We start from the raw sequence: 461,373 nt of genomic DNA on the forward strand, positions 1-461,373 counted from the left end.
CTCGTCTCGGCAGCCCTTTTTGCCTTCGGCGCGTTCATGCTGCTGCGCGGGGGCGACGACGAGGGCGACGACGCGGCGGAGACCAAGACCGTGACCGGCTTCTGGCCCGTCTACTCGACCGCGTTCATGGCGGTGTTCATCAGCGAGTGGGGCGACCTCACCCAGATCACCACGGCCAACCTGGCTGCCAGCAACGGCACATGGTCCACGGCCATCGGCTCCCTGGCCGCCCTGATGTCCGTCTCCGCCCTGGCGCTGCTCGCCGGGCGTTTCATCGCGAAGCGGGTGCCGCTCAAGACGGTCCAGCGCATCGGCGGGCTGTGCATGCTGGGGCTGGCGATCTGGTCCGTGGTCGAGATCTTCACGGCCTGAGCCGGTTCCGCAACACAGCCACGACGAAGCCCGAGGGACGCGCTGTGCGTCCGTCGGGCTTCGTCGTGTCCGGAACACGCCCTGAGGGGCCGCCCCGCATTCCCCGGCGGGCGCACGACGACAGCTGCGGCACCTCGCCGCGTTGCCAAAGCGTCCGAACACGCCCCGTACGAGGGCGCCTCTCCGCCCTGCGATGCACCACACCTCGAGGCCGCGCGCTGATCCACCGGGGATGGCGGACAGTCCTCAGAAGAGCGTCGGGGTGTCGTCCCCCATGCCGTTCTCGAAGGCCAGCAGCCGCTGCTTGCGGTCGAGACCGCCGCCGTACCCGGTGAGGCTGCCGGACGCTCCGATGACCCGGTGGCACGGGACGATGATCCCCACCGGGTTCTTGCCGTTGGCGAGGCCGACTGCGCGCGACGCGCCCGGCTTGCCCAGGTTCTCGGCGAGTTCTCCGTACGAGCGTGTCTCGCCGTACGGAATCTGCCGGAGCTGTTCCCACACACTGCGCTGGAACGGAGTCCCGTCCAGGTGCAGCGGCAGGTCGAACTCTCGCAGTGCGCCGCGGAAGTAGGCGTCCAGCTGCCGGACCGCCTCGGCGAACGGGCGCGGATCGGGCTCGCCGAAGGTCTCCTCGGGCGGGCGGTGCCGCTGCCCGGTCATGTAGAGCCCCGAGAGCACGCCGTCGGTGGCGACGAGGGTCAGTGGACCGTACGGACTGTCGACGACCGTGTGCTGCCTGGTCGCGGTGTGTGTCGAGGTCATGGGTGAACTCCCTCAGGCAGGAAGGTGGTTGATGGGATGGTCGTCGACGGTCCACAGATACTGGACGGCGTACGCCCGCCAGGGGCGCCAGGCCGCCGCGCGCGCGGTGAGCGCCGCGGGCGTCGACGGGAGGCCGAGTTCGGCCGCCGCCCTCCGGATGCCGAGGTCGGTGGGGAGAAAGGCGTCCGGGTCGCCGAGCGCCCGCATGGCGATGACCTCGACGGTCCATGGGCCGAAGCCGGGAAGTGCCGTCAGTTCGGCCCGGGCCTTCGCCCAGTCGGTGTCGGTGCCGAGCCGCAGCGAGCCGTCGGCGAGCGCGCCGACGAGTGTGGTGAGGGTGGTGCGGCGGCTGCGGGGCAGGGCGAGCCGCTCCGGGTCGAGACCGGCGAGCGCCTCGGGTACCGGGAAGAGGTGGGTGAGGCCGCCGCCCTCCGGATCGTCGACCGGGACGCCGTGCGCGGTGACCAGACGGGCCGCGTGGGTGCGGGCCGCAGCCGTGGAGACCTGCTGGCCCAGCACCGCCCGTACGGCGAACTCCGCCCCGTCGACCGTACGCGGCACCCGCCGGCCCGGCGCCTTGTCCACCAGCGGGGCGAGCAGTGGGTCGGCCCTCAGCCGGTCGTCCACGGCGACCGGGTCGGCGTCCAGGTCGAGCAGCCAGCGGCAGCGGCTGATGGCGAGGGTGAGGTCGCGCGGATCGGTGAGGAAGAGCCGGCACGCGATGTGGTCGGGGTGCTGGGTGAGGGCGACGATGCCGTGCCCGTGCGGGAGGGTGAGCGTGCGGCGGTAGGCGCCGTCGCGCCACTCCTCGACGCCGGGGACCGCTGTCGCGGCGAGATGGCCGAAGAGGTTGGAGGGATTGAGCGGGGACCGGTACGGCAGCCTGAGCGCGATCACGCCCGGCGTCGCCGGCGGCTTCGCGGACCGGGCGGCGCGGGTACGCAGCTCGCCGGGCGAGAGGGCGAAGACCTCACGGACGGTGTCGTTGAAGGTACGCACGGAGGAGAACCCGGCCGCGAACGCCACGTCGGCCATGGGGAGTCCGGTCGTCTCGATGAGCAGCCGGGCGGTCTGGGCCCGCTGGGCGCGGGCCAGGGCCAAGGGGCCGGCGCCCAGCTCGGCGAGGAGCTGGCGTTCGATCTGCCGGGCGGAGTAGCCGAGCCGGGCGGCCAGCCCCGGCACGCCCTCACGGTCGACGACGCCGTCCCCGATGAGCCGCATCGCGCGGGCGACCGAGTCGGCGCGGGCGTTCCACTCCGGGGAGCCGGGGCTGGTGTCCGGCCGACACCGCTTGCAGGCCCGGAAGCCGGCCTGCTGGCAGGCGGCGGCGCTCGGGTAGAAGGTCATGTTCTCGACCTTGGGCGGCACGACGGGGCAGCTCGGACGGCAGTAGATCCGGGTGGTCAGGACTGCCGTGAAGAACCAGCCGTCGAAGCGGGCGTCCTTGGACTGGACGGCCCGTACGCAGCGCTCGGTGTCGGTGTACATGCTTCAAGCATGGGCCACCGGACGGGCCGGGGCTGGCGAGAATCCGACATCAGCCTTGCGCTGCCAGGACCTCTTCGAACTCCACGTACGCGTGCGCGTCAAAGAGGACGAAGCGCACCTCCTCGACCGGAGCGGCAGCCTCCGCCAGCACCGTACGGACGGCGATGCGCGCCCCGTCGTCCATGGGCCAGCCGTAGATGCCGGTCGAGATGGCGGGAAAGGCCACGACACGCGCGCCCAGCTCGGCGGCCACCCGCAGAGACTCGCGGTAGCACGAGGCCAGCAGCGCGGACCGGTCCTCGGCGCTGCTCCAGACCGGTCCGACGGTGTGGATCACCCATCGGGCGTCGAGATTCCCGGCCGTGGTGGCGACGGCCTGCCCGGTCGGCAGCCCCTTTCCGTACCGGGAGGCGCGCAGCTCCCGGCACGCGGCGAGGATCTCCGGGCCGCCGCGGCGATGGATCGCGCCGTCCACCCCGCCGCCGCCGAGCAGGGAGGAGTTCGCCGCGTTGACGATGGCATCGACGGACTGCCCTGTGATGTCACCACGTACCAGGGTGACGGTGACGGCCTCACGTTTGCGCATGCGGCCATGATGCCGTGTTCCCGTCGCCCGGACGGCCCTTGACGCTCCACATGGCTGTCAGTGCACCTTGCGCACCGGCAGGATCGCCAGTGCGCCGCCGAGGCACACCAGCGAGGAAGTGATCAGCAGGATCGAGTAGTTGTGGCCGCCGCCGAGGGAGATGAGCAGCGCTCCGAGTGCGGGGGCGAAGATCTGCGGGGCCGACATCGCGATGTTGAAGATACCGAGGTCCTTGGAGGGGTTCTCCGGGTCCGGCAGCACGTCGATGACCAGGGCGAGGTCGACGCCGAGGTAGGTGCCGAAGCCCAGGCCCAGGACGATCTCCGCGCAGTAGAACAGGGCGATGGTGTCGGACTGGCTGAGGATCAGCATCCCGACACCGAACAGCACCGCGGCCGTGGCGATGAACGGCTTGCGGCGTCCCAAGCGGTCCGAGAGCCAGCCCGCGGCCTGCGCCGAGCCCATCACGCACAGTCCGTAGATGAGGACGCCGGTGGCGAGCGTCTCGGTCGCCTCGGCCGTGGTGAGCCGCATTTCGTGCTGGAGGTAGATGAGACGGAAGGTGGTGAACATCCAGTTGGCGAGGGTCAGCAGGAAGCGCGAGAGCCAGGCCCAGGCGAAGTCCGGGTGTTGCTTGGGGCTGACCCAGTACGTGCGCAGAACGGCCTTGAACCCCTCCCGCGGAGGCTTCTGCTCCAGCGGCTTGTCCGGCAGGACCAGGACGTAGCCGATCACCAGGAGGATGCCGATGACGCTGGGGACCAGGAAGAGCAGCAGCATCTGGTCGGTGAAGGACCTGGCGATCCAGGTGCCCGCGGTGGGTGCCAGGTTCTGCATGATGCCGAGCAGCCCGCTGATCTTGCCGCGCTTGTGCTCGGGGACGTTGTCGGCGACGGTCGCGACGAAGGCGGCCAGTGCCGCGTTGGCGGATGCGGAGGCGATGACGAAGCCGATGGTGATGGTGGCGACACCGCTCGCCGTCGCGATGATCACCAGTCCGAGGAGCAGGCCCAGCATGCCCAGGACGAGCCATGGCCTGCGGCGGCCGAAACGGCTGGTGGTGCGGTCGCTGAGGCGCCCGAAGAACGGGTTGGCCAGCATCGCCGCCACCGAGCCCGTCGTGGTGATGATGCCGAGCGAGGTGACCTGGTCGCCCTCGGGGACGATCGACTGCACCTTGAGTTGCAGGCTGACCAGGATGGGCGTCAACAGGGCCAGGAACAGGCCGAGTTGACCTGCCGCCATGCCGACGACCAGTCGGGGCCGGGGGTCCGGCACGGCCTGTGCGGTGGCGGCGGACTCGCCGGCCGGGGGCGCGCCGGTGGCGCTGCGGAGGGTGTCCGTGGTCACGGTGAGGGCTGCTTCCTTGTGAGCGGGCAGGACGTGCGCAGCCATGCGGAGGCACGGCGCGAGGCGGGGCTCGACCGTCGCCGGCTGCGGCAGGAGGCTCTCGGCGGGGAGCCACGCCCGGCCCGTGGGGCCGGGCGTGGGTTCCCGGAAAGCCGTGAGGGCTGGTCAGGAGTGGGTGAGGTGGCGGTCCGCGCCCACCCGGCGCTGCGGCCCGGTGAGTTCGATGTCGGCGCTCAGCCGGATGTCACCGCTGGAGGAGCCGAGCATGAGGCGGATGGTGCCGGGTTCGACGATGCGCCGTCCGTCGCCCGAGGCGTCCTTGGTGTACGAGGTCTGGTCGGCGTGCACCCTGAAGGACACCCGAGCCTGCTCACCGGGCTCGAGGCCGACGGTGTCGAAGGCCACCAACTGCTGGGTGGGGCGGGCGACCTGCGCGACGGGGTCGTCGTAGTACAGCTGGACGGTCTCCCGGCCCGCGCGCTCGCCGGTGTTGCGCACAACGCAGGAGACCTCGATGAACCCGTCGGTGGGGACGCGCCCGTCATGGGCGACACGCAGGTCCTCGTAGCCGAACGAGGTGTACGAGATGCCGTGCCCGAAGGGGTACAGGGGCGTGTTGTCGAGGACGCTGATGCCGTCGCTGAAGCGGCCGAGGGGCGGGTTGAGGTAGGTGCCCGGACTGCTTCCCGGAGTGGCCGGGATCTGTACGGGCAGCTTGCCGCTCGGGGTGACCCGGCCCGACAGTACGCCGGCCAGTGCGGGGCCTCCCTCCTCGCCGGGCATGAACGTCTGCACGACGGCCGCACAGCGCTCGGCGAGACCTCCGAGCGCGTAGGGGCGGCCGGAGACGACGAGCAGGACGACCGGGACGCCGGTGGCGAGCACTTCCTCGAGCAACTGCGTCTGCACGCCCGGCAGATCGAGATCGGGTGCGTCGCATCCCTCCCCCGAGGTGCCGTTGCCGAACATTCCGGAGCGGTCACCGACGACGACCAGAGCCAGATCGGCCGAGGCGGCGGCGCGGGCGGCGGCGGGCAGACCGGAGCGGTCGTCGCCGCTCACCGCACAGCCCTGCTCGTAGGTGAAGGTGACGTCCGGCAGCTCGGCGGTGAGCGCCTCGCGCAGGCTGGGCAGAGCCAGTCCCGCCGGGTGGCCGGGATACTTGGGCAGCACATGGTTGGGGAAGGAGTAGCAGCCCAGGAAGGTGCCGGAGTCGTCGGCGCCCGGGCCGATCAGGGCGATGACGGGAGTGCGGGCGCCTTCCAGGGGCAGGGCGGCGCCCTCGTTCGCGAGCAGGACGACGGAGCGTTCGGCGACGGTGCGGGCGAGCGCGCGGTTCGCCGGGGAGTCCAGGTCGACCGGGGTGCCGACGCCGGCGTCCGCCTCCGGGGTGTAGCCGGCGTCCAGAAGGCCGAGCCGGAGCTTGTGGCGCAGGACGCGTTCGACGGCACGGTCCAGGAGCTCGGGCGCGACCTGCCCTGCGTCGAGCTGCTGGGCGAGAGGGCCGCCGTAGCAACGGGTATTGGGCAGTTCGATGTCCATGCCGGCGCTCAACGCGAGGCGGGCCGCGTCGGCCTCGGTGGCGGCGACGCGGTGCATGGTCTGCAGGAACGCGATCGACCCGTAGTCGGAGACGACCGTGCCGGTGAAGCCCCACTGCTCGCGCAGCACGGTCGTCAGGAGGTGCTCGTCGGCGCAGGCAGGGACACCGTCCTGGTCGGTATAGGTGTTCATCACCGAGCCCACGGCGCCTTCGCGCACGGCCATCTCGAACGGAGGCAGGATCACATCGGCCATCTCGCGGGGGCCGATGGAGACGGGCGCGTGGTTGCGGGCCCCCCTCGATGCGGCGTGCCCCGCGAAGTGCTTGAGGGTGGCGATGACGCCGTGGGACTGCACGCCGCGCACATAGGCGGTGCCGATGAGCCCGGTCAGATAGGGGTCCTCGCCGAGGGTCTCCTCGACACGGCCCCAGCGGTAGTCACGTACGACGTCCAGGACCGGGGCGAGCCCCTGGTGGACGCCCACGGACGCCATGTCGCGGCCGATCGCGGCGCCCATCTCCTCGATCAGTCCGGTGTCGAAGGTCGCGGCCCAGGCCAGGGGCGTGGGGTAGACGGTGGCGCCGAGGGCGGCGAATCCGGTGAGGCACTCCTCGTGGGCGATGGCGGGGATGCCCAGCCGGGTGGTGTCGGTCAGAAGCCTTTGCAGGCGTACGAGTTCGGCGCGGCCCTCCTCGGGAGTGAGGGGGCGGGTGCCGTAGGGGCGGGTGAGGTGGCCGATACCGTGAGCGAGGGCCGTGGACTCGCCGGCACGGGCGGCGAGGGCCTCCTCGATCGGGGCGACCCGGGCGTCTCCGCTGCCGACATTGGCCTTGGCCCAGTAGCTGCCGAGCTGGGCCAGCTTCTCGGCCTGCGTCATCTCGGCCATGAGGGCCTTGACCCGCTCGTCGTCGCCGAGCGACGTGTCGTTCCAGTGGTTCATGGGGCTCCTGCTCGCGGCCTGCACACCTGGCCTGTACACCTGCGGCGCCGTGGGGAGGGCCGGGTCGGCGCCAGATAAGTTCACGCCATTGACAAAAAGGTGCGTGCAGCATGCACAGGTATAAAGAGCCAGGTCAAGAGGGTCCGTGCACTTTTCTCGACTAAATGGAATTGATCATTCCGGGCATGCCGATGAGCGGCTGAACCCCTTCCGGGGGCAGAATCCAGCCGCTTCGGGCGTCAGGAACCCGGCCGTTCGGGCCCCGGAGGACCCGGCTGCTCCGACTGCGGGGAACCAGCCCTTCCAGACTCCGGAAGGGGGAGGGACGCAGCCGTGGGAAGCACGGCCGTACGGAGGGACGCAGCCGTGGGACCCCGGCGGTCAGTGACCGAACGACCGGTGCGCCACGCCCTCCAGATGCGCGCGCATCGCCGACTCGCAGGCATCCGCATCCGCTGTCTCGAACGCGCTCAGCACCGCGGCGTGTTCGGCCAGCGCCTCCTGCGTGTCGGTGACACGGCCGCCGGTGAAACGGCGGAAGCGCTGGATGTGGGCGCCCAGCGGGTCGATCGCCGCGGAGAGGAAGCGGTTGCCGGCGGCACGGGCGATGGTGGCGTGGAAGGCGGAGTCGGCCTGGAGGTAGGCGCGGAAGTCGTCCGCCGCGCGCTGTGCCGCCGCCGCTTCCATCAGCCGGTGGCTCTCCGCCAGTGCGTGTGCCGTGCCCGCCGCGTCCCGCTCGCATGCCTGGCGGGCGCTGTACGGCTCGATGAGCAGCCGGGCACCCATCAGTTCACGGAACCCGCCGTCGTCCAGAAGCGGGGCGACCGTGTAGCCGCGGTGCGGGACGCGTACGACCAGGCCGGTGTTCTCCAGCTTGGCGAGCGCCTCGCGCAGCGGCGTCGGCGAGACGCCCCAGTCCTTGGCGATGGTGTCGATGCGCAGGGGCGTGCCCGGCGCCAGGCCCTCGTCGAGGATCAGAGCGAGCAGCGCGTCGTACGCCTCGTCCATGAGGACGGTCCGGCCAAGCCCGGCCGGGCGCACCTGCCTGCCGACTGGTCCCATCGTTGATTCTCCCTGTGACGTGCCGGATACTCCCGGCGGACCAGCTTTCAGCCTAGTCGGAGCGGCTGCTCCTCCCCTTCACGGGGCGTGGTCAGTGCGCGGTGCGCGGAGAGAGCAGTGTGATCAGCGCCGAGTCGTCCTCGGCGGCCAGTCCCTGGCTGATGGCGAGCTGGTAGAGCTGGTCGGCCGCTGCGGCCACGGAGGTGGCGACGCCGGCCTTCTTGGCGAGGGACACCACGATGTTCATGTCCTTGCGGATGATGTCCAGGCGGGAGCGCAGCTCGGGCCCGCCGGTGCCGTCCTCCTTCACGTCGTACTGCTGGACCATGCGCGGACCGCGGTCGGCCAGCATGAAGGACGCGGCGGCGCCCTGACCCAGGACGTCGACGGCGCGGTCAAGGTCGATGCCGAGAGCGCGGGCGAGCGCGAGGGACTCGGCGGCGGCCGCGGTGTGGATGCCGCACAGGAGCTGGTTGACGGTCTTCATGATCTGGCCGTCGCCGACGCGGGGACCGACGATGTGCAGCGTGGAGGCGAGCCGGTCGAGGACCGGCCGGGCGGCGGCGAGGGCCGCGTCGTCCGCACCGACCATGATCAGCAGTTCACCGGTGCCGGCGCGCACGGCGCCACCGCTGACGGGCGCGTCGACGAGCCGTACGCCCTGCGCGGCGAGGCGCGCCGCGACGGCCTGGACGCCGTCGACGCCGACGGTCGAGGTGACCACGACGACCGCGCCCTCGCGCAGCGACTCGGCGGCGCCGTGCTCGACGATCCCGCCGCCGAACAGGCAGGACTCCAGCTGTTCCTGGTCGCGTACGGCGATGACGACCACATCGGCGCCCTGCGCGGCCTCGGCCGGAGTGGCTGCGGGCGTGGCGCCGGCCTGCGCGGCGAGGGTGCGGCGCTCCTCGAAGACGTCGAAGGCCCGGACCGGGAAGGTACCGGCGAGGCGGGTGGCCATGGGCAGGCCCATGGCGCCCAGGCCGAGCACGGCGGTGGTGGAGGCGGAGTTCTCAGCGGACATCGGATGCTTCTTCCTTGCGGGATGCGGTCGTGCGGGGCCGCGTGGACAGATTCTCTTACGGGTCCGCGGGTGGGCGGTCCGGTCCCGGTTCCCGTACGGGCTCTCGTACGGGAACCGGCGGCCCGCCGGCATCGCGGACGGCGCAGCTGTGACGGACGTCGGACGGGGACCGGCGTCAGACGAAGACCGCGTACATGAGCAGGGACATGGCCAGGCCCATCACGGCGACGATGGTCGAGAGGACCGACCAGGTCCTGATGTTCTGGGAGACGCTCATCCCGAAGTACTCCTTCGCCAGCCAGAAGCCGGCGTCGTTGACGTGCGAGAAGAAGAGCGATCCCGCACCCACGGCGAGCGCGATCAGGGAGGCCTCCACCGGCGGGGTGCCCGCCACCATCGGAGCCATGATGCCCGCCGCGGCGGTGGTGGCGACGGTGGCCGAGCCGGTGGCCAGCCGGATCAGGACGGCGAGCAGCCAGCCGAGGACGAGCAGCGGCATGTGCGCCTCCGCGGCGAACTTGCCGATCGCGTCGGCGACTCCGGTGTCCACGATGAGCTGTTTGAAGCCGCCGCCGGCGCCGACGACGAGGAGGATGCCGGCGACGGCGGGCAGGCCCGCGGACACCGTCGTACGGACCTCGGCGCGGTTGCGGCCGAGCCGGAAACCGAAGACGACCATGGCGACGAGCACGGCGATGAACATCGCGACGAGCGGCGTACCGAGGAAGTCCAGCAGGTGGTTGTACCAGGCGTCACCGGGGAAGGCGATGTCGGCGACCGACTTGGCGAGCATCAGCACGACGGGCAGGGCGACGGCGCCGACGGAGACTGCGAAGCTCGGCAGGCGTCGGTCCGCGCCGCCGTCCCGCGCCCGGTCCGCCTCCTTGACGAGGGAGGCGACGAGCTCGGCCGGGGCCTCGCTGCGCACATGGCGCGCGATGAACTTCCCGTAGAGCGGGCCCGCGATGATGACGGTGGGTATCGCCGCGAGCAGGCCCAGGCCGAGCGTGGTGCCGACGTCGGCGTTGAGCGCGCTGACGGCGACCAGCGGGCCGGGGTGCGGCGGCACGAAGGCATGCATGGTGCCCAGGCCTGCGAGGGCGGGCACGGCGAGCAGCACCAGCGGCGTGTTCGTCCGCTTGGCCATGACCACGATGATCGGAACCAGCAGGACGAGGCCGACCTCGAAGAACATCGGCAGTCCGATGACCGCGGCGATCAGCGCCATCGACCACGGCAGCAGCCGGGGTCCGGACCGCGAGCCGATGGTCTCGACGATCCGGTCGACACCTCCCGAGTCGGCGAGGAGCTTGCCGAGGATCGCCCCGAGCGCGATCAGCGCTCCGGTCGAACCGAGCGTGGAGCCCATGCCGGCGCTGAACGAGTCGACGACCTTGGACAGTTCGGTGCCCGAGCCGATGCCGAGGACGACGGAACCGGCGATGAGGGCAACGAACGGATGGAAGTCCAGGATCGCGATCAGCGAGATGATCACGCCGATGGCGAGGGCGACCATGACGATGAGCCGGGTGTCGTGCCCGGTCCAGGGCGAGGTCGCCGCGGCCAGGACGTCGGCCCGGGGCAGGACGAGCGGAGACATGCGGGTGCATCCTTACGTCGTTGTAAGTCGTGGCAGGGGGTGTTTCACGACGGGGCAGGCCGCGTCGAGAAGGGCGTCAGCAGGCGACGGGCTCGTCCTCGGGACCGGCGGCCCCCACCGTGTCGTAGGCGTCGAGGACCGCCACCTTCTCGCCCGAGGGCGAGGACGCGTCGAAGCGGTAGCCGAGCCACTCGCGCACCAGCCGGCGGGCGAGTTCGAGGCCGATGACGCGCTGGCCCATGGTGAGGACCTGGGCGTTGTTGCTGAGCACCGCGCGCTCGACGGAGAAGCTGTCGTGAGCGGTGACGGCACGGATGCCCCGCACCTTGTTGGCGCTGATCGCGACGCCGAGTCCGGTGCCGCACAGCAGCAGGGCCCGGTCGGCCTCCCCGTCGGCGACCACGCGGGCGGCAGCCACGCCGATGTGCGGGTAGGCGGTGTGCTCGCCCGCGGCCACGCCGACATCGGTGACGGACGCGACGCGCGGGTCGGCCTCCAGGTCGGCCTTGAGCGCTTCCTTGTACGCGTATCCGGCGTCGTCGCAGCCGATGACGATGCGGAGCGGAGCGGGGTGCTGGTTCTGCGTCATGTCGGGTTTCCCGTGGAGTGGTGGGGATCGTCGGGGTCGTTCAGGCCGTGTACGTCACGGCCGCTGTCAGGCGTTGCCGAGCAGCGCCGCGACGGTGCGGGCGCACAGGGCCAGGGAGAGGGCTCCGGCGTCGGGGGTGCCGACGCTGCGTTCGGCCAGCGGCCGGGCGCGGCCCAGGCGCGGGGTGAGTCCGGCGGTGGCGTCGGCTGCCTCGGTGGCCGCGTCGGCGGCCTTCGCGAAGGCCGAGAGAGGGTCCTCGCCCCGTGCCACCCCCGCCGTGAAGGTGTCGACGAGTGGGGTGAGTGCGTCGACGAGGGTCTTGTCGCCGGGCCTGGCACCGCCGAGCGAGGTGACGGCGTCGAGAGCGGCGCGGGCACCCGAGGCGGCGCGGACGCCGCCCGCCCGGCCCGTGTCGCCGAGCTCCTGGGCCAGGGCGCGCAGGGCGACTCCCCACAGGACACCGGAGGTGCCGCCGGCTTCGTCGGCCCAGGCGTCGGCGGCAGCGCTGAGCAGCGAACGGGCGCCCGCCTTGCGTGAGTCGGCCTCCTCGGCAGCCCGTACGGCCGCGTCGACGCCCTTGGTCATGCCGCGCCCGTGGTCGCCGTCACCGGCGACCGCGTCGATCCGGCCGAGTTCCACGGCGGCGTCGTGCAGCGCGGTGCGCAGCGCGTGCAGGGCGGCCAGGGTTGTGGCAGCGGCGGTACGCGAGGCGGCGTCCCCCTCGGTGACCGGGGCCCCGGCTATCGCGTCGGGCAGGTCGCGCGGCCGGTCCGAGGCCTTCGGCAGCGGCAGGCGGCTGAAGCCGGGGGCGTCGGCAGAGGCACACCACCGGCGCTCCAGGTCCTCGTCGAGCCACATCAGGGTGAGGGAGCAGGCGGCCATGTCGAGGCTGGTGACGAGTTCGCCGACCTCGGGCCGCACCACGGTGAGTCCGGCCTCGGCCAGGGCGTCGCCGACATGCCCCCACAGCAGGAACAGTTCCTCGTACTTGGTGGCGCCCAGACCGTTGAGGATCGCGGCGACGCGGGGGCCCGCCCCTTCCGGGCGCTCGGCGAGGAGCCGCTCCACGAGGGTCCGGGCGATCGTCGGGGCATCGGCCATGTCGGCGTCACGCACGCCGGGTTCGCCGTGGATCCCGAGGCCGATGGCCATCTTGCCCTCGGGAACCGTGAACAGCGGAGTGTCGGCGCCGGGCATGGTGCAGCCGTCGAAGGCGATGCCGAAGGAGTACGTACGGTCGTTGGCGTGGCGGGCGGCGGCTTCGACGCCGTCGAGGTCGAGGCCCTCCTCGGCGGCTGCGCCGGCGACCTTGAAGACGGTGAAGTCGCCCGCGATGCCTCGGCGTTCGTGGCGCCGCTCGGCGGGGGCGCTGGCCACGTCGTCGGTGACCAGGACGGTGCGGGTATCGATGCCGGCATCGCGCAGGCGGGCCTGGGCCATGCCGAAGTTCATGCGGTCGCCCGCGTAGTTGCCGAAGGAGAAGAGGACGCCCGCGCCGGTGTCGGCGGCCCGCGCCACGGACTCCGCCTGGCGGGCGGAGGGCGAGGTGAAGATGTTGCCGACCACGGCGCCCGCCGCGAGCCCCTCACCCACCAGTCCGCTGAATGCGGGGTAGTGGCCCGAGCCTCCGCCGACGACGACGGCCACGCGGCCGGCGCCCTGCGGCCGGGTGCGGACGACACCGCCGGGCACCACGGTGACGTGCTCCGGATAGGCCGCGGCGAAGCCTCGCAGCTGGTCCTCGCTGAAGCGGTCGGGGTCGTCGAAGAGCCGGGTCATGGCGGGTGAGCTCCTTGTCGGAGAGGTACTGGCGGGTGCGGGTGCGGGATTGCGTCGTCGCACCGAGGGGCGGCCTGTCGGGTACGGGCCGTACGGCGCGGGCACGCCACGCGGAGGGGCCCGGCCGGGTCCGGGCGGCGGCGGCCGGCCCGGGCCCGGCTCATGCGGGCAGGGACGGGCCGGCCGGGGCCTGCGCGTCGGGCAGGCCCCGCCACCCTGGTGCGTGGCGCGTGGTGGCCGCGCGTCACGACGCCGTGTCCCCCCGTGGGCCGGGGCTGCGCGGAGTGCCGCTCAGGCCTCGGTGCGGCGCGGCAGGATGCGCCTGAGGTAGTCGCGGTTGGAGGCGGCCACGCTCAGGCCGTCGCCGCCGTAGTGCTCGACGCAGAACGCGCCGGTGTAGCCGTGCGCAAGGGCGATCCTGACGGCCTGGCGGTAACTGACGAAGCCGGACTCCATGGGAGCCGGGGAGGTCAGAACGGTCCCCGTGGCGGGGTCCTCGACACGGTAGTAGCTCTTCACGTGCCAGTAGTTGGCGTGCGGCAGCGTCTTGGTGACCATCGACTCCCAGGACTCGATGGGGCGCTGCATCCGGATGAGGTTGCCGAGGTCCGGATTCAGGCCGACGTTGTCACGGCCGATGTCGGTGAGCAGGGCGACGGAGGAGTCCGCGGTGCCGAGGTAGGTGTCCTCGTACATCTCCAGGGACAGCTCGACGCCCACCGAGGCTGCGTGGTCGGCGAGTTCGCGCAGGCGGGTGACGGCCTTGTCCCAGGTCTCGCGATCGCCGACCGGGTCCTTGGGGCCCGGCACCGTCCAGAACCAGAGCACGGCCTGCTGCTCGGGGGTGAGCGGCCGGTGCAGGCCGACCGAGACGAGCGGGACGCCGAGAGCAGCGGCCGCGTCGATGGTGCGGTGCGAGTAGGCGAGGTTGGCGTCGCCGTCGACGGGGTCGATGACGCTGCGGCGGATCGCGGAGATGGCCGGTGCGCTCAGACCGACCTTGGAGAGCGTGTCCCGCAGTTCCTCGAGGCGGGCGGGGGCGAGGTCGCCGGGGCGCAGCCAGCCGTCCGTGAGGTCGACTTCGGTGAACCCGGCGTCCACGACGTCCTGCAGGCTCGCGGCCCACTGCTCGGCGCTCTGCTCCTGAGTGGAGACGCCGTCGGGCCCGGCATTCGGGAACTGCAGGAGGGCGGCGGCGATCGGCCAGGTTTCTGCGGTGTGAGTCATCATCGGCTCCCTTTCTCTATTTCATATAGGATCTAGAATCCTGGAGCCTGTCAATGTGGTCCATCTCACGCACGATCAGGCAGCGGACCCGGACGGGAAGGTGAGCGGCCTCTGCTTCACCCGGGTCAGGGCGTGCAGCCGATCGGTCGAGTCGAACCGCCTGCGCCTGCGCCGAGTCAAGCGGCCGGAGGGCACCGTCACCATCGCCGGACACCGCGCCGCCGTCGGCCCCGAAGCCCTCGGCCGCGGGCAGGAGTCCCTTCCTCACGCGCGTCCGCGCGCTCCACGGCGTCCCGTCCCGGGACTTCGCCATCGGCACCTGCGGGCCCCCGAGCCGCGACCTGGATCCCGAGCGACTCGAACAGGCCGAGATCGAGTTACAGGACCACCTACCGCGACCGGGCGATGCAGCGGTCCCGAAACAGTCGTGGGCAACCACCGCCCGGACCGCGCATATCGGACACCGCCCACCCGCTTACGGACAAGATCCGGTCAAATCCCTGACGTGGACCTGCCACCCCGTCCCTGCGGGGTGCCACTCTCACCGCACACCCCTCACGGAGCTCATGGACCGAGTGAAGGAGAACGAGTGAGAACCACTCTGCGTGCCGCCGCCCTTGCCGCATCCGCCGCCATGGTCGTCATCGGCGTACAGGCAGGATCCGCCGACGCGGCCCCGGACCACCAGGCCGAGGCCACCGCACTGCCGCTCAGCGCATCCCAGCGGGTCACTGCGATCCAGGAGGCCCAGGCCGGGGCCGCCGGGACCGCCGCGAAGATCAAGCTCGGCGGCAAGGAGAAGCTCGTCGTCCGCGATGTGACCAAGGATGCCGACGGAACGGTCCACACCCGCTACGAACGCACCTATGACGGTCTGCCCGTCCTCGGCGGCGACCTGGTCACCCACACCAGGAAGGACGGCGCCCTCAAGGGGATGTCCAAGGCCACGTCCGCCACCATCGCCGTGCCGTCGACGACCGGAGCGGCCGAACTCGCGGCCGGTGCCCGGAAGGTGATCTGGGCCGCCACCGGCAAGCCGGCGCTGGCGTACGAGAACGTGGTGAAGGGCGTCCAGGACGACGGGACGCCGAGCGAGCGCCACGTCATCACGGACGCCACCACAGGCAAGGAGCTCTACTCGTACGAGGCCATCGACACCGGGTCCGGCACCAGCCAGTACAGCGGGACGGTGTCCCTCGGCACCACCGCCTCGGGATCCTCCTACAACCTCATCGACGGCGGTCGCGGCGGGCACACCACGTACGACCTGAACGGCGGCACCAACGGCACCGGGACGCTCTTCACGGACGCCGATGACGTCTGGGGCAACGGCTCGGTGACCAACCGTCAGACCGCTGCCGTCGACGCCCACTACGGCGCTGCGGTGACCTGGGACTTCTACAAGAACATACTGGGCCGCAACGGCATCGCCGGCGACGGCAAAGCCGCGTACTCCCGCGTCCACTACGGCAACGCGTACGTCAACGCCTTCTGGTCGGACAGCTGCTTCTGCATGACGTACGGAGACGGCTCGGGCAACGTCAAGCCGCTCACCTCGCTGGATGTCGCCGGACACGAAATGAGCCACGGTCTCACCGCCTCCACCGCGGGCCTCAAGTACAGCCGCGAGTCGGGCGGTCTCAACGAGGCGACCAGCGACATGTTCGGCACCGCTGTCGAGTTCTACGCCGCCAACAGCAGCGACGCCGGCGACTACCTCATCGGCGAGAAGATCGACATCAACGGCAACGGCACCCCGTTGCGCTACATGGACAAGCCGAGCAAGGACGGGGCCTCGGCCGACTCCTGGTCCAAGAATGTGGGCCGCCTCGACGTCCACTACTCGTCCGGGCCGGCCAACCACTTCTTCTACCTGCTGTCCGAGGGCAGCGGCGCGAAGACCATCAACGGGGTCTCGTACAACTCGCCGACCTCCAACGGCTCCACGGTCACCGGGATCGGGCGCGACAAGGCCGTCCAGATCTGGTACAGGGCGCTCACCACCTATATGACCTCGTCCACCAACTACGTCGCGGCACGGGTCGCGACGCTGCAGGCGGCGACCGACCTCTACGGTGCGGGAAGTACGGAGTACGCAACCGTCGCCGCCGCCTGGTCCGCAATCAACGTCAACTAAGGGCTGTCGCGTCATCCCTGGTGGATCAGCGCGCGACGTCGGATGTGGTGCAACGCAAGGCGGAGGAGCGTCCTCATACCGGGCGTATTCGGGCGTTCCGACGACGCAGCGAGGTGCCGCAGCTGTCGTCGTGCGCCCGCCGGGGATGACGGGACAGCCCTTGAGGGGGGAACAGGGCTCGCTGCACCGTTCCCGATGCTGCGGAGCACCCTCGTGCCGCGTACTTCCTCCCGGACCACCCCCGGGGGGAGTACGCGGCACTCGGCCCCGGGCAGCCCTGCGGCTCAGGCCGCCCGCAGCCGCCGCCAGACCGCCTTCGCGGCATGGTGACCGGACATCCCGTGCACCCCGGGCCCGGGAGGCGTGGCCGACGAGCACAGGAACACCGCCGGGTGCGCCGTCGCGTACGGCACCCGGGCGAGCTTGGGCCGGATCACCGTCTGGAGGCCGGCGAACGCACCGCAGGCGATGTCGCCACCCACGTAATTGGCGTTGCGCACGGCGAGTTGGGGCGGACCCGCGACGGCACGCGCCAGTACCAGATCGCGGAAGCCGGGCGCGAACCGCTCCAGCTGCCGCTCGATGACCTCGGTGGCATCGCCCTCCCAGCCCGCCGGGACGTGCCCGTACGCCCAGAAGACATGACGGCCCTCGGGTGCACGGGACGGGTCGACGAGGCTGGGCTGCGCGGTGATCAGGAACGGCACGCTCGGGTCGCGTCCCGCAACAGCGGCCCGGAGCGCACCGTCGATCTCACCGGCCGTGGGGCCGACATGAACGGTGCCCGCCTTCCGGGCCTCCTTCGCGGTCCAGGGGACGGGGCCCGACAGCGCGTAGTCGATCTTGAAGCAGGCGGCGCCGTAGCGGTAGTCGCGATAGGCACGGCCGAGTCCGGCGATCCGCGCAAGGGCGGTCGGCGAGGTGTCGAAGATGTAGGCGCGCGCGGGCGGCAGCTCGTCGAGACGCTTGACCTCCGTTCCGGTACGGATCGTGCCGCCCAGTTCGCGTACGTACGACGCAAGGGCGTCGGAGATGGACTGCGAGCCGCCGCGCGGCACCGGCCAGCCGTTCTCGTGCGCGGCGAGCGCGAAGAGCAGTGCGATGCCACCGGTGGCGATTCCGCTGGTGGGAGCTATGGCGTGAGCAGCGAGCCCGGCGAACAGGCCGCGCGCCTTCGCGCCCCGGAAGCGCCGGGAGAGAAGCGTGGCGGGCTGGATCGCGTCCAGCCCGAACCGCACCCATCGGTACGGATCGCGCGGCAGCCCGTCCCACGGGGTCCGCAGGAAGTCCTCGGCGAGCGTGTTCCAGTGGCCGAGGTAGGGGGCGAGCAGTCTGCGGTATGCCCCCGCGTCCTGCGGCCCGAGCGACATGGCGGTCTCCCCCACCGAACCGGTGAGCACCGCGGCCGAGCCGTCCGGGAAGGGGTGGGCGAGCGACAGCTCGGGCTGGAGCCACTCCAGGCCGTACCGGGCGAGCGGCATCCCGTTGAACGCGGGTGAGCCTACGGCCAGCGGGTGCACGGCGGAACACGGGTCGTGGCGGAAGCCGGGGAGGGTGAGCTCCTCGGTGCGGGCACCGCCCCCGACGGTCTCCTCCGCCTCGAACACCTCCACCGAGAAGCCACGGCGGGCCAGTTCGGCAGCGGCGGTCAGTCCGTTGGGTCCCGCCCCCACGACGACGGCATCGAGCATCGACGGCACCTGCGGACTCCTCTGTCAGCCGACGGCCAAGGGCTCAAGGATATTCCGCTGCTCCGACGACCGGGCCGCGGGTAACGTCGCGGCCGATGAACACAGACTTTGCGGTCGTACCAGAAATCCACGACATGGCGGTGCAGCTGGCCGCAGTGCCCGGCATCCGGGCCGTCGTCCTCGGCGGCAGCCGCGCGCGTGGCGCCCATCGGCCGGACTCCGACTGGGACCTCGGCGTCTACTACCGCGGTGCTCCCGACCTGGCCGCGCTCACCGCGCTCGCGTCGGACGCGCAGGGCTCCCCGGTGGAGGTGGCGGGTCCCGGCGGCTGGGGGCCCTGGGCCAACGGTGGTGCGTGGCTACGGGTGAAGGACACGCCGGTGGACTGGATCCTGCGCGACCTGGACCGGGTCGAGCGGGTCTGGTCCGACTGCCGCGCGGGCCGTTTCGAGGTGGGCATCCAGCCCGGCCATCCGCTGGGATTCTGGTCCCCCTGCTATCCGGGCGAGGTCGCGCTCGGCCACGTACTGACCGATCCGTACCGCGAAGTGACGCACCTTCAAAAAGAGACGCGCAGCTACCCGGAGCCGCTGCGCGCAGCACTCGCCGACGCCGCCTGGGAGGCGGACTTCTCGGTGGCCGCGGCACGCAAGTCGGCCCCTTCCGGCGACACCCTGCATGTCGCACTGTGCCTGTCGAAGGCGTTCGGGATCCTCGCCCAGTCCCTCCACGCCCACCACCGCACCTGGTGCCTGAACGAGAAGGGCGCGCTGGCGGCGGCCGCGCAGCTGCCGGAGACTCCGGCGGACTTCGCCGAGCGGGTGGGTGAGGCGCTGCGGGTGCTGGACGTGGCGGCGGTGGAAACGGCGGCGACCGTCGTGCGGGATGTGCGGGCCGTGCTCGGGCAAGGGGCAGCACGCCGGTGAAGCCGTGCTCCGGTGAAGGCGCCGCCCCATCGGGGGCTCCGGAGCCGGATTAGGATCCCGGCCATGATCGCCGAACTTCAGTGCGTGGTGCTCGACTGCCCCGATCCCGTACGTCTCGCCGAGTTCTACCGTTCGGTCGCCGGCGGCCGGGTCAACGAGCCGGACCGGCGGTGGGGGCTCGACGAGGACTGGGCGACGCTGCACACCGGCGCCGGTCTCGTCCTCGCGTTCCAGCGGGCGGCCGGCCACTGCCCGCCGCGGTGGCCGGACCCGGCGCACCCTCAGCAGTTCCATCTGGACTTCGGTGTGCCGGACCTGGACGCGGCGCAGGCGGAGGTCCTCGCGGCGGGTGCGACCGTGCTCGATGACGGGAGCGCGGACGGATCCGGGGGCGGGGCGGCGGACGCGGAGCGGGCCGAGCGGCCGTGGCGGGTCTACGCCGATCCGGCGGGGCACCCGTTCTGCCTGGTCCTGCACCGTGTGGAGCAGCCGTAGCCCCGTCCTCGCGACGGGCCGGACCGCGGACCCGAGGGCCGGGTCATCTCCCGGTGCGCAGCGCCTCCAGGATCCGGTCGGCCGTCGCCGCGTCGCGGGCGGCCGTGAACGGCAGGGTGTTGCCGCCGGTGATACGGAACGGGGCGCCGGAGAGCGTGACCTGGGTGCCGCCCGCCTCGGTGACCAGCAGCAGGCCGGCCGCGTGGTCCCAGGCGTACTCCCAGTTGAAGGCGACCGCGTCCTGCTTGCCGCGGGCGACGGCCAGGTATTCGAGGCCCGCGGAGCCGCACGGGTAGGCGTTGATGCCTTCGCTGCGCAGGCCGAGCAGGGCGCGCTTCTGGGCATCGGAGGTGTAGTCGGGGTGCGACATCGCCACGTCGAGCACGGCGCCGGGCTCGGGCGATCCGGAGCGCATCGGAACGCCGTCGATCGTGGCGCCCCGGCCGCGGACCGCGATCGCCATCTCGTCCAGGGCCGCGGCATACGTCCACGAGGCGAGCAGTTCGCCGCGGTGGGCGAGGGCGACGAGGGTGCAGAAGCCGGGTTCGCCGCGGACGAACTGGCGGGTGCCGTCGACCGGGTCGACGATCCAGACCGGCGCCTCGCCGCCCAGGGCGTCGTACACCCTGGGATCGGCGTGGACCGCCTCCTCACCGACGACCACCGAGCCCGGCAGGAGCCGGGTCAGGGACGCGGTGAGGTGTTCCTCGGCAAGACGGTCGGCGGTGGTGACGAGATCGTGCGGACCGCTCTTCTCGACGATCTCGTGTGCGGCGAGCTGCCGGTAGCGCGGCATGATCTCGGCGGCGGCCGCTGCGCGGACCGCCTCCTCGACCTCGGTCAGGTCCCCGGCAAGGAAGTCATCGAACATGACCCCAGCTAAGCACGGTCCACCGGGTTCCTGACGACCTGGTCATGACGTGAAGATGGCCGGTCAGCGGCCTACGGCGTACCCCTGCATGCCGCGCGGGTTCGCGGCGGCGGACAGCACTCCGGTCTCCGGGTCGCGGGCGACGGCGCACATGCGGCCCTCGGACCACGGATCGCCGACCGTGACGTCATGGCCGCGGCGGCGCAGTTCCTCGACGACCTCCGGGTCCATGCGCTCCTCGACGGTGACGCTGCCGGGCCGCATGCCGCGCGGGAAGAACGAGCCGGGGAAGCTGTCGTTGTGCCAGTTCGGGGCGTCGATGGCACCCTGCAGGTCGAGCCCGCCGCGGACCTCGGCGCGCAGTGCGACGGCGAGGAAGAAGTGGACCTGCCACTGGTCCTGCTGGTCACCCCCGGGCGTGCCGAACGCCATCACCGGGACGCCGTCGCGCAGCGCGAGGGAGGGGGTGAGGGTGGTGCGGGGGCGCCGGCCGGGGGTGAGCGAGTTCGGCAGGTCCTCGTCGAGCCAGGCCATCTGCAGACGGGTGCCGAGCGGGAAGCCGAGCTCGGGCACGACCGGGTTGGACTGGAGCCAGCCGCCGCTGGGGGTGGCGGAGATCATGTTGCCCCACCGGTCGACGACGTCGAGGTGGCAGGTGTCGCCGCGGGTCGCGCCGTCCGCTGCCACGGTCGGCTCGCCGGGGGCGGCGCCGTCTTTCGCGACGGTCGGCTCACCGACGCCCGCCGCCGGGATGCCCATGGCGTCGAACCCGGCCTCGCCGGAGGCGACGGCGTGCGCGTGCCCGCTGAGGACCGGGGTCCGGCCGCCGGGGCTGCCGGGCCGCAGCTCGCGCGACGCCTCGTCGGTGATCAGTGCGCGCCGCTCGGCGTTGTACGGCTCCGAGAGCAGCGCATCGAGGGGGACGTCGGTGGCGTCGCCGTACCAGGCCTCACGGTCGGCCATGGCGAGCTTGCAGCCCTCGATGAGCAGGTGCACGTACTCCGCGGAGCCGTACTCCGGGAGTTCGGCGGGGAGCAGGGCGAGCTGCTGGAGGAAGGCGGGGCCCTGGCTCCAGCCGCCGGCCTTGGCGAGCGTCCAGCCGTTCCAGTCGTACGTGGCGGGCGCCTCGTACGACGCGGACCAGCCGGCGAGGTCCTCGGCGGTGAGGGTGCCGGTGTGGCGGCTGCCGCTGGTGTCCATGGTGGGGCGGGCGGCCTGGCGGACCAGGGCCTCGGCTATGAAGCCCTCGCTCCAGATCTTCCGTGCCGCGTCGATCTGGGCGGTGCGGTCCTCGCCGCCGTTCTTCTCGGCCTCGGCGATCACGCGGCGCCAGGTCGCGGCGAGGGCGGGGTTGCGGAAGAGTTCGCCCGGCTTCGGGGACTTGCCGCCGGGGAGGTAGACGTCGGCGGAGGACTGCCACTCGGTCTCGAAGAGCTCGCGGACGGTCTCGACGGTCTGGCCGATCCGCTCGACGGGTGCGTGGCCGTCCTCCGCGTAGCCGATCGCGTACCGCAGCACCTCGGCGAGGGTCTTGGTGCCGTGGTCGCGCAGCAGCAGCATCCAGGCGTCGAACGCGCCGGGGACGGCGGCGGCGAGCGGCCCGGTGCCGGGGACGAGCTCGAGACCGAGGGAGCGGTAGTGGGCCACGGTGGCACCGGCGGGCGCCGGGCCCTGACCGCACAGGACCTGCACGTCGCCGTCGCTCGGCGCCAGGATCATCGGCACTTCACCGGCAGGACCGTTGAGGTGCGGTTCGACGACGTGCAGGACGAAACCGGCGGCGACGGCGGCGTCGTAGGCGTTGCCGCCGTCCTCCAGGACGGCCATCGCCGACTGCGAGGCGAGCCAGTGGGTGGAGGACACCATGCCGAAGGTGCCCTGGAGGGTCGGCCGGGTGGTGAACACGGATGCGGCTCCTAGCTGCGACGTGCGGTGCGACGTACTCGGGGTGTGGTTCGAATCGTATGTACGGAAGGTCACGAAGCCGCGTCCGGGGCGGTCCCGTCCGCTCCGACGAGGTGGCAGGAAACCTGCCGTCCGCCGGGCAGCTCGCGCAGGACCGGCACCTCGGTGCGGCAGCGGTCGGTGGCGAGCGGGCAGCGGGTGTGGAAGCGGCAGCCCGCCGGGGGGTCGAGCGGGCTGGGCAGATCGCCGTGGAGCACGATGCGCTCGCGGGAGCGCTGTTCGACCGGGTCGGGAACGGGTGCCGCGGAGAGCAGCGCCTGGGTGTAGGGGTGCTTCGGGGAGGCGAACAGCTCGGCGGTCGGGGCCTGTTCGACGATCTGCCCGAGGTACATCACGGCGATCCGGTCGGCGAGGAACTCGACGGCGGCCAGGTCGTGGGTGATGAACAGGCAGCCGAAGCCGCGGTCGCGCTGGAGGTCGGCGAGCAGGTTGAGGACGGACGCCTGCACGGAGACGTCGAGCGCGGACGTCGGTTCGTCGGCGACGACCAGATCCGGGTCGCAGGAGAGCGCACGGGCGATGGAGATGCGCTGCCGCTGGCCGCCGGAGAGCTCGTGCGGGTGCCGGTCGGCGTGTTCGGGTCGCAGCCCGACCTGGCCGAGGAGCTGCTCGACCCGGGCGCGTACGGCCTCGCCCCGTGCCTGGCGGTGCAGCTTGATCGGTTCGGCGATGATCTGGCCGATGGTCATGCGGGGGTCGAGCGAGGACGACGGGTCCTGGAAGACCAGGTGGAAGTCCTTGCGCAGGGGGCGCAGCGCGCGGCGGGAGAGGTGGGTGACGTCGGTGCCGTTGATGCGGACGGTGCCACCGGTGGGCTCGTCGAGGCGTACGGCGCAGCGGCCGACGGTCGACTTGCCGCTGCCGGACTCGCCGACGAGGCCGACGACCTCGCCGCGGCCGATGGTGATCGAGACGCCGTCGACGGCACGGACGGTGCCACCGCCGGAGGCGGCGAAGTGCCGTTCCATGGCGGTGATCTCGAGCACCGGGGCGTGCTGTCCGGCGGCGGTTGCGTCGCTGTCGCGGGGTGCGGGGACCGTCTGTGCGGTGGTCACTCTCCGGCCTCCTGGTCAGGTGTGTCGAGTGTGTCGGGTGCGGGGGCGGTGGCCACGGCGTCGTCCGTACCGTAGGGGTGCCAGCAGGCCACCCGGTGGCGGGCGTCCACGCCCGCCTGCGGGTCGATGGACTTGAAGCCGGGCCGGCCGCCGGTGCAGGTGTCGTCGGCGCGGCTGCACCGCGGGGCGAAGGTGCAGGCGTCCGGCTGGCTGTCGAGGCTCGGCACCAGGCCGGGGATCTCGGGCAGCCGCCGCTTGCCCTCGCCGCCGGGCCGCAGGACCGCGCCGAGCAGACCTCGGCTGTACGGGTGACGGGAGGAGCCGAACAGGTCGTGGACCGGGGCCTGTTCGACGGTGCGTCCGGCGTACATCACCAGCACCCGGTCGGCGGCGTCCGCCACCACACCGAGGTCGTGGGTGACCAGGACGATCGCTGTACCGAGCCGTTCCCGCAGCGACTGGAGGACTTCGAGGATGCCGGCCTGGACGGTGACGTCGAGTGCGGTGGTCGGCTCGTCCGCGATGAGTACGGAGGGGTCGCAGGCGACGGCGATGGCGATCATCACGCGCTGCCGCATACCGCCGGAGAGCTGGTGCGGGTACTCGTCGACGCGGCGTTGCGGGGCCGGGATGCCGACCAGGTCGAGGAGTTCGACGGCCCGCGCCTTCGCCTCCCTCTTGCTCAGCCCCTGGTGCCTGCGCAGCACTTCGCCGATCTGCCGGCCGATGGTGAGGACCGGGTTCAGCGAGGTCATCGGCTCCTGGAAGATCATCGCGATGTCCTTGCCGCGGACCTTCTGGAGCTCCTTCTCGGTGGCGCCGACGAGTTCCCGGCCGCCGAGCCTGATGGAGCCGCCGATGTGGGCGGTGGGCGGGAGCAGGCCCATCACCGCCATCGAGGTGACGGACTTCCCGCACCCGGACTCCCCCACCAGGGCGAGGACTTCACCGGGTGCGAGGTCGTAGGAGACGCTGTCGACGGCGTGCACGGTCCGGGTGTCGGAGCGGAAGGACACCGACAGGTCGCGGACGCTGAGGACGGGTGCGCGGACCGGCTCCCGTACGGGTTCGAGGACGGTCTCGGTCATCGGGTGCCTCCACGGGGGTCGAGGACGTCACGCAGTCCGTCGCCGAGCAGGTTGAAGGCCAGCGTCGCCGCGACGATCGCCAGGCCGGGGAAGACGGCGAGCCAGGGCGCGGGGGCCAGGAACGACTGGGCGCCGGAGAGCATCACGCCGAGCGACGGGGCCGGCGGCTGGACACCGAGGCCGAGGAAGCTGAGCAGCGCCTCACCGATGATCGCGGCGGGGATGCCGACGGTCGCCTGCACGATCAGTGCCGAGGTGGCGTTGGGCAGGATGTGCCGGAAGAGCACGGTGCCGTCGCCGCCACCGTTGGCGATGGCCGCCCCCACGTAGTCGACGTGCTTGAGCCGCAGGGTCTCGGCCCTGGTGATGCGGATGACGGCGGGGATCTGCGAAATGCCGATGGCGATCGTGGCGTTGGTCAGCGACGGGCCGAGGATCGCGGCCAGGCCGACGGCGAGCACGAGGAACGGGAACGCCAGCATGGTGTCAGTGAGCCGGGAGATGGTGCTGTCCGCGAACCTGCCGTAGTAGCCGCCGACCAGTCCGAGCGGCACACCGACGACGAAGGCCAGCACGACGGCGACGAGGCCGACCTGCATGGAGGCCCGCGCCCCGTACACGATGCGGGAGAGCTGGTCGCGTCCGAGGTCGTCGGTGCCGAGCCAGTGGGACCAGCTGGGTTCGGCCAGTACGTTCCCGAAGTTCGGCTGGGTGGGGTCGTACGGGGCGATCAGCGGCGCGAGCAGTGCGGCGAGGACGAAGACGGCGGCGATGATGCCGCCGGTGAGGGCGAGCCGGTTCTTGCGCAGGGCGCGGAGCCGGCCGCTGCTCGGCCGCTTCCTGGCGGCCTGTGGGGTGGTGGGGAGCGCTGTGGTCGCGGTGGTCACCGGGCACCTCCGAGCCGGATGCGCGGGTCGATGACCGAATAGACCACGTCGACCAGCAGATTGATGAGGATGTACGCGGCGGAGGTGCAGAGCACCACGGCCTGGAGCGTCGCGTAGTCGCGGGTGAAGACGGCGTCGATGGTGAGCTTTCCGAAGCCGGGCAGAACGAAGATCTGCTCGGTGACGACGGCGCCGGAGATCAGATGGCCGAGCTGGAGACCGAGGACGGTCACGACGGTGACGAGCGAGTTGCGCAGGGCGTGCCCACCGACGACGGACCGCTTCGACAGCCCCTTGGCGCGGGCGGTACGGACGTAGTCGGCGGAGAGCGAGTCCAGCATCGCGGCGCGGGTCTGCCGCATCACGACGGCGGCCAGTCCGGAGCCGAGGACGATCGCGGGCAGCACCATGCGACGCAGGTTGTCGATCGGGTCGGTGCCGAACGGTACGTAGCCGGAAGCGGCGAACACCGGTATGGCGATGGCGAATCCGAGGACCAGCACGATGCCGAGCCAGAAGGTCGGGACGGAGAGGCCGATCAGCGCGATGACGTTGGCGAGCCACTCCTCGGGCTTGCCGCGCCGCACGGCGGCGACGACTCCGGCTCCGATGCCGAGGACGACGGCAAGCAGCAGGGAGAGCGCGGCCAGTTCCAGGGTGACGGGAAGGGCCTGGCCGATGGCGTCGGCGACCGGGAGTCCGGTACGCGAGGACGTGCCGAGGTCGCCGGTGAGGGCGTGGCCGATGAACCGCCCGTACTGCACGACGATGTTGTCGTTGAGCCCGTACGCCTCGCGGATCGCGGCCAGCGCCTCGGGGCTGCGTTCCTCGCCGGCCAGGGCGAGCGCCGGGTCGCCGGGCAGCGCCCGGATACCGGCGAAGACCACGACGGAGACGAGGAAAAGCGTGATGAGGGACTGACGAAGACGCGTCAGCAGGTATTTCGTCATCGGGTGTACCCCGCAGTCTTGACCCGGACCAGGCCGTCGCCGTAGACGCGGATACCCGCGACGGACTTGGCGGCGACGACGTAGTTCTTCTGCCGGTAGAGGTAGATCATCGTGTGGGCGTCCTGAACGCGCCGGGTCAGCTCGTCGTAGATCTCGGTGCGCCGGGCCGGGTCGGCGACGGCGCGGCCTTCGGCGATCAGCTTGTCGATCGCCGGGTCGGAGAGGCCGTAGGCGTTCATGGCGCCGGCGGTCCCGAGGAAGTTGGAGACGTTGCCGTCGGGGTCGAGCCGTCCGGACCAGCCGCTGGTGAAGACGTCGTAGTGCCCGTCGTCGGTCTCCGAGAGCATGGTGGCGTACTCGGTGGGACGCAGGACGAGGTCGAAGCCGGCCTCCTTGACCATGGCCTGGAGGACCTGTCCGACGCGTCCCGACTCGGGGGTGGTGGAGGTCTTCAGTTCGATCTTCAGCGGGGTCTTCACCCCGGCTTCCTTCAGCAGCTTCTTCGCCTTGGCCACATCGCGCCCGGGGCAGTCCTCCGGCCTGATACCGGGAGCGATGGCGGACTGCGGGGAGATCGGGCTGCAGGCCGGCTCGTACATGCCCTGGAAGACGACCTTGTTGAGCGTCTCGCGGTCGATGGCGAGCTCGAACGCCTCACGGACCCGGACATCGCCGGCGATCGGGGTGTCGAGCTTGCCCGGCTTCTTGCCGAGACCGTACACATTGCCGACGTTGAGGCCGATGCCCTGGTAGCCGAGCGAGGGCGAGTTGAAGAGCTGGAGCTTGGGCTCGGTCAGCGCGCTCTGCACGTCGATGGGGCCCATCTGGTCGCCGACCTGGAGGTCGCCGGAGCGCAGGTTGGCGAGCCGGACGTTGCCGTCGGGGATCGGCTTGTATATGACGCCGTCGAGGTGGACCTCTGCCGCGTCGTAGTAGTGCGGGTCCTTCTTGAGCACGATCCGGTCGCCGCCGACCCGCTCGACGAAGCGGAACGGCCCGACGCAGGACGGGTGGTTGGTGAAGTCCTTCCCGTACTTCTTCAGCGCGGTCGGCGACATCACCATCCCGGCCCGGTCGGCCAGCACGCCGGTGAGCGGGACGTACGGGTGGTCGAGCCGCATACGGACGGTGTACGGGCCGGTGGCCTCGACCGTGCGGACCGGGGCGAGTTCGGTGGCACGCGCGGATCCCGGCAGATCGCGGTGGCGCAGCAGCGAGGTCACGACCGCCTTGGCGTCCAGCCGCGTGCCGTCACTGAAGGTCAGGTCGTGACGCAACCGGACAGTGACCGTGCGGCCGTCGGCCGAGGTGGTGGGCATGGCGGCGGCGAGCTGCGGCACGACCGCGCCGTCCTCGTCGATGTCGTACAGCTTCTCGCACATGCCCGCGAAGACCGTCCGGCCCACCAGGGTCTGGGCCAGGGTGGGGTCGAGCTTGTCCGGGTCGGAGTTGAGAGCAACGGTGAGTGTCCCGCCGTCGCGCACGGACCGTTCATCGGTTTTCCGCACACCGCCGACCGCGGTTGCCGAGGACTGCAGCGACGCGCAGCCCGAGGTGAGGGACACAAATGCAACTGCCACCAGGGCAACCGCTTTTCGGCGCACGAGGGCCTACCTCCCGCCAGAGGGTGATCAAGGAATATCGCAGACCGTATTTCGCATACAGTCCGCAAGGCAAGGGGGCTTCCCACATAGCGGACGGTTTTTACTGACGATCGGATAACGGAAGGGTGTCGGGCACGCACCGGCCGGGTGGTTCGACCTCGATGTCCCGTTACGACATCGACAGCGCGCCGCCCGACCTTCTCCGCCGGTCCGCCGGGGCCGGCCCATCTGGTCCCGGACCGGCTCGACTGCACGTCAGACGCACCGTGACCAGCTCGAACGGCCCCAGCAACAGCCGTACACCCCCGTCCAACCGCACCGGCCGTCGGCGAACACGAGCCCGGCCCGCCCCCTCCACGTGGACGAGTCAGCGGCAGCGGCGCCCGGCGTCCGGCGGCTCACGACGCGACCGGGCGCAGCCCGTCGCCTTCCCCTGCCCCCCTGAGGGCGTCTCGAAGAATGAGACGAACAAGGGGAATCGCACGGAATGAACCGAGTCGGTGAAGACGTTGTCACACCTCGGAACCGGCTCATGCGCGAGTCGGGCGGATCTGGAGGCAGGGCTGTGCACGGTGAGTACAAGGTCCCCGGCGGCAAGCTCGTCGTGGTCGATCTGGACGTCGAGGCCGGCGCCCTGCGCCATGTGCGCGTCGCCGGGGACTTCTTCCTCGAGCCCGACGACGCCCTCCTCGCGATCAACGCCGCGCTGGAAGGCGCCCCGGCCGACACGGACACCGCCGGTCTCGCGACCCGCATCAACACGGCACTGCCCGCCTCCACCGTGATGCTGGGCCTGACCTCCGAGGGGATCGCCGTCGCCGTACGCCGGGCGCTTGCGCACGCCACCGAGTGGAGCGACTACGACTGGCAGCTCATCCACGAGGCCCCGCAGTCCCCCGCGCTGCACATGGCACTCGACGAGGTCATCACCGCCGAGGTCGCGGCAGGCCGGCGTCCGCCGACCCTGCGTGTCTGGGAGTGGGCCTCCCCTGCTGTGATCATCGGCAGCTTCCAGTCCCTGCGCAACGAGGTCGACCCGGCGGGCGCCGAGCGTCACGGTGTCACGGTCGTGCGCCGCATCTCCGGCGGTGGCGCCATGTTCGTCGCAACGCAAAGGCACTACAGCCTCGCTGTCTAGCCATCGCGCGGCACCTAGCCTCAATACCAGTAACTTAGGTGCAATCTGGTCGTTGCTGGTGGTATGCCGAGAGCGGGTCAGCTGAAGTCATCTGGTGAGCGTCTGTCGGACCGGGTCGCGGTCGGGGTGCTGACGCAGGCGTTTCCTGCGCGGCTCGTGGACGAGGTGTTGGCGGAGACGGGCCGGGTGCAGCAGCGAAACCGGCTGTTGCCGGCCCGGCTGGTGGTCTACTTCGTGCTGGCGATGTGCCTTTTCTCGGGGCAGAGCTACGAGGAGGTCGCCCGGCTGCTGACCATGGGTTTGCAGGGTGAGCGGCGCTGGCGTGCGTCGTGGGCGGTGCCGAGTACGGCGGCGATCTGGAAAGCCAGGTCACGGTTGGGGGTGGCGCCGCTGCGGCAGTTGTTCGCGCGGGTGTGCCGTCCGGTTGCCACACCGGGTACTCAGGGTGCCTTCTACCGAGACTGGCGGCTGACCGCGATCGACGGCACCACGTTCGATCTGCCCGACACGAAGGCGAACGTGGAGGCGTTCGGCCGTCCACCGCGTTCCGGGCGGGGCGAGCAGAACGTCGGCTACCCGCAGATCCGCATGGTCGGCCTGGTGGAGTGCGGCACCCACGCCGTTTGCGACGCCGCGATCGGCCCTCTGCGGACCGGAGAGCAGGCCCTGGCCCGGGCGGTCCTGCCGTCCCTGCGGCCGGGGATACTGCTGCTGGCTGACCGTGGCTTCTACAGCGTGGACCTGTGGTGCAAAGCCGCTGCGACCGGAGCCGACCTGCTGTGGAGAGTCCGCAAGGACCTCGTGCTGCCCGTGGTCGAGCAGTTCCCGGACGGTTCTTATCTCACGGAGATTTTCGACCGCAGCGACATCCATCACGTCCGTCGCGGGGTCCCGGCACGCGCGGTGGAGTACGCCATCGCCGGCCACGAGGGCGTCTACCGGCTCCTCACCACGGTCCTCGACCCGGACGAGGCCCCAGCCGCGGAACTGGCCGGACTCTACGCCCAGCGATGGGAGTTCGAGTCCACTCTCGACGAGATCAAGACCCACCTCGGCGGTTCCCACCTGGTGCTGCGTTCGCAGCACCCCGACGGAGCCGAGCAGGAACTCTATGGCTTCCTGCTCGTCCACCACGCCATCAGGCGTCTGATGCACCAGGCCGCTCGACAAGCCGACCACGATCCCGACCGGATCTCCTTCACTCGCTCACTGCGCGTCGTGCGCCGCCAGGTCACCGACCAGGCGGCGTTTTCCCCCGGCAGACTCGCCCGTGCGGTCAAAGCAACCCACGCTGAACTCCTCGAACGACTCCTGCCACCACGACGCCGCCGAGCCAACCCCCGTGTCATCAAACGCAAAATGGCCAACTGGCCCCTCAAACGCGCAGCCCACCATGGTGCAGAACACCCGCCCGCCCCGGCCATCACCATTGTCAATGCCACCAAACCCAAACGGGTCAAGCGGATAAAAACGCCCTAAGTTACCGGTATTGCACCTAGCCTCGCCGTTTCGGTTGGGCTGAAGCGGCGTCGCTGATGACCAACTGTGGGGTGGTCGAGGCGATTTTGTTGCCTGGGCATGGCGGGGCCCCGGCGCGGTGGTCGGGTTCTCCGGGGTCCTTCGGGTTGTGGGTGGGCGGGGGACGGCCGCTCAGCCAACTGGTCGGGGCAGTGCGGCGAGGCGGTGGAAGGCCGTGGCCAGTTCGTGTCTCCAGGGCCAGGTCGCCGAGATCCGTAGGCGGAGGCGGCGTCCGCCGCGGGTGAGGCGTGCGGCGACGTGCAGCAGCCGGTAGCGGAGGTTCTTGGGTTCGGCAGCGGCGAGTTCACCGTCCAGCAGGAGGACGCGGGCCCAGGCGAGGAGATCGATGGCTGCGAGGCTGAGTTCGAGCCAGGTGGCGTTGATGGTGAAGTGGCGGGAGGGGAAGCGGCCGAAGCCGGTGATCTTGCCGCACCGGATGTGGTCTTCGACGGTGGCGTGTCCGCGGTGGCGGACCTCCAGGAACTGCGCTGAACCGCTGCCGGGGTAGGGGGTATCGGTAAGGAATACCTGGTGCCGCAGGCCCTCGTCGTGATCGAACAGGGACAGCTGTGCTCCGGGGTGCGGTCGCTCTCGGCGCACGATGATGCGGGTGCCGACCGGGTAGCCGGCAAGGTCGACCGTGCCGGTCAGCTCGGCGACCTCGGCGCCGTCGCGCAGTGTCCCGTTCTGGTCCAGGGCGGGATGCCAGACCTGCTCAGGCAGGGTCCGGATCGCGCGGCGGACCGGCTCGGTGACCGCGTATCCGACCGAGAACCGCAGGTCCAGGCCGTGCTCGCGCAAGGTTCAGATGTGGGCGAGGAACGCTTTCGCGGATCCGGCGCTGTCGGCGCGGATCAGGATCGCGGTGCCGTGCCGGTGAGCGTCGGGGATTTGCGCGAGGGCGTCGTCCAGCACCGCGATGTGGTCGGCGGCGGTGTTGGCTCCGGAGTTGCCGGGACGCAGCCGGCCGGACACGGCCTCGCCGGTGTTCGCGAGGAAACACAGCAGCGGGTGGAAGCCGAAGCCGCCCTTATAGGTGGGTGCGGCCTGTTCCTTCTCGGAGTGGCAGGTGATCAGTGTGGCGTCGAGGTCCAGGACCAGGCCGGGCAGAATGCGTCCCGCGGCCCGGGCTGCGGGTATGCCCTCGCCGGTCTCGGCGGCCTGCATCCAGGCGACTTCCCGGGCCGAGGCGCGGGCCGCTCGCAGCGAAGCGAGTGCAGCCTCGTCGGTGTCGGCGAGCAACCGCCAGGCCGTGGGTGTGGAAGCGACCGGGCCGAACACCTCGCCCTGGTCCCGCAGCACGGCCAGATCCGCGATCGCCTCACCGCCGTCGGCGAGCATCACCGCGAGATCGGTGGCGGTCCGGCCCGGATCGTGTCCCGTCCCGCGCGGTCGCAACGGTCTGAGCGCATTGGAGTACGCGGTGGTCAGACCGGTGGCCTCGGCGAGATCCGTCAGCAAACGTGCCCCGGCGTGCCCGACCACGCCCGAACCGTCAGTGGACACATGAAGCTTGGGACGAGAACCGATACCCTGCACGCAGAAAGTGCCTTCCGCTTGGACCGACAGAACCCCTCGACAAGGTTCATCGTCCCAGCTCAGAAGGCACTTTCGCGTATCCGGCCAGCATCCGGACCAGCCCCAACCGAAACGGCGAGGCTAATGTCAATACCAGTAACTTAGGTGCAATCTGGTCGTTGCTGGTGGTATGCCGAGAGCGGGTCAGCTGAAGTCATCTGGTGAGCGTCTGTCGGACCGGGTCGCGGTCGGGGTGCTGACGCAGGCGTTTCCTGCGCGGCTCGTGGACGAGGTGTTGGCGGAGACGGGCCGGGTGCAGCAGCGAAACCGGCTGTTGCCGGCCCGGCTGGTGGTCTACTTCGTGCTGGCGATGTGCCTTTTCTCGGGGCAGAGCTACGAGGAGGTCGCCCGGCTGCTGACCATGGGTTTGCAGGGTGAGCGGCGCTGGCGTGCGTCGTGGGCGGTGCCGAGTACGGCGGCGATCTGGAAAGCCAGGTCACGGTTGGGGGTGGCGCCGCTGCGGCAGTTGTTCGCGCGGGTGTGCCGTCCGGTTGCCACACCGGGTACTCAGGGTGCCTTCTACCGAGACTGGCGGCTGACCGCGATCGACGGCACCACGTTCGATCTGCCCGACACGAAGGCGAACGTGGAGGCGTTCGGCCGTCCACCGCGTTCCGGGCGGGGCGAGCAGAACGTCGGCTACCCGCAGATCCGCATGGTCGGCCTGGTGGAGTGCGGCACCCACGCCGTTTGCGACGCCGCGATCGGCCCTCTGCGGACCGGAGAGCAGGCCCTGGCCCGGGCGGTCCTGCCGTCCCTGCGGCCGGGGATACTGCTGCTGGCTGACCGTGGCTTCTACAGCGTGGACCTGTGGTGCAAAGCCGCTGCGACCGGAGCCGACCTGCTGTGGAGAGTCCGCAAGGACCTCGTGCTGCCCGTGGTCGAGCAGTTCCCGGACGGTTCTTATCTCACGGAGATTTTCGACCGCAGCGACATCCATCACGTCCGTCGCGGGGTCCCGGCACGCGCGGTGGAGTACGCCATCGCCGGCCACGAGGGCGTCTACCGGCTCCTCACCACGGTCCTCGACCCGGACGAGGCCCCAGCCGCGGAACTGGCCGGACTCTACGCCCAGCGATGGGAGTTCGAGTCCACTCTCGACGAGATCAAGACCCACCTCGGCGGTTCCCACCTGGTGCTGCGTTCGCAGCACCCCGACGGAGCCGAGCAGGAACTCTATGGCTTCCTGCTCGTCCACCACGCCATCAGGCGTCTGATGCACCAGGCCGCTCGACAAGCCGACCACGATCCCGACCGGATCTCCTTCACTCGCTCACTGCGCGTCGTGCGCCGCCAGGTCACCGACCAGGCGGCGTTTTCCCCCGGCAGACTCGCCCGTGCGGTCAAAGCAACCCACGCTGAACTCCTCGAACGACTCCTGCCACCACGACGCCGCCGAGCCAACCCCCGTGTCATCAAACGCAAAATGGCCAACTGGCCCCTCAAACGCGCAGCCCACCATGGTGCAGAACACCCGCCCGCCCCGGCCATCACCATTGTCAATGCCACCAAACCCAAACGGGTCAAGCGGATAAAAACGCCCTAAGTTACCGGTATTGAGGCTAATGTTCGATATGGCTAACCTTGGAGGTGGCTCGTTACGCATCCGCGCGGTCGCGGAGTCATGAAAGGAAGGCCGGTCATGTCGAAGAACGAGAGGTCGTCCCAGCCCTCGCACGGCGAGGGGCCGAGTCGCCACAAGGGCACCCACCAGCATGGCTGGTCGTCCGACGTGGATGAGACCCACCAGGAGGCCAACGAGAGTGCGCGCCGGTCCTTCCATCCGGACGAGTACGCGCCGGAGCCCGGGCCCGGCAGGAAGATCTCCGAGGAGGAAACCAAAGAGGTCCCCGGCGACGCAGTCAAGAGCACACATCGCCCGGGTGAGGAACACGCCAAGAAGTCCAGCGATAGCGGTATGCGCGACACCGGTCCCAAAGGCCGGTCCCAGCGCCCCAGCGGTACCAGGGACGCCTCGGCATCCACAGGAGTCGACCCTCAGGACCCGCCCTCCAACTCCGGCTGACCCGGCGGCGTCCGTCCCAAGCCGAGGAGCTGGCGCCAACCTCGCGAGGCACCAAGCGAGGGCCCACGTTGGTCCCACTTCCCAACGGGCTCCTCGCCGCGCCTGACGCCTCGGATCGGTCGCCCTGCCCTTTGCGTCTTACTGATCGCTTCAGAGTGAAATCGGTGTGGTGACTTGGCAGTCAGTGTCCGATACGCCGGCCAGGGCCGGGCAGGCAGGGGCCTTCCGGAACTCATGGCCCAGAACTGCCGAACGAGGCGGCTGCCCGGTCCGCAGGCTCTCTTCGACTGTCGGAATGGCTCAACAGGGCGCCGCAGGACCCGACGTTACGCGCTGCATGTCCGGCGTGGGCTCTCCCGCGGTTCAAACCTGGCGAGCCGCGAGACCGCTACCCCTGGAACAGCGCCGACTGCCCGGTCCGCCACGCTTTCAGGAGATGGGATGCCAGCCGGCTCTCCAAGTGCACGGTGGCATCGGCTCCGAAAGCCACTTCTGAATCCAGGCGTGGCTCTTCGGCGAGCAGACCGCCGATCACTTCTCGGCGTACGACCTGTTCGTGTACAGCGTCCGCCTCCACGTGCTCCGCGTAGAAGCGCTCGGCCGCGGGACCGGCACCGGTGCGCCGCATCGCTGAGGCGAGTCGGCGTGAGCCGGGTGACGAGGTGACCTCGACGCAGGCGAAGTGGCCGACCAGTGCTCCGCGAAACGCTCGGTGCAGGCCGAACAGCGTCATTACGTTCACTGCGGCGAGGGCGGGGGCGGGCGCCGCCTCCAGGTAGTGGCCGTAGCGTGGGTCCAGCCCCAGATCTGCCATCAGCTCGGCGAAGAGCTGGGCGTGGATGTTCTCGGCCCGCCCGGCGCCGAACTCGTCGTACTCGATGGCCACCATTCCGGCCTTGGCGCGCCCGCGCAGTCGGGGAATCACCCATGCGTGGGGGTCTGCCTCCTTGAGGTGGTACAGCGAGCGCAAAGCGGCGTACTCCCGGATCTGCCACAGCTCACCGCTGTGCTCGAGGTAATGGGCGACGCTGTCGCGATGGTCGGTGGACTCCACCAGCAGCTCGCTGAACGCCTCATCCGTTGAGCGGCCTGATAGCACATCGGCGCGCAGGGCGCCGAGGAAGCGCTCTTCGAGCGCCCGGCGCAGCGGTATGAGGGCGGGGTCCCACTCACGGTCCTCGGCGATGTCGGCAAAACCGCGGTAGTGCAATTCGTAGAGCACGTAGAGGGCCAGGTGCAGGTCCTCCCCGTACGGGTCGGTGGCCGCGGCCTCCCCCACATCGGGAGGGGCTTGCTGCGGCGAGGCAAGAGCAGCGAACAGGCCGGTCGAGAGCGGTCCCCTGGGGCTGGGCATGGATGGGCCGGCAAGGCTGTGGTCAGTGGTGGTCGCCGTCATGAGTGCCCTTCGGGTCCTTGCCGGGAGACTGGTCACGGCCCGCGCAGCGGCAGGCGCCAGGGATTTCGTGTGGCGGCGGTGGCTGGTGTCGCACCATGGGTGTATGCGGCTGCGGCGGCAGGTGCAGACGGCGACGATGAACCGGTCGGAGGCGGCGACCGTGCCGTCCTCCTGGAGGATCTCCACTGGTCCTTCGATCAAGATCGGACCGTCGCGGTCAACGGTCACGCGCCTGGCGTGGTCACATTCGTTCGGCACGGATGATCACCAGCTCCTCTGTGTCCTCCGCGGCGCCGATCAGGCCCTGGGCACGCAGCCATGGCAGCCGCTTGATGATCACGGGTCCGAAGGGTACGTACGACCAGTCCGTCACTGAGCAGTGCAGACCGGTCTCGGTGAGCCGTCTCAGCGTTTCCTCGACGCTGCAGAGTCCGGAGTGCACCATGAGCAGTACGCCGTGCGGTCGGAGCAGCTCTCGGGTGTGGGCGCAGATCCGGTCGAGGGCCTGCCGTCCGCCGTGACCGGCGTCCCAGGCAACCGCGGTCCTGTGGCTGCGGGTGCGACGTGCGTGGGGCGCGGGGACGTACGGCGGATTGCTCACCACCACGTCGAAGCGCTGCCCGGCGACCGGCGCCGTGAGGTCGCCACGCAGCACCCGCACGCGGCGCCCGGCACGCACGGCGTTCATCCGAGCAGTCATTACCGCCCGTCGGGAGATATCGGTCGCCGACACTCGGGCCCCCATCCGCGCGGCCAGCAGAGCGAGAGCGCCGCTTCCTGTGCAGACGTCGAGGACGTCCATGCCCGCCGTGATCCCCTCGGCGTGGAGCGCCCGTGCAAGCAGCTGAGTATCCGCCTGGGGAGCGTAGACCCCGGGCGGTATCCACAGGTTCCCGAGGCCGGCAGTCGGTGCGGCAGCAGTCGTCATCTGAAGCCTCCATGAGGATACGAGCAGGCATCTTGTTCGTCTCGCCAGGCGCGTGCCCACCTCATTCAGATTCGGTGTGCCCGCGGACCGCCGCCACTCGAATGGCGGTCTCCGCCCTCCTGCCCTGTGACTGCTGTCGCATGTGGGGCGCCGGGGGCCCTTGCCCCGCCACAGGCGGCGTGGCGAGGGAGCGATACGGGCGTCTGGCCGGCGGGCGCCCGATCAGTCGGCGTCCACGTCGTGCACGGACACGCGGATGGTGTCGATGTCGCTGTCGGCGGCATCGGGAATCAGCATTCCCGCGCGGGCCCCGGTCCGCAGGTAATCCACCACAGCTTGGTCGAGCAGTTCGCCGGGGAGGGCCGCTGGGATTCCCGGGGGGTAGGGCGTGAGCATCTCGGCGCAGATCCTGCCGACCGCTCGGTCTGCGGGCACCTGCTCGACCTCGCCGAAGAAGGCGTCACGCGGAAGCGTTACCTGCCGGAGACGCAGGTCGCCCGGGGCCGGGACACGGACATCCGGGGCCGGCGGCAGCTCGTGGGCGTGGGCGACAAGGTCTCGCAGGCCGTCGAGAAGTCGCCCAGTCGTCGTCTCGTCGTCGGCGTGGGTGAGCTGGGCGTTGATGCGCCTGTGGTCGGAGGTGTGCAGGTTGATGCGGTGGTATCGGCGCATCCAGTCGGCGGCTTCGTAACCGCTCAACTTCACCCCGCTCAGGTCGATGAAGATCTGGAGGGGGTCCATGTCGAAGGCGCGTGCCTCGCCGCAGAAGTCGTCGCGGTCGTTAACGTGCAGGTCCCCGATGTCCTCGATGGCCGCTCGTACACGGCGGGCCCTGGAAAGTGCCTCGTCCATGAGCTCACGACCGTGCTCCACCATCTGGCGGCGCCATCCGTCGAGGGCTGCATAGATGAGTACCGAGGGGCTGGTGGTGCCCAGCAGGTCGGCGCGGGAGGCGAGGGTCTGCGCGGTGACGAGGTCGCCTTGCAGGTGGAAGACCGAGCTCTGTTCGAGCCCGGAACCCATTTTGTGGACCGACGTGACGCACACATCGGCACCGGCGTCCATGGCCCAGGTAGGCAGTTCGGGATGAAAGGGCAGGTGGGCCCCCCACGCTTCGTCCACGATCAGCGGCACGCCCCGCTCGTGGCACAGCGTCGCGATGGCTCCGATGTCGGCGCAGGTGCCGTAGGGCGTGGGGCTGGTGACCAACGCCCCCCGTGCATCCGGATGTTCCTCGAACGCCGACCGAAAAGCCCCGGGTGCTGGCGGGTGAGACAGGTGGAGATCCGGGTCCCACTGGGGGTCGATCCACACAGGGCGGATACCTGCAAGGATCAAGCCAGAGATGACCGATTTATGTGCGTCTCGTCCGACCAGCAGCTTCTCGTGCGGCCCGGCGACGGAGAGCATCGCAGCCTTCACCGACAGCGAACTTCCACAGGTGGAAAAGAACGTGTGATCGGCACCCACAGCGTCGGCCATCAGCTCTTCTGCCCGCTCCAGGATTCCCTGGGACATGGTCCGGTCGTCCAGACCGGACAGCGCCAACACATCCGCACTGAAAAGAGCGTCCCCCAGAACAGCCCGAACCCTTGGGTCGGCTCCCCGACCCTGCTTGTGGCCAGGAGGAGTGAAAGACAGTTGCTCCTGCGCCTGGTATGCCGTCAGAGCTTCGAGTACTGGAGCTGTCGAATGGTCCATGATGTGCGGCTTTCCGGTAGGGGCGGGCGAAAACACTTCGGCTGAGCTGCCCGGGAGGCGTACAGAGGCTCCGGGAGACAGCCCGCGCGGTCGGCGGGGCGGAGCGAGTCCCCGACCACCTGCCGCACCTTCCGGCATGCGCCCAGGACCGGCGCGCATTCTTGCCCCATGTCTGGTCGCACCTGTCAGAGAGCAGGGGTGAAGCGATCCCAGGCGCGGTGTCCCCCGAGTAGATTTGTCACGGCCTGCAGCACGGCGGACGCGGCCCCACCGACCACCACCCCTGCGGACTCCGCGGGCAAGCCGGCTGCCTCCAGAGCACTCGCCCCTTTCCCCCAGACCCCGATGGCCTTGCCGTGGCGATACGCCTCGGTGATCATCAGCAGCAGCCGGGGGTCCACGCCGGTGGCCGCGGCTGCGCCGTCGTCGACCTTGGCGTCGCGGGCCCCGTAGGCATCCGCGGCCGGAGCCGGCGCCCCGGCCAGCAGGATCGCGTCGAACTCGGTGGACCGGGCGGTGGCAAAGGTCCGTTGCACGGTGACCAGGTCGCCATCCTGGCCCAGCGTGCCGCCGACCGGAGCGATGACCAGGGCGACCATGCCGGCGTCGAGGACTGCACGCCGCACTTCGCGTACGCCGTCCAGGTCGTCCGCGCCGTCGGTGACGATGCCGACGACCCGGCCGTCGACCGGCCAGGCCTCACCGAGCTGGGACAGCGCGGGACTCGGCTCTACCGCAGCCAGGGTGACGGTTGCCTGCGGGGCCGGAAGGCCCAGACCGGCCGCGACCTGCGTGCACAGATCGGGGTCAATGTTGGCGAGCACCTGCAGTGCCCGTTCCTTGATTGCCGTCTCCCAGCACTTGCCGAGCTCGAAGGTGTAGGCGGCGACGATGTGTTCGCGCTCCATGGGGGTCATGCTGAGCCAGAACAGCCGGGCCTGGCTGAAGTGGTCGTCGAAGGAAGCCGCAGAGTCACGCACCTTGCGGGCCGCGGGCATCTCGGCCGGCACCTCGATATAGGCGCTGGTGTCTGCGCCGGCGAGGAACGGGCAGCCGCCGTCGAGGGAGTTGGGCCGATACGGCGCCACGCCGCGGTGCACCGCTGTCTGATGCATGCCGTCACGCAGCATGTCGTTGACGGGCGCGTGCGTGCGGTTGATCGGCAGTTGCGCGAAGTTGGGTCCGCCCAGTCGGCTGATCTGGGTGTCGAGGTAGGAGAAGAGCCGCCCCTGCAGCAGCGGGTCGTCGGTGACGTCGATGCCGGGAACCAGGTGGCCGAGGTGGAAGGCGACCTGCTCGGTCTCGGCGAAGAAATTCGACGGGTTGGCGTTGAGGGTCATCAAGCCGATCGGACGGACCGGCGCGAGTTCCTCGGGCACGATCTTCGTCGGGTCCAGCAGGTCGATGCCTTCGAAGGTCTGGCCCTCGGTGTCCGGGAAGGTCTGCACGCCCAGCTCCCATTGTGGGAAGGCGCCGGACTCGATCGCGTCAGCAAGGTCACGGCGGTGGAAGTCGGGGTCCATGCCTGCAGTGATCTGTGCTTCCTCCCACACCAGCGAGTGCACACCCAGCTTCGGTTTCCAGTGGAACTTCACCAACGTGGTGGCGCCCTCGCCGTTGACCAGCCGAAAGGTGTGGACGCCGAAGCCCTCCATCATCCGGAAGGAACGCGGGATGCCCCGGTCCGACATGTTCCACAGCGTGTGGTGGGTCGCCTCCGTGTGGAGGGTGACGAAGTCCCAGAACGTGTCGTGCGCGCTCTGCGCCTGGGGGATCTCACGGTCCGGATGCGGCTTGCCCGCGTGGATCACGTCGGGGAACTTGATCGCGTCCTGGATGAAGAACACCGGGATGTTGTTGCCGACCAGATCGAAGACACCCTCGTCTGTGTAGAACTTCGTGGCGAAGCCCCGGGTATCGCGCACGGTGTCGGCGAGCCGCGCGAGCCCAGCACGGTGGAGAAGCGGACGAACACCCGCGTCTCGGCTCCCTCCGCAAGAAAGGCAGCCTTGGTGATCCCCGCGGCAGCGCCGTAAGCCCGAAAGACGCCGTGGGCGGCGGCCCCGCGGGCATGCACCACCCGTTCAGGGATGCGCTCGTGATCGAAGTGAGTGATTTTCTCCCGCAGGTGGTGGTCCTGGAGTAGTAGAGGCCCGCGAGGGCCGGCCTTCAGTGAGTGGTCGGTCTCGTACAGACGTGCACCCTGAGCGGTGGTCAGGTACGCGCCCTCCTGCGCGACCTGGCCCTGTCGCTCCCCGGTGGGCTGCCCGGTCGGGCTGTACGTGTCCGGGCCGCGCTGGTCGCCCTTGGGCGGCAGCGGCCCGCGCGCCTCGGTCGGCTCCTCAACCGAAGAAGCCTCCGGGCCCGGAGCACCGGGAATCTCATTTCCCGGTCGAACCGCCTCCTGAGTCTTTTCCACGACCTTCTTCGCTGCGGTCGACACTGGGTTTTTCTTCTCGCTCACTTTGTTCCGAATCTTTTGAGGGGAAGCGCCGCCGCAGAAGTGAGCAGCACTTGGGCAAGAGCGACATCGCCTGACGACGGGTACCCCTGGACGCGGAGGCAAACTCCTGTGCTGCGCCATCCGGCGCTGTGACACGACCATCGGACGGGCCACGCCGAGACTCTTCGCCTCTAACTGATCGTGACTATCCAGTGACGAGTTACGGATCGCCATCGGCGGGTAAGTCATTCGCTCGTATCGCAGGCGACAGGTTCTGCGCGTGGACTGGGGACCCCGTGCCGCACTGATCGACCGGGAATGGCGCCGCCATCTGGCCAAATCGCTTAGGGGCATGAGAGCGCGGTGGAAGCCGGTGACAGCCGCAGGGCGAAGGAGCGTGATCTTCGGGCCCGAGGGACGGCACGACGCCTAGGATCTGAGACCGCTGGCCTCGTCCGTCAGCAGCACGCGCGGGACTGGAACAGCGTGCAGGAGCATTTCGTGAACGCCGTATGCCTCCAGGCTTACGCCCGCAGCTCCCCGCCTGTCACTCGGAGCAGCACCCGGCTACGCAGGGAAGTCGCCAAGAAGCGGTGAGTGGCGTGGCTCCGGGCACGCTGGGGGTATCCGTGCATCGTGGTAGTCATGCGGAGCGAGGCACCGGGCCCTTGGCTCCTGCTTTGACTTGCCGAGGGGCAATTCCGGAGGTGGGAACATGACGGACGCCGAACGCTCGCGTGACAGCGCTCTTCCCGGAGAGGACAAGGAACACGGCTTCGGGCGGCACGAGACGACCGAGGAGCGGGCTGACCGTCAGTGGACGGAGATGCTACAAGAGGTACGGGTAGCGCAGACTGGGGCGCAGATCTTGTTCGGCTTCCTGCTCAGCGTCGTCTTCACGCCCCGTTTCGAGCAACTGGGCCTGTTCGACAGGAATCTCTATGTGGTCACGGTCGTACTCGGCGCACTGGCGACCGGCGCGCTGGTAGCGCCGGTCTCTTTCCACCGCACACTTGCCGGCCACCGGCGCAAGCCGCAGCTGATCCAAGTTACAGGGCGTTTGATCGCCACCGGACTTGCCCTTCTTGCAGCTGCCATCGTCTGCGCTGTGCTTCTCTTGCTCCGGGTCGCGTTGGAATCCAGCTTCGCCTGGGCTATCGCGGGGTTTGTGCTGATCTGGTTCGCGTGCTGTTGGCTGACCCTGCCCCTCATGCTCAAGCGGCACCTGAAAGGCGCGCAGTGACTGGTGGCTCTCCGAGGCCCATCGGGAGGAGCGCACTCTGCCTTGGGCAGGCCCCCCGTTATGTTCTTCGCGGTCCTGCAAGAGGACCGCTGGCCTCCGGGCCCGGCATGACTGTTCCCCCCTGTCGAACGGATGGAACGGATGACCTGGGGGGTGGTGTCACCGGGCCCGAGAGGCGCCGTTGGAGACGCTGATGAGAGGTCTGACTACTGCCTGGCCTGGCGCAATGCCCGGGGCGCATACGACGCCAACGCCCTGGCCAGCATCACACGAACCCCGTTCAGGAGGATGGGTTGTACGACATCGACGACGCGGGCGTCTTCCTCGGCCTGGACGTCGGCAAGAGTGCCCATCACGGGCACGGGCTCACCCCGGCCGGCAAGAAGGTCTTCGACAAGCCGCTGCCCAACAGCGAACCGAAGCTGCGGGCCGTCTTCGACAAGCTGACCGCGAAGTTCGGCACCGTGCTGGTGATCGTGGACCAGCCCGCCTCGATCGGAGCCCTCCCTTTGACAGTCGCCCGGGACGCCGGCTGCAAGGTCGCCTCCCTGCCCGGACTCGCGATGCGGCGGATCGCCGACCTCTACCCGGGCGAGTCGAAGACCGACGCGAAGGACGCCGCAGTGATCGCGGACGCCGCCCGGACCATGCCGCACACCCTTCGCTCGTTGGAACTGACCGACGAGATCACCGCCGAGCTGACCGTGCTGGTGGGCTTCGACCAGGACCTGGCGGCCGAGGCCACCCGCACCTCCAACCGGATACGCGGCCTGCTCACCCAGTTCCACCCCAGCCTGGAGCGCGTCCTCGGCCCCCGCCTGGATCACCAGGCCGTGACCTGGCTGCTGGAACGCTACGGTTCCCCGGCTGCCCTGCGAAAGGCCGGTCGACGCAGGCTCGTTGAGGTGATCCGGCCCAAGGCCCCGCGCATGGCCGCCCGCCTGATCGACGAGGTCTTCGACGCCCTCGACGAGCAGACTGTCGTGGTCCCGGGCACCGGCACCCTCGACGTCGTGATCCCGTCCCTGGCCCGCTCGCTCGCAGCCGTCCACGAACAGCGACGAGCCCTGGAAGCTCAGATCGGACAGCTGCTGGAGGCTCACCCTCTTTCCGCGATCCTGACCTCGATTCCGGGGGTCGCGGTCAGCGCCGCCACCTTGCTGGTCACCGTCGGCGACGGCACCAGCTTCCCCCACCGCCGCCCACCTGGCCTCCTACGCCGGCCTCGCCCCGGCGACCAAGTCGTCTGGGACCTCCATCCACGGCGAACACGCGCCCAGAGGCGGCAACCGGCAGCTCAAACGCGCGATGTTCCTGTCCGCGTTCGCCGCCCTGCACGATCCCGCCTCCCGCACCTACTACACAAATGCCGGGCCCGCGGGAAGACCCACACCCAGGCACTTCTCCGCCTGGCCCGACACCGCATCAGCGTGCTGTTCGCGATGCTCCGCGACGGCTCCTTCTACGAACCCAGAACCCATCGCCTCGCTTGACGAAAGACATAGAGGCACCCCCCGTTGATCGTCCGACCCGCAGATCGCCCCGAATGATTCCAGGTCGGTCGCGCCCGCCCGAGCTCTACGTGATCCAGAGGAAGGGCAAGTGCTGACCAGGAGTTGATGTCAGCGCAGTACCCGGTTGAGTGATTGCTGACGTCGCTCATTGTGGGTGACAGAGGGAAACCACCTTTTAGGGCATACCTGGTGCTGTTCCCTTTGAACGGGTACATGCAGTACATGAGCATTGGAAACCCTGCCCCCGACCCACGCAACACGCCCGGCTTGGAGCCTGGCGGCGGCGTCCCTCCCGGCGAGACTCCGCCGGCGGAGGGCAGCACCTCGGAAGCAGGGCCACGCCATGCACCTCCCAAGGGATGGGCCAAGTGGCCTCTGATCGCCATTCTTGCCGTGGTGGTGCTAGTCGTGGCCTTCTTCCTCGCCTATGCGCTTTTGGTATAACCAGTGTCGAGCCAAACGGACAGGCCTAAAACAGGAACGGGGCCGCCGGGGGCGCTGGCCACCATCCCGCTACCCGGCAGGATGAAGCTTTATCGGGCATTGCGCATGGCCTGCTCGATGTCGTTGCGGTCAAGGCCCTCATTTCTCGCGTACTGCGTGATCGCTTCCTGCAGATCACGCTCAAGGTCACGCCACGCCCGCCATGCCGTCTCGTAGGTCGTCGTCTGCGCCTCGCTCCACGGCTCGGTGGCCGGCGGCCCCAATTCCTCGCGCAGTTCGGTGACGCGCACGTGCGCCTGGTCCGTCGCCCGCCGCATGCCGATCAGCTCTTCGATGGTGTCTGCCACGCTCGAACTCTAAAACGCCATAATCGGGTGCGCCCGCGCGGAGCCGGGGCGCGGAGGTGGTGGCGGTGGTCAAGCGGCGCTCTTGTTGCGGCGGCGTCCGGCCCGGGCGAGCGCGTCGATGAGCTCGTCCCGGCTCATCTTGGAGCGGCCCGCAAGGTCCTGCTCGGTGGCCCGGTGGTACAGGTCCGTCTTGCTCAACTGGCGGAGCTCGCTCTTGCCCCCGCCCTGGTGGCGGGTTGGCGCCGATGCGCGGGCTGCCTTCGGCGGGGCCTTCTTGGCCGCGGTCTTCCTCTTCGTCTCCGGCTTACGCGCTGTGCGGGCGGCGGTCTTCTTCTGCCGCGGCGCGGTCGGCGCCTTCTCCCGGGCTCCCCTGGTCTGGTGGAGGCTGCCCTGCAGGAGTTCCATCAGGTCGACGACGTTGGTGGCCTGGGGCGCCTCGTCCGCCGCGGCGGCCTCCTGGCCTTCGGCCTTCGCCCGCACCAGTTCCTGCACCTTCTCCCGGTAGGTGTCGTGATACCGGACCGGATCCCACGGCGCGTCCAGAGCGTCGATCAGCTGGATCGCCATGTCCCGCTCCTTGCCCTTGCCGACACGGCCGGACGGCAGTTCGGGCAGCTCCTTGTCGGGATCGCGGACCTCGTCCGCCCAGTGGAGCGTCTGCAGCACCAGCAGCTTGTCCTCTGCGCGCAGCGCGGTCAGGTACTGCTTGCCGCGCATCACGAATGTGGCGATGCCGGCCTTGTCCGCCTCCGTCAGCGCCGCCCGCAATAGCTCGTAAACCTTGGTGTACTCCTTACCCCGGGGGGCGAGGTAGTACGTGCGGTCGAAGTAGACCGGCTCGATATCGCCCAGGTTGACGAAGTCGCTGATGTCGATGGTCTGGGAGCGGCCCGGCGCGATCTCGTCCAGCTCGTCGGGCTCGACGACGACGTACTCTCCTTCGGCCACCTTGAAGCCCTTGACGATGTCCTCGGCCGGCACTTCCTTGCCGGTGCGTTCGTTGACCCGCCGGTTGCGGACCCGGTCGGCACTGCCGCGCTGCAGCTGGTGGAAGTGCACCGTGTGGGTCCCGACCGCGGTGTACAGGCTGACCGGGACACTGACCAGCCCGAAGGTGATCACACCCGTCCAGATCGCACGCGCCATGACCGCCACTCCTTCTTGCCCTGTCACCGGGAGCAGGTGCTCCTGCTGACCACGCTGGCATTCCTGCATGCACAGCGCGCGCCGGGAACGGGCGAGCGGCGCAGGAGCATGCAGCCGGGTGCAGGCCGGCGATCGACCATCTCCGGACGGGGCGGCGGGGCCCTATCTGATGGGGCTGGTCAGACGTTCCACTTCCTGCGCAGCCCCCTGTGCCGCTCGTTCGGCCTGGCTCACTGCCTCAGCCGCCGCCTGGCGCCGTTCCTCAGCATCTTGCTGTTCGTGCTCGGCGCGCTGAAACTCCTCGCGTGCCTGACGCAGCTGCTCCTCGGCCGCGGACACCTGCTGACGGCACTGGTCATGCCGGTCGCGTGCCCGCTGCAGCGATGCTTCAGCGTCCGCTTGTTCGGTGCTCTGGTCGCGAAGCCGGTGATCGGCCGTCGCGGCGGCCTGGCGGGCCTGCGCGAGCTGTTCCTGCCTTTGGCGGCGTCGCTCGGCGAGTTCGTCCTTCGCCCGCGTCCGCGAAGAGCTCGGCCCAGTCGGCGCTCGTGCCGGCTTCTGCGGTGCGTCAGCTGGTCCGACGGCGCTGGACGGGAAGTCTGCTGGCGGGGTGAGGGCGCGTTCCAGTCGGCCGGTAGCCCACCGATCTGCCGCGTCCCGATCGACCAGCACGGCGCGCAGAGTGGATGCGACGTCCTGCTTCGCTGCACCCGACAGCCGGTGCCCCGCTTCACGGGCCAGTACGGCAGCCTGCCGCGACAGGGCCGAGACGATACTGCTGCGCTGCTCAGACAGCTCTCTGATCCCGTCGGCATCCAGGGATCGATACGCCTCGCGCAGCGCCCGCCCGAGCTCCAGGAACCGCTGGCTCTCTTCCGGTTGCAAGCGCAGCAGCAGGTTCGCTGCCCAGGCCGCGAGCGTCGGGCGGCGGGCGGCATGGATCCGGCGGGCATCGTCCACATGCCCGTCCGCCTTGACCGCGGCAGCCAGCTCCTCACGGCCGGAGACGAAATCAGGCGGCGCCATGACGTAGAGCTCATCCAAAAGGCTCTCTACGTCGTGCCCTCCGCTCCCCCGCCTATCCGTACGTTGCATGATCATCAGGGTCCATCGAGCCGCGCCTCCGCGCACCTCGGGCCGCACCCCCAGCGCAGCAGGGGGGCAGGGCCGCCTCATATCGGCGCGCAGGGCTGTGCCTGGCATGGTTCGATCAGGGGCGGCGCCAACTGTCGCTGGTCAGGTGGGAGGCGGCCTGCGGACCCATGCGGAGCATGCCGCCGTCCACGACCCACGAGGCCCCCGTGGTGTAGGAGGACTCCGGCCCCGCCAGGAATGCGACGACCGCGGCCACTTCGCGCGCGTCACCCGGCCGGCCCAACGGAATGCCCGGCCGGTCGACCTTCGCCACATCGGTGTCCTCCTGGTCCGTCATGGGGGTCGCGATCTCCCCGGGGGCCACCGAATTCGCCGTGATGCCGTACTCGGCGAGTTCCAGTGCCATCACCTGTGTCAGCAAGCCCAGCCCGCCCTTGGCGGCGCAATACGGGGCGGCCCCCACGCGCGGCTGGTGCTCATGCACGGATGTGATGTTGACGATGCGCCCCCCGGTGCCCTGGGCAATCATGCGGCGCGCGACGTTCTGCGAGCACAGGAACGGGCCGATGAGGTCGACATCGAGCACTTGCTGGACCGTTGAGTGCTCCAGGTCGAGAAGGCGCGTGGACGTACCCGTGCCCGCGCAGTTCACCAGGACGTCGACCCTGCCCAGTTCATCCGCGAGCGCGCCGATGACATCAACACCGCCCGGCAGGTCCGCGAGATCCAGTTGGGCGACTGCACACCGGTGCCCCTTCTCCCGGACTTCTCGCGCCGTTTTCTCGGCTCCCGCCAGGTCTCGATGCCAGGTGACCCCCACGTCCATACCTTGCTCCGCCAGCTTCACAGCGACGGCTCGGCCAATCCCGGAGTCTCCGCCCGTGACCAGGGCGACCGGGGTCACGGGCGGATTCCCGCCGCCAAACGGGGCGTTACTCATCGTTCCTCCTAGCAGGTGCAGCCCTCTTCGAGGGCGTGGTGCCCGCATCCGAATGTCGGCGGTCTCCAGAAGGCAAACACAGCTGTCCGCGAGACGGTCGCAGAAACGGCGGTCAGTCCCTGCCCATCACTGCCGCGTCGCACAGCATGGGCGCCGTGGCCCATCCCGTGGCTGGCACGCACTGCAAGCAGGGCCCTCATCCAGACAGTCAGCGACATGACATCCAGCCTGCTGGTGAAGACACCGCCAGAGCCAACGGATGGAACTCCACCGAGGCCAGGACACGCGACCCCTGTCACGAGTACACGAGCTGGGAAAGTCCAACAGTTCTGGTGTGCGGCTTGAAGGAGGATCATGGTCCAGCAGATCCGCGAGGTCATGGCGGGGGATCCTGTCGTCGTGTCGTCACTGACGCCCATGGGGGACGTTGCCCAGCTGATGCGGACGCTGGTTTGCGAACGGGGCGCAGGCATGGCTGTAGCCGGGCCAGTTGAATGGCGCACCCTCCCCCAGCCCGCAGGCCACGCTCTCGAGCCGCTCAATGAGCACGGGACAGCGGCGCTGCTCGGTGTGGACAGAGCGGGAACGGGTCTCTACACCGCTGAGCAGGCAGCGTTGGCGGCCACAGCGCTCGTCTCCCAGATCCACACCGCGACAGCCGAGCTGGTCGGACTCGCGGAACACCTCCTGGTACTCCATGACGCCAGCCGGCCATGAGCACGAGGCGCTCGCCTCCCCACACGGTCGCGACCCACCCTGGGAGGTTGCGCGCCACAGCAGACATGGGCCGGGGTGAGCGGGACCGCAGGGATACGCCCAGGCGGTTTGGTTACGTAGGGCCATTCGCTCTGTCCATGTGCTTCAGCAGAGTTCCCCGCTCCAGCACTGTCGGAGCCCGAACCGGGCCACCGGTGGAGGGGTGGCACAGGCCGGCTACGGGGGTCAGGGCCGCTCAGGGGAAGAATCGGTCCTCGACGTCTCATTTCGACCGCTGAGGGAACACGTGGTCCATGACCACGCAATCTGAACTACCCGGCATGGCCGAGTCGTACTGGATGGCCACGGCGCCGGGCATCCAGTGGCCGGCACTGGAGACCGACACAACGGCAGACGTCGCCGTGATCGGGGCAGGCATGGCCGGCCTGAGTACCGCCTGGGAACTTACCCGGGCCGGACGGAACGTGGTCGTGCTTGAGGCGGACCGCGTTGCTGCCGGGGTGACGGGCTATACGACGGCGAAGCTCACCGCGGCTCACTCTCTCGTGTATGAGCGGCTGCGCCGCACGCGCGGGCGAGAGGGCGCACGCCAGTACGCTCGTTCCCAACAGACAGCGGTGGAGCGGGTCGCATCGGTGGCGGCGGAACTGGGTATCGTCTGCGACTTCGAGCGGTCGTCGGCTCTGACCTTCACCACTGATCCGCAGGGGCGTGCCTTGTTCGAGGCCGAGGCCGAAGCGGCGGCGGAAGCGGGACTGGACGCCCACCTCGTGACGGAAACGGACCTGCCGTTCCCCGTGACCGCAGCTGTGCGCGTCACGCACCAGGCGCAGTTCCACCCGCGCAAGTATCTTCTGGCACTTGCGGACGACATCACCGCACGAGGCGGTTTCATCCATGAACGAACGCGGGTGACCGGCCTTACCGAGGGTGATCCGTGCCAGCTGACCACCGAGCGAGGCATGACGATCACGGTGAAGGAAGTCGTCGTCGCCACGCACTATCCGGTCTTCGACCGCGCGCTTCACTTCGCGCGCTTGTCCCCGCGCCGTGAACTCGTCGTTGCCGCGCCCCTCCCCGCCTCGGAGGCACCGGCGCACATGTACATCACGGACGACATGGGCAAGCGATCCGTACGTACCGCTCCGCTCGACGAGGGCCGGCGACTACTCATCGTCACAGGCGAGGATCACACGCCCGGCACGGGCGACAGCCGCGAGCGGTTCCTCCGGCTGGACGCGTGGATGCACAGCCATTTCCCGGTCGGCGACACGGCATACCGGTGGGCGGCCCAGGACAACGACGTCAGCGATGGCGTGCCGCTGGTCGGCCCTTTCCATCCGGGCGCACGCCATGTGTACGTGGCAACCGGTTTCGGCGGCTGGGGTATGAGCGGAGGCGCCATGGCCGGACAGTTGCTGGCGTCCACGCTCACTGGCGCGGAACCCGACTGGGCAGGGCTGTACGACCCGCGTCGGCTGTGGAGCACCATCCGGGAAGGGGCGGCCCTGCTCAAACAGCAGGCCGAGGTCGCCCGGCACTTCGTAGGCGACCGGCTGAGGACCACACACGTCGACTCCGTCGCCGAGATCGCACCCAACTCGGGCTCGGTCGTTCGCCTCGAAGGGCGGCGCTGCGCCGTCTACCGGGATGAGGCCGGAGCACTCCACGCCGTGTCGGCGCGCTGCACGCATCTCGGTTGCCTGGTTGCCTTCAACGAGGCGGAAACCGCGTGGGAGTGCCCTTGTCACGGTTCGCGGTTCGGCGTCGACGGCGAGGTACTCCACGGCCCGGCCCTGCGCCCCCTACCTCCACGGACTGTTTGAGCAGGGCTATCGGCTCAGCGCGGAACCGAGCAGCCGCTCGAAGGCCGGGCGCCCCGCCTTCGTCGTACCCTCTCCAAGTCGCCGGCCGCGGACGGGCAGGCAGGGCCTCCCAGGAACGTCTGTACTGCGCCATCCGGCGCTGTGACATGACTGTCGGAGGGGCCACGCAGAGGCTCTCCGTCTCGACCGGAAACTGATCGTGACTCGCCGGGGCGGCGACATCGACGGCATTTACCCGTCAGCGGTGGCCCGGTCGTCACGCAACGGGTCCTTGAGCGGAGTGGTCGCCAACGGTGGCCGCCCAATAGGCACGGAACCGCAAGAAGCGCCCGCCGTAAGGAACTGCCTCTATCCGGCCGTTACCTGCGGGCTTCCTGGTCACCAGATGCGATGCCTCGCAACACGGCCTCCTCAGACTGGGGCATCCGAGACGTCCCGACTACGCAGGGGGGCCGGCCCTGTCATCGGGCGCCCATCAGAAATCACCCGGCAGTCACCAGGGTTCACGGGCTCCCTGGGCCGCCACGTCACGCCGCCGAACGGAGGATCCGTCCCCCTATCCCCCTGAGCGCCCCTGAGCGTCTCGGGGTGTGGGCGGAAGGGCCGGTATAACGTCGAGGCCAGCTGTCATGGTTCCGAAGTACCCCTCGCCCGTGAGCGCGATTTTCACGGCGGCACTGCTGTTCAGAGTCTCCGGGGGCCAGGGCGATCACCTCCGGTCCCCGCACGGTGCGGGCCCGCTTCGAGTCCCCCTTGGAGGACAAAATGGCCAGCGGAACGGTCAAGTGGTTCAACGCGGAAAAGGGCTTCGGGTTTATTGAGCAGGACGGCGGCGGCCCGGACGTCTTCGCCCACTACTCGAACATCGCTGCCCAGGGTTTCCGCGAGCTCCAGGAGGGCCAGAGGGTGAACTTCGACATCACCCAGGGCCAGAAGGGCCCTCAGGCAGAGAACATCACTCCTGCTTGACCTGCCCCCCGCCCCGCGACAGGCTCGCTGGGGCGGCCGTCCCGCGTCAAAGCGATGGCTTTTGAACTCTCGTCCCCGACCGGCGGCGGCCTCCGTTGCGATCCTCCTGCAAGGGACGCTCGCTGCGAGTGGGGCAGGGGGAGCCGACGCAGTCCCGCCCACTCCGTAGCTGCTCGAGCGGTGCCGACTCCACAGCATCCGTTTCGCAGTCCTCGGACAGGGCGGAGACGGCCGCATCAGTGTCGGCCGAATCCCCAGCGCGGCCCCCGCCAGCACGTGCCGGCTCAGCCCAAGACGACCAAAGCGCATAAATTCGATCGGCACCTACGAGGTGCAACTGGATACTCACCGCCCCACTTTCACCACAGGAGTCGAGGGCGAACGCGCGCAGCAACGGGGGAAGAACAGGTGCTCAAGGCCCCCAGAATCAGTTCGTTGAGCCGCTCGACTCTCGTCTCCCAATGATCAGAAGGACTTGTTGTGAGCAGTGGCATCCCAGTGGAAGACAGCTGCATCGAGGCATTTCATGAGCTGAAGAGCAAGCGGCACGTCAACACAGTGATCTACCGGCTCAGCGACAACTTGGAGACCGTCGTCCTCGACTTCAAGGGGAACCTGACGCACGACGAACTGCTCAAGGCCCTGCCGGCCGCCGAGACGCGGTTCGTCGTCTACGACCTGGTCTTTGCCACGGCGGACGGGTCCCGGAAAGACAAGCTCGTGCTGATCTCCTGGTGTCCCGAGGGCGCGGAGGTCGAGCAGAGGACCGCGCACTCCACCACTCGCAACACACTCCGCAACCTCCTCGACGGCGTCCAGGTCTATGTACAAACCACGGACCTGTCCGACTTGGGTTACGAGGAACTCGTTTCACGGACCTGTTGACCCGCCCCTCCCCCCTCGGCTCCGTCCCGAGCAGCAACACGGTCATGCCACCCTCTACCTACGGCGCCCTGCCTTCTTCCAAACAAGAAGCTGCGACGCACGTCCGCCCGCGGGCCGAGAACGTTGGGGCCGACCGGTCGCCGCCCTGTGGGCCAGCAGCAATACCCTCAGCAGGCTAGGGCCGGGCCGAGGCGGAGCCGGTCGATGAGGCCGGCGTGATGCAGAGCGGCTATCGGCTGCAGCAGCTCGGGGTGACGGAGTAGGGGTGCAGCCGAAATATCGTGGGCATCGGGCGCTGTCAGGCGCCGGAATTCGACGGTCCCGACGGCAGTGTGTTCGCTGTGGGCAACGGCTTCCACCGCTTCCTTGGCCGCGTTGGGGGCAGCGAGCAGGCAGGCTGCCCAGCTGGCGACGACCTCGTCCACCCAGCTTTCCCAGGCGCACTCCCCGGTGTCGGCTTCGTCGTGCATGTGCGCTCCGGCGATCCAGTCGAGCCGTGCGGATCCACCGGGACCGGCCATCATCACCAAGGCTGCGTCCATGGCTGTCGGGTAACGCAGCCACGCGGCGACAGTGACGGCCTGGCGCGCCTGAGCCTCGGACAGAACAGCCGCGAACGCGCCACCGGCGGCCGGGAAAGCGCGCGTCAGCCACTGCGTAGTGGCGGCGATGAGCGGGGAGAGATCTGCAGGCACCAAGGACTCCGATCGAGCGAGGATCGCCTGCGCACGTTACTGCCCGGCTGGGTGGGGATCGTATGACGCAGAGCACGCCCTGACCGTGGTGTTCGTCATTCGGTCCGTCTCGCTGCGACCACAGCCCGGCATCTGGAGCCGGCCACCGAATCGCACAAGAGCCAGAAAAGCACCTCCGACCGCTGTCGAGGTCTTTGCACCGCGCGCCGAGTACTGCTGAGGAGCCCCTGGTTCTATGGCGGGCTTCGCCGTGCCCCAGATGCGGTGGATGACCGCCTGGGCGACGGTGGAAAGAGCAATGACCTCACTCCCCCCTGGACAGCCATGATCATCAAGATGCTGCATGAAAAGGGCTTGAAGTCCGAGCACGCCTACTGCGCCGGCTTCCTCTCGATCGGCTTGTCCGTCGCCTCGTGGTTCGGGTCAATGAAGCTCGATCCCCTTGGGGTGGCTCGTGCGGATCGCTGTGGCATTTTCATCGGCGAGTGGGCGCCGACATTCTTCGCTATCGGCCTGGCCCTCGCGAACTACGAGCACAACCACGAACGCGCAACGAAGCCGCCGATTCGGGCCTGAAAGAAGCACGGGTTGCGGGCCGGGTTGCTCCGATCCGCCGTTGGTCCAATACATCGGGGGGTGGCAGAAGGAGGCGAGCCGAGCAGGCCGGTGTCTTTGGTGGCGTGGGCGGCCTGGGCGGGCATCTCCCAATGCAGCAAGTTGTGCGTCGCGACCAGGTGGAGGTCGCGCAGGTCCCGCAGAAGCAGCAGACCTGGCTCGGGACGACCGCCCACCACCTCCGACGCCTTCCGCCGGAGCGCGCCGAGTACGCCTTCGGAGGAGGCATCGGGCGGTCCCGTGAGGTGCAAGCCTAGGTCGGCGGCCGCTTCGACGAGGAGCCGGACGAGTTCACGTGACCAGGCGGCGATGTCGGTGGCCACATGGGAGACCCCGTGTTCGGTGTAGTAGCGCTCGGGCACGGCCGGCCGCGTCCACATCCGCCTGGGTGGCCTGGAGCACGCTCAACGTTCTTCCAGCGCCGGATAGGCTCGCCAGGCCGGCCACGACAAGGCCGCCCGCAGCGCACGCAAAGCAGCAAAGTGTTGCCCGCCCGGACCATCTCCGTGTCCGTCCAGCTCAGGTAAGCAACGCTGGCACCTCACAGGTCGAGCTTGACGGAGGACGGTGGCCCGAGCTGGGGGCGGCAGCCCTCCGCTACGAGATCAAGATCGGGCCGCTGACCCTGCGCAATCGGACCGTCGTACACCACAGCGAGCCGACCCCTCGACCTGGACGCGGACAGCGGGCCGCTGGGGACCCACGAGGATTGCGATGGAACTCCGGCCCTGGGGCGAGCACACACTGCTTATCTTCGACGAGCACCCGTTACACGCCCCGCCGGCCCCTGCACCCGCAACGGCCCGGGCTTCTGCAACAAAGTCACCAGCCCCACCCCGGACCCAGCTCAGAGCCCCGTTCATGGCTGGCACTGTGGGCACCAGACGGTGCGGCGTCCGGCGGTACGACCGGAGCACAAGGGCTTGCCGCAGCGTGGACACAGCGGCTCGCTGTCGTCCCTGCGCCCCGTGAGCCAGGAGCGCCGTGGCGGCACGCACCCGGCTCTCACGGAGGTGCGGAGCACCCGACCCATCGCGGCGTAAAGGCGCCGGTACGCCGTCTGACTCAGGTCCCGCACCGGAGTCCGGGGTGCGACGCGGGCCCGCCAGAGGATCTCGTCGCACAGCAGATTACCGAGACCCGCGATCAGGGACTGGTCCATCAGTGCACTCTTGACGGCACCCCTCCGTCCGGACAGCAGTTCCTTCAGCTCCGCCCGATCCAAGGTCAGGGCGTCGGGCCCGAGCCGGTCCAGGATTCGGTCGACGGCCGCGTCGTCGGCCAACTGCACTCCCTGAAGCTTGCGTTGATCGCGAAAACGCAGGCTACGGACATCGTCGAGGGTCAGCACGAGGCGGTCATGTGTGGCAAACGGCTCGTCGGGCGAACAGCACCACAGTGATCCCGTCATGCCGAAGTGGAAGACGAAGGTGGGGCCGCCGTCCGTGGGCGCGAACAACCATTTGCCGTGCCGCCAGGCCCTCCCGAGCCGCCTTCCCTCGCCTTCCTTCCGCAGCCGTTTCTCGGTGACACCCTGCAGCACACCCGCGTCACGCACCTCGATGTCTGTGACACACCGTCGCCCGCAGGCGATCAGCACCTGACGGAATCCTTCGACGTCCGGCAGTTCGGGCATCATCCCTCCGCGACTCTCCGTCGTGCGGGAGCGTGGCGCGCCCAGCTGGAGAACAGCCAGGCGTATCGGCGCGGCGTCACCCGACGTCCTCGAGCCGGCGCTGTGCGGCACGGACCGAGCAGCGGTGCCGCAGTAGGTCTCCCCAGGGATCGGCGTCCAGGCGTCCGGCGATCGAGTCGATGGTGAAGCTGCGGGCATCGATGCCGGGATCCTCGACCTCGTCCCAGGTCAGGGGGGCTGCCGCTGAGGCTTCGGGGCGGGCCCTTACCGCATATGGGGCGACAACCGTCTGGGCGTATGCGTTGCGCTGTATGTCGAGATAGAGCCTGCCCCGACGTGCCTGCTTGTGGGGTTCGGTGGTGAGGGTATCGGGGTGACGGGCGGCAAGGAGATCGGCCATGTCGTGGGCGAGAGCCCGGGTCTCGTCGAACGGGGCCCGCCGGTCGAGCGGGACCACCACATGCAGCCCACGGGAGCCGGTGGTCATCACGGCCGACGGAAGGCGGAGTTCTTCCAGCAGTTGGTGCAGTTGCAGGGCTGCCGCGCGCCCCGCCGCGAAGTCGTCCCCAGGAGGATCGAGATCGAAGACCAGGCGGTCGGGGTGGTCCGGACGGTCGGCGCGGCACAGGAAGCGGTGAAGAGTGAGGCAGCCCTGATCGACGAGGTAGACCAGGGTTGCCGTGTCGTCACACAGCACGTAGGTGACGGTGCCGTCCTGTTTGGGGAGCTCGACCCGGTGGATCCAGTCAGGGAAGTGGTCAGGTACATCCTTCTGCATGAAGGACTTCCCCTCAATGCCGTCAGGGTGACGCTCCAGCATCAGGGGCCGGTTCCGAAGGTGGGGCAGCATCCGCCGGGCGACGCTCCGGTAGTACTCGGCCAGGTCTGCCTTGGTGATGTCTCGGGAGGGAAATAGCGTCTTGCCGGGCCGACTGACCTGCACGGTCCGGCGGCCGGCACGGATGTCGAGAGGGGTGCTCATCGCCTTCGTCCCTTCGGCCCGCACGTCATCGCGAATGTCCAAGCGTCGTCGAACTTCGCTAAGCAGGGCCCGCATCGGGCCTCCTCGCGAGCAGGAGCCTCAGCCCACAGCGCCCGCTCGGTCGCGGGCAGACCCACCTCGCTCATCACCGCTCCCTCCGCTCTCTGCCTCCTCGTCAGCGACGCGCTTCAGGGTCCGGCCGGTGCGGACGGACCGGGCCCGCCGAGCGTCGAGGGTGCTACGCCCTCCGGCCCGCTCGTCACTCTCCTTGACCAGCAGCCAGGCCTCCCGCCCCCCAAAGCCGCCGCCACGAAAGCGGGTGAGCGCATAACCGCCGTGCATCTTGTTGCCATCGAGCCAGAACGACGCATGACCCTTTTCCAGCGCCTCACTGAACGTGCTCCCACGTCCAGTCTTCCCCGGGAGCGGACGGTAGCTGCCCTCATCCCAGACGATTACAGTGCCCGCGCCGTACTCCCCTTCCGCTATGACTCCTTCGAAATCCCGGTATTCCATCGGGTGGTCCTCGGTAGGCATCGCCAGCCGCTTGTCCTGCGGGTCCGTGGACGGACCCTTCGGCACAGCCCAGGACTTCAACACACCGTCGACCTCCAGCCGGAAATCAAAGTGCAGGGTGCCGGCGTCGTGGATCTGCACCACGAAGCACGGCACGTCACGGGGAGAGGCCTGGCCGCCCTCCGGTTCGCGGGTCCGGTCGAAGTTCCGTTTACCGCGGTACGTGTCCAGTCCCTTCCTGTTGGCCACGATTCCGCCCACCCTTCTGCGATGGCCGCCTCTCTCACTCTGGCGCAGGGCCGACGGCAGCGCATGTGCATCTGCGGGCCCATTGAGCTTCTTCTGGTTGCCTTGACGATCACTGTGTAGTGGGCCTTGCGGGCGAGGAGGTAGTGGGCGCGCTCGCGCCGGGTGTGCATCGCGTCGCTGGTGACCACGGTGTCGGCAAGGTCGGTGAGGGCGTTCAGCAGCGGCTGGAAGCAGGTGATCTCGTTGGTTTTCTCGCCGCCGTCCAGCTGGCAAGGCAAGGCCACCGGCGTGGTCGAGGGCGGCGAGCAGATGAATCTTCCGGTCCTTGGCCTTGGCCCGCCGCGCGGCTCTTGGCCAGGCCGTGAACCCCGGCAGTCCCCATCGCCTTTGGTCGGTGATCTGCGAGCCAGCGTCCGACGGCTCGGTCCCGCGCGTCGCCGTCGACACGGGCCAGCAGCCGCCGGACCGTCGTCTCGGCTGGCAGTGCACGCCGGGGAACAAAGAGCCGGGACAGGTCCGAGTTTGTCGCAGTACGTGGGACGGGGCATCGGCGATCCACTCGCCGATGAGTGCGAGCACAACGGCCAGCGGGTGACGTACCCCGCGCGGATTACGTGGATCCGGCACCTCGGCCAGCCGCTCCAGCAATCTCGACCCCCCGTGGAAACGACCTCGGGCTGCTCGCGAAGCTGGTCAAGAGAAGGCGGGATTAGCGATGAAGCTTCGGCAGACATGGTCTCCCACTCGAATCACGGGGCGTCGAGACCCCACGATCTTGGAAGCCTGTGCACGTCCCACTTCGAGGCTCTGCTACAGCTCTTCGACGGCTGAGGTAACAGCGGGGGCTGTCACCTATCCAAGGAACGCCGCGGTGGTGGCCACGAACAGGTCCGCGTCGTCGAGCCAGGGGAAGTGCCCGGCTCCGGGCTGAACAACGAGCCGGGCGTTCGGGAACAGCCTGGCGATCTCGGCCATGGTGCGCGGTGGGGCGCCGAGGTCGACCTCACCGGCCAGCACGAGCACCGGCGGTGCGAACCGGGCGAGAGAGGCACGCGTCGCGTCCGGATCGAAAGCGCCTTCGGCGCCGTAAGCTGCCATGACCTCCAGGTTCTGCAGTTCTTGGTCAGCCGCTTGATGTGCCTGTGCCGCCGCGTCCCAGCGCCCGTAGGAGAACGGCGCGATGGCCTGCCAGCTCTCGGCGGTCGCCTGGCCCACTACGATCGCCTCCAGAGCCGCGAACGCCGCCGGGAACCACGGCTCGTCTCGGCGCAGCTGCGCGGTTTCGCGCCGGAGTTCGCCTGGGATCGCGATACCGACGGCCCGGACGCTCGCTGTGATCAGCGATAGCGTGCTCACGTGCTCCGCATGTCGGGCCGCATACAGCGCGGCCAGATTCGCGCCAGCGCAATGCGCGAGGAGATCTATCCGCTCCAGACCCAGGTGCGTGCGCAGGGCCTCCACATCATCGACCAGGCGATCGCAGCGGTAGCTGGCGCTGTCCTCCGGCACCGCGGACTGACCGGTGCCGCGCAGATCCAGTCTGATCAACTGCCGATGCGCGGACAGCCCACCGAGGTCGCCGAGGTAGGCGGAGGCCGTCGGCCCTCCTGGCAAACAGACCACAGGCGGGCCGTGGCCGACTACGTGGTACGCGAGCTTGGTGCCGTCGTACGCGGTGAAAAAGTCCATGCCCGGCAGCCTGGGGGAGGCGATGAGCATTGGCTATTGTTTAGCTACAGCTACACGATAGGGGCGCCAGGATGGCGGTCGAGATCAGGTTCACCGCGGCGTCGGTCGCCAAGGTGCGGTTCGCCATCTCACCGCTGGGCGAGACCGTACTGGCACTGCGGATTCTGTTGGGCAGGGGCGGGCACGCGGTGCACCAGCCGTGGGTGCGCCAGGCACGGTCGCCGCTGGCGGTCGAACGGGAGCTGCCGCTGCTGCGTGCCCTGATCGCGGGACCGTTGCCGTCGTTCCTCTTCCCGGTACCGGGAGAGCGGCTGCCGTCGATAGCGACGGAGTTGGAGCTGCTGCGGGCCACGGAGGAGGACTTCTTCCAGCGCGAGTACGGCGCGGTCCTGCGCGTACCAACCGAGGAGGCCCCTGAGCCGGCGGCGGTGCTGCCGCGGCTGGCGGAGGCGCTCCTCCGCTGCTACGAGCTGGTGATCGCTCCGCACTGGGGTCGGATGTTGGCGGTGCTGGAGGCCGACATCGGCAGGCGGGCACTGACTCTCGTGGACGGCGGGGTGCAGGCACTGTTTGGCGCGTTGCACCGGGATATCGCTTGGGACGGAGGGCAGCTGGTGGTGCACGGTCGACGGACTCCGCACTCCGTCTACACGGTGGACACCGGCGGACATGGCCTGGTCATGCTGCCCAGCGTCTTCAACTGGCCGAACGTGGGTGTCGACAAGTCTCCGGTCGCCGCAGCGTCGATCCGCTATCCGGCGATGGGCGTTGGCCTCCTCTGGGAGCCGTCCCCGCCCACACTGGCGGGCCTGGCCCCAGTGCTGGGCCACACGAGGACTGCGCTGCTGGCCGCCTTGGCCGAACCCCTGACAACCGCGGCCCTTGCCACACGCCTGGGCGTTACCCCCAGCGCAGTCTCACAACACCTGAGCGCACTACGAGGCGCAGGCCTGGTAGCAACACAACGCAACGGCCGCACCGCGCTCCACCTGCGCACGGAACGAGCGACCCATCTGTTGGGCACCACCTCTCCGTAGAGCCGCCGACAGAGTGCCGAAGCCTCAGTCATCCGACAACCCCCGAGATTGAAGATCTCCAGACAAGAGATCACTACAAACCGGACAGCCCTCGACTACGCCGAGGCCCTGCTGCCGGAACTGTCCCGCGCGCGCTCCAGCCTGTCCCAAGAACGACTGGTCGCGGTGGTCCAGGACCTGTTCCCCCGTAATCCTTGTGCGCGGCGTCAGATGCGGTGCATCGCAAAACGAAGGGGCTCCATCATACTGGGCGTATCCGGATGTTTCGATAGCGCAATGGGACGCCTACCCCCATCCCCGTCATCGGTAAGGGAGCAATGTGACAGGGCCTCGGTGTCATACGGGACTGCTGATTGCTCCCCTACTCGGGCTGGGCCTCGGCGGGTGTGACAGCGCCGGTGAGCGTAGTTCGGACGCGTCTGTTGCTGCGGCCAGATTTGAGCGGGCAGCAGGGTCAGGTAGCCATGTCGCCATATGTGTGGCTCTGGCCCCGCAAACGCGCAGCGAATTGGAAGAATCCGCGAAGGCGGGGTGCGCTGACGCTATTGCGGCCGAGAGGCTCCCGGCGGGAGGCCGCGTCCGCACGGTGGATGTTTACGGCCGACAGGCACGGGTTGTTCTGACGTCGGACACGCTGTTCCTGTCGCAGTTTTCCGATGGCTGGAAGGTTGTTGCCGCCGGCTGTCAATTCCAGACCGGCCGACCGTATCAGTGCACCGTCAAGGGAGGGTGAAGCTGGATGCGGGCCATGTTCGTGCTCTGCCTGACCGTCGTGCTGGGAGGACTTGCCTATTTCATTGCGCTGGGGATGATGCACCGGTGATCGTCCGGCCCCAGCCCCGCGTCCACATGCCAACGCCCGCCGCAGCCCAGCAGGCAGGAGACATTCATGCGCCGTTTCGTACGTGACAACGGACTGAGCCTGGGCTTCGGTATCGCGTTCCTCTTCGCCCTCGCAGGTCAGGCGGTTGCCGGACATACGGAATTCAACAATCAGCTGGCAACTGATGGGTTCGCCCAGATCAGCTTCAGCGACTATCTGACATCCTCGGACTTCGCCGTCGACGTGACGGAGAACTGGCAGTCAGAATATCTGCAGTTCTTCCTCTACATCGTCGCGACCGTCTGGTTGCTGCAACGCGGCTCACCCGAGTCCAAGGAACTAAACAAGGCTGGCACCGAGTCGGATCAAGAACAGCAGACAGGTAAACATGCCCCTCGCGGTTCACCGCGCTGGGCCGGTATCGGCGGCGCTCGCCAAGCGCTGTTCTCGCGCTCACTGGGCCTTGTCATGGGCGGACTGTTCCTGCTGTCGTGGCTGGCGCAGTCAATCTCGGGCACCGCCGCGTACAACGAACAGCAACTACGCCAGCTCCAGGCCCCCATCAATTGGGGAAGCTATCTCACCTCCGCCGACTTCTGGAGCCGCAGCCTGCAGAACTGGCAGTCCGAGCTCCTCGCAGTGGCCTCCATGGCCATTCTCTCTGTCTACCTACGCCAGCGCGGCTCCCCGGAATCCAAACCCGTCGGAGCCTCCCACACTTCAACCGGGGTCGAGGGATAACGCATCGTCTCTGGCTTACAAGATTGGGAAGTTTGCCGCCGGTTTAGAAGCTACCGAGAGCGAAGGACGTCGTGGGCATCGCGCGGGGTCCACGTTCACCCACCCGGATAACCCGTGACGGGCATCTGCGCCGTCATGACCTCCGCCGACGCTCTTTCAACGATCAGGCCGTCCTGTGTGGGTCGGTGTGCGTGTTTCTAGGCACGCGCAAGCAGTCTCTTCCGGCGGGAAGGACGAGCAGCACGGATGTCGGCTCTGCGGAGCGGTCGTAGTACTGAGCACGAGCACCATCTTCCGGTCAAGGGCCCTCGGTTTCCATCCGTAACAGCCGGTGGAACCAGCTGTGCAGGAGTTCACGGAGTTCACGGAGTTCAGCAAGCTGGTGACCGGCCTACCGAACTCTGATCAGCGCGTTGGACGGTTGCGCGGGTCCGAGGCGGCGGGACGAGGTGGGGCCAGGGGCACTGTCCGGGCGCTGATGCGGTTGGCCGAAGACCTGGGCCGGCCGGTGCCGGGCCGCGGGCGGCTGGACGCTTCGTCCGGGTGAGCGGGGAGCTGGGCGAGTCGGCGCAGTCGCCAGACCAGGACGTCGTTCACGTGGTCGGCGGTGTCGAGTTCACGCATTTCGATGGCCTCCTGCAGCAGAGCGTGGGGGTCGCGGCCCGCCTGCTCAGCCTGGGCCAAGGTGGCGGTGAGGGCGTCGGTATTCATGTGCGTGTCGGCACGAATACCGGTGTCGAGGACGGCTGTGCGGATGGTGTTCTCGTACGTGAGGCGCTCGGCGTCCGGTAGGCCGCGCCCTTGATCGCGCAGGGCCTGCATGGGTACGGCCGCGGCCTGGTGGTAGGCGGCGCGCAGGTGCTCGGCGGTCTGACGGGAGGCTTCGGCCTGCTGGGCGTGACCGCGGGCTGAGTGCCAGCGCGCGGCGGCCAATGCGACCAGGACCAGGGTGGACACCAGCATGGCGGTGGTGCCGCCGTCCTCGCCTCGGCCGAGCGCACCGCCGGCCTGAATAATGCCCCTCGCCGCCGAGCGGATCGCACGGGTGTCGGCGCGCTCGGCGCGGACGTGGCTGCGGGTGGCGCGTTCGAAGGAACGAGCGGCAGCACGCAGCTCGGCCCGGGTGGCGGCCGGGGAGGTCTGGGCGACGGCGTCCAGCAGTTCACCGATGCCGACGAGCTGGGCTGTGGCTTCGTCGTCGTCGCTGTCCAGCAGGTTTGCGGCGCGCTCAGCGATTTCGGTGGCGGCGCGTCGTGCCCGCGCGGGCGGTGGCCAGTCCGATCGGCCGCTGGGGGCGGCCGGCGTGGCCTCGTCGGCAACCCCCTCGGCCAGGCGGCGCCGGATCTTCGGCAGGGAGAGGTCGGGGGCCAGGGTCGAGCCCGCGAACCAGATCGGCTCGCGGTCGCGGTTACGGTCGCCGGGTAGTGCGACCGTGTAGCCGAGGACGTCCCCAGAGGGGGCGTGCCGCAGCTTGACGCGCAGGCCCGCATCGCGAAGGCGGGCAAAGAACTCGGCTTCGCTGGCGGCTCCGGCAACGGCTTGTCGGACGGCTTCGCGCAGTGTCTCGCGGGGTGGCTCTGGGCGACCTGTGCGCTCGGCCTTGAAGCGCTCGGCGCTGGCGGGTGTCTTGGCTCCGGTACCGTCGCCGGGCTTGAGCTGGCGCAGGTCCATCTCCTGTTCGATTCGGCGGCATTCGGCCTGGGCCTTCTTGAAGTCGTAGTTCATCCTTGGGCGGCGCAGGTCGCCTCGGACCATCGTGGCGAGGATGTGGATGTGGTCGTCGGCGTGGCGTACCGCGACCCAGCGACATCCGTCCGGATCGCCCTCGGGGGCAAGGTTGACGGCTTGGACCAGACGGCGGGCCACGGTGTTCCACTCCTCGTCGGTCAGGTTCCGGTCGCCTGGGTCGGTACGGACCGAGCAGTGCCAGACATGCTCGGCCGGGGCCTTAGCCTCGATCCACCGAGTGGCTCGCTTGCTGTGGATGAGCAATCAAGAAGAGGTGCCTGCTGACCTGCGATGATGGGAGTTCTGACGCTTCCAGCACGCACAATCAGCAAGGCACCTCGTAGATGCAAGTTTCCCATACTCCGGCAGCGGTCTCCGCTGCGTTCGATGACCCGAACCTGATCGCGTATGCCGGGCTGCTGCCGGTGCTGCGGCTGGCCGAGCGGTGCGGGCTGTCGCGGTTGGTGGCCGAGAAGGTGAAGCTGACCGGCGCGAAGAACGGGGCTGGGGCTGCGGCGGATGCCAAGGTCACCAGCATTGTGGGCGGCATGGCCGCGGGTGCGGACAGCATCGACGACCTTCACGTCCTGCGGCACGGCGCGATGCCGGCCGTGTTCGCAGGTGCCCGTGCCCCGTCCACGCTGGGCACCTTCCTTCGCTCGTTCACCCACGGTCACGCCCTCCAACTCCACGCTGTCCACCGCCGGTTCCTGGCCGCACTGGCCGCGCACACCCCCTTGTTGCCGGGCTCGGACGAGATGGCGTTCATCGATGTCGACTCCACCCACAAACGCGTCTACGGGCGGGCGAAACAGGGCGCCGAGTACGGCCGGTTCAAGGGCATCCGCACCCTGCACCCGCTGCTCGCCACGGTCTGCACCCCGCAATCGAGGCCGGTGATCGCCGGCGTGCGGATGCGACGCGGCAAAGCAGCAGACTCCCGCGGCGCCCCGAAATTCGTGAGCGAGGCCCTGGCCACCGCCCGCGAGGCCGGCTGCACCGGGACCCGAATCCTGCGGGCCGACTCGCAGTTCTACAACGCCGGTGTGATCGCCGCCTGCCACCGGGCCGGAGCCCACTTCTCGCTCACCACCAGCATGAACCCCTCCATCAAACGAGCCGTCCACAGCATCCCCGACGAGGAATGGCAGCACATCAGTTACCCGACCGCGGTGCCCGACCCCGCCACCGGTGAACTCATCTCGGACGCCGAAGTCGCCGAGATACCCCAATACACCGCCTTCGCGAGCCGCAAAAAGAGCGAGCAGATCACCGCCCGGCTGAACGTGCGCCGGGTCCGTGACCTCGCCAAACCCGCCGTCGTGGGTGAACAGGGCGAGTTGTTCCCCGTCTGGCGCTACCACCCCTTCTTCACCGACCAGCCCGCCGCAACCCTGCAGGCCGAGCGGGAACACCGCCACCACGCCGTGATCGAGCAGGTCATCGCGGACACCAAAGCCGGCGCCCTGGCCCACCTGCCTTCCGGGCACTTCCACGCCAACGCCGCCTGGCTCACCCTGTGGGCGATGACCTACAACCTGCTGCGGGCCACTGGCTCCCTGACCTCCGCCTTCCACGCCAAAGCCACCACCGCCACGATCCGCACCCACCTGGTCCACGTTCCGGCCCGGATCGCCCGCTCCGCCCGCCGCATCACCCTGCACCTGCCACACAACTGGCCCTGGCAGCACGCCTGGACACACCTCTTCCACACCGTTCACGGCCCACCCGGCTGACGCGAACAGCCCCTACCCGACCCGCCCGCCGCCAGGGCCCAACCGGAACCGAACCCGTGGAAAAGCTGGGCAGACCAGCGACTACAACCTGCCCATACCCGAGCGCCGACCTGAAACCGGCTCGAAACCGGTCACAAGATCACTCCCCAAACCACGTCGGTGGATCAAGGCTTAGTGCCTGCCTGCTTGACCCTCAGGTCCAGGGCGGCGGCAAGCCGGGCCAGCGTGACTTTGTGGTCGGATTCCGGGCTTGTGTCACGACCAGGGTCGGGCGCGAAACCGTCCCAGCTGCCGACGAGATGGGGGTCCATGTGTTCGTCGCGTTTACCCGGGCCGTACAGGTAGACGAGCAGGCCGTGGGTGCGCGAGCCGCGTCGGATCTTGGGGACCATCAGAGTCGCTTCCTCACAAGGACGTCAGCCGTGTTGTCGATGCGAGCCAGGAGGCGGGTCAAGGTCGTGAGGGCGTGGTCGAGTTCGCCGAGGCGAGGGTGTCCTCCGGCGTTGCAGATGAAGGCGATCTGGTTGATGTTGTTGCCGACGCGGGAGAGGGCGGTGCGCAGGGCGGCCAACTCGTCGATGGCGGAGTCAAGCTGTTCGTTGGTGTGCACGGTGGTCGAACCACGAGCGACGGCGAGGCTGGCAGCAGCCAGGAAATGGGCGACGGTAACGGCGCGCTGCTTGGCGGCGACGGCTATCTCGACTTTCTCGACGTCGGAGAGGCGGGTAGTCGTCTTGTGGGTGCGCTCGCTCGGGTTGCGGGTGCGGCGTCGCGGTTTGCGGTCAGGGAACGCAGGCGGGTTCGGGTTTGGCTGCTCAAGCGGGGCGCGGTTGACTGCTTCTCCCCCTGGGACCGGCACCCCCTGGTGCTGGGAGTCTGGCTGGTCCCTGTGCGCCCTCGCTCGGGGACCAACCAGACCTCCCCCACCCTCCTCGGTGGGGACAAGTGCGTACGACGGGCCGTAGGACCGTCGTACGCGACAACTTGCTCGGCCGGTGGCCGTGGAGCGGTCGCCCTCGGGACCATCGGGGGCGGTTCGGGTCGGCCGGCTCATGGGTTGCCGTCCGGCTGGTGCTCGGCGGTATCGCGGACAAGGTCTTCGATCCAGTCCATGGCAAGCACGGGGGCATGCAGTGTCCAGGGGACCTGTCCGGCGTGGCTCTGGACGGTCCAGGTTCCGTCACGGTGGCCCTGGGCCTGGTAGATGTGGCCGTAGTGCTGCAAGACGGTGAGCCAGGCGTCGACCTCGGCTGGAGTGGCTGGGGTGATGCGCATGGGGTGCTCCGGGCGAACTCGATGAGACAAGGGGCTGTTGTCCGGTGGCTGCAGGCGGGTGGCCGGCCGAGGCGTCCGGCTCGGCTGCCGCCCCGGTCGGTCAGGAAGTGTTGGTCGGCTGTCCGAGCTGTTCGCGCAGCTGGACCATGAGGACGGTCAGGGCGTCGTTGGACAGCGGTATCTGCTGACCGCGGATGGCGTCGGCGACCACGCGGCGGGTGAGTTTGTCCTCGGCTCGGACAGCGTCCTTAGCGATGCGCAGGAGTTCCTCGTTGTCCCGCTCACGGCGACGGTCAGTGCTGGGACGCGGGGACAGCGCCGTGCGTCGACCCCTTTCTCTCCGCGTTGTCCCCGTGTTCGCGCTGGGGGGCGCTTGTCCGGGGACCGCGTGGAAGGGAGCGGCAAGTGTCCTGTCCGAGTCGGCGGTAGACCGTCCGGTCGCGGTGTCCTGCGGGTTGCAGTCCGAGGCTCGGTTGTCCGGCTGTCCAGGGCGGCCGTTGTCCTGTCCGAGGTGCCGGTGTGTCCTCCGGTCCTGCGATGCCTGCTGTCTGCCGAGCTTGGTGTCCGTTCCTGCGGACAGTCGGAGACGCTCGGCCTGACCGGTGACCGGGACACCGGGCGCCGGACGGTTCGACTGCCCGGGAGTGCTGTCCCGGGTGACCGTCGTCGAGGCCGACTGTCCGGGGCAGGTCAGGGAGTCGGACAGCGGTGTCCGGTCGGTCGCTGTCCGGTCGCCCGGGTCTCGCGCGATGAGGATGTAGAGGTGGACAGCTCCGGCCAGGGCGAGCGGGGCAATCGTGGACAGGACGGCGACCACGGTGTCCCCGAGTTGGAGGCCGGGCTTGTCGAGCTGCTGGTTGAGGCGGACCGCGTGGAGGGCATTGGCCCAGATGCTTGCGGCGGTGGCTGTGCCAAAGAGCGTCCAGACGTAGAGGCGAGCCCGCAGGAGCGCGTTCTTCAGGACCAAGAGGGCACGGACGCCGTAGGCGATGAAGCCGTCGATGACCAAGGGGAAGAGGTAGGTAAGCAGGCCTCGGACGTGGATGGCGGCAGCCATCTGCTGCAGGGCGTCGTAGGAAAGGGCGCAGCCGGCGCCGCCAAGGGCAATGATGGCAGCGCGGTCCCAGCCCTTGATGCGCGCCGATATCGGCGCCGTGCTGGTCACGCTGCGGTCCTGTAGCTGCTGGGTTGGTCCTTGGTCCTGGCGGTGTTGCTGGTGGCGTTCTTGTTCTTCTGGCTGATGTCCCGGTTGCGGTGGGCTCGGCACTCGGCGCGGTAAAGCTTCTGGGCGTGCTCGTAGGTGACCTGAAGGATCCAGGCGAGGCGCTCCGGGGGAATTCCCTGCTGGTAGGCGGTGTGTATGACCGCCAGTCGTTCGGCATGGGTGAGGTGGACGTCGCGGCCGGCGAGGGCTTCTTGGACACGGCGACGGTCGAGACGGGCTGCCATCTTGGTATGGAGCGAGGCGCGCTCTTCCTCGGTGAGGCCGCCGCGGATGCCGAAGGTATCGTTGGTTTCCAGGGCTGCGTCGAGGCAGGCGCGGCGGACGGGGCACTGGGCGCACAGCATCTTGGCTGCTGCGATCTTGCCGGTCTCGTCGGGCTCGGGGAAGAACCACTCGGGGTCGGGCTCGTGGTGGTCGGATGGCTGGCAGGCGGCGTGGTCTTGCCAGGTCTGGTCGCCTCGGAGGCGGTACTTGGCCGACTGGTTCGGGGTGTCGTGCATGAGGGCTGTTGCTCCGGGGTGTTCCGCGCGCGGGCATGCGTCGGCGGAGGTGCGGTGGTCTGGGTTAGGGATTGCGCGTGGTGCCGGGATCAGGCGGTGTGGTGCCGCCGTCTGCGGTCGACGGGCTCGAAGGTGACCCGGGTGGTCATCTCAGCGAGCCGGGAGGCGACGCGGTCCCCCAGTTGGTCGCGGAGGTCCCGCATGGCGAGGTTGGTGGTGATCAACGTCGGGAGCATCAGGTTGTACCGGCGGTTGATCAACCGGTACGTGATCTCCTCGACCCACTCGGATGCTTTGGCCGCGCCGAGGTCGTCCAGGATCAGCAGCGGGTGGCAGCTGACCTTCTCGAGTGCTCGTTCGGTGTCATGGCCGGGGCGAGGGCGCAGGTCCGCGTACAGGTCGGCGGCCGTGGTGGCCCGCCACCGGAGGACGAGGCCCACTTCGGCCAGGGCCCGGACGGCGCCGTACGCCTGGTGGGTCTTGCCCGCGCCGGTGACGCCTGCCAAGAGCAGGCTGGGTCCGGTGGTGATCTGGCGTCGCGCCCCGGGATTCGGCGCCTCGGCCCGGGCGATCACGTCTCGGGTCCAGGCCAGCACGTCCGGGTGGTCGGCGCAGGCGGTCCGGTAGCGCGGGGGCAGGCGGGCTTCCAGCAGGGCCAGTGAGGTGTACGGCTGGGCGTCGGCCGGGGCCTCGGGGAGGTTCTGCAGGTTCATGCCCCGGACGGCGAGGACCCGCTGCAGGCGCTGGAGGACGCCGGCGCCGAGGAGTTCGGGCTCGCGGCTCATCACAGCTCCTCCGCATAGGCGGCAGCCGCGTCGACCGGGTTGGTCCACGCCCGGTGGGCCGTGCGGGTCCGGGATGCCGCCTGGGCAGGGACGCGGGCATTCATTGCGTCGTTCACCAGGCTCGGCAGCCGGGAGGGGTGGCCCTGGATCTCGGCGTAGCGGGCGAGACCGGCACGGATGTGTTCCACGTCGATGCCCTCGGCGAGCAGCTTCTTCAGCAAGCGGCCGAGGTGTCCAAGAACGTCACTCGGCGGACGCTGGCTGCAGGAGCCCAGGTACTCGGCGAGGAGGTTCCCGGTGGTGACCGTGGCGTCGGGCGCTGTGCGCCCCGTAGGTGAAGAAGATCCAGGATCCAAGATCCTGGATCCGGGTGTCGAGCTTTCGGCGACCCCTCGGTGAGTATTCGTCGAGACCACGTCGAACTGGCTCTGACCTGCGGCTTCCTCGCCCTGGTCGCCGTGTGTCTCCTTGTCGGCGGGCTGCGGTTTTCCGGGGTCGGGCGGCGCTGTAGTGCGGTTGCCAGGCAGGCCCGCAAGCGGTGCAGGACTCGGGTCGAGGGCTCGTCGAAGGTCCGACGAGGTTTCGGCAAGGCCTCCCTGAAGGTTCGCACCGGCCTCGGTGCAGGTTCCCTTGCACGGGCCGCACCGCTTGTCGCTGTGGTGAGCGACGCAGGCTGGGAGGCGTGACTGGCTGGGTCGGTCGATCTTCTGGTGCTCGTACCAACCGGTGATGTGCAGGTACCGCTTGCCGTCGCAGCCGGCGTACCGGCAGATCAGGCCGGTATCGGCGAGGTGCTGGAGGTCCTCCTCCACGTGTACGGGGGTGTGCTCGGCTCGCAGCGGCCAGAGGAGGCCCGCGATGATGGCGGGGTTGTCCCGGTGCCGCCCGTGGTCGTCGGACTGGGTGAACAGGCCGATGTAGGTGACGACCGCGGTGACCGAGCAGGCCGCGACCCGTTCGTTGACGAACAGATCCGGCTTGACTGTCCGGATGCGGGCCATGTCAGTACCCCGACTGGGCTTGGTGATGCGGGAACCACTGGCGCGGGCTTCGCATCGAAGCTGCCGGGATTCCCCTACTGGGTGGGCGCATGTGATGCTCCGTCCTCATGGACGGGGCCGCGTGGTTGTTGCCTGCAAGCGGGCCACGCAGCCCCCGATCATTGGTTGCCCTCGGCGAGGGCGGCCGACGGATGCCCGGGAGCTGCCGCTCCCGGGCATCGTCGTTTACCCCCACCCCGGCTAGGCCGTTTTCATGGGTGGATGGCACGATGATCACACTAGACTGAGATACGGCACCACTGTCAACCAGAGAAAATGACCGCAGAGTCTTCATTCATCTCAGTGAAGGCGCGACGGGAGGACCGCCACGATGGACCACGAGAAGATTTCCCCTGCATCAGAGGAGGGGGCGGGGACCACGCTCGCTGATCGCCTGGACCGGCTGTTCACCACCGTGCACCCGAAGGGGCGCGGCCCATACAGCTACGAAGAGGTGGCGTCGGGCATCCGGCGGCAGGGCGGCCCGACCATCTCGGCGAGCTACATCTGGCAGCTGCGGACCGGCGCCAAGGACAACCCCACCAAGCGCCACCTCGAAGCCCTGTCCAGCTTCTTCGTCGTGAAGCCGACCTACTTCTTCGACGACGAGGAGTCGGAGAAGATCGCGGCCGAGCTCGACGCACTGGCCGCAATGCGCGACGCGGGCGTGAGATCGGTGGCTCTGCGCGCCTCAGGGCTCTCCGACAAAAGCCTCAAGATCATTTCTGAATTCATCGAGCGTGCTCGTGAACTGGAAGGCCTCGGAGAAAGCAACGACGATTCAACCGTCAACAAAATTTCCAGTGGCGAACGTCACGGCGCGGGGAACTGACACCCCTTTAGGGAGCTTTCACCACCTCACTTGCACAAACTTGCCCTAATTTGCCCTACGGGGTCGACCACCCTCCCGATGTGCGGCCGGAAATGGTTCATGTACTCGCCACCGGCGTTACGGAGTGACGTCGACGGTTCAGAAAGATCGAATGTGGAGGGCAGATGAAATCCGGTCGTTCGCGACCCTCCCAAGATCACGGAACCGCCTTCGGGTCCGTCCTGGATGATCTCGACCTTCCGGATCCCTTCGACGTTGAGGAACTCCTCGCCCGCGTGTCCGAGAAGCGCGGCAAGCCGATCCACCTGCACGCTTTCTCCGGTATCGCCAGCGACGAGTTGCCCTGCGGAGCCTGGATCGCCACGGACAAGGCGGACCACATCCTCGTAGAGGAATCCACCAGCCCTCTCCACCGCGACCACATCGTTCTGCACGAGGTCAGCCACATGCTCCTCGGTCACACGCCACGCCAGACCCTCAGCCGGGCCTTCCACCACCTCGACGCCGAGCTCGTGACCGGCGTCCTCGGCCGGACCAGTTACGAAACCGAGGAGGAGCGGAGCGCGGAGACGCTGGCCGGCTTCATCGCGACACGTGCCGCACTGCGTGGAACCAGCGACCGGACCGCCCCCAGCACACTGCGCCGGCTCAACGCCGCGCTCAGCGATTCCTGAGAAATCCGAGAGATGATCGACGCAATACCTGCGGCCCTGCTCTGGGCCGTCACCCTCTGGCGTGCCCGCTCCGCCTTCCGGAGACCTGGGCGCCTCAGCCTCTGGCTGGCCTTCGCCGCCCTCGCCCTGGCCATGACGGTCCGACCGGTCGCCATTGCGTTAACAGTCGACGAGTATCTGCACGTCACCAACCTGTCGTTCCTGGTCAAGCACATCTGCGGAACCGTCGCGGCGGCCGCGGTCCTCACCTTCGTCGCCGACATGGCCGAATCGAAGACCGGGGTACGTGCCTCCAGACTTCACATGGCCGTCCCTGTCGTCACGATCGTCCTCCTGGCCGCGTGCTTCTTCGCCACGCCCCAGCCCCATCAGGCGAAGGACCTCCTCACGGACTACGCCGATCACGCCACGATCCTCGCGTACGGCGTCGTCTGGACCTCCTACCTCGGCGCGGCCCTCCTCAGTGCGACGCTGCTGTGCTTCCGCTGGGGACGCCGACCCGACAGCGGTCTCGTCGGACGGGGCCTGGTCCTCATCGGCACCGGAACCGCCGTCGGCCTCGTATACGCCGTCCACCGCATCGCCGCCCTGGGCGCAAACTTCAACGACCGGGCGCTGATCGGCAAAGACACCGACCACGCGCTCAGCACCGGTCTGCTCTTCATCGCGCTGCTGCTGATCGTGCTCGGCAGCACCCTGCCCGCCTTCCCCCGGATTGGCGCCCGGATCCGGGCCCACTGGCAGCTCGTCAACCTCTACCCACTGTGGCGCACGCTCACCGACGCCGTCCCGGAGACCCGTCTCGACACCCCGTCGACCCACGTCGCCGACGCGGCCGACCCGCGGCGCACGCACGACCGGCTGTACCGGCGCACGATCGAGATCCGCGACGCGATCCTCACCCTCGCCGACCACGCGCCGGCCGAACTGCGCGGCCGTGCCTACGACCACGCCACCTCCCTCGGCTTCATCGGCGCCCACGCCGACATCACCGCCGAGGCCTGCTGGCTCGCCGTCGCCCGCGAACAGCGACTCCGCGGGACTGCCACCGGCTCGGGCGAGCCAATGCCCCCGGCGAGCGGCGGCCGGGACCTCGCTACCGAGATCCGCGCCCTCACGACCCTCAGTACCGCCTACAACTCCCGCGCCACCCAGGACTTTTTCCGCGCCCATCTCGAGGAGATACCGGCATGACCGCCACCACCGCACCGCTGCCGCCCACCGCCGCCGCGCCTGCCGAGCGGCGGTCCGCCCGCATCGTCACCGAGACCCTGTCACCGGCCAACCTGGTCATCGGTGTCCTGCTCGTCATCGGCTGGCACTCCACCGACTCCCTCCAGGGAGTCGGCTGGGGCCTGCTCGCCGGCACCTTCTGCGGCGGCCTGCCGATCGCCTACATCGTCGCCGGCGTCCGCCGCGGCCGATGGACCGACAAGCACCTCAAGGTCCGCACCCAGCGGTGGATACCACTGTTCGTCACCCTCGGCTCCGTCCTCATCGGGACCGGTCTACTCCTGGCCCTCGACGCACCCCGCGAAGTCGTCGCGCTGGTCGCCGCCATGATCGCCGGCCTGCTGCTGACCATGGCCGTCACCGTCTGGTGGAAGGTCAGCGTCCACACCGCCGTCGCCTCCGGCGTCGCTGTCGTCATCACCGTGGCGTACGGGTGGTGGGCCGCCCTCCTCTTCCTCGGCGTCGCGGCCGTCGGCTGGTCGCGGGTGTCGCTGCGGGACCACACCAAAGCACAGGTCATTGTCGGGGCCATCCTGGGCGGAACAGCGGCGGCCGTGGTGTTTGCCGGACTCCGTTGAACTCAGGTCATGCCACCTGCCGCATGGTCAAGTGACATGGAGTCCTGAGCGGCCCACGCCACCGCAGAGCCTGGAACCCTGGAAGGTTAGGCACAAGCCTGCCGCCCATGGAGCGTTCTGGAATGCAGGTTCGGAGTCCCAGACGTCATTACCCCCAGCGGCTCAGGAAGCAGTCGCCGCAGCTGAACCTGCGCAGCCTCGCTCGCAACTGGTGAGGGCGAAAAGTGTGGGTCCCTGGGGATGAGGTGGAGCAGCGTAACGCTCACGCCACCGACCAGCCGTCCAGAGACACCTCCGAGCCGTTGTTCAAGTAGTGGTGCAGGGCACTGGCAGTCGTATCGACGAAGGCGTCGGGGATGTCGTTGGTGTCGGTCCAGCGGACCTGGGAGTGTTTGCGGGGTTCGCGGTTCTCGGGTTCGCCGATCCAATCGTGGGCGGCGAAGACGACCGTGAGGAAGCCGTTGGGGGCCTCGATGCCCCAGGCGCCGTGGATGATGTGTGCGACCTTGAGGGACTCGGGCTTCACGGTGAGGCCGGTCTCCTCGTGGAGCTCGCGGACCGCGGTCTCCGTGATCGGCTCGCCCGGCTCACTCTTGCCGACGGGGAGGTCCCACAGGCCCTGGGCGAACTTGGCGTTCTGGCTGCGTTGGAGGAGTACAACGCGGTTGGTGGCCTTGTCGTGGACGATGACGGCCGCAACCAACAGGGTCATCGAGTCGAGCGCCGGCTTGAGGGCTTGTGAGCGGTCGTCGGTCTGCTGAGCCACGGGGTTCCCTTCGTCGGGCGGGTTGTTGGGCATGCTAGGCAAGGGCCTCGCGGGCGCGGCGGGCGAGATCGGCTGCGCCGGGGACGCGGCGGCGCTGGTAGACCGCAAGGATGGAGCGGATCGAGGTGATGGCTTTGCGGGTGCGCTCGGAGGTCATGCCTTCCATGAGGACCAGGGCCTGGTTCCAGGCGGCGACGGCTTCGTCGGCGCGGGTCTGGGCGGCGAGGCTGTCGCCGAGGTCGGCGTGGGTGAGGGCGTGGACGCGCTTGTACCTCTCCGGGTCCCAACGGGTGAGTGCGTCACGATGCTGCTGTTCGGTGCCGATGTGGTCGGCGAGGTCGGTCAGGGTGCGTGCGGTGTGGCTGGCCACGGTGCCGGCCGCGGGGCCGCTGACCCGGGAGAAGCTGGGCTGGGGGCCGTCCTCGCGTAGGAGGGCGTCCTCGGCGGTGAGGAGAGCACGTGCGGCCGATGGGTTCTCGCCGACGGCCGCGTAAGCACGGGCGTGGGCGATGTGGAGCAGCGCTTCGGTCTGGCCGTCGACGTGGCCGAGGCCGCGACTGAGGGCGCCTTCGACGAGGTCGACGCAGTGGCGGGGTTGTTTGAGGCTGAGTGCCTGGTGGGCGAGGGCGCGCATCATCCACGCGGCGTGGCCGTGGGGGTCGGCTTCGCAGGCGAGCTGGTATCCGGCCTGGTAGTAGCGCTGGGCGGCGCCTTCGTGGCCGAGGTCGTGATGCTTCCATCCGGCCAGGTAGGCGAGTTCGGCGACGGTACCGAAGGCGGAGCGCCGTAAGTCTTCGCAGGCGAAGCGACCTCGGAGCATGGGGGCGGCCGTGTCTGCGAGGTAAGCGGTGACGGTGGTCAGGCCATGGCCGCCGCCGAGGCGTTCGTCCGCGGCGCTGAAGGCCGCCGTGATCTGCCGTACGACGTCGATGTCGTCACTGCCGATGACGGACCGGCCCGCTCGGGCGCGGAGCATCCGGGAAGTGGCTTCGTGGTCGTGGGCGAGCGGCATGGCGACGCCAGCTGTGGTGAAGGCGGCGATGGCGAGAAAGCGGCGGCGTTCGACATCCGCGCGGCCGAGGTCGGTGACCGCGGCGACCGGGTCGCCGATGTGCAACGGCTCGGTGTCCGGGCTTTCCAAGCCGATCTCCGTCTGAGTTACGACCCGGCCCAACCTGCGGGAGAGCGCTTCGGCCACGTACTGGGCCGCCCTCCCACTGGGCGAGCGGACACCGCCCGCCCAGTGGGAGATGGCCGACTTGTTGGTCTGGAGCAGCTCGCCGTTCTCGGCGGCGATGCGGCGTACGTCTTTGGCGAGTGCCTCGTACGTGCACCCGGCGGCGTTGATCGTGTCGCGCAGGCGGGAGTTGGGGTTGATCGGCGCTGGCACGATCTCCTCCGTTCCGGAGCTGTAAACCACGTATACCGCTTGGCTTCGGTCACACCGTACCCACTCTGTGTAGCGGGCGGTTCACTTGTCGACAGCCGCCCACTCTTGGGCTGTGCGGCTCCCAAGTTCCGTACGCCCTATCGGGCTCGGGCATGCCTATGCCCCGGCCCGGCTGATCAGAGACGGAGACACGGTGACCACCATCGACACCGCGACCATCACGGTCGAGCTGCCCAACGCCTTCGACACGCGCTGGAGCCGCCTGCCCGGCCTCCAGGTCGACGGCCGACGCATCACCCTCGACTCGGCCGAGTACTTCTTTCGCTTCGAGTCCAACGCCTGGCTCATCGCCGACTGGGAGCTGGTCAAGGCCCTACTCCTTGACGTGCACGAGACGACCGAGAGTGCGGTCGAGCAGCTCGCGCTCGAATTCGTCAAGGACCACGGCGAGTCCACGTCCGATCCCGCTCGCGTGCTGGCGACGGCGTACGAGGTCTACTCGTACCTCTTCCGCGAGGAGCACCTGGCCAGCCTCGGCCTGCCGCAGGTCACCGTCGATCATCTGCGCATGCTGCGCGAGGCGGCCACGCTGATGGCGCTCAACAAAGTCGAGCTGGACGGGCACATCTCCAACGTCGGCCCGTGCTGGTTCTTCCCCGCCGCCACCTCCGTGGTCTTCGACCTGGACGACGAGATGGGCGGAATGCTGGACGAGGTCTACCACGGCGGCTGGTTCAACGAGCACCGCCGGATCGAGTCCATCAAGGCTCACGCCGCGCTCGGCGGCCGGCTCGTGCATGGCTGCCAGTCTGTGCCGGACCAGTCCGGCGGCGTCGTTGCGCCCTACGGTGCCTCGATGGCCAACTTCCGGGACGAACTTGCCGAGTTCAAGGCGGGCTGGATCGAGCAGATCTACGCCCACCGCGTAACCGCGGCCGAGTAACCCCACCCCAGTACGGCTTCGGGGCGGGCTGACCAGTGCCCCCGCCCCGGAGCACACAAGCCCCTGGAGAGACCCATGGATCAGAGCCTGACCGTCGCCCTGCTGGACGACCTGTGCGCCCTCGTCGGCAAGCCCCTCCCCGAACGTGCCGAGATCCGCGTCTGGGGTATGTCCGGCGTAGAGCGCGTCACCTTTCCCGACGGCACCACGGCCGTCTTCAAGTACGCCAAGGAGCCATTCGACCGCGAGGCCCAAGCCTTGCGGGTGGCCCACCAGCGCGGGTTGCCGGTCCCCGAACTCCACGCCACCGCCATGCATGACAACTGGCTCGGGATGCTCATGGACGACCTCGGCACCCCCGTACGGGATGCCGACGACCTCGACGGCGTCGCCGCCGCTGTGATGCTCCACGCCGCCCGCCCGGCAGGCGGCCTGCCCCTCCTCCACGGAGCGGACCTCGCGACCCTGCCCGGTCGGGCCCTCGATCACCTCCAGCGTCTGCGGAGGGCCGAGCGGTGGAAAGACTGCGACGACATCGAGACCGCTCTGGGGAAGATCTCCGCGGCGGCCGAGGACCGCAGCCAGGGAGCGACGCTCGACCCGTTCGGCTGGGTCCACTCCGAGTTCCACCCCACGAGCGTCCACATCGGAGAGAACGGCTGGCACCTCCTGGACTTCGCCCGTGCCTTCACCGGGCCCGGTCTGATCGACCTCGCCTCGTACCACGGCACCACCGACGCGCCGAGCCCCGTCCGACTGCGAGTGTTCCTGGAGCAGTACGTCACCGCAGGCGGCCACGAGGACGCCCTCGCCGCCCGGGGCGGCTTGGCCGCCGAGGCATGGGCGCTCGGCTGGCACCGCATGTGGGCCGTGGAGTGGTTCATGGAGCAGGCCATCCGCTGGATCAACGACCCGGCCAAGGACGCCGCATACATCCCCGTCGTCCGCCGCCACCTCAACGACGTACTCCAGCTCCTGGAGGTCTAGGTGCTCGCCCAGACCTCTCCCTGGTACGCCCACGCCGCCCAGCGCATAGCCGCTGCCCCGGCGCACGCCCTCACGGCACCGGCCCGGATGGAATGGAGCGCCCACCCGGGCCTCGGTCCTGGTGCCCAGATCCTCGGCCCGGACCTGCGCCGCAAACGGATCCTGGAGCTGGGCTGCGGCCCCGGCCACAACGTCGCCCACCTCGCCAAGAACCACCAGGCCCGCGTCTCCGGCGTGGACCTGGTCGGACTCCAAATACGCCGTGCCCGCTCCCACCACGGCCACATCGACAGCGCCACATTCACAGTCGGCCACGCACTGCACCATTTACAGGCCACCAGCCAGACCTTCGACGCGATCTACTCCGTCTTCGGCGCCGTCGGCCTCGTCGCCCCCGAACTCCTGCTCGCCGCCATTTCCCGCCGCCTGCGGCCAGGCGGTGTACTGGCCTTCTCCGTTCCGCACCCGGCACGAGCCGGAAGGCATCCATCCGCTGACGACCGTCCGCGCGAGGACTACGTCACCATGCCCGACCACACCCGACTGCCCATCGCCCGATGGGAGTTCGACGCCCGCCGCTGGAACGCCCACCTCGCACGGACGGGCCTGCGCATCACGTCTGCGCTGGAACTGCGCCACCCACGCCTCGACCGGTGGCCCACCACGCTCCTGATCACCGCCCGCAAACGCTGACCCCGGAGGCACCATGACCCTGCCCTACCTGCTCCTGGACATCGACGGCGTCCTCATACCGTTCCCGGCGGCGGACGGCAGCACCCCGCCCACCCATGTCCGCCATACCGTCCTGCCCACCGGCCGGCACCCCGACGACCCTGTCCCTGTCTGGCTCGACCCCAACCACGGCAACCTCCTCACCACCCTCCTGGCCAGCGGCCTGATCACCCCCGTCTGGTGCACAAGCTGGCGCAAGGACGCCACCACGATCATCGGGCCCCTCCTGGGGCTGCCCGACTTTCCCTACCTCGACCTGCCTCGCCCGCAGATCACCAACAGCCACCCCAACGGCTACCTCTGGAAACGCGATCACGTCGACGTCTGGCTCGGAGAAGCTCCTGTTGTCTGGATCGACGACGACTTCACCGCCCTCGACCACGGGTGGGCGAAAGAGCGCACCGCCCGCGGGCTGCCCACCCTCCTCGTCCAACCCGACCCGTACATCGGTCTCCGCGCGGACCACCTCACGGAGATACGGGAGTGGGCAGCTCGGCAAGCAGCCACGAATGAAGCAATGGACGCCGCGTAAGTCCAAAGGGGCGCAGCAGAACGGAGGCGGTCTGCATCCTGCCGTGCGGACCCGCCTCAACTACGACGATCTACCAGCGTGGACGACGCATGGCAGCGTCCGTACAGGCGCCCTGCCAATCCCGACGCCCGCAGGTTCGGGGGCAGGCGCCGCCGTCGATGACAAGCTCGACGGGGCAGAGGCAGAACCCACCCTTGCTTTAAGGCGGTCGCGGCGGCGCTGCTGGCGGCCTGGGCGCTGTCGGGGTGGTTGGAGCCACGGATCGAGCGCGCTTGGCCGGTCCAGGAGCGTTCGGGTTACGCGTCAGCGGTGTGAGGTCATTCGCCGCGGCCGGTGACGAAGTCTCGGACACGATCGACCAGCCCCAGCCCAGGAGAAAGGATCTTGCTGGCCAGCGGGGAGCTCGGGGCGCCGGGGTGGGGGCGAGTAGGAGCAGTCTCCTTCGCCATACGGACCTCCTGTCCCAGGAGGTCCAAAACCTCTGGACCACAAACCGCACGGAGCTGTATGAACAGATTGCCTTCCTCGTCCTGGACGTGGGCGCGGACCTCGGTGCGGAGTTTGACGAACAGGTGGATGAGTTCGGGATCGTCCGCGTCCATCCCCTCAAGATCTTTCAGAAGGCGTTCGACACGGCTGTGGTCGGCGATCTCCTTGTCGGCCAGCGCATCCCCGCCCGGGACATGCTCACGCACCACCGGATACAGGTGCTGCTCCTCTGCGACTGCGTGCCGTACCAGCTCAATGGTCAGCTGGTCGAGCAGCCGTCTGCGCTCCGAGCCTCGCGCCGGAACCGCTTCGATCCGGTCGAAAAGTTCGTCCACCTCACGGTGGTCTGCCGTCAGCTCATCGATGACATCACCGCCATGTCCCATGACACATACCACCTTCCGCTCCCAATGCGCGTGCCTGATCCGGGCGCGCACGTAAGCGCGTTCCCGGACCCGCGAAACAGATATCCGCCCATCTGACGGCCCTGTTGCCGTCATCCGGGATCGTTCGTCGCCGCCATCGGCCGGCCCCCGGGAGGATGCCTGCGCGGCGGACCGTGCGATGTCAGTGACCGAGCGCTTTGCGCAGCTCCTCCTTGTTCATCGTCGAGCGGCCCTCGACGTGCTTCTTCTTCGCCTCCTCGTACAGCTGGTCCTTCGTGGGCCCCTGCGCTCCACGATGGGACCGCTCACCACCACGCTGCGAGGCAGACTTCGGATCACGGGTTGAGGTCTTGCTGGCCGTTTTGGCCTCCCCGGACCGGGCCCGCTCCTTGTTGACCGTGCGCGCGGCAATCTCCTTCGCACGCCCCTCGGAAACACCTCGCTTCTCGGCACTCTCCTTGATGTGCTCGTACTGCCGCTCCCGCTTACGACTCGATCCCGCCGGCATCACACACTCCATTCCTCGCATGGCCCCTATCCGAACCTGCGCGCAGCCCGGAAGGCGGCTTTCGCGCCGCCCGGCTCTGTTACAGGGCCCGCCGCGCGCACTCCACGCATACCCTCCCCACGCCCGACATGCCACCCGGAACAGCACACGGACCTACGGCATGAGCAAACGGTGTCCTGCAGCGGCGCGGATTCTGGCTACTGCCGCCAGGGGCCAACCGCTCTGGCACCATCCGTCGGCGCAGACTGAAGTCATGGAATTGCCGGTAGCGGCATGGCTAGGACCTCCGCACCCGCCCAGCGGTTCTGGGTGCCGCGGATGAGGTGACGGCCACCCACGGGGTGATCAGCCCTGCCCCTGCCGCGCTGGGGGCACAAGCCCGACATGCGCGGTGACAAGGGGCCGGGCTTGCCCCGGCTGGGGCGCTATTCCCCGGTGTTCCGCTCGGCACGGATACTCCACGGCCTGCAGGCCGAGCGGGGGCGGCGAGCGGCCCGGCCTCGCAGCGCCGCGCGGGCCGCGTTGGCGCCAGGGACACCGTGCACACCGCCGCCGGGGTGAGCGGCGGCCGAGGCCAGGTACAGGCCCTTCACCGGTGTCTCGGGCCGGCCGGTGCCGGGCGTTGGCCGGAACACCAGCTGCTGGTGGGCCGCTGCGGTTCCGCCGTTGATCGCGCCGCCGCGCAGGTTGGCGTCCATGGACTCCAGCGTGGGCGGCGCGAGAAGGCGACGGGATGTGATGCGGGATCGGAATCCCGGCGCCCAGCGTTCGACTTCGTTCTCCATGCGGTCCGCCATGGCTTCCTGTTCCCGCCGGTCCCAGCTTCCGGTCAACCCGTCCTCGCCCGCATCACCCTTGATCCGATGCGGAAGGTGGGTGTAGGCCCAAGCCGATTCTGTGCCGGCCGGAGAGCGCGTGGCGTCGGCAGTGGTCATCTGACCGAAGAGGAGGAAAGGACGGTCGGGCACCCGGCCTGTCGCAATTTGAGCGGCGAAGCGAGTGAGACCGTCGACCCCGTCGGCCAGGTGGACCGTCCCCGCCGCGGCTGCCTCCGCAGCAGTCCAGGGCACGGGGCCGTTCAGCGCCCAGTCGACCTTGAAGGTCGCGAAATCCCACTGGAACCGGCGCAGATCGCTCAGCAGCTGGTCAGGGAGATGTCTTGCGTCGACCAATTCGCCGTACAGCGCCGGTGCGGACACGTCGGCGAGTACAGCACGGAACGCCGGTACCGACTCACCCTGCGCGGTGCGTACACCCACGGCCCGTCCGCCACGTACGACGACCTCCTTCACGCGCTCCCCGCAGCGGACCACTCCGTCGTGCCGCTCCAGTCGCCGCACCAAGGCCGCCGTGAGCGCCCCGGCTCCGCCGACCGGCACGGGAAAGCCGTAAGTCTGTCCGAGCATGGACATCAGCCACCCGAAGCCTCCACTGCCCGCCGCTTCGGGACCGAGGTCCGCGTGGAGCGCATTGCCTGCGAGCAGCAACCGGCCGGCCTCGCCGCGGAACTCCTCCTCCCCCAGGCGACGGGCGGGCAACAGCAGGGTCCGTGCCAGCCGGAGGCCGCCGGCTGCCCGGAGCCTGGCGGCGAGACGGACGGAGGACCGGATGGGCGGGAAGGAAGTGAAGAGGGCGCCCAAAATGTCGGGGCCGAAGCGATTCCACGTGGCGCACAGGTCGAGCCAGGCGGCACCGTCGCCCGCTGCGAACGTGTCCATGCCCGCGGCCGTGTCCTCGGCCCGGCGTTCGAGAACGGCGCACCGGCCGTCCGGCAGCGGGTGCGCCAGCACACGCGGGGCGCGGCTCCAGCTGAGTCCCTCTTCCTGAAGCTCAAGACCTGCGAGGACCGGGGAGGCGGCGGCGAGCGGATAGAAAGCGCTGAACAGGTCGCTCACGTAGTCGGGATGGACGCCCCGATCGCTGCGGACCGCGCCGCCCGGTTCCGGCTGCGCCTCCAGGACCTCAACGCTCCATCCTGATTCGGCGAGCAGATTCGCCGCGACGAGACCATTAGGACCCGCGCCGATGACCACCGCGTCCGGCATCGTTACCTCCTGGCGTTCTCGTTGTCGCTCTTCGGGCCCCCTCAGGTAGCAGCTCGTCGTCTGTCAGAGCGGTTCGTGCGTGTGATTCGGAGTTTTCTCCACGGCGGGCGAGCATGCTGCCGTGACGCAGCTGGATAAGCGCGTCCACCGCAGTGTTGTGGGGCATCCAAGCCCACCCGCGCAGCGGGTGTTCGTCGATGTTCACCAAGGCGTTCTCGCCCCGCCTCCGTACCTCGATGGCAATCCGTGCGGTGCCGAGCCATCCGCGGTCGGCCCCCAGTTTCCAGCACGCCGGGTGCCTCGCAACGCCGGACGATGGTGCTTCCCGACGCCGACCACGGCCGCAGCCGAACCGTGTACGTGATGCTGGAGCCGACCGCGGCCGTGGGCCGCGAATCGGAGGCGCCGTCTACCCAGTCGCTGTAGCGCGTGCCGTCCGCGAGGAACCGCCCAGACGTCCTCAACGGAGCGTTCGATCAGTCGGTGTCGGACGGCCATCGGTCCTCCAGCCCTCGTCGAAACGCCAACCAACAGCACCCGCCCGCGCGCCGGGCCTCACTCCTGTTCACTCTCGCAGGCGTCCGAAGGATCCGCCGCCTGCCGGACACCGCACCGGGTGACGGCGACCGCGAAAGCTCCCCGCACCACACCCGAAACGAATGCGTCGGCAGTTCTTTCCAGCACGGTCTTCCGCTGCTTGGGTGTTCCTGGAACGCCTCGGATGTCGGGCCGCTCCAGGGGTGCCCTCTCTGGGGGCACCAGCAGATCCATACCTCATTCGCCGCACGCACTTCGGCCGACTTTCAGGCGTATGCACGCGGGCAGGCGGAGGGCTCGTTTCTTCAGCTCTGGAGCCTGAGGCGCCGCCGTGCGCGTCGGTCCGCGAACGGAGGCGGCGGCATGCCTACGCTCGTCGCGGCGGGACAAGGAAACGGATAGCCGTACACGCTCGCGCCCCCCGGCGTGGAGTTTGCTCCGCGCGGCAACTCTGCAGCGCAGCATCGATCTCGCCATCCCCGCCGAGGACCGCGCCCGCACGCACGCTGCAGTGCCGCGTGTCCGGGAGGTGTGAACAAGATCGTCGCAGGCTCCGCCAGGGCCAAGGCGCCAGGCCTGGTCAGCAAGGCACTGCCCGACACGCCCAACGCCCAGGCGCACCGCAACATGGCCGAGCGCGGATCCGGTCAACACGAGAGTTCGACTGAAGGAGGCACATCTATGAAGGCATTGACTTGGCACGGCAAGCGGGACGTGCGGATCGACACGGTACCGGACCCCGTCATCCAGGACCCGACTGACGTGATCATCAAGGTGACGACTACGGGTCTATGTGGCTCCGACCTGCACCTGTACGAGCTGTTCGGTCCGTTCCTCGGCGTCGGCGACATTCTGGGCCACGAGCCGATGGGCATCGTCGAGGAAGTCGGCGCGGAGGTTACCGGGGTGCGCCCCGGAGACCGGGTCGTTGTTCCCTTCAACGTTTCGTGCGGCACGTGCTTCATGTGTAACCAGGGTTTGCAGTCTCAGTGCGAGACCACGCAGGTCAGGGAACATGGCAACGGTGCGGCCCTCTTCGGCTACACCAAGCTCTATGGGCAAGTTCCTGGCGGGCAGGCAGAATTCTTGCGCGTGCCTTTCGGGAACACCCTTCCCATCGCTGTACCTCCCGGCCCTGCGGACGAGCGGTTTGTCTACCTGTCCGACGTGTTGCCCACCGCATGGCAAGCAGTCGAGTATGCGGCTGTGCCTCCAGGTGGCACTGTGGCAGTACTCGGCCTGGGACCCATCGGTGACATGTGCACCCGTATCGCCGCCCATCGCGGCGCCGGAAGGGTCATCGGGATCGATCTGGTGCCGGAGAGGCTGCAGCGGGCACACGCCCGCGGGGTTCACACCCTCGACCTCAACGAACACGGCAAGAACATCGGCGAAGCCGTTCGCGACCTCACGGACGGCCGTGGCCCCGACTCCGTCGTCGATGCTGTCGGCATGGAAGCGCACGGCGCACCCGTGGCCAAGGGCATGCAGAACCTCACCACACTTCTTCCGGACGCACTGGCCGCCAAGATCATGGAACGTGCAGGCGTCGACCGCCTTTCCGCCCTGTATCTGGCCATCGACCTAGTCCGGCGGGGTGGCACCATTTCGCTGTCCGGCGTATACGGGGGCATGACCGACCCCCTGCCCCTGCTGACCATGTTCGACAAGCAGGTGCAGCTACGCATGGGTCAGGCCAACGTATGGCGTTGGGTCGACGACCTCCTGCCGCTCCTGACCGACGCAGACCCTCTGGGCGTCGACGACTTCGCCACTCACCGTTTGCCGCTGACCCAAGCACCAGAGGCATACGACATGTTCCAGAAGAAGCAGGACGGTACGGTCAAGGTCCTCTTCACCCCTTGAATGAGACGCTGGGGACGTCACTCTCGGCGTCGGTGTGGAATTCAGGGAATGACCGACTGCGTGCCCGAGTCCGCGAGGGCGGAGGGCCGCAAGGACGCCGTCTCGCGGGCACAGGAGGCTGTCCCGGGGCCGCGGGACGTAAGCGGGGGTGAGCCCGAGTAGCGTGGACTGAGGAGCGGTGCCACGCCTACGGACGGCGCACGGGCGTGGCGTCAAGGTTGGCTCCGCGTAGGCCCTCTCCGACGCACTCGGGTCGCGCCCACGCAGGACGGCCGACTTCCTTCCAAGCGCTCCCGGGAAGGTGATCACGGATGGCCGGGCCCACCCACCATGGCAAGGCAAAGGACCGCGCAACGGTCGAGGCTCTCCTGCAGGCCGAGGGCCACACCTATGCCGAGGACGCGGGCATCAAGATGAAGAACACCCCACAGCCGCTGTACCAGGCGCTGGTGGCGGCCTGCCTGCTCAGCGCCAGAATCAAGGCGTCCGTTGCCACCGCCGCCGCGCACGAACTCTTCACGGCCGGAATGCGGAGCCCTCGCCGGATGTGCGAGGCGACCTGGCAGCAGCGGGTGGACGCGCTCGGCAAGGGCCACTACCGCCGGTACGACGAACGGACCGCGACGCAACTCGGTGAGGGCGCGCAACTACTGCTCGACCGCTACGGCGGAGACCTGCGGCGACTGCGCGACGAGGCGAGCAAGGACCCGGACGAACTGCGCCGGGCCCTGCGCCGGATCCCGGGGCTCGGCCCGGTCGGCGTGGACATCTTCCTGCGCGAGGTGCAGGCGGTCTGGCCGGAGGTGAGTCCGCTGTTCGACCGCAAGGCTCTCGACGGTGCCCGACGGCTCGGGCTGCCCGAGAAGCCGAAGGCACTGGCCGCTCTGGTGCCGCGGGAGGCTCACGCTGTCTTCGCGGCGGCGCTGGTCAGGGCAGCGCTCGACAGGCAGGTCGTCGACGAGGTCGTGCAGGCGCAGAGATGAACGACGGCGCGCGGTGGTGCACGATCGGGGCCTCGTCCTTCAGGCCACCCGGTACCTCTCCGCCGGCTTGACCGGAACGTCAGTCCGTGCCCGGGTGTCCCGGTGATGCCGGGGGTGATCGCGCCGCCGGCCGGGTCGAGGGTGCCCTCGAAGAGCAACTCCACGATGCGCACGTGGTCGTGGAACCACTCCAATCTCCAGACGGCGCACGTTGTCCACGGTCTTGCCGTAGGACTGTGCCGAGGCCCGCAGGAGTTGTTGCCGATCGTCCCGCCGAGCGAACAGTGGCTGTGCGTGGAGGGCTTGGGGCCGAACTTCAGCCCGTACCCGGACAGCCGGCCGTTGAGCTCGTCCAGAACGATGCCGCGCTCGACCACACAGGTGCGGCGCTCCGCGTCGACCGAGACGAGACGGTCTCAGTACTGGTCCAGTCGACGATCACGGCCGCATTGATGCACTGGCCACCCAGACTCGTGCGGCCGCCCCGGGAGAGCACCGGCGCGCCGAAGCGGGCGCACACCACGACGGCCTCGGCGCCGGCATCCAGGCTCCTCGGGACCATGACGCCGATCGGCATCTGGCGGTAGTTGGAGCCGTCGGCGGCGTACGCGCCTCGGGTGCCCACGTCGAAGCGCACCTCACCGTGGACCCGCTCGCGCAGCACCCGCTCCAGCGCAGCCGTGTCCAGGTCAGGCCCCGGCGTCTTCACTCCCCGCACCATGCACGCCACCCTCTCGCCGCCGGGCGGAGCGGCCTCGTGCCGCCCCAGTACACGCGTGCCCGAACGCTGCGTTCCCTGACGTTTCCGCGCGCGACGAACCACCAGTGGTTCGCGGGGACTCACTCGGGTAGCCGATACAAAGCACACTCTCGGGGTACTCGAGGCCCCATGATGAGGCGAGAACGGGCACCCGCGGACAGCGGCCCGGAGGGCCACGACTTCGGCGCGCACGGTCGTTTCGATGCGCAGGCGCACGAGCGCAGCCCGCAGGCGTGGGCCTCGCGTCATCACACGGTGGCCCAGGAAGAACAGCGGAATGGGCCAGGCCAAGAATGTGCGTGCCCCCCGCCCGGGATCCCAATGGACTTTTCGAGAGGCCAGGTGGGTACCCCACAGAACTAGCGTGACCAGGAGTGACGGTACGGGATGCGTAACGACAACCGGGGCAGCAGCCTGAGTGAGAGGCGAGCAGGATTGCCCCGCCACGCTCTCGCGACGAAATGTTTACCGGCGAGCATGGCGTGGCCAGCACCGCTGATCGCCTGCCGGATCTCCCACGAGTCACCAGTCCGAGCGCTGAACCACAGAGTCACAGCTACGTGAAGGTGACTGCCGCTTTCCTGGGCCCAAGGAAGCGTGGTCACGCAGTCTCCTGTGACGGGCCAGCGACAAGGAACACGGAGAAGCCATGAGTGAGTCCGAACGCCCCCAGGATCCGACCAGCAGGTACCCGCAACCTGACTTTCCCCAGCAGGACCAGGAGCATCCCGGCTCGACCGCTCCGATGGATCCGCCGCCCGACCACGGCGAGAACTCGTACAGGGGTAGGGGCCTCCTGTCGGATCGCAAGGCGGTCGTCACCGGAGGCGACTCCGGTATCGGCCGCGCCGTTGCTCTGGCCTATGCCAGGGAAGGCGCCGATGTGCTGTTCACCTACTTGACCTCCGAGGAAGGGGAGGCCCGCGAGACGGCCCGACTGGTCGAAGAGGCGGGGCGTCGGGCCGTGACCGTGGCCTGCGACATCCGGGACGAGAAACAGTGCCGCGCCCTCGCCGAAAAGGCGGTTTCGGAGTTCGGGCAGATCGACATCCTGGTCAACAACGCCGCTTACCAGATGTCACAGCCCGACGGGATCACGGCCATCTCTACCGAGCAATTCGATCGCGTCGTACGCACCAACCTGTACGGGATGTTCTGGCTCTGCAAGATGGCCCTGCCCCACATCCCGGCAGGCGGTTCGATCATCAACACGACCTCGGTCCAGGCGTACAAACCCAGCCCGCACCTGCTCGACTACGCCATGACAAAGGGTGCAATCGTCACCTTCACCCAGGGTCTCGCTCAAATGCTGGCGTCCGAGGGCATTCGTGTCAACGCCGTGGCCCCGGGACCCGTGTGGACCCCCCTCATTCCCGCCACCATGCCCGACACCAAGGAATTCGGGAAACAAAGCCCACTCGGTAGGGCTGCGCAGCCAGCGGAAATGGCACCCTGCTACGTCTTCCTGGCCTCTGCGTCCGCGAGTTACATCACCGGGGAGATCATGAATGCCACTGGCGGTACACCGCTCCCCTGACCACCTTGCAGGAAAGACGTGGACATCCTGACCGCGCCCCGCCCCGATGCGCCAGCGCCCGCACCGCCGCCTCGGCCGATAGACGTCTTCCAGAAATCAGAGAGTCGTACTGACGGACACCGTCCCAGATAAAGGCGACTCGGCTATCGGAGAGGGCTCGGTGCCGCGCTGGCGAACGCGCAGCGCCGAAGCCGGAAAGGAGCTGATGGCGCCGTCAGTATCGCGGTGCCTCGGCCGTTGAGAAAGGTGTTCGTCGATGAACAGCGCGGAAGCGGCGCGTGCACGGGTTCTGGCGGAGCTGATCGCTGCGAGTCATCTGATGACCTTGGAGCAGCTGCCTGGCGCGGTGGCATCACACGCCGCCCGGGTGGGCTGGCCTCAGGTGCTGATCTATCTGGCCGATCTGCAACAGGATCGGCTGCACCTGCTGGCGGGCGACGTTGACGTCGGCCCCGGTAGCGCCGACGTGCCGGCTGAGTTGTCGGTTGAAGCGACCGTGGCGGGGCGGGCCTTCCAACGGGGGAAGGTCTTTCCGACCACGGCTTCTGCGAAGGGTCAGTGGTGGGTCCCGCTACTGGACGGCACCGAGCGTCTGGGTGTGCTCCGGGTCGGCGTGCCAGGCGCACAGGTCGAGGCGGATGAGGATCTGAATATGCTCGCCGGATTGGTCGCCCTCCTTCTGGTGAGCAAGCGTGACACGAGCGACTCATACTCCCGGTTGGTCCGCCGCCGGAGGATGGAAGTAGCGGCAGAGATGGAATGGCAGCTGATGCCACCGCGGACTTTCGCCACCGACCGCGTCTTGGTCAGCGCGATCATGGAACCGGCCTACGAAGTCAGCGGGGATGCCTTCGACTACGCCCTGACCGGCGAGACAGTGCATCTATCCGTCTTCGACGCCATGGGACACGACACCGCCGCCGGATTGACCGCGAACCTTGCGGTGGCGGCCGCTCGCAATTACCGCCGCCAAGGCGCTGACCTTCTGCAGACAGCGGAAGGCGTCGGTGAGACCCTGACCGAGCAATTTGCGGGCAGCCGCTACGCCACGGGCATTCTGGCCGACCTTCACCTGGCCACCGGCGTGCTGACCTGGACGAACTACGGTCACCACCCCCCGGTCGTCATCCGCGGCCACCGGACCCTCGTGCACCTGTCCTGCCCGCCCGCTCCCCCTATGGGAACCGGGCTGGACCGGCCCGGCACCCTCCGCCGCGACCAGCTGGAACCCAGGGATCGGCTGCTGCTCTACACCGACGGCATCACCGAAGAGCGCAACCGAGAAGGACAGGAATTCGGCCTCAACGGCCTGACCGACTTCCTCGTCCGCCACCACGCCGACGACCTCCCCGTCCCAGAAACCCTGCGCCGACTCATCGCACACCACCGGGATTACCACGACGGCCGCCTCAACGACGACGCCACCGTGATGCTCGTGGAGTGGCACGGCCCCACCCCCTACCGGCCCAGCCAGCTGCAGGCACTCGCGGGCCTGCCCCCCTCCACCGCTCCGGAGACGATCGCCTCCGCATGGGCCCAGCAGCCCGCTGACGACGACGGAGCTTGACTGACGGCGCCAGTACCCGTCTCCGAGTCCAGTCATCCGTTTCTCCGCAGAGACGATACTGGCCGCGAATCCGGTGTGATCGCCGCCGCGAAGGCGGCGGGCGGTCTGATCACCGGATCCCCCGCGCTGCTCTCGGAAGTCGCGCACTCGGTCGCCGACAGCGTCAATGAGCTCTTCCTGCTCGCCTTGCTGCGGCTAGCAGGCGGCCCGCGGACCGGCGCCACCCGTTCGGATACGGCAAGGAACGCTACTTCCGGGCGGAGCTTTCATCTGCCCAGGGTGCCCCCGGGGCGACGGCAGGCGCACCCGGCTGGCCCGGATGCGGCGGGCCTGGCGCGGGAGGAAGATCGTGTTTACGAGCGGTGGTCCCGATGTCTCCTGGCGGCGGCCGGGACCGCCGCCCGACAAGCAGGGGTGTACCGCCATATGGCCCACGGAGGTTTGGGGAGGGAAACGTGGGCTGCTTGGGTAGGGGCGTCGCCCGGTCCAACGGGACATGCGCCCCCGGATGGCCACGGCCGGACGGCAATCCGCCCCCCGACTCGGGAGGGGGGCGGAATTATGAGGGGGGTTCGCCCCTAAGGGCTGTCCCGTAACCCCTGGCGGGCGCACGACGACAGCTACGGCACCTCGCCGCGTTGTCGGAACGCCCGTATACGCCCAGTATGCGGACGTCCCTCCGCCTTGCGATGCACCGCATCTGACGCCGCGCGCTGATCCACCAGGGATTACGGGACAGCCCTTAGGCCGGGATGCGTGGGGCCCCTGTCCGGGACGTGGATCGGTGTACGGGTGGCCCAGATGCCCGCCTTGCGGCCTGGACCGCTGCCCGACAGACCGTGCGTGGTTCCTGGAGGTGCGCATGCCGTCGACGATCTGGAGCGGCGCCATCAGTTTTGGCCTGGTCACGATCCCCATCAAGGCGATTTCGGCTACCGAGGATCACTCGATCCACTTCCGCCAGGTTCACCTGGCGGACATGGGGCGGGTCCGTACCCGGAAGGTGTGCGAGATCGACGGCGAGGCCGTGTCGCAGGATGAGATCGGTAGGGGCTACGAGCTCACCAAGGACGAGACCATTGCGGTCACCGATAAAGAGCTCGACCAGATGCCGCTGCCCACGGCCAAGGCGATCGAGATTGTCGGTTTCGTGGATGCCGACACGATCGACCCGGTGCGGATCGGCGACAGCTACTACCTGGCAGCCGACGGGCAGGTAGCCGCCAAGCCGTACACCTTGCTGCGCCAGGCGCTGGAGCGGTCCGACAAGGTCGCCATCGCCAAATTCGCCTGGCACAACCGTGAGCGCCTGGGCCTGCTCCGGGTGCGGGACAACGCCATCGTCCTCCACGCCATGCGGTGGCCGGACGAGATCCGCGACCCGGCCGAGCTGGCCCCGAAGGAACCCGTGCTGGACGAGAAAGAGATCGAGCAGGCCGTGCAGCTCGCCGACAGCATGACCATCGACGACATCTCCGGATTCCGCGACGCGTACCGGGACGCACTGGAAGAGCTCATCGAGGCGAAGAGCGAAGGCAAGGAACCGCCGCAGCCGGCCGAGGGCGAGGAGCAGCAGCCCGGGCAGGTCGTCGACCTGATGGCAGCCCTGAACGCGTCGGTCAAGCAGGCCAAGGAAGCCCGCGGCGAGTCCGGCGAACACGCCACCGTCCACGAGATGAAACCCCGCAAGAAGGCCGCAAAGAAGACGGTCAAGAAGGTGGCAGCAAAGAAGACCACGACGAAAAAGACGGCGACGGCGGCGAAGAAGAGTGCCGGCCGGAAGCCGAGAAGTGCCTGACTACCCAAGCACCCCGAGCTCGGCGTCGGGCCGGCAGCGCATGCAGGCCCCGATCCGTCGGCGAGGGCGGCGAGCGCCTGCCCGCGGCTGATGGACCGCTGCCCCTTCCCGGCGGCATATCACCCGCCGACGTAGACCTCGATGCGATGCCGACCGACGCCCACGCTCCTCGCCTGCCGCTTCTCCCGTTCCCGCTGCTCGGCCGCCGCAATGGCCGCGTCAATGCAGGCCACCCACATGGCGTGCCACGTCCGCAGGCGCGGAGGCGCGGCAAGCCGGACGACAGATCGGACACACATTTCGATTGCAATGCCGTGGGTGTGGTCGAGCCCCACCGCTCAGGCAGGAGCTCGGGGCGCAACAATGCGCTCATTGTGGCTAATCGGGCGGCTCTTGCGGAAGAGGGCGATCCTGGGTGCCGCGCATCCGCTTCTTGATCTCGTCCTCAGTCCGCTTGGTCGTCCCCTCGGCCTCCTTGTGTCGGCCGCCAGTCGTCTTACCCATGGCTTCCTTTGCCTTGCCTGGGAGTTTGTCCTTGCCGCTCCGCCGCGTCATAACGACTCCTCGTGTGGACGAATCCGTGCCCTCCCCAAGCTAGGGCACCTCAGGCAAAGTCGCTTTGCACGAAAGGCCGCAAGTGCCGCACTGGCCTTGGTCCCGCTGCATCCTTCGTCGGCGGGATACTGTGCCGTCACGTAGGGGCTGGGGTGACCGACCCCCGTGCACTCGATACCGCCGCTGAGCAGGAAATTTCCGAGGCTCAGGGCATCATCGGATTGGGTTGGCGCCCGAAGGCGTGAAAGCGATTCCCGCGAGGGCGAAACGTGTCGACGCCCGCCATGCCGAGGCCTCGGCACGTGCGCGTTCCCGGGGGCAGGGTGAGAAGGTGAAGCATGGGAAATAGTGCTCTCATCGTCATCGACATGATCAACACGTACGATCACCCCGACGCCGAGCTGCTCGTTCCCTCCGTCCGCGCTGCGCTGCCCCACCTCACCCGCCTCATCGAACGCGCTCGCTCCGAAGGTACTCCCGTCATCTATGTGAACGATAATTTCGGCGAATGGCGATCCCATCACGGGGAAATCATCAAAACCACTCTCGCCGGGAAGAACGCCGAACTGGTCGCACCCGTGCTGCCGGACGACGATTCCTTGTTCGTCGTCAAGGCCAGGCATTCCATCTTTTATGAGACGCCGCTCAGCTATCTACTTTCCCAATTGAGCGTGAACCATGTTGTACTCTGCGGGCAGGTGACGGAGCAGTGTGTTCTGTATTCGGCACTGGATGCACATATCAGACGTCTACGCGTTACCGTCCCCGAGGACGCTGTGGCCCATATCCATTGGGACCTCGCCAAGGCCGCTCTGCGCATGATGGAGCGCAACATGGGCGCTTCGATCCGGAACGTGGGTACCGTCGCGTTCTGACGTCCGGGCGGCACGTTGGAACGAGCGGGAGCCGAGCAATTCAGCTCCCCCGGGAGCGCGTGCAGGGTTACCTTCCCGGGGGGTTGATCGACCAGTCACTGAGTGGGCCCGCGTTCGCAGCGCGGGTCCCCCGTGCTCAGCCAGTGAACGCCGACGGTTCCACGGAGACCGGCGCCGTGATCGACGAGCTCCTCCGCGAGGACGCCCGCCGGATGCCGGTCGCCGCGTTGGAAGGCCGGAGTCAACCACGTAGATGAGCACCGAGGGGCTGGTGGTGCCCAACAGGTCGACGCGGGAGGGCACACCCAGCTCCCATTGCGGGAAGGGGACTCCTGCCCGCAATGGGTGAATTCCAGGGGTCATTGGAGCGCTCACGTCGACTGCCGTCACAGGTCGCCAGGCGCCGACTCCCGGACTATCACGCGACCACAGGGCGGCATGATGACACGGCGACCGGGTAGCCGAGGTGCTGTGCCTGCCCGAGAGAGGTTGGCCAGGAAGGAAAAGACCATGCTGGTGGCCCACCCCGTGGTACTGCGGAACCTCGTAAAGAACTACGAGACCCTGGTGCTCCTGCACGCCGAGGCCGGCGGTGAGGAGGTACGACAGCGGATGGACGATGTCGCGTACACGCTGTGCATCTCCACGGGCACCCGCGACATCGATGCCGCCCTGATCGCCGCCCGCTACCAACTGCCCGGCGCCGGCCCGCACGATGACTCCCTTGTGAGCGCCGGCGAAACGTCCGACGCGACACCGGCAACTGGTGGCCACGCTCAACAGAGCATGGCGCCAGCCACGACTTCCCGGCAGCCGATTGAATCAGCCACCGCGACAGGGGCAGGCCGAGATGGCGAAGCACTTCGCCGGTGACCGGCTGCGAGTGACCCAGCCACGATCCCCCTGGCACGGGTGCGGTGGTACGGGTCAAGGGGCGCCGGCAAGAATGACGCACACGACGGCGGCAGCCAAGCCACGACGGCTTCCCGCGCGGGACGGACACCGTCCGGTCGGGCTGGTTGCCCAGGCGGACCTCCCCCGACCTCCGTCCGACCCACAGGCAGGAGACCTCCTCCAAGCGCTGCCCACCGACTGAGAGGGCGGCGACGATGGAGCCGGAAGTGCTGAGCTACGGGCCGTGGAACGCGGTGGAGGGCGCGGCCGTACACGTACGACGAGGCCCGGAAGGGCTGATCTGTCTGCGCACCGAGCATGGCGACTGCGCAACCCTTGCCCCGCTGCTGGAAGAAGCCGCTCGTGGGCGCGCCACCGGCGAACTGGCACGGCGGCTGGGCCCGGGCGAGGCCGAGCTGGTACTCAGAGCGGTCCGGTCGCGGTAGCCCCGACGGGCCGAAAGCATGTGCAGATGAGGACTGGGCCCAGGAGCCTGGTTCTGCACGACTGGCGTCGAGGAGTTCCGGTGGGCGTTGACAAGCATGTTCTGCGAGGCCGTATCGCTGTGGTGACCGGCGCTGCCCGAGGCGTGGGGGAAGCCGTAGCCAGACGGCTGGCCGAACGCGGTGCTCGTGTGGCCGTGCTGGGGCTGGAGGAGGAGGTGCTCGCCGAGGTGGCCGCAAGCCTTCCCACCGCATCGCACTACTGGCACGTGGACGTGACAGACGACGCGGCGATGGCGGAGGTCTCCGAGGCAGTCCGTAGCCGGCTGGGCCGCGCCTCCGTCGTAGTGGCCAACGCGGGGGTCGCCGACAGCGGGCCCTTCACCGGCTCCGACCCGGACATCTGGCGCCGCGTGATCGAGGTCAACCTCGTGGGCAGTTCCATCACCGCCCGGGCGTTCCTGCCCGACCTGCTCGGCACTCGCGGCTACTACCTCCAGATCGCGTCCCTGGCGTCGATCGGTGCGGCACCGATGATGAGCGCGTACTGCGCTTCCAAAGCCGGGGTGGAGTTCTTCGCCCACTCGCTCCGTGCCGAGTTGGCTCCCTGTGGGGTCGGCGTGGGAACGGCCTATCTGGGCTGGACCGACACGGACATGATCCGCGGCGCCGAACAGCATGCCGTGCTGCGGGAGCTACGGGCACACATGCCCCCTCCGGCCCGGAAGATCTACCCGGTCCGGCAGGTAGCCGAGGCGTTGGTGAGCGCTGTCGAGCGGCGCGCGCCGACGGTGTACGTGCCCGGGTGGCTGCGGAGCGTGCAGGCAGTCCGCGCGCTCCTGCCGGGGCTGGTCACCCGGCTCTCCCGGCGCGAACTGATGGGCTCGCAGTTTTCCGCGACCGGCCTGCTGGGCCCGGGTGGGCGGGCGGCAACCACCGGCCGGGACGTCTGACGGCCGGTCGGCGCACGCTGTTGGGCTTGCTCGGAGGGACCGGGAACTCGCCGAAGCCGCGAGAACTCGGGCCTCGTCGGAACACCCGGTGCCGGACAGGCCCGAAACCCGCCCGGCACCATCGGGCTGCTGTGTGTCTCGCGTATACGGAGGCATCGCCGGCCTCATGCGCCTTCTGGCCATGTTCGACAAGCAGGTGCAAGTACAGCTGACGGTCAGATCCTCGCCGAGCTTTGGATCACGGCAGGTTCGGCACGCCCTCTCAACATCCGCCCACCCGCTTGTTTCGCACGGAACGGACGGCTGCGGGCGTGGAAACGCACGCCGATCCTGGTGGAACATTCTTCAGTGCACGTGGTGCTGCTGGCCAGTCCGGCGGGCGGTCAGCCGGTAGAAAGCGTTTCAAGGAGGTCGCCGACGGCCGGATCGGGCAGTGCTCGGGCGACATCGGCCTGGGCGACCACTCCGACCAGCGTGTGACCGTCGATGACCGGCAGTCGACGCACCTTGTGTTCGCTCATCGTGCGGAGAATTTCCGAGGCATCGTCGTCCGCGCCGATCGTGACGGCTTCACCCTGCGCCAGGTCGCCTGCCTTGATCTCGGCGGGGTCCTTGTCCGCCGCAAGCACCTTGACCACGATATCGCGGTCGGTGAGTACGCCCTTGAGACGTTCGTCCGCTCCGCAGATAGGCAGAGCACCCACGCCCAGTTCCGCCATCTTGTGGGCGGCAAGGAGAGCAGATTCGTCCGCGCCGATGCACTCGGCGTCCGGGGTCATGATGTCTCGCGCGGTAGTCATCACACGTACTTCCTTTCCGATGGATTTTCGGCTCGGGCTCGTGCGTGGTCTTTCCGCGGCCCGTAGATCGCAAGGCGGGCACTCAGGGGCGCTCTCCCTGCTGATCCGGGGAGGGCGGCTGCGAAGCGGGACGGTCATGTGCTGAGCAGGCGGTTGAAGAACGAGCGGTAGCGCTGAAGTGCTATGCGCAGGTCCTCGGTGAGGACCTCCTCGCCCCGGCCCCACTGGCTTTCGAGCCCTTCCTTGCGGGATGCGAACGACCGGGCCAACGTCTGCATGACCTCGGCGACCAAGGCGTCGGCCGTACGGACGGCGTCCTGCGGATCATCGACGAAGGCTGTCTGTACGGCCTGCCATTTAGCCTGGAAGGCCTTGGCCTCTTCGGGCCCGAGAAGCGGTTCGTTCTCCTGGCCCTCTTCCGGTGCCGAAGAGCCCGGTGTGCCCGCCGCCCGCTCTGTGGACGCGGCGTCCCCAGCAGCGTCCGCGGTGCGCGGAGGAACGTCGCCCACCGTCGCCGATGGTGTTGCACGATCTGCGGCGCGGTCCTCCCGGGGCCGGGCGAGATCCTCGGTGCTCAGGCCGATGTCTGTCGTGTCGCCGCGGCTGCCCGCTTCACTGTGTTCACGCTGCATGCTTGTCCACCTCATCCGAATCGGTTCAGGGCGAGCCCTCGATCCGTGGCCCGCCGGCCTGCACGGGGCACGGGTCAAGCGCGTTGCTGCCCCGGCCTGTCGCCGTTGGTGAGCAGGTCGTCGAAGAGCGCGCGGTAATGCACCATGGCTCCCCGCAGTTCCTCGGTGGTCGTCTGCTGACCGCCACTGCGTGCTTTGACTTCGTGTGCGGCGCGGTAGTGCTCCAGCGTGCGCCCGTGTTCGACCGACAGGTCCTTCAGTTGCTGCTCGTACCCCTCGGTCGGGTAGCCACGTTCCTTCATGAGCCGGGTCACCAACTGGTCCGCCTCACCGACCGCCTCCTGCGGACGGTCCACGAAGTGCTCCTGCACGCCGTTCCAGTCCCGGGCGTACTGCTGACGGGCGGTCGAGGCCAGCGGCTTCACATCGAGGTCGTCGTGCCGTTCCTCGCGGGCGCGCAGATCACTTTCTGCTGACCGGCGACTACCCTCGGATTCCACCGCCCGTACTCGGCACCGAAACGGTTCCTGAGATGGCGGCGACGAACTGCCATCCACAAGGCGATCGCGAGGACGATGACGACGACCACGACAATGATCGCAATGACAATTCCTGACGACATCGCACGCCTCCCTTGATGTCGCTGCTCAGATCCCACCACCCCCCAGTGCGCGGCAGCCCGGGAGGCGATTTCCGTGCCCCACGCACCATGCCGAACCGGGCCACCGCACTCATACCAGCCATACGCCCCCAATACCTCGCCCGCCACCGGGGACAGCGCAGGGGAACACAGGGGACACGCGGGGTACTCACTTAGGCGCGCGTCGTCGAGCTGGGCGTATCCGCAGCAGTCAATCTTTCCGTCGGCGTCCCCGACGTCGTGCTCCTGCCGGGCGGCGAGAACGACCGACGCATCCACCGCATCACCGCCCTTGCACTCCCCGTACACGACCCACGTTGGCTCACCGCGCCGACCGCCGCCGACCAGGGCACAACGGCTGTCCGGCCGCAGGACCCGCAGGTACTGCCAAGGGGCGGCGGCATCGACCTGCCCACGCCGCAGCGCACACCCGCGCCGAAGTGGGACATACCCGCCGGCTGGGCCCCGCGGGCCGACTGCGAGATCAACGTCGTCGCCTTCATCCTCGACGAGGACGAACAGGTCACCTTCGACGAGGACTTCATCTTCTACGGTGCCCCGGAGAGCCCCGCCGGCATTGTGCGGCTCCTCACCGGCGACCCGACCGCACAGACCATCGCCGGCGACCTGGGATCCCTACCGCTCCCGCGACGCGCAAGGTCGTCGTCGCCGCTGCCCTCGACGGCGCCGCCACCTTCGGGAGGGTCGGCGCAATCCGGATCGGCGCTGCCCCTGGCAGCAGCGGGCACCATTCGCCCGGGCCACCCCGGACGCTGCAACGACCGAACGCGCCATGCTGCTCGCGGAGATCTACCGCAGGGGTCCGATCTGGCGCCTGCGCGCGCTGTCGGCCAGGCTACGACCATGGGCTCGATGCCACGCGGATACGGGGTTCGCATCGCCGAGTGAACGACGGTGACGAAGGTCCAGTACGTCCGTGGGTCAGGCACGGCGAGGCGGGCGGGTGGGGGCCGAGGTGCAGGAACCGCCAGGCTCGAACTCAGTCCGGCGGACAGTTACTGGAGCTTTCCTTTTGGTGTGACCCCGGTCAACAGGTTCATCACGGTGAATGTGCGGATTAAACCGCATGGCATCTGGGTTACATGTGGTTGGAGTGGATTGGTCGAAGCGAGTCGGGCGTCTGTGGAGGCATGGCTGTGCACGGTGAGTACAAGGTCCCCGGCGGCAAGCTCGTCGTGGTCGATCTGGACGTCGAGGGCGGTGCCTTGCGCAGCGTACGGGTCGCCGGGGACTTCTTCCTCGAACCCGACGAAGCCATCCTCGCCATCGACGCGGCCCTGGAAGGCGCACCCGCCAACACCGACACCGCCGGGCTCACCGCCCGCATCGACGCGGCACTGCCAGCATCGACCGTGATGCTGGGGCTGACCTCCGAGGGCGTCGCCGTCGCCGTACGCCGGGCCCTCGCACAAGCCACCGAGTGGAACGACTACAACTGGCAGCTCATCCACGAGGCCCCACAGTCCCCCGCACTCCACATGGCACTTGACGAGGTCATCACCACCGAGGTCGCCGCTGGGCGCCGCCCGCCCACACTACGGGTGTGGGAGTGGGACTCTCCCGCCGTGATCATCGGCAGCTTCCAGTCGCTGCGCAACGAAGTCGACCCGGCCGGTATCGAGCGCCACGGTGTCACTGTCGTCCGTCGCATCTCGGGAGGCGGGGCAATGTTTGCAGAGCCGAGCAGCACCATCACCTACTCGCTGTCTGTGCCCCAGTCCCTCGTTTCCGGCCTCTCCTTCGCGGACAGTTACGCCTACCTCGACGACTGGGTCCTCGGAGCTCTCGGCGACATGGGCATCAAAGCCTGGTACCAACCGCTGAACGACATCGCGACCGACATCGGGAAGATCGCCGGAGCGGCCCAGAAGCGCATCGTGGGCCCAGGCGGAGGACCCGGCGCCGTGCTGCATCACGTCACGATGTCCTACGACATCGACGCCGACAAGATGCTCGATGTCCTGCGCATCGGCAAGGAAAAGATGTCCGACAAGGGCACCAAGAGCGCCAAGAAACGCGTCGACCCCCTCCGCCGGCAAACCGGCCTGCCCCGCGAAGTCGTCATCGACAACATGATCGACTCCTTCCGCAAGCGCCACGGCCTCACCCAGGGCGCAGTGACGCCCGAGGAACTGGCACAGGCGGAAGAACTCGTACGTACCAAGTTCGGCACTCCAGAGTGGACAGCACGAGTGCCGTAGCAGCTGCTGACTCGCTCGGAGGCTCTGTCACTCCAGCCAAGTACTCGCAGGTCATAGCCTCTTGCCGCCGCTGGCGAAGCGTCGTAGTGTCTTCGCCGTACGACCTTCGTGGAGCCCGGCAACACCATCACGTACTCGCTGTCCGTCCCGGACGCCCTCGTCTCCGGCCTCTCCTTCGCGGACAGTTACGCCTACCTGGACGACTGGGTGCTCGCGGCGCTCGGCGACATGGGCATCAAGGCCTGGTACCAGCCGCTCAACGACATCGCGACGGACGTCGGCAAGATCGCCGGCGCTGCCCAGAAACGCATGGTCGGCCCGGACGGCGGCCCCGGCGCCGTGCTCCACCACGTCACCATGTCCTACGACATCGACGCCGACAAAATGCTGGAGGTCCTCCGCATCGGCAAGGAGAAGATGTCCGACAAGGGCACCAAGTCGGCGAAGAAGCGCGTCGACCCGCTGCGCCGCCAAACCGGCCTGCCCCGCGAGACCGTCATCGACCGCATGGTGGAGTCCTTCCGCAACCGCTACGGACTCGCCCAGGGACGCATCACTCCTGAGGAACTGGCACGAGCGGAAGAACTGGCAGCCGCCAAATACAGCACTGCGGAGTGGACAGCACGCGTGCCGTAGGGGCGCGCGGAAACGTTCCGCGACAGAGAGTGACACCTCACAGGAGCGTCGGTGCTGTCGCCATTGCGCGCGTGGCATTCACAGTCGCCGTACCACCCCCGAAACTGCAGGTCAGTGGGGAACAGCCGGTACACCGCGCGCAGGGCACCGTCCGGCCGGTGGATGAGGGCGTTGCCCATCCGCCGGTCGGCCGGCTCGCGCCGAGAGCCGAAGCTGCCCAGGTGGCTCTCCCGCGCTCAGGGCCTGTTCACACATGCAGAGCCGCGGGATCCGGTGCACGCTGGCAGTGGAGAAACGTACTCCACGGGCGCACCGGCGCGTACGACTGCCTGTCCGCCCGGCATCGCCCCGAAACGCGGCTGAGAATTCCAGCCCCCCGGGGCGATGGGTTCCGCTCTGCACACGTCACGCATGGGCAGTGGCGTGTCCCTCGCGGTGCCGGCCGAACTGAGCCGCTCGCGGGAGCATCACTCGTCCCCGGCGCCTGCCGGCAGGCAGGTCGTCGGCAGGGAGGAAGCGCGATGGAGATCAAAGGATCAGTCGCTCTGGTGACGGGGGCCAATCGGGGCATCGGCCGCGCGTTCGCTCGCGCGCTGATCGACCGCGGAGCAGCCAAGGTCTACGCCGGCGCCCGCGATCCGGCGAGCGTGAACGATGAGGACGTCACTCCGCTGCGGCTGGACGTCACCGAACCCGAGGAGGTTGCCGCGGCAGCTGCCGCTGCGGGTGACGTCACCATTGTGATCAACAACGCCGGCGTCGGAGGCTTCAGCACCGAACTCCTGGGCGGATCCTTCGACGGGGCACGCCAGGCGATGGAGATCAACTACTTCGGCACCTGGGCCGTCTCCCGTGCCTTCGCCCCCATCCTGGCCCGCAACGGCGGCGGCGCACTGGTGAACATGCTGTCGACCGCCTCCTGGACCTCGCGGCCGGACTACCCCGGGTATGCGGCCTCCAAGGCAGCCCAGTGGTCGTTGACAGGTGCGCTGCGGGAAGGCCTGCGTGAACAGGGGACGCTCGTGGTCGGCGTCCACGCCAGTTTCGTGGAGACGGAGCTCAGCTCCTTCACGGACGCACCGAAGATCAGCGCGGCCGACGTCGCGGAGCAGACCTTGGAAGCCCTGGCGAACGACCGGGTCGAGGTCCTCACCGACGAGCGGACCAGGCAGGTCAAGAACGCCCTGTCGCAACCGCTCGAACGGTGAGGAGAGGCCGGCCTTGCCGGGATGAGGCATCCCGCCACCAGCGTCCGATCGACTGATTCGTTCCGGAGACCGCGGAGTTGGCGGATCACTCCCAAGGACACATCCGTGTCGCCACGGCAGAGGAGGATTCATGAGTTCTGAGCCATCGGCGGCGCCCACCCCCGGCAGCCCGGCCCTGCTCGAACAGACCCTCGTCGTCATCGGCGGGAGCGCGGGCATCGGTCTGGCGACCGCCAGGCACGCTCGTGCCGAAGGCGCCGCGGTGATTCTCACGGGACGGGATCCCGAACGGCTGCGCACCGCGGCCGCGGAGGTCGACGCGCTCAGCACCGCCGCCTTCGACGCCAACGACCCGGCGCAGTTGCAGCGGTTCTTCCAGGATCTGCCCAGGCCGGTCGACCACGTCATGGTCACAGCGGGACACCCGTCCTACGGGCGCCTCCTCGACATGGACTCCGATCAGGCGCGCCGGGCGATCAGCGAGCACACCGCGCTGGCGCTCGAGGTCGCGCGCCACGCCGCCGGCACGGTACGACCGGGCGGCACGCTGCTGCTCCTGGGCGGCACGGGCGCCCGGCGGGTCCGTGCCGGCCTCGGGATCGCGCCCGCGGTCACCGCCGCGCTGCCCGCGCTCACCGCCGGCCTCGCGCTCGAGCTCGCCCCGGTACGGGTCAACCTGATCGCTGCCGGTTTCGTGGACACGCCGTTGTCGGCCAGGCTCCTCGGCGACGGACTCGACGCCCGCCGCGAGGAACTGCGCGCCTCGCTGCCGATCGGCCGCGTTGTCGTACCGGCCGACGTCGCGGCGCTCGCCGTTCACATCATGACCAACACGGCACTCACCGGCGCGACCTACGACATCGACGGCGGCCAGCAACTCATCGGCTGAGAGCGGAGGAAGAGGGTCGGGTCGGGTCGGGTCGGGTCGGGTCGGGTCGGAACGCTACGGCCTCGGGGCCGTACGTGACCGTGGAAGGAACGCGCTTGATCGGTATCGTCGCCGTATGCCTGAACTGATCGCGCCCACCACCCGCCTGCACTCCGCCTGGCTCGAGGCGCGTGACGAGTGGGGCCCCGGCCTCCACGAGGACGGGTTCGGGCTGGGGCCGTCCGATGAGGTCGACTCGCCGGACGGGTTCGCGGCCTGGGTGGCTCTGCTGGCTGACGCGTCGGGTCCGAAAGCCGTGGAGAACGGACGGGGTTGTACGTACCGATGGATCGTCGAGGGCGATCGCGTGCACGGCGGGATCGCTCTGCGGCACGGGCTCAACGACCACGTGCCGCAGTGCGGCCACATCGGCTACGGGATCCGGCCGTCTTCACGTCGGCGCGGGCTGGCCGGCTGGGCCCTGGGCCGGATGCTCGACGAGGCGCGGGGACTCGGCCTGGACCGGGTGCTGATCGTCTGCGAAGTCGACAACCTCGCCTCGGTGAAGACGATCGAGCACCACGGCGGCGTCCTCGAAGAGGTCCGGGAGACCGCACACTGCCCCGTGCGGAGGTACTGGATCACGTTCTAGTGTGTGATCCGGCCAGGGGCCGGTGCAGACATGAGCGCGGCCGTCGTCACGACGCCGCGGTCTCCCAGAAGAACCGGCGCGCACATCGGCCGCGCCTGACGGAACCCGGTGCCTGCGGGCAGGGGCCGCCTCCTACCGGCTCAGGAGCCGCCGGTTGCCGTGGAGTAGGAGAGGCGCGCCCGCGCCGGCCAGCGCGCACGGCATCCCAACTCGGGTACGCGGGATGCACTCCTGCTTCCTGCGGCACAAGGAAGCGGCGTCTGCGGACGGCTCAGCACCCCGGACGGCGGTGGCCACGTCGACGACGACGCCGGGCAGCCGCGGCCGGCGCAGAGCCGGTCCTCCCGGACGAGGCAGCGAGGGGGTCAGGGCGACCCGGTGACCGTCGTGCCCTGCAGAAGCGGGCAGCACGGATCAATAGACGTCGCGGACGTAGCGCTTGCCGGTGGCGAGCTGCTTGACGCCGCGTGGTCCGGCTGTTCGTCAGCCTCCCGACTGTCCGGCCGATGCCATGCTTTGCACCCTGCGTCGGCGCTGCTCGGCGACGTCCGCTACGGGGGCGGACAGCAGCAGGGTGCAGGTGTAGGGGTGCCGCGGTGTTGTGGTGACCTGTTCGGCGTCGCCCGTCTCCACGATCTCGCCGCGGTGGAGGACGGCGACCCGGTGGCTCATGCAGCCGACCACGGACAGGTCGTGGGAGACGAAGAGGTAGGAGACGCCGGTCTCCGCCTGGATTTCCAGGAGGATGTCGAGGACCGTCCGTTGAATGGTGAGGTCCAGAGCGGAGACCGGTTCGTCGCAGACGACGAGCCGCGGCCGGAGCGCGAGAGCGTCGAGAGCGGCGAGCTGGACGTGGACGTGGTCGACCGGTCGGTGGAGCGGCTCGCGCGTCTCGCGCGGCGCGCGACCGCGGCCGGCGCCCCCGAGGGGCCGGAGATGTCCCACGACGCGCACCACCGCCTCGCGCGGGAGGCCGCCGAGCGGTGCAGCCACGCGCCTACGGGCCTGCCGCCCCGATGCCCGTGCGGCCCTTGCGGACATCCGTCTCGGACGGCCGACGGCGGCGGCTCCCGGCAGTATCCGCACCTGGACAACCTCGATCCGGTGCCTTCGATCTTCGCCGCACCCTCTGCGTACATCGAACCGGATCTGATGTTCGTGATCGACAACGGCACGGGCCGGGCGGTCTGCTACATCCTGAGGACCGCGGACACACCGCAGTTCGTGGCGGCGTTCAGCAAGCAGTGGCTGCCGCCCCTCCAGGACCGCTTCCCGGGACTCGACGGCGCGCCGCGCATCCCCGGAGAGCAGTCGATCGCCCTGCTGCACGACCCGGAACGCGTGATCGTCCCCGAAATGGCCGCCCACCCCGCCCACCTACGTCGCGGACTCCTTCGTCTCCGGTGCGCCGGGTCCCACGGTCTCCCACACCACCCGGGCTCGATGAAGGACTCCCTGCTGCCGTACGAGAGAGCGGAGGAGGTGCTGCCGGGGCGGCAGGGCGCGGGTGGTCGGCGCCCTGCCCGCTGCGCGCTCCGACCGACGGGGCGTCAGGAGCGCTCGTGGGCCGGCGGCCGGTGCTCGTACCATCGCTGATCGGCCTCCAGCTGTGCGGCGAGGGAGATCAGCAGCGCCTCGCTGCGGGAGGGGCCCAGCAGTTGGGCGCCCACGGGGAGCCCGTCCGCGGTGAACCCGGCGGGGACATTGATGCCGGGCCAGCCCAGCACGTTCCAGGGCCAGGCGTACGGGCAGGCTTCGGTGATCGCCACATCGGTGCGCCAGGCGCTCAGCCCGTCGAACGTGCCGATGCGGGGTGGCGGCGCGGCGGTCGTCGGGGTCAGCAGCACGTCGTAGCCGGCGCTGTCCGGGGAGGTCCGGAAGAACCCGCCGATCCTGCGGTGCTGGCGCACTTCACGCGCCCTGGCTGCCCGCACCACCCGGCCGCCGAGCCGGGTGCCGGTGCGCAGAGCGCTGCGGGTGCGCGGGTCGAGGAGGGCGGGTTCGGGGTGGAGTGCGGCGAGCTCGGCGATCCCCGCGGTGGCACGAGGGAGGAAGCCGAGGCCGATCAGCCCGTAACGGGGCCTGGCCTCCTCGACCAGGTGGCCGAGCCGGGCGAGGACCTCGGCCAGCGCGGTGACCGCCCGCCGTACGTCCGGGTGGGGGGCCGTGCCGGTGAGGGTGAGCGGGGGCCGCCAGGCGAGGGCGATCCGTAGCCTGCCCGGGTCGCGTTCCGCGGCGGCCGAGGCGGCGACGGGCGGCGGCCGGTACAGGTCGTCGGGGTGCGGCCCGGCGACCGCATCGAGCAGCAGCGCGGCGTCGGCGACGGTCCGGCCCAGCGGGCCGTTGACGGTGAGGCCCTGGAACGCGTCGTGGTGGGGGTGGACGGAGATCCTGCCGCGCTGCGGTTTGATGCCGACCAGATGGGTCCAGGCGGCGGGGATCCGGATGGACCCGGCGCCGTCGGAACCGAGCGCGGCGGGAACCAGTCCGGCGGCGACGGCTGCCGCCGAACCGCCTGACGAGCCGCCGGGGGTATGACCCGTGTGCCAGGGGTTACGGGTGGCCCCGAAGGCGGGCCCTTCGGTGAAGGGCCACTGGCCGAGCTCGCAGGAGTTGGTCTTCCCGACGATCACGGCACCGGCCGCCCGCAGCCGCCTCACGGCCTCGCCGTCGGCGGTGGCGGCGGGCAGATCGCCGCGGCAGCCGAAGTAGGTGGGCATGCCTGCGACATCGGTGTCGTCCTTGACGGCGACCGGCACCCCGAGCAGCGGCAGCCGCTCCCCCGCGGCGAGCCGCCGGTCGGCTTCGGCGGCCTCGGCCAGCGCGGACGCGGCACGCAGATGGCGGAAGGCGTTGAGGGTGCCCTGGCTCGCTTCGATCCGCGCGAGAGCGGCGGACACCTGCTGGGTCGAGGTGGTGCGGCCGGCGGCCAGCGCGCGTGCGGTGTCGGCCAGTCCGGCTGGATGGCCCGGTTCGGTCGGCTCGGTGGATTCCACGGCTTCTGCGGAGGACATCGGGTGCCCGCCTCCCGGATATCGGTGCGTGCTCGCACCTGACGGCCCGTACAGACTTACTGGAGGGTAACGAGTGGGGGCGGTCCGCTCAACCGTTCTGCGGGGAGCGGCGCGGCGAGGTCCGGAAAGGAGCAGGCAGGGCGGCTGGACTGTCGGTGCCGGTTGCTACGTTCTCCTGCGACGGGCACCGAACGGGAACGGGGTGGGTGGGGACCGGTGGTAGGCACATTGATCGAGAGGGCGTTCCGGGGGAGTTCGAGAAGCATCTGACCGTGCGGCTCGGCGCCGACGCCGCCGCCGGTACGCGCCTGGAGCGGTGGGCCGGCCTGAACGGCCTGAAACTCACCCGTATCGTGCTGGACCGCGGCGCCATGCCCGACCAGCCGATGCTGACCGAACGGGGCCGGGGCACCCTCGCCGAGCAGCGGGCCGTCGCCCGTCTCCGGGCCGCCGAACTGCGGGCTGCGGGCTTCTCCGTCGTACGGGTGAAGATCGAGGCGGCTCCGTGGAACGAGGAGATACCGCGGACGGCGGTCGAAGCGGCCGCACTGTCGCCGGTCTGCCATTTCGAGCACCACGTCAAGCTGCTGCTTTCGGGGGAGGCGGAGGTGGCCGTGGCACGGGCCGTGGCCGAGCGGCACGGCGCGCACCTCTCGCGCAACGCCCGCCGCGCCGCCGTGCAAGGGCGCCATGAACGGTTCGTCACCCAGCGCTGCCGCGGAGTCGGCCGTGCGCAGGCCCGCGTCCGGCTCGACGCCCTCCTCGGTGCGCTGGCCGCTGCCGGCCTCGAAGTGACGGAGACCGAGGAGGAGTTCGTGGTGCACGACGACCATCCTGCGGTGGACGCGGGCTGGATCGACGAGCGGACCGGGGAATGGGGCAAGGAGCGGAGCAGCGACGAGGTGACCGCATGAGTGTGAGGGACCGGCCGTTCCCCGGCGAGCCGGCGTTCCGCGACCCCTCCCTCGCACCACGCTGGCGGGCCGCCCGGCGCACCGTTCAGGACCATCTGCTCCAGGTGATCACCGAGTCGGCGTGGGGCGACGGGCTGATCCTGCGGGGCAGTCTCCCTCTCCAGGCCTGGGTGGGCGCGGCCGCCCGGGAACCGGGCGATCTGGACTGGATCGTGCTGGAGCCGTCGTCGGACCAGTTCACCGACCCCCTCGACCCCTATCCGTACGTCGCCGGGATCGATGTCGTGCAGCAGTGGCCCGAAGCCGCTGACGGTGCGGCGGCCGCCGAGCTGTGGACGGGCGGCGAGCACCACGCCACCGGCGGTTCCCGCCCCGTGCCCGCACCCGAGGGGCTGCACTGGATCGGCTCCGACGCACGGGAGCCGAGCCCCGCCCCGCAGGACGAGGTCGCCGCGGCGCTGAAGGCCGGTCCGCCACTGCCGCAGGGCATTCGGATCGATCCGGGCGCGGTGACGTCGGACGGCGTATGGATGTACCGGGAGTACGAGACACCCGGCGTGCGCGTCGTCGTCCCCTGGCAGGCGGACGGGGTGCCTCCGGGCGAACTGCGCATGGACTTCGCCCAGGACGAGCGGTTGCCGGAAGCCCCCGTGTGGACGGCCTGCCCACGCGTCGACGGCGGGCCTCCCCTGCCGGTACGGACGGCGAGTCCAGAGCTCTCGCTCGCCTGGAAGCTGCTCTGGCTCGCCGAGGACCAGCAGGCCGAGGGCCGTTCGGCGGCCAAGGATCTGTACGACGCGGTGCTGCTTGCGGAGCTCCCGCGGACCCGGCTGACACCGCGGCTGCTGCGCACGGTGCTGGGGCCGCACGCATCCGGTTTCAGGCCGGAGGCGGTGCTGGACTGGCTGGTGAACTGGTCTGCGTTCCACGCGGAACACCCGTGGGTGGACGCCGATCCGGACGCCCTGCGGACGCGACTGGCGCGTGCGCTCGCCGCTCTGCCGGCAGCGGTACCGGATTGCTGATGGGCCGTTCGACGGGAGCGCTGCCGCGTCGAGGGCCGATGTCTGCGGGAGTGTACGACACTCACTCCCGCAGAAGTCGGACGCATGGCCGCACAACGTGCGCTACGGCTGGACGCTGATCTCGCCGATCCCGGTGCCGAGGCCGGCGCAGTGCGCGGTGGACTGGCCGGACTGACCGGGGTTGAGGGTGACGTGTTCACCGTCCACGTCCGGAGACCAGCCGCAGACCAGGTGCACCCAGAAGGTCTGCGCCGTGCTGCCGTTGTTCCGGCACAGCGCGTAGCCGGTGTAGTCGTCGATCTCGTGCTTGCCGGTCTCGCAGGACAGACCCGGCGGCGTCGCCCGGGGCGTCACGGCGGTGGACACGGTCGCGGGCACCGCAAGGGCCACGGCTGTCCCCGCGACCACGGCGACCCGCAGCACGGCTCTGGACACGTTCCCCACGGACACGGGTACGGACCTGAACACGGTTGTCGGCCTGGACGACTTCATGCTTCGTGCTTCCCTTTCGCGGTGACGATCTCGGTGCCCCGACACCGTCCCCCACCATCCGTGACCAAAAACACCACAGAACCTCACCCTGTGTACCCGGGTGCGGTGCCGACGCGAAATCGCGGCGGTACCCGACCCGGCGTACGCTCGAAAAGTCGGACCGCGGAGCGAAGAGTTCCGGTAGCCCCTTTCGAGGGAGGCCACGTGACCGGCCCACTCATCGGCAGGCGTTCGGCCGCATGGACAGCGGCCATCGTGCTCGGCCTCACGAGCGGCGGATTGACCGGCGCAGGTGCGGTGCGGGCCGATGACGACATCGACACGCTGTCCGCCCGGCAGATAGCCGACCGCTCCCGCGAGGCCCTGCTGAGTGCCCACTCCATGCACCTCATCACCCGTGGCGATTTCGACGGCCGCGGTACGTCGACGACCGTGGATCTCGTCCTGGACCGGGACGGCAACTGCAACGGGTCGCTGCACCTGGGCAGGGACCGGGGGTCCGTCCGGATCGTCAGGCGGGGCGACACCGTCTGGCTCAAACCGGACGCCGTCTTCTGGAAGCACCAGGCCCCGGACGTGGGCGAAGCCTTCGCCGCGATTCTCGCCAGCCACTACACGAAGGGCTCGGCCTCGGACCCGCGGCTGCGCAACCTGGCGAGCACCTGCGACCTGGACACGTTCCGGAAGGCGGTCAGCGGCAACGCGACCACGGCCAAGGGGGGAACGCTGACGAAGGGAAAGAAGACCACGCTCGGCGGGGCTCCCGTCATCCCGCTGGTCCGGATGGACAAGGGCCGGAAGCTCACGATGTACGTCGCGGCCACCGGCAAGCCGTATCCGCTGCGGATCACGGCGACGGGCGGCACGCCCAAGGCGAACGCGAGCATGAGCTTCTCCGCCTTCGACAAGCCGGTGCCGACGGCCACGCCGTCACCGGAAGAGACGTTCGACATCGACGAGGCACCGGCCCAGGCGACCTGACGGCGGACTGCGCTCAACTGCCCCGCCGATCCGCGTCGTTCAGCCCGGCGCCTTGGACAGGGTCAGCAGGCTGCCGACGGGCACGAACAGGACCTGGAACGCTGTGCCCCCGGCATCGACGTCGCTCTCGACCACGTGTCCCCCGATGAACGCCCATGCCGCAGGCTCGCCGTGAACGGTTTCCGTGCACCTCTGCCCCGTCGAAGGCCGCGATCGAGGAGCGGGTGAGCACCAAGCGGCACCTGCACAGCACCGACCGCCGAAGCGGTGCGCTGTGCAGTGACCGCCCCCTCCCATCTGACGGTCGACGAGACCTTCATCCGCCCGGCCGACCGGGCCCGACGAAGCGTCGGTCGATCTGCGGCCGGGCGGGGAGGGGGCGGGCGCGGATCAGGCGGAGAGCGCCGGGATGACCGTGGAGCCGTAGGCGTCGATCGTGGCTTCGCGTGCGTCGTGCATGTTGTAGACCGCGAACTGGTCGACGCCCAGGTCGCGCAGGGCCTGGAGCTTCTCGATGTGTGCCTCGGCGGGGCCCAGCAGACAGAACCGGTCGACGATCTCGTCCGGCACGAAGGCGGTGTCCGGGTTGCCGGCGCGGCCGTGGTGGCTGTAGTCGTATCCGGACCGTCCGGCGATGTACTCGGTGAGGGCTTCGGGGACCAGTGCGGAGTGTTCGCCGTACCGGGACACCAGGTCCGCGACGTGGTTGCCGACCATCCCGCCGAACCAGCGGCACTGCTCACGGGCATGGTCGAGATCGTCGCCGACATAGGCGGGGGCGGCGACGCAGATGGTCACCGCGTCCGGGTCGCGGCCCGCCTCGGCCGCCGCCTCCCGTACCGCCTTGATCATCCACTCGGTGAGGTACGGGTCGGCGAGTTGGAGGATGAACCCGTCGGCCTTCTGTCCGGCCAGCGCCAGCGCCTTCGGGCCGTACGCGGCCATCCAGACCGGCAGTCTGCCGTCCTTCACCCAGGGGATCCGGATCCGCTGCCCGTCGACGGTCGCCTCCCGGCCCTCGGCGAGGTCGCGGATGACGTCGATGGCCTCGCCGAGGCGGGCCAGGGTGTTCGGCCTGCGACCGGCGACACGCATCGCCGAGTCACCCCGGCCGATACCGCAGACGGTGCGGTTGCCGTACATGTCGTTGAGGGTCGCGAAGGTGGAGGCGGTCACCTCCCAGGTGCGGGTGCCCGGGTTGGTGACCATGGGGCCGACGACGAGGCGTTCGGTGTGTTCCAGGATCCGGCTGTAGATGACGAACGGCTCCTGCCAGAGCACGGCCGAGTCGAAGGTCCAGCCGTAGCGGAAGCCGTTGCGTTCGGCTCGGCGCATCAGGCCGACGACGGCGGAGGCGGGCGGGTCGGTCTGGAGAACGAGTCCGAAGTCCATGACGGTGCTCCTGGTCCAGGTACTGGCTGGTGGCGCGCGGCGTGTACGTGCAGTGTCCGGCGCGGCCGGTGAACTTCCGCCGGTCGATGATCACCGGCTCTGGGGGCGTCGGCCTTGAGTGACGTGCTCCGGGAGATCCTTCCACATCAGGCCGCGCCGAACCTTGTGCAACGACTCCTCGAACGCGAGTCGTGTGAACCCTGCGAGAGGGGCGGCCGGGCACGAAACACCGTGCTCATGGGGACGGCCGGGCGAGGGCTGCGCCGCTCATGCCCGCCTCTTGCCTGCCATCAGGGTCAGATACACGACGAGCGACGCGCCGAGCCCCACGGCCCACCCGTAGTCGGCGAGGGGCTTGAGGAACGGGATCAGACCGTCGACGGGCAACGGCCCCTGTTTGACGCCCTTCTCGTTCACCGTCGAGTACGCCCCTCCCACGGCGAGCACTCCGCCGACCACGAAGGCCGCAACGGCCCGCCAGTTCCAGCCGGCCCTGTACCAGTAGCGTCCGCCGGCCACGTACAGGTCGACGAGGTGCAGCGCGGTGCGGCGGATGATCCAGTAGTCGGCGATCAGAATGCCCGCGACCGTGCCGAGCAGTCCGCCGACCACGCCCAGCCACGTGAAGATGTACAGCTCGGGCGTGGACGTCAGTTTCCACGGCATGATCAGCACGCCCACCACACCCGTGATGAGGGCGCCCCTGCGGAAGTTGATGAGCTTCGGTGCCAGGTTCGCCAGGTCGTAGGCGGGTGAGACGACGTTGGCGGCGATGTTCACGGAGATCGTCGCCACGAACACGGTGATGAGCGCGAAGAGCAATCCGAAGACGTTGTCCGTCTTGCCGGCCAGCGCGACCGGGTCCCAGATCGCGACCCCGTACACCTTCTCCGAACCGGCCGTCACCAGCACCGACATGAGGGCGAAGACCGTCATGGTGGTCGGCAGGCCGAGCGTCTGGCCCCACACCTGGGCGCGCTGGCCCTTCCCGAAGCGCGTGAAGTCGGGGATGTTCAGGGACAGCGTGCTCCAGAAGCCGATCATGCCCATCAGGCCGGGGAAGAAGACTTTCCAGAAGTCCGCTCCCCAGCCGAGCTTCGACGGCTCGTGCAGCAGCGGACCGAAGCCGCCGGCCTTGTTCGCGATCCAGATGAGCAGCACGACCGCGCCGACGAGCACGAAGGGCGCCGCCCAGTTCTCGAAGCGGCGCAGCGTGTCCATCCCCCGGTAGATGATGGCGAGTTCGAGCACCCAGAAGATGACGAAGCACAGCCAGAGGGTCCACGGGTAGCCGCCGACCTCGGACGCGTCCGCCCAGCCTCCGAAGATCTTTCCGAGGAGCACGAAGATGCCCTGGCCGCCGATCCAGGTCTGGATGCCGAACCAGCAGCAGGCGACCGCGGCCCGCACCATGGCCGGCAGGTTCGCCCCGCGGATCCCGAACGAGGCGCGGGCCAGGACCGGGAACGGTATGCCGTACTTGGGTCCCGCGTGCCCGGTCAGGAGCATCGGAAACAGCACGATCACGTTGGCCAGGCCGATGGTGAGGACCGCCTGCCTCCAGTCCATACCGAGCGCGACGAGGCCGGAGGCCAGGGTCCAGGACGGAATGCAGTGGGCCATACCGATCCACAGGGCCACGAAGTTGTACGTGGTCCAGCGGCGTTCGGCGATGGGGACGGGGCGCAGGTCCTCGTTGGCGTAGCGGCTGCCTGCGGGATAGGCGTCCGCGCCTAGCTCCACGGCGCCGGGGCCCGCGACGGGCGACGAGGGTGGGGCGATGTCGGTCATGGGCAGTCCGTTCGATGAGGGGTTCCTGCGGTGGACGGGGGGAACATGGCCATACGGGTGCCGTGAACTGCCTTGCTCGATATGGGTGTTGTCGCATCACGCATTCACCGCGGGGATCACGCCCCGCGCGCAGGAGTCGATCACCTCCTCCTTCGCAGCGTCCATCGCGTACACCGCGGACCGGTCGAGGCCCGGCTCCCGCCGTGCTCACACCCTGTCGACGTGCCCCTCGGCCGGCCCGAGCAGGCGGAAGCGGTCGACGATCCCGCCCGGGGCGAAGGTCGCGTCCGGGTTTACGGCCCGGCCGTGGTGGGCGTGGTCGTGGCGAACGGACGGCCCGCTAGTCCAGGTACTGGCTGGTGGCGCGCGGGGTGTACATGCCGTGGCCCGCCCGACCGGTGAACTTCCGCCGGTCGATGACGACTTCGCCGCGCGAAAGGACGGTGTCGACCTGTCCGGTGAGCTGCTTTCCCTCGTACGCCGAGTAGTCGACGTTCATGTGATGGGTCTCGGCGGAGAGGGTCTGCTCGGCGTGCGGGTCGTAGATGACGACATCGGCGTCGGCGCCCGGGGCGATCGTTCCCTTCTTCGGGTAGAGACCGAACATCCGGGCCGGAGAGGCGCAGGCGATCTCGATCCAGCGACGGCGGGAGATGTGACCGTCGACGACGGCCTGGTGCAGCAGGTCCATCCGGTTCTCCACGCCGGGCATGCCGTTCGGAATCTTCGAGAAGTCGCCGCGGCCCATCTCCTTCTGGCCGGAGAAGCAGAACGGGCAGTGGTCGGTGGAGACGACCTGGAGGTCGTTGTTCCGAAGGCCGCGCCAGAGCGCCTCCTGGTGCTCCTTGGGACGCAGCGGGGTGGAGCAGACGTACTTCGCACCCTCGAAGTCAGGCTCGGCAAGGTTGTCGGTGGAGAGGAAGAGGTACTGAGGACAGGTCTCTCCGAAGACCGGGAGTCCCTTGTGGCGGGCGGCCGCCAGCTCGGCGACGGCCTCGTCGGCGGAGACATGCACGACATACAGCGGGGATCCGGCGACGCGGGCCAACTGGATGGCGCGGTGGGTGGCCTCGGCCTCCAGCGCCACCTTGCGCACATCGCCGTGGTAGCGCGGATCGGTGCGGCCCGCGGCCAGTGCCTGCTCGACGAGGACGTCGATCGCGATGCCGTTCTCGGCGTGCATCATGATCAGCCCGCCGTTGCCGGCGGCCCTCTGCATGGCGCGCAGGATCTGGCCGTCGTCGCTGTAGAAGACACCGGGGTAGGCCATGAACAGCTTGAAGGAGGTGACGCCCTCCGAGACCAGCAGGTCCATCTCCTTCAGAGAGGACTCGTTCACATCGGAGAGGATCATGTGGAAGGCGTAGTCGATGGCGCACTTGCCGTCGGCCTTCGCGTACCAGGCGTCGAGCCCTTCACGGACCGCGTGGCCCACGGACTGGATGGCGAAGTCGACGATGGTGGTGGTGCCGCCCCAGGCGGCCGCCCTCGTCCCGGTCTCGAAGGTGTCGGCCGCGTACGTGCCGCCGAACGGCATCTCCATGTGCGTATGCGCGTCGACACCGCCGGGGATGACGTACTTGCCGGTGGCGTCGATGGTCCGGTCGGCGGTCCAGCTCTCGGCCGCCGCGGTGCCGTGCGCTGCGAGCGCGGCGATGCGGCCACCCTCGATGAGTACGTCGGCATGGAGTTCGTCGGACGCGGTGATGACGAGTCCGCCGTGGATGACGGTGCGGCTCATGTGCCCCTCCTCACTGTGGCGGAACGGGTCTACGCACGTAGACATGGTGCGTGGTGAAGAACGTAGAAGTGGGATACCCACTGTGGCAATACCGCTGCGGTCAAGCGCTGAAGACGATTCTGTTTCCCGGCATGGCGTACACCGTCGGACCAAAGCGGGCGCCCCGTCGCATACGCCGGCACGCGGAGGCGGCAGCCCGCAGGAGCGGCCGGCCACCTCCGGGTGGGCGCATCCGCCGCGTCCCGCGGGTCGACTCGTGGCGGGGGTTCCCGGCCGTCCGGTGTGCGGACGGCCGGACCGCATACGCACCACGGCCTGCCCGCACACCCCCGCCCCGGGACCTCACGCCCGGCGCGTCACCCCACCGATCGCAGTGCCCCGGCGAGGATCTCCGCGCCCTCCTCCGCCTCGGTGATGGTCAGCGAGAGCGGCGGGGCGATCCGCAGCACGCTGGTGTTGTGGCCGCCGCCCTTGCCGATGAGCAGCCCGCCCTCGCGGGCCGCTTCGAGTACGGCGGTGGCCGCCTCCGGGTCGGCCTCGTCGGTGCCGGCTTTCACCAGCTCGATGCCGATCATCAGACCCCGGCCGCGCACTTCGCGTACGCACTCCACGGCGGCGCCGATGGCCCGCAGTCGCTCGATGAGCAGCCCGCCCACGCGTCGCGCGTTGCGCTGGAGGTCGTGTTCCAGGAGGTACGTGAGGTTGGCGAGGCCGGCCGCCATGGTGACCGGCGAGCCGCCGAACGTCGAAATCGAGTTGGCGTCCAGGCAGTTCATGACATCGGCGCGGGCGACGACACCACCGATCGACATGCCGTTGCCGATGCCCTTGGCGAAGGTGAGCATGTCCGGCGGGCCGTTGCGGTCGTGCGCCTGCCAGCCCCAGAAGTGTTCGCCGGTACGGCCCCAGCCGGTCTGCACCTCGTCGGAGATCCACAGGATGCCGTGCCGGTTGAGCACCTCGCGGAACTCCGCGAACAGGCCGTCGGGCGGGGAGGTGAATCCGCCGACCCCCTGAATGGGTTCGGCGATCAGTGCGGCGGCCCCGCGGGTGTGCCCGAGCAGATCCTCCAGATCGGCCACGCACGCCTTGATGAACTGTGCGTCGCCGAGTTCCGCGTACGGCCCCCGGGTGCGGACGCCGCCGTGGACGTACAGCGTCTGCAGCGGGGACAGGCTCGTCGTCGACCACGCCTTGTTGCCGGTGATGGAGACGGCCGAGAACGACCTTCCGTGGTAGCTGTTGCGCATCGCGAGGATCTGGTTCGAGCGGCGGTACGCGGTGGCGAGCAGCAACGCGGTGTCGTTGGCCTCGGTGCCGGACGTGGTGAAGAAGACCCGGGCGTCCGGGATGCCGGAGAGCGTGGCGATCCGCTCGGCGAGTTCGACCATCGTCCGGTTGAGATAGAGCGTCGAGGAGTGGATGATCCGTCCGGCCTGGTCGCTGACCGCCTTGGTCACTTCGGGCAGGGCGTGGGCGGTCATCGTGGTGAGGATGCCGCCGAAGAAGTCGAGGTAGCGCCTGCCGTCCGCGTCCCAGACGTGCCGGCCCTCGCCGTGGGTGAGCTCCAGAGGGTGGCGGTAGTAGAGCGCGAGCCACTCGGGGCTGACGGCGAGATGGCGTTCATGGAGACTGCTCACGGCTCCACCAGTCCCTCGTACGCGTCGGGGCGGCGGTCCCGGTAGAACGCCCACTGCTGGCGCACCTCGTCGATGAGGCCGAAGTCGAGGTCGCGGACGACGAGTTCCTCCTCCTTGTCGCTGGCGACGTCCCCGACGAACTGGCCCCGCGGGTCGACGAAATAGCTGGTGCCGTAGAAGTCGTTGTCGCCGTACTCCTCCTGGCCGACGCGGTTGATCGCGGCGACGAAGTACTCGTTGGCGACGGCGGACGCGGGCTGTTCCAGCTGCCAGAGATAGCTGGAGAGGCCGCGCGAGGTGGCGGACGGGTTGTAGACCAACTGGGCTCCGTTGAGACCCAGTTGACGCCAGCCTTCGGGGAAGTGCCGGTCGTAGCAGATATAGACGCCGACCTTTCCGACTGCGGTGTCGAAGACCGGCCAGCCGACGTTTCCGGGCTTGAAGTAGTACTTCTCCCAGAACCCCTTGACCTGCGGAATGTGGTGCTTGCGGTACTTGCCGAGGTACGAACCGTCGGCGTCGATCACGGCGGCGGTGTTGAAATAGAAGCCGGACTGCTCGATCTCGAAGACGGGCACGACGATCACCATGCCCGTCTCGCGGGCGAGGTCCTGCATCCGCCGGACGGTCGGCCCGTCCGGGACCGCTTCGGCCCAGCGGTAGTGCTCGGGTTCCTGCACCTGGCAGAAGTAGGGGGCGTTGAACACCTCCTGGAAGCCGATGATCTTCGCCCCCTGCCGGGCGGCCTCGCGAGCATGCTCCTCATGCTTGGCGATCATGGATTCGGTGTCGCCGGTCCAGGTCGCCTGGACGAGTGCGGCGCGTACGACGTGGGACATGAGCTGCTCCTTCGACGCGGCGTCAGAGAGCCTCTTCGCGATTTCTACGCACGTAGACACGGTGCATAGGAGGAGAACGTAAGCCTCGCCACTCGGCGGGGCAAGACCATCGCCGTGAACCGGCTGAGTCGATCACGTTTCGCACCCGTGCGGTCCACACTCCCCCATGGTCGCCCGACCGGGCAGCGGATGCCATGACGGCACGCCAGGTACGCCGGTCAGCCCGGGATGTCCGCGATGCCCGCCACACGCAGGGCATGCACCAGGTCCCACTCCCGCTCCGGCGACACCGCACGGGCGGCGGCCAGCAGTTGCGGTACGAGCAGGTGCGGATCGCCCGCCGCGATCAGGGCGGCGTCCTGCGGGGTGTGCACGCGGACAAAGGCACCCATCAGCGCCTGGGCCTCCGGTCCGAGGCCTGCCCGGCCCAGGGCGAGCACGGCGTCGGCGATCTCCGCCGCGGGCCGGGCCACCCCCTGGCGCAGCAGCTGCCCGCAGTCGTCGAGGCGGCCCGCCGCGGCCAGCGCACCTGCGGCTGCGGCCAGTTCGACGGGCGGCAGCGAGGACACCTCCCACAACAGGGTCGCCCAGTCGGCAGCCAGTCCCGAACCGTGCAGCTCCACAGCGAGCAGCGGGAGCCGGGCGGCAGGCCAGCCGGCCGCCTCGCACAGCACGACGTGGGCCTCGCCGCTGCGGCCTTCCGCACGGAGCCGGACGAGCGTCTCCACGGCCTCGGCGGCGGCATGCCGGGCGGCCGGGTCGGGGGCGGGCGCAGCGGACGTACGGCCCCGGGCGTCGGCGTCCGCCTCGGCCGGCGCCCCTCCGAAGCGGGCGCCGCGCGGGACGGCGGCGTTCGCCGGCGGGGCGGGGAGCACAGGGGCGGCCAAGGGGGCGGCTAGAGCGTTGTCGTCGTCCACGTCGAGCCCGGCGAAGCGTGCGCCGCGCGGCTTCCTGCGCCGGGGAGCGGTGGGCCGGGGGCGCTCGGGGACGGCGGGATGCTGCCGGGCCGCGGGGGGTTGCGGGGCGTCGGCAGCGGGCGCGCCGCCGGGTGGACCGCCGACGGCGGAGCCGGGTGCGCTGCGGGGGCCGGGCACGCGCGGCCTCGCAGGTTCGGTGCCGCGCGGCTTCTCCGTCCGGAACCACCCCTGCGGCACGGTCACGGCCGCCAGCCGCTTGCGCAGCTCCGTACAGCGGGCCGCGGCGCGCGTGTGGTCGTCCTGGGCCCACGCCAGCGTCTCCGGGCCGGGCGACCGCGCCCCCTCGTCCACCGTGGCCGCGCGCACCCGCCGGGCGGCGTACGTCTCCTCACGCAGCATCAGCTCCAGCCGCTCGAGCAGCGCTTGGCGTCCGCCGGGCCGCCGGTCGTGGGCAGCGGCCGATGCGGAGTACAACGCGGCGGCACGGACCGACTCACGCTCGGCGAACTCCGTGCCGTGCTCGCCGGCCAGATCCTGCAGCAGCGACTCCACCACGTCCCACGGCGGGATCTCCGCCCCGTCGAGACAGGCCCGCATGCCGGCGGGATCCCGTCGGCAGAACACCCCGTACCAGCCGCGCCCCGGGTCGAGTAGGGCCGTGAGGTTCCGCAGATACTGCGCGAACTCAACTACTTCACCAGCAAGTTGATGCACCGTCACCGTCGCCCTCACTCACCGTCGACTGGACCACCCCAGTCCGCAGGCATTCGACCGCAGGCGTGTTACGGGACGGCTACGCGGAGTTTTCGGCTGGGATGCCGTCGGCGCGCGGCCAGGACCGCACGCCCCCGGCGCCGGGGGCTCAGAAGGTGATCGCGATGCCGGAGTGCGGGCGCTTGCCGAGCCGCACGACCATGGCCGGCCAGTCGACCAGCCAGAACTTCCAGGTGTACTTGCGGGAGAGGATCCGGCGCACCGCCCGCGTCCCCGCCTCGTCGAGCAGCCGGGCGGTCCCCTCGGCGCTCGGCGCCCCGTCGGCGACCCGCCCGCGTACATCGCAGACGGTGACCACGACGCGGCCGTCGTTGCGCAGCCGTCTCACCTTCCACGAGTCGGTGCGCGTCCAGACGAACAGCTCGTCGCCGTCGGCCGCCGCCCAGACGGGCGTGGCGACGGGCGTGCCGTTCTTCCGGTACGTGGTCAGGCTGACGTACTCGCTGCGGTCGAAGTCCTGCAGAGTCCGGGAAGTCACGGGCGTGACCCTACGCGCCTCGTCCAGGGGTTCGCGCAGGGAGCGGTCGACGACCGTGGGCCCTACCCTGCGAGCCGGACGGCCATGTCCGGTTCCGGGGCGCAGCGGATCAGCAGCTCGTCCATCGAGAGGCCGAGCGCCCCGGCCAGCGCCGCGACGGTGAAGAACGCCGGCGTCGGGGCGCGGCCCGTCTCGATCTTGCGCAGCGTCTCGGCGGAGATTCCGGCGCTCGCGGCGATCTCGACCATGCTGCGCGCGCCTCGCGCCTCGCGCAGCAGTCGGCCGAGCCGTTCGCCGCGCAGGCGTTCTTCCGGGGTCAGAGGCGTTCGCACCATGCGCACAGTCTAGTACTGCCGTTATTCTCATACCGCCGTTATTCATATACCGCTTCTACCGGTATAGTAATTGGCATGGTTCAGCTCAAGACGGATACACACATCGAGGCGATGCGCGAGACGGGCCGGGTCGTGGCCCGGCTGCTGACGGCCGTACGGGAGAAGGCGGCGGCAGGCGTGTCGCTGCGGGAGCTCGACGAGATCGCGCGCGGCGTGCTGCGCGAAGCCGGGGCCGGGTCACCGTTCCTGAACTACAAGCCGCATTTCGCACCCACCCCGTTCCCCGCCGTGATCTGCGCGTCGGTGAACGACGCGATCGTGCACGGCATCCCGACCGACCAGCAGCTGCGCGACGGCGACCTGGTGAGCATCGACGCGGGCGCGACGCTCGACGGCTGGGCCGGCGACTCGGCGATCAGCTTCACCGTCGGCCGCGCCCGGCCCGCCGACACACGGCTGATCGACACGGCGTACGAGGCATTGGAGGCGGGGATCGCGGCGGCGATCGTCGGCAACCGGATCGGGGACATCGCGCATGCGATCGGCACCGTCTGCCGCAAGGCCGGATACGGCATCCCGGAGGGGTTCGGCGGCCACGGTGTGGGCCGGACCATGCACGAGGACCCGGCCGTCCCCAACGAGGGACGACCGGGTCGCGGCATGCCGCTGCGTCACGGGATGGTGCTGGCGATCGAGCCGATGCTGATCGGCAGCGGGCGGGACGCGTTCCACCCGGACCGGGACGGCTGGACACTGCGTACGTCGGACGGCAGCCGGGCGGCGCACACCGAGCACACGGTGGCGATCACGGATGCGGGCCCCCGCATCCTCACCGCACTCTGAACGACATCAGTTGTTCTGGAGAAACTGCCTCGCGAGCGCGTCGCCGGCGGTGACGGCGGCGCTGTGACTCTCGATCGGCGACACCGTGGAGTTCTTGAACAGGATGTACGTCACGCCGGACTCGGCGCCGCCGGTCTCGGGATCGGGGTCGATGCCGAGCGCCGCGGCGGTGGCGTACGACGCCTCGCCGATGATCCCGGTGGGGCCGGTGTCGCCGACGACGGCGTACTCGACCTTGTTGTCGTACACGACGGCGACGACGCCACCGCCCTTGATCCCGGAGCTGCCGTAGTTCCAGATGGAACTGCCGCTCGGCACGACGACGTACGGCAGCATCTCGGCGTTCAGCGGCTCGCCGCCGGAGGTGTGGAACGCCGTGTCGTCCTGGAACCACGGGTCGGTGTTCTCGTTGCAGGCCGTCGTGACCTGACCGTCGCAGTCGATGTCCATGTCGGCCTTCCAGAACACGGCGCCGTTCTTGTCACAGACCGGCACCGTGGCCGAAGCCTCCTCGTCCGTACGGTACGTGCCGTGGGAGATCTGCGAGCACGACGACAACTTGGCCAGCAGTTCGGCCGCGGTGACGGAGCCCTCCTGCGCGTCGGCCGCCTCGGCGGCGGGCGGGGCGGCGGAGCCCGGGACGGGCTGGGCGATCGCTGGAAGTGCGGCGGCCGCGAGCAGCACGAAGCCGGATGCCGCGGCGAGGGCGAGCGTTCGAGTACGCACGTGGGGGGTGCCCTTCTATTAGGAAACTTTCCTTACCGACGCGCCAAGATGGCCCCCCGACCATGAACCCGTCAAGCCCACGGGGCCGGTTCAGGGCCACTTTCGCGCCATGAACCAGCCCCCTGGAGCTCTCTACTGACGTTGCGTCACGGCTGTCCGCTCGGCTTCACGACCATCGCCGAGCCGCCGCCCCGCCGGACCTTCTCCGCCGCGGCCAGCCACCGGCCGTCCGGCAGCCGCTGGACCCCCGTGGCCGCCCCGATCTCCGGGTTCAGCTTGAAGACATGCCCCAGCGACTCCAGCTCGGCCCGTACCGGGCTGTTCCACAGCCCCGGTTCGAGCTCCGTCGTCGGCGAGTTGCGCTGGCTGGCGCGTGGGGCCGCTATCGCGTCGACCAGCGGAAGGCCCCGATCGACGGTGCCGATGAGCGACTGGAGCACGGTGGTGATGATCGTGGCGCCGCCCGGCGACCCGAGGGCCAGCACCGGCTGTCCGTGCCTGAGCACGATGGTCGGTGAGATCGACGACCGCGGCCGTTTGCCCGGACCCGGCAGATTCGGGTCGTGCACCGCCGGACTGGCGGGCGCGAAGGAGAAGTCCGTGAGCTCGTTGTTGAGCAGATAGCCGCGCCCCGGCACCGTGAGGGCGCTGCCGCCGGTCTGCTCGATGGTCAGGGTGTACGCGACGACGTTGCCCCATTTGTCGGCGGTCGTCAGATGCGTCGTGTTCTCCCCCTCGTACGTCGTCGGTGCGGCCGCTCCATGGTTCGCACAGTCGGCCGGGTGGCGCGGGTCGCCGGGGGCGAGCGGGCTCGTCAGCACCGCGTCGTCCTTGATCAGGCACTCCCGCGCGTCTGCGAACCGCTGACTGAGCAGATCGCGCGTCGGCACGTCCTCGTACGCCGGGTCGCCGACCCAACGCCCGCGGTCCGCGAACGCGATCCGGCTCGCCTCGATGTAACGGTGCAGGTACTGCGCCTCGGTCGCCCGCGAAAGCTCCGTGGACTCCAGGATGTTGAGAGCCTCGCCCACGCTCGTGCCGCCGGACGAGGACGGCGCCATGCCGTACACGTCGAGGCCGCGGTAGCCCACCTTGGTCGGTGCCTGCCGCAATGCCCGGTAGGACCGCAGGTCCTGGGCCGTGAGCCGGCCGGGACGCACCACGCGGGTCGCCTCCGGGGCGACGGGCGGATTGCGCACGGTCCGTACGACGTCGTCGGCCAGCCGGCCGCGGTACAGCGTGTCGATGCCCTCGCGGCCCACCTTCTCGTACGTGCGCGCAAGATCGGGGTTCTTGAAGACGGAGCCGACCACCGGCAGTTGCCCGCCGGGCAGGAAGAGTTCGGCGGTGTCCGGGAAGTCGGCGAACCGGGCCTGGTTGCCCTCCGTCTGCGAACGGAACGTGGAGTCGACGACGAAGCCGTCCCGGGCGAGGCGTTCGGCCGGCTTCAGGAGCCGGCCCAGCGACTTGCTGCCCCAGGCGTCGAGCGCGGTGGACCAGGTGGCCGGAGTGCCGGGCGTACCGACACCCAGACCACTGGTGACGGCGTCCTCGAAGGCGAGCGGCTTGCCGTTCTCCAGGAAGAGTGAGGAGTCCGCGCTGCGCGGGGCGGTCTCCCGGCCGTCGACGGTCTCCACGGTGCGCTTCTTGGCGTCGTAGTAGACGAAGTAGCCGCCTCCGCCGAGGCCCGAGGAGTACGGCTCGGTCACACCGAGCGCTGCTGCGGTCGCCACGGCCGCGTCGACGGCGTTGCCGCCCTCGCGAAGCACCTCGATGCCGACGGCCGTCGCATCCGCATCGACGCTGGCGACCGCGCCGCCGTAACCCACCGCGACGGGCGACTTGGGCGGGGGCGCGCCCGGTGGCGCCGGGGAGGTCGGTGCGGCTGCACCAACCGTGACGACAGCGGCCAGCACACTCAATAACGACATATTCCGCGCGACCGAACGTCGCATACGCACCTCCGGTGAAGGATCGTCCGCCGAGGCTAACTCCGTCTCGCCGGTCTCGTCAGGACCGCCGGTGAACATGGGTGCGAGGGACCGCTAACATGCCCGCCCATGACTGACGACGTACGCAACCTCGTGCTGGGCGTGATAGCAGTTGGTGCCGGCGCCGCCCTCGGCTGGATCGCCCGCACCTATCTCTGGCGCCGCAGGCTCCGTCGAAAGCAGGCGTTCTTCGGGCTGCCCGGCAACTCCGAATGCCTGCTCGTCGTCAACCGCGACGCGGGCGGCGACGGCGCCGTCCACCGCCACGACGTCTTCGCCCTGCTCGAACTCTCCGCGCTGATCAAGGACTGCTCGGCGCACGCCCAGATCCTCTCCCACGACATCGCCCAGCAGGGCTTCGGCGACCGCACCGAGTTCTGTGTCGGCGGCCCGGTCTCCAACCGCCGGATGGCCGCCCATCTGCATTCGCTGCTGCCCGGCGTCAAGGTGAACACCGACCCCGAGCCGGGCCCGGACCGCGCCGCCTTCCAGATCGGTTCGGAGCGCTACCGGGCGGAGAAGGGCGTCGCCGAGCATGTGCTGCTCGCACGGCTGACGGTCGGCCAGGAGGCTCGTCCGGTCTTCCTGTTCTGCGGACAGCAGGCGATCACCAACCAGGCCGCGGCCCGCTATCTGGCACGCCATCACGAAAAGCTGTCCCGCAAGCACGGCAACAACTCGTTCTGCCTGCTGCTGAAAGTGGCCAACTCGCAGGCGTACGGCTCCGATGTGGTGGAACTCGTGGCCGATGTGACGAAGGCGGCGCAGACACCCGTACCTGCGCAGCGCACCTCGCACCGTGCGTCGAGCTGACCCGGCGTCGTAGCGGGCCGATCGGCTTCGCGACGGGCTGACCGGCCCGACGCGGATGATCAGCCCGTCGGCCCGGGTGAACCGCCCATCGGTCCGGGTGATCAGACGGAACAGCGGTCCGGCCCGACGGAGCCGTCGGTGCCGGACACCATCACGTCGGCGCCCGGCTCGGTGCCGGGCGCGTGCGCAAGCGTGCAGATCAGCTGCCGGCGGGCAAGTCCGGAGAGCTTGGTGACGGGCGACGGGAGCCGGACCCGCACCCTGTCGGGATCCACGTCCAAGCTCATTTCGCCGCTCAGCATGGGGAGTTCGGTCCGCAGGCCGGCCTTCCTCTCCGCCGGGGACGGGCCGTTGAACAGCAGGGCGAGCAATTCCACCGGGCGCTGCTTCGCGTCCCCCGTACCCGAGGATGCCGACTCCTCCGGACGGCCGGCCACCCGCACGACGGGCAGCACGCCGTCCCGGGCCGACGGCGAGATGAAGTAGAGCAACGTCCCCTGGTTCCTGCCCGGGACCACCTCCGCCGTCGCCGGGTCGCCGACCTCGACCACGTCCGTGGACTGGATCCCGCACCCGGCAGCCAACAGCACGAACGGCAGCAGCACGCCGAGGGCCCGCAGCCGTCTCATGCTCCCTCCAGCGGAATCTCCACCGTGAACAGGGCACCTCCAGTGGGGCCGTTGGCGCCGCGGACCGTGCCGCCGTGCAACCGTACATTCTCCCATGTGATCGCCAGACCGAGCCCACTGCCCGCCGACCGGGTCCGCGCCTCGTCGGCCTTGTAGAACCGGTCGAAGATGTGCGGAAGGACGGCCGGGTCGATCCCGGGACCACTGTCCTCGACTTCCGTCACCAGCAGCAGTTCCCCGTCCCGCCGCTCGGTGCCCAGGCGTACACGGACGGGCTGCGCGCCGTGGCGCAGCGCGTTGCCGACCAGATTGGCGACGATCACATCGAACCGCGGTGGGTCGAGCACCGCCCGTACACCGTCGGGGAGTTCTGCGACGACCTTCCCCTCCCAGCGTCTTGCCTGCAGTGTCTTGCGGATCATCTCGGCGACGTCGACCTCGTCGAGGTGGAGACCCGCGGCCTTGGCGTCGAACCGGGAGATCTCCATCAGGTCCTCGACGAGTGTGGCCAGCTTCCCGGTCTCCGCGCTGATCAGCCGGACCGCCGCCGCGGTGTCGGCGCTCAGGTGCGCGGCGTCCTCGTCGAGGACTTCGGTGACCGCGAGCATCCCGGCGAGCGGGGTGCGCAGCTCGTGCGAGACGTCGGAGGCGAAGCGTCTCGCCCGTGCCTCGGCCCGTTGGAGCTCCTCCACGGACTGCTGGAGCTTGGTCGACGATTCGTTGAACGTCCAGGCCAGTTCGGCGAGTTCGTCGGAACCCTTCACCTCGATACGGGTGTCGAGCTCGCCCCGGCCGATGCCGGCGGCGGCCCGGCGGAGATCACGGACCGGGCGCAGCACGCTGCGGGCGGCGAGCAGAGCCGGTACCAGGGCGATGAGGAGGGCGGGCAGGGCGCCGTCGCGGGCCGCGGTGACCATGGCGCTGACATTGGCCTCCTCGGGGTGAAGCGGCATCACCGCATAGAGGACGAGCCCGGTGCGCGGGCTTCCGCCGCCCCGGTCGAACACGACGGGCATCCCGATCGTCAGCCAGGGTTCGCCGTCTTTGACGACCCGCTGGAACGAGGCGTGCGCGTGGGCGCGGGCGGCAGTGCGCAGTTCGAGGGTGATCACGTTGGAGGTGGGCCGGTCCGACGAGGAGACGCGCAGGTCCGCATATTCGGCGAAGACGATCCAGGTGTGCGGTTTGCCTTCCCTCGCGAGGGTCTGGCACATCTGCCGCAGCCGGGGCTCGTCCAGCGGCAGCCTGACGTCCTGCGCACCGGCCCGGTCGCGGAACTGGGCGACCGCCGTGTCCTGCGCCTGCTGAAGGATCGCGGAACGGGCCTCACGGTACGTCAGCGTCGCTGTGGTGACCGCGCTGATGGCCGCGACCAGCAAGAAGGCGGCTATGAGACGGGTCCGCAGGCCGAATCGGGCGCCGAGGAACCTCATACCAGGGGCCCGAACCGGTAGCCGAAACCGCGGACGGTCTGGATGTAGCGAGGGCTTCCCGCCACGTCCTCGATCTTCTGCCGCAGCCGCCGCACACATGCGTCGACCAGCCGGGCATCGCCGTGGTAGCTGTGCTCCCAGACGTACTCGAGGAGCTGCTGCCTGCTGAAGACCTGCTCGGGCGAGGCCGACAGGTACAGCAGCAGCTTCAGTTCGGAGGGCGCGAGCAGGATCCGTTGCCCCGCCTTGGCGACGGTCAGACCGCCTCGGTCGACGGCCAGTTCACCGTGGAACTCGATACCGCTGCGTCCGGCGGGCTCGGCGAGCCGTCGCAGCACGGCCCGGATCCGGGCCTCGATCACCTCGGTACGGGCGGGCTTGACGATGTAGTCGTCGGCCCCGGCCTCCAGCCCGACGACCACGTCGAAGTCGTCGCCACGGGCGGTGAGCATGATGATCGGCAGCTGGCTCGACTCCCGTATGCGGCGGCAGACCTGAACGCCGTTCATCCCGGGGAGCATCAGGTCGAGGAGGACGAGATCGGGCCGGAACTCCGCCAGTGCGCCGAGTCCTGCCTCCCCTGTCTCCACGGCGCGGAGCTCATGCCCGCGCCGACGCAGCCCGAGCTCGACCCCTTCCCGTACGGAAGGGTCGTCCTCGATCAAGAGCACACGCGGCATGGCATCAGTATCCCAACGATCACGGTCGAGCCGACCCGGTACGGCCGACCCGCCCGGCACATCACGCACGGCCTCGGGCCCAGGCCCGCCCGCCGTGTCAATTCCCGCTACATGGAACGGGCGTCGGCGCCGCTGCGCGGACCGTCCGGCCGGGGAGGCCGGAGCAGCCGCGACCGCCGCCCCTCCGGCCGCCTATCGCCGCAGCCTCCCCCGCCCGGCTGCCAGCACCGCACCGACCTCCGCGAGCCGCAGCGGCCGGGCCAGCACTGCCACCACGCCCAGAAGCGCAGCCACCCCCACCCCCGCCGCCGCGATGTCCCCGAATCCGTCGCAGGCGTGAGCCGCCCCGTACCCCACCGCCGCCGCAGGCACACAACCCACCACCAGCCGCGCATGCGCCCGGATCCCGGACGACCGCCACAGCACCGGCCGTTGTCCGCCCGCACCGCTCGGCGACAGTCTGCGATGCAGCACATGACCGGTGACCGCGAACCCCGCGAACAGCGCAAGCGAGTACGCCCCGGCCATCCCCGTCACCGCCCACCGCGCGGGCAGCATCAGATAGGCCACGCCCGTCAGACCCGCGTTGACCGCCGCGATCACCAGGTTCAGGAGGAACGGCGTACGCGTGTCGCCCATCGCATAGAACCCGCGGGAGAGCACGTACTGCCCGGAGAACGCGATCAGCCCCGGTGCGAACGCCCTCAGCATCCCTGCCATCACCGTGATGTCGGCGCCGCCGGTGCGCCCGTACCCGAACACGGCCCCCATCACCCAGGGCGCCAGTGCGCACAGCGCACCCGCCGCGGGTACCACCACCGCGGCCGTCGTCCGCAGTGCGTACGAGACGTCGCGCCGCACCCCCGCCAGATCGCCGTCGGCCGCTGCCCGGCTCATCCGTGGCATCAGCGCGGTGACGAGGGAGACGGTCACGATGCCCTGCGGCACGACCCACAGCTGGTAGGCGTAGCTGTACGCGGTATAGCCCGCGCCGCCCACCACGCCCTGCTCCACGGCGTGCTGCCCGGTGAGGGTCGAGAGCCGCGTCACCACCCAGTAGGCGGCCTGGTTCGTCAGCACCAGCATCACGAGCCAGCCGGCCGACCGCAGGGGCCGGGTGAGCCCGTTCCCCCGCCAGTCGAACCGGGGCCTCCAGCGGAACTTCGCGGCGCGCAGCGCGGGCACCAGGGCCAGCGTCTGCACCGCGATCCCGGCGGTCGTGCCCCACCCGAGCAGCTGGATCCGCGCCGGGGTCAACGCGGCGTCGGAGCCTGTCGAGACGGCCAGGTACAGCCCGAACACCGCGATGATCACAAGGTTGTTGAGGACCGGGGTCCACATCATCGCGCCGAACCGGTTGCGGGCGTTCAGCACTTGGCCGAGGAGCGTGAACAGTCCGTAGCAGAGGATCTGCGGCAGGCAGTAGCGGGCCAGCGCGATCGTGAACTGCGCCTGCTCGCCGGAGTAGTCGGTGTACGCGGAGACGATCAGAGGGGCGCCGGCGACGGCGAGCCCGGTGACTGCGAGGAGGCCGGCCGTGCACGCGGTGAGCAGCCGGTCGGTGTACGCGGCACCGCCGTCGGCGTGTTCCCGGGCGGCCCGTATCAGCTCGGGGACGAACACCGCGTTCAGGGCGCCGCCGATGAGGAGCATGTAGAGGATGTTGGGGACCGTGTTGGCGACCGCGTACCCGTCGGCCTTCAGTCCGGTGCCGAGCGCGGCGACGACGACTGCCGAGCGTATGAAACCGGTGGCGCGTGAGACGACGGAGCCGGCCGCCATGACGGCGCCGCTGCGCAGCACCGGGCCCGGCTGCTCCGGCACCTTCTCGCGCACCTCGTGTGCGGCCTCTCCGGCCGCCTCGGTGGCGGTCACCGACGCGCCAGATAGGCCTGGAACGCGCGGTACAGCGCGTTGTTGGCGGCTCCGCCCACCGATGTCTCCCACTCTCCGAGGGTCTCGACGACCTGCCCGCCGGTGCCGAGCTTCCAGCGCAGCAGTCCGAACGGGCGGTCGTCGGGGTCGAGGGTGGAGGGTACCCCTCGCATGTCGTACACCTCGGCGCCGAGGTCCAGCGCATCGCGCATCATCCGCCACTGGAGGGCGTTGCTGGGGCGGACCTCGCGTCGGTGGCCGGCGGACGCCCCGGTCTGGTACCAGACCCGCCGTCCGGTGGAGATCATGGTGTGCGCGGCGAGGATCTCGCCCTCGTGAACGGCGAGATAGAGCCGCATCCGGCCTGGCTCCTCGGCGTTGAGCACGGCGTACTGCTGCTGGTAGTACGCGAGGGAGCGCCCGAGCCGGAAGCCGTCGCGCTCCTCGGTGATGCGCAGCAGCCGGTGGAACGCGGGCAGTTCGGCCGCCCCGCCGACGACGATCCGGACGCCGCACTTCTGCGCCCTGCGGATGTTGCGGCGCCACTCCTGGTTGAGCCCCGCCCACAGGTCGCCGGGGGTGCGTCCGGCGAGCGGCACCTGGAAGACATAGCGCGGCTGGGCGTCGGCGTCGTTGCCCGCGTCGCCGTCCCCGCCGCAACGCCGCCAGCCCCGCGCCCGGAGCCGTTCGGCGACGGCCGTGCCGAGCGGGTCCACCTCGGTGGCCAGCACATCGCGGACCTTTCGGCAGGGCCCGGTGGCGGCCTTGAGCCGGGCGGCGTCCCAGCGGCGGTACGCCGGTGAGGGGCCGATCCGTACGGCGAAGGCGCCGGCCTTGCGCAGATGCGCCGTCAAAGGCCGCAGCCAGCGATCGATGTCGGGATCGGCCCAGTCGGCCACAGGCCCTTCGGGCAGATAGGCAAAGTATTTGCGGGTGCCGGGGAATTGCCGGTAGAGCACCAGAGCGCTGCCGCGTAATTCACCGCTGTCGCCGTGCCATCCGACCATTTCCGACTTCCATTGGTCCTTCACTCCGGCCCAGGACGGATACTGCAGAAAGCTCGCATCGGCACACCCGGTCACACAGGCCCGGTGCTCCGCAGCGGTGAGACTGCGTATCCGTAGGCCCCGTTCGCCTCTGCGGTCACCGGTCGCGAGCAGCGCTGACATGTCCGTGGCCCTCCCCCTGTTTCCGCACGGCCGATCGGCTCTGCGGGCTGCACAGGATGCTCACAGCGGACCGTGACGGAACCGCGCGGCGTATGTGACCGGACGATGACCGTTGCGCTGCGGTCCTTGTCATACAAGGGAATCCATGGATTTCCGGGGAATTACCGGACCTAAGGTCTGATGCATGCCTCTCCGCCGATGAGAAGCGCGTCCCTGGAGGTTTTTCCGTTGATCTCTGCACACCGGCACCTGCACCGCACCACGTCACTCGCCCGCCCGGCCCGGCTGACCCTGATCGTCGGCACGGCGGTGCTCGGTGTCGCCCTGACCGCCTGTTCCGGAGGCGCCGCCGCATCGGACCCGAAGCCCGGTCGGGGAGCCGGGAGCACCGACGCCCCGGACACCAGGATCACGGTGAACCTCCGGGGCACACAGGCCACCGCGGGCAGGCCGGTCACGGTGACGCTGGCCGTCGGGAGGCTGAAGACGGTGAAGGTGACCGCCGCCGAGGGCGATGCGCTCACCGGCCGGATATCCGGCAACGGCCGCACCTGGACGTCGGACCGGGCCGCCGCGCCCGGCACCGAGTACAGCGTCGAGGCGACGGACACCGAAGGCGGAACGGACGGCGCGGAATTCGCGACCGCGGAGGCCGGCAAGGTCAACAAGCTGACGCTGGCCCCGGGCAAGAGCACCACGGTCGGCATCGCCCAGCCGCTGTCGATCGTCTTCGACAACCCGGTGAAGGACAAGGCCGCGGTCGAGCGGGGGCTGAAGGTCACCACCTCGAACAACACCGAGGGCTCCTGGGGCTGGCTGCAGGATTACTCCGGCAAGGACAGGATCGACTGGCGGCCCAAGGAGTACTGGAAGCCGGGGACGCGCGTCACACTCGACGCGGAGCTCAACGGCATCGACTCGGGGCAGGCCGGCGGCTGGTTCGTACGCGACTACGCGACGACGTTCTCGATCGGGCGCGACCAGGTGGTCGAGGTCGATCTCGACCGGCACCGGCTGGCACTGCGGCGGGACGGACAGACGATCATGGACGTGCCCATGTCAGCCGGCACCCCGGGCGGCGAGAAGGCGTCCTGGCGGGGCACGGCCGTCCTGATGGCGAAGGAGGGCACGATCAACATGCGCTCCGAGACGGTCGGCCTGGGCGATGCGTACGACAAGATGGTCGACTCGTCGATGCGGCTGACCTGGTCGGGGATGTACGCCCATGCCGCGCCGTGGAACGCCGCGTACTTCGGGGTCGCCAACCACAGTTCGGGCTGTGTGGGGATGAGCGACGCCAACGCGGCGGAGCTGTACCGGAAGGCACAGGTCGGCGACCCGTTCGAGATCAGTGGCGCGGACGCCAAGGGCACGGTGGCGGAGGGCAACGGATACGGGGCGTGGAATGTGTCCTGGTCCGACTGGCAGGCGAAGAGCGCGCTGAGCTGATCCCCGCGGCCCGCTCCGGATCCCCGGCCACTACTGACATCACGTCCAACAATCGTTACCTTCACGCAACCCACCGGGGAGTTACCAACGGTAATCAGCCAGGGTTACCGTCGGGTCACTTTGCACCGCCACGCGTGAGGAGTGACCCGTGGGACGTCCCAACCCGGCTCTGCGCACCACCGCGGCCACCGCGGCCACCGCGGCTGCCGCCGCCCTGATCGCCGGAACCACCCTCGGTACGGCCCCGGCGGCCGCCGCCCGGCCCGCGGCCTCCGCCGTGGCGGCATCGGCCCCGAGCCCGACGTTCCACGACATCCCCGGCTCAGGCGGGATCACGCTCAAGGGCAACGTCTTCACGCCCGCCGGTACGAAGCCGGGCGACAGGCACCCGCTGATCGTGCTCCCCACCAGCTGGGGACTGCCGCAGGTCGAATACCTCGCGCAGGCCCAGCAGCTGGCCGACTCCGGCTACGTGGTGGTGAGTTACACCTCCCGCGGCTTCTGGCTCTCCGGCGGGAAGATCGAGGTCGCCGGCCCGCCGGACATCGCCGATGTCTCCGCCGTGATCGACTGGGCCCTCGCCCACACCGCGGCCGACCCCGAGCACATCGGCATGGGCGGTGTGTCGTACGGCGCGGGCATCAGCCTGCTCGCGGCCGGCCACGACCCGCGGATCAAGGCCGTGGTCGCACTGAGCGGCTGGGCCGACCTCATCGACGCCATCTACAGCGGTCGTACCCAGCACCTCCAGGCCGCCGCACTGCTCGGTGGCGCCGGGCTGCTCACCGGCCGTCCGAGCGACGAACTGAACAGGACCCTCACCGACTTCCTCGGCTCCGACCTGGCGAGGGAACCGGAGATGATCGCCTGGGGGAAGAAGCGCTCCCCCATCACCTACCTGGACGAGATCAACGCCAACGGCGCCGCCGTCATGATGGGCAACGCGTGGGGCGACACGATCTTCCCGCCCAACCAGTACGCCTCGTTCTACGAGAAGCTGCGCGGCCCCAAGCGCCTGGAGTTCCGCCCGGGCGACCACGCCACCGCCGAGGCCACCGGTCTGCTCGGCCTGCCCAACGACACCTGGACCGACGCCCACCGCTGGTTCGACCGCTATCTCAAGGGCGAGCGCAACGGCATCGACCAGGAGCAGCCGGTGCAGCTCGCATCCCGTACCGGCAGCGGCTACGAGGGCTACCCGGACTGGGAGTCCGTCGGCGCCGTCGAGCAGCGGATCGCGCTCGGCGGGACGAAGAAGGTCTTCGCGAACGTCGACTCGGGCGCCGATGGGGGCATCGTCATGCTGTCGAACGCCCTCGACCAGTTCGTGAAGCTGCCGCCGGTCGCCTCGATCCCGCTGCTGCCGCGCACCTTCGCAGCCGTCTGGCAGTCGGGGCGGTACACCTCCGCACAGCACATCCGCGGCACCGCGGCACTCCACACCACGGTCACCGCCGACAAGGAGAGCGGCACCCTCGTCGCGTATCTCTACGACGAGGGGCCGCTCGGCCTCGGCAAGCTGATCAGCAACGCCCCCTATACCTTCCACGGACGGACGCCGGGACGGCCGTTCGCCGTCGACCTGGAGCTGTTCTCCACGGCCTACGACCTTCCGGCCGGTCACCGGCTCGCCCTGGTGGTCGACACCGTCGACCCGTTGTACATCGAGCACAACCCGGCCGGCTCACAGCTGACCTTCTCCTCGCCGGACACGGACCCCTCGTACCTGTCCGTCCCGTCGGGCGAGAAGTGATCACCGGCTGCTGCCGGGCGGGCACCGCTCCTCCGGACCGCTGTACGGCCGGTCCGGGCTACTGCACTCCCGGCAGCAGCGTTCCTGGTTCGGCCGGTGCGACCTCCACGGCCTCCGTCTTCGGGTTGCGCCGCTCCCTCCTGGCCACCCAGGTGGCGAACCAGGAGAGCAGCATGCACATCCCGATGTAGATCGGCGAGATCACCATCACCACGGGGATGAAGGGCAGATCGTAATCGAGGTTGGACGCGATCAGCTTCCCGGCGTGGAGGAATTCCTCGTACGTGATCAGGTAGCCGAGCGAGGTGTCCTTCAGCGCCACGACCAACTGGCTGATGATGGCCGGGAGCATGGCGCGCACCCCCTGCGGAGCCAGCACGAACGACATGACCTGGGTCTTGCGCATGCCGAGTGCGTAGGCGGCCTCGCGCTGGCCACGCTCCACCGCGTTGACCCCGGTGCGGAACACCTCGGCGAGCACCGAGCCGTTGTAGAGGGTCAGTCCGGCGACCAGCGCGGGCAGCGGCTGAACCTTCAGCGCCACGAAGATGAAGAAGATCATCACCAGTACGGGCATGGCCCGGAAGAACTCGACGAGAAGCGTGGAGACCCAGCGCACGACCCGGTGTTCGGAGAGCCGCCCGACGGCCAGGACCGCTCCGAGGAGCAGCGAGAGCACCGCGGCGTACGCGAACGCCTTGAGGGTGTTGCCGAGTCCCCGCAGCAGGAGTTCCTGGATGCCCTTGTACACGAAGGGGGACCACTTGGTGCTGGTGAACTGCCCCGTGTGGAAGAGCAGATAGATGATCCAGCCGACCAGGGCGACGATCAGGACCGTCGAGACGATCCCGTACACCCGGTGGCGTTTGCGGGTGACCGGGCCCGGGATGTCGTAGAGCGCAGTGGCCCGGGGGGCGTGGGTGGTCATCGGGCGACTCCCCAGTGCTTCTCCATCAGATTGAAGAGCGCGCTGATCGACAGGGTGATGATCAGGTAGCCGACGGCGATCCAGACGAAGGTCCAGATGATGTTGTAGCCCAGCTCGTTGAGGGTCTTGTAGGTACCGAGGAGCTCGGTGACGCTGAACGCGCCGGCGATGGCCGAGTTCTTGGCGAGGGCGATGAGTGTCGAGCCGACCGGCGGGATCACCGTGCGGAACGCCTGCGGCAGCACGACGGATCCGAGTGTCTGGCTGAAGGTCATGCCGAGGCTGCGGGCGGCCTCGCCCTGGCCCTGCGGCACAGTGTTGATGCCGGAGCGCAGTGCCTCGCAGATGAACGCGGAGGTGTAGCAGCCGAGCGCGAGGACGGCGAAGACCTTGAACGGCAGGACCAGGCCGAAGCGCGGCAGGCCGAGCAGCACGGCGAAGAAGAGCAGGGTCAGCGGCGTGTTGCGCAGCACCGCCACCCAGACCGTGCCGAACACCCGGAGCGAGCCGACGGGCGCGACCCGGAACGAGGCCATGACGAAGCCGAGCACCAGTGCCAGGATCGAGGCGAAAACGGTGAGTTCGAGAGTGCCGAGGAAGCCTTCGCCGTAGGTCGAGAAGTTCTGTGTGAGTACGTCCATGGTGTGGCCCGTCCCCTCAGTTCGCCGGGTAGCGGTCGATGGGCGGCGGAGTCGGTGCGGGCACGCCGGACAGGCCGAGGGTGCTCTCGAACGCCTTCTTCCAGTTGCCGTTCTTCTCGTTGGCCTCGAGGGCGTCGTTGAGTGCGAACCGCAGCGCGTTGTCGCTGCGCGGTACACCGATGCCGTACGGCTCCTCGGAGAAGGGCTTGCCGACCACCTTCAGCTCCTTGGGCGCCTTGGCGGCGAAGCCCAGCAGGATGGCGTCGTCGGTGGTGACGGCGTCGACCTGGTAGGTCAGCAGGTTGTCGACGCAGATCGAGTACGTGTCGTAGGCGACCAGGATCGCCTTCGGATAGTCGGCCGCGATCCGCTGGTACGGGGTCGATCCTGCCGCCGAGCAGACGGTCCGGCCGGCCAGGTCCTGCGGGCCGTTGATGTCGTGCTCGTCCGTGCGGACGAGCAGCGACTGCCCGGCCATGAAGTAGGGCCCGGCAAAGCCGACGAGCTTCTTGCGCATCGCGTTGATGGTGTAGGTGCCGACGTAGTAGTCGATCTGGCCGTTCTGCAGCGCGGTCTCGCGGTTGGCGGAGGCGATCGTCCTGAAGTGGATCGTCTTCGGGTCGAAGCCCAGCGAGGCGGCCATCATCCTGGCGATCTCGATGTCGAAGCCGGAGTAGACACCGGTGGCCGGGTCCTTCTCGCCCAGGAACGGCTGGTCCTCCTTGGCTCCGACCCGGAGGTAGCCGCGCTTCTTCGCCTTCGTCCAGGTCTTCGACTCGGGCAACCGGAAGCCCGTGTCGACCTTGTACACAGGGAGCTGTCCGGCCCGCGGCCCCTTCACCGGAGGGCTTCCCTCCTTGCCGCAGCCGACGGCGAGGACGGCCAGCAGGAGCCCCGCACAGGCGGCCAGCATTTTTCTCGTACGCAACTGGAAGCCCCCGTCAGTGCTTGAGGATCTTGGACAGGAAGTCCTTGGCGCGCTCGCTCTCCGGGGCGGTGAAGAACGCCTCGGGGGTGCGGTCCTCGACGATGCGTCCGTCGGCCATGAAGACCACGCGGTTGGCTGCGGACCTGGCGAATCCCATCTCGTGCGTGACGACCACCATGGTCATGCCGTCCCGGGCGAGCTGCTGCATGACTTCCAGCACCTCGTTGATCATCTCCGGGTCGAGCGCGGAGGTCGGCTCGTCGAAGAGGAGCGCCTTGGGATCCATCGCGAGGGCGCGGGCGATGGCCACCCGCTGCTGCTGGCCGCCGGAGAGCTGGGCAGGGAACTTGTCGGCCTGGGAGGCGAGGCCGACCCGCTCCAGGAGCTCCCGGGACCGTGCGTCGCACTCGTCCTTCTTGCGCTTGCGCACCTTGAGCGGGGCGAGCGAGACATTGGCCAGCACGGTCTTGTGCGCGAACAGATTGAACGACTGGAAGACCATGCCGACTTCGGCGCGCAGCTGCGCGAGTCCCTTCCCCTCCTCGGGGAGAGGTCTGCCGTCGATGACGATATGGCCCGACTCGATCGTCTCGAGTCGGTTGATGGTCCGGCAGAGCGTTGATTTACCGGAGCCGGAGGGGCCGATGACCACCACCACCTCCCCGCGGCCGACGGTGAGATTGATGTTCTGCAGTACGTGCAACTTTCCGTAGTACTTGTTGACGTCCCGCAGCTCGATCAACGGATCGACGGCCATACGCTGCCCTACCCACTTATCGCTGTGTCGAGTCAGCGCAAACTATCCATCCCGATAAGGGACTTCGTGCCCGACACGCATAAAGAGGACATAAGGCGTTTTATGTGGTTCTGGCGGTATTTCTATCCTTCTGTCGACTCCGCATATACCTGCGAGAGTTCGGGGCTACCGGTCATGGCCCAGTCGAGCCCGGCCGTGACGACATCGATCTCCCGTCCGGAGGCGAGCCGCACCACGGGCTGACCGCTCGGCCAGATGTGCCAGGCCGCCCCCGGGGTGTTGCGCACCAGGACGGTGCCGAGGTACAGCCCGGCGTCGTTGCCCAGCCAGGGCAGCTCCTCGGGGTCGTCCCGCCAGAGGGGCGGCAGCTGGTCGAGCGCAGCCAACGAGGCCGGGGTGTCATCGAGTTCGAGTCCCCGCTGCCCCACTCGGACGCGCAGCAGCTCGCACTCGGCGAGCAGCTCGGCGACGCCCTCCGGGTCGACCTCGACAGCCGCCGCGAGACCCGCCCCGCGCGTACCGTCGTGACGCTTGCGCCAGTTGTCCAAGAAAGGGATGTTCATACCACTCAGGGTCGCATCCCGGCCGGGATACGCACCACAGGGCGCGCGGCCTGTCGTTCGAAGAATGAATCCGGTGCGCGTTCCTGCCCGCGCGCCGTCCGGCGCGCCTACCACTACCGCCGAACGGGCGGTCGGCTGCACCCCGGGGCTCTTCATGACGCCCCGCCCGGCGCTGAACGGGCGGGGCGGTCCGAGTCGTCGCAAGCAGCCAGCAAGCGGGACAGTGACAGGAACCACGCTATCGGCGGCCACTGACAACGCCGCCCGGCCGGACTCCGGCCGGGCGGGTCAGGCTCTCCGCCACGCTTGCGCGAAACGGGGGACCCCTATGGCCGAGGACCGCGACGGCATGGTCGTCTACTGGCGGCCAGGCTGCCCGTACTGCATGAAGCTGCGGCTGCGGCTGCGGTTCAGCCGTCTCACCTACACCGAGGTGAACATCTGGCGGAACCCCGAGGCGGCGGCGTTCGTCCGCTCGGTCGCCGACGGGAACGAGGCCGTCCCCACGGTGTCCGTGGCCGGCCACTCGATGGTCAACCCGTCCAAGCGGCAGGTGCTGGACGCCGTCCGGACCCACGCGCCGCACCTGGAAGCGTCGTAGGGCCTTCCTCCGGCTCAGGCCGGGCGGCACGCTCAGGGGCGGGGCGAGGGCCGGTCGTACCTCACCGGCCGCCGGTCACAGCTTCAGGTCGACGACGACCGGCGCGTGGTCGGACGCGCCCTTGCCCTTGCGCTCCTCGCGGTCCACATAGCTGTCCTCGACCGCCGCGGTGAACAGGGCGTTGCCGTAGACCAGGTCGATCCGCATGCCTTTGTTCTTCGGGAAGCGCAGCTCGCGGTAGTCCCAGAAGGTGTACGGGCGGTCGTACTTGAGCGGGCGCGGCATGACGTCCGACAGGCCCTCCTCGCGCAGCGCGGCGAGGGCGGCGCGCTCGGCGGGCGTGACATGGGTGGCGCCCTCGAACAGCGCCGGGTCCCAGACGTCCTCGTCGGTCGGGGCCACGTTGAAATCGCCCAGCACCGCGAACGGCTGCGAGCCCGCCGCGTCCGCGGCGACCGCCTTCTGCAAGGCCTCGAACCAGCGCAGCTTGTACGCGTAGTGCGGGTGCTCGATCTCGCGGCCGTTCGGCACGTAGACCGACCAGAGGCGGACCGGTCCGCAGGTCGCGGAGATGGCCCGGGGCTCCTGCACGCCCTCGTAGTCGGGGCCGTCGGGCAGCCCCGTGACGACGTCGGCCAGGCCGACCCGGGAGACCAGCGCCACGCCATTCCACCGGCCTGTGGCGTTGACCGCGGACTCGTAGCCGAGCTCGCGCAGCTCGTCCGCCGGAAACTGCTCGGCGGTGCACTTGGTCTCCTGGATGCACAGCACGTCCGTGCCGGTGCTCTCCAGCCAGGCCAGCAGCCGCGGGAGGCGGGCGGTGATCGAATTGACGTTCCACGTGGCAATGCGCATGTACGTAAACCTAGCGGCTCCCACTGACAGTCGCCGGACCGGCGCCGGTCACAGACCGGTCGACTCCCCGGGGGTCAGCCGGCCGTGGTCGGCACCGCCGAGGCTGCCGATCTGCTGGTCGTAGATCGGGCGGGCGAGATCGGTGAGCAGGGCGTCGTGGATGTCGATCGCGCGGCGCGGCTTGACCTCGCGCACGTAGTCGATGACCTCGGAGATCTTGTTCCAGGGAGCCATCACCGGAAGCATCAGGGTGTCGACGGGGTGGTCGGGGAGGGTGAGCGCGTCCCCGGGGTGGAAGAGCGAACCGTCCACCAGGAAGCCGACGTTGGTGATCCGCGGGATGTCGGGGTGGATCACCGCGTGCAGCTCACCGTGCACCTGTACGTCGAAGCCGGCGGCGGTGAACGTGTCGCCGTGGCCGACCGTGTGGACCCGGCCGGGGAAGGCGGCGGAGAGCTGTTCGGCGACGCTGCGCAGGGTCCAGATCTCCGCCGCCGGGTTGGCCTCCAGGCCGGCCCGCAGCCGGCCTTCGTCGAAGTGGTCGGCGTGCTCGTGCGTCACGAGCATCACGTCGGCGCCGAGTGCCGCGTCCTGCTCCGAGAAGCCGCCCGGGTCGATGACGAGCGTCCGCCCGTCCTTCTCCAGCCGGATGCAGGAGTGCGTCTTCTTGGTCAGGGTCAGGTGCACGGGGTTCGCAGCATTCATGGAGCCCATCCTGCTACGGCCGGGGCGTTGTTTCTTCCTGAATCACGGACTGGGCGATGGCGAAAGCGGCACCCGCGGCCGGGATGCCGCAGTACACGGCGGTCTGCAGCAGCACTTCCTTGATCTCCGCGGGGGTCAGCCCGTTGCGCAGGGCGGCCCTGACGTGCGGCGCGAAGCCCTCCAGGTGGCCGGAGGTGACCAGCGCGGTGAGCGTGACGCAGCTGCGGGCCCGGCGGTCGAGGCCCTCCCGGGTCCAGGTCTCGCCCCAGGCGTAGCGCGTGACGAGCTCCTGGAATTCGCCGGTGAAATCGTCTGACCCGGCCATCACCTGGTCGACATGGGCGTCGCCGAGCACCTCGCGGCGGACCCTCATGCCCGGGTCGTACGGGTCGCGGCGGCCGGCTGCCGCGGCCTCGGGCGCGGCCGTGGCGGGGGCGATCTCCGCAAGGGGCAGGACAGGGGCCGAGAGCGCGGGGCCCGAGCCCGGGACGGGAATGGCGGCGAGAGTGTCCTGCCAGCTCGTGGAGAAGTGGGTGAGGAGCAGGTCGGTGACCGCGGCCGGCTGCTCGACGGGCGCGAGGTGCGAGGCGCCGGGGACGAGGGCGAGCCGGGCGTCCGGAATGCCGGCGACCAGGGTGCGGGCCTCGGCAGGCCCGGTGACCCGGTCCTCGGCGCCGACGAGGACGAGGGTCGGAACGCCGATACGGCCGAGTTCGCCGCGGATGTCGAAGGCGGCGAGGGCTTCGCAGGCGGCGATGTAGCAGCCGGGGTCGGTGGTCCGGACCATCTGGACGGCCCACTCGACGATGGCGGCCTGGGCGGCGGCGAAGCCGGGGGTGAACCAGTGCTCCGGTGCGCTGCGGGCCATCGGCTCCAGGCCGTTGGTACGGACGATCACGCCGCGTTGGCGGAACTCGTCGGCGCTGCCGAACCGGGGCGAGGCCGCGACCAGGGCGAGCGCGGCGACCCGGTGCGGGTGCCGCAGTGCGAGGTCGGCGCCGATCGCCCCGCCGATGGAGCAGCCCGCGTACCCGAAGCGCTGGACTCCGAGGCTGTCGAGGGTGGCCAGCAGCCGGTCGGCCAGTTCACCGACGGCGGTGGCGGGGTGGGCGGGGGCGCCGCCGTGACCCGGCAGGTCGAAACGGAAGACCCGCCAGTGCTGCGAGAGCTCGGGTATCTGGCGGTCCCACATGTGCCAGGTGGTGCCCAGCGAGGGACCGATGACGAGGACGGGGGCGTCCTGCGGTCCGTCGAACCGGTACTGCAGCGTCTGGGGTCCGGGCGGGGTCTGCGAAGACGGTACGGGCTGCCCGGGCCCCATGGGCTGGACGGGCTGGAGCGGCTGTGCGTACGACGGCTGCATCGGCACCTGCCCGGGCTGTGGAACCGGGAACGGCGGCACCGGCTGCAGGGCGGGGTGGACCGGCTGTGCGGCCGGCGCCCCCAGGAACGGCTCGACCGTCTGGGAGCCCTGGAACTGCTGCGCCGCAGGTGCGGACTGCACGCCCGGGAAGGGCAGCGGGGACTGCAGGGTGTTCGTCTCACTCACATCGCTCACTTGCTCCAGGTTAGTGAGCGGTATGCCGGCCTCCGGTCAGGGGGTCGACGCAAAAGCGGCATAGGCGACAGGAGATGCCGGATCGGTCATGTCGACGGTGCTGTCCTGCGGGGGGCGCGACCGCTCGTCGGTGTGCCTGGTGCCCGCCCGGTCGACGCCGGAACCGAAGTACCATCCCGCGATCCCGGTGTCGTGCGCGCTGACGGTGGCCTTGCCGTCCTGCAGGGCCGCGCGGCCGGAGCCGGGACGGGAGAGGAAGCGGTCGAGCCCGGAGGACGACATGCGGAACTGCACGGTGGCTCGGGGAACTACCGCCGGCGCTCGGCGCAGACGGAGGTGGCTACCTCTTCGAGCGTGGGATAGCTGAGCGTCCTGACCAGCTCGACCTGGTAGCAGGCAGTCGTCTCCTCGCGGGCGCCGGGGCGGCCGTAGGACCCACGCGCCGAGAAGGTCACCACCGTGGTGTCGCCCCGCCGGGACAGTGCCGCCGTTTCGATCGTCACTGCGTCCGGCTTCGGAACGGTGGAGAGTCCCGCCTCGGTGAGCGGGCCGCTCCGGGTGACGGCGAAGAGCGCGTCGGCGTACTGCCCGGCTGCGTGTTCCAGGCCGTAACGCACCTGCTTCTCGTTCGTCGTGCCGGCCGGCGGCGGGCTGGGCCAGGTCGCCAGCACCCGGACGAGGCCGATGACGGCGATGGCCAGGACGATCCCGCCGCAGGAGGCGAGGGTCCGGTACGCGGTGGACTGACGCGGCGGAAGGTGATCGGCCGTGCCGGGAGGGCCGGAACTCATGGGGCGCTCTCTCCATGCCTGAGGGGTGGTGACCTCCGCTCTGCGGAGGTCACCACCCCGGGTCGGGTCGGGACGCTACGGCCCTCGGGTCAGTACTTGGCTACGGCCAGAGCGTTCTGGAAGGCCAGGGCGTAGCGCGAGGTGCCGGTGTTCGTAGGGTGGTAACTCTCCATGCTCGGGCAGATCAGGCTGCCGGGACAGGAGAAGTCGCCCGGTATACCGTTCGCGGGACCGGCGACCAGGTCGTTGATGCCCGACGGGGAGTCGCACATCCGGTAGCCCTCGAACTCCGGGTCGGGCGAGTAGAAGGTCACCGGAACACCGTTGGACTTCGCAGTGGTCGCGGCGTTCTGCTCCTTGTTCGTCATGTCGTCGCCCCACCCGTTGAGCAGGACCTGCGCCCCCGTCGTCATCACGCTGGTGCAGGTGAGACTGTTCGGGTTGAACAGCTTCGGGTACCCGAGCAGAATGATGTGCGCGTTGGGCGCCTTGTCGTGGATGTGCTGCAGCATGGTGGGAAGCCGGTCCGTGGCGTACGTGAGGTTCTGCTGCACGGTGGAATCCGAGGGACAGCCCACCGTGATGTCCCCGCAACCACCCACGGTTCCACCGAAGTTTGCGTCATTGCCGCCCAGCGTGAGCGCCACGAGGGTGGTGTCGTTGTTGAGGAAGCCCGAGTCCAGCTGGGTCACCTCGCCGTACCGCCCGAGCGAACCGGGCTGCCCTTCGCTGCTGCTGGCGTAGTACGGATCCACGTCGTACGAATAGGCGCCGCTGCAGGCCACCGAGTGGAAGTCCAGCGTCCTGTCCAGGGCGTCCGCGCGACCTCCGACGGAAGTCGACGAGCTCGGAAGACTCGCCTTGCGGACCCAGGAGTTGGAGCTGCGCAGGCAGGCGTTCCAGTTGTGCCCCGGGGAGGTCTGGCTGCTGATCGAGGCGTACGGGCCCGAGGTCGTGCCGTAGTCGTACGAGCCCGCGCCGGTGCCCGAGGAGTAGGAGTCGCCGAGTTGCACGACGATGTCCTTGGGCTTCGCCGGCAGCGGCTGGAAGGCGACTGCGTCCCAGGCGACGTCCTCGTCCGCCGTACCGTCCGGCGCATAGTTGCTGAGCGAGACGCTCTGGGTGCCTGACGCGGAGGAGAAGTTGAACACGCCCAGGCTGACCCAGGTGTTGTCCTTCACATGGACATTGAGGATGCGGTTCTGCGAAGCGCCGGCGCCCGGGTCGACCGTGTAGACCGCGTCCTGCGTCTGGGAGCCCGTGTCGGGCAGATGGACCATGACCCGGGTCCAGCCGTCGATCGGCTGGCTCAGCTTCCAGGTGCCCGTGATCGCCATGGTGCCGTGCACATCGGGGGTCGTGGAAAGGTCGTACTCGTTGCTGTTGTCGGAGCCGGTGGCGGTGTTGCGCGTGTGGGCGTACCAGAAGTGGTCGCCGAAGCCGCCGCCTATCTGGTGGAGGTCACCCTTGGCCTCGTAGTGGTTCTGCGCATCGGCGTCGAACGCGCCGAAACTGAAGGAACCCTTGTTGGACCAGGCCGCCTTGGAGCATCCGTCGGTCATCGTCGGGACGTCGTTGGGCACGTTGTCCACGACCAGGGCGCCGGATGGCACCGAGTTGTTGCACATGTGCCCGGAGCCGTTGTTCCCGTTGCCCAGTTCGGACCTGAGGGTCTTGTACGTCAGGTACTCGTGCCCGCAGCTGGTGGGGCAGTTGACCTTCCACGTGGTCTGGGTCGCGTGGTACCAGTGCGGTGGGTCGCAGGTCGGGCCGAGGTGGTCGACCTCGCAGCGCGGCGGATCGGCCGGGTCACAGTCATTGACCAGCAGGGCACAGAAGGTGTCGAGGCCCGGCTTGACGGTGGAGCGGTCTGCGTCGGTGCTCCACCAGGCGGGCGAGTAGCCCGCGGTGTTGCTGTTGTTCGAGGTGCCGTCGTCGGCGTAGGCGCGTCCGGTGTCCATCGGCCAGGCTCCCCAGCCGAGCACCTTCTCCTCGTACGGCCAGTCCTGCGGGTGCGCGGCGTCGGCGTAGGTGTTCTGGTCCAGGAAGGCGTGCCGGTCGGGCGGGTAGAGCGGGTTGGACGGGTTGTTCAGCCAGCCGAGGCCCCACGGCGCGGACGGGGTGGGCGGAACGTAGAAATTGAACCCCGAGTTGTAGTTCCACAGGGCGGCGAGCCAGTTCTCCGGCGCCGCGGGGTCATCGGTGTTCAGCTTGATGGTGGTGGAGGCATCGGTGGTGTGCAGCTCGTTCCACTTCTCCGAGAGCGTCTGTGCCGCCACCGCGATGTTGGAGGTGTAATCGAGGGCGATGGCCTTCTGCTGAGCGGCCGGGAGCTCGTCGACGGCACCGGACTTCATGCCGTCGGTCTGCTGGCCTATGCCGTAGCCGCAGTCGGTCTTGGTCCAGTCGATCAGCCAGTGGTCCGCGGGGGTCGCCGGGCTGTTCGGGTGCCCGTAGAAGCCGTTGGTGCTGGCAAGCGTGGAGCTGGTCTGTCCGGGCAGCGCGCCCCCTTCGGCCTGCCACATGTTGGATTCCTGGGCCACCACTCCCAGCAGGACCTGCGCGGGGATTCGGCCACCGCTCGTCCCGTTCAGTGCCGGCAGCGGGAACATGCCCTGCGGGTTGACCGTTCCGAGCCCATCGGCGCTGCGCCACCCGCCCTGCCGGACATAGGTGCTGGTGAGGCTTCCGCGGATGGCCATGTCGACGGCCCACTCGACCTGATTGGGCGTCGGCTGGTACGCCTGCTGCTTGGGGTCGTTGCGGGGCTGCGAGCAGGTGCGGTCGTTGTCGACGGTGGAGTTGGGGTCGCCGGCCGCCGTCGCCGCCATGGTGGCGGCCTTCGTTGTCGCCCCGGCCGTCGTGCCGGCGGCCGTACCCGTCAGGGCCGGCGAGACAACCTTGCCCCTGGCGGCGGGAGCGGCGCCCGAGCCGACGGTGAAGGCGACCGTCTTCCCGGTCGCCGGGACCTCGGTCTTGATCTGCAGAGGTGACGGCGCATTCCACGCGGTCGCCGCCAGCGGGCTGGAAACATGGCTGCGCAGGCTCGTGGCGACCGCCTGGTCGATGGCGAGTGCACCGGTGGAGGACACTTTCGCCTTCGCCGACACCTTCAACTGCCTCACCGGGGCGGGCATCGCCCCGGTGGAGGTGGGTGCACCCGTGAGGAAGACGCGTCCGGAGGTTCCGGCTTCCAGACCCAGTGATCCCGCGCGTCCCTGCGCGAGAGTGGTGGTCCTGCCGCCCGCGGTGCGGCGAGCACGCGCCGTACCGCCCTTCTGGTCAAGGAAGTTGATGCCGCCTTCGCGGTCGACCCGTAGATCGAAAGCGGGGCCGGTAGTGGTGGTGAGCTCGGTGGCGCGGCTCTTCCGGTCGAAGTGGATCAGCCGGCCCGCCGCCGCGCCGACGATGGAGTCGCCCGCCGGAACCGCGGAGGTGACCTGGACGTTCTCGGTCTGCTTCCGCGTGACGGTGCCGGTGACCGTGTCCACCGTCAGCAGTCGGGTCCGATTCGCCCGGTCGTCACCGATCTGAGTCAGTACGGCGGTCTCGCCGGTGCCGCAGCCCGGATTGAAATACGCCAGCGTGACCGTACCGGCGAGCTTGGTGACCTTGCCACTGGTCAGGTCGACGACAGCTGCGAAACCGCCTCGCTCCATCAACGCAGGCTTGTTGGTGAACTCCCGTGGCCCGTAGACCACTACAGCGCGCTTCCCGGACCCCGTGACGCACGAGTTTCCGATCCACAGATCAGTACCGAACCCAGGTTCCGAGAGTGTCGCCACCGTTCGCCACTGGTAGGCCTGCTTGCTCTCGGCGGCGAGCACATGGAGGCCGGATCCGTCGCCGGCAGTTGTCACAGCGCGGTCCGCGGACTTCTTCCATGTTTTCGGTAGGTCCTCGTCGGGCGACAGCACCTTGGACGACTGGTCCTGGCGCGGAGCCCGCGGATCGACATCCCTGCCGGATTCCTTGCTTGCGACGGTCGTACTTCCCGGGGCCGGTTGTCCGGCCCAGGCCGGTCCCCCCTGGGTCAGGCCCGCGACTGCCACAATCGTGGTAACCACTGCGAGTGGGATGCGCGCTCTATTTCTCAGCCTCAAGGATTCTCCAAAGGTCCGAAGAATTGTGTTACGCATTCTGTTGCAGTTCTTCTGATTTCTGCATGCGGGCACGCAGAAATCCCCGACCCGTGAACACCATGCCACGAACGGGACGCGATGACGTGATCAGGTAGCGACCTACCTGCACATGGGAATCACTCGGGATTCGCCAGCCATTCAAACTAAATGTGGGCCTGGGCTGCAAACGGAAAATACCCTCGCCGATGCAGCTTGGTCCAGACCTGAGCCAGCAAAGATCACGCAAAAATGGATGACTCCGCAATCCGCGGATCCCGGGCGAGCATCGCACCCGGGATTGGAAGGTGAACGGCACCCTTCCATGCAACACAGGCGAAGGGCCTTCCGGCGGTAATGTGCCGCTCCGGGATCGAGCGGCACTTCTGCCCCGTTTGCCGGATCCGGCCCCGGGATTTTGATGGCCGGCCGGGTTCAATGCATTACATGCAAGAGCATCCGGTATGCCCGTTTGGCGAGAGTGATTTCTCTTCGTCGATATCATCAGGAACCAGCAATTCCTGGCAATAGGGGGCACCCGGACCCGCATCATCCCTCAGGACGACGGCACGAACCGCCGGGTCCCACCGGGGGCTTTCCGGTTTGACGACGCGCACGAGGTCAGGCCGACCCCGATCACCTCGGACGGCGCAGGAGACGAGACGTAGCATTCGACGCGGCCACCTTCACCCCCGACCACCAAACGGACGTGGACATCACTCCACCGGGCGCGTACACAGCGATCGACATATCGGACGGTTCGGTCTTCGTCGAACCGGATTTCCATATTCCAGCAGATCCGGCTGCCCAGAGGTCACGCCACCTCACGCGACGCATGGAGGTGTGACCGGCCGGGACCCTCGATCGCGATGTGGCCGACATCACGCTCGACATCAAATTCAACCGCTCGGAAACCTGCTCGCCCCAGCAGGGGGATTCCTCTTTGTCCTGGTTTCCCGGTTACGTTCACATCGCCGCCGCGATGCGTGAGCACTCCTGGAACAACTACCTTTCGGCCAAGGGCCGGCAAATTCCAGACCTTCACCCCGATGACCAACCCCACAGCATTGCAGGTCCATGCGCCGGACCTCGCAGTGGAGCGATTTCGCCATCAAAATCACCGAGGGCTGCAGGGCCCGGCAATTATCAGCCAACCCACCATTTCGACTCCGCGAAATATCCGACCGCCGCGGCGCACGTGTGGCTCATGCACAACCCGACCACGCGAAGAAGTGCAATTCGCCGATGAACAACCTGCCGGACTCGAAGAACCAGTTCGACCGGGCACCACGGAAGAACCGTGACACCAGCTGTCCCCGTGCCAAAACGGTGGGTCGATGACGCGTCGACGGAAGACAGCGCCGCGTCGGCGCTGAGAGAACCACACCCCGGCACCAGGAAGCGCCCGGCTTCCCACACCTCGGCGCCATCGCATCGCGCAGGGAGTTGTGACACTTCCGGTGGCGGGACGCCACTCGACTCCTCCAGACGCTCCTAAGGACTGTCCCGTAATCCCTGGCGGGCGCACGACGACAGCTGCGGCACCTCGCCGCGTTGTCGGAACACCCGAATACACCCCGTACGAGGACGCCCCTCCGCCTTGCGATGCACCACATCCGACGCCGCGCGCTGATCCACCAGGGATTACGGGACAGCCCTTAGCCGACGGGCGGACGGAGCGCGGGGTGTTCGTCCCACTCACATCGCTCACTTGCTCCAGCTCAGTGAGCGGTATGCCGGCCTCCGGTCAGGGGGTCGACGCAGACACGACATAGACGACAGGGGAGGCCGGATCGGTCATGTCGACGGTGATGTCCTGCGTGGGGCGCGGCCGCTCGTTGGTGTGCGTGGTGCCCGCCCAGGCGACGCCGGAGCCGAAGTACCAGCCCGCGATCCCGGTGTCGCGCTCGCTGACGGTGACCTTTCCGTCCTGCAGGGCCGCGCGGCCGGAGCCGAGACGGGACAGGAAGCGGTCGAGCCCGGAGGACGACGTGCGGAACTGCACGTACATCCGGCTGGCCTTCCAGTTGTTCGTCTCGTAGTACTTGACGTCCACCGCGTCACCGGGGACCGGCACCTCGAAGATGCGGCGCTGCATCCGCGACGGCCAGTCCTCGCGGAGCCCCTGCGCCGCGGCCTCGGCCTCCTTGTCCTCTCCGGAGCGCCTGCTCTGGCCCGCGGAGATCAGCAGATAGCCGGCCGGGACCCCGATCAGCAGGAGGATGATGGTCGCCGTGATCAGGCGCCGGCGGAACGTCCGGCGCCGGTCCTGCGGAGGCCGCCGTCCGCCGCCCTCGTCGGGCGGCGAGGACTGGCGCGGCAGGACGGGATGATCGACTGCGGTCATGATCGGCGATTCCTAGGAGGTACGGGTGTTGCGGGTGGACCTGATGGTGTTCGCCGCCTGGTCGTAGATCTGCGCGTACCGCTCGTACCGCTCGACGCGGCGGCGGTTGGTACGGCGGAACCGGCGGGCGACCAGCCGGGCCAGGTCGGCGGCGCCGACCATACCCGCCTCCGGGCCGAGCTGTGCCTTCGCGATCCGGGCCTCGGGACGGTAACCGCGACCGGTGAGGTGGCGTTTGAAGGCGTCCCTCGCAGGACCGATCAGCAGGTCGTCGGCAGCGCTGACGCCGCCTCCGATGACGAAGCAGGACGGGTCGAGCGCGGCAGCCAGATTGGCGATGCCGACGCCGAGCCACTGGCCGATGTCCTGCAGGAGCTCGATGCACATCGCATCGCCCTCGCGGGCCAGTTCGGTGATGAGCGGCCCGGTGATGTCGGGGATGTTCCCCTTGACCCGCTCGATGATGCCGTGGGCGACCGGAGAGTCCGCGGCAGCCAGTTCCCTGGCCTCGCGGACGAGGGCGTTGCCGGAGCTGTACTGCTCCCAGCAGCCGCGGTTCCCGCACGGGCAGCGGTGCCCGCCCGGCACCACCTGCATGTGGCCGAACTCACCGGCCACCCCGTACTTGCCCCGCTTGACCTGACCGTCCTCCAGGATCGCGCCGCCGATGCCGGTGCCGAGCGTGATCATGACGAGATGGTCCTCGCCCCGGCCGGCACCGAACCGCCATTCCGCCCATGCGGCGGTGTTCGCGTCGTTGTCGACCATGACGGGGACGACGAGGCGTGAGGCGAGGGCGTCGCGCAGCGGTTCGTCGCGCCAGGCGAGGTGCGGGGCGAACAGCACCTTGGAGCGGTCGGCGTCGACCCAGCCGGCCGCGCCGATGCCGACGGCGTGCACGTCGTGCCGGTCGGAGAGGTCGAGGACCAGCTCGACGATGGTGTCCTCGACGACCTTGGGGCTCTTGGACTTGTCCGGCGTCTCGGTGCGCAGCTGTTCCAGGATGTTGCCGTCGGCGTCGACGACGCCGGCCATCACCTTCGTACCCCCGATGTCGATGCCGACGGTGGGGACCCGCGGCGCTGTGAGGTGCGAGCGCCGCTCACGGGTGCCGACGGTCCGCAGGACGGTGGCGCGGGCGGAGCCGCGGTGTGCGAAGTCGCGGTACGTGCTCATCGTCCCTGCGGGGTCTGGACGGGCCGGGTGGTGACGGCTCCCGGCGGCGGGCGGCGCCCTCCGGGCTCGATTCTGCCACTGCCGGAGCGCCGGGGCGGGCGGACGGGGCGCACCGCCCCGCCCGCACCCCGTGCTACGGGGTGTCGCCGGTGACCGGATGGCCGCCCAGATGGGTCGGCGAGGGCGCCCGCCGGAGCTCGTGGCTGAGCTCCTCCAGCTCGCTGCCGCCCGCCATCTGGCGGGTCAGCTCGTCCAGGGTGATGGAGTCCTTGGTGTGGCTGCCGGACATGGCGCCGCGCTTGAGCAGCACGAACCGGTCACCGACCAGATACGCGTGGTGCGGGTTGTGCGTGATGAGAACCACGCCGAGACCGGCGTCCCGGGCCGCCGCCACGTACTTCAGCACGACCCCGGACTGCTTGACGCCGAGCGCCGCGGTGGGCTCGTCCAGGACGAGAACCTTGGCCCCGAAGTAGACGGCGCGCGCGATGGCGACGCACTGGCGCTCGCCACCGGACAGGGTGCCGATCGGCTGGTCCACGTCTCGCAGGTCGATACCCATGCGCAGCAGCTCGGAGCGGGTCGTCTCGCGCATCGTCCGCACGTCGAGCCGCTTGAACGGGCCGGCGCCGGTCGTCGGCTCGGAGCCGAGGAAGAAGTTCCGCCAGACGGGCATCAGCGGGACGACGGCGAGGTCCTGGTAGACCGTGGCGATCCCCCGGTCCAGGGCCTCGCGGGGGTTGGCGAGCGCGGCCTCCTCGCCGTCGATGAGGAACTGTCCCGCGTCGTGCCGGTGCAGCCCGGAGATGATCTTGATGAGGGTGGACTTGCCGGCGCCGTTGTCGCCGAGTACGCAGGAGATCTCGCCCGCGTGGACCTCCAGCGAGACGTCCTCCAGGGCCTTGATGTTCCCGTAGAACTTGCTGACGTGGTCCAGCCGGATCAGCGCCCGGGGGGCCGGGGTCGTCATTTCGTCGCCTCCGCGCGCTTGCGTACCCATGCGTTGAGCAGGGTGGCCAGGAGCAGCATGGCTCCGAGGAAGAACTTGAACCAGTCCGGGTTCCACTCCGCGTACACGATGCCCTTGCTGGTCATGCCGAAGATGAAGGCGCCGACCGCCGAGCCGATCGCCGAGCCGTAGCCGCCGGTGATCAGGCAGCCGCCGATGACGGCCGCGATGATGTACGTCAGCTCGTTGCCGACGCCCTCACCGGACTGCACCACGTCGAACGAGAACAGCAGATGCTGCCCGGAGACCCAGGCGGCGAAGGCGACCCCGAGGTAGAGCCCGACCTTGGTGCGGATCACCGGGACGCCGACCGCGCGGGCCGCGTCGGCCCCGCCGCCGACCGCGAAGATCCAGTTGCCGAAGCGGGTACGGAGCAGGATCCAGGTGGCGATCGCCACGAGCACCACCCACCACAGGATGGTGACCTTGAGCTCGACGCCGCCGACGGTCCACTGCGAGGCGAAGACCCTGCGGGCGGAGTCGAAGCCCTCCATGTTCGCGATGGACTTCGTCGACACGGTGCCGCTGATCAGCTTGGTGAAGCCGAGATTGAGACCGGTCAGCATCAGGAACGTACCGAGCGTGATGATGAAGCTCGGCAGTTTGGTGCGGGTCAGCATCAACCCGTTGAACGCGCCGACGGCCAGCGTCACCAGCAGCGACACGAAGACGCCGACCCAGACATTGGCCGTCATCTGGTAGCTGAACATCGAGGAGACCAGCGCGGAGCTGGTGACCAGGACACCGGCCGACAGGTCGAACTCACCGCCGATCATCAGCAGCGCCACCGGCGCCGCCATGATCCCGATGGTGGACGCCGCGTACAGCACCGTGCCGAAGCTGGAGGCGCGCAGGAAACTGTCGGCGACGATCGAGAAGAAGATGAAGACGGCCGCGGCGCCGACGACGGAACCGAGCTCGGGGCGGCCGAGCAGCCTGCGCAGCGCCGAGGTGTGCAGCAGCCGCTCGTCCGCCCCGGCCGCCGGGGCGGGTGGTTGCTCGGTCGTGGTCATCGGGTCCCCCGCTCGGTGTACTCGGTCAGCTGGGCGGCGTCCTTCGCCGTGATGATCTGCGGGCCGGTGAGAACGGGACGCCCGCCGCCGAGCACATTGCGGTTGTAGCGGTAGAGCCAGAGCAGGTCGATGGCCTCGTAGCCCTGGAGGTACGGCTGCTGGTCGACGGCGAAGCCCAGGGTCTTGTCCTGCAGTGCGGTGGCGACCTTGGCATTCAGATCGAACGTGTCGATCTCGGCGTCGGAGCCGGCGGTGCGCTTCGCCTTCACGGCGGCGTCCGCGAACGGCGCGCCGAGGGTGACGACCGCGTCGATGCTCTTGTCGGCCTGGAGCTTCGCCTCGATGGACGCCTGGACGTCGGGCATGTTGGTGCCCTCGACGTACAGGTTCTGCATCTGCCCGTCGAACGCCTTCTTCGCCCCGGCGCAGCGCTGCTCGTGGCCGACGTTGCCCTGCTCGTGCAGGATGCACAGGGCCTTCTTGCGGCCGCGCGCGTTGAGCTCGTCACCGACGGCTTCACCGGCGATGGACTCGTCCTGGCCGATGTGGGTGAGCGCGCCGAACGCCTTGGACTCCGCGGAGCCCGAGTTCACCGTGATCACCGGGATCCCGGCCCGGGTCGCCTTGGCGACGACGTCCTTCATCGCGTCGGGCTTGGCGAGCGTGACGACCAGCCCGTCGACCTTCTGGTCGATGGCGGCCTGCACGAGCTGGGCCTGCTGCTGCGCCTCGTCGTTGTGCGAGTACAGGAACTTGATGTTGTCCTTGACGGCCGCCTGCTCGGCGCCGCGCTGGACGATGTCCCAGAAGGTGTCGCCGTCGCCCGAGTGGGTCACCATGGCGAAGGTCCAGCGGGGTGTGTCCACCGCGGACCGCCCTTCGGCGGCGGCCCGGGCCGCGCGCTCCTCCGCCCGCTTGCCGCCGGTGCTGCTGCATCCCACGAGGGATGCCCCCAGCACCGCCGCAAGCACGGCGCCCATCGCACGTACCCCTGTCCGAACCCTTGCCACGACGCCGTGCCCTTCTTGTGCTGCTCGCTGTGTTGCTTGGTGCCGCCCGGGGGTATGGCCTCCCGGTCCAGCTGGCCAAGTATCCCCGAGCCCGACTCGGCGCCGCCCGGCAGGGGCGGGCCGCGTGTGTCGGGGCAGGGCGCGGGCGCAGCGGTGCGTGGTGATGTGTGCGGGGGTCATCGGGTGCCGCGCGCGGTGTATTTCTCCAGCTGCGGAACATCGTCGGCGGTGACGATCGCCGGGCCGGTGAGCACGGGCTTTCCGCCGCCGATGACGTTGCCGTTGGTCTTGTTGAGCCACAGTTCGTCGACGGCGAGATACCCCTGGAGGTACGGCTGCTGGTCGACGGCGAAGCCGACCTCCGAAGCCTTGAGGCGCTTGACGACCTCGGCGTTCAGATCGAAGGTGTCGATCTCCGCGTCGGAGCCTGCGTCCGCCTTGGCCTTGACCGAGGCGGCGGCGAAGGGTGCGCCGAGGGTGACGACCGCGTCGATGCCGTGGTCGGCCTGGAGCTTCGCTTCGATCGAGGAGGTGGAGGCGGGCATGTTGGTGCCCTCGACGTTGAGGTTCTCGACCGTGCCCTTGAAGGTCTTCTTCACCCCGGCGCACCGCTCCTCGAGCGACACATTCCCCTGCTCGTGGATGACACAGACGGCCTTCTTGCGCCCGCGCTCGTCGAGTTCCCGGCCGACCGCCTCGCCCGCGACCTTCTCGTCCTGCCCGATGTGACCGAGTGCGCCGAGCTCGCCGGAGAACTGCGCCCCGGAGTTGATGGTGACGACGGGTATGCCGGCCTTCACCGCCTTGGCGACGACGTCTGCGACGGCCTCCGGTTTGGCGAGGGTGACGACGATGCCGTCGACCTTCTGGTCGATGGCGGCCTGGACGAGCTGGGCCTGCCCCTTGCCTTCCTTGTCGGCGGAGTACAGGAACTCGACGTTGTCCTTGGCCGCGGCCTGCTTCGCGCCGCTGCGGACGATGTCCCAGAAGGTGTCGCCCTCCCCCGCGTGCGTCACCATGGCGACCTTCATGCGGGGTGTGGAGACGCCCTTCGCGCCCTGCCCGCCGCCGCTCCCGGACGGGTCCTCCGCGCTCCTGCCCCCGGAGCTGCTGCATCCGGTGGCGGTGGCGAGGCCGAGGGCGCATATGACTAAGAGGGTCGCTGCCCTGCGAGGGGTACGCATGGTGGGTCCGCCTTCTCTCCTGGCCGCCCGAGTGCGGCTTGAGGAGTTCTAGCGGGGCACGACGACCTCGTCAACGGGGCCACCGGGGCTGCGGGTGCCACTGGGGGCAGGGGACGTCGCGGCGGTCGTCAGCGCACCAGGAGCTGGAAGTCGAAGGCGTAGCGCGAGGCCCGGTAGACGTGCGAGGCGAATTCGACCGCCCGCCCGGTGTCGTCGTACGTGGTGCGTTCCATCGTGAGCAGCGGTGCGCCTTCGGGCTCGTCGAGCCGGGCGGCCTCCTCGGCCGTGGCGAGGCGGGCGCCGACGCTCTGGCGCGCGCTGTGCAGGGTGATGCCGGCGGCCCGCATGATCCGGTAGAGGCCGGTCGCCTCCAGCCGATCGGTGCCCAGGTCGACGAGGCCGGCGGGCAGGTGGTTGCGCAGCAGGGCCATCGGCTCGTCGTGCGCGGACCGCAGCCGCTCGACGACGTGGACCTCGGTGCCTTCCGGGATACCGAGGGCCGCGGCGGTCCCGGCGGTGGCCGGCTCGACCGTGTTGCGCAGGACGCGGGTGGCGGGGCGCTGGCCGGCCGCCTCCAGATCGTCGTACAGGCTGCTCAGTTCGAGGGGCCGCTTGACCTGGCTGTGCACGACCTGGGTGCCCACTCCGCGGCGCCGGACCATCAGCCCCTTGTCGACGAGCGTCTGGATGGCCTGGCGGACGGTGGGGCGGGACAGACCGAGGCGGGCCGCGAGCTCGATCTCGTTGCCGAGGAGACTGCCCGGGGCGAGTCGGCCCTGCTCGACGGCCGCCTCCAGCTGCTGGGATAGCTGGTAGTAGAGGGGGACCGGGCTGCTGCGGTCCACCCCGAGTTCGAGGGCGGCGGGGTCGGCGATGGGTTTGGACACGGCAGGAGCGTAGCCCTCGGGTCAGGACCATCGGTAGTCAGGTCGTCCCGTTGTCCGGTTGCCCTGTTGTCCGGACAACTCACTGCCCACAGGTGCGGTGCGCCGGGCCGCCGGTCGCGGGCGGGTCGTCGGGCGCCCGGGGCGGGGTGATCGTAGTCTGCGGGTGGGGCGCTCGAGCGGCGCGCCACCTGGACCGTACGACGGCTCGATGCGAGGGAGAGCAGATGTCCAAGCCGCCATTGCCGGACGAAGCCGTGGCCATGCTGAAGAAGGCGAACCCGGCCGTCATCACCACGCTCCGACCCGACGGCCAGCCGGTGTCCACCCCGACCTGGTACCTCTGGGACGATGGCCGGATCCTCGTCAACATGGACGAGGGGCGCAAGCGGCTGGAGCACATCCGCCGCGACCCGCGCGTCACTCTCACCGTGCTGGACGAGGCCGGCTGGTACACGCACATCAGCATCATCGGCCGCGTCGCCGAGACACGGCCGGACGAGGGCTTCGCGGACATCGACCGGCTGGCGCACCACTACATGAACAACGACTACCCCATGCGGGACCGCGACCGGGTGAGCGCCTGGATCGAGATCGACCGCTGGCACGGCTGGGGCACGCTGAAGGACAACAGCCAACCGGGCTGACCATCCGCCCGGGCACCGACGCCGCCGCGTACGGCCGGGAGGCGAAGGCCCGCCGGGTGGCGGGCCTTCGCGCACGTGCCGGTCGGCTGCCGCGGACCGGTCAGGCCCGGAACGCCTGCCGTACCGAGCCGCCGACGACGGCGCACCACGTGCTCGTCCCGACCTTGCCGTTGGGTGTGAGGCCGTGGAGCCGCTGCAGGTCCTGGACGGCCTTCATGGTCGCGTGGTCGTAGGTACCCGTCGGCGCGGCATCCGCGAATCCCTTGCGGACCAGCAGTTCCTGGAGCGCCACGACGGGCAGCCCGTCGGCGTGCTTGTCGAGGGTGGGGACGAGCGCCTCCCAGGTGGCCAGGTCGAAGGTGCAGTCCGGGTCGACCGGTATGCCGTTCCTCGCCTGGAAGTCGTTCACGGCCGACATCGTGTCCGGGCCGAATACGCCGTCGGCGGCCAGTTCGTATCCTAGGTCGGCGAGCAGGTACTGCGCCGACTTGACGACGGGGCCGCCGACGAACCGCCAGATGTCCGGCCAGCGGCGCTCCGGTATCGCGCCGGCCGGCGTGCCCAGCGCCTTCAGGACGCGCGTGCGGACCATCGGGAACTGTCCGTAGAACGCGATGCCCGGGCAGTCGGTCTCGCGGAAGTCCCAGTGGCCGAAGATGTCCCAGGCGTTCAGGCCGAACTTGCGGCACACGGCGGTGCACAGCTCGACCAGCGAGTCGAGGAGGGCCTCGGGAGGGGTCTCCGTGATGTAGGTGCCCTCGTTCTCGATGCCGATCGCGTTGCCGTTCTCGCCGGGGCAGTGCGCGGAGGTCACCTGGTGCTCCCCGGCTTCCAGGGTCTCCAGACTCCGGTGACGGCCTTCCAGGACGTAGCCGCCGCGGCTCACCGTGAAGTGCTGGCCGGTGTCCGCCCAGCCGTTGGTGTCCATGTGCAGGTCCTGGCAGTCCTTGGCCAGTTGGACGGCGTGCTCGCGCGAGTAGTCGGTGACGTTCGGGAACGCCATGTGGTGCAGGATGATCTTGTTGGTGGTGTTGCCGGTTATCTGCACGGGGCTGGCCGGCGGCCTGGCTCCCCAGCTGTCGCAGTCGATGATCCAGGGGAATTCCGCCGAGGGAGCCGCCTGGGCCGCGGCGGGGAGCGCCAGTTCGGTGCCGACGACCGCGACGACCGCTCCCCCCAGGCCGAATTTGAACAGCGTACGGCGATCGATTTCGTGCTCGCGCATGGCCATGCAGTCCCCCCCAGGGGTCATGGAATTCTCCGCCGGCTGCCGACGGCAACGGGAGATTATGTGGCCTGTGCACGCAGAACCAGCCTTTTTTGAAGATCGTTACGAGCCTCGCGGGTCAGGGCGGGGCGAATGGGAGCAAGTCGCCGGTCGCCGCACCCATCCCTTCCGAAGCCACCGCCGACCGCGGCGAGGTGACGGCACGGAACGCCTCACGCGGACACGTCGACATCACCGGAGGAACCGGGCGCTGAACGGCGGACCGAGGGAGGCCGTGGCACAGAAGCCCTGCGCCCTGGACGCACCGAACACACTCTCGTTTGTCAGGACATATAGTTGACAGCGCAGGTTGGTGGGCGGCACGTTGGGTCCATGCGTATCGGACTCATCGGCACCGGCCGGATCGGTTCCTTCCATGCGGGTGTGCTGGCGCGCCACCCCGAGGTGGGCTCGCTGGTGGTGACGGACACCGACGGGGCGAGGGCGGCCGAGGTGGCGGCCCGGACGGGCGCCACGTCCGCCGGGTCCGTGGCCGACGTGCTCGCGGGGGTGGACGCCGTGGTGATCGCCTCGGCCACGTCGGCACACGCGGAGCTGATCGCGATGGCCGCGCGCGCGGGGCTGCCCGCGTTCTGCGAGAAGCCGATCGCGCTGGACATCGCGGGGACACTGAGTGCGCTCCGCGAGGTCGAGCGGGCCGGGAGCGTGCTCCAGCTGGGCTTCATGCGCCGGTTCGACGCCGGGTACGGTGCGGCGCGGACCGCCGTGCGCGCCGGGGCGCTGGGCAGGCTGCACACCGTGCGGGCCATGACCTCCGATCCGGCACCGCCGCCCGCCGCCTATCTTCCGCACTCCGGCGGCCTGTTCCGGGACTGCCTGGTCCATGACTTCGACATTCTGCGGTGGGTGACGGGCCGTGAGGTGGTGGAGGTGTACGCCACCGGATCGGATGCCGGTCCCGCGATGTTCCGCGCGGCGGGCGATATCGACACGGCGGCAGCCCTGCTGACGTTCGACGACGCCACGCTGGCCACGGCGACGGCGACCCGGTGCAACGGCGCCGGGTACGACGTACGGATGGAGCTGGCCGGCGAGCTCGGGCAGATCGCCGTCGGTCTCGACGAGCGCACGCCGCTGACGTCGGTGGAGCCGCAGGGCCCCGCCGCACCGGCCAAGCCGTGGCCGGGGTTCCTGGAGCGGTTCGCCCCGGCGTACGAAGCGGAACTGGACGCGTTCGTGCGGGTGGTGCGAGGCGAGGCGGCCAATCCGTGCGACGGCCGGGAAGCTCTGCACGCGCTGCGGATCGCGGAGGCGTGCGAGCTGTCCCGGCGCGAGCACCGGCCGGTGGAGGTGGCGGAGATCCCGGCCGGCTGAGGTGGACTCGCCCCCGTCAGGTCCGGGCGGAGAGAACGGTCCCCTGGGCGACCGCGCACAGGATTTCCTCCCCGTCGTCCACCGCGGCGAACAGATCGCAGCGGACGACGGCCTGGCGGCGGCCGGTGTGGACGACGGCCGCCCGGGCGACCAGTGTGCGGCCGGTCGCCGGACGGATGTACTGGATCGAGAAGCCGCCTGTCAGTACGGCCGGTCCGAGCGTCGTCCCGGCGGCGAACGTGATCGAGTTGTCGGCTGCGTACGCCAGCACCCCGCCGTGCACGAAGCCGTTCTGCTGCTGCAGCTGTGGACGGATGTCCACCTCGAGTGTGGCCGCACCGTCTCCGAACGCGGTGATCCGCGCCCCGACGAGCCCGCTGAACGGCTGGCTGTCGAGGATCTTCTGCGCCATCTGCACATCAAGTCCGGTCATGACGCGTCTTCTTGCTTCACCCAGCGCACCGGCAGCCGCCGCACCCCTCGGATCAGCATCCCCGGCAGCCACTCCGGCTCCCCTCCATCCGGGTCGAGTTCGAGATCCGGGCACCGCTCCAGCAGCGAGCGGATCGCGATCCGGCCCTCCATCCGGGCCAGCGGCGCCCCCATGCAGAAGTGGATGCCGTGTCCGAACGCCAGGTGCCCCTGGGTGTCGCGGCGGATGTCGAAGCGGTCCGGTTCGGGGTAGCGGAGAGGGTCGCGGTCGGCGCCGGCCAGGGCGATCAGGACCGCTTCGCCCGCCGGAATGACCCGGGAACCGATCTCGACCGGTTCGCGGGTGAAGCGGAAGGTGGCCGTCTCCACCGGCCCGTCGTACCGGAGCATCTCCTCGACCGCCCCGTCGATCAGTCCGAAATCCGCCCGCAGTGCAGCCAGTTGGTCGGGATGGGCGAGCAGCGCACGCACGCCGTTGGAGATCAGGTTGACTGTGGTCTCATGGCCGGCGACGAGCAGCAGGAAGGCCATCCCCACGAGTTCGTCGGGTGAGAGGCCGTCCCCTTCCTCGTAGCGTGCCCGGATCAGAGCGCTCAGCAGATCGTCGCCCGGCGAGCACCGTTTGTCCTCGATGAGCTCGGCCAGATAGGCGCCCATGGCGCGGACCGCCTCGCCTTCCTCCGCCGCCGTCTGCGGTGCGACGATGCCGTTCGACATCCGGCGGAACTCGGTCCGGTCCAGGTCCGGCACACCGATCAGCTCGCAGATGACCGTCATGGGCAGCGGGAAGGCGAGCGCGTCGACGAGGTCGCCGTGTCCGACGGGCACCATGGCGTCGAGCAGTTCGTCGGTGATCCGCTGGACGCGTGGCCGCAGCGACTCGATCCTGCGTGCGGTGAACTCGCGGGCGACGAGCTTGCGCAGCCGGTTGTGGTGCGGCGGGTCCATCTCCAGCATGTTGGCATTGATCGGATCGCCCGCGCCCGTCGCGTACGGTGTCGTCCGCCAGTCCTTGCCGAGCCGCTGGTCGGCGAGGGCCGCACGGCCCTCCTCATGGCCGACGACCAGCCAGACCCGCTCGAAGTCGTCGGTACGGATGGTGTGCACCGGTCCGTCGGCGCGCATCTTCGCGTAGTACGGATACGGATTCGCGGTGAAGTCCTGCACCCCGCGAAGATCGACGTCCACTGTGGACACGGTCCGCCCCTCCCGGCCGGTTCGGTTCGATCTGCTCGGATCGAACCGTGTCAGCCTACGTCGCCGCGGCGACGCGGCGGCGGACGCGCACGGAGGCAGCCGGCTCAGGAAGCGACGGGCGCTGCCGCGCGGCGCCCCCAGCCGGTGCCGGCGAGGACGAGCACCGCGCCCAGCACGCCGAGGGCGGAGAGCCGTTCGCCGCCGATCGCGATACCCGCGGCGGCCGCCCACAGCGGTTCCGTACCGAGCAGCAGGCTGACCCGGGACGGCGAGGTGCGGCGTACCGACCACATCTGCACGAAGAAGGCGAACAGCGTGCAGAAGACGGAGAGGAACAGCAGGCCGCCCCACTCCCGGACGCCGAACCCCGCGGCCACCGTCCAGGGCGACGTCCCGGTGCCGGGAACGGCGGCGAGCACGGCGAAGACGGCGACCGCGCTGCCGAGCTGCACGGTGGTCAACGACAGCGAGTCCGCCGCCTGGACGGACGTGATGCGGGCCATCAGCAGCACATGCAGCGTACGGGCGAGAGCCGCCACCAGCATCAGCAGATCACCCGGCGACGGGCTGGTGAAACCGCCGCCCTGGGTCAGCAGCACCACGCCGGCGACGGACAGCGCCGCGGCGGAGAGAAACGCCCGAGGCGGCCGGACCCGCGTCACCGCGGCCTCGGCCAGCGGTGTGAAGATCATCGTCAGACTGATGATGAGTCCGGCGTTGGTCGCCGAGGTGTGCACGACGCCGTACGTCTCCACCAGGAAGATCCCGCTGAGGACCAGCCCCAGCAGACCCGCGCCGCGCCACTGCGCCGCGCTGAGCGCCCGCAGCCTGCGCCACCCGGCGACGGTCAGCACGGGCAGCACGATGACGAAGCGCAGGACGAGGACCGCGACGACGGTGGACGTCGTGGTGATGCCCTTGGCCGCGAGATAGCTGGCGCCCCAGACGACCGCGACGAGCAGCACGGGCAGATCGGTGAGCCAGGCCCGGCGCGGCGGTGCGAGGGCGGGCAGGGCGACAGCGGACACCTGGTTCTCCTGATTCTCCACAGCGGGAACGATGTGGAGACCTCACCGGCTCACACGCGGAGCGATCACGGTACCCGGCGGCCCACACTGCGGGAACACCCGTCCCATCCGCCGGGCGGCACCGCCCTTCCGCACGGACCGGCTCAGATGCCGGGGGCTCCGAACCCGGAACCGGGCACAGCCGGTGGCCCCCGCATACGGAGGGCGGCCCGTCGGCCGTCCTAACCTGGTCGAGATGTTTCCGACCGTAAAGGGAGATCATGACCGAGACCCCGGCCCACCCCCTCAACGACGGCCACGCCATTCCCGCCGTCGGGCTCGGCACGTGGCCGATGGACGACGACGCGGCCGAGCAGGCCGTCGCCGGGGCGCTCGGCCTCGGGTACCGCCTCGTCGACACCGCCCTCAACTACCGCAACGAGACCGGCACCAGCCGCGGAATCGCCCGCAGCGGTGTGCCGCGCGAGGACGTCTTCGTCACCACCAAGGTGCCGGGCCGGCACCACGGATACGAGAAGACCCTGGCGTCGTTCGAGGAGTCCCGGCGCAATCTCGGGCTCGACTACGTGGACCTGTATCTCATCCACTGGCCGCTGCCCCGGGTCGATCTGTACGCCGACACCTGGAAAGCCATGATCCAGCTCCGCAAGGACGGTCTGGTGCGGTCGATCGGTGTCTCCAACTTCACCGCGGCGCACATCGACCGGCTGGAGCAGGAGACCGGGGTGCTGCCCGCCGTCAACCAGATCGAGATGCATCCGCGCTTCCCGCAGGAGGAGCTGCGGGCCGTGCACGCGGCGAAGGGCATCGTCACCGAGAGCTGGAGCCCGCTGGGCCGCGGACACCGGCTGCTGGCGGACCCCGAGATCGTCGCCGTCGCCGAAGCGCACGGTGTGACTCCCGGTCAGGCCGTGCTGCGCTGGCACACCCAGCTCGGTGCGGTACCGATCCCGAAGTCCGCCGATCCGGGGCGGCAGCGCGAGAACCTGGATCTGTTCGGCTTCGAGCTGACGGCGGACGAACTGGCCCGGATCTCCGCGGGCCCGCGGCGACGGTTCGGCGGAGACCCGGAGTCCCACGAGGAGTTCTGACGGACAGCGGCACGCCGCCCGGAGACCACCCTTCCGAGAGGTCGCCCAGACAGGCGCGTTCGGGACACCCGGCGGCGGCGCAGGCACTGGGTCTGACGAGCGTGGAGTGGTAACGCTCGATGATCCCCCTGGGACCTTGTGCCTGCCCTGCCCTCAGGTCTGGTCGATCCGGTGCTGAGAGCCTGCATGCGCCTCCCTGGCGGGCCGGCCTGACCTCAGCGCCAGTGGAAGACCCGCATGGGGGAGCGGCCGCCGCTGCGGCCGATCACGGCGAACCGGGCGCCGGCCACGCGGAGCAGCCCGGAACCTCCGTAGCCGCGCAACCGGCGGCGGGCGATGACACGGCCGTCACGGGCATCGAGCGCAGTGATCCTGCTGCCGAATGAGTGAAGTACCAGAAGTAGGCCGCGATGCGGCAGCAAGCTCTGAACGCTGATCCCGCCCGGGCGCCGCTCCCAGTGGAGCTTGCCCGTGGACAGATCGAAGCCGCCGATCCGCGCGGGCTCGTCGGATGAGTCGTCCGGGCGGACCAGTGTGGTCACGAGCACCCCGTTCACGACAGCCGCAGGGAGCGCGACCTTTCTGTATGCAGGTGGAAGGGAGAGCGACGCCGTCACGTTCCCGCTGTCGTCGAAGACGAAGATCCGTCGTTCACCACGTCTGCCGTGCCCGGCACTCGCGACGACCAGTGGGTCGGCACACATGATCCACGCATCGCGATTCCCGGCTTCGCCCGGCAGCGGGCTGCGCCAGAGCGCAGCACCTTCCTCGGGGTCGACCGACTCGACGTGTTCTTCGCTGATCGAGGCGATGCGCCGACCACTCAAAGTGGTGTGCGGAGTGGATGAGGGGAAGTAGCGCAGTCCCATGTCGTGATGGTCCCTGGACCACGCTTGCTTGCCCGCGGCGAGGTCGACGGCCGTAACTGTCGGCAGGCCTCTGCTGGATGACGCCTCGTCTTGATGAAGCACGAGGGCGATGCCGTCATCGGCGTCCGGGGAGACAGCCACGAGCACATCGCGGCCCGGCACGGGCCAGGTCCAACGGACAGTGCCTGTGCCGATGTCGTACGCCCGCAGCCGGTCGAAGTCGGCACGTACGACGAGTTCACCGATCAGCCAGCCGCCCAGCGGTTCATCCTCGTAGGTATCGCCACGACTGCTGTCATTGTCGGATTTCCATACGGGACGTAAAGCCCTCAGTCGCCGATTGCGCCCCCAGGCGGTTTCCGGCGCGCTGTCCTCGTACATCCCTGCCCCCGAACAGTTCCGATGCGATCAGACGCGGATCGTAAAGATACCCAAGCTGTCACACCAGCCTCCCACGTCGGGCAGGACCCGCACCCTCCTCGGCGAACGCGGCCTGCGCGCGGCCGCCTTGCACACACGGGTGAGAAAGCACCGATCCAGGCAGACCGGCGTCGGCACGTCGAACGCAACCACGCCCGGCAGAACGCCTTCCACCGGCTCGCCCGCTGCTGCAAACGCCGCGCCACCGTCATCGACGCCTTCTTCGACCTCGCCGACACCCTCGTCATCGTGCGTAGCCTGATCCGACAGGCATGGACTACCCACCGCTGGGACGAACGCCCGAACCGCCGAGCATGACCGCACCTCTATCTGCGCGGCCGCTGAGTTCACCGGTCGGGGCGTGCCGGTCCCGGGTCACTCACCGCGGGGCGTGAGCTCCGCCATCCGGGACCAACCGTCGCCCGGGACTTCGACGTTGATGATCTCCGGGGTCCGGGCGACGAGGCCCGCAATCTGGTCCATGGCTGCCGCGAAGTGCTCGGACTTCACGTGCGCCTCGCCCGCTTCGGAGGACGCGAAGGCCTCCAGCAGCACGAACTGGTCCGGATTCTCGACGCTGTACGACCACTCGAAGAAGAGATTGCCCGGTTCCTGACGGGTGGCGAGAGTGAAGGGCTCGACGGCCGGAAGCCAGTTGTCCCGCTCGGCGCTGCGAACGGTGAACTTGACGGCGATGAAGATCATGGCGACTCGACTCCTGCTCGGGGCATGCGACGCCCCAGGGTCCCATAAGCCCTGGATGCGGACTCATCGGACCGCCCCGGGCGGGAGCCGGGATCACCCGTTCCCGTCAACCGCCCAGCTCGCGGTGGCGGGCGGCCAGTCGCGTCGCGCCCTCCGCCGTCAGCGAGCCGAACAGCCGCAGCCGCGAGATGCCGCCGTCCGGGAAGATGTCGATGCGGACGTGGGTGGCTCGTACGGCCTCCGGCAGGACGAAACGGTGGTTCGTGTCGGGCTGCAGCCGGGTCCGCGGCAGGATCTCGGTCCACTCGCCGCCGTCCCCGTCGCCGCTCCCCCCGTCCCGTACCGAGAGGCTCGCCCAGCCCGCCGAGTTGCCCTTGAGGTATGCGGTGTCGATCTCGACGGCCCGGATCTCCGACTGCCCGGGAAGCCGGTAGCGGATCCAGTCGTTGCCCTTGTCGCGCCGGCGGCGGGTCTCCCAGCCGTCGTCCATCTGGCGTGAACGGCCGGGCAGGATCGTGTTCGAGGCCGGGGAGTAGAAGCGGTCGGAGGCGTCCTCGACCTGACCGCCGTTCTCCAGCGCGGCGAGGTCGAAGACGGACAGGGCGGCCAGCCAGGCGGGGTCGGGGGCGACCTCTCCGTGGACCCGGAGGCGGGCGATCCCGCCGTCGGGGTGCTGGTTGACCCGCAGATGGGTGAACCGCTGCTCGACGTCGATCGCGAATCCGTTGGCCGCATGTCCGCCAACGGCCGTACGGGGTACGAGTGTCGTCCACTTCACGTCCGGCGCGAGGAGTTCCTCGGGCGACGGCGATCCGGGGACGGAGACCGCCTCGACGGAGACGGCCTGCGGGTAGTTGCCGCGGAAGTGGGCGGTGTCGACGACGATGCCGCGTACGACGCCGGGGGCACCGAGCCGTACCAGCGCCCAGTCGTGGTCCTCGTCCGTGGGATGCGGTTGCGCGGCACCGACGCCGCGGCGGCGGCGGGTCTCCCAGCCGTCCATGATCTTGCCCTTGTGCCCGAAGTGCTCCGGGTCGAACTCGGCGGGCCCGGGCTTCAGCAGGTTCTCGCGTTCTGCGAAGAATTCGTCGTTGGCGGCGATCACTCCCGCGCCGAGCCGCCGGTCGGCGAGGTCGACGAGGTGGGTGAAGGGGAAGTCGGCGGTGCGGTAGTCGGCGTACGGGTCCCCGCCCGCGTACGGGTGGGCGTCGCCGGTGAAGCGCGCTGTTGCCGTCATGGTCAGTGATCCCTTTCGAGGAGGCGGCCGGTGGGCTCGGTGAAGACGCCGTCCGCCGCGATGCGCCGGCCGCGCAGCCAGGTCGACTTCACGACACCGTGCAGGGTCTTCCCGGCGTAGGCGGTGACCTGGTTGCGGTGGAACAGCTCGGCCGGGTCGACGGTGAACGTCTCGTCGGGGGCGAGGACGGCGAAGTCGGCGTCGCGGCCGGCCTCGATGGCGCCCTTGCGGGCCAGCCCGGCCAGCGCGGCGGGGGCGGCGGACATCCAGCGGACCACCTCGTCGAGCGCGTGGCCGCGCCGGCGCGCCTCGGTCCAGATGGCAGGCAGACCAAGCTGGAGGGAGGAGATGCCGCCCCAGGCGGACGCGAAGTCCGGCGTCTTCAGGTCGGTGGTGCAGGGCGAGTGGTCGGAGACGATGCAGTCGATCGTGCCGTCGGCGAGTCCGTCCCAGAGCGCGTCCTGGTTGGCGGCCTCGCGGATCGGCGGGCAGCACTTGAACTCCGTCGCCCCGTCCGGGACTTCCTCGGCGGTGAGAGTGAGGAAGTGCGGGCACGACTCGACGGTGACGCGCACGCCGTCGCGCTTGGCGGCCGCGATCAGCGGCAGCGCGTCGCTGGACGACAGATGCAGGACGTGGATGCGCGCGTTCAGCCGCGCGGCGTGGGCGATGAGGCCTTCGATGGCGGTGTTCTCGGCGTCGCGCGGCCGGGAGGCGAGGAAGTCGGCGTACGCCGGGCCGCCGTGCTGGGGCGCTGCCGCCAGATGGTGCGGGTCCTCGGCGTGCACGATGAGCAGCCCGCCGAACCCGGCGATCTCGGCCATGGACCGGGCCAGTTGCTCCTGGCCGAGCTCGGGGAACTCCTCGACGCCGGAGGGCGACAGGAAGCACTTGAAGCCGAAGACCCCGGCCTCGTACAGCGGTCGCAGGTCCTTGACGTTGGCCGGGACCGCCCCGCCCCAGAAGCCGGTGTCGATGTGTGCCCTGGCGGCTGCCACCTGCTGCTTGGTGCGCAGATGCCCGACGGTAGTGGTCGGCGGGAGGGAGTTGAGCGGCATGTCGAGCAGGGTGGTGATGCCGCCCGCCGCCGCGGCGCGGGTGGCGGTCCAGAAGCCTTCCCACTCGGTGCGGCCGGGGTCGTTCACATGGACATGGGTGTCGACGAGGCCGGGCAGCAGGACGTCGTCACCGAAGTCCTCCAGCCGGACGCCGGCCGGCACCTCGGTCCCGTAGGGCAGGACGGCGTCGATCGTGCCGCCGGCGACGGCCACCGCCGCGGGGCGCGTTCCCTCGGGGGTGACGACGCGCGTCGAGCGCAGTAGCAGGTTCACGTCCGCACCGGACACCCGTGCTCCTCACTTCCGGACGATTCGGCGGACCACGGCCGCCGAAGAAATTCAACGAACTGTTGAAGGAGTCTTCATGCGGGATTCCCGCCCGTCAAGACCCCACCTTCCCCACCGGAGGGCGAGCGGACCACTCACACGCGCAATCGAAGATTTCCACGAAGCAAAAGTATAATTTCGCAGTACGGAACGTAACATGGGTCGGGAACGGCGTCGCAGCACCGCCCCGGGGGCTGAGGACACCCGCACAGACAGGTCCTGACCGGCCAGGACGCCGTACCGCAGCAGTGGGCCGATCGGGAACCGCCCGGTAGGCTGCTGCCTCGCCCTTCCGCCTCGAAAGGACCGTTGACGTGCCGTCGTCCCACGCCAGCACATCCGACTCCAAGCCCGCCGGCTCCAGCGGCGGCGTGCAGTCCCTTGAGCGCGCCTTCGACCTGCTGGAACGGATGGCCGACGCCGGCGGCGAGGTCGGGCTGAGCGAACTCTCCGCGAGCAGCGGGCTTCCGCTGCCCACCATTCACCGGCTGATGCGCACGCTGGTCGTCTGCGGCTACGTACGCCAGCAGCCCAACCGGCGCTATGCGCTCGGACCGCGCCTGATCCGGCTCGGCGAGTCCGCGTCACGACTGCTCGGGACCTGGGCCCGCCCGTATCTGGCACGGCTGGTGGAGGAGACCGGCGAGACGGCGAACATGGCGCTGCTCGACGGCGACGAGATCGTGTACGTCGCACAGGTGCCGTCGAAGCACTCCATGCGGATGTTCACGGAGGTGGGCCGGCGGGTGCTCCCCCACTCCACGGGGGTGGGCAAGGCGCTCCTCGCGCACACCGCGCCGGAGGAGGTACGGGCGCTGCTGGCCCGCACCGGAATGCCGGCCGCCACCGAGAAGACGATCACCACGCCGGACGGCTTCCTGGAGGCACTCGACCAGGTCCGCCGGGTGGGCTACGCGGTGGACGACAACGAGCAGGAGATAGGGGTCCGCTGCCTGGCGGTCTCCGTACCGAACTCCCCCACCTCGGCGGCGATCTCCATCTCGGGCCCCGCGGGACGCGTCACGGAGTCGGCGACGGAGCGGATCGTGCCGATCCTGCAGCAGGTCGCGAAGGAACTGTCGGACGCGCTGGCGAGCAGCGGTTCGACGGGCTGAGGCCGTAGGGACGCAGCGGTGCCCGCCGGGCAGGGTCCCGGCGGGCACCGGTGTGTTCGGGTCAGCTGAGCACCGCTTCCGTCAGCCGCCCGTCCCGCATCACCACCGTCCGGTCCGTCCGTTCCAGATGCGTCCGGTCATGGGTGACCAGCACGGTCGCCGTCGACCGTTCCCGGGTCAGCGCGATCAGCAGGTCCAGCACCGCCGCGCCGCGCTCATGGTCGAGAGCGCTCGTCGGCTCGTCGACCAGGAGTACCGCGGGATCATTCATCAGCGCCCGCGCGATATTGATCCGCTGGCGCTGACCGCCCGACAGCTGGTGCGGCCTGCGGCCCGCCTGGTCGGCCAGACCGACCGCGCCGAGGAGCTCCAGCGCCCGCCCGCGGGCGCCGCGTGCGGTGCCGCCCGACAGATGGGTCATCACCTGAAGCTGTTCGACGGCGGTCAGCGACGGCAGCAGGTTCGGCTGCTGGAAGACGATGCCGATGCGTTCGCGACGCAGCGCCGTCTTCCGGGCGCGTCCGAGTCCCGCCGTCTCCCGGCCTGCGACCACGACCCGCCCCTCGTCCGGCGTGACCAGCGTCGCGGCCACCGCGAGGAGGCTGGACTTGCCGGAGCCGGACGGTCCGACGACCGCGGTGAGCGAGCCCTCGGGAACGTCGAGCGAGACCCGGTCGAGTGCGGTGAGCCGGCCGTCGCCGTCGGGGTAGGTGAGGGTGACATCGGCGAGGGTGAGGGTCATCGGGCACTCCCGAGTGCGGTGAGCGGGTCGACGGCGGTGATCCGCCGGATGGACAGCGCCGCCCCGAGGGCACCGAGGGCGATCAAGACGGCCGACGGAACGAGGACGGTCGCCGCGTCGAGGACGAACGGCACGGCCCCGCCGCTGACCACCGCGCCGATGCCCGAGGCGAGCGCGGTGCCCAGTCCCGTACCGATCGCCAGCATCACGACCGCCTGCCCGAGCGCGTCACGCAGGAGGTACGGGGTGGAGGCGCCGAGCGCCTTGAGGACGGCGACGTCGCCGCTGCGCTGGATCGTCCAGACGGTGAAGAAGGCCCCGATCACCAGGGCCGAGATGGCGAAGAGGAAGCCGCGCATCAGCTGGAGCGAGCCGCTCTCGGCCTGGTAGGAGCCGATGGCGGTGAGCGAGTCGTCGAGGGAGAGCGTGCTGGTGCCGGCCGCCGTGTCACCGGCGGCCAGGTCGGCGCCGCCGGTGGTGGTCAGGGCGATCACCGTGGCGTGCGGCGCGCTGCCCGTCCCGCTGTCCGCGAAACGCTGCCAGTCGTCGAGGGAGGTCCACACAACCGGCGTATGGCTGTACGAGGCATCTCCCGCGACCGCCGCCACACGCACCTCGACGCGGCCGAGCCGCACCCGGTCACCGGCGTCCGCGCCGAGCTCGTCGGCGGCCTGCTCCGAGAGCACGACCCTCCCCGGGGCGACGCGCGCTGCGCCGGCCGCCGGGGCCAGGCCCGAGTCCTGCTCGACACCGAACGCCGACACGGCAGCCGTCCGCTTCCCCGGAACGGCGGCGGCGTCGAGCGTACGGATGCCGAGGGGCTGCGCGGCGCCGACACCGGGCTGCTCAGCCCAGCTCCGCCACGCGCTCTCCCCCACGGTCGAGTTGGTGAAGGACACCGACTGGCCGTCGGGCGGGGCGGCGAACGCAAGGTGATCGGCGTTCAGCCCCGTGACGGCCGAGGTGTTCTCCCTGGCCAGACCGGCCGTAAGACCGGACAACAAGCCCACGAGCAGCGTGATCAGCACCACGACCGTGCCCATGAGCGCGAACCGGCCCCTGGCGAACCGGAGATCTCTCCATGCGACGAACATGGCTCCAGCCTCGGTCGGCCGGTCCGCGAAAACATCGCACGCCGGTGGGGCCTGACATCAACCTTTCGATTGACCGGCCGCGGAGGCCGCGCGTCTACTCTGGAACGCATCATGGATTCGCGTTCGCACACCCCGGTCGCCGCGCTGCGGCTGTGTCTGCACGCTCTGCTGCTGGGTCTGCTGGCCCTCGCCGCGATGCCGGCCGTGAGCGACGGCTCATCGAGCGCGCCCGCCGTGGTCGCGCTCGCCTGCATCATGGCCGCTGTCTACGCGGCGGGCGCGCTCGCCCCCGCCGTACAGCCGCAGAACAGGGCGGCCGCCCTGTGGCTGTCGCTGCTGGGGGTGCTCTGGCTCGCTCTTCTCGTCCTCTCGCCGGACGCCCTGTGGCTGGCCTTCCCGCTGTACTTCCTGCAGCTGCATCTGCTGCCGATGCGCTGGGGTCTGCCCGCCGTCGTCGTCACCGCGGCGGCTGCCGTCACCGGCTTCGTGCTGCACAGCGGGCAGATCACGCCCGGCGCATTCATCGGGCCGCTGCTCGGTGCGGCGGTCGCGATCGCCACGGTCCTCGGGTACGACGCGTTGTTCCGGGAGAGCGAGCGGCGCCGCGAGCTGATCGAGGAGCTGGTCTCGACCCGGGCGGAGCTGGCCGTCGCCGAGCGCACGGCGGGAACGCTCGCCGAACGCGAGCGGCTGGCCCGCGAGATCCACGACACGCTCGCGCAGGGCCTGTCCAGCATTCAGCTGCTGCTGCGCGCCGCCGAACGCACCCTGCCGCCGGACGCCCCCGCCACCGCGCATGTGCGCCGGGCCCGCGAAGCCGCGCAGGACAATCTCGCCGAGGCCCGCCGCTTCGTACGCGCCCTCTCCCCGCCCGATCTGGAGAACGGCTCGCTCGCGGGCGCCCTCGAACGCCTCTGCACGCGCACCTCCGGACCGGATCTGGCGGTGCAGTTCGCGGTCAGCGGGACGCCGGTGGAGCTGCCGACGCCGTACGAGGTGGCGCTGCTCCGTACCGCCCAGTCGGCGCTGGCCAACACGGTGCAGCACTCCGGAGCCCGGCGTGCGGAGATCACGCTCAGCTTCATGGGCACCTCGGTGTCGCTGGACGTCGTGGACGACGGCCGGGGCTTCTCGCCCGGCGCACCCACGGTCTCGGGGGACACGGAGACCGGCGGTTTCGGTCTCCCCGCCATGCGGTCCCGGGCCGGTTCGCTCGGCGGGACGCTCAGTGTCGAATCGTCCCCCGGCCAGGGCACCGCCCTGGCGCTCACCCTCCCCCTGCCGCTGCCCGGGCACGAAGCGAGGTCCGCCGCATGAGCGCCACCCCCATCCGGCTGCTGCTCGCCGACGACCATCCGGTGGTGCGTGCCGGGCTGCGGGCCGTCCTCGACACCGAACCGGACTTCCGCGTGGTCGCCGAGGCCGACACCGCCGAGCGGGCCGTGGCGCTCGCGGCGACGGGCGAGTTCGACGTCGTGCTGATGGATCTCCAGTTCGGGGCGGGGCTGCACGGCTCGGAGGCCACCGCGGCGATCACCGCGGTGCCCGACGCGCCCCGGGTCCTGATCCTCACCACCTACGACACGGACGCCGACATCCTGGCGGCCGTGGAGGCGGGCGCAAGCGGCTACCTCCTCAAGGACGCCCCGCCCGAGGAGCTGGCCGCAGCGGTACGCACGGCGGCGGCCGGCCGCTCGGCGCTCGCCCCGGCCGTCGCGCACCGGCTGATGGACCGCATGCGGACGCCCGCCGAGGCCCTGACCAAGCGCGAGCTGGAGGTGCTGCAACTGGTCGGTGAGGGACTGTCGAACCTGCAGATCAGCAAGGCGCTGTTCCTCAGCCAGGCGACGGTGAAGTCCCATCTCGTGCACATCTACGCCAAATTGGGCGTCGACTCCCGCACGTCGGCAGTGGCTGCGGCAACGGCGCGCCGCCTCATCCGCCGCTGACCCCCTGCCCGCGCTCCCTTCCCGTACGTCAGCGGCTCGGCGGCTCGCCGAAGAGGTCCACGGCGATGCGTACGTCCCTGAGCGCGGAAGCCAGCGCGCTGACCGAACCGACCGCGCCCGCGATCAGCAGCAGGGAGCGGCGCAGCCGCGGAATCTCGGGCGCACCGGTGACCGCCATGGCGTCCAGCGCGGCCAGCTCGTCCTCGGCGATCGCGCGGTCCGGGAACTCCGCGCGATGCCCTGCCAGCTCACGGCGGAGCCGGGAGACGGCCGTACGCAGCTCCGTCACCCTCGGGTCCTCGCCACTGCTGGTCACCCGCGTCTGCCCCACGCTTCGCAACAAAGCACTCCCCCTCGCACATCCTTGTGCCGGTGTTTCGACCACATCCCGAGCGGTGGTCAAGTGCCCAGGGATGCGCGCAAGTTAACGCCATGAAAGGTGCCGTGCGCGACTCCACGGACTGAAATCAGGGTGACCACCGGGGGGACACAGCGTACTGGCCGGTCCGGCGGGAAATCACCGGTGCGGTGAGGTATTCAGGACCTCATGGCTCATTCACCTCACACCCTGTCCACTTCCGGCACTCCGCAACCGTCCGGTCCCTCCGACGGGGGACGGCAGCCGGTGATCGCCGGTCTGCTGCTCGCCGCGGGCGGCGGGCGGCGACTCGGTGGCCGGCCGAAAGCCCTGCTGGAGCACCGCGGCCGACCGCTCGTCGAGCACGCCTTGCGCATGCTGCGCACCGGCGGCTGCGACCCCCTCCATGTGGTGCTCGGCGCCGCGGCGGAGGAGGTACGGGCGCGGGCCGACCTCTCCGGCTGCGTGGTGACCGTCAATGCACAGTGGCCGGAAGGCATGGGTTCGTCGCTGCGTGCGGGACTCCGCTCGCTCGCCGGTACGGGAGCGGATGCGGCGATCGTCCTGCTCGTCGACCAGCCGGGCATCGGTGCACAGGCGGTGGCGCGGGTGCGGGCGGCGTATCTGTCCCGCACGAGCCTGGCGGCAGCCTCGTACGACGGGGAGCGCGGCCATCCCGTGCTGTTCGGGGCCGATCGGTGGACGGATGTCGCGGCGGGCGCGGTGGGCGACCAGGGGGCGCGGGCATATCTGCGGACGCACCGCGATGCGATCACGCTCGTCGAGTGTTCCGATGTGGCGGAGGCGTACGACATCGATACGGCCGAGGATCTGACACGCCTCGAATGAGTGGCCCGGGCGGCTCAGGGGGCACACGCTGTACAAGCCCCTGGCACGCCGCGCCAGCCGGCTCCCTTTCTGTCGGCACGGAGAGTCTCGACATCAACAGACCATTGAACTTCCACCATAAGGAAACTACTATCCACTGGTCAGAAGCGCTCTGCAGCCCAGACGGCTCCCGCAGCCGTATCCCGGAGCCCTGGCACGCCGTGCCGTTTCGCGCGGCCCGGGCGGCCGCGGAGCCGCCGCCCGCACTGCCGCATCGCCGCACCGCCCGCTGAAGGAGTGACCGCTCATGCCCGCACCAGCGCCGTCCACGCCGGCCATCGTCGATGCCCAGCCCCTGCCCCGGCAGGACGAGGTCCTGACCGACGCGGCCCTCGCGTTCGTGGCCGAGCTGCACCGGCAGTTCACGCCTCGTCGCGACGAGCTGCTCGCCCGCCGCGGCGAGCGCCGCGCCGAGATCGCCCGCACCTCCACGCTGGACTTCCTGCCCGAGACGGCGGCGATCCGCGCGGACGACTCCTGGAAGGTCGCCCCGGCCCCGGCCGCGCTGAACGACCGACGGGTGGAGATCACCGGTCCGACCGACCGCAAGATGACCATCAACGCTCTGAACTCGGGCGCCAGGGTCTGGCTCGCCGACTTCGAGGACGCGTCCGCCCCCACGTGGGAGAACGTCATCCTCGGCCAGCTCAATCTGATCGACGCCTACGAGCGCCGCATCGACTTCACCGACCCCGTGTCGGGCAAGTCCTACGCACTGAAGCCCGCCGACGAACTCGCCACCGTGGTCACCCGCCCCCGCGGCTGGCACCTGAATGAGCGTCATATCCAGCTCGACGGCACCCCCGTGCCCGGTGCGCTGGTCGACTTCGGCCTCTACTTCTTCCACAACGCCCAGCGCCTCATCGACCTCGGCAAGGGCCCGTACTTCTACCTCCCGAAGACGGAGTCGCACCTGGAGGCCCGCCTCTGGAACGACATCTTCGTCTTCGCCCAGGACTACGTCGGCATCCCGCAGGGCACCGTCCGCGCGACCGTCCTGATCGAGACGATCACGGCCGCGTACGAGATGGAGGAGATCCTGTACGAGCTCCGCGACCACGCCTCCGGGCTGAACGCGGGCCGCTGGGACTATCTCTTCTCCATCGTCAAGAACTTCCGTGACGGCGGCTCGAAGTTCGTCCTGCCGGACCGCAACGCCGTGACGATGACGGCCCCGTTCATGCGCGCGTACACCGAACTCCTCGTCCGCACCTGCCACAAGCGGGGCGCGCACGCGATCGGCGGCATGGCGGCCTTCATCCCGTCCCGCCGCGACGCCGCGGTCAACAAGGTCGCCTTCGAGAAGGTCAAGGCCGACAAGGACCGGGAGGCGAACGACGGCTTCGACGGCTCCTGGGTCGCCCACCCCGACCTCGTCCCGATCGCGATGGCCTCGTTCGACGCGGTACTCGGCGAGAAGCCGAACCAGAAGGAACGCCTGCGCGAGGACGTCTCCGTGGCGGCGGGCGACCTCATCGCCATCGACACCCTGGACGCCAAGCCCACGTACGACGGCCTGCGCAACGCCGTGGCGGTCGGCATCCGCTACATCGAGGCGTGGCTGCGCGGCATGGGCGCGGTCGCCATCTTCAACCTGATGGAGGACGCCGCCACCGCGGAGATCTCCCGCTCGCAGATCTGGCAGTGGATCAACGCGGACGTGGTCTTCGAGAACGGCGCACACGCCACGGCGGACCTGGCCCGCAAGGTCGCCGCCGAGGAACTCGCCGCGATCCGCGAGGAGATCGGCGAGGAGGCATTCACCTCCGGCACGTGGCAGCAGGCCCACGACCTGCTTCTCCAGGTGTCGCTGGACCAGGACTACGCGGACTTCCTGACGCTGCCGGCGTACGAACAGCTGGTCTGATCCCCGCCGAATCCGCAGACCGTCCGCCCCCGGTACCGCACCGTACCGGGGGCGGAGGCGTCCCGGGGACGACCCGCGGCGGCCGGGCTCAGGACCCGCTCCCGGCACAGCGCGGCAACCCGCACGCCATGCCTCTCGGCACGAACCCCCGTCAGTCGCCGAGGACGACCGTGCGCCGGGCGGAGAAGTCGCCCCACTTCCCGTCGGGCAGCTCGGCCCGGATCTTCATCGAGTAGCGCGTCCCGCGGGGGTCGCTGACGGTCAGCCGGTAGGTCGCCCGTCCCGCCGGCGGCTTGCCGCCCCACACGATCGTGGTGGTGAGACGTCCGTCGAGGAAGAGCTGGTAGGCGGGTATCTCACCGCCGGTTTCGGGCTGCTTCCAGTCCAGATCGATCGCGTACTCCTTGCCCAGGGCCGTGGACCTGATCCGCAGATCGGTGGGGGCGGTACCGGCGGGGGCACCCGGGGCGGAGGGCGTGGTGAGGTCGAGGGCGTTGCTGTCCGGTGAGGAGGTGTCTGCGGCGTCGCGGGCCCGGACGGTGAAGGTGTAGACCGTGCCGGGGCGCAGTCCGGTCAGGCGGGCCGTGGTCTGCGTGCCGGGCACGCTGTGGATACGGGAGTCCTCCTGGTAGATGTCGTACGCGGTCACACCCACGTCGTCCGTCGAGCCGCCCCACGACAGGGTCGCCGACCGGCTGCCGTCCGTCTTCCCGCGCAGCCGGACGGGCCGGGTCGGCGCCTCGTGGTCCGCGGGGGTCGGCGCGGGCGTGGTCACGGCGACGGCCTCGCTCGCCGCGGAGAGGTTCCCGGCCGCGTCGCGGGCCCGGACGGTGAAGGTGTAGGCGGTGGAGGGGGACAGACCGTCGATGTCGATCATCTGCCGGGCCGACACGACGGACTTGACCTTCCTGCCCGTGCGGTACACCTCGTAGCCGGTGATCGCCCTGTTGTCGGAAGCCCGGTCCCACATGACGTGTACGGAGGTGGCACTGCTCGCCTGGGCCGTCACCCCGCGGGGCGCGCTCGGCCGCTGGGTGTCGGCGGCATCGGCGGTCCCGCCGCAGGCGGTGAGCAGGGCGAGGAGCAGGGCGGCGGAGGTGGCCGACGCGGCGTGGGCGTGGGGGCGTTGCACGGTCGTGCCTTCCGTCCGGCGGCAATGGTCTGGACCTGTATGACACGGCTGACGGGGCCCCGACAAGAGGGCGTGCCGCACGCTCGGCGATATACCGGTCTGCGGTGCCCGGATTCCGCGCGCGACCTTCTGCGTGCCGGGCGATGATTTCCGGCTGTCGCGCCAGTCTGAACTGTATGGACACAGAGAACACGACAACGCCCACGCTCGATCTGGAACCTGCGGCACGGCAGGTGGCCGAGCTGCTCCCCGGCATCGAGGACCGTTGTCTGACCGGCCCGACGCCCTGCCCCGACTATGAAGTACGGGATCTGCTCGCCCACCTCGTCGGGCTGACCACGGCCTTCCGGGACGCGGCCCGCAAGGCCTTCGGACCCACGACCGACACCTCACCGGACGCCGCGCGTCCGGTCCTGCCGGACGGCTGGCGCGACACGCTCCCGCCCCTGCTGGACGAACTGGTGGCCGCCTGGCGGGACCCCGCCGCGCGGCAAGGGATGACCAGGGCCGGCGGGGTGGACCTGCCGGGCGAGGTGGCCCACATGGTGGCACTGAACGAGCTGGTGATCCACGGATGGGACCTGGCACGGTCGACCGGTCAGAAGTACGAGGCGGACGAGGCGAACCTGCGGGTCTCGCTGGCCATGCTGACGCCGAGCGACGACAACCCCCTGCCGGAGAGGCCCTTCGGGCCGCCGGTACCGGTGCCGGCCGACGCGCCGCTCATCGACCGGGCGGTGGCGATGAGCGGGCGCCGTCCGGACTGGCAGCCGGGAGGCTGAGCCGGGCATGAGACGACTTCGGGTGCCGGTTCCGGCGGGTCGCCGCGCTGTCCTCGATCGCCGGACGGCTCCGTAGGCGTCGGCGCCGCAGTGCACGCAGAAACCAGGCGGTCAGGTGCCCGGCCCGGGGCCGGGCCCCTGCGCTCAGCTGGTGAAGAACTCGGTGATCTGCTGGGCGACCTGGTCCGCGTGGGTCTGGTGCACGTGGTGCCCGCCGCCCAGGGTGATCAGGCGGCAGTCCGGGATCAGGGAGGCCATGTCGGCCAGCCGGCCCTGCGGCATCGTGCTCTCCGGACCGCCGGAGATCATCAGTGTGGGTGCGACGATCTCACCGAGACCGTCCGCCCACGCCGGATCGGGGTCGGCGACCTGGGCCCGGATGGGCGCGACGACGTTCCAGTCGTAGTCCACCGGCCCGTCCGGCTGCGCGGTCGGCCGCGGCTCGCTCGGGAACGGTGGCGGGGTCTCCACCAGTACCAGCCGTTCCACCCGGTCCGCATGCTCCTGGGCGAGCAGATGGGCGACGACCCCGCCCATGGAGTGGCCGACCAGCCCCACGCGGTCGAGCTCGCACTCGTCGAGGAAGCCGAGAACGTCGTCCCGCATCAGCTCGAAGGAGTACTCGTCGGGCCAGTCGCTCTCGCCGTGCCCGCGCAGATCGAGGGCGTACACGCGCCATTCCTCGCCCAGCAGGCTCGCAGCCGCCTCCCAGTTCGCGGCGGAACCGCCGAGACCGTGCAGCAGAACGACGGGCGAGCCGAACGGGTCGCCCCAGGTCCGGTACGCCAGCCGCACATCGCCTACATCCACAACAGACTGATCTTCCATACCGCTGACGCTACCGCCGAATGGGCGGGGTTCCCTCCCAGCGCCTGGCAAGGTGGAGCGGTGAAGATCACCGCGCGCCCCCGGATCACCCCCGCCACAGCCCTCGTCACCGCTCTCGTGACGACGCTCCTCGCGATGCTGGGATGCTCCGCGCCCGGCGCCGACACGGACAAGGGCGCATCCGGGGCCGGACTCGACGATCCGGCCAAGAAGGAGATCGCCATGCAACTGGTCTCCAGCGCCGAGAACTCCTCGCTCGACTGGAAGGCCCAGTACACATACATCCAGGACATCGGCGACGGCCGCGGTTACACCGCGGGCATCATCGGCTTCTGCTCCGGTACCGGCGACATGCTGAGAGTCGTCGAGCGGTACGCGGTGGCCCGCCCCGGCAATGCGCTGGAGCGGTTCCTTCCCGCCCTGCGCGCGGTCAAGGGCAGCGACTCGCACGACGGGCTCGGCCTCCCCTTCACCGACGCGTGGGCGAAGGCGGGGGCCGACGCCGCATTCCGGGACGCCCAGGACGCGGAGCGGGACCACTCGTACTTCGACCCGGCGGTCGAACGGGCCAAGGCCGACGGACTGGGCGCCCTGGGCCAGTTCATCTACTACGACGCCTATGTGATGCACGGAGCCGACGACGCGGCCGGCACGGTCGGGTTCCGTACGATCCGCAGCGAAGCACTGGCCGCGGCAGAACCGCCGTCGCACGGCGGCGACGAGGCGACGTATCTGAACTCCTTCCTCGACGCCCGTGTCGCCGCGATCCGCAAGGAGCCGTCGCACTCCGACACCAGCCGCGTCGAGACGGCCCAGCGGGTCTTCGTGCGCGAGGGCAGATTCCAGCTGGAGACGCCGTTGCAGTGGAAGGTGTACGGCGACAGCTACCGCATCGACGGCCCGTGAACCCGCGATCGGCGGGCGCGTGAAGCGTCTGCGCGAGGGGCCGCGCGCCGGCCGCCCGGCAGGGTTCCCGCCACCGGTCTCGGGCAGGCCGCCGGCCCCGTGGCCCAGTCCGTCCGGAGCTCCGTCGCCACTCGGGGCGCCAGGGCCCCGTCGGGGACTGCATGGTCGACGACAACGGGGTCAACTCCCGTGGCGGACCGGGGTCGGAGTACCCCGTGCCGGGCCGGGTGAACCGTGGGCAGTTCCTCAACCACCGCCAGCAGGAATGGCATTGATCCCTGGATGATCTGCGGGGCGGCCCCACGGACGCATGGATCCACGTGGCCCGCCTCACCTGCTGACAGCCATCGGCCGGAGGGTGTCCGCCCTTGATCCGCAGGCCGCCCCGTACGGCCCCGCACCGCATCCGGCGCGGTGCGGGGCCTTTCCGTAGCCGAACTCAACACGCTTGCGCCGAACGAGTGCACGACTCTCACTCCACTCCGAACGCTCACCCCGCTCTGATAGGAAAGCTTCGTCGCGGCTCACGGAACGACGAACTCCCTCTGGAGGAATGGTGCCCGCTTCCCATCGGCACGCCGCACCTCGCAACACTCGCCCCGTACGGCTCGCGCTGGTCGCATTCGGGGTGACTCTCACGGCGGCACCCGCCACCAACCACGCCAGTGCCCCCACGCATCCGGCTGTGCGCCAGGATGTCTCCGTCACCCGGCAGCCGGCTGCCACCGCCGGGCGTCCCACGGCGGCACCCGCCACCGACCACGCCAGTGCCCCCACGCATCCGCCCGTGCGCAAGGATGTCTCCGCCACCCGGCAGCCCGCTGCCGCCACCGGGCTGGACGATCCGGCGAAGAAGGAGATCGCCATGCAACTGGTCTCCAGCGCCGAGAACTCCTCGCTCGACTGGAAGGCCCAGTACACATACATCCAGGACATCGGCGACGGCTGCGGCTACACCGCGGGCATCATCGGCTTCTGCTCCGGCACCGGCGACATGCTCGACCTCGTCGAGGTGTACACCCAGCGCAAGCCGGGCAACGTCCTCGCGAAGTATCTGCCCGCTCTGCGGGAGGTGAACGGCACCGACTCGCACGACGGCCTCGACCCGGATTTCGCCGAGGACTGGGCGACCGCGGCATCGGACCCGGCCTTCAAGCAGGCGCAGAACGACGAACGGGACCGGATGTACTTCAACCCGGCGGTCGGTCGGGGGAGGGCCGACGGCATCGGCGCGCTCGGCCAGTTCGCGTACTACGACGCCATCGTCATGCACGGCAACGGCGACGACAGCACCAGCTTCGGCTCCATCCGCAAGCGAGCGCTCGCCAGGGCGAGGCCGCCGTCGCAGGGCGGCAACGAGGTGACCTACCTCAACGCCTTCCTGGACGCGCGGGTCTGGGCGATGCAGCAGGACGAGGCCCACTCGGACACCAGCCGGGTGGACACCGCCCAGCGGGTCTTCCTGAAGAAGGGCAATCTGAACCTGGATCCGCAGCTCGACTGGAAGGTGTACGGCGACAGCTACCACACCGGCTGAGCCCTGCCCGGGCCTGCCCGGAATACGTCTGTGGCACGAACCGCTCCCGCCGTGCGCGCCACAGCGCCGTGCCGGACACCCTCAGTGCGCGCCCATCGGAGCCGCTGCCGGAACGGAGGGCTCCTCCTCGTTCGCGTCCTCGTCACCGGTGCGGCGGGCGCGTACGTCTGGGTACACGCCCGCCGCACCGGCTGCCGCGGACCCCGCTCGGGTCCACGGCGGCCGGCCGAGGGCCGTCCCCCTTCGGCCGGCCGTTCTGGGGGCGCCCCGGAGCGTCAGGCTCCGGCGGCGATCCGCGCGAGGCGCCGGGCCTCGTCGCGGGTGACGCGAGCGAGGGCTTCCTCGTCCACGGTGGTCAGGTGGGAGCCCTCGACGACCGTCTTCCCGTTCACGAGGGAGAGCGTGACGGGGGCCGCCGCACCGAAGACGAGCGCGGTGACCGGGTCGGCGATGGAGGAGTGCGCGAGGGTGTCCAGCTTCCAGAGCACCAGGTCGGCGAGCTTGCCGGCCTCCAGGGAGCCGATCTGGTCGGCGCGGCCGAGGACCTGGGCCCCGCCGTACGTACCAAGCCTCAGGGCCTGACGGGCATTCAGCGCCTTTTCGCGGTGGGCGCCGAGACGGTTGATGAGGAGGGCGTTGCGCAGCTCGGTATGGAGTTCACCGGACTCGTTGGAGGCGGTGCCGTCGACACCGAGACCCACCGGGACGCCCGCCGCGAGCATGTCGGGGACCCGGGCGATGCCTGCGGCGAGGCGGGCGTTGGAGGACGGGCAGTGGGCGACGCCCGTTCCGGTGCGGGCGAACGCGGCGATGTCGGAGTCGTTCATATGGACGCAGTGCGCCATCCATACGTCGCTGCCGAGCCAGCCCGTCGACTCGAAGTAGTCGGTCGGGCCCATGCCGAACAGCTCGTGGCAGAACTTCTCCTCCTCCACGGTCTCCGATCCGTGGGTGTGCATCCTGACACCCCGTCGGCGGGCCAACTCGGCTCCTTGACGCAGTAGTTCCGTGGAGATGGAGAACGGCGAACAGGGCGCGACGGCGATCTGGGTCATCGAGTCGAACGATCCGTCGTGGTGCGCGTCGATGGTCGCCTCGGTGGCTGCGAGCGCGCCGTCCAGCGTCTCGACGGCGAAGTCCGGCGGCAGTCCGCCGTCCTTCTCGCTGCGGTCCATGGAACCCCGGGCGAGGGTGAACCGTACGCCCATGTCCCGTGCGGCGCCGATGATGGCGCCGGACAGGTCGCCGGACCCCTGCGGGTAGACGTAGTGGTGGTCCATGGCGGTGGTGACGCCGCCGCGGGCCATCATCGCGAGCGAACCCTGCGCGGCGGCTCGGACCATCGGCTCGTCGATGCGCGCCCAGGTCGGGTAGAGCGCGACCAGCCAGTCGAAGAGATTGTGGTCGGTCGCCAGGCCCCTGGTGATCCACTGGTAGAAGTGGTGGTGGGTGTTGACCAGGCCGGGGGTGACGAGGTGCCCGGTGCCGTCGATGCGCCGTACGACGTTCTCCGTACCCGCGGGGGCCGGGCCGGCGCCGACGTGCTCGATGCGGTTGCCCGCGACGACCACATGGCCCGAGGCGTACTCGGTGTCGTCCGCGTCGACGGTCGCGATCGAACAGTTCTCGATGACGATGCGTTCCACACGATCAGCGGCTGCCATGGCGCTTCCTTCTTCTCTCTGCGGTGAGGTGGGCACGGCAGGACCCTAGGAGGATTTGAGTGCCACGGCGGTGCGTCCGTGGGTGCCGAGAGGGGAGGAACGGATGGGGCGGAACCGCAGCAGGCACTGCCGCACCGGTTCCGGGGCCGGTCCCCGTACACCGACGCGCGGGGACCGGTGCGGCGCCCCGTCAGAGGTTGGTCAGGTCGACCGGGATCTGCGGCTCGACGCCGTCCCGCAGCACGGTGGCCTCGATCAGACCGTACGGGCGGTCCGCCGCGAAGTAGACCTCGTTGTCGTTCTTGAGGCCGAACGGCTCGAGATCCACGAGGAAATGATGCTTGTTCGGCAGCGAGAAGCGGATCTCGTCCACCTCGCTTCGGCTGTTGATGATGCGCGAACCCATCTGGTACAGGGTCTGCTGGAGCGAGAGTGAGTACGTCTCGGCGAACGCCTGGAGCATGTGCTTGCGCGTCTGCTCGTAGGACTTCTCCCAGTTGGGCATGCGCGCGTCGTCGCTGGTCCAGTTGTACCGCCACTTGGCGGACACCTCGGTCGCGAGGATGCGGTCGTACGCCTCCTTGAGCGTCGTGTACCTGTCCTTGACGTAGCCCCAGAACTCGGAGCTGGTGGAGTTCATCACCACCAGGTCCTTGAGACCCGAGATGATCTGCCAGCTCTCGCCGTCGAAGGTGATCTGGGTGGTGCGTACCTCCTGGCCCTTGCGGACGAAGGAGTGCTTGACCTCGTCGGCGCCGATGAACTGCGCATTGGCGTCGGAGGTGGCGATGCGCTCCCAGGCGTACTCCTCGATCCGGATCCGCGCGGTCCTGATCGGCTCCTGCGACGTCACGAAGTGGCGGGCGAGGTGGATGCCGAACTGCTCGGCGGACTCGATGCCGTGCTCCTTGGCGAACGCGTACACCGTGTTCTTGGTGGTGTCGGTCGGCAGGACGTTGGCGTTGGAACCGGAGTAGTGGACGTCGTCCATGTCGCCGGAGAGGGCGACCGAGACGTTCAGGTCCTTGATGTGGTGGGTGTCGCCGTCCCGCACGATCCTGACGACGCGGTTCTCTGCTTTGCCGTACTGGTTCTGGCCGAGAATCGTGGGCATGTCGGTGCTAGCTCCCTCGGTAAACGGAGTAGCCGAACGGGTTGAGCAGCAGCGGTACGTGATAGTGCTCGCCCGGTACGACGGCGAACGTGATCGCCACCTCCGGGAAGAACGCGCCGCTGTCCCTTACGCGGGGGGCGTCCTGCTGCGCCTCGGCTTGCTTCTTGGAACTGTGCTCTTTCGAGAAGTACGTCTCGGTGTCGAAATCGAGCCGTACGTGGGTGGTGCCCTCCGGCAGAGCCGGCAGGTCCTTGCACCGCCCGTCCGCGTCGGTCGCGGACCGCCCGACCGTCACCCACTGCGCGTCGCTGCCGCTGCGGGCGGCGAGCGAGACGGCGACGGCCTCGGCGGGGCAGCCGATGCTGGTGTCCAGGATGTGCGTGGACACCGATGCGGTGGTGTCGGTGCTCACGACCGTCACTCTCCTTCTGCTTCTGCTGCGTCCGCCACGAGACGGGTCAGCCGGATGCGGTTGATCCTGCCCAGTTCGGCGCGCACGATCTCACGCTCCCGCTCGGGCGGGTTCCCGATCCGGGACTTCACCGCGTCGCGCATCTGCTCACCGGTGGCGCCGGTGGCGCAGATCAGGAAGACGTGTCCGAACCGCTCCTGGTAGGCCAGGTTCAGTTCGAGCATCTCGGCCCTGAGCTCCTCGGTGGCGTCGGCCATCCCCCGCTGCTCGCGGGAGGAGGCCGGGTCCCCTGGCTTCGGGCGGCCGATCGGGGGGTGCCCGGCCATCGCGTCGGCCAGTTCGTCCCGGGTCAGCGCGGCCGTGGCCGCGTCACCGGCGGAGAGAAGGGCTTCCACGGTGGCGTACGGGCGCCGGGAGAGGATCGCTCTCCCCCATGCCGCGCTGGCACACACCTCGTGCAACGCGGTGGTGGCCTCGTCGTCCGCCAGGACGTTGAACCGGGCAAGGCCCGGCGTGGAGCTCGAAGTCACGGGAGCCTCCGTGGCTGCTTTGCGCTGCCGCTGTTCGCTGTGCGTTGGTCGGGCTGCGGACAGCTAACGCCCTCCGCAACACCACGTCAACACTTTGTTGAAATCTCGCGTACGGAAACGGCCGCGCCGGGCGATCCGGACGACGGCCTTCACCGTTCCTAGCCAGTGTGCGTAAGTGAGTCGTGGACCCACTGCTGCGTACTGGGCGCATCCCGAACGGTGTTGGATGCGCTGGGTTCCCGCTTTCGCTTCCCGCTCGGCGACGGCCCTCCGGGGGGCCGGTCCGTGGTGGGTGGGCAGGTTCCCTCACGCCCCCGGGTGCCCGGTACGGCCTGGACGGTCCGATGCCCCGCACGATCACTCCGGTCGTATGGGGGCGGTGCCGTCCGACGCCGGACCGGGTGTCCGAGGGCGCGTCGCCCGATCGCGATGCCCGCGGCATCGTGACGGGACATTCTGCGGTGTGGGGTGGTCAGTGGTTTCTGCCAGTGCTGGGCACCCCACAGGCTGGTGTAGGCGGGGTCGACCGCGACCATGCTCAGGCCGTGCTCGGCGGCCATCGACACCAGCCGGGCCTTCAGCTTCCCGGTCGGCATGCCGGAGATGAGCTGCCGGAACCGCTTGCGGCGGCCGTGCTTCTCCCGGGTCTTCTCGGCGGTGAAGTCCAGATCCTCGATGGCTATGGCCTGCGCGCCGACCTGCTGGGTCCAGTGCAGCAGACGCGTGAGCGCGTGGCGGATCTGTGCGTCCCGGTGGCCGGCCGAACCGGACAGGTCGTAGCCGAAGCGGTGCGGGTCACCGACCGGGTCGCCATGCCGGTCGAGCAGGTAGGCGGCGAAGTGATCGGCGTTGGTGTCGACGCCGACCATGCCCCGGGCACGGGCGGCCTCCAAAGGGACGGTCCGCACGACGGGGCGTTGCCAGGATGCGGTGAGATACCAGCGTCCGCGGTCCGTGTCGAGGTGGATGCGGTAGGCGACGGCCCGGTTGGCTTCGATGCGGTCGGCCCACTCCGCACCCCGGTGTGCGAACGCGATACGGGCGGTGAGGGTGTACCGGCCGTGCTTGGCGTTGGCCAGGTGCGCGAGCGGGGCGGGCAGCTTGATGGACACCTCGCCGTCCGGGGTGACGCGGATCGTTTCGTTCCCGAACCGCTTCCCCGACTCACCGTCCGCGGCAAGAAACCAGCGTTCCGCCTCCCACCGCTCCCGCCACTCCTCCTCGGTGAGCCCGGCTTCGGCGAGGTGGTGGCAGGTGTTCAGCAGACGCTTACCGCCCCGCACCACCCGCACCCGCCCGGCCTGCCAATCGGCGACAGCTGCGGCATGCCGCGCCTCCAGTGCCGCGAGGCGGCGGGACTTGCGGAACCACTCGTCCTTGGAGCGATAGCCACCCGCAGCCCGCTTCGTTCCGGGCGCCCCGACCGGGAGGGACAGCCGGTGCCGCAACGTCTTGATCCCGGCAACCAGGTTCTGGATATACGCCGCCTGGCAACGGCGTGCGAGCGCCCACTGATCGTGCGTGGCCTTGGTGATCGCCCCGGCGATCCGCGACGACGACACCCCGGTCAGCTCCCGCTTACGCGCCGCCCAGGTGTCCGCACCGTGCCCCAGACCATCCGCACAGCGGGCCCTGAGATCACGCGAAGCGAGCGCACCCTGATGCGCACCGACCGCACACAGCACCATCTCGTCCTGGGACGTGAGGCGCTTGAGACGGTCCCGGACCGCCACCCCACACGACCCGGACACCACGAAGGACGCGGCCAACTTCCGCACCCCACCCACCACATCACCCCCTCCCAGGCCGGACCCTGCCACCCAGCCCAACGAGCACCAGCCACCAAGGTCACGCACTCGACCCTGGAACTCCCGTTCCCACACGAATGACCGACAGGACTCACTCCCGCTCACTAAAACTCACTCCAGCTCAGCTAACCGACAGCAGCTCACAACCCCTTTTCCGTACCCCGAATGCCCATCTTTGGCCGAATTCTCCCGGCCGCGAAGTGCGCACGCACCCTCGATCGACCCTCCTCGAACGCGCTCACCTCATCGAACGCAATGGTGCGATCGCGGCCCGAGCACTCGACCTCAACCTGTCGGAAAAAGTTGACGCGTCAGAATTTTCCGACGTATCGTTGTGCCATGCCAAGCGATGTGTTCGGCGTGCTGGCCAATCCGGTGCGCCGCAAGTTGCTCGAAAGTCTGCGTGAAGGTCCGCGGGCCACGGGCGATCTCGCCGGCCTCTTCGAGCTGGGGCGCCCGGCGGTCTCCGAACACTTGGCGGTGTTGCGGACCGCCGGCCTGGTGCGCGAGGAGCCCCGCGGCAGGCAGCGGTTCTACCACCTCGAACCAGCCGCGCTCGCGGAGGTCGGTGAGTGGCTGCACCCGTTCGAGCACTACTGGAAGCAGCGACTGCACACGCTGACCGACGTACTGGACGAGGAGAACACCCCATGACCGAGCAAGCCGTGATCCGCTGCGAGCAGTACATGGATCACCCGCCCGCCGTGGTCTGGACCGCGCTGACCGACCCTGAACACCTCGCCCGCTGGTGGGTTCCCGGCGACATCCGGCCGGTCGTCGGCCACCGTTTCACCCTCGACATGGGCAACTGGGGCCTCCAGCCCTGTGAGGTCACCGCGGTCGAGCCCGAGCAGTTGCTGCGCTACCGGTTCGCGGAAGGATCGCTGGACACCACGATCACCTGGCGTCTGGAACCGGAAGGCAAGGGCACCCGTCTGCTGCTCGAGCACGCCGGCTTCGACCTCGACTCCCCGATGGGCAAGCAGGCCTACCACGGCATGGGCGAGGGCTGGCCGCACCTGCTCAACCATCTCGACGCGACCCTGAGCGGCGCCGCCGCCTGACTCCGGCTTCCTTCCCGGACCGGCCCGGGGGCGGTGGCGCATCAGCAGGTTCGTCGTGGCCACCACCGCTCCCGGCGCGATCAGCGCACAGAGGCCGGCCATGGCCGAGGCGATGCCCGACCGGCCCCTACCGATCATGGTGCCCATCCTCCGGATCGATCGGAACGACCGCTCAGAGCCGCTGGACGCGATCGGGCGAACCCTTGACGGCCTCGTACGGGTCACCTGGATCTTCGGGCGCGCCAACCTCGTGCCCACCCCGTCCACATCAGGGGCTCTTCTCCCGGTTGAGGTAGTTGTAGACGGTGAAGCGGCTGACCCCCAGAGCCCCCGCCACCGTCTCCACGCCGTGCCGTACGGAGAACGCGCCCCGCGCCTCCAGGGTCCGTACGACCGACTGCTTGGTCTTGCGGTCCAGGTCGGCGAGCGGCATTCCGTGCCGTCGCTCCATGGCGGCGAGGATGTGGTCGAGCGAGTCCGACAGCTGGGGCAGCCGTACCGCGATGACGTCGTCGCCCTCCCAGGCCAGCACCACGTCGTCGGGCCGCGCCTGCTCGGGTCCGACCAGTTCGGCGCCGATGGCGTCGACGAGCGGCTTGACCGCGGTGACGAAGGGGTGGTCCGCCGGCTCGGTCACTTCGAGTCCTCCCCGATGACGTTGACCTGGAGCGACACCCGGGTGGCACCCGCCGCCAGGGTCTTGCGCAGCAGGGAGTCCACGACCGTGAGCACGGCGTCGGAGCCGCCTTCCGCCGTGTTGCCGAACGGGCCGACATCCACCGCGTCCAGTTCCGCGGCCGCGATGACCTCACGGGCCACCACGGCGTGCGCCGGGGCCTCGTCGAGATCGAAAGGTTCGGTCGTGAACTCCACTTTCAGGCGCACTGTCACCCACTCCTCATTCGGGAACACGACCCTAACGGACGCACCGGCGAGGGCCGGGGCCCCTACGGAACGGCCGGAACCTGCCACCGAGCGGACCGAGCGGGCCGCCCCGCCGGACCGGGTCGACGCGGCACTTCGGCCTCCTGTTCCACCGGATCACCGAGCAGGCGGCGCAGTCGCCCGAACCGCGCCCGTTCACTGTCCCGACTGGATGTCCCCCCGGGTGGAGGAGGTGATCGGATCGCCGTGGGCGAAGTCGCCCGGCGGGATACCGGGGTGGTGGCCGTCCGCTACGGGCGGCACCGCCGCGGCCGGGCCGAGCGCCAACCGGGAGACGATCCGGTAGCGGTCGCCCCGGTAGAGCGAGTGGACATACTCCACGGGCCGGCCCGTGGTGTCCGAGGTCAGCCGCTCGAAGAGCAGCGCGGGGGACAGTTCGGGCACATCGAGAAGCTTCGCCTCCGCGCGGGTGACCACCGTGGGCTCGATGGCCTGCAACGCCTCGTGGACATGGACGCCGTGCCGCTCGCGCAGATGCTCGTAGAGATCGCCGCTCTCCAGTTCCTGGGCCGAGAGGCCGGGGACGAGCTCTGCCCTGATGTGCAGATGCTCTATGGCCATCGGGGCGCCGTCGACCAGCCGGAGGCGCGCGACGTACACGATCTCCGCGGCCGGTGACATCCGCAGCTTGCGACCGACCCGGGCGCCGGCCTGGAGCGTGGTGAATTCCAGCAGCCGGCTCGACCAGGCACCCGCCGCCGGGGGGACACTCAGTGCGAGTTCCCCCGAGACCAGCTCCTGGGTGATCTTCGCGGGTGCGACGAACATGCCCCGGCCGTGCTCGCGAACGAGGAGCCCGGCAGCCACGAGTTCGTCGACCGCGGCACGCAGAGTCGGCCGCGACACCCCGAGCAGCCCGCAGAGCGAACGCTCGGACGGGATGGCGTCCCCCGGGCTGCGCGCTTCGATGAGCTCCAGGATGGCGTCACGGGCCCTCTCCCGTTTCAGTACCGTCCCCGGCACGTCGGCGTCCATGCGGTCCCCTCCACATACGGTTACCTGCTGACCAGTTGACCGATCGGACTCTCCAACTGGACTGCTGGTCAAGGGAAGTCTAGCCACACTTTACGCAGACCGAACGAGTCACACATCGGCAACATCATCAAATCCCCTTGTTCTCAAGGGGGTTGACGGACCCATTGGTCTATGCCACCTTCTTCCACCATCAAGAGGTGAGCTGTCCAGTGGTCATCACTGGTCAGGTGGTCAGGTCCTGTCTCTCCGAGGTGAGCCGTGAAGTACCGCTTGCTTGCCGGTGGGTCCGCGCTGGTCACGGCAACCGCGCTCCGTGGCCGGACGTCCCCGCGTCCGCTTCCCGCCACCTGACCGCGCGGTCGCTCACGACCGCCTCCTGAGGAACGGCGCGCCCCCATCCGGCATCACCCCCACCACTGTTCCGGAGAGGAACACGCCATGAAGAAGATCGCCAGAAGCCGGCTGCGCGCATCGGCCGCAGCCGCCGCCACCCTGGCTCTGGGCTGTGCGGGGCTCTCCGCACTGCCCGCCTCCGCGGCCGCCACCGCGGACGGGTTGGTCGTCCAGTACCGGACGAGCGCCTCCGGAGCCACGGCCGACCAGAGCGAGCCCTGGCTCAAGGTACGCAACTCGGGCAGCACGAGCGTGCCGCTCAGCAACGTCAAGGTGCGCTACTACTTCAAGTCCGACGCGGCCGGCATGGACTACCGTTTCGCATGCTCGTGGGCGGTGAAGGGCTGCGCCAACATCACCGGGACCTTCGGGGTCCCGGCCACGCCCACCGCCACCGCCGACCGGTATCTGGAGATCGGGTTCACCGCGGGCGCGGGCTCCCTCGCCCCGGGCGCGGACACCGGAGACCTCCAACTGCGCTTCTACCGGGCGGACTGGCAGACGCTGGGGCAGAGCGACGACTACTCCTTCGGCGCCGAACGCACCTCGTACGGCGACTGGCCCAAGGTGACCGCGCAGCTCGGCGGGGCCACCGTATGGGGCGAGGCGCCCGGGGGCAACGAACCGACCGACCCCACCGACCCGCCGACCGATCCGCCCGCGGACGGGCCCGCGCTGTTCGACGACTTCAACTACACGGGCCACACCGATCCGAGGATCGCCGCGCACGGCTGGTCCGTCCGCTCCAACTCCGGCGGCCCGGGGGTCCCGGGGGCGGTGTGGGCCCCGGAGAACATCACGTTCGCCGATCAGGGCGGCAACACGGTGATGAACCTCGAGACCTCGACGGCGGGCACGAGCGGCTCGACGCGGCAGACCGAATTCCTCACCCAGAGCATGAAGTTCCGCAACGGCACCTACGCGGCCCGGGTGAAGTTCAACGACGCGCCCCGGTCGGGGCCGGACGGTGACCATCTCGTCCAGACCTTCTTCACGATCAACGACCTCAAGGCACCGATGGCGGACGACTACGCGGAGTACGACTTCGAGTATCTGCCGAACGGCGGCTGGGGCGAACCGGCCGACATCCTCTACACGACCTCCTGGGAGACCTACCGGCCCGACCCGTGGGAGGCCGTCAACCAGCACAGCGAGTCCCGGCAGAGCTTCGCCGGGTGGCACGACCTCGTGGTGACGATCGACAACAGCGCGATCACGTACTACATCGACGGCCGGCTCTTCGGTACGCACGGGGCGGCGTACCTCCCGGAGCGCGGGATGTCGATCAACTTCAACCAGTGGCTGATCGACCTGGCCGGGCAGACGAGCACCACGCCCCGGTCCTACGACCAGCAGGTGGACTACGTCCTGCACGTGAAGGACCAGGTGCTCTCGCCGGCCCAGGTGAACGCGGCGGTCGCCGCGTACCGCGCCGCGGGCACCACCTTCAAGGACACGGTCCCGGCCGGCTGACGGGCGGATGGAGCGGGGCGGATGCCGAGGTGGCGTCCGCCCCGCTTCCGTGTGCACGGCGGCCCCTGACCGGCCCGAAATCCGGGCGTCCCCTTGACAGCTCATCCACCCCACGGGCAATCTTCCGTTAAGCAGAAACTAACTTCCGCATTATGGAAGGAGCGCCTGACCCTCATGGGATACCCGGACCAGCGCTTCGATGTGAACCTCTCGATCCTCTTCACCGAACTCCCGCTCCTGGAGCGCCCCGCGGCCGCCGCCGCTGCAGGCTTCTCGGCGGTCGAGCTGTGGTGGCCCTGGACCGGAACCCCCACCCCGCCGCAGACCGAACTCGACGCTCTCAAGAGGGCGCTCGACGACGCGGGCACGCATTTGGTGGGGCTGAACTTCTACGCCGGACAGCTGCCCGGCCCCGACCGCGGGGCGCTCTCCGTGCCCGGCGCGGAGTCGGACCGGTTCCGCGCCAATATCGAGGTGGCGGCCGCCTTCGCGGCCTCGGTCGGCTGCAAGGCGCTGAACGCGCTCTACGGCAACCGCGTCGACGGCGTGGACCCGGCCGTACAGGACCAACTCGCCCTGGAGAACCTGGTCCTGGCCGCCCGCGCAGCCGACCGGATCGGGGCAGTCCTGCTGATCGAGACCCTGAACGAGCCGGAGTCGCCGCGTTACCCGCTGGTGAGCGCACCGGCCGCGATCGAGGTCGTCGACCGGGTCGACGCCGCGACGGGCCTCGGCAACGCGAAGTTCCTTCTGGACCTCTATCACCTGTCGATGAACGGCGAGGACCTCAGTCAGGTCATCACCGCGTATGCCGGGAAGACCGGCCACGTCCAGATCGCCGACAACCCCGGGCGCGGTGCACCCGGCACCGGCTCGCTGCCGCTGGAGCAGCTCCTCGACGAGCTGACGAAGGCCGGTTACGACGGCTGGGTCGGCCTGGAGTACAAGCCCGGCGACCGGCCGAGCGCCGAGGCCTTCGAGTGGCTCCCCGCCGGGGCCCGGGCGGCCCGCTGAGGGCTCCGGCCCCACTCCCGTACCCACGTTTTTCAGGAAGGCACCCTCATGAGCAACAACCTCCCCAAAGTTGCGTGGATCGGGCTCGGCATCATGGGCTCCCCGATGTCCGAGAACCTGATCAAGGCCGGTTACGACGTCACCGGTCACACCCTGGAGCAGGACAAGATCGACCGGCTGGTCGCGGCCGGCGGCAAGGGCGCCGGCTCCATCGCCGAGGCGGTCCGGGACGCCGATGTCGTCATCACGATGGTGCCCGCGTCCCCACAGGTGGAAGCCGTCGCGTACGGCCCCGACGGCATCCTCGAGAACGTCAGGTCCGGCGCCCTGCTGATCGACATGTCCTCGATCACCCCGCAGACCTCCGTGGACCTCGCGAAGAACGCGCAGGACAAGGGGGTTCGCGTGCTGGACGCCCCGGTCTCCGGCGGTGAGGCCGGGGCGGTCGAGGCCGTACTGTCGATCATGGTCGGCGGCGAGCAGGCCGATTTCGACGCCGCGCAGCCGATCTTCCGGGCACTGGGCAGGACCATCGTGCTCTGCGGTCCGCACGGCTCCGGCCAGACGGTGAAGGCCGCCAACCAGCTGATCGTCGCGGTCAACATCCAGGCCTGCGCCGAGGCCGTCGTCTTCCTGGAGAAGTCCGGGGTCGATCTCACCGCCGCGCTCGACGTGCTGAACGGCGGACTGGCCGGCTCGACCGTACTGACCCGCAAGAAGGACAACTTCCTGCAGCGGGACTTCGCGCCGGGCTTCCGGATCGATCTGCACCACAAGGACATGGGCATCGTCACCGACGCCGCCCGCACGGTCGGTGCCGCACTGCCCGTCGGCGCCGTGGTCGCCCAGCTCGTCGCCTCGCTGCGTGCGCAGGGCGACGGAGGCCTGGACCACTCGGCGCTGCTGCGCGGGGTCGAGCGGCTCTCCGGACAGCCCCTCCAGGCCTGAGCGGCCGGTCCGAACGGACGGACCGGTCCACAGACTTCCGGATGGTGCCGGCGCCGACACCTGTCCTGTCGCGCCCAGGCGCCGGCACCATCCGGAACACCGCACCCCCAATTTCAACAAACTGTTGACGTCGGGTTCGGGGCGTACTTACGCTCCTGGAGCCCCCAGGGCGTCGCAGTTCAGCAGCTCCCGTACGGAAGGTCGCCCCGACACCATGACGCAGCGCGTGCTTACGACCGAGTCAGGCGCCCCGGTCGCCGACAACCAGAACTCCGCCACCGCCGGCGTCGGCGGCCCGCTCCTCCTCCAGGACCAGCACCTGCTGGAGAAGCTCGCGCGCTTCAACCGGGAGCGCATCCCGGAGCGCGTGGTGCACGCCCGCGGCTCCGGGGCATACGGCTACTTCGAGGTGACCGACGACGTCACCGGCTTCACCCGCGCCGACTTCCTCTCCGCCGTCGGAAAGCGCACCGAGACGTTCATCCGGTTCTCGACGGTCGCCGACTCGCTCGGCGGCGCCGACGCCGTACGCGACCCGCGAGGCTTCGCCCTCAAGTTCTATACGGACGAAGGCAATTACGACCTGGTCGGCAACAACACACCGGTGTTCTTCATCAAGGACCCGATCAAGTTTCCCGACTTCATCCACTCGCAGAAGCGCGATCCGTTCACGGGCCGTCAGGAGCCGGAGAACGTCTGGGACTTCTGGGCCCACGCCCCCGAGGCGACCCACCAGGTGACCTGGCTGATGGGCGACCGCGGCATCCCCGCCTCGTACCGCCACATGAACGGGTACGGCTCGCACACCTACCAGTGGACGAACGCCGCGGGCGAGGCGTTCTTCGTCAAGTACCACTTCAAGACGAACCAGGGCGTGCGCTCCCTCTCCAGCGAGCAGGCCGCCGAACTCGCGGGCAAGGACGCCGCCTCGCACCAGACGGACCTGCTGCAGGCCATCGAGCGGGGCGTGAACCCGTCCTGGACCCTGTACGTGCAGGTGATGCCGGCCGCCGAGGCCGCGGACTACCGGTTCAACCCGTTCGACCTCACCAAGGTCTGGCCGCACAGCGACCACCCGCTGCAGCGCGTGGGCCGGCTGGTACTGGACCGCAACCCGGACAATGTGTTCGCCGAGGTCGAGCAGGCCGCGTTCTCCCCGAACAACTTCGTGCCCGGCATCGGTCCGTCCCCGGACAAGATGCTCCAGGGCCGCCTGTTCGCCTACGCGGACGCGCACCGCTACCGGCTGGGCGTCAACCACACCCACCTCCCGGTGAACGCGCCGCGCACGGCGGTCGTCGACAACTACGGCCGGGACGGTCTGCACGCCACCCGCAACGGCGCGCGTCACGACAAGAACTACGAGCCCAACTCCTTCTCCGGCCCTGCCCAGACCGACGCGGCGCTCTCCGCCCCGCTCGCCGTGCACGGCTGGACCGGCACCCACGCGGCGCCTGCCCACACCAAGGACGACGATTTCTTCCAGGCGGGCGAGCTCTACCGGCTGATGTCCGAGGACGAGAAGGGCCGTCTGGTCGCCAACATCGCCGGGGGCCTCTCCCGGGTCACCCGCGACGACGTGATCGAGAAGAACCTCGCCCACTTCCACGCCGCCGACGCCGACTACGGCAGGCGCGTCGAGGACGCGGTCCGCGCCCTGCGCGAGGAGTAGAACACCGAAACTGCGCAGGGGGGAATGACGGGAGGTCATCTCCCTTGCGCTGCCCGTCCGGCCGGCCCTGAGGGGTGCCCGGCGGGACGGACGTGACCGAGGGCCGCGGCGGTGTGCGAGCCAGTGCGGTGGTGAAGGCAGCCGGCGGCCGCTCTCGACCTGACAGAGAGCGGACCCGGCCGCCCATCGCCCGCCGCCGCGGTCCCGGCACAACCCGCAGGAAGGACTCCGCCCGGCGGCGCGAACGAAACGGTCATGCCGTCCTCCCGGCGTCGGGCGGTCACCACCCCCGCACCTCAGCGGGACGTACGGACAGCTCCGTTCTGCCCCCCTCTTCCTGCGTACTCGCGTGCCGCCCGCCCGGCGGGCTCAGTAGCCCGCCGGGCGGACCAGGCCCGTCTCGTACGCGAAGACCGCCGCCTGGGTCCGGTCGCGCAGCCCCAGCTTGGCGAGGATCCGGCTCACATGGGTCTTCGCCGTCTGCTCCGCCACCACCAGGCGCGAGGCTATCTCCGCGTTCGACAGGCCCTGCGCGATCAGGGAGAGCACCTCGGTCTCACGCTCCGTCAGGTCGCCGACGCGATCCATGAGCGGGGCCCGGGGTCCCGCGGTCATCCGGGAGAACTCGACGATGAGCCGCTTGGTGATGTTCGGGGCAAGCAAAGCGTCACCGGCCGCCACCACCCTGACCGCATGGGCCAGTTCCTCGACCGATGCGTCCTTGAGGAGAAAGCTGGACGCGCCGGCGCGCAGCGCCTCGTACACGTACTCGTCGAGATCGAAGGTGGTCAGGATGAGGACCTTGACCCGGGCGCCGGCCGGTGACGTGATGCGGCGGGTCGCCTCGATACCGCCGAGCACAGGCATCCGGACGTCCATGAGGACGACGTCCGGGGCGAGTTCGGCGACCTTGGCGACGGCGTCGAGACCGTCCACCGCCTGCCCGACCACCTCGATGCCGGGTTCGGCGTCGAGCAGCACCGTGAAACCCTGACGAACCATCATCTGGTCGTCGGCGATGAGTACACGAATGGTCGTCACGGGGTGTCCTCGGCAGGTACGGCGGCCTGGGCAGGGGCGCTCACCGGCAGGATAGCCGCGACCTCGTAGCCGCCGTCCGGGGTCGCTCCGGTCGCGAGTTCGCCGCCCAGCATGGCAGTGCGTTCACGCATCCCCAGCAGTCCGTGTCCCATGGACTGCCGGGGCGCGGGCGGTCCGTCGGGCGCGGTGTTGGTGATCCGGACGGTCAGTCCGGTGGTCCCGTAGGCCGTCTCCACCCGCACCCGGGCGCCGGGGGCATGCCGCATCGCGTTGCTGAGAGCCTCCTGGACGATCCGGAACGCCGACAGTTCGACGCTCGGCGGCAGCGGACGCGGCGCTCCGGTGGTGGCGGTGGTGACGACGAGCCCGGCGCCGCGCACATTGTCCAGCAGGTCGTCCAGGCGGTCGAGGGTGGGCTGCGGGGCGTGTCTCGCCCCCTGCGCGAGGGCGTCCTCGGAGCGCAGTACGCCGAGCACATGCCGCAGCTCGGTGAGCGCCTCGACGGCGTTCTGCCGGATGCCCGCGAGGTTCTCCCTGAGCGCGTCGGACGGATTGTCGACCAGGTGCGGGGCGACCTGCGCCTGGATGGAGATCACCGACATGTGGTGGGCGACGACGTCGTGGAGTTCGCGGGCGATCCGGTTGCGCTCCTCCAGCAGCGTGCGCCGGGCCCTTTCCCCGGCAGTGAGTTCCTCCTGCACGACGAGCTGGGTGCGGGCCACCCGCAGACCGCGCAGCGCGGCGCCGATCACCACGGCGGCGATCAGAACCGGGGTGCCGCGGTCGAGGACGTAGTGGTGTGCGCGGGTGGTGGCGACGGTGCAGGCCAGTGCCGCAAGGAGACTGATCAGCAGCGCTCCGGCCGCCCGGCGGGGCCGGACCCGCAGTGCCAGCAGGAACAGCGCCCCGCACTGGATCAGGAGCCCTGAAACGGTCCAGGGGAACAACGCGTCCGGGCTCAACCCGGGCTCGGCGAGCCGCACGATGACGACCATGAGGAGAGTCGACGCCCACCAGGCGGACACCGGACGGAACATGCCTGCGACCAGCGCCGCCCCCTGGCCGATGCCGAACAGGACCAGGTACCCGGGGATGGCGCTGCCGTCGACCGGTGACAGCTCGTTCACATGGGCCACGGCGAGGGCAATGGCACAGAGGACCAGCAGCATCCCGAACACCGGCCGCCAGACCGGCCATCCGGGCTGCCCCATGGCAGGCATCGGATCGGCGGGCGCCGTCAGATCCTCGAACAGCGCACGTGGCGCCCTGCGCAGCGCGGCCTTCAATCGCTCCATGTCCCCCATCGCTCCCCATCTCATCCGGTCCACCCTAAGGACTGTCCCGTAATCCCTGGCGGGCGCACGACGACAGCTGCGGCACCTCGCCGCGTTGTCGGAACGCCCGGATACACCCCGTATGAGGACGCCCCTCCGCCTTGCGATGCACCGCATCCGACGCCGCGCGCTGATCCACCAGGGATTACGGGACAGCCCTTAGGCACGGCGCATCACGGATGCGCGCTCGGGACGGCTCTCGCGGACGATCCGGCCGCTCCTGCGCGGCCGCCCCTCCTCGTACGTGCGGAATGCCGACCAGCACACCAGCAGCGCCACGGCGAAGACGGGCAGCCAGGCCAGCCGCGCGAACACCCAGTCCGAGTCCCTCGGCACGGTATGCAGTCCCGGCAGCGCCTCACCCGCGAGCAGACCGACGGCGGTGACCGCCATCATCGCGGTCTGGTGCCAGAGAAAGACCGTCATCGCGGAGAGGTTGACCAGCGCCACCGCCGCCCATGCCGCGGGGCGGCGCAGGACCCGCCGCAGCGGGCCGAGCAGCAGCCGGGCCGCGCCGCACTGGGCGAGACCGAAGGCGACGGCCGCGAGGGTGGGCGGGTCGAGGTTGGAGATCCGGCTGCCGGGCACCCCGACCATGGACGCCGGGTAGCCGGCCCACAGGACGAGTCCGGCGGTGGCCGCGGCCCCGACGATCAGCAGGGCCCATCCGGTCGGCCGGCTCCGCAGACCGCCGCGGGCCCAGCTCGTGCCCAGGCAGTACGGGACCAGCCAGCCGGCCGCCACATTGATCCAGCCGAGCCAGGCGGGGCCGCCCAGCCCGAAGCGGATCAGGTCCACATGCAGCACGACGGCAAGCGGCCACAGCGGATGGAGCTTCGCCACCAGTGGGGTCACCGCCGTCAGCGCCGCGAACACCAGCAGGAACCAGAGCGGTGACAGCACCAGTTTGAGCAACGCGTGCACCGTCTCCATGCCCACCCCGGAGGCGAGCAGCGCGCCCGCGATCACGGTCCACACCACCACGACGGCGGCGACCGGCCGGAACAGCCGCAGCATACGGGCGCCGAGCCACTGCCGGTACGTGATGCCACGGGTGCGGGCGGAGCCGTAACTCTGCGCCCCGACCTGCCCGCCCACCAGGAAGAACACCGCAAGCGTCTGGAACAGCCAGGAGACCGGGGTCAGTTCGGGCATGTGCTGGAGAGGGCTCACGGCGCGCAACATGCCGGTGTCGGCGATCAGGGCGGTCACCAGCCAGTGGCCGAGCACCACGCCCAGGATGGCGAGGGCGCGCAGTGCGTCCGTGGCGCGGTCGCGGTCGGGCGGGGTGGCGGCGTCGATACGCCGGACGAGTTCACGCATGGCGCCCCTCCTCGGCGGGGGTCCTGCCCGAGACGATCCGGGCGATGTTCCTCAGTGACAAGGAGCCGGGCTTCAGGTAGTCGCTGTGGCCGCCGTCGCCCGCTGCGAAGTGCCGGGCACCGAATGCCCGGGCGACAGGGTCCGTTCCGAACCCGAGGGTGACGAACGGAAGTCGGAGCCGTACGTGCGGCACCTCGGCGATCCAGTCGTCGCGGCCCCGGCCCGCCCAGACGGTGGCCGGGGAGTGGAGTGCTGCTGCGTTGCGGGCGCCTGTTCCGGGGCTGCCGTACAGGACGATGTCGGAGACCGCCAGCCCGGGGGCGGCCTCGGCGCAGACGACGGAGCCGTAGGAGTGGCACAGCAGCGATGTCCTGGCGGACGGCTCGGCCCGCTTCAACCCATGAAGGAACGTGCGCAGTTCGGTCGCGGCGCTCTTGGCCCGGCCCGTGGTCACCGACGCCCGGCTCACCGTGTCGGGCGTCCGGTAGCCGAGCCAGCCGATGACTGCCGCTCCCTCGCCCAGCTCCCGGCTCAGGGCGACGGCGCCGGACCGCAGCCGCCAGTAGCGGTCGAGGCTGATGCCCGCGCCCGGGACCAGCACGGCGATCCGGCGCGCCCGGGAGAGGTCGCCGAAGACCTCGACGCTTCGACCGCCGTTGCGGCCGTCGAAGGAGAAGAAGTGGCGTGCGGGCTCGGCGAGTTCGCGCAGTGCGGCGGCCCGCTTCCGGTCGCCGTGGCGGGTGGCCGTCCGCTCGGCCGCGAGGATGGATCCGCGATTGACGGCGTACCGCTGAGCCAGTGCGGCGGGGGTCGCCGCGCGGAGCGGTGCGAGGGCGGCCGGGGCGGGCGCCGGGACGTCCGTGGGCCGGGCCGCGCCCGACAACGGCACGGCGACCGCCGCGATGACCAGCGCGGCGAGCAGGGTCCGGGCGGTGCGCGGAAGACTCGTGCGCGGGTGGCTCCTGGGCGGGCGGGGCACCATGAGTGGGGGTCCTTCCGTACCGGATGTCCGTCGTGTCGTGTGTCGCTTCCGGTACAGAAGCTAGGGAGCGGACACCGTGGTCGGCGTCCGCCCATGGAGTGCACCTGCCATGTAACCCAGAAGTACTACGGGTAGGGGGAGTTGGCGCGTTCGGCCTGGCCGGGACACACGTGTGGGGGTGGACCACCGGGTTCCGGTGGTCCACCCCCACACGGGCGAGCGGACGTGAGGGCGGGTCAGCTCGCGACGAACGGGCGGATGGAGGTCGGGGCGTGTCCCGGCTCGGTGGCGATGTCCTCCCACTCGTTGATGGCATCGATCCCGGCGGCGCCCATCGAGATGTTGGTGACGCGCTCCAGGATCGCCTCGACGACCACCGGGACGCGGAACTCGGCGGCCAGCTTCTTGGCCTCCTCGAACGCGGGCAGCAGCCGGTCCGGCTCGGTGACCCGGATCGCCCTGCAGCCCAGTCCCTCGACGACCTTCACATGGTCGACACCGTAGACGCCCAGCTCAGGGGAGTTGATGTTCTCGAACTCGAGGTTGACCTGGAAGTCGATGTCCAGGTTGCGCTGCGCCTGGCGGATGAGCCCCAGGTAGGAGTTGTTCACCAGGACATGGACGTACGGGATGCGGTGCTGTGCGCCGACCGCCAGTTCCTCCAGCATGAACTGGAAGTCGTAGTCGCCCGAGAGGGCGACGACCTGGCCCTCGGGGTCGGCGGTGGCGACGCCCAGCGCCGCCGGGATGGTCCAGCCGAGCGGGCCGGCCTGGCCGCAGTTGATCCAGTGGCGCGGCCGGTAGACGTGCAGCATCTGCGCGCCGGCGATCTGGGAGAGGCCGATCGTGGTGACGTAGCGCGTCTCCGGCCCGAAGGCACGGTTCATCTCCTCGTACACGCGCTGCGGCTTCAGCGGCACGTTGTCGAAGTGGGTGCGTCGCTGCAGCCGGGCCTTGCGCTCCTGGGTGGAGGCGGCCCACGCGCTGCGGTCCGGCAGCCTGTCCGCGGCCTTGAGCTCCTTGGCCACCGAGACGAAGAGCTCCAGGGCGGCCTTGGCGTCGGAGGCGATACCGAGGTCCGGGGCGAAGATCCTGCCGAGCTGGGTGGGCTCGATGTCGACGTGGACGAACGTGCGGCCCTTGGTGTAGACGGCCAGGTCGCCGGTGTGCCGGTTGGCCCATCGGTTGCCGATGCCCAGGACGAAGTCCGACTCCAGGAAGTTCGCGTTGCCGTAACGGTGCGACGTCTGCAGGCCGACCATGCCGGCGTTCAGCGCGTGGTCGTCGGCGAGGGTCCCCCAGCCCATCAGGGTCGGGATGACCGGTGTGCCGGTCAGTTCGGCGAATTCGACGAGGAGTTCGCAGGCGTCGGCGTTGATGATGCCGCCACCGGCGACGATGACCGGGCGCTCGGAGGCGAGCAGGAGTCCGAGCGCCTTCTCGATCTGGGCACGCGATGCGGCGGGCTTGTGGACGGGCAGCGGCTGGTACGTCTCCGGGTCGAACTCGATCTCCGTCAGCTGGACGTCGATCGGCAGGTCGATGAGGACCGGGCCGGGACGGCCCGAACGCATCAGATGGAAGGCCTGCTGGAAGACGCCGGGCACCTGCGCGGCCTCCAGGACGGTGGTCGCGGCCTTGGTCACCGGTCGGGCGATCGAGGCGATGTCGACGGCCTGGAAATCCTCCTTGTGGAGCTTGGCCACCGGTGCCTGGCCGGTGATGCAGAGAATCGGGATGGAGTCGGCGATCGCCGAGTAGAGCCCGGTGATCATGTCGGTGCCGGCGGGTCCCGACGTACCGATGCAGACGCCGATGTTCCCGGCCCCGCTCCGGGTGTAGCCCTCCGCCATGTGAGACGCGCCCTCGACGTGGCGGGCGAGCGTGTGGTCGATGCCACCACCGGCCTTGAGCGCCGCATAGAACGGGTTGATCGCTGCGCCCGGAACGCCGAACGCATGGGTGACGCCTTCCAGCTTGAGGATCTCAACTGCCGCTCGGGCAGCGGTCATTCGAGGCATGGAGTACTCCTGCTCGGACGGGTGGGATCGGGCTCTGTCGCGCCACCTGAGAGCACCTATTCCGCATTGTGAAACTTTATTTCTGCTATACGGAAGTAATCTAAGGCGCGTCCGGATGGCCGTCAAGAGCGCGCGGGAGCCGCCGCGCCGGGGGTTCCCGGAGCTCCGCGAATCCGCGAAGTCGCACCCCCGCGCGCCGCTCTTGGTGGAGCATGGGACGGAGCAAGGAGAGACGGGGACGCAGAGGCGCCGAAGACGGCACCGGGGGTGCCGAAGGGAGACCATGGTGGAGTCCGTGCCGGTACGCTGCCCGGCCTGCGGTCGCGATCACGCCTACCTCGCACCGGTCTACCCGTGCCCGTGCGGCACCCCGGTCGCCCCACCGGTGCTGCCCGGCGGGACGGTCGAACCGGTCACCCACCACACCTGGAACGACGACTGGGTGACCGTGCGCTGCCGCACCTGCGGGCGCCACGACCAGTGGCCGCGGCCGGAGCTGTGCTGCCCGTGCGGCGCGGTGCTGCGGATCCCGGTCCGCCCGGCGTCGGAGTCGGCGTCCGGCGCGGCTGCCGGAGCCCCGCCGTCCCACATCCCGCTGCCCCGGACGGCGGCGGCGCCCCGCCCGGCGTTCCGGCCGATGACGATCCGCACCGGGCGCGACGCGGTCACCGCCGCCGCCCTGTATCTCAGATGGCTGGGCTACCGCAACGTCGTACAGCCCCCGGAGCGCCCCTCCTCCCGGATCGATCTGCGCGCCACCGGGCTGATCGCCCAGGTCGACTCGACCACCCGGCCTACCACCCTGCGCGATGTCGAATGCCTCTGGCTGAACGGCCTGAACGCCTCCGTGACCAGCGTCCTCTTTTCCCTGGCCGGATACGCGCGGGACGCCAGGGAACGCGCGGACGGCCTCGCCGTCCCGCTCTTCGTGATGGACCTCACCGGGACCCCGCAGCCGGTGAACAGCCCGGCGGACGAACTGCTCTCCACCGGCGCCTGAGCGCCGTACCGGTCGGTGCGCCGACCGCTCATACTGGCGGCATGCGCATCCGTCCCGCCCGCCGCTCCGATCTCCCGCTGCTCCAGGACATCGAGCGCGCCGCCGGCGAACCCTTCCGCACCCTCTCCATGTCCGCCGTCGCGGACGACGATCCGCTGCCCCTCGAACTGCTGGACGACTATCGCAGGGCCGGTCGCGCCTGGGTGGCCGTGGACGACGACGACCGCCCTGTCGGCTACTTGATCGCGGATCCGGTCGACGACGCGGCCCACGTCGAACAGGTCTCCGTCCATCCGTCCGCCGCCCGGCGCGGTGTGGGCAGCTCCCTCATCGACCACCTTGCGACGTGGGCGGGCGAACGGCAGCTCACAGCCCTCACCCTGACCACGTTCGTGCACGTCCCGTGGAACGCGCCGTACTACATGCGCCTCGGCTTCCGCACACTGACGGAGGCGGAACTCACGGACGGACTGCGGAAGATCCGGGCGGAGGAGGCGGAACACGGCCTGGACCGCTGGCCGAGGGTCTGCATGCGGCGCGAACTCTGACTTCTCCACGGGAGTTCCGGCCACGCCCGGCGCCGCCCCCCGGCGGCACGTTCCGACGCCGCAGCGGAACCGGCCGGCAACAGCGAGTGCAATCGGTCACGTTCGGTCCAGGGGGCCACAAATGTTCGGCCGCTGTCAGAGGGCGCCCTTAGAGTGGTCCGCATGGCCTTAACTCCACGACTCTCACCGACTTCCGCACCGCTGGACGCCGCACAGCCGACCCACCCGTCCGCCGTCGAGGCGAACGAGGCGATCCGTGCGCTCGTGGACGCACGCGCCGGCAAGGACTGGTCCTCCGTGGAGTCCGCGGCATACGAGGTGCTGCTCATCGAGTGGGCGGCGGCCACCCGGGGCACCGCCGGCGACATCATCGAAGCCGCCTGACGGCGCCCGCGGACGCTGCTCGCCTACCCGTAGTTCTCGCGCAGTTCGACCTTCCGGACCTTCCCGCTCACCGTCATCGGGAAGGTCTCCAGGATCTGCAGCCGCCGTGGGATCTTGTAGTGCGCCAGCTGCTCGCGGCAGTACTCCGTCACCTCGTCGAGGGTCGGCGGCTGCGCCGGGTCCCGGGGGATGACACAGGCCAGGATCTCCTCGCCGTACGTGTCGTCCGGGACGCCCACCACCTGCACGTCCGCGATCTTCGGGTGCCCGTAGAGGAACTCCTCGATCTCCCGCGGGTACACGTTCTCGCCGCCGCGGATGATCATGTCCTTGATGCGGCCGACGATCTGTACACAGCCGTCCTCCCGCATCACCGCGAGGTCACCGGTGTGCATCCAGCGCCCCGCGTCGATCACCTCCGCGGTCCGGTCGGGCTGCTGCCAGTAGCCGAGCATCACGCTGTAGCCGCGGGTGCAGAGTTCGCCGGCCGTGCCGCGCTCCAGGGTCACGCCCGTCACCGGGTCGACGACCTTCACCTCGATGTGCGGCATCACCCGGCCGACCGTGCCGGTGCGGCGCTCCAGGTCGTCGTCGCGGCGGGTCTGGGTGGAGACCGGGGAGGTCTCCGTCATGCCATAGCAGATGGACACCTCGTCCATGTGCATCTCGGCGACGACCCGCTTCATCACCTCGACCGGGCAGGGCGATCCGGCCATGATTCCGGTGCGCAGCGAGGAGAGGTCGTACGAGGCGAAGTCGGGAAGGTTCAGCTCCGCGATGAACATGGTGGGGACGCCGTAGAGCGAGGTGCAGCGCTCCTGCTCGACCGCCCGGAGAACGGCGGCGGCCTCGAAGGCGGGGGCCGGGATCACGATGCAGGCGCCGTGCGAGGTGATGCCGAGATTGCCCATGACCATGCCGAAGCAGTGGTAGAAGGGAACGGGCAGACAGACCCGGTCCTGCTCGGTGTAGGCGACCATCTCCCCCACGAAGTAGCCGTTGTTGAGGATGTTGTGGTGCGAGAGGGTCGCGCCCTTGGGGAAGCCCGTGGTGCCCGAGGTGTACTGGATGTTGATCGGGTCGTCGCAGGAGAGCTCGGCTTCCCTGGCGGCCAGTTGTCCGGCGGTGACCGACGCGGCCGCCGCCGTCAGCTCGTCCCAGGACGGATCGCCGATGTAGTGCACGGCCCGCAGGCGGGGGCAGTTCGCCCTGACCTGGCCGACGAGGGCGCGGTAGTCACTGGTGCGGTGGGCGAGCGAGGAGACGAGGAGGGAGATCCCGGCCTGGCCGAGTACGTACTCCAGCTCGTGCGCCCGGTAGGCCGGGTTGATGTTGACCATGACGGCGCCGATGCGGGCCGTGGCGTACTGGACGAGCACCCACTCGGGGCAGTTGATCGCCCAGATGCCGACGCGGTCGCCCTTCACCACCCCCGAGCCCATCAGGCCGCGTGCCAGCTCGTCCACCGCGGCACCGAATTCAGCGTACGTCCAGCGGCGCCCCGAGCTGACGTCGACGAGCGCCTCTCGCTCCGGGTACGCCTCGATCGCCCGGTCGAGGTTGCGCCCGATGGTGTCGCCGAGCAGCGCGGTGGTGCCGGTGCCGTGCGCGTAGGAAAGGCCGGTCCGCTCGCTCATCGCAGGTCTCCCTCGTCGTATTCGGTTCCGGTTCCCCGGGCCGTGCGCTCGCGCAGCTCGATCCGGCGGATCTTGCCGGACACGGTCTTCGGCAGCTCGGCGAACTCCAGCCGGCGGATCCGCTTGTACGGGGCGAGCACCGCCCTGGAGTGCGCGAACAGCACCTTCGCGGTGTCCGGGCCGGGCTCCCAGCCGTCCGCGAGGACGACGTACGCCTTCGGGACCGCGAGCCGGACCGGGTCGGGTGCGGGCACGACCGCCGCCTCGGCGACCGCTTCGTGCTCCAGCAGGGCACTCTCCAGCTCGAACGGCGAGATCTTGTAGTCGGATGCCTTGAAGACGTCGTCGGCGCGGCCGACATAGGTGATGTAGCCGTCCTCGTCGCGGGATCCGATGTCGCCGGTGCGGTAGTAGCCGCCCGCCATCGCCTCCGCGGTGCGGTCGGGGTCACCGTGATAGCCGGTCATCAGGCCGACCGGACGGTCCGACAGATCGAGGGAGATCTCGCCCTCCGCGGCTCCGGGCTCACCGCTGACCGGGTCGAGGAGCACGACCTTGAAGCCGGGGCTCGGCCGCCCCATCGAACCGGATTTCAAGAGCTGGCCGGGGGTGTTGGCGACCTGGACGGCGGTCTCGGTCTGGCCGAAGCCGTCCCGGATCGTGACGCCCCAGGCGCGCCGGACCGTCTCGATGACCTCGGGGTTCAGCGGCTCGCCCGCCGCGACGACCTCGCGCGGCGGGGTTTGCAGCTGGGACAGGTCGGCCTGGATCAGCATCCGCCAGACGGTGGGCGGGGCGCAGAAGCTGGTGATGCCCGAGCGGTCCATCTCGGCCATCAGCCTGCCCGCGTCGAACCGGGTGTAGTTGAAGATGAAGACGGTCGCCTCGGCGCTCCACGGCGCGAAGAGGTTCGACCAGGCGTGCTTGGCCCAGCCCGGAGAGGAGATGTTCAGGTGGACGTCCCCCGGCTTGAGGCCGATCCAGTACATGGTCGACAGGTGGCCCACCGGGTACGAGACGTGGGTGTGCTCGACCAGCTTGGGACTGGCGGTCGTACCGGACGTGAAGTACAGCATCAGCGGTTCGTCGGCGTCGGTCTCCCGGTCCGCCTCGAAGGTCTCCGGCTGCTCGTCGGCGCCGGTGTACGAGCGCCAGCCCTCGACGTCCGCGCCGACGGCGATCCGGGTGTAGTCCCCGGGCACCTCGTCGAACTTGGCGGCGTCCGCGTCCCGCACGATCACATGCCGCACCCGGCCGCGGTCCACCCGGTCGCGCAGGTCGAGAGGGCCGAGGAGCGGGGTGGCGGGGATGACGACGGCACGCAGTTTCATCGCGGCGAGGGCCGTCTCCCACAGCTCGACCTGGTTGCCGAGCATGACGAGGATCCGGTCCCCGGCACGCACCCCCTGGGCGCGCAGCCAGTTCGCGGCCCGGTTGGAGCGGGCGGACATCCGGGCGAAGGACACCTCGGCGCGGCGGCCGTCCTCCTCCACGATGTGCAGAGCGGTGCGGTCGTTGTTCTCGGCGATGACGTCGAACCAGTCGAGCGCCCAGTTGAAATGGTCGGCGCGCGGCCAGCGGAAGCCCTCGTAGGCCGCCGCGTAGTCCTCACGGTGCTGCAGCAGAAAGTCCCGGGCGGCCCGGAACGTCTCCGTCGCGCTCGATGCCGACATGTGCCCTCCTCATTGCGGACCGGACCGGTCTTTTAACATCATGTAAACAGTGACCCAGCTCTCACCACCCCCGAACGGGGGTACGACGGGCGGGGGCGGAGAGGCAACGGCGTGCCGGAAGCGGTCGATACGGTCGAGATGCAGGCGGCGCTCCTGCGGCTGCGCCGGACGAGCGGGCTGCCCGTCGCGTTCGGCGGACTGCTCACTGATGCCCGCCACGCGAGGATCGTGGAGCTCAACGGTGCGCAGACCACCGCGCTGCGCGGGCTCGTCATCTCGGCCGGCAGCGGCCTCGGCGGAAAGTCGATCGCCCTGTCACGGCCGTGCGCGGTGACCGACTACCCCTCGTCGCGGCACATCAGCCACGAGTACGACACGGCGGTCGCCGCGGAGGGCCTGCGCTCGGTGGTCGCCGTACCCGTCGTCGTGCGCCGGAAGGTACGGGGCGTGCTGTACGGGGCACTGCGCGAGCCGCTCGCCCTCGGGGACCGTACGTTCGACGCGGCGGTGTCGGCGGCGCGCGACGTGGAGCAGGCTCTCGCCGTACGGGACGAGGTGCAGCAACTCCTGGCCTTCACCCGGGATCGGGTGACGGACCCGCGGGCCGCGCCGGGGGCCTGGGAGGACGTCCGTGAGGCGCACCGCGAACTGCGCGCGCTCGCCCCCAGGGTGGCCGACCCGGCGCTGCGCGAGGAGCTCCTCTCGGTGTGCGCACGGCTCGCCTCGGCGTCCGGGGCACAGGCGCCCCAGGTCCGCGGGGTGTTGCTGGCGCCGCGCGAGATCGATGTCCTCGCCTGTGTGGCGGCGGGCGCGACCAATGCGGTGGCGGCCGCCCGGCTGGGGCTGCGCCCGGAGACGGTCAAGGGGTATCTGCGCTCGGCGATGCGGAAGCTGGGGGCGCACACCCGGCTGGAGGCGGTGGTCGCCGCGCGCCGGGCGGGCCTGCTGCCGTAGCCGGCCCGGCGTACGCCGCGGCTCCTGCCGTACCGTCAGCTGCCGGCGGCGCCGGAACGGGCCCCTGCCGGTCCTCGGTCCGCGAAGTCGACGAAGGACGCGAACCGGATCTCGTGCGTGGACGGGTCCGCCTGCGTCATCGTGGCGAGCATCCGCAGCCCTTCCGCCGTGACGGCGTCACGCTCCGTCCGGCTCAGCCTCCCCAGCGCCTGCACGGTGACGGTCCCCTCGCCGCCGCCCGCACCGTGGCGCCAGATCGCGGCGAGGAATCCGTCGACCAGCACGGCCCCGTACGCCTGGTTCCCGTTCCCGTTGCACCCTTTGAACCGTGGCGGGATGACGCGTGTCCGGTCCGCGTGGCCGAGCAGCACGTTGTCGAACTCGGGCAGGAAGCGCGGCGGGGCCGGGGTCTCCGGGTCGGGGCGCGGGGCATCCGGCAGATCGAAGAGCTCGACACCGTTCTCGTCGCGGAAGGTCATCAGCTGCGGCCGGAGCCGTTCGAACGCCTCCCGCAGCCGGGTCAGGCCCGCCCACCGCTGCATGTCCTGCACGGAGGCGGGGCCGAACGCGCCGAGGTACCGGAGCACCGTCGCGTCCGGACCGGGCGTCGGCTCGGCGGGCCGGCCGAGCCAGTGCTCGACGGTGGTCAGCGCGACCTGTCCGCTGCGCCCCCACAGCCCGCGCGGGGTGACCTGGACCAGCGGCAGGGTGCAGCGCGCGGCCACGGTCAGCGCCTGCGGGTCGGCGTCCGGCCACTCGGCGAGCAGCGCCTCGCGCAGCTCCTTCGGGGTGCGCGGCCGTTCCTCGGTCAGCTCTCTGCAGAGCGCCGCGAGCCGCTCCAGGTCCACTCCGGACAGCCCCCCGCGGAACAGGGCCAGCTCCCGGCCGCGGGCCGGCTGGACCAGCGGGCGCAGGGTGAGCGCGTCATCGGCGGTGTGGGTGTGGATGGTGGAGCGCAGGGTGACGATGCGGACCACCTCGCGGGACTCCATCAGCGCGGAGAGCTCGGCGGGGTCGAAGCCGTCCAGCCGGGCGAAGAGCTGGTAGTAGGGCGGCTTGGTGTTCTGCGCCTGAAGTCCGACGAGATGCCCGACGGCATCCCTCGCGGGCATCGGGCTCCGGCGCAGCAGCAGCTGGCGCTCCAGGGTGGCGCGGCCCAGTGCGCGGGGCGAGAGCACGGCGGGTACAGCGGGATTCGTCTTCGCGGCCATGCCCCGCACGCTACGCGGGCTTGCGGACATCCTCGGTCCGCAAGCGCACTCCCTCCTCGGGACGGGCCGCCGCACCGCACGGTGGCAGGACCCGGGAATGCGCGCCGGCCGCCCGCATCATGGACCCGTGATCAGTGTCCTGTTCGCGGTCCTGACCGCACTCAGCAACGGCGCCGCCTCCGTGCTGCAACGCCGCGCCGCGCGCTCCGCACCCGACATCGAGGCGATGCACCTGTCACTGATCGGTCATCTGGTGCGCCAGAAGGTGTGGCTGGCCGGGATCGGTCTGGTGATCGTCGCAGCCGTCTGCCAGGCCACGGCGCTGGCGACCGGCCCGATCTCGGTGGTCCAGCCGATCTTCGTCATCGAGCTGCCGGCGACGCTGCTGCTGGCCGGGTTCGTGATGCGGGTCCACGTGCCGCGTCCGGTCTGGTACGGCGTCGTTTCCGTGACCTTCGGTCTGGCCCTCGGCATGGCCTCCGCGGCGCCGGGCGGCGGGACTTCGTCGGTACACGGCACGGCCTGGATCCCGGCGCTGATCCTGACCGGGGTCTTCGAGGCGGCGCTGATCGCCGGGGCGCTGCGAACCCGCGGCAACCACCGCGGGGCGCTGCTCGGTCTGGCCGCCGCGTGCGGGTACGCGCTCACCGCCGCGCTGATGAAGGACGCCATGGGGCAGCTCGGCGACGGCGGCGGGGCTGTCGCGCTCGTGACGTCCTGGCAGTTGTACGCCACCGCCGCCGCCGGCGTGGGTTCGCTCTTCCTTCTTCAGAACGCCCTGCAGGCGGGCACGCTGGTCGCCGTACAGCCGATGCTGACGCTGGGCGACGCGCTGATCAGCATCCTGTACGGGGTGACCCTGTTCGACGAGCACCTGCGTACCGGCTGGTGGCTGCTGCCCGAACTGGTGGCGCTCACCCTGATCGCCCTCGGCTGCGTCGAGCTGGCCCGCTCGCCGCTGGCATCCGGCAACGCCGTACCGCCGTCGCACGGCCCCCGGGTGAAGTGACGGCCCTGCCGGTCGGGCAGGGCCGTGACCGGCCCACGCGAGGCCCTACGCGGTCTGCCCGGCCTCCGAGCCTCCCCCGGACGAGGCCTTGATGCCCTTCGTGATCTCGTCCATCACCGAGAGTGCGGGAGCCTTGGGGCTGATGTCGAAGCCGGAGCGCACGACCACGAGCATGTCCGCGGAGTGCGGGGAGGGAAGGACCAGCGACTGCACATAGCCGTCGTCGCCCGACTTCGTCACCACCTTCCAGCGCACCAGGTACCCCTTCTGGCCCGCGACGGTGACCGGCTCGGACTTCAGCTGCTGGTGCGAGGTGATGGCGCCGTAGGCCTTGCCGCCGTACGACTCCTTGGCGTTGACGGCGATGTCGGCCTTCGCCGCCGCCTCCGCCGTCTTCGCCGTGTTCTTCAGCGCCTGGGCCGGGGCGGCGAACACCCCACCGCGCTCGCACTTCTGTGTGGTGTCGGCCGGGCAGCTGTAGGTGCCTGTGCTGACCGAAGCGCCGACCGCGGCCGACTGGCCCTTCCAGCCGTCCGGCACCGGCAGGCTGACGCCGCTGATCATGTCCGTGACATAGCCGTCCTCGGCCGGCGGCTGCAGCGGTTGCTGCTGGTCGGGCGCGGGGCTCCGGCCACCGCCGCCGGACCCGCCCCGGCCGCCCTCCCCCTGCTGTCCCCCCGGGGCACTCGGCGAGGGCGACACCACGTCGGATGCCGCGTTCTTCGAGCCGCCGGAGTCGTCGGTCAGCAGCAGAACGCCGCCCGCGATCGCGGCCAGCACCACCACGCCCGCGGTGACACCGACGCCGATCCGTACCCGGCGGCGCCGGACGGCCGCGGGCGGCATGCGGAGCTGATCGGTCCACTGGCTGCCGTCCCACCAGCGTTCCTGGACGGGGCCTGTTCCTGTATACCCGGGGTCCGTATGCCAGCCGGGAGGGCTCATCTCGGTCACGACGTCCACCGTAGAGGTGCTCCCTGAAAATCAGATGAAACCGGTGCGCCGAATCCGCCGCCGTGCTCCTCCGGGACCGGCCCGACGACGGCCAGGCCCGGCCCCGGCCATGACCCGGGAGGTAATCGACGCTCCTTCCCCCGTCGGACATCGTGTCTCCCACGAGCAGCCCGGGAGCCCGGCCGCACGGCCGGGACATGACGAGAGGACCGCACGATGACCGCATACGAGACCGCCGTTCAGCGCTACTTCGCCGCCTGGAACGCGACCTCCCCCGAGGACCTCGCCAAGGCCGTGGCCGCCGCGTTCACCGAGGACGCCACCTACACCGACCCGCTGGCCGACGTGAGCGGTCACGACGGGCTCGTCGCCCTGATCGGCGGCGCCCATCAGCAGTTCCCCGGCTTCGAGTTCACGCCGACCGGCACCCCCGACGGGCATCACGGCCTGGTCCGTTTCAGCTGGGACCTGGTCTCCACCGCCGACGGCTCGGCGCCCGCCGCCGGTTCCGATGTCATCACCCTCGACGACGACGGGCGCATCCGCTCGGTCAGTGGCTTCCTGGACCGGGTTCCCGGGGCCTGAGCGGGCGCTACGCGGGCCGGGCGGAACGACGCCGCAGTGCGGGGTCGGTCAGCACGGCAGGCTGGTAGCCGGCGTCGCGGGCCGACAGGTTGGTGCCGGGCGGCACGATCTTGTCGATCTGGTCGAGGACGTCCCGGCTCAGCCGCACCCGGTCCGCGCCGAGCTGACCCGCCAGCTGTTCGAAGGTCCGCGGGCCGATGATGGCGGAGGTGACCGCCGGGTGCTCCAGGACGAACGCCAGGGCCAGCTGCACGAGGGTCAGCCCGGCGTCCTCGGCCAGCCGGGCGAGGGCCTCGGCGGCGTCGAGCTTGGCGCTGTTCTCCGGGGACGCGATGTCGAAACGCTCCGCCTGCCGTTCGGCCCGGCTGGAGACGGGCTGGCCGGCCCCCTTGCGGTAGCGGCCGGTCAGCCAGCCGCCCGCGAGCGGGCTCCAGGAGAGCACCGCGAGTCCGTACCGCTGGGCGACGGGCAGCACCTCGCGTTCGATGCCGCGGGCGAGCAGGGAGTACGGGGGCTGTTCGGCCACGACGCGTTCACGGCCGCGGCTCTCCGCGATCCACTGGCCCTCGACGATCGCGGAGGGCTCGAACGTGGACGTACCGATGTAGCGGATCTTGCCCTGGTGCACCAGGTCGGAGAGGGCACCGAGCGTCTCGTCGAAGTCGGTGTCCGGTTCGGGGCGGTGCACCTGGTAGAGGTCGATCCAGTCGGTGCCGAGCCGGCGCAGGCTGTTCTCGACCTCGCGGATGATCCAACGCCGTGAGTTCCCTTGCTCGTTGGGGTCGCTGCCGAGGCTGCCGTGGAACTTGGTGGCGAGCACGACCTTGTCGCGGCGGACACCGGCGAGCGCCTTTCCGACGATGGTCTCCGACTCACCGGCGGAGTACACGTCAGCGGTGTCGACGAAGTTGATGCCGGAGTCCAGGGCGTGGTGGATGATCCGGATGCTGTCGTCGTGGTCCGTGTTGCCGCGGGCGCCGAACATCATGGTGCCCAGACAGAGCGGGCTGACCTTCACTCCCGTGCGTCCGAAATTGCGGTACTCGGTCATCGTGCACTCTCCTTGACGAGTTCATTGATCGGCGGACGGCCGTCGGCCGGGGCTGGGTCGCCGCTCTGGCGGAAGGCGTCCCAGAGGCGGCGGTACGGGCCTTCGGCGGCGAGCAGTTCGGTGTGGGTGCCGGTCTCGACGACGGTTCCCGCGTCGAGCACCACCACCCGGTCCGCGCGGGCCGCCGTCGTCAGCCGGTGGGCGACGACGACAGTGGTACGGCGCCGTGCCAGTACCTCCGTCGCGGCGGCGACCCGGCGTTCGGTGGCCAGGTCCAGCGAGGCGGTCGCCTCGTCGAGCAACAGGACGTCCGGGTCGACGAGTTCGGCCCGCGCCAGGGCCAGTAGCTGACGCTGCCCCGCGGAGAGATTACGGCCCCGCTCCCCCACCGGCTGCAGGTAGCCGAGCCGCAGCCCCGCGACCATTTCGTGGGCGCCCACCGCGCGGGCCGCCGCCTCCACCTCGGTGTCGGTGGCATCGGGGCGCCCGTACGCGATCGCGTCGCGGACCGTTCCGCTGAACAGATGCGCCTCCTGCGGCACCACACCCAGTCTGCGGCGGAAGCCGGGCAGATCGAGCTCGCGCAGATCGTGCCCGTCGACCCGGACCGTGCCCGCCGACGGGTCGTAGAACCGGGCGAGGAGTTTGACGACGGTCGACTTGCCCGCGCCCGTCGCACCGACCAGGGCGACGGTCTCGCCCGGCGCGATGCGCAGACGGACGCCGTGCAGGACCTGTTGGCCGCCGCCACCCGCGTATCCGAAGGAGACCGAGTCGAACTCGATCTCCCCGCGCAGCGCTCCGACCGGCCGTGGGTCCTCTGCGGGCGGGGTGCCGGTGGGCGTCTGCATCAGCGTCCGGAGCCGTCCCAGACCGATGACGGCCTGCTGGTAGCCGTCGAACACCTGCGAGAGCTGCTGGATCGGCGAGAAGAACAGCTCGACGTAGAGGAGGAACGCGATGAGGGTGCCGGCGCTCAGCTCGCCGGATCGGACCTGCCCGGCGCCGACGGCCAGCACGGCGGCCGTGGACAGCGTGCCGAGGAACTCGACGAACGGGAAGAACGTGCCCATGTACCGCTGGGCACGCAGCCTGGAGTCCCGGAAGGACCAGGCCAGTTCGGCGAAGTCGCGGGCGTTGCGGCGTTCGCGGCGGAACGCCTGGGTGACACGGATGGCGGTGACGTTCTCCTGGAGGCAGGCGTTGACCGCGCTGATGCGTTCCCTGGCCTCCCGGTAGGCGGGCACCGAGTGGTGGCGGAAGAGTGCCGTCGCGGCGACCAGCAGCGGCAGTGCCGCCAGCAGCACCAGCGCCAGCCGCGCGTCGATGACCAGCAGCGTGACCAGGACGCCGAGGACGGTCAGCAGGCTCACCACCGCGGTGATCAGTCCGGTCTGCAGGAAGTTCGACAGGGCGTCCACATCGGTGGTCATCCGGGTCATGATCCGGCCGCCGAGTTCGCGCTCGTAGTAGTCGAGGCCGAGCCGCTGCAGCTGCGCGAAGGTTTTCACACGCAGGGTGTAGAGCAGGCGTTCGCCGGTGCGTCCGGTGGTGCGGACCTGGGCCACGCCGATCACCCAGTTCGTGGCGACCACCACGGTCGCGGCAGCGGCGGCGGCCAGCAGGACGCCTCCGGCGCGATGGGCGACGCCGTGGTCGACGCCCTGTCTCACGAGAACGGGCACGGTGATCTGGGCGAGCGCGTCCAGGGCGACCAGCACCAGGCCGAGCAGCAGCGGCAGGCGGAACGGACGCAGCAGGGTGCCGAGGCCGAAGGCCGGGTCGGCGGCGACCGCCTGCCCGGTCGGCACCCGCGGATCGGCGGCGGGCAGCGGGAGCCGGGCGAGTCCGGCGATGAGCTCGGCGCTCGGCGGGGCGGAGCCGAGGACCCCGCCACCCGGGCCGCCCCGTCCCGGTCCGGAGGTGGCCGCCGCCTCGGCGAGGGCCTGGGCCGCACGGACGGCGGTGCCTTCGAGCTGGTCGGAGGTGGAGTCGTCGGGGCGGTGCCAGAGGTGGGGCGTGAGCGTACCGGCGGCCGCGTCCGGCTCCTGGGGCACGGGCCCGGGGGCGTTAGGGGTCTCGGCCGTCACGCCTCCCGTTCCGCCGGCAGTGGCCTCCGTCGTCGCTTCCGCCGTGGAGAGCAGGTTGCGGAACAGGGCGGATCCGGACCGGAGTTCGTCGAGCGTTCCGATGTCGACGATCCGGCCGTGGTCGAGGACAGCGATCCGGTCGGCGAGTTCCAGCGTCGATCTGCGGTGCGCGACGATCAGTGTGGTGCGGCGCCGGGTGTCCTCACGCAGCCGGTGGTGGATCTCGGACTCCACCCGGGCGTCGATGGCGGACGTGGCGTCGTCGAGGACGAGGACCGCCGGGTCGCCGACCAGCGCGCGGGCCAGCGCCATCCGCTGGCGCTGGCCGCCGGAGAGGGTGAGGCCCTGTTCCCCGACGACGGTGTCGTACCCCTGGGGCAGCCGCTCGATGAACTCGTCGGCCCGTGCCGTCCTCGCCGCCGCGCGCACCTGCTCCTCCGTCGCGTCCGGGACGCCGTAGGCGATATTGGCGCGCACGGTGTCGGAGAGCAGCAGGCTCTCCTCGAAGACGAAGCCGATCCGGGAGCGCAGGGACGACAGACGGAGTTCGCGTACGTCGCTGCCGCCCACCCGTACCGCACCCGACGGCACGTCGTAGAACCTGGGCAGCAGCGCCGCCGCCGTGGACTTCCCCGAACCGGCAGGGCCGATCAGGGCGAGCGTCTCGCCGGGCCTGACGTCCAGGGTGAAGTCACGGAGCAGCGGTTCGCCGTCCCCGTGACCGAAGGTGACGTTCTGCCAGGAGAGCGCCGGGGGTTCGTCCCGCAGCTCCTGCGCATCCGGCGCATCGGTGATCACCGGTGCTTCGTCGACGACCTCCAGGACCCGCTCGGCGCCGGCCCGTGCCTGCTGCCAGACGGTGAGGAGGGTCGCCACCTGACGGACCGGTGTGACGAAGGAGCCCAGGTACGTCGTGAAGGCGAGAAACGTGCCCAGGGAGATCCGGCCGTGCAGGGCCATCCAGCCGCCGAGGGCGAGGACGGCGACCTGACCGAGGGCCGGGACCGCCTGGAGGGCGGGGTTGTAGCGGCTGGTGAACGCGACGACCCGCAGCCGCGAGGCGAACAGTGTGCGGGCACGCTCCTCCAGACCCGCGAGTTCACGCTGCTCCTGGCCGAAGCCCTTGACCACGCGGACGCCGGTGACGGTCGCCTCGACGGTGGAGGCGACCTCGGCGGCCTCCTGCTGGGCGTGCCAGTTGGCGGGGAAGAGGGTGCGGCGCGAGCGCAGGGCGATCAGCCACAGCAGCGGGCCGACGACCAGGGCGACGACGGTCAGCAGGGGCGACAGCAGTGCCATGAAGACCAGCGAGAACAGGAACATCAGCGCGTTGCCCGTGAGGTTGGGCAGGAACTGCAGCAGCGTCTGGATGAGTGTGATGTCCGAGATGGACCTGCTCACCACCTGCCCGGTCCGCAGATCGTCCTGCTGGGCGCCGCCGAGCCGCAGCAGTGCGGCGAACGCGTCGTTGCGGAGGTCGTACTGCACGCCGAGGGAGAGCCGGCCGGAGCGGTAACGGCGGGTGAAGCTCGCCCCGAAGCGGACCGCGCCGATGGTGGCGAGGAGGACCGTCCACGGGACGAGCGAGGCGGTGGTGCCGGCCGCCACCCCGTCCACCACGTGCCGCAGGACGAGCGGCAGGGTGGCGGTGGCGACAGCCGCGACCACGGCGGCCCCGAAGGCGAGGAGCAGGTCGGTGCGGTGGCGCAGGCAGTAGCCCAGCAGCCGCCGCGCCCCAGCCGGGCGGCGGCTGCCGGTGCGTACCGGTTTCCGGATCCGTACAGTCCGTCACCGGGCCTCCGCCAGCCCGATGCCGAAGTGGCCCTCGCTGCGGTCGACGGACTCGAACAGCCGGTTGGCGGGGCGCGGTAGCCCGTAGTGGCCGCGCAGGGTGCGGGCGGTGTACTCGGTGCGGAACAGGCCGCGCTCCTGGAGGATCGGCACCACCCGGTCCACGAAGACCTCCAGGCCGGACGGGAGCACGGCGGGCATGATGTTGAATCCGTCGGCGGCCCCGCTGTCGTACCAGTGCTCGATGGTGTCGGCGACCTGCTCGGCCGTTCCGGCGAAGGTGCGGTGACCGCGCCCGCCCCCGAGCCGCCCGATCAACTGACGTACGGTCAGCTTCTCGCGCCTGGCGAGCTCCACGATGAGGGTGTAGCGGCTCTTCGCGCCCTCGATCTCGTCCTCGGTCGGGATGTCCTCGGGTAGCTGCGCGTCGAGGTCGAGATCGTCGGGAGCGATCCTGAGGCGTTGGGCGAGCTGGCGCTTGGCGTACTCGGGGACGATCAGTCCCTCCAGCTCGGCATCCAGGGCCAGCGCTTCGGTCTCCGTGTCGCCGATGACGGGCACGATGCCGGGCAGGATCTTGATGCCGTCCGGGTGGCGGCCGATGGCCTCCGCGCGCTGCTTGACGTCCTTGTAGAAGGCGATGCCCTCCTCCAGGGTCTGCTGGGCGGTGAAGACGGCTTCCGCGTACCGCGCCGCGAAGTCCTTGCCGTCCTCGCTGGAGCCGGCCTGTACGAGCAACGGGTAGCCCTGCACCGGGCGCTGTACGTTGAGCGGGCCGTCGACCCGGAAGAACTCACCGGCGTGCTCGATCCGTCGCACCCGCTCGGCCAGGGCGTGGACACCGCGTTCCTTGTCGGCGATCACGGCGTCGTCCGCCCAGCTGTCCCAGAGCTTGGTGGACACCTCGACGAATTCGGCCGCTCGCCGGTAGCGGTCGCGGTGCAGTGGGGTGTCGTCGAGACCGAAGTTGCGGGCCGCGTCGGCACCCGCCGTGGTGACGATGTTCCAGCCGGCCCGGCCGCCGGAGACATGGTCCAGCGAGGCGAACCTGCGGGCCAGGTTGTACGGCTCGTTGTAGCTGGTCGACGCGGTGGCGATGAGACCGATGTGCTCGGTGGCCCCGGCCAGCGCGGTCAGCAGGACGGTGGGCTCCAGTTTGGCGGCGGGACGCCGCCCCGGGTCGCCCATCAGGACCGGGCTGTCGGCGAGGAACAGCGAGTCCAGCTTGCCGCGTTCGGCGATCCGGGCCAGGTTCTTGTAGTGCTCGATGTCCGAGTTCGCCTCGGCCGGACTCTCGGGCAGGCGCCAGGACGCCTCATGATGGCCGGTGGACATCAGGAAGGCGTTCAGGTGGAGCGGCTTGCGGTCAGGCTTGCGGGACATGGGTTTCCTTCGCTTCGGAACGGGTCTGGGACTGTGTCACGCCGAGCGCGGTGAGCAGGGTGTCGCGGTACTCCTGGAACCGGGGGTCGCGCCGGGAGCGCGGGGTCGGCAGGTCGACGGTGAGGTCGACCGAGATCCGCCCGCCCTCCAGGACCAGCACCCGGTCGGCGAGTTCGACGGCCTCGTCGACGTCGTGGGTGACCAGCAGCACCGCGGGGCGGTGGCGCTCGTACAGTTCACGCAGCAGGCCGTGCATCTTGATCCGGGTGAGGGCGTCCAGGGCGCCGAACGGCTCGTCGGCCAGCAGGAGTTCGGGTTCGCGGACGAGTGCCCGGGCCAGGGCGGCCCGTTGCTGTTCGCCGCCGGACAGTTCATGGGGCCAGGACCGGCCGCGGCCCTCCAGGCCGACTTCCGCGAGCGCGGTCAGTCCGCGTTCCCGCGCCTCGGGGCCGCGCAGACCGAGTACGACGTTGTCGAGCACCCGGAGCCAGGGCAGCAGCCGGGAGTCCTGGAAGGAGAGCGAGACCCGGTCCGGGACGGTGAGTTCGCCGGAGCCCTCGACGGTGTGGTCGAGCCGGGCGACGGCTCGCAGAAGGGTGGACTTGCCGGAGCCGCTGCGTCCGAGGAGGGCGGTGAACTCCCCTGGTGCGACGGTCAGATCGAGCTCCTTGAGGACGTTCCGGTCACCGAACCGGCGGACCAGCCTCCTGGTGCGTACCGCCGCCGGCCGCACCGCGGTCGCGGTTCCGGTCCCGGTCTCCTCGTGCGTGCCGGTCAGCCCGCCAGTGTGCGTCGCCATGACAGGGCCCTCCTCTCGATGGCGCGTACTGCCGCGTCCGAGGCGAAGCCGAAGATCCCGTAGGCCACCAGCCCCACGATGATCACGTCGGACTGGGCGTACTGCTGGGCCTGGAACATCATGTAGCCGATGCCGCTCGTGGCATTGATCTGCTCGACCACGATCAGGCCGAGCCAGGACGCGGTGACACCGAGCCGCAGACCGACGAAGAAGCCGGGCAGCGAGCCGGGGACGACGACCTTGCGGATGAACTGCGGTCGGCTCAGGTCGAGTCCTTCGGCCAGTTCGACGTACCTGCTGTCGATGCCGGTCAGCGAGGAGTACGTATTGATGTACATGTTGACCGCAACGCCGAGCGCGATCACGGTGACCTTCATCTGCTCGCCGATGCCGAGCCAGAGGATCAGCAGCGGGAGCATCGCCAGGGACGGGATGGCGCGCTTGATCTGGAGCGGGCCGTCGAGGAGGTACTCACCGGTGCGGCTCAGCCCGGCGGCGACGGCCAGGATCACCCCGGCGGCCACCCCGAAGAAGAGGCCGAGGCCCGCCCGTTGGAGCGAGATCAGCACATTGTCCTGGAGGCGGCCGCTCTGGATCAGATCCGTCGCGGTGGACACCACGGCGCCGGGCCCGGACAGGATCCGGGGATCGAGAAGGCCGACGGCGGAGGCTCCCCACCACACGGCGACCACGAGCACCGGGCCGATCAGCCGGCCGAAGGGAAGGGAGCGGCCGGGGCCGAGCCGCCTGCGGGTGGCACGGGCGGTGGTGGGCGTCGCGGAGGCGGGTCCCTGGAGGCCCTGGCCCGGAGGGGGGTTCTGGGAGCGGTGCGAGTCCGGCGAGCCGTTCGGCCCGGCGGTCCCTGCGGTCGGCTCCGCCAGGTGTGCTTTCGGCAGCAGCTCCGTCATGACGTCTCCCGATACGCGGCCGGTACGGCCTGCGCCGCCAGCCCTTCGAAGCGGCGGTCGAACAGCCCGGTGACGTCCTTCTTCGGCACGAAGCCGCCCTCGGCCATCAGGTCGGCGGTCTCCTGCTCCCATTGGATCGCCTTGTCCCAGCTCACCGGGAACTGCGGCTTGTTGAGGGAAGCGACGATGCGCTTGCCGTCGGCGACGGTCACGCCCTGGTCCTTGACGTAGTACGTGTTGATCCACTCGTCGCCGTTCTCCCACGCCCAGACCAGGCCACGGGCCCACAGCGGAATGAAGTTGCGGACGGCGGCGGCCTTCGCGTCGTCGCGCAGCACCTCGTCGGGCGCCCACAGCACGGTGAGCAGATCCACCACGTCGGTGGTCACTCCGCGGGCGCCGTCCTCGGCGTACTGGCTGAGGTACTTGGTCAGCGTCGGCTCGCCCAGCGGGGCCACATCGACCTGCTTGGACTGCAGAGCGGTCAGGAACTGGGTGCTGGGCAGCGCGACGAGCTTCACGTCGCTGTTGCTCAGCCCGGCCTTCTTCAGGGCTCGCAGCACGACCACGCCCTGCGCCTGACCCTGGGAGAATCCGATCTTCTTTCCGCGGAAGTCCTCCACCCGCGTGATGCCGGAGCCGGGGGCGGTCGCGAAGACGTAGGACGGGTGGTTGCGCACCTGCACCGCCACGATCTTCGCCCCGACGCCGATGGCCTCGGCCTGGATCGGCGGAATTCCGGCATTGGACGCCACGTCGATGGAATGTGCTCTGAACCCCTGGATGATGTCGGGACCGGCGCTCAGATTGGGCCATTGCGAGACGGTGAATGCGAGGTCCTTCTGCAATCCTGCGGGACCCAGTTGAAGATGCGTGGTCCGCACCGCTATCGAGAGCTCGGTACCGGGCGGCGGGGCACCGGAGGGCAGTTTTCCGGCAGGCTCCGGACCGGCGACCGTTGCTGCCTGCGGAGCGCAGGCGGAGAGGCCAAGAATCGCTCCGCCCGTGAGGGCGAGGAACGACCGGCGGCCGACTGCGTGGCGTACGTCGTGGCGTGGCATGGTGAATTCCCGATCAGTGGTCGTGAGAAATCGTGCGTGGTCGTCGAGGGTCGGAACGGAACGGTCAGAGGGAGTGGTACGAGCCGTCGTGGAACAGCAGCGGGCTGCGCCGTTCGTCGATCCAGGTGTCCACCACCCGGGCGATGACGATGCGGTGGTCGCCTGCCGGGACGGCCTGTTCGATCTCCAGCCGCAGCCAGCCGGCCACCCCGTCGAGGACCGGTTCGCCCTCCGGCAGCCGCCGCCAGGCAGTCGGCGCGGCGAACCGGTCGATGCCGCTGGTGGCGAACGTCTTTGCCACTGGCTGCTGTTCGGCTCCGAGGAAGTTGACGACGGCGGTGTCGGCCCGCTCGATGTGCGGCCAGGTCGAGGTGGTGGTCCCGATCCCGAAGGAGACGAGCGGCGGGTCGAGCGACAGCGAAGCGAGTGAGGTGGCGGTGAAGCCGACCGGTCCGTGGCCGGCGTCGGCGGTGACGACGACGACACCGGCCGGATAGCGACGGAAGGCCTGCCGGAAACGGTCCGGGGCGATGCCCGCAGCGGCCGCCGGAGCATATGAGGGCACAGTGACAGTCAACGTCTCTCCCGGGATGGAAACGCGAAGGGATGGGAACGAAGGAAGTGACAGGATAATTCCGCACACGTACGTCGAGCGCAGGCAGAATTGAGGCGACGCGCACCGGCGCGTAACCGTTCGCGAAATTCAGCGGGTGGTTATCGGCAACCCGGACAGGAGCGACAACAGAAACGTCGGGCGACGATACGCACCGGCGCGGCCGCGCGGCGGTATCGCGCCACCGAGGGCGCGTACCGGAATTTCCGCTGCTGGCTGGTCATGAATCCATCATCCCGCTCGGGCTCGGACCCGGTCAACAATGCAACTCTCTGAATTAAATCGGGGGCCGTGCCGCTCCGTCAGCACACCGCGGGCAGCGCGGGCCACGGGCCGAGCGGGTCCCCGTACAGGGCTCCCAGCGCCACCGCGCCACCCGCGGTCGCCAGTACGGAGCCGGTGAAGCTGCTCGGCACCACCGCGCGCTCGGCGTCGTCGCAGACCGCGGATCGCTCCGCCACCTGCGCCCGCAGTTCGGCCAGACACTCCGGGATCCGGCCCGCCCCCGGTTCGACCACGACGAGCACCTCGGGGTCGAACATGTCCAGGAGCAGCGCCGCGGCTCGGCCGACCAGCCCGGCCCGGCGCCGGAACAGTTCCAGCGCCCGCCCCTCGCCGGCCAGGGCCAAATCCAGCAGTTCCCGGAACGAGGCGACCCGAAGCCCCTGTTCGGCGGCGCGCCGCACCATGGCCCGCTCCGACACCTCGGACTGGAGACATCCGGTCCGCCCGCAGGAACAGGGCTCGGCGCCACCGGATCCGCCCGCTCCGAGCGGCAGATGGGCGACGCCGCCCGCCCCGGAGCGCGGCCCCCGGTGCATGGCGCCCTCGGTGGCGAAGGCCGCGTCCACGACCGCGCCGATGAACAGCAGCACCGTGCTGGTCCGGGTCGAGGTCTCGCCGAACATCTGCTCCGCCCGCGCCAACGCCCGTGCGTGGCTGTCCACATGGACCGGCAGCCCGGTCGCGGCGGAGAGGACGTCCCGTACCGGCACATCACGCCAGCCGAGCTGGGGATGCTCCACGATCACGCCGGCCTCGGGGTCGACCCGGTGTCCGGTGGCGACGCCCAGCGCGAGCACGGTCCGGCCCGCCGCATGCGCGGTGGCGAGCCGGGGCAGGCGTGCGGCGAGGTCGCCGAGCATCCGGTGCGGGTCCGTGGTCCGGTGCGGCCGCCGGTCCTCGGCGACGATCCGGCCGCGCAGATCCATCAGGGACACCGTCGAGTGGGCGACGGCGATGTGCGCGCCGGCCACCAGGTAGCGGCCGGTGTCGATCTCCACGGGGATGTGCGGCCGCCCGAGCCCGCGCGGCCCGGAGGTCTCGGCGCTCTCCCGGACCAGTCCGCGGGCCAGCAGCCGGCCGACGTGCCCGGTCACGGACGCGGGCGAAAGGCCGGTGAGCCGGGCGACGGTGGACCTGGCGACGGGGCCGTGGTCGAGGATGGCGCTCAGTACGGACCCGGTGCCCGAGACGCGTCGGGCGGGCCCGGGGGCGGGCAGGTCGGAGCGGCGCAGGGGGGTGGGGCGCCGGACGGGCGCGGACAGACTCTTCACCATGTCTTCCAGATCCTCGAGGGCAGCCGGTGCGGCGGTGCGCGCTCCTCGAAGAGGGAGCGCGTGGCAGACGCTGCTGACATGCGAACAAGGTCAGCGGCTCTGCTTCTCCCGTGGAGAGAAACGCCCTGCGAAGATCCGATGGGCTGCACCCGAGGGTGCGCCGCTCGCGCGGGCGTCGTGCTCTCAGGCCTGGTGACACGCGGCGGAGCACACACGCTTGAGGTCGACATGACCTCGAGTCGTCAGGTGTGCGGATCGCTGCATGGCGGGCAACGTAGCCGGAATGACGTAACCCGGTCAAACCACTGCCCGCATCATGGACAACCGCACGGGGCGAATCGGTGCGTTCGGCAACTACGTGCCTGTCCGGCGCGCCCCGGGCGACCGGCCGGGCACCGGGGCATCCGGGCGATTCCTGGAATTAACCTCTGATGCCTTGTCATGACTGGTTCTACGCGCATAGCTTGTGGCCTCTCATCACACTCTGAGGGGCAGCTCACCGTGCACATATCCAGACCGCGTTCCGTCCTGCTGGCCGGCGCCGTCGCCGTGACGCTCTCGGCGACCGCGCTGCCTGCCGCCTTCGCGGCCCCGTCCTCGACCGCCGTGATCTCCGAGGTGTACGGCGGCGGAGGCAACTCCGGTGCGACGCTCACCCGCGACTTCGTCGAGCTGGCCAACGCCGGCTCCGCCGCGTACGACCTGTCCGGGTTCAGCGTCCAGTACCTGCCCGGCACTCCGTCCGCCGGTTCGCTGTGGCAGGTGTCCGCGCTGACCGGTTCCGTCGCCCCCGGCGGCCGCTACCTGGTCGCCGAGGCCGCGGGCACCGGCGGCACCGTCGCGCTGCCGACCCCGGACGCCACCGGCACCGTCGCCATGTCCGCGACCAGCGGCACGATCGCACTCGTCTCCGGCACCACCCCGCTGACCTGCAAGACCGCGGCCGACTGCGCCGCCGACACCCGCATCGTGGACCTCGTCGGCTACGGCTCCGCGGTCGTACGGGAGGGCAGCGGGCCGGCGACGGGTACCTCCGCCACCGCCTCCGTGTCGCGCGGTACGTCGCTCGCCGACACCGACGACAACGCCGCCGACCTGACCGCGGGCGCCACGACACCGGTCAACACGGCCGGTGAGACGTCCGGCGGTTCGGGTCCGGGCGACCCGGGGAACCCGACCGAGCCCGGCCCGGTCAGGATCCACGACATCCAGGGCACCACCCGTGTGTCACCGCTGGACGGCCAGTCGGTGACCGGGGTCCCCGGCGTCGTCACGGCGGTGCGGACCAGCGGTTCGCGCGGTTTCTGGATCCAGGACGCGGCCCCGGACGCGGACGCCCGCACCGGCGAAGGCGTCTTCGTCTACACCGGCTCCGCCGCCCCGGCCGTCGCGGTCGGCGACGCGGTGCTGGTCAGCGGCAAGGTGGACGAGTACTACCCGTCGGCCACCACCCAGTCGATCACCGAGATCACCGCCCCCAGGGTCACGGTCCTGTCGTCGGGCAATGCACTGCCCGCACCGGTCGTGCTCGATGCGGCGTCCGTGCCCGGCGCGTACGTCCCCTCGGCAGGCGGCGGTTCGATCGACGCGCTGCCCCTCGACCCGGCGACGTACGCCCTCGACCGCTACGAGTCGCTCGAAGGCACCCGTGTCGAGATCGCCGACACCCGGGTCACGGGTGCGACGACCGCGTACGGCGAGGTCTGGGTGACCGTCAAGCCGAACGAGAACCCGACCCTGCGCGGCGGCACGCTCTACTCCTCGTACACCGACCAGAACACCGGTCGCATCAAGGTGATGTCGCTCGACACCACCCGCCCGTTCCCCGTCGCGAACGTCGGCGACGTGCTGTCCGGCACCACCACCGGTGTCCTGGACTACGACTCCTTCGGCGGCTACAACCTCCAGGCCACCGAGCTCGGCACGCTCACCGACCACCACCTGCGGCGTGAGGTCACCCGGAAGCAGAAGGGCAAGGAGCTCGCGGTCGCCACGTACAACGTGGAGAACCTGGACGCGCTCGACGAGCAGGCGAAGTTCGACACCCTCGCCCAGGGGGTCGCGGTCAACCTCTCCTCGCCGGACATCGTGTCGCTGGAGGAGATCCAGGACGACAACGGCGCGGTCAGCGACGGCACGGTCGGCTCCGAGGCGACGCTCAAGCGGTTCACCGACGCGATCGTCGCGGCGGGCGGCCCGCAGTACGCGTGGCGCTACATCGCCCCCGAGGACGGCAAGGACGGCGGCGAGCCCGGCGGCAACATCCGCAACGTCTTCCTCTTCAACCCCGAGCGGGTCGACTTCGTGGACCGTCCGGGCGGCGATGCGACCACCGCGGTGACGGCCGTGGACATTCGGAAGGGCGTCACGCTGTCGGCCTCGCCCGGCCGCATCAACCCGACCAGCGACGCCTGGGACGACAGTCGCAAGCCCCTGGTCGGCGAGTTCCGCTTCCACGGGAAGCCGGTGTTCGTCATCGGCAACCACTTCGCCTCCAAGGGCGGCGACCAGCCTCTGCACGGCCGCTACCAGGAGCCGACGCGCAGCTCCGAGACGAAGCGCGTGAAGCAGGCGGCCGAGGTCAACACCTTCGTCAAGTCGCTGCTGGCGGCTGACAAGTCGGCCCGGGTCATCGCCCTCGGTGACCTCAACGACTTCGCGTTCTCCCCGACGGTGCAGAAGCTGGCCTCCGACGGAGCGCTCAAGCCGCTGATCACCACCCTGCCGAGGAACGAGCAGTACAGCTATGTGTACGAGGGCAACTCGCAGACGCTCGACCACATCCTGACCAGCCCCGGCGTCTGCCGCTTCGACTACGACGTGGTGCACATCAACGCGGAGTTCGCCGACCAGGCGAGCGACCACGACCCGCAGATCGTGCGCGTGGACGTGAACGCTGCCGTCCACGGTGACCACTGACCTGATGTAACCCGGCCCGACCGGCCCGCCCTGCGGGCGTCGGGAGACCGGCCCCGGCCCCTTCCGTGGACAGGCTCCACGGAAGGAACCGGGGCCGGACGGCGTTCGGGCCCGCCGGCGCGGCCGGGCGGCGTCAGGGCCTCGGCCGGCTCGGCAGGCGCACGGTCATCGGCCGGTCACCGTCGCACCGCGTATGCGGAGACCGCCGCATCGTGTTCCGCCCGGCGCCGGTGCGGCAGCGTGGCGACGCCCGGGGCGGTGTCGAGCGGGCGGTCGGTGAAGAACCGTGCCACCAGGTCCGCCACGTCGTCGGGCCGTTCCAGGACGACCCAGTGGTCGGAATCCGTGAGGGTGAGGAAGCGGCTGCCCTCGATCGTGGCGGCGAACTCCCGCTGCTGGGCGGGTGAGCTCACCGTGTCGTGCTCGCCTGCGAAGACCAGGGCGGGCACGCCCGTCAGCCCCCCGGAGAAGTCCGGCGGGTCGCCCAGCACCCTGCTCACGGAGTCCGCCGCGTGCGGGGACCCTGACATCGCGTGCAGGAGGGAACGGCGTACGTAGCGCAGCGCCAGCTCCCTGCGGTGGACCCGGCGGTCCGGGTCGAGGCACATCAGCCCCTCGGCGGCGAGCGCGGCGGCGGCTTCGAGGTCACCGGCCTTCAGCCGTTCCTCGGCCCGCAGCCAGTGGGCGCGCTGACCGTCGTCGATGTGCGACGGCACGCCGCCGAGGATCAGCCGGGCGATGCGGCCCGGCTCGTGCTGGGCGCACTGGAGGGCGACCGAGGTGCCGTAGGAGTACCCGAAGAGGTTGACCCTCTCCACACCGAGGTCGTCGATGATCCGGGTGAGGGCGGAGCGCAGGATCCCGGCACTGGGTACGTCCGGCAGGGGATCGGCCCCGCCCATGCCGGGCAGGTCGGCGGTGACCACGTCGGCCACCGCCCCCACGTGGTGGTCCATCTGGGGCCAGCCGAACATCCCTTGGAGCGCGCCGCCGAGGATGACGACCGGTTCGGTGCGCGCTGCGGGCTGCTGCAGGAGTCGGTAGCCGTACCGCAGTCCGTTCACCGAGAGCGTGCGGACGGTCTCCTGGGGCATGCGGGGTCTTCCGTTTCTGCGTCAGGCCCTGGTGAGGACGAGTGCGGCATTGTGGCCGCCGAAGCCGAGTGAGGTCTTGACGGCGACGTCGAACAGGCCCGGGCGGGCCTCCTTGGCGACCACGTCGATGGGGATCTCCGGGTCCGGTGCGTCGAGATTGACCGTGGGCGGCACGAGCTGGTGCTGAAGGGCGAGCACGGTCAGCGCGGTCTCGATGCCGCCTGCGGCACCGAGGGTGTGTCCGGTCATCGACTTGGTGGAGGTGACGAGGGCCCGGTCGCCGAGGACCCGGCGGAGCATCGTCGCCTCGATGAGGTCGTTGGAGACGGTCGAGGTGCCGTGGGCGTTGACATGACCGACGTCCGCGCCGTCGAACCCGGCGTCGGCGAGGGCGGTACGCAGCGCCCGTTCGATGCCGAGCCCTTCGGGGTCGGGGGCGACCGCGGAGTACGCGTCGCTCGACGCCCCGTATCCGGCGATGTGGGCACGGATCCCGGCGCCGCGGGCGCGGGCGTCTTCCGGGCGTTCGAGTACGAGGAGCCCGGCCCCCTCACCGACGACGAAGCCGTCGCGGTGGACGTCGAACGGACGGCAGGCCGCCCCGGGGTCGTCGCGGCGGGTGGAGACGGCCTTCAACTGGCAGGCGCTGGCGATGAGCAGCCGGGAGCACACCGATTCGGCGCCGCCCGCGATGACGATGTCGCAGGCGCCGGTGCGCAGCATCTGGTGGGCGGTGCCGATCGCGACGGTGCCGGAGGAACAGGCGGTGGAGACGGCCTGGCTCGGGCCGTGGACGCCGAGGTCCGTGGCGACGCTGCTGGCGGCGCCGTTGACGACGGTCAGCGGGGCGAGCTTCGGGGAGACGCGGCGCGCGCCGCGCCCGGCGAGGACGGCGTGCTGCTCGTCGTAGAAGGGCAGACCGCCGTGGGCGGAGCCGATGACGACCGCGACCCGCCCGCTCTCCCAGACCGAGGGGTCGAGCCCGGCGTCGGCGACGGCTTCGCGGGCCGCGATGACGGCGAGCTGGGAGAAGCGGTCCATCAGCCGGTGCGCGGCCACACCGAGGACCGCCTTCGTGTCCAGGCCCGTGATGGTGTACATGAAGTCGCAGGGCAGATCGGCGAGTTCTGGACGCCGTAGGACGGAGGGCGCGGTGGCCGCCTCGCAGACGGCGCGCCAGGTGTTGCCGGCGCCCACGCCCGCGGCGGTGACGAGCCCGACTCCGGTGACGGCGGCGCTGAACGGTTCCGGGCGGGGTGACGGGACACGGCGAAGAGGGGCGGGACGGGGCGTCACGCCTTCGGTGGGCGGGCGGGGCGCCGTGACCTCGCCGGGCAGTCGGATCGGCTGCCCCGTGGCGAGCGTGCGGGTCGCCGTGTCCTCCGCGAGCGCGCGGGTCGCCCGGACCTCGGCGGCCTGACCGGCCGCCGAACCGTCGGCGGACGGACCGCCCGGCAGGCCCTCGGCGTCCGCACCGGCCGTGCGGCCCTCCGCGACCGGGCGGGGGGTCACGCCGCCGCCTTGCCGTCGACCGTCTCGACCAGCCGGCCCCAGGTGTCCCGCGAGGACAGCTGGACATCGTCCAGGTCGACTCCCATCCGGTCCTCGATCAGGAGCCGCAACTCCTCCAGGGCCAGTGAGTCCAGGCGGAGCTGATGGAGCGACACCTCGGGCCCGATGGTCCGGGGATCGGTTCCGAAGTTCGACACAAGCAAGGTGCTGATCTCTTCTGCCGTGCCCATGAGGCACTCCTCCGCTGTCGTACGCGGTGACGCCTGCCGCGTGAGGTGTACGTGCCATCGGGTGACGCCGGCCGGTTCCGGAGGGACCCTTTATACGCCTTCGCGGTGAGGCGTCCCGTCCGCGTTCCCCCCGTGCGGTGGTTGACCGTCCAGGTGTCCGAATCGCAGCTCCACCCAGTGGACCCTCACCCGTCGCCCCCGCGCCATTGGAGTGAATGGGAGTTCGACACACGACAAGATCATTGTCATGCCCTGAACAGATGCATACGGTGAGCGGCTTCGCGGCCCTCGGCCCACCTCACTCGGGGTCCGGGCCGTTCTTCTTCCCCACAGAGCAGGAGCAGGTATGCCCAGACGAGCCGCAGCCCACTCAAGGGTCCGCGCATCCGTCCTTGCAGCCCTCACCGTCACGGCGCTGGCCGCGACCGGCACACCGGCCCTCGCTGCCCCCGCCGCACCTCCTCCGGCGCCCGCGGCCGCCGCCCGTCAGGCCATGAACGAGGCATTCGTCAGGGCCTCCGGGGAGTTCGACGTACCACGTGATCTGCTCGCCGCCGTCGGCTACGGCGAGACCCACCTCGACGGCCACGCCGGCCGCCCCAGCCAGGCGAACGGGTACGGCGTGATGCACCTGGTGAGCAACCCCACGAACCGGACGCTGGAGAAGGCTGCCGACCTCACCGGTGAGCCGCTGTCACAGCTGCGGCGGGACACCGCGGCCAACATCCTGGGCGGTGCGGCCGTGCTGCGCTGGTACGCGGACAGGCTCGGCCTCGACGGGGGCGAGCGCGACGACATCGACGCCTGGTACCCGGCTGTCGCCCAGTACAGCGGCTCGACCGGCCGCACCGCCGCTCTCTACGCCGACGCCGTCTACACATTCCTGGCGCACGGGTTCAGCGCCACCGTCCCCGGTGGCGAGCGGATCTCGGTCGCGGCGCGGCCCGTCGCTCCGGAGAAGGGCCCCTTCGCCACCGCAGGCGTACGCACCCAGAGCACCGACTACCCGTCCGCCCTGTGGGTCCCGGCCGATGCGCACAACTTCACCGTCGGCAGGTCGGCGAAGATCGACAAGGTGATCATCCATGTCACGCAGGGGTCGTACGCAGGCACCATCAGCTGGTTCCAGAACCCCACGTCCGAGGTGAGCGCCCACTATGTGATCCGCTCGTCCGACGGACAGATCACACAGACGGTGCGCGACCGCGACACCGCGTACCACGCGAAGAACTCCAACGCCTCGGCGCTCGGGATCGAGCACGAGGGCTTCGTCGACGACCCGTCCTGGTTCACGGACGCGATGTACCGCTCCTCGGCCGCGCTGACCCGCACGCTGTGCGACACGTACGGGATCCCCAAGGACCGGACGCACATCATCGGGCACAGCGAGGCGCCGGGCAGCGACCACACCGACCCGGGGAAGTACTGGGACTGGAACCTCTACATGGGCTACGTCGAGGACGACGGCACCGACAGCAGCGGCGACGGGCTGAGCTTCACCTCGTACACCAGTCAGCAGAGCGGATCGTCGGGCCCCCGGGTCAAGGCGGTGCAGCAGCTGCTGAACGAGCAGGGCTTCGCCACCGGCGACGGGGCGGGGACCTTCGGCGCGGGCACCGTGGGCGCGGTGAAGGCGTACCAGACGGCCCGCGGCCTGACGGCCGACGGCGTCGTCGGCGCGCAGACCTGGACCGCGCTGCTCTCGGCCGGCACCACACCGACTCTGCAGCAGGGCAGTTCGGGCCCGGATGTGAAGCGGCTCCAGCGCTCACTGACCGCGGCGCTCGGCACGACCGTGGACGCCGACGGGACCTTCGGTGCCACCACGGAGACGGCGGTGCGCGCGTACCAGACGGCCCGCGGGCCGGCCGTCGACGGGATCGCGGGCAGCAGCACCTGGACGGCGCTGCAGGCCGGGCGCTGACCCCGCCCCGCTGCGCCCTGCTCCGGCTCGACGTCCCGCGCCCGGTACCGGCCCGGCGCGGGCGAGTCGGAGTCGAAGCGCGCACCGGGTGCCGCCGGGCCGGCAGGTCCGGCATGCACGGTCTCCCTGCGTCGACGGGTCGCCCCGGACACCGACGACGTCGGCTGCCCGCGGGACTGACGGCACCCATCGGCCACCTGCTACGTTGGCACACATGTTCCTCCCCTGTGCCTAGGACTCCGTACCGACCGCACCCCGTGTCACCCCGGGTGCGGCACTTCGGCGTCCCTGCACACGCGCAGTGCCCGTCTCCGCACTGCCTTCCCGAGGACAAGCCCTCATGCTTTCGCCTTCGCACGCTCCCTCGTACGCGACCGTCCTGCGTACCCGTCATGCCTCCCGCACCTTCGGTGCCGCACTCCTGGGGCGGCTGTCGTACGGGATGGTCTCCCTCTCCCTGATGCTGGCGGTCAAAGGGGCCACCGGCTCGTACTCCGTGGCGGGCGCCGTCATGGCGCTGTTCGGGGCGACCAGTGTCTTTCTCTCGCCGGCCCGTGCCGCACTGATCGACCGGTACGGGCCACGCCGGGCCCTGCCGCCCATGGCCACCGTCTATGCGCTGCTCCTCTCCGCCGTGGCGGGTGCCACCTGGCGACCCGGCGCATCGGGGCTCCACCTGGGGGTGCTGGCCGTGGCCGCCGGTGCCTGCACACCACCGCTCGGGCCCGTGATGCGCACCGTGTGGAGCACCCTCGTACCCGACAGGGAACTGCTGCAGCGGGCGTACAGCCTGGACGGCGTGGCCGAGGAACTGCTCTTCGTCACCGGGCCGTTGCTGGTGGGACTGCTGGTGAAGTTCGCCGAGCCCGCGACCGCCGTGGCGGTCAGTGCCGCGCTCGTCCTCGTGGGCGCGATGGCGCTGGTGTCGTCCCCGGCGGTGCGCGGCACGGGTGCCCGCCCCCCGAAGGAGGCGCAGCCCGGCCCTTCCGGATCCACCGGGCAACGGCTGCTCGGTGTCGCCGGTTTGCGTCACGCGGTCGTGGTGACGGCGGGCGTGGGGCTGTGTCTGGGAGCTCTCGAGCTGCTCGTGGTGGCCTTCACCGAACTGCATCATCAAGGTGCGGCCGCGGCCTGGGTGCTGGCGTCGCTCTCCGCCGGGAGCGCGGTCGGCGGTCTGGCCTACGGCGCCGTCTCGTGGCGCATGTCGAGTCGGCTGCGGCTGACGGCACTTGCCGTGGCGCTGGGGACGACCCTCTTGGTGGCGGGGGTGTCACCGAACCTGTACGTCATGGTGGCGGTGGTCGCCGCGGCCGGGCTGTTCGTCGCCCCCGCCCTCACCACCGCGTACCTGATCGCGGACGAGTCCGTCGGCCCGGTCAGCCGAACGCAGGCGGGCGCCTGGGTCAACACCGCGGTCAATGCCGGATCTTCGGCGGGCACGGCCGCGGTCGGCCTGCTGGTGGGCCGGGTGCCGCTCGCGGCGTGCTTCGCGCTCGCGGCCGCGCCGGTACTGCTCTGCGTGGCGTTCACGTGGGGACGCGCACGGCGGTGACGCCCTCGTTCCCCCGCTGCCGGACGCCAAGAGGCGGCTGCGCACCCCGGTCCGGGGTGCGCAGCCGCCTCGAGCGGACCGTTCAGCAGATCGCTGCGGGGAAGGTCACTTCAGACCGAACGCCCGGATGATCTCCTGGTCGACGCCGAGCCCCTTCCCGTCCTCGGTGTGCGCCTTGAGCGAGACGAAGCCGCCGGCCTTCCCGGGCGTCTTGAACCCGGCGGTCCAGTGGCCCTCGGAGGTCCTGTGCACCTCCGCGGCGACCCAGGTCCTGCCGTCGTCGTAACTCACCGACAGCGATGCCTTCTTCGCCTTCACCGAGCCCTCCAGCCACTCCTGCGTACCGGAGGACAGACCGATCTCGGTCCACCGGCCGGACGCGACGTCACCGGCCAGGTCGGTGTCGACCTTGTAGTCCAGCTGCAGCAGCGGGATGTCGGCCTGGAAGGGGCCGTTCTCGTCCAGGGCGCCCGAGACGAAGCTCCACTCGGTGTGCGTGCGGGTGGAGGTCTTCCACACGTCGCCGTCGCGGGTCGAGTCGAGGACGAAGCGGTACGGCAGCTTCTCGGACGCGAGGTCCCCGACGTACCCGGCCCGGCCGGCGAAGTTCCGGATCAGCGTGTCGCCCTGGTAGACGGCGGTGGTGGTGGTGTCGTACTCGTCCTCCGACATCGAGCCCGAGTGGCCCGCACCGGAGTCCGTCCACGGGGTGAGGTTGAACTGCATGTCGTTGTAGACGGTGCGGAACGGACCCCAGAAGCCGGTGCCCAGACGCGGCCGGCTGACCGGTGCGAACCAGTCGGCGTCGTAGGTGCGGCCGGCCGTGTAGTCGTCGTTGCCGCCGCGCATCTCGTGCGCGAAGCCGGTCTCCGTGGCGTTGAAGACCGAGTGCTCGTCGTACCAGAAGGAGTCGCCCGGAAGCGGGGTCACCCACTCGTCACGGGTGGCGGGGAACTTCTCGTACTCCAGGAAGCCGATGCCCGGCCCGTAGTCCGGGATGTCGTAGCGGTAGCCCCCGCCGAGCACGTCCTTGTGACCGTAGAAGGTGTTCTCCACCTTCGCCAGGTCGCGGGTCGTCGGGGCGAACGCGAGCGAGTGGTCCGGGATGTTGCCGTTGTGGCGGTCGACCAGGTCGTAGAGGTACCGGGCGAACCTGCGCTGGGTGAAGGAGAGCTTCTCGCCGCGCGCGGCCGCCTTGATGAGGTTCTCACCGGCCCCCTGCTGGACCGAGGCGACCGGAATGGTAGTCGTGGTGCCCCACTCGGTGTACTGCTCCATCGCCACACCACGGCCGTCGTTGACGACGAAGAGCGCCTTGGCGCCCGCGGCAAGCGCGTTGGCCAGCCGGTCGGCGGCGGCGACCGCGTCACTGCGGCGGACCACGACGGCCTTGCCCTTGACGTCCAGCCCCTGGTAGTCGGCAGCGGCACCGTTGCCCGCGAAGACACCGGTCAGCTTCTGGCTGCTGTTCTCCGCGACGGGCGAACCGCCCTGCACGGCCGCCGGCACATCACGGCCGTCGGCCGACAGGTCGATCTGCTTCTCGCCCTGGCGCCAGCGGGTCAGGAAGCTGAAGCTGCCCTGGGTGACCTTCTTCGTGGGGCTGGCCCACAGCTGGTCGTACGTCACCGGGACCTGGTACGCGTCGCGGAAGACCATCCCGTTGGCTGTGGTGCGGGCCATGTCGTAGCGCAGCTGCCGGGTCTCGGTCTCCTGCGGCGTCCGCACACTGATCTTGCGGGCCTTGGACGCGTCCAGGGTGACGGTGGTCGGCTTGTCGAGGACCGTCTCGGGCTCCGCGAGGAAGGCGACGGCCTTCGAGTCCGGGCGGTCACCGTCGACGTCGACGGAGGCCCAGGAGGTGTACGTGCCCGGGGGCAGCCGCAGCGTGGTGTCGCCGGAGACCGGGACGACGTTGAGACTGCCGAACGGGTCGTTCAGATCGCCGAGGACGACATAGCCGTCCATCGGCTCGCCCGCGCGGTCGCGGAGCTTGTACGTGAGGTCGTAGAGTTCCCGCTCCTTGCTCAGCGCGAAGCCGGTGTGCGCGACGGTCGCGCCGGACGCGTCCTTCGCGACGACCTGACCGGAGAACGTGGTGCCGGCCTCGGCCTTCGACGGGTCCAGCGACAGCACGGCGTCGGCGGTGGAACCGGCCGGGACGGTGAGCTTCGGCGTCGAGACCGTGTACGCGGGCGAGTCCGTGTCGGTGGCCAGGTCCAGGGTGACGTCCTGCGTACCGGTGTTGCGGTACGTGATCGTGCGCTCGGCGACCGGGTCGGACGCGCTGTGCGGCCAGTCGTACGAGGCGACCGCGACGGAGCCGGTGGCCTCGATCGTCGTGTCGACCGCCGCCTTCACGTCGACGCGGCCGGTGCCCTGCTGGTACGGCGTGTAGTCGGGCAGCTGCTTCGACGAGGACATCAGCGCGTCCTTGATGCGCTGACCGGACCAGTCGGGGTGACGCTGCTTCAGGATCGCCGCGGCGCCCGCGACGTGCGGGGTCGCCATCGACGTACCGGACATCTGCTGGTACATCCCGCTGATGCCGGGGACCGCCTGCGAGGCGGCTGCGTTGATGTCGACGCCGGGGGCGGACAGGTCGGGCTTCAGCCCGTTCGACCGGGTGAGCGGGCCCATGGAGGAGAAGTCCGCGCGGACGTCCTGCTTGTCGACGGCGGCGACGGTCAGCGCCTTGTCGGCCGAACCGGGCGAACCGATGGTGCCCTCGCCGTACGCGTTGCCCGCGGCGATCACGAACAGCGGGCCACCGTCCGCCGAGAGCGCGTCGACCGCCTGCGACATCGGGTCGGTGCCGTCGTCCGGGATGTCGGAACCGAGGCTCATCGAGACGACGTCGGCGCCTTCGGCCTTCGCCCACTCCATGGCGGCGATGATGCCCGAGTCCTCACCGGAGCCCTCGTTGCTGAGGACCTTGCCGATGATCAGGTCCGCGCCCGGGGCGACGCCCTTGTTGACGCCGTCCGAAGCGGCGCCGGAGCCCGCGATGGTGGAGGCGACGTGGGTACCGTGGCCGTGCTTGTCGAGGACTTCCTCGCCGGGAACGAAGCTCTTCGACTCGAGGATGCGGTCCTTGACGTCCGGGTGGGTCGGGTCGATGCCGGTGTCGAGCACGGCGACCTTGGTGCCCTTGCCGTCGTATCCCTCGGCCCACGCCTGCGGGGCGCCGATCTGCGGCACCGAGTCCTTGAGTGCCGCCTCGACGCGCCCGTCGAGCCACAGTTTGGCGATGCCGTCGTCGAGCGACCGGGCGTTGGACGGACGCGCGATGTCGTTCCAGAAGGTCCGGGCGGTGTCCTTGTCGGCCTTCAGCGCCGCACCGTGGATGCTGTCGAGCTCACGGACCGTCTTGGCTCCGCGCGGCACGGCGGGCAGCGAACGGGCCCGGCTCGCCGGGTAGGTGGCGATCAGCGGGATGCCACCGGTCTTCTTGTCGTCGTACCCCATCTTGGCAAGGGTCGAGACATTGAACAGCCGGCGGTCCAGCTTCCCGGAGGCGACGAGCGCGGTCGCCTCGTCGGGCAGGACGTAGACGTCGTCGCCGACCTGCTGCACATGCACACCGCCGGCCGCACCGTCGGGTCGGTCCACGGTGACGGTGTCCTGCTTGCCGGCACCGTCCTCGTAGTGGACGACATCGCCGGTGAGCAGCGTGATGTCGTACTGGTGGACTGAGGTCCGGGACGGTGCGGTGGCCCCGGGGGCGGCCTGCGCCGCCGAAGCGGTACCTGCTGCAGGCAGCAGGGCGCCACTCACAAGAGCGACCGAGGTCGCTATGAGCAGGGCCCTGCGTCCCGCGCGCACGGGTCTCGCCCGGCCGGAAGCGGAGGAGGGTGTGAATGTCATGGGGTTGATGTACCGGCAAATTCACACCCGCGTCTGCGCTCACCGCTGGCGGGATACCGCCGTGGCGGCATTCCGCCGTTTCGGGAGTTCCGGCGAACACCCCCAACTACGCCTCTTTTCAACTCGTTTCACCCGCGGGCGGGCAGCGGTTCGGCTCACCTGCCGGCGTCGCGCCACATTCCGGTGAGCCCGCACGGCCGGTCGCCGGACTCCTTGAGGCGAGCCTCGATCGCCGCACGCGTCACCGCGATCTCGCTCCCCGGGAACGAACTCGCGACATCACGGAACCCGTGGACGACGAGCAGCAGATGCGCTCACTCCGTCGACGGAGCAGACGCCGGAACCGTCCGGCCGTGCGGATCAGGCCACCGAGGAGATGTGTCCGGCAGGCGGCTGCCCGCCCTCGTGGTGGATCGGGGTGTGTGCGCCGGTGAGCGGGACGCCGCTGCCGCCGCGCCGGTCGGCGACGATCTCGGCGGCGATCGACAGCGCGGTCTCCTCGGGGGTGCGGGCGCCGAGGTCGAGGCCGATCGGCGAGTGCAGCCGGGCCAGTTCGAGCTCGGTGACGCCGGCCTCGCGGAGCCGTTCGTTGCGCTCCAGATGGGTGCGGCGCGATCCCATCGCCCCGACGTACGACACCGGCAGCTTCAGCGCCGTCTCCAGCAGCGGGATGTCGAACTTGACGTCGTGGGTCAGCACGCACACGGCCGTGCGCGCGTCCACGGCGGTCGACGCCAGATAGCGGTGCGGCCAGTCGACGACCACCTCGTCGGCGTCGGGGAAGCGGGCCTTCGTCGCGAAGACGGGCCGGGCGTCGCAGACGGTGACGTGGTAGCCGAGGAACTTGCCGGCCCGGACCAGGGCGGCGGCGAAGTCGATGGCCCCGAAGACGATCATCCGGGGCGGCGGGACGCTCGACTCGACGAGCAGCTGGAGCGGCCGGCCGCAGCGTGATCCCTCGGCGCCGATCGTGACCGGGCCGGTCCGGCCCGCGTCCAGCATCGCGCGGGCCTCGGCCGCCGCGGTGCGGTCCAGCTCCGGATGTCCGCCGAGCCCGCCCTCGTACGAACCACCGGGACGGACGAGGAGCGGGCGGCCGAGGAGTTCGGCCGGCCCGTCGGTGATCCGTACGACCGCCGCCGCCTCCCCCCGCACGGCGGCGGCGAGACCGGCGGCCAGCACCGGGCGTGCGGGGTCGTCCGCACGGACCGGTGTCACCAGGATGTCGATGATGCCGCCGCAGGTCAGCCCGACCGCGAAGGCGTCGTCGTCGCTGTAGCCGAACCGCTCCCGTACGGTGGTGCCGTCGTCGAGGGCCTGTTGGCACAGCTCGTACACGGCCCCCTCCACACACCCGCCGGAGACCGAACCGATCACCGTGCCGTCGCGGTCGACGGCGAGGGCGGCTCCCGGTGGCCGGGGCGCGCTCCCGCCGACCGCCACGACGGTCGCGACGGCGAATTCGCGTCCTTGCCCGACCCACCGGTGCAGCTCTTCGGCGATGTCCAGCATGACGTGACTCCTTCGGCGTGGTGTTCAGGGACGGGGGTCAGCTGACTCCCAGCCAGCTCTCGATCGGATGCAGTGCGAAGTAGATGACGAAGATGAAGGTAAGGCCCCACATGAAGCCACCGATCTCCCGGCCCCTGCCTTGAGCCGCCCTGATGGCCACATAGGAGAGAACACCGGCGGCGACGCCCGGCGTGATGCTGTACGTGAACGGCATCAGCACGACCGTGAGGAAGACCGGGACGGCGATCGCCCGGTCGCTCCAGTCGACGTGCTTGGCGTTCTGCATCATCATCGCGCCGATGACGACCAGAGCCGCGGAGGCGACCTGCGGCGGCACGATCGCGGTGAGCGGGGTGAAGAAGAGGCAGGCTGCGAAGAACAGGCCGGTGACCACGGAGGCGAGACCGGTGCGTGCGCCTTCGCCGACGCCGGTCGCCGACTCGACGAACACGGTCTGCCCGGAGCCGCCCGCGACACCGCCGATCGCACCGCCGGCGCCGTCGATGAACAGCGCCTTGGACAGGCCCGGCATCCGGCCCTTGCTGTCGGCGAGCCCGGCCTCCGTACCGACACCGATGATGGTGGCCATGGCGTCGAAGAAGCCGGCCAGCACCAGGGTGAAGACGATGAAGCCGACGGTCATCGCGCCGACGTCGCCCCAGCCGCCGAACTCGACCTTCCCGAAGAGGGAGAAGTCCGGGGCGGAGACGGCACCGCCGGTCAGCTCCGGCGGCGACATGTTCCACGCCTTGGCGTCGAGTCCGGCCACCATGTGGACGACGACCGCGATCACGGTGCCTGCGACGATGCCGATGAGGATCGCCCCGGGGACGGCGCGAGCCTGCAGCATGAAGATCGTCAGCAGGGTGACGCAGAAGACCAGGACGGGCCAGCCGGCGAGCTCGCCGTTGATGCCGAGCGTGACGGGCGGTCCCGACGGCGATCCCCTGCCGACGAAACCGGCCTTGTAGAGGCCGATCAGGGCGATGAAGAGCCCGATGCCGATGGTGATGCCGTGCTTCAGCGGGAGCGGGATCGCATTCATGATCAGCTCACGCAGACCGGTGACCACCAGGAGGCAGATCACCACGCCGTACATCACGCACATGCCCATGGCCTGCGGCCAGGTCATGGCGGGCGCGACCTGCGACGACAGGACGCCGGAGACACTGAGGCCGGCGGCGAGGGCCAGGGGCACCTTGCCGACGAAGCCCATCAGCAGGGTGGTCGCGGCCGCCGCGAGCGCGGTGGCGGTGATCAGCCCCGGCCGGCTGAGCAGATGTCCTTCGACGTCCTTGCCGCCGAGGATGAGCGGGTTGAGCAGCAGGATGTACGCCATGGCCATGAAGGTCGTGACGCCGCCGCGCACTTCTCGCGCGACGGTGGATCCTCGCTCGGATATGTGGAAGTACCGGTCGAGCCACGATCTGCCGGCGGGGATGCGCGAGCCGCGGCCCGCTTCCTCCGCGGTTGTCCTGGGCTCCACTGACTGCTGGGTCATGATGCCTGACTCCCAAGGTTCACAGGGGCACCCGCGATGGAGACTCTGCATGCGGGATTTGGGATGACTGCTTGGCTGCACGACCCGGGGGACGGCCCGGGACGAACTGTTCCTGCAGCGTGCGTGCGCGGTACTGCGCTTGTTTCGCGCACAGCGGTGCTGCGGGTGCTGCTCGGATTTCGGAAGACCGCGAGCGGTGCGGTGCTTCGGACCTCCGGGCGGTGCGCGCGGCGGAAGTGTGACGTTCCTCGCGCCCCGCCCGGAGAGTTCGGCGGGAGCCGCTCTCAGGTGCCGGTGAGGTGCTCGGGGCGCACCGGCGTCCTGTTCAGCTCCAGTCCCGTCGCGTTCCGGATCGCCGCGAGGACGGCCGGGGTGGACGACAGGGTCGGGGCCTCGCCGATGCCACGGAGCCCGTACGGGGCGTGGTCGTCGGCGAGTTCGAGCACATCGACCGGGATGGTCGGTGTGTCGAGGATGGTGGGGATCAGATAGTCCGTGAAGGACGGGTTGCGTACCTTCGCGGTCTTCGGGTCGACGATGATCTCCTCCATGACGGCGACACCCAGCCCCTGGGTGGTGCCGCCCTGGATCTGGCCGACGACGGACAGCGGGTTGAGCGCCTTGCCGACGTCCTGGGCGCAGGCCAGTTCGATGACCTTGACCAGACCGAGCTCGGTGTCGACCTCGACGACGGCGCGGTGCGCGGCGAAGGAGTACTGGACGTGGCCGTTGCCCTGTCCGGTGCGCAGGTCGAACGCCTCGGTGGGCCGGTGGCGCCACTCCAGCTCGATGTCGACCGCCTCGTCCTCCAGCACGTCCACCAGATCGGCCAGCACCTCGCCGCCGTCGGTGACGACCTTGCCGTCCTCGAGGAGCAGCTCGGCGGTGGCCCAGGCCGGGTGGTACGTACCGAACTTGCGGCGGCCGATCTCCAGGACCCTCTCGCGGACGGCCTCGCAGGAGTGCTTCACGGCGCCGCCGGTGACGTACGTCTGCCGGGAGGCGGAGGTGGATCCGGCCGAGCCGACCCGGGTGTCGGCCGGATGGATGGTGACCTGGGCGACGCCGAGCTCGGTGCGGGCGATCTGTGCGTGGACGGTGACGCCGCCCTGTCCGACCTCCGCCATCGCGGTGTGCACGGTGGCGACCGGTTCGCCGGCGATGACCTCCATGCGGACCCGGGCGGTGGAATAGTCGTCGAAGCCCTCGGAGAAGCCGACGTTCTTGAGGCCGACCGCGTAGCCGATGCCGCGTACGACACCTTCGCCGTGGGTGGTGTTGGACAGGCCGCCGGGCAGGGCGCGTACGTCGGCCTCCTCGCCGGCGACCTCCCACTGGCGCTCGGGCGGCAGCGGCCGGGCCTTGACCCGGCGCAGCAGCTCGGCGACCGGGGCGGGCGAGTCGACGACCTGCCCGGTCGGCAGGAGGCTGCCCTGCTCCATGGCGTTGAGCTGCCGGAACTCGACAGGATCCATGGCCAGTTCGGCGGCGAGCTTGTCCATCTGCGCCTCGTAGGCGAAGCACGCCTGCACCGCCCCGAAGCCGCGCATGGCGCCGCACGGCGGGTTGTTGGTGTAGAGCGCGATCGCTTCGATGTCGACGTCGTCGACGACGTACGGGCCGACACCCAGCGAGGAGGCGTTGCCGACGACGGCCGGTGAGGCGGAGGCGTAGGCGCCGCCGTCCAGCACGATGCGGCACTTCATGTGGGTGAGCTTGCCGTCGCGGGTGGCGCCGTGCTCGTACCAGAGCTTCGCGGGGTGGCGGTGGACGTGTCCGAAAAAGGACTCGAACCGGTTGTAGACCATCTTGACCGGTTTGTTCGTGCGAAGCGCCAGCAGGCAGGCGTGGATCTGCATCGACAGGTCCTCGCGGCCGCCGAAGGCGCCGCCGACGCCGGAGAGCGTCATCCGGACCTTGTCCTCGGGCAGGCCGAGGACGGGGGCGATCTGGCGCAGGTCGGAGTGGAGCCACTGGGTGGCGACGTACAGGTCGACGCCGCCGTCCTCGGCGGGGACCGCCAGGCCGGACTCGGGGCCGAGGAAGGCCTGGTCCTGCATGCCGAAGACGTACTCGCCGCTGACGATCACATCGGCGCGGGCCGCCGCCGCGTCCGCGTCGCCGCGGACGATGGGCTGGCGGTGGACGATGTTCGGGTGCGGGACGTGGCCGGCGTGGTGGTCGCGACGGCCCTCGTGGACGAGGGGCGCGTCGGGTGCGGTGGCGGAGGCCTCGTCCGTGACGACGGGCAGCTCCCGGTAGTCGATCCTGATCTTCGCGGCGGCGCGGCGGGCGGTCTCCGGGTGGTCGGCCGCGACGAGCGCCACCGGCTCGCCGTGGTGACGGACCTTGCCGTGGGCGAGGACGGGGGTGTCCTGGATCTCCAGTCCGTAGTTCTTCACCGAGGTCGGCAGGTCGTCGTAGGTGAGTACGGCGTGGACGCCGGGGGTGGCGAGCGCCTCGGAGATGTCGATCGAGACGATCTCGGCGTGCGCGACCGTGGAGCGCAGGGTGTGGCCCCAGAGCATGTCCTCGTGCCACATGTCCGAGGAGTACGCGAACTCGCCGGTGACCTTCAGGATGCCGTCGGGGCGGAGCGTGGACTCGCCGATGCCGCCCTTGGTGCGGGTGCCCTGGTTGATGTTCGTGGGGGAGCCGGTAACGCCCATCGTCAGACCGTTTCTTCCGCGCGGGCGGCCGCGAGGCGGACCGCGTCGAGGATCGTCTCGTAACCGGTGCAGCGGCACAGATTGCCGGAGAGCGCTTCGCGGATGTCCGCGTCGGACGGCTCCGGGTTGCGCTCCAGCAGTTCGTCTGCGGCGACCAGCAGGCCGGGGGTGCAGAAGCCGCACTGGACGGCTCCGGCATCGATGAACGCCTGCTGGATCGGGGAGAGTTCACCGGTGTCGCGGGACTGCTCGCCGCTCGGCTTCGCCTCCCAGCGGCGGGCCCGGTCGAGCTCGGTTCCGCAGGCGCCGGAGGCGCAGCCCCTGCCGGGGTGTGCCTCGGAGCGGTGGGCCGCGAAGTCGGCGAGGCCTTCCACGGTGACGACCTCGCGGCCCTCCACCTGGCCTGCGGCGACCAGGCAGGAACAGACCGGGACGCCGTCCAGACGGACTGTGCAGGAGCCGCATTCGCCCTGCTCGCAGGCGTTCTTGGAGCCGGGCAGACCCAGCCGCTCGCGCAGCACGTAGAGGAGGGACTCGCCCTCCCAGACGTCGTCGGCCTCGTGCTTGCGGCCGTTGACCGTGAAATTGACGCGCATGATCAGGCGGCTCCTTCGGTGCTGCGGCCGGTGCCGCGGTACGACTCCCAGGTCCAGCCGAGGGTCCGGCGGGCCATGATCCCCACTGCGTGCCTGCGGTAGCTCGCGGTGCCGCGCACATCGTCGATCGGGTTGCAGGCGCCCGCGGCGAGCGTGGCGAACTGCGCCGCGATGGACGGCGTGATGATCGTGCGGCTGTCCCAGAACCCGCCCTCCTCGAGCGCGGCGTTCAGGAATTCCTCGGCCTCCTTCGCCCGGACGGGTGTCGGTGCGGCGGAGCCGATGCCGGTACGGACCGTGCGGGTCTCGGGGTGCAGAGCGAGGCCGAAGGCGCAGACGGCGATGACCATGGCGTTGCGGGTGCCGACCTTGGAGTACTGCTGGGGTCCGTCGGCCTTCTTGATGTGCACGGCCCGGATCAGCTCGTCCGGTGCGAGGGCGTTGCGCTTGACGCCGGTGTAGAAGGCGTCGATCGGAATCATCCGGGTGCCGCGTACGGACACCGCCTCGACCTCGGCGCCTGCGGCGAGCAGCGCCGGGTGCGCGTCACCGGCGGGCGACGCGGTGCCCAGGTTGCCGCCGACGCCGCCGCGGTTGCGGATCTGCGGGGATGCGACGGTGTGCGAGGCGAGCGCGAGGCCGGGCAGCTCGGTCCGCAGGTGCTCCATGATGTGGCTGTACGGCACGGAGGCGCCGAGCCGCACGTTCTCCTGGCCCACCTCCCACTCGGACAGCTCACCGATGCGGTTCAGGTCCAGGAGGTACTCGGGCCGCCGGTGGTCGAAGTTGATCTCGACCATCACATCGGTGCCGCCCGCGATGGGCACAGCCGTCGGGTGCTCGGCCTTGGCGGCGAGCGCCTCCTCCCAGCTGGCGGGGCGAAGGAAGTCCATGAGTGGCTCTCTTCTTCTCAATCGGTCGTTCGCTGGGGCTGGGGACGGCCGGCCTCGGTGGGATGTTCATGTGCTGTTGACGCGGTGTGTGGCCCAGTACACAACCGCGACTCGACCCGGTGCAGTCACCGAAACCATGAAGGAGTTGGCTGGTCGCCTTCCGCGTCTTGTAGATTCGAACGAATGGCGGGGATCACTGACCTCACCGCAATACCCAGTTTTCACCCGCACCAACGAAAGAGATCGGCGGCGACGACATGCGGCTGCGCGCACTGCTGGAGACCGATGCGCTGGGCCTGCGGCTGCTCGGCGGCGAGGACGAGCTCGACCGGTCCGTCCGCGGTGTCATGACCACCGACCTGCGGGACCCGAGCCGCTATCTGACCGGCGGCGAACTGGTCCTGACCGGCCTGGCGTGGCGCCGCGACGCGGCGGACTCGGAGCCGTTCGTGCGGATCCTCACGGCCGCCGGGGTCGCCGGGCTGGCGGCGGGCGAGGCGGAGCTCGGTGACATCCCGGGTGATCTGATCGAGGCGTGCGAGCGCCACCGGATGCCGCTCTTCGCGGTCCATGAGACCGTCGCGTTCGCAACGATCACCGAGCATGTGGTGCGCCAGGTCTCGGGTGAGCGGGCCGGTGATCTGGCGGCGGTCGTCGACCGGCACCGCAGGCTGATGACCTCGGGCCCGGCCGGCGGCGGCCCCGAAGTGGTCCTCGATCTGCTCGGCTCCGACCTGGACCTGCGCGCCTGGGTGCTCTCCCCCACCGGCCGGCAGATCGCGGGCGCCGGTGCGCCGCTGCCCGGACCGGTCGGCGCGGCACTCGCGGGCCACCATCTGGCGGCGACCCGCACCGACCGCCGCGCTCCGTACCGGACCACGGTCGACGGCGTGACGTATTCACTGTTCCCGATCCGCAACACCGGGCGGGGTGCCGCCCCGGCCGCCCGCGATGTGCGCGAGTCGGTGCTCTCCGACTGGCTGCTCGCCGTGGAGGCCGACGCGAGCGACTGGCCGGCCGCCCGGCTGGATCTGCTCCAGGGCGTCACCCAGCTGATCGCGGTCGAGCGCGACCGGCGCGACGCGGCCCGTACGGTACGCCGCAGGCTGGCCCAGGAGATCCTGGAACTGGTCCAGGCGGGCGCCGCTCCCGCCGAGATCGCGGCCAGGCTGCGGGTCGCCGCGCCGGTCCTGCTCCCCGGACTGGGCACCGCCCCGCACTGGCAGGTCGTGGTGGCCCGGGTCGAATGGACCGCGGAGGGCGTCGCGGGCGGCCCGGTCGCCCAGGCACTGCTGGAGGAGATCCTGGTCGACCCGGCGGTCACCGGACCCGACTCCGCCGACCGGATCGCGGTCGCGCACACGGGCGACGAGGCCATCGCCCTCGTACCGCTTCCTGCCGTGTCCGTGCCGCCCTCGGACGGCACGGACACGGCGGACACAGACGCCGACGGCGGTGCGGCGGCAGTGGGCAAGGACGACGCGGCACTGCACGCCGACGCGCTCCTCACCGCCGTCCGCGAGCCGCTCTCGGCGGGCCTCGCCGACGACGGCCGCCTGACACTGGGTGTCAGCGCCGCCGTGCACTCCGCCGAGGGGCTCCGCGGCGCCCTGGAGGAGGCGCGGCACGCCCGCCGGGTCGCGGCCGCCCGGCCGGGCCGGGTCTGCGCGGCCGGCCACCACGAGCTGGCCTCGCACGTCCTGCTGCTGCCGTTCGTCCCCGACGATGTGCGCCGTGCGTTCACCGCACGGCTGCTCGACCCGCTGCGCGACTACGACCGGCGCCACCGAGCCGAGCTGATCCCGACGCTGGAAGCGTTCCTGGACTGCGACGGTTCGTGGACCCGCTGCGCGGCCCGGCTGCACCTGCACGTCAACACGTTGCGCTACCGGGTCGGGCGAATCGAGCAGTTGACGGGGCGTGACCTTTCGCGCCTGGAGGACAAGCTCGATTTCTTCCTGGCCCTGCGGATGAGCTGACCTCCCGGGCCGCTCCCCGATGCGGCCCGGTCCGGCAGAAGTCGCCACTACGGCCCACCCCCACGAGCGGAAGATTGTGAATTCATTCACCTGACCTCTTGGCCCGGCGTGCCATTCCGTGCTGAGATGCGCCCAGACTCAACAGCTCAATGGCGCGCTCGGGGAGGGCAATGTGGCGTATACCGCCATGTCTGGTTCCGGAACGACCGCAGATGACGATCCGCCGCTCCAGACAGCGGTATGGCGGCTGCGGTCACGCGCCTGCTGGACGGACGCCGCTGCCCTGCTCGAACGCGACGCCGGCACCGATCCGGCCGCGGCGCTCCAGCGGACGGCGCTGCTGACCGAACGGTGCCTGTACACCGGTCAGGGCTGGACCGACGCCGAGGACGCCCTGCGCACCGCCGAGGCACTCGCGCACGACGACGCCGAGCGCGGGGCCGCGGCCTGCGAGCGCGGTCATCTCGCGTATGCGTCGACCCTGCTCGGGGTACGGGACCGGGCCGACGAGGCCCGCGCCGCGCTGGGCCGGTCCGCGGCCCTGCTCTCCCCCGCCGCCCCGGGCCGCCCGCTGCTCGACTTCCGCCGGGGCCTGATCGCCCAGAACATCGCCGACTCGCCACAGGCCGCCCGGGCCGCGTACCGCAGGGCGCACGCCGGCGCGACGGCCCAGGGCGACGAGCTGCTGCTCTCCTCCACCTGGCGCCACCTCGCCCTGCTCTCGCTGCGCGAGGGCGAACTGGCCGAAGCCCGGCACGGGTTCGCCGAGTCGCTGCGGATAAGGGAGGAGCTGGGCTTTCTGGTGGGCACGGCCCCTGCCCTCATCGCCCTGGCGGACACCGAGACGGAACCGGAGGCGGCAGCGCGGCTGCGTGCCGAGGCGGGCCGCCTCTTCCGTCTTCTGGGTGGCGTTCCGACGTGGCTGGCCCCGCATCTGAACCCGCCCGCTCCGGAGACGGCCGGGGCCAACTGACCCCCGGACCCCCGCGGCGGGCCGGCCCACGGTCGGCCGCGGGGGCGCGGACCCGCCACGGGTCAGTCGTCGGCGCCGGTGAAGTGCTCGCGTACCAGTGACTGCACGACGGACAGGTCCTGGGCGATCAGCGCGTCGAGCAGCGCGGTGTGCTCCGCGGCGTCGGCGAGGAGGCCGGCCCGGTGGGTGACCCGGCTGTTTCCCTGGGGCCACTGGGAGCGGCGGTGCAGGTCGTCGGCGACCATCACCAGCTGCTGGTTGCCGGAGAGCGCGAGGACCGCCCGGTGGAAGGCCCGGTCGGACTCCGCGTAGCTCCCCCGGTCGCCCACCGCGGCGGCCGCGACCGTGGCCTCGGCCAGCGGCCGCAGGGCGGCCCACCGGGCCTGCTCCACGGTGCGGGCCAGCCGCAGCATGACGGGGACCTCGATCAGGGCCCGCACCTCGGCCAGCTCGGCCAGCTCGCGCGGGCCGTGCTCGGCGACCCGGAAGCCCCGGTTCGGTACGACCTCGACGGCCCCCTCGACGGCCAGCTGCTGCATCGCCTCACGGACCGGGGTCGCCGAGACGCCGAAGCGGGCGCCGAGCGCCGGGGCCGAGTAGACCTGCCCGGGCAGCAGCTCGCCGTCGACGAGGGCGGCGCGCAGGGCGTCCAGGATCTGGCCACGCACGGAGTGCCGCTGCACCACGACGCGGGGGGCGGGTGGTTCGCTGTGGGTGTGCTCGCCGCGGACCGCATGGCCGTGCGCCTGCCCCGGCACCCGGGAGGACGGTTCGGCCGATCGGGTGGACGCGGACATGGCCGACGGGTACGACGGCCGCACCTGCTCGCCCGCTCTCCCCTGCTCCACTCCGACCTCCTCGGCCTGCCGCGGGCCCGGCTCTCCTGTGCCATGCCTCCTGTGCACGATAGGCCGAAGGGGCCGCAGTTCAAACATCGATCTCTTCGGGTAAGGTAAGGCTAACCTGCAAACGATCGCGATTCGGTGGTCCCTGCATGACCCTCCCCACCCTGCTTCCCGGCACCACCGCGTCCGCCGTGACGGACGCGTACACACGTCTGGCCGAGGTCTTCCCCGGGCTGCGTGCCGAGGTGCTCGGGGACGGCGACCCGGCGCCGTCCGGCGCCGGCTGGGTGGGGGCGGACGAGCTCGCGGCAGGCGGCGCCGCACTGGACACCTTCCTCGCCTGGGACAACGCGCAGGTGCTGCGGGACTACGGGCAGCAGGCCCGGCCCGATGTGGTCGCCAGCTTTGGACTGCACCGCTACGCCTGGCCGGCGTGCCTGCTGGTGACGGTGCCGTGGTTCCTGCACCGGCGGGTGCCGCGGATCCCCGTCGAGGACGTGGCGTTCCAGCGCACCCTGGGGCATCTGGCCGTACGGGTAAGGGAGTTCGCCTGCCTGCCGGACGATCCGGCGGCCGCGCTGCCGGGGGCCGCAGTGGTGGCCGACGAGGCCGCACTGCGGGCCGAGGTGCTGGCGGCGGCGGCCGAACACCTCGGCCCGGTGCTCGACGGCTTCGGCCCCCGGATGCGCCGCGGCAAGCGGGCGCTGTGGGGCATGGCGACGGACGAGATCGTCGAGGGCCTCTGGTACATCGCGCATCTGCTCGGCGAGGAGCAGCGGGCGATGACCGAACTGGAGGCGCTGCTGCCGGGCACCACGAAGCCGTATGTCGGCACGGCGGGCTTCCGCGAGCTGACCGGGCCGAACGGCGAGTCGCTGCCCACCCGCGACCGGGCGAGCTGCTGCCTCTTCTACACGGTGCGGCCCGAGGACACCTGCGTCACCTGCCCGCGCACCTGCGACACCGAGCGGGTGCGGAAGCTGACGCCCACCGCCTGACCCGCGCCACCGGTCCACACCCCCCGCAGGGATGGTGCGACTCGAACGCAACTCACCTGCCACGTACGGTAGTTCGAGGAGAACTCGCTCTTCCGTAGGCACCGCCACCCCAATGGCGTTCTCTTGCACCGAAACCCCCTGAGCCCGATGGGATTTCCGCCACTATGGCGCCCGAAACCCCTAACGCGATGCAAGGGACCGCGCATGAGACTGACCGACATATCGCTGAACTGGCTCCTTCCGAGCGTCGTACTGCTCGTGGGGGTCATGGCGGCGGTGGCGATGGTCGCGCGCGGCAAGCGCGCCGCTGAGTCGTCCGCGGCCGACGACAACTGGGAACGCAGCGAGGAGCGGCGCAGGCGCAAGGAAGCGCTCTACGCCACCGCCTCGTACGTGCTGCTGTTCTGCTGCGCGGCGGTCGCCGCCGCGCTCTCCTTCCACGGACTGGTCGGCTTCGGCCGGCAGAATCTCAGCCTCTCCGGGGGGTGGGAGTACCTCGTCCCGTTCGGCCTGGACGGGGCGGCGATGTTCTGCTCCGTGCTGGCCGTGCGCGAGGCCAGCCACGGTGACGCCGCGCTCGGCTCGCGACTGCTGGTGTGGACGTTCGCCGGAGCGGCCGCCTGGTTCAACTGGGTGCACGCTCCGCGCGGCATGGACCACGCGGGCGCCCCGCACTTCTTCGCGGGGATGTCGCTCTCGGCGGCGGTCCTCTTCGACCGGGCGCTGAAGCAGACCCGCCGGGCCGCGCTGCGCGAACAGGGGCTGGTGCCCCGTCCGTTGCCGCAGATCCGGATCGTGCGGTGGCTGCGTGCACCCCGGGAGACCTTCGGCGCCTGGTCGTTGATGCTGCTGGAAGGCGTGCGCACGCTGGACGAGGCGGTCGACGAGGTACGCGAGGACCGGCGGGAGAAGGAGCAGAACCGTCTCCGCAGGAAGGACCAGGAGAAGCTGGACAGGGCCCACATCAAGGCACTGAACCGGCAGAACCGGGCCTGGGGCCGGGTCGGCCGGGGCGGCGCCCAGGTCGACGCACCGGCCATCGCCCCGGCGACGGGCTCGGCGCAGTCCGTCGTGGAGCCCGTCATAGCGGAGCCGGGACAGCTGCCGCTGCGCCCCCGGCCCTCTCTGCAAGCCGTGAACGGCACGAGTACGACGGGCTCCCCGGACCGAAGCACCCATGATCCGAGGACCGCCGATCTCACCGCCGAGGACGACACCCAGGCACTGCCCCGGCTCGACTCGCTGGAGCAGAAACTCAAGGACCTGGAGCAGCAGTTCGGCTGACCGAGGGCCCGGTCTGCGGGACGCCGCCCTGCGGAACCCCGTTCCGCAGGGACCCGCCGGTCCACACCCGTACAGCACGAGGCGGAAGGCTCTGTCCGGCTTCCGGAGCCGTCGGACTCCCTGATGTCGTCAGGGCCTTCCGCCGTCCAGCTCGAACCAGACCACCTTGCCCAGTGCGTGGGACTTGACCCCCCACGCGTCCGCGAGGCTCTGCACCAGGACCAGCCCCCTGCCGTGTGTACCGTCGTCGGCGTTCGGTACACACACCATGGGCAGTCCGGACACGAAGTCCCGCACCTCCACCCGCAGGGTCGTCGGCGCCACCGTCACCGTGACGACCGCGCCGTGCCGCGTGTGGATGAGCGCGTTCGTCAGCAGCTCACTCAGCAGGAGCTCCGCCACTTCGGCCGACTCGTCCCGCCATCGGTATCGCAGGAATTCCCGCAGCGCGCAGCGCACTTCGGAAATGTCCGCCAGATCGGTGTGAGCCAGTCTGCGGTGCATTCGAGTCAGCTGTCGACGCTCCATCGTTTCCCCCGCATACACAGTGAATCACCCCCTTCTCGTCGAACACCTTCCCGGGATGCATGCCCCGCACGCGGGCCGTCACGCGTGTCGACTCATCAATAAGCCCATACGGGGACGAGTACGTCCCTCCCCCTCGGAAACGTGGCGGAAACATTTCGCCCACCCGGTTAACTTCCAAAAAATTCACACGAGTTGACGTTGACGAGGTCATGTCTACGCGCGTCATCATGGTGGACATGCGAATCCCCCCACGGATCACCACCCTCGGCGGCGTCGCCGCCCTCCTGTCCGTCCTCCTCGCCGGCGGCGCGATCACGACGTCCGCCACCGCGGCCACCACATCGGTCGGCAGCATCTGCTACTCCGACCTGCCGCCCCAGGCGTACGACACGCTCGATCTCATCGAGGCGGGCGGCCCCTTCCCGTACTCACAGGACGGCGTTGTCTTCCAGAACCGTGAAGGCGTGCTGCCCAGCCGGAGCACCGGCTACTACCACGAGTACACGGTCATCACCCCGGGCGCGCCGACCCGCGGTGCGCGGCGGATCGTCACGGGTGAAGAGGTCGAGGAGGACTACTACACCGCCGACCACTACGTGACGTTCGACCTCATCGACCACGGCTGTTGAGTCCGGTCCCGCACCACCCCCGATCCGATCCGCGCCGTAGCCCCCACCTGCGGCGCGGATCACCGGACCGACAACGGAGCGAGACCTTGTACGCTGCGCCCATGACCGTGACGTACGTGATCGAAGGCGCCGAAATCACCGGCCTGGAACGGTTCTGGCAGGTGATCGGCGAGGCCGTCAACGGTCCCGGCGGCTACTTCGGCAGCAATCTCGACGCCTTCGCGGACTGTCTGAGCGGCGGCATGGGCACGCCGGACGACGGCGACTTCGTCATCGAGTGGCGCGACCACGCTCTCTCCGCGCGCGCCCTGGGGCACGAGGAGACGGCACGTCGTCTGCGCGCCGCCCTCCCGCGCGTCCACCCCACCAACCGTGCCCGCCTCGAGGCCGACCTGACCGAGGCCGAGGCCGGCCGGGGACCCACACTCTTCGACCACCTGGTGGAGATCATCACGGAGCGGACGACCCCGGGCACGCTGCGGCTGAGCTGATCCCTCCGGCCACGGGTGCCCCGTGCGTCGAATGGGAAGTGGTGCCATGGACCACCCGTAGGCGCCGACCCCGAGGAGCCGTGATGCACGACGACCGCACACTGGTGGAGGGCCGTCTCGAACGGGCGCTCCAGCAGTTCATCCGCCCTGCCCAGTACGGAGCCCGCACCCCCCTCACCCTCTCGGTGTGGCACGCACCGGGTGAACCGGTTCCGGTGGCGGAGGCGCTGAAGGCGGCGTACGAACCGTTCGGGACCGGCACCGAGTGGGGCAGCCCCTGGTCGACGAGCTGGTTCCGGCTGGAGGGAACGGTGCCCGGCGAGTGGACGGGCCGACGGGTCGAGGTGGTCGTGGATCCCGGTTTCTCCGGTCAGGGACCCGGCTTCCAGGCCGAGGGGATGCTGTACGACTCCGGGGGCGTGCCCCTCAAGGGCATCCATCCGCGCAACCGTCATCTGACCGTCGCGGACCCGGCTGCGGGCGGTGAGGAGGTCACCCTGCTGCTGGAGGCGGCGGCCAACCCGGCCGTGCTGGAGCACGGCTTCGAGCCGACGCCGCTCGGAGACATCCTGACGGCGGGCGACCGGCCGCTCTACCGGTTCGCCTCCGCCGATCTCGCGGTGCTGAACGAGGAGGTCTGGCATCTCGTCCTGGACATCGAGGTGCTCTCCGAGCTGATGCACGAACTGCCCGCCGACCGTTCGCGGCGCCACGAGATCCTGCGGGCGCTGGAGCGGATGCTCGACGCGCTGGATCTGCACGATGTGGCGGGTACGGCGGCGGCGGGCCGGGCCGAGCTGGCCGAGGCACTGTCCCGCCCGGCGTCGGCGAGTGCGCACCGGATCTCGGCGGCCGGTCACGCCCATATCGATTCGGCGTGGCTGTGGCCGCTGCGCGAGACGGTACGCAAGGCGTCGCGCACGTTCGCCAATGTCACCGCACTCGCCCAGGACTATCCGGAGCTGGTCTTCGCCTGTTCGCAGGCCCAGCAGTACGCCTGGGTGCGTGACCACCAGCCGCACATCTGGGAGCGGATCCAGCAGGCCGTGACGGACGGACAGTGGGCGCCGGTCGGCTCGATGTGGGTGGAATCCGATGCCAACATGCCGGGCGGCGAGGCACTGGCGCGGCAGATCGTGCACGGAAAGCGTTTCTTCGAGGAGGAGTTGGGGGTGGAGACGGAGGAGATCTGGCTTCCGGACTCCTTCGGATACACGGCGGCTTTCCCGCAGCTGGCACGGCTGGCGGGAGTGAAGTGGTTCCTGACGCAGAAGCTGTCCTGGAACCAGTCCAACAAGATGCCGCACCACACCTTCTGGTGGGAGGGCATCGACGGGACCAGGGTCTTCACCCATTTCCCGCCCGTCGACACGTACAACGCGCAGTTCCATGCCCGTGAACTCGCCCATGCGGAGAAGAACTTCGCCGACAAGGGGCGGGCGACCCGCTCCCTGGTGCCATTCGGCTGGGGTGACGGCGGGGGCGGCCCGACCCGCGAGATGCTGGAGAAGGCGCGCCGGCTCCGAGACCTGGAGGGTTCGCCGCGGGTCGAGATCGAGAAGCCGTCGGCGTTCTTCGCGGCGGCCGAGGAGGAGTACGGGGAGCAGGCGCCGGTCTGGTCCGGTGAGCTGTATCTGGAGCTGCACCGGGCGACGTACACCACCCAGGCTAAGACGAAGCAGGGCAACCGGCGCAGCGAACACCTCTTGCGCGAGGCCGAGTTGTGGGCCACGGCAGCGGCGCTCCGGGCGCCCGGATACCGGTATCCGTACGAGACGCTGGACCGGGTGTGGAAGACGGTCCTGCTCCATCAGTTCCATGACATCCTGCCGGGCTCGTCGATCGCCTGGGTGCACCGCGAGGCGCGCGACACCTACGAGCAGGTGCGGGCGGAGCTGGCGGACCTGGTGGCTGACGCGGTGACGGCGCTGGGCGCTGCGGAGGGGCTCGTCACGCTCAACTCCTCGCCGTACGACCGCAGTCAGGTGGTCGAGCTGGACGCGGAGGCAAGCGCAGTGCTGCCGTCCGGTGCCCAGGTGCAGCCGCTGGACGACCGGCGGACGGCGGTGCTCGCCCGCTCTCCGGGGCTGGGTGCGGGGCTGCTCGACGGGTCCGCCGTGCCGGAGCGGGAGGCGGTGGCGAGCCGCACGGCGGACGGCGGATTCGTCCTCGACAACGGGCTGCTGCGGGTCACCGTCGACCGCGACGGGCTGATCGCGGCCGTCCGCGATCTCGACGCGCACCGCGAGGTCCTCGCCCCGGGCCACCGGGCCAACCTCCTGCAGCTGCACCCGGATCACCCCAATCACTGGGACGCCTGGGACATCGACCGGCACTACCGCCGCTCCCGCACCGACCTGACCGACGCCGACTCCGTCGACCTGGTCGAGGAAGGGCCCTTGCGGACGGCCGTGCGTGTGGTGCGGTCGTTCGGGAAGTCCCGCATCGTGCAGGAGATCCGGCTGGCCGCGTGCAGCCGACAGGTCGACATCGACACCGAAGTGGACTGGCAGGAGTCGGAGAAGGTGCTCAAGGCGGCGTTCCCGCTCGATGTGCACGCCGAACGGTCCACAGCCGAGATCCAGTTCGGCCACATCCACCGCCCCACGCACGACAATACCGGCTGGGACGCAGCTCGCTTCGAGATCTGCGCGCACCGGTGGCTGCGGGTCGCCGAGCCGGGGTACGGGATCGCAGTGCTCAACGACTCGACGTACGGCCACGACGTGACCAGGACCCCGCACGCGTCAGGTCTCGGCACGACCGTGCGTCTGACGCTGCTGCGCGCGCCGCACAGCCCGGACCCGGAGACCGACCTCGGCACACACCGGTTCCGGTACGCGCTGGCGCCGGGCGCGGAGATCACGGACGCGGTGCGCGAAGGGCTCGCGCTCAATCTGCCGCTGCGGGCCGCAGTGGCACCGGTGGTGCCGTCGCTGGTCACCACCGGGCATCCGGCGGTGACGGTGGAGTCGGTGAAGCTCGCCGAGGACCGCAGCGGCGATGTGGTCGTCCGGCTGTACGAGTCGGCGGGCGGCCGGGCCGAGGCCACGCTCCGGGTCGGATTCCCCGTCGTGCGGGCGCAGGTCACCGACCTGCTGGAGCGGCCGTTGCACGAGGCACCGGCCGATGAGCACGGTCTCGCACTGGCGCTGCGGCCGTTCCAGATCCTGACGGTGCGGCTGACCCCGGCGTAATGGGGCCGCCCCGCCCCGGGCCGGTGCGGTCGGGGGCGGGGCGGCGGTAGTCCCCGAGGGCACCGAGGTGCTCTCTTGAAAATCACCTGCAGTGATACGCGTGTGCGCGGTTCATACGGTCTGTTCGCGCGCAGCGATGGTGATGTCCATGCCGAGGCAGTTGGTGAAGTGATCGGGGCCGAGATCGCGGTAGGGCACGAGGTCGTGGAGGACGTGCCAGGCGACGACGAGGATTGAGCCCCGAGACGACCGATGCGGGTCGAGATGATCTCGTTCCGCATCAGAGGGCGGAAAGCGAGCTTCTGTCTGCTTGGTCCTTGGGCGTGGGGTAGGCGTGCAGGTCAGAGCGCATTTGTTGAGGGTTGCGGGCTGCCGGACTCAAGGTGTCGGCCAGCAGGCAGGCTCGCCGGCAGCCACCTGATGCGAGAGTCGCGCTCCCGGCGCAGTCGTCGAACTCCCCGTAGGGTACGGTCCCATGTCCTTCGCCGCGCGGCTGACCGCGTACAGCGCCGTCTCCACTTCTCTGGCTCTACTCAGCGATCGCGCGCTGGCGAAAGTCCTGGATGCGGCCGCGCCGATCGGATCCGGGATCGGCGGGAAGTCGGCGCTGTTGGAGGTCGCCGGGATGCCCGTGTTCGTCAAGCGGGTGCCGCTGACCGACCTGGAACGGTGGCCGGAGAACGTCCGGTCCACGGCGAACCTGTTCGAGCTGCCGTTGTTCTGCCACTACGGCATCGGCGGGCCGGGCTTCGGAGCGTGGCGGGAGCTGGCCGCGCACGCCATGACCACAAGCTGGGTGCTCGCGGGCGACTACGAGGGTTTCCCGCTGATGTACCACTGGCGGGTGGTGCCGGATTCGACGCCGCTGCCCGAGGAGCTGTCCGACATCGAGGGCACGGTCGCCTTTTGGGGCGGCGGATCGCAGGTGCGCCGGCGCATCGAGGAGCTGCGGGACTCCTCGGCGAGCATCGCGCTGTTCCTGGAGTACATCCCACAGAACGTGCATCAGTGGCTTGGCGAGCAGATAAACGCCCGTGGAGAGGCCGCCGATCGGGCGTGCGCGATGGTGGAGCGGAACCTGGAGGCAGGGATCTCCTTCATGAACGCCCGCGGCCTGCTGCACTTTGACGCCCATTTCCAGAACATCCTCACCGATGGCGAGCGCCTGTATTTCGCGGACTACGGGCTGGCCATCTCCTCCCGGTTCGAGCTGTCGAAGGACGAATCCGCCTTCTTCGAACGGCACCAGAACTACGACCGCTGCTACACGGCCATGTACACGTCGCAATGGCTGGTCACCGCACTTTTCGGGTCCGGGCGGGAAGATCGCGAGGCCCGGCTGTGCGCGTACGCCCAGGGCGAGGTCCCTACCGGAGCCCCCGCGACGGCCGCGGCGATCCTCGCCCGCGACGCGCCGGCCGCGGTCGTGATGACGGACTTCTTCCGCAGACTCCAGCACGAGAGCAGGCAGGCGCCGTACCCGATAGAGCTTTGAGGGGGCGGGGAGCGGACTCGGGCGAGGCACCACGCTGCAGATCACTGATCAGGAGTCGGCGAGAGTGGTGTCAACTCCCGCGTAGGTCGCCCACAGCAGGCAGCACGCGTTACTACCGCCACCGACGTTGTCGAGCTGGAAGAAGTATTCCGACTCCTGAGGCAGGCCGTTGTATGCGCCCCGGCTCGCGTAGGCCGAACCGTTCCGGATCTCCCACCCGATGCAGCCCCCACGAAGGCCTGTCCACATCGGGCAAGACGCGGAAGCTATCGAACGGTTGATCTTGTGGCCAATGCAACCAATCAGCCGCTCCGTACCCGCCGCACGCCCTCGAACAGCTCCACACGACGAAGCGCCGTCCGCCGCGTTCGACCATGCAGCCCGCAGTTACGACCGTCTGGCAGCAGCGAACCCGGGCTGACACGCCCACCCTGGACGCTCTGCCCACAGCCTCCGGCGCGAAGGCCGCTGTCGGAAGACAAGACCACCGCGGACGGCGGCTATGCGGGCACGGGGCTCGTGATGCCGCATCGACGACGGAAGGGCGAGGAACCTTCCGGATGGAAGCAAGAACACAACAAGTCCCACAAGCAAGTCCGGGCCCGCAACGAGCATGCCGTCGCCCGGATGAAGACCTGGAAGATCCTCCGCGACTGCCGCCTCAAGGGCGAGGGCGTACACCAGGCCATGCTCGCCGTTGCCCGCCTTCACAATCTGGTCCTCACCGGATGAGCCCGGGGCTGCTTGCGAGGAGATCCCCGCTGCAGCCTATGCAGGACGCAGTCACTCGTAGATCCTTGGTCACCGTGACCGACACAACGAGCGAAACCCCCTGGGCCGGAGCGATCAGTGCCATCACCCTGTTCACAGAGGATCTGGAGGCAACGAAGGAGTTCTACCGTGACATGTTCCGCCTTCCGGTGACCTTCGAGAACGACAACTCGGCCGTTTTCAGCTTCGGGAACACCGTCATCAACCTGCTGCAGTCCACCGCAGCGCACGAGTTGATCGGTCCCGCGCGCGTCGCTGCTCCGGACGCCGGCTCCCGAATGCAGCTCACCCTCCCCGTGGACGACGTGGACGCGACGTGCAAGGACCTGACCGCCCGCGGCGTTACGCTGCTGAATGGCCCGATGGACCGGCCCTGGGGGATACGGACTGCCAGCTTCCGTGACCCAGGCGGTCACATCTGGGAGATCGCGCAATGACCGCGACCACGTCCGCGCGAGCGGACACCGAGATTCGGGCTCTTCTGACCTGCTTGGATGCCCAGCGTCGTCACGTCCTCGGCATACTCGACGAGCTCGGCACGGAGGCACTGCAGCGTCCCATGCTGCCCTCCGGATGGACCTGCCTGGGACTCGTCCAACACCTCACGCTCGACGTCGAGCGGTTCTGGTTCCGCGCTGTCATCACCGGCGATCCGGCCGTAATCGAAAGCCTCGACGACATCGACGACGCCTGGCAGGTGGCTCCCGACGTCCCGCACACCAAGGTCCTCGAGCGGTATCGCAGAGAGGCGGACCTCGCCGACACCGCCGTCGCCGCCCTGGCCGCGGACACCCCTCTGGCCTGGTGGCCGCATCACCTCTTCGGCGAACCGCACCTGCACACCGTTCGGGATGTCCTGCTGCACGTCATCACCGAGACCGCGTGCCACGCCGGACACCTGGACACTGCACGAGAACTCATCGACGGACGACGGTGGATGGTCCTGACCTAAGACCGATTGCCGTCCTCGGACAGGAAGGGCCACGTACGGGACAACCCTTGAGGGCCGTCCCGTCACCCCTGGTGGATCAGCGCGCGGCGTCGGATGTGGTGCATCGCAAGGTGGAGGAGCGTCCTCACCCTGGGCGTATTCGGGCGTCCGGCAACGCGGCCAGGTGCCGCAGCTGTCGTCGTGCGCCCGCCAGGGATGACAGGACAGCCCTCAGGGCCGGGGCACGTTCCGCAGGTTGGAGCGGGCCATCTGAAGCATTCGGCCCACGCCGCCGTCCAGCACGATCTTGCTGGCGGAGAGCGCGAACCCGGTCACCATGTCCGCGCTGATCTTCGGAGGGATGGAGAGCGCATTCGGGTCGGTGACGACATCGACCAGGGCCGGGCCCTTGTGCTTGAAGGCGTCCTTGAGGGCGCCTTCGAGCTGCTTGGGCTTCTCGACCCGCACGCCGTACGCTCCGGAGGCCCGCGCGACCGCGGCGAAGTCCGGGTTCTTGTTGGTCGTACCGAACGAGGGCAGACCGGCGACCAGCATCTCCAACTCCACCATGGAGAGCGATGAGTTGTTGAAGAGGACCACCTTCACCGGCAGGTCGTACTGGACGAGGGTGAGGAAGTCGCCCATCAGCATGGTGAATCCGCCGTCGCCGGACATCGACACGACCTGCCGGTTCCGGTCGACGAACTGGGCACCGATGGCCTGCGGCAGTGCGTTGGCCATCGAGCCGTGGCTGAACGAACCGATCACCCGCCGCTTCCCGTTGGGCGACAGGTAGCGGGCCGCCCACACATTGCACATCCCGGTGTCGACGGTGAACACTGCGTCGTCGTCCGCGAGTTCGTCCAGCACCGAGGCGACGTACTCCGGATGGATCGGGACGTGCTTCTCGACCTTGCGGGTGTACGCCTTGACCACGCCCTCCAGCGCGTCGGCGTGCTTCTTCAGCATCCGGTCGAGGAACTTGCGGTCGGTCTTGAGCTTCACCTGCGGCGTCAGACAGCGCAGCGTCTCACGGACGTCACCCCAGATCGCCAGATCCAGCTTGGAGCGGCGGCCGAGGTTCTCGGGCCGCACATCGACCTGCACGATCTTCACATCGGTGGGCAGAAAGGCGTTGTACGGGAAGTCGGTGCCGAGCAGGATCAGCAGATCGCACTCGTTGGTCGCCTCGTACGCGGCGCCGTAGCCGAGCAGTCCGCTCATGCCGACGTCGTACGGGTTGTCGTACTGGATCCACTCCTTGCCGCGCAGCGCGTGCCCGACCGGGGCCTTCACCCGCTCGGCGAACTCCATGACCTCGGCGTGGGCGCCCGCGGTGCCGCTGCCGCAGAAGAGTGTCACGCGCTTCGCGTCGTCGACCATCCGGCGGAGCTTCTCGATGTCCTCGTCACCCGGCCGGACCGTCGGCCGCGCGGTGACAAGGGCGTGCTCGATCGACTTCTCCGGTGCCGGCTGGGAGGCGATGTCACCGGGCATCGAGACGACGCTGACCCCGCCTCGGCCGATCGCGTGCTGGATCGCCGTCTGGAGCAGCCGCGGCATCTGCTGCGGGTTGGAAATCATCTCGTTGTAGTGGCTGCACTCCTGGAAGAGCAGCTCCGGATGGGTCTCCTGGAAGTAGCCGAGACCGATCTCGCTCGAAGGGATGTGCGAGGCAAGGGCGAGGACCGGGGCCATCGAGCGGTGGGCGTCGTAGAGGCCGTTGATGAGGTGCAGATTGCCGGGACCGCAAGAACCCGCGCAGGCGGCCAGGGTCCCGGTGATCTGGGCCTCGGCGCCGGCGGCGAAGGCGGCGGTCTCCTCGTGTCTGACCTGGATCCAGTCGATCGCGGCATTGCGGCGGACGGCGTCGACGACCGGGTTGAGGCTGTCGCCGACGACGCCGTACAGCCGTTTGACGCCCGCCCGGACGAGAATGTCGACGAACTGTTCCGACACGTTCTGCTTGGCCATGGGTGCGTGTCCTCTCCGCGCCGGCAGTGCGCTAGAAGTCCATCAACCCATGGCACGCAGGGTTACGCCTCCCAGACGCCCACGCTCGTACGGTCGTCGGCGTACCCCTTCACCCGGAGCTGGGTGTCCGCGAGGAAGGCCGCCAGGCCGGGTGGCTCCCGGGGCGTCCAGCGTTCGGCGAGCTCGTCGGCGAGGGCGGGCTCGCCGCGCAACGGCTCCGCCAGACCGGTGCTGCACAGCAGGAGCGTGTCCCCCGGGCGGGCCACCGAGGCCCGGAACCGGAACGGCTCCGGGGGAGGCGGGGGCGGCTGCTCGACGTACGGGGACGGGGGCGTGGTGATCCCCAGGTCCATGGTGAACCGGTCGCCGTCGGGCCCGCGCTCCGGGGACGCGGACCCGAAGCCGACGACGGGTTCCCCGGTGAGGGACCCGGGTGCCGGAACCTCCGGTTCTAGGTCCCGCCAGACGCCGTCGCGCAGCCGGAAGAGCCCGCCGCCGCCCACCCCGAAGAAGACCCGGGTGCGGCAGTCGGGGTCGGCCGACAGCAGCAGGCAGCGCAGGCCCGCGGTGTACTCGTGCGGTTCGAGCCCCAGCTCGGCGGCGCGGGCGCGGAGCTTGCCGTAGCCACGGTCGGTGAGGCGGTGCAGTCCGGACTTGAGGTCGCCCCTGCGGCCTGCTCTTATGTCCTCGGCGAGCCGGGGGTGACTGCGGCCGACGGCTCCGCCGATCCAGCGGCAGGCATCGGCGGCTGCGCGATGGGCGCCCTCGGTGGCGCGGGCGCCGCTGGCGACAGCGACGAGCACGAGGGCGTTCTCGGCGGCGCCGAAGCGGACGGTGAGCAGGGCGTCGCGCCGGGGCTCACCCCGGAACCGCGCGGAGTCCCCGCGCACGGAGGCGGCCCGCAGGGTGTACGTGCCGTACCTGGCCCCGTCGAGCACGGTGTCCGCGACGAGCCCGTCGAGCTCCTGAGGGACGGTGGCGGGCAGTGTGGTGGGCTCGGCGTCGTAGGTGGGCGGCCGGTCCCCCACATAGGTGAGTCCGGGGCGGCGGGACGCGCGGACCGGAGCGGGCCGGGGCGGTGCCGGGTCGGGGCCGGCCGGGCGGGCCTCGGGAACGGGTGCGGGCACCGCCGGCGGCACGGAGCCCTCCGGGACGTCGCTCTTCTCGGCAACCGGCCACCTGGGCAACGGCGGCGGCTCGACAGCGGGAGGGAGCTCGACAGTGAAAGGCGGCTCGGTTGCGGGCGGCGGCTCGGTTGCGGCCGGCGGCTGGACCGAGCGCGGCGCATCGGCGGGCGGTCGCGCGGGCGCGGGCACCCGGGGCGCGGGGAAGGTGCGTGGCTGTGGGACACCGTGAGGCGGCTCCCAGGGGGCGCGCGCGGACTCCACCGGCGGCTCCCGTCGTGCAGGCGCCGGTACAGGTCGCCCGGACGACGTCCGGGGATCGGGCACCGGGACGACGGCCTCTCCGTACCCGTTCTCACGATCGGGACCGTCCCGTCCCGCCGAACCCACTGCGTCCGAGGCCGAGTCGAAGCGGTCGTCGAGGCTGTCGGCGGCGTTGCCGCCCCCGGTGTCCGCGGCGGTTTCGTCGTACAGCCTGCGCCACCAGTCGTCCTCGTGGGCGGCGGGCATATCCCCCTGCTGGCTCATGCCCTTATTGTCCACCGCGCGGGCCGTACGAAAACGGGTCATCCGGAAAAAGAGGTCCGCCGGGCGACCCCACCCCCCACGGGAAGGACGCCCGGCGGACCGGTCATGGTGTGACCCGCGTCAGCGCACCGCGTACGCGTCGACCACGGTCTGGACGACGGAGTTGCCGTTGGCGTCCGTCAGTTCGGTCTTCAGGGTGACCGACTTGCCGGCCGCGCCCGCGTGGTTCACGGTCGCGGTCCAACGCCCGTTCTGCTGTGCGGTGGTGGCCTGGGTCCAGGTCGTGCCACCGTCGTAGGAGTACGAGACCTTGGCCGCGGTCAGCTTGCCGGGTGTGTAGCCCGCGTGGCCGGTGACGCTCAGGCCGATCTTCTGACCGTCCTGCGCCGCCAGGGTCTTCATCCCGTCCGTCGCCAGGTCGTAGCCCGGGAAGAGGAGCGGGATGCCCTGGGAGTACACGTTCTCGTCCCGCTTCGAACGGAATTTCCAGGTGGTCTCGGTCTGGGTGGACCGCTTCCACACGGCTGCGGGCTGGCCGCCCTTGAAGGTAACCATGGTGAGCTCGTACGCGGCGTCCTCGGCGGGCACGGTGAACACCCCGGACGGATATCCGGAGCTGCCGAAGTTCTTGTCGCCGCTGGTCAGCGTCATGTTGCCGAAGTCTCCGAAGGAGCCCTGAAGACCGGCGTGCTCGGTGTCGGCCCAGAAGCCCGGGGCGACGCCGATCAGGTTGTCCTGCCGCTCGCCGGCGAGCACCTCCTTGCCCTGGAGGTCGCGCGGAGTGGACGGGCCGACGATCCCCCGGTACCAGTTCTCCGTGCGCTGCGAGCCGGACTTGTAGGTGCGGGCCGGGTCGACCATGGACTCGCCCCAGGGGAAGCTGGAGGAGATGAAACGCTCCCAGGCGCTGTCGCCCGCCGAGTAGTACTCGGTGCGCTTGCCCGGGACGGCGACGGTGTCGAACGCGCCGGAGAAGCGTCCGCCGTACGGGCGGTCGAAGACCATCGAGTCGATGTAGTCGGCCGCGACACCCATCGCCTCGTACATGGCGGTGGACTTGCCGAGCTTGCTGTCACGGACCTTGTACGTGCGGTCCGAGGTGACCGGGCCGGTCTCGGGGAAGCCCAGGTTGTAGACGAACGGGCTGGCGGCGGTGGCCTTCCAGCGCAGCGTCACGGGACCGTCGGTGAGGGCCGCGGTCAGGCCGGCGGCCTCGCCCGCCTCGACTGCGAGGGAGGGCAGCGGCGCCGAACCGAAGCCGAGGGACGGCAGCCATGTGCCCGCAGACGGGCGGTACACGATGATCGCCTTGGCGCCGGCGGCCTTGGCGTTCCGTGCCTGGACGGTCATGAACCCGTCGTCGGCGACCTTCACCAGAGCGATCTTGCCCTCGACACCGGCGGCCTTCAACTCGTCCGGAGTGCCGGTGCCCGCGTCGACCAGCGCGGCCTCGCCCGTACCGTCGAGGTTGACGGCGCCGGTGCTCGCCGTCTGCGGGTGCAGCTCGGCACCACCGACGACGGAGAGCTTCTCGATCTGCGGGGCATACGCACGCCAGTAGCTGGTGAAGTCGAAGTCGCCGTCACTGGCCCGGCCCTCGATGTCGGCGAAGTAGTTCTTGACGATACGGCTGCCGGTGAGGGAGCCCGAGTGCAGCCAGACGTCGTCCCAGCTGCGGCCGAAGGTGAGGGTCGTGGAGCGGTTCTCGGACCTGCGGTCCTCGGTTTTCACCTGGATCCGGTGGGCCTTGCGGGCGTCCAGCACCAGGGTGGTGTCCTTGGTGACGTTCAGCTGCGGCCTGGCGAGGTAGCCGACGGACTCGACCATCCTGCCGGTGGCGTCCTTCGGGTCCGGCGACATGACGAAGCTGGAGACGAAGTACGCCCCGGGGCGCACCTGGTACACCTGGTCGGCCGCGCCGTCGTTGAAGCGGCGCTCACCGCTGGCGGTGTCGGTGCCGATGACGTCCAGCGAGGAGGAGCCCGCGGCGGGCTTGCCGGTGCGGTCGATGAGCTTGACGCGCAGAGTGACCGTCTCGGCGCCGACGTACAGCGAGAACGGGGTGGAGACCTTGACGCCGTCGGCGCCGGTGGCCAGCACGCGCCCGGTGACATCGCCGTACTGGGCGGCCTTCAGCTGCGCGGTCGGGTCGATGTGCAGCGGGACCTTGACGGTCGCTCCGGCCGGAACGGTGACGCTGCTCGTGTCGAGCCTGGCGACCGAGGAGCGGACCTCCGAACCGTCGTTGCCGGTGACGCCCTGGACCTTCAGCGACAACTTCACCGGCTTGTCACCGGAGTTGGTGTACGGGACGTCGACGGTGGTGCGGTCGCTCCTGTCCTGCGGCCAGTTGAACGTACCGCCCTGGACAGAGGGGGCGCCGACGACGGTCGTGTCGATGGCGGCCTTCACATCGAGGCGGCCGCCACCGGTCTCCCGTACGTCGCCGGGGATGTCGCTCTTCGCGGAGGACACGAGGGCCGCCTTGATCTGCTGGGCGGTCCAGTCCGGGTGACGCTGCTTCACGATGGCTGCGGCGCCGGCCACATGCGGGGTGGCCATCGACGTGCCGGACATCGTCCGGTACGCGTACACCCCACGGCCACCGGCCGCAGCGGCCGAGATGTTGACGCCGGGAGCGGCGATCTCGGGCTTGAGGGTGTGCGAGCCGATCGCAGGTCCGCGGCTGGAGAACTGGGCCGTGGAGTCGTCGCGGTCGACGGCGCCGACGGTCAGCACGCTGGGGGCGCAGCCGGGCGAGGAGACGGTGTTCAGCGTCGGGCCGGAGTTGCCGGCCGCGATGACGAACAGGGTGTCCTTGCTCTGGGCGAGTTCCTCGGCGGCGACGCTCATCGGGTCGGTGCAGTCGGTCGGCGTCTGGCTGCCGAGGCTCATGGAGACGACGTCGGCCTTCTGGTCGACGGCCCACTGCATACCGGCGATGATCCAGGACTCGGCACCGGAGCCGCTGTCGTTGAGGACCTTGCCCGCGAGCAGGTCGGCGCCGGGGGCCACGCCCTTCTTCTTGCCGTCGCTGGCTGCGCCGCTGCCGCCCACGGTGGAGATGGTGTGGGTGCCGTGGCCCTGCCGGTCGTCGGTGGTGTCGGAGTCGGTGAAGTTCTCCGAGGCGACGATCCGGCCCTTGAGGTCGGGGTGTTCGGCGTCGACACCGGTGTCGAGCACGGCGACCTTGGTGCCCTTGCCGTCGTATCCGGCGGCCCAGGCGAGGTCGGCGCCGATCTGCTTGGTCGACTTGTCGAGAGTGGCCTGAACCTTGCGGTCGAGCCACAGCTTCTTCATCCCGGAGGCCGAGCGCGAGCGGGTGTTGGTGACGTCCGACCAGAAGTCGGCGGCCTTCCCCTTGTCCGCCTTGAGTGCGACGCCGTCGATGGCGTCCAGTGCGAGTCCGCGCTTCGCGCCACGCGGGGTGACGGGCGCCGAGCGGGCCATATCGGTGCCGTACACGGCGATCAGCGGCAGCGACGTGGTGCTCGCGTCGTCGTAGCCCTGCCGGATCAGCCCGGTGACGTTGAACAGTTCCTCGTCGACCGTGCCCGCGGCGAGCGCCTCGGTCGCGGTGTCCGGGTAGACGTACAGGTCCTTCCCGGACTGCCGCGTCTGTACGAGCGGAACGGTGCCGTCCTCGCGCGGCAGTGCGGTGGCGGACGTCGCCCCCGAAGGATCCGTGCTCACCAGGACCTTGTCCCCGGTGACCAGGGTGACGGTGACCGGCTTGCCACCCTTCGAGGCGGCTGCAGCGGTGGCCGCTGCGCTGCCGGTGAGCGGTCTCGTTGCAGTGGGCTCGTCCGGTGGCGCGGCCACGGACGGCGCGACCACGGTGGCGGCCAGGACGGCGGCGGTCGCCGCTCCCAGCGCCGTACGCGATATCGGGCGCATCGCACTCCCCAGGTGAATCCGGAAGAAAGGCACGCAAAGGCCTTGTTCCCGGAGGTTGTTGGTACTGCGGTGGCGCCACATTGGCAGAGGTGCGGGCGATACAGGGATGATGTGTCCGGCGGGTTTGCGCCGTGGCAAGTTCCCGCCACGGCAGGTCGGCCGAAGAGTGCGCAACGATGCGGAAATGACGCGTCCGGGGAGGGGTCCGAGAGTGCTGGGAGCCATAGGTCTCGACGAGAGGCAGGAGTCCGCGTACCGCGCGCTGGTCGCGGTGGGGGCGGCGGAGGTCAACGACCTGGCGCACCGGCTGGGACTCCCCGAGTCGGACACCGAGCGGACTCTGCGCCGGCTGGAGCAGCACGGGCTGGCCGCCCAGTCGTCCGCCCGCACCGGGCGGTGGGTGGCGGCGCCGCCCGGGGTCGCCCTGGGTGCGCTGCTCACCCAGCAGCGCCATGAGCTGGAGCAGGCGGAGCTGGCGGCGGCGCTGCTCGCCGAGGAGTACCGGACGGACGCGGCCGAGCCCGCCGTGCACGATCTGGTCGAGGTGGTCACGGGCGCCGGCGCGGTGGCGCACCGCTTCCATCAGTTGCAGCTGGGAGCGGCGAACGAGGTGTGTGCCCTGGTCACCGGGAACCCGATCGCGGTCAGCGGCCTGGAGAACGAGTCCGAGGAACGGGCCGCCACCCGAGGGGTGTCGTTCCGGGTGGTGATCGAGCGCGAGGTGCTCGCACTGCCGAGCGGGATCCTGGAACTGTCGGCTGCGCTGAGCCGGGACGAGCAGTGCCGCGTCGTCGACCGGGTGCCGACCAAGCTGGTCATCGCGGACGCCTCGCTGGCCATGGTGCCGCTGACCGGCCGTGGCGCCGAACCCGCGGCTCTCGTCGTCCACGCCTCCGGTCTGCTGGAGTCGCTGACGGGGCTCTTCGAGGCGGTGTGGCGCGAGGCCATGCCCCTGCGGCTCGGCGAGAGCGGCTGGGCGCAGGAGACCACGCTGGGCCCCGACCCGACCGACCTGGAGATCCTGTCGCTGCTGCTGGCCGGGCTGACCGACGCGAGCGTGGCCAAGCAGCTCGATCTGGGGCTGCGCACCGTACAGCGCCGGGTGAAGGGGCTGATGGAGCTGACCGGGGTGTCGACGCGGCTGCAGCTGGGCTGGCACGCGTACGAACGGGGCTGGGTGGCCCGCGGGCCACGATCGTGAGCGGTGCGGCGCCGATACGGCTCTGAGCTGCGCCGACGCCTCCCGCCGGGGCCTTGCTGACGGGCGGGACCAGCCGGACTCCGGCAGGCTTGTGAGATGAGTGTGTGGCAGCTCGTTGCCGTCGGCCTGGTCATGCTGCTCGGCCTGGTCGGCGTGCTGGTGCCGGGCGTGCCGGGGCAGGCGATCGTCTGGGCCGCCGTGCTCTGGTGGGCACTCACCGACAGGACCCCGGTCGCCTGGGGCGTACTGATCGGGGCCACGGCGCTCCTGCTGCTGAACCAGGCGCTGCGGCCGCTGCTGCGGCCCCGCCGCCCGCGCGAGTCCGGGGCGCCGCGCAAGACGCTGATGCTGGGCGGGATCGCCGGGATCGTGGGGTTCTTCGTGGTGCCGGTGGTGGGCGGGATCGTGGGATACGTGGGGGCGATCTACGGCGCCGAGCGGCTGCGGCTCGGCAGCGGCGGCGCGGCCCGGGCCTCGCTCCGTGCGGTGATGCGAGCCACCGGCTACTCCGTACTCGTCGAGCTGTTCGCGTGTCTGCTGGTGACCGGAGCGTGGCTGGGCGCAGTGATCCGCGGTTGACCGTCCGAACCCCTTCCTGATGGACATCCAGGTGAATGCTGTCCAGATGGATAGCTACACATCGGATCTCTCCCGCGCTATTGACGCCAGGATTGGCCTTGCCTACCTTCCGTGAAGGAATAGCTCGGATGAATTGATGCGCCTGCGTACGAGTTGCCAGGAGATGCCTTGCCCACAGCACCGGACCCTTCCTGCACGCCCCGCACTCCCCCGACGACCTCCTCGTCGCCGTCCCCCTCCCGGAGAACCGTTCTCGCCACCGGCACCGCACTCGGCGGCGCCCTGATCGAGAAGACCCTCGCCCACTGGGCGGGTGGGATCTGCTCTCGAATAAGTGTCTATAAGTGTCTTTTAAGCGACACGAGTGTTGTATGTTCTTGCGTATGAATCTGACGGAATGGGCACGCACACAGGGGATCGCCCCGCGTACTGCATACCGCTGGTTCCGTGAGGGCACGTTGCCGGTCCCTGCGGAGCGAGCGGGGCCGCGCACGATCCTGGTGAACATCGACGCGAACACCTCCCCCTCTGTGACTGGCGGCGTGGGGCTGTACGCCCGTGTCTCCTCCCATGACCAGGAGGTCGACCTGGCCCGGCAGACGGCACGTTTGTCGGCGTGGGCCGCCACGGCCGGTCACAAGGTCGTGCGGATCGAGTCGGAGATCGCATCCGGCATGAACGGCGCCCGTACGAAGGCCCGTCGTCTGTTGGCGGATCCGGCCGTGACCACCGTGGTGGTGGAGCACAAGGACCGGCTCGGCCGTGTGAACGTCGAGCTCGTTGAGGCCGCTCTGTCCGCCACCGGTCGGCGTCTGGTAGTACTCGATGACTGCGAGGTGGAAGACGATCTGGTCCGCGACATGGTGGAGGTGCTGACCTCGTTCTGTGCCCGCCTGTATGGCCGCCGGTCGGCGAAGAACCGGGCGAAGAGGGCCCTTGAGGCGGCTGCTGCCGATGGCTGAGACGAAGAAGCTCCGCACCATCGACGCCCCGTTCGCCGCGCTCGGGCCATCCGGTGTGGCGATACGCGACCGGCTCAAAAATCTCACGCCCGAGGACGAGAAGGTTCTCCGCGTCGTGGGTGAGCATCAAGGACGTCTGGCCTCTCGTGATCTCAGGACCCGCTGTGAGGCCGGGAACGATCACGACAACGACGCTTGGGCGGCCCGTAAGCGGGATCTGACCGAGCAGTCCTCGTCGCGTATCGCGGGTGCGATCACGAAGGCCACCCACGACCAGTACGGCCTGGCCCGCCGCTGCCTACTCGCCCACATCCAGAACCTCGAAGCCGGTATCCGGATGTTGCGGCACCGCCTGTCCCAGCCGATCGGGGAGAAGGGAACGAAGCGGGCGCCGGGCGGATATCGATCGAAGCGGGAGTGGTTCCACAAGTCCCGTCGCCTGGACACCCTGGAACACCGGCTCGAAGTGGCCCGCGCCGATTGGGCCGCCGGCTGTGTGCGTGTGGTGCGCGGTGGTCGCAAGCTGCTCAAGAGCCGTCACAACCTCGCCGCCGCTCAGCTCACCGGGCCCCAGTGGCGGGAGCGTTGGGAAGCTGAGCGCTGGTTCCTCGCCGCTGACGGCGAGTCCGGGAAGCGGTTCGGGAACGAAACGATCCGCGTCACACCCGATGGCGAGATCAGTATCAAGCTCCCGGCGCCGCTCGCGCACCTGGCGAATGCCAAGCATGGCCGGTACGTCCTCGCCTCGAAGGTCGCGTTCGCGCACCGGGGTCGGGAGTGGGCCGACCGCATCGAGTTGAACCGGGCCGTGGCTTACCGCATCCACTACGACGTGGCCCGTGACCGCTGGTACCTGACCGCGTCATGGACCCGGCCCGTGGTGCAGACGATCCCGCTCGCGACGGCGCGGGCTAAGGGCATGGTCGGCGTGGATACGAATGCCGACCACTTCGCCGCCTACCGGCTCGACCGACACGGCAACCCTGTCGGCGATCCGCACCGCTTTCACTACGACCTGTCCGGGTCGGCGGATCACCGGGACGCCCAGATCAGGCACGCCCTCACCCGCCTCCTGCACTGGACGACCCGGTGCGGGGCAAAGGCGATCGGCCTCGAGAACCTCGACTTCGCAGCGGAGAAGATCCGCGAGAAGCATGGTCGGCGCACAAGGTTCCGGCAGCTGATCTCCGGCATGCCCACCGGCAAACTCAAGGCCCGCCTCGTGTCCATGGCCGCCGAACACAGCGTGGCCATCGTCGCGGTGGACCCGGCGTATACCTCCATGTGGGGCGACCAGCACTGGCGTAAGCCCCTCACCAGCAAGACTCGCAAGATGTCCCGTCACGATGCCGCTGGCATCGCTATCGGGCGACGCGCCCTCGGGCACCCGATCCGGCGACGGACGGCACCGCCCCAGCATCACCAGAGTGATGGTGCTGGGCATCGGACCGTCCAGGCCGATCGTAGTGTCCGGGCGCGCGAGGAAACCCGCCGCCCCGTCACGGAGCGTGCACACGATGCACGCCGCCGGACAGGGACAACGAGAACGCGGGCGACTAGCGCATCCAACACCGTTCGGGATGCGCGCAGTTCCGAGACGTGGGTCCAAGACTCACTCCCGGACACTGCTTAGGAACGGTTCGAAGGCGCCCTGCAGGGCTACACCTTCACCGGCGCCGCCTCGATGTCCGCGCTGCTCGGCAAGGGCGAGGACGCGCTGACGTACCTCGGCCAGCTGATGAGCCGCTTCATCCAGGCGAACACCATGTACAAGGAGTCGGGCCCGGTCATCGAGACCCCGCTCTCGGCGGCCCAGTCGCTGCACGACATGGTGTGCCAGTCCTGGGGCGGCACGATCAGGGTCTTCCCAGCGCTGCCCGCCGCCTGGCGGGAGCTGACCGTCCACGACTTCCGCACCCAGGGCGCGTTCCTGCTCAGCGCGGTACGGGAAGAAGGCCGGACGCGCTGGGTGCGGGTGACCAGCGAGGCCGGCGCTCCCTGCGTCGTACGCCACGGCATAGAGGGCCCGATCGAGGTCCGGGACCGCCACGGACGGCCGCTGGGTCACGAGGAAGTGGCGGACGGCACGGTACGGATCGGCCTCCGCAAGGGCGACTCGGCGCTGATCACGGCCGAGGGCGACCGCCCGGACCTGACGATCCGTCCGGTCGCCCCGAACGCGGCGGCGCCGCGCTGGGGTCTGCCGGTCTGAGCCGGCCCGGTCACAGGCCGTAGCTCGTGGGAGCACCGTCCGACGGATCGGACGGTGTGGGGGCGGGACAGGCGCACGAGGCCGATGCCAGGACGCACGCGGCGAGGCCGAGCGCGCCTGCCTCCCCCCGACGGGACCGATGTCACCGGCACTCCAGATGACGCACGGCGTACGAACGCCAGGGCCGCCACCGGTGCGACCCGGGGATTCCGTCCGGGTCCACGTCGGGATCGCCGAGCGCACGCATCCTGATCAGCGCCGCAGCCGCCGGACCGATCCCCGGCAGCAGGAGCAGCGCCCGCTCGGCCTCGTCCCGGTCGGCCCCGGCGTCGAGCCGTACGGATCCGTCGGCGAGCGCGGCCGTCAGTGCCCGCAGTGCCGGGTCGTCCACCGCGCCGGCCAGCACCCCCGGCTCCGGAAACAGGTGCGTCAGCCCGCCGGAGGGTGCGTCCAGGACCTTCCCGTACGTCTCCACGAGCCGCTCGGCGGCAGCCCGGCCCAGCAGCGTCCGTACGGCGAACTCCTCGGGGTCCGCGGCGCCCGGCGACCGCAGCCCGGGGCGGGCCGCGACGCGCGGCGCCAGCCCTGGGTCGGCGCCGAGCCGCTCGTCGACGGCGTACGGATCGGCGTCCAGGTCGAAGAGCCGCCGCAGCCGCTGCACGGCCGTGGTCAGATCGCGCAGGTCCGTCAGGTGGATCCTGGCGTCCAGCCACGCCCCGGCGGACCGTTCGTCGACGGCGACGATCCCTGCGCCGTACGGCAGCCGCAGGGTGCGCCGGTAGGTGCGGGCGCCGGCCCCGCCGGTGATCTCCTCGATGCGGGCGACCGTCTCGCCGGCCAGCAGATCGAAGACCTCCCGGGCGGCGTACGGACCCCGGTGGGCGAGCCGGAGCGGGATCCCGGTCCGGGTCGCCTCCCGTACCGCCGCGCCCAGTCCGGTCCCGGCCTCGGCCCGCAGGGCGCTGGGCGTACGGGCGTAGATCCGCCGGATCGTGTCGTTGAACTGGCGCACGCTGGCGAAACCGGACGCGAATGCGATCTCGGTGACGGGCAGCCCCGTCGTCTGGAGCAGCACCCGTGCGGTGTGGGCCCGCTGGGCTCGGGCGAGGGCGACGGGTCCGGCGCCCAGCTCGGCATTGAGCTGTCGCTGTACCTGGCGCGAGCTGTAGCCGAGCCGGTGGGCGAGACCGGGCACGCCCTCCCGGTCGACCACACCGTCGCCGATCATCCGCATGGCGCGGCCGACGACATCGGCCCGCGCGTTCCATTCCGCGGACCCGGGGACGGCGTCCGGGCGGCAGCGTCTGCACGCCCGGAAGCCGTTGGCCTGGGCGGCGGCGGCGGTCGGGAAGAACCGGACGTTCTTCCGCTTCGGGGTGACGGCGGCGCAGCTCGGCCGGCAGTAGATGCCGGTGGTCTCGACGGCGAAGAAGAACTCCCCGTCGAAGCGCGCGTCGCGGCTGCTGACCGCCTCGTACCTGGTCCGATCGTCCCGCACATGGTCGCTCACACCGACCAGTGTGCGCCCCCGCACCAGGACCTTCTCGCGGTTTTCGGACGTCGACCAGGGCCCCGGCCGGGCCCCGGCGCTACCGCACCCGGCCCTGCTTCGCGTCCATGGCCGCCCGGCCCTCGGCGCCCCTGCGCTTCCATTCGCGCTGGATCTCGGAGCGCACCCGGGCATCGGTCTTGGCGGCGATGCGCTGGTTCTCGCGCAGCAGCTTGCGGAAGCTGTCGAGACGCCGCTCGGAGAGCGCACCGTCCTCGATCGCGGCGAGGACCGCGCAGCCGGGCTCGGAGCGATGGGCACAGTCGTGGAACCGGCACTGCCGGGCCAGGTCCTCGATCTCCGAGAAGACCTGGCCGACGCCGGTCTCCGCGTCCCAGAGGCCGACCCCGCGCAGTCCGGGGGTGTCGATCAGTACGCCCCCGGTGGGCAGGACCAGCAGATTGCGGGTCGTGGTGGTGTGCCGGCCCTTGCCGTCGACGTCACGCGCGGCCTGCACCTCCATCACGTCCTCGCCGAGCAGGGTGTTGGCCAGGGTCGATTTGCCCGCACCGGACACCCCGAGCAGCACGCTCGTGCCGCCCGAGACGATGGCACCCAGCACATCGAGCCCTTCCCCGGTGGCGGAGCTGACGGGCAACACCTGCACGCCGGGCGCGATGGCCTCGACGTCCTGGACGAGGTACGACAAAGTGGCGGCGTCCGGCACCAGATCGGCCTTGGTCAGCACGACGAGCGGCTGGGCGGCGCCGTCCTCCGGGGACGTCCCGTCCCGCAGCAGGGCGTCGCCGCCGGAACTGGACATGGCGAGCGCGAGGAAGCGCTCCACCCGACCGAGGTCGAGCTCCACGGCGAGCGAGACACAGATGGCGATGTGGTCGACGTTGGTGGCGAGCACCTGCCCCTCGGAACGCTGCGAGGACGTCGAGCGCACGAAGGCAGTACGCCGCGGCAGCAGCGTCCGTACGAACTGCGGGTCACCGTCGGGGTCCACGGCGACCCAGTCGCCCGTGCAGACGATCCGCATCGGGTCGCGCGGCACCACGAACGCGGTGTCGGCGCGCACGGTGCCGTCGGGGGTGACGACATCGCACTGACCGCGGTCCACCCGCACCACACGCCCGGGCAGCAGCCCCTGTGCGGCGTACGGGGAGAACTCGGCCGCCCAGGCGTCGTCCCAGCCGTACGGGGAGAGCGGATGCGACGAGGACGGAACGGGAGAGGAAAACGGGGAAAGCGGGGAGAAAGACAAGGGAAACCCTTCACAGGGTGGCCCCGGCAGCGCGCTCGGGCGCGGAGAGGTACGAAGAAGGTCAGCCGGCGACCACGGGGGTGGGAACGATGCACTTCTGGTTGTGGGCAGCGCCCATCGCAACGACAGTCATCAATGTCCTCACCTCCTGGTTCACGCACGAGCCTGCACCGGCGGCCGACCCGCCGTCCGGAACGCTGCACACGATAGCCCGCAGCCGCCCGACGGAGTCAACTCATTTATTCGTCGGTCTTGTCACGAGGTCTCCCTCGATCAGGTGATACGTGTGCACAACGACCGGTCCATGGCCGTTAGGGTGCCGAGCATGACCTCACCCCAGACCGCCACCGGCGCGTTCACACAAGCCCAGTTGGGCACTCTCACCGTCATCGGATGGAGCGGCGAACACCCCGCGGGCGGACGGGATGCCGCCTTCCTGCTCGTCTACTCACTGGGCGACGGGTCGGACGGCCCTGCCGCCGGTGAGGCCGCGATGCGCGTGGCCCTGGAGCACAGCAGGCTGCCGGTGGGCGCCGGTCCCGTGAGGGCCGCCGAGACGCCGGGCCTCCCGGTCAAGCTCCTGGTCCAGGCCGGTCAGGCCGTGCTGACGCTGCCTCACTTCACCGCGCAGTACACGGTTCCGCCCCAGTGGCTGGCCGCGGCCCGTGACCACGGCGAGGTGTACGCGATGTTCGCCACCCGCCCGTGGCCGGCGGGGGCGCCGGGGCGCCCGGTCGACGAAGAGCTGCTGCGCTCCTTCGCCGCCGACCCGGAGGTCATCATGACCTCCGCGCACTGCGTCCTGCCGGTGCGCTCCCTGGGCTGATCCGCCCCGCGCCGGTACGCCCGATGCCCACCGCTCCCCGTTGAGCGGTGGGCATCGTCGTGCGCGGCCCGACATGGGAGTGCGAGTGGCCCGGGGCACTCCCCTGGACCAGCCGCACCTCACGACGCGTCAGTTGTTGGCGTGGCCGTTGCCGGAGAACAGCGGGATGTTGTCCAGGATGTGCGACAGAGCCTCGTCACCCTTGGCCTGCGTGGAGTTCTCGGTGCACTGCTGGTTCTGCGGCGAGGACAGGACGTTGATGTCCTGGACCGCAAGGCTACCGAGGTAGCCGCCCAGCGCACCGCCGTTGACCTTGCCCGGCAGGGCGATGCAGGGCTTGTTCAGCGAGCCCTGGATCAGACCGATCTGCGGACTCCAGTCACCACGGGTCGAGGAGTTGCCGAATGCCTGCGAGGAACCGTTGCCGTTGACCGACGTAGTTCCCTGGTCGTTGCCGATCGCCATGGCCGCGGGGGCCGCGGCAGCCGAGAGACCGACCAGGGATACGGCCACAGCCGCGCCGGCCATCATCTTCTTCATCACGCTTCACCTTTCAGAGCGCCCCGTTCTGGAACGTACTGATCAACCCGCTTACACGAGCGCCGGTTCCGCAGTTCCACTCAAATGGGTTGGATCCGGAATGAGTTCGACATCGTGGGTCAGCCGCCGAGGGTCTCGCCGGAGGTGCGCGCGGCGGGGACGATGCCACACGTGCGGGGCGGATCGGGCTCGGGGGCCGGCAGGCCCGGCCCCCGGGCCCGCCGGGCCTCCTGCCATTCGGCGAGCAGCCGGTCGTAGATGGGTGTGCCGTCCTCCGGATGCCGGTGGCGGCTCCACGGGCGCTGACTGTCGTACTGGTCCATGAGGGGCCTGTACCCGATGTGACGGGCCCTCGCGGCCGGTACTACGGCAACCGGCCCACTCCGTCACCCCATCGGGGGTCCGGTGGTCCCGGAACGCAACGTGGGGCCAGTCCCTCCGGGCTGCCGGGGTGCGGCTGCCGTGCGGAGGAACTGGCCCCACGGGTGGATCAGCGAGGTGCGTCCGGAGCGGTGGCGCTAGTTGTTGCCGAACCCGTTGCCGGAGAACAGCGGGATGTTGTCCAGGATGTGCGACAGAGCCTCGTCACCCTTGGCCTGGGTGGAGTTCTCGGTGCACTGCTGGTTCTGCGGCGAGGACAGGACGTTGACGTCCTGGACCGCGATCGGGATCCCGCCGAGGGCAGAGCCGATGTTGGCCTTGGCCGGCAGGGCGATGCAGGGCTTGTTGAGCGAGCCCTGGATCAGGCCGATCTGCGGACTCCAGTCGCCGTGGGTCGCGGAGTTGCCGAACGCCTGCGCGGCGCCATTGCCGTTGACGGTCGTGACGCCCTCGTCGTTGCCGACCGCCATGGCCTGCGGGGCGAGCGCGGCGGAGACACCGACGACCGACGCAGCGACAGCTGCCGAAGCCATAATCTTCTTGATCACGAAATAGCCCTTCTGGGGTTTTCTGTTGCCCACCTGTCCGGAGCGTTCTGATCAACTCACGGCGGCGGGAATGGTTCTGCCACTTCACCCGAACGGTGCTTGCGCCATCCGGATTCACCGAACGTCTGGCACCGGAAATGCGAAATGCTGCGAATGGGCGGGGAAAATTCCGTCGTACGACGGATCAGCCGCCGAGGGGCACGCCACCGAGCAGCGGAGCAGCCCCCTTGGCCGCACCGGTGGCCCGACCGGCGACCTTGGTGAGGGCGCCCTTCTTCTGCACCGATTCGGCAGCACCGCCGACGGTGTCGACGATCGGGTCGACACCCTGCGGTGCTGCGGCAAGCACCTGGTTGACGCCGCCGTCGAGGCTCAGACTCGGGGCCGTCGCGGCGGTGGCGGCGAAGGCGGGAGCAGCCGTTCCGAGCGCAACCACGGAACCGGCAACGAACGCAGCAGTCTTCGCGTACTTCACTTTCGGGTTTCCCTTCTGCAGCGGCATCTGTTTCGGTCGCGTCCCCGCGCCGCACAAGCCTTCTTTGCCTGTGACTTCTGCCGCTTTCCCTCTGGGTAACGATCCGGTTCCGACCGGGCAACTGCGTGGGAGGACTTTTCTGTCGGACCACTCGATCGATTGCATGACTAATCACCGGTAAGGGTGTTGCGCGGGGTCGGCGCGAAGAATCGGTGGTGCACTGTTAGGTGCTCCGTTCCGCGCAGCTGTCCGGGTGCCGGCCTCCAGCCGCCGGCGCATCGCGCCTCGGGCCGGGCGGAATGGCTTCGGCCGTTCCGTCCCATCCGGAAGCGCTGCGAACCCCCGGAACGGAGCACGCGGAAAAGAGGAAAGCCCCGGATCGCACACGACGTGCGATCCGGGGCGAACGGACGGTGAGCGCAGGGCTCAGCCGACCGGAATTCAGTGGTGGAAGCAGGCGTTGCCGAATGTGGGGTTGAGCAGAGCGATCACGTTCACGGTGGCGCCGCAGACGTTGAGCGGGATGTGGACCGGAGCCTGGACATAGTTTCCGGACAGGAGGCCCGAGGTGTGGGAAACGATGCCGTCAGCCTCCGAATTGGCGAAGGCCGGCGTGGCAGCACCGAGCGCCAGCAGCGTTCCGGCAGCGATGGTGGCAACCTTGGTGTACTTCACTTTGATCCCTTTCTGCGGCGGGGTCCGGAGCGGCCACGGCTTTCGTGCCGCACGAGCGCGGTCCTGATAGCTCGTAACCCCGTCAATGCAATTCGTAACGATTTAGGTCCGTGCACGAAACTCTTCAGGAAGAAGATTCTCGGAAATCCGCCCGAATGACGCAGCGGCGGACCCGGACCCCGCGGCAGAGGAACGCCTGCGGCCCGGGCCGTTCGGTGCGGCCGACTGTGTCAGCGGTTGTGTACACCGTTGCCGGTGAGCACCGGGATGTTGTCCAGGATGTGCGACAGCGGCTCGTCGCCCTTGGCCTGGGTGGAGTTCTCGGTGCACTGCTGGTTCTGCGGCGAGGACAGGACGTTGACGTCCTCGACCGCGATCGGAACGAGTCCGCCCAGCGCACCGCCGTTGACCTTGCCCGGCAGGGCGATGCAGGGCTTGTTGAGCGAGCCCTGGATCAGACCGATCTGCGGGCTCCAGTCGCCGTGGGTCGCGGAGTTGCCGAAGGCCTGCGCGGCGCCATTGCCGTTGAACGTCGTGGTGCCTCCGTCGTTCCCGATGGCCATCGCCTGCGGAGCGAGCGTTGCCGAGATACCGACGAAGGAAGCGGCGACGGCACCTGCAGCCAGGACTTTCTTGATCACGATGAACCCTTCTCGCGCTGAATGCCCCGTGCAGAGGCTTCCTGCCCAACTCGCCGCCGGACGTTTGGTTCTCACCATTCACCCGAATGCCCGGTCGGGCCGGACGCCCGTACGACAGACAGGACGCTGTCGCATCGAGTCGTTTCCCGAGCGCAACGCGAGGGTGCACAGGCATGCGTAATCCGTCCGGGTGATTAAAGAATTTCTAAGAATTTTTGGGTCTCCCGGCGAACCCTTCGTCGTTATGGCAGTCGTCAAGCGTACATTTCGGAACGCGCTCACAGAGTTCGTGGTCGTTCTGCCGGGCCGTGATGCCGCATACCCAATCGCGTGCGAAGAACCGTCGGGGTGGCCATCCCCGCCGGTAGCTGTATCGCCTGATGAATGAACTGCGGGCGTTCCGCCCGCGCGATATGTCCTAAGGAAGGGCAACGAATGCGAAAAACGTTGAGTAAAAGCATGCTCGTCATGGCAGCGGCGTCGGGCATTCTGACCGCGGCGGGCGGCTACGCGCACGCTGATTCCTCCGCTGCCGCTGCCACCATCGGTTCGTCGGGCTTCGGCTCGGGCAACGCGGTACAGGCGCCGGTCGACATTCCCATCGACCTCTGCGGCAACACCGTCAACGTCGTCGGCCTGCTGAACCCTGCCGTCGGCAACAAGTGCGAGAACGAGGACGACAGCTGGGCCGACGACGGTTACGACGAGGGTGCGGACGCAAGCGACGACGGTTACGACGACGACGGTTACGACGACGGTGCGGACGCAAGCGCCGAGGGTGCCGCCGTCGATTCTTCGGGCGTGCTGTCCGGCAACCTGATCCAGGCGCCCGTCGACGTCCCGGTCAACGTCTGTGGCAACACCGTCGACGTCATCGCCGCGCTCAACCCGGCGGCCGGCAACGAGTGCTCCGACGAGTCCTCCCCGACTCCGCACTACCCGCCGCATCACAACCCCCCGCACTACCCGCCGACGACGCACCAGCCCCCGTCGCACCACCACCACCCGGACTGCCCTCCGGAACACCACAAGCCGCCGCACCACAAGCCCCCGCACCACAAGCCGCCCCACCACAAGCCCCCGCACCACAAGCCCCCGCACCACAAGCCACCCCACCACAAGCCCCCGCACCACAGGCCGCCCCACCACAAGCCCCCGGTGTACAACCCCCCGGTGAGCCACCAGTGGCCGCACCACCAGTGGCCGCACCACGAGTGGAACCACCACAAGTGGGACCACAAGAAGTGGAACCACAAGAAGTGGAACCACAAGAAGTGGAACCACAAGCCCCCGACGCTGGCGCACACCGGCGCCGGCACCGACATGGGCATCGCTGGTGGAGCCAGCGCCGCCATGGTGATCGGTGGCGCGTGGCTGATGCGCCGCGCCCGCGGTTCGCAGAGCTGACCGACGCAACAGAGAAAAGCTGACGCTTCGACGACAGGTCCGGCACGGCGGCTACGGCCGTCCTGCCGGACCTGTCGCGTTCCGCCACGACGGCTCGGGCGGGTGGGTGTCCGCGGGGTGCGCCACCGTGCCGGGCGTGGTGCTGATCAGAGCATCGACCGGCCTCGTGGGTGTCGTACGGGCGCGCCGTGGAATGCCGGCCGCGGACGACGAGTCAGCCCGTACGAGCTGCGATCGCGGTGATCACCGGGCCCCACGGTGATCACCGCCTTGCCTCGGTCCTCTCTCCCTCGCGCCGGCGCCGGCGCGGTCAGGCCGCGATGCGCTCGAAGACGGCGGCAAGGCCCTGGCCGCCCCCGATGCACATGGTCTCCAGCCCGTAGCGCACCTCGCGCCGGTGCATTTCCCGGCTCAGCGTGGCCAGGATGCGGGCGCCGGTGGCACCGACCGGGTGGCCGAGGGAGACCCCGGAGCCGTTGACGTTGATCCGCTGCTCATGGTCGGTCTCGCCGAGGCCCAGTTCACGGGTGCAGGCGAGGACCTGGGCGGCGAACGCCTCGTTGAGCTCGATCAGGTCCAGGTCGGCGAGGCCGATTCCGGCGCGGGCGAGAGCCGCGCGGGTCGCCGGGACGGGGCCGATCCCCATGGTCGCGGCCGGGACTCCGGCGCGGGCGAAGGAGACCAGCCGCACCAGCGGTGTCAGGCCGAGGCGTTCGGCGGTCGCCGCGCTCGTCACCAGGCAGGCGGCGGCCGCGTCGTTCTGTCCGCTGGCGTTGCCCGCGGTGACGGTGGCGTCCGGGTCGGACTTCAGCATGACCGGGCGCAGTGCCGCGAGTTGTTCGGCGGTGGTGTCGGGACGGGGATGCTCGTCGGCGGTGACGATCGTCTCGCCCTTGCGGGTGCGTACGGTGACGGGCACGGTCTCCGCGTCGTAGCGTCCCTCGGCGGCTGCGCGGGCGGCGCGCTGCTGCGAACGCAGGGCGAGCGCGTCCTGGTCGGCGCGGCTGATCGCGTACTCCCGCCGCAGGTTCTCCGCGGTCTCGATCATGCCGCCGGGCACCGGGTGGTTGACTCCGCCCGCCGTGACCCGGCCGCGGGCCAGCGAGTCGTGCAGGTGGAGGCCGGGGCCCTTGATGCCCCAGCGGCCGTCGTGGGTGTAGTAGGGGGCGGCACTCATCACGTCGACGCCGCCCGCGATGACGACCTCGCTGAAGCCGGCCCGGATCTGCATCGCCGCGTCCAGCACGGCCTGCAGGCCGGAGCCGCAGCGGCGGTCGATCTGGGCGCCGGTGACGGTCTGCGGGAGTCCGGCGTCAAGGGCGGCGACCCGGCCGATCGCGGGTGCGTCGGAGGACGGGTAGGCGTGGCCGAGGATCACTTCGTCGACCTTCGCCGGGTCGATGCCGGTGCGGGCGACGATCTCGGCGATGACGCGTGCGGCGAGGGAGGCCGGTGTCTGCTGGGCGAAGGCTCCGCCGAAGCGGCCGATCGGCGTGCGCAGCGGTTCACAGATGACGACGTCGAGCTGCTGGTCGGGCACGGCGGGACCTTCCGGTGGTGCGGGTGACATACGGGCGGGCACAGACGGGTGGAGGTGTACGCCGACCCTCGCACCCGGTGACCGAGTCGGTCCAATATCCAGATCACCCTGATCCAAGACGCCACACGTCTCAATGGCAGGCCGGGGTCGGCAGCGCGCTCTGCGCCACCGCGAGCACCGCGTGCAGGGCGGCCGAGGGGTTGTCGGTGCGCCAGGCCAGCGCCGCCCGGAGCCGGATCGACGGCCCGGCGAGCGGCCGGTAGACCAGGCCGTTCTGCTGGATGTGCCGACAGGAGGAGACGGTGAGCGTGACGCCGACGCCCGCGGCGACCAGCGCCAGGATGGTGTACGAGTCGGGGGCCTCCTGCACCACGCGTGGAATGAACCCGGCCGCTTCGCACGCGCCGACGGTCGCGTCCCGCACGGTGGAGCCGCTGTTGGCGGGGAAGGTGACGAAAGGCTCCTCGGCCAGCACCTCGACCGGCACCCGCTCCAGACCGGCGAGCGGGTGGTCGGAGGGCAGCGCGCAGAGGAGCTCCTCCTCGTCGATCACCCGGTACTGCACGCCGGGCCGGGTCACGGGCAGCCGGACGAACCCCAGGTCGAGCGAGCCGTCCGCGACCCCGGCGAGGGCGGCATCGGCGTACGTCTGCCCCTTCATGACGAGTTCCAGACCGGGATGGGCTGCGCGCACGGCCCTGGTCAGGAGCGGCAGGGTCTCGTGGCTGGAGGCACCGGCGAACCCGATGGTGACCCGGCCGTACTCGCCGCGACCGGCCGCCCTGGCGGCCCGTACGGCGGTGTCCAGGTCGGCGAGCACGGTCCGCACCGGCTCGAGGAACGCTTCCCCCGTGCTGGTGAGCCGCACCGAACGCGTCGTGCGCTCGAAGAGCTGGACGTCGAGCTCCTTCTCCAGCTGCCGGATCTGCTGGCTCAACGGCGGCTGGGCCATCTGCAGGCGCCGGGCCGCCCGGCCGAAGTGCAGTTCCTCGGCCACGGCGACGAACGCGGACAGATGACGCAGCTCCATGGCTTACCTCATCCATACATCAGGAGTCTTGATCCGACCCTAATTCGGTAGGCGCCGGCAATCAATGCCCGCTGGACCGATGAGCTGCGGGCTCCTGGGCGAGGACGTCCGCCCCGGGCGCGTCTATCTTCGCTGGAACGACTCGTACCACCCCCGAGAGGACCTCGACCGCCATGCGTATCAGGATCGTCGGCGCTGGAGCCATGGGCCGTGGCATCGCCCAGTGGGCTGCCACCGCCGGACACACCGTCGAGCTGTGCGACGTACGCACCGAGGCGGTGACGGCGGCCCTCGACTTCGTGAGGACCATGCTCGACCGCGCCGTGCAGAAGGGCCGGCTGTCGGCCGAGGACGGCGCCGCTGCTCTGGAACGGCTGGTTCCGCTCGATGATCCATGGGCGGCCGGGCCGGATGTCGAGCTGGTCATCGAGGCCGTACGGGAGGACCTCGGCACCAAGGCGGAGGTCTTCGGCCGGCTGGAGAAGGCGCTGCCCGCCTCGGCCGTGTTCGCGACCAACACCTCCTCCCTGTCGGTCACCCGGATCGCCGCGACACTCGAGGACCCGACGCGCCTGGCCGGGCTGCACTTCTTCAACCCGGTGCCGCTCATGAAGATCGTCGAGATCGTGCCGGGCGCGGCCACCCGCCCGGAGATCCCGCGGGTGCTCACCGCTCTGGTCGAGGGGTGCGGCCACCGCGCAGTGACGGTCGCCGACACCCCCGGCTTCCTCGTCAACCACGCCGGTCGCGGTCTGGTCACCGAGGCGCTCGCGCTGCTGGAGGAGTCGGTCGCCGACCCGGCGGGCATCGACCGGATCGCGCGTGACCTACTCGGCCTGCGGATGGGCCCGTTCGAGCTGATGGACCTCACGGGTCTGGATGTGACGGCCGCGGTCATCGACTCGATCTGGGAGGGCTTCCGGTACGCGGACCGGCTCCGCCCCTCGTACCTCACCCCGAACCGGGTGGCCGCGGGACTGCACGGCCGCAAGACCGGGCGCGGCTGGTTCGCGTACGGCGACGACGCCCCCACCGCCGCTGCGGAGCCTCCGGTCACGGGCAACGCGGACCGGCCGGTGCATGTCGTCGGGGATGCGGCGGACTCCGACGCGGCCGCGCTGCGCGAGGCGCTGTCCGCGGCGGGCGCCGCCGTCGAGAGGGGTACGGGGCCGTCCGCCGACGCGCTGGTGCTCGTTCCCGTCTGGGGCACCACTGTGGCCGCGGCGGTCGCCGCGCACGGGCTGCCCGCCGGGCGCACCTTCGGCGTGGACCCGCTGCCGCCGGCCGGCCGGCGCCGGGTGCTGGCCGTGACGGCGGCGGCGGATCCGGCTGCCGCACACGACGCCCGCGCGGTCCTGGCGCGGGCGGCGGACGGCGGCGAGCCGTACGCGGTGTCGGTGGTGCGGGACACGGCGGGCTCGGTCGCTCAGCGGCTGCTGGCCTCGATCGTGTCCGTCGCCGCGTCGATCGCCGAGCGTTCCCTCGCCACCCCGGCCGACATCGATCTGGCCGTCACGACCGGTCTCGGCTATCCGGTGGGGCCGCTGGCCTGGGGTGACCGGATCGGCGCGGGCCGGATGCTGGAACTGCAGCAGGCACTGCACACCACGACCGGTGATCCGCGCCACCGTCCGTCCCGCTGGGTCACCGAGCGCGCCCAGCTCGGCCTGGCACTGGCGGACCCGGGGACTTCGCCCGACGACTGCCTCTGAGTACGGACGTCTTCCCCGGAGATCTCGAACGGCCGGCGACGCGTGCGCCGGGGCGGCAGGCCCCCGCGCCGGGTCCTCGTCGTACGGGTGGGCGGTCGGGCGCGGGAGGGGAACCCGCCTGCGCCCGGCCGGGCCCCCCGCAGCCCGGTGGTGACATGACCGATTCGTACAAGACCTGTCGCGGGGGTCCGTTCTACGTTCGGACCATGACTCCACGACTCGACGCGATCGGCATCATCGCCGCGGATCTGGCCGCATCGCTCACCTTCTACCGCCGGCTCGGGCTCGACATCCCGGCCGGGGCGGACTCCGCACCCCATGTCGAAGTGACCCTGCCGGGCGGACAGCGACTCCTGTGGGACACCGAGGACGTCATCCGTTCCTTCGACCCCGGGTGGACCGGCTCCCGGGGAGGCGACCGGGTCGGGCTCGCGTTCCGCTGCGACAGTCCCGCGGAGGTGGACGCGGTGTACGACGATCTGACCGGCGCCGGGTACCAGGGCCACCTGAAGCCGTGGGACGCCGAGTGGGGGCAGCGTTACGCGGTGGTCCTCGACCCGGACGGCTGCGCGGTCTCGCTGTTCGCCGACGCCGCGAAGTAGGCGGTCAGGGTCGTACCGGCCAGTTCGCGCATCTCCCGCGCGAGGTGCGCCTGGTCGGTGCAGCCCGCGGCGAGCGCCGCATCGGCGTACGGCATTCCGGACCCCACGAGGGCGAGCGCGCGCTGCAGCCGCAGCACCCGGGCCAGGGTCTTGGGGCCGTAGCCGAAGGCCGCCAGCGCACGGCGGTGCAGCTGCCGGGCGCCGAGGCCGACCGTGTCCGCGGTGGCGGCGACGGACCGCCCCTGCGCCAGCTGTACGGCGACGGACCGCATCAGCGGATCCGGCGGCCCGGTCTCGGCAGCCCTCCGCAGCGCCACGGCCTCCAGTGCGGCGGCGGGGTCGGTGGCTGCGGCGATGCGCTCGGCGAGTACGCGAATCTGCGCGCCCGGCCACAGATCGGCCAGGTCGACCTGCTGGTCACGCAGTTCGTGCGCCGGTACGCCGAGCAGGGCCGGGGCGGTGCCGGGGGCGAACCGGATGCCCGTGAACCGCTCGCCGGCGACCTCGGAGGGTTCGTACGCGTGCGTGTCCGGTCCGGCGACGAGCAGCCGGTCGCCGATCCAGAGCAGATCCATGCAGCCGTCGGGCAGGACGGGGCGCACGGGCCCGTGCGCCACCTGCAGTGTCCAGACGATCGCCCCGTGGAAACGGGACTTCCGCTCTTCGTACCGTTCGCCCATGCCGTCACGCTACGCGCGAGAGCGCGCGGCCGGGGCGGCGTTCGGCCGGGTCCTACGACCGCGGCTTCGGGGATCCCTTCCCCTCCTGCTCGCTGTCCTTGCCCGTGGCCTTGTCCTTGGCCTTGTCCTTCTCCTTGGCGGCGTCCTTCGCCGCCTCCTTGTCGCGGCCCGGCTGCAGCAGGCGGGACTTCACATCGTCCGGGGGCAGGAACCGCGACCACCGCTCCGGGAACTCGGACGGCATGTAGGGGATGTCGCCTTCCTCCATGTCGTCGTCCCAGTCCTCGTCGGCGCACTCCGCCTGGGCCCGCGCCACGAGCTCCGCGGCCTGGGCCGCCCGCATCCGGTCATTGGCCGCACGCGCCGCGGCCGTCGCCAGCGACGGCCACACCCGGTCGATGGCGGCGTTGACCGCCGCCCCCACCAGCACCGCGAACGCGGACACGCCGATCCACAGCAGCACGGCGATCGGGGCGGCCAGCGAGCCGTAGATCGTCGGCCCCTCGACCGTACTGGTCAGATAGATCCGCAGCAGGAAGCTCCCGAGCACCCACATCGCGAGCGCCACCAGCGCACCCGGCATGTCCTCTATCCACGGCGAACGCACCGGCACTGAGACGTGGTACAGCGTCGTCAGGAACGCGACCGACAGCAGGATCACCAGCGGCCAGTAGAGGACGCTGATGACCTCCGTGCCCCAGGGAACGAGTTCCACGACCCGGTCGGGGCCGACCACGAGCAGCGGCAGCACGATCGCACCGAGCAGCAGCGCGACGATGTACAGCAGGAACGAGAGCAGCCGCGTCTTGACGATGCCGCGGTGGCCGTCGAGGCCGTACATCACGGTGATCGTGTCGATGAAGACGTTCACCGCGCGGGACCCCGACCAGAGTGCGATCGCGAAACCGATGGAGATGACGTCGGGGCGGGCGCCGGTGGTGACGTCCTCCAGGAGCGGTTTGGCGAAGTCGTTGACGCCCCGCTGGGACAGGACGGTCTGCGCCGCGTTGAGGATGTTGCGCTCGATCGAGGCGACCGTGGTGGTGTTCGTCCACTCGTCGACGTAACCGAGCAGTCCGATCAGGGCGAGCAGCAACGGCGGCAGGGACAGCAGAGTGAAGAACGCCGCCTCGGCCGCGAGTCCGAGGATGCGGTACTCCATGCACGAGTTGACGGTGTCCTTGAGCAACTGCCAGACCATCTGCCGCTTGGATACGTTGCGGTAGAGGACTCGGGCCCGGTGGAGCCGGCCCGACGGCCGCTCGGGTGTTTCATTTGCTGCCTGCACGTCCTTACCGTATCGGCATGGCAGCCACCACCCACACCGTGTCCAATCAGGTCCCGCCGCTGGTCGGCTATGACGTCTTCGCCGCCGACCGCGCACTCACGGAGGCCGTCGAACGGCACCTCGCGCCCGAGCTGCTCGCCGGGGCCCGGGACGAGCTCGGGGAGCTGGGCAGGGCCGCCGGGTCCGCGCAGGTCCAGGAGTGGGGTGCGCAGGCGAACGCGTACCCGCCGGAACTGCGCACGCACGACCGGTACGGGCATCGCATCGACGAAGTGGAGTTCCATCCGGCCTGGCACCGGCTGCTGGGGCATGCGGTCGGCGCCGGGCTGACCGACGCGTGGGGCCGGCCGGGCGGTCATGTGCGGCGCGCGGCCGGGTTCCTGGTGTGGACGCAGGCCGAGGGCGGGCACGGCTGCCCGCTGTCGATGACCCATGCGGCGGTACCGGCGCTGCGGACCGATCCGGTGCTGGCCGCCGAGTGGGAGCCGCGCCTGACGTCGACGGTGTACGAGCGGGGGCTACGGCCGCCCGCGCAGAAGGCCGGTGTGCTCTTCGGGATGGGCATGACGGAGAAGCAGGGTGGTACCGACGTCCGGTCCAATACGACGCGGGCCGAACCGCTGGCGGCCGACGGCGAGTATCTGCTCACCGGACACAAGTGGTTCTGTTCGGCGCCGATGTCAGACGGCTTCCTGGTACTGGCACAGGCGCCCGGCGGGCTGACGTGCTTCCTGCTGCCCCGGGTGCTGCCCGACGGCAGCCGCAATGTGTTCGCGATCCAGCGGCTGAAGGACAAGCTGGGCAACCGGTCCAACGCGTCGAGCGAGGTCGAGTTCGACGGGACGTGGGCGCGCCGGGTCGGCGACGAGGGGCGCGGGGTGCGCACCATCATCGAGATGGTGGCGGCGACCCGGCTGGACTGTGTGACCGGCTCGGCGGCACTGATGCGGCAGGCGGTGGCGCAGGCGATCCATCACTGCACGTACCGCAGCGCGTTCGGCGGGGTGCTGGTCGACAAGCCGCTGATGCGGAACGTGCTGGCCGATCTGGCGCTGGAGTCGGAGGCGGCGACGGTGCTGGCACTGCGGCTGGCCGCCGCGTACGACGCCGGCACGGAGGCGGACCGGGCGTTCCTGCGGATCGCGGTGCCCACGGCGAAGTACTGGGTGACGAAGCGGTGCACGCCGCTGGCCGGCGAGGCCCTGGAGTGCCTGGGCGGCAATGGGTACGTCGAGGAGTCCGGGATGCCGCGGCTGCTGCGCGAGGCGCCGCTCAACTCGATCTGGGAGGGCTCCGGGAACGTACAGGCGCTGGATGTGCTGCGGGCGTTGCAGCGCGAGCCGCAGGCGCTGAACGCGTTCCTGCAGGAGGTCGGCCGGGCGCGCGGCGCCGACCACCGGCTCGACGGGGCGATCAAGGACATGCTGACCGAGCTGGCCGATCTGCACGGGATCGATGCGCGGGCCCGCCGGCTCGTCGAGCGGATGGCACTGGTACTGCAGGGTTCGCTGCTGGTGCGCTGGGCACCGCCGGAGGTGGCGGACGCGTTCTGTGCGTCGCGGCTGGGCGGGGACTGGGGTGCGGCCTTCGGGACGCTGCCGCACAGCCTGGACCTGGCCTCGATCGTGGAGCGGGCGCGGCCCGTCGCGCACTGAGTGCGGGAAACAGCGACGGAGGGTGGTGCTGCGCCGACACGGCACCACCCTCCTTGCTGTGCGCACCGAACAACGGCGCACAGGCTCCACCGTGCGGTGTGACGCCACTCTCGTACGTACTGACGCAACACGCCAGAGTTGCAAAGGGTTGCAACCGTTGTGCGGAGTGCGCAGTATCGAGAACCCCACAACGACAGGATGGGGTCCGCGGGCCGTGACTCGGCCCCGGCAACTGGGGGTGTCGACGGTGGAGACAAGTCCGGTCGAAGTGACGCGACTGGCCGCCCTGGGTTCGGACCGGGCCACGCGCATGCTCCACAGGGCCCGGGAGGCGAGGCTCGAGGGCGAGCGCCCACCGGTCGCCCCCCGGGCCGAGATCGGCGCCTCGTGGGACCGGGTGCTGCGCAGCGGCATCGACCCCGAGCAGACCACCCAGAGCGTGCTGCTGGAGTCGGACGAGATCGAGCACCGGCGGCGCAGTTCGGCACTGGGCGAGGTGATGCCGCTGCTCAGCGACGGCCTGGTCTCGATCGCCGACAGTGCGCGGCAGATCATGGTCGTCACCGATGTGGAGGGCCGGGTGCTCTGGCGGCAGGGCAATCCCGGGGTGCTGCGGCAGGCGGACGGCATCTGTCTGGAGGAGGGTGCGTCCTGGGCCGAGGCGATCACGGGCACGAACGCGATCGGTACGGCGCTCGCCTCGCGCGCCCCGGTCCAGGTCCACTCGTCGGAGCATTTCGTCCGCACCCTGCACGCCTGGACGTGTGCGGCGGCTCCGGTCCGTGATCCGCGGGACGGACGGCTGATCGGCATCGTCGATGTCAGCGGCCCCGTGTCCACCTTCCATCCGATGACGCTGGCGCTGGTCGGTTCGGTGGCCCGGCTGGCCGAGAGCGAGCTCCGGAACCGGCATCTGCTCGCGATCGACCGGCTGCGTTCGGTCGCCGCGCCGCTGCTCGCGCGGCTGGGCGGCCGGGCGCTGGCGGTGGACCGGCACGGCTGGCTGGCCGGGGTCACCGGAATGCCTCCGGTCAGCCGCCTGCCGCTGCCGAAGTCGCTGCAGGCGGGCCCGGTGTGGCTGCCGTCGCTCGGGATGTGCCGGGTGGAACCGCTGTCCGGCGGCTGGCTGATCCAGGTGGCGGACGAGCCGTCGGATGCGGCGCCGCGCCGGGTGGTCCTCGATCTGAGCCGGCCGGCCGGTCTCGCGGTCAGTGTGAAGGGCCCGGTCGGCTCCTCGACCCAGCGCCTGTCGCCGCGCCACGCGGAGCTGCTGTACGCACTGGCGCTGCACCCCGAGGGGCGTACGGCGTCCGAGCTGGCCGAGGACCTCTTCGGCGATGCGACCCGGACGGTGACGGTGCGGGCCGAGATCTCGCGGCTGCGGCGCCATATGGCCGAAGTGCTGGCGCACCGCCCGTACCGCTTCGGTGAGGGCGTCGAGGTGGAGGTGATCCCTCCGGAGCACCCGGGCGATCTGCTGCCGCGCTCGACGGCGCCGGTGGTGGTCAGGGCCCGTACGACGGTGTGACGGCAGCGGGGGCCGTCACCGGGGCCGGGGGCCGGGGGCCGGCGGCGCGGGCAGCTGGTCCGGCGGGCGGAAGGCGGCGGTGAACGGAAGCCGGCAGCCCGGGCGGCGGGACAGGCTTTGGCCATAGCCACACGGCATGGTTCCCTGGCAGTCATGAGCAACACCGAGCCCGCACCTGCAGCTGCCGAGGTGACCGTCTGGTCCCTGGAACAGACCTCCCCCGACGATCTGCGGCCCGCCAGCGCCCCCGAGGGCGACGTCCGGATCGTACGGTCGGCGGTACCGCTGCCGGAGTTCAGCCGCTTCCTCTACACGGCGGTCGGCGGCGACATCCAGTGGACCGACCGGCTCTCGATGACGTACGCCGAGTGGCAGGAGGCCCTGGACCGGCCCGGGGCGGAGACCTGGGTGGCGTACGAGAACGGGACCCCGGCCGGGTACATCGAGCTGGACCCGCAGGACGACGGCGTGGTCGAGATCATGTACTTCGGCCTGATACCGGCCTTCCGCGGGCGCCGGATCGGCGGTCATCTGCTCGCGCACGGGGTCGCGCGCGCCTGGGACCTGGCGGAGCGCTGGCCGCAGCGCCCGCCGACGAAGCGGGTGTGGCTGCACACCTGCTCGAAGGACGGCCCGCACGCCATGGACAACTATCTGCGCCGCGGGTTCAGGCTCTTCGACACCAAGGTCGAGCTGGAGGCGGACGTGGCGACGCCGGGACCGTGGCCCGGAGCGGCACGCTAGAGCAGAACGTTTCGGTCAATACCTCCCTTACGGATACCCACGTCTGCGCCGCTGAAGTGACCGGCACCACATCGTCTCACCTCTCGGGACAGTCTCGTCCACATCATGGATAGTGGTGGACTGTCCCGAGAGTCGCGTGACACGCTTCCGTCATGCCTGGAACTGGAATTGCCTTGGTGAGTCGACGCCACGTCGACCTCGGCCGCATGTCCAGCGCCATCTGTCCGGCGGGCTGAGAGTCCCAGCACCGCCGCGATCCCTTTTCTCTGCACCCCCCTGCGCACCGCCGCGCCTCAGCGCGAGTGTGCAGTTCAGAGCCGCCCTCCTGCAGTCCCGAAGGACGTACTGTCATGGCCGCTACCCCGGAACAGCCTGCGACCACCACGCCCCGCCGCAAGGCCGGACGCCACCGTGGCGAGGGCCAGTGGGCCGTGGGGCACCACACTCCGCTCAACGGCAATGAGCAGTTCAAGAAGGACGACGACGGTCTCAACGTGCGGACGCGCATTGAGACGATCTACTCCAAGCGCGGATTCGACTCGATCGACCCCAACGACCTGCGTGGGCGCATGCGGTGGTGGGGCCTCTACACGCAGCGCAAGCCCGGGATCGACGGCGGCAAGACCGCGATCCTGGAGCCGGAGGAGCTGGACGACAAGTACTTCATGCTGCGGGTCCGGATCGACGGCGGCCGGCTGACCACCGCGCAGTTGCGGGTCATCGGCGAGATCTCGCAGGAGTACGCACGCGGCACCGCGGACATCACCGACCGGCAGAACATCCAGCTGCACTGGATCCGCATCGAGGACGTCCCGGCGATCTGGGAGAAGCTGGAGGCCGTCGGGCTCTCCACCACCGAGGCGTGCGGCGACTGCCCGCGCGTGATCATCGGCTCGCCGGTGGCGGGGATCGCCGCGGACGAGATCATCGACGGCACGCCCGCGGTCGACGAGATCCACGACCGCTACATCGGCAACAAGGAATTCTCCAACCTGCCGCGGAAGTTCAAGACCGCGATCTCCGGCTCTCCGGTGCAGGACGTGGTCCACGAGATCAACGACATCGCGTTCGTCGGCGTGGTCCACCCCGAGCACGGTCCGGGCTTCGACGTCTGGGTCGGCGGCGGGCTCTCCACCAACCCGCGGCTCGCCGAGCGGCTGGGCGCCTGGGTACCGCTCGACGAGGTCCCGGATGTCTGGGCCGGTGTGGTGGGGATCTTCCGCGACTACGGCTACCGGCGGCTGCGCACCCGCGCCCGTCTGAAGTTCCTGATGGCGGACTGGGGTCCGGCGAAGTTCCGCCAGGTGCTGGAGGACGAGTACCTGAAGCGCCCGCTGGTCGACGGTCCCGCGCCCGAGCAGCCGAGCAGCCGCTGGCGCGACCACGTGGGTGTCCACGAGCAGCAGGACGGGCGCTTCTACGTCGGGTTCGCACCCCGGGTCGGCCGGGTGGACGGCTCCACCCTGGCCAAGATCGCCGACCTGGCCGCCGCACACGGCTCGGACCGGCTGCGCACCACCGTCGAGCAGAAGATGCTCATCCTCGACGTGGCACAGGACCAGGTGGAGTCCCTGGTCGCCGGTCTCGAGGCGCTCGACTTCCAGGTGACGCCCTCGACGTTCCGGCGCGGCACGATGGCCTGCACCGGCATCGAGTTCTGCAAGCTCGCGATCGTCGAGACGAAGGCGCGCGGCGCCTCGCTCATCGACGAACTGGAACGCCGCCTGCCGGACTTCGACGAGCCGCTCACCATCAACATCAACGGCTGCCCCAACGCCTGCGCCCGCATCCAGACCGCGGACATCGGCCTCAAGGGCCAACTGGTCCTGGACGCCGACGGCAACCAGGTGGAGGGCTACCAGGTGCACCTCGGTGGCGCCCTGGGCCTGGAGGCCGGGTTCGGCCGCAAGGTCCGTGGCCTGAAGGTCACTTCGGCCGAGCTGCCGGACTACGTCGAGCGGGTGCTCGGCCGGTTCCAGGAGGAGCGCGAGGACGGCGAGCGGTTCGCGACCTGGGCGGCGCGGGCCAGTGCGGAGTCGCTGTCATGAGCGGGCGCGCCGCACCGTTCTACTGCCCGTACTGCGGGGACGAGGACCTGCGTCCGCACGAGACCGGGCACGGGGCCTGGGAATGTGCCTCCTGCAACCGCGCGTTCCAGCTCAAGTTCATGGGTCTGCTGACGCGGGGACTGCTGCGCAACGACGTGGAGGGGGAAGGGAAATGACGGACACTCAGCAGATCGAGGACCTCCGGGCCCTGGCCGAGAGGGCGGGCCGTGAGCTGGAGGACGCCGCCCCGCTGGAGATCCTGCGGTGGGCCGCGGAGACCTTCGGCAATCGGTTCTGCGTCACGTCCTCGATGGAGGACGCGGTCGTGGCACATCTCGCCTCCCGCGCCTTCCCGGGCGTCGATGTGGTGTTCCTCGACACCGGCTACCACTTCGAGGAGACGATCGGGACCCGCGACGCGGTGGACGCCGTGATGGACGTCAACGTCATCACGCTGACGCCACGTCAGAGCGTGGCCGAGCAGGTCGCCGAGTACGGCCCGCAACTGCACGACCGGGACCCCGACCTGTGCTGCAGGCTGCGGAAGGTCAAGCCCCTCGAGGAGGGCCTGACGTCGTACGCGGCCTGGGCGACCGGGCTGCGGCGCGACGAGTCCCCGACCCGGGCGAACACCCCGGTGGTCGGCTGGGACGAGAAGCGGCAGAAGGTCAAGATCTCGCCGATCGCCCGCTGGACGCAGGACGACGTGGACGCATACGTCGCGGAGCACGGAGTCCTCACCAACCCGCTTCTGATGGACGGGTACGCCTCCGTGGGCTGCGCGCCGTGCACCCGCCGGGTGCTGGAGGGCGAGGACGTGCGGGCCGGACGCTGGGCCGGCCGGGGCAAGACCGAGTGCGGGCTGCACGACTGATGACGACTGATCAGGAGACTTCGATGAGCGTGACGGAGACGGGAGCCACCATCTGGCTGACCGGTCTGCCGAGCGCGGGCAAGACCACCATCGCGTACGAACTGGCCGGCCGGCTGCGCGGCGAGGGGCACCGGGTGGAGGTGCTCGACGGCGACGAGATCCGCGAGTTCCTCTCCGCAGGGCTCGGCTTCTCCCGCGAGGACCGGCACACCAACGTCCAGCGGATCGGCTTCGTCGCCGAACTCCTGGCCGCCAACGGCGTGAAGGTGCTCGTACCGGTCATCGCCCCGTACGCGGACAGCCGTGACGCCGTACGCAAGCGCCACCGGGCGGAGGGCACCGCGTATCTGGAGGTGCATGTCGCGACTCCGGTCGAGGTGTGCTCCGTACGCGATGTGAAGGGCCTCTACGCCAAGCAGGCGGCGGGCGAGATCAGCGGGCTCACCGGGGTCGACGACCCGTACGAGGCGCCCGAGTCGCCGGACCTGCGGATCGAGTCGCACCGGCAGACCGTGCAGGAGTCCGCGGCGGAGCTGTATGCGCTGCTGAGCGAGAGGGGTGCAGCGTGACGACCGTCGCGACTGTGTCGGAGGACACCGACAATCCGTACGCACTCAGCCACCTGGACTCCCTGGAGTCCGAGGCGGTGCACATCTTCCGTGAGGTGGCAGGGGAGTTCGAGCGGCCGGTGATCCTGTTCTCCGGCGGCAAGGACTCGATCGTGATGCTGCATCTGGCGCTGAAGGCGTTCGCGCCTGCGCCGGTGCCGTTCACGCTGCTGCACGTCGACACCGGGCACAACTTCCCCGAGGTCCTCGACTACCGCGACCGCACGGTCGCCGCGCACGGACTGCGGCTGCATGTCGCCTCCGTCCAGGAGTACATCGACGCCGGCAAGCTCCGTGAGCGCCCCGACGGCACGCGCAACCCGCTGCAGACCGTGCCGCTGACCGAGGCGATCCAGCAGCACCGCTTCGACGCCGTGTTCGGCGGCGGCCGGCGCGACGAGGAGAAGGCGCGTGCCAAGGAGCGGGTCTTCTCGCTGCGCGACGAGTTCTCCCAGTGGGACCCCAGGCGCCAGCGCCCCGAGCTGTGGCAGCTCTACAACGGCCGGCACGCCCCAGGCGAGCACGTCCGGGTCTTCCCGATCTCCAACTGGACCGAGCTCGACGTCTGGCAGTACATCGAGCGCGAAGGCATCGAGCTTCCGGAGATCTACTTCGCCCATGAGCGGGAGGTCTTCAACCGCTCCGGTATGTGGCTGACCGCCGGTGACTGGGGCGGCCCCAAGGAGAGCGAGCCGGTCGAGACCCGGCAGGTGCGGTACCGGACGGTCGGCGACATGTCCTGCACCGGCGCCGTCGACTCCGACGCCACGACGCTCGCCGCCGTGATCACCGAGATCGCCGCCTCCCGGCTCACCGAGCGGGGCGCGACGCGTGCCGACGACAAGATGTCCGAGGCCGCGATGGAAGACCGCAAGCGCGAGGGGTACTTCTAAATGACCACCAGCACCGAGCAGTTGTCGACCACCACCCTGCTGCGGTTCGCCACCGCGGGGTCCGTCGACGACGGCAAGTCCACCCTCGTGGGACGTCTTCTGCACGACTCCAAGTCGGTCCTCACCGACCAGCTGGAGGCCGTCGAGCACGCGTCGCGCAACCGGGGCCAGGAGGCGCCGGACCTGGCGCTGCTGACCGACGGGCTGCGGGCCGAACGCGAGCAGGGCATCACCATCGATGTCGCCTACCGCTACTTCGCCACGCCGCGCCGCCGCTTCATCCTGGCCGACACCCCGGGGCATGTGCAGTACACCCGGAACATGGTGACGGGGGCCTCGACGGCCGAGCTCGCCGTCGTCCTCGTCGACGCCCGCAACGGTGTCGTCGAGCAGACTCGCCGGCACGCCGCCGTCGCCGCGCTGCTGCGGGTGCCGCATGTGGTCCTCGCCGTGAACAAGATGGACCTGGTCGACTACGCGGAGCCCGTGTTCGCCGCCATCGCCGAGGAGTTCACCGCGTACGCCGCCTCGCTGGGCGTCCCGGAGATCACCGCGATCCCGATCTCCGCGCTGGCCGGTGACAACGTCGTGGAGCCGTCCGCCCACATGGACTGGTACGGCGGTCCGACGGTGCTGGAGCACCTGGAGACGGTGCCGGTCAGCCACGACCTCACCGCCTGCCACGCACGCTTCCCCGTCCAGTACGTGATCCGTCCGCAGACCGCCGAGCACCCCGACTACCGAGGCTACGCGGGCCAGATCGCCGCCGGTGCGTTCCGCGTGGGCGAGGCCGTCACCGTCCTTCCCTCCGGCCGTACGTCGACGATCGCCGGGATCGACGCCCTCGGCGAGAGCGTGGACATCGCCTGGGCACCCCAGTCGGTGACCGTCCGGCTGGCCGACGACATCGACGTCTCGCGCGGTGACCTCATCGCGCCGGCCGACGACGCACCCGCGGTCACCCAGGACGTCGAGGCGACCGTCTGCCATGTCGCGGACCAGCCGCTCGCCGTCGGCCAGCGGGTGCTGCTCAAGCACACCACCCGCACGGTCAAGGCGATCGTCAAGGACATCCCGTCGCGGCTGACCCTGGACGACCTGTCGCAGCACCCGGCACCCGGGCAGCTGGTCGCCAACGACATCGGCCGGGTCGTCGTCCGCACCGCCGAACCGCTCGCCCTCGACGCCTACGCGGACTCACGCCGCACCGGATCGTTCCTGCTGATCGACCCGGCGGACGGCACCACGCTCGCGGCCGGCATGGCCGGCCAGTCGTTCGCCGCCGCGGCCCCGGGCGATGGCGCGGCCGACGACGCCGAATGGGACTTCTGATGAGTATCGACATCTACGCGACGTTCGCGAAGGAGGGCGGTCGCGTCGGCAGCGGCACCCTCGGCAGCGGCCAGGGCGGGGTTGCGCGATGTGCGTGATGACGTACGCGCACTGCCTGCGCGCCCGCCTGCACCAACCGCACCGCCTGTACCACCAGTTCAGACGAAGACATGCCGACTTCCCGGCCGCGTCCCCGTAACCGCCGAGGGACGTGAGTACCGGGCCAACGAGAGGAAAGCCTCCCGTGCCTGCCACCCGTATCACCCTGCGCCGCAGCCTCGCCGCTGCCGCCGCCCTGCCGCTGCTCGCCGTGGCACTCACCGCCTGCGGCTACGGCTCCGCGGCGAAGGACGACGACGCCGGGAAGGCGAACGTCGCCGCCGACGGCAAGAAGCTCTCCGCGGACACCGTCAAGATCGGCTACTTCCCGAATCTCACGCACGCCACCGCCCTGGTCGGCATCCAGGAAGGCCTGATCGCCAAGGAGCTCGGCGGCACGACGGTCGAGCCGTCCACGTTCAACGCGGGCCCGTCCGAGATCGAGGCGCTCAACGCGGGGTCGATCGACATCGGCTTCATCGGCCCCTCCCCCGCCATCAACGGCTTCTCGAAGTCCAAGGGCAAGAGCCTGCGGATCATCGGCGGTTCGGCTTCCGGCGGCGTGAAGCTGGTCGTCAACCCGAAGAAGATCAAGACCCTGGACGATCTCAAGGGCAAGAAGATCGCCACCCCGCAGCTCGGCAACACCCAGGACGTGGCGTTCCTCAACTGGATCTCCGAGAAGGGCTGGAAGGTCGACGCCCAGAGCGGCAAGGGCGACGTCTCCGTGGTCCGTACGGACAACAAGGTGACCCCGGACGCCTACAAGTCCGGTTCCATCGACGGTGCCTGGGTCCCGGAGCCGACCGCCTCCAAGCTGGTCGCGCAGGGCGCCGAGGTGCTGCTCGACGAGTCGACGCTGTGGCCGGACAACAAGTTCGTGATCACCAACATCATCGTGTCGCAGAAGTTCCTCAGCGAGCACCCGGACGTCGTCGAGGCGGTGCTGCGCGGTTCGGTCGCCACCAACGCATGGATCAACGCCAACCCGGACAAGGCGAAGGCCTCCGCCAACACCGCGCTCAAGAAGCTGTCCGGGAAGGCGCTGCCGGCCGAGGTCCTGGACCCGGCGTGGAAGTCGATCCAGTTCATCGACGACCCGCTGGCCGCCACGCTCGACACCGAGGCCAAGCACGCGGTGAAGGCCGGTCTGCTGGACGAGACGGACCTGACGGGCATCTACGACCTGAAGCCGCTGAACAAGATCCTCAAGGCCGCGGGCAAGCCCGAGGTCGACGACGCCGGTCTCGGCGTCAAGTAACCCCACCCCGACCGTTCCAGGATCTCCCAGGAGGTGACGACCATGGCGACGACCACGCTCACCAAGGCCGAGGACCGTGTATCGGCCGGGCACGCGGCCCGTATCGACCACGTCTCGAAGTCCTTCGGCGGACCGGAGGGACCGCAGCTCGTCCTGGACGACATCACGCTCGATGTCGCTCCCGGCGAGTTCGTCACCCTCCTGGGAGCTTCCGGGTGCGGCAAATCGACGCTGCTCAACCTGGTGGCCGGACTCGACCGCCCGACCGCGGGGTCCATCGAGACCCCCGGCGGGCGGCCGGCCCTGATGTTCCAGGAGCACGCCCTCTTCCCGTGGCTGACCGCGGGCAAGAACATCGAACTCGCGCTGCGGCTGCGCGGCGTACCCAAGTCCGACCGCCGCGCGGAGGCGGAGCGGCTGCTCGAACTCGTACGGCTGGGAGGGGCCTACGGGAAGCGGGTGCATGAGCTTTCGGGCGGCATGCGGCAGCGGGTGGCGATGGCCCGCGCGCTCGCCCAGGACAGTCAACTGCTGCTGATGGACGAGCCGTTCGCCGCACTCGACGCCATCACCCGGGATGTGCTGCACGACGAGCTGACCCGGATCTGGCGCGAGACGAACATCTCGGTCCTCTTCGTCACGCACAACGTGCGTGAGGCCGTCCGGCTCGCCGAGCGGGTCGTCCTGCTGTCGTCGAGGCCGGGCCGGATCGCCCGCGAGTGGACGGTCGCCATCGACCAGCCGCGCCGCATCGAGGACACCGCGGTGGCGGAGCTGTCCGTCGAGATCACCGAACAACTGCGTGGGGAGATCCGCCGACATGGCCAGCACTGAGACGACCGCCAAGGACGCCGCCCAGGACCTGGCCGGCCTGGAGGCGGGGCTCGACGCGCTCGATGCGGTGCGGGTGAGCCGGACTCCGGTCCGCCAGGTGCTCGTACGGAAGGTGCTGCCGCCGGTCGTGGCCGTCGCGCTGGTGCTCGTCGTCTGGCAGATCCTGATCTGGGCGAAGGTCACCGACGACTACAAGCTGCCGTCGCCCTCCCAGGTCTGGGACGAGGTGACCAACGCCTGGGCGCAGGGCACCCTGCTCGACTACATCTGGACGAGCGTCTCGCGCGGCCTGTTCGGCTTCCTCATGGCCCTCGCCATCGGCACCCCGCTCGGACTGCTGGTGGCACGCGTGAAGGTGGTGCGCGCGGCGATCGGACCGGTGCTCTCCGGTCTCCAGTCGCTGCCGTCGGTGGCGTGGGTGCCGCCCGCGGTGATCTGGCTGGGGCTCCAGCCCTCGATGATGTACGCGGTGATCCTGCTCGGCGCCGTCCCGTCGATCGCCAACGGTCTCGTCGCCGGTGTCGACCAGATCCAGCCGCTGCATCTGCGGGCCGGAAAAACGCTGGGCGCCACCGGGCTGCGCGGCACCTGGCACATCGTGCTGCCGGCCGCGCTGCCCGGCTATCTGGCGGGCCTGAAGCAGGGCTGGGCGTTCTCCTGGCGCTCGCTCATGGCTGCGGAGATCATCGCCTCGTCGCCCGATCTGGGCGTGGGCCTCGGCCAGTTGCTGGAACAGGGCCGCGAGACCAGCAGCATGTCGATGGTGTTCCTCGCCATCCTCCTGATCCTGACCGTCGGCATCGCCATCGACCTGCTGATCTTCAGCCCGCTGGAGCGGTGGGTGCTGCGCAGCCGCGGCCTCCTCGTCAAGAACTGAGTACCGCCATGTCCTCCCCCGTACTTCTCGTCATCGCCCACGGCAGCCGCGATCCGCGGCACGCGGCGACCGTGCACGCGCTCACCGCGCGGGTACGGGCGCTGCGGCCGGGGCTTCGGGTGGAGACGGGCTTCCTGGACTTCAACGCCCCGTCCGTGCCACGGGTGCTGGAACGTCTGGCCGCGGAGGGGACGGATGACGTCGTCGCCCTTCCCCTGCTGCTGACCCGGGCCTTCCACGCCAAGGCCGACATACCCGCCGTGCTGCGCGAGGCGCAGTCCCGGCTGGGCCGGCTGCGGATCCGGCAGGCCGACGTGCTCGGCCCGTCACCGCTGCTGCACTCCGCCCTGGAGCGGCGACTGCACGAAGCCGGGGTCCGCCCCGGTGACCGAAGCTCGACCGGGCTCGTCCTGGCCTCGGCGGGCTCCACGGACCCGGAGGCGATCGCAGTGATCGCTGAAATCGCGCGGGAGCTGCGGCACACCGGTTGGTGCGCCGTGCGGCCTGCGTTCGCCTCCGCATCTCTCCCCCGTACCGAGGACGCGGTACGGGCCCTACGGGCCGAAGGCCTCCGGCGCGTGGCGGTCGCCCCGTACGTCATCGCCCCCGGCCGCCTCCCGGACCGCATCGCCGCCGGTGCGGCGGAGGCCGACGTGCTGGCCGATGTGCTGGGCCCGGCACCGGAGTTGGCACGTCTGCTGCTGGCCCGGTACGACGAGGCGCGCGTTCCGGCCGCGGTCCGGCTCAGCGCTTGAGGGCTGACCCGAGTCAGCCGACGTCCAGACTGCCGGTGCGAGTCCGCTTGAGCTCGAAGAAGTCGGGACAGCCGGCGAGCACCCGGAAGCTGTCGAAGAGCCGCCCTGCCTCCTCGCCGCGCGGGACGGCGCGCAGCACCGGGCCGAACCACACCGTGCCGTCGACATGGATCGTCGGCGTCCCGACATAGCCGCCGGCCTCCGGGTCCTTGCCCGCCTCATGGCTGGTCCGCAGCGCTTCGTCGTACGTCTCAGCGTGCGCGGCGGCTGCCAGGGCGGCCGGCAGCCCCGTCTCGGCCAGGGCCTCGGCGATCACCTCGTCGAAGTCATCGTTCTTCTGCTGGTGGATGCGGGTGCCCAGGGCCGTGTAGAGGTCGCGCAGCACACCCTCGCCGTGGGCCGCGGCCGCCGCGACGGCGACCCGTACCGGTCCGATCGACTTGTCGACCAGTTCCCGGTACCAGTCGGGGAGTTCATTGCCGATGTTGTGCAGATGGAGGCTCATGACGTGGAAGCGGAGCTCGATGTCGCGCTGCTGCTCCACCTCGAGCATCCAGCGGGAGGTGATCCAGGCGAACGGGCAGGCGGGGTCGAAGTAGAAGTCGACGACGGCCCGTCGGCCACCGTGGTTCCGTTGAGTGGTCATGGCCCGAGCCTAGCCAGCCATTGGCATACGGACGCGGGCCAATCAACGCCGGTTCCGATGGGCCACTTTCAGGCGGCTGTCCACTGCGGATCACGTCCGCTGTGCGCCAGTGCACGCGCGAGGACGGTGGCCGATCCGGGCAGCCGGACCTCGTCACCGAAGCCGTCGTACTGCCGGTAGAGCTCGGCCGACCGGTCGACGACGTCGAGGACGTACCCGGCCGCCGCGTCGGAGAGCCTGAGCTCCTGGCCGGTCGCGCGGGCCACGTCCCAACTGTGCAGAGCCGTCTCCATGATGAGCATCGCGGCGATCTCGGCCGCCGGGGAAGACGCATGCCCCAGGTCGATGTCCCCCTCCCAGACCGCCGGGTCCGACCAGGCGGCGACGGCCCGGTCCAGCTGCGCCGCGTACTGCTCGGCCCAGTCGGCGTCGGCGGTGAAGTCACGGGCGGTGAGCTCGTCCGGCAGGGGTGTGCGCCGGGCGCGGTGCTCCAGACCGTGTGAGGTGTACAGCACCCAGTGGTTGATCAGTACCTGCAGATCCCAGCCGCCGCAGGGAGTGGCGGCCGCGACCGGCTGTTCGGCGCCGATACCGAGGGCGATGCGGGCGGCCTCGGCGGCGCATTCGGTCATGTGGGCGTACTCGCTCTTCATGCACGGGACGGTACGGCCGCCCGCTGCCGCCGGTCTTGAAGAAATGCGACAGGGGCCTGGCCGTGCCGGACGTCCCGCTCGCTCAGCAGGCGGCGTCGATGAGTGCGGTGAGTTCGGCCACCGACATCGATCCGGGCTCGCGGCGCTCGCGCGCGAACGCGTTCGCGGTGCGCTGGAGTACGGCGTTGACCGGTGCGGGCACCCCGTGCTGACGGCCCAGCAGCACGATCTCGCCATTGAGATAGTCGGCCTCGATGGTGCCTGTACCGCGGGTGAGGCTCTGCCACGACGATCCGGCGCCGCGCGGGGAGCCGTCGAGCGGTTCGAAGCGCATCCGGCCGCCGCGCGCCTTCGACTGTTCCTCCTGGCCGACCGCGTCGATACCGGCGGCCTCCAGGACCGCGCGGCCCTCGGCCAGTGCCCGCTCGACCAGGGGAGCGGCGTCCCCGGTGAGCGGTCCGGTGACCGCCTCGACCGCGTTGGCGAGGTTGGAGAGCAGCTTGCCGTACTTCCAGCGCATCACGTCCGGGACGACGGGGGCGAGCAGCTTCGACTTCTCCAGGTCGGCGGCGATCAGCTCGGCCGTCGTGTCCGTGCCGGTGGGATAGCACCCGAGGTGCAGGATGCCGGTCAGCGGGGTTCCGGCCGCCGACACCTCGCCCGGCCGGACGAAGGTGGCCGGCAGCCAGACGCACATGCCGTAGACCCGCCGGAAGCGGCGCAGCGCGAGACGTTCGCTCTCCACGCCGTTCTGCGCGCAGATCAGGGGCAGGCGTTCACCCGCGGTACCGCCGCCCGCCACGGGCCGGTCGCTCCAGGCGTCGAGCGCGGCAACGCTGTCCTGCGTCTTGACGGCGAGGACGAGTACGTCGTCCGGGGTCAGGTCGAGTGCGTCGGGCCGGTCGACGACGGGAAGCGCGTGGGTGCGCGGACCGTCCGGCGTGATGAGCCGGAGTCCGTGCGTGCGCAGCGCCTCGTACTGCGCGCCGCGTGCCACCAGGACGACGTCGTGGCCGGCCTCGGCCAGCCGACCGCCTATGGCGCCGCCGACAGCCCCCGTTCCCACGATGATGTAGCGCATCCCCGGCTCCGTTCGGTGCGGTCGTGTGTCATATGCCGTGATCAGATCCTATGCGCGGAGGCGGGCCTGTCGAGGGCCGGCCACCGGGGCCGGGCCTCGGCGCCCAGGAGCTGTCGGACCGGCCGGCCCGATCGGCCCGTTCCCGTTGCCCCGGCTGCATCCGGGCGAACCTGTCACCGAGCGGCTCGGGACTCCGGCACGCTGAGGCAGGGGAGTAAGATCCGTTTCATCGGCCTGGACACCCTCCCCGTCGGCCGACTGCACGAGGCACCGTCCCTGACCGGGATCACCTCGGTGCACACCCGCTGCCACGTCCGGCGCGGCGCTCGCCGGTATCACCGAACCGCATGGTGCCACCCGCGCGCAGACCGCCCCGACCCGGCTGCTGCAACCTCTCGCGCCTCTGTGCCGGACCCCGGGTACGGGTTCGCCCGCCCATCCGGCGGAGAACCTCGGGGCTGCGGCGATCCGCCTGTTCACCGAAGACATGAGCCGCCTGGAGGCGCGCGCCCCGAATGAAGGAGTACCTGCCGGTGACCACCACCTCTATGACCGCGCCTGTCCCGCCCACGGCTCCGGTACCGGTGATCCGGGCCGACGGCGTCCGGCTCGTCCGGGACGGCAGCACCCTGCTCGACTCGGTCTCACTGACCGTGCGCAGCGGTGAACACTGGGCACTGCTCGGCGCCAACGGTGCCGGGAAGAGCACGCTGCTCGGACTCCTCGGCGCGGTCACCCATCCCACCGACGGGTCGGTGGAGATCCTGGGACGGACGCTCGGCCGGGTCGACCTGCGCGAGCTGCGAACCCTGCTCGGGCACGTCAACCCGCGTCATCCGCTGCGTTCGCCGCTGTCGGTGCGCGAGGTGGCGCTGACCGGTCTGACCAACTCGGTGGAGCCGGTGCCGCGTTGGTCGGCCAGCATCGAACAGCGGGCACAGGCCGACCAGTTGCTGAAGATGCTGGGCATGGAGGCGAAGACCGGTTCGCGCTGGCCGTCGCTCTCGCAGGGCGAGCGGGGCCGTACGCTCATCGCCCGCGCGCTGATGCCGCGGCCCCGGCTGCTCCTCCTCGACGAACCGGCCACAGGCCTGGATCTCGCTGCCCGCGAACAGTTGCTGGACGCCCTGGACACCCTGCGCTCGGAGCATCCGCAGCTGGCGACGGTCCTGGTCACGCACCACCTGGAGGAGCTGCCCGCCTCGACCACGCATGCGCTGCTGCTGCGCGCGGGGCGCGTGGTGGCCTCGGGTCCGGCCGGCGAGGTACTCACCACGGACCGGGTCAGCGACTGCTTCGGGCATCCCGTTCGGATCGCCCGCACGGACGGCAGGTGGACGGCGCGTGCGCAGCGCGTCAGCCACGGCTGAGTACGGTCACGTGCGTTCGTGTGCCGTCACTCGTCGTCGCAGGGTCCCGCGGTGAACGGGGTGGTGGACGGGGCGACTGCGGGCGGCGGCTCAGTCGCGTGTCATCTCCACGAGCTTGACGACGGTGTTCCAGTTGCGTGAGGTGGCGGTGAGTCCCTTGGTGACAGCGGGGCGGTGGAGCGCCTCGGCAAGTCGGGAGCGGCCGAGTCCGTCGGGCGCGTAGAGGTAGAGCGCGCGGTCACCAAGCCGGAACTCCTCGGGGAGGAAGGCGTCGGCCTCGATCGCGGCGAATCGTGCGGCGTCCACCGGACGGTCGAAGTAGGTGACGTGCAGCTGCTTGCCCTCGAGTTCGCCGGCCGGGAACGGGCAGGCGTCGGCGACGGACGCGAGATAGGGTCCGTTGCGGATCAGACACGGGACGAAGAAGCCGAACCGGTCCTCGATGGCCCGTTCCAGCTGTGCGGTGAGCGCGTCCTCGTCGCCGGACGCGCTGCTGAAGACGGCGTTGCCGCTCTGCAGGTAGGTACGGACATCCCCGTGGCCCAGCTCCGTGAGCAGCGTGCGCAGTTCCGCCATCGGAACCTTCTTGTGGCCGCTCACATTGATCCCGCGCAACAGCGCCGCATATGAAGTGGTCATCGGAACACCCTAGGACGGTCCGCCCGAGGTGTGCGGCCGCCGCGCCCCGTGGGGGACGGCGCGGCGGCCGCCGTTTCGGTGGGTACCTGCTAGTCGACGACCTTCAGCAGCTTGTTCGGCGTGCCCTCGGTCGCATCGGAGATCGCGTCGGGGGTGGCGCCGTCGGTGAGTGCCGTGGCGACCTCCGCCGGGGTGGCGTCCGGGTGTCCGGCGAGGTAGGCGGCGGCGGCCCCGACGACGTGCGGGGTCGCCATGGACGTACCGGAGATGGTGTTCGTCGCGTCGTCGCTGTCGTTCCAGGACGACGTGATGTCCGAGCCGGGGGCGTAGATGTCCACGACCGAGCCGTAGTTGGAGAACGACGACTGCTCGTCGTCCACTGTGGACGAGGCGACCGTGATGGCCTCGGGGACCCTCGCCGGCGAGCCCTCGCCCGCGTCGGCGGACTCGTTTCCGGCAGCCACCGCGAAGGTGACTCCGGAGGCGATGGCCTTCTGGACCGCGGCGTCGAGGGCCGGGTCGGCACTGCCGCCGAGGCTCATGTTGGCGACGGACGGCCCCTCGTGGTGCGCGGTGACCCAGTCGATGCCGGCGACGACCTGCTCGGTGGTGCCCGAGCCTGAGTCGTCGAGGACCCGGACGGCGACGATCTTCGCCTTCTTGGCGACGCCGAACGTCGCACCGGCTATGGTGCCGGCCACGTGGGTTCCGTGGCCGTTGCCGTCGTCGGCACTGTCGTCGTTGTCCACGGCGTCGAAGCCCGAACTCGCCCGGCCGCCGAACTCCTTGTGCGTGACGCGGACACCGGTGTCGATGACATACGCCGTGACACCCTCGCCCGCGCTGTCCGGGTAGGTGTACGCGTGGTCGCCTGCGGTCCCGGTCTGGTCGATCCGGTCGAGTCCCCAGGACGGCGGGTTCTCCTGCGTGGCGTCGATGTGGAACTTCTTGTTCTGGACGACCTTGGAGACGGCCGGGTCGGCCGCGAGCCGCTCGGCCTCGGTCTGCGAAAGGCCGCTGGCGGAGAAGCCGTTGATGGCGGAGCTGTAGGTGCGCTTCAGCTTGCCGCCGTACTCCTCGGCGAGCTTCGCCTTGTCCGCCTTCCGGTCCAGCATCACGATGTAGCTGCCCGAGACCGCGGTCGCCGCGTCCGCGCCGTAGACCGTTCCCGTCGCGGGAGCGGGTGCGGCTCCGGCGAAGGACGTGCCCAGCAGGGTGACTCCGGCGGCTGCGGCCACCGCGGTGATCGCCGCGGTCAGCCTGGTCCGGGGTGTGCGCTTGTGCATGGCCATGAAGAGGGATCTCCTCGTCATTCTTTGTGGGGGGATTGGCCCCCGGCCGGAAAATCTCCGGGGGCTGGCTCGAAACCCTGGCCGATTGACGCGCTCAGATCAACCCCTTCATACAGCTGTGACTTATTCAACAAGGTTTCGTAATAAGAATTCGGCCAGCGGCGGCCAAGTCGGACGACCGACCCCAACGCCCCGCACAGGTAAGGGCCTTGCATGTGCGTGGGGCGCAGAGTGGAGAAGGACCTCGGCCGGTTCGCCGGGCCTCAGCGCTGGTAGCGGGCCCGTACCCGAATCCCGTCGTCGACCAGACGCCTGTTCAGCTCGTCCCGGCCGATCGCCCCGGTGTAGTACTCCTGCAGCGCGGGCGTGGCGACCTTGTCCTTCCACTCGGGGTAGCCGCGCACCGACTGGGCGGGCGCCGAGCGCAGCCCCTTCGCCAGGGCTGCGCCGGTCGCCCAGCCGTTCTCGGTGGTGTGCAGGGCCGGATCCGCTAGCGCCGCCGTGCCGGTCGGCAGCATCCAGTCGCCCTCTGCCAGGCGCACCGTGTTCGGTGGACGCAGCAGGAAGTCGATGAACTGCACGGCCGCCTTCTTGTGCCGGCTGGACTCGGCGACGGACAGGGTCTGCGGGCTCACGCCCTAGGCGAGTCCGTCGCTGCCGGCCGGGGCGGGAGGACCGTCCAATCGAAGCCCTCGGGGGCCTGTTCGACGACCTGCTGACGGTACGAGAACCGTTCCTAACCAGTGCGCATAAGTGAGTCTTGGACCCACTGCTGCGTACTGGGCGCATCCCGAACGGTTTTGGATGCGCTGGGTTCCCGCTTTCGCTTCCCGCTCGGCGACGGCCCTTTGGGGGGGGCGGTCCGTGGTGGGTGGGCAGGTTCCCTAACGCCCCCGGTCGCCTGGTCCGGCCTGGGCGGTCCGATGCCCCGCACGATCACTGCAGCCGAAGCGGTGCGGGTCACCGACCGGGTTGCCGTGCCGATCGAGCCGGTAGGCGGCGAAGTGGTCGGCGTTGGTGTCGACGCCGATCATGCCCCGGGCGCGGGCGGTCTCAAACGGGATGGTCTGCACGGCGGGGCGTTGCCAGGACGCGGTGAGGTACCAGCGTCCGCGCTCCGTGTCGAGGTGGATACGGTAGGCCACGGCCCGGTTGGCGGTGATGCGGTCGGCCCACTCCGCACCCCGGTGCGCGAACCCGATGCGGGCGGTGAGGATGTACCGGCCGTGCCGGGCGTTGGCCAGGTGCGCGAGCGGGGCAGGCAGCCTGATGCTGACCTCGCCGTCCGGGGTGACGCGGATCGTCTCGTTCCCGAACCGCTTCCCCGACTCACCATCCGCAGCAAGAAACCAGCGCTCCGCCTCCCACCGCTCCCGCCACTCGTCCTCGGTGAGACGGGCCTCGGCGAGATGGTGGCGGGTGTTGAGGAGACGCTTGCCACCCCGCACCACACGCACCCGTCCCGCCTGCCAGTCGGCAACAGCCGCCGTGTGCCGCGCCTCCAGTGCCGCGAGGCGGCGGGACTTGCGGAACCACTCGCTCTTCGACCGGTAGCCACCCGCAGCGCGCTTGGTGCCCTTCTCCCCGATCGGGAGGGAGAGCCGGTGCCGCAACGTCTTGATCCCGGCAACCAGGTTCTGGATGTGCGCCACCTGGCAACGGCGAGCCAGCGCCCACTGATCATGCGTGGCCTTGGTGATCGCACCCGCGATCCGCGACGACGACACCCCGGTCAGCTCCCGCTTACGCGACGCCCAGGTGTCCGCACCGTGCCCCAGACCATCCGCACAGCGGGCCTTGAGATCACCGGACGCCAGCGCCCCCTGATGCGCACCGACCGCACGCAACACCCTCTCGTCCCGGGGGGTCAGGTGCTTGAGACGATCCCGGACCGCCACCCCGCAAGGCCCAGGCGCCACGAAGGACGCCGCCAGCTTCCGTAAACCACCCACCACATCACCCCGCCCTCAAGGCCCCCCCTGCCACCCAGCCCAACGAGCCACAACCGCCAAGGTCACCCATTCGGCCCCAGAACCCCCGTTCCCACCCCCACAAACCCACCCACAGGACTCACTCCCGCTCGCTACAACTCACTTCGATGCAGCAAACCGACAGCAGCTCGCAACCCCAGCGAGACCATCGCGTATCGCCCGCCGAACAGCCCGGGGAGGGTGTCGCTGCCGCTCATGCCGAGCGCGGTGCGGGCAGCGCTGTGGTCGGTGTTGACCTGCCGACGACCACTTCGGGCATCGCCCACGGGATGATCGCCAGAGCCCTCGCCAGCCAGCGCATCCGCAGGTTCTGGTTGAGCAGGAGGGCGAGGCCCAGCGCCAGCACGAACTGCGGGACGGTGACGCCGACCGCCCAGACCAGGCCGATCCGGAACGAGTCCCAGAAAAGGGCGTCGTGGAGCAGGTCCTGGAAGTTCAGCCCGCCGACCCACTGGGTGGACCGGGTGCGGCCGGACTGGGCGTCGGTGAACGCCAGGGCGATGCCGTAGAGCAGGGGGCCGACGCTGAGGATCAGGATCGGGATCAGGGCGGGCAGGACCAGGAACCAGGTGCCGGCGTTCCGGTCGATCCGCGGAACCTGTCCGTCCTGTCTTCCCTGCCCGGGCCGTCGGCTGCCGGGCGGACCCTGCCGCCCGGATCGCACGGTTGCATTCGCCAACGTCATGAATTCGACCCCCTTGCGTCATTGGATCGGTTTCATCCAGTCCTGGCCGCTCAGGTGGCCTCCGCCATGGTGCTGACGGGTCGTCGATTCGTCAAGGTGGCCTGCACGGATGCGAAAATCGGACCATGAACGAGATGCGTGCGCGCGAAGTCCTGACCGCTGCCGGACTGTCCGACGGCGCGAAACTGATCGCGCTGGGCGAGAACGCGGTGTTCGCCGTCGGCGACCTGGTCGTCAAGGTCGGCCGGAACGCCGTGCAGAACCCGGAACTGCGCAGCCGGGCCCAGCGCGAGGTGGCCGTCGCACAGTGGCTCGCCACCTCCGGGATCCCCGCCGTGCGGGCGGCGGAGCCGCAGGCACGCGTGGTCGAGGGTCACCCGGTGACGGTCTGGCACCGGCTCCCCGACGCGGTGCGGCCCGCCGAACCGCGGGATCTGGCGCCGCTGCTCACCATGGTCCACGCCCTGCCGGCCCCGGACGGGCTCGTGCTGCCCCGGCGGGAGCTGCTGGGCGGTGTGGAGCGGTGGCTGCAGATCGCGGGCGACGCGATCGATCCCGCCGACGCCGCGTATCTGCGTGAGCGGCGCGACGGGTTCGCGGCGGCCGCGGCGGCGCTGGTGCCGCATCTGCCGCCGGGGCCGATCCACGGTGATGCGCTGCCGCGCAACGTCCATGTCGGTCCGGACGGGCCGGTCCTCGTGGACCTGGAGACGTTCTCCGCGGATCTGCGCGAGCACGATCTGGTGGTCCTCGCGCTGTCCCGTGACCGGTACGGGCTCGCAGCCGAGGCGTACGACGCGTTCACCGCCGCATACGGCTGGGACGTACGGGAGTGGGACGGCTGCGCGGTGCTGCGGGGGGCCCGGGAGACGGCCAGCTGCGCCTGGGTCGCACAGCACGCCCCGGGCAACCCGAAGGCGCTCGCGGAGTTCCGGCGCAGGGTGGCGTCCTTGCGGGAGGGTGACACGGCGGTGCGGTGGTATCCGTTCTGAGGGCTGTCCCCTCATAGCTGGTGGATCAGCGCGCGGCGTCAGATGTGGAACATCGCAAGGCGAAGAAGTGTCCTCATACGGAGCGCATTCGTACGTTCCGACAACGCAGCGAGGTGCCGCAGCTGTCGTCGTGCGCCCGCCGGGGATGACGGGACGGCCCTCAGGACGGTGTCGCCGGGGTCGTCCGGCGGCCGATGTGTCCTCGCATCCGCGGACGGGTCCGAGGATGCGGATCGACTCCGTCTCGCCCCGGCAGCAGGGCGACCGCTTCGTACCCACCTGTCTGACGACCGGGTGGCGTTCTGTACGAGTGCCGGCCGCACCGATGGTGGCCGCCGGCATGGAGACGCCGGCCGCCTGATTCGATGAGCAGGGCGTACAGCGTTCGATCGAGACCCAGGAGGGCACGCATGAGCAGTCCGGACCCGAACCAGCCGCTCGTCGGCCTCACCCTGCCCGGCCCACTGGTCGACGAGGACTGGCTCGCGCCGCGGCTCGGCACGCCCGGACTTGTGATCCTCGACGCCTCCGTGGGCGCGCACCGGGGCGCTGGACAGCGGATACCGGGGGCGCGGCCCTTCGACATCGACGGGGCGCTGTCCGACCACTCGGCCGCCGTGCCCCACACGATGCCCGACGCCGGCCGGTTCGCCGAGGAGTTGGGTTCCCTCGGCGTCGACGACGGCAGCACGGTCGTCGTCTACGACGGCGCGGGCATTTACTCCAGCGCCCGCGCCTGGTGGATGCTGCGGGCGATGGGGTTCGACCGGGCCGCGGTGCTCGACGGCGGTCTGCCCGCCTGGGCCGCGGCCGGACTGCCGGTGGAGAACGAGAAGTCCGCGTACTGCGGCCCGCACGGCAGCTTCACCGCCCGGCCCCGCCCCGGGCTGTTCGTCGGCAGCGGCCAGGTGACGGCAGCACTGGCCGACCCCGCATCGGCCGTCTTCGACGCCCGCACCCGGGAGCGCTTCACGGGCGAGGTCGCGGAACCCCGCCCCGGGCTGCGCGGTGGCCATATGCCCGGGGCGGTGAATCTGCCCTTCGGTGAACTCCAGCACGACGGCCGGATGCGCCCGGCACACGAGCTGCGCACGGCGTTCGCGGCGCTCGCGGGAGACCGGGAGAAGCTGGTCCTCAGCTGCGGTTCGGGGGTCACGGCCTGCGTGCTGGCCCTGGGGGCCGAACTGGCCGGCTACTCCGAGCCGGCCGTGTACGACGGTTCCTGGAGCGAGTGGGGTCTCCCCTCGCACCTGCCGGTCGTGAAGGGTCCTGGTACGGAGGACCACCGGGCCGTCGGTCCCGACGACGTCGTCCGATGAGTGACGGGCATTCACGGGCTGCCGCCGCGCCTGGAGTCGCCGGTGGTCCTGGCGGGGGGCGAGGAGGACCGCGCGGCCGTCGTCACGCACCCGCGGCGAGTCCATGCAGGCCTTCTGGCCCGCCCCCGAGGAAGGCCGGGCGGATCGCCCTCGGCCACCGCGCCGACACGCGGTGAGGGCTGACCGGCGCGGTCATCGCTGTCGGGGAATGAGCGGCCAGGCCGGCTCGACGACTGCCGTCGGATCCGCGGTGCGCCGCAGGTAAGCCTGCAAGGAGACCGACTGCTCGGCCGCCGCGCGCACCTGAAGATCATGTAGCTCCGCCAATGACATCAGGCCGACGGGCTGGTGCTTCTCACCCATGCGTTGCACCACACGGGCGGCAGCCACCGCATCCGCCCTCGCGTTGTGCGCGTCGTCGAGCGACACCCCGTAGTGCGCACACAACGCGTGGAGCGCCCGCTTGCCCTTCCGGTACTTGTCGACATGCTTGTCGATCACCAAGGGATCGATGACGGGCGAAAGTGCGTTGCCCAGCCGCTCGCTGATCGACTCGACCTCGTACCGCCGACACTCACGGTCCAGCAGTGAGAGGTCGTAGCGCGCGTTCATCACCACCAGAGGCATGCCGGCACGCAGCCCTTCGGCAACGGCCCGCGCGATCTCCTCAATTGCCGCGGCGGCCGGTGCCCCGTGCTCGCGTGCATGCTCCGTCGAGATGCCATGGATCGCCGACGCCTGCTCGGGTATGGCCACTCCGGGATTAAGCAGCCAGGTTCGTTCCTCCGCGACGGCTCCGCCCGGATCCAGCCGCACGACCGCCGCTGTGACAATGCGGTCGGTCTCGACGTCGGTACCCGTGGTCTCCAGGTCGAAGGACACCAACGGCCCACTGATCCAGCTCATCACGCGGCGCTCATTCCGGCGTGGGCTGTCAGCCGACGCCGCGCTTCACCATGAGACACCTGAGACACGCCTGGCGTGCGGGGATAAAAGGCCGCGTTGTACGCGACGACCGGCACTCCCCGGCGCCAGTAACCCGTGAGCGTCTCGGCGATCTCGTCCGCCACCTCGCCTGCCGGGCGGCCCTCCGCCGCTGCCCGCTTGCTGCTGATGCCGTGGATCGCCGACGCCTGCGCGGGGATCCGGATCCCCGGATCCGCCAGCCAGATGTGCTGTCGCGCCGGCTCCTCGTCCCTGCCGTCGACGCCGACGACCGCGGCCGTCACGATCCGGGCCTCCAGCGGCTCCGTGCCTGTCGTCTCCAGGTCGAAGCCGACCAGCGCCTCGCGGTGCCAGCTCATCCCGTACCTCCTTCGTGGTGCTCTCCCCCAGGTGATGACCACCCTGCCATGCGCCACTGACAGCGGTGGCCTCAGGAGACGGGGCGCGAGTCCGTCCACACGGACTCGAATTCCTCGCGGTAGGTCTCGAAGAGCCCGTGGTCGTGGTCCTGTCCCGCCCGGACCACCGCGCGGCCCCCGCCCCGCAGCACCAGCACGGGCGCCTCCATGCCGCGTGCGCGCCGCAGATACGGCTGGACCACGCCCACCGCGTCCGCGCCGTCGCCGTCCACCAGATAGGCCGTGAAGCGTGGTGTCTCGTCGAAGACGTGGATCTCGAAGGCGCCCGGATCACGGAGCTTGGAGCGGACCCGGCGCATATGGAGGATGTTCATCTCCACGGACCGGCTCAGCTCGCCCTTCTTGAGGCCCAGTTCCCGTTCGCGGCGCTTGACCGCGCTGCTCGCCGGGTTGATGAAGAGCAGCCGGATCCGGCAGCCCGACTCGGCCAGCCGGACGAGCCTGCGGCCGGAGAAGTTCTGCACCAGCAGATTGAGGCCTATGCCGATCGCGTCGAGGCGGCGCGAACCGCCGAAGAGGTCCTCGGCGGGGAGCTGGCGCTGCAGCCGGACCCGGTCGGGGTGGACGGAGACCACATCCGCATACCGGTCGCCGACCAGTTCCTCGACGGCGTCGACCGGCAGCCGGTCGGCGGACGGGACCGCGGCGCCGCTTCCGAGGATCTCCAGGAGCCGCGCCGAGGCGCGCTCGGCCTGGGCGAGAACGGCCTCGTTCAGCGCGCGGTTGCGGGAGACCACATTGCGGGCGACCTCCAGTTCGTCGAGGGCCAGTTCGACGTCGCGCCGGTCGTCGAAGTACGGCTCGAAGCACGGCCAGTGCTGGACCATCAGCTCCCGCAGCTGCGGGAGCGTGAGGAAGCTGAGCACATTGTCGTCCGCCGGGTCGAGCAGGTACCCCTTGCGGCGGGAGACCTCGCGTACGGCGACGGCCCGCTGCACCCATTCCTGCCCGGCGGGGCCCGCCGCGGCGACCACCCAGTCCTCGCCGTGCACCGGTTCGTAGATGGGCAGGAGCACCGCGGCGACGACGGCGCGCAGTCGCTGCTCGACCAGATTCAGCCAGATGTACGCCCGCCCGGCACGCTGGGCCCGGGTCCGGACCTCGCTCCAGGCCTCCGCGCCCCAGCCCAGTTCGGCGCCGATCTCCATGGGCTGCGCAAGCGATACCGCCCCTGGCGGGGCGTCGACGGATTCCCCCTCGTGACCTGGGTCACCTGGGGGCAGCTCGAATCCTCCCGAGCTCACCCGCGCACCGCCTTCCGCTCCCCCACCAATGATCAAGGAAGGGTACTCCGCGAGCGGGATCCGGTGCAGCCGGATGCACAGGCTCCTTTCTCAACTCCCCCATCAACAAGGCTCGTTCCCGTGGCAGGATGTGCCGTAGTGAGCCGATTCATAGTGATTAAGCACCCTATTCAGGATCGCATACCGGACGTGTGCCCCGGTCAGGTTCTCGGATTCCGGTTCCGGGCGGCACGGAGTGGACCGATGTTGACAGGACCGGCCGACGTCCTAGGTGCGGGCCACTCTTTCGGGGAAGATCTGGCCGGTCGGTCCCAAGTGCCCCCAGCACCCGGATCAGAAGTGGAAGAGTCATATCTATGCAGGTCTGGCCGGGACAGGCGTATCCCCTCGGTGCCACGTACGACGGCGTCGGCACCAACTTCGCGGTCTTCTCGGAGGCCGCCAACCGAATCGAGTTGTGCCTGCTGCACGACGACGGTTCCGAGACGGCGGTGGAGCTGAGGGAGACCGATGCCTTCGTCCGCCATGCCTATCTGCCAGGGGTGATGCCCGGTCAGCGGTACGGGTTCCGGGTCCACGGGCCGTACGAGCCGCAGCGCGGGGCCCGTTGCAATTCGGCGAAACTGCTCCTCGATCCGTATGCGCGGGCGGTCTCCGGGCAGATCCGGTGGGGCGAGGCGGTGTACGGCTATCCGTTCGGCCGGCCCGACGCGCGCAATGACCTCGACTCGGCGCCGCACACCATGACATCGGTGGTGGTCAACCCGTACTTCGACTGGGGCGACGACCGGCGGCCCCGTACGGACTACCACCGCACAGTGATCTACGAGGCCCATGTGAAGGGCCTGACGATGCTCCATCCGGGGCTGCCGAAGGAGCTGCGCGGCACCTACGCGGCGCTCGCCCATCCGGAGGTCATCGCGCATCTGACGGAGCTCGGGGTCACGGCGATCGAGCTGATGCCGGTGCACCAGTTCGTCCAGGACCACCGGCTGGCGGATGCGGGGCTCGCCAACTACTGGGGCTACAACACCATCGGTTTCTTCGCCCCGCACAACGCGTACGCCTCCCGGGGCGACCGGGGCGAGCAGGTGAGCGAGTTCAAGCAGGCCGTACGGGCGCTGCATCAGGCGGGCATCGAGGTCATCCTCGACGTGGTCTACAACCACACGGCCGAGGGCAACCATCTGGGGCCGACGCTCTCGTTCCGGGGCCTGGACAATGCCTCGTACTACCGGCTCGCGGACGACCAGCGGTACTACATGGACACCACGGGCACCGGGAACTCGCTGCTGATGCGGTCGCCGCACGTGCTCCAACTGATCATGGACTCGCTGCGGTACTGGGTGACCGAGATGCACGTGGACGGCTTCCGCTTCGACCTGGCGGCCACGCTGGCCCGGCAGTTCCACGAGGTGGACCGGCTGTCGTCGTTCTTCGACCTGGTACAGCAGGACCCGGTGGTCAGCCAGGTGAAGCTGATCGCCGAGCCGTGGGACGTGGGCGAGGGCGGCTACCAGGTGGGAAACTTTCCGCCGCTGTGGACCGAGTGGAACGGCAAGTACCGGGACACCGTGCGGGACCTGTGGCGGGGCGAGCCGCGGACCCTCGCCGAGTTCGCCGGGCGGCTCACGGGCTCCTCGGACCTGTACCAGGACGACGGCCGGCGGCCGCTCGCCTCGATCAACTTCACCACGTGCCACGACGGGTTCACGCTGCACGACCTGGTCTCGTACAACGACAAGCACAACGACGCGAACGGCGAGGGCAACCGGGACGGCGAGAGCCACAACCGGTCGTGGAACTGCGGCGTGGAGGGCGAGACGGACCAGCCGGGGGTGCTGGAGCTGCGCGAGCGGCAGATGCGGAACTTCATCGCCACGCTGATGGTGTCGCAGGGGGTGCCGATGCTGAGTCACGGCGACGAGTTCGCGCGCACCCAGCGAGGCAACAACAACGCGTACTGCCAGGACAGCGAGCTGTCGTGGGTGCACTGGCCGGAGCCGAAGAAGGCCGGTGCCGAGGACGAGGACGTCGGCGAGGACGTCGACGGGGACGACGGCGGGACGGACTCCGTCGCCGCCAGCAGCCTCCTGGAGTTCACCCGTGCGATGGTCTGGCTCCGCCGCGACCACCCGGTCTTCCGACGCCGCCGGTTCTTCCACGGACGACCGGTGGAGGGCACGCACGACGAGTTGTCGGACATCGCCTGGTTCACGCCCGAAGGCCGTGAGATGACGCAACGGGACTGGCAGGCGGCGCACGCCAAGGCGCTGACGGTCTTTCTGAACGGGCACGCGATCTCGGAGCCGGGGCCGCGCGGCGAGCGGATCTCCGACGACTCGTTCCTCCTGATGTTCAATGCGAGCGCCGACACGCTGGAGTTCTCCGTTCCGGTGAACCATGGGCGGCAGTGGGCGGTCGTGGTCGATACGGCGAGCCCGGACGGAGTACGGCCGGGGGCGGGGCCGAAGGTGTCGGCGGGCGACACGGTGAGGCTGGTGGGGCGGAGCATGGCGGTACTGCAGCGGCCGGCGTAGGGGTGGGCGGGGTGGGGCGGAGTCCACCGCTCGTCCGGATGGATCGGGCGGCTGCGATGTCACAGTCGGTGTCAGGCTGGGTACGTACGTTCGCATGACGCCCACCGCCACGTACCGGCTTCAGCTCCAGCCCGACTTCCCGTTCTCGGCCGCCGGGCACACCGTGCCGTATCTCGCCGCGCTCGGCGTCTCCCATCTGCATCTGTCCCCGGTGCTCGAGGCCGTGCCCGGCTCCACCCACGGCTACGACGTCGTCGACCACAGCCGTGTCCGGGCCGAGCTCGGCGGTGAGGAGGGGCTGCGGCAGCTGGCGCGCACGGCGCAGCAGCACGGGCTCGGGCTGGTGCTCGACATCGTGCCGAACCACATGGCCGCCGTCCCCCGGCACAATCGCGCGCTGTGGGAGACCCTGCGCGAGGGACCCGGGTCCCCGTACGCCCGCTGGTTCGACATCGACTGGGCGGCGGGCGGCGGCAAGGTGCTGCTGCCGGTGCTCGCCGGCCGGATCGGCGACGAGAGGGAACGGTTGCGGGTCGACGGCGAGGTGCTGCGCTACGGCGAACAGGAGTTCCCGCTCCGGGCCGGAACCGCCGCTCTTGAGCTGACCGAACTGCTGGACGCCCAGCACTACCGCCTCGGCTGGTGGCGGCTGGCCCGTACCGAGCTGAACTACCGGCGGTTCTTCACCATCTCCGACCTCATCGGACTGCGGGTGGAGGACCCGGAGGTCTTCGCCGCCACGCACGGCAAGATCCTCGAACTCGTCCGGGACGGTGTCGTCGAGGGGCTGCGCATCGACCATCCGGACGGACTCGCCGACCCCGGCTCCTATCTGGAGCGGCTCGGCGAGGCGGCCGGCGGGCGGTGGACGGTGGTGGAGAAAATCCTCACCGGCGCCGAGCCGCTGCCCGCGGGCTGGGCCGTCGCCGGGACGACCGGGTACGACGCGCTGCACCGTATCGACGGGTTGTTCACCGATCCGATGGGCGCCGCCGAGCTGCTCGGCCGGTACCGGGAGTACGCGAACCCGGCCGGGGACCGCGGCGGCTACTGGACGGCGACGGTCCGCCGGGCCGCGTACCGGGTGGTCACGCATGAACTGGCCGCCGAGACCGGGCACCTGACCCGTCTCGCCGTGCGAATCTGCGAGGCGGACCCCGCGCTGCGCGACCACGCCCCGTGGGCGCTGCACACCGCCGTACGCGAACTGCTCGTCCGGGTCCCGGTCTACCGCCCGTACGTCGCGGCGGGCGGGCCCTGCACGGAAGCTGCGGAGGCGACGCTGCCGGACACGGCCGTACGGGACGCCAGGGCGATGTTCTCCGTGCCGGAGGAGTCGGCGGCCGTCGATGTGGTGCGGGATCTGGCACTCGGGCGGCTCGGTGGCGGGCCGGACCGGGCGGCGTTCTGCGCCCGGTTCGCGCAGACCGCCTCCGCGCTGCGGGCCAAGTCGGTCGAGGACACGGCGTACTACCGGTACGTGCCGCTGGTCTCGGCGACCGAAGTCGGCGGTGACCCCGGGCTCCCGGCGGTGACCCCCGAGGAGTTCCACGCGTTCTGTGCCCGGATGGCGCGCGACTGGCCCGCCACCGGCACGGCGCTGACCACCCATGACACCAAGCGCAGTGCGGACGTACGGGCCCGGGTCGCGGTGCTGTCGCAGTGCCCGGATCAGTGGTCGGAGCTGCTGACGGAGCTGGGACGGGCGGCGCCGACGGCAGCGCCCGATCCGCAGCTGGCCTGGCAGGCCTGGCAGACGGCGTTCGGCTGCGCGGGGCTGCCGGCCGCGGAGATCGCCGGGCGGCTCGAACCGGCGCTGCTGAAGGCGGTGCGGGAGGCGGGCCTGTTCACCAGCTGGACCGAGCCCGATCCGGTGTACGAACGTGCGGTGACGGACTTCGTCGCGGCGGGTCCGGCCGCCGACACGGGTCCGGCGCGGGCAGCGCTGGAACGGTTCGCCGCCGCGCTGGAGACGTTCGCGCAGGACAACATCATGGGCGCGGCGCTGGTGCAGCTGACGATGCCCGGGGTGCCCGACCTGTACCAGGGGACGGAGCGGGAGTACATCGCCCTGGTCGACCCGGACAACCGCAGGCCGTTCCACCGTCCTCCCGAGGACGGGCCCGTGGACGAGAAGGCCTCGCTCACGGGAGCGGCGCTGCGGCTGCGGCGCGAGCGGCCTGAGCTCTTCGGGGAGTCGGGGACGTACACCCCGCTCGCCGCACAGGGGCCGGCGGCCGCGCACTGTCTGGCCTTCTGCCGTTCGGGCGAGGTGGTCACGGCGGTGACCAGGCTGTCGTTGCGGCTGGCCGAGTCGGGCGGCTGGCGCGGGACGGAGCTGGCCCTGCCGGACGACGGGCCGTGGACCGATCTGCTCACGCCGGGCCGGGAGTACGCCGGGGGTCCGGTCGACGTGGCCGAGCTGTTCGCCGAGCGGCCGGTGGCGCTGCTCAGCCGGGTCGTACGAGGAGGGTCCGCGGGCCGCGGGTGAGCAGGCCGGTGACGGTCGGGCGGAATCCGTCCGCCCAGCGGAGCCGGGGCATGGCGTCGAGCAGGGCGCTCAGCCCCTGCTCGGCCTCGACGGGCCCGTCCGGCTGCCGGTCCGCGGCCGGGGCGTGCAGAGCGTGCTGCCGTGGCAGAGCCCACGGGGTGCCGGGCTGCCGCGCGGGGCTTCGTCCCGCGCGAAGCCGGCGAACCGCGGGTCGGTGAGAGCGGCGGACACATCCGCGTACCGGCTGAGCAGCCAGGCACCGAGGGGCACGTCGTAGCTGAGCGGGTACTCCTCGCGCAGCACGCGATAGAGCCGGTACGGGTCCTGCGCGACCCCGGGGGCGAGAAGGCTGGATCCGGTGCCGGGGCTGCCGGTCCCAGCGGTGCGGGCCGATCACACGGGGCGGCGGTCGAGGCCCGGGAAGGGCGGGCGCATGGGATCCGGGAGGTTCCTGGGCGTGGGTACGGGTATGCCGTCGGGCGCGTCGGCCTGCATCCGTACCCCCCTGGCTCGGGTGCGCCGCTGTACGGCGCGGATGAACCAGGAGATCACCGCGGCGGATCCACCGCAGGGCAGGTTCACCCGTTCGGGTGAAAGGGGACCCGCCGTCGCCCGCCCGGCCCCCTCCGCTCCGCACGGCGGAACACCGCCGCCCCTGTCAGCAGACGGGGGTCCCTCGCTTCAGGCCGAACGCCGCGGCTCCTCGGGCGGCTTGGGTGCGGGGGCGGAGAGCCGGAAGACGATCCGGCCGAAGCTCACCTGGTCCCCGTCGCGCACCGACACCGCACCGGTCACCCGCTGCCCGTTCACGCACGTGCCGTTGGTGGAGCCGAGGTCGCGCAGAATCCATCGGCCGTCCCGCACGGTGAGTTCGGCATGCATCCGCGAGACCGTCTCATGGGTGAGCCGCAGCCCGTTCGCCGGATCGCGGCCGATGAGCACGGGGTACGGACTGGGCGCGGGCAGCAGCAGCTTCGGCAGCCGCTCCGCCTGCCAGGCCCTGCGCACCCGGGCGGGGAACCCGGACACCGCGCCCACCGCCCGGAACAGCCCCCGTGTCCACCGGCTTTCGGTCCGCAGGTCGGCGGTGAGCGCCGCCAGCTCCTCCGGACGGTGCACGGACAGGGCCAGTTCCATGCGCCGCATGAACGTGTCGTGGGACAGCTTTCCCTGCGCCGCGCCCTCTCTGAGCACACCGAGAACACGGTCGCGCTGAGCGTCGGAGACCCGCGCGGGATACGTGTGGAACTCGAAGGACGACGTCACAGGACCGATTGTCGGGCCGACTGCCCCGAGGTGTCCAGAACAAGCCCGTTTTCCGCCCGCCTGACCTGCGCGGAACGCGCGTGCCGACAGCCGGGGCGGTGTCCGGGAGACGTTGTTGCCGGCTGCCGTCGCGCACGCGCCCCCGCATGCAGCAGCCGCGGACGCCGGCGGCCGTCCGGGGCCGCCATGGAGCAGCCGTGGCGCGGAGCACCGATCAGGGAAGGGTTGGTTCGCAGGGTCCGGACGCCTTCTGGCTGCGGATGACGTCGCGGTACCAGGCGTACGACGCCTTCGGCGTCCGGCGCAGCGTCTCGTAGTCGATGTGGACGAGACCGAAGCGCTTGCTGGCACCCTCGGTCCATTCGACGTTGTCGGTCAGCGACCAGGTGAAGTAGCCCCGGACGTCGACTCCCTCGTCGATCGCGGTGCGCAGCGCGCTCAAGTGGCCTTCGAGGAAGGTGATTCTGCGGGTGTCGGCGACGGCCTCGTCGACGGCGCAGCCGTTCTCGGTGATGTAGACGGGCGGCAGCCGGTCGCCGTACCGGGCCTGCAGCAGAGCCAGGGTTTCACGCAGTCCGTCGGGAACGACGGGCCAGCCGAAGTCCGTCTTCTCGTATCCCTCTATCTCCCTTATCCCGAAGGGGAGTTCGGCGGGCATCGCGAAGCCGGAGAACGTCTCGGGGGCGTCCGCCCCGGGAGCGCCGACGAGGATGGGGCTGTAGTAGTTGACCCCGTACCAGTCGAGCGGCGTGGAGATGGTCCCGAGGTCGTCCTCGACCGGTCCCGGCATCAGCGCGGCGATGTTCTCGTCGGGGTAGCGGCCGGTGATGATCGGGTCGGCGAACATCCAGTTGGTGAGGGTGTCGTACAGCTCGGCACCGAACCGGTCCTCCTCCGCGTCCCCGGCGGTCCAGACGGGGGCGTGCGAGACGGCGACGCCGATGTTCGTGGCGCCGGCCGCCCGCAGCGCTCGGACGCCCAGACCGTGGGCGAGGAGCTGGTGGTGGGCGGCGGGCAGCGCGTCGAAGAGAAGGGTGCGGCCCGGGGCGTGTGCGCCCAACGCGTAGCCGAGCATGGTCACTTCGGCCGGTTCGTTGATGGTGATCCACATGGGGACCCGGTCGGCGAGCCGCTCGGCGACGATGCCCGCGTACTCGGCGAACCGGTGGGCGGTGTCCCGGTTCAGCCAGCCGCCGGCGTCGTCGAGCGGCAGCGGGGTGTCCCAGTGGTAAAGGGTGGGCGCCGGGGTGATGCCGTGGGCGCAGAGCTCGTCGACGAGCCGGTCGTAGAAGTCCAGCCCTGCCTGGTTGACGGGTCCGCTGCCGCCCGGCACGACGCGCGGCCAGCTGACGGAGAACCGGAAGGCATCGGCGCCGAGGCCCGCCAGCAGGGCGACGTCCTCGCGGTAGTGCTCGTGAAATCCGGTGCCGCGGGTGGTGTCGGTGCCATCCTTGATCCGTCCCGGCCGGGCGGCGAAGGCGTCCCAGCCGGAGGGGCCCTTGCCGTCGGCGTCGGCCGCCCCCTCGGTCTGGAAGGCGGAGGCGGAGGCGCCCCAGAGGAATCCCGGCGGGAACGTCGGCACGGTCATCTCGGCCTCCAGCAGCCGTACGTATGAGCAGAACCTGGCAGGGCAATGATCAGAACCTGACCTTATTGGCTGATAGTGGGCTCGATCCAGTGTCGTGGGCCGGTGATCGCACCATTTGCCGACCATGGGGCCGGAACGACGAGACGAGGAGCGAGGCATGCTGTTCCAGGTATGGGCGCCCGAGGCGGACTCGGTGGGCCTGCGGCTGGCGGGCGCGTTGCGGCCGATGGAGCGTGACGGGGCACGAGCGGGCTGGTGGACGGCCGAGGCGGAGGCCGCGGACGGCGACCGGTACGGCTTCGTCCTCGACGGCGGCCCCGTGCTCCCCGACCCGCGCTCGCGCCGCCAGCCCGACGGCCCCGACGGGGAGAGCGCCGTCGTCGACCAGGAGGCCTACACCTGGCGCAGCGGGTGGGCGGGGCGCGGACTGCAGGGTGCCGTCCTGTACGAGCTGCACATCGGCACGTACACCCGGGAGGGCACCTTCGACGCCGCTGCGGCGCGCCTGCCCCACCTCGCCGAGCTGGGCATCACCCATGTGTCGCTGATGCCCGTCTGCCCGTTCCCCGGCGTCCACGGGTGGGGGTACGAGGGGGTGTCGCCGTGGGCCGTGCACGAGCCGTACGGCGGCCCGGAGGGTATGAAGCGCTTTGTCGACACGGCGCACGGGCTCGGTCTCGCGGTGGTCCTCGACGTGGTCCACAACCACCTGGGCCCGTCCGGCAACCACCTCCCGGCGTTCGGCCCGTACTTCACCGACACCCACCACACACCGTGGGGCGCCGCGATCAACCTCGACGCCTCGGGCTCCGACGAGGTCCGCGCGTACCTGCTCGACAGTGCACTCGGCTGGCTGCGCGACTTCCGGCTCGACGGACTGCGGCTCGACGCCGTCCACGCCCTCGCCGACACCCGGGCCCTCACGTTCCTGGAGGAGCTGTCCACGGCGGTCGACGCCCTCTCTACGGAGCTCGGCCGCCCGCTGCCCCTGATCGCCGAGTCCGACCTCTGCGACCCGCGCACGACGACGCCGCGCGCGACGGGCGGGATCGGTCTGCACGCCCAGTGGAACGACGACTTCCACCACGCCCTGCACACCGCCCTGACCGGCGAGGCCCAGGGCTACTACGCCGACTTCGCCGTTGCCCCGATGGCCGCCCTCGCCAAGACCGTGACGAGCGTCTTCTTCCACGACGGCACGTACTCCAGCTTCCGCGGCCGCACACACGGCCGCCCCGTCGACACCGTCCGCACCCCGGCCACCCGCTTCGTCGGCTTTGCGCAGACCCACGACCAGATCGGCAACCGGGCACTCGGCGACCGGCTCTCCGCCACGCTCTCCCCCGGTCTGCTGGCCTGCGCGGCGGCGCTGGTGCTGACCGGCCCGTTCACCCCGATGCTCTTCATGGGCGAGGAGTGGGGTGCCCTCACCCCCTGGCAGTTCTTCACCGACCACACCGATCCTGCGCTCGCCGAGGCGGTACGCAACGGCAGGCGGCGGGAGTTCGCCGCACACGGCTGGGCGGCCGACGACATCCCGGACCCGCAGGACCCGGCCACCCGCGACCGCTCGTGCCTGGACTGGACCGAACCGGAGCGCGAGCCGCATGCCCGCCTCCACGCCTGGTACCGCGAACTGATCGCGCTGCGCCGCACCCTGCCCGATCTGTCGGATCCGGACCTGGCGTCGGTGAGGACCGCCCACGACGAGGAGGGGCGCTGGCTGGCCTTCCGCAGGGGCGATCTGCGGGTCGCGGTCAATCTCCACGAGAAGCCGGCCACCATCCCGCTCGGCGGCGGGCGGAACCGTACCGGCATGGGCAGGGTGCTGGCCGCCTGGGCGCCGGTGGCGGCACCGGACGCGGACGGGCTGCTGCATCTGCCGCCGGAGTCGTGCGTGGTGCTCGCCGACGACTGACCGGGGAGCAGCGGCACAGCTGCCGGGTGACACGGCGGAACGCTTGCCTTCGTGTGCACTTCACCTCGTACGGTCGGTGCCATGAAGCAGCGATTTCTCGGCGGAACCGGCCTTCAGGTCAGCGAACTCTGCCTGGGCACCATGACGTTCACCAGGGCGGGCGACGAGGCGGCCGCCCACCGCATTCTCGACACGTTCACCGAGGCGGGCGGCACCTTCATCGACACGGCGGACATGTACGACCGCGGCGGCTCGGAGGAGGTGCTCGGCCGCTGGCTCAAGGGGCGCGACCGCGACGATCTCGTCATCGCCACCAAGGTGTGGGGCCGGATGGGCGACGGCCCGAACGACGGCGGGCTCAGCCGCAAGCACATCCTCGCGGCCGTCGAGGCCAGTCTGCGCCGGCTGAACACGGAGTACATCGACCTGTACCAGACGCATCTGTGGGACGCGACGACGCCGATCGAGGAGACCCCCGCCACGCTCGACACCCTGGTCAAGGCCGGCAAGGTCCGCTACCTCGGCGCGAGCAACCTCGCTCCCTCCCAGCTCCAGAAGTCCCTGGAGCTGGCACGCCGGCGCGACTGGACGCCGTATGTGTGCCTCCAGCCGCTCTACAACCTGCTGCACCGTGAAGTGGAGTGGGAGCTGGCCCCGTTGAGCATCCAGGAGGGTGTCGGGATCATCCCGTGGTCCCCGCTCGACGGCGGCTGGCTGTCCGGCAAGTACCGGCGGGGCATGACCGAGGCGCCCGCCGGCTCCCGCGTCGCCGCCCAGCAGGCGAGCGGGAGCGACGACTGGCAGCGCAGGGACAACGAGGAGACCTGGGCCGTCGTGGACGCCGTCCTGGCCGTCGCCGAGGAGGCCGGCCGCACACCCGCCCAGGTCGCGCTGCGCTGGCTGCTCGGGCGGCCGGGGGTGACCGCCCCCATCATCGGGGCCCGGACCGTCGAGCAGCTGACCGACAATCTCGGAGCCGTGGGCTGGGAACTGACGGACGACCAGACGGCGCGGCTGGACGCGGCCGGCGCCCGCCCGCTGCCGTATCCGTACGCGGTCCTGCAGCGCCTCAGCAACCGCGGCGGCTCCTGACCTACTCGACGATCGCCAGCTCGCGCGCCGTGGTGTTCAGCCGCCGCCAGCCGTCCTCCGTGACCGTCACGATGTCCTCGATGCGGACGCCGAACCGGCCGGGCAGATAGATCCCGGGCTCCACGGAGAAGCACATCCCGGGCACCAGCGGCTGCTCCTCGCCCTCGATCATGTACGGGGGCTCGTGAGTGGTGACGCCGATGCCGTGGCCGGTGCGGTGGATGAACCGCTCGCCGTAACCGAATTCGGTGATGACGGCGCGGGCCGCCCGGTCGATCTCCTGGCAGGCGACCCCGGGCCGGACGGCGCGGCAGCCGGCCTCCTGCGCCTCCCGCACGATGTCGTGCACCCGCTGCTCCTCGGCGGTGGGCTCGCCGACGTGGACGGTGCGGGAGGTGTCGGAGCCGTACCCGTGCTTGAGGCCGCCGAAGTCGAGCACCACCATGTCACCGTGCTCGATGGTGCGGTCGCCCGCCTCGTGGTGCGGGTTGGCGCCGTTCGGCCCGGAGCCGACGACGGTGAAGTCGACCTGCGAGTGCCCGAACTGCTTCAGCAGCGCGGCCAGATCGGCGGCGATGTCGGTTTCCTTGCGGCCCGAGAAGCGGACCTTCAGGATCTCCTCGTACGTGGCGTCGGCGGCGGCCCCCGCCGCGGCGAGCCGCTCCAGTTCGGCGGCGTCCTTGACCGCCCGCAGCATCGGCAGGGCGGTGGTGAGGGAGACGTACGAGGTGCCGGGGAGGAACTGCTGGAGTCCCAGCAGATGCATCGCCCAGGCGTTGTCGCTGATCCCGAACCGGCCGCCCGCGTCGAGCAGCGGGGCGGTCACGGCGTACGGGTCCTTGCCGTCGGTCCAGTCGCGCAGGGTCAGGGCCGGGGCCCCGACGGCCCGCTCGGCGTCCGGCGCCTCCAGGGTGGGCACGATGAGAACGGGGTCCTGGCCGGCCTTGAGGACGAGGAGCGTGAGACGTTCGGTGTTCCCGGGCTGGTAGCCGGTGAGGTGGACGAGGTCCGGGCCGGGTGCGACGAGCACGCCCGCGAGCCCTGCTTCGGCGGCGGACTCGGCGGCCCGCGCCATCCTCGCCCGGTAGTCGTCGGCGGTGAACGGCACGGGCTGGTGGGGGCTGGTCATGCGTGACCTCCTGGCGATGCGCGATACGGCAGACAGCATCCTGCCCGGCGGCGGGGGCGGGCGCGAGTGCGGGTCAGGGCGCGGGGCGCAGCCGTACGAGCAGGTCGGCGCGGTCGCGGCCACGGTCGACGAGCCGGGCGTTGGCCTCGTCGGACCCGGCGACCCAGCGCTCGGCGTACGGCCGGGGTTTGCCGAACCGCACATGGCGGTCGACGAGTCTGCGTACGCGTACCGCCGGGTCGAGGTCCAGGAACCACACCTCGTCGAGCAGCTCGCGCACCGGCTCCCAGGGACCGTCGTCGTGCAGGAGGTAATTGCCTTCCGTGACGACGAGCGGGATGTGCGGCGGTACGGGAACGGCCCCGGCGATCGGCTCCTCCAGGGTCCGGTCGAACACGGGGGCGTAGACGGGCCCCGGTTCCCCGGGCGCGCGCAGGCGTCGGAGCAGTGCCGCGTACCCGGCGGCGTCGAACGTGTCGGGGGCACCCTTGCGGCCGGCACGGCCGAGCCGGTCCAGTTCGGCCTGGGCGAGGTGGAAGCCGTCCATGGGGACGAGGACGGCGAGTCCGGCGAGCGCGTCGACCACCTGGGCGGCGAGGGTGGACTTCCCGGCACCGGGCGGCCCGGCGATGCCGAGGATGCGGCGATGTCCGGGGCGGGCGAGGCGGCGGGCGCGGGCCGACAGTTCGCCGACGTCACTCGTGTGCATGCGGGCATTGTCCCGGCACGTACGGCACCCTCGGTAGTGTTACGTATAACTGCACGCCGTACGCACAAGGAACCGCCATGTCACACATCGCCCTGGTCACCCTGGTCGTCCGCGACTACGACGAGGCCGTCACCTTCTACACGGACACCCTCGGCTTCGAACTCGTCGAGGACACCGACCGCGGGGACGGATCCCGCTGGGTCGTCGTCCGGCCGCGCGGCGCGGCGCAGGGGACGGGGTTGCTGCTGGCCCGCGCCAAGGACGAGGAGCAGCGGGCCTCCGTCGGCGCGCAGACCGGCGGCCGGGTCGGCTTCTTCCTGCACACCGAGGACTTCACGGCCGACCACTCACGGATGCTGGCGGCCGGGGTGCACTTCCTGGAGGAGCCGCGGCACGAGCCGTACGGCTCGGTAGCGGTCTTCGAGGACCTCTACGGCAACCGCTGGGACCTGCTCCAGCCCGCGTGAGCCGCCCCGGGATGTTCCCGCCGCCGAGGACTCCGGCGAGATGGGGTCAATCCGTCGGTGCGGCCGGGCCTCGGTATGCAGGTGCCATCGACCGCCACCAAGGGTTCGACTCGCCTGCAGCCACTCAGCCGTGAGGCCTGGCCGCAGGTCCGGGCAGGACCGTGACCTCGGCCGGGGTGAGCGCGGCGTGCTCACCGGAGCACTCGACCACGACGTGCACCGGGGCGCCGCAATCGCTGTGCCGGATGTCCAGGACCGGACCCTCGGCATCGGCGACGTAGGTCTCGCCCCACTGCCTGAGCGCCACGAGAACGGGCCACAGGTCCCGGCCCTTGCGGGTCAGGAGATATTCGTGCCGGGTCCGGCTGCCCTGCTCCTGGTACGGGACGGTCCGCAGGACCCCGGCCGCGACCAGTTTGCGGAGCCGGCCGGCCAGGACCGCCTCCGAGAGCCCCACATGCCGGCGGAAGTCGTCGAAGCGGCGCACTCCGTTGAAGGCATCACGCAGGATCAGCAGCGTCCACTTCTCGCCGACCACGTCGAGGCTGCGCTGGACCGGGCAGTTCTCCGTACTCATCTCCAGCCACTTCATCCCGTCATGATAGCCCTCCTGGCTTCGATATTGACAGTCAGCTGCACCGAGAGCTAGCTTCATCGAACAAAGCCAGATGAGGAGGATCAGCCGCATGGGACGGTCACGTACATACGAATGGGAAGATCCGGCGGTCTCGGCGGCCGCCGTCGGACAGACCACGGGTCTGGAGTTCCTGCGCGAGATCGCCACCGGACGGCTGCCCGGCCCTCCGATCGCCGCCACGCTGGACATCACTCTCGACGAAGCCGAGCACGGGCGTGTGGTGTTCTCGCTGGTCCCGGGCGAGGAGCACTACAACCCCATCGGCAGCGTGCACGGCGGGGTCTACGCCACACTGCTCGACTCGGCCGCCGGTTGCGCGGTCCAGTCCACCCTGCCGTCGGGCATGGGGTACACCTCGCTCGACCTGACCGTGAAGTTCCTGCGCCCCGTCACCGTCGACACCGGCAGGATCCGCGCCGTCGGCACAGTCACCAGCAGCGGCCGCCGCACCGCCCTCGCCGAAGCGCGGCTCCTCGACGAGAAGGACCGGCTCCTCGCCCACGCCACCAGTACATGCATGCTGCTTCCGCTGCCGACCCACTGACCGCCTGAGGGCTACCGAAGGCCGTCGACCGTGCCCTGCGTGGCGAGGCGGAGGCTCGGGCGCAGGGCGTGAAGCGGCAGGCCGCCACGCCGACGACGCGTTTCGGGCCCGTCCGGCGATCGAGTACCGGGGGCTTCCTACCCCACCGGCAACCGCACGGCCGCCCCCCGCAAGGCCTCGAGCACCGGTCTGATCAGCGGGTGCCCCTCAGCCCCGTGCCGGACCGCGGCGAACACCCGCCGGGTCGGTGCATTGCCCTCCACCGGCCGTACCACCACCCCTGCGAGCTCCATCCCCCGCAGCGCCCACCTCGGCACCAGTGCCACCCCGGCGCCCGCCCCGGCCAGTGCCACGACCGCGCGGAAGTCGTCCGAGGAGTGCTCGAGCCTGGGCTGGAAGCCGGCGAACTCGCAGGAGAGGACGACCACGTCGTGGCACGGGTTGCCGGGATACTGACCGATCCACGGGTCCTTCTCCAGGTCCGCGATCGCCACCTGCTCCTGGCCGGCCAGCCGGTGGCCCACCGGCAGCACCGCGTCGAACGGCTCCGAGTACAGCGGTACCCGGGTCAGCCGCCGGTCGTCCTCGTCGGGCGCGCCCCGGTATTCGACGGCGACCGCCACATCGACCTGCCGGTCGAGCACCATCGGCACGCTCGCGTCGCCCTCCGCGTCCTGGACCCGCACCCGGATGCCGGGGGCGGTCACCGCCAGCTCGGCGATCGCGGGGGCGAGCACCAGCCCGATGCCCGTGGCGAACGCGGCGACCGTGACCGTACCGGCGTCCCCCGCGCTGTACGCGGCGAGCTCCGCCTCGGCCCGTTCCAGCTGGGCGAGGACCGCGTTGGTGTGGGTCAGCAGGATCTCGCCGGCGGCGGTGAGCCGCACACCGCGGGCGCTGCGGTCGACCAGCCGGTGGCCGGTCTCCTGTTCCAGCGCCGCGAGCTGCTGGGAGACGGCGGACGGCGTCAGATACAGCGCGGCGGCTGCCGCAGTCACGGTGCGGTGGTCGGCCACCGCACGGAGAATACGCAGCCGCCGTGCATCGATCATGCGGTCCATTGTCCCAGGTCCCGAGGGGCGCACGGGACGTGGACCGCAACGAGCCGATCCCCGTGCGGGCCTACTCGCCCAGCGCGGCCCGCGCGTCGACGAACGCGTCCACCGCACGGTTCACGTCGTCTGTGGAGTGCGCGGCGGACAGCTGCACGCGGATGCGTGCCGCGCCCTGCGGGACCACCGGGTACGAGAACCCGATCACGTACACACCGCGCTCCAGGAGCAGCTCCGCCATCCGGCCTGCCTTCGCCGCGTCCCCGATCATGACGGGGGCGATGGCGTGGTCGCCGGGCAGGATGTCGAAGCCTTCCTCGGTCATCCGGGTACGGAAGAGCGCGGTGTTGGCGTTGAGCCGCTCGCGCAGGTCTCCGGCGGACTCCAGCAGGTCGATGACCTTCAGCGAGGCCGCCGCGATGACCGGGGCGAGAGAGTTGGAGAAGAGGTACGGGCGGGACCGCTGGCGCAGCAGCGCGACGATCTCGGCGCGGGCCGCGACGTAGCCGCCGGACGCGCCGCCGAGCGCCTTGCCGAGGGTGCCGGTGATGATGTCGACGCGGTCCATGACGTCGTGGAGCTCGGGGGTGCCGCGGCCGCCGGGGCCGACGAAGCCGACGGCGTGCGAGTCGTCGACCATGACCATGGCGTCGTACCGGTCGGCGAGGTCGCAGATCTCGCGCAGCGGGGCGACGTAGCCGTCCATGGAGAACACGCCGTCGGTGACGATCAGCCGGCGCCGGGCTCCGGACGCCTCCTTGAGCTGCTTCTCCAGGTCGTCCATGTCGCGGTTGGCATAGCGGAACCGCTTGGCCTTGGACAGGCGGATGCCGTCGATGATGGAGGCGTGGTTGAGGGCGTCGGAGATGACCGCGTCCTCCGGGCCGAGCACGGTCTCGAAGACGCCGCCGTTGGCGTCGAAGCAGGAGGAGTAGAGGATCGTGTCCTCCTGGCCGAGGAACGACGAGAGCCGCTGCTCCAGCTCCTTGTGGACCTCCTGCGTGCCGCAGATGAACCGCACCGAGGCCATCCCGTAGCCCCAGCGGTCCAGCGCCTCGTGGGCGGCGGCGATCACGTCGGGGTGGTCGGCGAGGCCCAGGTAGTTGTTGGCGCAGAAGTTGAGCACCTCACCCGGGCGGCCGCCGGCGGTGACGGCGACGGTCGCGGACTGCGGGGTGCCGATCACGCGCTCGGGCTTGTGGAGCCCGGCGGCCTCGATCTCTTCGAGGGTGGTGCGCATGTCGTCGCGTACGGAGTCGAACATGAGGGGGTGTCTCCCGGCTCGATAGCTGGATACGGGTGGTCAGACGGTCCAGTCGAGGATGACCTTGCCGCCGCGTCCGCTCGCCGCGTCGTCGAAGGCCGCCTCGAAGTCGCGGTAGCCGTACCGTCCGGTGATCACCGGGGCGAGGTCGAGGCCGCCCTCCAGCAGTACGGACATGGCGTACCAGGTCTCGTACATCTCGCGGCCGTAGATCCCCTTGATCGTGATCATCGAGGTGACGATGCGGGACCAGTCGACGGCGAACTCTTCGGACGGCAGTCCGAGCATCGCGATCCGCCCACCGTGTGTCATGTTCGCAATCATGTCGCGCATGGCCTCGGGCCGGCCGGACATCTCCAGGCCGATGTCGAAGCCCTCGCGCAGGCCGAGCTTCTGCTGCCCGTCCGCGATGGTCTGCTCGCCGACGTTGAGGGCGAGGCTGACGCCGACCTTGCGGGCCAGGTCGAGCCGGGCCTCGCTGACGTCGGTGATCATGACGTTGCGGGCGCCCGCGTGCTTGGCGACGGCCGCGGCCATGATGCCGATCGGTCCGGCGCCGGTGATCAGGACGTCCTCGCCGACGAGCGGGAACGACAGCGCGGTGTGCACGGCGTTGCCGAACGGGTCGAAGATCGCGGCGATGTCGAGGTCGACGGGGACCCGGTGCACCCACACGTTGGAGGCGGGCAGCGCGACGTACTCGGCGAACGCCCCGTCCCGGCCGACGCCGAGTCCGAGGGTGGAGCGGCACAGGTGACGGCGGCCGGCCAGGCAGTTGCGGCACTTTCCGCAGACCAGGTGGCCTTCGCCGCTGACCAGGTCACCGACGGTGATGTCGACGACGTCGGCGCCGATCGCGGCGACCTCGCCGACGAACTCGTGGCCGAGGACGAGCGGCGTCTTCACGGCCTGCTGGGCCCAGCCGTCGTAGTTGCGGATGTGCAGGTCGGTCCCGCAGATACCGGTACGGAGCACCTTGATCAGCACGTCCGAGGGACCGATCTCCGGCTCGGGAACGTCCATCAGCCAGAGTCCGGGCTCGGCCTTCTGCTTCACGAGTGCCTTCACGGCTGCGGCTCCCTGTACCTGGTACGTGGTGAATACCCCGGGCCGGGGGCATGCCTGAGGCAGCCTGCGGCCCGGGGAAGAACGAGAGGGACGACATGCATGGGCGGCGCGCACGGTGACCGGCTGCCGCGCACCATCCTCTGCCGTCACGGAGAAATCTGCCGTACCCCGCGCCCCAGGTCCATCGAGGATTTCTTAAGCGCAGCCGCAGCTCCGCTTCATGCCCGCCCGGACGGAGGGGCCGGCCGCCCTGTGGAACGGGCGGCCGGCCCCTGGAACCGAGGGGGCGATCAGTCGCCGATCCCCCGCGGCGGGTTGTCGCGGCCCGGCACCTCATCGGGTGAGGGGACCCGGTCGTCCTCCGATTGCGGCTTGGCCCATCCGGTGGACGCGGGGGCGCGGCCCCGGCTGTACGCCTCGCGGGCATCACCGCCGCTGGAGCAGCCGCAAGGTCGAGGAACTCACCCTCCCTCCGGGGTGTTGAGGAGTGCCAGGCCGAGGGGGGTGAGGCTGTGAAGCACGGAATTTCGGTGAGGAGAGAGTGGATCAATCCGGCTTCGCGAAGAACGGATGCGTGTTCGCTTGCGCTCGCAGGTGCGATACCTGCACGAGCGGCCAATTCCTTGGTGGAACAGCCTTGGTGCTCCGCGATGGTGGTGAGCACCGTGGTACGCGTGCGGCCCAGAAGCGGCGACACACCGGGGGAGCGAGCCTGACCGGGCGCGGAAGCAGGGGTGGTGAGCTCACGGGGGCGCTGGTCCTGGCCGGCGGGATAGCTCACGGAAACGGGCCGGCCGTCGGTGACGATGGCGCGTGTGCAGAACATCGACGGAACGAACAAGAAGCCTTCCCCTTCCAGGTAGAGGTCACGATCGGCTCCGTTCACCATCCGGACTTCCAGAACCGGCGGGTTCCACCGCATCCACTGGGGGTTGGCCTGGGTCAGCAGCTGCTCGACACCGCCGGTGAGCAACTGCTGCAGACGCAGGGTTCGATCGACCGCCAGGTGTTCCGTGAACTGGTCCCAGTGCGGACCGAGCAGGCATGCGTGGAGATGGCTGAGTCCTGTGCAGAGCTCAGCGAACAAAGATGCATCGTCTGCCAGGTGGCGAGTCCACTCGGGGAGGGAGGGATGATGATGCGCCGTTTCCAGCAGACTCGCCCTCACCCGCTCGCGAGGTGTGCTGCGTACCTGTTCCAAAAGGTCTTCGACAGCGCCCACTTTGGTGGGGCTGAGGAAGCCTGGCGAATATCCCACAGCAGGCATGAGGGTCAGGACCATGCGCGCTTGGGCAGACAGCTGCGCGCGAGCATGGTGCCGCCAGGCGTCGAGTCGGGCGGGCTGGCTGCGGCTCTGCAGGGCTCGCGCTGCAAGTTCCAGCTCGTGCAGCGGCATCGGCGCCTCAGCCACACGAGTCCGGGCCAGATCCTGAACCGTGAAGTGTATGCGATAGACCATGACAGCCTGAGGCGATCCTTCCGGAATGTCGTTCTTCGGTCCAGGCCGAATCACATCGAGTTCGTAGCGTTCGCAGGTGATGCTGAGCCCGCAGTCAGCAGGAGTCGGCGGCGCACGGGTACCTGAGCAGCCACGAGTTGGTCATGCAGTCAAATGACCGACGCAACCCTGGGCCCGGCACACGGTCGACACACGCACTCCCAGGTGGTGGTGACGGAGGACGCCCGACAACGTACGCGCTCTTGCTTTCTCACCTCACTCGAGGGGTCTCCTTGCGCAGCATTCCCATGCCCCGACCAGGGGCAGGCCGCGCGGCGACGCCGCTCCGGTGGAGATCACCGACACGGTCGGCCTCGTCGGCCGGCCGCAGGGGCCACGGATCGTCGTGCGCCCCGAGCCGGCGTACCCCAAGTACGCCAAGGATCTGAAGTCGAGCCGAAAAACACCATAACGAGATCAGGCTTCATCTGGCGCAACCTGACGATGTGTAACACATCGGAAAAAATGGTTGCCATGCCCATAAAGGAATCAGTATGCCCTCCATACCCGCCCGCAGACGGGCGGCGCTGGCTATCGGTGTCGTGCTGGCCGTGTTCACGGCTCAGCAGGCGGTGCCTGCCACCGCAGCACCGGGCACCAACACACCGGACCGGTCCTCCGCCAGCACTGCGACACACCAGCCGACCTCACGTACCGTCACCTTGCTGACCGGCGACAAAGTCACCGTCAACACTGCCGCCGACGGCAGGGTCACCCGTTCCGTACAGGGTGCGGACGGTCAGCTCACCGGCGCCACGACCTACAAGGTCGGCAAGAACACCTACGTATACCCGGACGCCGCCGTTCCGTACCTCGCCGCCGGGAAGCTGGACCGCGAGCTCTTCAACGTCACCAAGCTGCTGGCGGACGGCTACGGGGACGAGCAGAGCAGCAGCCTGCCCCTGATCGTCACCTACACCGACGCTGCCGTCCGCGCGCGGACCCAGGCCGTGCCCTCCGGCGCCTCCAGGACCCTCGCCCTGAGCAGCATTCAGGGCGCGGCGCTGTCGGAGCACCGGACGAAGGCCGCAGACTTCTGGTCCTCGCTCACCGGCGGGACCGCGGCGGCGACTGGTCGCAGCGCAGGGACCAAGCCCCAGCTGCGCAACGGGATCGCGAAGGTCTGGCTGGACGGGAAGGTCAAGGCCGACCTGGCCGACACCACCGCGCAGATCGGCGCACCGCAGGTGTGGGCGGGTGGTGACACCGGACAGGGTGTCGACGTGGCCGTGCTGGACACCGGTGTGGACACCCAGCACCCCGACATCGTCGGCCAGGTGGCCGAAAGCACGAGCTTCGTGCCCGACCAGGACGTCGAGGACCACAACGGTCACGGCACTCACGTCGCCTCGACCATCGCCGGCACCGGCGCCGCCTCCGACGGCAAGGAGAAGGGCGTCGCCCCCGGCGCGCGCCTGCACATCGGCAAGGTGCTGGACAATGACGGCTCCGGCCAGGAGTCCTGGGTGCTGGCGGGCATGGAGTGGGCCGCCCGCGACCAGCACGCCAAGGTCATCAGCATGAGCCTGGGCGCCGGGCCCACCGACGGCCACGACCCGATGAGCGAGGCCGTCAACCAGCTCAGCGCCGAGACCGGCGCGCTGTTCACCATCGCGGCCGGCAACGGCGGCTCGCACACCGTCTCGACGCCCAGCGTCGCCGACGCCGCGCTGTCCGTCGGCGCGGTGGACACCTCCGACCAGCTCGCCGAGTTCTCCAGCACCGGCCCTCGCCAGGGCGACGCCGGGCTGAAGCCGGAGCTGACCGCACCGGGCGTGGACGTGCTGGCGGCCCGCTCGCAGTACGCCGCCGACGGCGAGGGCTACTACCAGACGCTGAGCGGGACCTCGATGGCCACCCCGCATGTGGCCGGCGCCGCCGCGCTGCTCGCCGAGGCCCACCCGGACTGGACCGGACAGCAGCTCAAGGACGGCCTGGTCAGCACCACCAAAAAGACCTCCCAGTACTCGTCGTACGAGGGCGGCAGCGGCCGGCTCGACGTCGCCGCCGCCGTCAAGGGCACGGTGTTCGCCACCGACAGCGTGTACGGCGGCTACCGAACCGCCACCGCGCCGGCCGACGACAAGTCCGACAAGGAGGTGACCTACACCAACACCGGAGACAGTCCGGTCACCCTCGACCTGGCGGTCCAGGTTCCCGGTGCCGCCGCCGGCGCGTTCACCCTGTCGGCGCCTCAGGTCACCGTCCCCGCGCACGGCAGCAGCAAGGTCACCCTCACGACCGAGTTCGGCCTCGTGAAGGCCGACACCATGACCTCGGGGCAGATCCTTGCCACCGATGCGTCCGGTGCGCTGGTCGCCCATACCATCACCGGCGCCTACAAGCAGGCCCCGCGCCACACCCTCACGCTCAACGGCAAGGACCGCAGCGGCCGCCCGATGGCCGGCGATGTGTACCTGATCAGCGACAAGGTCTTCATGGGGCCGCTGCAGCTGGACGACTCGGGCACCGGCACGGTCGAGGTGCCTGCCGGCACCTACCTCGTGAGCCTGGAGAGCGATGTAGAGGGCGCTCACGGGCCGCACTCCAAGGGCAAGGCGATCCTGACTGTTCCCGAGGTGGCCGTCGACCAGGACACCACGGTGGACCTGGACGCCTCCAAGGCCAAGCAGGTCTCCGTCCGGGCCCCGCAGGAGACCACCCTCGCCGAGACCCGCATCGACCTCTACCGGGGGTTCGACAGCGGGAACTGGCTGTCCTTGCAGCGGTGGCCCAACAGCGGGTACGACAGCGTCTGGGCCCTGCCCACCAAGCCGGTCACCACGGGCACCTTCGGGTTCGGCGGTAACTGGCGCCTGACAGAGCCGGCCCTGAAGGTCGTGTCCGGCACGCGCAACTTCGACGACCTGATCGTCGCGCGCGGAAAGACCCCGCTCCAGGAGGGCACGCGCCAGTACACGGCCGTCTATGCCGGGGAGGGCGGCGCCGCCGCCTACGCCGGTATCGACGCCGTGGGCAAGGCCGTCGTGGTCCGGCGCAGCGATGCAGTCGGGCCGGCCGAGCAGGCCGAGCAGGCAGCCAAGGCCGGAGCGAAGGTGCTGCTCGTCGTCAACGACGGTGACGGACGCCTGGACCCGTGGGGCACCGACCTGGACAATCCCTGGGCCGAGACCGGGAACCCGCCGCCCCTGACGGTGGCCTCGCTGACCGCGGACGAGGGCGACGAGCTGATCGCCCGGATCCAGAAGGGCGGGAGCACGGCGCTCAAGGTGACCTCCCACCCGACCACGGACTACCTCTACGACATCAGCCACCACGAGGCCGTCATCCCGGCGGACCCGACCTACCGGCCGCAGAGCGGTGACCTCAACCGGGTGGATGTCTCCTTCCGCAACAACCGGCCTGCGCGGGGCATGGAGTTCCGTTCCGCCGTGTGGCTGGGCTTCTCCGGAGCCAACCTGTTGCCCACCCCCGCCCAGGCCGAGCGCACCGACTGGGTGTCGCGCGACACGGACTGGGTGGAAGAGGCCGATGTCAATCAGCAGCTTCAGATCAGCAGTGACTCCGTGAAGCGGTACCCGACCGGCACGACCTCCCACCTGGAGTACTTCGGGCCGATCCAGCGTCCCCGGTCGAACGCCAACTACGTGCCTGTGCGTGTGGGCGACGATGTCCTGGCAGTGATCCCGGGCTGGGCCGACTCCGGATCCGGACACGTCGGCAGGACCCTCAACAACACCGGTGTGCGTAACAGTGTGCAGATGTACCAGGGCGACCTCATGCTCAGGTACTCCACGACCGACACCATCGGCAGCCCTCGGTACCCCCTCACGCTGGACAGTCCCGACAAGCAGTCCTACCGCCTGGTCTCGGAGAACATGCGGGGCTTCTGGGACAACGACTACTCGGTCACGACCAGGACCGAGTGGGGCTTCACCTCCCAGCGGCCCGACCCCGGTACCTACGCTGTTCTGCCGCTGATCCAGCTCGACTACGCGGTCGAGGGTATGAACGCCGCCGGCAAGACAGGCCGGCGAGCCGCTATCACCGTCACGCCCTCGCACCTTCCGGGCGGCCCCAGCTCCGACACCATCAAAACGGTGAACGTGGACGTCTCCTACGATGACGGCGTCACGTGGCAGCACCCGGCCCTGACCCACACCGCCCAGGGCTGGAGCACCCAGCTGAACGCCCCCGCCAAGGCGCGGTACGTGACGCTGCGCACCAGCGCCGGCGACACCGAGGGCAACACTGTCAAGCAGAACATCACCCGGGCCTTCGGCCTGAAGTGAGTGTCCACCCGGTCAGCTCTCGCTGACTGGCACGGGGGCGGGGCCGCATCCAGCGGCCTCGCCCCCTCTTCGTTGCCGTTGCGGAGAGACCGAACACTCGCGCCGGTCCGCCAGGCCGCGACAACACCCCGGAGTCACCGCGACCTCGATGCGGTGCGCCGGGGGCGGCCGGCGCTCAACAGTCGTATTCGCCGTTGACGGCCGGGGAGCCTGCCGCGCCTCCGAAGCGCCCCTACAGGCCGGACTGCTGATGGTGACGCTAGCCCTGCGGGACATCCTTGACGAACACGATGCCGTCGCTGTCCGCCAGGTGGGCCGGGTCAAGCGGGGAGTAGCCGAACCAGGGGATACGCGGGGCGCGGGCCGCGTATCGCCGAGGGCGGCGGCCAGCCGCAGGGCGTCGATGACGCAGCGGTCCTCCGGGAGCGCGTACAGGAGTCCTTCGACGGTGTCCGGCGGCGGCGTGTCCACCCCTGGTGCCGGATCGTGCCGAGGGCCGTGGCCACGAAGGCGTACCCCTTGCCGAGCTGGGCGCTCACCAGCGCACCGGCGCTCCACCACTCCAGCGGCATCCCGCCCATCCGCATCGTGCTCTTCTCCCGCTGGAGATGGGAGTTGTGGGCGTGGATGAGTGCCGGGCCACGGGTGGCGACGGCGAAGAGGTTGTGGACCATCATCTGGTCCCGCACGCCCACCAGCCGGGTCATGCGGGCCGGTGAGGTGGCGGCCATCCAGTAGTGGTAGCGCAGCAGACCGAGGGCGGTGCGCCCGTACACTCGCGCCCGGTCCCAGTCGTCCCGCGAGCTCGCCGTGATCAGGTGCGGCATCTGCGCGTCGAGCAGCGCCACCAGATCGTCGGCGAGCAGCCGCAGTTGGTCGGCCTGGGCCGATCAATACAGTCGAAGTCCGTCATCACGCCGTCATGTTTGTCAAGCAGATCTGGGCAGGTCTCTCACCACCGTTAGGATTCTTACGGCGAACGGGTGTTGCCCCTTGGCGCGAGGCGGGCATCGGCCCTCTCCGCCGACAGCGCCCGGTCGGCACGTCCCATCGGCCAGATCCGAGCAGGTGAACTTCCCATGGGCGACGCCTTTGGTTCCAACAGCCCCCTGCACCTCGTTGGTCCTCGTGCGTCTCGCAGACCGGTTGCCCCGGACAGTGACGACGGGCCGGACGGGTCCGATCCGGTCGGATGGTTGCGGAGTCTGGGGGCTCAGCAGCTGCGACGACTCCTCGATGCACGACCCGACGCAGCGGTGGCACCGGACCCGCGGTCGCTCGGCGAGCTCGCGGAGCGCCTTCAGCGGATCGGGTCGGTGGTGGATAGCCTGAACAAGCTGCCGCTCCCTTGTCTGCAGCTGGCCCAGGCGCTTGCGGCCCTGCCGCAGCCGGCCTCCCGCACGGCCTTGGAGACGCTGCTCGGCACGGACGCCCAGGGCATCTCCGCCGCGCTGGACACCCTCACCGCCCATGCCCTCGTCTGGCCGGACCTGGCAGGCCGACTGCATATGACTCCGGCGCTGCGGGGCGCGTGGGAGTCCCCGCTCGGTCTCGGTCAGGGCGTGGCCGAGCTGTTGGCCGCTGTCCCGTCGGCAGAGCTCGGTAAGACCGCCGCCAGGCTGGGACTCAAGCCCGGTACTCGGCGGCAGGACCGTCTCGACGCAATCGTGGCGCATCACCAGGACCCGCACACCATGCTTGACCTTCTGGCCTCGGCGCCGCCGGATGCCCGCGAGGCGCTGACCCGGTTCCTCGACCCAGAGGAGTATCACGGAGCCGGCCGGTCGGGGACCGGCGAACGCTGGCTGCTGGAGCGGGCGTTGATTGTGATGGACCAACGGGGGTACGGCCCCGTTCACGTGCCCGCCGAAGTGAGAATCGCGCAGTACGGTCCGGACTGGCACGCCTCGTTCGACCCGCAGCCGCCGAAACCGGCCCTTGCAGCGGTTACCGAAGGCGAGATCGAGCGTGAGGCCGCAGCCGCGAGCACCTCCTTCGCCGGCCAGGCCGCGGTACTTCTCGCCCGGTGCGCGGAGCGCCCTGTGGCGGCCCTCAAGTCCGGAGGCGTCGGCGCACGTGAACTGGCCCGTCTGGGCAAGGACAGCGGGTCCGAGGAAGCGGTGGTGCGGCTGGTGCTGGAGTGTGCGTACGCGGCCGGCCTGGTCGAGTACGAGGGCACGGTCCTGGCCGTGACCGATGCGTATGACGTGTGGGCCTCATGGGAGCCCGCGGAACGGTTCGTCCTGCTGCTGCGTGCCTGGTGGCCGCTCGGACTCACCCCGACCGGATCCCGCGACGAGGACGGCAAGGCGCTGCCCGCGGTACGCCGGGCGGCACACTGTACCGGGTGTGAGACGGCACGGCAGGGAGTGCTGAACGCCGCGGCCTCCCTTCCGTCCGGCCATGGCGCGCGGGCGGTCGCCGACCTCGGCTCGTCGGTATCGTGGTTCCGTCCGCTCGCCGACGAACTCCCTGATGATGCGTCCCCGTTTGCCTCGGTGACCCGGGAGACCGAACTGCTGGGGATCGTCGCCCGGGGCGCGCTGACCTCGCTGGGCACGGCCCTGCTGGGCCAGGATCCGGCAGCCCTTCGCGACCACGCCCGGCGGCTGCTGCCCGACGCAACCGACCGCGCCCGCATCGGCGCCGACCTCACCGCCGTGGTGACCGGCACTCCGACTGCCCGGCTGGCCACACTCCTGGACTCCCTTGCCGACCGGGAATCCCGGTCGGCCGCCTCGGTCTGGCGGTTCAGCCCTGCATCGCTGCGCCGAGCGCTGGACGCGGGTCACACCCCTGACCGGATCGAGGCAGATCTCCGCGAGGTGACGGACGCCGCTCTGCCCCAGGCACTGAGCTACCTGATCACCGACGCAGCCCGATGCCACGGCCGCATCCGACTCGCCCCGGCCGCCTGTGTCCTGGTCAGCGAGGACACAGCACTGCTCGTCGAGGTGGCCGCACATCGCGAGCTGACCCATCTGGGGCTGCGTTCCGTCGCCTCGACCGTGCTTCTGTGCAGTGCGGAGCCCGACGCAGCACTGGCAGCCCTGCGCGCTGCCGGGTACTCGCCGGTGGCAACGGCCGACGACGGGTCCGTTCGGGTGGAGCGGCCGGGCCGGCGGCGCGTGTCCCAGCCCGCCGCCGCGACCGACAGCCCCACCGTGCCTGCAGCCCGCAGAAGGCCGCCGGACGCGGGCCGGACCGCCGATCTGGCGGCCCGGCTGCTGGCGGCCCCCGACCATGAGCCGCAGCCGTGCCCCGGTAAGGGAGTCCCTTACGGGACGGACACCGAGGAGATCCTGGACGGCAGTACCGATGCGCTGCCCCTGGCCGACGTGCGCCAGCTCGCGTACGCCATCGACGAGGGCGAGCCCATCACCATCGAGTACATCGCGGCGTCCGGGGGCCGGACCGTCCGCACCGTGAGCGAACTCGACTTCGATCCGCCCTATCTCTACGGCTACTGCCATCTGCGCCAGGACAACCGGGTATTCACCCTCTCCCGCATCCAGGCCGTCCTGCCGGCCTGAGTGCAGAACGCCGCCGCCTCGGTCAGTACAGCAGGTCCAGTTCGGCGCGGACCGTCTTGCCGGGCTGCACGCGGCCCAGCACCCCCCACCGGGCGGCCAGCGCCTCGACCAGGATCAGCCCGTGTCCGTTGCCGGAACCGGGCGGTGGCGCCACCAGCTCCCCCGGCCCCGGCGCGCGCCGCTCTCTCCCTGGAGGACTCGATGAGCCTGCTGGAGCGGATGCAAGGAGCAGCATGAGCACCACAGACCTGGCCTGGTTCAAGAGCAGCTACAGCAGCGGGTCGGGCGACCCCTGCGTAGAGGTGGCCACCTCCCCCGACACCGTCCACGTCCGGGACTCTAAGATCGAAGAGGGCCCCCAGCTCGCCCTCTCCCCCGCCGCCTGGAACGGCTTCGTCGCGTACGCCGTCCAGCGCTGACCACGTACCGGAGTTGAGCGCACCAGTCGGGCCGACGCGAGAGATGCCGCCGGACTGAACGTCTCCGCGCACGTTACCCAGATCACGTTTCGGCAGCATGCCTGCGGTCCCGCCGCACCTTGATAGCGTCGCTCCCACGATTACGGACCGCTCCCCGCCGGGGTCGTCGCCGTGCCCGTACGGCCGGCCTCTGACGACGGCCGACGAGGGCGGGGCGTGCTGACACACGGGGTCCTATGCGGCAAGGACGAAGAGGGCCGACGCATGAGCCTCGCGCAGTTGCACTACACCTCTGCCTCTGCTGGGGACGACGGGGTCGGCGCACGGTTCACTGCGGTCGGTGGCGGCATACCCACACCGGTGCTGACCGAGGCGGAGAAGCTGCTCGGTTACGAGCCTCCGGCCGAGGCTCCGTATCGTCCAACGAACGCCGAACTCTGGTTCTTTCCCGAGACGTTCAGCTTCAGCGCGCTCTCCGACGGCAGCCATCTGCTGAGCCGCACCGTGGCACTCGGAGGTTCCGGCGCCGGTCACTTCCACGCGCATGCGGTGCATCTTCCGGCCGGCACGCGCCTGCCGGGCGACGCGCTCCCCATCACGGCGTGGCGGTCGCCGAGCTGGGCATCGACCACGCCCGACGGCGGTACACCCGACCGCATATCGGCCCTCCCCGCCTCTGCCGCCTTCGGGCAGGAGGCGCTCAACGACTTCGCGGTCTCCCGCAGCCCCTGGCTCGCGACGGTCTTCGCCGATCTGCGCCGGGTGAGCGAGAAACCGTCGTCGGCGCAGATCGTCCTCGTGGAGCGGCAGAGCGCGGACGTGGCCCGGTGGATCGCGCTGGCCGGAGCCGTACTCCCGCCGGAGGACGCACACCGGCTGACGTTCACCACGTACACCCGCCGCCCGGCGCACTCCCCGCACCAGGTGATCGGCGTAATGCCGGATGACGCACACGAGCTGACCGGCCCGGGCTTCCGTGTCCACGCATGCGCCGGCCGCGCTCCGGAGGGGCCGGTGGACGATGCCTGGGCGGAGACGGTGGCCCGGATCTGGCGCAGCCGCGCACCGGAACTGTTCCGGGCAGCTGCCGGGCTGCCCGGCGAACCCTTCGCCGCCGGACCGCTCGCCTTCACCGCACTGCACGCGGGCATCGAGCTCGGCCCCAACGGGCGTGCAGCGGCCGCCGATTGGGCTGCCGAGAGGCCGTACGCGCTGGACGAGCAGCAGGCGCACCGGCTGACCACCGCGCTCGCAGCACCGGCCGACGACCGTACCGCCGCCGAGTCGGCGTCGGTCGCCCGGCTGCTGGCGGCGCTCGAAGGACGTGCCCCTGCCACCGCCACGGCACCGCTCGCCGCACTACTGGTGACGGAGGCGGTGCGGCGCAGCGACATCGTGCTCGCGCTCCCGCCACGCTCGGCGTTCGCCGAACCCGCCGCCGTGAAGCAGCTGGCCTCGGATCTCGGTCCGGCCCTGCTCGCCGAGCTCACCTCGGAAACGACGGAATCCACGGTCGGGGAGACCATCGGGCGCCAGGTGCAGCTGCTCCGGATCGCCCGGCTGCTCGACATGGATCTGACGGACCAACTTCCTTCCGTCGCCCGGCACATGGCTCAGACTCTGCTTGCTGCTCCGGCGCCGGACAGCGGCCACGCACTGCTCGATCTCCTGGACGAGCAGTTCGACGTCCGCACGGCACTCCTCGGCGAACTCGACCAACTCGCCCTGACCGCCCCCTCCGCCGCCGAAGAACTCCTCACCCGCGTCGCCCTCCCCTTCACCGGCGCGCAGGCACTGCCGCATCTGCGGATGTGCGCCGAGGCGCCCCGCGCGAAAGAGCAGGGCTCCGACCGCATCATGGCACTGCACACGGTGCTGCGCGCCGCCGGGTTCTCGCCCTTCGCCGAGCCGCTGGTACTGCGTACCGCCGTCGGGCTGATCTGGGGCGATGCCACCCCGACGGCGGGCGAGGCGCGGCTCCTCCTCGGCGAGTCCGGCTCCGACTCCCACCGGACGGCCGGTACGTGGTCACACCTCGTCGCCGCCGCACTCTCCGCGCCTTCCGACGACGCGGAGGCCACCGAACTCGCCCACGATCTACTGCGCTGCTTCCCCCAGGAGATCGATGCACGAGGCCGCGGTGCACTGCAGCTGCTGGAGTTCGCCCGCGACATCAGGTCCGGCGAGTCGGCGCCCGGCTGGCCCGACCGAGCAAAGGCTCTGCGCGCCCGCGCAGAGCCGGTGGAACCCACTGTGCTGGAGCACGCCTACGGCACCCTTGCGCACAGCCTGCTCGCACCGGACCGCCCTGAGGCGGAGCTGTACGCATTCGTGCACAGCGACGACCCGGATCTGATCGCGGCCTACGGCAGGGCCGCCCGACACGACACCGTCCTGGCCCGACTGCGGGCCGAACCGGCGTACGTGGCCGACTGTTTCACGGTCTGGACCTCCCACCCGCACGCGGGCCGGGCCTGGAGCGAAACCCGGGCCGCACTGCTGGAGGAGGTGCTGCGTCCCGTGGTGCGCGACCTGTCCGGCAGCGAGATCGCGGCGGTGGAGAAGGCCGCCGAACGCACGGGCAGCAGCCGCACGGCGGAGGCGTTCCGGGCCTGGCGCCGCCGGCCAGGCACCCTCGGCAGGCGACTGGGAAGCCGGCTGGCGGCACGGGTGCGACGGTTCTAGCCGGGTCCAGGCCTCGCTCGCTGCGGATCCCCCGGCTACCCCTCGTCGTCCTCGTCGGAGTCGCCCAGCACGTAGGAGAGGTGCTGGACGATGGGGTTGCCCAGCTCGTCTTCGGTGGTGAACAGTCCGTGCACGGCGCCCATCGGATAGATGGCCTCCTCCGTGTCCTCTCCGGGCAACCCCACGCAGGGGTCGTCGATGACCCCTGACGGATCCGCCTCCCCGAACAGGGACGGCAGTTCGGCGCCCTCCACGGCGAACGGCTCGAACTTCCACACCGCTCCCTGGGTGCGGCAGACCACTTCCCCGATGTACCAGCACGCCCCCTGAAGAAATGCGTCGCGTCGCGCGGCGAGGGTCTCAGCGTCGTCGTCGTACCGGCTGCGGATGAGATCTTCCAGCGCGTCCAGGGACTGGGGGGAGAAGTCCCATGCCTCGGGGGTGCTGTTGGCCTCGGCCCAGTGCTCAAAGCTCTGGGCGCGTTCGGTCAGCCACGCCGACAGGTCGGGGTGGGGCTGCGGGTCGATGCTGTGGTCTGCGCGATCAGCCATGCCGCCCACTGTAGACAGCCACTCGGACAGTGAAATGAACTGTCCTTCCTGTCACGCCAGTTGACATGCCGAACCTCAACAACCCGTTGTATCAGCCAGCACATGAAGCTCTAGGGTGTGGGGCTGGACGGTGGCAAGCACGGGGGCCCCACCGTCCGACTCCATGTCCCATGAGCCCCCCACAGGGACAGACACGTGAGTACCTCCATACGATCACGCTTACGGCTCCGGCTGGCCGCCTGCTTCGCCACGGCAGCCGCAGCCGGACTCATCGTCACCGGCCTGCCCGCCCTACAGGGCACGGCCGACGCCGCACCAGGCAAGATCCGCTGCGACGAGAAGTTCCTCGGCCGCAAATACAACATGGACGAGGCCCGCGGCATCCAGGGCAAGAACACCCCTTACAGCCAGAACCCCGAGAACACCTGGGGCGACTACTTCTTCGACAACCCCTCCCACGCCTTCGATGGGATGCCCACGCCGGACCAGGCCAAGCTGAACACCGCCGGCAAGACCGACGCGGACGTCCAGAAGTGGAAGAAGAAGTACGCCCAGACCGGTGACCCGCAGTACCGGGCCCTGGAGATCTACGCCCGCTTCCACAAGCAGCTCATCGGCAACGGCCCGCGGAAGATGAAGGACTTCCGCCTCTGGATCGACCAGAGGGTCATCGGCAACGAGGCCAACCAGCGCAAGGGCGACGGCTTCGAATCCCGCGTCGTCAAGCAGTTCAAGCTCGTCGGACCGGACTGGATCTGCCAGAAGGAAGTGCCGGTCTTCGACAAGAACGGCAAGGCGGTCATCAACCCCAGGACCGGCGAGCAGGCGGTCCGCAAGTACGACGCCTACAACGCCAAGACCAAAGAGTTCGTCGAGTTCAAGTCCAACGGCAAGCACATCGCCGAACAGCTCCGCTGGGACAAGCACGTCCTGCGCAACAAGGAGTACGCCGACCACAAACTCCGCCTGATCACCGGCGACGAGACCACCGGCAACACCAAACGCCAGTACGCGTCCTTGAACCGGCAGCTCCAGAGCGAACGCGGCACGAACCTTCCCCAGGCCACCATCCGCGAGCAGCGTGCCAACGGCCATGCCCGCTGGAAGCCGAACAAGTACACCCGCTACGACAAGGTCTTCAACCCCGACCCGCGCCGCGCCGGCTCCTACGGCCCGCTGCACGACGACGTGTGGCGCTCGGCGAAGACCCCTGAGCAGGCACGCAAGCTCCAGCACCAGTACAACCAGGTCAACACCCGTGGCGGCTTCGGACGGCCCGGGGGCATCGACTTCTCCACCCTGGAGCTTCAGTACGTCGGCAACCCGACCAAGGGCAAGGGTCTCGACTACTCCTTCAAGGCCGACATGGTCGAGGACGAGGACAAGAACCCCGGCTGGGGCGGTGAGCAGCGCCTCCAGCTCTCCTCCGATGCGATGTTCGCCTGGCTCGCGCTGACGCCGGACAAGTTCTGGGTCAACCTCAACCCGGACCAGCCCGACAAGATCATGGACAAGACGTTCGGGAAGACCGACGCCGGACGTGTCCTGCTTCAGGCCGACCTGGAGATGAAGCACGACTACGCGCGCGACATGGACCCGCGCAGCGGCATCGGCAAGCAGTACTGGGATGCCATGACGGCCGCGAACATCCCCTGCGGGCACCAGATCCGGCTGTGGATCGTTCCCAGGACCGCCAAGGTCCGCGCCGACAACAACGGCCTGTACATCCTGGATGCGCCACTGAAGGTCAACGCCGAACCCCAGAAGGTCAACTACCCCAGCCCCAACGGCAAGTGCGACCTGACCGAGGCCCAGATCGACACCTCACAGCGCCTGGTCGAGCAGTACGTGATCCCCGATGTCGAGAAGAAGGTCAACAGCGGGAGCGCGTACGCCGACCTGCGCCGCGTCTACAACGCCCGCGTCGCGGCCGAGTACGTCCGCACCCAGGACAAGGACCACGTCACCGACTTCCGGCCGATCATCAACAGCAACGACGTGGCCCGGTGGCCGCTGCGGGGCAAGGCCAGGACCTGGACCCCGAAGCAGACGTGGGACGACTACATGAAGTCGTACACGCAGGGCGACTACAGCTACCCCTGCCAGGTCGACGGCCAGAACAAGACCTGCATCATGGGCGGCGTCGACTTCTCCAAGGCCCCGAAGCGCAACATCTCCAAGGTGGAGTTCAACCTCCAGCACCCCAGAACGGACACCACCACCAAGACCTCCAGGACCACCACGGTCACCTACCGCAACAGCAACACCGTCATGTTCGGCGGCTCCAGCTCCGGCCAGGTCGACAACGGCGGCGGGGGCAACACCCCGGGCCCGAAGCCGACCGACACGGGCAAACCCACCAGCAGGCCGACCCACACGCCCACCACCCCGGCACCGGAACCTTCCGACAGCCACACCCCCGCCCCCACCGGCGCTCCGAAGGACCCGGACGGCGACCTCGCCGACACCGGCTCCGACACCCCCATCGGTCCGATCGCCTCCCTCGCCGCGGCACTCGCCGTCGGCGGAGCGGGCCTGACCTGGTGGATGCGCCGCCGTAGGGCCGCCGGCAGCTGACGGTCGCACCCCACGCCGGACGCGCACAGCAGAGGCCCCGACCCCTCCGTCCAGGAGTGGTCGGGGCCTTTCTCCTGGCCGGCTCAGTGGTGTCGGCAGCTGTCCGGTCACGGTTGGTGGTCGACGGTGCGCCATCTCTGTGAGGGCCGATCGTGGAGCCCGGGCCCAATTCGGTTGGCAGCAGCGCGCTCATGCCGTGAACTTCAGCCCATGACATTCACAACTGAGGTGCGACGCACGGCGATTGTCACCGGCGCGGCACGCGGCATCGGTGCCGCGGTGGCCAGGCAGCTGGCCCGTGACGGCCTGGCGGTCGGCGTGATCGACCTGGACGAGGCGGACTGCGCAGGGACGGTGGAGGCCATCAGGAGCGACGGCGGGTCGGCGGTGGCGGTCGCCGCCGATGTCGCGGACGAGGCCGCGGTGACCGCCGCCGTCGCCCGGGTCACCACCGAGCTGGGTCCACCGACAGTGCTGGTCAACAACGCCGGTGTCGGTCCCCGCGCCGACCTCGTGGAGATGTCCACGGAGCAGTGGGACACGGTCCTGGGCATCAATCTGCGCGGCCCGTTCCTCGCCACCCGGGCCGTCTGTCCGCACATGGTCACGGCCGGCTGGGGCCGGATCGTCACCATGTCGAGCATCTCCGCGGTCGGCGACGCCGCCCGCGTCGACTACGGCAGCGCGAAGGCCGGCCTGATCGGATTCACCAAGTCGCTCGCCCTGCAGCTCGGCCGGCACGGCATCACCGCCAACGCCATCGCCCCGGGGTTCGTGGTGAGCGACATGACCAGGGCCTCGGCCCGTCGGCTCGGCCTCGGCTTCGACGAGTTCCGGCGCGACGCGGCGCGGTCCATCCCGGTCGGGCGAGTGGGTCAGCCGGAGGACATCGCCCATACGGCGTCCTACCTGGTGAGCCCCGGAGCAGGGTTCGTCTCAGGCCAGGTCATCTATGTGGCGGGCGGGCCGGTGGACTGAGCCGGCCGGAGGCGTGGCGCAGACCGCCCGGTGCGACCGGTACCGTGGACCGGTACCGATCTCGTGGACCTCCTGGCGGGCTGCGTGACCCCGTAGGAACGGATGAGGAACCCATGACGACGAACCGCGGACGCAAGGACGTCATCCGCGACCGGATGGCCGCCACCGGCGAGTCGTACAACGTCGCCGCGCGCAATCTGAAGGCGATGAAGGACATGGGCGCCACCCGTGAGGCCGTCCTCACGCAGCGCTGGCGCCCGGCGGACTCGCTCGACGTGCCGTGCCCCTGTGGTGGGACCTGCGAGCCCGGCGAGACGTGCGAGCGCTGTCACGCCCGGCACCGGCATGTGGCGCGCTATCCCGGCAGCGTCACCGATGTGGAGACGTGGGCGGACCGGTACGACTGCCTGGGCTGCTCGTCCTCGTACACGCTGACCGTCGTCCTGCCCGGCCGCCCGTGGGGCGTCGCCGAGACGGTGGTGCAGGGCGGGTCCGCGGAGCCGGTGGTCAGGGCCCGGGTCTTCCCCGGCGTGGCCCACCCGCTGCTGCGCCCGGAGAACCCCGAGGCCGACTGACCGGCTGCGGGCGGACGTATCCCGCAGCCGGCCGTCGCGTCAGCTCTCGTCCGGCGCCAGGCGCAGCGAGATCGAGTTGATGCAGTACCGCTGGTCCGTCGGCGTCGGGTAGCCCTCGCCCTCGAAGACGTGTCCCAGGTGCGAGCCGCAGCGCGCGCAGCGCACCTCGGTGCGGACCATGCCGAGGCTGCGGTCCTGGATCAGTTCGACCGCGTCCGTGTCCTTCGGGTCGTAGAAGGACGGCCAGCCGCAGTGCGACTCGAACTTCGTGTCCGAGCGGAACAGCTCGGCGCCGCAGGCCCGGCAGGAGTAGACGCCGGCCGTCTTGGTGTCGGTGTACTCACCGACGAAGGCCGGTTCGGTGCCGGCCTGGCGCAGGACCGCGTACTCGGCGGGCGTCAGCTCCGCCCGCCATTCCTCGTCCGGCTTCTCGATGTCGTACGACACGGTTGCTCCCTCAGCTCGACAGGTGGTCCAGGATCTGCGGGCCGAGGTCCGTGACGTCGCCCGCCCCCATGGTGAGAACGAGGTCGCCGGGCTTCGCCATTCCCGCGATGACCTCGGGGACCGCCGCCTTGTCGTGGACGGCGGTGACGTCTGCGCCGGCCGCCTTCGCCGCGTCGGTGATCAGGGTGCTGGTGATGCCCGGGATCGGGTCCTCGCGGGCCGGGTAGATGTCCAGGACCACGGAGGCGTCGGCGAGGGCGAGGGCCTGGCCCATCTCGGTGCCGAGCTCCTGGGTGCGGGAGAAGAGGTGCGGCTGGAAGACGACCAGCAGGCGCGAGCCGGCCGCCGCGCCGCGCATCGCTTCGAGGTCGGCGGTCATCTCCGTCGGGTGGTGCGCGTACGAGTCGATGACCTGGACGCCGGCCGCCTCGCCCTTGAGCTGGAGGCGGCGCTTGACCCCGGTGTACTTGCCGAGCGCGGAGGCCAGGTTGTGCGCCGGGATGCCGAGCGCGACACCGGCGGCGAGGGCGGCGACCGCGTTGAGGGCGTAGTGGCGGCCCGGGACGGAGACCGCGAACGTGAGGAACTTGCCGCTCAGGACGACCGTGACTTCGCTGGTCAGCCCGCGCGGGGTGATCTTGTGGACCCGCACGTCGGCGGTCTCGGACTCGCCGTAGGTGACGACGTTGAGGGAGGAGAGGTCGCGTACGCGCTTCGTCAGCTCGACCGCGCCGGACTGGTCGGCGGAGACGACCAGGGTGCCGCCGGGGACGATCTTGCCGGCGAACGTCTCGAAGGACTCGTAGATCTCGTCCATCGAGGCGTAATTCGCGTGGTGGTCCAGCTCGACGTTGAGGACGATCGCGACCTCGGGGTCGTACTTCTGGAAGCTGCGGTCGCTCTCGTCGGCCTCGGCGACGAAGATGTCGCCCTCACCGTGCGTCGCGTTCGTGCCGGGTCCCGCGAGATCGCCGCCGATGGCGTACGACGGGTCGAGGCCCAGCTCGGACAGGGCGACGGCCAGCATCGACGTGGTGGTCGTCTTGCCGTGGGTGCCGGCGACGGCGATGGCGCGCAGGCCCTGCATCAGCGAGGCGAGCGCGTCCGAACGGTGCACGACGGGGATCGACAGCTCGGCGGCGCGCAGCAGCTCGGGGTTGTCGGCGCGGATGGCGCTGGAGACGACCACGCAGGTGGCGTCGTCCGCCAGATGACCGGCGGCGTGCCCGATGTGGACGGTCGCCCCCAGCGCCCGCAGGGCCTCGGCCGTTCCGGACTCCTTGGCATCACTGCCCGCGACCTTCGCGCCGCGCTGGGCGAGGATCTTCGCGATGCCCGACATTCCGGCGCCGCCGATGCCGATGAAGTGAGGTCGTTCCATGGCGGCAGGAATACCGGGTGCCATGCGCATGTCTCCCAGGGTCGATCGAGGTTTATGGCCTCCCAGCCTATTCGCTGTGCGCGAAGAGTCTGAGCACCGGTACGCCGACCTTGTGGCGGGCCCTGGACGCCCAGTCGCGGTGGAAGAACTCCTCCACGTAGTGCGGGGCGGTCAGCACGATGACCTCGTCCGCCTGCGCCTCGTCGACGACGGCCTTCAGTTTGTCCAGCGGGTGTTCCTCGACCACCTGCCCGACCGCTTCGGCGCCCGCCTGGCGCAATGCGGTGACCGAGACCTCGAGTGCCAGCTCGGCGGGCTGTGCGGCGTCCGTGCCCTCGGGGCCGACGAGCTCGCGGGCCGCTTCCTTGATCTCGCCCATCGCCAGGTCGTCGATGGCACGCAGAAGAACGTCGGCCTGGTCACCGCGTGGCTGCATCAGTACGACGAACGAGATCTCTTCCTCCCCGTGGAGGGTCGTGACGAACTCGACGTCCTCGGAGGTGAGAGGCTTCTCGATCATCAAAACGCTGGTGAACACCACAGGCGCCCTTCTGTTCCACCGGCCGTCGCAGGCCGTTGCTGAAACCATCCTTCCCCATGATCACACGGGGTCTGCGAGAGCTATTGTGCCCAGCGGGGGCAAAGCGGAACGGTAATTTCCGCTTATTGTCAGATCCGACAGTACCGACTGAAGAGGAACCCGGCCTCCTCCAGCAGCGACGTCAGGGCGAACCGCTCCGGCACTTCCACCGACGGGCCGCCCGCGATCCGCTGGGCGTCCCCCGCGGTCAGCATCGGCGAGAAGGTCAGACACACCTCGTCCAGCACCCCGGCGGCGACGAACTGTCCGAGCAGCCGGGGCCCGCCCTCCGCCAGCTGCCGCTTGAGGCCACGCTCGGCTAGTTCCCGTACGGCCCTGGCCGGGTCCACCCGGGAACCCTCCCCGGCGATCACCACCTCGGCGCCCGCCTTCCGTGCCGCCTCGATCCGCTCGGCGGGAGCGCCGGCTCCGGTGAGGACGAGGGTGGGGACGAGCGGCGAGACGTAGAGCGGGAGCGAGAAGTCCAGATCGAGACTGCCGCTGACGACGGCGATCGCCGGTGCGGGCCCCTGTCCGGCCGCCGCCCGCCGTGCGGCGAAGGCGTCCCGGGCCCGCGCGGGCCGGTAGCCCTCCGCACGTACGGTCTCCGCTCCCGCGACGACGACATCGGCCAGGCCGCGCAACGTACCGAAGATCCGCATGTCCGTGTCACTGGAGATCGGCTGCGAGCGGCCGTCGTGCTGGGCGGCGCCGTCGAGCGTGGAGACCATGTTGGCCCGCAGCCAGGGGCCGTCCCCCGCGGGGTAGGCATAGGCGTCCGCCAGTGCCTCGAGGCTCCACTCCCCTCCTTCGGGGGCCGGTGTCTGGTCGGTCACAGGGAAGAGGCGTCGCATGCCATGCAGTCTTGCACGGCCCTTAAGCTTGAGAGCTGTGTCGTCCTCCACCGCCGTGCCTGGGCAGAGCCCCATAGCCGAAACGGCCCCGCTGTCCCTGTGCGCCCTTGAGCCGCACGTCCCTGCCGACCGTCTGGTCGCCGAGATGGTGCCGCCGCCGCGCTTCGACTCGGTGCGCTTCGACACGTACGTACCCGACCCCGATCAGCCCAGCCAGATCGAGGCGGTCAAGGTCCTCGGCGAATTCGCGACCGGACTCGGCGGGGCGCACGCCACGGGTGTGGGCAAGGGAAGGGCGCGAGGCGCATCCTCGGAGAAGTGGTGGCGGTTCGGCAGGAAGGCGGCGCCGGCGGCCGGGCCCCTCGGCGTGTATCTCGACGGCGGTTACGGCGTCGGCAAGACGCACCTGCTGGCCTCGCTCTGGCACGCCACACCCGCCGCCCCGTCGCTCAAGGCGTTCGGTACCTTCGTCGAGCTGACGAATCTGGTGGGCGCGCTGGGCTTCCAGCAGACCGTGCAGACGCTCAGCGGGCACCGGCTGCTCTGCATCGACGAATTCGAACTCGACGATCCGGGCGACACCGTCCTTGTGTCGTCGCTGCTCAGCAGGCTGGTCGAGGCCGGGGTCGCCCTGGCCGCCACCTCCAACACGCTGCCCGGCAAGCTCGGCGAGGGGCGCTTCGCCGCCGCGGACTTCCTGCGGGAGATCCAGGGCCTGTCGTCGCACTTCCACCCGCTGCGGATCGACGGCGAGGACTATCGGCACCGCGGGCTGCCCGAGGCACCCGCGCCGTACTCCGACGAGCAGGTCACCAGGGCGGCGTACGCCAACGCGGGCGCGAGCCTGGACGACTTCCCGTCGCTGCTCGACCATCTCGCCCGTGTCCATCCGAGCCGGTACGGCGCGCTGACGGACGGCATCCGGGCCGTCTGCCTCACCGACGTGCAGCCGGTGCCCGACCAGTCGACGGCGCTGCGGCTCGTGGTGCTCGCCGACCGGCTGTACGACCGGGAGATACCGGTGCTCGCTTCGGGGCTCCCGTTCGACCGGCTGTTCAGCGACGAGATGTTGAACGGGGGGTACCGGAAGAAGTACTTCCGGGCAATCTCCCGGCTGACGGCGCTGGCGCGCGACGCAAAGGGACTGGTGGCGCAGTAGGTTCGGATGCGGTAACTCCACCCATCCGAAGGGATCCAGCATGGCAACCACGCGTCAGGCGCACACGGTCTGGGAAGGCAACCTGATCGAGGGCAAGGGCGTTGTCACCTTCGACTCCTCCGGCATCGGGGACTACGAGGTCTCATGGCCGTCCCGCGCGGAGAAGGCGAACGGCAAGACCAGCCCGGAGGAGCTCATCGCGGCGGCGCATTCCAGCTGCTTCTCGATGGCACTGTCCAACGGTCTGACCACGGCCGGCAACGCGCCGACCCGGCTGAACACCCAGGCGGAGGTCACCTTCCAGCCCGGCACCGGCATCACCGGCATCCACCTCACCGTGCAGGGCGAGGTGCCCGGTCTCGACGAGGCCGGCTTCGTCAAGGCGGCCGAGGACGCCAAGGCGAACTGCCCGGTCAGTCAGGCGCTCACGGGCACGACGATCACGCTGACCGCGTCGCTGCTCTGACACCGCGCGCCACGGCAGACCCGTGACGCACCAGCAGGCACAGTGACCCGCATGGTTCCCGCGGAGAGATACGCGTGGTACACACATGCGGGTCACTTCTCCTGTCCGCCAGCAGGGAGTTGCCTCATGTCATCAGCACCCACACGACGACAGGTCCTGGCCCGCAGCGGTGCGACCGCTGCCTCGATCGTCTTCGCCGGGGCCTTCTCCGAACTCTTCGCGGGCACCGCCGCCGCCCGTGGCCACAGCGGCTACGGTCCGCTGGTCCCCGACCCCGACGGCCTGCTCGACCTGCCGAAGGGATTCCGCTACCGGGTCCTGTCCCGGGAGGGCGACGAGCTCCGCTCCGGCGAGGGCTCGGTTCCCAGCAACCACGACGGCATGGCCGCCTTCACCGGCCGCCGGGGCCGCGTCCACCTCGTCCGCAACCACGAGAACCGGGTCACCGCGAAGATCGCGGTCCCAGCCGTCGACGGTCTCACGTACGACCCGATGGGCAAGGGCGGCTGCACCGCACTGGAGCTCGACAGCCGCGGCGCCGTCCTCGGCGAACGCGTCGCCATCGCGGGTACGGCGGTGAACTGCGCGGGCGGCCGCACCCCCTGGAACACGTGGCTGACCTGCGAGGAGACCGAGGACCGGGCCGGCACCAACGGCTACACCAAGGACCACGGCTTCATCTTCGAGGTGGACGGCGCCGACCCGCACCGCACGGGAGCAGTGCCGCTCACCGCGATGGGCAGGTTCCAGCACGAGGCGATCGCGATCGATCCGGGCAACGGGACCGTGTACGAGACGGAGGACGCGTTCGAGAAGCCGTTCGGGCTCTTCTACCGCTTCCTGCCGGAGAAGCCGCTGGGCGGCACGGGTTCGCTGCGGGCCGGCGGTGAACTGCAGGCCATGCGGGTCCCGGGCGTCCCCGACCTCTCGGTCATCCAGGAGACCGGTGCGAGCTTCGACAGGATCGAGTGGGTCTCCGTACCGGATCCGCAGGCCACCGGGACGCCGATCCGGCTGCAGGACTTCGGGCCGAAGGGGATCACGCACGCCCAGAAGCTGGAGGGCTGTTACTGGGGCGGCTCGTCCGTCTACTTCGTCTCCAGCTTCGCGCAGAGCGCGGCGGGCTCGGCGGCCGACCACTACGGCCAGGTGTGGCGGTACGAGCCGAAGCGCGCCCGCCTCACCCTGGTGGTCGTCTTCGGCCCGAATACGGATGTCCAGCTGCCCGGCGAGTCCCCCGACAACATCTGTCTGGCGTCCGACGGCGGGCTGATGGTGTGCGAGGACGGCAACGGCGCCCAGCATGTGTTTGGCGTGACGCGGCGCGGTGAGGTGTACGCGATGGCGCGCGGCCGGCAGAACATCGGTACGCCTCAGGAGCCGGAGTGGGGCGAGTTCGCCGGGGTCACGTTCGCGCCGGACGGCGCGACGATGTTCGTGAACTGCTACACGCCGGGGACGACGTTCGCGGTGACGGGGCCCTGGCGGTGACGCACTGAGGAGGCCGGGGGCAGTGGTGCGGTCCGCTGCCCCGGCCGGAGTGCCACACCCGACCGCCGGCCATACGATCGGCTACTTTCCGTCAGTGACCAACTCTGTACGAAGATTGACCACTGCTGCCACCATGAGTGCTTTTCTTGGCACTGCATTGATCGGTTGTGGCGCTGACGCCCCGTCGAAGAGCGTCGGTACGCACGCCGCCCGGCACGTGGAGTCCTCCACCCTGCCACCCTCGCGCTCACCCTCGACGTCACCGTCCGCGAAGGCCGCCCCGCCCGCGCGGGAGGAGAGGAGGCCGGCCGCGGCGGCGCCCGGACCGCCCGGTCTCACACCGGTCTTCAAGCGGGCCCGGGACACCACCGACAAGGTCGTGGCACTCACCTTCGACGCCGACATGACGGCCGACGAGGGACCGCGCGCGGCCGCGGGCGAGCACTTCGACAACCCGGAACTCATCGCCCTGCTGCGCCTGCTGAAGGTGCACACGACAGTTTTCGTGACCGGGCGGTGGGCGGAGCAGTACCCGTCACAGGCCCGGTCGATCGGCACCGACCCTCTCTTCGAGGTCGCGAACCACTCGTACAGCCACTACGCCTTCACCCCGCGGTGCTACGGGCTGCCGGTCGTCGGGAAGGCCGACATGCGCGCCGAGGTGGAACGCGCCGACGCATCGATCCGGCGGACGGGCGCGCTCAATGTCGTGCCGTACTTCCGCTTCCCCGGCGGCTGTTACGACGACGCGGCGCTGCGCACGCTGGCGGCCGAGAAGATGACGGCGGTGCAGTGGGACGTCGTCAGCGGTGACGCGTTCGCGACGGACGCGGACGCGGTGGCCAAGCAGGTGCTGGACAGGGTGAAGCCGGGCTCCCTGATCGTCATGCACTGCACACGCAGCGCCGCGCCGGTCACGGCCGACGCGGTCCGCCAGGTGGTGCCGGAGCTGCGGGAGCGCGGGTACCGCTTCGTCAAGGTCTCCGACCTCATGGGGCAGAAGCGACCGTCCCTCGAAGCGGACGGGACGGGGTCCGGCTGAGGGCTGTCCCGTCATCCCCGGTGGATCAGCGCACGGCGTCGGATGTGGTGCATCGCAAGGCGGAGGAACATCCTCATACGGGGCATATTCGGGCGTTCCGGCAACGCGGCGAGGCGCCACAGCTGTCGTCGTGCGCCCCGCCAGAGATGACGGCAGAGCCCTTAGAGGAGCTCACAAAATCGGCGCCCGGCACGCACGCTCGCGGCGTTGCCGAAATGCCCTAGTAGCTCCGCTACGAGGACCTTCCGGCGCCTTGCGATCGCACGCACCAGACGCCGCGAGCTGATTCGGACTCCCATTTTGTGAGCTCCTCTTAGCCCGAGCAGGCCGTGCGCTGCGCCTCCTGCCACTCGCAGACCGGGCAGAGCGTGATGCCCTTGACCGACTCCGGGTACTCGGTCGGCTTCCGGCACAGCACGCACTCGGCGTACGGAGGTCCGGAGTCCACCGTCGCCGGCCCGGTCGGCAGCTCCGTACCGGGCGTCTCGCAGTACGACTCGTCCATGCGTACGAGCCTACTCACCCGCGCACCGAAGTGAGCCTGCAGACGGCCGCCGCCACCGCGACGGCCACGGCAGCGGCGCTCACCAGGGGCAGGACGGGGATGTGGACCGCGCCGGTCAGCGATCCGGTGACCAGTCCCGTGACCGCGTACTTCGCGGGCGAGCCGCTGGTGACCAGGGCCAGCAGCGCGGCGAGCGCCGTGGCAGCGACCGACCAGCCGCGGCGGTGCAGCACCGGGCGGGTGCACAGCGCGCCGACCGCCGCTCCGAGCAGCGCGCAGCACGCGGCGGCGAGCAGACCCGCGAGACCGGCGGGCAGCAGCGGGATGCGGACGGTGTGGTCGGCGTTGAAGGGATCGCTGATCAGCAGCACGATCGCGGTGACCACCGTGCCCAGCAGCCCGGCGCAGCCCACCGCGGTGAGCAGCGACGCCAGGTGGACCCTGGGCTGCCCGACCACGGCTGCGGCGACCGTCCGTGCGGCGGGCGGTTCCTGGGTGGCGCAGAGCTGGACGAGCCAGGCGGTGACGGGCAGGAGCGCGGCGGCGGCATAGCCGAGCGAGTCGAGCACGGGCTGCCCCGACTGGACTCCGACGGCAAGGAGGACCGCGTACAGGAGGATGGGGGCGAGCCAGCGCTGGGAACGGAGCAGCAGGGCGGTCTGGTAGCGGATCAGGGCGGTCATCGGGTCTCTGCCGGTTCGATGTGCTCGGTCTTTTCTGCCGGTTCGGTCGGTCCGGTTCGGGGCGCCGGTCCGGTTCCCGGTGCCTCCGCTGCCGACAGCTGTCCGATGTGCCACGGCGGGCGGGCCGCCAGCAGAGCGCGCAGGAGCGCGTCCGAGTGCACGGCCGCAACGGTGAGCCGCAGCGTTCCGTCGGGTCCCGGTTCCTGCACGGGGGCGCCCGGCAGTCCCGCCGGAAGGGCGGCCCCGGGAGCGCCCGTGACCACGATCCGTACCCGGGGCCCGGTCCCGTGCGCCGCCTCCCGCACGATGACGGGGACGAGCCCACGGCCCTCGACCCGGTGGGTGGCGTCGACCGCACCCGCCAGCCGCCGCGGATCGTGGTCGACGAAGACGACCGTGGCTCCGGCCATGACGCGTTCCGCGACGGCGCGGTCCAGTTCGTCGCGTGCCGCCGTGTCCAGGCCGGTCCACGCCTCGTCCAGGACCAGGAGGTCCGGTTCGGCGAGGAGGGCCTGGGCCACGGCGACCTTCTGGCTGGTGCCCTTGGAGAGTTCCGCAAGCGGTGTACGGGCGTGGTCTGCGGCCCCGAAACGGGCCAGCCAGTCCTGCGCCCGCCCGGTTGCCTCCGCAGTCCGCAGGCCGTGGATCCGGCCGAGGTGGACGAGGTACCCGGCCGCGGTGAACGGCAGCGCGGCCGGGAAGCGCTCGGGCACGTACGCCGTACGCCGCCTGCGGCCGGTGATCCGGCCTTCGGTGGGGGCGTCGATCCCCGCAAGCAGCCTCAACAGCGTCGACTTCCCTGTGCCGTTGGCGCCCTCGATGCGGATCAGGGCGTGCGCGGGCAGGTCGAGGTCGACCCCGCGCAGCACCCATGGTCCACCGAGGCCGTACCGCCGGCCCACTCCGTTCAGCTTCAGTTGGCCGACACCTTCTCGGGCTTCAGCTCGCTCGGCCGTACGATCACGAACCCCTCACCGTCCAGCCGCAGCTGGACGGCCTCTCCGGAGCCCCCGCGCATCATCGAGCCGAAGCTCTGCGAGCGGTGCAACGACGTCGCGAGCCGGCTGCTCCAGCCGACCACCGCGTCCGTGTCGACGCACACCGGCTGCTGGGGCGTGACCGGAATCACTATGGGATGGCCCTCACACATCAGACCGAGCTTGCCGTACCCGCTGAAGACACTGTTGAAGATCCCGCCGCCGGTCATTCCGGCGCCCTTCACCGTCTTGATCTCGTACGAGAGCGTGGGGTCGAAGCAGAGGACGTTGCGGCCGTTGATGGTGAGGACGTCGCCCTGCTCCATCTCCACGATGAAGACATTGGCGGCCTCGTGCGCGAACCACACCTCACCCTGCCCGCGCACGGCCATGAGCGGCAGCCCCTCGCCGGTGACGGCGCGCTTGAGCATGCCGCCGAGGCCCTGGCCCTTGCGCTCGAACTGCAGATCACCGCGGAAGGCGACCATCGATCCCTGGCGTGCATGCATTTCGCCGTTGACCGCGTACTTGATGGATTTCGCGTTCTGCAGCGTCATTCCGGGCGCCGTGGCGGGCCGGACCATGTTCTCACTGGAAAAGAGATCGCTCTTCATGCGGTGCATCCTCACCCGGAGCACTTCGTTCCGCCAAGAAGCCGGGAAAGTCGAGAGAATCCACGGCTGGCAGACTGGGACGAGTGAGCAGCAACGACACCACTTCCCCCACCCCCTCGGACTCCCCGTTCCAGTCCGAGCCGAACAGTCGCGACGAGGCCCGGCAGTACGTACTGCCGCTGGTCGTGCACATCGAGAAGACCGACCCCCCGGCCCGCACCGACGCGCTGCGCACCGCCGCTCGTGCCGTCCTCGTGATGCTCTCCGATGAGCGGTCGGCCGGCGAGGGCGAGTGGGCGCAGGTCATGCGCGACTGGCAGGACGCCCGGATCCGCAAGGTCGTACGGCGGGCGCGCGGCGCGGAGTGGCGGAAGGCGACCGCCCTGCCCGGCATCACCGTCACGGGCGGGGGCGCCGAAGTCCGGGTGTTCCCGCCGGTGCCCCTGGACGGCTGGCCGAAGGAGCTGGCCAAGCTCCAGGTCTCGGGCACGGACCTGGACGACCCCGAGCCGCCCGCCGCACCCGACCTGTCCGGCCCGGTGCTGTGGCTGAACCCGGAGCTCGGCATGTCCGCGGGCAAGGAGATGGCGCAGGTCGGACACGGTGCGCAGCTCGCCTGGTGGGAGCTGTCCGAGACGGAGCGCAAGGCATGGCGTGAGGCCGGCTTCCCGCTCTCGGTCGCCACCCCGGATGCCGCCCGTTGGGCCGAACTGACCGTGAGCGGGCTGCCGGTGGTGCAGGACGCCGGGTTCACGGAGATCGCACCGGGGTCCTGCACGGTGGTCGCCGACCATCCGGCGCTGCACCGCTGAACATTCCGGTGCGCCGCTTCGTATCTCCCGATACTGCCGTAACCGGCACTACTGACCAGTATCTTGAACGACCAGCCGACCGCCGGTCGTCGGACCGGCGGTGGATTCGACGCCGTCACATCTCGGCCCGGGAGAAACCTTGTTGCGACGCATCAACGGAACGGCCCTCATCATCACGGCACTTGTCGCCACGATCGGTGCGCTCGCCTTCCCCGTCTGGTCCTACGCCGACCGTTCCGGCACCGGTCAGGCCAATCTCAACGCGTCGTCCGTCGCCACCCAGTGGGGTCCGCTCTCCGCGACCGACCGGGACTTCCTCGTGAAGGTGCGCCTGGCCGGGCTCTGGGAGCTTCCCGCCGGACAGCAGGCCATCGAGCGTGCACCGAGCGAGGCGGTCAAGGCCGCCGGGGACCATCTGGTGGTCGGGCACACGGATCTGGACCGCCGTGCCCGGGACGTGGCCGCGAAGCTCGGGGTGGAGCTGCCGAACCAGCCGAACGAGCAGCAGCAGGGCTGGCTGCGCGAGCTGACGGCGGCGAGCGGCGAGGACTACGAGCGCAAATTCGCCAATCTGCTGCGGGCCGCGCACGGCAAGGTCTTCGGTCTGATCGGCCAGGTCCGGAACACCACCCGCAATTCGCTGATCCGTCAGCTGGCAACAGACGCCAACCAGACCGTGCTGGACCACATCACCATGCTGGAGGCCACCGGCTTCGTCGACTACGACGCGATCGCCCGCGATGCGGCGGCCGCGGCGACGGCCAGTCCGACCGGGCCGCCCCCGCCGGCCGGCGGGGTGGTGCCGCCCCAGCCGGTGCCCGCGGAGCCGACCGGGGACCAGTCGTTCACCTCTCGGCCGTCCACGATGCCGATGCCGATGCCCTGAGCCGGCCGGGCCTGCGGCCGGAACCTCAAATCCAGCTCTGAACGTCCCCCTCTTCGGATTGACCACCGCCCGCCGGGGCCATCACCCCTGCACAGGCCGGAGGAGGGGGACGCCATGGAGCTGGGAATCGGTATCGGCTGGCGGCCGGAGATCGCGGACGCGGTGGAGGCACTGCCAGGGATCGACTGGGTGGAGACGGTGGCGGAGAACCTCTGCACCGACCATCTGCCCGACTCCCTCGTACGGCTCCGCGCGCGCGGCGTGACCGTCGTCCCGCACGGCGTCTCGCTGGGCCTCGGCGGAGCGGACCGCCCCGACCCCGGCCGGCTCGCCGGTCTCGCCGCCCGGGCCTCGCTGCTCGGTACGCCCCTGGTCACGGAGCACATCGCGTTCGTGCGGGCCGGTGGGCCGCGCACTGCGTCGCCGGGGCTCGAGGCGGGCCATCTGCTTCCCGTACCGCGGACCTGGGACGCGCTGGACGTCCTGTGCGAGAACGTGCGGATCGCGCAGGACTCGCTCCCGGTGCCGCTGGCGCTGGAGAACATCGCGGCGCTGTTCTCCTGGCCCGGTGAGGAGCTGACGGAGGGGCAGTTCCTGGCGGAGCTGGTCGCGCGCACCGGGGTCCGGCTGCTGATCGACGTCGCCAACCTCCACACCAACCACGTCAACCGCGGCGAGGACCCCGCGACGGCGCTCGACGAGCTGCCGGTGGAGGCGATCGCGTACGTACATGTGGCCGGGGGCATCGAGAGGGACGGCGTCTGGCACGACACGCACGCCCACCCGGTGACCCGTTCTGTCCTGGACGTGCTCGCCGAACTCCGCTCCCGGGTCGCCCCGCCCGGCGTCCTGCTGGAGCGCGACGACGACTTCCCTCCGGTGACGGAGCTGGCGGGCGAACTGACGGCGATCCGCACCACGTTGGCCACGGCGGGGAGGGCCGGACGGGAGGCGCGCTCCGAGGCGCGGGCGGCCGGGGACGACGCCGCCGCATCTGCAACCCCGGTCGAACCCACCGGTACCGCGACCGACGCCGCCACCGGCCCCGGCCCCGGCAGCACCGCCGAGCCGGCCGCCGAAGCCGCCCGTGACCGTGCCGCTGTCGCCCAGACCGCGCTGCTCTCCGCCCTCGTCGCAGGCACCCCCGCACCGGAAGGGTTCGACCACCGTCGCCTCGCCGTCCAGAGCCGTGCCCTGGCGGCCAAGCGGGCCGACGTCGTCGCCAAGGTGGCACCCGAGCTCCCCGGGATCCTCGGTGACGGCTACCGGAAGGCCTTCCTCGCGTACGCCAGGGCCCACCCCATGTCCGCCGGATACCGGCGCGACGCACTCGACTTCGCCGAGCAGCTGCTGATCGCGGGCCGGCCCGCGGACGACGACGACCGGCGTCGGCTGACCCATTGGTGGCAGGACCGCGCGGCCGCCAGGCCACCGCGTCGCACCACCCGGCTGGTTCGAGCCGCCCGCGCCGCGCTCGTCGGGAGGTGACCGCGATGAACGCGATCGCTCTGCTGGTGACGTTGGGCGTCGTGGTCTCCTCCGCCATCCTGATCACGGGGCTCGCGAAGGCCCGCCGCGGACCCGGTGGCCTCGCGCACGACCTCTACGAGGTGGCCTTCCTGAACGGCGGGCCCGGCAGGGTCGTGGACACCGCACTCACCGCCCTGCAGGCGGACGGACGGCTGGTGGTCGGCGGCCCCGGCATCGTCGCCCTCGTTCGGCCGGTCGCCCACGACCCGGTGGAACGCGCCGTGCTCCACGCGCACGGCGCCGCCCCCAGCGGCGCACTGCACATGCTGCGGGACGCGGTGATGCGGCACCCTGCCGTGCAGGAGGTGGGCGACGGGCTCGCGGCCCGCGGTCTGCTGGCTGCTCCGGACTCCACCCGGAGGTGGCGCCGCTGGGGCGTGATCCAGGGGGTCGGCTGCCTGCTCGCCGTCCCGGCCTCGTTCGCGGTGACGGTGGCTCAGTTCGTGTCGGAGAGCGACGGCGCCGATTTCTCGCTCCCCTTCATCGTCAAGGTGCTCCCTGCTCTGGTCGTGGGCATCGTGACGGGGCTGGTCTGTTCGGGTATCGCCCGTTCACGGATCACCGGGGCGGGACGGCGGGCCGCCCAGCAGTACCGCGCCGCCCATGCCTCCACCGCGGATCCGGCCCACCTGGTGGCGACGCTCGGCCTGCGTGGGCTGCCCGATCCCGCCCTGCGGACACAACTGATGACCGCGGCGCGATTGCGCACGACGGCCGCCGGACGTTCGATGCCGCCCACGCACGCGTCCTCGTCCTCGTCCTCCGGCAGCGGCGACCCTCTCATGGCCACGGCGTGGTGCGCCGGTTCGGGCCCCGCGGACTCCGGCTGCGGAAGTTCGAGCGGCAGCTCGGGTAGCGGTGGAGGCAACAGCTGCGGTGGAGGCAGCAGTTGCGGCGGAGGAAGCGGCGGGTGCGGTTCGGGGAGCAGTTGCAGTTCCGGTTCCAGCTGTTCCAACAGCAGCGGGTCGAGCTGCGGCGGGTCGAGCTGCAGCAGCAGCTCCTGAGGCGGACCACCGTCCGCATGCTGAAAAGGGCATGGCGCTCTGCGGTCCGCCTCGCATAGAACTCGGTCATGCTCTGGGTTCTGTTGCTGCTGGTCGCATGCGGTGCGGCGGTCCTCTCCTGTCTCCGGCTCTGTCTGGCCGCCGCGTCGGTCGACCGGGCGCGCGACCCGGGAGACGTCGAACTGACCCTGTACGAAACCGCGTTCCTGTCCGGCGGCCCGCGCCGGGTCGCGGACCTCGCCCTCGTCACCATGCATCTGCGCCGCCGCTTGCTGATCGCCCATACCGGCTGGGCCACGGTCGTCGACCCGGAGGGCAGGGACGAGGTCGAGCGCACAGTGATCCGTGCCATCGGCCCGGAGGGGCAGTCGTCGCTCCCTCCGATCCGTGTGGCGACCGCCACCGCCGATGCGGTACGCGCCCTCGCCGACCGCCTTGTCGCGACGGGTCTGGCCCTGCCCGGCGGTGAGCGTACGGACATCGCGTCGGCGGTACGCGCGGTGCGCGGCTCGGCGGTGCTGGTGGTCGTGATGGCGGGTGCGGCGCTGCTGCTTCCGGGCCGGGAACGGGGGTTCGGCAGCCCGGCGGCGGCGGACCTCGTCTGGTTCGCGCTGCCGCTCGTCCTGACGCTCGGCGCTCTGGCCATCGCCCGGATGGAGATCCATCCGTACAGTTCCTGGGCCTCCCCCACCGGGCAGCGGCTGCTGGACTCGGCCGCCCCGGCGGGCGGCGCACACCCTGACGTGCTGACGGCGGTCGCCGTACGAGGGGTCCGTGCCGTCGGCGATCCGGCGCTGCGGGCCGCGTTCCTGGGCGGCGGCCTCCCTGAGCATCCGGGGGATCCGACACGTCGGGGTCATTCCCTCTGACATTCGGGAGCGGTGCTTTGCATCGCTGATCACCCGCCCGACCGTCCCCCTTCGGTTTCATCGGCTCGCCCGCCTGCACGAAGGGAACGCGCAGGAGAGCCACGGCGCTGTACCGATCACGCCCGAAGCCGTGCAGCACCCGTACGAGAAGGCCGCAGACGAGCCGGCCGCGAAACCGGCGGGCGGGACGGTCGGGCCGGGGCGGCTGCAGTCCGCCTTCCTAGCGGCCGTGTACGACGACGGCTTCCGGGCCCTGCGCGCCGCCACGCTGTCCGCCTGCCTCGAGGGCGATCCGCGGCCGCTGACCGACCAGGCGGCTCCGCGCCCGGAGCCGGCCCCGATGTCACCGTCGCCCTGGCGCAGCCGGGCCGGGTGACACCGTGCCGCTGAGATGCGAGGTGCCGTGGGGGTCGGCCCGGGGACACTACCCGCCGATGCTGTCGAGTTCCGCGACCGCGTCCGCCGGCAGAAGCAGGTCCGCGGCGGCGACGTTCTCGCGCAGGTGGGCGATGGAGGACGTGCCCGGGATCAGGACGGTGGTGGCCGAGCGCTGGAGCAACCAGGCCAGAGCGACCTGCTGCGGCGAGGCGACCAGCCGGTCGGCGACGGCGGTGAGGGTCTGGGACTGGAGGGGATTGAAGCCGCCGAGGGGGAAGAACGAGGCGAAGGCGATGTTCTCGGCCGCGCACCGGTCGACGAGTGCGTCGTCCTGCCGGTTGGCGATGTTGTAGAGGTTCTGAACGGTGACGACGGGGGCGATGGACTGTGCCTCGGTGAGCTGGGCGTCGGAGACACCGCTGAGGCCGAGGTGGCGGATCAGGCCCTGCTGCCGCAGTTCGGCCAGGGCGCCGAACTGCTCGGCGATGGACTCGTCGCTGCTGCCGTCGAGCGAGCCGAGGCGCAGGTGGACGACGTCCAGCACGTCCAGGCCGAGGTGCTGGAGGTTCTCGTGCACCTGGGCCTTGAGGTCGTCGGGCTCCAGCGCGGAGATCCAGCCGCCGTCGTCGGTGCGGCGTGCACCGACCTTGGTGACGATGCGCAGGTCGGCCGGGTAGGGGTGCAGGGCCTCCCTGATCAGTTCGTTGACGACGAAGGGGCCGTAGAAATCGCTGGTGTCGATGTGGGTGATGCCCAGATCGATCGCCTCGCGCAGCACCGCGTGGGCCCGCGGACGGTCCTTCGGGGGCCCGAAGACGCCGGGTCCGGCCAGTTGCATGGCGCCGTATCCCATGCGGCTGATGGTCAGGTCTTCCGCGAGTGTGAGGGCGCCGCCGGGAACGGTGGTGGTCATGTCGCGCCTTTCGGAGTTCTTGGCAAATCGGTACATGCGGTCGTCGGAGGACGATCTGGCATGGCTCCACTGTCCGGCAGTCGCGGCCGTCGCGGCAGTACCCCGCTGTTCCTGGGAGTGGCAGGGCCAGTCACCCGCACGGGGCCGGTCGCCCGCACCGGGAGGGACCGGACTGCCGCATCCGGACGGAATTACCGTGGACGGCATGGACAACACCAATGCGCTCGGTGCGTTCCTCCGCGCCCGGCGGGAACTGGTCCGGCCCGAGGACGTCGGGATCAGCCCGCGCGGACTGCGGCGGGTCCCGGGGCTGCGCAGGGAGGAGGTCGCGACGCTCGCGGGGATCAGCTCGGACTACTACCTGCGGCTGGAGCAGGGCCGCGACCGCAACCCTTCCGTGCAGGTTCTCGAAGCGCTGGCCCACGTCCTGCGGCTCGACGCCGACGCGACCGCCTATCTGATCGACCTGGTCCTGACCCCGTCGCGCCGGGCGGAACGCCCGGTCGCCGAAGAGGTACCGGCGAGCATCCTGCACCTCGTCGACGAGATGCCGATGCCCGCATTCGTGGTGGGCAAGTACTTCGACGTCCTGGCCGCGAACCGCATGGCCCGTGCACTCTCCCCGAACATGTCGCCCGGAGCCAACAGACTGCGTGCCGCCTTCCTCGACCCGCGGGAACGGGAACTGCACCGGGACTGGTCCAGTGCGACGGTCGGCGTGGTCGCCCAGTTGCGCGCCGCCGCGGGCCCCGACGTCGACGACCCGCGCCTGGCCGCGCTCGTCCGAGAGCTCTCCCTCAAGAGCGATCGCTTCCGGAAGCTGTGGGCACGCCACGAGGTGCGCCGGCGTGAGAGTGCGGTCAGTCTCCTGCGCCATCCGGAAGTGGGCGACCTCGACCTGTTCCGCGACAAGCTCGCCGTCAGCGGCACCGACGGACGGCTGCTGCTGGTCATCTATCACGCCGAGCCGGGGTCCCGCTCCGCACGGTCACTGGCCCTGCTCGGATCCCTGGCCGCCGGCGCCCCCGACAGCGCTGCCGCTCCCCGTCACGCACCCGGTGAGCGGTGAACACCGGCGCTGCCGGAAGAGCGCCGGCGTCGGTTGTGGGCCCGCAGCGCCCGGCGAGCCATGAAAGGTCGGGGCGGTCGTCGGGCGCGGATGCTCGCCATGGACGAGTGCCGGCAGCTGCCCGTAGCGCTCTGCCTGCGCGTCCGGGCCCGCTTCGATCCGCTGCGCCGGAGACTCAGGCTCAGGGCGTGCGTGGCCGGACCCGCCGTGCCCGCACGGGAAAACGCGACCCGCGCCGAGGCGGGCCGGGGACGAGCGGGGGAGGACGGTGCACTCCCCCGCTCGTGCCGGGAACGCCGCAGGTCAGTGCCTACGGCTCCCCGGGGCCGAACCCGGTGTCGCTGGAGCGGCGGGCAGCGCACGGTCGTGCGCCGGCGCCTGCCGTCTGATCTTCCGGGTTGGGGTGGTCGAAGCCCACGCGTTACGCGAGCCCGGCCACCAGGTCTGCGACGGACTTCCTGCGGCCCGTGTAGAAGGGGACCTCCTCGCGGACGTGCATCCGCGCCTCCGAGGCCCGCAGATGACGCATGAGGTCGACGATGCGGTAGAGCTCGTCGGCCTCGAAGGCGAGGATCCACTCGTAGTCGCCGAGCGAGAAGGAGGCGACGGTGTTGGCCCGGACGTCGGGATAGCCACGGGCCATCTTGCCGTGGTCCGCGAGCATGCGGCGGCGGTCCTCGTCGGGCAGCAGGTACCAGTCGTAGCTGCGCACGAAGGGGTAGACGCTGATGTAGTTGCGCGGCGTCTCGTCGGCGAGGAACGCCGGGATGTGCGACTTGTTGAACTCGGCGGGGCGGTGCAGCGCCATGTTCGACCAGACCGGCTCGAGCGCCAGGCCCAGCTTGGTGCGCCGGAAGAGGTTGTACGCCTCCTGCAGCTCGTCCGCCGTCTCGGCGTGCCACCAGATCATGACGTCGGCGTCGGCGCGCAGGCCGGACAGGTCATAGGTGCCACGGACGGTGATGTCCTTGGCGGCGAGCTGGTCGAACAGCTCCTGGACCTCGTCGGCGTAGCCTGCACGGTCGGCGGGCAGCACGTCGCGCAGCTTGAAGACGGACCACAGCGTGTAGCGGATGACCTCGTTGAGGTCCTTGGCCTTCTTACCGGCGTTCGGAATCTTCTCAGGCGCACTCATACGGCTATTGTCCCGCCTCGCTCCGTGTGCCCTGAACCAGGGTCGCAGTGGCGATGATCTCTCCCGCGGTCCCGCCCGCGAGGTCCGCCGCGATCTCGTCCGCGGCCCGGTGGGCGCTCGCGATGCAGGCCGGGATGCCCACCCCGTCGTACACCGCTCCGCAGACCCGCAGGGCCGGCAGCTTGGCGACCTCGTCGCGGATCCGGGCGACCCGTGACAGATGGCCCACGGGGTACTGGGGCAGGCCGCCGATCCACCGGGTGACCTCGGTGTCCACCGGCTTCGCCGCGAGCCCGGTCGCCTCGGCGAGGTCGCGCAGCGAGACGCCGACGAGTTCGCCGTCCTCGCGGTGCAGATGGTCCTCGTCGCCGTACCGGCCGACCGAGGTGCGCAGGACGAACAGGTCGGGGGCGGTGTCGGCGACCCACTGCCATTTGTGGGTGGAGAAGGTGGCGGCCTTGATGGTGCGGCCGTCGACCGGCGGTACGAGGAAACCGGAGCGCCCGTCGAGGGCGCCCGTGGCCGCCACGTCGGAGCGCCGGAACGCCAGGGTTACCAGCGCCATCGACGCGTACTCGACGCCCGCGAGCTCGGCGGAGGCGGCCGGGGACTCGGCGGCGAGCAGCGTGGAGGCGGACCAGGCGGGGGCGGCGAGGACGATGCCGTCGGCGGTGATCACCCGGGTGTCGGTGCGGACGTCCCAGCCGTCGGCCGTACGGGTCAGGCCCAGCACGGGCGTGGCGGTGAGGAGCTCACCGCCTCCGGCACGCACGGCGTCGGCGACCGCGTCCGGCAGGGTGCCGATGCCACCGTCGATGCCCTGGAAGACCGGGCCGGTCTGTTGCCGGCCCGCCGCCTGCTGCTGGATGCGCTGTACGCCGTCGAGCAGCGAGCCGCCCTCACGGGCCACCTCGAAGAGCTGCGGTACGGCGGCGCGCATCGAGATGCGGTAGGCGTCCCCCGCGTACACCCCGCCGAGCAGCGGTTCCACGAGCCGGTCGACGACCTCGCGGCCGAGCCGGTCCGCGACGTACGCACCGACCGCGACGTCGTCGCCGACGGCGGTCGGGGTGAGGTCCCTCTCCTGTGCGATGCGGGCGAGACCCTCCGGCGAGATCACCCCGCCGAGTGCGGCCGGGTCGCCCGGCACACCCATCACATGGCCCTTGGGCATGGGCCGCAGTTCGTCGCGCGTCCAGACCGCCGCGGTGGCGGTGGCGGGCGGCTGGAGCCGGTCGCCGAGCCCGACGGCCCGCGCCAGGTCGACCGCCTCCGGCCGTCTGGCCAGCATCGACTCCGCACCCAGGTCGACCCGGGTGCCCGCGATCGCACCGGTCATGAGCTTGCCGCCGAGCCGGCCGGTCGCCTCCAGGAGCGTGACCCGCAGCCCGGTGCCGAGGAGCCGGTGGGCGGCCGCGAGTCCGGCGATGCCACCGCCGATCACGACGACATGACCCGTACCTGTGTCCGCGCGGTTTCTTGAACGCTGCATGCCTCCACTCTCTCAAACCGCTTCCGAGTCCTGACCGTGACCGCTTCGAAACCGGAGATCGGCAACCGGGGGCCGGGTCCCGTCGTCGAAACGGCACCATCAACGACCCGCCCAGGGGGAGCAGTTATGCGTAGAGCACGTCAGTCGGGCCGTTCGTCCACGCATCGTTCGCGCACCGTCCTCGCCGCCGGGACGCTCGCCGCCCTGCTCGCGCTGAGCGGGTGCGGGGCCGGTGACGACAGCGGGAGCAGCAAGAGCTTGAGCGACCGGAGCGCGGTGGACACCTCGGACGACAAGAAGGCGGCGCCGCAGGAGGCGCGCGCCGACTCCGCCGCAGGGGAGGCGGACCGGGGGGCCGCCGGCAGCGACTCGGCGCAGCAGAAGAAGGCGCCGTCGCTGACCGCGAGCCACATCATTCGCAAGGCCTCGCTCTCCGTGGAGGTGAGGAGCGTGCCGAAGGCCGTCGCGGCGGCCCGTGCGGCGGCGGAGGGTGCGGGGGGCCTGGTGGCGAGCGAGACCACCGAACGGATCGACTCCACGCATGAGGTGTCGCACCTCGTGCTGCGGGTGCCGCAGGCCGACTACGACGCCGTGCTGCGGGAGCTGGCGGGTGGCGGGAAGCTGCTGTCGCGCACGTCGGAGGCGAAGGACGTCACCGATCAGGTCGTCGATGTGGAGAGCCGGATCGCCACCCAGCGGGCGAGCGTCGACCGGGTCAGGAAGCTGATGGACCGGGCCGATAAGATCACCGATGTGGTCGCCCTGGAAGGGGAACTGAGCAATCGTCAGGCGGAACTGGAGTCGCTGCTCGCCCAGCAGGAGTCGCTGAAGGACCGCACCACCCTGGCGACGATCACCCTCGACCTCTCCGAGCCGGAGTCACCCGCGCGGGGCGCGGACGACGACGATCCGGGGTTCGTGGACGCGCTCGCCGGTGGCTGGCACGCGTTCGTGACGATGGTGAAGTGGATCGCTATGGCGGTGGGAGCGGCGGCGCCGTTCCTGGCCGCAGCGGCCGCTCTGCTGCTGCTCTGGCGGCTGGTACGCAGCCGGCTCACCCGGCGCCGCGCACCCCGGGCGGGCGAGCCCGCGAGCGTGCCGCCGGAGGCGCCCGAGCACGCTTCCGTGCCCCCGGAGGCGCCGTCCGCCCCCTGAGCGTCGTAGCGTGGGTCCTCAGATGTGACGCTCGAAGGGACCCGGCATGGCAGCGGAGCGACTGGTGGTCATCGGCGGGGACGCGACGGGCATGTCCGCCGCGTCCCAGGCCCGCAGGCTCAAGGGACCGGACGAGCTGGACATCGTCGCGTTCGAGCGGGGCCACTTCTCCTCGTACTCCGCCTGCGGCATCCCGTACTGGGTCGGCGGCGACGTGTCGGACCGGGACGACCTCATCGCCCGTACGCCCGAGGAGCACCGGGCCCGCGCCATCGACCTGCGGATGCGCACCGAGGTGACGGAGATCGATGTCGCCGGGCAGCGGGTGCGGGCGCTGGACCGGGACAGCGGGGAGACGTACTGGACCGACTTCGACAAGCTGGTGATCGCGACGGGGGCCCGGCCGGTGCGCCCGGCCCTGCCCGGCATGGACGCGGCGGGGGTGCACGGGGTGCAGACCCTGGACGACGGACAGGCGCTGCTGGACTCCCTGAGCCGGGCGCCGGGGCGGCGCGCGGTCGTCGTGGGCGCCGGGTACATCGGTGTGGAGATGGCCGAGGCGCTGCTGAAGCACGGCTTCGAGGTGACGGTCCTCAACCGCGGCGAACAGCCGATGGCGACGCTCGACCCCGACATGGGCCGCCTGGTACACGACGCGATGGACGGGCTGGGCATCACGACGGTGAACCGCACCGAGGTCACCAAGATCCTCACCGGTGCGGACGGGCGGGTGACCGCGGTCGCCACGAACGACGCGAGCTACCCGGCGGATGTGGTGGTGCTCGGCATCGGTGTCGAACCGGAGACGGCCCTGGCCCGGTCGGCCGGCCTGCCGGTCGGGCCGCACGGTGGTCTGCTCACGGATCTGTCGATGCGGGTCGTCGGGCACGACACCATCTGGGCGGGCGGCGACTGCGTCGAGGTCCTCGACCTGGTGGCGGGCCGCACCCGCCACATCGCGCTGGGCACCCATGCCAACAAGCACGGCCAGATCATCGGGTCCAATGTCGGCGGTGGCTACGGGACGTTCCCGGGGGTGGTGGGCACGGCCGTCAGCAAGGTCTGCGATCTGGAGATCGCCCGGACGGGGCTGCGGGAGAAGGACGCGCGAGCGGTGGGGCTGCGGTACGTCACGGCGACGATCGAGTCGACGGGCCGGGCCGGCTACTACCCGGGGGCCGAGCCGATGACGGTGAAGATGCTCGCGGAGTACCGCACGGGCCGGCTGCTCGGGGTGCAGATCGTGGGCCGGGACGGGGCGGCGAAGCGGGTGGACATCGCGGCGGTCGCACTCACCGCGGGGATGACGGTGGAGCAGGTGACGGCGCTCGACCTGGGGTACGCCCCGCCGTTCTCGCCCGTGTGGGATCCGGTCCTGGTGGCGGCGCGCAAAGCGGTCCAGGCGGTGCGCGCGGCGGGGGTATAGGGGGTACGCGGGGCCTGGACACGAGGGACGCACTCTCCGCCATCAGGCGGACGGCGGATCACTCCCTGGTGACCTTTTGCAACCCGTCGGACACCATGAGTGAAATCGATCACATGATACGAACCTCTGTGCGGGCGCTCTGCGCCGCCTCACTCGTCATCGCCCCGCTCGTCATGAGCAGCCCGCCCAGGCCGCGACGTCGTGCACGGTCAACGGTGTCCCCGCCTCGGGCCCGACCGTGAACGGTACGGCCGGCAGTGACTTCATCCAGTGCTCGACGGTCGACGCGGGCGCCTCGGTCAACGGTCTCGGCGGCACCGACACGATCTTCCTCGCCGGTCCCGTCAACGGCACCGTCAGCGGCGGCCCCGCCGAGGACTTCATCTCGGTCGGCCCGTCGTTCGCGGTCAGCGGTGTGATCGCGGGCAACGACGGCAGCGACTACATCTCGGCGGGCGGCGGGGTGACGCCCCGCGGCCAGGTCCTGGGCGGCAACGGCGGCGGCCACCTGCAGGTCGGCCCGAACCGTGGCATCGTCGACGGCGGTGCCGGATCGACTTCTGCCGGGTGAGCTCCGGCAACGCGCCCGTCAACTGCCCGTAGCACCCCGGAAAGCACCGCTCGCCGCGGACCCCGAGGTCATGCCTCGGGGTCCGCGGCGAGCGGTGTACGTCGGGGCCCCTGTCCCGGGGTGCGGTTCAGCGGGCCGTCTGCGTGTGGACGTACTCGACGAGCCGCGTCAGCGCGTCCGGGTCGGTCGTCGGCATCACGCCGTGCCCAAGGTTGAAGACGTGGCCCTCCAGTCCGGCGGCCGCGTCCAGTACCTCCCGCGCCTTGGCCTCCACCGTCTTCGTCGGCGCGAACAGCACCGCCGGGTCGAGGTTGCCCTGGAGCGCCTTGCCGGGTCCGACCCGGCGCGCGCCCTCGTCCATCGGGACCCGCCAGTCGACGCCGACGACATCCGCACCGGCCTCGCCCATCAGCCCGAGCAGTTCACCGGTGCCGACCCCGAAGTGGATGCGCGGGACACCGTACGGGGCGACGGCGTCGAAGACCTTCGCCGAGGCCGGCAGCACGGAACGGCGGTAGTCGGCCGGGGCCAGCGCGCCGACCCAGGAGTCGAAGAGCTGCACGGCCGAGGCGCCCGCCTCGATCTGCACCTTCAGGAACGCGCCGGTGATCTCGGCCAGCCGGTCGAGCAGCTCGGCCCAGAGCTCGGGCTCGCCGTACATCATGGCCTTGGTGCGCTCGTGGTTGCGGGACGGGCCGCCCTCCACGAGATAGCTCGCGAGAGTGAACGGTGCACCGGCGAACCCGATGAGCGGCGTCGCACCGAGCTCGGCGGTGAGCATGCCGATGGCCTCGGTGACGTAGTGGACGTCGTCCGGCGTGAGGTCGCGCAGCCGGGCCAGATCGGCGCGCGTCCGGATCGGGTCGGAGATGACCGGGCCGACACCGGGCTTGATGTCGAGGTCGATGCCGATGGCCTTGAGCGGGACGACGATGTCGCTGAAGTAGATCGCCGCGTCGACCTTGTGGCGGCGGACGGGCTGCAGCGTGATCTCGGTGACGAGCTCCGGCATCATGCAGGAGTCGAGCATGGCGATGCCCTCGCGCACCTTCAGGTACTCGGGAAGCGACCGCCCCGCCTGGCGCATGAACCAGACCGGCGTGTGCGGCACGGGCTCACGCCGGCATGCCTTGAGGAACGCCGACTCATGGGCGGCGGAGGTCTTTGTCTGCTGGCCCGGGGACGGGGCATCCCCTGATCGAGCGGAGCTGACATCCTGGGGAAGGTCGTTGGCACTCACGCACCGAATCTTCGCACGAAGCGGGAAGGAGCCGGGCCCGCGCGGGTGTCCCTCCCTGCACGAGGCTCCGGTTCCGCCTACTCTTCCCCGCATGGCTCCGGCTCAGGGACAATTTTCCGAACACTCCGATGGCGCTGACAGCAAGGACAGCGCGGAGGGCAGTTCCGTCCCGCCCGCGTTCCGGTCGGCGGTGGATGCGTTGCGTGCGGCGCGGCTCCGCCCCGAGCTGGAGGTCGAGCCGACACGGCCGCCGCAGCGCCTCGCCCCGCATGCGTATGCCCTGGAGGCGGTGGTCGTCGACGGCGAGGACGATCTCGCCGACGGACGCCTGGTGCTGCTCCACGATCCGGCCGGGCACGAGGCGTGGCACGGAACGTTCCGTCTGGTGACGCTGGTGCGCGCCGAGCTCGAGCCGGAGATGGCTTCCGACCCGCTGCTGCCGGAGGTGTGCTGGACCTGGCTGACCGGTGCGCTGGAGGCGCGGGGTCTGTCGTACGGGGAGGCGGGCGGCACGGTCACCCGCGCAGGTTCGCACTACTTCGGCACGCTGTCCGATCGGCGCCCCGCGACCCAGATCGAGATCCGGGCGTCGTGGACCCCGCGCGAGGGGCGGAGCGGGGTACCGGACACGGCGGCCCATCTGGTGGCGTGGGGGGATCTGCTGTGCCAGATCGCCGGTCTGCCGCCGTCGGGGGCGGACGCGGCGGTGGTGACGCTGCCCCAGCGGCGCGGCCCGCAGGGTCCATAGTCCGACTCGCTTCGTATGCGCCATGCCGGTTCCATGCGCCGGTGACGTGTGATCGGCCCCACAGGCCGAAACCTTTTCGTAACACACCGTCACAGGTTTCGCACAGGTACCGGCATTTTTTTCGTACAATCGATCGCCCGTCCGATTTGTCCGAATTGTTACTCACCAAATCGTGATCTTCCCCTAAAGGAGGACGGGTCTGCTGCCGAAGAGGTCAATGACCCTTCAAGCACGGTTCGCCCCGGCTTCATCCCCGAGCCGGCCCGTCCCGCCACTCCCCAGGAGGCCTGGTGTCCGTTCTCCTCGAGCAGCCCGCAAGCCTGGTCGCCTACCGCCCGAACAAGCCGACGGCCATGGTCGTCGTGGCCGACCCACGCGTCCGTTCCACCGTCACCCGCCATCTGTGGGCACTCGGAGTACGTGACGTCATCGAGGCGTCGTCCATCGCGGAGGCCCGTCCCCGCGTCGGCAACCCGCGCGACATCTGTGTTGCCGACGTCCATCTGCCCGACGGTTCCGGGCTGACCCTCCTGTCCGAAACCCGAGCTGCCGGCTGGCCGAACGGCCTCGCCCTGTCGGCCGCCGATGACATCGGCGCCGTGCGCAACGCCCTCGCGGGTGGCGTGAAGGGCTATGTAGTCACCGGCACACGTACCAATATCGGCCACCCCACCCGTCCCGGCGTCGCTCCCATCGGCGCCAATGCCGCCCGTATGCACCGCCGGCCCCCCGGCACCCCGAGCCACCCGGGCGGCTACCGCGAACTGTCCGGCCGCGAGGTGGAGGTGCTCCGCCTCGTCGCCGAGGGCCAGTCCAACAAGGCCATCGGCGTCTCCATGGGGCTGTCCGCCCTGACCGTCAAGAGCCACCTCGCCCGCATCGCCCGCAAGCTCGGCACCGGAGACCGCGCCGGAATGGTCGCCGTGGCCCTGCGCACGGGCATCATCCACTGACCCCTGTCCCCCTGCCGGCGGATAAAGCGATACGGACCGGCTGGTTTACATTCATCGGCGCCCGTCGACGGAACGTTCCGTCGACGGGCGCCGTGCATACACAGATACCCTTGACACGTGACCGACGCCCAAGAGACCGCAGCAGACACTTCACTGCGAACCACCGGGGGCGCTCCCCCGGCCGACGTCGCCCCGGCGCCGATCCCCTTGCTCGAACCTCGCGAGGGCATTCCCCCGGTGGTGGCCTCCGACGACGCCCTCGCCCAGGTGGTCGCGGCCTTCGCCGCGGGCACCGGCCCCGTCGCCGTCGATGCCGAACGCGCATCCGGCTACCGCTACGGCCAGCGCGCCTACCTCGTCCAGCTGCGCCGCGACGGCGCGGGCAGTGCGCTGATCGACCCGGTCGGCTGCCCCGACCTGACGTCGCTCGGCGAGGCCCTGAGCGGCAGCGAGTGGATCCTGCACGCGGCCACCCAGGACCTGCCCTGTCTGCGCGAAATAGGGATGGCGCCCACCGGGCTCTTCGACACGGAGCTGGCCGGGCGACTGGCCGGCTTCCCACGGGTGGGCCTGGGCGCCATGGTCGAGAGCGTCCTCGGCTACTCGCTGGAGAAGGGACACTCCGCCGTCGACTGGTCCACCCGTCCGCTGCCCGACCCCTGGCTCCGCTATGCCGCCCTCGACGTCGAGCTGCTGATCGATCTGCGCAACGCCCTGGAGGACGAGCTCGACCGGCAGGGCAAGCTGGAGTGGGCACGGGAGGAGTTCGACGCGATCGCCTCGGCGCCGCCCGCACCCCCGCGCAAGGACCCGTGGCGCCGCACATCCGGCATGCACAAGGTGCGCCGCCGCCGTCAGATGGCGGTCGTACGGGAGCTGTGGACCGCCCGTGACCAGATCGCGCAGCGCCGTGACATCTCACCCGGCAAGGTCCTCGGCGACGCCGCGATCGTCGAGGCGGCCCTCTCCCTCCCGCCGAACGCCCAGGCACTGACCACCCTGCCAGGCTTCGGCCACCGCATGGGCCGGCGTCAGCTTGAGCAGTGGCAGGCGGCCATCGACCGGGCCAAGGAACTCCCCGAGGCCGAGCTCCCGCAGCCCGGCCAGCCCCTCGCCGGCCCGCCGCCGCCGCGCTCCTGGGCGGACAAGGACCCGGCGGCCGCGGCCAGGCTCTCGGCGGCGCGCACCGCCGTGTCGGAGCTCGCCGAGCGGCTGCACATGCCGCAGGAGAACCTGATCACGCCGGACACGGTGCGCCGGATCTGCTGGGAACCGCCGAAGAACCCGACGCCGGGCGCGGTCGAGGACGCGCTCACCGCGTACGGGGCGCGGCGGTGGCAGGTCGAACAGGTCGCGCCGCTCATGCTCCACGCCCTGACGTCGGCGACAGCCTGATCGCGGGCTCCTTCCTGCGCGCTCGTGCGCGCCTCTGCGCGACGCGGTACGTCGAAAACGCCCCCGGCCGACCTGGCCGGGGGCGTTTTCGCATGCCGGGAGGCGCCGGGGATGAGCGGAATCACGCCAGGTTGCCCCCGCCCCGCCATGTGACCTTCGCCGCTCCCGTCGTGAGGGGTGGGCAGTCTGGTTACCCGCAAGTAGCATGATGGTGGCGGCGCGCCTGCGGGCGAGCCGCGCAGCAGTGCCATCCCGCACCCTGGAGGAGAGCCATCGTGCCTCGTACCATCCGGGACGTCGTCTTCGTCGACGGCGTCCGCACCCCGTTCGGCAAAGCGGGCCCGAAGGGCATCTACCACGAGACCCGCGCCGACGATCTCGTCGTGAAGGCCATCCGGGAGCTGCTGCGCCGCAACCCGGACCTGGACCCGGCCCGTATCGACGAGGTCGCCATCGCCGCGACGACGCAGATCGGCGACCAGGGCCTGACGCTGGGCCGGACCGCCGGAATCCTGGCCGGTCTGCCGCAGTCCGTCCCCGGTTACTCCATCGACCGCATGTGTGCGGGCGCCCTGACCGCCGTCACGTCGACGGCCGGTTCCATCGCCTTCGGTGCGTACGACGTCGTCGTCGCCGGTGGTGTCGAGCACATGGGCCGCCACCCGATGGGCGAGGGCGTGGACCCGAACCCGCGGTTCGTATCGGAGAAGCTGGTCGACGAGTCCGCCCTGTTCATGGGCATGACCGCGGAGAACCTGCACGACCGGTACCCGCAGATCACCAAGCTCCGCGCCGACGAGTACGCGGTCCGCTCGCAGGAGAAGGCCGCCAAGGCGTACGCCGACGGCAAGATCCAGCAGGACCTGGTGCCGGTCTCCGTGCGCCGCACCAACGCCGAGGCGGGCGAGACGGGCTGGGGCCTGGTCACCGCCGACGAGCCGATGCGTCCGGGGACCACGCTGGAGTCCCTGGCCGGTCTGAAGACCCCGTTCCGTGCCCACGGCCGCGTGACGGCCGGTAACGCCGCCGGTCTCAACGACGGCGCCACCGCCTCGCTGCTGGCCGCCGAGGACGTCGCCCGCGAGCTCGGCCTCCCGGTCAAGATGCGCCTCGTCTCGTACGCCTTCGCAGGGGTCGAGCCCGAGGTCATGGGCTACGGCCCGATCCCGTCGACGGAGAAGGCCCTCGCCAAGGCCGGTCTGTCGATCGGTGACATCGGCCTGTTCGAGATCAACGAGGCGTTCGCCGTCCAGGTGCTCGCCTTCCTCGACCACTACGGCATCGCCGACGACGACGCGCGCGTCAACCAGTACGGCGGCGCCATCGCGTACGGCCACCCGCTGGCCTCGTCCGGTGTGCGTCTGATGACGCAGCTGGCCCGTCAGTTCGAGGAGCAGCCGCAGGTCCGCTACGGCCTGACCACCATGTGCGTCGGCTTCGGCATGGGCGCGACGGTCATCTGGGAGAACCCGAACTTCGACGGAGGCAGCAAGTGAGCTCCACCACTGAGCTTCTGAAGGGCGCGGCCGAGCTGTTCCCCGACGAGGTCGTCACGCAGGCGCACGTACGCCACCTCGACCTGCCCGCGGGTGCGGGCAGGTTCGCCCTCATCACGCTGGACAACGGCCTGGACCACACCAAGCCGACCACCTTCGGACCCCAGTCGCTGGCGAACCTGAACGCCGCCATCGACCAGGTCGAGAAGGAGGCCGCCGAGGGCGCCGTCACCGGTATCGGCATCACCGGCAAGCCGTTCATCTTCGCGGTCGGCGCCGACCTCAAGGGCGTCGAGCTGCTGAAGAACCACGACGACGCGCTCGCCATCGGCAAGGGCGGCCACGACGTCTTCCGGCGCCTCTCCAGCCTCGCGGTCCCGACGTTCGCGTACTACAACGGCGCGGCGATGGGCGGCGGTGTCGAGGTCGGTCTGCACTGCTCCTATCGCACCGTCTCCAAGGCGCTGCCCGCGTTCTCGCTGCCCGAGGTCTTCCTCGGTCTGGTCCCCGGCTGGGGCGGCTGCGCCCTGCTGCCGAACCTGATCGGCGCCGACCGCGCGGTCTCGGTGATCATCGAGAACTCGCTGAACCAGAACCGCCAGCTCAAGGGCAAGCAGGTCTTCGAGCTCGGGATCGCCGACGCCCTCTTCGAGGGCGCGGACTTCCTGGAGCAGTCGCTGATCTGGACCGCGAACGTGCTGAACGGCACGGTCGTGGTGGAGCGCCCCGAGGTCGACCGCGGTGACGCCTGGGACCAGGCCGTCGCCCGCGGCAAGGCCATCGCGGACGCCAAGGTGCACGGCGCCGCCCCGGCCGCGTACCGCGCACTGGAGATCATCGCCGCGGCGAAGGACGGCGACCTGAGCGCCGGCTTCGACGCCGAGGACCGGGCCCTCGCGGACCTGATCATGGGCGGCGAGCTGCGCTCCGGGATCTACTCCTTCAACCTGGTCCAGAAGCGCGCCAAGCGCCCGGCCGGTGCCCCGGACAAGAGCCTGGCCCGCCCGGTCACCAAGGTCGGCGTGGTGGGCGCGGGCCTGATGGCTTCGCAGCTCGCTCTTCTCTTCCTCCGCCGCCTCGAGGTCCCGGTCGTCCTCACCGACATCGACCAGGAGCGCGTCGACAAGGGTGTGGGCTACGTCCACGCCGAGATCGAGAAGCTGCTGGGCAAGGGCCGGATCAACCAGGACAAGGCCAACCGCCTCAAGGCCCTGGTCTCCGGTGTGCTGGACAAGGCCGAGGGCTTCTCCGACGCCGACTTCATCATCGAGGCCGTCTTCGAGGAGATCGGCGTCAAGCAGCAGGTGTTCGCGGAGGTCGAGGCGGTCGCCCCGGCGCACGCGATCCTCGCCACCAACACCTCGTCCCTCTCGGTCACCGAGATGGCGTCGAAGCTGCAGCACCCGGAGCGGGTCGTCGGCTTCCACTTCTTCAACCCGGTCGCGATCCTCCCGCTGCTGGAGATCGTCCGCGGCGAGCGGACCGACGACGCCTCGCTGGCCACGGCGTTCGGTGTGGCGCGGAAGCTGAAGAAGACCGCGGTGCTGGTGAAGGACGCCCCGGCGTTCGTCGTCAACCGCATCCTCACCCGCTTCATGGGCGAGATCCAGAACGTCATCGACGAGGGCACCTCGGTCGAGGTCGCCGAGAAGGCCATCGAACCCCTCGGCCTGCCGATGTCCCCGCTGGTCCTCCTGGAGCTGGTCGGCCCGGCCATCGGCCTGCACGTCTCCGAGACCCTGAACCGCGCCTTCCCGGAGCGCTTCACCGTCTCCGAGAACCTGGCCGCGGTGGTCAAGGCCGGCAAGCGCGGCTTCTACGTGTACGACTCCGGCAAGCCGGAGCTGGACCCGGAGGTCGCCGCACTCCTCAAGCAGGGCGACGTCGCCCTGTCCGAGGAGCAGGTCCGCGACCGCGTCCTGGACGCGGTGGCGCAGGAGATCGGCCTGATGCTGGACGAGGGCGTCGTCGCCGAGGCCCAGGACATCGACCTCTGCCTGATCACCGGCGCGGGCTGGCCCTTCCACCTGGGCGGCATCACGCCGTACCTGGACCGCGAGGGCGTCTCGGAGCGGGTGAACGGCAAGAAGTTCCTGGCACAGGGCGTGGCGAGCGTCCCGGCGTAGCAGGACCACTGCGAACGCGGTGAGGGCCGTACGGGATCACTCCCGTACGGCCCTCATTGCTTCGGCCCTCCCGCGCGGCCGACTGACATCACTCCGGTCGCGGCCGTCTTCGCTGCCGTCGGCAGCATCGACGGCGGACCAGTTCCGGGTACCTGTCCCGCAAGGCCAAGGGTTCCAGGAACCGGGAGAAGGCCCGTCTCAAGGTCGCCCGTGTGCATGCGCAGGCGGCTGATGCACGGCGCGAGTTCCACCACCAGCTCTCCACACAGATCATCCGCGAGAACCAAGCGGTGGCCGTGGAGGACCTGGCGGTGACGGACTCGCCCGCACACGCCTCGCGAAATCCGTGCATGACGCGGGATGGGCGTCGTTCGTCGCGATGCTGGAGTGCAAGGCCGCCCTCTACGGGCGGGTCTTCGTCCGGATCGGCCGTTTCGAGCCGACCAGCCAGGTCTGCTCCGTCTGCGGTACCAAGGACGGCCCCAAACCCCTGCACATCCGCGTCTGGCAGTGCCAAGGGTGCGGGACCGTCCCTGGCCGGGACATCAACGCGGCGGTCGACGTCGCCAAGGCCGCCGGACTGGCGGTATCAGCCCGTCGAACGCAGATAAGACCAGGATCCCTGATCCCGGCACAGCGCGAAGAAGCAGGAACCCACCGAGACCGTCAACCGACTGTGGCAGGAATCCCCGCCCTTCAGGACTCCGTTGGAAAATGCGTAAACCGGCGGGTGTGATCTTGTCGTCAGGCGGCGAGTTGGAGTCGGGCGAGGTATGAGGTGCGGGTTTGGCCTAGGGGTGTTTCGCTGAGCCAGGCGTCGAGTCTGATGATGTTGATGGCGGTGGCGGCGAAGATGTGTCCGAGGTGGGTTTTGGGCAGGCCCGTGTAACGGGTCCGGCGGATGCGGGTGCGCCGGATTGCCTGGGAGATGGTGCCCTCCACTCCGGCGCGGATGTTGTAGCGCTGCTGCCACTGGTCGGTGAGCTGTTCGCGGCGTCGGTCTTCCAGTGCTGCCTGCTGGTCTTGGGGCAGCAGGGTCAGGCTTCGGCCCCACTTGCCGTTCGCCGCCTTGGTGCACTTGTCCTGCACCGGGCAGGCCGCGCAGTCCTGGGCGGTGAAGTGCACCCGTGAGACGGGAGTGCCACTGCTCTTGCGCTGGTCGGACCAGCTGGCACTGATCTTGCCCTGGGGACAGACGGCGTTCTTGGCTTCCCAGTCGATCGTGAACGCGCTCTGCGTGAAGTGCTCACCCTCGTAGTTCTCGTGGCACGTATCCAGCCCGACCGGCCCCAGCAGCTCGATCCCATGTGCGTCGCGCGCGGCCACGATGTGGGCGGCGGTGACGTAGCCGGCATCGACGTCGTGCTCATCGGGTAGCAGTTCACGTGTGGCCAGGCCCTGGTGGACTGCTGCGGTGACCTCGGTGTCGGCGACGGTGGCGTCCGTGGTGACGACATGGGTGATCAGGTGCGGGGCGTGGGGTTCGCAGGTCTCGCTGAGGTGGGTCTTGTAGCCGCACCAGCCCGATCCGCGCTTGGTCGCGTAGCGGGCGTCGGGGTCGTAGGGCGAGGCGAGGCGGCGTCTGCCCGGCGGGAGGTCTTTGCCCTCCCGCCAGCGCACCTCCTCGCCGTCGCGGTGGTACTGCTCCACCCAGGCCCGGCGCAGGACCTGGACAGCGGGGACTTCCCGTAACCACGCGGGAGCCTGGGGTGCGTAGACGGCCTCCAGGATGGTGAGGCCGTCCCTGCCGACCTGCCCGGCCCACTCGGCGCGGACGTTGTCGCCCTTGGGGAAGCGGTAGGAGTCGATCCGGGCGCCGTAGCGTTTGGCCCAGTCGGCGGTGACCAGCGGCGACAGCCATGCTGGGGCGGCGGCGGCCAGGGCTTCCAGCGCCGCGCGCAGGGTCTCGCCGACGAACTCCATCCGGTTCAACGTCCGCACGGCCGCGAGAACATGGGTGGAGTCGGTGCGCTGACGCCCCCCGGAACGCAGCAGCCCGAGGTCAGATATCCGCTCCAGGATCAGGTCCAGGACCTTTTCCTCCAGGCCGTGCTCGATCAGCCGGGCGCGGAAGTCGCTCAGCACGGAGAAGTCGAACCCCGAATCGTCCAGCTCCAGACCAAGGAGGAACTTCCAGTCCATGCGGGCCCGCACCTGGTCAGCGGCCTGCCTGTCGGTCAGCCCCTCTGCGTATTGCAGCACCGACACAAGCGCCAGCGCCCCCGGCGACACCGCCGGACGACCCCGTGACGAAAACGCCCCAGCGAAGGAATCGTCTTCGAACAGCGGGCCCAGCACTTCACGCACGCGGACAGCCAGTGTCCCCTTCGGGAACGATGCCCGCACGACCCGAGCAGTCAGCTCCGGCACCCCACGGTCGTCCCGAGACTCCAGCGACACCCAGCCCCCCTCGCTCCGACGAACAGAACGATCATGTCAACCTCAGCAAGCCGACGAGCCCGGTTTACGCATTTTCCAACGGAGTCCTTCAGGGCGGGGGCGGAAGTCAACGGATGCCCTCTTCCTGCACGAACTCGCTCAGCCAGGCACGGAATTCCGGGCCGAGGTCCTCGCGCTCGCAGGCCAGCCGGACGACGGCACGCAGGTAGTCGCCGCGATCCCCGGTGTCGTAGCGGCGACCGCGGAAGACCACCGCATGCACGGGACCACCGAGAGTCGGATCAAGGGCCAACTGTCTTAGGGCATCGGTCAGTTGGACCTCACCGCCGCGGCCCGGCGGGGTCTTGCGCAGGATCTCGAAGATCTGCGGGGCGAGGACGTACCGCCCGATCACGGCAAGATTGCTGGGCGCGGTGCCGGGCTCGGGCTTCTCCACGAGATCGGTGACGGCCAATACGTCGTCCGCCTCATCGCCCGAGGGGGCCACGGCTGCGCATCCGTACAGGTGCGTCCGGTCGTCCTCGACCTCCATGAGCGCCACGACGCTACCGCCACGCTGCTCCTGGACCTCCAGCATCCGGGCGAGCAGCAAATCGCGCTCGTCGATGAGGTCGTCGCCGAGCAACACCGCGAACGGGGCGTCGCCGACATGCGGTTCGGCGCAGAGGACGGCGTGGCCCAGGCCGAGCGGGTTGCCCTGCCGCACGTAGTGGACGTCGGCCAGTTCGCTCGACTCACGGACCTGGCGCAGCTTGCCGAGGTCGCCCTTCAGCTCCAGCAGATGCTCCAGTTCGTAGGCACGGTCGAAGTGGTCCTCCAGGGCCCGCTTGTTACGGCCGGTGACCATGAGCACGTCATCGAGTCCGCTGCGTACGGCCTCCGCCACCACGTACTCGATGGCGGGCCGATCCACGACCGGGAGCATCTCCTTGGGAGTCGCCTTGGTCGCGGGGAGGAATCGGGTGCCAAGACCCGCGGCCGGGATGACGGCCTTGCGGGTGCGGCGGTGGTGCGTGGGCATGAACGTGTACTCCACAGCGGGCGGCGGATATGACGATGTGACGGGACGGAAGCCCGGAGCCGGGCCCGAGGCCGGGGATCCAGGGCCGGAAAGAAGGGGGTCAGGCCTTGTCGGGGCTGACGGTGAAGGACAGCTCGTTGCCAGGCGTGAAGAAGACCCTTCCGCGCGCCGGGCCCTGCGTCGGGTGGTGCCAGCGCTGCGTGGGATAGACATCGATCCGCTTGCGCTCCAGGATGTCGTCGAAGAAGCGCGCCAACCGGATACGCGGTTGACCGGGTTCACGCTCCAGCCACAGGTCCCAGTCGTCGTGGCCGCCCGACGAGGCGGCCACCACCCCGGCGAACGGCAGATGCGCCTCGAAGGCGCCGTCGTGTCCCACGGAAACCTGGCCCGACACGGTGGACGCTGCACTCCCCTTGCGGGGCATGGCCCCCAGCCGAAGACCGGAGAGATCGGTGCCCGGCGGAACGACCAGGCCGCCGCGCACGAGCCAACCGTCCTGCCCCACCAGCACGGCATGTACCTCGGCATGCTCCACGCGATGACGCACGAAAATCGACAGATGGCCGTCCGCGGTGCGATAGGGCACGGGCCAGTACGCGGGACCTTCCGCCGGAATCCGCCGGATCAGCAGACCACCGGTGTGGACGCCCTCCACGGCGAGCGGCTGGCGCCGGCCGTCCGGCAGCTCCAGGTCGATGTCATAACGGCCCTCGGCGAGGACCGGTGGTTCGGCAGGGATCGCGTACACCGACCGCAGAGTGCCCGTGGTCTCGTCCACCGACGTCCCGAGGGCAGCCAGCCTGACCAGTGTCTCGGCCTTGCGTAGGGTGACACACAGCGCGGGGGGCTCTGTGCCGGGGTGCAGCAAGGCGCGGACCTCGATAGTGCCGTCGCCGCGCACCAGTACCTCCGCCGGGACAACGGCCGGGACGACGGACGGAACCGCGGCCGTACGTTCCTTCGGTACCGAGGCCGCCACATCCCGCAGGAACGCGTCGTAGCGGAAGGCGATGCGCTCGGCGCTGTAGAGCGGGGCCGTGGCGTAGGCGCCCTGGGACAGCTTCTCCCGCTCGGCCGGCTGTTCGATGAGGTGGCGCATCGCCTGGGCCATGGCTTCCTCGTCACCGACCGGCACCAGGATGCCGTTGCGGCCGGGGACGACGATCTCGCCGGGGCCGAAGGGCGCATCGGCCGCGAGAACCGGAAGCCCATGGTGCATGGCCTCCACCATGGTCAAGCCGAAGGACTCGCGGCGGGCCGCGCTCACCGCGAACGCAGCCTTGTCCCACTCCGCTGTGAGGTCGGGCAGCGCGCCCATGAGACGGATGGCGTCGCTGAGCCCGTGCGCGTGCACGAGGTCCTGCAGCCGTGCGTGCTCGGGCCCGCGGCCGAAAATGCGCAGCCGCCACTGCGGGTGGTAGGGGGCGACCTGGGCAAACGCGTTGATCAGCGTGTCGAAGTCCTTGTCCGGCACGAGCCGTCCCGCGGCGGCGATCAGCGGCAGGCCGCGCACAGGGGCGTGCCGGGCCGGCGGCGGCACGATGTTGCCGATGGCTGCGAGCAGGGGCGCCTGATCGCCCAGCTGCCGCTGGTAGTTGTTCAAGTCGGCCTGGGTGAGGCAGACGACGCCGTCCATCTCGCGGTACAGCTCCAGAGTGCGCTCGCGCAGCTCTTGAGAGGGCACCATCGAGCCCTCGTGGTCGATGACCACGCGCCCGTAGCCGTGTCGTCCATGGGCGATGAAATACGCGGCGAACGCCGGCCGGGCAGCGATCACGACATCGGCGCTGCAACTGCCGAGGTGACCGAGGATCAGGTCATCGACTTCCTGGGTGTAATGGTCGGCCCAGCTGTCCTCTCGCGGCATGATCCGGGACGGTTTGCCGCCCTTGGCCTTCGCCGCCCCCTCGCGCCGGTCGGCCAGGTAGCGCAGGGTCACGCCGCTGGACGGCGGGAAGGACGGCCGGTCCGCTGTACGGAAAACCGAGACGATCTCCACTTCGTGGTGGACCGCCAGCGCGGAGGCCAGACTGCTGGTCGCCCGCGGTACCCCGCCAAAATTGTCGATGCTGTGGAGCAGGAACGAGATCCGCACAAGTGTCCTTCGGCATTCTCGAGGTCTGTAAGGGGCCGCTCTGTCAGTGATGCTCGGTCACCACGAGCGAGAGTTCGTTGTCCGCGGTGAAGTAGGGGCGCAGTCCGACGACGGCACGGCCGACGTCGGGGCCGAACAGGTCCGTCGGCTCCTCCCGCACCAGCTCCGGGAAGCGCTGCACATCGCGCCTCACCACCTGGTCGTCGGCGATGCGCGCCACCCTGACCGGCTCGCTGCCGCTGCTGTCGGTGAGCAGCACGTCCCAGTTCTCGCGCATGAGCAGCCGGGCCCTCATGGCCTCGTCCATGTTCAATTCCGCGCCGAACCAGCCATCTTCGAAGCGCACCCGACCGGCTTCCAGCGTGCGCGCGGGCTCCTGGCGCCGACGCAGCAGCAGCAACAGCTCGCCGCCGAGCTGCCACTCCCCCTGCAGCCAGCCCGTCAGCCACAGGCTCGTGTCGCTGTAGTCGACGGCCACCAGCTCGGCATGGCTCGGCCGGGACCAGACACGCAGACGCAGATAGCCGCCCTCGGTCGCGTACGGCAGGACCCAGTGGAAGTGGTCCAGGTCGCTCAGGTGTCCGACGTCGCGTGCCCCGCCGAGCGTGCACCGCCCGTAGCGCAGGCGCCTCTCCTTGCCCCTGCCGTCCACCACGTAGAGATCGGCGCGTCCCTCGCCCAGCACGGCAAGCGCGCGAGCGTCGATCAGGGCCCGGGTCCCGCCGCTCTCGACGGCGAAGTCGACCACTTCCTCGCGGCCTTTGCCCTGCTCCTTGACGCGCACGGTGCGGGCACCGGACACGCCACGCAAGGTGACCTCCCATGCGCCGTTCGGCAGCACCCGGCTGTCAGCGGTGGGGAGGGGGCGGGCCTCGGCGGGCGCGCCGCCGCCCGTGCGCCGCCCCTTGCCCCAGCGGCCGCGTATCCCGGCCTTGACCGTCCTGAACAGTTCCTCGTACGCGTCGCCGACCTGCTCCGTGCCTGCGGACTGTGCGGTCCGCAGGGCCTGGGCCCGATGCGCGGAGCGCAGTCGCTCGTCCGCCATGTAGCGCTCCAGAGCGCGGGCCGTGGCATGGACGTCACCGACCGGCACCAGCAGCCCGCCGTGGCCCTCGGCCAGCACCTCGGGAGCTCCGTAGGGCACCTCCGTAGCGACCACGGGCGTGGCCTGGGCGAGCGCCTCCAACACCGGACGAGCACTGTCCACGCGCTCCGCGGTCACCAGGGCGATGTCGGCGTCGTAGAAGTCCTCTTCGCCGGCTTCCCGGTCGAACAGCAGCACATGGTCATGGAGTCCCAGCGCGGTGACCAGTTCGCGGGTCTCACGGCGCAGCGGCCCGGTGCCGACGACCCTCAGCTGCCAGCCCGGTTGAGCCGCACGGGTCTGGGCGAAGGCGTGCAGCGCCAAGTCGACGCGCCGGTGCGAGATCAGCCGCCCGGCGCTGATCACCACACCTGTCGTCGGTTTGTCCGGGCTCTCGGCAAGCAGCACCGGCTCAGCAATGTGGCGCACCTCGACGCCTGCGGCGCGCAGCGCTTGGTACTCGGGGGCGGCGGCGTCGCCTTGGGTGAGCGGGACGACCGCGTCCAGCTCGCGGTAGAGCTCCGTCCAGCGGGCGCGCACCGACTCCGGGAGTCGCTCGACAGGTACCGGCTGGCGGGCGATGCGCCGCGCGTGGGGTACGCGGCACTGAGCCAGGGCCGCACCGAGTGCGGAGCTGAGGGCGACCACCACGTCGGCACCGCTCGCGGACAGGTGCTTGCGGAGCCTTCCGTCGTCGGCGCGGTTGTAGCGCCGGAACTCGGGGTCGCCGGCGATGACGAGCTGTGAGGTGTCGTCGTCGTCCCGGTCGCCGGCCCCGACCGAGGGAGCGAGGGCCAGGACGTCGACGTTCTCCGGGAGCCGCAGCCCCGGGTGCGGTGCGGCGGCGCCTCGCACGGTGACGACGGTCACCCGGTGCCTGGCGACGAGGGACTGGGCGAGCCGGGCAGCCGCCCGCGCGCCGATGGAATCGGTGGCCAGGGTATGGACCAGGATTTCGATGTTCATGGCTCAGGCCGCCGTCTTCTCGTACGGGCTCGGCACCGGGTAGAAGGCCTCGAGGAACCGGTGGAGCACCTGACTCTGGTGCTCGATCTCGGCGGGGTCGCTCGCGGAGTCGTTGAGGCAGAAGGTGTCCCGGTCCCGGCGCAGCAGCAGCAGTTCCAGCTTGTGCTCCAGCTCGGGATCGTCCAGCGCGAAGTAGCCGTACCGGAGGTCGCCGGGCAGGCTGCACCCCGAGTAGTAGCTGTAGTAGTGGTGCAGCGAGGAGGCTATGGACAGGTCGGAGATACTCCGCACGGGACTGGCGGAGGTGCGCCGGTGCTCTTCGGGGAAGTCCCGTTCGATGGCGGCAAGGATGTCCCGGTTGAGCGCGTACGGCACATGCTTCATCTTCTGTACGAGCGTGCGGCCAAAGCGCTCCTGGATGAGCCGACGGTTGTTCTTCGCGGCGACCGAGGTGGGCACCTCATCGGGCTCCGGGGGGCCATAGGGGACCTGTGCCGGGGACGGGAAGAACTTGGCGATGCCGTTGGGGTGGAAGAACGCGGAGGGAGTGAGGGTCCGGCCGATGAACATGTCGTCGTTGAAGTAGACGAAGTGGCGCGACAGTCCGGGGATGTGGTGCAGCCTGGACTCGATCGCATGGCTGTTGAAGGTGGGCAGGTGGGAGGGGTCGTCGAAGATCTCCCGGTGGTCCACCACCCGGGCCCTGCCGTCGCCGTCGGCCCACCAGTGCGGAATCTGCTGGTCGGTGACGATGTAGATGTTCCGCACCCACGGCATGAACATCCGCACCGAGCGAAGGCTGTACTTCAGCTCGTCGCGGGAGACATAACGGGCCAGGCTTGCCGCCTCCGCATGGAAGACCTCACCGCGGCTCTCGGCGCGGCGCCGTTGCCAGGCCGGGTCGTCGCCGTCCACCCAGGTGTACACGACGTCGATGGGGAAGGGGTGCTCGTCGGGGAAGGGGATGTCCAGTTCGGGGCGGGTGCGTGTCGGGCGCAGCGGCGGCACCTCGGACTCGTGGGCCCGGCCCACGAGCCTGGTCATCTGCTCTCCAGGGACGACAATCTGCTGGTGGCCGAGGAAGACGTGCTCGCTGGCGCGGTTGCGGCGGGGTGCGACAAGGCGGTCGACTCCCTGGCCGGGCACGCTCTCCTCGGGCTCCCAGAACTCGATGTCACAGCCCGTATCGGCACCATGCGTCAGGTGCCCTTCCTCCGTGGTGCGGAACCAGAAAGCGCGCACGACGGACAGGCCGTTCGCCCGCTCCCAGGTCTTGTCCGAGGAGCCGTCCCACGCGCCGTCGCCGGGGGCCATCCCGGCCTTGGGGCGGGCGATGTAGCCCCTGCTGTTGGACAGGCGGGCGCGCAGCGCCGCCAGGACCTCAGGGCGTCGACGCGCGTCGACGCCGACCGCGGAGGCGGTGTCGTCGAGGCCCGGCACCGCGAACCAGTCGATCCCCTCGGCTTCCAGGGCGCGACGGACTTCCAGGTTGTTCAGCTCACGCGCGGCGAGCGGTGTGAGACGGTCGTGCACCAGCGCGACACGCTTGTACATGTCCACGACGACCTGCCGCTCCGTACGGCTCCTGCGCAGTTGCGCCGGCTTGGGCTCCGGGCGAGGGCCGGTGCCCATGGCGGTCTCGCCAGCCGTTTCTCGGCTGGAGGTGTCAAACACGCGGTTCACTTTCGTTACGGGGGATGGGTGCTGCGGCAGGGGGAGCGGTTCGCTCACCGTTTGATTTCGGCCTTCCGTGACCGGATCGACCGGTTAGCGTTGCGGTACTCGTCCGAGTCCACCCGCTCGAAGCGGCTGGGGACGGGGAAGTATGCGTCGAGAAAATTCCTGACCATGCGCTCCTGAGCCTCCGGGTCGGCATGCTCGACGGTGTCGTTCAGGCAGAACGTGTCGAAGTTCCGATGAGCGAGGAGGTTGTCCAGGCGGCGTCGGGCCTGGTCGGCGGCGAGGTCGATGTACTGGTAGCGCAGGTTCCCGACGGTCGTACGGCCGGTGTGGAAGCCGTAGTAGTGGTGCAGGGACGAGGCGATCGGGACGTCCTCGGGGGACCGGAAGCGGGAGTGCTGGGTGCGGCGGTGTTCCTCGCTGTAGACCAGCTCGATGTCGGCGAGGATGCTACGGCGCAGCGGATGCGGGGTGTGCTTCATCTTCTGCGCGATACGGGTGCCGAAGGACCGCTCGATCAGTGCCCGGCTGTTCTTGCCCGCTGCGTTCACCGGCAGGTCGTCCGTGTCCGCGGGGCCGCTCGGTATGAGTGCCTTGGACTGGAAGAACTTGGTCAGGCCGTTGGTGTGGAAGAAGCGTTCGGCGCCGACCGGGCGGCCGAGGAACACATCGTCGTTGAGGTAGAGGAAGTGCTCGGACAGGCCGTCGATGTGGTGCAGCTGGCTTTCGATGGCGTGTGAGTTGAATGTGGGCAGAGCAGCGGGGTCCGAGAAGATCTCGCGGTGGTCGACGACCTGGATGCCTGGGGCATCGGTGTCCAGCCAGCCGGGCACCTGTCCCGCGGTGACCAGATAGACGGTGCGGACCCAGGGTGCGTACTGGTGCAGGGAGCGCAGGGAGTAGCGCAGTTCGTCGCGACTGGTGAAGCGCGCGTCGTTGGCTGCCTGGGCATGCAGGGCCTGAGGCGGGCCGCCCATCCGTCCCGAGCGGACGGCGTCGCGTTCGGCGCTCCATTTGGGGTCGGAGTCGTCGACCCAGGTGTAGACGACGTCGATGGGGAAGAGGTGGTCCTCTGCCAGGGGTTGGGTGAATTCGGCTACCGTACGCGCGCTGCCCGTGGTGTAGGCGCCGGGCACCAGGGCGAACAGGGCCTGCGGGACGGTGTGGCGTGGTGCGTCGACCGGCACCTCGTCCACCACCCGGTTGGGGCGGGGTGCCTCCAACCGGCCGTTTCGTTCCGCCCAGAACTCCAGGTCACAGCCCTGATCAGCGCCGAAGACGAGCTCTTCGGTGGGGTCGGTGACGTACCAGGCGACCCGGAGGGCGTCGTGCCTGCGCAACTGGCGCCAGGACCTGTCGTCGTCGCCAGGTCGCATGCCCGACTCCGATGCGGTGGCCGCGCCCACGTAGCCCGGAGTCTGTTCGAATGCGATCTGGAGCATCTCCTCCGCCGACTCGCGCAACCCGACGGGTACCGCGACCGTCGGAACGTCGTTCGTGGCACCGCGGACGCAGAAGTAGTCGATCCCCCCGGCCTCCAGCGTGGCGATGAGAATGTGCAGATTACGGGCCCGGGCAGCCCACGCCGTGGCGCCTTCCACGAGCAGGGCATGCATGTGCCGGCCCTTGAAACGCACCACCCGGCGCGTGGAGGCCGCACTGTGCCGGGGCGCGTTGCGGCGGCCGCCCATCGCCCAGACGACCGTCGCCGACCGGATGGCGTCGACCGAGGTGAACGAGGACTTCACGGCGGAGCGCAGCGGGGCCGGCACCTTGCGGACGATGCCTCTTCGTGCGCCCGCCGGCATCACGGACCGGTACGCCGAAACCAGCGATCCCGCCTCCGGATTGCCGGAACCGACCACGAGGCATCCACCACCCACGCCACTGCGGTCCAGCGTCTGACGCGACCAGGCACCACCTCGTGCCCGGACGACGGACGGTATGAGACCGAAACCTGTCATCCCCATTGAGACCGCCCCGCTGGACGGTCACACCTGCTCACCCGCGAGCGAGTCACAGAACCTTCACATAAAGAACCGATCAACGTCCAGCCAATGAAGTGGATATATACGACATTTACCCCGTGATGAATCCCACTAGGTGTTCGTACAACCTTTTATAACTTCACGAGAACACCACATGAAATCGAGGCGACGCGCCGGTGTCGCCCAGCACTGCAGAAGGTGCCGTCAGATCACAGCCGGTGCCAGTGCGGCGAGAGCGTGAGCCCCGGGCCCGGTTCCTGTCGGGCGACGGACACCGCCCCGTTCCGCCCGCGAACCGCTACGACGACGCGACCGTGTCCGTCGAGGGCGAGCGCGGGATCACCGACGCACTCCTCGGCGGTGTCCGACCACCAGACGCCACCCTGCTCACCCTCGGTACTGCAGACCCCGATCAGCAAGGTGCCGCCCGCCCCGCGCTGCGCGAGAACCGTGCAGTCATAGCCGTCGAGCGGGGTGCGCAATGCCACGACGGCGCCGTCCCCAGGCTGTCCGCCCACCGGCACGGGCCAAGTGCCCGCCCGGTAGGAGACGACCCCCGTCCTGTTCGTATCGGTCCAGTAGTAGGTGAGACGGTCAGGCGCAGTCTCCAGCGCCGTCGCGGAACCCTCCAGAGCATGGAACGGCAAGGGCGGAACGATCAGCAGCGGGCCGTCCGGTTCGTCCTGACGCCACTGCTGCGCCCCGCGATCACTGGGTGCGAAGACCTCCACGAGCCCGCGCGAGGTCACCGACGGCACGATGTCGGCGGCAAGTCCGGCGCCTTTGAGGTCCTGCCAGGCTCCCCATTTGCCGCCCTTCCCTTCGCGACGCACCTGCAGTCCGCGACCCGCGTTGCGCACGAAGACGAAGACCGTCCCCCGTGCGTCGACAGCCCCGGCCGGCGCACTCACCTTCCGGCCCGTCTCCCGGTCACGGTAGAAGTTGCCGAGGGAGCGCCATTCGGCGACGGGACGGCCGGTCTGGTACTGGACCGCGTGCACGATGTCCACGCTCGGCCCGTCGGAACCACGGCGCTCGCGCCGCCCGAGGAAGTGCACGTACGAGTCGGCACCCTGAACGATGGTGAGGTCCGTCAGGTCCGCGATCGGCACGAAGTCCGGGCCGTCCCACCGGTCCCCGCCCGGGCTCTGCTGCGTCCAGCGCAACAGACCGCCGTCCGTACGGGCGTAGAGCGTAAGCCTGCCGTCCTTGCCGAGCGTCATCCAGCGGCCACGCGGCGTTCCGCACACCTGATGGCGCCCGGACGACGGAGCGAGAGGGGGGGCACTGCTCGCGGAGTCCGATCCTCTTCTCCGCATGACCCGTAACACCCTCTCTGCCTCACCGGTTGTTCATCCTGCCCTCACGGGGCCGACACATCATATGCTCAGCGTCAACTGCCCCCGGCGGGTCGTCGGCACCCGGTTCAGCGCCGCGCCTGCAGCATCCGCAGACACCACCCGGCCCATGCGGAAGCGACCTCGGCACGCTCATCGTGCTCCGCGTGCCAACCCAGCTCGCCGCGGATGCGGTCGGCGGCGGCCACGACGGGCAGGGGCACCGGCCCGGCGCGGGCACTCACGGGTGTGGCGGCGGCACTGTATCCGGTCACTTCCCCAATCAGTTCGATCATCTCCCGCACGGAGACACCCTCCCCGCGGCGGATGTCGACGATCAGGTCGGTGCCCGGCTCACGGTCGAGGAGTGCTCGCGCCGCGGCCGGCTGCGCGGGTTGAGGACGCCCGTGTCGGCGAGGGTCGGTGTGAACGCGCCGGCAACGTTGAAGTACCGCATCGAGGCGGTGGCGATGCCCTGCGCCTCCCCGCGGCGCGCTCCATCCACTCACCGGTCAGCTCGGTCTCGCCGTAGGGGTTGACCGGGTCGCACGGAGTGTCCTCCGTCACAAGCCGCACACCGGGCATGCCGTCGACGGCCACCGAGGACGAGAACAGGAAGGCGCGCAACCGCTGTCGGCGACCGCCTCCAGCCGGGTCCACAGACCCTGCACGTTCTCCCGGCAGTAGGACAGCGGGCGTTCCACGAACTCGGCGACCTGCTTCTTCGCCGCGAGTCGGACCACGCCGTGCACCGACAGATCCGTCAGGGTGCGTCGCAGTTGAGCTGCATCGAGCGTCGATCCCTGCACGAACGGAACGTCCGCGGGAACCCGCGAACGGTCGCCCGTCGAGAGGTCGTCGTGCACGGCGACCGGCTCACCCGCCTCCCGCGTGGCGCGCACCACGTGCACACCGATGAAACCCGCCCCGCCCGTAATCAACCAAGTCGCGAGCGAATGACAGTTCGAGTGCTCACGTCAGGATGACGAGAACCAAAACACACATTCGCACGATCCTCTGTTCTATAGTGCTCGGTCAGTCATGCTTACACGGACCGGTCACGCCCCCCACCCGAGTCCCACGCACTTCACCGCCCACCCCGGGCAATGAGATTGAGGACTCGACCACGATGAGCCACGACGCCATGACACCGGGCCCGCGCGACAGTCGTTCGACCTCTCACGGCGGCGGACGGAACCGAAGAGGCACGCCCCGCAAGCGCCGCCGCGGTCTCAAGATCACCCTCAGCATCGTGCTCGTGCTGCTGCTCGCCGCCGGTGGCACCGTCTGGTGGTTGTACAGCCACCTCGACAAGAACATCAAGGGCGTCGACATCAACAAGGCGCTCGGCGACGACCGTCCGGAGAAGCTGCCCACCAGCGGTCAGAATCTCCTGGTGCTCGGCTCCGACTCGCGGGCCGGTGCGGAGAACAAGGCGCTGGGCGGCGGCGGCAGCGTCGGCGGCGCCCGGTCCGACACCGCGATGGTGGTGCACATACCCGAGGGCCGGAGCAGGGCCGTCGCCGTGTCCATACCGCGCGACACCCTCGTCACCCGGCCCGAGTGCACCAAGGCCGACGGTTCGACGACTCCGTCCGCGAACCGCGTGATATTCAACTCCGTCTACTCACAGGTCGGTCCGGCCTGTGTGGTCAAGACCGTCGAGAAGATGTCCGGCGTCCGGATCGACCACTATCTGGAGATCAACTTCGCCGGGTTCAAGGATCTGGTGGACGCCATCGGCGGGGTCACGGTCGATGTTCCGCAGGACATCCACGACACGTCGTCCGGCCTCGACCTCACGGCCGGCCCGCACAAGCTCGACGGCACCCAGTCCCTCTCGTACGTCCGCACCCGGCACGGCATCGGCGACGGCAGCGACCTGGGCCGGATCGGTCTCCAGCAGCAGTTCCTCCTCGCGCTGCTGAGCGAGGTCAAGTCGCAGGATCTGCTGAGCAGTCCGACCAACTCGTACAAGATCGCCAACTCGGCCACCAAGTCGCTGACCACCGACTCGGGCCTCGCCTCGCTGAAGTCCCTGGCGGAGTTCGCCCGGTCGATGAACGGCGTGGACCCGAGCACCATGGAAACGATCATGCTTCCGGTGGAGTACGACAAGCAGGACCCGAACCGCGTGGTGGCTGCCCAGCCGCAGTCCGGTGACCTCTGGAAGGCCATCCGCAAGGACGGCACCATCCCGGAGTCCGCGAAGAAGTCCCCCGCCACCGGCGGCTGACGAACCATGTGACGGCGGGTGCGTGGCACCCCTCCGGCATGGCCACCGAACGGGCCCTGGTGACCGTGGCCCCGGCCCACGTGGTCGGGGTGACGCCGCGAGAGCGCCTCGCTGACCGAAGGGGGCAGAGGGCGACGGGACCGTCCGGGCGCGGCCGAGCGGCTGCGGGACTTCCTGGTCCCGCCGGCCGCGGCCGGGGCTACCCGGGCACCCCGGGCCCCGTCGAGCCGGTGCCGGTCGTCGAGGGCGCGGCCCGCGGTGTGGAGTCGGTGCCACGGGTACGGATCAGCATGCGCCGCCGCCCTGCCTGCAACCACGAACGCGATCCCGCCCGCTCCGGGCCCCCGGTCCGCTGGGCCATGAACGACGTGTTGCTCCTACGGCCCGCACGCGGCAGGCCCCAGCAGGACGTCGGCGCAGACCGCTGCGGCGCGCCCTGTCAGCCGGTCCCGGGCCCGCTCACACCCGCTCGGCGGGATCCATCGCCAGACCCGGTTCGCGGTTCTGCCGGGCCACGTACAGCCGGCCGTCCGCCCCGATCATGGCGAGGACCACACGTCCGTGCACATCGAGCGCCAACGCCGGCGTCGCGGCGGTCCGTTCGCCCGTCGGCGACCACCAGAGTCCGCCGCCCTCGTTCTCCGTTCCGCAGGCCGCGAGCATGACGTGCCCGTCAAGGTCGCGGTGCGCGAGGATCGTGCAGTCGTAGCCGTCCAGCAACGCGCGCAGCACGGTGATCGGCCCCTCGGCCGGGGTGCCGCCGAGCGGGATGACCGCGGTGCCCAGCCGGTGTGCGACGATCCCACCGGTGGTGGGGTCGGTCCAGTAGAAGGTGTTCCGGCCCGGGGCGGTCTCCAGCGCGGCCACGCCGCCGGGAGCGATCTCGGCAGGGATGTTCGGCGCCTTTTCGAAGGCACCGTCGGCCTCGCTCTGGGTCCACCTCATGGCATGGCCGCTACCCGGTACCAGGAGCTCGATCCGCCCGGATTCGGCGACCGGCACGGCCATGGTGTCCTGCGCCAGGCTGCCCTTCAGGTCCGTCCACGCCTCCCACTTGGCGCTCTTGCCCTCGCGGCGCAGCATCATGCCGCCGCCGGCGTTGCGGACGAAGACGTTCGCCGCGCCGGACGGAGTGACGGCGGCCGCCGGGGGGCCGATCCGTGCGGCTCGTTCGGCGTCCTTGTGCGGGTTGCCCAGTGACCGCCATGAGGTGACGGGGCGGCCGGTCTGGTATTGGATGGCGTGCACGATGTCGACGGTCGGCAGGCCCTTGTCCTCGTCCAGCGACCGGCGCCCGAAGAAGTGGACATAGCTGTCCGCGCCCTGCGCGATGCCGAGGTGCGTCAGATGCGGAACCGGAATGAAGTCCGGACCCTGCCATCGAGGTCCGCCCGGATGCTCCTCGGTCCAGCGCAGGAGCCCGTCCCGATTGCGGGCGTAGGCAGTGAGCCTGCCGTCCTTGCCCTGGACGAGCCAGCGTCCGTCGACCGGGGACTCGGCCTCCCGCTGCTCGCTCCCGGTGTTCCGAAGGGTGCCCGTTCCCGAGGCCTTCCCTTGGGCGGCACGCCCCGACCTGACCCGCATGTCGTGAGGTCATCCTTCCCATGTTTGTCCGCTCCCGTTCTGCGGCCTGTTGTGCGGCCGACACGCGGAAGTCGGGAACGCCCATCATAGAATCACCGTTCGAAGGAAACGGAATCGCCATCCGTCCGCTCGGGCGACCCGTCCCGCTCGGGCGATCATGCTCCCGAACTCGGCAAAGAAATGCCCCGCCATCTGTGGCCGACGAGCCAGGGGCCGGTCGGTGCGTGGCACCCTTCCGGCATGGTGAGCGAACCGACCCTGGTGATCGTGGACGCGGCCAATGTGGTCGGGTCGGTACCCGACGGCTGGTGGCGGGACCGGCTGGGCGCGGCCGAGCGGCTGCGGGATGCCCTGGTCCCCCTGGCCGCGGCCGGGGTGCCCGGGCATCCCGGCCCCGTGGAGCTCGTGCTGGTCGTCGAGGGCGCGGCCCGCGGTGTGGAGTCGGTGCCGGGGGTACGGGTGGAGTCGGCGCCCGGCAGCGGTGACGACCTGATCGTCGAGCTCGCCGCCGCCGAGGCGGCACGGTCCGCGGACCGTGACTGTGTCGTGGTCACGGCCGACCGGGAACTGCGGCAGCGGGTCGAGGCGTGCGGGGCGTGGTGCGCGGGCCCGCGTACCGTCCGGCCGCGTACGGACTGAGACCGACCGGCAAATGGGGGGTGGGAGAAGGAGCGGAGCTGGGTACGTGCAGCTGCAAGGCGGCGGAGGGAGTCAACGCGGAGCGTTGGTGACCGACGACAACGCCGCAGATGTGCGTGCCCAGCCCCGCGACGCCGCCCCCCATCTGCCGGTCGGTCTACGCTACGGCCGGACGGCCGGCACATCGATCCGGCTGTGGCTGCGCCCGTACACGAAGTAGATGGCCACCCCGATCACCATCCAGGCGACGAACCGGAGCCATGTCTCCGCCGGCAGGTTGAGCATCAGCCACACCGAGGCCGCGACGGAGACGATCGGAAGCAGCGGCACCCACGGGGTGCGGAATGCGCGGTGCAGATCGGGCCGGGTACGGCGCAGCACCATGACGCCCAGGGCGACGACCACGAACGCGAAGAGGGTGCCGATGTTCACCAGCGTCGCCAGTTCGTTGATGCTGGTGAATCCGGCGATGATCGCGATGATCACGCCGAGCAGGATGGTCGGGCGGTACGGGGTGCCGAACCTCGGGTGCGTCTTCGAGAAGAAGCGCGGCAGCAGCCCGTCGCGGCTCATCGCGAAGAACACCCGGGTCTGCCCCAGCAGGAGAATCATGCAGACCGTCGTGAGGCCGACCGCCGCTCCGAAGCTGATGGTCCCGGCGTAGAAGGGATGCCCGACAGCCTTGAAGGCGTCGGCCAGCGGCGCGCTCACCGACAGCTGGGTGTAGTGCTCCATGCCGGTGACCACCAGCGATACGGCGACGTAGAGCACCGTGCAGATGAAGAGCGAGGCGAGGATGCCCCGCGGCATGTCGCGCTGCGGGATCTTGGTCTCCTCGGCGGCGGTGGCCACGACGTCGAAGCCGATGAAGGCGAAGAACACGACGGAGGCGGCGGTGAAGATGCCCAGGACGCCGAAGTCGGTGGGCGCGTAGCCGAAGATCAGCTGGATCAGCGGCGCGTTGAGCCCGGATCCGGTGGGCTGCGGCCGCGCCGGCGGGATGAAGGGCTGGTAGTTGGAGGCCTTGATGAAGAAGAGCCCCGCGACGATCACGATCAGGACCACGGCCACCTTGATGCCGACGACGACCGTCGTGACCCGGGCGGACAGCTTCATGCCGAGCACCAGGATCACGGTCAGGACGAGGACCAGGAGGAAGGCCAGGATGTCGAAGCCGAATCCTGTTGCCACATCCGGTCCGGCGAGCACCTCGGGCATGGTCCAGCCCACGTTGTCCATCAACGAGCGGACGTAGCCGGACCAGCCGACCGCCACCACCGCCGTGCCCAGGGCGAATTCCAGCACGAGGTCCCAGCCGATGATCCAGGCGATCAGTTCACCGAGCGAGGCGTACGCGAACGTGTACGCGGACCCCGCGACCGGGACGGTGGAGGCGAACTCGGCGTAACAGAGTGCGGCAAGGGCGCAGACGATACCCGCGGCCACGAACGCGAGAGCGGTGGCGGGCCCCGCCGTCTCCTTCGCCACCTTGCCCGTGAGGACGAAGATGCCGGTGCCGATGATGACACCCACCCCGAAGACGGTGAGGTCCAGGGCGGAGAGGGACTTCTTGAGCGCGTGCTCCGGCTCCTCGGTGTCGCGGATGGACTGCTCGACCGTCTTGGTCCGGAACAGTCCGTCGCTCCTGGGGGGTGTGTCCTGCTGCGCAGTCACCGGCGTACCTCCACGCACTCGTCGTGGACGCCATGATTGGGACAGCACCCGCGGCAACGGGCCCGTCGCCGGACGATTTCACGCGAATGGGCCGGTCGGACCACCCGTACAGGGTCGTCCGACCGGCCCATCGGCCGTATCGCTTTCGCTCGCACTCACCCGTCCGCGCACGGGTCGGTGCTCGTACGGGTCAGTCCCGGGCGGGCTCGATCACGGACGGCGTGTCGGCATCGCTCTCGAAGCGGCCGTCCAGTTTGGCCACCAGCCCCGTGACCTGTCGTGCGATGTCCGGCGCCGTCAGCCCGATCTCGGCCATGACCTCCTTGCGGGAGGCGTGGTCGAGGAAGCGCGGCGGGATGCCGAAGTCGCGCAGCGGTACGTCGACGCCGGCGTCGCGCAGCGACTGGGCGACGGCGGAGCCGACACCACCGGCCCGGCTGTTGTCCTCGACGGTGACGACGACCCGGTGCCGCTCGGCGAGCGGGGCCATGGCCTCGTCGACCGGCTTGACCCAGCGCGGGTCGACGACCGTGGTCGTGATGCCCTGGGCGTCGAGCAGATCGGCGATCTCCAGGCACATCGGGGCGAGCGCACCGACGGAGACCAGGAGGACGTCCGGGCGGGCCGTGTCGGGCCTGCGGAGCACGTCCATGCCACCGACCTTGCCGACGGCCTTGACCGACGGGCCGACCGCACCCTTGGAGAAGCGGACGACGGTCGGGGCGTCGTCGACCTCGACGGCCTCGCGCAGCTGGGCGCGGACCTGGTCGGCGTCGCGCGGGGCGGCGATCCGCAGGTCCGGCACGCACTGCAGGATCGACATGTCCCACATGCCGTTGTGCGAGGCGCCGTCGGTGCCGGTGATCCCCGCCCGGTCCAGGACGAACGTGACGCCGCACTTGTGCAGGGCGACGTCCATCAGGACCTGGTCGAAGGCCCGGTTGAGGAACGTGGCGTACACCGCGAAGACCGGGTGCAGTCCACCGGTGGCGAGGCCGGCCGCCGAGACCGCGCCGTGCTGCTCGGCGATGCCGACGTCGTAGATCCGGTCAGGGAATTCCTTCTCGAACGCGGTGAGGCCGACCGGCTGGAGCATGGCCGCGGTGATCGCGACGATGTCCTTGCGCTCCTTGCCGAGCTTGACCATCTCCTCGCCGAAGACGGAGGTCCAGTCGAGGCCGGAGGTGGCGACGGGCAGGCCGGTGTCGGGGTGGATCTTGCCGACGGCGTGGAAGCGGTCGGCCTCGTCGAGGAGCGCGGGGGTGTAGCCGCGGCCCTTCTCGGTCAGGCAGTGCACGATGACCGGCCCGCCGAAGCGCTTGGCCCGCTGCAGCGCGGACTCCAGGGCCTCGATGTCGTGGCCGTCGATCGGGCCGACGTACTTCAGGCCGAGGTCCTCGAACATGCCCTGCGGGGCGATGAAGTCCTTCAGCCCCTTCTTGGCGCCGTGCAGCGTCTCGTAGAGCGGCTTGCCGACAACGGGGGTGCGCTCCAGGATGTCCTTGCCGCGGGCCAGGAAGCGCTCGTAGCCGTCGGTGGTGCGCAGGGTGGCGAGGTGGTTGGCCAGGCCGCCGATGGTCGGGGCGTAGGAGCGCTCGTTGTCGTTGACGACGATGACGAGCGGGCGGTCCTTGGCGGCGGCGATGTTGTTCAGCGCCTCCCAGGCCATTCCGCCGGTGAGTGCGCCGTCACCGATGACCGCGACGACATGGTCGTCCTTCTTCAGTACCTCGTTGGCCTTCGCGAGGCCGTCGGCCCAGCCGAGGACGGTCGAGGCGTGCGAGTTCTCGATGATGTCGTGGTCGGACTCGGCGCGTGAGGGGTAGCCGGACAGGCCGCCCTTGCTCTTGAGCTTCGAGAAGTCCTGGCGACCGGTGAGGAGCTTGTGCACGTAGCTCTGGTGACCGGTGTCGAAGAGCACCCTGTCCTTCGGCGAATCGAAGACCCGGTGCAGGGCGATGGTCAGCTCGACGACACCCAGGTTGGGGCCGAGGTGGCCGCCGGTCTTGGAGACTGCGTCGACGAGGTAGGTCCGGATCTCCTCGGCGAGCTGGTCCAGCTGCTCGAGACTGAGCCGGTCCAGGTCGCGCGGTCCCCCGATGCGGGTCAGCAGGGCCACCCGTGCCTCCTTGCGTTTGAGCTGGTCGAGCATGCCGATCCGCTGAGTCTAATGTTCCGTCCGGCGCCGAGGTCATCGGGCGGTGCTTTCCGGTGCGAATCGGTGTGTGCGTACGGACGAACACGCAGGTGCCCGGCACCACGAAGGGTGCCGGGCACAGGCGCGGGTACCGCGGTCAGGCGCGGCCCGCCGTCTTCTGGGTCTTGCGGGTGATGGCGTCGATGACGACCGTGGCGAGCAGCACGCCACCGGTGATCATGTACTGGATCGGCGAGGCGATGCCCTGGAGGGCGAGGCCGTACTGGATCGAGATGATGACCAGCACACCGAGCAGTGCGTTCCAGGTGCGGCCACGGCCACCGAAGAGGCTTGTGCCACCGATGACGGCCGCCGCGATGGCGTTCATCAGGAGCTCACCGCTGCCCGCGCCCTGGTTGGCGGAGGTGATCTTGGAGGCGATGAAGAGGCCGCCGATCGCGGCGAAGGTGCCGGAGATCGCGTAGACCGACGTCCGGATCATCACCACGTTGATACCGGCACGGCGGGACGCCTCGACGCTGCCGCCGAGCGCGAAGATCTTGCGGCCGTACGAAGTGCGGCGCAGCACGAAGTCGGTCGCCACCAGCATGATCAGGAAGATCACCACGGCGAGCGGCACGCCCTTGTACTGGTTGAACATGATCGCGACGGCGAAGGCCACCACGGCCAGCCCGGCCGTGCGCACGATGATCTCGCTGAGCGGGCGCGACGGGACACCCACCGCCTCACGGCGACGGCTGTCGAAGAAGGCCGACAGGAAGTACGCCGCCACGGCGACCACGGCTAGGCCGTAGCCGGCCGCGACATCGCTGAAGTAGTAGCTGGTCAGCTTGGCGACCAGACCCTCGGAGTCGAGGTTGATGGTGCCGTTGGAGCCGAGGATCTGGAGCATGAAGCCGTTCCAGAACAGCAGACCGGCCAGGGTGACGGCGAAGGCGGGGACGCCGATCTTGGCAAAGATGTAGCCGTGGATCGCGCCGGCCACGGCGCCGGTGACGATCGCCAGGATCAGGGCCAGCCACTCGGACATGCCGTGGGTGACATTGAGGACGGCGAAGGTGGCGCCCGCGACACCGCTGACCGAGCCGACCGAGAGGTCGATCTCGCCGAGCAGCAGGACGAAGACGATACCGACCGCGATCATGCCGGTGCCGACCATGGCGACCGAGATGTCCGAGAGGTTGCCCGCGGTGAGGAAGTTCGAGTTGAGGCTCTGGAAGATCGCCCAGATGATGATCAGGCCGAGGACGACGGGGATCGAGCCCAGGTCGCCGGCCTTCATCTTGCGCTTGAACTCGCCGAGGTAACCGGCGATGCCCTGCTCACGGACGAGCAGCCGGGGGTCGACGGCGGTGACGGAGCCTGCCGCCGCAGCGGGGTTCTCGGCGGGCGCGTCGGCCGTCTTCGCCAGTATCGGCTTGGAGGTGTTGTCGGTGCTCACTTCTGGGCCTCCCCGTTGCGCGCCGCGCGGCGGGTCACGGCATTGTCCGTGGCGCCCGTGATCGCGGAGATGATCTCTTCCTGCGAGGTGGTCGCGACGTCGAAGACGCCGTTGTTGCGGCCCAGCCGGAGCACGGCGACCTTGTCGGCGACCGCCTTGACGTCCGCCATGTTGTGGCTGATGAGGATCACCGCGTGGCCGCGCTCGCGCAGCCGCTCGACGAGGTCGAGGACCTGGGCGGTCTGCTCGACACCGAGGGCCGCGGTCGGCTCGTCGAGGATGACGAGCTTGGGCTCACCGAGCATCGAACGGGCGATGGCCACGGTCTGGCGCTGACCGCCGGAGAGCGAGGCGATCGGGATACGGACGCTGGGGATACGGATCGACAGCGTGCTGAGGAGCTCGCGGGAGCGGCGCTCCATCTCGACCTCGTTGAGGACTCCGAACTTACGGAGCTCCCGGCCGAGGTAGAGGTTGCCGACGACATCGATGTTGTCGCAGAGCGCGAGGTCCTGATAAACGGTCGCGATGCCCAGGTTCTGGGCGTCGTGCGGCCGGTTGATCTGGACGCCCTTGCCCTCCCACTCGATGACTCCGTCATCGATGGGGTGGACCCCGGCGATCGTCTTGACCAGCGTTGACTTACCGGCACCGTTGTCGCCCACCAGGGCGACCACCTCGCCGGCGTGGACCTCGAGCTCTACATCGGTGAGCGCCTGAACGGCACCGAATCGCTTGGAGACCCCTCGCAACGCCAACACGGGCGTAGCGGACACGTGAACCATCTCCTTCGCCGCCTGACCGGCGGGGATGCCGCGCCGGGGGAGGGCGCGGTGGTCGAGCAGAAGAGAACAGAAGTGCGGAAGCGTTCCGCCCGGCGCCCCGCCCGATAGCGGGACGGTTGATGTGCGGGGCGCCGGACAGGCTTCCACGGGGTGCAAGCCACTGAGATTTTTCAGCGGGCTTGCTGCCGGTGCGCGGTCGACTCGCCTTGCGAACAAGGCGAGTGCCCGACCGCGCTCGCGGCGGGGGCGCGGCCTACTTCAGGCCGAGCTTGTCGCAGGCGGCCTTGTAGTTGGCCGTGCAGATCTCGTCCAGCGTGTAGACGCCGTCCTTGAGGACGGTGTCCTTGATGTTGTCCTTGGTCAGCGAGACGACCGGGACCAGGAACGTGGGAACGCCCTTGTTGGTCGGGCTGTCGACCGTGGAGGTGGCGATCGAGTCGAGCTTCTTGCCCTGGGCCAGCGCCACTGCCATCGAGGCGGCGGCCTCGCCCTCGGGGCCGTACGGCTTGTAGACGCTCATGAACTGCTCACCGGCGACGATGCGCTGCACACCGGCCAGCTCGGCGTCCTGACCGGTCACCGGCGGGAGCTTGGCGAGACCGGCGGCCTTGAGGGCGGTGATGATGCCGCCCGCCATGCCGTCGTTGGCGGAGTAGACGCCGTCGATCTTGCCCTTGCCGAGGGCCGAGATCGCCGCCTCCATGTTGGCGTTGGCGTTCTCCGGCTTCCACTCCTTGGTGTCGTACTCCTTGCCGACCTTGACCTTGCCGTCGAGCTCCGCCTTGGCGCCCTTCTTGAAGAGAGCGGCGTTCGGGTCGGTGATCGCGCCGTTCATCATCACGATCGTGCCGCCGTTGGCCTTGGAGCCCATGGCCTCCAGCAGGGCCTTGCCCTGGACGTGGCCGACCTCTTCGTTGTCGAAGGAGGTGTAGGCGTCGATCGGGCCCTCGGCGAGGCGGTCGAAGGCGACGACGGGGATGCCCGCGTCCTTGGCCTTCTTCACGGCGCCGGCTATGGCCTTGGAGTCCACCGAGTCGATGATCAGCGCATCGACCTTGTTGGTGATCATGGTGTCGACCTGCTGGGTCTGCACCGTGGCGTCCTGCTTGGCGTTGGCGTAGATGACCTTCGCCTTGCCGCCGGTGAGCTCGCCGATCTTCTTCTCGATGATCGGCCGGTCGAACTTCTCGTACCGGGCCGTCTGGTTCTCGGGAAGGAGCAGACCGATCTTGAGATCGTTGCCCTTCTTCGCGGAGTCGGTGTCCGTGGCCTTGTCGCCGGACTCCTTGGCGCTGCCGCAAGCGGCGAGCGAGACAGCCATCGCGGTGGCGGCAACGGCAACGGCGGCACGACGCATACGCGTGTTCATTCTCGAACCTCCCTGACGAGGCCGCGACGTTGCGGCCGAGGTGGCTGGAAGTCAACTCGGCCGCAGCCCCGACGTCAAGGAGTAAATTCTTAACGAGATGACAACGGTGCCATTCGTTATCTAAGTGAAGGCAGGAGTCGCCGTCGTCAGAGTGCTCTCCAACAGGGTCGAATCGCCCATCTCGCTCAGTACGAGAGCCAGCGCACCGAGCACCTCCGCCCGTGCGCCGAGCGCCCCGGGAAGGACCGAGAGCTTCCTGGCGGCACTGGGAATGGCGTAGCGCGACACCGAGTCGCGGATCGGCGCGAGCACCAGTTCGCCCGCCTCGGCGAGGGAGCCGCCGAGGACCACCCGGCTGGGGTTGAGCAGGTTGCACAGGTTGGCGACGCCGCTGCCGATGTGCCGCCCGACGTCCCCGATCACCCGGCGGCAGCCCGGATCGCCCTCCCGGGCCAGCTGGACCACCCGCTCCATCGTGAGATCGGGCCCGTGGCTGGGCTGGAGCAGGGGCAGGACGTACCGCGCGGCCGTGAAGGTCTCCAGGCACCCCCGGTTGCCGCAGCGGCACACAGGGCCCGATTCGTCGAGCGTGATGTGACCGATCTCGCCGGCCGTGCCGCCGGGTCCGCGGTAGATGTGCCCGTCGATCACCAGCCCGGCGCCGACACCGCTCGCGACCTTGATGTACGCGAGGTCCTTGACCCCGCGGCCGCCGCCCCAGACCAGCTCGCCCAGCGCCCCGAGGTTGGCGTCGTTGTCGACGTACACCGGCACACCCAGCCGCGCGGCCAGCTCCTCGCTGGGATTGATGCCCGTCCAGCCCGGCAGGATCGACGTGGAGCCCAGCGTGCCGGACTCCACATCGATCGGACCGGGAACGCCGAGGCCGACGCCGATCACCTTGTCCGGGCTGATCCCGGTCGATTCGATCAGCCGCTTGACCAGCTGTTCCGCCCGTCCGAAGCCCTGCGCCGACGAGGCGTCGACGTCCAGTGGCTCGGACTCCTCGGCGAGCACCTGGTGGGCGAGGTTGCCGACCGCCACCCGCAGGTGCGTATGCCCGAAATCGACGCCGATCACGATGCCGGCGTCGCCGCTGAGAGAGACGCTGCGGGCCCGGCGGCCGCCCGCGGACGTGGGGGTCACCTCGACGGTGCCGCCGTCCTTGAGCTCGCGGACGATGTTGGAGACGGTGGCCGCGGAGAGGCCTGTACTCCTGGCGATCTCCGCCTGGGTGAGCGAACCCGCCATACGCACGGCGCGCACAACCCGCTCAAGGTTGGCGCGATGCAGAGATGTCTGCGACCCGGGAGTCTCCATCGACTCTCTCACTCCTAGCGGTTTCTCTAACATGTGAACTCTAAGCTGAGCGTTTTGGGGCACCACCCGTCAAGACCTTGAGCAGCGGAAGCCTCGGATGAGCGGGCCGCCGGACCCTCCTCACCAGGGAAAACATGGGGCGGGCGTGAAAAAAACAGACGAACCGCCCGCCGGCGTTCGGCCGGCGGGCGGTTCATCTGTGTGCAAGAGGTGCGGCATGTCCGGACATATGTCCAGCGGCCCCGGCCCGGATGGATGTGGCCGATCCCTCCCCTGGACACGCCGACGGCCTGCACAACCCCCACGGGGTCACGCAGGCCGTCGTCACACAGGCCCCCGGATCGGCCGACGGCGTCCGGATGGCGAAGGCCGCCGTCAGGCGGTACGCGGCTACTTCATCGTGCCTGCGGTGAGGCCCGCCTGGATCTGGCGCTGGAAGGAGAGGTAGACGACCAGCATCGGAAGCATGGCGATGGCCACACCGGCGAAGAGCACCGGCAGGTCCGTCGCGTATCCCTGCTGCTGCTGCAGCTGGATCAGGCCCTGGGTCAGCACGTACTTCTCCTTCTCCCCCGAGCTCTGCGGCTGCATCAGGACCGAGGGCAGGATGTACTGGTTCCACTGGCCCAGCACGTTGAAGATGCCGATGCTCAGCAGGCCGGGCTTGGCCATCGGCATCATCACCTGGAAGAAGACCCGGGTGTGCGAGGCCCCGTCGATGACCGCCGCTTCGTGGATCGCCGTGGGCAGCGTCCGGAAGAAGGAGTGCATGAAGAAGACGGTGAACGGCAGGGAGTAGGCGACGTACACCAGGATCAGGCCCTGGTAGGTGTTCAGCAGGCTGAACCGCTGCAGCGTGAAGAACAGCGGGACGAGCGCCAGGAACACGGGGAACATCGCACCACTGACGAAGAAGTAGTAGATGATCCGATTGCCCGGGAACTCGTACCGTGCCAGGACATACGCCGCCATCGCCCCGAAGAGCATCGTCAGCGGCACCGAGAACACCAGCACGATCAGGGTGTTGGCGAAGTAGTCGCCGATGCCCTTGTCCCAGGCACGCCCGAAGACGTCGAAGGACCAGTTCGTCGGCCAGCTCAGCGCCGAGCCACCGATCTGCGCGTCCGTCTTGAACGCACTGAGCAGCAGCCACAACAGCGGCAGGACGATCAGGACGGCCCACAGTACGAGAAAGCCGTGCGAGAAGACATTGAGGGTCATGCCCTCGGTCCGGCGGTCACCGGGCCCCGGTGCCTTCTTCGCAGTCCTCTGCCCGGGAATGCTGTCGTCGACAGCGACCGACGGTTCCTTGATGGGTGTACTCATTGCTTGACTCCCGCTCAGAACTCGATGCGCTCACGGCGGGTGGCACGCAGCGTGATGACGGAAATGATCATGGTCAGGATGAGCATCACGACGCCCATCGCGCAGGCGTAGCCGCTCTTGCCGAAGTACAGGAAGTTCCGCATCAGCACCGTCGCCATCACTTCACCGTGATGGTCGGGGCCGCCACCGAAGCCCGTACCCGGCGTCATGGTCGACGCCAGGACGAACATGTCCATCGCCACGATGCCGAGATAGACCCACGCGGTCTGTACGGAGTCCCAGAGCAGCGGAAGCGTCACCCGGAAGAAGGTCTGGGCGCGGCCGGCCCCGTCCAGCAGGGCGGCCTCGTAGATCTCCTTCGGGATGGACTGCATCGCCGCGGAGAAGAGCACCAGATAGAAGCCGACCCCGTGCCACACGATGATGACCATCAGGCACCAGAGCACGAGCTTGGGGTCGTTCATCCACTCGATGGGGCTGTCCGCGTCGACCAGCCCGAGCTTCATGAGGAGCCCGTTGAGCAGGCCTCCCTGGTCACTTCGGTACACCGCCTGGAACAGCACCGCGAGGATCGCGAGCGACAGCACCTGGGGGAAGAAGTAGATGATCTTGTAGAAGCTCGAACCCCTGACGCCGTGCACACCACCGGAACCGCCCCGGCCGCCCGCGTTCACCATGAAGGCGAAGAACAGGGCGATCAGGATGGTGAAGACCGGGATGAACACCAGGAGCAGGATGTTGTGCCAGAGGGCCGTACGGAAGACATCGTCGTGGAACAACGCGGTGTAGTTGTCCAGGCCGACGAAGTCGAAAACCGGTGACTGTCCGGACCAGTTGGTGAACGAGTACCCGAAGGTCTGGATGTACGGCCAGATCACGAAGATCAGATACAACGCCAGCGGTGCGAGAAGAAATCCCGCGATGAATCTGTACTGCCCTTTTCGCATGACATCCTGCCCCTGGTTTTACGGCGAGCGCCGAGATCAGTCGCGGTGGTTCTGCTTGCTGGCCGGGTCCTTGGCAGCCTTGTCCACGGCGGCCTGCGCACGCTTCAGCCACTCGGCCGGCTGGATGCGCTTGGACATCAGCTCGTTCGACGCGTTCTGGATGGCGACGTCCATCTCGCTGTACCAGCTCGGGTAGAGGTAGTTGAAGGAGTTGGCATCGCCCGCCGCCTTCACCGCCTCGACCGTGGACTGGGTGCCCGGACGCAGCTGGACGCTCGGGTCGACACCGTCCTTCAGGATCGTCAGCGAGTTCGCCTCCTTGGCGAAGCTCGTCGACCACTCCTTGGAGAGCATCATCCGCATGAACTCCTGCGCCTCGGGCAGGTTCTTGGCCTTGGAGGGGATGATGAACGGCTCACCGGAGCCGGCCCGGATCGCCTCGAAGGGAAGCTTGCTGCCCGGCAGCAGCGGAATCGGCAGGAACTTCATGTCGAAGTCCGCCGGCGTCTGCTTGAGCTGCTCGTTCTCCAGCCAGGAACCGGAGGGGATGAACACGGCCTTGTACTGGTTCCAACGGGTCTGCGACTCGGTGTGGGTCAGACCGTTGGTACCCGGCATCAGCAGGCCCTTCTCGACGATCTCGTAGACCGCCTCGATGGACGCCTTGGCCGCGTCGCTGCCGACGAACGCCTTCGGGTCGAGGTTGTCGATCGCCTTCATGGCCTCGAGACCGCCGGTCTTGGCGATGAGGTCCATGATCAGGATGTTGATGTAGTACGGGAACTTGCCCTGGTGAGCCAGACCGCCGATGCCATCGGCCTTGGCCTTCTTGCAGATCGAGAGGAAGTCGTCCCACGTCTTCGGCTCGGCCCAGCCCTTGTCCTTGAAGAGCTTGCCGGAGTACCACAGACCCCAGACCGTGTAGACATAGTTGAGGGCGACGACCTTGCCACCCTGCAGGCCCTGCTCGACGGTGCCGGCGATCAGGGTGTCGCGGACCTTCTTGGACGGGTCGTCGACCGACGGGGCATCGAGCACCGGGGCGAGATCGAAGAGCTGGCCGCCCTTGAAGAGGACGTCGAGCTTGATCTGCTGGGCGCCCGAGTCGTCGATGACGTCCGGCGGGTTGCCGCCGTTGAAGCGCGGCTGCAGCTTGCCGGTGATCTCCTGGGTGCCCAGGTGCGTGGTCTTGGTTCCCCACTTCTTGTCGAACAGCGCTTCCCAGGCCTTAGCGTAGTCGTCGCCGTAGCCGCCCTTGAAGACGACGACCTCAAGGTTTCCGCCCTTGTTGACGCCGAAGGGGTTGTCCTTGGTGACCGAGCCCTTCTTCTCTTCCTTCGCATTGTCCTCGCCGCCGCCGGACGCACAGGCGGAGAGGAAGCTCATCGTCGGAACGGCGATCAGGCCGAGCGCTGCGGAGCGCTTGATCAGATCGCGGCGACCGAGGCCGCCGTTGTCGCTCTGCGCAGAGGTGGATCCCATGCTCAAGTCCTCGCCTTCTCCAGGACTCAGGCGGTGTACCGGTCACCCGTCGATATCGCCTCAGGCGAAGGGCCCCGCCACCGCGGTCAGTTGCGCTTGGTCATGCAGATGTACCGAATTGCCTGGTGCAGTGGGGGTATCGGGAGACCGTACAGCGAGGCCATCGATTTGTGGCCCGCAGCCGTTCCCCCACCCCCGCGTCCGCGCCCGTGTGAAGCGGCTGTGCAGATGCCCACAGGTATAGTCCACTTGTCGCCAACTGATCAAGATCGAATACAGGTTTGATCGGCAGTCTTTCCCGAGTTGAGACCTCGCGGATACATGGGCCTCGCGCGACCTCCTCCAGGTGTAACAGTTTCCGCAATCCGGTCGATTCGCCCGGCTATTCCCAGCCAACACCCTTGACACATCGCGCCACTTGCCTCCCTACTGGATCCTGCACATCGCCCTGACAACGTTGTCCAGTGCGCTTCCTCGGGAGGAATGGCTCGGCATGCAGCCCCGACATGGTTCTCGTAAGAGACAAAACCGTACGGCCGCACTCATCGCGGCTTCACTGGTCCTGGTGGTGACCGCCCCCACCACGGCCGCCGCGCAGTCGGCAAGGTCTGCCGGAAAGGGTGAAAAGCCCACGGGCGACCAGACATTCAGCTCATCGTTCGAAGCGAACGAAAAGCAGCCGGACTGGCGCAACACCGTTGAAGAGGGACCGGACGGGAAGAACCGGGCATCGGGTATCGACGGCGGCTTCTCCGCCGGAATACCGGGCAACGTCACGGACAAGGTCACGGATCTTCGCGCCAGCAGCGAGAACACCGGCGGCGGCGAGGTGAAGGAGAACCTGATCGACGGGGAGTCCTCCTCGAAGTGGCTGACCTTCGAGTCCACCGGCTGGATCGAGTTCGACCTCGACGAACCGGTCAAGGTCGTGACATACGCGCTCACTTCGGCCAATGACCACGACGAGCGCGATCCGAAGGACTGGACCCTCAAGGGCTCCACCGACGGCAAGACCTGGACCGACCTCGACTCCCGGACCGACCAGTCCTTCTCCGAGCGCTTCCAGACGAAGTCGTACGACTTCTCGAGCGACACGGCCTACCAGCATTTCCGCCTGGACATCACGAAGAACAAGGGCGGCTCGGGCATCACCCAGCTCGCCGACGTCCAGTTCTCCGACGGCGACACCAGCACCCCCGCCCCCGAGGAGATGCGCAGCCAGATCGACCGCGGCCCGTCCGGCTCGCCCACCGCCAAGGCCGGCGCGGGCTTCACCGGAAAGAAGGCCCTGCGGTACGCGGGCACGCACAAGCCGGACGGCCACGCGTACTCGTACAACAAGATCTTCGACGTCGACACGGCCGTCACCCGGGACACCGAACTCTCCTACCTGGTCTACCCCCAGATGGGCGAGACGGACCTCTCGTACCCCGCCACCCATGTGTCGGTCGATCTCGCCTTCACCGACGGCACGTATCTGAGCGACCTGGGTGCCACCGACAGCCACGGCGGTCTGCTGACCCCGCAGGGCCAGGCCGACGCCAAGCGGCTGTACGTCAACCAGTGGAACAAGGTCGCCTCGCGCATCGGCACGGTCGCGGCGGGCAAGACCGTCGACCGGATCCTGGTGGCGTACGACTCCCCCAAGGGCCCGGCGAAGTTCCAGGGCTGGATCGACGACATCAAGCTCGCCCCGAAGGCCCCGGAGAAGCGGCGCGCTCACCTGTCCGACTACGCGTCGACGGTCCGCGGCACCAACTCCAGCGGCGGCTTCTCGCGCGGCAACAACTTCCCCGCCACCGCGGTCCCGAACGGCTTCAACTTCTGGACGCCGGTCACCAACGCCGGCTCGACGAGCTGGCTGTACGACTACCAGCGTGCCAACAACGACGACAACCTGCCCACGCTCCAGGCCTTCAGCGCGAGCCATGAGCCGAGCCCGTGGATGGGCGACCGGCAGACGTTCCAGCTGATGCCGTCGGTGGCCAAGGACGAGCCGGACGCCTCCCGCACGGCGCGCGCGCTGCCGTTCAAGCACGAGAACGAGACGGCGAAGCCGCACTACTACGGTGTGACGTTCGAGAACGGCCTCAAGGCCGAGATGACGCCGACCGACCACGCGGCGCGGATGCGGTTCACCTACCCCGGTGACGACGCGTCCGTCGTCTTCGACAACATCTCCAACGACGGCGGGCTCACCCTCGACCCGGGGACCAGCTCCTTCACCGGCTTCTCCGACGTGAAGAGCGGCCTCTCCACCGGCGCCACCCGGCTCTTCGTCTACGGCGTCTTCGACGCACCGGTCACCGCGAGCGGCAAGCTCAAGGGCGGCGCCGGTGACGACGTGACGGGCTACCTCCGCTTCGACGCCGGCAAGGACCGTACGGTCAACCTCCGCCTGGCCACCTCGCTGATCAGCATCGACCAGGCGAAGCAGAACCTCGCCGCGGAGATCCCCGCGTCCCGCTCCTTCGGCCGCGTCGAGGACCAGGCGCAGCACGCCTGGGACGACATCCTGGGCAAGGTGGAGGTCGAGGGCGCCGACGCCGACCAGCTGACGAGTCTCTACTCCAGCCTGTACCGCCTGTACCTCTACCCGAACTCGGGCTTCGAGAAGGTCGGCGGCAAGGACCAGTACGCCAGCCCGTTCTCGCCGCAGATCGGCTCCGACACCCCCACCCACACGGGGGCGAAGATCGTCGACGGCAAGGTGTACGTCAACAACGGCTTCTGGGACACGTACCGGACGACGTGGCCCGCGTACTCGTTCCTCACTCCGAAGAAGGCCGGCGAGATGGTCGACGGCTTCGTCCAGCAGTACAAGGACGGCGGCTGGATCTCCCGCTGGTCCTCCCCCGGCTACGCCGACCTGATGACCGGCACCTCGTCGGACGTCGCGTTCGCGGACGCCTACGTCAAGGGCGTGAAGTTCGACGGCGAGGCGGCCTACGAGGCGGCGCTGAAGAACGCCACGGTGGTTCCGCCGTCGTCGGGTGTCGGCCGGAAGGGCATGGAGACGTCGCCGTTCGCGGGTTACGCAAACACGTCGACGCATGAGGGTCTGTCCTGGTCGCTGGAGGGCTACCTCAACGACTACGGCCTGGCGCAGATGGGCCAGGCGCTCTACAAGAAGACGAAGAAGGAGCGGTACAAGGAGGAGTCGGAGTACTTCCTGAACCGGGCCCGCAACTATGTCGAGCTGTTCGACTCCAAGGCGGGCTTCTTCCAGGGCAAGGACGCCAAGGGTGACTGGCGGGTCGCCTCCGACAAGTACGACCCGCGCATCTGGGGCTACGACTACACGGAGACGAACGGCTGGGGCTACGCGTTCACGGCCCCGCAGGACAGCCGCGGCCTGGCGAACCTGTACGGCGGCCGCGACGGCCTGGCCAAGAAGCTCGACACGTACTTCTCCACCCCCGAGACGGCGGGCCCGGAATTCGTCGGCTCGTACGGCGGTGTCATCCACGAGATGACGGAGGCGCGTGACGTCCGGATGGGCATGTACGGCCACAGCAACCAGGTCGCGCACCACGTCACCTACATGTACGACGCGGCGTCGCAGCCCTGGAAGACCCAGGAGAAGGTCCGCGAGGTCCTCAGCCGCCTCTACACCGGCAGCGAGATCGGCCAGGGCTACCACGGTGACGAGGACAACGGCGAGCAGTCGGCCTGGTACCTCTTCTCCTCGCTCGGCTTCTATCCGCTGGTGATGGGCAGTGGCGAGTACGCGATCGGCTCGCCGCTCTTCACGAAGACGACCGTCCACCTGGAGAACGGCCACGACCTGGTGGTCGAGGCTCCGAAGAACAGCGCGAAGAACATCTATGTGCAGGGCCTGAAGGTCAACGGCAAGAAGTGGACGTCCACGTCGCTGCCGCACGACCTGCTCGCCAAGGGCGGCGTCCTCGAGTTCGACATGGGCGCCAAGCCGTCGGCGTGGGGTACGGGCAAGGACGCGGCCCCGACGTCGATCACCAAGGACGACCAGGTGCCGTCGCCGAAGAAGGACGTGCTGAAGGGCGAGGGCGCCCTGTTCGACAACACGTCGGCCACGACGGCGACCGTGAACGGCCCGGTGGAGCTGCCGGTGCCCGCATCGACGAAGGCGGTCCAGTACACGCTGACGTCGGGCGCGGCGGCGAAGGCCCCGAAGGGCTGGGTGCTGCAGGGCTCGTCGGACGGCACGACGTGGAAGGACCTGGACAAGCGGTCGGCGCAGTCGTTCGCGTGGGACAAGCAGACGCGGGTGTTCTCGGTGAGCACGACGGGAACGTACGCGCACTACCGCCTGGTGCCGGAAGGTGAGGGAACGCTGGCGGAGGTGGAGCTGATCTCCTGACCTCCGCACACCTGTGAACGGCCGGTACCTCGGGTGAGGTACCGGCCGTTCGTTCATCCCACGGTGCAGTCGAACTGTGTGGCCGGATCCGGCTCCCCGCCCGAGGAGACGTATCCGAAGGTGGCGGATTCACCGGGATCGAGGGGTTGTGAGCTGCTGTCGGTTTGCTGCATTGAAGTGAGTTGTAGCGCGCGGGAGTGAGTCCTGTGGGTGGGTTTGTGGGGGTGGGAACGGGGGTTCTGGGGCCGAATGGGTGACCTTGGCGGTTGTTGCTCGTTGGCTGGGTGGCGGGGGTGCGGCCTGGGTGGGGGTGATGTGGTGGGTGGTGTGCGGGCGTTGGCCGTGTCCTTCGTGGCGCCTGGGCCTTGCGGGGTGGCGGTCCGGGATCGTCTCAAGCACCTGACCGCCCAGGACGAGGGGGTGCTGCGTGCGGTCGGTGCGCATCAAGGTGCGCTGGCATCCGGTGATCTCAAGGCCCGCTGTGCGGATGGTCTCGAGCACGGTGCAAAGACCTGGGCAGAACGTAAGCGGGACCTTACGAAGGAGTCGTCGTCGCGGATCGCGGGTGCGATCACCAAGGCCACACACGATCAGTGGGCGCTGGCGCGCCGTTGCCAGGCGGCGCACATCCAGAACCTGGCGGCCGGGATCAAGACGCTGCGGCACCGGCTGTCCCTCCCGATCGGGGAGAAGGGCACCAAGCGTGCGGCGGGTGGTTACCGGTCGGAGGGCGAGTGGTTCCGCAAGTCCCGCCGGCTCGCGGCACTGGAAGATCGGCATGCTGCTGCTGTTGCCGACTGGCAGGCCGGACGGGTGCGGGTGGTACGGGGTGGCAAGCGTCTGCTGAACACCCGCCACCACCTCGCCGAGGCCCGTCTCACCGAAGACGAGTGGCGACAACGGTGGGAGGCGGAACGCTGGTTCATCGCTGCCGATGGCGAGTCGGGCAAACGGTTCGGGAACGAGACGATCCGCGTCACCCCGGACGGAGAAATGTCCATCAAACTGCCTGCCCCGCTCGCGCACCTGGCCAACACCCGGCACGGCCGGTACATCCTCACCGCCCGCATCGGGTTCGCGCACCGGGGTGCGGAGTGGGCCGACCGCATCGCCGCCAACCGGGCCGTGGCCTACCGCATCCACCTCGATGTGGAGCGCGGACGCTGGTATCTCACCGCGTCCTGGCAGCGCCCGGTCGTGAAGACCATCCCGTTGGAGACCGCCCGCGCCCGGGGCATGATCGGCGTCGACACCAACGCCGACCACTTCGCCGCCTACCGGCTCGACCGGCACGGCAACCCGGTCGGTGACCCGCACCGCTTCGGCTACGACCTGTCCGGGACCGCCGGCCACCGCGACGCACAGATCCGCCATGCCCTGACTCGGTTGATCAACTGGGCGGTGCGGGTCGGTGTCGCCGTGATCGGCATCGAAGACCTGGACTTCACGGCTGAGAAGACCCGCGAGAAGCACGGCCGCCGCAAGCGGTTCAGGCAGCTCATCTCCGGCATGCCGACCGCCAAGCTCAAGGCCCGGCTGGTCTCCATGGCCGCCGAACAGGGTCTTGCGATTGTCGCGGTCGACCCCGCCTACACCAGCCTGTGGGGTGCCCAGCACTGGCAAAAACCACTGACCACCCCACACCGCACCATGTCCCGCCACGATGCCGCGGGCATCGCGATCGGGAGACGCGCCCTCGGACACCCGGTCCGGCGTCGGACGGCACCGCCCCCACACGACCGGAGTGATCGTGCGAGGCATCGGACCGCCCAGGCCGAACCAGGCGCCCGGAGGCGTGAGGGAACCCGCCCACCCACCACGGACCGGCCCCCCAAAGGGCCGTCGCCGAGCGGGAAGCGAAAGCGGGAACCCAGCGCATCCAACACCGTTCGGGATGCGCCCAGTACGCAACAGTGGGTCCAAGACTCACTCATGCGCACTGGCTAGGAACGGTCCGTTCCAGTCCGCGTTGTGGACCATCACGTCCTGTCCCTGGGCGGTCATCGCGCCGTTCCAGAGGCTGTCGACGCGTTGGCCGTCCGGCTGCGTCCAGCCGACCATCCAGCCGAGCATCGGCACGTCGCCGGTGTTGGTGACGGTGACCTCCGACTGGTAGCCACCCGTCCAGCTGTTGGTGGTGCGCTGGACCGCGGTGCACAGACCCGGCGGCGGCTCGGTCGGGGTGGTCGGCTCCTTGACCCCCGTCACCTCGCCGTTTCCACCGTCGAAGACGACGTCGGAGCAGGAGTAGAAGGTCTCCTGGCTGTCGGAGCGCCGCCAGACCACATAGACGATGTGGCGGCCCTCCTTGCCCGCCGGAAGGGCGCCGGACCAGGAGTAGTTGGCCTCGACCGTGCCCGGGGTCCCGTTCAGCGGCGGATGGTCGACGGTGAGAAAGGGGGTGTCCTCCATGTCGTCCCAGGTGAGCGTCTTCGTCGGGTCGAAGCCGTCCTTGGTCATGTAGACGTAGAACGAACCGGGGTGTGCGGCCCAGGCGTTGTACGCGAAGTCGACGGTCGCACCCGAGGCCAGGTGGTGAGCGGCCAGTCGTCCCGGGGCTGGTTGAAGCCGGTGAAGTTCGGGTTCCCGCCGCTGCACAGCTCGCCGTCGGGCACGAAACCCCGGGTGCGCCCCGCGCCGTCGGAGCGGAGCACCGAGAACCAGTTGTAGAAGGGGGTCGTCCCGCTCTGCTACGCCGCGGCCGCACAGGCGGGGTTGACCGGTCTGATCTCACCGGTGCCGGTCAGCGCGTCCTGCCAGCACAGGAAGGTGCGGTTGCCCGGCTTCATGGGCGTGCCGTGCGTCTCGGCGCGCTGCCCGGTGGATCACGATGTACGTCCCTTCGCTTCGGGTGTGCGGGTGGACGGACACGGAGGCTTGGGAGCGCTCCCACTTTCACTACGGGAGGCTAGCGCGCTCCCGAATCCCTGTAAACGCCGGGCGCCGCACGGGCATCTCTCACCCCGCCTCGGACGCCCCCGGCGTCACACTCCCGGGATCAGCCGGTCGGCTCCGGCGGCTCCGGTGCGGCCACATGGAAGAGACTCTCGGGGAGCGCCACGTTCAAGGCGGTGATGACGGGATTGCCGTGCTCGGTTCCGAGCCGGGAGACAGCCCCTGTGGCGAGCTGGAACAGGGTGCCGCTCGCAGGATTCAGCCCCAGATAGCGGGCGGTGAGCACGCGCAGGAAGTGGGAGTGCGCCACGAGTGCGATGTCGGCGTCCCCCACCGTTTCGGCGGCTGCCCGGACCTCGGTGAGCACCCGGTCGGCCCGCTGCCCCACCTGGGCCGGTGACTCCCCCGGATGCGCCTCGGGGCCGGGGGTGACACCGTCGGTCCACAGGTTCCAGGTGGGCCGGGTGCGGTGGATCTCGACGGTGGTCACACCCTCGTAGCCGCCGTAGTCCCATTCACGCACGTCGGGGGTGATACGGGGAGAGGTGAGCCCGGCAAGTTCAGCAGTGCGCCGGGCGCGCAGGGCCGGGCTGACCAGAGTGAGCCCGATCTTCCGGTCGGCGAGCAACGGCACAAGGGCGCGGGCCTGACGCTCACCGAGGTCGGTCAGCGGCAGATCGGTATGGCTCGTGTGCCGCCCGGACCGGGACCACTCGGTCTCGCCGTGCCGGATCAGAATCAACTCGCCCATGCGTGCCGTCCGTTCTCTGTGCTCTGCGCGTCCCCCCTCCTCTGCGTAGGTTACGTGTCCACCGAGGGGGGCCGTTGAGCCGTTCCCGGCTGCGTCGGCCCCGTGTCCACCGGTCCGACCGGACGGCTTCCCGGTCCGGGGCGTCCTCCGACCGGCACAGAGGTGGCGGTCGCTCCTACCCGCGGCGTATCTCCACCATGAAACAGCCGAACTCCACCGCGCGGACGTGCACCAGTTCCACGGCCGGGTCGGCGAAGACGCCACGCAGCGTGCTGTCCACCTCGGCGGCCCGTTCCGCGGGGATCTCGATCAGCGTGCCACCGAGGATGCGCCCCTCGGCATTGTACGCACGCAACACCCGGCGCCCGCCGTGCAGTTCGGCCGGGTAGCGTGGACCGGAGGTCTGCCCGCTGCATTCGTCGGCATGGATGAACACAGGGCCGCACTCGTCGTACGGGCCCGGGTCGGCACCGGTCTCGGCCGCCCAGCGGCGCAAGGGCGCGTAGGAGACAAGGACGATCCGCTCGCCGGCCTCGCTGTGTCGCAAACAGCAGCGCAGCGGGGCACCGCCCTGCGGATCGATGACGGACTGCCGAGCGAGACCGGCGTCGTCCCGCTTGCGCAGCTGCTTCAGTACGGCAGCGTCGATGGCGCGCGCCTCATGAGTCGTGTTCATGACCCCAGCGTCGCCAGGCACTCGTCCCTGCGCTGGCGGGAATCAGACGTCGCCCTGAACGGGCGGGGAGCCCGAACAGCGGCGCAGCGGGCGGGCCGGTTACCGTCGACGCCGCAGCTGCCGGTGGCCGGCCCGGTTCAGTGCGGGATGCCGTCGATGAGTTCGCGGGCGCCCTGACGCAGAAGAGCAACCGCGACCGACGTGCCGAGCGTGGCCGGGTCCAGGCGGCCGGCCCACTCGTGCGCGTTGAGGACCACCTTCCCGTCCGGTGTGAAGACCTTCGCCCGCAGCGACAGTTCGCCGCTGCCGTCGGTGCGGGCGTATCCGGCGATGGGGCTGTTGCAGTGGCCCTGCAGCACGTGCAGGAACATGCGCTCCGCAGTGGCCTCGCGGTGGGTGGCGGGGTGGCCGAGGCCGCTGATCGCGTCGATCAGTTCCGTATCGCCCTCACGGCACTGGAGGGCGAGGATCCCGGCCCCGATCGGCGGGCACATCACATCGACCGGCAGGACTTCGGTGATCACGTCCGTGCGGCCGATGCGTTCCAGTCCGGAGACGGCCAGGAGCAGCGCGTCCGCGTCTCCTGCGGCGAGCTTGTCCAGGCGGCGGTTGGCGTTGCCCCGCATAGGTACGCACTGGAGGTGCGGGTGGGAGGCGGCGAGCTGGGCGCTGCGCCGTACGGAGGAGGTGCCGATCCGGGCTCCGTCGGGGAGCTCGTCCAGCGTGAGACCGCCGGGGTGCACGAGTGCGTCGCGGATGTCGTCCCGTTCGAGAAAGGCCGCGAAGGTGGTTCCGGCAGGCAGCGGCCGGTCGGCCGGGACGTCCTTGACGCAGTGCACCGCGAGGTCCGCCAGGCCCGAGAGCAGGGCCTCGTCGACCTCCTTGGTGAACGCCCCCTTCCCCTCGACGTGGGCCAGGTCACCCATCCACTTGTCGCCGGTCGTCCTGACCGCGACGACCTCGGTGGCGGTGCCGGGAAGGAGCGCGGCCAGCTCGGTACGGACGCGCTCCACCTGGGCGAGCGCCATGGGCGAGTCGCGGGACACGATGCGGATGATTTCAGGGGCGGACATGGCGCCCACGATAGACCTTCGGATGCGGGTGTCCGCGCGCACGCCGCGAACCCATGTCACGAGAGGGGCAGGCCAGTTGGGGCCGCTCGGGCACACGTACGAAGCCCTGGCCGGCCGCCGCGGCCCGCGTGAGCAAGGAGAGGGCCGCCACTCCTGCACCGCTCCGCCCTCCCTCGCGTCCCGATTTTGGTCGGACACAAAACAAATCCGTCCGGGATGCCGAACAGGGAAGAGGGCGACTCGCCGATCCACCTCATCCGGGCGCACCAGGAGTCGGTCGATGCCACCATGTTGCCCCTATGTGACTGATGTGTCACGGAGACGGTCTGGCACCAGGAGCCGAGATGCAGTATTAGTACTCTCAGCAAACAAATTGGTCGGTCGGCGGTGCAGCCGTCCGGGCCCTCGTCGACAAGAGGCAGATTCATGTCGGACCGTTTCACCCCCACCTCCGCGGACAAGTTCACCTTCGGTCTCTGGACCGTCGGCTGGCGCGGCAACGACCCCTTCGGTGACGCCACCCGTCCCGCGCTCGACCCGGTCGAGTCCGTCGAGCGTCTGGCGGAGCTCGGTGCGCACGGTGTGACCTTCCACGACGACGACCTGATCCCGTTCGGCTCCTCGGACAGCGAGCGCGCCGCGATCATCACGCGCTTCAAGGACGCCCTGGACCGCACCGGTCTGAAGGTCCCGATGGCCACGACGAACCTGTTCACGCAGCCCGTGTTCAAGGACGGCGGCTTCACCTCCAACGACCGCGAGGTGCGTCGGTACGCGCTGCGCAAGGTCATCCGCAACATCGACCTCGCCGTCGAGCTCGGCGCCGAGACCTACGTGGCGTGGGGCGGCCGTGAGGGTGCCGAGTTCGGTGGCTCCAAGGACGTGCGGGTGGCGCTGGACCGCATGAAGGAGGCCTTCGACCTCCTCGGTGAGTACGTCGTCGAGCAGGGTTACGACCTCCGCTTCGCGATCGAGCCGAAGCCGAACGAGCCCCGCGGCGACATCCTTCTGCCGACCGTCGGTCACGCCCTCGCGTTCATCGAGCGCCTGGAGCGCCCGGAGCTGTACGGCGTGAACCCCGAGGTCGGCCACGAGCAGATGGCCGGGCTGAACTTCCCGCACGGCATCGCGCAGGCGCTGTGGGCGGGCAAGCTCTACCACATCGACCTCAACGGCCAGTCCGGCATCAAGTACGACCAGGACTTCCGCTTCGGCGCCGGCGACCTGCGCCAGGCGTTCTGGCTCGTCGACCTGCTCGAGACGTCCGACTACGCGGGCCCGCGCCACTTCGACTTCAAGCCGGTGCGCACCGACGGCTTCGACGGGGTCTGGGAGTCGGCGAAGAACTGCATGCGCAACTACCTGATCCTCAAGGAGCGCGCCACCGCGTTCCGCGCCGACCCGGCCGTCCAGGAGGCCCTGCGCGCCTCCCGCCTCGACGAGCTCGCCCGGCCCACCGCCGAGGACGGCCTCAAGGGCCTGCTCGCCGACACCACCGCGTTCGAGGAGTTCGACGTGACGGCCGCCGCCGAGCGCTCGATGGCGTTCGAGGCGCTCGACCAGCTCGCCATGGAGCACCTGCTCGGCGTGCGCTGACCGCTCCGGTGTGTCCGGTGACTGCGGTCCGCCGGACACACCCCACCCCGCTCCACCCCGCCCGGGTGCGGACCTGCCAGGTCCGTGCCCGGGCGTTCGCACATGTGCGTGCGACGCAGCCCGTCGGGCCCGTGCGCCCCGATGCACAGCGCGCCCGCGCGCCGGCCCCGGCCTGCGGGGCCGGCGATCACTCCGGGACGTTACGGACGAGTTGTACGGAATCCACACGTCGACCGCCGTCGGGTGAGGGCGCCGACCACTGCCCGACGAGGTCTTCCGGCCCCGCTTCGGCCTGTCCGGATCCGCCAAGGACCGGTGCCTCAGGCGCAGATGCGGCCTTGATCGTATCCAGGGAAACCCATTGACCTGTGAGGGAACCGTGAAAGGATCCTCCGGAAATCCGTGGCGTGTCCCGTTGTCCGGACACACGCCACGACTCGTCTCAGCAGTATGGAGAAACCACGTGGCCAAGACTTCTGGCCGTCGGCACGGACGCACCGCCGTCCGTCTCGCCGCTGCCGCGATAACCGCGGCCCTCGTCGGCACCGGCACCTCCGCGTTCGCTGCCACGCCGGGCGACGCGCCCCTGTTCGGACTGACCGGCCTCAACAGCGCCGGCGCCTCGTACTACTACGCACCCAACGGCACCGGCGGCCTTGAGGGGCCCGTCGCGTTCGACTCCGGCTGGAAGGACGTGACGTACGTCGGCCGGGTGGACAACAACGCCGACAGCATCGCCGACGGCCGCTGGCAGACCGACAGCAAGGGCAATCTGCTCTACGCCGCCGACGACAACTCCGCAGCCAAGAACGTCGGTCACGGCTGGGGCATCTACAACAAGCTGCTCTCCGCCGGCAATCTCGGCGGCGCCGAGGCAGGCGACTTCCTCGGCCGCGACACCGCCGGCTACCTCTTCCTCTACCTGGGCTACGGGGACGGCACCGTCACCAAGCGCTACACGGTCGGCGGCGGCTGGGGCGTCTACACCCAGCTCGCCGGCAACGGCGACCTGACCGGTGACGGGAAGAACGACATCGTCGCCCGCGACAAGTCCGGGGTCCTCTGGCTGTACAAGGGCACGGGCAACTACAAGGCCCCGTTCGCCGCCCGCACCAAGATCGGCACCGGCTGGAACACGTACAACACCGTATTCGCTCCCGGTGACATCGACCTGGACGGCGTGACCGACCTGATCGGCCGGGACGCCACGGGCGCCCTCTACCTCTACGCGGGCACGGGCAACGCCGCCGCCCCGTACAAGTCGCGGGTCAAGATCGGTACGGGCGGCTGGAACACATACCGTCTGTTCTTCTGATCGAAATGGCATGTTTCTCACCCGAAATGGTGACACCATTCGAGTGAAACATGTGGCCCGCCTGCGCTCGCGGGCGGGCCACAACTCATCTCGATCCATGGAGTACTTCGTGGCCAAAACCTCTGGCCGTAAGCGCAGACACATAGCCGCTCGCGCAGCGGCCGCGGCACTCACCGCCGCCCTCGTCGGAACCGGTACCTCCGCGGTCGCCGCCGACTCCCCGAACGCTCAGCCCTCCCTGGGCGCCGGCGTCGCGCAGCCCAGCGCGGCAGCAGCCGCCGCCGCTGCGACCGCCCCGATCTTCGCCCTCTACGGCATCGACTCGACCGGTGCAGCGTACTCGTACGCGCCCACCGGCCAGGGTGGCCTCACCGCCCGCGTCAAGGCCGGTTCGGGCTGGCAGCCCGTCAACTCCGTCCTGCAGGTGGACAACGGCGGTGACGGGGAAGCGGACGGCATCTGGTCCCGCGAGGGCTCGACCCTCTACTACCAGAACTTCGACGTCACCACCCCGACCAAGGTCGGCAGCGGCTGGAACATCTACAACAAGCTGGTCTCCCCGGGCAACCTGGGCGGCGCCGCCGCGAGCGATCTGCTCGGCCGCGACAGCAGCGGCAACCTGTATCTGTACCTGAACTACGGCAACGGCAAGCTGACGGGCCGTTACAAGGTCGGCAGCGGCTGGAACATCTACAACCAGATCGCCGGCAACGGCGACCTGAGCGGTGACGGCAAGAACGACATCGTCGCCCGCGACTCGGCCGGAATCCTCTGGCTGTACAAGGGCACGGGCAACTACAAGGCCCCGTTCGCCGCCCGCACCAAGATCGGCGCCGGCTGGAACACGTACAACTACCTCATCTCCAGCGGTGACCTGAACCTCGACGGCAAGACCGACCTCATCGCGCGCGACAAGGCCGGGGCTCTGTGGAGCTACCAGGGCACCGGTAACGCGGCGGCCCCGTACAAGGCCCGCGTGCAGATCGGTACCTCCGGCTGGAACACCTACCGCCTCATGTTCTGAGCCGTCCGGTAGCCGGTAACACCCCGTGCACAACGAAGGGCCGCACCCCCGTCACCGGGGATGCGGCCCTTCCGCCGTGGTGCGCCGATCCCTACGTGCGCACCACGATCGGTACCGGCTGGAACGCGTACAACACCGTGTTCACCCCCGGTGACATCGACCTGGACGGCGTCACCGACCCGATCGGCCGGGACGCCACGGGCGCCCTCCACCTCTACGCGGGCACGGGCAACGCCGCCGCCCCGTACAAGTCGCGGGTCAAGATCGGCACGGCGGCTGGAACACCTACCGCGTCATGTTCTGATGCGGTCACCGGTCCGACCGTCGACCTGGTCCGGCCCGCTTCTTCGGTGACAAATCCCGACGGATGAGGCATTCCGCGCCCTGCCCCTCGCAAACAGGTTGGCCGGTGTAGATCTCAGGGAGCGATGCTGAGAAGCTGTGGTCCGCCGTGCCGGTCCGGCACGGCGGACCACAGCAGAACCACATACATGGAGAACTACGTGGCCAAATTTTCTGGCCTCAAGGGCACGGGCTTCATTTCCCGTGCCACGGTCGCGGCGATAACCGCCGCTCTCGTCGGCACGACCACCGGTGCGGTGGCCGCCGACAACCCGCAGGGTGCCGCTGAGGCGGCGGCGTCCGCAGGGACGTTCCAGTCGGCCCCCGCCATGGAGGCTGCGCCGCTCGCCGCCACCACGTCGGCCGCCGCGGAGGTCCGCGCCCTGGAGGCCGTCTCCGGCTCCAACCTGTACTTCTACGAGCCGAACGGCTCGGGCGGGTACAACGCTCGCGAGCTGCTCACCAGCGACTGGGGCGATGTCAAGAACGCCCAGCAGGCCGACAACGACGGCGACGGTGTCGCCGACGACCTCTGGGTATGGACCACCGACGGCTACCTGGGCTATGCGTCCAGCGAGGCCGATGCGGGCATCACCGTCGGCGGTGGCTGGAACATCTACAACAAGGTGCTCTCGCCGGGCAACCTCGGCGGTGCCGCGGCTCCGGACATGATCGCCCGTGACTCGGCCGGCACCCTGTGGATCTACCTCGGCTACGGCAACGGCAAGCTGACCGGCCGCACCAAGGTCGGCAGCGGCTGGAACATCTACAACCAGATCGCCGGTGTCGGCGACCTGAGCGGTGACGGCAAGACCGACATCGTCGCCCGCGACACGGCCGGCGTGCTCTGGCTGTACAAGGGCACCGGCGACTACAAGGCCCCCTTCTCGGGCCGCACCAAGGTCGGCAGCGGCTGGGGCGTCTACAACACCCTCGTGGGCGTGGGCGACCTGGACGGGGACGGTCTGAGCGACCTGATCGCCCGTGACAGCTCCGGCGCGCTGTACCGCTACTCGGGCACCGGCAACGCCGCGGCCCCGTACAAGGCGCGCGTGAAGATCGGTGCCGGCGGCTGGAACACCTACCGCCTCATGTTCTGATCCACACCCGTGTGACAGCACGAACGGGCCGCGCCCCTCGAAGAGGAGCGCGGCCCGTTCCGCGTTTCTACCGGTTGCCGGCCGGACGGATCAGCCGCGGATCAGGCTGCGGAGCACGTACTGCATGATGCCGCCGTTGCGGTAGTAGTCCGCCTCACCGGGGGTGTCGATGCGGACGACCGCGTCGAACTCCACACCGGTGTCGGTGGAGACCTTGACCGTGCGCGGCGTGGTGCCGTTGTTCAGCTCGGTCACGCCGGTGAAGGAGAAGGTCTCCTCGCCGGTGAGGCCGAGGGCCTCGGCGGTCGCGCCCTCCGGGAACTGGAGCGGGAGGACGCCCATGCCGATGAGGTTCGAGCGGTGGATGCGCTCGTACGACTCGGCGATGACGGCCTTGACACCGAGGAGCGCGGTGCCCTTGGCGGCCCAGTCGCGGGACGAGCCGGAGCCGTACTCCTTGCCCGCCAGGATGACCAGCGGGACGCCGGCGGCCTGGTAGTTCTGCGAGGCGTCGTAGATGAACGACACCGGCGCGTCGGCCTGGGTGAAGTCGCGGGTGAAACCACCCTCGGTGCCCGGGGCGATCTGGTTGCGCAGGCGGATGTTCGCGAAGGTGCCGCGAATCATGACCTCGTGGTTGCCGCGGCGCGAGCCGTACGAGTTGAAGTCGCGGCGCTCGACGCCGTGCTCCGTCAGGTACTTACCGGCCGGGGTGTCGGCCTTGATCGCACCGGCCGGGGAGATGTGGTCGGTGGTGACCGAGTCGCCCAGCTTGGCCAGCACGCGAGCGCCGGTGATGTCGGAGACCGGGGTGGTCTCCATCGTCATGCCCTCGAAGTAAGGGGGCTTACGGACGTACGTCGACTCGGCGTCCCACTCGAAGGTGTTGCCGGTCGGGATCGGCAGCGCCTGCCACTGGGCGTCGCCCGCGAAGACGTCCTGGTAGGACTTGTTGAACATGTCCTCGCCGATGGAGTTGGCGACGACGTCGTTGACCTCGGCCTCGGTGGGCCAGATGTCCGCGAGGAAGACCGGCTTGCCGTCCTGGTCGATGCCCAGGGCGTCCTTGGTGATGTCGACCTTCATCGAACCGGCGATGGCGTACGCGACGACCAGCGGCGGGGACGCCAGGTAGTTCATCTTGACGTCGGGGTTGATCCGGCCCTCGAAGTTGCGGTTGCCGGAGAGCACCGAGGTCACAGCCAGGTCGTGCTCGTTGACCGCCTTGGAGACCTCCTCCGGCAGCGGGCCGGAGTTGCCGATGCAGGTGGTGCAGCCGTAGCCGACGAGGTTGAAGCCGACCTTGTCGAGGTACGGGGTCAGGCCCGCCTTGTCGAAGTAGTCGGTGACGACCTTGGAGCCCGGGGCGAGCGTGGTCTTGACCCACGGCTTGCGGGTCAGGCCCTTCTCGACCGCCTTCTTGGCCACGAGCGCGGCGGCGACCATGACGTACGGGTTCGAGGTGTTGGTGCAGGAGGTGATCGCGGCGACGGTGACGGCGCCGTGGTCGATCTCGTACGTCGTCCCGTCGGGGGCGGTGACCGTGGTCGGACGCGACGGCACGCCGTTGGTGGTGGCCGGGGAGTCGGAGGCCGGGAAGGACTCCTTGCCGGACTCCTCGTCCTCGGAGACGTAGTTGCGGACGTCCTGCGCGAACTGCTCCGCGGCGTTGGCGAGAACGATGCGGTCCTGCGGGCGCTTCGGGCCGGCGATGGAGGGGACGACCGTGGAGAGGTCGAGCTCCAGCTTCTCGGAGAAGTCCGGCTCGGCGGCCGGGTCGAGCCACAGGCCCTGCTCCTTGGCGTACGCCTCGACGAGCGCGACCTGCTGCTCGTCACGGCCGGTCAGGCGCAGGTACTTCAGCGTCTCGTCGTCGATCGGGAAGATCGCGGCGGTGGAGCCGAACTCCGGCGACATGTTGCCGATGGTGGCGCGGTTCGCGAGGGAGGTGGCGGCGACGCCCTCACCGTAGAACTCGACGAACTTGCCGACGACGCCGTGCTTGCGGAGCATCTCCGTGATGGTCAGCACGAGGTCGGTGGCGGTGGTGCCGGTGGGCAGCTCGCCGGTCAGCTTGAAGCCGACGACACGCGGGATGAGCATGGAGACCGGCTGGCCGAGCATCGCGGCCTCGGCCTCGATGCCGCCGACGCCCCAGCCCAGCACACCGAGGCCGTTGACCATGGTGGTGTGCGAGTCGGTGCCGACGAGGGTGTCGGGGTACGCCTGGCCGTTGCGGACCATGACCGTACGGGCCAGGTGCTCGATGTTGACCTGGTGGACGATGCCGGTGCCCGGGGGGACGACCTTGAACTCGTCGAAGGCGGTCTGGCCCCAGCGCAGGAACTGGTAGCGCTCCTTGTTCCGGCCGTACTCCAGCTCGACGTTCTGCGCGAACGCGTCGTTGGTGCCGAACTTGTCCGCGATGACGGAGTGGTCGATGACCAGCTCGGCCGGCGCGAGGGGGTTGATCTTCGCCGGGTCGCCGCCGAGCTCCTTCACGGCCTCACGCATGGTGGCGAGGTCCACGACACAGGGAACGCCGGTGAAGTCCTGCATGATCACGCGGGCCGGCGTGAACTGGATCTCCTGGCTGGGCTGGGCCTGGGAGTCCCAGCCACCGAGCGCCCGGATGTGGTCGGCGGTGATGTTCGCGCCGTCCTCGGTGCGGAGCAGGTTCTCCAGCAGCACCTTCAGGCTGTAAGGCAGGCGCGCGGAGCCCTCGACCTTGTCCAGCTTGAAGATCTCGTACGACTCGTCGCCCACGCGCAGCGTGCTGCGGGCGTCGAAGCTGTTCGCCGACACGACAGTCTCCTTCATCAATGTGCGCGTACTACCGCGCCGCGCCTCATTACGGCGGGCGCCGCGTGGTGCCGCCTACGGCTCCTCCACCATCCGCTAAGGTAAGGCTTAGTTAGGTAACCCTTACCGGCTGGCGGCTGCGGTGCGCCTTCGGCAGATATCTCGATGTCGAGATAACTCTAGTACATCGTCCTGGAAGGGTCATGCCCGGCTGCCCGCGCCGCACCGGGAAGGCGGCCGTTCACCCCAGGAATGCCCCGACGGCCGTCACGAAACGATCGGCGTCGTCGAGCCACGGGAAGTGTCCGGCTCCGGGCTGAACAAGGAGTTCCGCATTCGGAAACAGCTCGGTGAACTCTGCCACGGTGCGCGGAGGGGCCCCCAGGTCGACCTCCCCGGCAAGCAGCAGCACCGGCGGCGCGAAGCGGGCGAGCGCGGTGCGGGTGGCGTCCGGATCGAAGGCGCCTTCGGCACCGAAGGCAGCCACGACCTCGGCGTTCGTCTGCTCCTCCTCGGCCCCCTGATGGGCCCGGGCCACTTCGTCCCAGCGGCCGTAGGAGAACGGCGCGATGGCCCGCCAGGAGTCGGCGGCGGCCCTGCCCGCCACGATCTCCTCCAGAGCCGCGAAGGCCGCCGGGAACCACGGCTCGCCGCGGCGGAGCAGAGCGGTCTCGCGCCGGACGTCTCCCGTGATCACGAGGCCGACGGCCCTGACGCTCGGCGCGACCAGCGCGAGCCTGCCGACACGCTCCGGATGGCGGGCCACGTACTGCGCCGCCACATTCGCGCCGGCGGAGTGCGCAAGCAGATCCATCCGGTCCAGGCCGAGGTGCTCACGCAGGGCCTCCACGTCGTCGACGAGCCGGTCGCATCGACAGGAGGCGATGTCCTCCGGCATCGCGGACCGGCCGGTGCCCCGAATGTCCAGCCTGACCAGCGCCCGGCGCGCGGAAAAGCCCCCGAGATCGCCCAGGTACGCGGAATCCTGCGGACCCCCGGGCAGGCAGACCACCGGAGAGCCCTCTCCGGACACGTGGTAGGCAAGCTCGGTTCCGTCATGCGCGGAGAAAGTAGGCATGGCCGAGACCCTCTCAGCCGTGTCCGGCCCCGGCAACCGGGTTCCCCGGCGCACGTGAACGGCCTGCGCCGCAGAGCGCCATGCCGGTACACCCACGACGTGGCACCCGTCCGGACGCCCACCGCGCGACGGACCGCCGCACCGGGCGGACGATGGGAGCAGGCAGCGCGTTCTGTGGGCGGCGCCGCGGCATGTGTCATGTCACGGCGTCCCGCAGCCCTTTACTCCGCGCACGCCGATCCCGCCGTTCTCCCACCGGCGTGTCGCCCCACCCGTCACCCGAACACCACACCCCGAACAGCCCCCATCTCATATCTGAGATAGCGTGGCGGCATGTCAGACGACTACCTCGCACGCATCGGCAAGCTCATACGTGACGCCCGTCAGCACCGGGGCTGGACACAGAGCCATCTCGCCGAAGCGCTCGGCACCAGCCAGAGCGCCGTGAACCGCATCGAACGCGGCAATCAGAACATCAGCCTTGAGATGATTGCCCGAATAGGTGAAGCACTCGACAGTGAGATCGTGTCGCTCGGCTATGCCGGGCCGATGCATCTGCGGGTGGTCGGCGGACGCCGGCTCTCCGGCTCGATAGACGTCAAGACCAGCAAGAACGCATGCGTGGCGCTGCTGTGCGGCTCGCTGCTCAACAAGGGGCGTACGGTACTGCGCCGCGTCGCCCGTATCGAGGAGGTCTACCGGCTCCTCGAAGTGCTGAACTCCATCGGTGTCCGCACCCGGTGGATCAACGACGGGACCGATCTGGAGATCGTCCCTCCGGCCCGGCTCGACATGGCCGCCATCGACGCCGACGCGGCCCGCCGCACCCGGTCCATCATCATGTTCCTCGGCCCTCTGCTGCACCGCATGGACCAGTTCACGCTGCCGTACGCGGGCGGCTGCGACCTCGGCACCCGGACCATCGAGCCGCACATGATCGCGCTGCGCCGGTTCGGCCTCGAGATCGCCGCGACCGAGGGCCTGTACCACGCCCAGATCAACCGCTCGGTCTCCCCCGACCGTCCCATCGTGCTGACCGAGCGCGGCGACACCGTGACGGAGAACGCGCTGCTGGCCGCCGCCCGTCACGACGGCACGACCGTCATCCGCAACGCGTCGTCCAACTACATGGTCCAGGACCTGTGCTTCTTCCTGGAGGCGCTGGGCGTACGGATCGACGGCGTCGGTACGACGACGCTGACCGTGCACGGCGTGCCGAACATCGACGTCGATGTCGACTACTCCCCCTCCGAGGACCCGGTCGAGGCGATGAGCCTGCTCGCCGCCGCCGTGGTCACGGAGTCCGAGCTGACGATCCGCCGGGTGCCGGTCGAGTTCCTGGAGATCGAGCTCGCGGTGCTGGAGGAGATGGGCGTCGACTGCGACCGCACGGCGGAGTACGCGGCGGACAACGGCCGTACCCGGCTGGTCGACCTGACGGTCCGGCCCTCCAAGCTGGAGGCCCCGATCGACAAGATCCACCCGATGCCGTTCCCCGGCCTCAACATCGACAACGTGCCGTTCTTCGCGGCCATCGCCGCTTCGGCGCACGGCAAGACCCTGATACACGACTGGGTCTACGACAACCGCGCCATCTACCTGACGGACCTCAACCGCCTCGGCGGCCGGCTCCAGCTCCTCGACCCGCACCGGGTCCTGGTGGAGGGCCCGACCCGCTGGCGCGCGGCCGAGATGATGTGCCCGCCGGCGCTGCGGCCCGCCGTGGTGGTGCTGCTGGCCATGATGGCGGCGGAGGGAACCTCCGTACTGCGCAACGTGTATGTCATCAACCGCGGGTACGAGGAGCTGGCGGAACGGCTCAACTCGGTGGGAGCGCAGATCGAGATCTTCCGGGACATCTGACGGGCGGGGTGTTGTGCCCCTAGGAGACGAGGGGCACGACACTCCTAAATGCCCACTGACCTGCGGTTACACACTTGCGCGATCTTCCATTGAACATCGCTGTTTTTCATCACCTTGTGCAACGTGCGTGCAAGATGATCTTGGATTGGTGACGATGCATCAGAAATACCTGAGTGCCCGTCAGCCTTCACCGTGAGTGCTAGGCCGTGTATCGAAAGTGGATCTTGGCGATGGATGATTGTGGTTCATGGCGCGGGGAGATCTCACGGATGAACAGTGGTCGGTGCTGGAGCCGTTGTTGCCGAGGGGGACGAAGGCGGGACGGCCGCACGTCTGGCCCCGGCGGCAGCTGGTCGACGGCATACGGTTCCGGGTCCGGACAGGGGTTCCGTGGCGGGACGTCCCCGTTGAGTACGGGCCGTGGGGCCGGATCTACGACCTGTTCCGCCGATGGCAGCGGGCCGGCACCTGGCACCGGGTCCTTACCCAGCTCCAGTCCCTGGCTGATGCGAAGAGTGCGATCACGTGGGAGCTGAGCGTCGACTCCACGGTGTGCCGTGCCCATCAGCATGCAGCCGGGGCTCGGAAGCGGGGTGACCTGCAGAAGGAACCGCCGGGCGGTGTAAGGACGAACACGAACGCGTCGCTCAGCAGCAGGTACGGCTCCAGGGGCGCGGCAAAATCTGTTGGCAGCGGGCGGACCTGGGCGTATCCGGCCAGGAACGCCCGGTACCCACTCCACCGGCAAGACCACGCTCCTCGACCGCTTCGAGTGAGTCCTTCGCCACGGCGCCGGCAGACGTGGCCGTCGAACAGCAGGAGGCCGGGCGTGAACCACCCCGGCGGGAAACGGCTGGCTCGTGCGCGCGCCAGTTCCCGGTGCGCTTCGTCACGAAAGGCACCCGGCGGGCTGGCCACCCGAGCAGGCAGCGCAAGTACCACCGCCAGGCCCAGATATCGGAGGTGCGGTCAGCTCGGTGTCTTCGCTCGCCCTGGAACGCCCGACCGAGCCCACCATGTCGGGCAGCCTGCCGTGCTCAACAGGTTCAGAGTTCTGCTGGCCTCCGGTTCACTTTCCCGTGTCGACGACGCCGCTCCCTGGGTTGATGCCCCTGTTCTTGCTCACCCAGGCCGTCCGCAACATCTCATAGTCCTCTTCACTGAGAACCTGGCATGCCTCGGGCCGGTCGGGGACGGTGTATGTGCGTGTGGCGTTGATGGCCTTCTGACAGTCGGCCTGCCTATCGGTTTCGGACGTGCCACATGCGGTAAGTGCGGCCGTGAGCAAGGCGATCGAGGCGACGGCGGTGCGGGTCCTCATAATTCCCCCAGGATCGTGTGATGCGAGTGAGGCAATCATGCGATGGGCGAGGTGACGGAGGGGAGGCTTCGGCGGCAGTTCGCGTTCCGTGCCTCGGTTCCGCTGAAAAGCTGAACGATCCTCCGGGACTGTCGCCTCAAAGGCGATGGGCGTGCACCAGGTCGATGCTCGGCTTCGGCCGGATCCCGAGTGGGCCGAACTCGTCGAACGCGAAGACCCGGTCGGGAAACGGTCCAGGACGTGCTCGATCCGGTCCAGCTTCGCCTCGCGGTCGGGGTCGGTGGATTCCTTCCAGGTCATGTTGCGCTGGAAGGTGACTCCACAGCGGGCGAGCAGGCCGCGTAACGCCTCGCGGCCGATACGAATCACTCGGCCGTGGACTGTGCGCAGGTAGGCGACGAGTTTGCGTGGCGACCAGCGAGTGAAAGGCTGGCCGAGCTTGGTGGGGCGGGTGGTGGCCGTCTGGACGACGAAGTCCTCGTCGTCATCGCTGAGCAGGCGGGGACGGCCTCCCGCCCACCGAGGGTCCAGGCAGGCCAGGCCGACCTCGTTGAACCGGTGGATCACATCGCGCACGGTGTCCTCGTCGGGCGCCACCAGCTGGGCGATCACCAACACCCGATTCCCGCCGGCCGAGGCCAGCAGCATCATCGCGCGCCGATAGCGCACCGAGTTGGTGCTGCCCCGGCGCACGATCTGCTGCAGCCGCTGCCCCTCCTGGTCGGTAGTCTGCGCACACGGACAGGCTCGGCCACCGCGCCTCCAGCGGTCGGATCGGACGTCACCGCACATCCAACCGCCACGACGACCAACCCGGCGAACCTATGCAGTCACAGCACTAGGGTGCGCTTCGAAAGTGGATCAAGCTAGTGTGCCCCGATGACAGAGACGCAACGACGCCGCGACGTAGGCCCACCTGGCAGCGACTCCGACGAGAAGTCGACATTGCTCACGTTCTTGAACTACGTCCGTGAAGCAGTGGTTGCGAAGGCGCAGGGCCTTGATGACAGGCAGGGGCGAACGCCCGGGGTGCCCTCTGGCACCAGCGTTTTCGGCCTGGTCAAGCACCTGACGGCGGCGGAGCTTTACTGGTTCGCCTGGGCCTTCGAGGGTGCCGATGTCGAGCATCCGGATTTCAGCATGGATCTCGCCGAGGGTGAGACCGTGGACAGTCTTCTCGCTGCCTACCTCGGTGCCATTGAACGATCCAACGAGATCATCAAGCGTTGTGACAACTTGAACCATCCGTGTGCTCGGGCGGCAGGCAAAGCGGGTGCTGTGCGACCGATGCGGTGGGTACTGGTGCACATGATCGAAGAGACGGCTCGCCATGCAGGCCACGCCGACATACTTCGTGAGCAGGCTGACGGTTCAATCGGCGGACCGCGAGTTTGTCGTATCTCGTCGCCACGGCACGGTGCCTCTTGAGGCGGTTGATGCCGCACTCGACCGCGTGCCGCGCTTTATAGTCCTCCCGGTCGAACTTCGGCGGTCGGCCACCGGAGGACCCCCGCTTCTTGCGGTTGCGGACTTGGTCAGCCTTGTCCGGGATGGTGCAGCGAATGCCGCGGCGCCGCAGGTAGGCCCGGTTCTTGCGGGAGGCGTACGCTTTGTCGGCCCGCACTTGCCGTGGCCGGGTGCGGGGCCTTCCGGCCCCGAGCTGGGGCACCCGAACGCGGCCCAGGACGACCTCGAACTGTGGGGAGTCACCGCGCTGCCCAGCGGTGATCACGATCGACATGGGCTTCTGACCCTGCTCGACGGCCAAGTACAGCTTGGTGGTGAACCCGCCGCGCGAGCGTCCCAGTCCGTGATCACGGAGCTCGGTGAATACACCGCCCGGCGGTTCCTTCTGCAGGTCACCCCGCTTCCGAGCCCCGGCTGCATGCTGATGGGCACGGCACACCGTGGAGTCGACGCTCAGCTCCCACGTGATCGCACTCTTCGCATCAGCCAGGGACTGGAGCTGGGTAAGGACCCGGTGCCAGGTGCCGGCCCGCTGCCATCGGCGGAACAGGTCGTAGATCCGGCCCCACGGCCCGTACTCAACGGGGACGTCCCGCCACGGAACCCCTGTCCGGACCCGGAACCGTATGCCGTCGACCAGCTGCCGCCGGGGCCAGACGTGCGGCCGTCCCGCCTTCGTCCCCCTCGGCAACAACGGCTCCAGCACCGACCACTGTTCATCCGTGAGATCTCCCCGCGCCATGAACCACAATCATCCATCGCCAAGATCCACTTTCGATACACGGCCTGGCCACCAGGTACGCCTGGTTCACGTCGACGATCACCAGGTCCGGGCCCAGTACCAGGTAGGGGCTCGGAGTGGCGGCGAACAGCACAGCGTGATCAACCTCCGATACCACCGGTGACCACTTCCTTCCACCCCCAGCGGCTCCGCCTTTCAGCCTGTGGTCCATCCCCCGGCTGTGCCCGTCGGCACGAAGCCACAGGGGCCGCCTCCTCGCGCGTCGTTGCGCAGACCCGCCTCGCGCGATCACAACGAGTGAGGGCGTCCTCTGGCCCTCAGCGACCGTGCCCCCGACCGCCGCTTCGGTGACAAAGATCCCGCCGTACGTGGCAAGACCCACGTCACTCGGTTCAGCGAGAACCTTTCGCCGCTGGGAATGTGGCGTGGAGCAAGGGTCAGTGCTTCGTGAGGTCGGTGATCCAGCGGGCGGCAAGGAGGCCGGAGGCGGCGGTGAGGGCAGCGGCGGCAATGACCGTGGCGTTCAGACCGAAGGTGTCGGCGAGGATGCCCGCGAGGAGCGCTCCGGCGGCGTAGCCGATGTCGCGCCAGAACCGGTAGGTGCCCAGGGCGTTGGCGCGCCAGGCGGGGTGTGCGTGGTCGGAGACGGAGGCGATGAGGGCGGGGTAGACCATGGCGGTGCCCAGGCCGAGAACTACGGCGGAGAAGATGCCGGCGAGCAGGGGTTGGTCGAGCAGGGCGAGGGCGAGGAGGAAGCCTGTCGCTTGGACGAGCATGCCGGTGACGATGAGGGGTTTGCGGCCGATGCGGTCGGCGAGGTGGCCGGCGGGGATCTGCCCGATGCCCCACAGGACGGGGTAGATGCCTTTGATGAGGCCGACGGCGGCGAGGCCGAGGCCGTGGTCGGTGAACAGCAGGGGGAAGACGCCCCAGGTGAGGCCGTCGTTGAGGTTGTTGACGAGTCCGGCCTGGCTGGCGCCGCGCAGTTAGCGGTTGCGCCAGGAGGTGCGGATGAACGTGGCGGCCAGGCCGGTCTTCTCGCTGCTGGGCGGGGGCTTCGGGTGCTGGGCGAGTTCGAGGGCCACATGGGCGGCGGTGTCCCGGACGGTGAGGGACAGGGCCAAGCCGGCGGTGACGAAGACGACGCCGAGGAGTTCGGGGACGGGGCGCAGGCCGTAGCCGGTGGCGAGGTAGCCGGTGAGCAGTGCGGTGGCGCCGACGGCAGTGTATCCGGCGGCCTCGTTGAGGCCGGTTGCCAGTCCGCGGCGGGCCGGTCCGACGAGGTCGATCTTCATGTTGACGGTCATCGACCAGGCCAGGCCCTGGTTGAGGCCGAGCAGGACGTTCGCGGCGATGATCCAGTTCCAGGACGGTGCCCAGGCGAGCATCAAGGGGACGGGGACTCCGAGCAGCCAGCCGGTGAGGAGGAGCTGCCTGCGGCGGAAGCGCGCGGTCAGGGCTCCGGCGGCGAGGTTGGTCAGGGCCTTGGTGAGACCGAAGGCGATGATGAACGAGAAGACCGCCAGGTCGCTGGTCAGGCCGAAGGTGTCGGTGCCGATGAGCGGCACGGTGGTGCGTTCCAGGCCCACGAGGCCGCCGACGGCGATGTTGACGACGACGAGGAGGGTGAACTGGAGCCGGTTCTCCCGCAGCCCGAGGCGCACGGCGGGTCCGGCGGGCCGCTGCGTCGGGGAGGTTGTCGTCATACGTGGGCGTCCTTGCGGGGTACGGGTGGCGGGCCTGACCGGGAGCCGGCACGGGGCGAGCCGGAAGGAAGCGGCGGAGGGGTCAGATGAACGCGTCGGCGAGCATGAAGGCCGCGACCGCGAGCAGTGCGTAGGCGAAGACGCGCTGCAGCGTGTTGCCGCTGAGTCGTTGTGCGTAGCGTTTGCCGTCCCAGGCGCCGAGGATCGCGGCGGCGGTGAAGGGCGCGATGACGGCCCAGTCCAGATGTACTCCGGTGCCGGCCCGGGCGCCGAGCGCGGCGATCGAGTTGATGGTGATGACCAGCAGGCTGGTGCCGATGGCCCGGCGCATGGGGAGGTTCAGCACCCGTGTCAGGGCCGGCACGGCGAGGAATCCGCCGCCCACACCCAGCAGCCCGGTCACGGCGCCGAGGCCGGCACCGGCGGCGCCGGCCTTGGCGGGGCGCACCTTGCCTGCGGCCGGGGCGGGCGCGGGGCGCAGCATGCGCAGTGCGGCGACTCCCGCGACGACGGCGAAGGCGATGGTCAGACCTGCCTGGGGCAGATGGCCGGCGGCCGTGCCGGCGAGCATGGCGGGGACGATGCCCGCGGCGGCGAACAGCAGTCCGGTCCGCCAGACCACGTTGCCGTCCCGGGCGTGGCCGGTGAGCGCGGTGATGGACGTCAGGGTGACGATGATCAGACTGGCGGTGATCGCGTCCGCCGGCGGCATGCCGATCAGGTAGGTCAGGGCGGGGACGGCCAGGACGCTGCCGCCACCGCCGAGTCCGCCGAGCGCCAGGCCGACGACGGCTCCGGCGACGAGTGCGAGTATCAGGGCGGTCATGCCACCGAGCCCTTGTTGCCGCTTGCGCCGACGACCGGGTGCCCGGCGGCAGCCCACTGCTGCATGCCGCCCTTGACGTCCCACGCGTCCGCGCCGCGCTCACGGAGCAGCTCGACGGCCTGTTGCGAGCGGTTTCCGCTGCGACATATCACCACCAGCGGCCGCCTCTGGGCAGCCTGCGGCAGTGCAGCCCCCGCGACCAGGGCGGACAGGGGTGCGTGCACCGCGCCGGGCGCCCGCCCGGCGTCCCACTCGCCCCGCTCACGGACGTCCAGCAGGATGTCCGGGGCGTGGGCGCCCTGGGTGCGCCGATGGGCCTCCTCGACGGTGACGCGTTTCTTGCCTCGGGAGAACAGGGACATCACAGGACCTCTCGAATGCAGTCGGGCAGGAAGTTCATGCAGGAATCGGGGCGGCCGCCGGGTGCCGGGGGCCGTTGTCACCGGCTGAGCTGCTCAGCCGGTGACAACGGGCAGCCCCGCAGCGGTGGCGGAGTCGAAGGCGTCATCGACGGCGACCACGTCGCGGTCGGCGGCGTCCAGGAGGGAGGCGGCGATTGCGGCGCGCATGCCGCCCGCGCAGTGCACCCACACGGTGCCTGCCGGGACCTCGCCGAGCCGCTGGTGCAGCTGGTGGACCGGAATGTGCACAGAACCTTCGATGTGTCCGGCGGCTCGTTCGGAGTCACGGCGCACGTCCAGGACGACGACGTCGCCCGTTCCCTGTTCGGCCAGACCGGTGAAGGTGGAGCGGGGGAAGGATGCCAGGGAGGTGCCCTCGCCGGCCCACTCCTGCGCAGTGCCCATGGCGGCGGCTGCGGGCCGGTCGATGCCGACACGTACCAGCTCGCGCTGGGCGGCGGCCAGCTGCTGGGGGGATTCGGCGAGCAGGGTCACCGGCTTGCCCCACGGGATCATCCAGGCGAGATACGTGGCGATCTTGCCGTCCGACTCGAAGTTGAAGCTCCCGGCGACGTGGCCCTCGGCGAACGCGACCCGGTTGCGCAGGTCCACGACCCACTCACCGGCAGCCAGCCGTGCGGAGATCTCACCGGCGTCCGCGACGGCCGGGGGTGTCAGGTCCACCGGGGCGGGACCGGCCGCGTTAACCGGGCCCATGTGCGCGTAGTAGGCGGGGACGTCCTCGAGGCCGGCCAGGATCTCGGCGACGTAGGAATCGACGTCGGTGGTGAGCGCCGTGTTCGCGGACTTCTCCCGGCCGATGGTGGTGTGGTCGCCCTCGGCCTGCGCGGAGGAGCAGAAGCTACCGAAGCCGTGCGTCGGCAGGACGGCCGTCGCATCCGGCAGCTCGGCTGCCAGACGGTGCGCTGAGGCGTGCTGGGCTCGGGCCAGCTCCTCGGTCAGCCGGGGCTCGACCAGGTCGGGGCGGCCCACGGTGCCGATCAGCAGCGAACCTCCGGTGAACGCGGCGACGTCGGTGCCCTGCTCTTCCAGCACGTACGCGGTGTGGTGCGGGGTGTGTCCCGGGGTGGCGACGGCCCGCAGCACGAGACCGGCATCGACGGTCACGGTGTCGCCGTCGGACACCGGCACCCGGGCGAAGGACACGTGCGCGCCGGCCGGCACGAGGTAGGCGGCTCCCGTGACACGGGCCAGCTCCAGGCCGCCTGTCACGTAGTCGTTGTGGATGTGCGTCTCCACGACGTGGGTGATGCGTACCCCGCGCCGGGCCGCCGCCGCCAGGACCTGGTCGAAGTCCCGCGGCGGGTCCACGGCCACGGCCGTGTCCGTACCGCCGGCCAGGTAGTGACGATTGCCAAGCCCCTCGAGCTCGATGGTCTCGATGAAAAGCATGAAGCTGCTCCCTTCCTCGAAATACCCCCCCCAGGTATTCAGTTGAACCAACTATACCCAGGGGGGTATTTCCGGGCGTGCTGGGGTGTGAGGCGGCTCTCCCCTGGTGCGGGCCCTGTTCAGATCTCGGGCGCTCTTCGGCGCCGCCTCGCCGGGTCCGGACCTCGGCCGAACGGGACACCGACGGGACTGGCGTAGGACTTCACCGCGATCGCCGGGAGTCAGTTCTCGCAGCGATCCTCAATCGGAGGATCGCAGCCCAGGGGAGCGCGGGATACTCACGATCCGTTCCGCAGGGAGGCGATGATGGTGCGGACATCGGTGCGCGGGCCGCGGTTGTAGGGCAGCTTGGAGAGCATCATGCCCATGGCACAGGTGTTACTGAGCGCGGCGAAGGTCAGCCCGGCGCCGACCGCGGTGCCGATCAGGTGCACGCCGGGGACGAAGAAGCCCACGACGCCGCTGACGAGCACGATCGAACCGGCGATGAGACGGACCTGACGTTCCAGTTCCCAGCGCTGCGCGCCGCGGTTGACCGGTGCGCCGGAAGCCTCCCAGGCCATCATGCCGCCGTCCAGGACCCGCAGGTTGGGCAGGCCCGCCTCGGCGAGAGCCTCCTCGGCCTGCGTCGCGCGGGCACCGGAGCGACAGACCAGCACCACGTCCTCGTCCAGGTGCCGCCCCAGCTCCATGCGGTGCTCGCGCAGGGTGTCCAGGGGCACGTTGTAGGCGCCGGGGATGTGACTGGTCTGGAACTCGCCGGGCGTACGCACGTCGAGCAGACGGGGGCCATCGCCGGTCTTGATCAGGTGCTGAAGGGCGGCTGGCGTGAAGGCGGAAGTACGGGAAGTGTCGGTCGTCATGAGAACTACTCCATCGAGAAGAGGGACGGGAAGCGGCGGGCCGGCTCGCCTGCACAAGGGCCGCCAGGGCACGTGGAGGTCCCGTGCGGGGACGGGCCGCCAGGTGAAGTGAGAGGGGTGACGGGTCAGGCGGCGGCGGGCGTGTTGAGTAGGGCCCAGGCGGCCCAGCCGCCGAGTACGTCGGAGACGTCGTCGAAGCCGTGGTGGCGCAGCAGGCTTGCGGCGATCGAAGAGCGGTGACCGCCCGCGCAGTGCAGGACCAGCGGCTTGTCACGCGGGATCTCGTCGAGACGGAGCGGCAGTTCACCGAGAGCGACGTGCAGGGCACCCTCGATGAACCCGTTCTCGCCGCGCTCGCCGCAGTTGCGGACGTCAAGGACGACCGGCGGGTTCTCACCGTCCAGCTCGGCGCGCAGCTGGGCGGCGGTCAGGCGGCCGGCCGGGGCGACCACGTCAGCCATAGCGGCCAGCGCCTCGTCGGGCGAGGCCAGATACCCGGCGACCTGGTCGAAGCCGATCCGCGCGAGCCGGGTGACGACCTCCTCCTCACGCCCCTCGGGCGCCACGACCAGCAGCTCCGCGCCGGTCGGCAGCACGGTGCCGGCCTGCTCGGCGAACCGGCCGTCGGCCGGGACGTTGACCGCGCCGCGCACATGGCCGGCGGCGAACTCCTGCGGGTCACGCGCGTCGACGACCACCGCGCCCGCCGCACGCCGGGCCAGGAAGTCCGCCACACCCAGCGCCGCCGGCGTGCTCGCCGGGTCGAACAGGTCCCGGTCGCGTCGGTTGAGGTCCGCGTCGTAGGCGAAGTACCCCGGAGCCGCCGACTGCCCGGAGGTCACGATCGCGACGAAATCCCGCTCGCTCATCGGCGCACACGCGTAGTTCGTCGCGCGCTGCTCGCCGATCGTCGACTGCCGTTCGGTGGACAGGTTCTTGCCGCAGGACGAACCAGCGCCGTGTGCGGGGAAGACCCGCACCTCATCGGGCAGCGCCATCAGCTTGTTCTGCACGCTGTCGTGCAGCATCGCGCCCAGCTCGTCGGCGGTCACCCCGACCGAGGCCAGCAGGTCCGGGCGGCCGACATCGCCGATGAACAGCGCGTCACCGGTCAGCACCCCGTACGGAACGGCGTCCTCGGCACGCTCGTACACCAGCACACTGATCGACTCCGGCGTGTGACCCGGCGTCTCCATGATCTTCAGCACAACGTCGCCGAGGCTGATGGTGTCCCCCTCGGCCAGCTCGCGGATCGCGTACTCGGTCTCGGCGCGGTGCCCGTAACCGATCCAGGCGCCGGTGCGGGCGGCCACCTCCAGGTGACCGGCGACGAAGTCCGCGTGGAAGTGCGTGTTGATGACACCCACCACGGTGAAGCCACGGGCCTCGGCATCACCGAGGTACTCCGACACGTCCCGGCGCGGGTCCACGACCACGGCCTGGCCGGTGGCCTCGTCAGCGATCATGTACGACGCCTGGGACAGGCACTCGAGGTAGTACTGCGAGAAGAACACGGAAACCTCCAGAACAAGGCGGGTCTTATGCCCCGCGGGGTATCAGTCGGGGCGAGAGGCGGCCTGGCGCGAGGCCAACACACGGGACGGGGCAGCCCTCGACCCGCCGGGGCTTGACTCGGCGACGGCCGCGAACCCCGGACCGCAGTGGATACCCCATGGGGTATTACACATTCGACCGTACGGAGCGCTGCCTGCATTGTCAAATACCCCGGGGGGTATTAACAGGATCGCGGAGGCGCCGCCCAGCGAGCACACCCGGCGTGGCCACGGGTGGACACTTTTGAAGCTTGACGGCATGACCCGAGGCGGCGGGGCCACCGAGGCACACCTTGCGGGATAAGCCTCGCGCGGCCTGGCACTGGCGCTCCCCAGCCCCTTACAGGAGGGGGCCCGCCTCAGCGCCGCGGCGCAGACCTCGTGCGGCGCAAGAGGTCCGCTGGCTGGCTGAAGCCGGGATTAATACCCTGCGGGGTATTGTTGTCGAAATCGAAGGAGGATGACGTGCAAGTAGACGAAGAATCCATGCAACCCGTCCTGAACCGCCTACGGCGGGCTCAGGGGCAGCTCACCGCGGTAATCACGATGATCGAGGCGGGCCGCGACTGCAAGGATGTCGTGACCCAACTGGCCGCCGTCTCCCGCGCCTTGGACCGGGCCGGATTCAAGATCGTCGCCAGTGGAATGCGACAGTGCCTCGCGGGAGACTCTGACACTCCGCCCATGTCACAGGAGGAGTTGGAGAAACTCTTCCTCGCCTTGGCGTAACCGTCAGCGGGGTGTTCGTCCAGTTCGCCGAGTTCACGGACTCCGTGCGGGACTTCTACGCCTCACGCGACTCAACGGGGAGCGGGCGAAGGGCGAGCAGGGCGGCGTCGTCGGTGAGGCGCCCGCCAGTGTGGTCGAGGAGGGCGTCGATAACCAAGCGGAGAAGACACGAAGGGGAAATTCCGTCGGAGTGGTCGGCGTGGATTCGCTCGAGACACCTGCGCAGGGGAAAGAACTCGTCAGCCCGATTCCTGGCTTCCGTCACGCCATCGGTGACGAGTAGGACGGTCTCCTGCCTGGCGTAGGAGATGCGGCTGACGACTGGGGGGCTGCCGGTGAGTTCAGCCATGCCGACTGGTGACCCCTGTTCCTGGGGCAGTTGCCGCACCCCATGGGGGCCGATCACGAAGGGGCCTTCGTGGCCGAAGTTGACGACTTCGACGCTGCCGAAGTCGGTGGCGAAGGAAATGACCACTGCGGTGGCGAAGCGTTCCTCGTGATCACCCAGTGCTGAGTTCAGAAAGTTGTGCCTGCTCAGTCCTGATTCCATACGACTGGCAACTACATCGAGGCCGGGCTCGTGATACCCGGCTTCGCGGAAGGCGCTCACGACCGCCCCTGCGGTTGACACGGCAGGAAGACCCTTTCCCTGAACATCCCCCAAAATTGCTCGGGTGCCATGAGGCGTTAACAGCACCTCGTAGAAGTCCCCGCCCACTCGTGCTTCGACATCGGCTGCGAGGTACCGGGCGGCCACCTCCACCCCGCCCCACCGAGGCGGGATCGGCCGCAGCAGCACCTGGCGAGTCGTTTCCGCCGCACTCTGCAGATGGAGTACGTAATCGCGGGCTCGCGCGCGCACCACCGAGATGAAAATGGCGAGTAGGACTGCAAAGACCCCGAGCAGGAAGTCCTCGGTCCGCAGTTCCGTCGTTGCCATGCTGGCGTTGGCGCACCGGTTGAGGACGAGCACAAGGAGACCGAATGCCGCTGTGACCTTGGGCGAGGACACCCCTGCCGCCAGCAGGGGAACCATCAGAAGCCAGTTTCCCACCTGAATAGACGGACCGGTGAATTGACCGACCAGGGCGACGATGACCAGAAAGCCTGCGGGCAGCACCCACGCTGCCGCGCCGTACCGCACAAGCAGGGGCTCACGTTCATCTCCTCGCCGCAGGCTTTGGCGCAGCGAAGCCCTTCGCATGCCGGTGATCCAGCCACGGCCAATGTCCGGAATCATGGCTCCATTCTCCGCACGTGCCTGTCCTGACGAGGACACCGCCGTTGTCGGCGAGCCATAGCTTCAGCATTGAGGGGATCGCCGCCCAGTTCGACAATCAGGGTCGCGATCGGATTGACCGAATGGGTCGCGTGATCGTGATATTACTTTGGGGAAACTGTTGGGTGGCCGAAGTGCTTTCGGTGCTGGGGCATGTCGGAGTCCCGACGCGGTGGTCGGGTTCTCCGGGTTCTTTCGGGTCGTGGGCGGACGGGGGCTTGCCGGTCAGCTGGCGGGTCGGGGCAGTGCGCCGAGGCGGTGGAAGGCCGTGGCCAGTTCGTGTCTCCAGGGCCAGGTCGCCGATATTCGCAGGTGGAGGCGTCGACCGCCGCGGGTGAGGCGTGCGGCGACGTGCAGTAGCCGGTAGCGGAGTTTCTTCGGCTCGGCGGTGGCCAGCTCCCCGTCCGGAAGGAGGACGCGGGTCCAGGCGAGCAGGTCGATCGCGGTGAGGCCGAGTTCGAGCCAGACGGCGTTGACGCCGAAGTCTCGGGAGGAAAGCGGCCGAAGCCAGTGGTCTTGCCGCACCGGATGTGGTCCTCGACAGTGGCATGTCCGCGGTGGCAGACCTCCAGGAACTGAGCCCCTGCGCGACAAGAACGCGGACAACGGCGAGTAGGCGCTGGCAAGGGCGTGCCAGGCTGCGGTTGGCGGAGGTGCTTCGGCGGTGACGAGGACTTCAGCCCCTTTCCTCCGGTGCGCGGGCCGTACAGGAGGAAGGGGTGAGGCAGCGGCGCACGAGTGTGAGCGTGCGCTTGGTCACTGTGTCGAGGGTGGCGCCGTTCTCGACGGCGGCGAGGGCGGTGTGCAGCATTCCGGCGATCAGGTCGGCCGTGAGCGCGGGCTCGGGAACCCCGAGCTCCTCGACGGCGGCGCGGAACGGCTCGACCTGTTCCACGTGGAGTTCCATCAGCCGTTGTTGGCAGGCGGGATGGAGGCCGGCGTCCATGAGGGCGGCGGCGGGCCGGTGCGCGCCTTCGGCGCCGAGGCGGAGGCTTTCCCTGAAGAACGCCTCGATGCGTTCCAGCGGGCCGTTCACGGTGGCCATGGCGCGGGTGAGTGCCTCGTTGGAGCGCCGGAAGGCTTCTTCCGTGATGGTGGCCAGGAGGGCTGCCGAGGAGTCGAAGTACTGGTAGACGCTGGAGCGGGCCAGGCCCGCGCGGGCGCCGACCGCCGCCGGCGTGACGGCGGTGGCGCCCTCGTTGACCAGGATGTCGACCGCTGCCTCGATCAGCGCCTCGCGTTGCTGGGCGCGGTGCTCGGCGACGGTGGAGGCGTTGATCTTCGGCATGTGGGGCGGACTCCTGGCGGGGTGGACGGGGCCGGGAGCGAGGTGCCGGTCTCCGGCCGCCGGTCAGGACAGGCGGCCGTCGACCATCTCGTGGACCCGGTCGGCTGCATCCATTATCGCCATGTCGTGAGTGACCATGACAGTGGCCGTACCGCGCTCACGGGTCTGCTCGGCGATCAGCCGTACCGCCTCGGCCGAACGTACCCGGTCCAGTGCTGAGGTGGGTTCGTCCACCAGCAGGACGGCGGGGGAGGTCATCAGGGCGCGGGCCAGGCCCGCGCGCTGGCGTTCGCCTCCGGAGAGCTGGTGCGGGCGGGAACCCGCACGGTGGGTGAGCCCGACCGCTTTGATGAGTTCGTCGGCCCGGGATCGGGCCGCGGCGTCGAGGCGGCCGTCGATGTGCAGGGGCAGCAGGAGCTGTTCCCTGACGGTGAGGGAAGCCAGCAGGTTCGACTGCTGGAAGACGAAGCCGATGTGGCGGCGGCGGGCGGCGGTGCGTTCCTTGTCCGAGAGGGCGGTCAGCTCGGTTCCGGCGATGTGCACGGTGCCCGAGGTGGGCCGTTGCAGGCCGCCGGCGACGGCGAGGAGGCTGGACTTCCCGGATCCCGAGGGGCCGACGACGGCGACGAACTCGCCGGGGGCGACGCTCAGGCCGACGTGGTCGAGGGCGGTGACAGCGGTGTCGCCGTCCCCCAGGGTGAGGGTGACGTCGTCCAGGCGCAGCCCGCCGGAGCCTGCGGTGGCGGCGGTCTGGTGGTCGGTGGCGGGGGTGGTCATCGGGTGGCTCCCAGAGCGGTCAGGGGGTCGACGGCGGTGATGCGGCGGATGGCGACCACGGCGCCGAGGGTTCCGAGGACGATGAGGAGGCCGGAGGAGGTGGCGATGGCCGGGGCGGAGAGGGCGAAGGGGGCCTTGCCGATCATCATGCTTCCCAGGGCCATGCCGACGGCGGTGCCGACGGCCGTAGCACCGACAAGCACGGCGACGACCTGGGTGAGCGCGTCGCGCAGGACATATCCGGTGGGGGCGCCGAGCGCCTTCAGCAGGGCGATCTCGGCCTTGCGCTGCACGGTCCAGACGGTGAAGAACGCGCCGACGACCAGGGCGGAGATGGCGTAGAGGAAGCCCTTGATCAGGGCCATGGTGCTCGACTCGGCCGTGTAGCCGGGGGACGCGCCGAAAGTAGTCTCCTTGGTATCGGCTCGGGTGCCGGTCGCCTTCTCCACGGTGGAGACGTCGGCCCCCGGCTCCAGTGTCAGGGCGACGGCCGTGGCCTGCTGGCGCGCGGCCTCGGGCAGGTCGCCCGGCAGGCCGTAGTGCAGCTGCCGCCAGGTGTCGAGGTCGGCGTAGGCGACGCCGATGTGGCCGTAGGAGACGGTCTCGTCGACCAGGCCCACGACCTTCAGCCGCACCTCGCTCTTGTCCACGATCAGGACATCGCCGACCTCCACGCCCAGGTCAGCGATCTCCTGGGTGATCACGATGCCGGCACTGCCAACTTCCAGGCCCTCACCCTTGCTGGGGCTGGGGGCCAGGGAGGAGTCCGGTGCCATGCCGAAGACAGCGAGGTTGACCTGCTCGCCCTTCTTGGCTCCCTGGTTCACCCGGGCATTGGTCAGGGTGGTTCCGAACGGCTCCGCCCGCTCCACCCCTGGGGTCTTTGACCATGCCTGCCAGTCCTCCTGCTCGACGGTCGAGCGGGAGAACTGCTCGCTGGTCGCCTTCTCATCGAAGGCCATGTGGGTCACGGGCAGCGCGCGCAGACCGGATATACCGGCATCCGCCAGACCTGAGGCAAGCCCGGACAGTAGGACACCGAGGACCGCGATGAGCGCGACCACCGCGCCCATCAGGGCGAAGCGACCGCGGGCGAAGCGCAGATCGCGTAGGGCAAGGAACACAGAGCTCTCCGAGCGATGAAGGGGATGAGGGGCACGACAGGCTGGCCACGCCGTCTCTTTGCTTAAACTTGACGACGCGAGTGTTTGCATCCTATCGCATGTTACCGACACGTCCGTCGGGATGATGCGCCGCGTGCGTCGGCCGGACCCTCCCGACCGGACTGCCACCCCCGCGGGTGCGGCCTGGCTTCGCCTGAGGTTTGTACCGGGTCCGCCGGCCGGTCGGACCGCTCGCGAGGGCTGGTCACCGAGCTGTCGATCATGACTTCGGAGCGGGCCGCGAAATCGGCCGTCCCGGTCCGGGAAGCGGCGGACCACCACCGCACAGAGGTCCGCCTCCGGGGACGGCTTGAAGTAGCGGCGGAGGTTCTCCGGCTTCTTGTGCCGGGACTTCGCCATCAGCATCAGCAACGACGCGCCCTGTTCGCCGAGGTGGGTCAGGGAGGAGTGGCGGTACTCGTGCAGGTCCCAACCAGGCCCAGCCCGCGCACGGCGGTGTGCTCGTCCAGCAGCGCCCGGGCCAGCCCGTACGACAGCCTGGCGAACCCGGGGTCCGGGCAGACGTCACGTGGGCTGACGACCTTGCCCGGCCCCGGGCGGCGGTGGGTGACGAAGACCGGCCCGCGGGTGCGGCCGCGCCGTCCTGCTTGAACTCTTCCGAATACCGGGCTGCACCCACCCCGACACCTCCATGCCAGATCCCACGATCTGACCCTCAAGAGATGTCCACAAACACGGGCAAACCCCACTACAGACTTACACCAATGCGCGCATTAGATGCGAATAGTTACATAAGACCTAACCTGTTGCTGACGATGTACGTTCTGGAAGGTGGTAGGGCCGCCCGGCCCGTACGCTATGGATCTTGCGTTTCTGCAGCCTCTGTACGCCACCGATGCCCCTGTGGTGTCGGTGCATCTGGACACCACGCGTTCGGCACTTGACGCGGACAAGCGGATCGAACTGCGGTGGCGATCCGCGCGCCGGTCGCTGGCCGAGCAGGGCGCGGACGAAGAAGACCTGCGCCTGCTGGACGGTGTAGTCGGAGGGGTTGCCGAGGTTCCGGGCCCCCAGGGAGAAGCGCTGTTCGCCTCGGCGGGGAAACTCCTGGGGGCCTTCACCCTGGCCGAGCCCCCGCCAGCCGAAAGCGCGCGATTGCTGCCGGTTCCCGATCCCCTGGGCCTGGCCATTGACAGGGACCACCAACTGCCGCATGTCGTCGTGGCCGTGGACCGCGAGGGCGCCGATGTCGAGGCGTACCCCGCCGCGGCTCATGAGCCTTCCTTCCAGCGCTCCTTCCACGGCAGCACGCTTCACATCACCCGGGTCAAGGCCGGGGCCGAGGCGCAGGCGTCCTTCCACCGGCGGTCGGTCAACCTGTGGACCGAGAACACCGAGCAGGTCGCCCAGGACGTGCGCGACGCGGCGGCCCATGTGGACGCCGCAGTAATCCTGGTCGCCGGGGACCCCAAAGCGGTGGGCCTGCTGCGGGAGCACTTCACGGCGCGCCCCCCGCTCGGCCAGCTGGTCTACATCGGCGGCGGACGCACCGACACCTCCGCGCGAGAGAGTCTGCGGGCGAACGTGGATGACGCCATCCGGGAGGCGATGGCCGTCCAGCACCGCGGTGTGCTGGACACCCTGGACGCTGACCTGGCTGGCGGACGTGCCCTGCAGGGCATCCCGGCGGTGAAGGAAGCACTGGCAGAGGGACGGGTGGAGGTACTGCTGCTCGCCGCCCACCAAGCCGGCGCCCCCGTCCTGTATGCCTCCCGCCATGATCCGCGCGCCCTGGGCACCGATCCCGCCGCTCTGGGAGGTGGCCCCACGGTCTTCAGCGCGCCCGCCGCGCCGCTGCTCCTGCGCTCGGCCGTCCTGGGCGGTGCCGCGTTCACCGAACTCCTGCCCCCCGCACGCGCCACGGACGGCGTCGCCGCCCTACTGCGCTACTAGTGCCGTGGCAGACAACGTTTGCCCTGTTGTGATGTAACACGCCGTCCGGGTGCTGTGCCGGGCGGCGCGTGACCGTCACCCTGGCTGGGTGGCGGAACGAGTGCGCGTGCGCGAGATCGACGATGACGAGGGCAGACGGCTACTACGGATCATCCGCAGGGGAACTGGGTCGGTGGTGACCTGGCGGCGGGCCCAGATGGTGCTGCTGTCCGCGCAGGGCATGCCGGTCGCGAAGATCGCCGAGGTGTCGTTCACCAGCGACGACCGGGTCCGGGACGTGATCCACAACTTCAACGCCGACGGCTTCGAATCGCTGTATCCGAAGTACAAGGGCGGCCGCCCCAAGACGTTCACGCTGCCCGAGCGGCGCGAGATCAAGAAGATTGCCAAGTCGAAGCCGACCGAGCATGACCTGCCGTTTTCGACCTGGAGCCTGTCCAAGCTGGCGGACTTCCTGGTTGCCGAGGGGGTGGTCGACGACATCAGCCACGAGGGCCTGCGCATCCTGCTCCGCGAGGAAGGCGTCTCCTTTCAACGCCTGAAGACCTGGAAGACCTCCCGCGACCCGGACTACGCGGCCAAGAAAGCGCGCGTCGAGCACCTTTACGCGATCGCCGACGGCGACGTCATACCCGAAGACGGCGAGCCTGAAGTCATCTTCTGTATGGACGAGTTCGGGCCGCTCAACCTGATGCCCCACCCGGGCCGGCAATGGGCCGAGCGCGGTGGCAAGCGCAAGGACCCAGATCGTGAGCCACGCCGACGACGGCGGGCGACCTACAACCGCTACGGCGGGGTGCGGCACCTGTTCGCCGCCCTGGATCTGTCCAAGGACAAGCTCTACGGCCACATCAAACCGGTCAAGAAGCGCACGCAGTTCCTGGAGTTCTGCCGCTACCTGCGCAGCCTCCATCCGGACACCGTCCGCATCGCGATCGTCTGCGACAACTTTTCCCCGCATCTGACCACGAAACGGTGCCAACGGGTCGGCACCTGGGCCGCGGCAAACAACGTCGAGATCGCCTACACCCCGACCAACTCCTCCTGGCTCAACCGCATCGAGGCCCAGTTCACCGCCCTGCGCTACTTCACCCTCGACGGCACCGACCACGCCAGCCACAAGGAACAGGGCAGCATGATCCGCCGCTACATCATCTGGCGAAACCGCCACGCCGACGACCGGCGCCTACGCGCCGTCGTCAACAGGGCAAACGTTGCCTGATGCGGCACTAGCTCCCCGGTTGCAGGCCACCATCCGGGCGGGCCCCACCCGGAAAGCGGCCGCACCCGATCAGGCGCGAAGCCGATCCTCATTCGAAGGAGATACCGTGCCGCAGCCCATCATCGTCGGCGTCGACGGAACGTCCGACAGCCTGCTCGCGGCCGACTGGGCGGCCCACGAAGCACGACGACAGGAAGCACCGCTGGTCCTGCTGTACGGCTACGAAAGGTTCGGCTTCGGCGAAGAGGGCTACGAGGACGAAGAGGCCAGGAACCTTCTCGACGCCTCTCTGACATGGGTGCGCGAACACCACGACGGCATCGAGGTGAAGGCCGAACTGGCGATTCAGCCGGAGTCGGAGCTGCTCGTCGAGCGCGGCAACGACGCGCAGATGATCGTGCTCGGCTCCCGCCGGCTGGGGCCGGTGACCGGATTCGTTCTCGGATCGGTCGGCCACCGCGTTCTGAGCCAAGCCGCCTGTCCCGTGGTCCTCATCCGCGGAGGCACCGCCAGCCGCCGGCCGCAGAACGCCGAAATCGTGGTGGGCGTCCCCGAGGACGAGGAAGAAGCCGATGCGGTTCTGGAGTTCGCTTTCCGGGCCGCCACCACACGCGGCGCCCCACTGCGAGCTGCACGCGCCTGGCAGCTGCCCCTCGTCCTCACCCGCCAGTCCGCCGCGCGGGTCCTGTCGGAAAAACGAGAAAGCCTGGAGGCGGCCCAGCAAAGTGGTCTGCTCGACCGTCTGGAACCCTGGCGCCGGGCCCACCCCGAGGTCACGGTGATCGAACACGTCGATCTCGGGCCGATCGTGGAAATGCTGGTTTCCCTCGCCGCTTCGGCGCAGCTCCTGGTCGTCGGCCGCCGCAGCAGACTCGGCACCCGCTATGTCGGGCACGTCGCCCACGCCGCACTCCACTTCGCCGACGCCCCCATCGCTCTCGTGCCGACCCGGTGAGCACCGGCCGCCGCCAAAACGGCGGTAGCGGCCCTCCACAAGACCCCTGGACGGGGTAGGAGATCTTCGGACCTACAAGGATGGCAGGGTGCACCGCGCGAGGCAGTGCCATGCCCGGCGGGCGCATCACGGTGCGTACGCCCCAGGTAGAACGCAGTGAATGAGCAGCAGTCACACGGCGACGCGGTGCCCTTCGCCGACCTGCGCAGGCGCCTGGGTACCGAGATGGAGCAGATCGCCCGGCAGTTGCAGGCTCCCGCCGCCACCAAGACAGGCTCGACGGCTGCTCAACGCGATACTCGCCATCTCCGGCGAGCTGGAGCTGAGCGAGGTGCTCCGGCGGATCGTCACCACAGCCATGCACCTGTGCGGTGCCCGTACAGCGTGCTGGACGACGAAGGGCGAGCGCCCCCTTCGAGCGCCCGGGTCTTCCGATCTCGCCAGCGCCCGGGCCGGTCGGTCAGGCCATGAGCGAGCTCCACCACGAGGCGAGAGGAGCGGTCGGGATCCATGGACTGCGGGAACTCCTGCCTGACACTGACGGTGTATGCGAGGCCGAGGACAGCAATGTCCACTCCGCCCTCGCGTGGGTGAAAGAACGAGTGGGCCTTCCGCACCTCGTACCCTCGCCGGACCGCCTCAGCTGACAGTCCCCGCAGCAGCAGAATCGACCTTCGGCGGAGCCCAGACGGCATGACGTGTCGGCGCTCGTCGTCTTTGAGCGCCGACACGATCGGATGGAGGTTCCCCAGCCGCGAGGGAACGGGAACCGGATCCCCGTTCTCCTTCGGCCGTTGACTCCGCGCATGGGAATGCGGGCCGTCCGCAAGAAACAGCTCCAGCCTCGGCCCACCGTACGGAACCTTCTCGATGCGCTTGCCCGCTGGTTCCAGGCCGTGCCGTTTCGCGTAGTTGACGACACGCCGCCACTCCGTGACCTCGTCGTCATCAGGGTCGGTGATCCGAACGCGGCCCTCGGCGACGAGCCGCTCGATCAGCTCATGAGCCTTCTCCCGCTGGGCTCGCGCGACGGGCCTCTCGCTGTACGGCGTCCGAGGGTTGGCGGGCGCTGCCGGCTCACTGCCATCAGCGACAGCAGAGTCGTCGTCGATCATCAGGACCCCACCATCCCGCAAGGTATCGGCCGAGCGCCAGCCACTCGGCATCGAGGCTCCACCGCCCGCGCTGGAAACGAGGCCGTTCGACGAACCCGTACTGCCGTATGAAGCCGAAAGGCGCCCGTCAGCCCTGGGAGTCCCCTGGGACTTTTCTGGGACTTCCGGCCCCATCAAGCGGCACGAACGTGAAATAGCCGAAAGGTCATTCGCGCAGGTCAGCGGCCATCGCACACCTATCACAGCAGGTCACGGCGCTCGCTGATCTCTTCCGGGACATCTGACCGGCGCGGTGTCGTGCCCCTTGGAGGCAAGGGGCACGACACCTCAACATGCAGCTGACCTGCGGATACACGCCTTCACAGCCCTCCACTGATCACTGTTGTTTTTCAGCACCTTGTGCAACGCACGTGCAAGATGATCTTGCATGGTTGACGATACGTCAGAGATACCTGAGTATCCGTCAGCCTTCACGGAGGGTTGTCACCGAAGTGGCCTCGCAACGTCCGATGTCGGTCGTGTCACGCCGACCGCGTCTGGTCGACCATCGGCACCCACGTCGAAGACCCGGCAAGCCACCCCGGTAACCATCAGGGTGCTGAGGCGGCGACCCTTGCCGATTTGGTAATGCCCTTCGGCCGTCGGCCTGGGGCCACCGGCTGGGTAGGTGCTGCTTGTGCTGGCTCTCGCACCGCCGCGAGTACCGTAAATCGACTCACACAGCAGCCCTCCGACGCTCCCCCGGTCTGAGACGGCCGTACCGGGGGAGCGGATCCGGGAAGCGTCAAGGCGTTGCGCTCTCAGGTTTCGGCCGGTGGCCCTCGGGCTCCTGGAGGCTGGGGTGCCGTCCGTCGTGCAAGGCGAATTGGTGGTCGTGCGAGCCCGGGCAACGGCGGAGCGGGCCGGGTGTTCCGTCTGCGGGGTGCGGTCCGCGCGGGTGCACAGCCGATATGTACGCCGTCTTGCGGACAGCGCGGTCGGACACCGCCGGGTGGTGATCGAGTTACAGGTCCGTCGGTTCCGCTGCGGTGAGGGCACGTGTAGGCAGGTGACCTTCGCCGAGCAGGTCAGCGGGCTGACCTTCCGCTACGGCCGACGCAGTGCCGGGCTGCAGGTGGTGTTGCAGAAGCTGGCGCTGATGCTGGCCGGCCGGGCGCGGGCCAGGCTGGTGGACGCGCTCGCGGTTCCGGCGAGCCGCTCCACGCTGCTGCGCCTGATAAGGGCCCTGCCGGAACCGGCACCGCGCACTCCGAGGGTGCTCGGGGTGGACGAGTTCGCGCTGCGCAAGGGAACGTCTATGCCACCGTCCTGGTGGACATCGAGACCAGGCGCCCGGTGGATCTACTACCCGACCGCAACGTGTCGACGGTGGCCAAGTGGCTGACCTCCCATCCCGGCGTCGAGGTGATCTGCCGCGACCGCTCCCTCGCCATTGCCGAGGCCGGACGGCTCGGGCGCCCCGGACGCCATCCACGTCGCGGACAGGTGGCACTGCGCCATGAGGCGCCTTGTCGTATCCCCGATTGAATCGGCAAGAATTTGGAGGGAGGTTCTTGGGTCCAATGGCTTACCTAATCCGGAAACGGTGAGGGGACCGCAGCATGCCAGGAAAGCGACGGCCGGGCTCAGGCATTGGAGACGGGGCGTCGCGGGACCCGCGTGATATGGCGAAAGCTGGACTGCCTGAATCCCAATCCCCAGAAGATTGAAGGTCGAATCCACCGGAAAGATGCCTGAAACCGGTGCCGCGCCCTGCGGCGGCTTTGTGCCATGGCCGACGCAACCTCCGCAGTGCGGAGCGATGCCCAGCGAGGGCATTCAAGGGGATGAGTGGGGCGCCTACGTCACGCTACTACGTACGACAAGGACGAACATGGGATCGCCTAAGGGATGAGATCTTCCTATGGCGACGGAGGCCCCGTAGTAGTCGCCGGAGTCACGACCGGCCAAGGAGGACGGGAAAGCCGTCTGCATCGGGCGAAGGGGGCCACCGCCGCCGCCGACGGTGGAGGAGACGTGCGTGCCGTGTCCGTTCCGGTCGGCGACCTCCTGGCCCTCGATGAAGCTCTTGGTCTCGCTCACCCGGTCCTTGAGATCGGGGTGGGTCAGGTCCACGCCGGTATCGAGGACGGCGACCTTGACGCCCTTTCCGGTCAGCCCCGCCTCCCAGGCCGCGGGGGTGCCGATCTGGGCGTTGCTGGTCTCCATGGCGGCGTCGACCCGGGCGTCCAGCCAGATCTTCTCGACGCCGCCCGCCAGACGCACGCTGCCCGGAGCCGCGCTGCGCGCCTTGGAAGTGACGTCCGGCGCGACCGAACGCCAGAACTCACCGGACGTCGAGGCCTCCAGCGCCGCACCGCCCACGCTCGGCAGCCCACGGACCTGGCGGGCCCCGCGGGGCGTCGTCGCGCTCCGGGCGTTCTTCGTGTACGTCACGATGAGCGGCAGCCCGTCGGAGGACGGGTCACCCAGCCCCTGCTCGAGCAGAGCGGTGACGTCGAAGAGCTCGGCGTCGAGGACGCCCGCCTGGAGGTAGGGCCTGGCCTCGTCGGGTATGACAGTGATCCGGCCGTCGGAAATCTCGCTGCGAACCGCTCCGGTAGCGCCCTCGGGGCGCTCCACGGCGACCGACTTCTGCCCCGCGCCCAGGTCGGTCACGGTCACCTGGTCACCGGTGATGAGAGTGACGGTTCGCGCGGTGGTGGGTGCGTGCACGGTCGACGCGGCACGGTCGGTGCCCGACGCCGTCCCCATCGTCCCGGCTGCGACGGCCTGCCCGGCCGGCAGCAGTACGAGCGACAGCCCGGCTGCCAGCAGCCGAAACCTCCGCCTCGCGGATGCTCTGGTCATGGATGTCTCTCCTCCGCGCACCCGGCGAATCGGTGGTTCCGGGTGCTGCGAAGAGTTTCCGGGCCGGACACCTGCTTGTGGCCGTTCTGCCCTGGCGGTTGACCGCCGTGCCGTAGATTCGCCAGCAAAGGACACACCAGGGACCGGAGTTACGCCCAGCCGTGATGCCGGGCGTACCAGCCGAGCTGGATGCGGGTGGACGCGCCGGCCTGGACCATCAGCCCCTGTATGCGCCGCTGCACGGTGCGCGCCGACATGTCCACCTGCGCGGCCACCGCGTGGTCGGTGAGACCGGCGAGCAACAGGCGCAGAATGCGGGTGTCCAGGACGTCGATCCCGTGGTGCGGCTCGCCGTAGGGGCGGGCCCGTTCCCACACGGAGTCGAAGAGCGCCTGGGCGATGTTGGCGAGCCCGCCCCGCAGGACGAGGCTGGGGTCGACCTCGCTGCCGGAGCCGTGCAGTGGAAGCATTGCCACCTCGCTGTCACAGACGATGAGTTTGAGCGGTACGCCGTCCACGGTCCGGACCTGCATGCCCTGGGCGAGCGACTCGTCGACATTGTCGGCTGCGTGCGGTTCGGCCAGGAACGACTGGTCGATGACGCCGCGCGCCCGCAGTCCGCGCGCCAGCACGGTGGGCTCCTCGGTGTTCTCGGGGCCGACCACCTGGACGTCGCCCGTGACGAACGTGTCGATGGCGTGCCGGGCGGAGAGCTGGAGCTGGAGATAGCGCTGGCGCACGGCATCTCGCCCCTCGACGACCTCCACGAGATCGCGCTGCGCGCGCCCCATCGAGCCGGTCCGATAGGTCTCGACCAGCTCGGCGAGCGCGAGTTCCGCACGGTGGAGGCGGATGCGGCGCTCCGTCAGTTCGGTGCCGAGCGCGACCGACGGCGGCGCGGCGACGTAGTGGCCGCTGCCCGGCTGCCTGCTGACCAGGGCGCGATCGGCGAGCGAGCCGAGCGATTCCGCGACGTCGGCTTCGGGGACGGCTGCCGCCGCGGCCACCTCGGCGAGCGTGGCCGACGGCCGTTCGATCAGCACCCGGTATACGGATTCCTCGCAGGCGCCGAGCCCGAGATCTTCCAGTGCCAAAGCCACCCTCCGGTCCGTGTCGACGCCGGATTCTCGCAGCTCGGCCGGGCGCATCCGACTGCGGGGCCCGGTGCTGCCGTCGGAGCCGTGGAAACCGCGGACGGCCGGTGCACCCGCTCGGCAGGGCAGGTGCACCGGCCGTCCTGGACGGGTCCACGGCCCGGCCTTGCGGGTCCGTCGGCCGAAGCGCGGGCCGGTGCGACGTGGGTCGGTCGTGCGGTCAGCGGACCAGGGTGACCTCCGGGGAGGTCCAGATCTGCGTGCCCGGTGACTTCTGCCGATCTCCCAGCGCCTTGTCGAAGACGAAGCGCAGCCGATACGTACCGGCGGGCGCCGCGGTGCCGTCGGCGCGCGTGGCGTCCCAGCTGTAGAACGCCACGCCGGTACCCGCGCCGGAATTGCGGGTCACCCACGACGCGTCGTACGGGATGTCGACCACCTCGCCACGGGTGTCGAGGACCTGGAGCCGCATCCGCTCCAGCAGCGGGAAGCCGTGGGACAGCATCACCCAGGCCTTGTCGTTGGCCGTGGAGGTGTCGGTCAGGTCGACGGTGGTGGGGAGATTCTTGCCGAAGGTGAAGTAGGCGGGACGCAGAGCCGGGTTGTCCAGCGTCTTGTTGACCGAGGTGAAGGTGGGGTTGATCGCCGACACCGCGTCGAAGTCGCCCGCCATGCCCAGATAGGGCACCCGGATCTCCGGGGCCGTCGTGCCGGACCGGGTGAACTCCACCCAGCCTCCGAACAGCGTGCCCTCGGCGACGTCGCGGGGCTGCCTGATGTGCACAGTCACGGTACGGCTTCCGTGCGCGGGCACGGTGATCCTGTCCCGTCCGTCGACCTCGGCGTCACCGGTGGCGTCGGTGGGCTGCCACTCGCTGGTGTACGGCGGGGCCGCGGAGACGGCGGCGCTCTGCCCCACGCGGTAGGTCACCGGACGGGCGGCCGGATTGTGGAGCGTGATCCGGCGGGTCCGCTGCCGGCCTTCGAGGTCGCCCAGGGCCAGCTCGGACGGTGCGGCAGTCCCGGTGTCGCCGGAGACCGATGCCAGTGCGGCGACTGCGTCGATCCGGCCCGCGCCCTGCTGGGCGACGGGCTGCCGGCCGCGCTCGTGATCACCGGTCATGGCGAGCGGGGTGGCCGTGTTCTGCAGCGCGGTCTGTACCTGGGCCGGCGTGAGGTCCGGCCGGGCCTGGAGCAGCAGGGCGACCACTCCCGCGACGTGCGGGGACGCCATCGAGGTACCGGACATGACGCCGTACCAGTCCTGGCCCGGGGGCAGCGCGGACAGGATGTACCCGCCGGGTGCGGCGACGTCCGGCTTGAACTCCAGCTCGTTGCCCGGGCCCCAGGAGGAGCTGGCGTCCATCAGTCCGGCGGCGTCGGCGCTCATCGGCGCACCGGCGTACGCACCCCAGGTCAGCTCGGTGCCGGCCGGCGCGGCCTTGATGCGCTCGGCGTCCCGGGCACGGATCCCCACCACGGGGATGCCGATGGTGTTGCAGCAGGGGGAGAACGGCATCGCGTCCGGATCGCTGCCCGACGGGTTGTAATGGACTGCGGCGACCGCACCCGCAGCCTCGGCGGTGCGGGCCAGGTCCATCACCCGGCACTTGAACACGTCGGTACCGGTGTACGGGGCGAACAGCGCGATCTTGCCTTCGAGGCTGCCGGCGGGCAGCGGGTCGCAGCTGGACGGAATGACGGTCACCGGGTGCCCGCCGGTCGAGGGAGCGGCCGGGGCCCGACCGGAGTCCATGTACGGAACGGGAGCGGTGGAGCCGTCGTCGAGTGTGAACGCGAGGAACGGGTAGCGGCTGCTGTAGGTGCTGCCGACCGCGATCGCCCCGTCCGCGACTGCGGGTGCCGAGGCGTTGAAGGGACCGGCGTAGCCGTTTCCGTTGGCCACGACCGTGGGAACGCCGGAGTCCACCAGGTGGTTCACGGCGAGCGAGAGCAGGCTGCTGCTGCGGTTGCCGGTCGCGCCGAGACTCATGTTGACGACGTCCACGCCGTCGGCGGCGGCCCGGTCGAGTGCGGCCAGGATGATGGCGTCGGTCGGTGTGTTCTTCGTCCCGAACACCCGGTACGAGCGCAACGTGGCGTCCGGGGCGACGCCCTCGATGTGCGTGTCGTCCCCGGCGACGATGCCCGCGACATGGGTGCCGTGCCCGGCTGCCGGGCCGAACCTGTCGTCGTACGGATCGGCGTCCTCGTCCGCGAAGTCGTACCCGCCGACCACCTTCGCGTTGGGGAAGCCCCCGCCGCCGAGAGCCGGGTGGTCGTAGGCGACGCCGCTGTCGATGATGCCGACGGTGACACCCTTGCCCGTGAAGCCCTGGCGATGGGCCCGCGGGACGCCGGTAAGCTCCGTGGCGGTGACGATCTCCCGGCCGGAGGGGGCCTGTTCGCCCGACCGTGTGTCACGGCCCGCCTGGGCGACGGCCTTTTCCAGGACGTCCTCGGACACCGGGGTGGGCTTTTCGGGCATCTCGTACGTCACCGGCTCGGTCACCTGAGCCACACCCGGGAGTGCAGCCAGCCGGTCGGCCTGCGCTGCGGGCACTTCGACGAGGAGACCATTGACGACATTGCGGTACTGGCGTCGCACGGACAACGCGATGCCCGCCTCGTGCGCGTCGTCGATCAGCTGCTGCTGAGCATCGGAGACGGTACGGCGGGCCGTTGCCCGGTCCTGGGGTGCCACCTCCTGCGCAGCCGGGGCGCTGTCGAGCGTGACGATGCGCGCCACCGACGGCCCGGACGGGTCACCGGAGTTCGCGTGCGCCCAGTCACCGGGCAGGACGAGCGAGACGAGGAGCAGCGCCGACGCTGCGGATATCGAGTGTCTGTACACGACGGTCGATCAAATGCGACCGGTGGCGGAAGGGCAACGGTGACCGGGTGTCGAGTCTCCGCCATGGCGGAGACTCGACGTTCTGCGACGGCGGGCTCCGGTGATCTCCCCTCACTGTCAGTCGGTGAGAGTGCTGGGACCCGGGCCCAGGACCTCGAACAGGCCGCGGAACGCGCCACTGACCCGGCCGAGCGTCAGCGTCTGAAGGACCAGGCCCGCCGGCTCAAGGAGCAGAGCGAGCATGCAGGCGGGACGGGCAAGCCGGACTGAGGCCCGATGTAGTCCTGGTAGTTCCGGGAGGACATCGACCCGACGGTGTCCTCCCGGTAGTTCCGAGTGCAGATGCCGGCCGGTGGCCGGCCTCCGTGGCTTTGTGGCACGTGAGAGGTCCCCGGCCGGTCACTGCTGTCTGTGCTCAAGAACAACGCGTCCGCCGGTCACTCAGCTGCCCTGGTGTGCGTGTGCGGTTCGTACTGACTCTTCCAGTGCGGCCATCAGGTCCATCGCCGGCCCGGGCTCGGGTGGTGCGGCCAGCTGGCCGCCGGACACCTTCGCTTCGACCAACTGCTCGAGTGCGTGCTGGTAGTCGTCTTGGAGCTGGTCGACCTCGACGCCCGTGAGTTCGCGCATGAGTGCCTCGGCGAGTTCCAGCTCTCGGTTGGTGACCGGTGTGGATGGGGTGAGGTCTCCGGGATCGCGCAGTTCGTCCTGCCAGAGCAGGGTCTGGAGGATGAGTATGCCGTGGCGTGGCCGCAGCAGTGCGATGTGTTCCCGGGAGCGGATGGCGACTTTGCATACGCCGGCCTGTCCGGTGCAGGCGAGCGCTTCGACGAGCAGCGCGTATGGCCGGTCGGCCGGCGGGCCGCCGGGGCCGACGTAGTACGGCCGGCTGTACGAAATCGGGTCGACGTCCTGCCCGGGCACGAAGCCGAGTACCTCCACGACGTGCCGGGTCGCAAGCGGCAGACACTCCAGGTCCTCATCGGTCAGCGGCACCAGTCGCCCGTCGGGCAGCTCCCAGCCGCGCCCGACCTCCTCGTACGGGATCTCACGGTCCTCGGCCTCACAGAACCGCCGGTGCTGCACCCTGCCGCTGTCCGCGGCATGGATCTCCCGCAGCTGCACCTGGTGTTCCTCGGTCGCCAAGAGCAGCTTCACGGGCAGCACGACCAGCCCGAACTGGATCACGCCGGACCGCAGGGCCCTCATGCCTTAAGCGTCCATCGCCACGGCTCCGGGTGCACCGCGGCCAGCCCCGCCCTGCAATGAGCCCTACGCCGTCCGCACCATCAGCGGCGAGCTGCGCCGCCACTTCCGCGATCACATGTGGACGTCCACGTTCCCTGGCGCTGGCAGGAGCTACGCAACAAGTCCGCCTCGCCCGCCGCGACCTCGCCCAGCAGCCCGGAGCCGGCTCGGAACCATGTGGCGGCCATCGTGCAGCTGGGGGCCAAGTCACCTTTCGATGTGACGCTGCACCCTCTCCGTAGGCGATGCCGACGGCGCTGCACCGCGCAGCTGCGCATTCCTGCAGCGGACGTTGACCTCCTGGCCGCCTACAGCCGGGATGATGTCGCAGGCTCGTCGAGTAGGTGCTGGATCAGCGTGATCGCACGGTCGATGGCGGGCGGTTCGCCGATCACGATAGGAGTCCATTGCAGCGCGGTACCCAGCTGAACGACGATCTCCACCGTCCGTGCGTCGATTCCGCTCAATCCGTGTGCAGTGAGGCAGGCAGTCACGCCGGCGCGCAGGGCGGCGTTCACCTGGCCTCCCTCGGCCATGAGCACCCGCAGGGCTACGGTGGGCTCCTGTTCGGCGAACTGCCGCAGCGGTCCGTGGCCGGACGTCACCTGCATGAACCGGCGGATGTCGGCGAGCGCCCCCGGCACTCCGCCGACGGCGCTGCCCTCGGACACCGTCTGCCATGTCTCGGCGCTCAACTCGGCGAGGATCACGGCCAACAGTGCCTCACGGTCACCGACCCACCGGTACAGCGTGCTGCGTCCGACGTCCAAGGCGTCGGCCAGGGTGCGCATGTCTACGCGGTCTCCGTGCAGGAACACCCGCCGGGCGTAATAGACGGCCAGCTCACGCGTCGGCCGTTGCAGTCGGGGCAGTACGGGCTCGGAATCCGGAGTGGACGTCACAGGGCCATCGTAGAGCGGGACAGACTTTCTTCCTGTAACAAATGAAACACTCTTGACGAGTGTCCCACCTGGTCCTAGCGTCTCCGGAGCCCCGCGGATGCGGGGTCATCGAGACTCAAGGAGGAGTCCGCGTGCGCCTGCTCCCCGCTCCACTCGGCACCCTGGCCTGCGCTCTGATCACGAGCGCCGTCCTGACCGCCGCACCCCCCGCCCACGCCCGTGGGGGCGCCGACGAGAGCGCGGGCGCGCAGGCGGCCGACTGTCTGTGGCAGGGGCCGGCCGGTATGGTCGACGACCCCGCCCAGAACTACGCCTTCCCTGACGCCGGAGCCCGCTACTGGTCCGCACAGCTGACCCTCCCCACAGGCGCCCGGCTCACGTTCGACGGCGCGTACGCCCACGCCCGTTACCAGTCGCTGAACAGCTACGACATGGCCACGCACGCGCCGACCGATGCGCTCGACGACATCTCCACCCGGCCGGACCCCGGCTCGTCCAACCCCTACCTTCCCGGGACCCGGCGCGCTCATGACGCCCACCGCTCGTACCACGTCGCTGTCCTGGGCGACCCCGCGCCCAGTAACCCGGCGCAGCGAGCCGGGAACACCCTTTACGCCGGCGTGGCAGGGCAGACGAAGATGGCTCTCATCTACCGCGTCTACCTGCCCGACCGTGGTCGTGACGCCACTGGCGGCGCCGGTCTGCCCCGCCCCACCCTGCATCTGGCGGATGGTTCCACCGTGACGGGTCCGGCTCTGTGCCAAGCGGTCGAGGCGTCCCGGAACCGGCTGCCTCTCACCACCCTTGCTCTGCGGAGTTATCTGGCGTTGCGCGACCAGCCGGGTCGTCCGACCGGATTCCCCGCCGCCGCCCGGCCCGTCTGGCACACCTTCTACAATCCGGCCTTCAGCCTGGCCTGCGTTTACCAAGGCGCCTGTGATGGAACACCCGCTCGGACCGGGGGCCAGTACTCCAACCGCGACAACCAGTACGTCGCCGGCTACGTCAGCCGCGCCTTCGGCAACGTGCTGGTCCTGCGGGGCAGACTGCCCGTTACCCCCGCGACCCTCGATCGCGAACCGCGCATGGCCGCGCACACCGACCTGCGGTACTGGTCACTGTGTTCCAACGAGAGCTACGCCACCACCCGCGCGGTCGCCTGCGTGGACGACGAACACGTGCTGACCGACCGACACGGCCGGTACACGATCGTGCTGAGCCTGCCGCAGGACCGGCCCGCCAACGCCACCGCCGCCAACGGCGTCACCTGGCTGAGCCTGTCCCCGAACGGAGACGGCGCCGGCCACCCGGACGACACCATGCTGATCCTGCGCAACATGCTGCCGTCCACAGGCTTCCACCACGCTGTGCAGGACACTGAGACCCCCGGCGACGAGCGCGCCGTGATGGGCGATTACCTGCCTAGCGGCACCTACACGACCAGGACGGGGTTCGAGGCCCTCGGTCACCTGGCCGCGGTCCAGGCACACGGCTCCCGCTGACCTATCCGGCCGAGCCGACCCGGGGGGTCGGCTCGCTGAGCGCCCGCAGCACGGGCGGGAGCGTCCGCTTGGCCAGGTCGCCGGTGGCCGTGACGGCGTCGGGGTGTGTGAGCGCGTGCGCGTTCAGGCCCTCGGATAGCGCCATGACCACACGGGCCAAGTCGGCTGCGGGGAGGGCGGGTTGGCGGCCGCCGCGGGCGAGCAGGTCGGCCAGCAGGGCGGCCAGCCCTGCCACGAGGCGCTCCTCGCAGGCCGCCAGGGACTTGGCGATCTCGGGATGGCGGGCGGCGTGCAGGGTGAACTCCATCGACAGCACGAACCATGCGCGTTCGCGTCTGCTGCTGCCCGCCACATGTTCGAGGAGTCCCTCCAGCGGATCCGCTGTGTCGCCCAGCGTGGCCGCCGCTTCGTCCAGTTCGGCCAGCAGCCGCTCCGTGTGCCGGTCGTAGAGGGTGAGGAACAGGTGTTCTTTGTCGGGCCAGTTGGAGTAGAAGGCGCCTCGGGTGAGCCCGGACCGCTGCACGATGTCGCTGATCGAGGTGGCGTGGAAGCCGCGTTCCAGGAAGAGCGCCTGGGCGCTGTCGGTGAGCGCGGCCACCGTTGCCGGGCGGCGCTTGGTGGGGGACTTGGGCACGTCCTGGACCTTTTCCAGCGGGGAATCCTGCCCGGGCAGGGTACGCGACCCGGCGACGGCACCGAAGGTCGCGCCCCCGGAGGCGGCAGTCAGGCCGTGGTCTCGTAGTCGTCGTAGAACCCGGCCCCCGTCTTCACGCCGAGCCGCCCGGCATCCACGTAGCGTTGCAGCAGTTCCCGCGGGCCCTCGGGGAGCCCGGGGCGCTGGGCCGCGTAGTGGCTCTCGATGTCGAGCACCACATCGAGACCGACCTTGTCCATCATGCGGAAGGGCCCCCCGGACAGGCCCGTGTTGATCCGCCACATCCCGTCGACGTCCTCCGGCGTGGAGACGCCTTCAGCCACCACGGCCAGCGCCTCCCTTTTGACCGCAGCCCAGATCCGGTTGAACACGAAGCCCGTGCTCTCACGCCGTGCCTCGAAGGGGAACAGACCGAACCGGGGCAGCTCCCGCAGCAGTAGTTCCATCACACCGCGGTCGGTGCTGCCACTGGACATCAGGTCGACGGCCGCCTGGTCCGGAGGCATGTAGAAGTGCATGTTGACCAGCCGCTGCGGCTGCGCGACCCGGTCGGCGAACCGCGCCGTGGGATACGAGGACGAGTTGCTGGCGAGGATCGCGTCCGGCGCCGCGTGCTGGTCCAGGTCGGCGAAGACCCGCTGCTTGAGCGCGAGCCGCTCGGGGACGGCCTCCACCACCAGCCAGGCCCCGGCCACCGCCTCCGCCAGGTCCACCGTGCCGGCGACGTGGCCTGCGGCCCCGCCGTCGATGCGGCCGACGACCTTGGGAAGTTCGGCGCGCACGTAGGCGCAGGCGTCGAGCCCCGCGCGCTCGTCCGGGTCGTAGACGCGAACGAGCCCGCCACGGGTGGCGAACATCAGGGCGATACGACGCCCAAGGGTGCCTGCACCGATCACGGCGACGGGTCGCTCATGGATGTCGGTGGAAAGCGGGAAGTCCATCTGTCTGCTCCTTGCGGGTGACGCACGAGCCGGTTTGCAGCCCGACCCCTATTGCATACATCATGTATCCGATACATGGTGTATGCAAATGGAGTGCCACCATATCCGCCCCCGAAGGAGTTCTCGTGCGTTCCGCCGACGTCCGCCGCCATGCGGCGACCCCCCTGACGGCCCCCCTCTACCCGCTGCGCGCGGCGCGGTTCACCGACCGCGAGTACCTCAACGTCGTCTACCGCACCGACCCCCAGGCACTACGGGCCGTCGTGCCCGAGCCCCTGGAGATCGACGAACCCCTCGTCCGCTTCGAGGTGATGAAGATGGGCGATGCCGACGGCTTCGGCCCCTACACCGAGTGCGGTCAGGTCATCCCGGTCCGCTTCGACGGCGAGCACGGTGAGTATCTGCACGCCATGTACCTCGACCACTTCGGCGCGACCATCGCGGGGCGGGAGCTGAGTGCCTACCCCAAGGCGATCGGCTCGCCGGCCCTGGCCGTCGAGCAGGGCGCCTTGGCCGGCACGCTGGACTGGGGGAGTCAGCGTGTGGCCACCGCGACCATGGCTTACAAGTGGCAGCCGCTCGCTCGCGAGGAGGCTCGCTCCCAGATCGCCGTGCCCACCTTCGCTGTCAAGGTCGTCCCCGGTTACCAGGGCGACCTGCGGGTCTGTGACCTCACCCGGACGGAGATCACCGACATCACCGTCAAGGAAGCCTGGACCGGGCCGGCCCGTCTCCAGCTCTTCGCCCACGTCATGGCGCCGCTGGCCGATCTGCCCGTGCTCGAGATCGTCTCCGCCAGCCACATCGTCACCGACCTCACGCTCGCCCCCATGCGGCCGGTGTACGACTTCCTGACGGCGGGGTGACACGGGGCCATATCTCCCTGAAGTGCTGAAACGTGCTGGTACGTCCCTCCTCGCTTAGAGTCGGGATGACCCGGGGGTCGATGCGCGGGAGGTGTGCCATGGTGCGGTCGCGGTACGGCGTGGCCCTGGGAGCGGTTGCGGCCCTCGGCATGGCGGCAGTCGCGCTCACGCCCTCGGTGAAGGCCACGGGACCGGTGGTCTCCCTCGATTCCGGCATGGTGCGCGGCACCGAGACGGCCGGCGTCGAAGGCTTCAGGGGAATCCCGTACGCCCAGCCCCCCGTGGGCGCCCTGCGCTGGCGCAACCCTCAGCCGGTCACGCACTGGAGCGGGGTGAAGAACACCACTGCGTTCGCTCCGGCGTGCCCCCAGACGGACCATGTCCCGCAGTCGGAGGACTGTCTGACACTGAACGTCTGGCGTCCCGTGACGGCCCGCCCTTCGGCACCGCTGCCGGTCATGGTGTGGATCTACGGCGGCGCGCTCGTCCACGGCAACACCGCCATGTATCCGGGCGACGCACTGGCCCGGCAGGGCGTTGTCGTGGTGAGCATGAACTACCGGATGGGACGGCTGGGGTTCTTCGCCCACCCTGCTCTCCCCAAGGAGTCGCCGGGCCAACCAGTCGGAAACTACGGCTACATGGACCAGCTCGCCGCGCTGAAGTGGGTGCAGCGCAACATCCGCGTCTTCGGCGGCGACCCGAGGCAGGTCACGATCTTCGGTGAGTCGGCCGGCGGCGGCTCCGTCATGGCCCACATGGTCTCGCCGCTCTCGCGCGGCCTTTTCCAGCGGGCGATCCTGCAGTCGCCCGGCATCCCGACGGCCCGAGCGGACGTCCTGCCCCTCACCCCGCTCCGGAACGCCGAGCGGCGGGCCGTCGACTACGCGCACTCTGTCGGGATCGACGGCACAGACGGCAGGGCGCTGGCCGAGCTGCGTGCGTTGCCGGCGGAAAAGCTGGTTGAGGGAACCGACTCCACCGCCGTCCTGGCCGGCCTGTCCGGCGGGAAACAGGTCACCGGCATCTCCGGCTCCATCCTCGACGGCCGCTTCCTGACCGAGACCCCCGACGCCGCCTTCGCCGCCGGGCACCAGGCCCAGGTGCCGGTCATCGTGGGCGCCAACGACCGTGACCTGGCCATCGGGCAGGCCGCTTCGAAGGACGCACTGTTCGCGCAGTTCGGCGCACTGGCACCTGAAGCGCGCAAGCTCTACGACCCTCGCGGCGACCAGAGTCTGGCCGAACTGGAGCAACAGGTGTTCGCAGACAGGACACTCGTCGAACCCTCCCGGCGCCTGGCCGACGAGGCGGCGAGGGCGGGGCAGCCGGTCTGGTGGTACCGCTTCTCGTACGTCGCCGAGTCCGAGCGGACGAAACAGCAGGGCACATTGCATGGCTTCGAGATCCCTTACACCCTCGACCTGCCCTCCGCCCTGGTCGGCGACAAGGTCACCACGGCCGACAAAAGCATGGCCATCCTGGCCAGCGGCTACTGGGTGTCGTTCGGGAAGTCCGGCGACCCGAACGGCAGCGGGCGTCCAGCGTGGCCCCGCCACGACCCGGCCCTGAACCGGATGATCAACTTCGCGGACCAGGGCGCCGTGATCGGCCCCGACCCGCTCAAGGCCCGGCTGGACCTGTGGCAGCGGTTCTGGGCGAGCCGTGAAGCCAGACAGCGACGGACCGACACCAGCGGCTCGCCGGCAGAGCTCGGCAACGGGCGGCCTCCCCGAGAACCTTCATCAGGTCGATGACGTCCGTCGCCTGAGACGGCGCCTCGGCCGTCGCGATCTGCTGCCCCTCCGCTTTGGCCTTGACCAACTCACGCGCCTTTTTGTAGTTGTCATGACATCGCTTCGGATTCCAGTCTCCGCGGAGCACTCGACCAGCTGGAGTGCCATCTGTGATTCCTTGCCGCGCCCGGCCCGACCCGAGGGCAGCTCCGGCAACTCTTTGCCGGGGCCGCCGACTTCGTCCGCCCGGCGCCCTGCATAGAGCCGAAAGAGTGGCTGCGGGCAGTAACAGTTCCCTGGGACTTTCCTGGGACTTCCGGCTGCATCAGCGGGTACGAGCGTGAAACAGCCGAAAGGCCATTCGTGCAGGTCAGCGGCCAGCGGCCGCCCATCGCAGCAGGTCACGGCACTCGCTGGTCTCTTCCGGGACATCTGACCGGCGGGGTGTTGTGCCCCTTGAGCCCAGGGGGCACAACACCGCAGCGTGCCATCTGACCTGCGAATACTTACCTTCACGGCCGGGACTGCTGCACGGATAAGTGACACCTGACCTGGCTTGCTGCGAGGCGGCCTGGAAGGATGTTGCAGTGCCCAAGCCGTATCCGAAGGAGTTCCGCGAGGACGTCGTGCGGGTCGCGCGCAACCGTGAGCCCGGCGTCACGCTGGAACAGATCGCCGCTGACTTCGGCGTCCACCCGATCACGCTGTCGAAGTGGCTGCGCCGTGCCGACACCGATGAGGGCGCCAGGCCCGCGACAGCGTCGGGTGAGTCGGCCGAGTTGCGCGAGGCCCGCAAGCGCATCCGGCTGCTGGAGCAGGAGAACGAGGTGCTGCGGAGGGCTGCGGCGTATCTGTCGCAGGCGAACCTGCCGTCAAAATGATGTACCCGCTCGTCCGCGAGCTGGCCGCCGCCGCTGCCCCTCACCGCGTGCCGGTGGCGGTGATGTGCCGGGTGCTCGGGCTGGCCCGCCAGCCCTGCTACCGGTGGCTGGCCTCACCGGTCACCGGTTCCGAGCTCGCCGAGGCATACCGGGCCAACGCCCTGTTCGATGCGCATCGCGACGATCCCGAGTTCGGTCACCGCTTCCTTCTCGACGAGGCCCGGGCCGCCGGTGAGTCGATGGCTGAGCGGACCGCCTGGCGGATCTGCAGGGACAACGGCTGGTGGAGTGTCTTCGGCAAGCGCAGGAGCCGTGGGAAGAACGCCACGGCCGGGCCGCCTGTCCATGATGATCTGGTGCGGCGGGACTTCACCGCAGCCGGGCCGAACCGGTTGTGGCTGACGGACATCACCGAGCACGCAACCGGCGAGGGCAAGCTGTATCTGTGCGCGGTCAAGGACGTGTACTCCAGCCGGATCGTGGGCTATTCCATCGACGCCCGGATGAAGTCCAGCCTCGCGGTGCGAGCCCTTGAATCCGCGGTGGCCCGTCGCGCCCTGCCGGGATTGCTCCCGGTGGGTTTCCCGGTCGGGGAGT

380 protein-coding genes and 36 pseudogenes (2 of these 416 only partly in view) are annotated in these 461,373 nt (G+C 69.9%); 178 read left to right on the forward strand and 238 right to left on the reverse strand.

Translation table 11 applies throughout. The annotated features are described in order from the left end of the window. Positions 1-372: the 3' portion of a TMEM165/GDT1 family protein gene (locus OG878_RS07790; RefSeq protein WP_328886098.1), read on the forward strand. It extends 213 nt beyond the left edge of the window; 372 of the gene's 585 nt are visible here — the last part of the coding sequence; the start codon falls outside the window, past its left edge; the stop codon is at positions 370-372. 246 nt (positions 373-618) lie between these two features. Here the strand turns inward: OG878_RS07790 and OG878_RS07795 are convergent, their stop codons facing one another. The 11 genes from OG878_RS07795 to OG878_RS07845 form a co-directional block, all read right to left on the reverse strand. Then, positions 619-1,137, reverse strand: a complete 519-nt coding sequence (locus OG878_RS07795; RefSeq protein ID WP_328886099.1) for a methylated-DNA--[protein]-cysteine S-methyltransferase — start codon at positions 1,135-1,137, stop codon at positions 619-621. A 12-nt stretch (positions 1,138-1,149) separates the two neighbouring features. Then, positions 1,150-2,625, reverse strand: coding sequence for an AlkA N-terminal domain-containing protein (locus tag OG878_RS07800; protein ID WP_328886100.1), 1,476 nt, complete (start codon positions 2,623-2,625; stop codon positions 1,150-1,152). Between the two features lie 49 nt (positions 2,626-2,674). Continuing rightward, entirely contained in the window at positions 2,675-3,211 is a 537-nt protein-coding gene (locus OG878_RS07805; protein WP_328886101.1) for an O-acetyl-ADP-ribose deacetylase, read from the reverse strand. A 57-nt stretch (positions 3,212-3,268) separates the two neighbouring features. Continuing rightward, positions 3,269-4,606 carry an MFS transporter gene (locus tag OG878_RS07810; RefSeq protein WP_328886102.1) on the reverse strand — a complete coding sequence of 446 codons (1,338 nt, stop codon included), beginning with the start codon at positions 4,604-4,606 and terminating at the stop codon, positions 3,269-3,271. 120 nt (positions 4,607-4,726) lie between these two features. Further along, on the reverse strand, positions 4,727-7,045 hold the full coding sequence (locus OG878_RS07815) for a glycoside hydrolase family 3 protein (RefSeq protein WP_328886103.1): 2,319 nt from the start codon (positions 7,043-7,045) through the stop codon (positions 4,727-4,729). A gap of 381 nt (positions 7,046-7,426) precedes the next feature. Next, on the reverse strand, positions 7,427-8,107 hold the full coding sequence (locus tag OG878_RS07820; protein WP_328886104.1) for a GntR family transcriptional regulator: 681 nt from the start codon (positions 8,105-8,107) through the stop codon (positions 7,427-7,429). 91 nt (positions 8,108-8,198) lie between these two features. Further along, complete coding sequence (locus OG878_RS07825) at positions 8,199-9,131, reverse strand: NAD(P)-dependent oxidoreductase (protein ID WP_328886105.1); 933 nt, start codon at positions 9,129-9,131, stop codon at positions 8,199-8,201. A gap of 175 nt (positions 9,132-9,306) precedes the next feature. Beyond that, positions 9,307-10,731 carry a GntT/GntP/DsdX family permease gene (locus tag OG878_RS07830; protein WP_328886106.1) on the reverse strand — a complete coding sequence of 475 codons (1,425 nt, stop codon included), beginning with the start codon at positions 10,729-10,731 and terminating at the stop codon, positions 9,307-9,309. A gap of 76 nt (positions 10,732-10,807) precedes the next feature. Next, a complete protein-coding gene (locus OG878_RS07835) occupies positions 10,808-11,320 on the reverse strand; it encodes a ribose-5-phosphate isomerase (RefSeq protein WP_328886107.1) in 513 nt (170 codons plus the stop codon). A gap of 66 nt (positions 11,321-11,386) precedes the next feature. Further along, on the reverse strand, positions 11,387-13,099 hold the full coding sequence (locus OG878_RS07840) for a dihydroxyacetone kinase family protein (protein ID WP_328886108.1): 1,713 nt from the start codon (positions 13,097-13,099) through the stop codon (positions 11,387-11,389). Positions 13,100-13,390: 291 nt separating this feature from the next. Then, positions 13,391-14,326, reverse strand: coding sequence for a sugar phosphate isomerase/epimerase family protein (locus tag OG878_RS07845; protein WP_328886109.1), 936 nt, complete (start codon positions 14,324-14,326; stop codon positions 13,391-13,393). Positions 14,327-14,960: 634 nt separating this feature from the next. On the opposite strand from OG878_RS07845, the gene OG878_RS07850 reads away from it, so the two are divergent. Then, positions 14,961-16,463, forward strand: a complete 1,503-nt coding sequence (locus tag OG878_RS07850) for a M4 family metallopeptidase (RefSeq protein ID WP_328891168.1) — start codon at positions 14,961-14,963, stop codon at positions 16,461-16,463. Positions 16,464-16,747: 284 nt separating this feature from the next. Here the strand turns inward: OG878_RS07850 and OG878_RS07855 are convergent, their stop codons facing one another. Further along, positions 16,748-18,163, reverse strand: coding sequence for a phytoene desaturase family protein (locus OG878_RS07855; protein ID WP_328886110.1), 1,416 nt, complete (start codon positions 18,161-18,163; stop codon positions 16,748-16,750). A gap of 86 nt (positions 18,164-18,249) precedes the next feature. On the opposite strand from OG878_RS07855, the gene OG878_RS07860 reads away from it, so the two are divergent. Both OG878_RS07860 and OG878_RS07865 read left to right on the forward strand, forming a co-directional pair. Then, positions 18,250-19,080, forward strand: coding sequence for a nucleotidyltransferase family protein (locus tag OG878_RS07860; protein ID WP_328886111.1), 831 nt, complete (start codon positions 18,250-18,252; stop codon positions 19,078-19,080). A gap of 63 nt (positions 19,081-19,143) precedes the next feature. Continuing rightward, the gene (locus OG878_RS07865) at positions 19,144-19,575 is read left to right on the forward strand and encodes a VOC family protein (protein WP_328886112.1); all 432 of its coding nucleotides are present in this window, start codon (positions 19,144-19,146) and stop codon (positions 19,573-19,575) included. 43 nt (positions 19,576-19,618) lie between these two features. On the opposite strand, the gene OG878_RS07870 is transcribed toward OG878_RS07865, so the two are convergent. From OG878_RS07870 to OG878_RS07900, 7 genes are all read right to left on the reverse strand, one after another. Next, positions 19,619-20,446, reverse strand: coding sequence for an inositol monophosphatase family protein (locus tag OG878_RS07870; protein WP_328886113.1), 828 nt, complete (start codon positions 20,444-20,446; stop codon positions 19,619-19,621). 63 nt (positions 20,447-20,509) lie between these two features. After that, the gene (locus OG878_RS07875) at positions 20,510-22,351 is read right to left on the reverse strand and encodes a gamma-glutamyltransferase family protein (protein WP_328886114.1); all 1,842 of its coding nucleotides are present in this window, start codon (positions 22,349-22,351) and stop codon (positions 20,510-20,512) included. Between the two features lie 71 nt (positions 22,352-22,422). After that, entirely contained in the window at positions 22,423-23,379 is a 957-nt protein-coding gene (locus OG878_RS07880; protein ID WP_328891169.1) for an ABC transporter ATP-binding protein, read from the reverse strand. Positions 23,380-23,462: 83 nt separating this feature from the next. Continuing rightward, on the reverse strand, positions 23,463-24,554 hold the full coding sequence (locus OG878_RS07885; RefSeq protein ID WP_328886115.1) for an ABC transporter ATP-binding protein: 1,092 nt from the start codon (positions 24,552-24,554) through the stop codon (positions 23,463-23,465). Then, a complete protein-coding gene (locus OG878_RS07890; RefSeq protein ID WP_328886116.1) occupies positions 24,551-25,441 on the reverse strand; it encodes an ABC transporter permease in 891 nt (296 codons plus the stop codon). Before OG878_RS07890 ends, OG878_RS07885 begins: the two co-directional genes overlap by 4 nt. Further along, a complete protein-coding gene (locus OG878_RS07895; protein ID WP_328886117.1) occupies positions 25,438-26,391 on the reverse strand; it encodes an ABC transporter permease in 954 nt (317 codons plus the stop codon). The genes OG878_RS07890 and OG878_RS07895 overlap by 4 nt, the downstream gene beginning before the upstream one ends. Beyond that, positions 26,388-27,971: an ABC transporter substrate-binding protein gene (locus OG878_RS07900; protein ID WP_328886118.1), complete on the reverse strand. Its 1,584-nt coding sequence runs from the start codon at positions 27,969-27,971 to the stop codon at positions 26,388-26,390. The genes OG878_RS07895 and OG878_RS07900 overlap by 4 nt, the downstream gene beginning before the upstream one ends. Before the next feature lie 589 nt (positions 27,972-28,560). Between OG878_RS07900 and OG878_RS07905 the strand changes: the two are divergent. Together OG878_RS07905 and OG878_RS07910 are read left to right on the forward strand one after the other, a co-directional pair. Further along, positions 28,561-29,130 (forward strand): annotated as a pseudogene (locus OG878_RS07905) (lipoate--protein ligase family protein); the annotation flags it as partial. 66 nt (positions 29,131-29,196) lie between these two features. Then, positions 29,197-30,390, forward strand: a pseudogene (locus tag OG878_RS07910) (IS4 family transposase); the annotation flags it as partial. 393 nt (positions 30,391-30,783) lie between these two features. On the opposite strand, the pseudogene OG878_RS07915 reads toward OG878_RS07910, so the two are convergent. Next, positions 30,784-32,220, reverse strand: a pseudogene (locus OG878_RS07915) (IS1380 family transposase). A 139-nt stretch (positions 32,221-32,359) separates the two neighbouring features. Between OG878_RS07915 and OG878_RS07920 the strand changes: the two are divergent. Beyond that, positions 32,360-33,553 (forward strand): annotated as a pseudogene (locus tag OG878_RS07920) (IS4 family transposase); the annotation flags it as partial. A 318-nt stretch (positions 33,554-33,871) separates the two neighbouring features. After that, positions 33,872-34,255, forward strand: coding sequence for a hypothetical protein (locus OG878_RS07925; RefSeq protein ID WP_328886119.1), 384 nt, complete (start codon positions 33,872-33,874; stop codon positions 34,253-34,255). A gap of 388 nt (positions 34,256-34,643) precedes the next feature. On the opposite strand, the gene OG878_RS07930 is transcribed toward OG878_RS07925, so the two are convergent. The 4 genes and pseudogenes from OG878_RS07930 to OG878_RS07945 all read right to left on the reverse strand — a co-directional run bounded on the left by OG878_RS07930 (position 34,644) and on the right by OG878_RS07945 (position 40,744). Continuing rightward, positions 34,644-35,852: an iron-containing redox enzyme family protein gene (locus OG878_RS07930; RefSeq protein WP_328886120.1), complete on the reverse strand. Its 1,209-nt coding sequence runs from the start codon at positions 35,850-35,852 to the stop codon at positions 34,644-34,646. Positions 35,853-35,892: 40 nt separating this feature from the next. Next, complete coding sequence (locus tag OG878_RS07935; RefSeq protein WP_328886121.1) at positions 35,893-36,579, reverse strand: HemK2/MTQ2 family protein methyltransferase; 687 nt, start codon at positions 36,577-36,579, stop codon at positions 35,893-35,895. A gap of 222 nt (positions 36,580-36,801) precedes the next feature. Further along, positions 36,802-38,280, reverse strand: a complete 1,479-nt coding sequence (locus tag OG878_RS07940) for an aminotransferase class I/II-fold pyridoxal phosphate-dependent enzyme (protein ID WP_328891170.1) — start codon at positions 38,278-38,280, stop codon at positions 36,802-36,804. A 185-nt stretch (positions 38,281-38,465) separates the two neighbouring features. After that, positions 38,466-40,744: pseudogene (locus OG878_RS07945) on the reverse strand (catalase). Between the two features lie 694 nt (positions 40,745-41,438). Here OG878_RS07945 and OG878_RS07950 point away from each other — a divergent pair. The 3 genes and pseudogenes from OG878_RS07950 (at position 41,439) to OG878_RS07960 (ending at position 43,924) form a co-directional block, all read left to right on the forward strand. Next, positions 41,439-41,966: a DUF6328 family protein gene (locus OG878_RS07950; protein WP_328886122.1), complete on the forward strand. Its 528-nt coding sequence runs from the start codon at positions 41,439-41,441 to the stop codon at positions 41,964-41,966. Positions 41,967-42,259: 293 nt separating this feature from the next. Continuing rightward, a pseudogene (locus OG878_RS07955) lies at positions 42,260-43,459 on the forward strand (IS110 family transposase). A gap of 243 nt (positions 43,460-43,702) precedes the next feature. Continuing rightward, a complete protein-coding gene (locus OG878_RS07960) occupies positions 43,703-43,924 on the forward strand; it encodes a DUF6480 family protein (protein ID WP_328891171.1) in 222 nt (73 codons plus the stop codon). An 89-nt stretch (positions 43,925-44,013) separates the two neighbouring features. Here OG878_RS07960 and OG878_RS07965 read toward each other — a convergent pair whose 3' ends face one another. From OG878_RS07965 to OG878_RS07980, 4 genes are all read right to left on the reverse strand, one after another. Continuing rightward, positions 44,014-44,271, reverse strand: a complete 258-nt coding sequence (locus tag OG878_RS07965; protein ID WP_328886123.1) for a hypothetical protein — start codon at positions 44,269-44,271, stop codon at positions 44,014-44,016. A 69-nt stretch (positions 44,272-44,340) separates the two neighbouring features. Further along, positions 44,341-45,417 carry a non-homologous end joining protein Ku gene (gene ku, locus OG878_RS07970; RefSeq protein ID WP_328886124.1) on the reverse strand — a complete coding sequence of 359 codons (1,077 nt, stop codon included), beginning with the start codon at positions 45,415-45,417 and terminating at the stop codon, positions 44,341-44,343. A gap of 162 nt (positions 45,418-45,579) precedes the next feature. Beyond that, positions 45,580-46,509 carry a hypothetical protein gene (locus OG878_RS07975; RefSeq protein WP_328886125.1) on the reverse strand — a complete coding sequence of 310 codons (930 nt, stop codon included), beginning with the start codon at positions 46,507-46,509 and terminating at the stop codon, positions 45,580-45,582. 115 nt (positions 46,510-46,624) lie between these two features. Continuing rightward, positions 46,625-47,449, reverse strand: a complete 825-nt coding sequence (locus OG878_RS07980) for an SDR family oxidoreductase (RefSeq protein ID WP_328886126.1) — start codon at positions 47,447-47,449, stop codon at positions 46,625-46,627. Between the two features lie 354 nt (positions 47,450-47,803). Here OG878_RS07980 and OG878_RS07985 point away from each other — a divergent pair, with 354 nt between their 5' ends. From OG878_RS07985 to OG878_RS08000, 4 genes are all read left to right on the forward strand, one after another. Next, on the forward strand, positions 47,804-48,166 hold the full coding sequence (locus OG878_RS07985; RefSeq protein WP_328886127.1) for a hypothetical protein: 363 nt from the start codon (positions 47,804-47,806) through the stop codon (positions 48,164-48,166). A 293-nt stretch (positions 48,167-48,459) separates the two neighbouring features. Then, the gene (locus OG878_RS07990; protein ID WP_328886128.1) at positions 48,460-49,992 is read left to right on the forward strand and encodes an FAD-dependent oxidoreductase; all 1,533 of its coding nucleotides are present in this window, start codon (positions 48,460-48,462) and stop codon (positions 49,990-49,992) included. Between the two features lie 765 nt (positions 49,993-50,757). Then, complete coding sequence (locus tag OG878_RS07995) at positions 50,758-50,961, forward strand: cold-shock protein (RefSeq protein ID WP_267009397.1); 204 nt, start codon at positions 50,758-50,760, stop codon at positions 50,959-50,961. A gap of 480 nt (positions 50,962-51,441) precedes the next feature. After that, positions 51,442-51,846: an actin-binding ADF family protein gene (locus OG878_RS08000; RefSeq protein WP_328886129.1), complete on the forward strand. Its 405-nt coding sequence runs from the start codon at positions 51,442-51,444 to the stop codon at positions 51,844-51,846. 167 nt (positions 51,847-52,013) lie between these two features. Here the strand turns inward: OG878_RS08000 and OG878_RS08005 are convergent, their stop codons facing one another. Further along, positions 52,014-52,541, reverse strand: coding sequence for a hypothetical protein (locus OG878_RS08005; RefSeq protein ID WP_328886130.1), 528 nt, complete (start codon positions 52,539-52,541; stop codon positions 52,014-52,016). A gap of 324 nt (positions 52,542-52,865) precedes the next feature. On the opposite strand from OG878_RS08005, the gene OG878_RS08010 reads away from it, so the two are divergent. After that, the gene (locus OG878_RS08010; RefSeq protein ID WP_328886131.1) at positions 52,866-53,117 is read left to right on the forward strand and encodes a hypothetical protein; all 252 of its coding nucleotides are present in this window, start codon (positions 52,866-52,868) and stop codon (positions 53,115-53,117) included. Here the strand turns inward: OG878_RS08010 and OG878_RS08015 are convergent. The 5 genes from OG878_RS08015 to OG878_RS08035 form a co-directional block, all read right to left on the reverse strand. Next, positions 53,069-53,518, reverse strand: coding sequence for a hypothetical protein (locus OG878_RS08015; protein ID WP_328886132.1), 450 nt, complete (start codon positions 53,516-53,518; stop codon positions 53,069-53,071). The two genes, OG878_RS08010 and OG878_RS08015, sit on opposite strands and share 49 nt — an antisense overlap. Before the next feature lie 497 nt (positions 53,519-54,015). Continuing rightward, on the reverse strand, positions 54,016-54,792 hold the full coding sequence (locus OG878_RS08020; RefSeq protein WP_328891172.1) for an Fpg/Nei family DNA glycosylase: 777 nt from the start codon (positions 54,790-54,792) through the stop codon (positions 54,016-54,018). Between the two features lie 76 nt (positions 54,793-54,868). Continuing rightward, complete coding sequence (gene ligD / locus OG878_RS08025; RefSeq protein ID WP_328886133.1) at positions 54,869-55,774, reverse strand: non-homologous end-joining DNA ligase; 906 nt, start codon at positions 55,772-55,774, stop codon at positions 54,869-54,871. A 99-nt stretch (positions 55,775-55,873) separates the two neighbouring features. After that, entirely contained in the window at positions 55,874-56,539 is a 666-nt protein-coding gene (locus tag OG878_RS08030) for a DNA polymerase ligase N-terminal domain-containing protein (protein WP_328886134.1), read from the reverse strand. 852 nt (positions 56,540-57,391) lie between these two features. Beyond that, on the reverse strand, positions 57,392-58,228 hold the full coding sequence (locus tag OG878_RS08035) for an alpha/beta fold hydrolase (protein ID WP_328886135.1): 837 nt from the start codon (positions 58,226-58,228) through the stop codon (positions 57,392-57,394). Between the two features lie 71 nt (positions 58,229-58,299). Between OG878_RS08035 and OG878_RS08040 the strand changes: the two genes are divergently transcribed. Next, positions 58,300-59,265: an ArsR/SmtB family transcription factor gene (locus OG878_RS08040; protein ID WP_328886136.1), complete on the forward strand. Its 966-nt coding sequence runs from the start codon at positions 58,300-58,302 to the stop codon at positions 59,263-59,265. Between the two features lie 889 nt (positions 59,266-60,154). Next, positions 60,155-60,829 carry a DUF6766 family protein gene (locus OG878_RS08045; protein WP_328886137.1) on the forward strand — a complete coding sequence of 225 codons (675 nt, stop codon included), beginning with the start codon at positions 60,155-60,157 and terminating at the stop codon, positions 60,827-60,829. Between the two features lie 405 nt (positions 60,830-61,234). On the opposite strand, the pseudogene OG878_RS08050 reads toward OG878_RS08045, so the two are convergent. Continuing rightward, a pseudogene (locus OG878_RS08050) lies at positions 61,235-62,779 on the reverse strand (relaxase/mobilization nuclease domain-containing protein); the annotation flags it as partial. A gap of 122 nt (positions 62,780-62,901) precedes the next feature. Between OG878_RS08050 and OG878_RS08055 the strand changes: the two are divergent. After that, complete coding sequence (locus OG878_RS08055; RefSeq protein WP_328886138.1) at positions 62,902-64,293, forward strand: IS1380 family transposase; 1,392 nt, start codon at positions 62,902-62,904, stop codon at positions 64,291-64,293. Between the two features lie 170 nt (positions 64,294-64,463). Here OG878_RS08055 and OG878_RS08060 read toward each other — a convergent pair. From OG878_RS08060 to OG878_RS08090, 7 genes and pseudogenes are all read right to left on the reverse strand, one after another. Further along, positions 64,464-64,685 (reverse strand): annotated as a pseudogene (locus OG878_RS08060) (mobilization protein); the annotation flags it as partial. Continuing rightward, entirely contained in the window at positions 64,685-65,152 is a 468-nt protein-coding gene (gene mobC, locus OG878_RS08065; RefSeq protein ID WP_328886139.1) for a plasmid mobilization relaxosome protein MobC, read from the reverse strand. The pseudogene OG878_RS08060 and the gene mobC, both read right to left, overlap by 1 nt. 191 nt (positions 65,153-65,343) lie before the next feature. After that, entirely contained in the window at positions 65,344-65,568 is a 225-nt protein-coding gene (locus OG878_RS08070; RefSeq protein WP_328886140.1) for a hypothetical protein, read from the reverse strand. A 100-nt stretch (positions 65,569-65,668) separates the two neighbouring features. Further along, the gene (locus tag OG878_RS08075; protein ID WP_328886141.1) at positions 65,669-66,733 is read right to left on the reverse strand and encodes a DUF2637 domain-containing protein; all 1,065 of its coding nucleotides are present in this window, start codon (positions 66,731-66,733) and stop codon (positions 65,669-65,671) included. Continuing rightward, positions 66,730-67,293 carry a WhiB family transcriptional regulator gene (locus OG878_RS08080; protein ID WP_328886142.1) on the reverse strand — a complete coding sequence of 188 codons (564 nt, stop codon included), beginning with the start codon at positions 67,291-67,293 and terminating at the stop codon, positions 66,730-66,732. Before OG878_RS08080 ends, OG878_RS08075 begins: the two co-directional genes overlap by 4 nt. An 89-nt stretch (positions 67,294-67,382) precedes the next feature. Further along, positions 67,383-68,078, reverse strand: a complete 696-nt coding sequence (locus tag OG878_RS08085) for an ATP-binding protein (RefSeq protein ID WP_328886143.1) — start codon at positions 68,076-68,078, stop codon at positions 67,383-67,385. Next, complete coding sequence (locus OG878_RS08090) at positions 68,078-69,079, reverse strand: hypothetical protein (protein ID WP_328886144.1); 1,002 nt, start codon at positions 69,077-69,079, stop codon at positions 68,078-68,080. The genes OG878_RS08085 and OG878_RS08090 overlap by 1 nt, the downstream gene beginning before the upstream one ends. 370 nt (positions 69,080-69,449) lie before the next feature. On the opposite strand from OG878_RS08090, the gene OG878_RS08095 reads away from it, so the two are divergent. The 4 genes from OG878_RS08095 to OG878_RS08110 all read left to right on the forward strand — a co-directional run bounded on the left by OG878_RS08095 (position 69,450) and on the right by OG878_RS08110 (position 72,435). Then, entirely contained in the window at positions 69,450-69,950 is a 501-nt protein-coding gene (locus OG878_RS08095; protein WP_328886145.1) for an XRE family transcriptional regulator, read from the forward strand. A gap of 275 nt (positions 69,951-70,225) precedes the next feature. Then, entirely contained in the window at positions 70,226-70,624 is a 399-nt protein-coding gene (locus OG878_RS08100) for a hypothetical protein (protein ID WP_328886146.1), read from the forward strand. Between the two features lie 12 nt (positions 70,625-70,636). Next, a complete protein-coding gene (locus OG878_RS08105; protein ID WP_328886147.1) occupies positions 70,637-71,818 on the forward strand; it encodes an MAB_1171c family putative transporter in 1,182 nt (393 codons plus the stop codon). Continuing rightward, positions 71,815-72,435 carry a hypothetical protein gene (locus OG878_RS08110; protein WP_328886148.1) on the forward strand — a complete coding sequence of 207 codons (621 nt, stop codon included), beginning with the start codon at positions 71,815-71,817 and terminating at the stop codon, positions 72,433-72,435. The genes OG878_RS08105 and OG878_RS08110 overlap by 4 nt, the downstream gene beginning before the upstream one ends. A gap of 262 nt (positions 72,436-72,697) precedes the next feature. Here the strand turns inward: OG878_RS08110 and OG878_RS08115 are convergent, their stop codons facing one another. Beyond that, positions 72,698-73,234 carry an NUDIX domain-containing protein gene (locus OG878_RS08115; protein WP_328886149.1) on the reverse strand — a complete coding sequence of 179 codons (537 nt, stop codon included), beginning with the start codon at positions 73,232-73,234 and terminating at the stop codon, positions 72,698-72,700. A gap of 1 nt (position 73,235) precedes the next feature. After that, positions 73,236-74,591 carry a tetratricopeptide repeat protein gene (locus OG878_RS08120; protein WP_328886150.1) on the reverse strand — a complete coding sequence of 452 codons (1,356 nt, stop codon included), beginning with the start codon at positions 74,589-74,591 and terminating at the stop codon, positions 73,236-73,238. 193 nt (positions 74,592-74,784) lie between these two features. On the opposite strand from OG878_RS08120, the gene OG878_RS08125 reads away from it, so the two are divergent. The 4 genes from OG878_RS08125 (at position 74,785) to OG878_RS08140 (ending at position 77,785) form a co-directional block, all read left to right on the forward strand. Further along, positions 74,785-75,534, forward strand: coding sequence for a hypothetical protein (locus tag OG878_RS08125; protein ID WP_328886151.1), 750 nt, complete (start codon positions 74,785-74,787; stop codon positions 75,532-75,534). A 75-nt stretch (positions 75,535-75,609) separates the two neighbouring features. Then, positions 75,610-76,521, forward strand: a complete 912-nt coding sequence (locus tag OG878_RS08130; protein WP_328886152.1) for an aminoglycoside phosphotransferase family protein — start codon at positions 75,610-75,612, stop codon at positions 76,519-76,521. Then, positions 76,522-77,214, forward strand: coding sequence for a class I SAM-dependent methyltransferase (locus OG878_RS08135; protein ID WP_328886153.1), 693 nt, complete (start codon positions 76,522-76,524; stop codon positions 77,212-77,214). A 13-nt stretch (positions 77,215-77,227) separates the two neighbouring features. Then, on the forward strand, positions 77,228-77,785 hold the full coding sequence (locus tag OG878_RS08140) for an HAD domain-containing protein (protein WP_328886154.1): 558 nt from the start codon (positions 77,228-77,230) through the stop codon (positions 77,783-77,785). Between the two features lie 317 nt (positions 77,786-78,102). On the opposite strand, the gene OG878_RS08145 is transcribed toward OG878_RS08140, so the two are convergent. From OG878_RS08145 to OG878_RS42220, 4 genes and pseudogenes are all read right to left on the reverse strand, one after another. Further along, entirely contained in the window at positions 78,103-78,660 is a 558-nt protein-coding gene (locus OG878_RS08145; RefSeq protein ID WP_328891173.1) for a hemerythrin domain-containing protein, read from the reverse strand. A gap of 181 nt (positions 78,661-78,841) precedes the next feature. Continuing rightward, positions 78,842-79,168 carry a plasmid stabilization protein gene (locus tag OG878_RS08150; protein ID WP_328886155.1) on the reverse strand — a complete coding sequence of 109 codons (327 nt, stop codon included), beginning with the start codon at positions 79,166-79,168 and terminating at the stop codon, positions 78,842-78,844. Positions 79,169-79,593: 425 nt separating this feature from the next. Continuing rightward, positions 79,594-81,213 (reverse strand): phytoene desaturase family protein, encoded by a 1,620-nt coding sequence (locus OG878_RS08155; protein ID WP_328886156.1) that lies wholly within the window; start codon positions 81,211-81,213, stop codon positions 79,594-79,596. Next, positions 81,179-81,711 (reverse strand): annotated as a pseudogene (locus OG878_RS42220) (SRPBCC family protein). Before OG878_RS42220 ends, OG878_RS08155 begins: the two are co-directional and overlap by 35 nt. A 720-nt stretch (positions 81,712-82,431) precedes the next feature. On the opposite strand from OG878_RS42220, the gene OG878_RS08160 reads away from it, so the two are divergent. Both OG878_RS08160 and OG878_RS08165 read left to right on the forward strand, forming a co-directional pair. Beyond that, on the forward strand, positions 82,432-83,616 hold the full coding sequence (locus tag OG878_RS08160) for a zinc-dependent alcohol dehydrogenase (protein WP_328891174.1): 1,185 nt from the start codon (positions 82,432-82,434) through the stop codon (positions 83,614-83,616). A gap of 311 nt (positions 83,617-83,927) precedes the next feature. Then, complete coding sequence (locus tag OG878_RS08165) at positions 83,928-84,599, forward strand: endonuclease (RefSeq protein ID WP_328886157.1); 672 nt, start codon at positions 83,928-83,930, stop codon at positions 84,597-84,599. Positions 84,600-84,791: 192 nt separating this feature from the next. On the opposite strand, the pseudogene OG878_RS08170 reads toward OG878_RS08165, so the two are convergent. Further along, a pseudogene (locus OG878_RS08170) lies at positions 84,792-85,320 on the reverse strand (FAD-binding oxidoreductase); the annotation flags it as partial. A 688-nt stretch (positions 85,321-86,008) separates the two neighbouring features. Between OG878_RS08170 and OG878_RS08180 the strand changes: the two are divergent. The 4 genes and pseudogenes from OG878_RS08180 to ku (OG878_RS08195) all read left to right on the forward strand — a co-directional run bounded on the left by OG878_RS08180 (position 86,009) and on the right by ku (OG878_RS08195) (position 90,261). After that, on the forward strand, positions 86,009-86,896 hold the full coding sequence (locus OG878_RS08180; protein ID WP_328886158.1) for an SDR family oxidoreductase: 888 nt from the start codon (positions 86,009-86,011) through the stop codon (positions 86,894-86,896). A 256-nt stretch (positions 86,897-87,152) separates the two neighbouring features. Further along, positions 87,153-88,463 carry a PP2C family protein-serine/threonine phosphatase gene (locus tag OG878_RS08185; RefSeq protein ID WP_328886159.1) on the forward strand — a complete coding sequence of 437 codons (1,311 nt, stop codon included), beginning with the start codon at positions 87,153-87,155 and terminating at the stop codon, positions 88,461-88,463. Between the two features lie 75 nt (positions 88,464-88,538). Next, positions 88,539-88,735 (forward strand): annotated as a pseudogene (locus OG878_RS08190) (cation transporter); the annotation flags it as partial. Between the two features lie 590 nt (positions 88,736-89,325). After that, positions 89,326-90,261 (forward strand): non-homologous end joining protein Ku, encoded by a 936-nt coding sequence (ku, locus tag OG878_RS08195; RefSeq protein WP_328886160.1) that lies wholly within the window; start codon positions 89,326-89,328, stop codon positions 90,259-90,261. A gap of 378 nt (positions 90,262-90,639) precedes the next feature. Here the strand turns inward: ku (OG878_RS08195) and OG878_RS08200 are convergent, their stop codons facing one another. Next, positions 90,640-90,765 carry a hypothetical protein gene (locus OG878_RS08200; protein ID WP_328886161.1) on the reverse strand — a complete coding sequence of 42 codons (126 nt, stop codon included), beginning with the start codon at positions 90,763-90,765 and terminating at the stop codon, positions 90,640-90,642. A 389-nt stretch (positions 90,766-91,154) separates the two neighbouring features. On the opposite strand from OG878_RS08200, the gene OG878_RS08205 reads away from it, so the two are divergent. The 4 genes and pseudogenes from OG878_RS08205 to OG878_RS08220 all read left to right on the forward strand — a co-directional run bounded on the left by OG878_RS08205 (position 91,155) and on the right by OG878_RS08220 (position 93,981). Beyond that, positions 91,155-91,691 carry a cysteine hydrolase family protein gene (locus OG878_RS08205; protein ID WP_328886162.1) on the forward strand — a complete coding sequence of 179 codons (537 nt, stop codon included), beginning with the start codon at positions 91,155-91,157 and terminating at the stop codon, positions 91,689-91,691. A 510-nt stretch (positions 91,692-92,201) separates the two neighbouring features. Further along, positions 92,202-92,426: pseudogene (locus OG878_RS08210) on the forward strand (DUF5133 domain-containing protein); the annotation flags it as partial. 374 nt (positions 92,427-92,800) lie between these two features. Next, positions 92,801-93,031 (forward strand): hypothetical protein, encoded by a 231-nt coding sequence (locus OG878_RS08215; protein WP_328886163.1) that lies wholly within the window; start codon positions 92,801-92,803, stop codon positions 93,029-93,031. A gap of 80 nt (positions 93,032-93,111) precedes the next feature. Then, positions 93,112-93,981, forward strand: coding sequence for an SDR family oxidoreductase (locus OG878_RS08220; protein ID WP_328886164.1), 870 nt, complete (start codon positions 93,112-93,114; stop codon positions 93,979-93,981). Between the two features lie 383 nt (positions 93,982-94,364). Here the strand turns inward: OG878_RS08220 and OG878_RS08225 are convergent, their stop codons facing one another. The 3 genes and pseudogenes from OG878_RS08225 to OG878_RS08235 all read right to left on the reverse strand — a co-directional run bounded on the left by OG878_RS08225 (position 94,365) and on the right by OG878_RS08235 (position 96,035). After that, positions 94,365-94,781 carry a CBS domain-containing protein gene (locus OG878_RS08225; RefSeq protein WP_328886165.1) on the reverse strand — a complete coding sequence of 139 codons (417 nt, stop codon included), beginning with the start codon at positions 94,779-94,781 and terminating at the stop codon, positions 94,365-94,367. Positions 94,782-94,915: 134 nt separating this feature from the next. Next, positions 94,916-95,413 carry a hypothetical protein gene (locus tag OG878_RS08230; protein WP_328886166.1) on the reverse strand — a complete coding sequence of 166 codons (498 nt, stop codon included), beginning with the start codon at positions 95,411-95,413 and terminating at the stop codon, positions 94,916-94,918. A gap of 74 nt (positions 95,414-95,487) precedes the next feature. Then, positions 95,488-96,035, reverse strand: a pseudogene (locus OG878_RS08235) (hypothetical protein). 258 nt (positions 96,036-96,293) lie between these two features. Between OG878_RS08235 and OG878_RS08240 the strand changes: the two are divergent. From OG878_RS08240 to OG878_RS08265, 6 genes and pseudogenes are all read left to right on the forward strand, one after another. Next, positions 96,294-96,962 carry a TerD family protein gene (locus OG878_RS08240; protein ID WP_328886167.1) on the forward strand — a complete coding sequence of 223 codons (669 nt, stop codon included), beginning with the start codon at positions 96,294-96,296 and terminating at the stop codon, positions 96,960-96,962. Positions 96,963-97,210: 248 nt separating this feature from the next. Continuing rightward, the gene (locus OG878_RS08245) at positions 97,211-98,275 is read left to right on the forward strand and encodes a lipoate--protein ligase family protein (protein ID WP_328891175.1); all 1,065 of its coding nucleotides are present in this window, start codon (positions 97,211-97,213) and stop codon (positions 98,273-98,275) included. A 105-nt stretch (positions 98,276-98,380) separates the two neighbouring features. Beyond that, positions 98,381-98,911, forward strand: a pseudogene (locus OG878_RS08250) (lipoate--protein ligase family protein); the annotation flags it as partial. 521 nt (positions 98,912-99,432) lie between these two features. Beyond that, positions 99,433-100,119 (forward strand): SDR family oxidoreductase, encoded by a 687-nt coding sequence (locus OG878_RS08255; RefSeq protein ID WP_328886168.1) that lies wholly within the window; start codon positions 99,433-99,435, stop codon positions 100,117-100,119. A 130-nt stretch (positions 100,120-100,249) separates the two neighbouring features. Further along, positions 100,250-101,008, forward strand: coding sequence for an SDR family oxidoreductase (locus tag OG878_RS08260; RefSeq protein ID WP_328886169.1), 759 nt, complete (start codon positions 100,250-100,252; stop codon positions 101,006-101,008). 115 nt (positions 101,009-101,123) lie between these two features. After that, entirely contained in the window at positions 101,124-101,639 is a 516-nt protein-coding gene (locus OG878_RS08265) for a GNAT family N-acetyltransferase (protein WP_328886170.1), read from the forward strand. Positions 101,640-102,122: 483 nt separating this feature from the next. Here OG878_RS08265 and OG878_RS08270 read toward each other — a convergent pair. Further along, positions 102,123-102,476, reverse strand: a pseudogene (locus tag OG878_RS08270) (ABC transporter ATP-binding protein); the annotation flags it as partial. Positions 102,477-102,743: 267 nt separating this feature from the next. Between OG878_RS08270 and OG878_RS08275 the strand changes: the two are divergent. Continuing rightward, positions 102,744-103,235 (forward strand): hypothetical protein, encoded by a 492-nt coding sequence (locus OG878_RS08275; RefSeq protein WP_328886171.1) that lies wholly within the window; start codon positions 102,744-102,746, stop codon positions 103,233-103,235. Here the strand turns inward: OG878_RS08275 and OG878_RS08280 are convergent. Continuing rightward, a complete protein-coding gene (locus OG878_RS08280) occupies positions 103,190-104,653 on the reverse strand; it encodes an amidase (protein ID WP_328886172.1) in 1,464 nt (487 codons plus the stop codon). The two genes, OG878_RS08275 and OG878_RS08280, sit on opposite strands and share 46 nt — an antisense overlap. Before the next feature lie 272 nt (positions 104,654-104,925). Here OG878_RS08280 and OG878_RS08285 point away from each other — a divergent pair, with 272 nt between their 5' ends. Beyond that, the gene (locus OG878_RS08285; protein WP_328886173.1) at positions 104,926-105,567 is read left to right on the forward strand and encodes a hypothetical protein; all 642 of its coding nucleotides are present in this window, start codon (positions 104,926-104,928) and stop codon (positions 105,565-105,567) included. Next, the gene (locus tag OG878_RS08290) at positions 105,564-106,592 is read left to right on the forward strand and encodes a nucleotidyl transferase AbiEii/AbiGii toxin family protein (RefSeq protein WP_328886174.1); all 1,029 of its coding nucleotides are present in this window, start codon (positions 105,564-105,566) and stop codon (positions 106,590-106,592) included. Before OG878_RS08285 ends, OG878_RS08290 begins: the two co-directional genes overlap by 4 nt. Positions 106,593-106,694: 102 nt before the next feature. On the opposite strand, the gene OG878_RS08295 is transcribed toward OG878_RS08290, so the two are convergent. Further along, positions 106,695-107,084 carry a hypothetical protein gene (locus OG878_RS08295; RefSeq protein WP_328886175.1) on the reverse strand — a complete coding sequence of 130 codons (390 nt, stop codon included), beginning with the start codon at positions 107,082-107,084 and terminating at the stop codon, positions 106,695-106,697. A 204-nt stretch (positions 107,085-107,288) separates the two neighbouring features. On the opposite strand from OG878_RS08295, the gene OG878_RS08300 reads away from it, so the two are divergent. Next, positions 107,289-108,065, forward strand: a complete 777-nt coding sequence (locus tag OG878_RS08300; protein WP_328886176.1) for a hypothetical protein — start codon at positions 107,289-107,291, stop codon at positions 108,063-108,065. Between the two features lie 390 nt (positions 108,066-108,455). Here OG878_RS08300 and OG878_RS08305 read toward each other — a convergent pair whose 3' ends face one another. The 8 genes from OG878_RS08305 to OG878_RS08340 form a co-directional block, all read right to left on the reverse strand. Then, on the reverse strand, positions 108,456-109,457 hold the full coding sequence (locus OG878_RS08305; RefSeq protein WP_328886177.1) for a TIGR03842 family LLM class F420-dependent oxidoreductase: 1,002 nt from the start codon (positions 109,455-109,457) through the stop codon (positions 108,456-108,458). A gap of 267 nt (positions 109,458-109,724) precedes the next feature. Next, a complete protein-coding gene (locus OG878_RS08310; RefSeq protein WP_328886178.1) occupies positions 109,725-111,248 on the reverse strand; it encodes an NCS1 family nucleobase:cation symporter-1 in 1,524 nt (507 codons plus the stop codon). 340 nt (positions 111,249-111,588) lie between these two features. Further along, positions 111,589-112,989, reverse strand: a complete 1,401-nt coding sequence (hydA, locus tag OG878_RS08315) for a dihydropyrimidinase (RefSeq protein ID WP_328886179.1) — start codon at positions 112,987-112,989, stop codon at positions 111,589-111,591. A 356-nt stretch (positions 112,990-113,345) separates the two neighbouring features. Further along, entirely contained in the window at positions 113,346-114,629 is a 1,284-nt protein-coding gene (locus OG878_RS08320; RefSeq protein WP_328886180.1) for an aspartate aminotransferase family protein, read from the reverse strand. Then, entirely contained in the window at positions 114,626-115,468 is an 843-nt protein-coding gene (locus tag OG878_RS08325; RefSeq protein ID WP_328886181.1) for a nitrilase-related carbon-nitrogen hydrolase, read from the reverse strand. The genes OG878_RS08320 and OG878_RS08325 overlap by 4 nt, the downstream gene beginning before the upstream one ends. 218 nt (positions 115,469-115,686) lie before the next feature. Further along, positions 115,687-117,105 (reverse strand): hypothetical protein, encoded by a 1,419-nt coding sequence (locus tag OG878_RS08330; RefSeq protein ID WP_328886182.1) that lies wholly within the window; start codon positions 117,103-117,105, stop codon positions 115,687-115,689. Between the two features lie 142 nt (positions 117,106-117,247). Next, complete coding sequence (locus OG878_RS08335; protein WP_328886183.1) at positions 117,248-117,637, reverse strand: PPOX class F420-dependent oxidoreductase; 390 nt, start codon at positions 117,635-117,637, stop codon at positions 117,248-117,250. Positions 117,638-117,699: 62 nt separating this feature from the next. Then, the gene (locus OG878_RS08340; protein WP_328886184.1) at positions 117,700-117,972 is read right to left on the reverse strand and encodes a helix-turn-helix domain-containing protein; all 273 of its coding nucleotides are present in this window, start codon (positions 117,970-117,972) and stop codon (positions 117,700-117,702) included. A gap of 75 nt (positions 117,973-118,047) precedes the next feature. Between OG878_RS08340 and map the strand changes: the two genes are divergently transcribed. Further along, on the forward strand, positions 118,048-118,815 hold the full coding sequence (gene map, locus OG878_RS08345; protein ID WP_328886185.1) for a type I methionyl aminopeptidase: 768 nt from the start codon (positions 118,048-118,050) through the stop codon (positions 118,813-118,815). A gap of 6 nt (positions 118,816-118,821) precedes the next feature. Here the strand turns inward: map and OG878_RS08350 are convergent, their stop codons facing one another. Both OG878_RS08350 and ggt read right to left on the reverse strand, forming a co-directional pair. Next, positions 118,822-119,541, reverse strand: a complete 720-nt coding sequence (locus tag OG878_RS08350) for a glycoside hydrolase family 75 protein (RefSeq protein ID WP_328886186.1) — start codon at positions 119,539-119,541, stop codon at positions 118,822-118,824. 146 nt (positions 119,542-119,687) lie between these two features. Continuing rightward, the gene (gene ggt / locus OG878_RS08355) at positions 119,688-121,496 is read right to left on the reverse strand and encodes a gamma-glutamyltransferase (protein ID WP_328886187.1); all 1,809 of its coding nucleotides are present in this window, start codon (positions 121,494-121,496) and stop codon (positions 119,688-119,690) included. A gap of 105 nt (positions 121,497-121,601) precedes the next feature. Between ggt and OG878_RS08360 the strand changes: the two genes are divergently transcribed. Continuing rightward, positions 121,602-122,345 (forward strand): hypothetical protein, encoded by a 744-nt coding sequence (locus OG878_RS08360; protein WP_277329226.1) that lies wholly within the window; start codon positions 121,602-121,604, stop codon positions 122,343-122,345. 101 nt (positions 122,346-122,446) lie between these two features. Here OG878_RS08360 and OG878_RS08365 read toward each other — a convergent pair whose 3' ends face one another. From OG878_RS08365 to OG878_RS08385, 5 genes are all read right to left on the reverse strand, one after another. Next, positions 122,447-122,974, reverse strand: coding sequence for a hypothetical protein (locus tag OG878_RS08365; RefSeq protein ID WP_328886188.1), 528 nt, complete (start codon positions 122,972-122,974; stop codon positions 122,447-122,449). Next, complete coding sequence (locus OG878_RS08370) at positions 122,971-124,407, reverse strand: ATP-binding protein (RefSeq protein ID WP_328886189.1); 1,437 nt, start codon at positions 124,405-124,407, stop codon at positions 122,971-122,973. Before OG878_RS08370 ends, OG878_RS08365 begins: the two co-directional genes overlap by 4 nt. Then, positions 124,404-125,087: a response regulator transcription factor gene (locus tag OG878_RS08375; protein ID WP_328886190.1), complete on the reverse strand. Its 684-nt coding sequence runs from the start codon at positions 125,085-125,087 to the stop codon at positions 124,404-124,406. Before OG878_RS08375 ends, OG878_RS08370 begins: the two co-directional genes overlap by 4 nt. 192 nt (positions 125,088-125,279) lie before the next feature. Further along, a complete protein-coding gene (gene murJ / locus OG878_RS08380; protein WP_443049074.1) occupies positions 125,280-126,962 on the reverse strand; it encodes a murein biosynthesis integral membrane protein MurJ in 1,683 nt (560 codons plus the stop codon). Continuing rightward, positions 126,959-128,131, reverse strand: a complete 1,173-nt coding sequence (locus OG878_RS08385; protein WP_328886191.1) for a lipid II:glycine glycyltransferase FemX — start codon at positions 128,129-128,131, stop codon at positions 126,959-126,961. The genes murJ and OG878_RS08385 overlap by 4 nt, the downstream gene beginning before the upstream one ends. Positions 128,132-128,359: 228 nt before the next feature. Between OG878_RS08385 and OG878_RS08390 the strand changes: the two genes are divergently transcribed. Next, on the forward strand, positions 128,360-129,580 hold the full coding sequence (locus tag OG878_RS08390) for an Ig-like domain-containing protein (RefSeq protein WP_443049075.1): 1,221 nt from the start codon (positions 128,360-128,362) through the stop codon (positions 129,578-129,580). A gap of 148 nt (positions 129,581-129,728) precedes the next feature. After that, the gene (locus OG878_RS08395; RefSeq protein ID WP_328886192.1) at positions 129,729-131,333 is read left to right on the forward strand and encodes a CocE/NonD family hydrolase; all 1,605 of its coding nucleotides are present in this window, start codon (positions 129,729-129,731) and stop codon (positions 131,331-131,333) included. 58 nt (positions 131,334-131,391) lie between these two features. Here the strand turns inward: OG878_RS08395 and OG878_RS08400 are convergent, their stop codons facing one another. From OG878_RS08400 to OG878_RS08420, 5 genes are all read right to left on the reverse strand, one after another. After that, positions 131,392-132,261 (reverse strand): amino acid ABC transporter permease, encoded by an 870-nt coding sequence (locus tag OG878_RS08400; RefSeq protein ID WP_328886193.1) that lies wholly within the window; start codon positions 132,259-132,261, stop codon positions 131,392-131,394. Then, the gene (locus OG878_RS08405; protein ID WP_277329220.1) at positions 132,258-132,902 is read right to left on the reverse strand and encodes an amino acid ABC transporter permease; all 645 of its coding nucleotides are present in this window, start codon (positions 132,900-132,902) and stop codon (positions 132,258-132,260) included. The genes OG878_RS08400 and OG878_RS08405 overlap by 4 nt, the downstream gene beginning before the upstream one ends. 16 nt (positions 132,903-132,918) lie before the next feature. Next, a complete protein-coding gene (locus OG878_RS08410; protein ID WP_328891178.1) occupies positions 132,919-133,815 on the reverse strand; it encodes a glutamate ABC transporter substrate-binding protein in 897 nt (298 codons plus the stop codon). A 28-nt stretch (positions 133,816-133,843) separates the two neighbouring features. Beyond that, positions 133,844-134,587: an amino acid ABC transporter ATP-binding protein gene (locus tag OG878_RS08415; RefSeq protein WP_328886194.1), complete on the reverse strand. Its 744-nt coding sequence runs from the start codon at positions 134,585-134,587 to the stop codon at positions 133,844-133,846. A 122-nt stretch (positions 134,588-134,709) separates the two neighbouring features. Next, on the reverse strand, positions 134,710-135,150 hold the full coding sequence (locus OG878_RS08420) for a DUF6278 family protein (protein ID WP_328886195.1): 441 nt from the start codon (positions 135,148-135,150) through the stop codon (positions 134,710-134,712). A gap of 328 nt (positions 135,151-135,478) precedes the next feature. On the opposite strand from OG878_RS08420, the gene OG878_RS08425 reads away from it, so the two are divergent. Beyond that, complete coding sequence (locus tag OG878_RS08425) at positions 135,479-135,751, forward strand: glutaredoxin domain-containing protein (RefSeq protein WP_328886196.1); 273 nt, start codon at positions 135,479-135,481, stop codon at positions 135,749-135,751. A 75-nt stretch (positions 135,752-135,826) separates the two neighbouring features. On the opposite strand, the gene OG878_RS08430 is transcribed toward OG878_RS08425, so the two are convergent. From OG878_RS08430 to OG878_RS08455, 6 genes are all read right to left on the reverse strand, one after another. Next, positions 135,827-136,606 carry an exodeoxyribonuclease III gene (locus tag OG878_RS08430; RefSeq protein WP_328886197.1) on the reverse strand — a complete coding sequence of 260 codons (780 nt, stop codon included), beginning with the start codon at positions 136,604-136,606 and terminating at the stop codon, positions 135,827-135,829. Between the two features lie 48 nt (positions 136,607-136,654). Further along, positions 136,655-137,311, reverse strand: a complete 657-nt coding sequence (locus tag OG878_RS08435) for an MBL fold metallo-hydrolase (protein ID WP_328886198.1) — start codon at positions 137,309-137,311, stop codon at positions 136,655-136,657. A gap of 13 nt (positions 137,312-137,324) precedes the next feature. Next, positions 137,325-138,632, reverse strand: coding sequence for a bifunctional 3-oxoadipate enol-lactonase/4-carboxymuconolactone decarboxylase PcaDC (pcaDC, locus tag OG878_RS08440; RefSeq protein WP_328891179.1), 1,308 nt, complete (start codon positions 138,630-138,632; stop codon positions 137,325-137,327). 273 nt (positions 138,633-138,905) lie between these two features. Then, positions 138,906-139,151, reverse strand: coding sequence for a hypothetical protein (locus OG878_RS08445; protein ID WP_328886199.1), 246 nt, complete (start codon positions 139,149-139,151; stop codon positions 138,906-138,908). Positions 139,152-139,177: 26 nt separating this feature from the next. Beyond that, complete coding sequence (locus OG878_RS08450; RefSeq protein ID WP_328886200.1) at positions 139,178-139,660, reverse strand: hypothetical protein; 483 nt, start codon at positions 139,658-139,660, stop codon at positions 139,178-139,180. Positions 139,661-139,749: 89 nt separating this feature from the next. Further along, on the reverse strand, positions 139,750-143,520 hold the full coding sequence (locus tag OG878_RS08455) for a golvesin C-terminal-like domain-containing protein (protein WP_328886201.1): 3,771 nt from the start codon (positions 143,518-143,520) through the stop codon (positions 139,750-139,752). Between the two features lie 1,129 nt (positions 143,521-144,649). Between OG878_RS08455 and OG878_RS08460 the strand changes: the two genes are divergently transcribed. Further along, a complete protein-coding gene (locus OG878_RS08460) occupies positions 144,650-145,027 on the forward strand; it encodes a hypothetical protein (RefSeq protein ID WP_328886202.1) in 378 nt (125 codons plus the stop codon). 498 nt (positions 145,028-145,525) lie between these two features. Here OG878_RS08460 and OG878_RS08465 read toward each other — a convergent pair whose 3' ends face one another. The 7 genes from OG878_RS08465 to OG878_RS08495 all read right to left on the reverse strand — a co-directional run bounded on the left by OG878_RS08465 (position 145,526) and on the right by OG878_RS08495 (position 152,404). Then, complete coding sequence (locus OG878_RS08465; protein ID WP_328886203.1) at positions 145,526-146,125, reverse strand: hypothetical protein; 600 nt, start codon at positions 146,123-146,125, stop codon at positions 145,526-145,528. A gap of 12 nt (positions 146,126-146,137) precedes the next feature. Further along, on the reverse strand, positions 146,138-147,301 hold the full coding sequence (locus OG878_RS08470; protein ID WP_277329210.1) for an ROK family glucokinase: 1,164 nt from the start codon (positions 147,299-147,301) through the stop codon (positions 146,138-146,140). Positions 147,302-147,434: 133 nt separating this feature from the next. After that, a complete protein-coding gene (locus tag OG878_RS08475; RefSeq protein WP_443049076.1) occupies positions 147,435-148,301 on the reverse strand; it encodes an ATP-binding cassette domain-containing protein in 867 nt (288 codons plus the stop codon). Beyond that, on the reverse strand, positions 148,268-149,323 hold the full coding sequence (locus OG878_RS08480) for an ABC transporter permease (protein ID WP_328886205.1): 1,056 nt from the start codon (positions 149,321-149,323) through the stop codon (positions 148,268-148,270). The genes OG878_RS08475 and OG878_RS08480 overlap by 34 nt, the downstream gene beginning before the upstream one ends. Next, positions 149,320-150,333 (reverse strand): sugar ABC transporter substrate-binding protein, encoded by a 1,014-nt coding sequence (locus OG878_RS08485; RefSeq protein ID WP_443049077.1) that lies wholly within the window; start codon positions 150,331-150,333, stop codon positions 149,320-149,322. Before OG878_RS08485 ends, OG878_RS08480 begins: the two co-directional genes overlap by 4 nt. Before the next feature lie 176 nt (positions 150,334-150,509). Continuing rightward, positions 150,510-151,517, reverse strand: a complete 1,008-nt coding sequence (locus OG878_RS08490; protein ID WP_328886207.1) for a sugar ABC transporter substrate-binding protein — start codon at positions 151,515-151,517, stop codon at positions 150,510-150,512. Positions 151,518-151,645: 128 nt separating this feature from the next. Beyond that, on the reverse strand, positions 151,646-152,404 hold the full coding sequence (locus OG878_RS08495; protein ID WP_328886208.1) for a GntR family transcriptional regulator: 759 nt from the start codon (positions 152,402-152,404) through the stop codon (positions 151,646-151,648). Positions 152,405-152,628: 224 nt separating this feature from the next. Here OG878_RS08495 and OG878_RS08500 point away from each other — a divergent pair, with 224 nt between their 5' ends. Then, positions 152,629-153,048, forward strand: coding sequence for a PPOX class F420-dependent oxidoreductase (locus tag OG878_RS08500; protein ID WP_328886209.1), 420 nt, complete (start codon positions 152,629-152,631; stop codon positions 153,046-153,048). A gap of 100 nt (positions 153,049-153,148) precedes the next feature. Here the strand turns inward: OG878_RS08500 and OG878_RS08505 are convergent, their stop codons facing one another. Beyond that, complete coding sequence (locus tag OG878_RS08505) at positions 153,149-154,300, reverse strand: peptidoglycan recognition protein family protein (protein WP_328886210.1); 1,152 nt, start codon at positions 154,298-154,300, stop codon at positions 153,149-153,151. Between the two features lie 348 nt (positions 154,301-154,648). Here OG878_RS08505 and OG878_RS08510 point away from each other — a divergent pair, with 348 nt between their 5' ends. Next, positions 154,649-155,650 (forward strand): Gfo/Idh/MocA family protein, encoded by a 1,002-nt coding sequence (locus OG878_RS08510; RefSeq protein ID WP_328886211.1) that lies wholly within the window; start codon positions 154,649-154,651, stop codon positions 155,648-155,650. Positions 155,651-155,666: 16 nt separating this feature from the next. Here the strand turns inward: OG878_RS08510 and OG878_RS08515 are convergent, their stop codons facing one another. From OG878_RS08515 to OG878_RS08525, 3 genes are all read right to left on the reverse strand, one after another. Next, positions 155,667-156,083: a PaaI family thioesterase gene (locus tag OG878_RS08515; protein WP_328886212.1), complete on the reverse strand. Its 417-nt coding sequence runs from the start codon at positions 156,081-156,083 to the stop codon at positions 155,667-155,669. Next, positions 156,080-157,207: a cytochrome P450 family protein gene (locus tag OG878_RS08520; RefSeq protein WP_328891180.1), complete on the reverse strand. Its 1,128-nt coding sequence runs from the start codon at positions 157,205-157,207 to the stop codon at positions 156,080-156,082. Before OG878_RS08520 ends, OG878_RS08515 begins: the two co-directional genes overlap by 4 nt. A gap of 176 nt (positions 157,208-157,383) precedes the next feature. After that, complete coding sequence (locus OG878_RS08525) at positions 157,384-158,307, reverse strand: DMT family transporter (RefSeq protein WP_328891181.1); 924 nt, start codon at positions 158,305-158,307, stop codon at positions 157,384-157,386. Between the two features lie 260 nt (positions 158,308-158,567). On the opposite strand from OG878_RS08525, the gene OG878_RS08530 reads away from it, so the two are divergent. Then, positions 158,568-159,398, forward strand: a complete 831-nt coding sequence (locus OG878_RS08530; protein ID WP_328886213.1) for an aldo/keto reductase — start codon at positions 158,568-158,570, stop codon at positions 159,396-159,398. Between the two features lie 215 nt (positions 159,399-159,613). Here OG878_RS08530 and OG878_RS08535 read toward each other — a convergent pair whose 3' ends face one another. Then, complete coding sequence (locus tag OG878_RS08535) at positions 159,614-160,648, reverse strand: outer membrane protein assembly factor BamB family protein (RefSeq protein WP_328886214.1); 1,035 nt, start codon at positions 160,646-160,648, stop codon at positions 159,614-159,616. Positions 160,649-160,724: 76 nt separating this feature from the next. Here OG878_RS08535 and OG878_RS08540 point away from each other — a divergent pair. After that, positions 160,725-161,005: pseudogene (locus OG878_RS08540) on the forward strand (IS5/IS1182 family transposase); the annotation flags it as partial. Positions 161,006-161,062: 57 nt separating this feature from the next. On the opposite strand, the gene OG878_RS08545 reads toward OG878_RS08540, so the two are convergent. The 3 genes from OG878_RS08545 to allB form a co-directional block, all read right to left on the reverse strand. Further along, complete coding sequence (locus OG878_RS08545; protein WP_328886215.1) at positions 161,063-161,392, reverse strand: putative quinol monooxygenase; 330 nt, start codon at positions 161,390-161,392, stop codon at positions 161,063-161,065. Positions 161,393-161,498: 106 nt separating this feature from the next. Then, complete coding sequence (alc, locus tag OG878_RS08550) at positions 161,499-162,629, reverse strand: allantoicase (RefSeq protein ID WP_328886216.1); 1,131 nt, start codon at positions 162,627-162,629, stop codon at positions 161,499-161,501. 2 nt (positions 162,630-162,631) lie between these two features. Further along, positions 162,632-163,975 (reverse strand): allantoinase AllB, encoded by a 1,344-nt coding sequence (gene allB / locus OG878_RS08555; RefSeq protein WP_328886217.1) that lies wholly within the window; start codon positions 163,973-163,975, stop codon positions 162,632-162,634. 353 nt (positions 163,976-164,328) lie between these two features. Here allB and OG878_RS08560 point away from each other — a divergent pair, with 353 nt between their 5' ends. Next, positions 164,329-165,129, forward strand: coding sequence for an IclR family transcriptional regulator (locus tag OG878_RS08560; protein ID WP_328886218.1), 801 nt, complete (start codon positions 164,329-164,331; stop codon positions 165,127-165,129). A 61-nt stretch (positions 165,130-165,190) separates the two neighbouring features. Here OG878_RS08560 and OG878_RS08565 read toward each other — a convergent pair whose 3' ends face one another. Together OG878_RS08565 and OG878_RS08570 are read right to left on the reverse strand one after the other, a co-directional pair. Further along, a complete protein-coding gene (locus OG878_RS08565; RefSeq protein WP_328886219.1) occupies positions 165,191-165,871 on the reverse strand; it encodes an ABC transporter ATP-binding protein in 681 nt (226 codons plus the stop codon). After that, positions 165,868-166,965, reverse strand: a complete 1,098-nt coding sequence (locus tag OG878_RS08570; protein WP_328886220.1) for an ABC transporter permease — start codon at positions 166,963-166,965, stop codon at positions 165,868-165,870. Before OG878_RS08570 ends, OG878_RS08565 begins: the two co-directional genes overlap by 4 nt. A 111-nt stretch (positions 166,966-167,076) precedes the next feature. On the opposite strand from OG878_RS08570, the gene OG878_RS08575 reads away from it, so the two are divergent. Together OG878_RS08575 and OG878_RS08580 are read left to right on the forward strand one after the other, a co-directional pair. Then, on the forward strand, positions 167,077-168,282 hold the full coding sequence (locus OG878_RS08575) for a sensor histidine kinase (protein ID WP_328886221.1): 1,206 nt from the start codon (positions 167,077-167,079) through the stop codon (positions 168,280-168,282). Further along, positions 168,279-168,914 carry a response regulator gene (locus OG878_RS08580; RefSeq protein WP_277329191.1) on the forward strand — a complete coding sequence of 212 codons (636 nt, stop codon included), beginning with the start codon at positions 168,279-168,281 and terminating at the stop codon, positions 168,912-168,914. Before OG878_RS08575 ends, OG878_RS08580 begins: the two co-directional genes overlap by 4 nt. 28 nt (positions 168,915-168,942) lie before the next feature. On the opposite strand, the gene OG878_RS08585 is transcribed toward OG878_RS08580, so the two are convergent. Beyond that, a complete protein-coding gene (locus tag OG878_RS08585; protein WP_328886222.1) occupies positions 168,943-169,245 on the reverse strand; it encodes a DUF5955 family protein in 303 nt (100 codons plus the stop codon). A 306-nt stretch (positions 169,246-169,551) separates the two neighbouring features. Here OG878_RS08585 and OG878_RS08590 point away from each other — a divergent pair, with 306 nt between their 5' ends. Both OG878_RS08590 and aceB read left to right on the forward strand, forming a co-directional pair. Then, positions 169,552-170,121, forward strand: a complete 570-nt coding sequence (locus OG878_RS08590; protein ID WP_328891182.1) for a nucleotidyltransferase family protein — start codon at positions 169,552-169,554, stop codon at positions 170,119-170,121. A 286-nt stretch (positions 170,122-170,407) separates the two neighbouring features. Then, the gene (gene aceB / locus OG878_RS08595) at positions 170,408-172,027 is read left to right on the forward strand and encodes a malate synthase A (protein WP_328886223.1); all 1,620 of its coding nucleotides are present in this window, start codon (positions 170,408-170,410) and stop codon (positions 172,025-172,027) included. A gap of 151 nt (positions 172,028-172,178) precedes the next feature. Here aceB and OG878_RS08600 read toward each other — a convergent pair whose 3' ends face one another. Then, positions 172,179-173,159 carry a fibronectin type III domain-containing protein gene (locus OG878_RS08600; RefSeq protein ID WP_328886224.1) on the reverse strand — a complete coding sequence of 327 codons (981 nt, stop codon included), beginning with the start codon at positions 173,157-173,159 and terminating at the stop codon, positions 172,179-172,181. Between the two features lie 176 nt (positions 173,160-173,335). On the opposite strand from OG878_RS08600, the gene OG878_RS08605 reads away from it, so the two are divergent. Beyond that, positions 173,336-173,941: a TIGR03086 family metal-binding protein gene (locus OG878_RS08605; protein ID WP_328886225.1), complete on the forward strand. Its 606-nt coding sequence runs from the start codon at positions 173,336-173,338 to the stop codon at positions 173,939-173,941. 144 nt (positions 173,942-174,085) lie between these two features. Here the strand turns inward: OG878_RS08605 and OG878_RS08610 are convergent, their stop codons facing one another. Continuing rightward, on the reverse strand, positions 174,086-174,769 hold the full coding sequence (locus OG878_RS08610; protein ID WP_328886226.1) for an alpha/beta fold hydrolase: 684 nt from the start codon (positions 174,767-174,769) through the stop codon (positions 174,086-174,088). Between the two features lie 135 nt (positions 174,770-174,904). On the opposite strand from OG878_RS08610, the gene OG878_RS08615 reads away from it, so the two are divergent. Both OG878_RS08615 and OG878_RS08620 read left to right on the forward strand, forming a co-directional pair. Then, entirely contained in the window at positions 174,905-175,675 is a 771-nt protein-coding gene (locus OG878_RS08615; protein WP_443049244.1) for a chitosanase, read from the forward strand. Between the two features lie 553 nt (positions 175,676-176,228). Further along, a complete protein-coding gene (locus OG878_RS08620) occupies positions 176,229-177,212 on the forward strand; it encodes a chitosanase (RefSeq protein ID WP_443049078.1) in 984 nt (327 codons plus the stop codon). Between the two features lie 275 nt (positions 177,213-177,487). Here OG878_RS08620 and OG878_RS08625 read toward each other — a convergent pair whose 3' ends face one another. The 5 genes from OG878_RS08625 to OG878_RS08645 form a co-directional block, all read right to left on the reverse strand. Next, positions 177,488-178,876: an 8-oxoguanine deaminase gene (locus tag OG878_RS08625; RefSeq protein ID WP_328886229.1), complete on the reverse strand. Its 1,389-nt coding sequence runs from the start codon at positions 178,874-178,876 to the stop codon at positions 177,488-177,490. 190 nt (positions 178,877-179,066) lie between these two features. Continuing rightward, positions 179,067-179,990: a factor-independent urate hydroxylase gene (gene pucL / locus OG878_RS08630; protein ID WP_328886230.1), complete on the reverse strand. Its 924-nt coding sequence runs from the start codon at positions 179,988-179,990 to the stop codon at positions 179,067-179,069. 7 nt (positions 179,991-179,997) lie between these two features. Then, positions 179,998-180,402 (reverse strand): hydroxyisourate hydrolase, encoded by a 405-nt coding sequence (gene uraH / locus OG878_RS08635; RefSeq protein ID WP_328886231.1) that lies wholly within the window; start codon positions 180,400-180,402, stop codon positions 179,998-180,000. Between the two features lie 5 nt (positions 180,403-180,407). After that, positions 180,408-180,932 carry a 2-oxo-4-hydroxy-4-carboxy-5-ureidoimidazoline decarboxylase gene (gene uraD / locus OG878_RS08640; RefSeq protein ID WP_328886232.1) on the reverse strand — a complete coding sequence of 175 codons (525 nt, stop codon included), beginning with the start codon at positions 180,930-180,932 and terminating at the stop codon, positions 180,408-180,410. Positions 180,933-181,090: 158 nt separating this feature from the next. Beyond that, positions 181,091-182,719: a transposase gene (locus tag OG878_RS08645; protein WP_328886233.1), complete on the reverse strand. Its 1,629-nt coding sequence runs from the start codon at positions 182,717-182,719 to the stop codon at positions 181,091-181,093. 360 nt (positions 182,720-183,079) lie between these two features. Here OG878_RS08645 and OG878_RS08650 point away from each other — a divergent pair, with 360 nt between their 5' ends. Together OG878_RS08650 and OG878_RS08655 are read left to right on the forward strand one after the other, a co-directional pair. After that, on the forward strand, positions 183,080-183,394 hold the full coding sequence (locus OG878_RS08650) for an ArsR/SmtB family transcription factor (RefSeq protein WP_328886234.1): 315 nt from the start codon (positions 183,080-183,082) through the stop codon (positions 183,392-183,394). Next, positions 183,391-183,804: an SRPBCC family protein gene (locus OG878_RS08655; RefSeq protein WP_328886235.1), complete on the forward strand. Its 414-nt coding sequence runs from the start codon at positions 183,391-183,393 to the stop codon at positions 183,802-183,804. The genes OG878_RS08650 and OG878_RS08655 overlap by 4 nt, the downstream gene beginning before the upstream one ends. A 268-nt stretch (positions 183,805-184,072) precedes the next feature. Here the strand turns inward: OG878_RS08655 and OG878_RS08660 are convergent, their stop codons facing one another. From OG878_RS08660 to OG878_RS08670, 3 genes are all read right to left on the reverse strand, one after another. After that, a complete protein-coding gene (locus OG878_RS08660; protein ID WP_328886236.1) occupies positions 184,073-184,441 on the reverse strand; it encodes a helix-turn-helix domain-containing protein in 369 nt (122 codons plus the stop codon). Further along, on the reverse strand, positions 184,438-184,689 hold the full coding sequence (locus OG878_RS08665; RefSeq protein WP_328891183.1) for a hypothetical protein: 252 nt from the start codon (positions 184,687-184,689) through the stop codon (positions 184,438-184,440). The genes OG878_RS08660 and OG878_RS08665 overlap by 4 nt, the downstream gene beginning before the upstream one ends. A gap of 195 nt (positions 184,690-184,884) precedes the next feature. Continuing rightward, complete coding sequence (locus OG878_RS08670) at positions 184,885-185,724, reverse strand: GntR family transcriptional regulator (protein ID WP_328886237.1); 840 nt, start codon at positions 185,722-185,724, stop codon at positions 184,885-184,887. A gap of 438 nt (positions 185,725-186,162) precedes the next feature. Between OG878_RS08670 and OG878_RS08675 the strand changes: the two genes are divergently transcribed. From OG878_RS08675 to OG878_RS08690, 4 genes are all read left to right on the forward strand, one after another. Beyond that, positions 186,163-187,590 (forward strand): cellulose binding domain-containing protein, encoded by a 1,428-nt coding sequence (locus OG878_RS08675; RefSeq protein ID WP_328886238.1) that lies wholly within the window; start codon positions 186,163-186,165, stop codon positions 187,588-187,590. Between the two features lie 174 nt (positions 187,591-187,764). Continuing rightward, positions 187,765-188,604: a TIM barrel protein gene (locus OG878_RS08680; RefSeq protein WP_328886239.1), complete on the forward strand. Its 840-nt coding sequence runs from the start codon at positions 187,765-187,767 to the stop codon at positions 188,602-188,604. Between the two features lie 48 nt (positions 188,605-188,652). Beyond that, on the forward strand, positions 188,653-189,552 hold the full coding sequence (locus OG878_RS08685; RefSeq protein ID WP_328886240.1) for a 2-hydroxy-3-oxopropionate reductase: 900 nt from the start codon (positions 188,653-188,655) through the stop codon (positions 189,550-189,552). Between the two features lie 214 nt (positions 189,553-189,766). Next, on the forward strand, positions 189,767-191,224 hold the full coding sequence (locus OG878_RS08690; RefSeq protein ID WP_328886241.1) for a catalase: 1,458 nt from the start codon (positions 189,767-189,769) through the stop codon (positions 191,222-191,224). Between the two features lie 369 nt (positions 191,225-191,593). Here OG878_RS08690 and OG878_RS08695 read toward each other — a convergent pair whose 3' ends face one another. From OG878_RS08695 to gcl, 5 genes are all read right to left on the reverse strand, one after another. Then, on the reverse strand, positions 191,594-192,265 hold the full coding sequence (locus OG878_RS08695) for a response regulator transcription factor (protein WP_328886242.1): 672 nt from the start codon (positions 192,263-192,265) through the stop codon (positions 191,594-191,596). Continuing rightward, positions 192,262-193,560: a sensor histidine kinase gene (locus tag OG878_RS08700; protein ID WP_328886243.1), complete on the reverse strand. Its 1,299-nt coding sequence runs from the start codon at positions 193,558-193,560 to the stop codon at positions 192,262-192,264. Before OG878_RS08700 ends, OG878_RS08695 begins: the two co-directional genes overlap by 4 nt. Positions 193,561-193,758: 198 nt before the next feature. After that, positions 193,759-194,922: an acyltransferase family protein gene (locus OG878_RS08705; protein WP_328886244.1), complete on the reverse strand. Its 1,164-nt coding sequence runs from the start codon at positions 194,920-194,922 to the stop codon at positions 193,759-193,761. Then, positions 194,915-195,904, reverse strand: a complete 990-nt coding sequence (locus OG878_RS08710; RefSeq protein WP_328886245.1) for an alpha/beta hydrolase — start codon at positions 195,902-195,904, stop codon at positions 194,915-194,917. The genes OG878_RS08705 and OG878_RS08710 overlap by 8 nt, the downstream gene beginning before the upstream one ends. A 236-nt stretch (positions 195,905-196,140) precedes the next feature. Beyond that, on the reverse strand, positions 196,141-197,925 hold the full coding sequence (gene gcl / locus OG878_RS08715; RefSeq protein WP_328886246.1) for a glyoxylate carboligase: 1,785 nt from the start codon (positions 197,923-197,925) through the stop codon (positions 196,141-196,143). A 286-nt stretch (positions 197,926-198,211) separates the two neighbouring features. Here gcl and OG878_RS08720 point away from each other — a divergent pair, with 286 nt between their 5' ends. From OG878_RS08720 to OG878_RS08730, 3 genes are all read left to right on the forward strand, one after another. Then, on the forward strand, positions 198,212-198,925 hold the full coding sequence (locus OG878_RS08720; protein WP_328891184.1) for a hypothetical protein: 714 nt from the start codon (positions 198,212-198,214) through the stop codon (positions 198,923-198,925). A 41-nt stretch (positions 198,926-198,966) separates the two neighbouring features. Continuing rightward, positions 198,967-199,473 carry a GNAT family N-acetyltransferase gene (locus OG878_RS08725; protein ID WP_328886247.1) on the forward strand — a complete coding sequence of 169 codons (507 nt, stop codon included), beginning with the start codon at positions 198,967-198,969 and terminating at the stop codon, positions 199,471-199,473. Between the two features lie 162 nt (positions 199,474-199,635). Beyond that, positions 199,636-199,857 (forward strand): hypothetical protein, encoded by a 222-nt coding sequence (locus tag OG878_RS08730; protein ID WP_328886248.1) that lies wholly within the window; start codon positions 199,636-199,638, stop codon positions 199,855-199,857. Positions 199,858-199,880: 23 nt separating this feature from the next. Here the strand turns inward: OG878_RS08730 and OG878_RS08735 are convergent, their stop codons facing one another. Together OG878_RS08735 and OG878_RS08740 are read right to left on the reverse strand one after the other, a co-directional pair. Then, positions 199,881-201,494, reverse strand: coding sequence for an AMP-binding protein (locus OG878_RS08735; RefSeq protein WP_328886249.1), 1,614 nt, complete (start codon positions 201,492-201,494; stop codon positions 199,881-199,883). Further along, positions 201,491-203,167 (reverse strand): AMP-binding protein, encoded by a 1,677-nt coding sequence (locus OG878_RS08740; RefSeq protein ID WP_328886250.1) that lies wholly within the window; start codon positions 203,165-203,167, stop codon positions 201,491-201,493. The genes OG878_RS08735 and OG878_RS08740 overlap by 4 nt, the downstream gene beginning before the upstream one ends. A 111-nt stretch (positions 203,168-203,278) precedes the next feature. Here OG878_RS08740 and OG878_RS08745 point away from each other — a divergent pair, with 111 nt between their 5' ends. Beyond that, positions 203,279-204,121, forward strand: coding sequence for a response regulator transcription factor (locus OG878_RS08745; protein ID WP_328886251.1), 843 nt, complete (start codon positions 203,279-203,281; stop codon positions 204,119-204,121). A gap of 35 nt (positions 204,122-204,156) precedes the next feature. On the opposite strand, the gene OG878_RS08750 is transcribed toward OG878_RS08745, so the two are convergent. Continuing rightward, entirely contained in the window at positions 204,157-205,332 is a 1,176-nt protein-coding gene (locus OG878_RS08750; RefSeq protein WP_328886252.1) for a winged helix DNA-binding domain-containing protein, read from the reverse strand. A gap of 127 nt (positions 205,333-205,459) precedes the next feature. Here OG878_RS08750 and OG878_RS08755 point away from each other — a divergent pair, with 127 nt between their 5' ends. After that, complete coding sequence (locus tag OG878_RS08755) at positions 205,460-206,341, forward strand: DMT family transporter (protein ID WP_328886253.1); 882 nt, start codon at positions 205,460-205,462, stop codon at positions 206,339-206,341. Between the two features lie 45 nt (positions 206,342-206,386). On the opposite strand, the gene OG878_RS08760 is transcribed toward OG878_RS08755, so the two are convergent. Continuing rightward, entirely contained in the window at positions 206,387-207,295 is a 909-nt protein-coding gene (locus tag OG878_RS08760; protein WP_328886254.1) for a DUF2510 domain-containing protein, read from the reverse strand. A gap of 216 nt (positions 207,296-207,511) precedes the next feature. Between OG878_RS08760 and OG878_RS08765 the strand changes: the two genes are divergently transcribed. Next, on the forward strand, positions 207,512-207,880 hold the full coding sequence (locus OG878_RS08765) for a nuclear transport factor 2 family protein (protein WP_328886255.1): 369 nt from the start codon (positions 207,512-207,514) through the stop codon (positions 207,878-207,880). 7 nt (positions 207,881-207,887) lie between these two features. Here the strand turns inward: OG878_RS08765 and OG878_RS08770 are convergent, their stop codons facing one another. From OG878_RS08770 to OG878_RS08805, 8 genes are all read right to left on the reverse strand, one after another. Further along, positions 207,888-208,931 (reverse strand): aldo/keto reductase, encoded by a 1,044-nt coding sequence (locus tag OG878_RS08770; protein ID WP_328886256.1) that lies wholly within the window; start codon positions 208,929-208,931, stop codon positions 207,888-207,890. Further along, on the reverse strand, positions 208,928-212,689 hold the full coding sequence (locus tag OG878_RS08775) for an ABC transporter ATP-binding protein (RefSeq protein ID WP_443049079.1): 3,762 nt from the start codon (positions 212,687-212,689) through the stop codon (positions 208,928-208,930). The genes OG878_RS08770 and OG878_RS08775 overlap by 4 nt, the downstream gene beginning before the upstream one ends. Positions 212,690-212,809: 120 nt before the next feature. Further along, entirely contained in the window at positions 212,810-214,195 is a 1,386-nt protein-coding gene (locus tag OG878_RS08780) for an LLM class flavin-dependent oxidoreductase (protein ID WP_328886257.1), read from the reverse strand. Then, positions 214,179-214,994, reverse strand: coding sequence for an ABC transporter ATP-binding protein (locus tag OG878_RS08785; RefSeq protein ID WP_328886258.1), 816 nt, complete (start codon positions 214,992-214,994; stop codon positions 214,179-214,181). Before OG878_RS08785 ends, OG878_RS08780 begins: the two co-directional genes overlap by 17 nt. After that, positions 214,970-215,902 (reverse strand): ABC transporter permease, encoded by a 933-nt coding sequence (locus OG878_RS08790; protein ID WP_328886259.1) that lies wholly within the window; start codon positions 215,900-215,902, stop codon positions 214,970-214,972. The genes OG878_RS08785 and OG878_RS08790 overlap by 25 nt, the downstream gene beginning before the upstream one ends. Further along, a complete protein-coding gene (locus tag OG878_RS08795; protein ID WP_328886260.1) occupies positions 215,899-216,963 on the reverse strand; it encodes an ABC transporter substrate-binding protein in 1,065 nt (354 codons plus the stop codon). The genes OG878_RS08790 and OG878_RS08795 overlap by 4 nt, the downstream gene beginning before the upstream one ends. A gap of 64 nt (positions 216,964-217,027) precedes the next feature. Next, positions 217,028-217,540, reverse strand: a complete 513-nt coding sequence (locus OG878_RS08800) for a flavin reductase family protein (protein WP_328886261.1) — start codon at positions 217,538-217,540, stop codon at positions 217,028-217,030. Between the two features lie 338 nt (positions 217,541-217,878). Beyond that, complete coding sequence (locus OG878_RS08805; protein ID WP_443049245.1) at positions 217,879-219,132, reverse strand: ROK family protein; 1,254 nt, start codon at positions 219,130-219,132, stop codon at positions 217,879-217,881. 504 nt (positions 219,133-219,636) lie between these two features. Between OG878_RS08805 and OG878_RS08810 the strand changes: the two genes are divergently transcribed. After that, the gene (locus OG878_RS08810) at positions 219,637-222,054 is read left to right on the forward strand and encodes an endonuclease/exonuclease/phosphatase family protein (protein WP_328886263.1); all 2,418 of its coding nucleotides are present in this window, start codon (positions 219,637-219,639) and stop codon (positions 222,052-222,054) included. 176 nt (positions 222,055-222,230) lie between these two features. Here the strand turns inward: OG878_RS08810 and OG878_RS08815 are convergent, their stop codons facing one another. The 3 genes from OG878_RS08815 to OG878_RS08825 form a co-directional block, all read right to left on the reverse strand. Continuing rightward, entirely contained in the window at positions 222,231-223,148 is a 918-nt protein-coding gene (locus OG878_RS08815) for an alpha/beta fold hydrolase (RefSeq protein WP_328886264.1), read from the reverse strand. 21 nt (positions 223,149-223,169) lie between these two features. Further along, the gene (locus tag OG878_RS08820; RefSeq protein WP_328891185.1) at positions 223,170-224,444 is read right to left on the reverse strand and encodes a beta-ketoacyl-[acyl-carrier-protein] synthase family protein; all 1,275 of its coding nucleotides are present in this window, start codon (positions 224,442-224,444) and stop codon (positions 223,170-223,172) included. A 212-nt stretch (positions 224,445-224,656) separates the two neighbouring features. Next, complete coding sequence (locus tag OG878_RS08825) at positions 224,657-224,890, reverse strand: acyl carrier protein (protein WP_328886265.1); 234 nt, start codon at positions 224,888-224,890, stop codon at positions 224,657-224,659. 346 nt (positions 224,891-225,236) lie between these two features. Here OG878_RS08825 and OG878_RS08830 point away from each other — a divergent pair, with 346 nt between their 5' ends. Further along, entirely contained in the window at positions 225,237-226,814 is a 1,578-nt protein-coding gene (locus OG878_RS08830; protein ID WP_328886266.1) for a peptidoglycan-binding protein, read from the forward strand. Between the two features lie 340 nt (positions 226,815-227,154). Then, a complete protein-coding gene (locus OG878_RS08835; RefSeq protein WP_328886267.1) occupies positions 227,155-228,366 on the forward strand; it encodes an MFS transporter in 1,212 nt (403 codons plus the stop codon). 105 nt (positions 228,367-228,471) lie between these two features. On the opposite strand, the gene OG878_RS08840 is transcribed toward OG878_RS08835, so the two are convergent. The 6 genes from OG878_RS08840 to OG878_RS08865 form a co-directional block, all read right to left on the reverse strand. Then, positions 228,472-232,233, reverse strand: coding sequence for a S8 family serine peptidase (locus OG878_RS08840; protein WP_328886268.1), 3,762 nt, complete (start codon positions 232,231-232,233; stop codon positions 228,472-228,474). Positions 232,234-232,593: 360 nt separating this feature from the next. Then, positions 232,594-233,745, reverse strand: a complete 1,152-nt coding sequence (locus tag OG878_RS08845; protein ID WP_328886269.1) for an XdhC family protein — start codon at positions 233,743-233,745, stop codon at positions 232,594-232,596. Positions 233,746-233,782: 37 nt separating this feature from the next. After that, positions 233,783-235,246, reverse strand: coding sequence for an NCS2 family permease (locus OG878_RS08850; protein ID WP_328886270.1), 1,464 nt, complete (start codon positions 235,244-235,246; stop codon positions 233,783-233,785). A 284-nt stretch (positions 235,247-235,530) separates the two neighbouring features. Continuing rightward, positions 235,531-237,915: a xanthine dehydrogenase family protein molybdopterin-binding subunit gene (locus tag OG878_RS08855; RefSeq protein ID WP_328886271.1), complete on the reverse strand. Its 2,385-nt coding sequence runs from the start codon at positions 237,913-237,915 to the stop codon at positions 235,531-235,533. Between the two features lie 2 nt (positions 237,916-237,917). Next, positions 237,918-238,511, reverse strand: coding sequence for a (2Fe-2S)-binding protein (locus tag OG878_RS08860; protein WP_328886272.1), 594 nt, complete (start codon positions 238,509-238,511; stop codon positions 237,918-237,920). Between the two features lie 2 nt (positions 238,512-238,513). After that, positions 238,514-239,404 carry an FAD binding domain-containing protein gene (locus tag OG878_RS08865; protein WP_328886273.1) on the reverse strand — a complete coding sequence of 297 codons (891 nt, stop codon included), beginning with the start codon at positions 239,402-239,404 and terminating at the stop codon, positions 238,514-238,516. A gap of 257 nt (positions 239,405-239,661) precedes the next feature. On the opposite strand from OG878_RS08865, the gene OG878_RS08870 reads away from it, so the two are divergent. Together OG878_RS08870 and OG878_RS08875 are read left to right on the forward strand one after the other, a co-directional pair. Beyond that, positions 239,662-241,383 carry a PucR family transcriptional regulator ligand-binding domain-containing protein gene (locus OG878_RS08870; protein WP_328886274.1) on the forward strand — a complete coding sequence of 574 codons (1,722 nt, stop codon included), beginning with the start codon at positions 239,662-239,664 and terminating at the stop codon, positions 241,381-241,383. Positions 241,384-241,570: 187 nt separating this feature from the next. Beyond that, positions 241,571-242,356 carry a hypothetical protein gene (locus OG878_RS08875; protein WP_328886275.1) on the forward strand — a complete coding sequence of 262 codons (786 nt, stop codon included), beginning with the start codon at positions 241,571-241,573 and terminating at the stop codon, positions 242,354-242,356. Positions 242,357-242,418: 62 nt separating this feature from the next. Here OG878_RS08875 and OG878_RS08880 read toward each other — a convergent pair whose 3' ends face one another. Then, positions 242,419-243,204 carry a GntR family transcriptional regulator gene (locus OG878_RS08880; RefSeq protein WP_328886276.1) on the reverse strand — a complete coding sequence of 262 codons (786 nt, stop codon included), beginning with the start codon at positions 243,202-243,204 and terminating at the stop codon, positions 242,419-242,421. Between the two features lie 146 nt (positions 243,205-243,350). On the opposite strand from OG878_RS08880, the gene OG878_RS08885 reads away from it, so the two are divergent. Further along, positions 243,351-244,199 carry a (2Fe-2S)-binding protein gene (locus OG878_RS08885; protein ID WP_328886277.1) on the forward strand — a complete coding sequence of 283 codons (849 nt, stop codon included), beginning with the start codon at positions 243,351-243,353 and terminating at the stop codon, positions 244,197-244,199. Between the two features lie 204 nt (positions 244,200-244,403). Then, on the forward strand, positions 244,404-245,483 hold the full coding sequence (locus OG878_RS08890; RefSeq protein ID WP_328886278.1) for a DUF2637 domain-containing protein: 1,080 nt from the start codon (positions 244,404-244,406) through the stop codon (positions 245,481-245,483). A gap of 129 nt (positions 245,484-245,612) precedes the next feature. Here OG878_RS08890 and OG878_RS08895 read toward each other — a convergent pair whose 3' ends face one another. After that, positions 245,613-245,987, reverse strand: coding sequence for an ATP-binding protein (locus tag OG878_RS08895; RefSeq protein ID WP_443049080.1), 375 nt, complete (start codon positions 245,985-245,987; stop codon positions 245,613-245,615). Positions 245,988-246,247: 260 nt separating this feature from the next. Here OG878_RS08895 and OG878_RS08900 point away from each other — a divergent pair, with 260 nt between their 5' ends. The 5 genes from OG878_RS08900 to OG878_RS08920 all read left to right on the forward strand — a co-directional run bounded on the left by OG878_RS08900 (position 246,248) and on the right by OG878_RS08920 (position 251,823). Then, entirely contained in the window at positions 246,248-246,640 is a 393-nt protein-coding gene (locus tag OG878_RS08900; RefSeq protein WP_328886279.1) for a ribonuclease domain-containing protein, read from the forward strand. Positions 246,641-246,741: 101 nt separating this feature from the next. After that, the gene (locus OG878_RS08905) at positions 246,742-247,131 is read left to right on the forward strand and encodes a barstar family protein (protein ID WP_328886280.1); all 390 of its coding nucleotides are present in this window, start codon (positions 246,742-246,744) and stop codon (positions 247,129-247,131) included. A gap of 83 nt (positions 247,132-247,214) precedes the next feature. Continuing rightward, a complete protein-coding gene (locus OG878_RS08910) occupies positions 247,215-250,328 on the forward strand; it encodes an alpha-mannosidase (protein ID WP_328886281.1) in 3,114 nt (1,037 codons plus the stop codon). A gap of 75 nt (positions 250,329-250,403) precedes the next feature. Then, positions 250,404-250,565, forward strand: coding sequence for a hypothetical protein (locus tag OG878_RS08915; protein ID WP_328886282.1), 162 nt, complete (start codon positions 250,404-250,406; stop codon positions 250,563-250,565). 238 nt (positions 250,566-250,803) lie between these two features. Continuing rightward, positions 250,804-251,823, forward strand: coding sequence for a protein kinase family protein (locus OG878_RS08920; protein WP_328886283.1), 1,020 nt, complete (start codon positions 250,804-250,806; stop codon positions 251,821-251,823). Between the two features lie 48 nt (positions 251,824-251,871). Here the strand turns inward: OG878_RS08920 and OG878_RS08925 are convergent, their stop codons facing one another. Continuing rightward, a complete protein-coding gene (locus tag OG878_RS08925; RefSeq protein WP_328886284.1) occupies positions 251,872-252,072 on the reverse strand; it encodes a hypothetical protein in 201 nt (66 codons plus the stop codon). 203 nt (positions 252,073-252,275) lie between these two features. On the opposite strand from OG878_RS08925, the pseudogene OG878_RS08930 reads away from it, so the two are divergent. The 3 genes and pseudogenes from OG878_RS08930 to OG878_RS08940 form a co-directional block, all read left to right on the forward strand. Further along, positions 252,276-252,555: pseudogene (locus OG878_RS08930) on the forward strand (transposase family protein); the annotation flags it as partial. 74 nt (positions 252,556-252,629) lie between these two features. Next, positions 252,630-253,031, forward strand: coding sequence for a VOC family protein (locus OG878_RS08935; protein ID WP_328891187.1), 402 nt, complete (start codon positions 252,630-252,632; stop codon positions 253,029-253,031). Further along, a complete protein-coding gene (locus OG878_RS08940) occupies positions 253,028-253,546 on the forward strand; it encodes a mycothiol transferase (protein WP_328886285.1) in 519 nt (172 codons plus the stop codon). Before OG878_RS08935 ends, OG878_RS08940 begins: the two co-directional genes overlap by 4 nt. A gap of 210 nt (positions 253,547-253,756) precedes the next feature. Here the strand turns inward: OG878_RS08940 and OG878_RS08945 are convergent, their stop codons facing one another. From OG878_RS08945 to OG878_RS08955, 3 genes are all read right to left on the reverse strand, one after another. Beyond that, a complete protein-coding gene (locus tag OG878_RS08945; RefSeq protein ID WP_328886286.1) occupies positions 253,757-255,499 on the reverse strand; it encodes a pyruvate dehydrogenase in 1,743 nt (580 codons plus the stop codon). Positions 255,500-255,561: 62 nt separating this feature from the next. Next, on the reverse strand, positions 255,562-257,151 hold the full coding sequence (locus OG878_RS08950) for a protein phosphatase 2C domain-containing protein (RefSeq protein WP_328886287.1): 1,590 nt from the start codon (positions 257,149-257,151) through the stop codon (positions 255,562-255,564). Positions 257,152-257,271: 120 nt separating this feature from the next. Then, positions 257,272-261,048, reverse strand: a complete 3,777-nt coding sequence (locus OG878_RS08955; protein WP_328886288.1) for a S8 family peptidase — start codon at positions 261,046-261,048, stop codon at positions 257,272-257,274. 211 nt (positions 261,049-261,259) lie between these two features. On the opposite strand from OG878_RS08955, the gene OG878_RS08960 reads away from it, so the two are divergent. The 5 genes from OG878_RS08960 to OG878_RS08980 all read left to right on the forward strand — a co-directional run bounded on the left by OG878_RS08960 (position 261,260) and on the right by OG878_RS08980 (position 266,002). Beyond that, a complete protein-coding gene (locus OG878_RS08960) occupies positions 261,260-262,249 on the forward strand; it encodes a helix-turn-helix domain-containing protein (RefSeq protein ID WP_328886289.1) in 990 nt (329 codons plus the stop codon). 96 nt (positions 262,250-262,345) lie between these two features. After that, the gene (locus tag OG878_RS08965; protein WP_328886290.1) at positions 262,346-262,828 is read left to right on the forward strand and encodes a DUF456 domain-containing protein; all 483 of its coding nucleotides are present in this window, start codon (positions 262,346-262,348) and stop codon (positions 262,826-262,828) included. A 383-nt stretch (positions 262,829-263,211) separates the two neighbouring features. After that, complete coding sequence (locus OG878_RS08970; RefSeq protein WP_328886291.1) at positions 263,212-263,790, forward strand: IS607 family transposase; 579 nt, start codon at positions 263,212-263,214, stop codon at positions 263,788-263,790. After that, positions 263,783-265,423 carry a transposase gene (locus OG878_RS08975; RefSeq protein WP_328891188.1) on the forward strand — a complete coding sequence of 547 codons (1,641 nt, stop codon included), beginning with the start codon at positions 263,783-263,785 and terminating at the stop codon, positions 265,421-265,423. The genes OG878_RS08970 and OG878_RS08975 overlap by 8 nt, the downstream gene beginning before the upstream one ends. Positions 265,424-265,474: 51 nt before the next feature. Further along, positions 265,475-266,002, forward strand: a complete 528-nt coding sequence (locus OG878_RS08980) for a glycoside hydrolase family 95-like protein (RefSeq protein WP_443049081.1) — start codon at positions 265,475-265,477, stop codon at positions 266,000-266,002. 142 nt (positions 266,003-266,144) lie between these two features. On the opposite strand, the gene OG878_RS08985 is transcribed toward OG878_RS08980, so the two are convergent. Together OG878_RS08985 and rsgA are read right to left on the reverse strand one after the other, a co-directional pair. Further along, positions 266,145-267,500 carry a DNA-3-methyladenine glycosylase 2 family protein gene (locus tag OG878_RS08985; RefSeq protein WP_328891189.1) on the reverse strand — a complete coding sequence of 452 codons (1,356 nt, stop codon included), beginning with the start codon at positions 267,498-267,500 and terminating at the stop codon, positions 266,145-266,147. Positions 267,501-267,591: 91 nt separating this feature from the next. Further along, a complete protein-coding gene (gene rsgA, locus OG878_RS08990) occupies positions 267,592-268,761 on the reverse strand; it encodes a ribosome small subunit-dependent GTPase A (RefSeq protein ID WP_328886292.1) in 1,170 nt (389 codons plus the stop codon). 325 nt (positions 268,762-269,086) lie between these two features. Between rsgA and OG878_RS08995 the strand changes: the two genes are divergently transcribed. Beyond that, positions 269,087-269,587, forward strand: coding sequence for a DUF5949 family protein (locus OG878_RS08995; RefSeq protein ID WP_328886293.1), 501 nt, complete (start codon positions 269,087-269,089; stop codon positions 269,585-269,587). A 129-nt stretch (positions 269,588-269,716) separates the two neighbouring features. Here OG878_RS08995 and OG878_RS09000 read toward each other — a convergent pair whose 3' ends face one another. The 6 genes from OG878_RS09000 to OG878_RS09025 all read right to left on the reverse strand — a co-directional run bounded on the left by OG878_RS09000 (position 269,717) and on the right by OG878_RS09025 (position 272,847). Then, on the reverse strand, positions 269,717-270,130 hold the full coding sequence (locus OG878_RS09000; RefSeq protein WP_328886294.1) for a rodlin: 414 nt from the start codon (positions 270,128-270,130) through the stop codon (positions 269,717-269,719). A 116-nt stretch (positions 270,131-270,246) separates the two neighbouring features. Beyond that, on the reverse strand, positions 270,247-270,450 hold the full coding sequence (locus tag OG878_RS09005) for a hypothetical protein (RefSeq protein ID WP_328886295.1): 204 nt from the start codon (positions 270,448-270,450) through the stop codon (positions 270,247-270,249). A gap of 195 nt (positions 270,451-270,645) precedes the next feature. Beyond that, entirely contained in the window at positions 270,646-271,056 is a 411-nt protein-coding gene (locus OG878_RS09010; protein WP_328886296.1) for a rodlin, read from the reverse strand. 184 nt (positions 271,057-271,240) lie between these two features. Then, entirely contained in the window at positions 271,241-271,531 is a 291-nt protein-coding gene (locus tag OG878_RS09015) for a hypothetical protein (RefSeq protein WP_328886297.1), read from the reverse strand. Positions 271,532-271,972: 441 nt separating this feature from the next. Further along, positions 271,973-272,206, reverse strand: a complete 234-nt coding sequence (locus tag OG878_RS09020; protein ID WP_328886298.1) for a chaplin — start codon at positions 272,204-272,206, stop codon at positions 271,973-271,975. Between the two features lie 230 nt (positions 272,207-272,436). Continuing rightward, entirely contained in the window at positions 272,437-272,847 is a 411-nt protein-coding gene (locus tag OG878_RS09025) for a rodlin (protein WP_328886299.1), read from the reverse strand. A 459-nt stretch (positions 272,848-273,306) separates the two neighbouring features. Here OG878_RS09025 and OG878_RS09030 point away from each other — a divergent pair, with 459 nt between their 5' ends. Next, positions 273,307-274,254: a chaplin gene (locus OG878_RS09030; RefSeq protein ID WP_328886300.1), complete on the forward strand. Its 948-nt coding sequence runs from the start codon at positions 273,307-273,309 to the stop codon at positions 274,252-274,254. A gap of 310 nt (positions 274,255-274,564) precedes the next feature. Here OG878_RS09030 and OG878_RS09035 read toward each other — a convergent pair whose 3' ends face one another. Both OG878_RS09035 and OG878_RS09040 read right to left on the reverse strand, forming a co-directional pair. Beyond that, positions 274,565-275,794: an acetyl-CoA C-acetyltransferase gene (locus tag OG878_RS09035; protein ID WP_328886301.1), complete on the reverse strand. Its 1,230-nt coding sequence runs from the start codon at positions 275,792-275,794 to the stop codon at positions 274,565-274,567. A gap of 130 nt (positions 275,795-275,924) precedes the next feature. After that, positions 275,925-276,824 carry a LysR family transcriptional regulator gene (locus tag OG878_RS09040; protein WP_328886302.1) on the reverse strand — a complete coding sequence of 300 codons (900 nt, stop codon included), beginning with the start codon at positions 276,822-276,824 and terminating at the stop codon, positions 275,925-275,927. Positions 276,825-276,997: 173 nt separating this feature from the next. On the opposite strand from OG878_RS09040, the gene OG878_RS09045 reads away from it, so the two are divergent. After that, positions 276,998-278,536 carry a 3-hydroxyacyl-CoA dehydrogenase gene (locus tag OG878_RS09045; RefSeq protein ID WP_328886303.1) on the forward strand — a complete coding sequence of 513 codons (1,539 nt, stop codon included), beginning with the start codon at positions 276,998-277,000 and terminating at the stop codon, positions 278,534-278,536. A 206-nt stretch (positions 278,537-278,742) separates the two neighbouring features. Continuing rightward, positions 278,743-279,138: a VOC family protein gene (locus tag OG878_RS09050; RefSeq protein WP_328886304.1), complete on the forward strand. Its 396-nt coding sequence runs from the start codon at positions 278,743-278,745 to the stop codon at positions 279,136-279,138. Here the strand turns inward: OG878_RS09050 and OG878_RS09055 are convergent. Both OG878_RS09055 and OG878_RS09060 read right to left on the reverse strand, forming a co-directional pair. Beyond that, entirely contained in the window at positions 279,075-279,818 is a 744-nt protein-coding gene (locus OG878_RS09055; protein WP_328886305.1) for a helix-turn-helix domain-containing protein, read from the reverse strand. The two genes, OG878_RS09050 and OG878_RS09055, sit on opposite strands and share 64 nt — an antisense overlap. 52 nt (positions 279,819-279,870) lie before the next feature. Then, positions 279,871-281,106, reverse strand: coding sequence for a YihY/virulence factor BrkB family protein (locus OG878_RS09060; RefSeq protein WP_328886306.1), 1,236 nt, complete (start codon positions 281,104-281,106; stop codon positions 279,871-279,873). A gap of 17 nt (positions 281,107-281,123) precedes the next feature. Here OG878_RS09060 and OG878_RS09065 point away from each other — a divergent pair, with 17 nt between their 5' ends. The 14 genes from OG878_RS09065 to OG878_RS09130 all read left to right on the forward strand — a co-directional run bounded on the left by OG878_RS09065 (position 281,124) and on the right by OG878_RS09130 (position 294,614). Then, positions 281,124-282,761: an acyl-CoA dehydrogenase family protein gene (locus OG878_RS09065; RefSeq protein WP_328886307.1), complete on the forward strand. Its 1,638-nt coding sequence runs from the start codon at positions 281,124-281,126 to the stop codon at positions 282,759-282,761. Positions 282,762-283,071: 310 nt separating this feature from the next. Then, positions 283,072-284,289 carry a GAF domain-containing protein gene (locus OG878_RS09070; protein WP_328891190.1) on the forward strand — a complete coding sequence of 406 codons (1,218 nt, stop codon included), beginning with the start codon at positions 283,072-283,074 and terminating at the stop codon, positions 284,287-284,289. A gap of 153 nt (positions 284,290-284,442) precedes the next feature. Then, the gene (locus OG878_RS09075) at positions 284,443-285,033 is read left to right on the forward strand and encodes a GNAT family N-acetyltransferase (RefSeq protein WP_328886308.1); all 591 of its coding nucleotides are present in this window, start codon (positions 284,443-284,445) and stop codon (positions 285,031-285,033) included. A gap of 152 nt (positions 285,034-285,185) precedes the next feature. Beyond that, positions 285,186-285,269 (forward strand): putative leader peptide, encoded by an 84-nt coding sequence (locus tag OG878_RS09080; protein WP_316248393.1) that lies wholly within the window; start codon positions 285,186-285,188, stop codon positions 285,267-285,269. Between the two features lie 114 nt (positions 285,270-285,383). After that, the gene (locus OG878_RS09085) at positions 285,384-287,081 is read left to right on the forward strand and encodes a nitrite/sulfite reductase (RefSeq protein ID WP_328886309.1); all 1,698 of its coding nucleotides are present in this window, start codon (positions 285,384-285,386) and stop codon (positions 287,079-287,081) included. Continuing rightward, on the forward strand, positions 287,078-287,257 hold the full coding sequence (locus tag OG878_RS09090) for a hypothetical protein (protein ID WP_328886310.1): 180 nt from the start codon (positions 287,078-287,080) through the stop codon (positions 287,255-287,257). Before OG878_RS09085 ends, OG878_RS09090 begins: the two co-directional genes overlap by 4 nt. After that, a complete protein-coding gene (locus tag OG878_RS09095; protein WP_328886311.1) occupies positions 287,254-287,955 on the forward strand; it encodes a phosphoadenylyl-sulfate reductase in 702 nt (233 codons plus the stop codon). Before OG878_RS09090 ends, OG878_RS09095 begins: the two co-directional genes overlap by 4 nt. Further along, positions 287,955-288,524 (forward strand): adenylyl-sulfate kinase, encoded by a 570-nt coding sequence (gene cysC, locus OG878_RS09100; RefSeq protein WP_328886312.1) that lies wholly within the window; start codon positions 287,955-287,957, stop codon positions 288,522-288,524. Before OG878_RS09095 ends, cysC begins: the two co-directional genes overlap by 1 nt. Continuing rightward, complete coding sequence (cysD, locus tag OG878_RS09105) at positions 288,521-289,456, forward strand: sulfate adenylyltransferase subunit CysD (protein WP_328886313.1); 936 nt, start codon at positions 288,521-288,523, stop codon at positions 289,454-289,456. The genes cysC and cysD overlap by 4 nt, the downstream gene beginning before the upstream one ends. Beyond that, a complete protein-coding gene (locus OG878_RS09110; protein WP_328886314.1) occupies positions 289,457-290,788 on the forward strand; it encodes a sulfate adenylyltransferase subunit 1 in 1,332 nt (443 codons plus the stop codon). A gap of 244 nt (positions 290,789-291,032) precedes the next feature. Next, the gene (locus OG878_RS09115) at positions 291,033-292,148 is read left to right on the forward strand and encodes an ABC transporter substrate-binding protein (RefSeq protein ID WP_328886315.1); all 1,116 of its coding nucleotides are present in this window, start codon (positions 291,033-291,035) and stop codon (positions 292,146-292,148) included. A gap of 42 nt (positions 292,149-292,190) precedes the next feature. Continuing rightward, positions 292,191-292,982 (forward strand): ABC transporter ATP-binding protein, encoded by a 792-nt coding sequence (locus tag OG878_RS09120; RefSeq protein WP_328886316.1) that lies wholly within the window; start codon positions 292,191-292,193, stop codon positions 292,980-292,982. Beyond that, complete coding sequence (locus OG878_RS09125; protein WP_328886317.1) at positions 292,969-293,859, forward strand: ABC transporter permease; 891 nt, start codon at positions 292,969-292,971, stop codon at positions 293,857-293,859. Before OG878_RS09120 ends, OG878_RS09125 begins: the two co-directional genes overlap by 14 nt. A gap of 8 nt (positions 293,860-293,867) precedes the next feature. Continuing rightward, the gene (locus OG878_RS09130) at positions 293,868-294,614 is read left to right on the forward strand and encodes a sirohydrochlorin chelatase (RefSeq protein ID WP_328886318.1); all 747 of its coding nucleotides are present in this window, start codon (positions 293,868-293,870) and stop codon (positions 294,612-294,614) included. Between the two features lie 13 nt (positions 294,615-294,627). On the opposite strand, the gene OG878_RS09135 is transcribed toward OG878_RS09130, so the two are convergent. From OG878_RS09135 to OG878_RS09145, 3 genes are all read right to left on the reverse strand, one after another. Then, the gene (locus tag OG878_RS09135; RefSeq protein ID WP_328886319.1) at positions 294,628-295,260 is read right to left on the reverse strand and encodes a mycothiol-dependent nitroreductase Rv2466c family protein; all 633 of its coding nucleotides are present in this window, start codon (positions 295,258-295,260) and stop codon (positions 294,628-294,630) included. A gap of 68 nt (positions 295,261-295,328) precedes the next feature. Beyond that, the gene (locus OG878_RS09140; RefSeq protein WP_328886320.1) at positions 295,329-295,913 is read right to left on the reverse strand and encodes a TIGR03086 family metal-binding protein; all 585 of its coding nucleotides are present in this window, start codon (positions 295,911-295,913) and stop codon (positions 295,329-295,331) included. 82 nt (positions 295,914-295,995) lie between these two features. Beyond that, positions 295,996-296,994, reverse strand: a complete 999-nt coding sequence (locus tag OG878_RS09145; protein ID WP_328886321.1) for a ketopantoate reductase family protein — start codon at positions 296,992-296,994, stop codon at positions 295,996-295,998. Between the two features lie 548 nt (positions 296,995-297,542). Between OG878_RS09145 and OG878_RS09150 the strand changes: the two genes are divergently transcribed. Further along, the gene (locus OG878_RS09150) at positions 297,543-298,364 is read left to right on the forward strand and encodes an ABC transporter ATP-binding protein (protein ID WP_443049246.1); all 822 of its coding nucleotides are present in this window, start codon (positions 297,543-297,545) and stop codon (positions 298,362-298,364) included. 90 nt (positions 298,365-298,454) lie between these two features. Here OG878_RS09150 and OG878_RS09155 read toward each other — a convergent pair whose 3' ends face one another. The 5 genes and pseudogenes from OG878_RS09155 to OG878_RS09175 all read right to left on the reverse strand — a co-directional run. Then, entirely contained in the window at positions 298,455-299,003 is a 549-nt protein-coding gene (locus OG878_RS09155) for a DUF1697 domain-containing protein (RefSeq protein ID WP_328886323.1), read from the reverse strand. Between the two features lie 89 nt (positions 299,004-299,092). Further along, positions 299,093-300,295 (reverse strand): S8 family peptidase, encoded by a 1,203-nt coding sequence (locus tag OG878_RS09160; RefSeq protein ID WP_328886324.1) that lies wholly within the window; start codon positions 300,293-300,295, stop codon positions 299,093-299,095. A 263-nt stretch (positions 300,296-300,558) separates the two neighbouring features. Beyond that, a pseudogene (locus OG878_RS09165) lies at positions 300,559-301,025 on the reverse strand (extracellular solute-binding protein); the annotation flags it as partial. Between the two features lie 181 nt (positions 301,026-301,206). Then, a pseudogene (locus tag OG878_RS09170) lies at positions 301,207-302,247 on the reverse strand (IS200/IS605 family accessory protein TnpB-related protein); the annotation flags it as partial. Positions 302,248-302,524: 277 nt separating this feature from the next. Beyond that, positions 302,525-302,971 (reverse strand): annotated as a pseudogene (locus OG878_RS09175) (carbohydrate ABC transporter permease); the annotation flags it as partial. Positions 302,972-303,096: 125 nt separating this feature from the next. Here OG878_RS09175 and OG878_RS09180 point away from each other — a divergent pair. Further along, entirely contained in the window at positions 303,097-303,963 is an 867-nt protein-coding gene (locus tag OG878_RS09180; protein WP_328886325.1) for a phosphotransferase enzyme family protein, read from the forward strand. Positions 303,964-304,373: 410 nt separating this feature from the next. Beyond that, a complete protein-coding gene (locus OG878_RS09185; RefSeq protein WP_328886326.1) occupies positions 304,374-305,282 on the forward strand; it encodes a sulfurtransferase in 909 nt (302 codons plus the stop codon). Between the two features lie 192 nt (positions 305,283-305,474). On the opposite strand, the gene OG878_RS09190 is transcribed toward OG878_RS09185, so the two are convergent. The 3 genes and pseudogenes from OG878_RS09190 to OG878_RS09200 all read right to left on the reverse strand — a co-directional run bounded on the left by OG878_RS09190 (position 305,475) and on the right by OG878_RS09200 (position 307,890). Further along, positions 305,475-306,188 (reverse strand): 3'-5' exonuclease, encoded by a 714-nt coding sequence (locus OG878_RS09190; RefSeq protein WP_328886327.1) that lies wholly within the window; start codon positions 306,186-306,188, stop codon positions 305,475-305,477. 86 nt (positions 306,189-306,274) lie between these two features. Continuing rightward, positions 306,275-306,586: pseudogene (locus OG878_RS09195) on the reverse strand (exonuclease domain-containing protein); the annotation flags it as partial. 71 nt (positions 306,587-306,657) lie between these two features. Continuing rightward, positions 306,658-307,890: an SAV2148 family HEPN domain-containing protein gene (locus OG878_RS09200; protein ID WP_328886328.1), complete on the reverse strand. Its 1,233-nt coding sequence runs from the start codon at positions 307,888-307,890 to the stop codon at positions 306,658-306,660. Positions 307,891-308,246: 356 nt separating this feature from the next. Here OG878_RS09200 and glgX point away from each other — a divergent pair, with 356 nt between their 5' ends. After that, positions 308,247-310,430, forward strand: coding sequence for a glycogen debranching protein GlgX (glgX, locus tag OG878_RS09205; protein ID WP_328886329.1), 2,184 nt, complete (start codon positions 308,247-308,249; stop codon positions 310,428-310,430). A gap of 94 nt (positions 310,431-310,524) precedes the next feature. Beyond that, positions 310,525-312,921, forward strand: a complete 2,397-nt coding sequence (treY, locus tag OG878_RS09210) for a malto-oligosyltrehalose synthase (protein WP_328886330.1) — start codon at positions 310,525-310,527, stop codon at positions 312,919-312,921. Positions 312,922-312,990: 69 nt separating this feature from the next. Here treY and OG878_RS09215 read toward each other — a convergent pair whose 3' ends face one another. The 3 genes from OG878_RS09215 to OG878_RS09225 form a co-directional block, all read right to left on the reverse strand. Then, entirely contained in the window at positions 312,991-313,224 is a 234-nt protein-coding gene (locus OG878_RS09215; RefSeq protein ID WP_328886331.1) for a hypothetical protein, read from the reverse strand. Positions 313,225-313,602: 378 nt separating this feature from the next. Beyond that, the gene (locus OG878_RS09220) at positions 313,603-314,187 is read right to left on the reverse strand and encodes a DUF1707 and FHA domain-containing protein (protein ID WP_328886332.1); all 585 of its coding nucleotides are present in this window, start codon (positions 314,185-314,187) and stop codon (positions 313,603-313,605) included. A 214-nt stretch (positions 314,188-314,401) separates the two neighbouring features. Next, complete coding sequence (locus tag OG878_RS09225; protein ID WP_328886333.1) at positions 314,402-315,775, reverse strand: GH1 family beta-glucosidase; 1,374 nt, start codon at positions 315,773-315,775, stop codon at positions 314,402-314,404. 157 nt (positions 315,776-315,932) lie between these two features. On the opposite strand from OG878_RS09225, the gene treZ reads away from it, so the two are divergent. Continuing rightward, positions 315,933-317,693: a malto-oligosyltrehalose trehalohydrolase gene (treZ, locus tag OG878_RS09230; protein WP_328886334.1), complete on the forward strand. Its 1,761-nt coding sequence runs from the start codon at positions 315,933-315,935 to the stop codon at positions 317,691-317,693. A gap of 81 nt (positions 317,694-317,774) precedes the next feature. Then, positions 317,775-318,785: an aldo/keto reductase gene (locus OG878_RS09235; RefSeq protein WP_328886335.1), complete on the forward strand. Its 1,011-nt coding sequence runs from the start codon at positions 317,775-317,777 to the stop codon at positions 318,783-318,785. Between the two features lies 1 nt (position 318,786). Here OG878_RS09235 and OG878_RS09240 read toward each other — a convergent pair whose 3' ends face one another. Then, positions 318,787-319,914 carry an aminopeptidase P family protein gene (locus OG878_RS09240; protein WP_328886336.1) on the reverse strand — a complete coding sequence of 376 codons (1,128 nt, stop codon included), beginning with the start codon at positions 319,912-319,914 and terminating at the stop codon, positions 318,787-318,789. Between the two features lie 73 nt (positions 319,915-319,987). Continuing rightward, the gene (locus OG878_RS09245; RefSeq protein ID WP_328886337.1) at positions 319,988-320,623 is read right to left on the reverse strand and encodes a nucleoside/nucleotide kinase family protein; all 636 of its coding nucleotides are present in this window, start codon (positions 320,621-320,623) and stop codon (positions 319,988-319,990) included. 77 nt (positions 320,624-320,700) lie between these two features. Between OG878_RS09245 and OG878_RS09250 the strand changes: the two genes are divergently transcribed. Next, positions 320,701-321,090, forward strand: a complete 390-nt coding sequence (locus OG878_RS09250; RefSeq protein WP_328886338.1) for a VOC family protein — start codon at positions 320,701-320,703, stop codon at positions 321,088-321,090. A gap of 124 nt (positions 321,091-321,214) precedes the next feature. On the opposite strand, the gene OG878_RS09255 is transcribed toward OG878_RS09250, so the two are convergent. Next, complete coding sequence (locus tag OG878_RS09255) at positions 321,215-321,682, reverse strand: winged helix-turn-helix transcriptional regulator (protein ID WP_328886339.1); 468 nt, start codon at positions 321,680-321,682, stop codon at positions 321,215-321,217. 94 nt (positions 321,683-321,776) lie between these two features. Here OG878_RS09255 and OG878_RS09260 point away from each other — a divergent pair, with 94 nt between their 5' ends. Then, positions 321,777-322,271 carry a PaaI family thioesterase gene (locus OG878_RS09260; protein WP_328886340.1) on the forward strand — a complete coding sequence of 165 codons (495 nt, stop codon included), beginning with the start codon at positions 321,777-321,779 and terminating at the stop codon, positions 322,269-322,271. A 137-nt stretch (positions 322,272-322,408) separates the two neighbouring features. Here OG878_RS09260 and OG878_RS09265 read toward each other — a convergent pair whose 3' ends face one another. The 4 genes and pseudogenes from OG878_RS09265 to OG878_RS09280 form a co-directional block, all read right to left on the reverse strand. Beyond that, positions 322,409-323,323, reverse strand: a complete 915-nt coding sequence (locus tag OG878_RS09265; protein WP_328886341.1) for a LysR family transcriptional regulator — start codon at positions 323,321-323,323, stop codon at positions 322,409-322,411. Between the two features lie 70 nt (positions 323,324-323,393). After that, positions 323,394-324,587 (reverse strand): glycine C-acetyltransferase, encoded by a 1,194-nt coding sequence (locus OG878_RS09270; RefSeq protein ID WP_328886342.1) that lies wholly within the window; start codon positions 324,585-324,587, stop codon positions 323,394-323,396. 39 nt (positions 324,588-324,626) lie between these two features. Continuing rightward, positions 324,627-325,655 carry an L-threonine 3-dehydrogenase gene (gene tdh, locus OG878_RS09275; RefSeq protein ID WP_328886343.1) on the reverse strand — a complete coding sequence of 343 codons (1,029 nt, stop codon included), beginning with the start codon at positions 325,653-325,655 and terminating at the stop codon, positions 324,627-324,629. Between the two features lie 601 nt (positions 325,656-326,256). After that, a pseudogene (locus OG878_RS09280) lies at positions 326,257-326,319 on the reverse strand (hypothetical protein); the annotation flags it as partial. Between OG878_RS09280 and OG878_RS09285 the strand changes: the two are divergent. From OG878_RS09285 to OG878_RS09295, 3 genes are all read left to right on the forward strand, one after another. Continuing rightward, positions 326,293-327,240, forward strand: coding sequence for a hypothetical protein (locus tag OG878_RS09285; protein ID WP_328891537.1), 948 nt, complete (start codon positions 326,293-326,295; stop codon positions 327,238-327,240). The pseudogene OG878_RS09280 and the gene OG878_RS09285 overlap by 27 nt on opposite strands. A gap of 202 nt (positions 327,241-327,442) precedes the next feature. Continuing rightward, positions 327,443-327,565 (forward strand): hypothetical protein, encoded by a 123-nt coding sequence (locus OG878_RS09290; protein ID WP_267000604.1) that lies wholly within the window; start codon positions 327,443-327,445, stop codon positions 327,563-327,565. Positions 327,566-327,647: 82 nt separating this feature from the next. Continuing rightward, positions 327,648-331,406: a S8 family serine peptidase gene (locus tag OG878_RS09295; RefSeq protein WP_328886344.1), complete on the forward strand. Its 3,759-nt coding sequence runs from the start codon at positions 327,648-327,650 to the stop codon at positions 331,404-331,406. A 259-nt stretch (positions 331,407-331,665) separates the two neighbouring features. On the opposite strand, the pseudogene OG878_RS09300 reads toward OG878_RS09295, so the two are convergent. Beyond that, positions 331,666-332,296 (reverse strand): annotated as a pseudogene (locus OG878_RS09300) (erythromycin esterase family protein); the annotation flags it as partial. Positions 332,297-332,602: 306 nt separating this feature from the next. Between OG878_RS09300 and OG878_RS09305 the strand changes: the two are divergent. Further along, positions 332,603-334,939 (forward strand): helicase C-terminal domain-containing protein, encoded by a 2,337-nt coding sequence (locus OG878_RS09305; protein WP_328886345.1) that lies wholly within the window; start codon positions 332,603-332,605, stop codon positions 334,937-334,939. A gap of 22 nt (positions 334,940-334,961) precedes the next feature. Here OG878_RS09305 and OG878_RS09310 read toward each other — a convergent pair whose 3' ends face one another. Beyond that, positions 334,962-335,093 carry a hypothetical protein gene (locus OG878_RS09310; protein ID WP_443049082.1) on the reverse strand — a complete coding sequence of 44 codons (132 nt, stop codon included), beginning with the start codon at positions 335,091-335,093 and terminating at the stop codon, positions 334,962-334,964. A gap of 79 nt (positions 335,094-335,172) precedes the next feature. Between OG878_RS09310 and OG878_RS09315 the strand changes: the two genes are divergently transcribed. Both OG878_RS09315 and OG878_RS09320 read left to right on the forward strand, forming a co-directional pair. Further along, the gene (locus OG878_RS09315) at positions 335,173-335,358 is read left to right on the forward strand and encodes a DUF397 domain-containing protein (RefSeq protein WP_328886346.1); all 186 of its coding nucleotides are present in this window, start codon (positions 335,173-335,175) and stop codon (positions 335,356-335,358) included. Positions 335,359-335,622: 264 nt separating this feature from the next. Further along, positions 335,623-338,043, forward strand: a complete 2,421-nt coding sequence (locus OG878_RS09320; RefSeq protein ID WP_328886347.1) for a GTPase-associated protein 1-related protein — start codon at positions 335,623-335,625, stop codon at positions 338,041-338,043. A 35-nt stretch (positions 338,044-338,078) separates the two neighbouring features. On the opposite strand, the gene OG878_RS09325 is transcribed toward OG878_RS09320, so the two are convergent. Next, a complete protein-coding gene (locus OG878_RS09325) occupies positions 338,079-338,594 on the reverse strand; it encodes a hypothetical protein (protein WP_328886348.1) in 516 nt (171 codons plus the stop codon). Between the two features lie 195 nt (positions 338,595-338,789). On the opposite strand from OG878_RS09325, the gene OG878_RS09330 reads away from it, so the two are divergent. The 3 genes from OG878_RS09330 to OG878_RS09340 all read left to right on the forward strand — a co-directional run bounded on the left by OG878_RS09330 (position 338,790) and on the right by OG878_RS09340 (position 342,724). Next, positions 338,790-341,171 carry a hypothetical protein gene (locus OG878_RS09330; protein ID WP_328886349.1) on the forward strand — a complete coding sequence of 794 codons (2,382 nt, stop codon included), beginning with the start codon at positions 338,790-338,792 and terminating at the stop codon, positions 341,169-341,171. Positions 341,172-341,381: 210 nt separating this feature from the next. Then, positions 341,382-342,149, forward strand: coding sequence for an SDR family NAD(P)-dependent oxidoreductase (locus tag OG878_RS09335; RefSeq protein ID WP_328886350.1), 768 nt, complete (start codon positions 341,382-341,384; stop codon positions 342,147-342,149). A 113-nt stretch (positions 342,150-342,262) separates the two neighbouring features. Then, complete coding sequence (locus OG878_RS09340; protein WP_328886351.1) at positions 342,263-342,724, forward strand: hypothetical protein; 462 nt, start codon at positions 342,263-342,265, stop codon at positions 342,722-342,724. A gap of 39 nt (positions 342,725-342,763) precedes the next feature. Here the strand turns inward: OG878_RS09340 and msrB are convergent, their stop codons facing one another. The 4 genes from msrB to OG878_RS09360 form a co-directional block, all read right to left on the reverse strand. Further along, positions 342,764-343,171: a peptide-methionine (R)-S-oxide reductase MsrB gene (msrB, locus tag OG878_RS09345; protein WP_030979272.1), complete on the reverse strand. Its 408-nt coding sequence runs from the start codon at positions 343,169-343,171 to the stop codon at positions 342,764-342,766. Between the two features lie 10 nt (positions 343,172-343,181). Next, a complete protein-coding gene (murC, locus tag OG878_RS09350) occupies positions 343,182-344,576 on the reverse strand; it encodes a UDP-N-acetylmuramate--L-alanine ligase (RefSeq protein ID WP_328891191.1) in 1,395 nt (464 codons plus the stop codon). Positions 344,577-344,619: 43 nt separating this feature from the next. Next, a complete protein-coding gene (locus OG878_RS09355; protein ID WP_328886352.1) occupies positions 344,620-345,072 on the reverse strand; it encodes an indole-3-glycerol phosphate synthase in 453 nt (150 codons plus the stop codon). A 149-nt stretch (positions 345,073-345,221) separates the two neighbouring features. Continuing rightward, a complete protein-coding gene (locus OG878_RS09360) occupies positions 345,222-345,986 on the reverse strand; it encodes a pyrimidine reductase family protein (protein WP_328886353.1) in 765 nt (254 codons plus the stop codon). Between the two features lie 37 nt (positions 345,987-346,023). Between OG878_RS09360 and zapE the strand changes: the two genes are divergently transcribed. The 4 genes from zapE (at position 346,024) to OG878_RS09380 (ending at position 350,144) form a co-directional block, all read left to right on the forward strand. Continuing rightward, entirely contained in the window at positions 346,024-347,145 is a 1,122-nt protein-coding gene (zapE, locus tag OG878_RS09365) for a cell division protein ZapE (RefSeq protein ID WP_328886354.1), read from the forward strand. 40 nt (positions 347,146-347,185) lie between these two features. Beyond that, positions 347,186-347,611, forward strand: coding sequence for an OsmC family protein (locus OG878_RS09370; protein WP_328886355.1), 426 nt, complete (start codon positions 347,186-347,188; stop codon positions 347,609-347,611). Positions 347,612-347,737: 126 nt separating this feature from the next. Then, complete coding sequence (locus OG878_RS09375; RefSeq protein WP_328886356.1) at positions 347,738-349,102, forward strand: alkaline phosphatase PhoX; 1,365 nt, start codon at positions 347,738-347,740, stop codon at positions 349,100-349,102. A 133-nt stretch (positions 349,103-349,235) separates the two neighbouring features. Continuing rightward, a complete protein-coding gene (locus tag OG878_RS09380; RefSeq protein ID WP_328886357.1) occupies positions 349,236-350,144 on the forward strand; it encodes a polysaccharide deacetylase family protein in 909 nt (302 codons plus the stop codon). Positions 350,145-350,457: 313 nt separating this feature from the next. Here OG878_RS09380 and OG878_RS09385 read toward each other — a convergent pair whose 3' ends face one another. From OG878_RS09385 to OG878_RS09400, 4 genes are read right to left on the reverse strand one after another with little or no spacing between them, the layout of a single operon-like run. Next, complete coding sequence (locus OG878_RS09385; RefSeq protein ID WP_328886358.1) at positions 350,458-350,649, reverse strand: hypothetical protein; 192 nt, start codon at positions 350,647-350,649, stop codon at positions 350,458-350,460. 14 nt (positions 350,650-350,663) lie between these two features. Further along, positions 350,664-351,332, reverse strand: a complete 669-nt coding sequence (locus tag OG878_RS09390) for an ABC transporter (protein WP_328886359.1) — start codon at positions 351,330-351,332, stop codon at positions 350,664-350,666. Next, on the reverse strand, positions 351,329-352,201 hold the full coding sequence (locus tag OG878_RS09395; protein ID WP_328886360.1) for an ABC transporter ATP-binding protein: 873 nt from the start codon (positions 352,199-352,201) through the stop codon (positions 351,329-351,331). The genes OG878_RS09390 and OG878_RS09395 overlap by 4 nt, the downstream gene beginning before the upstream one ends. A 44-nt stretch (positions 352,202-352,245) precedes the next feature. Further along, a complete protein-coding gene (locus OG878_RS09400; RefSeq protein WP_328886361.1) occupies positions 352,246-352,923 on the reverse strand; it encodes an AIM24 family protein in 678 nt (225 codons plus the stop codon). An 83-nt stretch (positions 352,924-353,006) separates the two neighbouring features. Here OG878_RS09400 and OG878_RS09405 point away from each other — a divergent pair, with 83 nt between their 5' ends. The 6 genes from OG878_RS09405 to OG878_RS09430 all read left to right on the forward strand — a co-directional run bounded on the left by OG878_RS09405 (position 353,007) and on the right by OG878_RS09430 (position 358,400). Next, entirely contained in the window at positions 353,007-353,735 is a 729-nt protein-coding gene (locus tag OG878_RS09405; protein ID WP_328886362.1) for a peptidyl-tRNA hydrolase, read from the forward strand. Between the two features lie 142 nt (positions 353,736-353,877). After that, on the forward strand, positions 353,878-354,621 hold the full coding sequence (locus OG878_RS09410; protein ID WP_328891192.1) for a DUF4142 domain-containing protein: 744 nt from the start codon (positions 353,878-353,880) through the stop codon (positions 354,619-354,621). Between the two features lie 114 nt (positions 354,622-354,735). Further along, a complete protein-coding gene (locus OG878_RS09415; RefSeq protein WP_328886363.1) occupies positions 354,736-356,109 on the forward strand; it encodes a DUF692 domain-containing protein in 1,374 nt (457 codons plus the stop codon). Between the two features lie 5 nt (positions 356,110-356,114). Continuing rightward, positions 356,115-357,155, forward strand: a complete 1,041-nt coding sequence (locus OG878_RS09420; RefSeq protein WP_328886364.1) for a TIGR04222 domain-containing membrane protein — start codon at positions 356,115-356,117, stop codon at positions 357,153-357,155. A gap of 68 nt (positions 357,156-357,223) precedes the next feature. Beyond that, entirely contained in the window at positions 357,224-358,024 is an 801-nt protein-coding gene (locus OG878_RS09425) for a TIGR04222 domain-containing membrane protein (protein ID WP_328886365.1), read from the forward strand. A 130-nt stretch (positions 358,025-358,154) separates the two neighbouring features. Continuing rightward, the gene (locus OG878_RS09430; RefSeq protein ID WP_328886366.1) at positions 358,155-358,400 is read left to right on the forward strand and encodes a hypothetical protein; all 246 of its coding nucleotides are present in this window, start codon (positions 358,155-358,157) and stop codon (positions 358,398-358,400) included. A gap of 48 nt (positions 358,401-358,448) precedes the next feature. On the opposite strand, the gene OG878_RS09435 is transcribed toward OG878_RS09430, so the two are convergent. Next, positions 358,449-359,315, reverse strand: coding sequence for an oxidoreductase (locus OG878_RS09435; RefSeq protein WP_328886367.1), 867 nt, complete (start codon positions 359,313-359,315; stop codon positions 358,449-358,451). Positions 359,316-359,520: 205 nt separating this feature from the next. On the opposite strand from OG878_RS09435, the gene OG878_RS09440 reads away from it, so the two are divergent. Next, positions 359,521-360,384: a helix-turn-helix domain-containing protein gene (locus OG878_RS09440; RefSeq protein WP_328886368.1), complete on the forward strand. Its 864-nt coding sequence runs from the start codon at positions 359,521-359,523 to the stop codon at positions 360,382-360,384. A 421-nt stretch (positions 360,385-360,805) separates the two neighbouring features. Here the strand turns inward: OG878_RS09440 and hemQ are convergent, their stop codons facing one another. Together hemQ and hemG are read right to left on the reverse strand one after the other, a co-directional pair. Beyond that, positions 360,806-361,519 carry a hydrogen peroxide-dependent heme synthase gene (hemQ, locus tag OG878_RS09445; protein ID WP_326626410.1) on the reverse strand — a complete coding sequence of 238 codons (714 nt, stop codon included), beginning with the start codon at positions 361,517-361,519 and terminating at the stop codon, positions 360,806-360,808. A 4-nt stretch (positions 361,520-361,523) separates the two neighbouring features. Further along, entirely contained in the window at positions 361,524-363,011 is a 1,488-nt protein-coding gene (gene hemG, locus OG878_RS09450) for a protoporphyrinogen oxidase (RefSeq protein WP_328886369.1), read from the reverse strand. 126 nt (positions 363,012-363,137) lie between these two features. Here hemG and OG878_RS09455 point away from each other — a divergent pair, with 126 nt between their 5' ends. From OG878_RS09455 to OG878_RS09465, 3 genes are all read left to right on the forward strand, one after another. Then, complete coding sequence (locus OG878_RS09455; RefSeq protein WP_328886370.1) at positions 363,138-364,166, forward strand: DUF4349 domain-containing protein; 1,029 nt, start codon at positions 363,138-363,140, stop codon at positions 364,164-364,166. Positions 364,167-364,212: 46 nt separating this feature from the next. Next, positions 364,213-365,592: an FAD-dependent oxidoreductase gene (locus OG878_RS09460; RefSeq protein WP_328886371.1), complete on the forward strand. Its 1,380-nt coding sequence runs from the start codon at positions 364,213-364,215 to the stop codon at positions 365,590-365,592. 238 nt (positions 365,593-365,830) lie between these two features. Then, a complete protein-coding gene (locus tag OG878_RS09465) occupies positions 365,831-366,163 on the forward strand; it encodes a hypothetical protein (protein WP_328886372.1) in 333 nt (110 codons plus the stop codon). 127 nt (positions 366,164-366,290) lie between these two features. On the opposite strand, the gene hemE is transcribed toward OG878_RS09465, so the two are convergent. After that, positions 366,291-367,403, reverse strand: coding sequence for a uroporphyrinogen decarboxylase (gene hemE / locus OG878_RS09470; RefSeq protein WP_328886373.1), 1,113 nt, complete (start codon positions 367,401-367,403; stop codon positions 366,291-366,293). 91 nt (positions 367,404-367,494) lie between these two features. Between hemE and OG878_RS09475 the strand changes: the two genes are divergently transcribed. The 6 genes and pseudogenes from OG878_RS09475 to OG878_RS09500 form a co-directional block, all read left to right on the forward strand. Next, on the forward strand, positions 367,495-368,151 hold the full coding sequence (locus tag OG878_RS09475) for a DUF3000 domain-containing protein (protein ID WP_328886374.1): 657 nt from the start codon (positions 367,495-367,497) through the stop codon (positions 368,149-368,151). Between the two features lie 290 nt (positions 368,152-368,441). Beyond that, entirely contained in the window at positions 368,442-369,104 is a 663-nt protein-coding gene (locus OG878_RS09480) for a helix-turn-helix transcriptional regulator (protein ID WP_024488613.1), read from the forward strand. Positions 369,105-369,221: 117 nt separating this feature from the next. After that, a complete protein-coding gene (locus tag OG878_RS09485) occupies positions 369,222-370,499 on the forward strand; it encodes a ribonuclease D (RefSeq protein ID WP_328886375.1) in 1,278 nt (425 codons plus the stop codon). Positions 370,500-370,774: 275 nt separating this feature from the next. Continuing rightward, on the forward strand, positions 370,775-371,995 hold the full coding sequence (locus OG878_RS09490; RefSeq protein WP_328886376.1) for a thiolase family protein: 1,221 nt from the start codon (positions 370,775-370,777) through the stop codon (positions 371,993-371,995). Continuing rightward, positions 371,992-374,121: a 3-hydroxyacyl-CoA dehydrogenase NAD-binding domain-containing protein gene (locus OG878_RS09495; protein WP_328886377.1), complete on the forward strand. Its 2,130-nt coding sequence runs from the start codon at positions 371,992-371,994 to the stop codon at positions 374,119-374,121. The genes OG878_RS09490 and OG878_RS09495 overlap by 4 nt, the downstream gene beginning before the upstream one ends. Positions 374,122-374,270: 149 nt before the next feature. Further along, positions 374,271-374,857 (forward strand): annotated as a pseudogene (locus tag OG878_RS09500) (RNA-guided endonuclease InsQ/TnpB family protein); the annotation flags it as partial. Positions 374,858-374,865: 8 nt separating this feature from the next. Here OG878_RS09500 and OG878_RS09505 read toward each other — a convergent pair. From OG878_RS09505 to OG878_RS09540, 8 genes and pseudogenes are all read right to left on the reverse strand, one after another. Continuing rightward, complete coding sequence (locus tag OG878_RS09505) at positions 374,866-376,521, reverse strand: IS1182 family transposase (protein WP_328886378.1); 1,656 nt, start codon at positions 376,519-376,521, stop codon at positions 374,866-374,868. Between the two features lie 106 nt (positions 376,522-376,627). Then, positions 376,628-377,542 carry a UTP--glucose-1-phosphate uridylyltransferase GalU gene (gene galU / locus OG878_RS09510; RefSeq protein WP_328886379.1) on the reverse strand — a complete coding sequence of 305 codons (915 nt, stop codon included), beginning with the start codon at positions 377,540-377,542 and terminating at the stop codon, positions 376,628-376,630. A gap of 100 nt (positions 377,543-377,642) precedes the next feature. Continuing rightward, the gene (locus OG878_RS09515) at positions 377,643-379,640 is read right to left on the reverse strand and encodes a glycosyltransferase (RefSeq protein WP_328886380.1); all 1,998 of its coding nucleotides are present in this window, start codon (positions 379,638-379,640) and stop codon (positions 377,643-377,645) included. Between the two features lie 43 nt (positions 379,641-379,683). Further along, positions 379,684-381,690 (reverse strand): glycosyltransferase, encoded by a 2,007-nt coding sequence (locus OG878_RS09520; protein ID WP_328886381.1) that lies wholly within the window; start codon positions 381,688-381,690, stop codon positions 379,684-379,686. A 3-nt stretch (positions 381,691-381,693) separates the two neighbouring features. Beyond that, complete coding sequence (locus OG878_RS09525) at positions 381,694-383,364, reverse strand: stealth family protein (RefSeq protein WP_328886382.1); 1,671 nt, start codon at positions 383,362-383,364, stop codon at positions 381,694-381,696. Between the two features lie 53 nt (positions 383,365-383,417). Continuing rightward, entirely contained in the window at positions 383,418-385,178 is a 1,761-nt protein-coding gene (locus tag OG878_RS09530; protein WP_328886383.1) for a stealth family protein, read from the reverse strand. A gap of 389 nt (positions 385,179-385,567) precedes the next feature. Beyond that, a complete protein-coding gene (locus OG878_RS09535) occupies positions 385,568-386,581 on the reverse strand; it encodes a hypothetical protein (RefSeq protein ID WP_328886384.1) in 1,014 nt (337 codons plus the stop codon). 203 nt (positions 386,582-386,784) lie between these two features. Continuing rightward, a pseudogene (locus OG878_RS09540) lies at positions 386,785-387,600 on the reverse strand (NAD-dependent epimerase/dehydratase family protein). Positions 387,601-387,824: 224 nt separating this feature from the next. Here OG878_RS09540 and OG878_RS09545 point away from each other — a divergent pair. Continuing rightward, the gene (locus OG878_RS09545; protein WP_328886385.1) at positions 387,825-388,931 is read left to right on the forward strand and encodes an LCP family protein; all 1,107 of its coding nucleotides are present in this window, start codon (positions 387,825-387,827) and stop codon (positions 388,929-388,931) included. A gap of 135 nt (positions 388,932-389,066) precedes the next feature. Beyond that, positions 389,067-389,218: pseudogene (locus OG878_RS42225) on the forward strand (NTP pyrophosphohydrolase); the annotation flags it as partial. A gap of 172 nt (positions 389,219-389,390) precedes the next feature. Here OG878_RS42225 and OG878_RS09555 read toward each other — a convergent pair. After that, complete coding sequence (locus OG878_RS09555) at positions 389,391-390,515, reverse strand: hypothetical protein (protein WP_328886386.1); 1,125 nt, start codon at positions 390,513-390,515, stop codon at positions 389,391-389,393. Positions 390,516-390,755: 240 nt separating this feature from the next. Between OG878_RS09555 and OG878_RS09560 the strand changes: the two genes are divergently transcribed. Further along, the gene (locus tag OG878_RS09560) at positions 390,756-391,154 is read left to right on the forward strand and encodes an NTP pyrophosphohydrolase (protein ID WP_328886387.1); all 399 of its coding nucleotides are present in this window, start codon (positions 390,756-390,758) and stop codon (positions 391,152-391,154) included. A gap of 162 nt (positions 391,155-391,316) precedes the next feature. Here the strand turns inward: OG878_RS09560 and OG878_RS09565 are convergent, their stop codons facing one another. The 9 genes from OG878_RS09565 to ngcE form a co-directional block, all read right to left on the reverse strand. Continuing rightward, the gene (locus OG878_RS09565; RefSeq protein WP_328886388.1) at positions 391,317-392,828 is read right to left on the reverse strand and encodes an amino acid permease; all 1,512 of its coding nucleotides are present in this window, start codon (positions 392,826-392,828) and stop codon (positions 391,317-391,319) included. 190 nt (positions 392,829-393,018) lie between these two features. Further along, a complete protein-coding gene (gene dxs, locus OG878_RS09570; protein ID WP_328891193.1) occupies positions 393,019-394,947 on the reverse strand; it encodes a 1-deoxy-D-xylulose-5-phosphate synthase in 1,929 nt (642 codons plus the stop codon). Positions 394,948-395,122: 175 nt separating this feature from the next. Next, the gene (locus OG878_RS09575; protein ID WP_328886389.1) at positions 395,123-396,427 is read right to left on the reverse strand and encodes a sugar ABC transporter permease; all 1,305 of its coding nucleotides are present in this window, start codon (positions 396,425-396,427) and stop codon (positions 395,123-395,125) included. Next, complete coding sequence (locus tag OG878_RS09580; RefSeq protein ID WP_328886390.1) at positions 396,424-397,212, reverse strand: ATP-binding cassette domain-containing protein; 789 nt, start codon at positions 397,210-397,212, stop codon at positions 396,424-396,426. Before OG878_RS09580 ends, OG878_RS09575 begins: the two co-directional genes overlap by 4 nt. A gap of 253 nt (positions 397,213-397,465) precedes the next feature. Beyond that, the gene (locus OG878_RS09585) at positions 397,466-398,581 is read right to left on the reverse strand and encodes a sugar ABC transporter substrate-binding protein (RefSeq protein WP_328886391.1); all 1,116 of its coding nucleotides are present in this window, start codon (positions 398,579-398,581) and stop codon (positions 397,466-397,468) included. Positions 398,582-398,701: 120 nt separating this feature from the next. After that, positions 398,702-399,901: an ROK family transcriptional regulator gene (locus tag OG878_RS09590; RefSeq protein WP_328886392.1), complete on the reverse strand. Its 1,200-nt coding sequence runs from the start codon at positions 399,899-399,901 to the stop codon at positions 398,702-398,704. Positions 399,902-400,291: 390 nt separating this feature from the next. After that, complete coding sequence (locus OG878_RS09595) at positions 400,292-401,227, reverse strand: carbohydrate ABC transporter permease (protein WP_328886393.1); 936 nt, start codon at positions 401,225-401,227, stop codon at positions 400,292-400,294. Positions 401,228-401,241: 14 nt separating this feature from the next. After that, the gene (locus OG878_RS09600) at positions 401,242-402,174 is read right to left on the reverse strand and encodes a carbohydrate ABC transporter permease (RefSeq protein ID WP_328886394.1); all 933 of its coding nucleotides are present in this window, start codon (positions 402,172-402,174) and stop codon (positions 401,242-401,244) included. 36 nt (positions 402,175-402,210) lie between these two features. Further along, complete coding sequence (ngcE, locus tag OG878_RS09605) at positions 402,211-403,656, reverse strand: N-acetylglucosamine/diacetylchitobiose ABC transporter substrate-binding protein (RefSeq protein ID WP_328886395.1); 1,446 nt, start codon at positions 403,654-403,656, stop codon at positions 402,211-402,213. A gap of 493 nt (positions 403,657-404,149) precedes the next feature. Between ngcE and OG878_RS09610 the strand changes: the two genes are divergently transcribed. Continuing rightward, complete coding sequence (locus OG878_RS09610; protein WP_328886396.1) at positions 404,150-407,998, forward strand: GH92 family glycosyl hydrolase; 3,849 nt, start codon at positions 404,150-404,152, stop codon at positions 407,996-407,998. 318 nt (positions 407,999-408,316) lie between these two features. Then, a complete protein-coding gene (locus OG878_RS09615; RefSeq protein WP_328886397.1) occupies positions 408,317-409,945 on the forward strand; it encodes a transposase in 1,629 nt (542 codons plus the stop codon). Between the two features lie 6 nt (positions 409,946-409,951). On the opposite strand, the pseudogene OG878_RS09620 reads toward OG878_RS09615, so the two are convergent. The 4 genes and pseudogenes from OG878_RS09620 to hemC form a co-directional block, all read right to left on the reverse strand. After that, positions 409,952-410,823 (reverse strand): annotated as a pseudogene (locus OG878_RS09620) (lytic polysaccharide monooxygenase auxiliary activity family 9 protein); the annotation flags it as partial. Between the two features lie 173 nt (positions 410,824-410,996). Beyond that, positions 410,997-411,644 carry a histidine phosphatase family protein gene (locus tag OG878_RS09625; protein ID WP_328886398.1) on the reverse strand — a complete coding sequence of 216 codons (648 nt, stop codon included), beginning with the start codon at positions 411,642-411,644 and terminating at the stop codon, positions 410,997-410,999. A gap of 175 nt (positions 411,645-411,819) precedes the next feature. After that, on the reverse strand, positions 411,820-412,320 hold the full coding sequence (locus OG878_RS09630; RefSeq protein ID WP_328886399.1) for a DUF1203 domain-containing protein: 501 nt from the start codon (positions 412,318-412,320) through the stop codon (positions 411,820-411,822). Positions 412,321-412,457: 137 nt separating this feature from the next. Continuing rightward, positions 412,458-413,393 (reverse strand): hydroxymethylbilane synthase, encoded by a 936-nt coding sequence (gene hemC / locus OG878_RS09635; protein WP_328886400.1) that lies wholly within the window; start codon positions 413,391-413,393, stop codon positions 412,458-412,460. 426 nt (positions 413,394-413,819) lie between these two features. Between hemC and xylA the strand changes: the two genes are divergently transcribed. From xylA to OG878_RS09660, 5 genes are all read left to right on the forward strand, one after another. Beyond that, a complete protein-coding gene (gene xylA, locus OG878_RS09640) occupies positions 413,820-414,989 on the forward strand; it encodes a xylose isomerase (protein WP_328886401.1) in 1,170 nt (389 codons plus the stop codon). A 463-nt stretch (positions 414,990-415,452) separates the two neighbouring features. Further along, complete coding sequence (locus OG878_RS09645; RefSeq protein WP_328886402.1) at positions 415,453-416,304, forward strand: FG-GAP repeat domain-containing protein; 852 nt, start codon at positions 415,453-415,455, stop codon at positions 416,302-416,304. A 109-nt stretch (positions 416,305-416,413) separates the two neighbouring features. Continuing rightward, the gene (locus OG878_RS09650; RefSeq protein ID WP_328886403.1) at positions 416,414-417,328 is read left to right on the forward strand and encodes an FG-GAP repeat domain-containing protein; all 915 of its coding nucleotides are present in this window, start codon (positions 416,414-416,416) and stop codon (positions 417,326-417,328) included. 95 nt (positions 417,329-417,423) lie between these two features. Then, the gene (locus OG878_RS09655) at positions 417,424-417,699 is read left to right on the forward strand and encodes a hypothetical protein (protein ID WP_328886404.1); all 276 of its coding nucleotides are present in this window, start codon (positions 417,424-417,426) and stop codon (positions 417,697-417,699) included. A 132-nt stretch (positions 417,700-417,831) separates the two neighbouring features. Next, complete coding sequence (locus OG878_RS09660) at positions 417,832-418,770, forward strand: FG-GAP repeat domain-containing protein (protein ID WP_328886405.1); 939 nt, start codon at positions 417,832-417,834, stop codon at positions 418,768-418,770. Between the two features lie 90 nt (positions 418,771-418,860). Here the strand turns inward: OG878_RS09660 and acnA are convergent, their stop codons facing one another. Both acnA and OG878_RS09670 read right to left on the reverse strand, forming a co-directional pair. Further along, positions 418,861-421,575 carry an aconitate hydratase AcnA gene (gene acnA / locus OG878_RS09665; protein ID WP_328886406.1) on the reverse strand — a complete coding sequence of 905 codons (2,715 nt, stop codon included), beginning with the start codon at positions 421,573-421,575 and terminating at the stop codon, positions 418,861-418,863. A 238-nt stretch (positions 421,576-421,813) separates the two neighbouring features. Then, the gene (locus OG878_RS09670; RefSeq protein ID WP_328886407.1) at positions 421,814-422,650 is read right to left on the reverse strand and encodes an alpha/beta fold hydrolase; all 837 of its coding nucleotides are present in this window, start codon (positions 422,648-422,650) and stop codon (positions 421,814-421,816) included. A 333-nt stretch (positions 422,651-422,983) separates the two neighbouring features. Here OG878_RS09670 and OG878_RS09675 point away from each other — a divergent pair, with 333 nt between their 5' ends. Then, positions 422,984-424,513, forward strand: a complete 1,530-nt coding sequence (locus OG878_RS09675; RefSeq protein WP_328886408.1) for a helix-turn-helix domain-containing protein — start codon at positions 422,984-422,986, stop codon at positions 424,511-424,513. A gap of 247 nt (positions 424,514-424,760) precedes the next feature. Further along, a pseudogene (locus OG878_RS42230) lies at positions 424,761-425,144 on the forward strand (IS5 family transposase); the annotation flags it as partial. Between the two features lie 865 nt (positions 425,145-426,009). On the opposite strand, the pseudogene OG878_RS09685 reads toward OG878_RS42230, so the two are convergent. Further along, positions 426,010-426,589 (reverse strand): annotated as a pseudogene (locus tag OG878_RS09685) (helix-turn-helix domain-containing protein); the annotation flags it as partial. Positions 426,590-426,713: 124 nt separating this feature from the next. Here OG878_RS09685 and OG878_RS09690 point away from each other — a divergent pair. Beyond that, entirely contained in the window at positions 426,714-427,262 is a 549-nt protein-coding gene (locus OG878_RS09690) for a DinB family protein (RefSeq protein ID WP_328886410.1), read from the forward strand. On the opposite strand, the pseudogene OG878_RS09695 reads toward OG878_RS09690, so the two are convergent. The 8 genes and pseudogenes from OG878_RS09695 to OG878_RS09730 form a co-directional block, all read right to left on the reverse strand. Next, positions 427,219-428,043 (reverse strand): annotated as a pseudogene (locus tag OG878_RS09695) (IS5 family transposase); the annotation flags it as partial. The gene OG878_RS09690 and the pseudogene OG878_RS09695 sit on opposite strands and share 44 nt — an antisense overlap. 437 nt (positions 428,044-428,480) lie before the next feature. Beyond that, a complete protein-coding gene (locus OG878_RS09700; protein WP_328891194.1) occupies positions 428,481-429,029 on the reverse strand; it encodes an MFS transporter in 549 nt (182 codons plus the stop codon). Next, positions 429,030-429,749, reverse strand: coding sequence for an MFS transporter (locus tag OG878_RS09705; RefSeq protein ID WP_328886411.1), 720 nt, complete (start codon positions 429,747-429,749; stop codon positions 429,030-429,032). 82 nt (positions 429,750-429,831) lie between these two features. Continuing rightward, positions 429,832-430,575: a sulfite exporter TauE/SafE family protein gene (locus OG878_RS09710; RefSeq protein ID WP_306068871.1), complete on the reverse strand. Its 744-nt coding sequence runs from the start codon at positions 430,573-430,575 to the stop codon at positions 429,832-429,834. Further along, on the reverse strand, positions 430,572-430,937 hold the full coding sequence (locus OG878_RS09715) for a rhodanese-like domain-containing protein (protein ID WP_328886412.1): 366 nt from the start codon (positions 430,935-430,937) through the stop codon (positions 430,572-430,574). Before OG878_RS09715 ends, OG878_RS09710 begins: the two co-directional genes overlap by 4 nt. Positions 430,938-431,030: 93 nt before the next feature. Next, entirely contained in the window at positions 431,031-432,389 is a 1,359-nt protein-coding gene (locus OG878_RS09720; protein ID WP_328886413.1) for an MBL fold metallo-hydrolase, read from the reverse strand. 278 nt (positions 432,390-432,667) lie between these two features. Continuing rightward, the gene (locus OG878_RS09725; RefSeq protein ID WP_328886414.1) at positions 432,668-433,252 is read right to left on the reverse strand and encodes a rhodanese-like domain-containing protein; all 585 of its coding nucleotides are present in this window, start codon (positions 433,250-433,252) and stop codon (positions 432,668-432,670) included. A 125-nt stretch (positions 433,253-433,377) separates the two neighbouring features. Further along, on the reverse strand, positions 433,378-434,766 hold the full coding sequence (locus OG878_RS09730; RefSeq protein ID WP_327334577.1) for an MBL fold metallo-hydrolase: 1,389 nt from the start codon (positions 434,764-434,766) through the stop codon (positions 433,378-433,380). Between the two features lie 504 nt (positions 434,767-435,270). On the opposite strand from OG878_RS09730, the gene OG878_RS09735 reads away from it, so the two are divergent. Next, a complete protein-coding gene (locus tag OG878_RS09735; protein ID WP_255965976.1) occupies positions 435,271-435,534 on the forward strand; it encodes a metal-sensitive transcriptional regulator in 264 nt (87 codons plus the stop codon). Between the two features lie 55 nt (positions 435,535-435,589). Here OG878_RS09735 and OG878_RS09740 read toward each other — a convergent pair whose 3' ends face one another. From OG878_RS09740 to OG878_RS09765, 6 genes and pseudogenes are all read right to left on the reverse strand, one after another. After that, complete coding sequence (locus tag OG878_RS09740) at positions 435,590-436,774, reverse strand: PP2C family protein-serine/threonine phosphatase (RefSeq protein WP_328886415.1); 1,185 nt, start codon at positions 436,772-436,774, stop codon at positions 435,590-435,592. A 264-nt stretch (positions 436,775-437,038) separates the two neighbouring features. Then, a pseudogene (locus OG878_RS09745) lies at positions 437,039-437,391 on the reverse strand (transposase); the annotation flags it as partial. A 98-nt stretch (positions 437,392-437,489) separates the two neighbouring features. Further along, on the reverse strand, positions 437,490-438,101 hold the full coding sequence (locus tag OG878_RS09750; protein WP_306068877.1) for a TetR/AcrR family transcriptional regulator: 612 nt from the start codon (positions 438,099-438,101) through the stop codon (positions 437,490-437,492). A gap of 63 nt (positions 438,102-438,164) precedes the next feature. Then, positions 438,165-438,878 (reverse strand): ABC transporter ATP-binding protein, encoded by a 714-nt coding sequence (locus tag OG878_RS09755; protein WP_306068879.1) that lies wholly within the window; start codon positions 438,876-438,878, stop codon positions 438,165-438,167. Then, a complete protein-coding gene (locus OG878_RS09760; protein ID WP_327334575.1) occupies positions 438,875-440,002 on the reverse strand; it encodes an ABC transporter permease in 1,128 nt (375 codons plus the stop codon). The genes OG878_RS09755 and OG878_RS09760 overlap by 4 nt, the downstream gene beginning before the upstream one ends. Before the next feature lie 333 nt (positions 440,003-440,335). Beyond that, positions 440,336-440,640: pseudogene (locus OG878_RS09765) on the reverse strand (site-specific integrase); the annotation flags it as partial. 220 nt (positions 440,641-440,860) lie between these two features. Between OG878_RS09765 and OG878_RS09770 the strand changes: the two are divergent. From OG878_RS09770 to OG878_RS09780, 3 genes are all read left to right on the forward strand, one after another. Further along, positions 440,861-441,955, forward strand: a complete 1,095-nt coding sequence (locus tag OG878_RS09770) for a baeRF2 domain-containing protein (RefSeq protein WP_328886416.1) — start codon at positions 440,861-440,863, stop codon at positions 441,953-441,955. Positions 441,956-442,043: 88 nt separating this feature from the next. Further along, entirely contained in the window at positions 442,044-443,177 is a 1,134-nt protein-coding gene (locus OG878_RS09775; protein ID WP_328891195.1) for an IS630 family transposase, read from the forward strand. A 106-nt stretch (positions 443,178-443,283) separates the two neighbouring features. Next, positions 443,284-444,132 carry a universal stress protein gene (locus OG878_RS09780; protein ID WP_328886417.1) on the forward strand — a complete coding sequence of 283 codons (849 nt, stop codon included), beginning with the start codon at positions 443,284-443,286 and terminating at the stop codon, positions 444,130-444,132. Between the two features lie 347 nt (positions 444,133-444,479). Here OG878_RS09780 and OG878_RS09785 read toward each other — a convergent pair whose 3' ends face one another. Continuing rightward, complete coding sequence (locus OG878_RS09785) at positions 444,480-445,247, reverse strand: hypothetical protein (protein WP_328886418.1); 768 nt, start codon at positions 445,245-445,247, stop codon at positions 444,480-444,482. Positions 445,248-446,121: 874 nt separating this feature from the next. On the opposite strand from OG878_RS09785, the pseudogene OG878_RS09790 reads away from it, so the two are divergent. Further along, positions 446,122-446,268: pseudogene (locus OG878_RS09790) on the forward strand (transposase family protein); the annotation flags it as partial. 27 nt (positions 446,269-446,295) lie between these two features. Further along, positions 446,296-446,631 carry a hypothetical protein gene (locus OG878_RS09795; RefSeq protein WP_328891538.1) on the forward strand — a complete coding sequence of 112 codons (336 nt, stop codon included), beginning with the start codon at positions 446,296-446,298 and terminating at the stop codon, positions 446,629-446,631. 455 nt (positions 446,632-447,086) lie between these two features. On the opposite strand, the gene OG878_RS09800 is transcribed toward OG878_RS09795, so the two are convergent. The 3 genes from OG878_RS09800 to OG878_RS09810 all read right to left on the reverse strand — a co-directional run bounded on the left by OG878_RS09800 (position 447,087) and on the right by OG878_RS09810 (position 452,045). Next, positions 447,087-448,097, reverse strand: coding sequence for a S8 family serine peptidase (locus OG878_RS09800; protein ID WP_443049083.1), 1,011 nt, complete (start codon positions 448,095-448,097; stop codon positions 447,087-447,089). 149 nt (positions 448,098-448,246) lie between these two features. Beyond that, positions 448,247-449,191 carry a helix-turn-helix domain-containing protein gene (locus OG878_RS09805; protein ID WP_328886419.1) on the reverse strand — a complete coding sequence of 315 codons (945 nt, stop codon included), beginning with the start codon at positions 449,189-449,191 and terminating at the stop codon, positions 448,247-448,249. A 220-nt stretch (positions 449,192-449,411) separates the two neighbouring features. Further along, positions 449,412-452,045: a S8 family serine peptidase gene (locus OG878_RS09810; RefSeq protein ID WP_328886420.1), complete on the reverse strand. Its 2,634-nt coding sequence runs from the start codon at positions 452,043-452,045 to the stop codon at positions 449,412-449,414. Positions 452,046-452,108: 63 nt separating this feature from the next. Between OG878_RS09810 and OG878_RS09815 the strand changes: the two genes are divergently transcribed. Next, positions 452,109-452,315: a DUF6381 family protein gene (locus tag OG878_RS09815; RefSeq protein ID WP_443049084.1), complete on the forward strand. Its 207-nt coding sequence runs from the start codon at positions 452,109-452,111 to the stop codon at positions 452,313-452,315. A gap of 171 nt (positions 452,316-452,486) precedes the next feature. Here OG878_RS09815 and ku (OG878_RS09820) read toward each other — a convergent pair whose 3' ends face one another. Next, positions 452,487-453,254 (reverse strand): non-homologous end joining protein Ku, encoded by a 768-nt coding sequence (ku, locus tag OG878_RS09820; RefSeq protein ID WP_328886421.1) that lies wholly within the window; start codon positions 453,252-453,254, stop codon positions 452,487-452,489. 58 nt (positions 453,255-453,312) lie between these two features. Between ku (OG878_RS09820) and OG878_RS09825 the strand changes: the two are divergent. Continuing rightward, positions 453,313-453,445: pseudogene (locus OG878_RS09825) on the forward strand (B/F/G family RNA polymerase sigma-70 factor); the annotation flags it as partial. Between the two features lie 156 nt (positions 453,446-453,601). Here the strand turns inward: OG878_RS09825 and OG878_RS09830 are convergent. Beyond that, a complete protein-coding gene (locus OG878_RS09830; RefSeq protein WP_328886422.1) occupies positions 453,602-454,195 on the reverse strand; it encodes a QsdR family transcriptional regulator in 594 nt (197 codons plus the stop codon). Between the two features lie 131 nt (positions 454,196-454,326). On the opposite strand from OG878_RS09830, the gene OG878_RS09835 reads away from it, so the two are divergent. Continuing rightward, positions 454,327-455,697 (forward strand): hypothetical protein, encoded by a 1,371-nt coding sequence (locus tag OG878_RS09835; RefSeq protein WP_328886423.1) that lies wholly within the window; start codon positions 454,327-454,329, stop codon positions 455,695-455,697. A gap of 1 nt (position 455,698) precedes the next feature. On the opposite strand, the gene OG878_RS09840 is transcribed toward OG878_RS09835, so the two are convergent. Further along, positions 455,699-456,331, reverse strand: a complete 633-nt coding sequence (locus OG878_RS09840) for a TetR/AcrR family transcriptional regulator (RefSeq protein WP_328886424.1) — start codon at positions 456,329-456,331, stop codon at positions 455,699-455,701. 89 nt (positions 456,332-456,420) lie between these two features. Then, on the reverse strand, positions 456,421-457,293 hold the full coding sequence (locus OG878_RS09845) for a 3-hydroxyacyl-CoA dehydrogenase family protein (protein WP_328886425.1): 873 nt from the start codon (positions 457,291-457,293) through the stop codon (positions 456,421-456,423). Positions 457,294-457,418: 125 nt separating this feature from the next. Here OG878_RS09845 and OG878_RS09850 point away from each other — a divergent pair, with 125 nt between their 5' ends. From OG878_RS09850 to OG878_RS09860, 3 genes and pseudogenes are all read left to right on the forward strand, one after another. Then, on the forward strand, positions 457,419-458,159 hold the full coding sequence (locus OG878_RS09850; RefSeq protein ID WP_328886426.1) for an acetoacetate decarboxylase: 741 nt from the start codon (positions 457,419-457,421) through the stop codon (positions 458,157-458,159). Positions 458,160-458,257: 98 nt separating this feature from the next. Further along, complete coding sequence (locus tag OG878_RS09855; RefSeq protein WP_328886427.1) at positions 458,258-459,916, forward strand: carboxylesterase/lipase family protein; 1,659 nt, start codon at positions 458,258-458,260, stop codon at positions 459,914-459,916. Positions 459,917-460,482: 566 nt separating this feature from the next. Continuing rightward, positions 460,483-461,330, forward strand: a pseudogene (locus tag OG878_RS09860) (IS3 family transposase); the annotation flags it as partial. A 30-nt stretch (positions 461,331-461,360) separates the two neighbouring features. On the opposite strand, the pseudogene OG878_RS09865 reads toward OG878_RS09860, so the two are convergent. Further along, a pseudogene (locus OG878_RS09865) lies at positions 461,361-461,373 on the reverse strand (transposase family protein); its annotated part runs 563 nt beyond the window's last position; the annotation flags it as partial.

The sequence above is a fragment of the Streptomyces sp. NBC_00316 genome (assembly GCF_036158715.1).
Lineage (GTDB): Bacteria > Actinomycetota > Actinomycetes > Streptomycetales > Streptomycetaceae > Streptomyces.

Bases quoted from the DNA above. Each gene is read 5' to 3' on its own strand.
- OG878_RS07795 (WP_328886099.1), bottom strand. From the start codon at position 1,137: ATGACCTCGACACACACCGCGACCAGGCAGCACACGGTCGTCGACAGT.
- OG878_RS07800 (WP_328886100.1), bottom strand. From the start codon at position 2,625: ATGTACACCGACACCGAGCGCTGCGTACGGGCCGTCCAGTCCAAGGAC.
- OG878_RS07805 (WP_328886101.1), bottom strand. From the start codon at position 3,211: ATGCGCAAACGTGAGGCCGTCACCGTCACCCTGGTACGTGGTGACATC.
- OG878_RS07810 (WP_328886102.1), bottom strand. From the start codon at position 4,606: ATGGCTGCGCACGTCCTGCCCGCTCACAAGGAAGCAGCCCTCACCGTG.
- OG878_RS07815 (WP_328886103.1), bottom strand. From the start codon at position 7,045: ATGAACCACTGGAACGACACGTCGCTCGGCGACGACGAGCGGGTCAAG.
- OG878_RS07820 (WP_328886104.1), bottom strand. From the start codon at position 8,107: ATGGGACCAGTCGGCAGGCAGGTGCGCCCGGCCGGGCTTGGCCGGACC.
- OG878_RS07825 (WP_328886105.1), bottom strand. From the start codon at position 9,131: ATGTCCGCTGAGAACTCCGCCTCCACCACCGCCGTGCTCGGCCTGGGC.
- OG878_RS07830 (WP_328886106.1), bottom strand. From the start codon at position 10,731: ATGTCTCCGCTCGTCCTGCCCCGGGCCGACGTCCTGGCCGCGGCGACC.
- OG878_RS07835 (WP_328886107.1), bottom strand. From the start codon at position 11,320: ATGACGCAGAACCAGCACCCCGCTCCGCTCCGCATCGTCATCGGCTGC.
- OG878_RS07840 (WP_328886108.1), bottom strand. From the start codon at position 13,099: ATGACCCGGCTCTTCGACGACCCCGACCGCTTCAGCGAGGACCAGCTG.
- OG878_RS07845 (WP_328886109.1), bottom strand. From the start codon at position 14,326: ATGACTCACACCGCAGAAACCTGGCCGATCGCCGCCGCCCTCCTGCAG.
- OG878_RS07850 (WP_328891168.1), top strand. From the start codon at position 14,961: ATGGTCGTCATCGGCGTACAGGCAGGATCCGCCGACGCGGCCCCGGAC.
- OG878_RS07860 (WP_328886111.1), top strand. From the start codon at position 18,250: ATGAACACAGACTTTGCGGTCGTACCAGAAATCCACGACATGGCGGTG.
- OG878_RS07865 (WP_328886112.1), top strand. From the start codon at position 19,144: ATGATCGCCGAACTTCAGTGCGTGGTGCTCGACTGCCCCGATCCCGTA.
- OG878_RS07870 (WP_328886113.1), bottom strand. From the start codon at position 20,446: ATGTTCGATGACTTCCTTGCCGGGGACCTGACCGAGGTCGAGGAGGCG.
- OG878_RS07880 (WP_328891169.1), bottom strand. From the start codon at position 23,379: ATGGAACGGCACTTCGCCGCCTCCGGCGGTGGCACCGTCCGTGCCGTC.
- OG878_RS07885 (WP_328886115.1), bottom strand. From the start codon at position 24,554: ATGACCGAGACCGTCCTCGAACCCGTACGGGAGCCGGTCCGCGCACCC.
- OG878_RS07895 (WP_328886117.1), bottom strand. From the start codon at position 26,391: ATGACGAAATACCTGCTGACGCGTCTTCGTCAGTCCCTCATCACGCTT.
- OG878_RS07925 (WP_328886119.1), top strand. From the start codon at position 33,872: ATGTCGAAGAACGAGAGGTCGTCCCAGCCCTCGCACGGCGAGGGGCCG.
- OG878_RS07935 (WP_328886121.1), bottom strand. From the start codon at position 36,579: ATGACGACTGCTGCCGCACCGACTGCCGGCCTCGGGAACCTGTGGATA.
- OG878_RS07940 (WP_328891170.1), bottom strand. From the start codon at position 38,280: ATGGACCATTCGACAGCTCCAGTACTCGAAGCTCTGACGGCATACCAG.
- OG878_RS07950 (WP_328886122.1), top strand. From the start codon at position 41,439: ATGACGGACGCCGAACGCTCGCGTGACAGCGCTCTTCCCGGAGAGGAC.
- OG878_RS07960 (WP_328891171.1), top strand. From the start codon at position 43,703: ATGAGCATTGGAAACCCTGCCCCCGACCCACGCAACACGCCCGGCTTG.
- ku (WP_328886124.1), bottom strand. From the start codon at position 45,417: ATGGCGCGTGCGATCTGGACGGGTGTGATCACCTTCGGGCTGGTCAGT.
- OG878_RS07975 (WP_328886125.1), bottom strand. From the start codon at position 46,509: ATGCAACGTACGGATAGGCGGGGGAGCGGAGGGCACGACGTAGAGAGC.
- OG878_RS07980 (WP_328886126.1), bottom strand. From the start codon at position 47,449: ATGAGTAACGCCCCGTTTGGCGGCGGGAATCCGCCCGTGACCCCGGTC.
- OG878_RS07985 (WP_328886127.1), top strand. From the start codon at position 47,804: ATGGTCCAGCAGATCCGCGAGGTCATGGCGGGGGATCCTGTCGTCGTG.
- OG878_RS07990 (WP_328886128.1), top strand. From the start codon at position 48,460: ATGACCACGCAATCTGAACTACCCGGCATGGCCGAGTCGTACTGGATG.
- OG878_RS07995 (WP_267009397.1), top strand. From the start codon at position 50,758: ATGGCCAGCGGAACGGTCAAGTGGTTCAACGCGGAAAAGGGCTTCGGG.
- OG878_RS08010 (WP_328886131.1), top strand. From the start codon at position 52,866: ATGATCATCAAGATGCTGCATGAAAAGGGCTTGAAGTCCGAGCACGCC.
- OG878_RS08020 (WP_328891172.1), bottom strand. From the start codon at position 54,792: ATGCCCGAACTGCCGGACGTCGAAGGATTCCGTCAGGTGCTGATCGCC.
- ligD (WP_328886133.1), bottom strand. From the start codon at position 55,774: ATGAGCACCCCTCTCGACATCCGTGCCGGCCGCCGGACCGTGCAGGTC.
- OG878_RS08035 (WP_328886135.1), bottom strand. From the start codon at position 58,228: ATGGACTTTTTCACCGCGTACGACGGCACCAAGCTCGCGTACCACGTA.
- OG878_RS08040 (WP_328886136.1), top strand. From the start codon at position 58,300: ATGGCGGTCGAGATCAGGTTCACCGCGGCGTCGGTCGCCAAGGTGCGG.
- OG878_RS08045 (WP_328886137.1), top strand. From the start codon at position 60,155: ATGCGCCGTTTCGTACGTGACAACGGACTGAGCCTGGGCTTCGGTATC.
- OG878_RS08055 (WP_328886138.1), top strand. From the start codon at position 62,902: ATGCAAGTTTCCCATACTCCGGCAGCGGTCTCCGCTGCGTTCGATGAC.
- OG878_RS08070 (WP_328886140.1), bottom strand. From the start codon at position 65,568: ATGCGCATCACCCCAGCCACTCCAGCCGAGGTCGACGCCTGGCTCACC.
- OG878_RS08080 (WP_328886142.1), bottom strand. From the start codon at position 67,293: ATGCACGACACCCCGAACCAGTCGGCCAAGTACCGCCTCCGAGGCGAC.
- OG878_RS08085 (WP_328886143.1), bottom strand. From the start codon at position 68,078: ATGAGCCGCGAGCCCGAACTCCTCGGCGCCGGCGTCCTCCAGCGCCTG.
- OG878_RS08090 (WP_328886144.1), bottom strand. From the start codon at position 69,079: ATGGCCCGCATCCGGACAGTCAAGCCGGATCTGTTCGTCAACGAACGG.
- OG878_RS08095 (WP_328886145.1), top strand. From the start codon at position 69,450: ATGGACCACGAGAAGATTTCCCCTGCATCAGAGGAGGGGGCGGGGACC.
- OG878_RS08105 (WP_328886147.1), top strand. From the start codon at position 70,637: ATGATCGACGCAATACCTGCGGCCCTGCTCTGGGCCGTCACCCTCTGG.
- OG878_RS08110 (WP_328886148.1), top strand. From the start codon at position 71,815: ATGACCGCCACCACCGCACCGCTGCCGCCCACCGCCGCCGCGCCTGCC.
- OG878_RS08115 (WP_328886149.1), bottom strand. From the start codon at position 73,234: ATGCCCAACAACCCGCCCGACGAAGGGAACCCCGTGGCTCAGCAGACC.
- OG878_RS08130 (WP_328886152.1), top strand. From the start codon at position 75,610: ATGGATCAGAGCCTGACCGTCGCCCTGCTGGACGACCTGTGCGCCCTC.
- OG878_RS08140 (WP_328886154.1), top strand. From the start codon at position 77,228: ATGACCCTGCCCTACCTGCTCCTGGACATCGACGGCGTCCTCATACCG.
- OG878_RS08145 (WP_328891173.1), bottom strand. From the start codon at position 78,660: ATGGGACATGGCGGTGATGTCATCGATGAGCTGACGGCAGACCACCGT.
- OG878_RS08150 (WP_328886155.1), bottom strand. From the start codon at position 79,168: ATGCCGGCGGGATCGAGTCGTAAGCGGGAGCGGCAGTACGAGCACATC.
- OG878_RS08155 (WP_328886156.1), bottom strand. From the start codon at position 81,213: ATGCCGGACGCGGTGGTCATCGGCGCGGGTCCTAATGGTCTCGTCGCG.
- OG878_RS08160 (WP_328891174.1), top strand. From the start codon at position 82,432: ATGAAGGCATTGACTTGGCACGGCAAGCGGGACGTGCGGATCGACACG.
- OG878_RS08165 (WP_328886157.1), top strand. From the start codon at position 83,928: ATGGCCGGGCCCACCCACCATGGCAAGGCAAAGGACCGCGCAACGGTC.
- OG878_RS08180 (WP_328886158.1), top strand. From the start codon at position 86,009: ATGAGTGAGTCCGAACGCCCCCAGGATCCGACCAGCAGGTACCCGCAA.
- OG878_RS08185 (WP_328886159.1), top strand. From the start codon at position 87,153: ATGAACAGCGCGGAAGCGGCGCGTGCACGGGTTCTGGCGGAGCTGATC.
- ku (WP_328886160.1), top strand. From the start codon at position 89,326: ATGCCGTCGACGATCTGGAGCGGCGCCATCAGTTTTGGCCTGGTCACG.
- OG878_RS08200 (WP_328886161.1), bottom strand. From the start codon at position 90,765: ATGGGTAAGACGACTGGCGGCCGACACAAGGAGGCCGAGGGGACGACC.
- OG878_RS08205 (WP_328886162.1), top strand. From the start codon at position 91,155: ATGGGAAATAGTGCTCTCATCGTCATCGACATGATCAACACGTACGAT.
- OG878_RS08215 (WP_328886163.1), top strand. From the start codon at position 92,801: ATGGAGCCGGAAGTGCTGAGCTACGGGCCGTGGAACGCGGTGGAGGGC.
- OG878_RS08225 (WP_328886165.1), bottom strand. From the start codon at position 94,781: ATGACTACCGCGCGAGACATCATGACCCCGGACGCCGAGTGCATCGGC.
- OG878_RS08230 (WP_328886166.1), bottom strand. From the start codon at position 95,413: ATGCAGCGTGAACACAGTGAAGCGGGCAGCCGCGGCGACACGACAGAC.
- OG878_RS08255 (WP_328886168.1), top strand. From the start codon at position 99,433: ATGGAGATCAAAGGATCAGTCGCTCTGGTGACGGGGGCCAATCGGGGC.
- OG878_RS08260 (WP_328886169.1), top strand. From the start codon at position 100,250: ATGAGTTCTGAGCCATCGGCGGCGCCCACCCCCGGCAGCCCGGCCCTG.
- OG878_RS08265 (WP_328886170.1), top strand. From the start codon at position 101,124: ATGCCTGAACTGATCGCGCCCACCACCCGCCTGCACTCCGCCTGGCTC.
- OG878_RS08280 (WP_328886172.1), bottom strand. From the start codon at position 104,653: ATGTCCTCCGCAGAAGCCGTGGAATCCACCGAGCCGACCGAACCGGGC.
- OG878_RS08290 (WP_328886174.1), top strand. From the start codon at position 105,564: ATGAGTGTGAGGGACCGGCCGTTCCCCGGCGAGCCGGCGTTCCGCGAC.
- OG878_RS08295 (WP_328886175.1), bottom strand. From the start codon at position 107,084: ATGAAGTCGTCCAGGCCGACAACCGTGTTCAGGTCCGTACCCGTGTCC.
- OG878_RS08305 (WP_328886177.1), bottom strand. From the start codon at position 109,457: ATGGACTTCGGACTCGTTCTCCAGACCGACCCGCCCGCCTCCGCCGTC.
- OG878_RS08310 (WP_328886178.1), bottom strand. From the start codon at position 111,248: ATGACCGACATCGCCCCACCCTCGTCGCCCGTCGCGGGCCCCGGCGCC.
- hydA (WP_328886179.1), bottom strand. From the start codon at position 112,989: ATGAGCCGCACCGTCATCCACGGCGGACTCGTCATCACCGCGTCCGAC.
- OG878_RS08325 (WP_328886181.1), bottom strand. From the start codon at position 115,468: ATGTCCCACGTCGTACGCGCCGCACTCGTCCAGGCGACCTGGACCGGC.
- OG878_RS08340 (WP_328886184.1), bottom strand. From the start codon at position 117,972: ATGGTGCGAACGCCTCTGACCCCGGAAGAACGCCTGCGCGGCGAACGG.
- map (WP_328886185.1), top strand. From the start codon at position 118,048: ATGGTTCAGCTCAAGACGGATACACACATCGAGGCGATGCGCGAGACG.
- ggt (WP_328886187.1), bottom strand. From the start codon at position 121,496: ATGCGACGTTCGGTCGCGCGGAATATGTCGTTATTGAGTGTGCTGGCC.
- OG878_RS08360 (WP_277329226.1), top strand. From the start codon at position 121,602: ATGACTGACGACGTACGCAACCTCGTGCTGGGCGTGATAGCAGTTGGT.
- OG878_RS08365 (WP_328886188.1), bottom strand. From the start codon at position 122,974: ATGAGACGGCTGCGGGCCCTCGGCGTGCTGCTGCCGTTCGTGCTGTTG.
- OG878_RS08370 (WP_328886189.1), bottom strand. From the start codon at position 124,407: ATGAGGTTCCTCGGCGCCCGATTCGGCCTGCGGACCCGTCTCATAGCC.
- OG878_RS08375 (WP_328886190.1), bottom strand. From the start codon at position 125,087: ATGCCGCGTGTGCTCTTGATCGAGGACGACCCTTCCGTACGGGAAGGG.
- OG878_RS08385 (WP_328886191.1), bottom strand. From the start codon at position 128,131: ATGTCAGCGCTGCTCGCGACCGGTGACCGCAGAGGCGAACGGGGCCTA.
- OG878_RS08400 (WP_328886193.1), bottom strand. From the start codon at position 132,261: ATGACCACCCACGCCCCCCGGGCCACTGCGCTCTACGACATCCCGGGC.
- OG878_RS08405 (WP_277329220.1), bottom strand. From the start codon at position 132,902: ATGGACGTACTCACACAGAACTTCTCGACCTACGGCGAAGGCTTCCTC.
- OG878_RS08410 (WP_328891178.1), bottom strand. From the start codon at position 133,815: ATGCTGGCCGCCTGTGCGGGGCTCCTGCTGGCCGTCCTCGCCGTCGGC.
- OG878_RS08415 (WP_328886194.1), bottom strand. From the start codon at position 134,587: ATGGCCGTCGATCCGTTGATCGAGCTGCGGGACGTCAACAAGTACTAC.
- OG878_RS08420 (WP_328886195.1), bottom strand. From the start codon at position 135,150: ATGAACATCCCTTTCTTGGACAACTGGCGCAAGCGTCACGACGGTACG.
- OG878_RS08425 (WP_328886196.1), top strand. From the start codon at position 135,479: ATGGCCGAGGACCGCGACGGCATGGTCGTCTACTGGCGGCCAGGCTGC.
- OG878_RS08430 (WP_328886197.1), bottom strand. From the start codon at position 136,606: ATGCGCATTGCCACGTGGAACGTCAATTCGATCACCGCCCGCCTCCCG.
- OG878_RS08435 (WP_328886198.1), bottom strand. From the start codon at position 137,311: ATGAATGCTGCGAACCCCGTGCACCTGACCCTGACCAAGAAGACGCAC.
- pcaDC (WP_328891179.1), bottom strand. From the start codon at position 138,632: ATGGGGCCCGGGCAGCCCGTACCGTCTTCGCAGACCCCGCCCGGACCC.
- OG878_RS08445 (WP_328886199.1), bottom strand. From the start codon at position 139,151: ATGTCGTCCTCCGGGCTCGACCGCTTCCTCTCCCGTCCCGGCTCCGGC.
- OG878_RS08450 (WP_328886200.1), bottom strand. From the start codon at position 139,660: ATGAGTTCCGGCCCTCCCGGCACGGCCGATCACCTTCCGCCGCGTCAG.
- OG878_RS08465 (WP_328886203.1), bottom strand. From the start codon at position 146,125: ATGACCGCAGTCGATCATCCCGTCCTGCCGCGCCAGTCCTCGCCGCCC.
- OG878_RS08470 (WP_277329210.1), bottom strand. From the start codon at position 147,301: ATGAGCACGTACCGCGACTTCGCACACCGCGGCTCCGCCCGCGCCACC.
- OG878_RS08475 (WP_443049076.1), bottom strand. From the start codon at position 148,301: ATGGGTACGCAAGCGCGCGGAGGCGACGAAATGACGACCCCGGCCCCC.
- OG878_RS08480 (WP_328886205.1), bottom strand. From the start codon at position 149,323: ATGACCACGACCGAGCAACCACCCGCCCCGGCGGCCGGGGCGGACGAG.
- OG878_RS08490 (WP_328886207.1), bottom strand. From the start codon at position 151,517: ATGCGTACCCCTCGCAGGGCAGCGACCCTCTTAGTCATATGCGCCCTC.
- OG878_RS08500 (WP_328886209.1), top strand. From the start codon at position 152,629: ATGTCCAAGCCGCCATTGCCGGACGAAGCCGTGGCCATGCTGAAGAAG.
- OG878_RS08505 (WP_328886210.1), bottom strand. From the start codon at position 154,300: ATGACCCCTGGGGGGGACTGCATGGCCATGCGCGAGCACGAAATCGAT.
- OG878_RS08510 (WP_328886211.1), top strand. From the start codon at position 154,649: ATGCGTATCGGACTCATCGGCACCGGCCGGATCGGTTCCTTCCATGCG.
- OG878_RS08515 (WP_328886212.1), bottom strand. From the start codon at position 156,083: ATGACCGGACTTGATGTGCAGATGGCGCAGAAGATCCTCGACAGCCAG.
- OG878_RS08520 (WP_328891180.1), bottom strand. From the start codon at position 157,207: ATGCGCGCCGACGGACCGGTGCACACCATCCGTACCGACGACTTCGAG.
- OG878_RS08530 (WP_328886213.1), top strand. From the start codon at position 158,568: ATGACCGAGACCCCGGCCCACCCCCTCAACGACGGCCACGCCATTCCC.
- OG878_RS08535 (WP_328886214.1), bottom strand. From the start codon at position 160,648: ATGTACGAGGACAGCGCGCCGGAAACCGCCTGGGGGCGCAATCGGCGA.
- OG878_RS08545 (WP_328886215.1), bottom strand. From the start codon at position 161,392: ATGATCTTCATCGCCGTCAAGTTCACCGTTCGCAGCGCCGAGCGGGAC.
- alc (WP_328886216.1), bottom strand. From the start codon at position 162,629: ATGACGGCAACAGCGCGCTTCACCGGCGACGCCCACCCGTACGCGGGC.
- OG878_RS08565 (WP_328886219.1), bottom strand. From the start codon at position 165,871: ATGACCCTCACCCTCGCCGATGTCACCCTCACCTACCCCGACGGCGAC.
- OG878_RS08570 (WP_328886220.1), bottom strand. From the start codon at position 166,965: ATGTTCGTCGCATGGAGAGATCTCCGGTTCGCCAGGGGCCGGTTCGCG.
- OG878_RS08575 (WP_328886221.1), top strand. From the start codon at position 167,077: ATGGATTCGCGTTCGCACACCCCGGTCGCCGCGCTGCGGCTGTGTCTG.
- OG878_RS08580 (WP_277329191.1), top strand. From the start codon at position 168,279: ATGAGCGCCACCCCCATCCGGCTGCTGCTCGCCGACGACCATCCGGTG.
- aceB (WP_328886223.1), top strand. From the start codon at position 170,408: ATGCCCGCACCAGCGCCGTCCACGCCGGCCATCGTCGATGCCCAGCCC.
- OG878_RS08605 (WP_328886225.1), top strand. From the start codon at position 173,336: ATGGACACAGAGAACACGACAACGCCCACGCTCGATCTGGAACCTGCG.
- OG878_RS08610 (WP_328886226.1), bottom strand. From the start codon at position 174,769: ATGGAAGATCAGTCTGTTGTGGATGTAGGCGATGTGCGGCTGGCGTAC.
- OG878_RS08615 (WP_443049244.1), top strand. From the start codon at position 174,905: ATGCTGGGATGCTCCGCGCCCGGCGCCGACACGGACAAGGGCGCATCC.
- OG878_RS08620 (WP_443049078.1), top strand. From the start codon at position 176,229: ATGGTGCCCGCTTCCCATCGGCACGCCGCACCTCGCAACACTCGCCCC.
- OG878_RS08625 (WP_328886229.1), bottom strand. From the start codon at position 178,876: ATGGCAGCCGCTGATCGTGTGGAACGCATCGTCATCGAGAACTGTTCG.
- pucL (WP_328886230.1), bottom strand. From the start codon at position 179,990: ATGCCCACGATTCTCGGCCAGAACCAGTACGGCAAAGCAGAGAACCGC.
- OG878_RS08650 (WP_328886234.1), top strand. From the start codon at position 183,080: ATGCCAAGCGATGTGTTCGGCGTGCTGGCCAATCCGGTGCGCCGCAAG.
- OG878_RS08655 (WP_328886235.1), top strand. From the start codon at position 183,391: ATGACCGAGCAAGCCGTGATCCGCTGCGAGCAGTACATGGATCACCCG.
- OG878_RS08670 (WP_328886237.1), bottom strand. From the start codon at position 185,724: ATGGACGCCGACGTGCCGGGGACGGTACTGAAACGGGAGAGGGCCCGT.
- OG878_RS08675 (WP_328886238.1), top strand. From the start codon at position 186,163: ATGAAGAAGATCGCCAGAAGCCGGCTGCGCGCATCGGCCGCAGCCGCC.
- OG878_RS08680 (WP_328886239.1), top strand. From the start codon at position 187,765: ATGGGATACCCGGACCAGCGCTTCGATGTGAACCTCTCGATCCTCTTC.
- OG878_RS08685 (WP_328886240.1), top strand. From the start codon at position 188,653: ATGAGCAACAACCTCCCCAAAGTTGCGTGGATCGGGCTCGGCATCATG.
- OG878_RS08690 (WP_328886241.1), top strand. From the start codon at position 189,767: ATGACGCAGCGCGTGCTTACGACCGAGTCAGGCGCCCCGGTCGCCGAC.
- OG878_RS08700 (WP_328886243.1), bottom strand. From the start codon at position 193,560: ATGGAGCGATTGAAGGCCGCGCTGCGCAGGGCGCCACGTGCGCTGTTC.
- OG878_RS08705 (WP_328886244.1), bottom strand. From the start codon at position 194,922: ATGCGTGAACTCGTCCGGCGTATCGACGCCGCCACCCCGCCCGACCGC.
- OG878_RS08710 (WP_328886245.1), bottom strand. From the start codon at position 195,904: ATGGTGCCCCGCCCGCCCAGGAGCCACCCGCGCACGAGTCTTCCGCGC.
- gcl (WP_328886246.1), bottom strand. From the start codon at position 197,925: ATGCCTCGAATGACCGCTGCCCGAGCGGCAGTTGAGATCCTCAAGCTG.
- OG878_RS08725 (WP_328886247.1), top strand. From the start codon at position 198,967: ATGCGCATCCGTCCCGCCCGCCGCTCCGATCTCCCGCTGCTCCAGGAC.
- OG878_RS08730 (WP_328886248.1), top strand. From the start codon at position 199,636: ATGGCCTTAACTCCACGACTCTCACCGACTTCCGCACCGCTGGACGCC.
- OG878_RS08735 (WP_328886249.1), bottom strand. From the start codon at position 201,494: ATGAGCGAGCGGACCGGCCTTTCCTACGCGCACGGCACCGGCACCACC.
- OG878_RS08740 (WP_328886250.1), bottom strand. From the start codon at position 203,167: ATGTCGGCATCGAGCGCGACGGAGACGTTCCGGGCCGCCCGGGACTTT.
- OG878_RS08750 (WP_328886252.1), bottom strand. From the start codon at position 205,332: ATGGCCGCGAAGACGAATCCCGCTGTACCCGCCGTGCTCTCGCCCCGC.
- OG878_RS08765 (WP_328886255.1), top strand. From the start codon at position 207,512: ATGACCGCATACGAGACCGCCGTTCAGCGCTACTTCGCCGCCTGGAAC.
- OG878_RS08770 (WP_328886256.1), bottom strand. From the start codon at position 208,931: ATGACCGAGTACCGCAATTTCGGACGCACGGGAGTGAAGGTCAGCCCG.
- OG878_RS08780 (WP_328886257.1), bottom strand. From the start codon at position 214,195: ATGTCCCGCAAGCCTGACCGCAAGCCGCTCCACCTGAACGCCTTCCTG.
- OG878_RS08785 (WP_328886258.1), bottom strand. From the start codon at position 214,994: ATGGCGACGCACACTGGCGGGCTGACCGGCACGCACGAGGAGACCGGG.
- OG878_RS08790 (WP_328886259.1), bottom strand. From the start codon at position 215,902: ATGACGGAGCTGCTGCCGAAAGCACACCTGGCGGAGCCGACCGCAGGG.
- OG878_RS08795 (WP_328886260.1), bottom strand. From the start codon at position 216,963: ATGCCACGCCACGACGTACGCCACGCAGTCGGCCGCCGGTCGTTCCTC.
- OG878_RS08815 (WP_328886264.1), bottom strand. From the start codon at position 223,148: ATGCCCCAGGAGACCGTCCGCACGCTCTCGGTGAACGGACTGCGGTAC.
- OG878_RS08825 (WP_328886265.1), bottom strand. From the start codon at position 224,890: ATGGGCACGGCAGAAGAGATCAGCACCTTGCTTGTGTCGAACTTCGGA.
- OG878_RS08830 (WP_328886266.1), top strand. From the start codon at position 225,237: ATGCCCAGACGAGCCGCAGCCCACTCAAGGGTCCGCGCATCCGTCCTT.
- OG878_RS08835 (WP_328886267.1), top strand. From the start codon at position 227,155: ATGCTTTCGCCTTCGCACGCTCCCTCGTACGCGACCGTCCTGCGTACC.
- OG878_RS08840 (WP_328886268.1), bottom strand. From the start codon at position 232,233: ATGACATTCACACCCTCCTCCGCTTCCGGCCGGGCGAGACCCGTGCGC.
- OG878_RS08845 (WP_328886269.1), bottom strand. From the start codon at position 233,745: ATGCTGGACATCGCCGAAGAGCTGCACCGGTGGGTCGGGCAAGGACGC.
- OG878_RS08850 (WP_328886270.1), bottom strand. From the start codon at position 235,246: ATGACCCAGCAGTCAGTGGAGCCCAGGACAACCGCGGAGGAAGCGGGC.
- OG878_RS08855 (WP_328886271.1), bottom strand. From the start codon at position 237,915: ATGGGCGTTACCGGCTCCCCCACGAACATCAACCAGGGCACCCGCACC.
- OG878_RS08860 (WP_328886272.1), bottom strand. From the start codon at position 238,511: ATGCGCGTCAATTTCACGGTCAACGGCCGCAAGCACGAGGCCGACGAC.
- OG878_RS08865 (WP_328886273.1), bottom strand. From the start codon at position 239,404: ATGGACTTCCTTCGCCCCGCCAGCTGGGAGGAGGCGCTCGCCGCCAAG.
- OG878_RS08870 (WP_328886274.1), top strand. From the start codon at position 239,662: ATGCGGCTGCGCGCACTGCTGGAGACCGATGCGCTGGGCCTGCGGCTG.
- OG878_RS08875 (WP_328886275.1), top strand. From the start codon at position 241,571: ATGTCTGGTTCCGGAACGACCGCAGATGACGATCCGCCGCTCCAGACA.
- OG878_RS08885 (WP_328886277.1), top strand. From the start codon at position 243,351: ATGACCCTCCCCACCCTGCTTCCCGGCACCACCGCGTCCGCCGTGACG.
- OG878_RS08890 (WP_328886278.1), top strand. From the start codon at position 244,404: ATGAGACTGACCGACATATCGCTGAACTGGCTCCTTCCGAGCGTCGTA.
- OG878_RS08895 (WP_443049080.1), bottom strand. From the start codon at position 245,987: ATGCACCGCAGACTGGCTCACACCGATCTGGCGGACATTTCCGAAGTG.
- OG878_RS08900 (WP_328886279.1), top strand. From the start codon at position 246,248: ATGCGAATCCCCCCACGGATCACCACCCTCGGCGGCGTCGCCGCCCTC.
- OG878_RS08905 (WP_328886280.1), top strand. From the start codon at position 246,742: ATGACCGTGACGTACGTGATCGAAGGCGCCGAAATCACCGGCCTGGAA.
- OG878_RS08910 (WP_328886281.1), top strand. From the start codon at position 247,215: ATGCACGACGACCGCACACTGGTGGAGGGCCGTCTCGAACGGGCGCTC.
- OG878_RS08920 (WP_328886283.1), top strand. From the start codon at position 250,804: ATGTCCTTCGCCGCGCGGCTGACCGCGTACAGCGCCGTCTCCACTTCT.
- OG878_RS08925 (WP_328886284.1), bottom strand. From the start codon at position 252,072: ATGTGGACAGGCCTTCGTGGGGGCTGCATCGGGTGGGAGATCCGGAAC.
- OG878_RS08940 (WP_328886285.1), top strand. From the start codon at position 253,028: ATGACCGCGACCACGTCCGCGCGAGCGGACACCGAGATTCGGGCTCTT.
- OG878_RS08945 (WP_328886286.1), bottom strand. From the start codon at position 255,499: ATGGCCAAGCAGAACGTGTCGGAACAGTTCGTCGACATTCTCGTCCGG.
- OG878_RS08950 (WP_328886287.1), bottom strand. From the start codon at position 257,151: ATGAGCCAGCAGGGGGATATGCCCGCCGCCCACGAGGACGACTGGTGG.
- OG878_RS08955 (WP_328886288.1), bottom strand. From the start codon at position 261,048: ATGCGCCCGATATCGCGTACGGCGCTGGGAGCGGCGACCGCCGCCGTC.
- OG878_RS08965 (WP_328886290.1), top strand. From the start codon at position 262,346: ATGAGTGTGTGGCAGCTCGTTGCCGTCGGCCTGGTCATGCTGCTCGGC.
- OG878_RS08970 (WP_328886291.1), top strand. From the start codon at position 263,212: ATGAATCTGACGGAATGGGCACGCACACAGGGGATCGCCCCGCGTACT.
- OG878_RS08975 (WP_328891188.1), top strand. From the start codon at position 263,783: ATGGCTGAGACGAAGAAGCTCCGCACCATCGACGCCCCGTTCGCCGCG.
- OG878_RS08980 (WP_443049081.1), top strand. From the start codon at position 265,475: ATGTCCGCGCTGCTCGGCAAGGGCGAGGACGCGCTGACGTACCTCGGC.
- OG878_RS08995 (WP_328886293.1), top strand. From the start codon at position 269,087: ATGACCTCACCCCAGACCGCCACCGGCGCGTTCACACAAGCCCAGTTG.
- OG878_RS09005 (WP_328886295.1), bottom strand. From the start codon at position 270,450: ATGGACCAGTACGACAGTCAGCGCCCGTGGAGCCGCCACCGGCATCCG.
- OG878_RS09030 (WP_328886300.1), top strand. From the start codon at position 273,307: ATGCTCGTCATGGCAGCGGCGTCGGGCATTCTGACCGCGGCGGGCGGC.
- OG878_RS09040 (WP_328886302.1), bottom strand. From the start codon at position 276,824: ATGGAGCTGCGTCATCTGTCCGCGTTCGTCGCCGTGGCCGAGGAACTG.
- OG878_RS09045 (WP_328886303.1), top strand. From the start codon at position 276,998: ATGCGTATCAGGATCGTCGGCGCTGGAGCCATGGGCCGTGGCATCGCC.
- OG878_RS09050 (WP_328886304.1), top strand. From the start codon at position 278,743: ATGACTCCACGACTCGACGCGATCGGCATCATCGCCGCGGATCTGGCC.
- OG878_RS09055 (WP_328886305.1), bottom strand. From the start codon at position 279,818: ATGGGCGAACGGTACGAAGAGCGGAAGTCCCGTTTCCACGGGGCGATC.
- OG878_RS09065 (WP_328886307.1), top strand. From the start codon at position 281,124: ATGGCAGCCACCACCCACACCGTGTCCAATCAGGTCCCGCCGCTGGTC.
- OG878_RS09070 (WP_328891190.1), top strand. From the start codon at position 283,072: ATGCTCCACAGGGCCCGGGAGGCGAGGCTCGAGGGCGAGCGCCCACCG.
- OG878_RS09075 (WP_328886308.1), top strand. From the start codon at position 284,443: ATGAGCAACACCGAGCCCGCACCTGCAGCTGCCGAGGTGACCGTCTGG.
- OG878_RS09080 (WP_316248393.1), top strand. From the start codon at position 285,186: ATGCCTGGAACTGGAATTGCCTTGGTGAGTCGACGCCACGTCGACCTC.
- OG878_RS09085 (WP_328886309.1), top strand. From the start codon at position 285,384: ATGGCCGCTACCCCGGAACAGCCTGCGACCACCACGCCCCGCCGCAAG.
- OG878_RS09090 (WP_328886310.1), top strand. From the start codon at position 287,078: ATGAGCGGGCGCGCCGCACCGTTCTACTGCCCGTACTGCGGGGACGAG.
- OG878_RS09095 (WP_328886311.1), top strand. From the start codon at position 287,254: ATGACGGACACTCAGCAGATCGAGGACCTCCGGGCCCTGGCCGAGAGG.
- cysC (WP_328886312.1), top strand. From the start codon at position 287,955: ATGACGACTGATCAGGAGACTTCGATGAGCGTGACGGAGACGGGAGCC.
- OG878_RS09110 (WP_328886314.1), top strand. From the start codon at position 289,457: ATGACCACCAGCACCGAGCAGTTGTCGACCACCACCCTGCTGCGGTTC.
- OG878_RS09120 (WP_328886316.1), top strand. From the start codon at position 292,191: ATGGCGACGACCACGCTCACCAAGGCCGAGGACCGTGTATCGGCCGGG.
- OG878_RS09125 (WP_328886317.1), top strand. From the start codon at position 292,969: ATGGCCAGCACTGAGACGACCGCCAAGGACGCCGCCCAGGACCTGGCC.
- OG878_RS09130 (WP_328886318.1), top strand. From the start codon at position 293,868: ATGTCCTCCCCCGTACTTCTCGTCATCGCCCACGGCAGCCGCGATCCG.
- OG878_RS09135 (WP_328886319.1), bottom strand. From the start codon at position 295,260: ATGACCACTCAACGGAACCACGGTGGCCGACGGGCCGTCGTCGACTTC.
- OG878_RS09140 (WP_328886320.1), bottom strand. From the start codon at position 295,913: ATGAAGAGCGAGTACGCCCACATGACCGAATGCGCCGCCGAGGCCGCC.
- OG878_RS09145 (WP_328886321.1), bottom strand. From the start codon at position 296,994: ATGCGCTACATCATCGTGGGAACGGGGGCTGTCGGCGGCGCCATAGGC.
- OG878_RS09150 (WP_443049246.1), top strand. From the start codon at position 297,543: ATGACCGCGCCTGTCCCGCCCACGGCTCCGGTACCGGTGATCCGGGCC.
- OG878_RS09155 (WP_328886323.1), bottom strand. From the start codon at position 299,003: ATGACCACTTCATATGCGGCGCTGTTGCGCGGGATCAATGTGAGCGGC.
- OG878_RS09160 (WP_328886324.1), bottom strand. From the start codon at position 300,295: ATGGCCATGCACAAGCGCACACCCCGGACCAGGCTGACCGCGGCGATC.
- OG878_RS09180 (WP_328886325.1), top strand. From the start codon at position 303,097: ATGAACGAGATGCGTGCGCGCGAAGTCCTGACCGCTGCCGGACTGTCC.
- OG878_RS09185 (WP_328886326.1), top strand. From the start codon at position 304,374: ATGAGCAGTCCGGACCCGAACCAGCCGCTCGTCGGCCTCACCCTGCCC.
- OG878_RS09190 (WP_328886327.1), bottom strand. From the start codon at position 306,188: ATGAGCTGGATCAGTGGGCCGTTGGTGTCCTTCGACCTGGAGACCACG.
- glgX (WP_328886329.1), top strand. From the start codon at position 308,247: ATGCAGGTCTGGCCGGGACAGGCGTATCCCCTCGGTGCCACGTACGAC.
- treY (WP_328886330.1), top strand. From the start codon at position 310,525: ATGACGCCCACCGCCACGTACCGGCTTCAGCTCCAGCCCGACTTCCCG.
- OG878_RS09225 (WP_328886333.1), bottom strand. From the start codon at position 315,775: ATGACCGTGCCGACGTTCCCGCCGGGATTCCTCTGGGGCGCCTCCGCC.
- treZ (WP_328886334.1), top strand. From the start codon at position 315,933: ATGCTGTTCCAGGTATGGGCGCCCGAGGCGGACTCGGTGGGCCTGCGG.
- OG878_RS09235 (WP_328886335.1), top strand. From the start codon at position 317,775: ATGAAGCAGCGATTTCTCGGCGGAACCGGCCTTCAGGTCAGCGAACTC.
- OG878_RS09240 (WP_328886336.1), bottom strand. From the start codon at position 319,914: ATGACCAGCCCCCACCAGCCCGTGCCGTTCACCGCCGACGACTACCGG.
- OG878_RS09245 (WP_328886337.1), bottom strand. From the start codon at position 320,623: ATGCACACGAGTGACGTCGGCGAACTGTCGGCCCGCGCCCGCCGCCTC.
- OG878_RS09250 (WP_328886338.1), top strand. From the start codon at position 320,701: ATGTCACACATCGCCCTGGTCACCCTGGTCGTCCGCGACTACGACGAG.
- OG878_RS09255 (WP_328886339.1), bottom strand. From the start codon at position 321,682: ATGAAGTGGCTGGAGATGAGTACGGAGAACTGCCCGGTCCAGCGCAGC.
- OG878_RS09260 (WP_328886340.1), top strand. From the start codon at position 321,777: ATGGGACGGTCACGTACATACGAATGGGAAGATCCGGCGGTCTCGGCG.
- OG878_RS09265 (WP_328886341.1), bottom strand. From the start codon at position 323,323: ATGATCGATGCACGGCGGCTGCGTATTCTCCGTGCGGTGGCCGACCAC.
- OG878_RS09270 (WP_328886342.1), bottom strand. From the start codon at position 324,587: ATGTTCGACTCCGTACGCGACGACATGCGCACCACCCTCGAAGAGATC.
- OG878_RS09295 (WP_328886344.1), top strand. From the start codon at position 327,648: ATGCCCTCCATACCCGCCCGCAGACGGGCGGCGCTGGCTATCGGTGTC.
- OG878_RS09315 (WP_328886346.1), top strand. From the start codon at position 335,173: ATGAGCACCACAGACCTGGCCTGGTTCAAGAGCAGCTACAGCAGCGGG.
- OG878_RS09320 (WP_328886347.1), top strand. From the start codon at position 335,623: ATGAGCCTCGCGCAGTTGCACTACACCTCTGCCTCTGCTGGGGACGAC.
- OG878_RS09325 (WP_328886348.1), bottom strand. From the start codon at position 338,594: ATGGCTGATCGCGCAGACCACAGCATCGACCCGCAGCCCCACCCCGAC.
- OG878_RS09335 (WP_328886350.1), top strand. From the start codon at position 341,382: ATGACATTCACAACTGAGGTGCGACGCACGGCGATTGTCACCGGCGCG.
- OG878_RS09340 (WP_328886351.1), top strand. From the start codon at position 342,263: ATGACGACGAACCGCGGACGCAAGGACGTCATCCGCGACCGGATGGCC.
- murC (WP_328891191.1), bottom strand. From the start codon at position 344,576: ATGGCACCCGGTATTCCTGCCGCCATGGAACGACCTCACTTCATCGGC.
- OG878_RS09355 (WP_328886352.1), bottom strand. From the start codon at position 345,072: ATGATCGAGAAGCCTCTCACCTCCGAGGACGTCGAGTTCGTCACGACC.
- OG878_RS09360 (WP_328886353.1), bottom strand. From the start codon at position 345,986: ATGCGACGCCTCTTCCCTGTGACCGACCAGACACCGGCCCCCGAAGGA.
- OG878_RS09370 (WP_328886355.1), top strand. From the start codon at position 347,186: ATGGCAACCACGCGTCAGGCGCACACGGTCTGGGAAGGCAACCTGATC.
- OG878_RS09375 (WP_328886356.1), top strand. From the start codon at position 347,738: ATGTCATCAGCACCCACACGACGACAGGTCCTGGCCCGCAGCGGTGCG.
- OG878_RS09380 (WP_328886357.1), top strand. From the start codon at position 349,236: ATGAGTGCTTTTCTTGGCACTGCATTGATCGGTTGTGGCGCTGACGCC.
- OG878_RS09385 (WP_328886358.1), bottom strand. From the start codon at position 350,649: ATGGACGAGTCGTACTGCGAGACGCCCGGTACGGAGCTGCCGACCGGG.
- OG878_RS09390 (WP_328886359.1), bottom strand. From the start codon at position 351,332: ATGACCGCCCTGATCCGCTACCAGACCGCCCTGCTGCTCCGTTCCCAG.
- OG878_RS09400 (WP_328886361.1), bottom strand. From the start codon at position 352,923: ATGAAGAGCGATCTCTTTTCCAGTGAGAACATGGTCCGGCCCGCCACG.
- OG878_RS09415 (WP_328886363.1), top strand. From the start codon at position 354,736: ATGGAGCTGGGAATCGGTATCGGCTGGCGGCCGGAGATCGCGGACGCG.
- OG878_RS09420 (WP_328886364.1), top strand. From the start codon at position 356,115: ATGAACGCGATCGCTCTGCTGGTGACGTTGGGCGTCGTGGTCTCCTCC.
- OG878_RS09425 (WP_328886365.1), top strand. From the start codon at position 357,224: ATGCTCTGGGTTCTGTTGCTGCTGGTCGCATGCGGTGCGGCGGTCCTC.
- OG878_RS09435 (WP_328886367.1), bottom strand. From the start codon at position 359,315: ATGACCACCACCGTTCCCGGCGGCGCCCTCACACTCGCGGAAGACCTG.
- OG878_RS09440 (WP_328886368.1), top strand. From the start codon at position 359,521: ATGGACAACACCAATGCGCTCGGTGCGTTCCTCCGCGCCCGGCGGGAA.
- hemQ (WP_326626410.1), bottom strand. From the start codon at position 361,519: ATGAGTGCGCCTGAGAAGATTCCGAACGCCGGTAAGAAGGCCAAGGAC.
- hemG (WP_328886369.1), bottom strand. From the start codon at position 363,011: ATGCAGCGTTCAAGAAACCGCGCGGACACAGGTACGGGTCATGTCGTC.
- OG878_RS09455 (WP_328886370.1), top strand. From the start codon at position 363,138: ATGCGTAGAGCACGTCAGTCGGGCCGTTCGTCCACGCATCGTTCGCGC.
- OG878_RS09460 (WP_328886371.1), top strand. From the start codon at position 364,213: ATGGCAGCGGAGCGACTGGTGGTCATCGGCGGGGACGCGACGGGCATG.
- OG878_RS09475 (WP_328886374.1), top strand. From the start codon at position 367,495: ATGGCTCCGGCTCAGGGACAATTTTCCGAACACTCCGATGGCGCTGAC.
- galU (WP_328886379.1), bottom strand. From the start codon at position 377,542: ATGCCCACGCACCACCGCCGCACCCGCAAGGCCGTCATCCCGGCCGCG.
- OG878_RS09520 (WP_328886381.1), bottom strand. From the start codon at position 381,690: ATGAACATCGAAATCCTGGTCCATACCCTGGCCACCGATTCCATCGGC.
- OG878_RS09530 (WP_328886383.1), bottom strand. From the start codon at position 385,178: ATGCCGGCGGGCGCACGAAGAGGCATCGTCCGCAAGGTGCCGGCCCCG.
- OG878_RS09535 (WP_328886384.1), bottom strand. From the start codon at position 386,581: ATGACGCTCGGCAAGGACGGCAGGCTTACGCTCTACGCCCGTACGGAC.
- OG878_RS09545 (WP_328886385.1), top strand. From the start codon at position 387,825: ATGAGCCACGACGCCATGACACCGGGCCCGCGCGACAGTCGTTCGACC.
- OG878_RS09555 (WP_328886386.1), bottom strand. From the start codon at position 390,515: ATGCGGGTCAGGTCGGGGCGTGCCGCCCAAGGGAAGGCCTCGGGAACG.
- OG878_RS09560 (WP_328886387.1), top strand. From the start codon at position 390,756: ATGGTGAGCGAACCGACCCTGGTGATCGTGGACGCGGCCAATGTGGTC.
- OG878_RS09580 (WP_328886390.1), bottom strand. From the start codon at position 397,212: ATGGTTCACGTGTCCGCTACGCCCGTGTTGGCGTTGCGAGGGGTCTCC.
- OG878_RS09585 (WP_328886391.1), bottom strand. From the start codon at position 398,581: ATGAACACGCGTATGCGTCGTGCCGCCGTTGCCGTTGCCGCCACCGCG.
- OG878_RS09590 (WP_328886392.1), bottom strand. From the start codon at position 399,901: ATGGAGACTCCCGGGTCGCAGACATCTCTGCATCGCGCCAACCTTGAG.
- OG878_RS09595 (WP_328886393.1), bottom strand. From the start codon at position 401,227: ATGAGTACACCCATCAAGGAACCGTCGGTCGCTGTCGACGACAGCATT.
- OG878_RS09600 (WP_328886394.1), bottom strand. From the start codon at position 402,174: ATGCGAAAAGGGCAGTACAGATTCATCGCGGGATTTCTTCTCGCACCG.
- ngcE (WP_328886395.1), bottom strand. From the start codon at position 403,656: ATGGGATCCACCTCTGCGCAGAGCGACAACGGCGGCCTCGGTCGCCGC.
- OG878_RS09610 (WP_328886396.1), top strand. From the start codon at position 404,150: ATGCAGCCCCGACATGGTTCTCGTAAGAGACAAAACCGTACGGCCGCA.
- OG878_RS09625 (WP_328886398.1), bottom strand. From the start codon at position 411,644: ATGGGCGAGTTGATTCTGATCCGGCACGGCGAGACCGAGTGGTCCCGG.
- OG878_RS09630 (WP_328886399.1), bottom strand. From the start codon at position 412,320: ATGAACACGACTCATGAGGCGCGCGCCATCGACGCTGCCGTACTGAAG.
- hemC (WP_328886400.1), bottom strand. From the start codon at position 413,393: ATGTCCGCCCCTGAAATCATCCGCATCGTGTCCCGCGACTCGCCCATG.
- xylA (WP_328886401.1), top strand. From the start codon at position 413,820: ATGTCGGACCGTTTCACCCCCACCTCCGCGGACAAGTTCACCTTCGGT.
- OG878_RS09670 (WP_328886407.1), bottom strand. From the start codon at position 422,650: ATGCCTACTTTCTCCGCGCATGACGGAACCGAGCTTGCCTACCACGTG.
- OG878_RS09675 (WP_328886408.1), top strand. From the start codon at position 422,984: ATGTCAGACGACTACCTCGCACGCATCGGCAAGCTCATACGTGACGCC.
- OG878_RS09690 (WP_328886410.1), top strand. From the start codon at position 426,714: ATGACAGAGACGCAACGACGCCGCGACGTAGGCCCACCTGGCAGCGAC.
- OG878_RS09705 (WP_328886411.1), bottom strand. From the start codon at position 429,749: ATGACGACAACCTCCCCGACGCAGCGGCCCGCCGGACCCGCCGTGCGC.
- OG878_RS09710 (WP_306068871.1), bottom strand. From the start codon at position 430,575: ATGACCGCCCTGATACTCGCACTCGTCGCCGGAGCCGTCGTCGGCCTG.
- OG878_RS09715 (WP_328886412.1), bottom strand. From the start codon at position 430,937: ATGTCCCTGTTCTCCCGAGGCAAGAAACGCGTCACCGTCGAGGAGGCC.
- OG878_RS09720 (WP_328886413.1), bottom strand. From the start codon at position 432,389: ATGCTTTTCATCGAGACCATCGAGCTCGAGGGGCTTGGCAATCGTCAC.
- OG878_RS09725 (WP_328886414.1), bottom strand. From the start codon at position 433,252: ATGACGACCGACACTTCCCGTACTTCCGCCTTCACGCCAGCCGCCCTT.
- OG878_RS09740 (WP_328886415.1), bottom strand. From the start codon at position 436,774: ATGATTCCGGACATTGGCCGTGGCTGGATCACCGGCATGCGAAGGGCT.
- OG878_RS09750 (WP_306068877.1), bottom strand. From the start codon at position 438,101: ATGCCGAAGATCAACGCCTCCACCGTCGCCGAGCACCGCGCCCAGCAA.
- OG878_RS09755 (WP_306068879.1), bottom strand. From the start codon at position 438,878: ATGACCACCCCCGCCACCGACCACCAGACCGCCGCCACCGCAGGCTCC.
- OG878_RS09770 (WP_328886416.1), top strand. From the start codon at position 440,861: ATGGATCTTGCGTTTCTGCAGCCTCTGTACGCCACCGATGCCCCTGTG.
- OG878_RS09785 (WP_328886418.1), bottom strand. From the start codon at position 445,247: ATGATCGACGACGACTCTGCTGTCGCTGATGGCAGTGAGCCGGCAGCG.
- OG878_RS09800 (WP_443049083.1), bottom strand. From the start codon at position 448,097: ATGACCAGAGCATCCGCGAGGCGGAGGTTTCGGCTGCTGGCAGCCGGG.
- OG878_RS09815 (WP_443049084.1), top strand. From the start codon at position 452,109: ATGGCGGAGACTCGACGTTCTGCGACGGCGGGCTCCGGTGATCTCCCC.
- ku (WP_328886421.1), bottom strand. From the start codon at position 453,254: ATGAGGGCCCTGCGGTCCGGCGTGATCCAGTTCGGGCTGGTCGTGCTG.
- OG878_RS09845 (WP_328886425.1), bottom strand. From the start codon at position 457,293: ATGGACTTCCCGCTTTCCACCGACATCCATGAGCGACCCGTCGCCGTG.
- OG878_RS09855 (WP_328886427.1), top strand. From the start codon at position 458,258: ATGGTGCGGTCGCGGTACGGCGTGGCCCTGGGAGCGGTTGCGGCCCTC.